Annotated in this window: 450 protein-coding genes and 4 pseudogenes (2 of these 454 cut by a window edge); 190 read left to right on the top strand and 264 right to left on the bottom strand. The window is 67.9% G+C overall.

Features of this window, described 5'->3' with window-relative positions:
• A protein-coding gene (locus OG300_RS05235) for a potassium channel family protein (protein ID WP_405492682.1) crosses the window boundary here: on the top strand, positions 1–682 show its 3' portion. 17 nt of this gene lie to the left of the window's left edge; the window shows 682 of its 699 coding nt (coding positions 18–699); the start codon falls outside the window, past its left edge; it ends in the stop codon at positions 680–682.
• Positions 683–772: 90 nt separating this feature from the next.
• Here OG300_RS05235 and OG300_RS05230 read toward each other — a convergent pair whose 3' ends face one another.
• From OG300_RS05230 to OG300_RS05220, 3 genes are all read right to left on the bottom strand, one after another.
• A complete protein-coding gene (locus OG300_RS05230) occupies positions 773–1,381 on the bottom strand; it encodes a sigma-70 family RNA polymerase sigma factor (protein ID WP_405498483.1) in 609 nt (202 codons plus the stop codon).
• A gap of 266 nt (positions 1,382–1,647) precedes the next feature.
• Positions 1,648–2,268, bottom strand: coding sequence for a DUF3159 domain-containing protein (locus OG300_RS05225; protein WP_405498482.1), 621 nt, complete (start codon positions 2,266–2,268; stop codon positions 1,648–1,650).
• A 203-nt stretch (positions 2,269–2,471) separates the two neighbouring features.
• Entirely contained in the window at positions 2,472–2,864 is a 393-nt protein-coding gene (locus tag OG300_RS05220) for an OB-fold nucleic acid binding domain-containing protein (protein ID WP_405492680.1), read from the bottom strand.
• Between the two features lie 119 nt (positions 2,865–2,983).
• Here OG300_RS05220 and OG300_RS05215 point away from each other — a divergent pair, with 119 nt between their 5' ends.
• Positions 2,984–3,745: an alpha/beta fold hydrolase gene (locus tag OG300_RS05215; protein WP_405492678.1), complete on the top strand. Its 762-nt coding sequence runs from the start codon at positions 2,984–2,986 to the stop codon at positions 3,743–3,745.
• A 90-nt stretch (positions 3,746–3,835) separates the two neighbouring features.
• Here OG300_RS05215 and OG300_RS05210 read toward each other — a convergent pair whose 3' ends face one another.
• Together OG300_RS05210 and dut are read right to left on the bottom strand one after the other, a co-directional pair.
• On the bottom strand, positions 3,836–4,696 hold the full coding sequence (locus OG300_RS05210; RefSeq protein WP_405498481.1) for a DUF3710 domain-containing protein: 861 nt from the start codon (positions 4,694–4,696) through the stop codon (positions 3,836–3,838).
• A 5-nt stretch (positions 4,697–4,701) separates the two neighbouring features.
• Positions 4,702–5,202 (bottom strand): dUTP diphosphatase, encoded by a 501-nt coding sequence (gene dut / locus OG300_RS05205; RefSeq protein ID WP_405492676.1) that lies wholly within the window; start codon positions 5,200–5,202, stop codon positions 4,702–4,704.
• A 52-nt stretch (positions 5,203–5,254) separates the two neighbouring features.
• Here dut and OG300_RS05200 point away from each other — a divergent pair, with 52 nt between their 5' ends.
• On the top strand, positions 5,255–5,770 hold the full coding sequence (locus tag OG300_RS05200; RefSeq protein WP_405492674.1) for a DUF3093 domain-containing protein: 516 nt from the start codon (positions 5,255–5,257) through the stop codon (positions 5,768–5,770).
• A gap of 129 nt (positions 5,771–5,899) precedes the next feature.
• Here OG300_RS05200 and OG300_RS05195 read toward each other — a convergent pair whose 3' ends face one another.
• Positions 5,900–6,202 carry a DUF4193 domain-containing protein gene (locus tag OG300_RS05195; RefSeq protein WP_405492672.1) on the bottom strand — a complete coding sequence of 101 codons (303 nt, stop codon included), beginning with the start codon at positions 6,200–6,202 and terminating at the stop codon, positions 5,900–5,902.
• A gap of 490 nt (positions 6,203–6,692) precedes the next feature.
• Between OG300_RS05195 and cei the strand changes: the two genes are divergently transcribed.
• On the top strand, positions 6,693–7,370 hold the full coding sequence (gene cei, locus OG300_RS05190) for an envelope integrity protein Cei (protein ID WP_405492670.1): 678 nt from the start codon (positions 6,693–6,695) through the stop codon (positions 7,368–7,370).
• A 168-nt stretch (positions 7,371–7,538) separates the two neighbouring features.
• Here the strand turns inward: cei and OG300_RS05185 are convergent, their stop codons facing one another.
• A complete protein-coding gene (locus OG300_RS05185) occupies positions 7,539–8,456 on the bottom strand; it encodes an inositol monophosphatase family protein (protein WP_405492668.1) in 918 nt (305 codons plus the stop codon).
• Between the two features lie 101 nt (positions 8,457–8,557).
• Here OG300_RS05185 and ppgK point away from each other — a divergent pair, with 101 nt between their 5' ends.
• From ppgK to OG300_RS05170, 3 genes are all read left to right on the top strand, one after another.
• The gene (gene ppgK / locus OG300_RS05180; RefSeq protein WP_405492666.1) at positions 8,558–9,316 is read left to right on the top strand and encodes a polyphosphate--glucose phosphotransferase; all 759 of its coding nucleotides are present in this window, start codon (positions 8,558–8,560) and stop codon (positions 9,314–9,316) included.
• 105 nt (positions 9,317–9,421) lie between these two features.
• Positions 9,422–10,888, top strand: coding sequence for an RNA polymerase sigma factor (locus OG300_RS05175; RefSeq protein WP_405498480.1), 1,467 nt, complete (start codon positions 9,422–9,424; stop codon positions 10,886–10,888).
• A gap of 223 nt (positions 10,889–11,111) precedes the next feature.
• Positions 11,112–11,285: a hypothetical protein gene (locus tag OG300_RS05170; protein WP_405492664.1), complete on the top strand. Its 174-nt coding sequence runs from the start codon at positions 11,112–11,114 to the stop codon at positions 11,283–11,285.
• A 1-nt stretch (position 11,286) separates the two neighbouring features.
• Here OG300_RS05170 and OG300_RS05165 read toward each other — a convergent pair whose 3' ends face one another.
• Complete coding sequence (locus OG300_RS05165) at positions 11,287–12,108, bottom strand: alpha/beta fold hydrolase (protein ID WP_405492662.1); 822 nt, start codon at positions 12,106–12,108, stop codon at positions 11,287–11,289.
• 206 nt (positions 12,109–12,314) lie between these two features.
• Here OG300_RS05165 and OG300_RS05160 point away from each other — a divergent pair, with 206 nt between their 5' ends.
• Both OG300_RS05160 and aroQ read left to right on the top strand, forming a co-directional pair.
• Positions 12,315–13,133: a helix-turn-helix domain-containing protein gene (locus OG300_RS05160; RefSeq protein WP_405492660.1), complete on the top strand. Its 819-nt coding sequence runs from the start codon at positions 12,315–12,317 to the stop codon at positions 13,131–13,133.
• Between the two features lie 149 nt (positions 13,134–13,282).
• Positions 13,283–13,858, top strand: a complete 576-nt coding sequence (aroQ, locus tag OG300_RS05155) for a gamma subclass chorismate mutase AroQ (RefSeq protein WP_405492658.1) — start codon at positions 13,283–13,285, stop codon at positions 13,856–13,858.
• 42 nt (positions 13,859–13,900) lie between these two features.
• Here aroQ and OG300_RS05150 read toward each other — a convergent pair whose 3' ends face one another.
• The 3 genes from OG300_RS05150 to OG300_RS05140 form a co-directional block, all read right to left on the bottom strand.
• A complete protein-coding gene (locus tag OG300_RS05150) occupies positions 13,901–14,515 on the bottom strand; it encodes a class I SAM-dependent methyltransferase (protein ID WP_405492656.1) in 615 nt (204 codons plus the stop codon).
• A 146-nt stretch (positions 14,516–14,661) separates the two neighbouring features.
• Positions 14,662–15,780, bottom strand: a complete 1,119-nt coding sequence (locus OG300_RS05145) for a TfoX/Sxy family DNA transformation protein (protein WP_405492654.1) — start codon at positions 15,778–15,780, stop codon at positions 14,662–14,664.
• A gap of 108 nt (positions 15,781–15,888) precedes the next feature.
• Complete coding sequence (locus tag OG300_RS05140; protein ID WP_405492652.1) at positions 15,889–16,341, bottom strand: DUF4282 domain-containing protein; 453 nt, start codon at positions 16,339–16,341, stop codon at positions 15,889–15,891.
• Between the two features lie 525 nt (positions 16,342–16,866).
• On the opposite strand from OG300_RS05140, the gene OG300_RS05135 reads away from it, so the two are divergent.
• Positions 16,867–17,619, top strand: coding sequence for a helix-turn-helix domain-containing protein (locus tag OG300_RS05135; RefSeq protein WP_405492650.1), 753 nt, complete (start codon positions 16,867–16,869; stop codon positions 17,617–17,619).
• Here the strand turns inward: OG300_RS05135 and OG300_RS05130 are convergent, their stop codons facing one another.
• Positions 17,620–19,071: an MFS transporter gene (locus OG300_RS05130; protein ID WP_405492648.1), complete on the bottom strand. Its 1,452-nt coding sequence runs from the start codon at positions 19,069–19,071 to the stop codon at positions 17,620–17,622.
• 113 nt (positions 19,072–19,184) lie between these two features.
• On the opposite strand from OG300_RS05130, the gene OG300_RS05125 reads away from it, so the two are divergent.
• Positions 19,185–19,757, top strand: a complete 573-nt coding sequence (locus tag OG300_RS05125) for a TetR/AcrR family transcriptional regulator (RefSeq protein WP_405492646.1) — start codon at positions 19,185–19,187, stop codon at positions 19,755–19,757.
• Here the strand turns inward: OG300_RS05125 and OG300_RS05120 are convergent, their stop codons facing one another.
• On the bottom strand, positions 19,758–21,044 hold the full coding sequence (locus OG300_RS05120) for an NtaA/DmoA family FMN-dependent monooxygenase (RefSeq protein ID WP_405492644.1): 1,287 nt from the start codon (positions 21,042–21,044) through the stop codon (positions 19,758–19,760).
• A complete protein-coding gene (locus OG300_RS05115; RefSeq protein ID WP_405492642.1) occupies positions 21,041–21,961 on the bottom strand; it encodes a TIGR03564 family F420-dependent LLM class oxidoreductase in 921 nt (306 codons plus the stop codon). Before OG300_RS05115 ends, OG300_RS05120 begins: the two co-directional genes overlap by 4 nt.
• 227 nt (positions 21,962–22,188) lie before the next feature.
• On the opposite strand from OG300_RS05115, the gene OG300_RS05110 reads away from it, so the two are divergent.
• Together OG300_RS05110 and OG300_RS05105 are read left to right on the top strand one after the other, a co-directional pair.
• Positions 22,189–23,274: an MHYT domain-containing protein gene (locus tag OG300_RS05110; RefSeq protein WP_405492640.1), complete on the top strand. Its 1,086-nt coding sequence runs from the start codon at positions 22,189–22,191 to the stop codon at positions 23,272–23,274.
• Between the two features lie 129 nt (positions 23,275–23,403).
• Entirely contained in the window at positions 23,404–24,993 is a 1,590-nt protein-coding gene (locus tag OG300_RS05105; protein WP_405492638.1) for a Na+/H+ antiporter, read from the top strand.
• Positions 24,994–24,999: 6 nt separating this feature from the next.
• On the opposite strand, the gene OG300_RS05100 is transcribed toward OG300_RS05105, so the two are convergent.
• Complete coding sequence (locus OG300_RS05100; protein ID WP_405492637.1) at positions 25,000–26,061, bottom strand: YdcF family protein; 1,062 nt, start codon at positions 26,059–26,061, stop codon at positions 25,000–25,002.
• 215 nt (positions 26,062–26,276) lie between these two features.
• Between OG300_RS05100 and OG300_RS05095 the strand changes: the two genes are divergently transcribed.
• On the top strand, positions 26,277–26,690 hold the full coding sequence (locus tag OG300_RS05095; protein ID WP_405492635.1) for a hypothetical protein: 414 nt from the start codon (positions 26,277–26,279) through the stop codon (positions 26,688–26,690).
• An 11-nt stretch (positions 26,691–26,701) separates the two neighbouring features.
• Here the strand turns inward: OG300_RS05095 and OG300_RS05090 are convergent, their stop codons facing one another.
• The 4 genes and pseudogenes from OG300_RS05090 to OG300_RS05075 all read right to left on the bottom strand — a co-directional run bounded on the left by OG300_RS05090 (position 26,702) and on the right by OG300_RS05075 (position 30,077).
• Positions 26,702–27,301, bottom strand: coding sequence for a hypothetical protein (locus OG300_RS05090; protein WP_405492633.1), 600 nt, complete (start codon positions 27,299–27,301; stop codon positions 26,702–26,704).
• A 173-nt stretch (positions 27,302–27,474) separates the two neighbouring features.
• A pseudogene (locus OG300_RS05085) lies at positions 27,475–28,035 on the bottom strand (ethanolamine ammonia-lyase light chain EutC); the annotation flags it as partial.
• A gap of 300 nt (positions 28,036–28,335) precedes the next feature.
• A pseudogene (locus tag OG300_RS05080) lies at positions 28,336–28,662 on the bottom strand (ethanolamine ammonia-lyase light chain EutC); the annotation flags it as partial.
• Positions 28,659–30,077 carry an ethanolamine ammonia-lyase subunit EutB gene (locus OG300_RS05075; protein WP_405492631.1) on the bottom strand — a complete coding sequence of 473 codons (1,419 nt, stop codon included), beginning with the start codon at positions 30,075–30,077 and terminating at the stop codon, positions 28,659–28,661. The pseudogene OG300_RS05080 and the gene OG300_RS05075, both read right to left, overlap by 4 nt.
• A 140-nt stretch (positions 30,078–30,217) precedes the next feature.
• Between OG300_RS05075 and OG300_RS05070 the strand changes: the two genes are divergently transcribed.
• Positions 30,218–31,084, top strand: coding sequence for a rhomboid-like protein (locus OG300_RS05070; RefSeq protein WP_405492629.1), 867 nt, complete (start codon positions 30,218–30,220; stop codon positions 31,082–31,084).
• Here the strand turns inward: OG300_RS05070 and OG300_RS05065 are convergent.
• The 3 genes from OG300_RS05065 to OG300_RS05055 all read right to left on the bottom strand — a co-directional run bounded on the left by OG300_RS05065 (position 30,983) and on the right by OG300_RS05055 (position 33,121).
• Positions 30,983–32,170 (bottom strand): cation:proton antiporter, encoded by a 1,188-nt coding sequence (locus OG300_RS05065; protein WP_405492627.1) that lies wholly within the window; start codon positions 32,168–32,170, stop codon positions 30,983–30,985. The genes OG300_RS05070 and OG300_RS05065 overlap by 102 nt on opposite strands.
• Positions 32,171–32,174: 4 nt before the next feature.
• Positions 32,175–32,657, bottom strand: coding sequence for a cation:proton antiporter regulatory subunit (locus tag OG300_RS05060; protein WP_405492625.1), 483 nt, complete (start codon positions 32,655–32,657; stop codon positions 32,175–32,177).
• An 80-nt stretch (positions 32,658–32,737) separates the two neighbouring features.
• Entirely contained in the window at positions 32,738–33,121 is a 384-nt protein-coding gene (locus OG300_RS05055; protein WP_405492623.1) for a DUF952 domain-containing protein, read from the bottom strand.
• 199 nt (positions 33,122–33,320) lie between these two features.
• Between OG300_RS05055 and OG300_RS05050 the strand changes: the two genes are divergently transcribed.
• Complete coding sequence (locus OG300_RS05050; protein WP_405492621.1) at positions 33,321–33,605, top strand: hypothetical protein; 285 nt, start codon at positions 33,321–33,323, stop codon at positions 33,603–33,605.
• Positions 33,606–33,695: 90 nt separating this feature from the next.
• Here the strand turns inward: OG300_RS05050 and OG300_RS05045 are convergent, their stop codons facing one another.
• A complete protein-coding gene (locus tag OG300_RS05045) occupies positions 33,696–34,106 on the bottom strand; it encodes a DUF4345 domain-containing protein (protein WP_405492619.1) in 411 nt (136 codons plus the stop codon).
• 99 nt (positions 34,107–34,205) lie between these two features.
• Here OG300_RS05045 and OG300_RS05040 point away from each other — a divergent pair, with 99 nt between their 5' ends.
• Complete coding sequence (locus OG300_RS05040; RefSeq protein ID WP_405492617.1) at positions 34,206–34,802, top strand: TetR/AcrR family transcriptional regulator; 597 nt, start codon at positions 34,206–34,208, stop codon at positions 34,800–34,802.
• A 65-nt stretch (positions 34,803–34,867) separates the two neighbouring features.
• Here OG300_RS05040 and OG300_RS05035 read toward each other — a convergent pair whose 3' ends face one another.
• Positions 34,868–36,193, bottom strand: coding sequence for an aldehyde dehydrogenase family protein (locus OG300_RS05035; RefSeq protein ID WP_405492615.1), 1,326 nt, complete (start codon positions 36,191–36,193; stop codon positions 34,868–34,870).
• A gap of 136 nt (positions 36,194–36,329) precedes the next feature.
• On the opposite strand from OG300_RS05035, the gene OG300_RS05030 reads away from it, so the two are divergent.
• The 5 genes from OG300_RS05030 to OG300_RS05010 all read left to right on the top strand — a co-directional run bounded on the left by OG300_RS05030 (position 36,330) and on the right by OG300_RS05010 (position 42,464).
• Positions 36,330–37,367 (top strand): AraC family transcriptional regulator, encoded by a 1,038-nt coding sequence (locus tag OG300_RS05030; protein WP_405492613.1) that lies wholly within the window; start codon positions 36,330–36,332, stop codon positions 37,365–37,367.
• 63 nt (positions 37,368–37,430) lie between these two features.
• Positions 37,431–39,245, top strand: a complete 1,815-nt coding sequence (locus OG300_RS05025; RefSeq protein WP_405492611.1) for an acyl-CoA dehydrogenase — start codon at positions 37,431–37,433, stop codon at positions 39,243–39,245.
• A 481-nt stretch (positions 39,246–39,726) separates the two neighbouring features.
• Complete coding sequence (locus OG300_RS05020; RefSeq protein WP_405492609.1) at positions 39,727–39,921, top strand: hypothetical protein; 195 nt, start codon at positions 39,727–39,729, stop codon at positions 39,919–39,921.
• Between the two features lie 259 nt (positions 39,922–40,180).
• Entirely contained in the window at positions 40,181–41,914 is a 1,734-nt protein-coding gene (locus OG300_RS05015; RefSeq protein ID WP_405498479.1) for a DEAD/DEAH box helicase, read from the top strand.
• Between the two features lies 1 nt (position 41,915).
• A complete protein-coding gene (locus tag OG300_RS05010; protein ID WP_405492607.1) occupies positions 41,916–42,464 on the top strand; it encodes a hypothetical protein in 549 nt (182 codons plus the stop codon).
• Between the two features lie 8 nt (positions 42,465–42,472).
• Here OG300_RS05010 and OG300_RS05005 read toward each other — a convergent pair whose 3' ends face one another.
• From OG300_RS05005 to OG300_RS04985, 5 genes are all read right to left on the bottom strand, one after another.
• On the bottom strand, positions 42,473–43,444 hold the full coding sequence (locus tag OG300_RS05005; protein WP_405492605.1) for a glycine betaine ABC transporter substrate-binding protein: 972 nt from the start codon (positions 43,442–43,444) through the stop codon (positions 42,473–42,475).
• On the bottom strand, positions 43,441–44,193 hold the full coding sequence (locus OG300_RS05000) for an ABC transporter permease (protein WP_405492603.1): 753 nt from the start codon (positions 44,191–44,193) through the stop codon (positions 43,441–43,443). The genes OG300_RS05005 and OG300_RS05000 overlap by 4 nt, the downstream gene beginning before the upstream one ends.
• Complete coding sequence (locus OG300_RS04995) at positions 44,190–45,416, bottom strand: ABC transporter ATP-binding protein (RefSeq protein ID WP_405498478.1); 1,227 nt, start codon at positions 45,414–45,416, stop codon at positions 44,190–44,192. Before OG300_RS04995 ends, OG300_RS05000 begins: the two co-directional genes overlap by 4 nt.
• 28 nt (positions 45,417–45,444) lie before the next feature.
• Positions 45,445–46,095 (bottom strand): ABC transporter permease, encoded by a 651-nt coding sequence (locus tag OG300_RS04990; protein WP_405498477.1) that lies wholly within the window; start codon positions 46,093–46,095, stop codon positions 45,445–45,447.
• A 104-nt stretch (positions 46,096–46,199) separates the two neighbouring features.
• Positions 46,200–47,000 carry a helix-turn-helix domain-containing protein gene (locus OG300_RS04985; protein ID WP_405492601.1) on the bottom strand — a complete coding sequence of 267 codons (801 nt, stop codon included), beginning with the start codon at positions 46,998–47,000 and terminating at the stop codon, positions 46,200–46,202.
• Positions 47,001–47,164: 164 nt separating this feature from the next.
• Here OG300_RS04985 and OG300_RS04980 point away from each other — a divergent pair, with 164 nt between their 5' ends.
• Positions 47,165–48,088 carry a decaprenyl-phosphate phosphoribosyltransferase gene (locus tag OG300_RS04980; protein WP_405498476.1) on the top strand — a complete coding sequence of 308 codons (924 nt, stop codon included), beginning with the start codon at positions 47,165–47,167 and terminating at the stop codon, positions 48,086–48,088.
• A gap of 50 nt (positions 48,089–48,138) precedes the next feature.
• Here the strand turns inward: OG300_RS04980 and OG300_RS04975 are convergent, their stop codons facing one another.
• Together OG300_RS04975 and OG300_RS04970 are read right to left on the bottom strand one after the other, a co-directional pair.
• Positions 48,139–49,536, bottom strand: coding sequence for a carboxylesterase/lipase family protein (locus tag OG300_RS04975; RefSeq protein ID WP_405492599.1), 1,398 nt, complete (start codon positions 49,534–49,536; stop codon positions 48,139–48,141).
• A gap of 35 nt (positions 49,537–49,571) precedes the next feature.
• Positions 49,572–50,474, bottom strand: coding sequence for an MBL fold metallo-hydrolase (locus OG300_RS04970; RefSeq protein ID WP_405492597.1), 903 nt, complete (start codon positions 50,472–50,474; stop codon positions 49,572–49,574).
• A gap of 128 nt (positions 50,475–50,602) precedes the next feature.
• On the opposite strand from OG300_RS04970, the gene OG300_RS04965 reads away from it, so the two are divergent.
• Positions 50,603–51,478 (top strand): helix-turn-helix transcriptional regulator, encoded by an 876-nt coding sequence (locus OG300_RS04965; protein ID WP_405492596.1) that lies wholly within the window; start codon positions 50,603–50,605, stop codon positions 51,476–51,478.
• A gap of 36 nt (positions 51,479–51,514) precedes the next feature.
• Here OG300_RS04965 and OG300_RS04960 read toward each other — a convergent pair whose 3' ends face one another.
• The 4 genes from OG300_RS04960 to OG300_RS04945 form a co-directional block, all read right to left on the bottom strand.
• Positions 51,515–54,049: an excinuclease ABC subunit UvrA gene (locus OG300_RS04960; RefSeq protein WP_405492594.1), complete on the bottom strand. Its 2,535-nt coding sequence runs from the start codon at positions 54,047–54,049 to the stop codon at positions 51,515–51,517.
• Between the two features lie 98 nt (positions 54,050–54,147).
• The gene (locus OG300_RS04955; protein WP_405492592.1) at positions 54,148–54,810 is read right to left on the bottom strand and encodes a lysophospholipid acyltransferase family protein; all 663 of its coding nucleotides are present in this window, start codon (positions 54,808–54,810) and stop codon (positions 54,148–54,150) included.
• Positions 54,811–54,974: 164 nt separating this feature from the next.
• Positions 54,975–55,199 (bottom strand): GNAT family N-acetyltransferase, encoded by a 225-nt coding sequence (locus tag OG300_RS04950; protein ID WP_405492590.1) that lies wholly within the window; start codon positions 55,197–55,199, stop codon positions 54,975–54,977.
• 218 nt (positions 55,200–55,417) lie between these two features.
• A complete protein-coding gene (locus tag OG300_RS04945) occupies positions 55,418–55,627 on the bottom strand; it encodes a molybdopterin-binding protein (protein ID WP_405492588.1) in 210 nt (69 codons plus the stop codon).
• Between the two features lie 615 nt (positions 55,628–56,242).
• On the opposite strand from OG300_RS04945, the gene OG300_RS04940 reads away from it, so the two are divergent.
• Positions 56,243–56,977, top strand: coding sequence for a hypothetical protein (locus OG300_RS04940; RefSeq protein ID WP_405498475.1), 735 nt, complete (start codon positions 56,243–56,245; stop codon positions 56,975–56,977).
• 29 nt (positions 56,978–57,006) lie between these two features.
• Here the strand turns inward: OG300_RS04940 and OG300_RS04935 are convergent, their stop codons facing one another.
• A complete protein-coding gene (locus tag OG300_RS04935; RefSeq protein WP_405492587.1) occupies positions 57,007–58,086 on the bottom strand; it encodes an alkaline phosphatase family protein in 1,080 nt (359 codons plus the stop codon).
• Between the two features lie 150 nt (positions 58,087–58,236).
• A complete protein-coding gene (locus OG300_RS04930) occupies positions 58,237–58,599 on the bottom strand; it encodes a GFA family protein (protein WP_405492585.1) in 363 nt (120 codons plus the stop codon).
• Positions 58,600–58,797: 198 nt separating this feature from the next.
• Here OG300_RS04930 and OG300_RS04925 point away from each other — a divergent pair, with 198 nt between their 5' ends.
• Positions 58,798–59,763, top strand: coding sequence for a DUF1152 domain-containing protein (locus OG300_RS04925; RefSeq protein WP_405492583.1), 966 nt, complete (start codon positions 58,798–58,800; stop codon positions 59,761–59,763).
• A 32-nt stretch (positions 59,764–59,795) separates the two neighbouring features.
• Here OG300_RS04925 and OG300_RS04920 read toward each other — a convergent pair whose 3' ends face one another.
• The 4 genes from OG300_RS04920 to OG300_RS04905 all read right to left on the bottom strand — a co-directional run bounded on the left by OG300_RS04920 (position 59,796) and on the right by OG300_RS04905 (position 62,141).
• Complete coding sequence (locus OG300_RS04920; RefSeq protein WP_405492581.1) at positions 59,796–60,275, bottom strand: DinB family protein; 480 nt, start codon at positions 60,273–60,275, stop codon at positions 59,796–59,798.
• A gap of 795 nt (positions 60,276–61,070) precedes the next feature.
• On the bottom strand, positions 61,071–61,691 hold the full coding sequence (locus OG300_RS04915) for an NADPH-dependent FMN reductase (protein ID WP_405492579.1): 621 nt from the start codon (positions 61,689–61,691) through the stop codon (positions 61,071–61,073).
• Between the two features lie 19 nt (positions 61,692–61,710).
• Complete coding sequence (locus OG300_RS04910; protein ID WP_405492577.1) at positions 61,711–62,031, bottom strand: amino acid permease; 321 nt, start codon at positions 62,029–62,031, stop codon at positions 61,711–61,713.
• Entirely contained in the window at positions 62,010–62,141 is a 132-nt protein-coding gene (locus tag OG300_RS04905; RefSeq protein ID WP_405492575.1) for a hypothetical protein, read from the bottom strand. The genes OG300_RS04910 and OG300_RS04905 overlap by 22 nt, the downstream gene beginning before the upstream one ends.
• Positions 62,142–62,236: 95 nt before the next feature.
• Between OG300_RS04905 and OG300_RS04900 the strand changes: the two genes are divergently transcribed.
• Positions 62,237–62,902 carry a pyridoxamine 5'-phosphate oxidase family protein gene (locus OG300_RS04900; RefSeq protein ID WP_405492573.1) on the top strand — a complete coding sequence of 222 codons (666 nt, stop codon included), beginning with the start codon at positions 62,237–62,239 and terminating at the stop codon, positions 62,900–62,902.
• Between the two features lie 12 nt (positions 62,903–62,914).
• Here OG300_RS04900 and OG300_RS04895 read toward each other — a convergent pair whose 3' ends face one another.
• Positions 62,915–63,511, bottom strand: coding sequence for a QsdR family transcriptional regulator (locus OG300_RS04895; RefSeq protein ID WP_405492571.1), 597 nt, complete (start codon positions 63,509–63,511; stop codon positions 62,915–62,917).
• 275 nt (positions 63,512–63,786) lie between these two features.
• Here OG300_RS04895 and OG300_RS04890 point away from each other — a divergent pair, with 275 nt between their 5' ends.
• The 3 genes from OG300_RS04890 to OG300_RS04880 are packed head-to-tail and all read left to right on the top strand — an operon-like array spanning position 63,787 to position 65,411.
• On the top strand, positions 63,787–63,993 hold the full coding sequence (locus OG300_RS04890; RefSeq protein ID WP_405492569.1) for a hypothetical protein: 207 nt from the start codon (positions 63,787–63,789) through the stop codon (positions 63,991–63,993).
• An 8-nt stretch (positions 63,994–64,001) separates the two neighbouring features.
• The gene (locus tag OG300_RS04885; RefSeq protein ID WP_405492567.1) at positions 64,002–64,760 is read left to right on the top strand and encodes an IclR family transcriptional regulator; all 759 of its coding nucleotides are present in this window, start codon (positions 64,002–64,004) and stop codon (positions 64,758–64,760) included.
• Positions 64,761–64,805: 45 nt separating this feature from the next.
• Positions 64,806–65,411 carry a QsdR family transcriptional regulator gene (locus OG300_RS04880; RefSeq protein WP_405492565.1) on the top strand — a complete coding sequence of 202 codons (606 nt, stop codon included), beginning with the start codon at positions 64,806–64,808 and terminating at the stop codon, positions 65,409–65,411.
• A gap of 111 nt (positions 65,412–65,522) precedes the next feature.
• Here OG300_RS04880 and OG300_RS04875 read toward each other — a convergent pair whose 3' ends face one another.
• The 3 genes from OG300_RS04875 to OG300_RS04865 all read right to left on the bottom strand — a co-directional run bounded on the left by OG300_RS04875 (position 65,523) and on the right by OG300_RS04865 (position 68,758).
• Positions 65,523–66,098: a dihydrofolate reductase family protein gene (locus tag OG300_RS04875; RefSeq protein ID WP_405492563.1), complete on the bottom strand. Its 576-nt coding sequence runs from the start codon at positions 66,096–66,098 to the stop codon at positions 65,523–65,525.
• A 205-nt stretch (positions 66,099–66,303) separates the two neighbouring features.
• Complete coding sequence (locus OG300_RS04870; RefSeq protein WP_405492561.1) at positions 66,304–66,870, bottom strand: class I SAM-dependent methyltransferase; 567 nt, start codon at positions 66,868–66,870, stop codon at positions 66,304–66,306.
• Between the two features lie 121 nt (positions 66,871–66,991).
• Positions 66,992–68,758: an exonuclease domain-containing protein gene (locus OG300_RS04865; RefSeq protein ID WP_405492559.1), complete on the bottom strand. Its 1,767-nt coding sequence runs from the start codon at positions 68,756–68,758 to the stop codon at positions 66,992–66,994.
• A gap of 112 nt (positions 68,759–68,870) precedes the next feature.
• On the opposite strand from OG300_RS04865, the gene OG300_RS04860 reads away from it, so the two are divergent.
• Complete coding sequence (locus OG300_RS04860) at positions 68,871–69,185, top strand: DUF1905 domain-containing protein (protein ID WP_405492557.1); 315 nt, start codon at positions 68,871–68,873, stop codon at positions 69,183–69,185.
• Between the two features lies 1 nt (position 69,186).
• Here the strand turns inward: OG300_RS04860 and OG300_RS04855 are convergent, their stop codons facing one another.
• On the bottom strand, positions 69,187–70,914 hold the full coding sequence (locus OG300_RS04855; RefSeq protein WP_405498474.1) for a DEAD/DEAH box helicase: 1,728 nt from the start codon (positions 70,912–70,914) through the stop codon (positions 69,187–69,189).
• Between the two features lie 104 nt (positions 70,915–71,018).
• Here OG300_RS04855 and OG300_RS04850 point away from each other — a divergent pair, with 104 nt between their 5' ends.
• Entirely contained in the window at positions 71,019–72,062 is a 1,044-nt protein-coding gene (locus OG300_RS04850) for a YihY/virulence factor BrkB family protein (protein WP_405498473.1), read from the top strand.
• Here the strand turns inward: OG300_RS04850 and OG300_RS04845 are convergent.
• Positions 72,052–72,954 carry a LysR family transcriptional regulator gene (locus OG300_RS04845; RefSeq protein ID WP_405492555.1) on the bottom strand — a complete coding sequence of 301 codons (903 nt, stop codon included), beginning with the start codon at positions 72,952–72,954 and terminating at the stop codon, positions 72,052–72,054. The genes OG300_RS04850 and OG300_RS04845 overlap by 11 nt on opposite strands.
• Positions 72,955–73,035: 81 nt before the next feature.
• Between OG300_RS04845 and OG300_RS04840 the strand changes: the two genes are divergently transcribed.
• Both OG300_RS04840 and OG300_RS04835 read left to right on the top strand, forming a co-directional pair.
• Positions 73,036–75,369, top strand: a complete 2,334-nt coding sequence (locus tag OG300_RS04840) for a hypothetical protein (RefSeq protein WP_405492553.1) — start codon at positions 73,036–73,038, stop codon at positions 75,367–75,369.
• Between the two features lie 302 nt (positions 75,370–75,671).
• A complete protein-coding gene (locus tag OG300_RS04835; protein ID WP_405492551.1) occupies positions 75,672–75,953 on the top strand; it encodes a transposase in 282 nt (93 codons plus the stop codon).
• 64 nt (positions 75,954–76,017) lie between these two features.
• Here OG300_RS04835 and OG300_RS04830 read toward each other — a convergent pair whose 3' ends face one another.
• Together OG300_RS04830 and OG300_RS04825 are read right to left on the bottom strand one after the other, a co-directional pair.
• On the bottom strand, positions 76,018–79,206 hold the full coding sequence (locus OG300_RS04830) for an FAD-dependent oxidoreductase (protein ID WP_405492549.1): 3,189 nt from the start codon (positions 79,204–79,206) through the stop codon (positions 76,018–76,020).
• 171 nt (positions 79,207–79,377) lie between these two features.
• The gene (locus OG300_RS04825) at positions 79,378–80,076 is read right to left on the bottom strand and encodes a hypothetical protein (RefSeq protein WP_405492547.1); all 699 of its coding nucleotides are present in this window, start codon (positions 80,074–80,076) and stop codon (positions 79,378–79,380) included.
• 288 nt (positions 80,077–80,364) lie between these two features.
• Between OG300_RS04825 and OG300_RS04820 the strand changes: the two genes are divergently transcribed.
• Positions 80,365–82,014 carry a hypothetical protein gene (locus OG300_RS04820; protein WP_405492545.1) on the top strand — a complete coding sequence of 550 codons (1,650 nt, stop codon included), beginning with the start codon at positions 80,365–80,367 and terminating at the stop codon, positions 82,012–82,014.
• A 62-nt stretch (positions 82,015–82,076) separates the two neighbouring features.
• Here the strand turns inward: OG300_RS04820 and OG300_RS04815 are convergent, their stop codons facing one another.
• The 5 genes from OG300_RS04815 to OG300_RS04795 form a co-directional block, all read right to left on the bottom strand.
• Positions 82,077–83,927, bottom strand: coding sequence for a family 2A encapsulin nanocompartment cargo protein cysteine desulfurase (locus OG300_RS04815; protein ID WP_405492543.1), 1,851 nt, complete (start codon positions 83,925–83,927; stop codon positions 82,077–82,079).
• Positions 83,902–84,831 (bottom strand): family 2A encapsulin nanocompartment shell protein, encoded by a 930-nt coding sequence (locus tag OG300_RS04810; protein WP_405492541.1) that lies wholly within the window; start codon positions 84,829–84,831, stop codon positions 83,902–83,904. The genes OG300_RS04815 and OG300_RS04810 overlap by 26 nt, the downstream gene beginning before the upstream one ends.
• A 211-nt stretch (positions 84,832–85,042) precedes the next feature.
• On the bottom strand, positions 85,043–86,428 hold the full coding sequence (locus OG300_RS04805; RefSeq protein ID WP_405492539.1) for an NtaA/DmoA family FMN-dependent monooxygenase: 1,386 nt from the start codon (positions 86,426–86,428) through the stop codon (positions 85,043–85,045).
• A gap of 11 nt (positions 86,429–86,439) precedes the next feature.
• Complete coding sequence (locus OG300_RS04800; protein WP_405492537.1) at positions 86,440–87,657, bottom strand: LLM class flavin-dependent oxidoreductase; 1,218 nt, start codon at positions 87,655–87,657, stop codon at positions 86,440–86,442.
• A gap of 120 nt (positions 87,658–87,777) precedes the next feature.
• Entirely contained in the window at positions 87,778–89,973 is a 2,196-nt protein-coding gene (locus tag OG300_RS04795) for a DUF4132 domain-containing protein (protein WP_405492535.1), read from the bottom strand.
• A 259-nt stretch (positions 89,974–90,232) separates the two neighbouring features.
• Here OG300_RS04795 and OG300_RS04790 point away from each other — a divergent pair, with 259 nt between their 5' ends.
• The gene (locus tag OG300_RS04790) at positions 90,233–91,621 is read left to right on the top strand and encodes an ABC1 kinase family protein (protein ID WP_405492533.1); all 1,389 of its coding nucleotides are present in this window, start codon (positions 90,233–90,235) and stop codon (positions 91,619–91,621) included.
• 9 nt (positions 91,622–91,630) lie between these two features.
• Here OG300_RS04790 and OG300_RS04785 read toward each other — a convergent pair whose 3' ends face one another.
• The 6 genes from OG300_RS04785 to OG300_RS04760 all read right to left on the bottom strand — a co-directional run bounded on the left by OG300_RS04785 (position 91,631) and on the right by OG300_RS04760 (position 97,089).
• A complete protein-coding gene (locus tag OG300_RS04785; RefSeq protein ID WP_405492531.1) occupies positions 91,631–91,963 on the bottom strand; it encodes a hypothetical protein in 333 nt (110 codons plus the stop codon).
• A gap of 92 nt (positions 91,964–92,055) precedes the next feature.
• On the bottom strand, positions 92,056–93,447 hold the full coding sequence (locus tag OG300_RS04780; protein WP_405492529.1) for an FAD-dependent oxidoreductase: 1,392 nt from the start codon (positions 93,445–93,447) through the stop codon (positions 92,056–92,058).
• Positions 93,448–93,503: 56 nt separating this feature from the next.
• Positions 93,504–93,959, bottom strand: a complete 456-nt coding sequence (locus tag OG300_RS04775; RefSeq protein WP_405492527.1) for a lipopolysaccharide assembly LapA domain-containing protein — start codon at positions 93,957–93,959, stop codon at positions 93,504–93,506.
• Between the two features lie 185 nt (positions 93,960–94,144).
• Positions 94,145–94,414: a GlsB/YeaQ/YmgE family stress response membrane protein gene (locus OG300_RS04770; RefSeq protein ID WP_405492525.1), complete on the bottom strand. Its 270-nt coding sequence runs from the start codon at positions 94,412–94,414 to the stop codon at positions 94,145–94,147.
• 317 nt (positions 94,415–94,731) lie between these two features.
• Positions 94,732–95,304, bottom strand: coding sequence for a hypothetical protein (locus OG300_RS04765; RefSeq protein ID WP_405492523.1), 573 nt, complete (start codon positions 95,302–95,304; stop codon positions 94,732–94,734).
• Positions 95,305–95,496: 192 nt separating this feature from the next.
• Complete coding sequence (locus OG300_RS04760; RefSeq protein WP_405492521.1) at positions 95,497–97,089, bottom strand: FMN-binding glutamate synthase family protein; 1,593 nt, start codon at positions 97,087–97,089, stop codon at positions 95,497–95,499.
• Positions 97,090–97,190: 101 nt separating this feature from the next.
• Here OG300_RS04760 and OG300_RS04755 point away from each other — a divergent pair, with 101 nt between their 5' ends.
• Complete coding sequence (locus OG300_RS04755) at positions 97,191–98,156, top strand: MEDS domain-containing protein (RefSeq protein ID WP_405492519.1); 966 nt, start codon at positions 97,191–97,193, stop codon at positions 98,154–98,156.
• A gap of 48 nt (positions 98,157–98,204) precedes the next feature.
• Here OG300_RS04755 and OG300_RS04750 read toward each other — a convergent pair whose 3' ends face one another.
• The 4 genes from OG300_RS04750 to OG300_RS04735 all read right to left on the bottom strand — a co-directional run bounded on the left by OG300_RS04750 (position 98,205) and on the right by OG300_RS04735 (position 102,734).
• On the bottom strand, positions 98,205–99,206 hold the full coding sequence (locus OG300_RS04750) for a helix-turn-helix transcriptional regulator (RefSeq protein WP_405492517.1): 1,002 nt from the start codon (positions 99,204–99,206) through the stop codon (positions 98,205–98,207).
• 146 nt (positions 99,207–99,352) lie between these two features.
• Entirely contained in the window at positions 99,353–100,588 is a 1,236-nt protein-coding gene (locus tag OG300_RS04745; protein WP_405492515.1) for a lipase family protein, read from the bottom strand.
• A gap of 35 nt (positions 100,589–100,623) precedes the next feature.
• A complete protein-coding gene (locus tag OG300_RS04740; protein WP_405492513.1) occupies positions 100,624–101,448 on the bottom strand; it encodes an alpha/beta fold hydrolase in 825 nt (274 codons plus the stop codon).
• A gap of 26 nt (positions 101,449–101,474) precedes the next feature.
• Positions 101,475–102,734 carry an MFS transporter gene (locus OG300_RS04735; RefSeq protein WP_405492511.1) on the bottom strand — a complete coding sequence of 420 codons (1,260 nt, stop codon included), beginning with the start codon at positions 102,732–102,734 and terminating at the stop codon, positions 101,475–101,477.
• A gap of 262 nt (positions 102,735–102,996) precedes the next feature.
• Between OG300_RS04735 and OG300_RS04730 the strand changes: the two genes are divergently transcribed.
• From OG300_RS04730 to OG300_RS04700, 7 genes are read left to right on the top strand one after another with little or no spacing between them, the layout of a single operon-like run.
• Entirely contained in the window at positions 102,997–104,181 is a 1,185-nt protein-coding gene (locus tag OG300_RS04730) for a lipid-transfer protein (RefSeq protein WP_405492509.1), read from the top strand.
• 3 nt (positions 104,182–104,184) lie between these two features.
• Positions 104,185–104,643 (top strand): MaoC family dehydratase N-terminal domain-containing protein, encoded by a 459-nt coding sequence (locus OG300_RS04725; protein WP_405492507.1) that lies wholly within the window; start codon positions 104,185–104,187, stop codon positions 104,641–104,643.
• Entirely contained in the window at positions 104,640–105,050 is a 411-nt protein-coding gene (locus OG300_RS04720; RefSeq protein ID WP_405492505.1) for a MaoC/PaaZ C-terminal domain-containing protein, read from the top strand. Before OG300_RS04725 ends, OG300_RS04720 begins: the two co-directional genes overlap by 4 nt.
• A gap of 38 nt (positions 105,051–105,088) precedes the next feature.
• Positions 105,089–105,919, top strand: coding sequence for an SDR family NAD(P)-dependent oxidoreductase (locus tag OG300_RS04715; protein WP_405492503.1), 831 nt, complete (start codon positions 105,089–105,091; stop codon positions 105,917–105,919).
• Between the two features lie 10 nt (positions 105,920–105,929).
• A complete protein-coding gene (locus OG300_RS04710) occupies positions 105,930–107,081 on the top strand; it encodes an acyl-CoA dehydrogenase family protein (RefSeq protein ID WP_405492501.1) in 1,152 nt (383 codons plus the stop codon).
• 18 nt (positions 107,082–107,099) lie between these two features.
• Complete coding sequence (locus OG300_RS04705; RefSeq protein ID WP_405492499.1) at positions 107,100–108,647, top strand: long-chain-fatty-acid--CoA ligase; 1,548 nt, start codon at positions 107,100–107,102, stop codon at positions 108,645–108,647.
• A 48-nt stretch (positions 108,648–108,695) separates the two neighbouring features.
• Positions 108,696–109,889, top strand: coding sequence for a TetR/AcrR family transcriptional regulator (locus OG300_RS04700; RefSeq protein WP_405492497.1), 1,194 nt, complete (start codon positions 108,696–108,698; stop codon positions 109,887–109,889).
• A 7-nt stretch (positions 109,890–109,896) separates the two neighbouring features.
• On the opposite strand, the gene OG300_RS04695 is transcribed toward OG300_RS04700, so the two are convergent.
• From OG300_RS04695 to OG300_RS04680, 4 genes are all read right to left on the bottom strand, one after another.
• Entirely contained in the window at positions 109,897–110,280 is a 384-nt protein-coding gene (locus OG300_RS04695) for a hypothetical protein (RefSeq protein WP_405492495.1), read from the bottom strand.
• Positions 110,277–111,257 carry an AraC family transcriptional regulator gene (locus OG300_RS04690; RefSeq protein WP_405492493.1) on the bottom strand — a complete coding sequence of 327 codons (981 nt, stop codon included), beginning with the start codon at positions 111,255–111,257 and terminating at the stop codon, positions 110,277–110,279. The genes OG300_RS04695 and OG300_RS04690 overlap by 4 nt, the downstream gene beginning before the upstream one ends.
• 303 nt (positions 111,258–111,560) lie before the next feature.
• Entirely contained in the window at positions 111,561–112,808 is a 1,248-nt protein-coding gene (locus OG300_RS04685; protein ID WP_405492491.1) for a caspase domain-containing protein, read from the bottom strand.
• Entirely contained in the window at positions 112,805–113,182 is a 378-nt protein-coding gene (locus OG300_RS04680; protein ID WP_405492489.1) for a hypothetical protein, read from the bottom strand. Before OG300_RS04680 ends, OG300_RS04685 begins: the two co-directional genes overlap by 4 nt.
• A gap of 21 nt (positions 113,183–113,203) precedes the next feature.
• On the opposite strand from OG300_RS04680, the gene OG300_RS04675 reads away from it, so the two are divergent.
• Positions 113,204–114,817 carry a restriction endonuclease gene (locus OG300_RS04675; protein WP_405492487.1) on the top strand — a complete coding sequence of 538 codons (1,614 nt, stop codon included), beginning with the start codon at positions 113,204–113,206 and terminating at the stop codon, positions 114,815–114,817.
• 106 nt (positions 114,818–114,923) lie between these two features.
• Here OG300_RS04675 and OG300_RS04670 read toward each other — a convergent pair whose 3' ends face one another.
• The gene (locus OG300_RS04670) at positions 114,924–115,154 is read right to left on the bottom strand and encodes a DUF3039 domain-containing protein (protein WP_405492485.1); all 231 of its coding nucleotides are present in this window, start codon (positions 115,152–115,154) and stop codon (positions 114,924–114,926) included.
• 186 nt (positions 115,155–115,340) lie between these two features.
• On the opposite strand from OG300_RS04670, the gene OG300_RS04665 reads away from it, so the two are divergent.
• Complete coding sequence (locus OG300_RS04665) at positions 115,341–115,685, top strand: DUF3099 domain-containing protein (protein WP_405498472.1); 345 nt, start codon at positions 115,341–115,343, stop codon at positions 115,683–115,685.
• Position 115,686: 1 nt separating this feature from the next.
• On the opposite strand, the gene OG300_RS04660 is transcribed toward OG300_RS04665, so the two are convergent.
• Positions 115,687–116,997, bottom strand: a complete 1,311-nt coding sequence (locus OG300_RS04660) for an MFS transporter (protein ID WP_405498471.1) — start codon at positions 116,995–116,997, stop codon at positions 115,687–115,689.
• Between the two features lie 110 nt (positions 116,998–117,107).
• On the opposite strand from OG300_RS04660, the gene OG300_RS04655 reads away from it, so the two are divergent.
• Positions 117,108–118,130: a GlxA family transcriptional regulator gene (locus OG300_RS04655; RefSeq protein WP_405492483.1), complete on the top strand. Its 1,023-nt coding sequence runs from the start codon at positions 117,108–117,110 to the stop codon at positions 118,128–118,130.
• Positions 118,127–118,867, top strand: coding sequence for a VOC family protein (locus tag OG300_RS04650; protein ID WP_405492481.1), 741 nt, complete (start codon positions 118,127–118,129; stop codon positions 118,865–118,867). Before OG300_RS04655 ends, OG300_RS04650 begins: the two co-directional genes overlap by 4 nt.
• Positions 118,868–118,880: 13 nt before the next feature.
• Here the strand turns inward: OG300_RS04650 and OG300_RS04645 are convergent, their stop codons facing one another.
• Genes OG300_RS04645 through OG300_RS04625 form a run of 5 tightly spaced genes read right to left on the bottom strand, consistent with a single transcriptional unit; the run spans position 118,881 to position 121,443 of the window.
• Positions 118,881–119,456: a hypothetical protein gene (locus OG300_RS04645; protein ID WP_405492479.1), complete on the bottom strand. Its 576-nt coding sequence runs from the start codon at positions 119,454–119,456 to the stop codon at positions 118,881–118,883.
• Complete coding sequence (locus OG300_RS04640; protein WP_405492477.1) at positions 119,453–119,941, bottom strand: F0F1 ATP synthase subunit B; 489 nt, start codon at positions 119,939–119,941, stop codon at positions 119,453–119,455. The genes OG300_RS04645 and OG300_RS04640 overlap by 4 nt, the downstream gene beginning before the upstream one ends.
• A 26-nt stretch (positions 119,942–119,967) precedes the next feature.
• The gene (locus tag OG300_RS04635) at positions 119,968–120,225 is read right to left on the bottom strand and encodes a F0F1 ATP synthase subunit C (protein WP_405492475.1); all 258 of its coding nucleotides are present in this window, start codon (positions 120,223–120,225) and stop codon (positions 119,968–119,970) included.
• A gap of 49 nt (positions 120,226–120,274) precedes the next feature.
• Positions 120,275–121,066 (bottom strand): F0F1 ATP synthase subunit A, encoded by a 792-nt coding sequence (gene atpB, locus OG300_RS04630; RefSeq protein ID WP_405492473.1) that lies wholly within the window; start codon positions 121,064–121,066, stop codon positions 120,275–120,277.
• The gene (locus OG300_RS04625; RefSeq protein WP_405492471.1) at positions 121,063–121,443 is read right to left on the bottom strand and encodes a hypothetical protein; all 381 of its coding nucleotides are present in this window, start codon (positions 121,441–121,443) and stop codon (positions 121,063–121,065) included. Before OG300_RS04625 ends, atpB begins: the two co-directional genes overlap by 4 nt.
• Before the next feature lie 587 nt (positions 121,444–122,030).
• Between OG300_RS04625 and OG300_RS04620 the strand changes: the two genes are divergently transcribed.
• From OG300_RS04620 to OG300_RS04610, 3 genes are all read left to right on the top strand, one after another.
• Positions 122,031–123,548, top strand: a complete 1,518-nt coding sequence (locus tag OG300_RS04620) for a methyltransferase (protein WP_405492469.1) — start codon at positions 122,031–122,033, stop codon at positions 123,546–123,548.
• A 427-nt stretch (positions 123,549–123,975) separates the two neighbouring features.
• Complete coding sequence (locus OG300_RS04615; protein WP_405492467.1) at positions 123,976–124,944, top strand: sigma-70 family RNA polymerase sigma factor; 969 nt, start codon at positions 123,976–123,978, stop codon at positions 124,942–124,944.
• A 219-nt stretch (positions 124,945–125,163) separates the two neighbouring features.
• Entirely contained in the window at positions 125,164–125,538 is a 375-nt protein-coding gene (locus OG300_RS04610) for a hypothetical protein (protein WP_405492465.1), read from the top strand.
• Here the strand turns inward: OG300_RS04610 and OG300_RS04605 are convergent.
• Positions 125,535–125,966: a MarR family transcriptional regulator gene (locus OG300_RS04605; RefSeq protein WP_405492463.1), complete on the bottom strand. Its 432-nt coding sequence runs from the start codon at positions 125,964–125,966 to the stop codon at positions 125,535–125,537. The two genes, OG300_RS04610 and OG300_RS04605, sit on opposite strands and share 4 nt — an antisense overlap.
• A 69-nt stretch (positions 125,967–126,035) precedes the next feature.
• Here OG300_RS04605 and OG300_RS04600 point away from each other — a divergent pair, with 69 nt between their 5' ends.
• A complete protein-coding gene (locus OG300_RS04600) occupies positions 126,036–126,866 on the top strand; it encodes an alpha/beta fold hydrolase (RefSeq protein WP_405492461.1) in 831 nt (276 codons plus the stop codon).
• 12 nt (positions 126,867–126,878) lie between these two features.
• Here OG300_RS04600 and OG300_RS04595 read toward each other — a convergent pair whose 3' ends face one another.
• Entirely contained in the window at positions 126,879–127,262 is a 384-nt protein-coding gene (locus tag OG300_RS04595; RefSeq protein ID WP_405492459.1) for a DoxX family protein, read from the bottom strand.
• Between the two features lie 91 nt (positions 127,263–127,353).
• Positions 127,354–128,175, bottom strand: a complete 822-nt coding sequence (locus tag OG300_RS04590) for a helix-turn-helix domain-containing protein (RefSeq protein WP_405492457.1) — start codon at positions 128,173–128,175, stop codon at positions 127,354–127,356.
• Between the two features lie 87 nt (positions 128,176–128,262).
• Here OG300_RS04590 and OG300_RS04585 point away from each other — a divergent pair, with 87 nt between their 5' ends.
• Positions 128,263–129,114, top strand: a complete 852-nt coding sequence (locus OG300_RS04585) for an NAD(P)H-binding protein (protein ID WP_405492455.1) — start codon at positions 128,263–128,265, stop codon at positions 129,112–129,114.
• Here OG300_RS04585 and OG300_RS04580 read toward each other — a convergent pair.
• Positions 129,104–129,676, bottom strand: a complete 573-nt coding sequence (locus OG300_RS04580; RefSeq protein ID WP_405492453.1) for a TetR/AcrR family transcriptional regulator — start codon at positions 129,674–129,676, stop codon at positions 129,104–129,106. The two genes, OG300_RS04585 and OG300_RS04580, sit on opposite strands and share 11 nt — an antisense overlap.
• Positions 129,677–129,812: 136 nt before the next feature.
• Here OG300_RS04580 and OG300_RS04575 point away from each other — a divergent pair, with 136 nt between their 5' ends.
• Positions 129,813–131,357: an MDR family MFS transporter gene (locus OG300_RS04575; RefSeq protein WP_405492451.1), complete on the top strand. Its 1,545-nt coding sequence runs from the start codon at positions 129,813–129,815 to the stop codon at positions 131,355–131,357.
• A gap of 69 nt (positions 131,358–131,426) precedes the next feature.
• Here OG300_RS04575 and OG300_RS04570 read toward each other — a convergent pair whose 3' ends face one another.
• Positions 131,427–131,960: an SRPBCC family protein gene (locus OG300_RS04570; RefSeq protein WP_405492449.1), complete on the bottom strand. Its 534-nt coding sequence runs from the start codon at positions 131,958–131,960 to the stop codon at positions 131,427–131,429.
• 244 nt (positions 131,961–132,204) lie between these two features.
• Here OG300_RS04570 and OG300_RS04565 point away from each other — a divergent pair, with 244 nt between their 5' ends.
• Together OG300_RS04565 and OG300_RS04560 are read left to right on the top strand one after the other, a co-directional pair.
• Positions 132,205–132,570, top strand: a complete 366-nt coding sequence (locus OG300_RS04565; RefSeq protein ID WP_405492447.1) for a DUF4189 domain-containing protein — start codon at positions 132,205–132,207, stop codon at positions 132,568–132,570.
• Between the two features lie 102 nt (positions 132,571–132,672).
• Positions 132,673–135,390 carry an ATP-binding protein gene (locus OG300_RS04560; protein ID WP_405492445.1) on the top strand — a complete coding sequence of 906 codons (2,718 nt, stop codon included), beginning with the start codon at positions 132,673–132,675 and terminating at the stop codon, positions 135,388–135,390.
• Between the two features lie 139 nt (positions 135,391–135,529).
• On the opposite strand, the gene ppc is transcribed toward OG300_RS04560, so the two are convergent.
• From ppc to OG300_RS04545, 3 genes are read right to left on the bottom strand one after another with little or no spacing between them, the layout of a single operon-like run.
• On the bottom strand, positions 135,530–138,292 hold the full coding sequence (gene ppc, locus OG300_RS04555) for a phosphoenolpyruvate carboxylase (protein WP_405492443.1): 2,763 nt from the start codon (positions 138,290–138,292) through the stop codon (positions 135,530–135,532).
• A 45-nt stretch (positions 138,293–138,337) separates the two neighbouring features.
• Positions 138,338–141,049 carry a GNAT family N-acetyltransferase gene (locus OG300_RS04550; RefSeq protein WP_405492441.1) on the bottom strand — a complete coding sequence of 904 codons (2,712 nt, stop codon included), beginning with the start codon at positions 141,047–141,049 and terminating at the stop codon, positions 138,338–138,340.
• Positions 141,042–142,280 carry an acetoin utilization protein AcuC gene (locus OG300_RS04545; protein ID WP_405492439.1) on the bottom strand — a complete coding sequence of 413 codons (1,239 nt, stop codon included), beginning with the start codon at positions 142,278–142,280 and terminating at the stop codon, positions 141,042–141,044. The genes OG300_RS04550 and OG300_RS04545 overlap by 8 nt, the downstream gene beginning before the upstream one ends.
• Positions 142,281–142,481: 201 nt before the next feature.
• Here OG300_RS04545 and OG300_RS04540 point away from each other — a divergent pair, with 201 nt between their 5' ends.
• Both OG300_RS04540 and galE read left to right on the top strand, forming a co-directional pair.
• Positions 142,482–143,168, top strand: a complete 687-nt coding sequence (locus OG300_RS04540; protein WP_405492437.1) for an iron dependent repressor, metal binding and dimerization domain protein — start codon at positions 142,482–142,484, stop codon at positions 143,166–143,168.
• Between the two features lie 3 nt (positions 143,169–143,171).
• Positions 143,172–144,152, top strand: a complete 981-nt coding sequence (gene galE / locus OG300_RS04535) for a UDP-glucose 4-epimerase GalE (RefSeq protein ID WP_405492435.1) — start codon at positions 143,172–143,174, stop codon at positions 144,150–144,152.
• 73 nt (positions 144,153–144,225) lie between these two features.
• On the opposite strand, the gene OG300_RS04530 is transcribed toward galE, so the two are convergent.
• Both OG300_RS04530 and OG300_RS04525 read right to left on the bottom strand, forming a co-directional pair.
• Positions 144,226–145,779: a DUF4192 family protein gene (locus OG300_RS04530; protein WP_405492434.1), complete on the bottom strand. Its 1,554-nt coding sequence runs from the start codon at positions 145,777–145,779 to the stop codon at positions 144,226–144,228.
• A gap of 166 nt (positions 145,780–145,945) precedes the next feature.
• Positions 145,946–146,353 (bottom strand): VOC family protein, encoded by a 408-nt coding sequence (locus tag OG300_RS04525; RefSeq protein WP_405492432.1) that lies wholly within the window; start codon positions 146,351–146,353, stop codon positions 145,946–145,948.
• Between the two features lie 91 nt (positions 146,354–146,444).
• Here OG300_RS04525 and OG300_RS04520 point away from each other — a divergent pair, with 91 nt between their 5' ends.
• A complete protein-coding gene (locus OG300_RS04520) occupies positions 146,445–147,395 on the top strand; it encodes a helix-turn-helix transcriptional regulator (RefSeq protein ID WP_405498470.1) in 951 nt (316 codons plus the stop codon).
• A 122-nt stretch (positions 147,396–147,517) separates the two neighbouring features.
• Entirely contained in the window at positions 147,518–148,030 is a 513-nt protein-coding gene (locus OG300_RS04515) for an Ig-like domain-containing protein (RefSeq protein ID WP_405492430.1), read from the top strand.
• Between the two features lie 66 nt (positions 148,031–148,096).
• Here OG300_RS04515 and OG300_RS04510 read toward each other — a convergent pair whose 3' ends face one another.
• Positions 148,097–148,804 carry a sensor domain-containing protein gene (locus OG300_RS04510; protein WP_405492428.1) on the bottom strand — a complete coding sequence of 236 codons (708 nt, stop codon included), beginning with the start codon at positions 148,802–148,804 and terminating at the stop codon, positions 148,097–148,099.
• 204 nt (positions 148,805–149,008) lie between these two features.
• Here OG300_RS04510 and OG300_RS04505 point away from each other — a divergent pair, with 204 nt between their 5' ends.
• From OG300_RS04505 to speD, 4 genes are all read left to right on the top strand, one after another.
• The gene (locus OG300_RS04505) at positions 149,009–149,965 is read left to right on the top strand and encodes a proteasome assembly chaperone family protein (protein WP_405492426.1); all 957 of its coding nucleotides are present in this window, start codon (positions 149,009–149,011) and stop codon (positions 149,963–149,965) included.
• Between the two features lie 178 nt (positions 149,966–150,143).
• Positions 150,144–152,651, top strand: a complete 2,508-nt coding sequence (locus OG300_RS04500; RefSeq protein ID WP_405492424.1) for a DEAD/DEAH box helicase — start codon at positions 150,144–150,146, stop codon at positions 152,649–152,651.
• A 213-nt stretch (positions 152,652–152,864) separates the two neighbouring features.
• Positions 152,865–153,965, top strand: coding sequence for a type III PLP-dependent enzyme (locus tag OG300_RS04495; RefSeq protein WP_405498469.1), 1,101 nt, complete (start codon positions 152,865–152,867; stop codon positions 153,963–153,965).
• A gap of 12 nt (positions 153,966–153,977) precedes the next feature.
• A complete protein-coding gene (gene speD / locus OG300_RS04490) occupies positions 153,978–155,192 on the top strand; it encodes an adenosylmethionine decarboxylase (protein ID WP_405498468.1) in 1,215 nt (404 codons plus the stop codon).
• Positions 155,193–155,339: 147 nt separating this feature from the next.
• Here the strand turns inward: speD and OG300_RS04485 are convergent, their stop codons facing one another.
• A complete protein-coding gene (locus OG300_RS04485; RefSeq protein ID WP_405492422.1) occupies positions 155,340–156,377 on the bottom strand; it encodes a beta-ketoacyl-ACP synthase III in 1,038 nt (345 codons plus the stop codon).
• 112 nt (positions 156,378–156,489) lie between these two features.
• On the opposite strand from OG300_RS04485, the gene OG300_RS04480 reads away from it, so the two are divergent.
• The 3 genes from OG300_RS04480 to OG300_RS04470 all read left to right on the top strand — a co-directional run bounded on the left by OG300_RS04480 (position 156,490) and on the right by OG300_RS04470 (position 161,593).
• The gene (locus OG300_RS04480; protein ID WP_405492420.1) at positions 156,490–157,071 is read left to right on the top strand and encodes a TetR/AcrR family transcriptional regulator; all 582 of its coding nucleotides are present in this window, start codon (positions 156,490–156,492) and stop codon (positions 157,069–157,071) included.
• Between the two features lie 95 nt (positions 157,072–157,166).
• Positions 157,167–158,150, top strand: coding sequence for an aldo/keto reductase (locus OG300_RS04475; RefSeq protein WP_405492418.1), 984 nt, complete (start codon positions 157,167–157,169; stop codon positions 158,148–158,150).
• Positions 158,151–158,233: 83 nt separating this feature from the next.
• Positions 158,234–161,593 (top strand): DUF4132 domain-containing protein, encoded by a 3,360-nt coding sequence (locus OG300_RS04470; RefSeq protein ID WP_405492416.1) that lies wholly within the window; start codon positions 158,234–158,236, stop codon positions 161,591–161,593.
• Positions 161,594–161,616: 23 nt separating this feature from the next.
• Here the strand turns inward: OG300_RS04470 and OG300_RS04465 are convergent, their stop codons facing one another.
• Positions 161,617–162,519 carry a VOC family protein gene (locus tag OG300_RS04465; protein ID WP_405492414.1) on the bottom strand — a complete coding sequence of 301 codons (903 nt, stop codon included), beginning with the start codon at positions 162,517–162,519 and terminating at the stop codon, positions 161,617–161,619.
• Positions 162,520–162,647: 128 nt separating this feature from the next.
• On the opposite strand from OG300_RS04465, the gene OG300_RS04460 reads away from it, so the two are divergent.
• From OG300_RS04460 to OG300_RS04435, 6 genes are all read left to right on the top strand, one after another.
• The gene (locus OG300_RS04460; RefSeq protein WP_405492412.1) at positions 162,648–163,091 is read left to right on the top strand and encodes a MarR family winged helix-turn-helix transcriptional regulator; all 444 of its coding nucleotides are present in this window, start codon (positions 162,648–162,650) and stop codon (positions 163,089–163,091) included.
• Between the two features lie 91 nt (positions 163,092–163,182).
• Entirely contained in the window at positions 163,183–164,265 is a 1,083-nt protein-coding gene (locus OG300_RS04455) for an AAA family ATPase (protein WP_405492410.1), read from the top strand.
• Positions 164,223–166,688, top strand: a complete 2,466-nt coding sequence (locus OG300_RS04450) for a DUF5682 family protein (protein ID WP_405492408.1) — start codon at positions 164,223–164,225, stop codon at positions 166,686–166,688. The genes OG300_RS04455 and OG300_RS04450 overlap by 43 nt, the downstream gene beginning before the upstream one ends.
• Positions 166,681–167,805 carry a VWA domain-containing protein gene (locus tag OG300_RS04445; protein ID WP_405492406.1) on the top strand — a complete coding sequence of 375 codons (1,125 nt, stop codon included), beginning with the start codon at positions 166,681–166,683 and terminating at the stop codon, positions 167,803–167,805. The genes OG300_RS04450 and OG300_RS04445 overlap by 8 nt, the downstream gene beginning before the upstream one ends.
• Before the next feature lie 5 nt (positions 167,806–167,810).
• Positions 167,811–169,832, top strand: coding sequence for a hypothetical protein (locus tag OG300_RS04440; RefSeq protein WP_405492404.1), 2,022 nt, complete (start codon positions 167,811–167,813; stop codon positions 169,830–169,832).
• Positions 169,833–169,853: 21 nt separating this feature from the next.
• Positions 169,854–170,291, top strand: a complete 438-nt coding sequence (locus OG300_RS04435; RefSeq protein WP_405492402.1) for an RpiB/LacA/LacB family sugar-phosphate isomerase — start codon at positions 169,854–169,856, stop codon at positions 170,289–170,291.
• Between the two features lie 37 nt (positions 170,292–170,328).
• On the opposite strand, the gene OG300_RS04430 is transcribed toward OG300_RS04435, so the two are convergent.
• From OG300_RS04430 to OG300_RS04410, 5 genes are read right to left on the bottom strand one after another with little or no spacing between them, the layout of a single operon-like run.
• The gene (locus OG300_RS04430) at positions 170,329–170,808 is read right to left on the bottom strand and encodes a hypothetical protein (protein ID WP_405492400.1); all 480 of its coding nucleotides are present in this window, start codon (positions 170,806–170,808) and stop codon (positions 170,329–170,331) included.
• 44 nt (positions 170,809–170,852) lie between these two features.
• Positions 170,853–172,436 (bottom strand): acyl-CoA synthetase, encoded by a 1,584-nt coding sequence (locus OG300_RS04425; protein ID WP_405492398.1) that lies wholly within the window; start codon positions 172,434–172,436, stop codon positions 170,853–170,855.
• 34 nt (positions 172,437–172,470) lie between these two features.
• Entirely contained in the window at positions 172,471–172,965 is a 495-nt protein-coding gene (locus tag OG300_RS04420) for a gamma-glutamylcyclotransferase family protein (RefSeq protein WP_405492396.1), read from the bottom strand.
• Positions 172,962–173,738, bottom strand: coding sequence for an MBL fold metallo-hydrolase (locus OG300_RS04415; protein ID WP_405492394.1), 777 nt, complete (start codon positions 173,736–173,738; stop codon positions 172,962–172,964). The genes OG300_RS04420 and OG300_RS04415 overlap by 4 nt, the downstream gene beginning before the upstream one ends.
• A 12-nt stretch (positions 173,739–173,750) precedes the next feature.
• A complete protein-coding gene (locus tag OG300_RS04410) occupies positions 173,751–174,716 on the bottom strand; it encodes a hydrogen peroxide-inducible genes activator (protein ID WP_405492392.1) in 966 nt (321 codons plus the stop codon).
• Between the two features lie 138 nt (positions 174,717–174,854).
• On the opposite strand from OG300_RS04410, the gene OG300_RS04405 reads away from it, so the two are divergent.
• From OG300_RS04405 to OG300_RS04390, 4 genes are all read left to right on the top strand, one after another.
• The gene (locus tag OG300_RS04405; RefSeq protein ID WP_405492390.1) at positions 174,855–175,442 is read left to right on the top strand and encodes a peroxiredoxin; all 588 of its coding nucleotides are present in this window, start codon (positions 174,855–174,857) and stop codon (positions 175,440–175,442) included.
• A gap of 11 nt (positions 175,443–175,453) precedes the next feature.
• Positions 175,454–175,993 (top strand): carboxymuconolactone decarboxylase family protein, encoded by a 540-nt coding sequence (locus OG300_RS04400; protein ID WP_405492388.1) that lies wholly within the window; start codon positions 175,454–175,456, stop codon positions 175,991–175,993.
• Between the two features lie 138 nt (positions 175,994–176,131).
• Complete coding sequence (locus OG300_RS04395; RefSeq protein ID WP_405492386.1) at positions 176,132–176,899, top strand: HNH endonuclease family protein; 768 nt, start codon at positions 176,132–176,134, stop codon at positions 176,897–176,899.
• 21 nt (positions 176,900–176,920) lie between these two features.
• Entirely contained in the window at positions 176,921–177,613 is a 693-nt protein-coding gene (locus OG300_RS04390; RefSeq protein ID WP_405492384.1) for a PhzF family phenazine biosynthesis protein, read from the top strand.
• 22 nt (positions 177,614–177,635) lie between these two features.
• Here the strand turns inward: OG300_RS04390 and OG300_RS04385 are convergent, their stop codons facing one another.
• The 3 genes from OG300_RS04385 to OG300_RS04375 all read right to left on the bottom strand — a co-directional run bounded on the left by OG300_RS04385 (position 177,636) and on the right by OG300_RS04375 (position 179,990).
• Entirely contained in the window at positions 177,636–177,992 is a 357-nt protein-coding gene (locus OG300_RS04385; RefSeq protein WP_405492382.1) for a VOC family protein, read from the bottom strand.
• Between the two features lie 109 nt (positions 177,993–178,101).
• Positions 178,102–179,328 (bottom strand): aspartate aminotransferase family protein, encoded by a 1,227-nt coding sequence (locus tag OG300_RS04380; protein WP_405492381.1) that lies wholly within the window; start codon positions 179,326–179,328, stop codon positions 178,102–178,104.
• 86 nt (positions 179,329–179,414) lie between these two features.
• Positions 179,415–179,990, bottom strand: a complete 576-nt coding sequence (locus OG300_RS04375) for a DUF5134 domain-containing protein (protein WP_405492380.1) — start codon at positions 179,988–179,990, stop codon at positions 179,415–179,417.
• 180 nt (positions 179,991–180,170) lie between these two features.
• On the opposite strand from OG300_RS04375, the gene OG300_RS04370 reads away from it, so the two are divergent.
• Positions 180,171–180,353: a hypothetical protein gene (locus OG300_RS04370; RefSeq protein WP_405492378.1), complete on the top strand. Its 183-nt coding sequence runs from the start codon at positions 180,171–180,173 to the stop codon at positions 180,351–180,353.
• Between the two features lie 78 nt (positions 180,354–180,431).
• Here OG300_RS04370 and OG300_RS04365 read toward each other — a convergent pair whose 3' ends face one another.
• Both OG300_RS04365 and OG300_RS04360 read right to left on the bottom strand, forming a co-directional pair.
• Positions 180,432–181,160 (bottom strand): IclR family transcriptional regulator, encoded by a 729-nt coding sequence (locus OG300_RS04365; RefSeq protein ID WP_405498467.1) that lies wholly within the window; start codon positions 181,158–181,160, stop codon positions 180,432–180,434.
• A 7-nt stretch (positions 181,161–181,167) separates the two neighbouring features.
• Complete coding sequence (locus tag OG300_RS04360; protein ID WP_405492376.1) at positions 181,168–182,655, bottom strand: APC family permease; 1,488 nt, start codon at positions 182,653–182,655, stop codon at positions 181,168–181,170.
• 290 nt (positions 182,656–182,945) lie between these two features.
• On the opposite strand from OG300_RS04360, the gene OG300_RS04355 reads away from it, so the two are divergent.
• Positions 182,946–184,472, top strand: coding sequence for an APC family permease (locus OG300_RS04355; protein WP_405492374.1), 1,527 nt, complete (start codon positions 182,946–182,948; stop codon positions 184,470–184,472).
• 28 nt (positions 184,473–184,500) lie between these two features.
• A complete protein-coding gene (locus OG300_RS04350; RefSeq protein WP_405492372.1) occupies positions 184,501–184,959 on the top strand; it encodes a GNAT family N-acetyltransferase in 459 nt (152 codons plus the stop codon).
• Here OG300_RS04350 and OG300_RS04345 read toward each other — a convergent pair.
• Complete coding sequence (locus OG300_RS04345; RefSeq protein WP_405492370.1) at positions 184,951–185,598, bottom strand: Pr6Pr family membrane protein; 648 nt, start codon at positions 185,596–185,598, stop codon at positions 184,951–184,953. The genes OG300_RS04350 and OG300_RS04345 overlap by 9 nt on opposite strands.
• 138 nt (positions 185,599–185,736) lie before the next feature.
• On the opposite strand from OG300_RS04345, the gene hrpA reads away from it, so the two are divergent.
• Positions 185,737–190,107: an ATP-dependent RNA helicase HrpA gene (gene hrpA, locus OG300_RS04340; protein ID WP_405492368.1), complete on the top strand. Its 4,371-nt coding sequence runs from the start codon at positions 185,737–185,739 to the stop codon at positions 190,105–190,107.
• A 25-nt stretch (positions 190,108–190,132) separates the two neighbouring features.
• On the opposite strand, the gene nrdR is transcribed toward hrpA, so the two are convergent.
• From nrdR to OG300_RS04325, 3 genes are all read right to left on the bottom strand, one after another.
• Positions 190,133–190,612 carry a transcriptional regulator NrdR gene (gene nrdR / locus OG300_RS04335; protein ID WP_405492366.1) on the bottom strand — a complete coding sequence of 160 codons (480 nt, stop codon included), beginning with the start codon at positions 190,610–190,612 and terminating at the stop codon, positions 190,133–190,135.
• Between the two features lie 96 nt (positions 190,613–190,708).
• Positions 190,709–191,974, bottom strand: a complete 1,266-nt coding sequence (locus tag OG300_RS04330) for a hypothetical protein (RefSeq protein WP_405492364.1) — start codon at positions 191,972–191,974, stop codon at positions 190,709–190,711.
• Positions 191,975–192,199: 225 nt separating this feature from the next.
• Positions 192,200–192,670 (bottom strand): hypothetical protein, encoded by a 471-nt coding sequence (locus OG300_RS04325; RefSeq protein WP_405492362.1) that lies wholly within the window; start codon positions 192,668–192,670, stop codon positions 192,200–192,202.
• A gap of 314 nt (positions 192,671–192,984) precedes the next feature.
• Here OG300_RS04325 and lexA point away from each other — a divergent pair, with 314 nt between their 5' ends.
• Entirely contained in the window at positions 192,985–193,695 is a 711-nt protein-coding gene (lexA, locus tag OG300_RS04320) for a transcriptional repressor LexA (RefSeq protein ID WP_405498466.1), read from the top strand.
• A gap of 70 nt (positions 193,696–193,765) precedes the next feature.
• Here lexA and OG300_RS04315 read toward each other — a convergent pair whose 3' ends face one another.
• The 17 genes from OG300_RS04315 to OG300_RS04235 form a co-directional block, all read right to left on the bottom strand.
• Positions 193,766–194,227 (bottom strand): DUF2231 domain-containing protein, encoded by a 462-nt coding sequence (locus OG300_RS04315; protein WP_405492360.1) that lies wholly within the window; start codon positions 194,225–194,227, stop codon positions 193,766–193,768.
• A gap of 129 nt (positions 194,228–194,356) precedes the next feature.
• Positions 194,357–195,133 (bottom strand): hypothetical protein, encoded by a 777-nt coding sequence (locus tag OG300_RS04310; protein WP_405492358.1) that lies wholly within the window; start codon positions 195,131–195,133, stop codon positions 194,357–194,359.
• Between the two features lie 236 nt (positions 195,134–195,369).
• On the bottom strand, positions 195,370–197,040 hold the full coding sequence (locus OG300_RS04305) for an alpha/beta hydrolase (protein WP_405492356.1): 1,671 nt from the start codon (positions 197,038–197,040) through the stop codon (positions 195,370–195,372).
• Between the two features lie 48 nt (positions 197,041–197,088).
• Entirely contained in the window at positions 197,089–197,397 is a 309-nt protein-coding gene (locus OG300_RS04300) for a hypothetical protein (RefSeq protein ID WP_405492354.1), read from the bottom strand.
• Positions 197,398–197,550: 153 nt separating this feature from the next.
• On the bottom strand, positions 197,551–198,498 hold the full coding sequence (locus OG300_RS04295) for an acyl-ACP desaturase (RefSeq protein ID WP_405498465.1): 948 nt from the start codon (positions 198,496–198,498) through the stop codon (positions 197,551–197,553).
• Between the two features lie 162 nt (positions 198,499–198,660).
• Positions 198,661–199,329, bottom strand: a complete 669-nt coding sequence (locus OG300_RS04290; protein WP_405492352.1) for a hypothetical protein — start codon at positions 199,327–199,329, stop codon at positions 198,661–198,663.
• A 312-nt stretch (positions 199,330–199,641) separates the two neighbouring features.
• Positions 199,642–200,448: a hypothetical protein gene (locus tag OG300_RS04285; protein WP_405492350.1), complete on the bottom strand. Its 807-nt coding sequence runs from the start codon at positions 200,446–200,448 to the stop codon at positions 199,642–199,644.
• A 9-nt stretch (positions 200,449–200,457) separates the two neighbouring features.
• Positions 200,458–201,090, bottom strand: a complete 633-nt coding sequence (locus OG300_RS04280) for a hypothetical protein (protein WP_405492348.1) — start codon at positions 201,088–201,090, stop codon at positions 200,458–200,460.
• 45 nt (positions 201,091–201,135) lie between these two features.
• The gene (locus tag OG300_RS04275; RefSeq protein ID WP_405492346.1) at positions 201,136–202,089 is read right to left on the bottom strand and encodes an MlaD family protein; all 954 of its coding nucleotides are present in this window, start codon (positions 202,087–202,089) and stop codon (positions 201,136–201,138) included.
• Positions 202,086–203,201, bottom strand: coding sequence for an MlaD family protein (locus OG300_RS04270; protein WP_405492344.1), 1,116 nt, complete (start codon positions 203,199–203,201; stop codon positions 202,086–202,088). The genes OG300_RS04275 and OG300_RS04270 overlap by 4 nt, the downstream gene beginning before the upstream one ends.
• 44 nt (positions 203,202–203,245) lie before the next feature.
• Positions 203,246–204,415, bottom strand: a complete 1,170-nt coding sequence (locus tag OG300_RS04265; RefSeq protein WP_405492342.1) for an MlaD family protein — start codon at positions 204,413–204,415, stop codon at positions 203,246–203,248.
• Positions 204,416–204,417: 2 nt separating this feature from the next.
• Positions 204,418–205,437: an MCE family protein gene (locus tag OG300_RS04260; RefSeq protein ID WP_405492341.1), complete on the bottom strand. Its 1,020-nt coding sequence runs from the start codon at positions 205,435–205,437 to the stop codon at positions 204,418–204,420.
• A complete protein-coding gene (locus OG300_RS04255; RefSeq protein WP_405492339.1) occupies positions 205,434–206,438 on the bottom strand; it encodes an MlaD family protein in 1,005 nt (334 codons plus the stop codon). Before OG300_RS04255 ends, OG300_RS04260 begins: the two co-directional genes overlap by 4 nt.
• Positions 206,435–207,565, bottom strand: coding sequence for an MlaD family protein (locus tag OG300_RS04250; RefSeq protein ID WP_405492337.1), 1,131 nt, complete (start codon positions 207,563–207,565; stop codon positions 206,435–206,437). Before OG300_RS04250 ends, OG300_RS04255 begins: the two co-directional genes overlap by 4 nt.
• Before the next feature lie 3 nt (positions 207,566–207,568).
• Positions 207,569–208,429 carry an ABC transporter permease gene (locus OG300_RS04245; protein ID WP_405492335.1) on the bottom strand — a complete coding sequence of 287 codons (861 nt, stop codon included), beginning with the start codon at positions 208,427–208,429 and terminating at the stop codon, positions 207,569–207,571.
• Positions 208,430–209,347 (bottom strand): MlaE family ABC transporter permease, encoded by a 918-nt coding sequence (locus OG300_RS04240; RefSeq protein ID WP_405492333.1) that lies wholly within the window; start codon positions 209,345–209,347, stop codon positions 208,430–208,432.
• A gap of 139 nt (positions 209,348–209,486) precedes the next feature.
• Positions 209,487–210,089 carry a hypothetical protein gene (locus tag OG300_RS04235; RefSeq protein ID WP_405492331.1) on the bottom strand — a complete coding sequence of 201 codons (603 nt, stop codon included), beginning with the start codon at positions 210,087–210,089 and terminating at the stop codon, positions 209,487–209,489.
• Positions 210,090–210,233: 144 nt separating this feature from the next.
• On the opposite strand from OG300_RS04235, the gene OG300_RS04230 reads away from it, so the two are divergent.
• From OG300_RS04230 to OG300_RS04215, 4 genes are all read left to right on the top strand, one after another.
• A complete protein-coding gene (locus tag OG300_RS04230; RefSeq protein ID WP_405492329.1) occupies positions 210,234–210,719 on the top strand; it encodes a hypothetical protein in 486 nt (161 codons plus the stop codon).
• A gap of 28 nt (positions 210,720–210,747) precedes the next feature.
• The gene (locus OG300_RS04225) at positions 210,748–212,937 is read left to right on the top strand and encodes an MMPL family transporter (RefSeq protein ID WP_405492327.1); all 2,190 of its coding nucleotides are present in this window, start codon (positions 210,748–210,750) and stop codon (positions 212,935–212,937) included.
• 20 nt (positions 212,938–212,957) lie between these two features.
• Positions 212,958–213,344 carry a hypothetical protein gene (locus tag OG300_RS04220; RefSeq protein WP_405492325.1) on the top strand — a complete coding sequence of 129 codons (387 nt, stop codon included), beginning with the start codon at positions 212,958–212,960 and terminating at the stop codon, positions 213,342–213,344.
• Between the two features lie 133 nt (positions 213,345–213,477).
• Positions 213,478–214,677, top strand: coding sequence for a YbhN family protein (locus OG300_RS04215; protein ID WP_405492323.1), 1,200 nt, complete (start codon positions 213,478–213,480; stop codon positions 214,675–214,677).
• On the opposite strand, the gene OG300_RS04210 is transcribed toward OG300_RS04215, so the two are convergent.
• Complete coding sequence (locus OG300_RS04210) at positions 214,568–214,918, bottom strand: hypothetical protein (protein WP_405492321.1); 351 nt, start codon at positions 214,916–214,918, stop codon at positions 214,568–214,570. The genes OG300_RS04215 and OG300_RS04210 overlap by 110 nt on opposite strands.
• A 78-nt stretch (positions 214,919–214,996) precedes the next feature.
• Here OG300_RS04210 and OG300_RS04205 point away from each other — a divergent pair, with 78 nt between their 5' ends.
• From OG300_RS04205 to OG300_RS04195, 3 genes are read left to right on the top strand one after another with little or no spacing between them, the layout of a single operon-like run.
• Positions 214,997–215,272: a YggT family protein gene (locus tag OG300_RS04205; protein ID WP_405492319.1), complete on the top strand. Its 276-nt coding sequence runs from the start codon at positions 214,997–214,999 to the stop codon at positions 215,270–215,272.
• Positions 215,273–215,322: 50 nt separating this feature from the next.
• Complete coding sequence (locus OG300_RS04200; protein WP_405492317.1) at positions 215,323–215,835, top strand: DUF664 domain-containing protein; 513 nt, start codon at positions 215,323–215,325, stop codon at positions 215,833–215,835.
• Positions 215,836–215,866: 31 nt separating this feature from the next.
• On the top strand, positions 215,867–216,274 hold the full coding sequence (locus OG300_RS04195) for a VOC family protein (RefSeq protein WP_405492315.1): 408 nt from the start codon (positions 215,867–215,869) through the stop codon (positions 216,272–216,274).
• On the opposite strand, the gene OG300_RS04190 is transcribed toward OG300_RS04195, so the two are convergent.
• Positions 216,275–217,276 carry an oxidoreductase gene (locus OG300_RS04190; RefSeq protein ID WP_405492313.1) on the bottom strand — a complete coding sequence of 334 codons (1,002 nt, stop codon included), beginning with the start codon at positions 217,274–217,276 and terminating at the stop codon, positions 216,275–216,277.
• A gap of 113 nt (positions 217,277–217,389) precedes the next feature.
• Here OG300_RS04190 and OG300_RS04185 point away from each other — a divergent pair, with 113 nt between their 5' ends.
• Positions 217,390–217,827, top strand: coding sequence for a phage holin family protein (locus tag OG300_RS04185; RefSeq protein ID WP_405492311.1), 438 nt, complete (start codon positions 217,390–217,392; stop codon positions 217,825–217,827).
• A gap of 77 nt (positions 217,828–217,904) precedes the next feature.
• Entirely contained in the window at positions 217,905–218,498 is a 594-nt protein-coding gene (locus tag OG300_RS04180) for an SRPBCC family protein (protein ID WP_405492309.1), read from the top strand.
• A gap of 19 nt (positions 218,499–218,517) precedes the next feature.
• On the opposite strand, the gene OG300_RS04175 is transcribed toward OG300_RS04180, so the two are convergent.
• Complete coding sequence (locus tag OG300_RS04175; RefSeq protein ID WP_405492307.1) at positions 218,518–219,426, bottom strand: SDR family NAD(P)-dependent oxidoreductase; 909 nt, start codon at positions 219,424–219,426, stop codon at positions 218,518–218,520.
• 119 nt (positions 219,427–219,545) lie between these two features.
• Here OG300_RS04175 and OG300_RS04170 point away from each other — a divergent pair, with 119 nt between their 5' ends.
• Positions 219,546–220,526 (top strand): SDR family NAD(P)-dependent oxidoreductase, encoded by a 981-nt coding sequence (locus OG300_RS04170; RefSeq protein ID WP_405492305.1) that lies wholly within the window; start codon positions 219,546–219,548, stop codon positions 220,524–220,526.
• A 134-nt stretch (positions 220,527–220,660) separates the two neighbouring features.
• Here OG300_RS04170 and OG300_RS04165 read toward each other — a convergent pair whose 3' ends face one another.
• Both OG300_RS04165 and OG300_RS04160 read right to left on the bottom strand, forming a co-directional pair.
• Positions 220,661–222,280: a hypothetical protein gene (locus OG300_RS04165; protein ID WP_405492303.1), complete on the bottom strand. Its 1,620-nt coding sequence runs from the start codon at positions 222,278–222,280 to the stop codon at positions 220,661–220,663.
• Positions 222,277–223,650 carry an MFS transporter gene (locus OG300_RS04160; protein ID WP_405492301.1) on the bottom strand — a complete coding sequence of 458 codons (1,374 nt, stop codon included), beginning with the start codon at positions 223,648–223,650 and terminating at the stop codon, positions 222,277–222,279. Before OG300_RS04160 ends, OG300_RS04165 begins: the two co-directional genes overlap by 4 nt.
• Before the next feature lie 143 nt (positions 223,651–223,793).
• Here OG300_RS04160 and OG300_RS04155 point away from each other — a divergent pair, with 143 nt between their 5' ends.
• Entirely contained in the window at positions 223,794–224,834 is a 1,041-nt protein-coding gene (locus OG300_RS04155; protein WP_405492299.1) for a LacI family DNA-binding transcriptional regulator, read from the top strand.
• Here the strand turns inward: OG300_RS04155 and OG300_RS04150 are convergent.
• On the bottom strand, positions 224,804–226,144 hold the full coding sequence (locus OG300_RS04150; protein WP_405492297.1) for an ABC1 kinase family protein: 1,341 nt from the start codon (positions 226,142–226,144) through the stop codon (positions 224,804–224,806). The genes OG300_RS04155 and OG300_RS04150 overlap by 31 nt on opposite strands.
• Positions 226,145–226,330: 186 nt before the next feature.
• Positions 226,331–227,119, bottom strand: a complete 789-nt coding sequence (locus tag OG300_RS04145; RefSeq protein ID WP_405492295.1) for a GntR family transcriptional regulator — start codon at positions 227,117–227,119, stop codon at positions 226,331–226,333.
• 186 nt (positions 227,120–227,305) lie between these two features.
• Between OG300_RS04145 and OG300_RS04140 the strand changes: the two genes are divergently transcribed.
• The 7 genes from OG300_RS04140 to OG300_RS04110 all read left to right on the top strand — a co-directional run bounded on the left by OG300_RS04140 (position 227,306) and on the right by OG300_RS04110 (position 234,286).
• A complete protein-coding gene (locus OG300_RS04140; protein ID WP_405492293.1) occupies positions 227,306–228,700 on the top strand; it encodes an ABC1 kinase family protein in 1,395 nt (464 codons plus the stop codon).
• 110 nt (positions 228,701–228,810) lie between these two features.
• On the top strand, positions 228,811–229,956 hold the full coding sequence (locus OG300_RS04135) for a TDT family transporter (RefSeq protein WP_405492291.1): 1,146 nt from the start codon (positions 228,811–228,813) through the stop codon (positions 229,954–229,956).
• A 160-nt stretch (positions 229,957–230,116) separates the two neighbouring features.
• Positions 230,117–230,692, top strand: coding sequence for an RNA polymerase sigma factor (locus OG300_RS04130; RefSeq protein ID WP_405492289.1), 576 nt, complete (start codon positions 230,117–230,119; stop codon positions 230,690–230,692).
• Positions 230,689–231,384, top strand: a complete 696-nt coding sequence (locus tag OG300_RS04125) for a Rieske (2Fe-2S) protein (RefSeq protein WP_405492287.1) — start codon at positions 230,689–230,691, stop codon at positions 231,382–231,384. The genes OG300_RS04130 and OG300_RS04125 overlap by 4 nt, the downstream gene beginning before the upstream one ends.
• A gap of 75 nt (positions 231,385–231,459) precedes the next feature.
• Positions 231,460–231,954, top strand: a complete 495-nt coding sequence (locus OG300_RS04120; protein WP_405492286.1) for a cupredoxin family copper-binding protein — start codon at positions 231,460–231,462, stop codon at positions 231,952–231,954.
• A gap of 50 nt (positions 231,955–232,004) precedes the next feature.
• Positions 232,005–232,907, top strand: a complete 903-nt coding sequence (locus OG300_RS04115; protein ID WP_405498464.1) for a metallophosphoesterase family protein — start codon at positions 232,005–232,007, stop codon at positions 232,905–232,907.
• Positions 232,908–233,071: 164 nt separating this feature from the next.
• Positions 233,072–234,286, top strand: a complete 1,215-nt coding sequence (locus OG300_RS04110) for an Ig-like domain-containing protein (RefSeq protein WP_405498463.1) — start codon at positions 233,072–233,074, stop codon at positions 234,284–234,286.
• Here OG300_RS04110 and OG300_RS04105 read toward each other — a convergent pair.
• Positions 234,262–235,512 (bottom strand): lipopolysaccharide biosynthesis protein, encoded by a 1,251-nt coding sequence (locus tag OG300_RS04105; protein ID WP_405492284.1) that lies wholly within the window; start codon positions 235,510–235,512, stop codon positions 234,262–234,264. The two genes, OG300_RS04110 and OG300_RS04105, sit on opposite strands and share 25 nt — an antisense overlap.
• 451 nt (positions 235,513–235,963) lie before the next feature.
• Between OG300_RS04105 and OG300_RS04100 the strand changes: the two genes are divergently transcribed.
• The 3 genes from OG300_RS04100 to OG300_RS04090 all read left to right on the top strand — a co-directional run bounded on the left by OG300_RS04100 (position 235,964) and on the right by OG300_RS04090 (position 238,130).
• Complete coding sequence (locus OG300_RS04100) at positions 235,964–236,182, top strand: hypothetical protein (protein ID WP_405492282.1); 219 nt, start codon at positions 235,964–235,966, stop codon at positions 236,180–236,182.
• Between the two features lie 185 nt (positions 236,183–236,367).
• The gene (locus OG300_RS04095) at positions 236,368–237,051 is read left to right on the top strand and encodes a TetR/AcrR family transcriptional regulator (RefSeq protein WP_405492280.1); all 684 of its coding nucleotides are present in this window, start codon (positions 236,368–236,370) and stop codon (positions 237,049–237,051) included.
• Between the two features lie 65 nt (positions 237,052–237,116).
• The gene (locus tag OG300_RS04090) at positions 237,117–238,130 is read left to right on the top strand and encodes an NADP-dependent oxidoreductase (protein WP_405492278.1); all 1,014 of its coding nucleotides are present in this window, start codon (positions 237,117–237,119) and stop codon (positions 238,128–238,130) included.
• 3 nt (positions 238,131–238,133) lie between these two features.
• Here the strand turns inward: OG300_RS04090 and OG300_RS04085 are convergent, their stop codons facing one another.
• Both OG300_RS04085 and OG300_RS04080 read right to left on the bottom strand, forming a co-directional pair.
• Complete coding sequence (locus OG300_RS04085; protein WP_405492276.1) at positions 238,134–238,790, bottom strand: hypothetical protein; 657 nt, start codon at positions 238,788–238,790, stop codon at positions 238,134–238,136.
• A gap of 70 nt (positions 238,791–238,860) precedes the next feature.
• Positions 238,861–239,520: a hypothetical protein gene (locus OG300_RS04080; RefSeq protein WP_405492274.1), complete on the bottom strand. Its 660-nt coding sequence runs from the start codon at positions 239,518–239,520 to the stop codon at positions 238,861–238,863.
• 228 nt (positions 239,521–239,748) lie between these two features.
• On the opposite strand from OG300_RS04080, the gene OG300_RS04075 reads away from it, so the two are divergent.
• Together OG300_RS04075 and OG300_RS04070 are read left to right on the top strand one after the other, a co-directional pair.
• Positions 239,749–240,390 carry a winged helix-turn-helix transcriptional regulator gene (locus tag OG300_RS04075; protein WP_405492272.1) on the top strand — a complete coding sequence of 214 codons (642 nt, stop codon included), beginning with the start codon at positions 239,749–239,751 and terminating at the stop codon, positions 240,388–240,390.
• A gap of 34 nt (positions 240,391–240,424) precedes the next feature.
• Complete coding sequence (locus OG300_RS04070; protein ID WP_405492270.1) at positions 240,425–241,234, top strand: class I SAM-dependent methyltransferase; 810 nt, start codon at positions 240,425–240,427, stop codon at positions 241,232–241,234.
• A gap of 58 nt (positions 241,235–241,292) precedes the next feature.
• On the opposite strand, the gene OG300_RS04065 is transcribed toward OG300_RS04070, so the two are convergent.
• The gene (locus OG300_RS04065) at positions 241,293–241,697 is read right to left on the bottom strand and encodes a peptidase inhibitor family I36 protein (protein WP_405492268.1); all 405 of its coding nucleotides are present in this window, start codon (positions 241,695–241,697) and stop codon (positions 241,293–241,295) included.
• A 154-nt stretch (positions 241,698–241,851) separates the two neighbouring features.
• On the opposite strand from OG300_RS04065, the gene OG300_RS04060 reads away from it, so the two are divergent.
• Complete coding sequence (locus OG300_RS04060) at positions 241,852–242,274, top strand: hypothetical protein (protein WP_405492266.1); 423 nt, start codon at positions 241,852–241,854, stop codon at positions 242,272–242,274.
• A gap of 48 nt (positions 242,275–242,322) precedes the next feature.
• On the opposite strand, the gene OG300_RS04055 is transcribed toward OG300_RS04060, so the two are convergent.
• Positions 242,323–242,862 (bottom strand): hypothetical protein, encoded by a 540-nt coding sequence (locus OG300_RS04055; RefSeq protein ID WP_405492264.1) that lies wholly within the window; start codon positions 242,860–242,862, stop codon positions 242,323–242,325.
• A gap of 202 nt (positions 242,863–243,064) precedes the next feature.
• Here OG300_RS04055 and OG300_RS04050 point away from each other — a divergent pair, with 202 nt between their 5' ends.
• Both OG300_RS04050 and OG300_RS04045 read left to right on the top strand, forming a co-directional pair.
• Positions 243,065–244,012, top strand: coding sequence for a hypothetical protein (locus OG300_RS04050; RefSeq protein WP_405492262.1), 948 nt, complete (start codon positions 243,065–243,067; stop codon positions 244,010–244,012).
• A gap of 100 nt (positions 244,013–244,112) precedes the next feature.
• On the top strand, positions 244,113–244,439 hold the full coding sequence (locus tag OG300_RS04045; RefSeq protein WP_405492260.1) for a DUF732 domain-containing protein: 327 nt from the start codon (positions 244,113–244,115) through the stop codon (positions 244,437–244,439).
• Between the two features lie 42 nt (positions 244,440–244,481).
• Here the strand turns inward: OG300_RS04045 and OG300_RS04040 are convergent, their stop codons facing one another.
• Genes OG300_RS04040 through OG300_RS04005 form a run of 8 tightly spaced genes read right to left on the bottom strand, consistent with a single transcriptional unit; the run spans position 244,482 to position 252,058 of the window.
• Positions 244,482–245,300: an alpha/beta fold hydrolase gene (locus OG300_RS04040; RefSeq protein WP_405492258.1), complete on the bottom strand. Its 819-nt coding sequence runs from the start codon at positions 245,298–245,300 to the stop codon at positions 244,482–244,484.
• A 22-nt stretch (positions 245,301–245,322) separates the two neighbouring features.
• Positions 245,323–246,528, bottom strand: coding sequence for a cytochrome P450 (locus OG300_RS04035; protein WP_405492256.1), 1,206 nt, complete (start codon positions 246,526–246,528; stop codon positions 245,323–245,325).
• A gap of 2 nt (positions 246,529–246,530) precedes the next feature.
• Positions 246,531–246,971, bottom strand: a complete 441-nt coding sequence (locus OG300_RS04030; protein ID WP_405492254.1) for a PaaI family thioesterase — start codon at positions 246,969–246,971, stop codon at positions 246,531–246,533.
• Positions 246,972–246,973: 2 nt separating this feature from the next.
• The gene (locus OG300_RS04025; RefSeq protein WP_405492252.1) at positions 246,974–248,689 is read right to left on the bottom strand and encodes a fatty acyl-AMP ligase; all 1,716 of its coding nucleotides are present in this window, start codon (positions 248,687–248,689) and stop codon (positions 246,974–246,976) included.
• Between the two features lies 1 nt (position 248,690).
• A complete protein-coding gene (locus OG300_RS04020; protein WP_405492250.1) occupies positions 248,691–249,935 on the bottom strand; it encodes a cytochrome P450 in 1,245 nt (414 codons plus the stop codon).
• Positions 249,932–250,855, bottom strand: a complete 924-nt coding sequence (locus tag OG300_RS04015; protein WP_405492248.1) for a class I SAM-dependent methyltransferase — start codon at positions 250,853–250,855, stop codon at positions 249,932–249,934. Before OG300_RS04015 ends, OG300_RS04020 begins: the two co-directional genes overlap by 4 nt.
• Before the next feature lie 2 nt (positions 250,856–250,857).
• Positions 250,858–251,115, bottom strand: a complete 258-nt coding sequence (locus OG300_RS04010; RefSeq protein ID WP_405492247.1) for an acyl carrier protein — start codon at positions 251,113–251,115, stop codon at positions 250,858–250,860.
• 13 nt (positions 251,116–251,128) lie between these two features.
• Positions 251,129–252,058, bottom strand: coding sequence for an acyl-CoA desaturase (locus tag OG300_RS04005; protein WP_405492245.1), 930 nt, complete (start codon positions 252,056–252,058; stop codon positions 251,129–251,131).
• Positions 252,059–252,289: 231 nt separating this feature from the next.
• Between OG300_RS04005 and OG300_RS04000 the strand changes: the two genes are divergently transcribed.
• The 3 genes from OG300_RS04000 to OG300_RS03990 are packed head-to-tail and all read left to right on the top strand — an operon-like array spanning position 252,290 to position 254,473.
• Entirely contained in the window at positions 252,290–252,889 is a 600-nt protein-coding gene (locus OG300_RS04000) for a dihydrofolate reductase family protein (protein ID WP_405492243.1), read from the top strand.
• Positions 252,886–253,227: a YciI family protein gene (locus OG300_RS03995; protein ID WP_405492241.1), complete on the top strand. Its 342-nt coding sequence runs from the start codon at positions 252,886–252,888 to the stop codon at positions 253,225–253,227. Before OG300_RS04000 ends, OG300_RS03995 begins: the two co-directional genes overlap by 4 nt.
• A 1-nt stretch (position 253,228) precedes the next feature.
• Positions 253,229–254,473, top strand: coding sequence for an RNA polymerase sigma factor (locus tag OG300_RS03990; protein WP_405492239.1), 1,245 nt, complete (start codon positions 253,229–253,231; stop codon positions 254,471–254,473).
• A gap of 128 nt (positions 254,474–254,601) precedes the next feature.
• Here the strand turns inward: OG300_RS03990 and OG300_RS03985 are convergent, their stop codons facing one another.
• Positions 254,602–255,222, bottom strand: coding sequence for a TetR/AcrR family transcriptional regulator (locus OG300_RS03985; RefSeq protein ID WP_405492237.1), 621 nt, complete (start codon positions 255,220–255,222; stop codon positions 254,602–254,604).
• 64 nt (positions 255,223–255,286) lie between these two features.
• On the opposite strand from OG300_RS03985, the gene OG300_RS03980 reads away from it, so the two are divergent.
• Complete coding sequence (locus OG300_RS03980; RefSeq protein ID WP_405492235.1) at positions 255,287–255,955, top strand: class II aldolase/adducin family protein; 669 nt, start codon at positions 255,287–255,289, stop codon at positions 255,953–255,955.
• Positions 255,952–256,887: a carbohydrate kinase family protein gene (locus OG300_RS03975; protein WP_405492233.1), complete on the top strand. Its 936-nt coding sequence runs from the start codon at positions 255,952–255,954 to the stop codon at positions 256,885–256,887. Before OG300_RS03980 ends, OG300_RS03975 begins: the two co-directional genes overlap by 4 nt.
• 35 nt (positions 256,888–256,922) lie before the next feature.
• Here OG300_RS03975 and OG300_RS03970 read toward each other — a convergent pair whose 3' ends face one another.
• Positions 256,923–257,522, bottom strand: a complete 600-nt coding sequence (locus OG300_RS03970) for a TetR/AcrR family transcriptional regulator (RefSeq protein WP_405492231.1) — start codon at positions 257,520–257,522, stop codon at positions 256,923–256,925.
• A 40-nt stretch (positions 257,523–257,562) separates the two neighbouring features.
• Between OG300_RS03970 and OG300_RS03965 the strand changes: the two genes are divergently transcribed.
• Positions 257,563–258,531, top strand: coding sequence for an SMP-30/gluconolactonase/LRE family protein (locus tag OG300_RS03965; protein WP_405492229.1), 969 nt, complete (start codon positions 257,563–257,565; stop codon positions 258,529–258,531).
• 68 nt (positions 258,532–258,599) lie between these two features.
• On the opposite strand, the gene OG300_RS03960 is transcribed toward OG300_RS03965, so the two are convergent.
• The 3 genes from OG300_RS03960 to OG300_RS03950 form a co-directional block, all read right to left on the bottom strand.
• Positions 258,600–259,745, bottom strand: a complete 1,146-nt coding sequence (locus tag OG300_RS03960; protein WP_405492227.1) for an acyl-CoA dehydrogenase family protein — start codon at positions 259,743–259,745, stop codon at positions 258,600–258,602.
• Between the two features lie 182 nt (positions 259,746–259,927).
• A complete protein-coding gene (locus OG300_RS03955) occupies positions 259,928–260,734 on the bottom strand; it encodes a lysophospholipid acyltransferase family protein (protein WP_405492225.1) in 807 nt (268 codons plus the stop codon).
• Between the two features lie 143 nt (positions 260,735–260,877).
• On the bottom strand, positions 260,878–262,548 hold the full coding sequence (locus OG300_RS03950) for an AMP-binding protein (protein ID WP_405492223.1): 1,671 nt from the start codon (positions 262,546–262,548) through the stop codon (positions 260,878–260,880).
• A 516-nt stretch (positions 262,549–263,064) separates the two neighbouring features.
• On the opposite strand from OG300_RS03950, the gene OG300_RS03945 reads away from it, so the two are divergent.
• Positions 263,065–263,847 carry a GntR family transcriptional regulator gene (locus OG300_RS03945; protein ID WP_405492221.1) on the top strand — a complete coding sequence of 261 codons (783 nt, stop codon included), beginning with the start codon at positions 263,065–263,067 and terminating at the stop codon, positions 263,845–263,847.
• Positions 263,848–263,854: 7 nt separating this feature from the next.
• Here OG300_RS03945 and hflX read toward each other — a convergent pair whose 3' ends face one another.
• From hflX to OG300_RS03925, 4 genes are all read right to left on the bottom strand, one after another.
• Positions 263,855–265,348, bottom strand: coding sequence for a GTPase HflX (gene hflX / locus OG300_RS03940; RefSeq protein ID WP_405492219.1), 1,494 nt, complete (start codon positions 265,346–265,348; stop codon positions 263,855–263,857).
• 64 nt (positions 265,349–265,412) lie between these two features.
• Entirely contained in the window at positions 265,413–266,306 is an 894-nt protein-coding gene (gene dapF / locus OG300_RS03935) for a diaminopimelate epimerase (protein ID WP_405498462.1), read from the bottom strand.
• Positions 266,307–266,336: 30 nt separating this feature from the next.
• The gene (locus OG300_RS03930; RefSeq protein ID WP_405498461.1) at positions 266,337–267,146 is read right to left on the bottom strand and encodes a TrmH family RNA methyltransferase; all 810 of its coding nucleotides are present in this window, start codon (positions 267,144–267,146) and stop codon (positions 266,337–266,339) included.
• A gap of 120 nt (positions 267,147–267,266) precedes the next feature.
• Entirely contained in the window at positions 267,267–267,872 is a 606-nt protein-coding gene (locus OG300_RS03925; protein ID WP_405492217.1) for a hypothetical protein, read from the bottom strand.
• A gap of 96 nt (positions 267,873–267,968) precedes the next feature.
• Between OG300_RS03925 and OG300_RS03920 the strand changes: the two genes are divergently transcribed.
• Complete coding sequence (locus OG300_RS03920; protein ID WP_405492215.1) at positions 267,969–268,283, top strand: hypothetical protein; 315 nt, start codon at positions 267,969–267,971, stop codon at positions 268,281–268,283.
• Between the two features lie 43 nt (positions 268,284–268,326).
• Positions 268,327–268,731 (top strand): hypothetical protein, encoded by a 405-nt coding sequence (locus OG300_RS03915; RefSeq protein WP_405492213.1) that lies wholly within the window; start codon positions 268,327–268,329, stop codon positions 268,729–268,731.
• A 109-nt stretch (positions 268,732–268,840) separates the two neighbouring features.
• Here OG300_RS03915 and OG300_RS03910 read toward each other — a convergent pair whose 3' ends face one another.
• A complete protein-coding gene (locus OG300_RS03910; RefSeq protein ID WP_405492211.1) occupies positions 268,841–269,134 on the bottom strand; it encodes a hypothetical protein in 294 nt (97 codons plus the stop codon).
• Between the two features lie 240 nt (positions 269,135–269,374).
• Between OG300_RS03910 and OG300_RS03905 the strand changes: the two genes are divergently transcribed.
• Both OG300_RS03905 and OG300_RS03900 read left to right on the top strand, forming a co-directional pair.
• Positions 269,375–269,827 (top strand): hypothetical protein, encoded by a 453-nt coding sequence (locus OG300_RS03905; RefSeq protein ID WP_405492209.1) that lies wholly within the window; start codon positions 269,375–269,377, stop codon positions 269,825–269,827.
• Positions 269,776–270,135, top strand: a complete 360-nt coding sequence (locus tag OG300_RS03900) for a transcriptional regulator (RefSeq protein WP_405492207.1) — start codon at positions 269,776–269,778, stop codon at positions 270,133–270,135. The genes OG300_RS03905 and OG300_RS03900 overlap by 52 nt, the downstream gene beginning before the upstream one ends.
• Before the next feature lie 24 nt (positions 270,136–270,159).
• Here OG300_RS03900 and miaA read toward each other — a convergent pair whose 3' ends face one another.
• A complete protein-coding gene (gene miaA / locus OG300_RS03895) occupies positions 270,160–271,101 on the bottom strand; it encodes a tRNA (adenosine(37)-N6)-dimethylallyltransferase MiaA (protein ID WP_405492205.1) in 942 nt (313 codons plus the stop codon).
• On the bottom strand, positions 271,098–271,874 hold the full coding sequence (locus OG300_RS03890) for a hypothetical protein (protein WP_405492203.1): 777 nt from the start codon (positions 271,872–271,874) through the stop codon (positions 271,098–271,100). Before OG300_RS03890 ends, miaA begins: the two co-directional genes overlap by 4 nt.
• 175 nt (positions 271,875–272,049) lie before the next feature.
• Between OG300_RS03890 and OG300_RS03885 the strand changes: the two genes are divergently transcribed.
• Both OG300_RS03885 and OG300_RS03880 read left to right on the top strand, forming a co-directional pair.
• Entirely contained in the window at positions 272,050–273,495 is a 1,446-nt protein-coding gene (locus tag OG300_RS03885; RefSeq protein WP_405492201.1) for a DUF349 domain-containing protein, read from the top strand.
• Positions 273,496–273,712: 217 nt separating this feature from the next.
• Complete coding sequence (locus OG300_RS03880) at positions 273,713–274,501, top strand: phosphatase (RefSeq protein ID WP_405492199.1); 789 nt, start codon at positions 273,713–273,715, stop codon at positions 274,499–274,501.
• 87 nt (positions 274,502–274,588) lie between these two features.
• Here OG300_RS03880 and OG300_RS03875 read toward each other — a convergent pair whose 3' ends face one another.
• Positions 274,589–275,596 (bottom strand): GlxA family transcriptional regulator, encoded by a 1,008-nt coding sequence (locus OG300_RS03875; RefSeq protein WP_405492197.1) that lies wholly within the window; start codon positions 275,594–275,596, stop codon positions 274,589–274,591.
• A gap of 94 nt (positions 275,597–275,690) precedes the next feature.
• On the opposite strand from OG300_RS03875, the gene OG300_RS03870 reads away from it, so the two are divergent.
• A complete protein-coding gene (locus tag OG300_RS03870; RefSeq protein WP_405492195.1) occupies positions 275,691–277,097 on the top strand; it encodes an MFS transporter in 1,407 nt (468 codons plus the stop codon).
• Positions 277,098–277,158: 61 nt separating this feature from the next.
• On the opposite strand, the gene OG300_RS03865 is transcribed toward OG300_RS03870, so the two are convergent.
• Together OG300_RS03865 and miaB are read right to left on the bottom strand one after the other, a co-directional pair.
• Positions 277,159–277,740, bottom strand: coding sequence for a hypothetical protein (locus OG300_RS03865; protein ID WP_405498460.1), 582 nt, complete (start codon positions 277,738–277,740; stop codon positions 277,159–277,161).
• A gap of 235 nt (positions 277,741–277,975) precedes the next feature.
• The gene (gene miaB / locus OG300_RS03860) at positions 277,976–279,532 is read right to left on the bottom strand and encodes a tRNA (N6-isopentenyl adenosine(37)-C2)-methylthiotransferase MiaB (RefSeq protein WP_405498459.1); all 1,557 of its coding nucleotides are present in this window, start codon (positions 279,530–279,532) and stop codon (positions 277,976–277,978) included.
• A gap of 213 nt (positions 279,533–279,745) precedes the next feature.
• Here miaB and OG300_RS03855 point away from each other — a divergent pair, with 213 nt between their 5' ends.
• The 5 genes from OG300_RS03855 (at position 279,746) to OG300_RS03835 (ending at position 283,378) form a co-directional block, all read left to right on the top strand.
• Complete coding sequence (locus OG300_RS03855) at positions 279,746–280,513, top strand: amino acid ABC transporter ATP-binding protein (protein WP_405492193.1); 768 nt, start codon at positions 279,746–279,748, stop codon at positions 280,511–280,513.
• 16 nt (positions 280,514–280,529) lie between these two features.
• A complete protein-coding gene (locus OG300_RS03850) occupies positions 280,530–281,363 on the top strand; it encodes a glutamate ABC transporter substrate-binding protein (RefSeq protein WP_405492191.1) in 834 nt (277 codons plus the stop codon).
• 76 nt (positions 281,364–281,439) lie between these two features.
• Positions 281,440–282,120 carry an amino acid ABC transporter permease gene (locus tag OG300_RS03845; protein ID WP_405492189.1) on the top strand — a complete coding sequence of 227 codons (681 nt, stop codon included), beginning with the start codon at positions 281,440–281,442 and terminating at the stop codon, positions 282,118–282,120.
• Complete coding sequence (locus OG300_RS03840; RefSeq protein ID WP_405492187.1) at positions 282,117–283,022, top strand: amino acid ABC transporter permease; 906 nt, start codon at positions 282,117–282,119, stop codon at positions 283,020–283,022. Before OG300_RS03845 ends, OG300_RS03840 begins: the two co-directional genes overlap by 4 nt.
• 77 nt (positions 283,023–283,099) lie before the next feature.
• Positions 283,100–283,378 (top strand): hypothetical protein, encoded by a 279-nt coding sequence (locus OG300_RS03835; RefSeq protein ID WP_405492185.1) that lies wholly within the window; start codon positions 283,100–283,102, stop codon positions 283,376–283,378.
• A 485-nt stretch (positions 283,379–283,863) separates the two neighbouring features.
• On the opposite strand, the pseudogene recX reads toward OG300_RS03835, so the two are convergent.
• The 3 genes and pseudogenes from recX to OG300_RS03820 all read right to left on the bottom strand — a co-directional run.
• Positions 283,864–284,331: pseudogene (gene recX, locus OG300_RS03830) on the bottom strand (recombination regulator RecX); the annotation flags it as partial.
• Between the two features lie 1,452 nt (positions 284,332–285,783).
• Positions 285,784–286,821, bottom strand: coding sequence for a recombinase RecA (gene recA, locus OG300_RS03825; protein ID WP_405492183.1), 1,038 nt, complete (start codon positions 286,819–286,821; stop codon positions 285,784–285,786).
• A 194-nt stretch (positions 286,822–287,015) separates the two neighbouring features.
• Positions 287,016–288,038, bottom strand: a complete 1,023-nt coding sequence (locus OG300_RS03820) for an Lrp/AsnC family transcriptional regulator (protein WP_405492181.1) — start codon at positions 288,036–288,038, stop codon at positions 287,016–287,018.
• A gap of 95 nt (positions 288,039–288,133) precedes the next feature.
• On the opposite strand from OG300_RS03820, the gene OG300_RS03815 reads away from it, so the two are divergent.
• Complete coding sequence (locus OG300_RS03815; protein WP_405492179.1) at positions 288,134–289,540, top strand: MFS transporter; 1,407 nt, start codon at positions 288,134–288,136, stop codon at positions 289,538–289,540.
• Positions 289,541–289,621: 81 nt separating this feature from the next.
• Here OG300_RS03815 and OG300_RS03810 read toward each other — a convergent pair whose 3' ends face one another.
• The 3 genes from OG300_RS03810 to OG300_RS03800 all read right to left on the bottom strand — a co-directional run bounded on the left by OG300_RS03810 (position 289,622) and on the right by OG300_RS03800 (position 291,513).
• Positions 289,622–290,071: a nuclear transport factor 2 family protein gene (locus OG300_RS03810; RefSeq protein ID WP_405492177.1), complete on the bottom strand. Its 450-nt coding sequence runs from the start codon at positions 290,069–290,071 to the stop codon at positions 289,622–289,624.
• A 27-nt stretch (positions 290,072–290,098) separates the two neighbouring features.
• A complete protein-coding gene (locus OG300_RS03805) occupies positions 290,099–290,986 on the bottom strand; it encodes a pyridoxamine 5'-phosphate oxidase family protein (RefSeq protein WP_405492175.1) in 888 nt (295 codons plus the stop codon).
• A gap of 74 nt (positions 290,987–291,060) precedes the next feature.
• Positions 291,061–291,513, bottom strand: a complete 453-nt coding sequence (locus tag OG300_RS03800; protein ID WP_405492173.1) for a VOC family protein — start codon at positions 291,511–291,513, stop codon at positions 291,061–291,063.
• Positions 291,514–291,667: 154 nt separating this feature from the next.
• Here OG300_RS03800 and OG300_RS03795 point away from each other — a divergent pair, with 154 nt between their 5' ends.
• Positions 291,668–292,195 carry a CGNR zinc finger domain-containing protein gene (locus OG300_RS03795; protein WP_405492171.1) on the top strand — a complete coding sequence of 176 codons (528 nt, stop codon included), beginning with the start codon at positions 291,668–291,670 and terminating at the stop codon, positions 292,193–292,195.
• A gap of 9 nt (positions 292,196–292,204) precedes the next feature.
• Here the strand turns inward: OG300_RS03795 and OG300_RS03790 are convergent, their stop codons facing one another.
• The 14 genes and pseudogenes from OG300_RS03790 to OG300_RS03725 form a co-directional block, all read right to left on the bottom strand.
• Positions 292,205–292,954: a phosphotransferase gene (locus OG300_RS03790; RefSeq protein WP_405492169.1), complete on the bottom strand. Its 750-nt coding sequence runs from the start codon at positions 292,952–292,954 to the stop codon at positions 292,205–292,207.
• Entirely contained in the window at positions 292,918–293,109 is a 192-nt protein-coding gene (locus OG300_RS03785; RefSeq protein WP_405492167.1) for a DUF3046 domain-containing protein, read from the bottom strand. Before OG300_RS03785 ends, OG300_RS03790 begins: the two co-directional genes overlap by 37 nt.
• Before the next feature lie 89 nt (positions 293,110–293,198).
• Positions 293,199–294,362 carry a glycosyltransferase gene (locus tag OG300_RS03780; RefSeq protein WP_405492165.1) on the bottom strand — a complete coding sequence of 388 codons (1,164 nt, stop codon included), beginning with the start codon at positions 294,360–294,362 and terminating at the stop codon, positions 293,199–293,201.
• A 211-nt stretch (positions 294,363–294,573) separates the two neighbouring features.
• Positions 294,574–295,287, bottom strand: a complete 714-nt coding sequence (locus tag OG300_RS03775) for a PIG-L deacetylase family protein (protein WP_405492163.1) — start codon at positions 295,285–295,287, stop codon at positions 294,574–294,576.
• Positions 295,288–295,334: 47 nt separating this feature from the next.
• Positions 295,335–296,486 (bottom strand): ROK family protein, encoded by a 1,152-nt coding sequence (locus OG300_RS03770; protein ID WP_405492161.1) that lies wholly within the window; start codon positions 296,484–296,486, stop codon positions 295,335–295,337.
• 25 nt (positions 296,487–296,511) lie between these two features.
• Complete coding sequence (locus OG300_RS03765; RefSeq protein ID WP_405492159.1) at positions 296,512–297,948, bottom strand: sugar ABC transporter permease; 1,437 nt, start codon at positions 297,946–297,948, stop codon at positions 296,512–296,514.
• Positions 297,949–297,959: 11 nt separating this feature from the next.
• Positions 297,960–298,733 (bottom strand): ATP-binding cassette domain-containing protein, encoded by a 774-nt coding sequence (locus OG300_RS03760; protein WP_405492157.1) that lies wholly within the window; start codon positions 298,731–298,733, stop codon positions 297,960–297,962.
• Between the two features lie 9 nt (positions 298,734–298,742).
• Positions 298,743–299,882 carry a sugar ABC transporter substrate-binding protein gene (locus OG300_RS03755; RefSeq protein ID WP_405492155.1) on the bottom strand — a complete coding sequence of 380 codons (1,140 nt, stop codon included), beginning with the start codon at positions 299,880–299,882 and terminating at the stop codon, positions 298,743–298,745.
• 164 nt (positions 299,883–300,046) lie between these two features.
• Entirely contained in the window at positions 300,047–300,991 is a 945-nt protein-coding gene (locus tag OG300_RS03750) for an NADP-dependent oxidoreductase (RefSeq protein ID WP_405492153.1), read from the bottom strand.
• A gap of 81 nt (positions 300,992–301,072) precedes the next feature.
• The gene (locus OG300_RS03745; RefSeq protein ID WP_405492152.1) at positions 301,073–301,246 is read right to left on the bottom strand and encodes a hypothetical protein; all 174 of its coding nucleotides are present in this window, start codon (positions 301,244–301,246) and stop codon (positions 301,073–301,075) included.
• Positions 301,247–301,486: 240 nt separating this feature from the next.
• Complete coding sequence (locus tag OG300_RS03740; RefSeq protein ID WP_405492150.1) at positions 301,487–302,266, bottom strand: class I SAM-dependent methyltransferase; 780 nt, start codon at positions 302,264–302,266, stop codon at positions 301,487–301,489.
• A 148-nt stretch (positions 302,267–302,414) separates the two neighbouring features.
• Entirely contained in the window at positions 302,415–302,552 is a 138-nt protein-coding gene (locus OG300_RS03735; protein ID WP_405492148.1) for a hypothetical protein, read from the bottom strand.
• Positions 302,553–302,600: 48 nt separating this feature from the next.
• Positions 302,601–303,008, bottom strand: a pseudogene (locus OG300_RS03730) (YbhB/YbcL family Raf kinase inhibitor-like protein).
• A 192-nt stretch (positions 303,009–303,200) separates the two neighbouring features.
• Positions 303,201–303,641: a MarR family winged helix-turn-helix transcriptional regulator gene (locus OG300_RS03725; RefSeq protein WP_405492146.1), complete on the bottom strand. Its 441-nt coding sequence runs from the start codon at positions 303,639–303,641 to the stop codon at positions 303,201–303,203.
• A gap of 144 nt (positions 303,642–303,785) precedes the next feature.
• On the opposite strand from OG300_RS03725, the gene OG300_RS03720 reads away from it, so the two are divergent.
• Positions 303,786–304,598: a hypothetical protein gene (locus tag OG300_RS03720; protein WP_405492144.1), complete on the top strand. Its 813-nt coding sequence runs from the start codon at positions 303,786–303,788 to the stop codon at positions 304,596–304,598.
• Between the two features lie 207 nt (positions 304,599–304,805).
• Complete coding sequence (locus tag OG300_RS03715; RefSeq protein WP_405492142.1) at positions 304,806–305,252, top strand: hypothetical protein; 447 nt, start codon at positions 304,806–304,808, stop codon at positions 305,250–305,252.
• Positions 305,253–305,274: 22 nt separating this feature from the next.
• On the opposite strand, the gene mraY is transcribed toward OG300_RS03715, so the two are convergent.
• From mraY to pgsA, 8 genes are all read right to left on the bottom strand, one after another.
• Positions 305,275–306,351 (bottom strand): phospho-N-acetylmuramoyl-pentapeptide-transferase, encoded by a 1,077-nt coding sequence (mraY, locus tag OG300_RS03710; RefSeq protein ID WP_405492140.1) that lies wholly within the window; start codon positions 306,349–306,351, stop codon positions 305,275–305,277.
• Between the two features lie 314 nt (positions 306,352–306,665).
• Positions 306,666–307,370 (bottom strand): SDR family NAD(P)-dependent oxidoreductase, encoded by a 705-nt coding sequence (locus OG300_RS03705; protein ID WP_405492138.1) that lies wholly within the window; start codon positions 307,368–307,370, stop codon positions 306,666–306,668.
• 38 nt (positions 307,371–307,408) lie between these two features.
• Complete coding sequence (locus tag OG300_RS03700) at positions 307,409–308,338, bottom strand: glycoside hydrolase (protein ID WP_405492136.1); 930 nt, start codon at positions 308,336–308,338, stop codon at positions 307,409–307,411.
• A 90-nt stretch (positions 308,339–308,428) separates the two neighbouring features.
• Positions 308,429–309,388 (bottom strand): hypothetical protein, encoded by a 960-nt coding sequence (locus OG300_RS03695; RefSeq protein WP_405492134.1) that lies wholly within the window; start codon positions 309,386–309,388, stop codon positions 308,429–308,431.
• A gap of 697 nt (positions 309,389–310,085) precedes the next feature.
• Positions 310,086–310,922, bottom strand: coding sequence for a phage shock protein PspA (gene pspA / locus OG300_RS03690; RefSeq protein ID WP_405492132.1), 837 nt, complete (start codon positions 310,920–310,922; stop codon positions 310,086–310,088).
• A 187-nt stretch (positions 310,923–311,109) separates the two neighbouring features.
• Positions 311,110–311,553, bottom strand: coding sequence for a helix-turn-helix domain-containing protein (locus OG300_RS03685; RefSeq protein WP_405492130.1), 444 nt, complete (start codon positions 311,551–311,553; stop codon positions 311,110–311,112).
• A gap of 81 nt (positions 311,554–311,634) precedes the next feature.
• Positions 311,635–312,126 (bottom strand): CinA family protein, encoded by a 492-nt coding sequence (locus OG300_RS03680; protein WP_405498458.1) that lies wholly within the window; start codon positions 312,124–312,126, stop codon positions 311,635–311,637.
• Positions 312,127–312,142: 16 nt separating this feature from the next.
• The gene (gene pgsA, locus OG300_RS03675) at positions 312,143–312,820 is read right to left on the bottom strand and encodes a CDP-diacylglycerol--glycerol-3-phosphate 3-phosphatidyltransferase (RefSeq protein WP_405492128.1); all 678 of its coding nucleotides are present in this window, start codon (positions 312,818–312,820) and stop codon (positions 312,143–312,145) included.
• Positions 312,821–312,940: 120 nt separating this feature from the next.
• Here pgsA and OG300_RS03670 point away from each other — a divergent pair, with 120 nt between their 5' ends.
• Positions 312,941–313,483, top strand: coding sequence for an amino-acid N-acetyltransferase (locus OG300_RS03670; protein WP_405492126.1), 543 nt, complete (start codon positions 312,941–312,943; stop codon positions 313,481–313,483).
• Between the two features lie 40 nt (positions 313,484–313,523).
• Positions 313,524–313,808: a YciI family protein gene (locus tag OG300_RS03665; protein ID WP_405492124.1), complete on the top strand. Its 285-nt coding sequence runs from the start codon at positions 313,524–313,526 to the stop codon at positions 313,806–313,808.
• 37 nt (positions 313,809–313,845) lie between these two features.
• Here OG300_RS03665 and OG300_RS03660 read toward each other — a convergent pair whose 3' ends face one another.
• Positions 313,846–314,727: a BTAD domain-containing putative transcriptional regulator gene (locus tag OG300_RS03660; RefSeq protein ID WP_405492122.1), complete on the bottom strand. Its 882-nt coding sequence runs from the start codon at positions 314,725–314,727 to the stop codon at positions 313,846–313,848.
• Between the two features lie 471 nt (positions 314,728–315,198).
• Between OG300_RS03660 and OG300_RS03655 the strand changes: the two genes are divergently transcribed.
• The 4 genes from OG300_RS03655 to OG300_RS03640 all read left to right on the top strand — a co-directional run bounded on the left by OG300_RS03655 (position 315,199) and on the right by OG300_RS03640 (position 318,609).
• Entirely contained in the window at positions 315,199–315,828 is a 630-nt protein-coding gene (locus OG300_RS03655) for a TetR/AcrR family transcriptional regulator (RefSeq protein WP_405492120.1), read from the top strand.
• A 93-nt stretch (positions 315,829–315,921) separates the two neighbouring features.
• Complete coding sequence (locus tag OG300_RS03650; RefSeq protein WP_405492118.1) at positions 315,922–316,875, top strand: hypothetical protein; 954 nt, start codon at positions 315,922–315,924, stop codon at positions 316,873–316,875.
• 135 nt (positions 316,876–317,010) lie between these two features.
• Positions 317,011–318,123 carry a type II asparaginase gene (locus OG300_RS03645; protein ID WP_405492116.1) on the top strand — a complete coding sequence of 371 codons (1,113 nt, stop codon included), beginning with the start codon at positions 317,011–317,013 and terminating at the stop codon, positions 318,121–318,123.
• 57 nt (positions 318,124–318,180) lie between these two features.
• On the top strand, positions 318,181–318,609 hold the full coding sequence (locus tag OG300_RS03640; protein WP_405492114.1) for a TIGR03668 family PPOX class F420-dependent oxidoreductase: 429 nt from the start codon (positions 318,181–318,183) through the stop codon (positions 318,607–318,609).
• Positions 318,610–318,613: 4 nt separating this feature from the next.
• Here the strand turns inward: OG300_RS03640 and OG300_RS03635 are convergent, their stop codons facing one another.
• The gene (locus tag OG300_RS03635; RefSeq protein ID WP_405492112.1) at positions 318,614–319,834 is read right to left on the bottom strand and encodes an acyl-CoA dehydrogenase family protein; all 1,221 of its coding nucleotides are present in this window, start codon (positions 319,832–319,834) and stop codon (positions 318,614–318,616) included.
• A gap of 71 nt (positions 319,835–319,905) precedes the next feature.
• Positions 319,906–320,394, bottom strand: a complete 489-nt coding sequence (locus OG300_RS03630) for a peptidylprolyl isomerase (protein WP_405492110.1) — start codon at positions 320,392–320,394, stop codon at positions 319,906–319,908.
• A 210-nt stretch (positions 320,395–320,604) separates the two neighbouring features.
• Between OG300_RS03630 and OG300_RS03625 the strand changes: the two genes are divergently transcribed.
• The gene (locus tag OG300_RS03625) at positions 320,605–320,961 is read left to right on the top strand and encodes a hypothetical protein (RefSeq protein ID WP_405492108.1); all 357 of its coding nucleotides are present in this window, start codon (positions 320,605–320,607) and stop codon (positions 320,959–320,961) included.
• A gap of 178 nt (positions 320,962–321,139) precedes the next feature.
• Complete coding sequence (locus tag OG300_RS03620; RefSeq protein WP_405492106.1) at positions 321,140–322,600, top strand: FAD-dependent oxidoreductase; 1,461 nt, start codon at positions 321,140–321,142, stop codon at positions 322,598–322,600.
• 6 nt (positions 322,601–322,606) lie between these two features.
• On the opposite strand, the gene OG300_RS03615 is transcribed toward OG300_RS03620, so the two are convergent.
• Positions 322,607–323,119: a hypothetical protein gene (locus OG300_RS03615; RefSeq protein ID WP_405492104.1), complete on the bottom strand. Its 513-nt coding sequence runs from the start codon at positions 323,117–323,119 to the stop codon at positions 322,607–322,609.
• A 138-nt stretch (positions 323,120–323,257) separates the two neighbouring features.
• On the opposite strand from OG300_RS03615, the gene OG300_RS03610 reads away from it, so the two are divergent.
• From OG300_RS03610 to OG300_RS03595, 4 genes are all read left to right on the top strand, one after another.
• Complete coding sequence (locus tag OG300_RS03610) at positions 323,258–324,325, top strand: magnesium and cobalt transport protein CorA (protein WP_405492102.1); 1,068 nt, start codon at positions 323,258–323,260, stop codon at positions 324,323–324,325.
• Between the two features lie 97 nt (positions 324,326–324,422).
• On the top strand, positions 324,423–326,480 hold the full coding sequence (locus OG300_RS03605) for a serine/threonine-protein kinase (RefSeq protein WP_405492101.1): 2,058 nt from the start codon (positions 324,423–324,425) through the stop codon (positions 326,478–326,480).
• 113 nt (positions 326,481–326,593) lie between these two features.
• Complete coding sequence (locus OG300_RS03600) at positions 326,594–327,172, top strand: TerD family protein (RefSeq protein ID WP_405492099.1); 579 nt, start codon at positions 326,594–326,596, stop codon at positions 327,170–327,172.
• Positions 327,173–327,318: 146 nt separating this feature from the next.
• Positions 327,319–328,137, top strand: a complete 819-nt coding sequence (locus OG300_RS03595) for a SigB/SigF/SigG family RNA polymerase sigma factor (protein ID WP_405492097.1) — start codon at positions 327,319–327,321, stop codon at positions 328,135–328,137.
• Positions 328,138–328,170: 33 nt separating this feature from the next.
• Here OG300_RS03595 and OG300_RS03590 read toward each other — a convergent pair whose 3' ends face one another.
• Positions 328,171–329,547, bottom strand: a complete 1,377-nt coding sequence (locus OG300_RS03590) for an ABC1 kinase family protein (protein WP_405492095.1) — start codon at positions 329,545–329,547, stop codon at positions 328,171–328,173.
• 103 nt (positions 329,548–329,650) lie between these two features.
• Here OG300_RS03590 and OG300_RS03585 point away from each other — a divergent pair, with 103 nt between their 5' ends.
• Positions 329,651–330,295 carry a TetR/AcrR family transcriptional regulator gene (locus OG300_RS03585; RefSeq protein ID WP_405492093.1) on the top strand — a complete coding sequence of 215 codons (645 nt, stop codon included), beginning with the start codon at positions 329,651–329,653 and terminating at the stop codon, positions 330,293–330,295.
• Between the two features lie 85 nt (positions 330,296–330,380).
• On the opposite strand, the gene OG300_RS03580 is transcribed toward OG300_RS03585, so the two are convergent.
• Positions 330,381–331,574, bottom strand: a complete 1,194-nt coding sequence (locus OG300_RS03580; RefSeq protein ID WP_405492091.1) for an esterase/lipase family protein — start codon at positions 331,572–331,574, stop codon at positions 330,381–330,383.
• Between the two features lie 196 nt (positions 331,575–331,770).
• The gene (locus OG300_RS03575) at positions 331,771–332,997 is read right to left on the bottom strand and encodes a PucR family transcriptional regulator (protein ID WP_405492089.1); all 1,227 of its coding nucleotides are present in this window, start codon (positions 332,995–332,997) and stop codon (positions 331,771–331,773) included.
• Positions 332,998–333,403: 406 nt separating this feature from the next.
• On the opposite strand from OG300_RS03575, the gene OG300_RS03570 reads away from it, so the two are divergent.
• Both OG300_RS03570 and OG300_RS03565 read left to right on the top strand, forming a co-directional pair.
• Positions 333,404–334,072, top strand: coding sequence for a hypothetical protein (locus tag OG300_RS03570; protein WP_405492087.1), 669 nt, complete (start codon positions 333,404–333,406; stop codon positions 334,070–334,072).
• 72 nt (positions 334,073–334,144) lie between these two features.
• Entirely contained in the window at positions 334,145–334,531 is a 387-nt protein-coding gene (locus OG300_RS03565) for a hypothetical protein (protein ID WP_405492085.1), read from the top strand.
• A 184-nt stretch (positions 334,532–334,715) separates the two neighbouring features.
• On the opposite strand, the gene OG300_RS03560 is transcribed toward OG300_RS03565, so the two are convergent.
• From OG300_RS03560 to OG300_RS03550, 3 genes are all read right to left on the bottom strand, one after another.
• A complete protein-coding gene (locus OG300_RS03560) occupies positions 334,716–335,378 on the bottom strand; it encodes an HAD family hydrolase (protein ID WP_405492083.1) in 663 nt (220 codons plus the stop codon).
• Positions 335,375–336,898, bottom strand: coding sequence for a mannitol dehydrogenase family protein (locus OG300_RS03555; RefSeq protein WP_405492081.1), 1,524 nt, complete (start codon positions 336,896–336,898; stop codon positions 335,375–335,377). Before OG300_RS03555 ends, OG300_RS03560 begins: the two co-directional genes overlap by 4 nt.
• 239 nt (positions 336,899–337,137) lie before the next feature.
• Positions 337,138–337,926 (bottom strand): hypothetical protein, encoded by a 789-nt coding sequence (locus OG300_RS03550; protein WP_405492079.1) that lies wholly within the window; start codon positions 337,924–337,926, stop codon positions 337,138–337,140.
• Between the two features lie 73 nt (positions 337,927–337,999).
• Here OG300_RS03550 and trpM point away from each other — a divergent pair, with 73 nt between their 5' ends.
• From trpM to OG300_RS03530, 4 genes are all read left to right on the top strand, one after another.
• On the top strand, positions 338,000–338,152 hold the full coding sequence (gene trpM, locus OG300_RS03545; RefSeq protein WP_405492077.1) for a tryptophan biosynthesis modulator TrpM: 153 nt from the start codon (positions 338,000–338,002) through the stop codon (positions 338,150–338,152).
• Positions 338,153–338,317: 165 nt separating this feature from the next.
• Positions 338,318–339,559, top strand: coding sequence for a tryptophan synthase subunit beta (gene trpB, locus OG300_RS03540; protein ID WP_405492075.1), 1,242 nt, complete (start codon positions 338,318–338,320; stop codon positions 339,557–339,559).
• On the top strand, positions 339,556–340,374 hold the full coding sequence (gene trpA / locus OG300_RS03535; protein WP_405492073.1) for a tryptophan synthase subunit alpha: 819 nt from the start codon (positions 339,556–339,558) through the stop codon (positions 340,372–340,374). Before trpB ends, trpA begins: the two co-directional genes overlap by 4 nt.
• Before the next feature lie 236 nt (positions 340,375–340,610).
• A complete protein-coding gene (locus OG300_RS03530) occupies positions 340,611–341,861 on the top strand; it encodes a hypothetical protein (RefSeq protein ID WP_405492071.1) in 1,251 nt (416 codons plus the stop codon).
• A 32-nt stretch (positions 341,862–341,893) separates the two neighbouring features.
• Here OG300_RS03530 and OG300_RS03525 read toward each other — a convergent pair whose 3' ends face one another.
• Positions 341,894–343,408 carry a flavin-containing monooxygenase gene (locus OG300_RS03525; protein ID WP_405492069.1) on the bottom strand — a complete coding sequence of 505 codons (1,515 nt, stop codon included), beginning with the start codon at positions 343,406–343,408 and terminating at the stop codon, positions 341,894–341,896.
• 185 nt (positions 343,409–343,593) lie between these two features.
• On the opposite strand from OG300_RS03525, the gene OG300_RS03520 reads away from it, so the two are divergent.
• Positions 343,594–345,018, top strand: coding sequence for a DUF1254 domain-containing protein (locus OG300_RS03520; RefSeq protein ID WP_405492067.1), 1,425 nt, complete (start codon positions 343,594–343,596; stop codon positions 345,016–345,018).
• A 73-nt stretch (positions 345,019–345,091) separates the two neighbouring features.
• Here the strand turns inward: OG300_RS03520 and OG300_RS03515 are convergent, their stop codons facing one another.
• Both OG300_RS03515 and OG300_RS03510 read right to left on the bottom strand, forming a co-directional pair.
• Positions 345,092–345,382, bottom strand: coding sequence for a DUF4287 domain-containing protein (locus OG300_RS03515; RefSeq protein WP_405492065.1), 291 nt, complete (start codon positions 345,380–345,382; stop codon positions 345,092–345,094).
• Positions 345,383–345,401: 19 nt separating this feature from the next.
• Positions 345,402–345,551, bottom strand: a complete 150-nt coding sequence (locus OG300_RS03510; RefSeq protein ID WP_405492063.1) for a dihydrofolate reductase family protein — start codon at positions 345,549–345,551, stop codon at positions 345,402–345,404.
• Between the two features lie 125 nt (positions 345,552–345,676).
• Between OG300_RS03510 and OG300_RS03505 the strand changes: the two genes are divergently transcribed.
• Positions 345,677–346,588 carry a LysR family transcriptional regulator gene (locus OG300_RS03505; RefSeq protein ID WP_405492061.1) on the top strand — a complete coding sequence of 304 codons (912 nt, stop codon included), beginning with the start codon at positions 345,677–345,679 and terminating at the stop codon, positions 346,586–346,588.
• A 1,009-nt stretch (positions 346,589–347,597) separates the two neighbouring features.
• Here the strand turns inward: OG300_RS03505 and OG300_RS03500 are convergent.
• The 5 genes from OG300_RS03500 to OG300_RS03480 all read right to left on the bottom strand — a co-directional run bounded on the left by OG300_RS03500 (position 347,598) and on the right by OG300_RS03480 (position 353,821).
• Entirely contained in the window at positions 347,598–347,816 is a 219-nt protein-coding gene (locus OG300_RS03500; protein ID WP_405492059.1) for a hypothetical protein, read from the bottom strand.
• A gap of 96 nt (positions 347,817–347,912) precedes the next feature.
• On the bottom strand, positions 347,913–349,223 hold the full coding sequence (locus OG300_RS03495; protein WP_405492057.1) for a YhgE/Pip domain-containing protein: 1,311 nt from the start codon (positions 349,221–349,223) through the stop codon (positions 347,913–347,915).
• Between the two features lie 39 nt (positions 349,224–349,262).
• Positions 349,263–351,854, bottom strand: coding sequence for a DNA translocase FtsK (locus OG300_RS03490; RefSeq protein ID WP_405492055.1), 2,592 nt, complete (start codon positions 351,852–351,854; stop codon positions 349,263–349,265).
• A 61-nt stretch (positions 351,855–351,915) separates the two neighbouring features.
• Entirely contained in the window at positions 351,916–353,112 is a 1,197-nt protein-coding gene (locus OG300_RS03485; RefSeq protein ID WP_405492053.1) for a BTAD domain-containing putative transcriptional regulator, read from the bottom strand.
• A 91-nt stretch (positions 353,113–353,203) separates the two neighbouring features.
• Entirely contained in the window at positions 353,204–353,821 is a 618-nt protein-coding gene (locus OG300_RS03480) for a TIGR03085 family metal-binding protein (RefSeq protein ID WP_405492051.1), read from the bottom strand.
• Between the two features lie 182 nt (positions 353,822–354,003).
• On the opposite strand from OG300_RS03480, the gene OG300_RS03475 reads away from it, so the two are divergent.
• Together OG300_RS03475 and OG300_RS03470 are read left to right on the top strand one after the other, a co-directional pair.
• Positions 354,004–354,393, top strand: a complete 390-nt coding sequence (locus OG300_RS03475; protein ID WP_405492049.1) for a DUF4189 domain-containing protein — start codon at positions 354,004–354,006, stop codon at positions 354,391–354,393.
• Positions 354,394–354,415: 22 nt separating this feature from the next.
• Positions 354,416–354,976: a hypothetical protein gene (locus OG300_RS03470; protein WP_405492047.1), complete on the top strand. Its 561-nt coding sequence runs from the start codon at positions 354,416–354,418 to the stop codon at positions 354,974–354,976.
• 72 nt (positions 354,977–355,048) lie between these two features.
• Here the strand turns inward: OG300_RS03470 and OG300_RS03465 are convergent, their stop codons facing one another.
• Together OG300_RS03465 and dapA are read right to left on the bottom strand one after the other, a co-directional pair.
• Positions 355,049–357,109: a ribonuclease J gene (locus OG300_RS03465; RefSeq protein ID WP_405492045.1), complete on the bottom strand. Its 2,061-nt coding sequence runs from the start codon at positions 357,107–357,109 to the stop codon at positions 355,049–355,051.
• The gene (dapA, locus tag OG300_RS03460) at positions 357,106–358,014 is read right to left on the bottom strand and encodes a 4-hydroxy-tetrahydrodipicolinate synthase (RefSeq protein ID WP_405492043.1); all 909 of its coding nucleotides are present in this window, start codon (positions 358,012–358,014) and stop codon (positions 357,106–357,108) included. The genes OG300_RS03465 and dapA overlap by 4 nt, the downstream gene beginning before the upstream one ends.
• Before the next feature lie 146 nt (positions 358,015–358,160).
• On the opposite strand from dapA, the gene OG300_RS03455 reads away from it, so the two are divergent.
• Positions 358,161–358,661 carry a hypothetical protein gene (locus OG300_RS03455; protein ID WP_405492041.1) on the top strand — a complete coding sequence of 167 codons (501 nt, stop codon included), beginning with the start codon at positions 358,161–358,163 and terminating at the stop codon, positions 358,659–358,661.
• A 19-nt stretch (positions 358,662–358,680) separates the two neighbouring features.
• Here the strand turns inward: OG300_RS03455 and OG300_RS03450 are convergent, their stop codons facing one another.
• From OG300_RS03450 to OG300_RS03415, 8 genes are all read right to left on the bottom strand, one after another.
• Complete coding sequence (locus OG300_RS03450; RefSeq protein WP_405492039.1) at positions 358,681–359,718, bottom strand: hypothetical protein; 1,038 nt, start codon at positions 359,716–359,718, stop codon at positions 358,681–358,683.
• On the bottom strand, positions 359,705–360,991 hold the full coding sequence (locus OG300_RS03445; protein ID WP_405492037.1) for a sensor histidine kinase: 1,287 nt from the start codon (positions 360,989–360,991) through the stop codon (positions 359,705–359,707). Before OG300_RS03445 ends, OG300_RS03450 begins: the two co-directional genes overlap by 14 nt.
• Positions 360,988–361,656, bottom strand: coding sequence for a LuxR C-terminal-related transcriptional regulator (locus OG300_RS03440; RefSeq protein ID WP_405492035.1), 669 nt, complete (start codon positions 361,654–361,656; stop codon positions 360,988–360,990). Before OG300_RS03440 ends, OG300_RS03445 begins: the two co-directional genes overlap by 4 nt.
• A gap of 111 nt (positions 361,657–361,767) precedes the next feature.
• A complete protein-coding gene (locus OG300_RS03435; RefSeq protein ID WP_405492033.1) occupies positions 361,768–362,220 on the bottom strand; it encodes a flavodoxin family protein in 453 nt (150 codons plus the stop codon).
• Positions 362,221–362,277: 57 nt separating this feature from the next.
• Positions 362,278–362,778, bottom strand: coding sequence for a nucleoside deaminase (locus OG300_RS03430; RefSeq protein WP_405492031.1), 501 nt, complete (start codon positions 362,776–362,778; stop codon positions 362,278–362,280).
• Positions 362,779–362,883: 105 nt separating this feature from the next.
• Positions 362,884–363,369 carry a DUF1992 domain-containing protein gene (locus OG300_RS03425; protein WP_405492029.1) on the bottom strand — a complete coding sequence of 162 codons (486 nt, stop codon included), beginning with the start codon at positions 363,367–363,369 and terminating at the stop codon, positions 362,884–362,886.
• Positions 363,370–363,379: 10 nt separating this feature from the next.
• Entirely contained in the window at positions 363,380–363,931 is a 552-nt protein-coding gene (locus OG300_RS03420; RefSeq protein WP_405492027.1) for a DUF6817 domain-containing protein, read from the bottom strand.
• Between the two features lie 66 nt (positions 363,932–363,997).
• Positions 363,998–365,461, bottom strand: coding sequence for a DHA2 family efflux MFS transporter permease subunit (locus tag OG300_RS03415; protein WP_405492025.1), 1,464 nt, complete (start codon positions 365,459–365,461; stop codon positions 363,998–364,000).
• An 86-nt stretch (positions 365,462–365,547) separates the two neighbouring features.
• Here OG300_RS03415 and OG300_RS03410 point away from each other — a divergent pair, with 86 nt between their 5' ends.
• The 6 genes from OG300_RS03410 (at position 365,548) to puuE (ending at position 370,769) form a co-directional block, all read left to right on the top strand.
• Entirely contained in the window at positions 365,548–365,991 is a 444-nt protein-coding gene (locus OG300_RS03410) for a MarR family winged helix-turn-helix transcriptional regulator (RefSeq protein WP_405492023.1), read from the top strand.
• A gap of 64 nt (positions 365,992–366,055) precedes the next feature.
• Positions 366,056–366,790 carry a GntR family transcriptional regulator gene (locus OG300_RS03405; RefSeq protein WP_405492021.1) on the top strand — a complete coding sequence of 245 codons (735 nt, stop codon included), beginning with the start codon at positions 366,056–366,058 and terminating at the stop codon, positions 366,788–366,790.
• 76 nt (positions 366,791–366,866) lie between these two features.
• A complete protein-coding gene (locus tag OG300_RS03400; RefSeq protein WP_405492019.1) occupies positions 366,867–367,613 on the top strand; it encodes an aspartate/glutamate racemase family protein in 747 nt (248 codons plus the stop codon).
• Complete coding sequence (locus OG300_RS03395; protein ID WP_405492017.1) at positions 367,610–368,824, top strand: DUF6986 family protein; 1,215 nt, start codon at positions 367,610–367,612, stop codon at positions 368,822–368,824. The genes OG300_RS03400 and OG300_RS03395 overlap by 4 nt, the downstream gene beginning before the upstream one ends.
• Positions 368,821–369,852: an allantoicase gene (alc, locus tag OG300_RS03390; RefSeq protein ID WP_405492015.1), complete on the top strand. Its 1,032-nt coding sequence runs from the start codon at positions 368,821–368,823 to the stop codon at positions 369,850–369,852. Before OG300_RS03395 ends, alc begins: the two co-directional genes overlap by 4 nt.
• Entirely contained in the window at positions 369,849–370,769 is a 921-nt protein-coding gene (puuE, locus tag OG300_RS03385) for an allantoinase PuuE (protein WP_405492013.1), read from the top strand. Before alc ends, puuE begins: the two co-directional genes overlap by 4 nt.
• A 125-nt stretch (positions 370,770–370,894) precedes the next feature.
• Here puuE and OG300_RS03380 read toward each other — a convergent pair whose 3' ends face one another.
• From OG300_RS03380 to dapB, 3 genes are all read right to left on the bottom strand, one after another.
• Positions 370,895–371,530, bottom strand: a complete 636-nt coding sequence (locus OG300_RS03380) for a hypothetical protein (RefSeq protein WP_405498457.1) — start codon at positions 371,528–371,530, stop codon at positions 370,895–370,897.
• A gap of 67 nt (positions 371,531–371,597) precedes the next feature.
• Positions 371,598–372,107 (bottom strand): hypothetical protein, encoded by a 510-nt coding sequence (locus OG300_RS03375; RefSeq protein WP_405492011.1) that lies wholly within the window; start codon positions 372,105–372,107, stop codon positions 371,598–371,600.
• Positions 372,104–372,859, bottom strand: a complete 756-nt coding sequence (gene dapB / locus OG300_RS03370) for a 4-hydroxy-tetrahydrodipicolinate reductase (protein ID WP_405492009.1) — start codon at positions 372,857–372,859, stop codon at positions 372,104–372,106. Before dapB ends, OG300_RS03375 begins: the two co-directional genes overlap by 4 nt.
• 178 nt (positions 372,860–373,037) lie before the next feature.
• On the opposite strand from dapB, the gene OG300_RS03365 reads away from it, so the two are divergent.
• Entirely contained in the window at positions 373,038–374,624 is a 1,587-nt protein-coding gene (locus tag OG300_RS03365) for an esterase-like activity of phytase family protein (protein ID WP_405492007.1), read from the top strand.
• Between the two features lie 21 nt (positions 374,625–374,645).
• Here the strand turns inward: OG300_RS03365 and OG300_RS03360 are convergent, their stop codons facing one another.
• Complete coding sequence (locus OG300_RS03360; protein WP_405492005.1) at positions 374,646–375,761, bottom strand: alcohol dehydrogenase catalytic domain-containing protein; 1,116 nt, start codon at positions 375,759–375,761, stop codon at positions 374,646–374,648.
• Positions 375,762–375,836: 75 nt separating this feature from the next.
• Here OG300_RS03360 and OG300_RS03355 point away from each other — a divergent pair, with 75 nt between their 5' ends.
• Complete coding sequence (locus OG300_RS03355; protein ID WP_405492003.1) at positions 375,837–376,490, top strand: class I SAM-dependent methyltransferase; 654 nt, start codon at positions 375,837–375,839, stop codon at positions 376,488–376,490.
• A 51-nt stretch (positions 376,491–376,541) separates the two neighbouring features.
• Here OG300_RS03355 and OG300_RS03350 read toward each other — a convergent pair whose 3' ends face one another.
• On the bottom strand, positions 376,542–377,291 hold the full coding sequence (locus OG300_RS03350) for a hypothetical protein (protein ID WP_405492001.1): 750 nt from the start codon (positions 377,289–377,291) through the stop codon (positions 376,542–376,544).
• Positions 377,292–377,438: 147 nt separating this feature from the next.
• On the opposite strand from OG300_RS03350, the gene OG300_RS03345 reads away from it, so the two are divergent.
• Both OG300_RS03345 and OG300_RS03340 read left to right on the top strand, forming a co-directional pair.
• A complete protein-coding gene (locus tag OG300_RS03345) occupies positions 377,439–377,765 on the top strand; it encodes an ArsR/SmtB family transcription factor (protein ID WP_405491999.1) in 327 nt (108 codons plus the stop codon).
• 6 nt (positions 377,766–377,771) lie between these two features.
• The gene (locus OG300_RS03340; RefSeq protein ID WP_405491997.1) at positions 377,772–378,311 is read left to right on the top strand and encodes an SRPBCC family protein; all 540 of its coding nucleotides are present in this window, start codon (positions 377,772–377,774) and stop codon (positions 378,309–378,311) included.
• Between the two features lie 3 nt (positions 378,312–378,314).
• Here OG300_RS03340 and OG300_RS03335 read toward each other — a convergent pair whose 3' ends face one another.
• Both OG300_RS03335 and OG300_RS03330 read right to left on the bottom strand, forming a co-directional pair.
• Positions 378,315–379,721 (bottom strand): pentapeptide repeat-containing protein, encoded by a 1,407-nt coding sequence (locus OG300_RS03335; protein ID WP_405491995.1) that lies wholly within the window; start codon positions 379,719–379,721, stop codon positions 378,315–378,317.
• A 251-nt stretch (positions 379,722–379,972) separates the two neighbouring features.
• Positions 379,973–381,229, bottom strand: a complete 1,257-nt coding sequence (locus OG300_RS03330; RefSeq protein ID WP_405491993.1) for an MFS transporter — start codon at positions 381,227–381,229, stop codon at positions 379,973–379,975.
• A 94-nt stretch (positions 381,230–381,323) separates the two neighbouring features.
• Here OG300_RS03330 and OG300_RS03325 point away from each other — a divergent pair, with 94 nt between their 5' ends.
• Positions 381,324–381,638 carry an ArsR/SmtB family transcription factor gene (locus OG300_RS03325; protein WP_405491991.1) on the top strand — a complete coding sequence of 105 codons (315 nt, stop codon included), beginning with the start codon at positions 381,324–381,326 and terminating at the stop codon, positions 381,636–381,638.
• Between the two features lie 10 nt (positions 381,639–381,648).
• Here the strand turns inward: OG300_RS03325 and OG300_RS03320 are convergent, their stop codons facing one another.
• The 6 genes from OG300_RS03320 to OG300_RS03295 form a co-directional block, all read right to left on the bottom strand.
• On the bottom strand, positions 381,649–382,323 hold the full coding sequence (locus OG300_RS03320) for a pyridoxamine 5'-phosphate oxidase family protein (protein ID WP_405491989.1): 675 nt from the start codon (positions 382,321–382,323) through the stop codon (positions 381,649–381,651).
• Between the two features lie 52 nt (positions 382,324–382,375).
• A complete protein-coding gene (locus OG300_RS03315) occupies positions 382,376–384,073 on the bottom strand; it encodes a serine/threonine-protein kinase (protein ID WP_405491987.1) in 1,698 nt (565 codons plus the stop codon).
• A gap of 84 nt (positions 384,074–384,157) precedes the next feature.
• Entirely contained in the window at positions 384,158–385,498 is a 1,341-nt protein-coding gene (locus tag OG300_RS03310) for a M16 family metallopeptidase (protein WP_405491985.1), read from the bottom strand.
• Between the two features lie 88 nt (positions 385,499–385,586).
• The gene (locus OG300_RS03305) at positions 385,587–387,848 is read right to left on the bottom strand and encodes a polyribonucleotide nucleotidyltransferase (RefSeq protein WP_405491983.1); all 2,262 of its coding nucleotides are present in this window, start codon (positions 387,846–387,848) and stop codon (positions 385,587–385,589) included.
• Positions 387,849–388,305: 457 nt separating this feature from the next.
• Positions 388,306–388,575, bottom strand: coding sequence for a 30S ribosomal protein S15 (gene rpsO, locus OG300_RS03300; RefSeq protein ID WP_405491981.1), 270 nt, complete (start codon positions 388,573–388,575; stop codon positions 388,306–388,308).
• Positions 388,576–388,733: 158 nt separating this feature from the next.
• The gene (locus OG300_RS03295) at positions 388,734–389,690 is read right to left on the bottom strand and encodes a bifunctional riboflavin kinase/FAD synthetase (protein WP_405491979.1); all 957 of its coding nucleotides are present in this window, start codon (positions 389,688–389,690) and stop codon (positions 388,734–388,736) included.
• 151 nt (positions 389,691–389,841) lie between these two features.
• Between OG300_RS03295 and OG300_RS03290 the strand changes: the two genes are divergently transcribed.
• Positions 389,842–390,597, top strand: a complete 756-nt coding sequence (locus OG300_RS03290) for a metal-dependent transcriptional regulator (RefSeq protein WP_405491977.1) — start codon at positions 389,842–389,844, stop codon at positions 390,595–390,597.
• Position 390,598: 1 nt separating this feature from the next.
• On the opposite strand, the gene OG300_RS03285 is transcribed toward OG300_RS03290, so the two are convergent.
• From OG300_RS03285 to OG300_RS03250, 8 genes are all read right to left on the bottom strand, one after another.
• The gene (locus tag OG300_RS03285; RefSeq protein ID WP_405491975.1) at positions 390,599–391,330 is read right to left on the bottom strand and encodes an SDR family oxidoreductase; all 732 of its coding nucleotides are present in this window, start codon (positions 391,328–391,330) and stop codon (positions 390,599–390,601) included.
• 124 nt (positions 391,331–391,454) lie between these two features.
• Complete coding sequence (locus OG300_RS03280) at positions 391,455–392,348, bottom strand: LysR family transcriptional regulator (protein WP_405491973.1); 894 nt, start codon at positions 392,346–392,348, stop codon at positions 391,455–391,457.
• Positions 392,349–392,393: 45 nt separating this feature from the next.
• Entirely contained in the window at positions 392,394–392,795 is a 402-nt protein-coding gene (locus OG300_RS03275; RefSeq protein ID WP_405491971.1) for an ester cyclase, read from the bottom strand.
• 148 nt (positions 392,796–392,943) lie between these two features.
• On the bottom strand, positions 392,944–393,963 hold the full coding sequence (gene truB / locus OG300_RS03270) for a tRNA pseudouridine(55) synthase TruB (RefSeq protein ID WP_405491969.1): 1,020 nt from the start codon (positions 393,961–393,963) through the stop codon (positions 392,944–392,946).
• A gap of 1 nt (position 393,964) precedes the next feature.
• Entirely contained in the window at positions 393,965–394,639 is a 675-nt protein-coding gene (gene npt / locus OG300_RS03265; RefSeq protein ID WP_405498456.1) for a 4'-phosphopantetheinyl transferase Npt, read from the bottom strand.
• A gap of 160 nt (positions 394,640–394,799) precedes the next feature.
• Entirely contained in the window at positions 394,800–395,741 is a 942-nt protein-coding gene (locus tag OG300_RS03260; RefSeq protein WP_405498455.1) for a metallophosphoesterase family protein, read from the bottom strand.
• Between the two features lie 101 nt (positions 395,742–395,842).
• Positions 395,843–398,305 carry an Ig-like domain repeat protein gene (locus OG300_RS03255; RefSeq protein WP_405491967.1) on the bottom strand — a complete coding sequence of 821 codons (2,463 nt, stop codon included), beginning with the start codon at positions 398,303–398,305 and terminating at the stop codon, positions 395,843–395,845.
• A 26-nt stretch (positions 398,306–398,331) separates the two neighbouring features.
• A complete protein-coding gene (locus OG300_RS03250) occupies positions 398,332–400,014 on the bottom strand; it encodes an Hsp70 family protein (RefSeq protein WP_405491965.1) in 1,683 nt (560 codons plus the stop codon).
• Positions 400,015–400,063: 49 nt separating this feature from the next.
• On the opposite strand from OG300_RS03250, the gene grpE reads away from it, so the two are divergent.
• Positions 400,064–400,585 carry a nucleotide exchange factor GrpE gene (gene grpE, locus OG300_RS03245; protein WP_405491963.1) on the top strand — a complete coding sequence of 174 codons (522 nt, stop codon included), beginning with the start codon at positions 400,064–400,066 and terminating at the stop codon, positions 400,583–400,585.
• Positions 400,586–400,681: 96 nt separating this feature from the next.
• Positions 400,682–401,815 (top strand): Rieske 2Fe-2S domain-containing protein, encoded by a 1,134-nt coding sequence (locus OG300_RS03240; protein WP_405491961.1) that lies wholly within the window; start codon positions 400,682–400,684, stop codon positions 401,813–401,815.
• Positions 401,816–401,835: 20 nt separating this feature from the next.
• On the opposite strand, the gene OG300_RS03235 is transcribed toward OG300_RS03240, so the two are convergent.
• The 5 genes from OG300_RS03235 to OG300_RS03215 all read right to left on the bottom strand — a co-directional run bounded on the left by OG300_RS03235 (position 401,836) and on the right by OG300_RS03215 (position 408,835).
• Positions 401,836–403,239 carry an MATE family efflux transporter gene (locus tag OG300_RS03235; protein ID WP_405491959.1) on the bottom strand — a complete coding sequence of 468 codons (1,404 nt, stop codon included), beginning with the start codon at positions 403,237–403,239 and terminating at the stop codon, positions 401,836–401,838.
• A 121-nt stretch (positions 403,240–403,360) separates the two neighbouring features.
• Complete coding sequence (locus OG300_RS03230; protein ID WP_405491957.1) at positions 403,361–404,284, bottom strand: glucosyl-3-phosphoglycerate synthase; 924 nt, start codon at positions 404,282–404,284, stop codon at positions 403,361–403,363.
• Complete coding sequence (locus tag OG300_RS03225) at positions 404,281–405,858, bottom strand: glycosyltransferase family 39 protein (RefSeq protein WP_405491955.1); 1,578 nt, start codon at positions 405,856–405,858, stop codon at positions 404,281–404,283. Before OG300_RS03225 ends, OG300_RS03230 begins: the two co-directional genes overlap by 4 nt.
• 5 nt (positions 405,859–405,863) lie before the next feature.
• Complete coding sequence (locus OG300_RS03220; RefSeq protein ID WP_405491953.1) at positions 405,864–407,420, bottom strand: MFS transporter; 1,557 nt, start codon at positions 407,418–407,420, stop codon at positions 405,864–405,866.
• Positions 407,417–408,835 carry a condensation domain-containing protein gene (locus OG300_RS03215; RefSeq protein ID WP_405491951.1) on the bottom strand — a complete coding sequence of 473 codons (1,419 nt, stop codon included), beginning with the start codon at positions 408,833–408,835 and terminating at the stop codon, positions 407,417–407,419. Before OG300_RS03215 ends, OG300_RS03220 begins: the two co-directional genes overlap by 4 nt.
• 214 nt (positions 408,836–409,049) lie before the next feature.
• Here OG300_RS03215 and OG300_RS03210 point away from each other — a divergent pair, with 214 nt between their 5' ends.
• Positions 409,050–410,084 (top strand): alpha/beta hydrolase, encoded by a 1,035-nt coding sequence (locus OG300_RS03210; RefSeq protein WP_405491949.1) that lies wholly within the window; start codon positions 409,050–409,052, stop codon positions 410,082–410,084.
• Positions 410,085–410,115: 31 nt separating this feature from the next.
• Positions 410,116–411,675 (top strand): mucoidy inhibitor MuiA family protein, encoded by a 1,560-nt coding sequence (locus OG300_RS03205; protein ID WP_405491947.1) that lies wholly within the window; start codon positions 410,116–410,118, stop codon positions 411,673–411,675.
• Positions 411,676–411,683: 8 nt separating this feature from the next.
• Here OG300_RS03205 and OG300_RS03200 read toward each other — a convergent pair whose 3' ends face one another.
• The 8 genes from OG300_RS03200 to rimP form a co-directional block, all read right to left on the bottom strand.
• The gene (locus OG300_RS03200; RefSeq protein ID WP_405491945.1) at positions 411,684–412,538 is read right to left on the bottom strand and encodes a DUF5995 family protein; all 855 of its coding nucleotides are present in this window, start codon (positions 412,536–412,538) and stop codon (positions 411,684–411,686) included.
• A gap of 177 nt (positions 412,539–412,715) precedes the next feature.
• On the bottom strand, positions 412,716–413,717 hold the full coding sequence (locus tag OG300_RS03195; RefSeq protein WP_405491943.1) for a bifunctional oligoribonuclease/PAP phosphatase NrnA: 1,002 nt from the start codon (positions 413,715–413,717) through the stop codon (positions 412,716–412,718).
• Positions 413,718–413,723: 6 nt separating this feature from the next.
• On the bottom strand, positions 413,724–414,176 hold the full coding sequence (gene rbfA / locus OG300_RS03190) for a 30S ribosome-binding factor RbfA (protein ID WP_405491941.1): 453 nt from the start codon (positions 414,174–414,176) through the stop codon (positions 413,724–413,726).
• A gap of 20 nt (positions 414,177–414,196) precedes the next feature.
• Complete coding sequence (locus OG300_RS03185) at positions 414,197–414,487, bottom strand: DUF503 domain-containing protein (protein WP_405498454.1); 291 nt, start codon at positions 414,485–414,487, stop codon at positions 414,197–414,199.
• A 110-nt stretch (positions 414,488–414,597) separates the two neighbouring features.
• Complete coding sequence (gene infB, locus OG300_RS03180; protein ID WP_405491939.1) at positions 414,598–417,732, bottom strand: translation initiation factor IF-2; 3,135 nt, start codon at positions 417,730–417,732, stop codon at positions 414,598–414,600.
• A gap of 108 nt (positions 417,733–417,840) precedes the next feature.
• Positions 417,841–418,149 (bottom strand): YlxR family protein, encoded by a 309-nt coding sequence (locus tag OG300_RS03175; protein WP_405498453.1) that lies wholly within the window; start codon positions 418,147–418,149, stop codon positions 417,841–417,843.
• Between the two features lie 152 nt (positions 418,150–418,301).
• Positions 418,302–419,351, bottom strand: a complete 1,050-nt coding sequence (nusA, locus tag OG300_RS03170; protein WP_405491937.1) for a transcription termination factor NusA — start codon at positions 419,349–419,351, stop codon at positions 418,302–418,304.
• A complete protein-coding gene (rimP, locus tag OG300_RS03165; protein WP_405491935.1) occupies positions 419,348–419,962 on the bottom strand; it encodes a ribosome maturation factor RimP in 615 nt (204 codons plus the stop codon). The genes nusA and rimP overlap by 4 nt, the downstream gene beginning before the upstream one ends.
• Before the next feature lie 337 nt (positions 419,963–420,299).
• Here rimP and OG300_RS03160 point away from each other — a divergent pair, with 337 nt between their 5' ends.
• The 4 genes from OG300_RS03160 (at position 420,300) to OG300_RS03145 (ending at position 423,706) form a co-directional block, all read left to right on the top strand.
• Positions 420,300–420,818 (top strand): hypothetical protein, encoded by a 519-nt coding sequence (locus tag OG300_RS03160; RefSeq protein ID WP_405491933.1) that lies wholly within the window; start codon positions 420,300–420,302, stop codon positions 420,816–420,818.
• Positions 420,815–421,249, top strand: a complete 435-nt coding sequence (locus OG300_RS03155; protein ID WP_405491931.1) for a ferritin-like domain-containing protein — start codon at positions 420,815–420,817, stop codon at positions 421,247–421,249. The genes OG300_RS03160 and OG300_RS03155 overlap by 4 nt, the downstream gene beginning before the upstream one ends.
• A 184-nt stretch (positions 421,250–421,433) precedes the next feature.
• Complete coding sequence (locus OG300_RS03150; protein WP_405491929.1) at positions 421,434–422,861, top strand: three-helix bundle dimerization domain-containing protein; 1,428 nt, start codon at positions 421,434–421,436, stop codon at positions 422,859–422,861.
• 191 nt (positions 422,862–423,052) lie between these two features.
• Positions 423,053–423,706: a Uma2 family endonuclease gene (locus tag OG300_RS03145; protein WP_405491927.1), complete on the top strand. Its 654-nt coding sequence runs from the start codon at positions 423,053–423,055 to the stop codon at positions 423,704–423,706.
• An 18-nt stretch (positions 423,707–423,724) separates the two neighbouring features.
• On the opposite strand, the gene OG300_RS03140 is transcribed toward OG300_RS03145, so the two are convergent.
• On the bottom strand, positions 423,725–423,871 hold the full coding sequence (locus tag OG300_RS03140; RefSeq protein WP_405491925.1) for a hypothetical protein: 147 nt from the start codon (positions 423,869–423,871) through the stop codon (positions 423,725–423,727).
• Between OG300_RS03140 and OG300_RS03135 the strand changes: the two genes are divergently transcribed.
• Entirely contained in the window at positions 423,806–424,129 is a 324-nt protein-coding gene (locus OG300_RS03135) for an MmpS family transport accessory protein (protein WP_405491923.1), read from the top strand. The two genes, OG300_RS03140 and OG300_RS03135, sit on opposite strands and share 66 nt — an antisense overlap.
• 299 nt (positions 424,130–424,428) lie before the next feature.
• On the opposite strand, the gene OG300_RS03130 is transcribed toward OG300_RS03135, so the two are convergent.
• Positions 424,429–425,373 carry a GlxA family transcriptional regulator gene (locus OG300_RS03130; RefSeq protein WP_405491921.1) on the bottom strand — a complete coding sequence of 315 codons (945 nt, stop codon included), beginning with the start codon at positions 425,371–425,373 and terminating at the stop codon, positions 424,429–424,431.
• A gap of 109 nt (positions 425,374–425,482) precedes the next feature.
• Between OG300_RS03130 and OG300_RS03125 the strand changes: the two genes are divergently transcribed.
• Both OG300_RS03125 and OG300_RS03120 read left to right on the top strand, forming a co-directional pair.
• The gene (locus OG300_RS03125; RefSeq protein ID WP_405498452.1) at positions 425,483–426,112 is read left to right on the top strand and encodes an HD domain-containing protein; all 630 of its coding nucleotides are present in this window, start codon (positions 425,483–425,485) and stop codon (positions 426,110–426,112) included.
• Positions 426,109–426,717: an HD domain-containing protein gene (locus tag OG300_RS03120; protein WP_405491919.1), complete on the top strand. Its 609-nt coding sequence runs from the start codon at positions 426,109–426,111 to the stop codon at positions 426,715–426,717. The genes OG300_RS03125 and OG300_RS03120 overlap by 4 nt, the downstream gene beginning before the upstream one ends.
• Before the next feature lie 101 nt (positions 426,718–426,818).
• Here OG300_RS03120 and OG300_RS03115 read toward each other — a convergent pair whose 3' ends face one another.
• Positions 426,819–427,553: a hypothetical protein gene (locus OG300_RS03115; protein ID WP_405491917.1), complete on the bottom strand. Its 735-nt coding sequence runs from the start codon at positions 427,551–427,553 to the stop codon at positions 426,819–426,821.
• A 182-nt stretch (positions 427,554–427,735) separates the two neighbouring features.
• On the opposite strand from OG300_RS03115, the gene pnuC reads away from it, so the two are divergent.
• From pnuC to OG300_RS03100, 3 genes are read left to right on the top strand one after another with little or no spacing between them, the layout of a single operon-like run.
• Positions 427,736–428,398, top strand: a complete 663-nt coding sequence (gene pnuC / locus OG300_RS03110; protein ID WP_405491915.1) for a nicotinamide riboside transporter PnuC — start codon at positions 427,736–427,738, stop codon at positions 428,396–428,398.
• Positions 428,395–429,522 carry an AAA family ATPase gene (locus tag OG300_RS03105; RefSeq protein WP_405491913.1) on the top strand — a complete coding sequence of 376 codons (1,128 nt, stop codon included), beginning with the start codon at positions 428,395–428,397 and terminating at the stop codon, positions 429,520–429,522. Before pnuC ends, OG300_RS03105 begins: the two co-directional genes overlap by 4 nt.
• 9 nt (positions 429,523–429,531) lie before the next feature.
• Positions 429,532–429,903, top strand: coding sequence for a hypothetical protein (locus OG300_RS03100; protein ID WP_405491911.1), 372 nt, complete (start codon positions 429,532–429,534; stop codon positions 429,901–429,903).
• A 182-nt stretch (positions 429,904–430,085) separates the two neighbouring features.
• Here the strand turns inward: OG300_RS03100 and OG300_RS03095 are convergent, their stop codons facing one another.
• Genes OG300_RS03095 through OG300_RS03085 form a run of 3 tightly spaced genes read right to left on the bottom strand, consistent with a single transcriptional unit; the run spans position 430,086 to position 431,380 of the window.
• Positions 430,086–430,277: a DUF397 domain-containing protein gene (locus OG300_RS03095; protein WP_405491909.1), complete on the bottom strand. Its 192-nt coding sequence runs from the start codon at positions 430,275–430,277 to the stop codon at positions 430,086–430,088.
• Positions 430,278–430,289: 12 nt separating this feature from the next.
• Complete coding sequence (locus OG300_RS03090; protein ID WP_405491907.1) at positions 430,290–430,481, bottom strand: DUF397 domain-containing protein; 192 nt, start codon at positions 430,479–430,481, stop codon at positions 430,290–430,292.
• The gene (locus OG300_RS03085) at positions 430,478–431,380 is read right to left on the bottom strand and encodes a helix-turn-helix domain-containing protein (protein WP_405491905.1); all 903 of its coding nucleotides are present in this window, start codon (positions 431,378–431,380) and stop codon (positions 430,478–430,480) included. Before OG300_RS03085 ends, OG300_RS03090 begins: the two co-directional genes overlap by 4 nt.
• Positions 431,381–431,665: 285 nt before the next feature.
• Here OG300_RS03085 and OG300_RS03080 point away from each other — a divergent pair, with 285 nt between their 5' ends.
• On the top strand, positions 431,666–431,902 hold the full coding sequence (locus tag OG300_RS03080) for a hypothetical protein (protein WP_405491903.1): 237 nt from the start codon (positions 431,666–431,668) through the stop codon (positions 431,900–431,902).
• A 234-nt stretch (positions 431,903–432,136) separates the two neighbouring features.
• On the opposite strand, the gene OG300_RS03075 is transcribed toward OG300_RS03080, so the two are convergent.
• The gene (locus OG300_RS03075; protein ID WP_405491901.1) at positions 432,137–433,885 is read right to left on the bottom strand and encodes a proline--tRNA ligase; all 1,749 of its coding nucleotides are present in this window, start codon (positions 433,883–433,885) and stop codon (positions 432,137–432,139) included.
• A 58-nt stretch (positions 433,886–433,943) separates the two neighbouring features.
• On the opposite strand from OG300_RS03075, the gene yaaA reads away from it, so the two are divergent.
• Together yaaA and OG300_RS03065 are read left to right on the top strand one after the other, a co-directional pair.
• Positions 433,944–434,687: a peroxide stress protein YaaA gene (gene yaaA, locus OG300_RS03070; RefSeq protein WP_405491899.1), complete on the top strand. Its 744-nt coding sequence runs from the start codon at positions 433,944–433,946 to the stop codon at positions 434,685–434,687.
• Between the two features lie 30 nt (positions 434,688–434,717).
• The gene (locus OG300_RS03065; protein WP_405491897.1) at positions 434,718–435,110 is read left to right on the top strand and encodes an ankyrin repeat domain-containing protein; all 393 of its coding nucleotides are present in this window, start codon (positions 434,718–434,720) and stop codon (positions 435,108–435,110) included.
• Between the two features lie 87 nt (positions 435,111–435,197).
• On the opposite strand, the gene OG300_RS03060 is transcribed toward OG300_RS03065, so the two are convergent.
• The 3 genes from OG300_RS03060 to OG300_RS03050 all read right to left on the bottom strand — a co-directional run bounded on the left by OG300_RS03060 (position 435,198) and on the right by OG300_RS03050 (position 437,866).
• On the bottom strand, positions 435,198–436,010 hold the full coding sequence (locus OG300_RS03060; protein WP_405491895.1) for an ABC transporter permease: 813 nt from the start codon (positions 436,008–436,010) through the stop codon (positions 435,198–435,200).
• Positions 436,007–437,023: an ABC transporter ATP-binding protein gene (locus tag OG300_RS03055; protein WP_405491893.1), complete on the bottom strand. Its 1,017-nt coding sequence runs from the start codon at positions 437,021–437,023 to the stop codon at positions 436,007–436,009. The genes OG300_RS03060 and OG300_RS03055 overlap by 4 nt, the downstream gene beginning before the upstream one ends.
• A gap of 159 nt (positions 437,024–437,182) precedes the next feature.
• A complete protein-coding gene (locus OG300_RS03050; RefSeq protein WP_405491891.1) occupies positions 437,183–437,866 on the bottom strand; it encodes a PadR family transcriptional regulator in 684 nt (227 codons plus the stop codon).
• Between the two features lie 141 nt (positions 437,867–438,007).
• Here OG300_RS03050 and OG300_RS03045 point away from each other — a divergent pair, with 141 nt between their 5' ends.
• The gene (locus OG300_RS03045; protein WP_405491889.1) at positions 438,008–438,802 is read left to right on the top strand and encodes an alpha/beta fold hydrolase; all 795 of its coding nucleotides are present in this window, start codon (positions 438,008–438,010) and stop codon (positions 438,800–438,802) included.
• Positions 438,803–438,856: 54 nt separating this feature from the next.
• Here OG300_RS03045 and OG300_RS03040 read toward each other — a convergent pair whose 3' ends face one another.
• Together OG300_RS03040 and OG300_RS03035 are read right to left on the bottom strand one after the other, a co-directional pair.
• On the bottom strand, positions 438,857–439,345 hold the full coding sequence (locus OG300_RS03040) for a carboxymuconolactone decarboxylase family protein (RefSeq protein ID WP_405491887.1): 489 nt from the start codon (positions 439,343–439,345) through the stop codon (positions 438,857–438,859).
• A complete protein-coding gene (locus tag OG300_RS03035; RefSeq protein WP_405491885.1) occupies positions 439,342–440,415 on the bottom strand; it encodes a dihydrodipicolinate reductase in 1,074 nt (357 codons plus the stop codon). The genes OG300_RS03040 and OG300_RS03035 overlap by 4 nt, the downstream gene beginning before the upstream one ends.
• A 56-nt stretch (positions 440,416–440,471) precedes the next feature.
• Here OG300_RS03035 and OG300_RS03030 point away from each other — a divergent pair, with 56 nt between their 5' ends.
• Entirely contained in the window at positions 440,472–440,966 is a 495-nt protein-coding gene (locus OG300_RS03030) for a nuclear transport factor 2 family protein (RefSeq protein ID WP_405491883.1), read from the top strand.
• Between the two features lie 72 nt (positions 440,967–441,038).
• On the opposite strand, the gene OG300_RS03025 is transcribed toward OG300_RS03030, so the two are convergent.
• From OG300_RS03025 to OG300_RS03010, 4 genes are all read right to left on the bottom strand, one after another.
• Positions 441,039–441,716 (bottom strand): NADPH-dependent F420 reductase, encoded by a 678-nt coding sequence (locus OG300_RS03025; RefSeq protein WP_405491881.1) that lies wholly within the window; start codon positions 441,714–441,716, stop codon positions 441,039–441,041.
• Positions 441,717–441,843: 127 nt separating this feature from the next.
• Positions 441,844–442,803, bottom strand: coding sequence for an isopenicillin N synthase family dioxygenase (locus tag OG300_RS03020; RefSeq protein WP_405491879.1), 960 nt, complete (start codon positions 442,801–442,803; stop codon positions 441,844–441,846).
• Positions 442,800–443,249 (bottom strand): nucleoside deaminase, encoded by a 450-nt coding sequence (locus tag OG300_RS03015; protein ID WP_405491877.1) that lies wholly within the window; start codon positions 443,247–443,249, stop codon positions 442,800–442,802. Before OG300_RS03015 ends, OG300_RS03020 begins: the two co-directional genes overlap by 4 nt.
• Before the next feature lie 5 nt (positions 443,250–443,254).
• A complete protein-coding gene (locus tag OG300_RS03010; RefSeq protein ID WP_405491875.1) occupies positions 443,255–444,652 on the bottom strand; it encodes a purine-cytosine permease family protein in 1,398 nt (465 codons plus the stop codon).
• 168 nt (positions 444,653–444,820) lie between these two features.
• Between OG300_RS03010 and OG300_RS03005 the strand changes: the two genes are divergently transcribed.
• Together OG300_RS03005 and OG300_RS03000 are read left to right on the top strand one after the other, a co-directional pair.
• Positions 444,821–445,666 carry an SCO6745 family protein gene (locus OG300_RS03005; RefSeq protein WP_405491873.1) on the top strand — a complete coding sequence of 282 codons (846 nt, stop codon included), beginning with the start codon at positions 444,821–444,823 and terminating at the stop codon, positions 445,664–445,666.
• 455 nt (positions 445,667–446,121) lie between these two features.
• Positions 446,122–446,556 (top strand): LppP/LprE family lipoprotein, encoded by a 435-nt coding sequence (locus OG300_RS03000; protein WP_405491871.1) that lies wholly within the window; start codon positions 446,122–446,124, stop codon positions 446,554–446,556.
• Positions 446,557–446,749: 193 nt separating this feature from the next.
• Here the strand turns inward: OG300_RS03000 and OG300_RS02995 are convergent, their stop codons facing one another.
• The 4 genes from OG300_RS02995 to OG300_RS02980 all read right to left on the bottom strand — a co-directional run bounded on the left by OG300_RS02995 (position 446,750) and on the right by OG300_RS02980 (position 453,839).
• Positions 446,750–448,060 carry a DUF222 domain-containing protein gene (locus tag OG300_RS02995; RefSeq protein ID WP_405498451.1) on the bottom strand — a complete coding sequence of 437 codons (1,311 nt, stop codon included), beginning with the start codon at positions 448,058–448,060 and terminating at the stop codon, positions 446,750–446,752.
• Between the two features lie 254 nt (positions 448,061–448,314).
• Positions 448,315–448,767: a methyltransferase family protein gene (locus OG300_RS02990; protein WP_405491869.1), complete on the bottom strand. Its 453-nt coding sequence runs from the start codon at positions 448,765–448,767 to the stop codon at positions 448,315–448,317.
• A 249-nt stretch (positions 448,768–449,016) separates the two neighbouring features.
• Positions 449,017–452,169 (bottom strand): BTAD domain-containing putative transcriptional regulator, encoded by a 3,153-nt coding sequence (locus tag OG300_RS02985; protein WP_405491867.1) that lies wholly within the window; start codon positions 452,167–452,169, stop codon positions 449,017–449,019.
• Positions 452,170–452,246: 77 nt separating this feature from the next.
• A complete protein-coding gene (locus tag OG300_RS02980; protein ID WP_405491865.1) occupies positions 452,247–453,839 on the bottom strand; it encodes a PucR family transcriptional regulator in 1,593 nt (530 codons plus the stop codon).
• A gap of 119 nt (positions 453,840–453,958) precedes the next feature.
• Between OG300_RS02980 and OG300_RS02975 the strand changes: the two genes are divergently transcribed.
• Both OG300_RS02975 and OG300_RS02970 read left to right on the top strand, forming a co-directional pair.
• The gene (locus tag OG300_RS02975; RefSeq protein WP_405491863.1) at positions 453,959–455,449 is read left to right on the top strand and encodes a CoA-acylating methylmalonate-semialdehyde dehydrogenase; all 1,491 of its coding nucleotides are present in this window, start codon (positions 453,959–453,961) and stop codon (positions 455,447–455,449) included.
• Positions 455,450–455,471: 22 nt separating this feature from the next.
• A protein-coding gene (locus tag OG300_RS02970) for an aspartate aminotransferase family protein (RefSeq protein WP_405491861.1) crosses the window boundary here: on the top strand, positions 455,472–456,509 show its 5' portion. Its footprint extends 327 nt past the window's final position; only the first 1,038 of its 1,365 coding nucleotides appear in the window; its start codon is at positions 455,472–455,474; its stop codon lies off the right edge, out of view.

The raw sequence follows: 456,509 nt of genomic DNA, 5'->3' as shown, positions 1-456,509 counted from the left end.
GGGTGCGGGGGCCGTCGGACGCTCCATCGCCCAGGAACTGCTGCGCGGCGGCCACCAGGTGATGCTGCTCGAACGCCGCCTCGACCACATCGACCCGACCATCGCGCCCACCGCGGTGTGGACCCACGCCGACGCCTGCGAACTGGAAACCCTCGAGCAGGCCGGGCTGGAAACCTACGACGTGGTCATCGCCGCCACCGGCGACGACAAGGTCAACCTGGTGTTCGCACTGCTGGCCAAGACCGAATTCGGGGTCGGGCGCGTGGTGTCGCGGGTCAACGATCCGCGCAACGAATGGCTCTTCGACACCTCGTGGGGCGTCGACGTCGCCGTGTCCACGCCACGGCTGCTGGCCTCGCTCGTCGAGGAAGCGGTATCGGTCGGCGACCTGGTGCGGCTGATGACCCTGCGCCAGGGCCAGGCCAACCTGGTCGAGATCACCCTGCCCAACGACACCCCGTTGGCGGGCAAGGCCGTTCGCACCCTCAAACTGCCGCGCGACGCCGCCCTGGTCACCATCCTGCGCGGCGGCCGCGTCATCGTCCCGCAGGCCGACGACCCCCTGGAGGGCGACGACGAACTGCTGTTCGTCACCTCGGTCGAAGCCGAGGACGATCTACGCAAGGCCTTGGGTGTCAACGGTTTCGGCGGACATCCCGCCACCCCGGACACCGCCGCCTGACCCCGGACACCACGGTGGGCCCGTACGCAACCCCCTGCGTACGGGCCCACCGTGTCGTTCACCTCGCATGTCGCGCACGCGAATCCGCCGTCAGGAAGCGGCCCGCAACTCGGCGCGCAACTTGTTGAGCGCCCGATGCTGCATCACCCGGACCACACCCGGGCTGGTGCCGATCGCCTCCGCGGTCTCGGCGGCGGTCCAACCCAGCACGATGCGCATCACCAGCACCTCGCGATGGTTCGGAGCCAGCACCTGCATGAGATCGCGCGTGGCACGCCGGGTTTCGGACTGCAACGCCCGCTCCTCCGGCCCCGCCTCGGTGTTGGGGGCATCCGGGAACTCGGCGACCGGATACGCCGGGTGCACCTGCGCCCGGCGGAACGCGTCCGCCACCTTGTTGGCCGAAATGCCGTATACGAACGCCAGGAACGATTTGCCCTGATCGCGGTAGCGCGGAATCGCCTGCACGGTGGCCATGCAGATCTCCTGCGAGACGTCATCGGCGGTCACGTGCAGATGACCCGCCCCGCTCATGCGAGCCGCGCAGTAGCGGCGCACCAGCGGATAGACGATCCGCAGAATCTCCGAGACCGCCGCCCGGTCACCGGCTGCCGCCGGGCCGATCAACTGCTCCAATTCCGCTGCGGCACGCCGAGATTCCGACGTAGCCACCGTATTGCCCTTGCCTCCCCGCCCCACCGGGTGCCGGCGCGAGGCTGCCGTCTGCACCGCCGCACCGAGCTCCTCGCCACGGTCCTGCGCTGCCAAAGCCTTGCCGTCGGTAACCAACTCCGCGTTTCCTTTCTCGTCGCTGCTGAGAGCTTCTGAGAAAGATCGTGCTCGCTGGCGGGCCACCGAAATAGGTACCCCAGGGGTGGGTTGGTCTCCCCCCTACGGCCCCCGATCGCCCCGAAGGTGTTGCGCGGGGCGCGTTTACCGCGATAAGGGGCCGAACCTGCCCGAAATCAGGCCGCGGGCTCGGACTTACCGGCCTGCGCCACCTCGGCCCGCTCCGCCTTCGAGGTCGGCAGATGACCGGCCTTGCGCACCGCCCAGAACGTCACCAGCGCCGCGAGCGCCGTCAACGGCCAGCCCATGGCCAGTCGCGCGACCGCCAGCAGACCGGTGCTGTTGGAGTCGTAGAGGTGGTTCTGCACCACGTAGCGGGCCCCGAACACCAGCGCCCACACCGCGGTCGCGATGTCGTAGAGCCGCATCGCACGGCGATCCTGACGCCAATCCGTGCCGTGCCCGTTCAGCACGCCCCAGATGACACCCGCCAGCGGCCAGCGCACCACCAGCGACAGCAGGAACGCGCCGCCGTACACCAGGCTCGCGTAGATGCCGAACAGGAAGAAGCCCTTGGCCTCACCCATCCGGTAGGCGATGAACGCGCACACCCCGACACCGAGGAAACCGGAGATCGCGGGCTGGATCGGATCGCGGCGGATGAGCCGCCACACCAGAATCGCGGCCGCCACACCCAGCGACGCCCAGATCGCGGTGGTCAGGCCGCGCAGGGAATTGATCGGCACGAACACCAGGACCGGCAACGAGGAGTAGATCAGGCCGCTGACGCCGCCCATCTGCTCGAGCAGCGTCTGCTCGATCTCCTCTTCGCGTTCCTCCGCGACGGCTTCTCGCGCCTCCCGCTCGGTCGCCTCACGCTCCAGGGCGGCCAATTCGTCACGCAGGGTGTAGTTCACCTCGGTGACGGCGTCGGAGAGATCGGCCTCGGGCAGTGACCCCGTGGGAGTCGGCTCGTTGCTGCTGGTCGGGTTCGGCACAGTCAGGAATTCCCGCGCAATTCGTAGTAGGGGTTGAAAATCACCTTGCCGCCGTCGCGTTCACCGACGCGGCCGCGGACCAGGATACGACGGCCCGGCTCGATACCCGGGATGCGACGCCGTCCGATGAAGACCAGCGCCACACTGTCGGTGCCGTCGAAGAACTCCGCCTCGACCTCGGCGCCCGCCGATTTCGGACAGGCCTCGACGCTGCGCAGGCGGCCCAGCATGGTGACTTCCTCACCACGACGACACTCCGATGCCCGGCACGCGCCCGACGCCTCCGACGTCTCGGCGAGTTCCTCGGCATCCAAACGATCCAGATCCTCGGTCAGCCGTCGGCCGAGCCGGCGGAAGTAGCCCGAGGGGGTGTCCTTCCCCTCCGCGGATGGCATTTCGCACGCTCTCCTGTAGAGCTGGACGGCGTGGGTCGCACGTCGTTCGTTTCCTTCCACGACGCCCGGGGGTTTGCCACCCGGCCGCCCATGGCCGTACCCCCGCCACTGTAGATGCCATGGCCTGCACCCGCCACGCGGCCCGCTCTCGGTACTCTCGCCCGGTGCCAGATCTACCACGTCCGGCGGTCGCCGTCGCCCTGCCCGGAACCGGTTCCGACGCCCATTTCGCCCACCGCGCTTTCGGATCCGCTTGTGCCGCAATGGATTTGCCGTTCATCGCGGTCGACCCTGACCCGCGGCGGGTGATCGAGAGCTATCGGGCGGCCCTGGATGCCGCCGCCCGCTCGGGACCGGTGCTGGTGGCGGGGATCTCCCTCGGCGCGGCCGTCGCGATCGAATGGGCCGCCGAACACCCCGGATCCGTGTCCGGCGTGGTCGCCGCGCTACCCGCCTGGACCGGCACCGACACCACCGGCTGCCCGGCTGCCCTGAGCGCCGCGGCCACCGCCGCCCAACTGCGCGCCGACGGCCTCGACGCGGTACTGGCCCGCATGCAGGCCTCCAGCCCCGCCTGGCTGGCCGCCGCCCTGACCCGCTCGTGGCGCTCCCAATGGCCGGATCTCCCGGCCGCATTGGACGAGGCCGCCGCCTACGCCTGGCCCACCATCGACCTGCTGGGCACCATCACCGTCCCGGTCGAGATCGTCGGCGCGATCGACGACCCGGTCCATCCGTACACCGTGGCCGAACAGTGGACCGCGCTCATCCCGCGCGCCACCCTGCACACCATCACCCTCGACGAACTCGGCGCGGACCCCTCGATCCTCGGCGCCCGAGGCATCGACGCCCTGCTGCCCCGCCGCCTCCCCGCCCCATGACGACGAGAGGGCACCGCCATTTTGGCGGTGCCCTCTCGCGTGTCTTGGTCTACTGCGTGTCTTCGACTGTCGCGCAGCCCGTTCCGGACGCTAGTTCAGACCGAGCTGCTGCATGGCCGAACCCTCCGCACCGCGACGCGGCTCGGTGGGCTGGGCCGGGGGCTGGAACGGCTGACCACCCTGCATGGCGGCCATCTGCGCCTGCACGGCCTGCTGCTGGGCGGCGAGCTGCTGCTGGTGAGCGGCGGAGAGCTGGTCGGCCAGCTCCTGGGGTAGGACCACCGGCAGCGGTTCGCGAACCGGGAGCGGCTCGTCACCGCGACGAACCACGGTCTCGCCCAGGATGGCCCGGGCCGCCGCGACCAGCGGGGTGTTCTCGTCGGCCGAACCGGATGGACCGGCCGCGACCAGGCGCACCATCCACCGATAGCCGTCGACACCGATGAAACGCAGGTCCGCGCCCTCGGTGACCGCGTGTAGCTCGCGACCCCACGGACCCTGCACCACCGAGACCTGAGCCCCGTCCTTGCGCAGGGTCTCGGCCAGATCGGCTGCCACCGAACGCCATTGACCCGTGGTCTTGGGCGCGGCGTAGGCGGCGACGGTGATGCGGCCGTGCTGGGTGGCCAGGTGCACGGCCTGCGGGGTGCCGTCGGGGGTCATCTCGACCTGCAACTGCCCGCCCGGTGGCACCGGCACGATGACCGAGCCCAGGTCCAAACGCTGCTCGGCGATGGCCTCGAGGCGGTCGGCGACATCCTCGAAGTCGTAGGGTCCGACCTGCGGGCCGCGCTGCGGCTCGTCGTCGTAGTCACCGTCGTCGTATTCGGCGGCGGGCTCGGCGATTTCGTCGTAGTCCCCGTCGTCCTCGTACTCGGCCTCGTCGTACTCGACGTATTCGTCGTCGTACTGCGACTCGTCGTCGGCCTTGCTCTTCTTGCGTCCGAACACCATCGTCATGCCTCCTTGCCGGTCGCCTGACCCGGCCCACCGGACCCCGCGGCCAGGCTGGCGTGCCCACCGCTGGATCCGTATCCTCCTGCGCCGCGCGCGGTCTCGTCGAGCGTGTCGACCTCCTCGAAGTCGACCAGCTCGACGCGCTGCACCAGCAGCTGCGCGATGCGGTCACCCCGGCGGAGCTCGATGGCGGCGCGCGGATCGTGATTGATCAAGCAGACCTTGATCTCACCGCGGTAGCCGGCATCGACCGTGCCGGGGGTGTTGACGACCGACAGGCCCGCCTTGGCCGCGAGACCCGAACGGGGATGAATCAATCCGACCGTTCCGATCGGAAGTGCCACCGCGATACCGGTTCCGACGAGCACCCGCTCGCCCGGTTCGATGATGACGTCCTCTGTGGTGCACAGGTCCACGCCCGCGTCGCCCTCGTGAGCGCGCTTCGGTACGGGGATGCCGGGATCGAGCCGCAGCAGGGGGATAGGTGGAATACCGGTCACGTAGGCCGAGCCTACGCGTTCACCCCCGAAGTCATTGACCTAGTCTGAAGTCGTGTCCGACCAGCCCCCTCAGGTGACCAAGCAACCGCGGCAGCAGACCGCCGCACCCGTCTACTCCGAGCGCCTCTGGGTGCCGCTGTGGTGGTGGCCGGTGGGTCTCGTCGTCACCGGCCTGCTGGCAGCCGAAATCCACATGGGCGCACCGGGAGTCCGCGCGTGGCTGCCCTACGTGCTGCTGTTCCCGGTGCCGGTGTGGGTGCTGGTGTGGTTCTCGCGCCACCGCGTGGAGGTCACCCTCGACGCGGACGGCACCCCGGAGCTGCGGGCGGATCGCGCCCACCTGCCCGCCACTTTCGTCAAGCGGGCAGCGCCGGTGCCGACCAGCGCGAAGAGTGCGGCCTTGGGTCGTCAGCTCGACCCGGCCGCCTTCGTCCAGCATCGGGCCTGGATCGGGCCCATGGTGTTGCTCGTGCTCGACGACCCGGACGATCCGACGCCGTACTGGTTGGTCAGTACCCGCCATCCTGAACGGATCATCACCGCGCTCGGCCTGAAGGTGCCCGAATAGCTCGGGCCCTCGCGGCCGTCTGTCCCTGCGCTGATTCCGTGCTGTGCTGATTTCCCGGTTCCGCAGAGAATCCTGACCGCGCTCGGCGTGCCGAGCGCGGGCTGACGGAATCCCTACGCGGACCGCGCCTTACGCGGCGCAGTCCATGCAGATCAACTGACCGCCGGACTCACTGGCCAGTCGGCTGCGGTGGTGAACCAGGAAGCAGCTCGAGCAAGTGAACTCGTCGGCCTGCTTCGGGATCACCCGGACCGAGAGCACTTCCTCGGACAGGTCCGCGCCGGGAAGCTCGAACGACTCCGCGGTATCGGATTCGTCGATATCCACGACGGCGGACGCGGCTTCGTTGCGGCGAGCCTTCAGCTCCTCCAGCGAGTCCTCCGAGACTTCGTCGGTCTCGCTGCGCCGCGGTGCGTCATAGTCGGTTGCCATGTCGTCTTCCCCTCGTCCTTACATCCGTATATCCCGGACCGGCTCCCACCCGGCCGACTCCTCGCGGAGCCGGATCGGGGGTCACCGCCCCGCCCGTGGTGTACGTCACGCGTACACCGGTCACAGATCCGAGCCGGATACTCCTCATCCGCACCGGATCGCGCTCGGTCAACGCAGGACATGCCCTTGTTGTTCCCGAAATCGAACCCCCGATTCACCCGGGCTGTACGATCTGGGCCGCCAGACAATAGCGGACCCCGGGACAAAAGTCGCAATCAAAAGCCGCGCGAGTCGAAACTGAGGGGTAATCGTCACCGGCGAGGGAACTTCCCGAGATCTTTCCGAGCCCTGGCGAGACCCACCGTGACCTGTACCTCACCGGTCCGTGTACCCCCGGCGACACCGCTGCGACGGCGTCCCGGCGAGTCCGCGACACCGACTTGCCGGTGCCTTGCACGCGCCGATCCCAACGCTTTCGTAGAGTGTGGTCGTGGTTTCACTGATCACCCAAGGGGACTCGACCGATCCGAAGGGACGGCCGTTCATTCGTCGTCGCTGGGAACCGTGGGCGGCAATGGTGGGGGTTATCGCGCTGATCTGCGTGGGCGTGTGGTTCAAAGCGCTGACGACGACCGAGGGCGATCAGGGCGCGATGGCCTGCAACTCACCGAGCCCGGCCTCGAATACGACTGCGGCGCAACCCGCTCCACTCGGCGAACGGGTGTCGGCGTCGCGCCTACGTGATGTGGAACCCGCGGCCCTGGCCCAGTCCAAGGTGCGCGTGTTCAACGCCAACGGCCAGCGCGGCCAGGCCGCGCACGTCGCCTCGCAACTGGGCGACCTCGGCTTCGCCAGCGCTCCGGACGTCCAGATCGGCAACGATCCGGTCTACGTCAACGGAGATCTGGAGTGCACCGGGCAGATTCGCTTCGGCGTCAGCGGCCGGGCGGCCGCCGCGTCGGTGCAGTTGGTCGCGCCGTGCGCGGAACTGATCGAGGATCAGCGCCAGGACGACACCGTGGATATGGTGCTGGGCTCGCTGTTTCGCGATATTCGGCCCGATACCGACGCCGAGGAGGTGCTGAAGTCGCTGAAGAACCCGGCCCCCGGCAGCGCCCCGGCAATCGACCCGAAACTCCTGGACGCGGCCCGACACGCCAAGTGCTGAGTCTCTAGTCCCGGGTTCGGCGGCGTGAATCCCGCACCGCCCCAATCTAATAATCGACCACAGACACGAATCGCCGCGCCCGGCCGGGCGCGGCGATTCGTTGTCTCGGTCTCGGATCCGGTCTCGATCCGGCGTCGATCGTGGCGGGCGCCGGTGTCGAGTCCCCTTTCAGCCCAGCGCGATAGGGGCGGTGACATCCGTGCGCTCGAACAGGCCGAACAGTTCGTCTGCGATGCCGGGCGCGGCGGCCGCCACCAGTTCCCCTGCCGTGCCGGGTGAGTCGGGTCCCGGCAGGATCAGCCGCACCCCGGACTCGGCGGCGATCAGCGCACCCGCCGCCCAGTCCCACAGGTTCAGGCCGTGCTCGTAATAGGCGTCGGTGCGCCCCTGCGCGACCGCGCACAGGTCCAGGGCCGCCGAGCCGAAGCGCCGGATATCGCGAATGTGCGGCAGCACCCGGGCCACCAACTCGCCCTGCCGGATCCGGCGGTCGGTCGCGTACGCGAAGCCGGTGGCCACCAGCGCCATCTCCAGGGTGTCGACGGGGTTGGCGCGCAAGCGGATCGGTTCGAGGCCCGCCTCGGCGCGGTGCGCGCCCTGCCCGAGTCCGGCGCTGTAGGTGACCGCGTGGGCCACGTCGGTGACCGCTCCGGCCACCGAGACGCCGCCGCGCACCGCGGCCACCGACACCGAGTACGAGGGGATGCCGTAGACGAAGTTGACGGTGCCGTCGATCGGGTCGACGACCCAGTGCACGAGGTCCGGGTCGTCGGCGAGGCTGCCGCCGTCCTCCTCCCCCACCACCCGGTCGCCCGGGCGTAGTTCGGCAACCATTCGGCGCACCAGCGCTTCGGTCTCGGTGTCGACGATGGTGACCGGATCGGTCGGTGTGCTCTTGGACTGCACGGCATCGTCGGCCTGCGCGCCGGGCCCGAAAACCTCGGGGCGACGGGCGCGCACGTGCGCGGCGGCGGTCTCGGCCAGGTGCACCGCGAGGCGGCGCAGCTCGGCTATGTCGGAAGTGTCGGGTTTCGGAGTGGGCGTGGGGACAGTGGAAGTGAAATTCGATTCCGGCACGAGGTCCATCGCAGCACAGATCCGGCATTGCGCGCATTAGGCTTGTCGTGCACGACACAGGGGTGTGCGTGCCGGAGTCCCCGGCACCACTGGAGAACGAGGAGTGGTCCATGTCCGACCCGGGGCACGCGTTCGGCATCGATATCGGTGGCAGTGGCGTCAAGGGCGCCGCGGTCGATCTGGCCACCGGTGAACTGGTGTACGAGCGAATCAAGATCGCGACCCCGCATCCGGCCACTCCGAACGCCGTCGCCGAGGCGGTCTCGAAGCTGGTCGCGCAGTCCGGCTGGGACGGCCCGGTCGGGATCACCATGCCCAGCGTGGTGCTGCACGGGCAGATCCGGACCGCGGCCAATATCGACAAGACCTGGATCGGGATCGATGCCCGGCATCTGTTCTCGGTGGCGCTGGGCGGGCGCGAGGTGACCGTCCTCAACGACGCCGACGCCGCCGGTATGGCCGAGGACCGCTACGGCGCGGCAAAGGATCTCGACGGTTTGGTAATGCTGCTCACCTTCGGCACCGGCATCGGATCAGCAATCATGTACAACGGTGTGCTGATGCCCAACAGCGAGCTCGGGCACCTGGAGGTCGACGGCCGCGAGGCCGAGCATCGGGCGGCCGCGTCGGTGAAGGATCGGGTCGGCATGACCTATCCGGAGTGGACGCGCGAGGTGAGCAAGGTGCTCGTCACCTTGGAAAACCTGTTCTGGCCGAACGTTTTCGTGGCGGGCGGCGGTATCAGCCGCGACTACCAGGAGTGGATTCCGTTGCTCACCAACAGAACCCCGGTGGTGCCCGCGGTCCTGCGCAACACGGCAGGCATCGTCGGAGCGGCCATGGCGGTGTCAGCCGGTATCGCGCCGTAAGTAAGCTGGTTCGATCGTTACAATGGAACACATGCCCGGCGGTCAGCCGGAAACCGACACCGGCACGAGCGCCGGTTTACCCCCCGACAGAACCGCTCCGCCGGAATTCAACTCTGGCGTGACGCCGCACGAGACCGTCACGAAAGGGCGTACGTGGTAGCCACGAATACCCGAGAGACCGCCGATTCGGCCGAAGCCGCCGACTCAGCAGACACCACCGCAGCACGGCCGGTCAAGGCTGCCGCCAAGAAGGCCCCGGCCAAGAAGGTCGCGGCGAAGAAGGTCGCGGCCAAGAAGGCACCGGCCAAGAAAGCCACCAAGGCTGTCGCCAAGAAGGCGGCGACCAAGAAGGCTGGTCCCAAGACCGCGGGCGAGCCCGGGGCCGAGGGCGAGGAAGCCATCGACGACGAGTCGCTGGAACTCGACGAGCTCGATGACATCGAGGTCGACGAGGAAGAGCTCGCCGACGACGAGGAACTCGTAGACGAGGTCGAGGACGAGGAGGAGGGCGAGGCCGCCCCCGCCGCCGCGGCCGAGGAGACCGAGGAAGCCGAGGAGCCGACCGCCAAGGACAAGGCTTCCGGCGACTTCGTCTGGGACGAAGAAGAATCCGAGGCACTGCGCCAGGCCCGTAAGGACGCCGAGCTCACCGCTTCGGCCGACTCGGTCCGCGCCTACCTCAAGCAGATCGGCAAGGTCGCGCTGCTCAACGCGGAGGAGGAGGTCGAGCTCGCCAAGCGAATCGAGGCCGGCCTCTACGCCACCGAGAAGCTGCGCGAGTTCGCCGACAAGGGCGAGAAGCTGCCGGTGCAGTCGCGCCGCGATCTGCAGTGGATCATGCGCGACGGCAACCGCGCCAAGAACCATCTGCTGGAAGCCAACCTGCGACTGGTGGTGTCGCTCGCGAAGCGCTACACCGGCCGCGGCATGGCGTTCCTGGATCTCATCCAGGAAGGCAACCTGGGTCTGATCCGCGCGGTCGAGAAGTTCGACTACACCAAGGGCTACAAGTTCTCCACGTACGCCACCTGGTGGATCCGTCAGGCCATCACCCGCGCCATGGCCGACCAGGCCCGCACCATCCGCATCCCCGTGCACATGGTCGAGGTCATCAACAAGCTCGGCCGCATCCAACGCGAACTCCTCCAGGACCTGGGCCGCGAGCCCACCCCCGAAGAGCTCGCCAAGGAAATGGACATCACGCCGGAGAAGGTGCTGGAAATCCAGCAGTACGCCCGCGAGCCCATCTCCCTCGACCAGACCATCGGCGACGAAGGTGATTCGCAGCTCGGCGATTTCATCGAAGACTCCGAAGCAGTCGTCGCCGTCGACGCGGTCAGCTTCACCCTCTTGCAGGACCAGCTCCAGTCGGTCCTCGAGACGCTCTCCGAACGCGAAGCCGGCGTAGTCCGCCTCCGCTTCGGCCTCACGGATGGCCAGCCCCGCACCCTGGACGAGATCGGCCAGGTCTACGGCGTCACCCGCGAACGCATCCGCCAGATCGAATCCAAGACCATGTCGAAGCTGCGCCACCCCAGCCGCTCGCAGGTTTTGCGGGATTACCTGGACTAGTACGACCCACACGATCGGGCCGCCGGACAAACTGTTCGGCGGCCCGTTCTGTTTCCCCGGCACGGCAAACGATCTCGACAGCGGCATCATCGCTCGCGCAATCACCACTACCGAGCCTCGCGATTCCGCCAGCGCCGCAGCCCCGTGTCTCCCCTCGGCACAATCAGAGCAATCTCGACCGAATCCGGCACTGCCCGATAAGAAGTACCTCGAATTACTCACCATGGCGATGGACAATGCGGGCACTGCCGAACGATTGATCGACTACGAACGCGTACTTCAACCGTCCGCCAGCCACTCGATGCTGATCGACCTCGCGATCAAGCGAATCCGGGACGACATACGGCGAAAGCGACGGACGGTGTTCGCGGTAAGCGTTGGGCGCGCGGTCAAGTGATTCAGTTCTCGATGAAGGTGAGGAGGTCTTCGTTGAATTGGGTTGCGTGGGTGGCGTATATGGCGTGGCCTGCGGTGGGGTATTGCTTGTAGGTGCTGTGGGGGATGAGTTTGGCGGTGCGGTGGCTGGAGGCTTCTATGGGGACGGATTGGTCGGCGTTGCCGTGGACTATCAGGGTGGGGAGCGTGATCGCCGTGACGTCGGGGCGGTGGTCGACGTTGAAGATTTCTCGGCGTACGGCGACGGTGGCGTAAGGGGAGGCGGTTTGGCAGCGGCGGATTTCGGCGTCGATCATGGCTTGGCTGACGTTGTTGTTCAGGTGGGTGGCGAAGTAGCCCTGGGCTCGGTCGGCGAACCAGCGGGGGCGGTCGGTGCGGAGTTGGGTGATGTCGGATTCGTTGATGGCTTCGGGGAGGCCTTCGGGGTTGTCTTCGGTGTGGCGCAGGTAGGGGAGGGTGGCGGCTAGGAAGGCGACGCGCGAGACTCGGGATTCGCCGTGGCGGGACAGGTAGCGGGCGGCTTCGCCGCCGCCTGCCGAGTGGGCGACCAGGGTGATGTCGCGGAGGTCGAGGAGTTCAATCAGGGCGGCGAGATCGTCTGTGCGGGTGTCGATGTCGTAGCCCGAGGATGGCCGGTCGGAGCGGCCGTGGCCGCGGCGGTCGAGCATGACGCAGCGGTAGCCGTGGTCGAGGAAGAACGGGACCTGGTATTCCCACATGTCGGCGTTGAGGACCCAGCTCGCGACGAAGACTATCGGTGCGCCCGAGCCGTAGTCCTCGTAGGCCAGACGTGTTCCGTCGGTTGGTGTTTCGAAGAAAGGCATGTGGGCTCCTCGGGGATCGGCGGCGGTTCTTTTTCGACCGTAGTGAGCGGCCTGCCTAGAAACGATTACGTCGGAGGTAAATCAACCTGGCAGTGCGGCATCGATGGATGCGGTGGGTGCGATCGATCGCACAGTTGGTTGCGACGGATATGCGGGGCTCGGTACGGTCACTCGGCTACATCGAGACCAGTTCGCAGGGGGTACGTGTGCCAGAGGCCGGTAATGCGTTCGGCGATCTGCTGCGGGCCTGGCGGCGAGCCCAGGGCGTCAGTCAACTCGAACTCTCCAGCAGCACCGGGGTGTCCGCGCGCCACCTCAGCTTCCTGGAGACCGGCCGCGCCACACCCAGCCGCGCGATGACACTGAGGCTGGCGGGCGAGCTGAAAGTTCCCGCACGGGAGCGGAATACGTTACTGATCGCTGCGGGCCACTCCCCCGACTATGTCGAAAGCATGTGGGAAGCACCGGAAATGGCGACGGTCCGGGAGGTCGTCGATCGAATTCTCTACAGTCACATGCCATTTCCGGCATTGGCCACTGACCCGATGCGCAATATCGTGCGAGCCAATCCCTCCGTCGCGATCTTCACCGAGCAACTGGCTCCGCATCTGCTCGGCGACAACGGGATCGGCGGGAATGTGGCACGAATGGTGCTGCACCCCGAAGGCCTCTCGACCCATCTGGTGAACCTGGCCCCGATCCGTGCCGCCATGCTCGAATACCTGCGCGCCCAACTGTCCGCCCGGCCCGATCCCCGGATCGCGGCGCTACTGCTCGAATGCGAGTCGTACCCTTCCCCACCGGCCCTCACCGAACCCGATCCGCACGGCAGCGTCCTGCTGTCCGGACAACTCCGGTGGGGCGACCGCATCCTGAGCTTCTACAGCACCCTGCTGACCTTCGGGACCGCCACCAATCCGGCGTTCACCGACCTCACCTTGGATCTCGTGTTCCCCGCCGACCTGGATACCGCGGATTTCATGCGGGAGTTCGCAACCCGTTTCGAGACTGCGGCCGTGAACTAGGTCCGGAACCGCCGCCGTCGGGTCGGTCAGCTTCCAGTCGAAACGGCGGGTGATGGCAGAGTGGGCGGAGCGGCCGCGGACTCGGCGGTCGTCGCCTCGGCGAACTCGCGGCCGCGGCGGTCCGGATTCGACGAGAAGGATGGGCGCAGATGAAGGCCTTGGCCGTTGCCGCCGTGTCATCGATCATGCTGTTGAGCGGGCAGGCGGGCCAAGCGGCCGCCGCACCACCGACGGACTCCCTCGATCAGCTCGTGGGACTGCTGGCCGCACGCATCGGCACCGCGGACACCGTGGCGGAGATCAAATGGGCCGCGGCGCAGCAGGACAGCTCGCAACCCGTGATCGACGACCCGGCACGTGAGGCCACCATTTACGACGCCATGACGCAGCTGGGCGCGCAGCACGGCCTGCCCGAGACCTGGGTGCGGCAGGTGTTCGCGGGTCAGATCGATGCCAGCAAGCTGGTGCAGCGCGGCCTGGTGACGGTGTGGGAATCCGGTGTGGCCCACGCACCCACGCCGACAACGGATCTCGCGGGTATTCGCCCGGTGATCGACCGACTCAACACCTCGATCATCGACGAAATGTCCGACCGGAGAGCCGAATTGACCGGCCCCGGGTGCGCGGCGCGAGTCACGGCCAGCGTGGTCGCAGTCGGCGCGCGCCAGCCCGATGATCTGCATCAGGCTGCGCTGATCCAGGCCGCCGTCCCACTGTGCGATTGATGCCCAGATCCCGGAGCCTCGGACTGGCAGACCCAGCCGACCTCACTCAGCACGAGAGAACACCGCTACCTGAAAGTCGGAGTCGGCGGTGAACGGGCGCAGGTCCCAGGTTCCGAGCCGAAGATCCGTTGTGAGACCGGCACTTTCGGCGTCCGCCAAGAAGTCGGAGAATTCGTAGCCACGGTCCGCGCCGAAGCCGACGACGGCCCGGCCGGTGGGGGCGAGGTGGCGGGCGAAGGCGGTCAACACCGCGGTGCGGGTGGACGGGGCCAGGAAGGTCATGACGTTTCCCGCGCACACGATGGCGTCGAAGTCGGCGGCGACGCCACGACTGGGCAGGTCGAGTTCGGCGAGGTCACCGACGAGCCAGGTCGGGCCGGGGTGGTCTTGTTCGGCAGCGGCGATCAGCACCGGGTCGACGTCCACGCCGACCACCGTGTGGCCCGCGTCATGCAGGTAGCCACCGATGCGGCCGGGCCCGCAGCCCGCATCCAGCACGCGACTGCCACGACCGAGCATGGCGTCGATCATCCGCGCCTCCCCCACGATGTCCGCGCCCTCGGCCGCCATCGTCCGGAACCGTTCCACGTACCACGTCGAATGCGCGGGGTCGGCTGCGGTGAGCTCCTCCCACTGACTTGGGGTACGTCCGCTCATGGCCTGGTCCTCCTCGTTGTTCGAGCCCGCCTTCCACCCCAGACTGCCACCGCGACGCCGACCCGGATCGGGCGGGACCGTCGCCCGCATCAAGATCAAGGAGTTCTCGACGTGAGAGATTGTCCGAATCCGGTCGCTGACAGCTCCTAGTACGCCGACCTCGCAGCACGAATGGGTGCTCGATAGCGCCGGGGCCGGAGAACCGGTTCGGCCGTTCGTCCCGGACCGAGTTCGGCGAGCAACTCCTGCCTGCGCTCCGGGCTGACGACGCGAGGGTCGCGAAACGTCAGCGTGCCCTCCATCGCCCACAGCATGTCGAGGGTCAGGCCTGGCACGGCGGCGGCGCGCATGCGGCGGTATGCCTCGGCCGCGCCGACGTCCGCGAGTTCGTCGAGGGTGGTGACGGCAGCGGCGGCCAGCATGGCGGCGGCCTCGACTCCCAGTGCACGACTGTTGTAGTCGCGGATTTTCAGGTGGGCGTCGCCTCGGACGTATTCGGCTTCGCGCCAGACCGCGGGGCGCAGGGCGTCGGGGTCGGTGGGGGCGTCGGGGCGGGAGCGGACCTGGGCGCGGGCTCGGCCGGCGACGCTGACCATGGGGCGGAAGCGGCGGAAGATCTGGATCTCGCCGTTGTAGCCGCGATCCCAGGGGCCGAGGTAGACATAGTCGGTGCCGGATCGGTTGTCCGCGTTGAGGGCTGACGCGCGCAATGCCCAGGCGCGGGCTTCATCGGGCGAGCCGGGGGTGAGGACCAGGAGACCGCTTCGGCTGGTGACGCCTCCGTTGCCCTGACGGTGGCGGTACGAGTCCCACCACGCTTCCAGCGCCTCGGGTTCCGATGTCCGGTCGAGGCCGAAGGTGTGCCAGCGCACGGTGCCATCCGAATGAGAAAGCGGCATCGCAGCTTTGAGTTGTCTGGCCGCACGCTCGTCGAACGGCGTGCACCAACCGGGTACCAGCACGATCGGGTCGGCCGGATCCGCGTCGAAGGGGTTCGGGGTCACGAACTGCCGGTCGATGAGCACGATCGTGCCCGGACGGGCCTGATACGACAGCCCCCACAGCAGTCGCGCCAGCAGTCGCGCGCCGTGCCCGTCCGACAGCACGTGCCAGGTGTCGTGGAACCGATTGGTGCTGAACCGAACCTGCGTTCCGGGTCGCAGGGTGATCACCGTGTGGACGCCGCCGACCGACCGCACCTGGTGTCGGTGCAGTTTGATGCCGTCGGTGACGGCTCGGGCGGTGGCCGGGCGCTGTTGTTTCATCGCGGTCCATGACGCCACAGCGGTGGCCCCATGGACAAGCGATTTTCTCCGGCCGCATGAACGACACTCGGCCACTACCCGATTCGAGGCGGTACTCGCCGGTGCGGCCTACGGCGCCGAATTACGAGTGCGTAGCGCGTGCATGTCGTCGCCCATTCGGAAAACGACCATGACGAATTCCAGCGCGACCCGATAGAACAGCACCAGCATGAAGACGTAGATCGGGCAGACGATGATCAGGGTGAAGAATCCGACCGCGGTGCTGACCGCGAATCCCAGGACTGCCAGCGCCAGTGCACCCAGGACAGCCACGGCCATCGCGAGGATGTAGAGGATCTTGATGACCGAGGGTGTGACGAAAGACGTGAAGCCGAAGTCGAATAGGGATCCGAAGAATCCCCTGGGGCCTTCACCGGCTGCCCCGGCACCGGCAACCGGCTGGTAGGCGGGTTGCCCGGGCGACGGGTACTGCGGTCCGGGGCCGGATTGATATTGAAAACCAGGGGGCTGGTATTGCGGAATGCCTTGTCCGCCTGGACCTTGCGGAGGTTGATTCGTCATGAGCAGACCCTCCCTTGGAGTAGATATCAGGGGCGCTCATCGCAATGGTGACACAGCCGCCATGCCCATACACGAATACGGCAAATTCGCGCACCCGCCGAGAATTGAACGAACCGACCAGTGCGATAACGGCTTTCGCGAATTCCCACCGCCGAGTGAAACGACCCCGGGAAATACCGAGCACACTATTTCCCGCGCACCCGAGCAGCGCCGCAACGAGATACGCGCCGGACCTCGACCAGGCGCCGCTCGGGGACGAGTTGCCGGGGTGCCGATTCGTCGACCCGGCGGGTACAGCCGACGATCTCGCGGCAGGCGGAAAGTAGGCGGTGCCGGTGGGCTGACGCGCTCCCCACCGACGCATCAGCCCCCTGACGACGAACGACTGGGGGCCGCTTTCTGCGCAGGTTCCAGCACCCGCTAAAGCCTCGATCGCGGGCGTGAGAAAGTCAATGACCGTTTGTCGCACCTGGGGTGCGACTCGGTGCACGGTGTTGTCGGAACGATGAAGCAAGGTTGAGGTGTATGTCCAAAGGGCGGCTGGCGATTTTCGTGCGGGCGCGTCGCGATTCTCTCGGGATGACGCAGGCTCAGGTGGCGGAGCGCGCCGGATGGTCGAAGTCGGCGATCGAGAAGGTCGAGGCGGGCACGCTGGTGCCGAGTCTGGAGTTCGCGGGTGCGCTGTTCGATACGCTCGCGGTGCCGTACCTGTATCGGGAGCGCATCATCGCCGCCCTGTATCCGGGTGCGCTGGCCCATATTCTGGGCCGCACCTCGACCGTGCCGGATGCCGACGATCTGGCCGATCTGGAATTCCTGCCCTACCCGGCCGCCTACCTGATGCTGCCCGAGTGCATGGTGCTGGGCGCGAATACCGCATGGGCCGAAGCGTTTCCGGGTTCCGCGCGCACCCCGAACCTGCTGCACTACCTGTTCACCGAACCGGCCGCGTGGACCGCGCTTGCGGAGTGGGAGCGCCTCGCGCATACCCTCACCTACGGCATCCGCATGATGGGCCCGATCGTGCTGCCCGAGTCCACCTACGCGGAGATCATCGACGGTTGCCGGTCGCATCCCGAGTTCGAGCGCCTCTACACCACCGATCCGGCCGTGCACGCGCCCATGCAACCGCGGCTCGAGATCACGCACCCGGTCACCGGCGAAACCCGAACCGTGTGTCTGCGCATCGACAAACCGCATCTGCCGCACAGTCCGTGGGTCACCTACCGCCTCGTCCCGGTGCGGGACGAGGCGGTCGACAACCCGCCGCGCGTCTAGCTAGCGCACGGCCCGGGGATTGCGGAAGGTCAACGCCACCAGGAAGGTGAGCGCCGCGATTCCCGCGGCCGCCGCGAAGGCGGTGGTCATGCCGCTGATCAGCGCGTGCTGCGCGGATCCGCCCGCCGCCCGCGACGCGGTCCCGAAGACGGTGACCAGGATGGCGAGTCCGAGCGACGCGCCGGTCTGCTGCAGGGTCTGCATGGCCCCGCCCGCCGCACCGGCCTCGTGCGGGTCGACGTTCGACATGATGATGACGTTGAGCGGCGAGATCGCCAGTCCCATACCGCAACCCATGAGCACCATGGCCAGGAACAGCAGCGGGAAGTATCCGCTGTCGCCCGAGAGCTGGGTGAGCACGAGCAGTCCGGCCACCAGGAACGCCGCACCGGCCATGGTCAGCGGTTTCGGGCCGAAGCGCGGCAGCAGCCGCGGGATGGTGCGGATGATGGAGAACATCAGCAGCGCGGTGGGCAGGAACGCGAAACCTGTTGCCAGCGCGCTCAATCCAAGGATGTCCTGCAGGAACTGGGTGAGGAAGAAGAACATCGAGGTGCCCGCCATCGGCACGAGGAACATATTGGCGTAGGCGGCGGCACGGTTGCGGTCGGTGAAAAGACGCAGCGGCAGTAGCGGTTTGGCCGCTCGCGATTCGATGACGAGGAACGCGGCGATGAGCGCGGAACCGGCCGCGAGCGAGATATCGGTGGCGGGTGTCCCCCACCCGTGTGAGGCGGCGCTGATGAAGCCGTAGACGAGAGCGGCCACGCCGGTGGTGGCGGTCACCGCGCCGGGCAGGTCGAGGCGGGTCGGATGCCGTTGCGCGACCGGCAGATACCGCAGCGCGAGTGCCACCACCACGATTCCGAAGGGCACGTTGATGAACAGCACCGACCGCCAGCTCAGCCATTCGGTGAGCAGTCCGCCGACGATGAGTCCGATGGCGAAGCCCGCGCTGGACATGCCGGAGAACAGTGCCAGCACCCGGATCCGGGCCTTGGGTTCGGAGAAGGTGGTGGTCAGCAGGGCGAGGGTGTTGGGCCCGGCCATCGCGCCGCCGATGCCCTGCAGCACGCGGGCGGCCAGCAGCAGCCCGGCCGACGGGGCGAGCCCGCCCGCCAGGGAGGCCAGGGTGAACAGGGCGGCTCCGGCGATGAAGAGGTTGCGGCGGCCGAGCAGGTCACCGGCGCGTCCGCCGAGCAGCAGCAGTCCGCCGAAGGCGAGGGTGTAGGCGTTCATCACCCAGGACAGTCCGGTCGCGCTGAAGTGCAGGTCGTGCTGGATGCGCGGCAGGGCGACATTCATGACGGTGATGTCGAGGACGATCATCAGCTGACAGGTCAGCAGGGTGACCAGCACGATGTTCGCCCGTAGTGGCCGGGTGGGTGGCGCGTCGATCCGCGGATCGACGGCAACGTTCGAAGAAAGGGTGGTCGACAAGGGATGCTCCATCGAATGAAGTGAAGCGGAGGTCTCCTCCGCTTCCACTGGAGCTATCATATGGAGGGTTCCTCCATTTACGCAAGCCTATCCGGAGGGTCCATCCGTTTTCTAGTGGAGGGTTCGTGGACGCACCACCGACCGGAAAGCCGATGCGCGCCGATGCCAAACGCAACTACGAGCGGATCATCGACACCGCTCAGCAGGCCTTCGCCGAGCTGGGCCCCGACGCACCGCTCGAGGAGATCGCCCGGCGCGCGAGTGTCGGCATCGGCACCCTCTACCGGCACTTCCCCAATCGCGACGTGCTCATCGAGGCCGTCTACCGCTCCAGCATCGAGCAACTCAGCGACCGCGCTCATGTGCTACTCGAGGAGCACCCGCCGGTCGAGGCATTCGAGGTGTGGCTGCGCGAGAACGTGCAGTGGGTGATGGCCAACCGCAGCCTCGCCACCACACTGAAGGCCGGTATGGACCACAACTCCCCCACCTTCGGCCTGTGCCGCACGGCGATCACCGGCGCGGCCGCCACACTGCTCGAGGCCGCACAGCAGGCGGGCGGCATCCGCGCCGACATCGAACCGCGGGACGTACTGAAGTTGGGGCACGGCATCGGAATCGCCTGCGAGGCAACGCCGGATGCCGCCGAGCGTCTACTCGCCGTGACGCTCGACGGCCTGCGCACCATCCCGGGCTGATCAGTCCGGCAGGGCGGGCAGCTCCAGGTTCTCGCGCAATGTCCTTGCGCGGTAACCGGTTTCGACGATGCCGCGGCGGCGCAGCTCGGGAAGCAGCCCGTTCAGAAGGAAGTCGCGGGTACGTGGATCGGCGAGACCGCCGAGCGTGATGACGTCGAGCACGCCCGCGTCGTAGCGTTCGGCGATTGCGTCGGCCAGCTGTTCGGGCGTACCCGCTGCGGCCCAGTGCCCGGTGTCCTTGGCCGCGATGATCAACTCCCGCAGCGTGTTTCCCGACCGGGCGAAGGCGTTGAAGATCTCCACCCGCCCCTGCCGCCGCTGTACCGATCGCACATCGGGCAGCAGTCGTTCCGGAATCGGCTGGTCCAGCGGCAGTTCCGACAGGTCGATGTCGCCGCCGAGCATATCGGCGAGCCCCAGCCGTCCGGCGTCGAAGTCGGTGGCCTCCTCGCGTTCGCGCACCAGCCGCCGCACCTCCTGTTCAGAGGCGCCGTAGGTCGCGTGGAACGAGCTCATGATCAGCGGCAGTCCATCGGCGCGACCCAATTCGGCTGCGCGGGAACGGATCTTCTTGGTGTAGACGACCGCGTCCTCCAGGGTCGGCAGCGAGGTGAACACGACCTCGGCGAAGCGCGCGCCCAACTCGATGCCGCCCTCGGACTGACCGGCCTGGAACTGGACGGGCCGCCGCTGCGGCAGCGACGGGATGTTCAACGGCCCACGCACGGTGAAGAATTCGCCGACATGCTCGATCGGCCGCACCAGGTCCGGGTCGAGACGCGCGCCGCCGCGACCGTCCGGGGTGAGCGCGCCGGGCCGCCAGCCGTCGAACAGCGCGTTGACGACCTCGATCGATTCGGTGGCGCGCCGGTAGCGTTCCTCCGGGCGCGGCAGGTCCCCGCCGCCGTAGTTCTCTTCGCCCAGCGAGGAAGTGACGGCATTCCAGGCGGCACGGCCATTGCTGACGTGGTCGAGGGTGCCGAACAGCCGGGCCAGGTTGTAGGGGTGATGGAAGGTCGTGGTGACCGTCGCGATCAGTCCGATGCGAGAGGTCACGGCGCTGAGGGCGGCCAGGAAGATCAGGGGCTCCTGCGCGCCGATCGCGCCCTGCGCCCCGAAGGCGAGCAGGTCGGCGGCGAACAGGGCATCGAACCCGTTGGCCTCGGCGAGTTCGGCGATCTCGATGGCCGAGGCGATGGTGGAGCGTTCCGGGTCCAGCGCGTCGGCGTAGACATCGGGTGAACCGCTCACTCCGGTCACGATTTTCAGGGGTCGGCGAGTGCTCATCGGGACCCTCCCGCCGCGAGTTCACCGAGCAGCTTCCAGGTGCGCTGCTGATCGTCTTCGCCCGCCAGGTCGGTGGAAGTCAGCACCACCTCGGTGGCTCCGGCGTCGAAGTAGCGTTGAATCTCGGCGGCGACGGTCTCCTCGTCGCCGATGATCGCGAGGTCCGCGGCGCGCCGCACACCTTCGAGTTCGATGACCCGGCGGTAGGAGGGCACCTGCTCGTAGAAGGCCAACTGCTCCACGGCTTTCGCGCGAACACCCTCGACATCGGCGGTGACCACGGCGGGCACGAAGGCGACGACGCGCGGGGCGGCGGCCGAGGCGGCGGTGACGGCGGGCACAATGTGCTCGCCGAGGGTCCTGGGTCCCGCCAGATAGGGCAGTATGCCGTCGGCGAGTTCGCCGCTCACCCGCAGCGCCTGCGGGCCCATGGCCGCGACCAGGACCGGGACCCGGGGTGTCGCCCCGGCGAGCGTCGCGGGCCACGGCGGGGTGACGGTGAGCAGTTCACCGTGCAGGTCGGCGGTGCCGGTGTCGAGGAGTTCCCGCACGCCGGTGAGGAATTCGCGCAGGCGTGCGATGGGCCGATCGAACGGCAGCCCGAAAGCGCCTGCGGCGAACGCCGATCCGAGGGCCAGGCCCAGGTGGTAGCGACCGTGCGTGGCGGCCTGTGCGGTCTGCGCCTGCGCCGAGACCAGCAGCGGATGCCGCCCGATCACCGGTATCGCCGAGGTGCCGACCTGTAGTTCGGGCACCTCCCGGCCGACGATCGCCGCCAGCAGCGGCGAGTCGTAGTCCATTCGCTGCCCGAACCAAACCGAGTGCACGCCGTGCCCGGCGACGAGCCGGGACTGTCGCACGATCTCGTCCACATAGTTGGCGGGGCCAGCCGCTGCCAGAGCTACACCGAGGGTCATGACTGTGCGCAACACCGGCGCGACAGGTGGGTGTTCCCGCACCCCGGTGTTGGAATCACCCTGATCACAAGGGTTTTCGAGGTGCCATGGGAGCATTGAGAATTCCCACTCGGAAACACTCTCGATAAATGATTCCGTTTCAATTTCCCAATCCGAACCTTGCCCGGTAGTGTGCGGCCGTCGCAACAGCGATCCTGCGAAACCCCTGTTCTGGCAATGGAGTTCGTGTGCTGGAAATTCACCACTTCAGCTACGGGTGGGTGACCCCCGTACTGGCATACCTGATGTCTCTCATCGGATCCCTGCTCGGATTGCGATGCACGGCGCGCGCTCGCACCGGGGAAGGGCGTGAGGGCTGGCTCATCGCGGCCGCGGTCGCCATCGGCGGCACCGGCATCTGGGTGATGCATTTCGTCGCCATGCTCGGCTTCTCGATCCACGGCGCCGATATCCGCTACAACGTGCCGTTGACGCTGTTCAGCGCGGCGCTGGCGGTCGGCGTGGTCTGGGTGGGCCTGTCCATCGTGGCCCGCGAACCGATCGGCCGCTGGCCGTCGCTGCTGATCGGCGGGACGATCACCGGTATCGGCGTGAGCGTCATGCACTACTGCGGCATGTACGCCATGAACACCGACGCCATGATCGACTACAACCCCGTCCTGGTGGTGGCCTCGGTGGCGATCGGCATCGTCGCGTCCATCGTGGCGCTGTGGTTCACGCTGGTCATCACCGGTCTCTACGCGACGGTCGGCGCGGCACTGATCATGGGAGTCGCGGTGTGCGGCATGCACTACACCGGTATGGCGGCGATGAGCGCGCACGAGATGGACCACATGGTCACGCCGTCCGGTTCCGAGCCGATGGATCTGCTGGCCCCGTTGATGATCATCGTGAGCATCGTGACGCTGGTGCTGCTCATCCACGTCGGGCTCACCGAGGTCGACGAGCGCAGCATGATGCCGGATCCGCAGACCGTTCGGCCGCAGGCGCCGCAGCCGCCCCAGGCCGCGTGGTCGTTGCAGTCGAATCAGGCGGCGGCGAAGCCGGTTCGGAGTTCGGCCCGGCGGCGCGCGGCGGCCTCGGATCCGCAACAGTCCAGCGGCGGTGACTACCGCACCGCGGGTCTGTACGAGCCGGCCTCCGATTACCGGGCTCCGGGTCGGCACGAGGCGGGCGATCTGCGCGCGGCCGGCCAGTACACGACGGCGTCGGCGAGTCCGCGATCGCTGCAGGAACAGCCGGAACTGCTCGAACACAACCTCGAGGCGCTGCGGCGTTCTCCCCTGCCGCAGCCGGGTCACAACCGGTTCTGATAGCCCGGCGGTCCCGGGTGTGAGCCGCGTCCGCTCCCGGCCGGGATTACTGAGAGTTCCCGGATCGGTTCGCTGAGAATACGGACCGGTTGTTCGACTTTGCGGCGTCTCGGCAGCAAACTGACTGCCATGGAGGACCACCAGCTGGAGCTGATCTTCGCGGTTCTGTTCGCGACCATCCTGGCCCAGCCGCTCGGACGGCGGCTGGGCCAGGCTCCGGCGGTGCTCATGACGGCGTTCGGGGTGGTGCTCGCGCTGATTCCCGCGGTACCCGATATCCACATCGACCCGAAACTCATCCTGCCGCTGGTGCTGCCGCCGCTGCTCTACGCGGCCGCGCGGCGCACCTCGTGGCGGCAGTTCGCGGAGAACTGGGAAGCCATCAGCCTGCGGGCGGTGGTGCTGGTCATGGTCACCACGGTGGCGGTGGCCGCGGCCTTCCACTACTGGTATCCGAGCGTCCCGATCGCGGCCGCGGTCGCGCTCGGCGCGCTGGTCGCGCCCCCGGACCCGGTCGCGGTCTCGGCACTGGCGGGCAAGCTCGGTCTGCCGCGCCGCCTGGTCGCGGTGCTCGAGGGCGAGGGCCTGTTCAACGACGTCACCGCGATCGTCATCTACACCGCCGCGATCCAGGCGGTGGCCACCGGTTCGTTCTCGGCCTGGCACGCGCTGCGCGACTTCGCGGTGTCGGCGATGGTGGGCGCGGTGGTCGGACTCGTGTTCGGCTGGGCCGGAAGCAAACTCATGGGTTGGCTGGGGGAAGCGCCGTGGCGGGTGGCGCTGGGTCTGCTGCTGCCGTTCGCCGCCTACGGGGTGTCGGAATCGCGCGGTGGGTCCGCGGTGCTGGCGGTGCTGGTGTGCTCGCTGTATCTCACCGACGCGGCGAACGATTTCAGCGACAGCGACTATCGAATGGTCGGCGACTCGTTCTGGGAGATCACCGAAATGCTGGTCACCGGTTTCGCTTTCGGGTTGATCGGGCTGGAACTGAGCACCGTCATGCACGAGGCGGGACCGGAGTGGCCGCGGCTGATCGCGGGTGCGGTGGCCGCGATCGCCGTGGTGGTCGGGCTGCGTCTGATCTGGCTGCTGTGCACCACCGCGATCTTCCGGACCTGGTGGCGCAGCCGCGACAAGGACGAGCCGTACACCTGGCGGGAAACCGTCGTGACCTGGTGGGCCGGGATGCGCGGGGTGGCGACAGTGGCGCTGGCCCTGGCCATTCCGCTCACCACGGACGACGGGAAGCCCTTTCCCGGTCGCACCGAGATCCTGTTCACCGCGATCGCGGTCGTGCTGTTCACGCTGCTGATCCAGGGGCCCACGCTGCCCGCCGTGGTGCGGGCCACGGGCGTGCACGCCGACACCGGCGTCGAGCGTGCCATCGAACGCCAGCTGTGGGAACGGGTGCTGCGGGCGGAAATGACCAGGATCAAGGAGATCGCCGATACCGAGGACCTGCCCGACGAGGTGTACGAGCGGCTGCGGGCGGGCTTCGAACGCCGTCTCGCACAGGCGGATCCGGAGGCCGCCGACACCATTGCCCGAATGAACACCGATCGGCAGGTGGTGTTCGGTAAGAAGATGCGCCGCTACACCGGCGAGGTGATGGCGGCGGGACGCGCCGAGGCCTTGGCCGCGCGCCGTGAACCCGGGATCCCGCCGGATGTGGTGGATCGGGTCATGCGCCGCCTGGACCTGCGTTCCGGCGGGGCCTGACCGACGTCATCCGGCGTCTATACCGGATGAGGAGTAGCTCACGATCAGCAAGGCGGCCATGGCGGCGACCAGCACTCCCCCGACCGCGAGGTTCACGCGGCGATGGGTCACCAGGACCGCGACGAATTCGCGCAGGAACGCCGAGGGTACGAAGTAGCGAGCGGTCCGCGCGCCGGTCACCTGGGCGTGCAGGCCGAGGTGACGGCTCAGCGCGGCGGTCCGCAGCACGTGGAAGTCGCTGGTCACCACCGTCATTCGGATCTCGTCCGGGTCGATGCCGCGCCCGCGCAGCACCTCGGCGGTCATACGAAGGTTCTGTTCGGTATTGCGGGAGTGGTTCTCGCGCACCAGGTTCTCGCTCGCGATGCCCGCGGCCTCGAGATAGTCGGCCATGGCGTCGGCTTCCGCCACGGATTCGCCCGGACCTCGACCGCCGGAGGTCACCAATAGCGGTGTGCCGCCGTGCTCCTGCTCGGATCGGAACACCTCGGCCGCGCGATCCAGCCGCGACGCGAGCAGCGGCGTCACCTCCTCACCGCGCAGTCCGCAACCGAGCACCACCACCACATCCGCTCCCGGCGGCTGCGGCAACCGCGCGTACAGCACGGCGTATCCGGTGAACGCGATCAGCTGCACCAGAATCAGCATGCCCAGCAGCGTGATCGTGACCAGGGCGGCGGTCCGCCAGGCCGGAGAGTGCGCATCGCTGATGGCCCCGAAAGCCAACAGCGGCAAGGCGATCAACCCGACCCCCGCCAGCGGCGCGACCGCCGTAGCCAGCCGCAACCCCTCCCGGCGGGTCAACACCACCCCGTTGATCAGCAACCCCGCCCCCGCCGCCAGCAGCGACAGCGGCGGCAACAACACCAGCAGCAGCACCACCAACTCCACCGCCGGCCCGGGCGCGACCACATGCAACGCCCGCACCACCCACAGCGCCAGTAGTACGGCGGCGGCAAACAGAATCAGCCCGGTGGAGATACGGCGTGGATCCCTGATGACCCGGATCGTCCCGATCATCGCCAGTGCCCCACCGAGTACAGGTAGCGCGATATCCAGCACCGCCATCGCCGATCCTCCCTCCGCGACACCTCCACACGCCTGGTCCGCCCGATCGTATCCGCCCCCGCATTCAAGATCAGGGAGCTGACACCGCGGACTTCCGCCCGTCAACCCCCGCCGACGGCTCCTTGATCGTGCTGAGTTCCGCGCGAGTGCGGGATTGTCGGCGGGGAATGTGATCATGCTGGCGGACAAGCGAATTGCCGAGTGATGGGTTTGGAATGGGCAGTCGGGAGTGGGACAGCTTCGCTACGAATCTTGCCGGGATGCTGCACCGCACGCCCGTCGAGAGCGTGGTGGAGTTGACGGTGGGGACGCGATTCCTCTACTTCTTCCCGGGGTATGACGCGGGCGGGCACTATCTCGGTGTCGAGGTGTGTGACGACATCAGCGAATCGGGGCGGGAGTATCTCGCGGACGCTGCCTGGTATGCCCCCTACCCAGGTGATTTCCACTGGCGACGAGAGATTCGGAAGCCGGACGCCGTCGACTATCGGAAGATCTGGCTCGTCGAACATCGGCGTCTGGTCCGTGACTACGAGACCCGCCCCGACCATCACGAGGCCATGGTCTACCTCGCCGCCATCCACACCCTCACCCGACGGCTGGCCCACAACAGCAGGCCGGCCAACTGAGTTCTCAGCTGTCAGGCAGTGTCGACCGCGGTGTCACCGATCGCAGGGGTGGGCCGGGTACGGAGCCGGTGAAAGAGCGCGCCGAGTACCGCGACCGGCAGGAACACCATGTACACCGCCAAAAACAAGCGGTTCTCCTGGGCGACCGCAGTGAGGTAGGTGCTGTGATCGATGACCTGTACAGTGCCGTGGATGTTGAGTCCGTAGGTGTTGTGGACACTGTCGTACTGCGGCTGTCCGGCTGGCAAGTCGGTGTTCAGCGTGATGAACGCCAGCACCGCTCCGGCAAGGGTGAACGCTATGAGCGCGACAGCCGCCGGACGCGGAACCGCAGCGGTGAGGGCTCGCCAGGCCATCGGAAGCTCGCCGAGTGGGCGCCGTCCGAGCCCGGTGTACCTGGTCGTCACGAAAAATGACCAGCAGAACAGCGGAAACACCAGCACCATAATCGGTACGAATACATCGTGCGGCGGTGCCATCGAGCGCACGAGAGTGAGTATGTAGAGAACGCTGGCAGCCAGCAAGGCCACCGAGCCGCCGACCCAGACGATCAGGCTGATCCGCCGCGCAGCCGACGAATCGATGAAGCGGACACTATCGGAATCGGTCACGTGTTGAATGATGAGCTGACCCGCTCACCCCGGCAAGCAGCTACATCAAGCATCACACGCCAACCAGCTTCCGAGTTCTCGGATGCCCTCTTAGCGATACGCCCGGCACCGATTCAGCGAACGGACGGCGGTGGTCGGATCCGGAGTGGTTCCAGGACAAGACTTTCGGTGCGTCAGGCCGGGGTTCGGGGCGGATCCTGTGCGTCGAGGAGCAGGGGGATTGCCGATGGGCGGCGGTCTTCCGGATCGGCGGGCGTGTCCAGTACCACCGGGGTCGCGGGTTCGAGGGTGGCGCCGGTGGTGTCTTTCAGGTCGACGCCGGAGCGGCCGAGGCGGTGGGCTCCGTCGATGAGGGCGGTGGCCACCTGGGCGGCGCGGTGGTAGGTGAGGCCCTCGGGTGGGTGAATGTTGGAGATGCAGTTGCGTTCCGAGTCTGCGCGGCCGGGGCGGGGGTGGTGGGTGAGATAGATGCCGAGGCTGTCGGCTACCGAGAGGCCTGGGCGTTCGCCGATGAGGACGAGAACGGTGGTGACGCCCTGGGCGGCGGCGATGTGGTCGGCGAGGGCTACCCGGGATTGGGTGGCGATCACCGGCGGGGCGAAGGTGTAGCGGTCACCGAGGGCGGCTAGCAGGGCCGCGAGCATGGGGGCGCCGTGGGCCGTGAGGGCGCGGGGAGAGAGGCCGTCGGCCAGCACCACGCCGATGTCGGCTCCACTGTGGGGCATTGCCGAAAGCGCTTCCAACGCAACAGGATCAACACCCTCCCCAATGTCGGATCCGACCCCAACTCCAAACCCTCCCCCAACTCCTACTCCGACCTCCGCTCCCCGCGCCGCCCCGACTTCTGCTCCAGCCTCGACTCCCGGCACGATCTCAGCTTCAGCTCCCCGCCCAGCTCCAGCTCCAGTCCCAGCTCCAGCTCCAGCTCCAGCTCCGGCTCCGGCTCCGGCTCCGGCTCCGGCTCCGGCTCCGGACCAGACGGTGCGGCCCGACGAGGAGCCGGGTTCCACTGGGCGGGCGGCCTTTACGCCGCCGGGCAGTCGGCCGAGGTCGGGGCGGCGGAGGTATTCGGAGCGGTCGGTGGCCTGGCTGTGGACGTGGATGGGTTCGCCGAGGCCCAGGGCGGCCAGTTCGTCGGCCAAGGTTGCGATGTCGAGTGGTTGGTGGACGGCGTCTCGGGCGGCGGCGTGGGCGGCTCGGAATTCGAGGACTTCGGTGGTGGGGAGGGCGTCGCCGGTGCGGCCCAGGCCGATTCGAGCCTGGGTGGTGCGGCGTAGTTCGGTCCAGAAGGCTTGGGCGGCAACCTCATCGGGGCGGGCACCGCTCACAGCGCTTGCTGCGACGTCGTCGCGGTTGGTCATGCCGCCTCCGCTGCGGCCAAGGCACGCAGTGGAGACGCCAGTGGCGGTATGGGCAGTATGCGACCGTCGGCGCCCAGCATGCCGAGTCCGTCGAGCCAGGCCGCGAATTCGGGAGCGGGTCTGAGCCCCAACACTTTTCGAGCGTAGAGCGCGTCGTGGTAGGCGAGGCTCTGGTAGCCGAGCATGACGTCGTCGGCGCCGGGGACGGCGATCACGAAGGCGCAACCTGCCGCGCCGAGCAGGGTCAGCAGCGTGTCCATGTCGTCCTGGTCGGCTTCGGCGTGGTTGGTGTAGCAGACGTCGACGCCCATGGGCAGGCCGAGGAGTTTGCCGCAGAAGTGGTCTTCGAGCCCGGCGCGGATGATCTGCTTACCGTCGTAGAGGTATTCGGGTCCGATGAAGCCGACCACGGTGTTGACCAGCAGCGGGTCCAGGTCGCGGGCAACCGCGTAGGCACGGGTCTCGAGGGTCTGCTGATCCACCGGCTTCCCGCCGACGCCCAGGTGCGCTCCGGCCGAAAGCGCCGAGCCCTGACCGGTTTCCAGGTACATGACGTTGTCGCCGACCGTCCCGCGTCGCAGCGACCGCCCGGCCTCGTTGGCTTCCCGCAGCAGCGAGATGTTCACGCCGAAGCCGGAATTCGCACCCTCGGTGCCCGCGATGGACTGGAACACCAGATCCACCGGCGCACCGGCCTCGATCAGCCCGAGCGTGGTGGTGACGTGCGAGAGCACGCACGACTGGGTCGGGATGGCGAAGCGCTGCCGCACCTCGTCGAGCAGGTGCAGCAGATCGGCGGTGGCGCGCGGGGAATCGGTGGCCGGGTTGATGCCGATCACCGCGTCCCCGCACCCCAGCAGCAGTCCGTCGAGCACCGCGGCCGCGATCCCGCGCGGATCGTCGGTCGGATGGTTGGGTTGCAGCCGGGTAGCCAGCGTGCCGGGCAGCCCGATGCTGGTGCGGAATCCGGCCCGCACCACTGTCGCCTTGGCGACCGCGATCAGATCCTGATTGCGCATGAGTTTGCTGACGGCGGCCACCATTTCGGGCGTGAGCCCGGGTGCGACGGCGGCCAGTGTGGCCGCGGCGTCTGTGCTGGCGGCCGCGTGCAGCAGCCAGTCCCGCAACCCACCGACGGTGAGATGCGAAATCGGCTGGAACGCAGCACGATCGTGGCTGTCGATGATGAGCCGGGTGACCTCGTCGGTCTCGTAGGGCACCACCGGCTCGTTCAGGAACACCGTCAGCGGTACCTCGGCGAGCGCCCATTGCGCGGCGGCGCGTTCGGCGTCGGAATGTGCCGCGCACCCGGCGAGTTCGTCGCCGCTGCGGCGCGGGGTGGCCTTGGCCAGCAGGTCGACCAGTCCGTGGAAGGTGTGGGTGGTCCCGGCGAGGCGCTGGTGATACAGGCTCATGCCCCGATCCTCCGGACTCGATGTTGCTGCGGTGTAACCCCTGTTTTCCCGGCGAATTAACCAGCGTTACGCGTGCCGAACCGCACGCCGGGCCCCACGCTTGCACCGGCCGACCGCCACCTGCGGGATAGCATGGCGAAATGGCATCGGGGACCTACCAGCCGCCCTGGCTACGCACCGTCGATCTCCGCGCGGAGCTCCGCGGATTCGGCGACTGGTGGCGACAACCGCACCGATCGCGGCGCGCGATCGGTGCGTACCGCGATCTGCTGGCGGGCACGCCCGCCTGTATCGCCTACGCCTTCACCCTCTTCGTCACGTGGTGGACCCTGCGCGGGGCCAATGACCTGGTGGGGCGGCGGCTGATCTTCTCGGCGTCGACGAATCTGCGCAATATGCAACGGGATCCGATCCAGGTGCTGGTGGCCTCCGCGTTCTGGACCGACGGCGGTTTCCCGTGGGGCGACATCCTGGTCCTGATCACGCTGATGGCGCTGGCGGAACGCTGGCTGGGTTCGCTGCGCTGGATCCTGGTGGTGGCGCTCGGCCATGTCGGCGCCACCCTGATCACGGTCGTCGGTATCGCACACAAGCTGGACAAGCAGCTGATTCCGACCCGGGTGGCGTTCGCCTCGGATGTCGGCCCCAGCTACGGGATCTCGGCGATGCTGGCGGTGTTGGCCTTCCGGCTGCGGGGTCCGGCGCGCTGGCTGTGGGGTCTGGGTGTGCTGGCCTGGTACGCGTACGGCGTGTGGAACGGACGCACTTTCACCGATTACGGCCACTTCTTCGCGGTGCTGATCGGGTTCACGGTGGGTGCGATCGCGGTGGCGCTGTCGCATCGTCTGGTGACGGTGCGCGCGCGGTCGGCGGCACGGGCCGCCGCCGCATCGGCTGCCGCGGACTCAGCCGGGGATCGGGTCGAGGTCGCGGCGGGGACGCTGGAAGAACTGGACGGTGGGCTCGACGATTCGCGCGGCGATCGGTCCGATCACGGCCATCATTAGCACGTAGGCCGAGGCCAGCGCGGCCAGTCGACCGTCGACGCCACCCAGCGAAACCGCCAGTCCCGCAATGACGATGGAGAACTCGCCGCGGGCCACCAATGCGGCCCCCGCACGTGCGCGCCCCATGCGGCGGATGCCCTGCCGCTGCGCCGCCCACCAGCCGGTGCCGATCTTGGTGACCGCGGTGACCACGGCCAGCAGCGCCGCCCAGCCGAGCACGGGCGGTATCGCGCGCGGATCGGTGGTCAGCCCGAAGGCGACGAAGAAGATGGCCGCGAACAGATCCCGCAGTGGTTCCAGCAGTTTCGCGGCCTCGTGCGCGGTGGAGCCGGAGATGGCGATGCCCAGCAGGAACGCGCCGACGGCCGCGGACACGTTGAGCGCCGAGGCCGCGCCCGCCACCAGCAGTGCGGCCCCGAGCAGCTTGAGCAGGAACACTTCCGGATCGTCGGCGTCGACGATGCGGGACACGTAGCGGCCGTAGCGCAACGCCACCACCAGCACCGCGGTGATCGCTACGAGCGCGATGGCAAGGGATTTCGCGCCGGTGGCGAGGCTGAGTCCGGCCAGCATCATGGTGAGGATGGGCAGGTACACCGCCATCGCGAGGTCCTCGAACACCAGGATGGACAGGATGACCGGGGTCTCGCGGTTACCGAGTCGCCCGAGGTCGTTGAGCACCTTGGCGACGATGCCGGAGGAGGAGATGTAGGTGACGCCACCCATGGTGACCGCGCCGACCGGCCCCCAGCCGAGCCACAGTGCCACCAGCACACCGGGTGTCGCGTTGGCGACCAGGTCGAAGAGTCCGGCCAGCCAGGATAGGCGCAGTCCGTCGACCAATTCGGCTGCGGTGTACTCCAATCCGAGCAACAGCAGCAGCAGGACCACGCCGATCTCACCGGCGATGTGACCGAATTCGTTGGCGGCCTGCATCTTCACGATGCCGCCCTCGCCGAAGGCCAATCCGCCCAGAAGGTACAGCGGGATCGGTGACATGCCGAAGCGGCCGGCCAGCCGTCCCAACATTCCGAGTGCGAACAAGATCGCGCCGAGCTGAAACAGGGCTAGGCCGGTCGAATCCATCCGCTCAGCCGTCGGCCAGGATGCGGGCGCAGGCGTCGAGTCCGTGCGGCGTGCCGACTACCACCAGCACGTCCCCGGAGTCGAGGACGAACTCGGGCCCCGGGGAGGGATGTAGTTGTCCCGCTCGCATGATGGCGACGATGGAGGCCTTGGTACGGGTCCGCATCTGGGTGTCACCGAGTCTGCGCCCGCGATACGGGGAATCACCACCGATGGTCAGCTGCCGGGTGGTGATCCCGGGTAGGTCGGAGTGTTCTTCCTTCAACCGCTCGACCAGCTGCGGTGCGCCCAGCAGGTTGGCCAGCACGGCGGCCTCGTCGGTGGTCAGCGGTACCTGCACCTGGCAGGAGTCGGGGTCGTCGCGTTGCGAGACGATGAGGTCGATGCCCCCGTCCCGATGCGACACCACTCCGATGCGCCGTCCCGCTCGGACCTCGAAGTCCTTGCGAGCACCGATCCCGGGCAGCGCTGTCACGTCCACGTTCACCACCCCAGATTAGGACAGACCGCCCGATCCGGTGCACGCAGACGGCATCCAGCGCGATTGTGTCCGCGCCGAACCGTGATTCAGTCCGCGGCCAGCGGCGCGAAGGACCCGTCCGCGCCCGGCACGAACGGCGTGACCTCGGCGACGGCCGCCACCGGCAGCGGACCGTAGAGGTGCGGAAATCGCATCGACTCCGGATCCGAGGGCACCCCCGGCTCCCACTTCACCGGCGATCCGAGCCGCTGCGGATCCAGCCACAGCAGCACCAGATCGGTCCGTCCGGCGAAGAGCCGATTGGCGGGCAGGTGCGCCTGATACGGCGCGGACAGGTGGATGAACCCGACTTCCTCGAGCGAGGGAGCCCGATACTCCCCCGCCGCCTGCGCGGTGTCCCACTCGTCCCGGCCACAAATGTGCAGCAACTGCTCCGGCGTCACGTCCTGTGCGTTTCCCACCCGCCCCAATCTAGGCCAGCGCCACCGGAATCGGCCCGCACCGTCACCGGTCGTCCCCTCCGTGCCGAAGCCGCAGTTCGAGGACCGGATCCGACGCCGAGGGGCGCGCGGATGTGATCCTCGTCAAACACGGCCTAACAGTTACTGTTCAGCTACAGATAAGTGGGTAGTCCCAAATCAGTTCCGAGCGTCTCAACAGGAGGACCGTATGAAGCACCGCGCACTGAAATTGACCGCAGCCGCGGGTATTGCCCTGGCGGCACCCCTGGCGATGACTGCCACCGCGAGCGCCGACGTCTGGCAGCCGATCCCCGGCATCTCGATCCCCCTGCCCGACGGCATGTTCCGCGGCCTGCCCGGCGTCATCGCCACCCCGCCGCCCGGCCCCCAGCACACCGAGGGCGAACCCTGCGAGGGCGACGGCCACTGGGTCCACCTGGACGGCGGCAACGCCGCCCACTACGGCACCGAATGGCTCTGCGCCCACAACTGATCCCGTCCCGAAACCGCCGGGTGGCCTTCGAGTAGAGGTCCCCGGCGGAACCGGAGTCGAACAGATTGCACTCCAGACGATTACGGCCGCCTACTGGGCCGTCGCCACCAGATCGTCTCGGATCGGACGCCCGGTGACCCGACTCAGCAGTGGCGAATACACCAGCGGCGTAACGATTTCCACCACGATCATGGCGATGTAGAACCAGTGCGGCCAGCCCACGTAAGCGACGGTCAGCAACCGCACGAGTCCGCCGACGAAGAACAGCAGCATCAGCAGATGCGCCACCCCCGCGCGCCGATCGAGATCCAGCGCCGCCCACACACAGGCCACCCCGTAGGCACCGAACAACACCATCGAGAACCGCAGATCACCGTCGAGGGTGGCGTTCGGCGTGTTCGCTCCGATGATGGTGCTCGGCCCGATGAAAATGTGCGCCAGCGCGATGAGTACGCACACGATCCCGAAAACGATCAGATACCAACGTAATACGGCTCTCACAGCGGCCTCCCGAAGCCCCGGCCACTAGTAGACGTGTGTCTATTAGCAGTATCGGAAGGGTATCCCCGCTACTACACACGCGTCAACTAGTGTGGAGCGATGCCGCCGCGCCGCCGCCTCACCCCGGACCAGCGTCGCGCCGAACTGCTCGAGATCGGCGCGCGGCTCTTCGCCGAACTGCCCTACGAGCAGGTGCAGATGGACCAGGTCGCCGTCCGCGCGGGCGTCTCCCGCGCCCTGCTCTACCAGCACTTCCCCAAGAAGAGCGCCCTGTTCGCCGCGATCTACCAGCGCGCCGCCGAGGACCTGCAGAACCAGGTCCGCATCTCCCCCGACCTACCCCTGGCCGATCAGGTCGCCGCGGGCCTGGACGCGCATCTCGAGTACTTCGCCGCCAATCGCAATACCGTGCTCGCCGCCAACCGGGCACTGACCGGCGACCCCGTCGTGCAGGCGATCGTCTTCGGTGATCACGCCGCCATGCACGACGTCATGCTCGCCGCGATCGATGCGACCGGCCCCGACCGCGAAGCCGTGTCCGCGATCATCACCTCGTGGCTGATGTTCGTGCACACCCTGTGCCTGGAATGGCTCGAACACGACACCCTCTCCCGGGCCCAGGTCCGCACCTCCTGCATGGGCGCTCTCGCGGGAAGCCTGGCCGCACTGGGGGATTCAGCGCACCAGCAACTTTGATCCGGGCCGCGAACGACGCACCTGCGGTCACACCGATCGCCCACGCCCGCCGAGTCCGGTTCGGCTCAGAACGGCAGCGGGCGGGAGATGTGCACGGAGACATCGTTTATCGCGACGTGGGCCGGGGCGAGCCGGATGGCGGCGTGGGCGGCGGTTTCGGTGTCGCGGGTCCAGAGGCTGACGGCGGGTCCGGCCGGGGAGCGGCGGGCAAGCTCGTAGGCGTGTTCGGCGTTGTCGACCCGCACCACCGGGAGGACCGGGCCGAGGGTCTGCTGGGTGAGGACAGTCATCGTCGGATCGACATCGGCGAGGACCGTGGGGTCGAAGCTGTGGTCGGTGCCGGTGCCGCCGCAGCGCAGGGTCGCGCCCTTCAGCAGTGCGTCCCGCACCTGATCACGCACGAGGGCGACCTGGGTCGCCGAGGTCATGACGCCGGTGCCGATCTCGTCGCCGAGGATGGGTCCGAAGGCGGCGGCCTCGGCGACCAGGCGAACGAGGAAGGCGTCATAGGCGGGAGCCTCGACGTAGATGCGTTCGATGCAGCGACAGCTTTGCCCGTTGTTCGCCAGACCGCCGAGAGCTATTGCGGCAGCGGCCCTGTCGAGGTCAGCATCGGACAAAACGACCGCGGCGGACTTACCGCCGAGGTCCAGGCAGCACGGAATCAGGCGGGCCGCGGCGCGCAGCGCCACCACCTTGCCGGTCTCCATGCTTCCGGTGAAGCGGACATAGTCGACGCTGTCGAGCACCGCCGGGCCGGCCTCGTGCCCGGACACCGTCGCGAAAACCGCTGGCGCACCGATCTTCACCCACCCGGCGGCGAGCGCGCGCAGCGTGAGCGGGGTCTCCGAGGACGGCTTGACCACCACGGCGGCCCCGGCCACCAGGGCGGGCACCGCGTCGAAAACGGCCAGTGCCAAGGGATATGTCCACGGCCCGATCACCCCGACCACCGCACCGGCGGACTGCGCGACCGCGAGCTGCATGGCCGCGCCGGGGCGCAGGGCGACCTGCGGGTGTCGCCCGCCCAGGAATTCCGCGCCGTGCGCGCAGTAGTGGTCGAGGGCATCGAGGGCCAGGCCGAACTCGGCGTCGGCCTCCGTCGCGGGTTTGCCGGTTTCGGCCGCGAGTAGCGCCGCGACCGTATCCCGGTTGTCCAGCAACCAGTTTCGGAACAAGGTCAACCAGTGGATCCGACCGACCACCCCGAGTGAGTGCCAGAGTTCCGCATTGCCGCGGAGTCGCTCGACGGTGGCGAGTACCCGCTCGGGCGGGTCGGTGGGGACGGTGTCGATCACCCGGCCGTCGGCGGGTGCGATCACGGTAAGCATCGGCGGGCGGACCTTTCCGGCATCCGGCACCTGCGTATGTGTGTGGCGCGCGGTGCGCATGAATCTCACCGTATGGCTGAGGGTTTCGGCCGACCAGCTTCCAATCGGCCACGAATCGGCGAATATGGGCCGTATACAGGCAACTTACTGGCCGGTAACGGTCATGCGGACGCCCGAAGTTTGCGAGACTGCCTGAGTGACGGAAGAGTTGGCGCAACTGCGTTCCATCACCAGCACCGCGCTGCTGGCGGATTTCGCGCTGGGACGCGGCCTGAGCCTGCAATCGATCCTGCGCGACAGCGGCCTGCGCGAGACCGAATTACGGGACCCGTCCGCGGAAATCACCATGGGCCAGGAGTTCTCGGTGATGCGCAATGTGGTGGCGGGCATCGACGACGAACCCGGCATGGGTTTGCTGGCCGGTCTGCTCTGCCATCCGCCCTCCATGGGCGTACTCGGCTTCGCGCTGATGAGCAGCTCGAATCTGCGGCACGCCATGGACATTGCGCTGCGCTACGCCGATCTGTCGTTCACCGCGGCCCGCCACTACAGCGAGAACCGCGGCGACCAGGTGTGGGTGGTGCGCGACGACAGCATGCTGCCCGAGGACCTGCGCCGCTTCACCCTGGAGCGCGATCTCGCGGCCATCGCCACCATCCAGCAGGACCTCATCTCGGTCCGCATTCCCGCCGTGAAGGTGGAGCTGTACGTGGACGCGCATCCGATCTACGAGATGTTCGGCGCGGTCTTCGGCGTCGACGAGGTGTCGTTCGGGATGCCGCAGTCGCGCATGGCGTTTCAGGCCAGCGCACTGGAAACCCCACTCCCGCAAGCGAATCTGTCGACCGCCCGGTTCTATGAGCAGCAGTGCACCGATCTGATGGAGAGCCGCCGCAGCCGCAGCGGGCTCAGCGGCCGGGTCCGTCAGCTGCTCATCCGGCACGGCGGCTCCGCCGACCAGACCCGCATCGCCGCAGACCTGGATGTCAGCGTTCGCACCCTGCGCCGCCGCCTCGCCGAGGAGGGCACCACCTTCCGGGAGCTGAGCCTCGAGACCGTCGGCATGCTCGCCGAGGAGCTGCTCATCGCCGGGCTCACCGTCGAACAGGCGGCCGATCGGCTCGGCTATGCCAGCGTGTCCGCGTTCGCGTCGGCGTTCCGCACCTGGAAGGGCCAGTCGCCCGGCCACTTCGGCCGCATGCACCGGGGCCGGGCTCATCCGGCCCGCACCTGACCACTCGCGACCGACATACCCGGCTACCCGGCCGGGCCCACCGGGTCTGGTAGACCGGCAGGTATGCACCCCTCCGTCCTGATGTCCGCCCGCGACCTCGAGTTCCTGCTCTACGACTGGCTCGACGTGACCGCGCTGACCGAGCGGGAACGCTTCGCCGACCATTCCCGCGAGACCTTCGATCAGGTGCTGCGGCTGTGCCAGGATCTGGCGGTCACCCATTTCGCGCCGCACAATCGCGAGGGCGATCTGCACGAGCCCACCTTCGACGGCGAGCGGGTGTCGCTGCTGCCCGCGATCGGCAAGGCGCTGCGAGCGTTCATCGACGCCGGAATGATCGGCGCGGCAATGGATCACGGCATCGGCGGCATGCAGCTGCCGCATTCGGTCTACACGGCGTGCATGTCGTGGATCTACGCCGCGAACGTCGGCACCGCCTCCTACGCGCTGCTCACCACCGGTAATGCCAATCTGCTTGCCGCGCACGGCAGTCCGGAGCAGATCGACACCTACGTGCGGCCCATGCTCGACGGCCGTCACTTCGGCACCATGGCGCTCTCGGAGCCGCAGGCCGGTTCGAGTCTGGCCGACATCACCACCCGCGCGGTCCCCGCCGAGGACGGCTCCTACCGGGTGTTCGGCCGCAAGATGTGGATCTCCGGCGGCGATCACGAACTGTCGGACAACATCATCCATCTGGTGCTGGCCCGCATTCCCGGCGCGCCGGAGGGCACCCGCGGCATCTCGCTGTTCATCGTCCCGAAGTTCCTGCCCAACCCCGACGGCACGCCGGGTGAGCGCAACGACGTGGCGCTGGCGGGCATCAATCACAAGATGGGCTGGCGCGGCACCGTCAACACCGCCCCGGTGTTCGGTGACGGCAACTTCACCCCGGGCGGCCAGCCGGGCGCGATCGGCTATCTGGTGGGCGAGCCCAATCACGGTCTGGCCCAGATGTTCACGATGATGAACGAGGCCCGCATCGGCGTCGGGCTGGCCTCCACGGCCCTCGGGTACACCGGATACCTCAAGGCCCTCGATTACGCCCGCAGCCGCCCACAGGGCCGCCCCCTGACCGCTCGTGGCGGTCCGCAGGTCCCCCTCGTCGAGCATCCCGACGTCCGTCGCATGCTGCTGGCCCAGAAGTCCTACGCCGAGGGCGCACTGGCGTTGCAGCTGTACTGCGGCCGGCTGATCGACGAGCAGCGCAGCGCACCAACCGAACCCGAGCGGACCCGCGCCTCGACCCTGCTGCGCATTCTGACCCCGATCGCGAAATCCTGGCCCAGCCAATGGTGTCTGGCCGCCAACGACCTCGCCATCCAGGTGCACGGCGGCGCGGGCTACACCCGTGACTACGACGTCGAACAGCACTACCGCGACAATCGGCTCAATCCCATTCACGAAGGCACCCACGGCATTCAGAGTCTCGATCTGCTCGGCCGCCAGGTCACCCTCGACAACGGGGCCGCCCTGGTCGCGCTGCTCGAGACGATGGCGATCGCGACCGGCGCGGCCCGCGCCACCGGGGACGACGAGCTGACGGCCTTCGCCGACGCCCTGGACGCGGCCACCGCTCGGCTGGCGGCCACCACGGCGGGTCTGTGGCGCGAGGGCAATCCCGAGACGGCCCTGGCCAATTCGGCGGTCTACCTCGAGGCGTTCGGTCACGTGGTGCTGTCCTGGATCTGGCTGGAGCAGGCCCGCGTCGCCCACTCGTTGCCCACCGACACCCCCGCCCGCACCGCCTTCGCACAGGGCAAGCGAGCCGCGGCCCGCTACTTCTTCCACTGGGAACTCCCGCGCACCGGACCGCAATTCGACCTTTTGGCCTCCGGTGACCGCACCACCCTGGATCTGGACCCGGCCTGGTTGTGAGCGTGTTCGCGTTGCGCGAACGCCGACCCGCGCCGGTGGCCGAGTTCGGTACCGCCGCGGGCGCTTCCGCCGACGTCAGAGACGTGCCGATCAACCCGCGGATCCAGTCGGGTTGATTACGGTTTGCTGGAGCATCGGCCACACTCTGCAATCGGAGTGTGAGCGTCGGTGGCCGCGGGTAGTCTCCCGGTAGACAACTCGATCAGCGTGTTCGAACGGCAGATGTCGATGCCTTCGCGAGCGGTAACCGGGTAGATCCGGAGTCACGTGCAGGGGCCTGTTCGCTTACAGCGAAATCCCTGGTCGTGTTACTGAAAACACACGGGAAACTACTCGGGAACAAAGACCCCGCCCCGAACGTCTGACAGAGTAGTCATCAACCACTGCTGGGAAGTAGCGGTAGCGAGGTCCGCGGTAAGGTCCGCGGACCCCCACACCAGGCGAATGGTGTGCGAGCACCATGAGCCAGGACGGAGGAGTCATGCCAGGAACTCTGACAAGCACCCCACTGACCGCGGTCGACCGTTGCGACCGCTGCGGGGCAGCTGCGCGCGTACGCGCAGTCCTTCCCGCGGGTGGAGAGTTGCTCTTCTGCCAGCATCACGCCAACGAGCACATGGACCGTCTTCGTGCGCTCGAGGCCGTGATCGAAACGGAGTCGGCACCGGCGCTTTAACAGCTCCTCCAGCCCCGGGGGACTCGATCGGGAGTCACACACCTCGGGGAGCCCGCTCGACAATTGAATCTTCCCAACAGAAAACCCACAGCGGGCGACCAGCAGGTCGCCCGCTGTTGCTGTCTCGCAGGCCACATCATGACGGCCGCCACAACGTGGCGAGAAGCACGTGGCCGGCCATGTGCGCGCGACGGGGTCGCTTAGGTACAACGGTTGAGTGCCGCACACCTCGCAAGCCACCTACCTGCAGGATCGCCATATGGTCGCGCTGTGGACCTGGGGCGGCCACGCTCCGGGTCGCGCGCCACAGGATGTGGGCGAGGTGCAGACACTCGCCCTCGCGGTTCCCGGCCGGGACGGAATCGGCGTCACGGACGTGGAATGCGCTCTGGTGGAACCGGAACGGTTATTCACTCTTGCTATCGAAAACCCGGGGGAATCGATACACCTGTTACGCGCCGCCCTCGAGTCCGACGTCGAGGCGGCGCGACTACCCGCGGCCGCGCACGCCGTCCCGAATGCCACCGGGACCGCCGTCGTCTCCGCGGACCGCGCGCTGCGGGCGCTGCGGGAGACCGTCTCGATCGCGGCCGAACTGCGTTCCGGATTGAAGGCGGAGCTGCGGCCGTATCAGGCGCGCGGCATCGGCTGGCTGCGGGAGACCACCGGGGTGCACGGCGGCGCGGTGCTGGCCGACGAGATGGGACTGGGCAAGACCGTGCAGGCCATCGGCTATCTGCTCGGGAAGGCCGGGGCCGGACCGCAACTCGTGGTGTGCCCGACCTCCCTGGTCGGCAACTGGGCGCACGAGATCGAACGGTTCGCGCCGGGACTGCGGACGATCGCTTGGCGCGGCGGTCAGCCGCCGCAGGCCGAAGCCGGGACCGTCGTGGTGACGGGATATCCGACCCTGCGCGGCCACGGTGACGACCTCGGCGGACAGCGGTGGGCGAGCGTGGTTTTCGACGAGGCGCAGATGCTCAAGAATCCGCGCACCCAGGTGGCGAAGGCCGCCCGCGCCCTCACCGCCGACGCGCGGATCGCGCTGACCGGCACCCCGGTGGAGAACCATCTCGACGAGTTGTGGGCGCTGCTGAATCTGGTCACCCCGCACGAGTTCACGCACAAGGCGCAATTCCGGCGGCGGTTCGTGCGGCCGATCAGCGAGGGCTCGACCACCGCGGCCGCCCGGCTGCGCGACGCCATCGAGCCGATCGTGCTGGGCCGCCGCAAGTCCCAGGTCGCCGCGACCCTGCCGCCCAAGATCCACAGCGACCTGGTGTGCGACCTCACCGCCGAACAGGAACGGCTCTACGACCAGCTGCTGGATCGGGCCGAGACGGCGGGCTTCGGGTCCGGCGCACAGCGACACACCCGGGTGCTGGCGGTGCTCACCGAGCTCAAGCAGGTCTGCAACCATCCCGGGCTGATCACCGGGGAGCTGGCCGAATTGGCCGGGCGCTCGGGCAAGTTCGACGTCTGCTCCGATATCCTCGCCAACAACCTGGAGGTCGGCGCGCCCACCCTGATCGTCACCCAGTACCGCAAGACCGGTGAGCTGCTGGTCCGGCACTGCGCCGAGGAGTTCGGGGTGACGGCGCCGTTCTTCCACGGCGGCCTGAACCACGAGCAGCGGGGCCGGATCGTCACCGACTTCCAATCCCCGGACGGCCCACCCATATTGGTGCTCAGCCTGCGTGCGGCGGGCACCGGCCTGACCCTGACCCGGGCCGCCGACGTCATCCACTTCGACCGCTGGTGGAATCCGGCTGTGGAGGCGCAGGCCTCCGACCGCGCGCACCGCATCGGCCAGACCCGCACCGTCACGGTCACGACGCTGACCTCGGGCACCACCATCGAGGAGCACATCGCGGGTATGCACGACCGCAAATCCGCCCTCACCGACCTCAGTGACACCGCCGGGGTCGCCGATCTGTCCCGCCTCGACGACGAACGACTGATGGAACTGCTGCGCCGGAAGCGGGGGAACTGACATGCCCGACAACGACTTCGGTTACACCGCCTGGAGCAAGGACTGGCTGCGCCTGGCGGAACCGTTGAGCCTGACCAAACCCGAACCGCTGCTCCCCCGGGCTCGCGGCATCGCCCGCAACGACGGCGTGGTCACCGAGATCTCCGGCACCGTGGTGCGGGCGCACATCCACCGGGGGTCGGAAGCCTCCGTCACCCACCTGGAGTTGACGCCGTTCAGCCGCGACACCATCGAGGCGCTCGGACGGCTCATTCCACCGGATGCCCTGGTCCTCAGCGATGAACTGCGCGCGGCCGTCTCCGAGGCAGGCATCGCGATCGCGCCCCGCCTGCTCAGCTCCGACTGCTCCTGCCGGGCCCGTCTCGACCGCTGCCTGCACATGCTCGCCACCTGCTATGCCGTGGTCCGCCAGATCGACGAGAACCCCTGGCTGGCACTGGATCTCCAGGGCTACCGCAGCACAGCGGCCGCACCCGAATCAGCCGTCCCGACCGCTCCCCCGCGCTGGACTCCGCTCGACACGCTGGACCCGGCAGCGTATTTCGGCTGATCGCCGGTCTATCGGGCGGTGACGAATCCCTGGGAGACCAGCCAGTCGCGGGCGACGTTCGCGGGCTCGGCGCCTTCGAGGTCGACCTTGCGGTTGAGTTCGGTGATGGTGTCGTTGGTCAGCAGGCGCGAGATCGGTTCCAGCACCGTGGCGACCTGGGGATGGGCGTCGGCGAAGGACTTCCGCATCACCAGGGCGGCATTGTATTTCGGGAAGAAGCCCAAATCGTCGTCGAGGATGCGGAGGTCGAGGGCCTTGATGCGACCGTCGGTGGTGGCGACCGAACCGAACTGGCAGCCGCCGTTGGCGGTGGAGGTGTAGACCAGGGCGTCGTTCATGATCTGCTTGCGGACCTTGCCGGTGTCGACGCCGTATTTGCGGGCCATGCCGGGGAATCCGTCCTGGCGGACACTGAATTCGGTGCCCAGGCAGGTGGGACCGGTGCCGGATTCGGTGTTCACGGCGTGTGCGTAGTCCGACAGGGTCTTGGTCCCGGTGCGCTGTGCGCTGGCGGCGTTGGTGACCAGGGCATAGGTGTTGTTCATCGGTGCGATGTCGGCCCACAGCATGCCGTGCGCGGCAAGGTCGGCGGCGCGCAGTGCCTCGAACTGCTGCTGCGAGTCCGGGATCGGCGTCTCGTTGCCGAGGTAGTTGATCCAGCCGGTGCCGGTGTAGTCGTAGGCGATATCGACCTGCCCGTGCAGCTGCGCGTCGCGCAGGCTGTTGGATCCGGTGATATTGGTGAGGTCGCGGACCTGCGCGCCCGCCGCGGTGAGCACGAATTCGATGAGATACCCGAGGATGTTCTGTTCGGTGAAGTCCTTGGACCCCACCGTGATCGACACCCCCTGCAAGGCCGGATCCGGCCGGATGCTGCCCGGCCCGACCTGAAGCGGTACCGCGCCACCGGATTCCAGCCCGCATCCGGCGATCAGCACCAGCCCGAGCGCGGCCAGCAGCGCGGTCCAGCGCCGCCTCATCGCAGGCCTCGTGGACCGAGGAATTCTTCGGCGAGCGCGCCCAGCCAATCCACCAGCAGTGCGAGCGCCACCGCGAGCAACGCCCCGACCCACAGCGTCACGTTGTCGCGCAGCTTGTATCCGGTATCGATGAGGATGCCCAGGCCGCCCGCGCTGACCAGGAACGACAGCGTCGCCGTCCCGACGGCGAGCACCAGCGAGGTCCGCAGACCGGCGAGAATATAGGGGACGGCGAGCGGAAACTCGATGCGCCGCAACACTGTTGCCGCCGACATGCCCTGCCCGCGACCGGCATCCACCAGCATCGGATCGACCTGCTGGTATCCGAGGATGGTGTTTCGCAGCACCGGTAGCAGGCCGTAGAACGCGATCGGTGCCACTCCCACCCAGAATCCGGTCCGCTGGGTGATCAGATAGTAGAGAACGATCAACCCGATGGCGGGGGCGGCCGCACCGATATTGGCGATGCCGACGAAAAGCGGTGCCAGCCTGCGGAATCCGGGCCGGGTGAGCAGGGTGCCCAGCGGGACCGCGATCACGACGACGATGGCCACCACCGTCGCGGTGATCACCACGTGCTGCCGGGTGGCGGTCTCGATATTGGCCGCGTTCACGCTCGCCTGCTGCGTCGCGGTCAGGTTCCGATTGAACGCCCACACCAGTACGCCGACACCCAGCCCGATCGCGAGCACCGGCTGCGCGACCAGGCGGATGAACTCCGAACGCCGCTCGGTGCCGGGGCGGCTCATATCGGATCTCCCGGCGCGGTTTCATCGGGTGAGTGCGCGGCATCCGAAGTCGCGGCGGACCCGGTCGATACAGCGGATTTCCCTGCTGCTCGGCTGCTTTCGGCGCGGGTGGCGGCGAGGTGGGTGACCAGGGTGTCGATCGCGATCAGGCCCACGTATCCGCCGTCGTCCCCGGTGACGGCCGCGTGGGCGGTGCTCTCGGTGAGGAGTGTCTCGAGCGCCTCCTGCAAGGATGCGCGCAGGGCGACCGTGCCGGTGACCGGCTGCCCTACCTCGCGCAACGAGGCGGCGTGGGCCAGCTGTTCGGCCGAAACCCAGCGCAGCGGACGGCGTTCCGCGTCGAGGATCAGACCCCACGGCCATTCCCGCTCCGCGATCTCGGCCCGGAACGGTTGCACCGCATCGGTTTCGGCGGCGGTCGGGCACCGGTCGAGCTCGACGTCCTCGACGCGGGTAAGAGTGAGCTGCTTCAGTCCCGCGTCCGCGCCGACGAATCCGGCGACGGTGTCGTCGGCGGGTGCGGCCAGGACGGCGGCCGGGGTGTCGTATTGCAGTAGCCGAGATCCGGTGCCCAGCACCGCGATTCGATCGCCGAGTTTGACGGCCTCGTTGAAGTCGTGGGTGACGAAGACGATCGTCTTGCGCAGTTCGGCCTGCAATCGCAGCAGTTCGTCCTGCAGCAGCCCGCGGGTGATGGGGTCGACCGCGCCGAACGGCTCGTCCATCAGCAGCACGGGTGGGTCGGCGGCGAGCGCGCGGGCGACTCCGACCCGCTGCTGCTGACCGCCGGAGAGTTGACGCGGATAGCGGCGGCGGAAGGTGCCCGGATCCAGGCCGACCAGCTCGAGCATTTCGTCCACGCGGGCGTTGGTCTTCGCGCGATTCCAACCGAGCAGCGTGGGCACGGTCGCGACGTTGCGCGCCACCGTCTGATGCGGGAACAGCCCGGCCTGCTGAATGGAATAGCCGATCTGCCTGCGCAATTGGTCGGGGTTCTGTCCCCCGACGTCGCGCCCGCCGATGGTGATGGTGCCCGAGCTCGGTTCGATGAGCCGGTTGATCATGCGCATGATCGTGGTCTTGCCGCACCCCGACGGACCGACGAAAACCACGATCTCCCCGGCCGGAATGCTGATCGAGAAGTTGTCGACCGCCGGATCGCGTTGCCCTGGATAGTGTTTGGACACGGCGTCGAGCTCGATCCGCACGCCGCGCGGCGTCATCGCCGAATCCTGCGCCGCGGTAGCGGTTTCAGTCACGAATCCCCCTCGGGGTGGTGAGTCGGCCGACTCCGGCCAGCACGATATCCAGCAGCAGCGCCAGCACGATGATCAGCACCGTGCCGGTCAATGCCTGCGGCACCGCGGTCGGACTGCCCAGCCGGGCCAGTCCGGAGAAGATCAGGTTCCCGAGCCCGGGACCCTTCGCATAGGCGGCCATGGCCAGAATCCCCATGATCATCTGGGTGCTCACTCGCATCCCGGTCAGGATCGACGGCCACGCCAGCGGCAGTTCGATCCCGACCAGCACCCGCAGCCGATTCATCCCGACCCCGCGCGCGGCGTCCGACACCGCCGGATCCACCCCACCCAACCCGATGATCGTATTGCGCAGAATCGGCAGCAGCGCGTACAGCACCAGTGCCACCACGGTGGGCCGCACGCCCAGCCCCAATACCGGAATCAGCAAGCCCAGCAACGCGAATGACGGCACGGTCAGAATGATGCTGGCCAGCGCGGTCGCCAACGCCGACCCCCACGGACTGCGGTGCACGGCGATTCCGATCAGCACCGCCACCACGGTCGCGATCAGCATCGACTGCACCACGGCGGAGACATGCAGATAGGAGTCGGTGAGCAGTTGCCTGCGATGATCGGCGACGAATTTCCAGAGCGTGCCCAGAAGCCTTCTCCTGCCTTGGAGTTCACCGCCAGTGTATTGACGTCGCCCTCGCCCCGAGTCGTTTCCGACCGCGCAGTGCGATCACGTGAGGCAAATGCGGTGACCTACTGGGCATGTACCCGCTCATCCCGGCGACGCAGGATATCGGCGGTGGGCGTGTCGGCGGGCAGCAATGCCTTCAAACGCAGCTCGGACAGCGAGACATCAGTCGACGACGCGAAGGCCGTCAGGGTGGTGATCAGGCACAGTTCGCCATCGTCGGTGCGCAGCCGCAGCGGGATCGCGAATCCGTGCAGCCCCGCGTCCAATTCGGTCGGCGGCAGGTAACCCTCCAGCTCGGCGATCAACTCATCGAGCCCCGGATCCGGGCTGATGCGGGCGCGCGAGCGAATCGCCTCGACGATGTGCCCACCCCATTCCGGCAGGTTCAGCACCCGCCGCGAAATGCCGTCCGGATGGAGTGCGAGCCGGTGCACGTTCACCGGCGGAGTCAACAGTTCGGGCGCGCACCCCTCCATCAGCAGTTCGAACGCGACATTGTGCTCGATCATGGTGCCGTACCCGTCCACGATCAACGCCGGATACGGCAGATGCCCGTCGAGCACCACCCGCAGCGCCGTCAGCAGCGGCGTCAATTCCGGTGCGTCCAAAGCCAACTCGCTGAACAACGGGCTGTACCCCGCCGCCACCAGCAACGCATTGCGTTCCCGCAGCGACAATTCCAGCGACTCCGCGATCCGCACCACCACCTCCCGCCCCGGCTGCGAACGTCCCTGCTCCAGGTAACTCAGATATCGCTGCGTGGTCCCGGCCCGAATCGCGAGCTCCAACTGGCTCACTCGCCGCAGCGCCCGCCAGCGGCGCAATTCGTCGGCGAAGGCGCTACGCGCCGACAGGGTGGTCATCAATTCATCCTGCCATCCCACCGATCCGTGCCAACCGTTCCACCACACCGGCTGGATCTCACACTTCGCCAAAAGAATTCGTGGTACTGCGCGCAGCGGCGTCGCCGGTTAGTCTTCTGATCGATGAGCTGGCGGGTATATGGGGAAAGGCCGAGCCACCGAACATGACGAATCACCTCGAAACGGCGCAAGAGCAGCGAGCGGACACCACCGGTGTGGCGGTCGGTGTCATCAAGGCGATGCGACCTCGGCAGTGGATCAAGAACGTGCTGGTGGTCGCCGCACCGTTGGCCACGCTCGGTGGCCCCGTGCATTACGACTACCGCGATGTCCTCTACAAGGCGGGCATCGCGTTCGTGGTGTTCTGTTTGGCCGCCTCGTCGATCTACCTGATCAACGACGCCCGTGATGTCGCCGCCGACCGCCAACACCCGACGAAACGATTCCGGCCCATCGCCGCGGGCATCGTCTCGCCCGCGACGGCGTACGCCATCGCCGTTGTGCTGGCCGTCGCCTCGTTGACGATCGGGCTGGTCACCGTGCCGGCGCTCGCGGTGGTCATCGCGGTCTATCTGGTGATCCAGCTCGGCTACTGCTTCGGCCTCAAACATCAGGCCGTTCTCGATATCGCCATCGTCTCCTCGGCCTACCTCATCCGGGCGGTCGCGGGTGGTGTGGCCACCGGAATCCCGCTGTCACAGTGGTTCCTGCTCGTCATGGCGTTCGCGTCGCTGTTCATGGTCGCGGGCAAGCGCTACGCGGAACTCCAGCTGGCTGAACGTACCGGTGCCAAGATCCGCAAATCGTTGGAGAGCTACACCAGCACCTATCTGCGCTTCGTGTGGACGATCTCGGCCACTGCCGTCGTCGTGTTCTACGGGATGTGGGCATTCGAACGGGACGGCCATTCCGGGTACTGGTTCGCGATCTCGATGGTCCCGATCACCCTCGCGGTGCTGCGTTATGCCGTCGACGTCGACAGCGGCACAGCAGGCGCACCTGAAGATATTGTTCTTCGTGACAGAGTGCTTCAGTTCCTCGGAGTGACTTGGATCGTAACCATAAGCGTCGCAATCGCATTCAATTGAGCGAATTGGTGCCGCGGCGCACCTCGGCCTGACCGAGATGGGGCGCGGCCTCACTCTAGATCTGTGAAGCGCTGGGTTTGTGCCGGTGCCCAGCCGGGTTCGCCGGTGTGGGCGAACCGGATCCATGTCGCGTGCATGCGGGCGGCGAGTGCGGCCGGGGCTGGGGACGGGCCGAGTAGGCCGCGGGGGCCGTGTAGTGCGGGGAGGTCGAGGTTGTCGAAGACGAACGGGAGTTCCACGGTGTGTGCTGCGCCGAGGCGTCCGTCCACGGCCGGTGAGTGCCAGTCGAATTCGTAGGTGTAGGTGGGGGCGGCTCGGTGGGCGGCGGCGAGGTGTCTGCTGCCGATTCCGAACAGGGCATCGCTCAGCAGTGTCGACCGCAGTTCCTCCGGAGTCGCTTGCGGGGACCGGTCGCGGTATCGCGCGATGCGCGCCTCGGGATCGGTATCGATCCGGGCGGCAGTGGCGTACAGCTCCGCCTCGGTTGTCGAATCGGCCTGCGGGACAAGGTAGAGGTTGGCTTCGTGGGTGTTCGTTCCGATGATCAGCGGCACCCCGAGAGCGGTCAGGGCATCGGCCGGTTGCCGGTCGAGGACCAGGCTGAAGGGGCTGAGTCCGGCCAGTGGGTCGGACCTGGTTTCGGTGCGCAGGTCCAAGCCGGTCAGCTCTGGCATCACCGCGATGAGCCGTTCGTCCGGGACGTCGGCGAAATCGCCTGCGGTGGGGCTGATTCCGATCGCCTCGGCCGCCACGTGGGTGACCCGCGCGGCCTGTTCAGGACTGAACGCACCGAAGCCGTTGCCGCTCTGCACGATAGCGCGCTGAAACAGCCCCGACGCGTCGGGATCGGCCAGTAGTCCACCGACGATCGTGGCCCCGGCGGACTGACCGAACACGGTGACATTGCCGGGATCGCCGCCGAACTCGGCGATATTGCGCCGCACCCATCGCAGCGCGGCGATGATGTCGAGCATGCCGCGATTGGCCGGTGCGCCGGGCAGATCGAGGAATCCGGGGATCCCGAGGCGGTAGTTGACGGTCACCAGGACAACCCCGTCCCGGGCGAAAGCTGTTCCGTCGTACAGCGGTGCGCGAGTGGACCCGCTGACGAATCCCCCACCGTGCACGAACACCATGACCGGGCTGTCGCGGGCCTGCGGTGGTGTCCAGAGGTTCACTGTCAGGTAGTCCGCGCCGGGAATCCAGCCGGGACCGAAATACGGTGACATGTCGAGCTTTCCGAAGCCTTCTCGGCGTGGCTGTGGCGCGGTGGGTCCGGGTCGGGTGGCGTCCCGAACTCCGGCCCACGGCCGATGCGCTCGGGGCGCGGCGAATCGGGTGGGGCCGATCGGCGGTGCGGCGTAGGGGATGTCGAGGAAGATGTGCGCGGTGTCGTGGCGGCGGCCTGCGACGGCGCCTTCGGTGGTGGTGACGATCGGGTCGGACATGTGCGTCTCTCCTGGTATCTCGGAACGGCAGCAGGTCACAGGCGCGTGAACGGCGCCCATTCCTTGATGGCGAATGTGTCTGCGTCGCGGATGATTTCGGCGGCGCCGTGCCCGCCGAGATGCGCGGGCAGTACGAGCGCGTTCGTGTCGGCCGCCCAGCCGAGCAATCGGCGACGGGTGGCGCGGGCCTGCGCGGGGTCCTCGCAGAAGCAGCTGTTGGTGTCGGGTTCGACGAACTGCACGGGGCTGTGCAGCAGGTCGCCGACGAACACCGCGCGGTCGGTGCCGGACTGTAGCCGCAGTACCGATGATCCGGGCGTGTGCCCAGGCGCCGACTCCAGTGTCAGGTTCGAGTCGATGCGGTAGCTGTCGTCCCAGAGCAGGGTGCGACCGGCCTGATGCACCGGGATGACGCTGTCCTCGAAGACGTTCTGGTTGCCGCGGCCGAAGACGGTCGGATGACCGTTGGCCGGATTCCAGAAGTCGAAGTCGCGTCGCGGCATGAGGTAGGTGGCATTGGGGAAGGTGGGAACCCAGTGGCGTCCGTCGAGGTAGGTGTTCCAGCCGACGTGATCGATATGCAGATGGGTGTTGATCACCACGTCGACGTCCTCCGGCCGCACCCCGGCGCGGGCGAGATTGCCGAGGAAGTCGGTGTTCAGGTGTCCCCAGACGGGTGCGTACGGTCGTTCCTTGTGATTGCCGACGCCGGTATCGACCAGGATCGTCGCGCCCTCGCTGCGCACCAGCCAGGTCTGCACGGCCGAGAGGCATTCGTTGGTGTCGGTGTCGATGAAATCCGGTGCGAGCCAAGACTGATGGCGTTGCCAGGCGTCCTCGGGACTGTCGGGGAAAAAGGTCTGCGGGGTCATGTCGACCGAGCCGTGGTACTCCATGATCCGGGTGATCGTCACATCGCCCAGCACGATCTCGTACATAGTGCGCTCCTGAGGTTTCGGTGCTTCCGCCTCAGCGTGCTGTCCGGGCGCGACGGGGTGCCAGCCCTGCTTCTGCGTACCCCCGGCAGGGTCAGGTTCGCGACCGGCTCCGGGTGCAGACTGGGCTGATGAGTGATGGCCCGATGCAGCTGGGAGAGTTCCTACGGGCACGTCGTGCGCGCCTACGCCCGCAGGACGTCGGCCTGCCCGAGTTTCCCGGGCAACGGCGGGTGACCGGTTTGCGTCGCGAAGAGCTGGCGCAACTGGCCGGAGTTAGCGTGTCGTACTACACGCGTCTGGAACAGGGCCAGTCCACCAATGCCTCCGCCGCCATCCTCGACGCACTCGCGGGCGCGCTACAACTCGACGAATACGAGCGCGAGCATCTGCGCCACCTCGCGACGCGACGCCCGCGACCCGGACTGCCGCCAGCAGAGCGAGTACATCCATTGACGCGAGATCTACTGCGCACCTTCAACACTGCGCCAGCCCTGCTGCTCGGCCGCCGAACCGACATTCTCGCCTGGAACGGCCTCGGCCACGCCCTCCTAGCCGGGCACATCGACCCCACCGCCCCACACCGCCCCGCCGAGCGACCCAATCTCGCCCGAATGATGTTCCTGGACAACCACACCCGCGACCTCTACGCCGACTGGCCACGCAAGGCCCGCGCCGTCGTCGGCAACCTCCGCCGCATCGCAGGCAAGTACCCCGACGACACACTCCTGGCCGCCCTGATCGGCGAATTGTCCATGAAGAGCCAAGAATTCGTAGACCTGTGGAGCGACCACCGAGTCACCCCCTGCGAAGCCGACTCCTACTCCCTGAACCACCCCCTGGTCGGCCCACTAACCATCACCCAGCAAATCCTCATCCCCGCCCGCTCCCCCCAACAGTCCATCGTGGTCGTCACCACACCCCCAGAATCCACCGCGTCGGACTCCCTGGTTCTACTCGCCCACTCCACTTCCGTCGATCAGGAATTCGACAATGTTCGCCGATGACCGCTGACCTGGCGGTCGAACCACACAACCCCGCGGCTATAGGTGCGTGGCGAGATGTTCGGCGAGATAGTGGCCGGTGAGGCTGTCCGGGTTCTGGGCGATGTCGTCGGGGGTGCCGGTGGCGACGATCAGGCCGCCCGCGGTGCCCCCGCCCGGGCCCATGTCGAGGATGTAGTCGGCGTTGGCGATCATGTCGAGGTCGTGTTCGATGACGATGACGGTGGCGCCGTGTTCGTTGAGGCGTTCGATCACGGTGAGCAGGGTGCGGATGTCGAGGGGGTGCAGGCCGACGCTGGGTTCGTCGAGGACGAACAGCGTGTCGGACTGGTTGCGGCCGAGTTCGGTGGCGAGTTTGAGGCGCTGGGCTTCGCCGCCGGAGAGGGCGGGGGTGGCCTCGTGCAGGGTGAGGTAGCCGAGGCCGAGGTCGATGAGGGTTTGCAGGCGGGTGCGGACGCGGCGGATGTCGCCGACGAGGTCGATAGCCTGGGTGATGTTGCGGCAGAGCAGATCCGGCAACGAGATGGCGGAATCGGGTGTGGGGCGCAGGATTTCGTCCGCGGCGGGCGAATAGCGGGAGCCTTCGCATTCGGGGCAGTCGATGTCGACGTCGGGGAGGAATTGGACGTCCAGCGAGATCTGGCCGGTGCCTTCACATCGTGGGCAGCGCAGGGATCCGGTGTTGTAGGAGAAATCCGCGGCAGTGAGACCGCGCTCCTTGGCGGCCGGTGTGGCCGCGTAGGCGCGGCGGAGGTCGTCGAGGACGCCACTGTAGGTGGCGACCGTGGAGCGGACATTGATGCCGATCGGGGTGGCATCGACCGTCTCGACGCGGGTGATCGCGGGCGCGTCGACAGCGATAACGTGCTGCGGCAGTACGGTTCCCGGGGCGAGGGCGGGGACCAGGCTCTCCAGAATCGCCGTGGTCTTCCCCGACCCGGACACACCGGTCACCGCGGTCACCCGCCCCTGGGGTAGGTCGAGTTCCAGGGCATGCACGGTGTGAATCGGCTTGGTGGACAAGCGAATATGCCCGTGCTCGAACATCTCTTCAGCGCTGGCGCGGGCCCGCACCACCACCGGTTCGCGTCCGATCAGGAATCCGCCGAGCAGCGACGCCGGATTCGCGCCGAGCGCCGCCGGGTCGCCGGTGGCCAGCACCCGCCCGCCCTCGGTTCCGGATCCCGGCCCCATCTCGATCAGCCAGTCGGCTTCGCGCAGCACCTGCACATCGTGGTCGACGAGTACGACGGAGTTGCCGTCGCGCAGCAGGTCGCGCATGACGCCGAGCAGGCCGTCGACGTTGGAGGGGTGCAGGCCGATCGACGGTTCGTCGAGCACGTAGAGCACGCCGGTGGTCTGATTGCGGACCGCACGCGCGAGCTGCACCCGCTGGCGTTCACCGGTCGACAGGGTCGCGCCCGCGCGGTCCAGGCCGAGGTAGCCGAGGCCCAATTCCAGCAGGCGGCGGGCGGTTTCGAGCAGCTTGTCGATGATGTTTCGCGCCATCTGCCGCATCTCGGGCGGCAACTGCTGCTCCAGGGTCGGGACCCAGGCGACCAGTTCATCGAGAGTCTTCGCGGTCGCCTCGGCCAGGTTGATCCCGTCCACCAGCGGCGCGCGTGCCGCCTCGCTCAACCGGGTGCCGTGGCAGACCGGGCAGATCTGGCGGCTGATGAACTTGCCGACCCGGCTCAGCCCGCGCTCATCGGTGGCCTTGCGCACGGCCTCCTCCACCGCGCTGCGCGCATTCACGTAGGTGAAGTTCATCTCGAAGACTTTGCCGTTCTTGGAAGCGACTGCGATGTGCCGCTTTTCGGCCGGACCGTGCAGCACGGTCTTGCGTTCCTTCGCCGTCAGTTTCCGGTACGGGACGTCGGTGCGAACCCCGAATTCGGCGACGATCTGGGGCATCAGCGTCAGCCCGAACATCGACCAGGGTGCGACCGCCCCCTCCGCGATCGTGCGCGACGGGTCCGGGACCAGCGCCGCCTCGTCGATCTCGTTCACCACACCGGTGCCGGTGCAGCGCGGGCACGCGCCATCGGAATTGAAGGCCAGCGACTCCGCGCCCGGCGGATCGAAGACCACTGCGCACACCGGGCAGGTCAGCGAAAGTCCCTGCGCCACAGCGATGGTCGGCTCGTGATAGTGCCCGTTGGGGCAGCGATGAGAAGCCAGCCGCGAGAACAGCAGCCGCAGATAGTTGAGCAGCTCGGTGGAGGTGCCGAAGGTACTGCGCACCCCGGGCACTCCGGGACGCTGCCGCAGCGCCAGGGCCGCGGGCACATGCTCGACGCTGTCCACGGCCGCGCGCGGCGCCTGCGACATCCGCCGCCGGGTATAGGTCGAGAGGGCCTCGATATAGCGGCGCGAACCCTCCGCGTACAGCACGCCCATGGCCAGCGAGGATTTGCCGGATCCCGAAACACCGGCCACCGCAACCAGTCTGCGCAACGGCACGGTGACGTCGACGTCCTTCAGATTGTGCACCTTCGCACCGCGCACCTCGATCGACAGCGGTGGCTCGGACACGCGGCCTCGGCGGGAGGTCTTCGGCTTGCCGTCGCTCATGCGGTCTCCTTCGATCGAAGAACAACGTCCGAGAAGGCGCCAACCCCGACCACGCTATCAGCGCACGTCACGCCACCCACGCAGGGACGAGCCGCGGGTCAGTGCCGCAGGTCTTCGATGCACTGCCTGAGGTGGTCGAGGAACTTCACCGGGTCGTCGAAGTCCGCCGGGTCGATCGGCTCCCCGAAATGGATGGTCACCGGTGCGTGCCGATCGAATTTGGGCCCGTCCCCGCGCACCTTGCGCATCGGCAGCATCCGGTCGGTCCCGCTCGTCCCCACCGGAATCACCGGCGCACCGGTCGCCAACGCCAACTCCGCGACCCCCGGCTTGTACGGCTCATCCTCCCCCGCTGCCACCAGCCGCCCCTCCGGATAAATGATCAACACACCCCCGAATCGCAGAATCTGCTCCGCCCGCGCCACCGCCGACCGCCCCGACGCACTGTCGCGCCGCACCACCGGAATCTGCCCCAACCGCGCCACCAGCCACCCCACCACCGGCCAGGTCCACAACTCCGCCATCGCGATCGCCACCGCCCGCCGCCGCAACGCCCCCCACAGAAACACCGCATCCAACATCGAAATGTGATTACTGGCAACAATCAAAGGCCCCCGCCCCGGCACCCGCTCCCGCCCGATCACAGCCACCCGCACCACCTTCGACCAAGCGAGAGTCCGCAACACCCGCCGCACCACCTGCGTAGCCACCCAGGCCCGCTTCCCCAACCCTTTGGGCCGTTCCGCCCCAACCTCTTCCACCACAACTCCCCTTCCACCTCGACCCGGTACGCAGCCGATCCTGCTGCGCCGCGGCCACCACCGGCACCGTACAACTACTCGGTGTAGCGTCGGCCACACATCGCACCGATCCGCTCACCGCGAAGCAATACGTTCGCCGCGAACATGATTCGGTTCGCGCATTGTCAGTCTGTGGGCGCGAACCGGTAGACCCGAGATTCACGCGGCCGGAATCCGAGCCGCTCGTAGAGGCGATTGGCAGCCGACCGGGAGGCTCGCGAGGTCAGATCCAACGTTCGCGCGCCAGCCGCATCGGCCCGCGCCTTGGCCTCCTCGATCAACGCAGCCCCGACCCCCTGCCCGCGAGCCGAGTCGTCGACCTCACCCAGCGGTTCCACAGTCACTGCCACCACCGCACCCTACTGCGGGTTCCGTTCGTACTGCGCTGCCTTCGGTGACGGTCGGCCACAGAACGGAATGCGCTGAGCGGCAACCCTGTTTTCCGCTGGAACATGACCGAGAACGGCAGCAGGTGAGTCGTAGCCGAGTTCCTGAGCCGAACATGCCCTTAAACGCAGCAACGCCGGACCAACTGGATTTCAGTCGGTCCGGCGTTGCGCGGCGGTATTTACTCGACGCCGAGAGTGACCTCGGTCGACTTGAAGAGAACCTTCACCGCAGAGCCTTCAGCGAGCTCGAGATCATCCGCTGCATCGCGGGTGATCGACGAGGTCACCTCGTCTCCGCCATTGAGGCGAACGCGGATCACGGCCATGGCCTCGCCACGGGTGATCGAAGTGACAGTTCCATCCAGCTGGTTACGGGTGCTCAATCGCATGAACTCGACCCTACGCGAGAAAATCCCGATCGGCCGGTATTGAACCCTGTGCCGAAACCCACCCTGACCAGGCCAGAAACCGCAAACACGGCCGCGGTACCGAACAGTTTCCGAGCCTGCGGACGCCACGCCGAACCCCGTCCGAAGGTGCGATTTTCAACCCGACTACACGCAGTGACGGATTCGGCAAGAGCCTGGTAACGCTGTCCAGCACATTTGAAAAGCACCGATCCCCCGAACCCAAGTCGACAAATCACTGAGGTTCGTCCGACCTCGAATCAGCGCGACCAGTCAATTGGGCCCCCAGCAGCACTGCCCGATTCAGACGGGACGAGCCGCGAACTGCTCTCCAGAAAATGGCCCGATGCCCAGATCGACCCGGAGCCGCAATACGGCCGAGTATTCGTCAGAAAACTGATCGTCCCGGCATGGTTTCGCACATCTAGGCCGACTTCCCGACAGCCGGCAGCCGGGATGCTGCAACGCAGCCAGTCTTGCTGTCCGCAGGGGACTCGCGACCGCCACTTCTTCAAGCTCGTTGTGCGACAGTGGATGTGATCATGATTGCGAGGAGATGCTGTGCCACTGATCTCTGCTGCGGTGTGCCCGCACCCGATGATGCTGATTCCGGACATTGCCGGTGAGGCTTCCGGCGAGTGGGACACATTGCGGTCGGCGTGCGCGGAATCCGTTCGGCAACTGGGGATTCCGGTCTTCAATATTTACGACAAGTCCGTCAGCCCGTCCGAGGGCGCGGCCGATCTCGTCGTGATTGTCGGCGGTGACGAGGTGACCAGGAGCTTCGACCCTTCCGGTGCCTACGGGAGTCTCCGGGCCGCCGGGATCTGGTGGGAGTACGGGTGGGAGGGCGCGGGCCCACCGCAGCCGCTGCCGCTGTCCCTCACGCTCGGCTATTGGCTCATGTTGACCAGCAAACCCAAGGGGATGATCACGGCCGCAATCGCATACGAGGCCGTGTCATTCGTCGCGACGCCACAGGAGTGCGCTCAACTCGGCCGGGAATTAGCGGGGAGAGCCGAGCGCGTGGCAATGCTCGTCATGGGCGAGGGATCGACCAGCATGCCCGCCGAGTGGCGGGCACGTGAGGCCAGTCGAGCGCGGGACTTCGACTCCGAGGTAGCCGAAACGCTCGCGCGAGCCGACGCAGACGCCCTCGCGCGCTTGGATTTGCGTGAGCATCGGATTCCGACGACCGGGCGAGCGGCATGGCAGGTACTGGCAGGTGCCGCGGCCGACCAGCGATTCCAGGGTCGGCTGCACGCAGATCCGGCGACCGACGATCACGACTATTTCGTCGCGAGCTGGACCCGGCACCGAGCTGATCGTTAGCTCGCCGGGTCACGCCTTGGCCTTCCCGGCTACTTCCCGAAAGACCCACCGGCTGAGCCGCTGGCTACCAGGCAGAGGGGGTTGTTGACCATCAGCATTTGGGCTGAGCCTGAGGAGGAGCCGGTGAGGCCGGAGTCGATGGCGGGGGTGTTGGGGGTGGGGGTTGCCGGGTTGCCTGAGCCGCCGAGGCGCATGGAGCGGCCGTCGGAGTTCGGGTCGGTGGGGGCGCCCAGGAGGTCGAGGACCGTGGGGGTGATGTCGGCGAGGGTGTAGGCGTTGTTTTGGGCGCCCGGGGTGAAGTCGGGGCCGCGGGCGATTGTGAAACTCGCTGTCTCGTAGGGGCTTTGACCACCGTGGCCGCCTTCGGGTTTGTGGCCGTGATCGGTGGTTACCAGGATGGTCCAGCGTTCGTCGGTGTGGGTGCGGGCGCGGTCGTCGACCGCCTTGGTGATCTTGCCGACCAGGGTGTCCACGCGGCCGATGGCGTCGCGGTAGGCCTGCGGCCAGATGCCGCGCAGAGTGTGGCCGACGATGTCGACCTGGTCGAGGTGCGTGAACACGAAATCGGTGCCCTCGTCGGTGACCGCGGAGACCACCTTTGCCGCGGCATTCGAATCCGCTGTTGTCTCACAGACTCCCGCGCCGGTCGGATCCACCTGCGTCACGGATACCTTGTCCGCGGCCGGATTTCCGGTTCGGGCGATCATGCCGATCTTGTCCCAGGTGCCCAGTGAGGCGGTGGACAGGCGCGGCTGGGCGCGCTCGAGCTGGGTGAACACGGTGGGGTACGGCGCGAAAGCCGCAGGGACACAGGTGGCGTCGTTGTCGCGGATGCCATGCTTGGTGTCCCATACACCGGTCAATGCCGTCGCCCAGGAGACGCACGACATGGTGGTGTGCGGGGCGATCGAGGTGCGGGCGAGGGTGCCCTGGGCGGCCAGCAGGCCCAGGTTCGGGGCGTTGGCGGCCTGCACCTCGCTCCACAGCGTGCCGTCGATGCCGATCACGACGACCTTGTTCACCACGGGGGCAGCGGATGCGGGGGCGGCCGACGCCAGCGGGAGCGCGGTCAGCGCGGCGGCGGCCACCAGTGCATGGATACGAGACATGCGCGGCAAATTAGCGTGGGCGTGGCACTTTCGCAGCAAATTCGGACAATTGACCAAAATCGTCCCACTGATTGGTTGGCATCACCTCGGTAAGACGGTGGGCCGGAACCGGTTCGGGTCGGCGGCCCCTTCCAGCAAACGTCGCTGATCTCAGACCGATGGGGGCAGCCACGGGACAGCGTTGTGGGCGAAGCTCTGCTTGATCGGGACCAGGTCGGTGTGGTCGTCCAGAGCCATGATCGTGACGCCGACGAGGCCGGGCTCATCACCCTTGGACGCGAGGGTGGATCCGCAGATCGGGCAGAAGCCGCGGGAGATCTGAGGGAAAGTCTCGTACCAGGTCGGTTCCCCGCCTGGGCCGGTCCACTCGAATCCCTTGGCGGGGAACGACACCCATGACATCACCGGGGCACCGGAGAGGCGTTGGCAGTGGGGGCACGAGCACAGATGTGGGAAGTCCGGGTCGCCGGTCGCGGAGAACCGGATATTGCCGCAGAGACAGCCGCCGTTCATATCGCTCCTTGGTGCCGGGCATTTCGGGAGTGCCGGTGGGGTTGAGCCGAAGTGGGTGGCAGCCACGGTCGTTGCGCGGCAGACCAACTCACCACCTGCGGCGTGCCTGATAGAGAGGCTACTGAACAGGGTCGCCGAACCCTCGTGCAGGGCAGTAAATCTGTGGCGTCGGATTGTCGCAGTGCCCATGATGGCGGGGTGACTTCGTATCGTCTGGCCGAGCCGCCGTTGTTCAGTCGTCTGAGTGACGCTTCGCGGGTGCTGATCGCGGGCGCGGGTGGCGGATTCGATGTATACGGCGGGCTGCCGCTCGCTGTCGCGCTCGAAGGACAGGGCAAGCAGGTGCATCTGGCGAATCTCTCGTTCAGTGATCTGCGCCGGATGCCGCTCGAGAATTGGCTGGCGCCAGGAGTTGCCGCTGTCGATCCCGACACCGCCGGGAACGACGACTACTTCCCCGAACGCAGCCTGGCGCGCTGGCTGGCCGGCACCGGCCGCAAGCCGGTCGTGTACGCGTTCCCCAAATCCGGTGTCCGGCCGCTGCGCGCGGCCTATGCCGCACTCGTCGAGCAGCTCGAGGTGGACGCCATCGTGCTGGTGGACGGCGGCACCGACATTCTGTTGCGGGGCGACGAGGCCGGGCTGGGCACTCCGCAGGAGGATATGACGAGCCTGGCGGCCGTGGCGGGACTCGACGACCTCAACCGGCTGGTGGTGTCGGTCGGATTCGGAATCGACGCCTATCACGGCGTCTGCCATGCGCATGTGCTCGAGAATCTCGCTGCGCTGCAACGCCAGAACGCGTACCTCGGGGCGCTGTCCATACCGTCGGACAGTCCGGAGGGATCGGCCTATTTCGCCGCGGTTGTGCACGCGCTGGCCGAAACACCCTTGCGGCCGAGCATTGTCCACTCCCAGATCGCCAGCGCGCTGCGCGGGGAATTCGGTGATGTGCACGCCACCGACCGCACCGGCGGCACAGAGCTTTTCGTGAACCCGCTGATGGCGATGTATCTGACCGTCGACCTGCCAGCGCTCGCACGCACGGTCGAATACCTGCCGTATCTCGAGCCGACCGAGCACGCGTATCAAGTCGCGCAGATGATCGAAGCTCATCTGACGTCACGGCCCGAGCCGCGCCCCTTCAGCATTATTCCGCACTGATTCGGTACAAACAGGCCGGGCAGCCAAGCCTTTCACTCGGCGAGTATCTGCTCGCGCAGAATGTCGGCATGCCCGCAATGCTGCGCCAGCTCACGCAGCACTTGCAGGTAGACCCAGTGCAGCGTGCGCGGCCCGGACCTGTGGCCCGTCACGACGGTGTCCAGAGACATGCCCGCGGTCATCGAACGGGCTGTGGCGCAGGCCTTCTCATGAGCTGCGACAACCGAGGCGATGGTGTCGTCGCCGGAAAGCCGAAAGGACTCATCCGGACTTCCCACCAACCCGAGATCCTGGCGCGAGGTACCGCCCACACACTCCTCGAACCACACCCGCTGCATCCACGTGACGTGCTGCAGCAACCCGAGCAACGTCGTAGCCGACGGGACCAGCCGACCGCGCGCCTGCTCCTCGGTGAGGCCTTCGAGAGTCCTCTCGATGGCAGTGCGATGGTCCTCTATGAACGCATTCAGCTGAGTCCGTTCATCTTCCAGCGGCACGTCGAACGAACCCATGAGATTCTCCCTGTCACGTCGCGGGCCCAGAGTCACCGTGGCTCGGGCGGTGTCGCTATGGCATGCACGCTAATGGACCCCCTGCCGTCAGCGGCGCTCGGGCACGGCGGGCCAGTCCACCCCGGCCACAGGCCGCATTCCGGTGGCGGACCGCGGTGTGCCGCATCGGAGAGCCAGCGCGGCAGCATCCTGCCTGTCTGGCGGCCGTGCGGCGAACCGAATTCTCGAACGGTCGGAATAAGGTCTGCTCGTTGAGATTTCGAAACCGTGATACCCACGCTGACAACCCGGTAGGGCTGTCCGCACGCTCGAAATTACGAGGTGGCGCAGCCCTCGGACTTGTAACCTTTGACTGTGAGTACGAGTGGGGTGGGTTCGACCGCACATGATGGTCGGAAGAGGCTGTACACGCTGATCGCGTTGGGTGTCAGCGTAATGGGCGTCGGTTTGTATCTCGCTGCGACCACCCGATTGATCGCCAGCGGGAACAGCAACGATGTGATCGCAGGCAATCTGTACGCGCTGGCGCTTGTCGCATGCGCCACGGTGGGCTGCTTGACGCTTATCCGCCGGCCGGGGGCTGTGCGAGGAGGTCGACGCACCGGATGGATGAGGCGGCCAACACTCCCCGAAATCGTCGTGATCTGTGCACTTCTGGCCGCTTATCTCTGGGCGTTCGTCAACCGGGGCACGGTGGCGGGTCAGATAGTCGGGCAAACCGCCTGCGGAACTTGCCTACTCGCCGCCGCATGGAGCCCGATTCGGGTTCAGGCGCAATAGATTCCGGGACTGTAGCTAGCGCTGGTCATCCTCGAGCGCTTCGATCAATCGTTCATCAATTTCGCGGATCTTGTCTCGGTAGGGGTTCAAGGTGGCGTCGACGTTGATGAGCTGCCAGTCGTTGTCGACGTCGTTGTCGCCGATGGCTAGTTCTAGGTGGTTGTCGAGGGCGCGCATGTGCAGGCCCTGTAAAACGGTGAGGAGTTGGGTCGCGGCCTTGCCGCCGCCGCGAGTGCCGTAGGTGGCGACGGTGGCCGGTTTGTCGTGCCATTCGTGGTAGAGGTAGTCCAGGGCGTTCTTCAAGGCTGCCGGGTAGCCCCAGTTGTACTGCGGGAAAACGAAAATGAAGGCGTCGTAGGAGTTGACGATTCGACTCCAGCGGCGGGTGTGCTCGTGCTGATACTGCTGCAGTGCCGCTTTGAGCGGTTCGTCCAGCAGCGGCAACCCGACCTCCGCCAGGTCGAGCAGCTCGTAGGTCAGCGGGCTGTTCTGCTGGGCGACATCACGGATCCAGGACGCGACGTCCGGGCAGATCCGGGTGGGGCGGGTGCTGCCGATCACGACGGCGACCCGGTTTCCCGGTGATGCCGGAATTGACTGGCCGGTGGCCTGTTTCGAAATGTTGATCTCGGTCATGCACGACCTCTCGTCGTCTTCACTGCGATTTCGCAGGTGTGATCCAGGACGGTTCGCGCAGGCGCTCGACGAGAACCGGTGCGGCGCAACAGAGCACCGTGCCACCCGCGACCAGCGCCACGTACAGGACCGGATTTCCGATCGGCAGTTGTTCGGGCGGAACGAAGGCGGTGGTGAGGGCGAAAACCATGGCCGCGAAACCGGTTCCGGCGAAGGCCCACATTCCCGGCCGTCCACCCGGGATACGGAACGGGCGGGGCAGGTCCGGTTGGGTGTATCGCAACCGGATGGCCGCAGCGTACATGAACAGGTAGATGATTATGTCGAGCCCGGCCGCCATGGCGGTGATGAGGAACAGGCGGTGCCGACATCGCCGATGAAGAAGTAGGGTGCGCACAGCAGCGTCACGAACAACGCCGCGGAGGTGACGGCCGCGATCACGATGACCATCGTGCACCGGGGTGGCGTTGGCGGGAAACCACTTCGCCGCCTTCGATCCAGCTACGTTCGGTCGTGTCTGCGCGCCCGCGAACGGGCGGATGTGCATGCTGGACACCATGACCCGCATGCCGCTCTCACCGACCGAGCGCAGCACTATCCGGCGTGACGCGCAGCGCGCTCGCACCGACCGCTCCGAGTTGGACGCACTGCTCGACGCAGCGCTCGTCTGCCATCTGTCGGTGATCGCCGACGGCGCACCGCTGGTGCTGCCGACCACCTACGGACGCGACGGCGACACGCTGTATCTGCACGGTTCCGCCGAAGCTCAGAGTTTGCGGCTGGCCGCCGCGGGTGCCGTCTGTGTCGCCGTGACCCTCCTCGACGGCGTGGTCTACGCGCGGACGCCGAAGGATTTCTCGTTGAACTATCGGTCAGCGGTAATTCACGGTCGCCCAAGCGAAGTCGTCGACGCCGACGCGAAGCTGCACGGTCTGCGAACCATCGTCGAGCACTGCGCGCCGGGCTCGTGGGACTACGTGCCGCACCCGACCGCGCATGACCTGAGCTGGACGACCGTCCTCGCACTCGATCTCACCGAGGCGTCGGTCAAAGTCCGCAGCGGTGGCCCCCACGACTCCCCCGCCGATATCGCCGCGGGCGGAATCTGGGCAGGTCAACTCCCTTTGCGGACGACCTGGGGTACGCCGATCCCGTCACCGGACCTCGTCGGAGACGTCGCCGTCCCCGACCACATCACACGTCGGAGGTAGCCGGCCGTCGGCTCATTCGGCGGCGGTCGGCGGGTTGATCGGCTGATAGTTCAGGAGGCGTTTGATGACGATGGTGGTGGATTCGAAGTCCGTCGGTTCGCCGGTGATGAGTTCGCGGTGATAGAACGATTCACCGACTCTCGCCACGGCATAGGCGAGCTTGCCGACTTCGATGTCCGATGGTTCGCCGATCTGGGTGGTGATGAGCCGGATCAGGGATTCGATGGTCCGCGGCTGGACCACACCACGACCGGAAGTCATTACCCTGAGCGCGGTTTCGGTGTGTTCGGTGACGAATTTGCGCATCGCGGGAATCTCGGCCCCGGCGTGCTGCGATCTGCCGATCATCTCCGCGATGCCCTCGGCGCCACGGTCGTGGAACTTCTCCCACTGGTCGGCGGCGATGTCGTGGAACAGGGCCCAGACGACCTCGCCGAGGATGCGGTCGCGGTCGCCGTATCGGCGGTAGAGCGTGGCTCTGCCGATCCCGGCCTCCTTCGCCAGCAGACGCGCGTCGATCCAACCGTCCCGCTCGAACATCGCGATCGCGAGCTTCAATACCGGATCGTCCGGCGCGAAGGGAGCCGACGAATCGGAGGCCTGAGACATCACCGCCCCAGTGTTCCACGAACCCGCTGGCCAGCGTGGAAATAATGCCTCCACCAGCGATCTTGGGACACGAACGACCCTTGCATCCGGGACACCGATCCGATAGTGTCTCAAAAAATGTAGAGACACTCAGCCCTATGTGTCTCATGGTTATCAGCGGATGCGCCCAAGGGAGCGTCTTCGCGCAGGAAGCGTTCGTTCATATTGGTCCATCCGACCGCGAGCATGGCCTCGGCAGGCATCCGCGAATCCCATAAGGCGACATGGTGTCCTTCATGTCTATCACCGGCGCGAAAGCACCTATGAAGCTGCTGCGCCACATACGAATTCGATCAGGCGCGTTGCAGCTCGACTACAACGCACCCGCCGAGCAGGCCGCGAACATCGCCGCCGAGCTGGGCCGAATGGCGTTCGAAGTAGTCGTGGACGATAGTGTCGACGACGTGTACCCCCTGCTCCCCTGCTCCGCGCTGTGGGAATAGGGGACGCCATGGTTCAGGATTCGATCAGCGAACGCACGCTGCCCCTGTCGATGCTCGAGCGCTTCACCCTGATCATGGACACGTTCGAGAGTCCACACGTCCGTCGATCACTCGACCAGGTCATCCACCGCACCGGACTGCCACGCTCGACGTGCTACCGGATTCTCGAACAGCTGACCCGACTGAACTGGCTGGATCGCGCGACGGGTGGCTACCGCCTCGGTTCGCGCGGCCTGAGCCTCGGCGGGCGCGAAATCGGTGACAGCGCACTGCGTTCCGCCGCCGCGCCGATCCTGCACGAGCTCGCGGTACGCACCGAACTGGTGGTCCATCTCGGGATTCTCGACCGCACCGACGTGTACTTCCTGGACAAGACCAAGGTGCCGGGCGCCTTCGATGTCCCGTCTCGCGTCGGCAAGCGCGCCCCGGCACACTGCACCGCCCTCGGCAAAGCCATGCTGGCCGCGCTCCCCGCGGCGAAGATCGATGCCGAATACCCCGAGCCGCCGGTTCGGCGCACCCCGCGCAGCATCGGCGACCTCGGCCATCTTCACCAGCAACTGGCCCGGATCCGGGCGACCGGCGGCATCGCGGCCGAACGGGCCGAATGCTTTTCGGGCGTCGGCTGCGTCGGGGTCGCCATCAAGGGTTCGACGGGGCTGTTCGGAGCGATCTCCCTGGCGGGCCAGGCGCACCACGCCTTCGAAAGTTCCGTACCGCTGCTGGTGCGGGCGAGCCAGGCCATCGCCGGGCAGCTGGAAGGCTGACGCAGCTTCCCGGCGGGCGGCCGTGGTTCGTGAAACACTATGCGGATGGTGTCTCGCGAGCTGGGCCCAGCACCGTTTTCACCGAGCGATCCGCTGCTGCGGGTCGCGACCGCGATGTTCATCCGAGACGGCTGGATCGACCTGCGATTGCTGGCGAAAGAAGCCGATATCGGCCGCGCCACGCTCTATCGCCGATACGGCGATCGTGACCGGATCCTGGGTGAGGTGCTGTGGGGACTCGCGAAGAAGATCATGAAGCAGGTCGGCGTCCGACACCGCGGCCAGGGTGCGCGCGGCATCGCGCACACGGTGAGCGAGGTGGCGCAATACGGTGCGGAAATGCCCTCGATGCGCCTGTTCGTCTCCCGGCACACCGAAACCGCCCTCCGGGTGCTGACCTCCAAACACGGTGTCGTGCAACGGCGTTTCATCGAATCGATCGCGGCATTGATCGACGAGGAGTTGGGCGCGCTGCCCGATATCGATTCCACCACTCTGGCTTTCGCGGTCCACCGGCTCAGTGAATCGTTCTACTACCGCGAGCTGATCACCGGAGAACCGGCCGACATGCCCACCGCCACGATTATCATCGAACGGCTGTTGATCGATCCATCCGATGGAAAAAAAGCAACAGCCATGGAACCGACATAGCTTGGTCATTCACCTGATTGCGACCGGTGAATCCGACTGCCGCCACAACACTGGGCGCGGAGTGAGTCGGATTCTGGCGCAGGCATATTCGCAATCACCTGGACGTCGGCGCTAGCTGTCCGACGGGGTCTGCTTGTCGGCTACGGCGTAAATCAGCTCGAGGACTCCGGAGGGGAAGGCCGTGCTTTTCACCAGGCGCAGGTTGAGGGGCTGATCCAGTTCCGGGAACAGGGGTGCGCCCTTGCCGGTGGCGGCGGGGAGGACCCACAGGCGGAACTCGTCGACGACGCCGAGTTTGATCAGGGAGTGCAGGAATTCGGTGCCGCCCGCGGCAACCAGGTCCTTGCCGGGCTCGGCTTTGAGTTTGTTGATCTCCTCGACCGTGTCGCCGCTCGCGATCCGGGTCTCGGGCCAGCTGTCGGCGGAGGTCAAGGTGCGGGAGAAGACGACCTTCGGGATCTCGTTCATGGCCTTGGCGGACGGGTGATCGGAGGTGGGCCAGAAGGCGGCCATCGCCTCCCAGGAGTTGCGGCCCATCAGGAAAGCGCCTGCCTCCCACAGCTGGTCGACGAAGTACTTCTCCTGCTCGTCGTCGTCGACGCTCATCATGACGTCACGAATCCCGTTGTCCGCGTCGGCACTCTTGCCGTCGACCGAAACGTAGAAACCCAGAATCAACTTCCGCATCCCAGCACCTTCCTGTGTCTTCCCGCGCCCCGGGGTGGTCCCGGGCACGGTGCATCCAGAAGGAACGACGGTGCGCGTGCACGAAAATAATCGGTGCGGTCGAGATCGTATGGGCGTTGCGTGAGATTCGCACCGACCTTGTCGTAGACCAGCGTGTATCGCCAGAAGCCACGACCAACCCGGACCCGAGACTTGCCAGCTGCGGTCAAGGCCGCCGAGCACGGAAGCGGAACATGGTTGCGCCGGTTTCGATCTCGACGTCACGGAACCCCACGCGGCTGAGCCGGTCGGAGAGGGTGACCGGCGGCACCGGCACACAGGTATCACCGATATGCATGAGCCGGAAGGCCAAACGGTCGAGCCCATCACTGCCCGCGAAGACACCCTGCGGGCTCAACACCCGAAAAGCCTCAGCGAACAGCTCATCCTGCTGAACAGGCGAGGGCACATGATGCAGCATGGTGAAGCACACCACCGAATCGAATTCCTTGTCCGACAACGGCATAGCAGTCCCATCCCCCTCGATGACCCGCATCCTCCCCGCCTGCCGCTCACGCAACCGCGCCGCCAACCCGCCATCGATCTCCAACCCGGTCAACGCCCCCGCCCGCCCCCGCAACGTCCCCACATTGGCCCCATACCCCGGCCCCACTTCCAAGGCCCGATCACCCAGTTCCACCCCGTCGAGAGCCCACGGAACGATCCGCGTAGCACTGGCCCGCTCCCACAAACTCGACCGGCAGCACAACTGGTGAAAATAGTTCATTCCCATAAGAAGACCGTAGGCAGTAAACGCCGGTGACCGCGACAAGCTACACAGACAGGCAGTGTCGCCAAACGGACACGCCCCGGTCAGGCAGCATGTGGTCTACTCGGGCGTCCGGAGCGGCACTTCAGTCTGCGATGTCGACGCCGTAGTGGCGGGCCAGGGTGGCTAGGTCGGTGGGGTAGCCCTGGCCTATGGCTCGGAGGCGCCAATTGTTTTGGCGGAGGTAGATTTCGGCTAGGACGAGGGTGCGTTCTTCGGTGGCGGCGTCGAGGGTGGCTCGGGCGTAGGGGCCGGATTCGGGGCCTGGGTCGGCTTCGAGTTCTATGGGGCCCAGGTGGGCGAAGGTGAGGGTCTCGCCGTGTAGGGCGGCGGCTAGGACTATTCGGCGGCAGTGGGTGGGGAGGGCTTCCAGGTCGAGGTCCAGGGATTGTTCGGTGGGGCCGTCGAGGGTCAGGCGGGCGCCGGGGGTTTCTGGTTGGTTGTAGAAGAGGAAGTCTTCGTCGGCGGTGACTTTGTGGTTGTCGTCTACGAGGAAGGCGACCAGGTCTACTTCGGCGGTTGTGGTTTGTAGCCAGGAGGTTCTGAGGGTCCATTTGCCGCCGCGGGCTGCGATCGGGAGGTCGGTTACCTGGCCGTGGGCGAGAACCTGTGCGGGGGTTGCCGTTTCGAATACCAGCGGGGAGATCGGTTCCTCGGTTCCGGCTGTTCCGGGGGTGGCGAGTAGTTCGGGGCCGCAGGTTGGGAGGCCGAGGGTGGCGGCTTGGTCGCGGCGGGGGTCGGTCTCGGATCCGGGGAGCAGCAGGATGTCGGTGACACCGGCTGACAGGTTCACTGCGGCGGAGCCGCCGAGTTCGGTTATGCGCTTGCGGATTTCGGCGGACTCGTCGTGAGAGCCGCCGAGTACCAGGATGCGGCGGCCGGATAGTGGGCCGGACGGTTCCGGTCTCGGGGCTGCGGGCTCGGGTTTCGGTGTTGGTGGTTTCGGCTGCGCCGCAGCGTCTTTCCGAATGCCCGGCTGGACGTGGTCCAGCAGTTGCAGGAAGCGGGCCTCGGTGAGGATCGGGGTGGCGAAGTCACGGGCCTTGATGGCCTTGGTTGAGGGCACGGCCAGATCGTTGGCTACCAGCACGCTGGTCAAGCGGCTGACGTTGCCGGTGACATCGAGTCCGGCGGCTTCCGCGCGGGCCACCAGTTCGGTTCGCTCGCAACGGGTGTCGCCGGTGATGGCGACCTTCATGCCCTGCACCAGTGCGCCGCCCTCGGTGAATCGACCGGGGTTCTCGTACGGGCAGGGCATTTTGGGACCGTCCCGCCAGCCCTGGCGATTCGCACCCCTCGGCGGGCACGACAGCAACGGCGGGACGATGCCGAGGCGGTCGGCGTCGGAGATCAGGCCGCTCAGCACTCCCACCAGGACGCGGGTGTCGTCGAGGGCGTTGTGGGCATCGCGCTGCGTCACGCGGTAGTGCGCGGCCAGGGTGCCCAGGCGGTAGTCGGGGGTGGGGAGGGCGACGCGGCGGGCCAGGGCGAGGGTGCACAGGCGTTGCCGCACGGGCAGGACGGCACCGGCACGGCGGAATTCGCCGGCCAGGAAGTCGTAGTCGAAGCGGGCGTTGTGCGCCACCATGACTCGGCCGGTGAGCATCGAGGACAGGTGGCGGTGGATGTGTTCGAAGCGCGGGGAGCCGTGCAGCTTCTGTCTGGTCAGGCCGTGGATGTGGACGGGTCCGGGATCGCAGCCGGGGTCGAGTAGCGTGTAGAACTCCTGGGCTTGCCGACCGCGCTCGTCCAGTTGGATCGCCGCGATCGACAGCACCCGGTCCACGCCCGCGCTCAGCCCCGAGGTCTCCACGTCCACGACGGTGAAACCGCTTCCCATATCCCCGCTCATGATCGAATCCCCTTGCATGCGGCACACATCGGCGTCGTTGTCTCCGATGTTGCAGGGGTATCCGAATCGCCGGTGGGGCGAACCTGTCGGGCGTGGCGGTTACCGTAGCGATATGGCACCGGCCCCGGAAAGTTCCGAACCCTTCGCATTCACCGCGGACCTGTGGGAATGGCAATCCCAGACGTCGTGGTTCTTCGTGAGCCTGCCGGAGGACATCGCCGATGAGATCGAGCAGCGGTTCGGGTTCGCGGCAGGCGGATTCGGGTCGTTGAAGGTGCGGGTCACAGTGGGTGTCACGCACTGGTCGACGTCGATATTTCCCGACCGCAAACGGGCGACCTACATGCTGCCCATGAAGAAACCGGTGCGGGTCGCCGAGGGGTTGCAGGTCGGCGACCCGGTCTCAGTCGAGCTACGGATAGTCTGAATCAGAGTTTGCGCAGCGCCGCGATGCGTTGGGTGAGCTGATCGGCCGTCGCCAATGCCGTTGGGGGGCCACCACATTCGCGACGTAGGTCACCGTGGATGACACCGTGCGGTTTGCCGGTGCGGTGGTGGTGCATGGCGACCAGACTGTTGAGCTCGCGACGCAGTTCGCCGAGTTTGTCGGAGGTGGCGGCGCGTTCGGCGGCGGCCTCGACGTTCACCCCGGACGGCCGCTCGGCGGCGGCACTGCGGTCCTGCAACTGGCGAGACTGGCGCTCGCGCAACAGGGCCCGCATCTGGTCGGCGTCCAAGAGCCCCGGGATGCCCAGGTAGTCGGCTTCCTCGTCGCTGCCGGAGAAGGTCGCGGTGCCGAACGAGTCACCGTCGTAGATAACCTGATCGAGCTCGGCGTCGGCGGCCAGGGCGACGAACTTCTTCTCCTCCTCCCCCGGCTCGTCCTTCTGCTTGTTGGCGTCGATGAGCAGTTCGTCGTCGAGCTCGCTCGCCTCACGATGCGCTTTGCCGATCACGTGGTCGCGCTGCAACTCCAGCTGGGCGGCCAGATCCAGCAGCACCGGCACCGAGGGCACGAACACGCTGGCGGTCTCACCGGTCTTGCGGGCACGCACGAATCGACCGATGGCCTGCGCGAAATACAGTGGCGTGGAAGCGGACGTGGCATACACACCGACCGCCAGCCGCGGCACGTCGACGCCCTCGGACACCATGCGCACCGCGACCATCCACGGATTGACGCTCTCACTGAACTCGCCGATGCGATCCGAGGAACCGGGATCGTCGGACAACACCACCGTCGGCTTGGTACCCGAGATGTGTTCCAGCAGTTCGGCGTAGTCGCGGGCCTTGTCCTGATCGGTCGCGATGACCAGCCCGCCCGCGTCCGGCATACCGGTGGCGCGCAGCTGACGCAGGCGAGTGTCGGCCGCGGTCAGCACCTTCGACATCCAGTCGCCCGCGGGGTCGAGGGCGGTGCGCCAGGCCCGCGCGGTCTGCTCGGCGTTCAGCGGCTCACCGAGGCGGGCGGAATACTCCTCGCCCGCGCTGTCGCGCCAGTGCGCCTCACCGGAGTAGGCGAGGAAGACCACCGGCCGGACCACGCCGTCGGCAAGCGCCTCGGAGTAGCCGTAGGTGTGATCGGCACGCGACTTCTCGAAACCGGACTCGTCGGCCTCGTAGGTGATGAACGGGATCTTCGAATCATCGCTTCGGAACGGCGTACCCGTGAGCGCGAGCCGACGGGTGGCATCGCCGAACGCCTCCTCGACCGCCTCGCCCCAGCTCTTGGCGTCACCGGCGTGATGGACCTCGTCCATGATCACCAGCGTGCGCCGGTTCTCGGTACGCACCCGATGCTTGAACGGATGCGACGCCACCTGCGCGTACGTCACCACCACACCGTGGTAGTCCGACGAGGTGGCCCCCGTCGAATTGGAGAAGTTCGAATCCAGCTGCAGGCCGCTGCGCGCCGCCGACGCCGACCACTGGTGCTTGAGGTGCTCGGTGGGCGCGACCACCGTCACCTGATCGACCGTGCGGTCGTTGAGCAACTCGGCAGCCACCCGCAGCGCGAAGGTCGTCTTACCGGCACCGGGCGTGGCGACGGCGAGGAAGTCGCGTGGCTTCGTCGTCAAATACTTCGTCAGAGCCCTGCGCTGCCATGCACGTAAAGAACCGCCACCACCCGAAGTCACTTGGAAGAGAGTAGCCAGTCCGACCGACTGCTTTCCAATCCGACACAGCACCACGGAGTGCCGCACGACACATCGTGCGTCTGGTCCCATCTCGAGCCCTGGTGAGCGATGCTGTAGCCACCATGAACGCGCACGACGAATCTCCGCAACACGCCGACGCGCCCGTGCCGGTCACACCCGTCGTGCTCGCCGCCACCCGTTGGGGACGAATCAGGCAGCTCGTCGTTCACGTGGCCGCGAAGGCCTGGGACGATTCCATCTTCGCCAAATCCGCGGCCGCGGCCTTCTGGCAGACCCTCTCGCTCGCCCCGCTGCTTCTGGGACTGCTCGGCAGCCTCGGCTATGTCGGGCACTGGTTCGGACCCGACACCGTCACCATCGTCGAAGGCAAGATCATCGCCTTCGCACGGAAGGCGTTCAGCCCCACGGTCGTCGACGACCTGGTCGAACCGACCGTCAACGACGTGCTGCAACGCGGGCACGGCGGGGTGGTGTCGGTGGGTTTCGTGCTGTCGCTGTGGGCCGGGTCCTCGGCCATGGCGACCTTCGTGGACGCCATCACCGCCGCGCACGGGCAGGCCACCGCGCGACACCCGGTCTGGCAGCGGATCTTCGCGCTGCTGCTGTACGTCGGGTTCCTGGTCGCGGCGGTACTGATCCTGCCGGTGGTGGCGTTGGGCCCGACCCTGATCGGACGGGTGCTGCCACACGGCTGGCGGGCACCGGGTTTCCAGCTGATCGACACCTTCTACTACCCCGGCACCGGCATCTTCCTGATCGTCGGGCTGACCGCGCTCTACAAGCTGGCGCTGCACCGGACGCTGCCGTTCCATCGGCTCTTCGGCGGGGCACTGGTGGCGGGCGTGTTCTTCATGGCCGCCAGCGAAGGACTGCGCCGATACCTGGCGTGGGTGACCCGCACCGGCATCAGCTACGGCGCGCTGGCGACGCCGATCGCCTTCCTGCTGTTCACCTTCTTCCTCGGCTTCTCGATCATCCTCGGGGCCGAATTCAATGCCAGCGTGCAGGAATTCTGGCCCGCGCGCGCCACCCGGCTGACGCAGATCGAAACCTGGTGGCGGCGACGCGGACACCGGCGACCCGCCGCACCGGACGAGACCGGGCCGCCGCCGGACGACACCGGACCGCAGCACGTCACTCCGTGACGGCGCGCTCGCCCGCGAATTCGGTTACGCAGCGCACGAATGCGAGGCAGGCCGCCGAACCGGCCGGGGTGGCGGGCACCACCAGGTTGACCTGACGGCGCAACTCGGCATCCGAGACCGGCCGCAGCGCCAGCCCGGCATCCGCGTGCGAGCGGGCCACCGACTCCGGCAGCAGTGCGACGCCCAGGCGCTGGCGGACGAATTGCGCGACCTGTTCGACCCGGGTCACCTCGAACGCGACTTGCCTTGTCAGGCCGCGGAATCCGCGTTCGGTCTCGTGGCGCAGACCGTAGCCGGGCGGGAAGTCGATGAACGGGCAGGCCGCCAACTCGGCCGTGGTGACCGTGGGACCGGCCGCCAGGGTGTGGTTCGCAGGCAGCACCGCGACCAGCGCCTCGGTGAGCAGGGGCGTGAATTCCAGGCGGGCCGTGGCGGATTCGGCGGTCAAGCCGACGATGGCGATATCCAGCTTGCGATCGCGGACGGCGGCGACCAGTAGATCGCTGCCGCCGCTGCGCAGGGTGACGGCGACCTCCGGGTAGCGACTGTGGAACTCGGCCATCAGGGCGGCGATGTCCAGCCGCTCGGGTGGGACCTCCATCAATCCGACGCTGAGGCGACCTCGGACCGCGCCCTGCCAGGCTCGGGCATCGGCGCCGAGCCGCTCGACGCCCGCGAGGATCTGGCGGATCTGTGGGAGGAGCGCCTCCCCCGCCGGGGTCGGTGTCACCGAGCGGGTGGTGCGTTCGAACAGTCGCACGCCGAGCTCGTCCTCGAGTTTGCGCAGCTGCTGGCTCAAGGCCGATTGGACGACGAACTCCTCCGCGGCGGCCTTGGTGAAGCTGCCGGTCGCGGCGACCGCGGCGGCGTAGCGCAACTGTTGAAGGTTCACGGCAGTAGTCACTCTCGGTGATAAGTCGGATCGTATTTATACCTTGGACTGTCGAGTCGGTGCGCGCCGACAATCGTCGGCATGGCTGCACCCCACGCTTCCGTCCCCGCGATCGCCCTGCGTCCAGTGGGAGCGGTGCGCACCAACGACTGCTCGGATCCGCCGGTGCGCGAACGCATCACCGCGGAGATCCGCGCCCTGCCGTTCCTGGGCAGCCTGGAGTGCTCGACCGACACGCTGGTCGCGGGCTCGACCGAGGAGCTGGTGTTCACCTACACCGTCGGCGGGTCCGGGATCGCCGACAGCGGGTGGCTCAAGCTGTGCTTCCGGTACTACTCCGACTGGGATCTCCAGACCGCAGACCCGGCGGGCCGCGATCATGTGAGCGCACGGGTGGTGCACCGCTCCCTGATCGGTGGCGCGTCCGACGACGGCGCGGCCACCGTGCGACGCCTCGATGTGCGCTACGACGTGAAGGGCGGGGAACGACCGTTCCAGAAGGCAGTGCTGGTGCATGTCGTCGACGGCTATCTGCGGCCAGGTGACGTCATCGAGATCCGTTTCGGCGACCGGCGTTTCGGCGGTCCCGGAACCAGGGTGCAGACCTTCGCCGAGGACGCGTTCACACTGCAACTGTTCGTGGATCCGCTGGGGACCTCACGGATGGCGCGGGCGGGCACCTGCCGGATCGCGATCGTGCCCGGGCCGCCGGAACGTCTTGTCGCACACGGGCCGCGGCTGGTGCGCACGGGTAGTCCGGCGGTCGGACTGCACACGCATCTCGAGGATCGATGGGGTAATGCCTGCCGGGATGTCGCGGCCGTGCTGCGGGCGTCGATCGACGGGCAGCTCGTCGCCGCCATCGAGACACCGGCGACGGGCTGGTCACACGGCGTATTGACGGTGCCGCCGCCCGGGGATGCCACGGTGGTCGAGATCGAGGCCGAGTTCGCCGGTGGCACAGTCGCTCCCACGCGCAGCCACCTGGACGTCGTCGAGGATCTGCCCGGAGAACGCGCGTACTTCGCTGACCTGCACGTGCATTCCGACGACACGGTCGGCACCCAGGACACCGCGTGGAACCTGGCCTACGGCCGCGATATCGGGGCCCTCGACGTACTCGGCTACACGGCCAACGACTTCCAGATCACCGACGAGGTGTGGGACGACGTGGTCGCCGCCTGCCGCAAGGCGACGGTGGACGGCGAATTCGTCTGCTATCCGGGCGTCGAATGGTGCGGCACCGCCGGGGTCGGCGGCGATCACAATGTGGTCTTCCTGGGCGAGGACACCCCCCTGGCCCGCTCGCTGGCCTGGCACGCGGGCATGACCTCCGCGACGCCGGTGCCCGAAACCTGGCCCATCACCGAGCTTTTCGCGGCCTATGAGCGTGATCCCGAGTCGTACCTGCTCATCCCGCACGTGGGCGGGCGGCGCGCGGTCCTCGACTGGCACCATCCGGCGCTGGAGCGACTCATCGAGGTGCATTCCACCTGGGGTTCCAGTCCCTGGTTCCTGCGCGACGCACTGGCACGCGGCCTGCGGCTGGGCGCGAGCGCCGCCAGTGACGAGCACCGCGGCCGCCCCGGCAGCGGCGCTCCGGGCGCGACGATCTTCGGGGCGACCGGTGGCGTAACCGGTGTGCTCGCACCGGATCTCACCCCCTCCGAGGTGGGCCGGACGCTGCGGGCGCGCCGGACGTGGGCGAGCACCGGTCCCCGCACGGTCGCGCTGCTGCGCAGCGGAGAGCACTGGATGGGCGACGATATCCGCACCGACGCAGCCGAACTCACGGCCGAGTACGGGCTGTACGGCAGCAGCGGCTGGGAGGAGCTCACCGTCTGCGACACCACCGGGGAGATCTGGCGGCGCGACCTCAATGCCGAAACCGGGTTGTCGGACACCCTGATCCGGGTGCGCTGGGGTGGGGCGCGCCACCGCGACCGCTACCGATGGGCCGACTGGAGTGGTCGGCTGCGAGTCAGCGGCACGACCATCGACACCGCCAGCCCGTGGGCGCGGCTGCACCCGGAACAGCTCATCGAACACGACGGCGACGAAATCAGGTGGCGGACCACGACGTACGGCTCCGATATCGGCGTGATCCTGCGACTCGGTGACCTGGCCGACGCGCACTTCGACCTGGAAACCACCGTCTCCGAGGACGATAGGCGCGACGGCTTCACCGTGAGCGGCCGCGATCTGATCGACACCGGCTACCACGAGCTCGCGATGGGCGGACTCAACCTCGGAATACGGTTGGAGCGCATCGCCGATCCGGACGCACTGCCGGTCACCGTCCGCGGCAGCCTCGACCTCACACTGCCGGACACCGACAGCGCGGTATATCTGCATGCCCGGCAGGCGGACGGCCATCGCGTCTGGACGAGTCCGCTTTTTCTGATTCGGCCCTAGCCAGCACTATTACCGACCGGTAATTCTCATTCTTAAATGGGATTACAATACTCTAATATTCTTGACCAATCCGACTGCGAAAACCTATCGTCTAGGTAACACTTGAACGTAGAACCAATCACCTTTTCATCACGGGAAGATCTCGGAGACGGGCATGTCGGGGCCGCCTCAATCTCTTCGTTGACCAGGAGCACATGTGGTCGATAGCTGCCGTCTGCTGAGCTGGACGTCGGCCACTGTGACCGGCATCCCCCACGCACTTCTCCCGAGGGATCACTGACGCCGCCGAAGGAGAAGTCTCAATGCCCAAGCGTTATTCAGCAGAAATTCGCTGCAAGGTGCTCGAGCTGATCACCACCGGTCGCACTGTCGCCCGGGTTGCGTCGGACCTGGGCATTGCCGAACAGACCATCTACAACTGGCGGCGGCAGGAACTCATCGCGACCGGGCAGGCCCCGCTCACGCGCGGCGGATTACTCGAACTCGCGGCCGCACAGCGGCGTATCGAAGAACTCGAACGAGAGATAATTCAACTCCGGCAATATCGGGAGCTACCCGTGAACGCCGTCGCGGCGCTACCTTAGCGCCGTGCTGTCGCGAAAACACTTGCCGCGCCCGCCGATTCGGCGAGCGCGGCAACCGCACTCCTCACCGCAGCACCGACCAGTCACCGCCGTACAGCGCGTTGCGCGCGCTCACCGGCACCGGCAGCTGGGTTCGGATCGCATGCTGGGCGGCTGCGATATCTCCCGGATGACGGCCCAGCACAGTCACTCCCACGATCCGGCCCCGCTCCATCACCAGTCGGCGATACGACCCCGGCCGGTCCACCACGATCACCTCGCCGCCCGGCTGCGGATGCACCGCGCCCAGCGCGAAGAGCTCCAGACCCACATCCTTGAGGATCGCCGCGGGCGCGACCTCGGCCAGTGACCGGTCGCCGCCGAGCGCGTTGACGGCCGCGACCTGCCCCTGTTCGGCCGCGATCGGCCACAGCCCGACCACCTGACCCCGATACTCCGCGACATCCCCCGCGGCGTAGACGTCCGGCACCCCGGTCCGCATGCGGTCGTCGACGAGGATGCCCCGCCCGACCGGGATGCCGGCCGCGCGGGCGAGATCGGTATTGGGCGCGATGCCCGTGGCGGTGAGGAACAGATCGCAGTCCAGGCGCTGGGCGTCGGCCAGTTCCACCGCGTGCACCGCGGGATCGCCGGTGACCCGCAGACATTCGGCCCGTCGCAGCACTCGGATACCCAGCGCCGAGAGATGGTCGAGCAGCAGTTCGGCGCAGCGCGGGTCGATGTGGCGCGACAGCAGCCGATCGCCGCGTTCGAGGACCGTGACCGCCAGGCCCAGTCGGTGCAGGGCGGCGGCGATCTCCACGCCGAGCAGTCCCGCGCCGGCGATCACGGCGTCGCGGCAGCCGAACTGCTGGACGTAGGAGCGGATGCGCATGGCGTCGTCGGCCTCGTGCAGGGCGAAACATCCCGGACGCCAGAGCCCTTCGATGGGCGGGGTGGAGCTGCGGGCGCCCATGGCCAGCACCAGCCGGTCGTAGGGCAACGCCTGGCCGGTGGCCAGCTGGACCTCGCGGGCCGACACGTCGATACCGGTGGCGAGGGTGTTGAGCCAGGCCGTGACCCCGTGCTCGTCGTACCAGGTCTCCGGGAGCAACGACAGTCCGCGCATGGCCGAGCGTCCGTAGACCAGCCGCGAGATGCCCATCCGGTTGTAGGGTCCGTGCGGTTCCTGCCCGACCAGGTGGATCTCGCAGTCGGGATGGCCACGGCGGATGAAGTCGGCGGCGGTCACCCCGGCGATGCCGCTGCCCACCACCACGACGCTGACGATCGAGCGGTCGAAATGCGTTGGTGCGGTGGTGATCACCCGGCCCGGTTTGGGCGACAGCGATACCCGCACGGTGCCGCTGTCGAGGCGGGCGCAGCAGGCCATGCGGGTGTTGTCCGCGAGGCCGAGTCGGCGCAGGGTGTCGAGTTCGTCGGGTCCGGCCGGGGTCAGCGCGGCCGCGCCGTCGAGCACCGCGACCGGATCCGCGCCGCACACTCCCATGCGGCAGCCCGATTCAATTCGCTCGCAGGCCTTTTCGGCGATCTCGAGCAGGCTCGAACCGGGCTCGGCGCTGACCTCGGCGCGACTCTGGTCGAAAACCACGGTCGCCGCGGATGTTTCGGGCGGCCGCTGCCCGGCGGGGCGGGGCATCGGCAAGGTGACCGGCCCGGAGCGCGCACCGGTGTGCACGGAGTACTGCAGTTCCACGACCCGGGTGCGCGCGATCCAGTAGACGGTGGCCAGCAGCACGGTGACCCGGACCTGCCAGCGCATCCAGGAGAGGTCCGCGCCCATCAGCGCCGAGATCGCATGGGCCAGTGAGATTCCCGTGAACCAGTAGAAGATGTTCAGGGCGATGGCGGCGGAACCGACGCCGAGCATGGCGTGACCGAGCCGGGTGCTGGCGTCGACGATGAAGAAGACCGCGACGGCCACCGCCATGAACAGCAGCAGCAGCGAAAAGCTCTGCACCACACCGAGTCCGGCGTGTCCGTTCAGGACGAAGAAGCCCAGCACGAAGCCCGGCAGGGCGGCGGCGAAGACCCGGCGGGGGCCGGTCCACGAGGCCGCAGGATCGGCCAGGTCGGCCTGATATGCGCTGCGCGGCCGCAGATCGAAGCAGTTCTTGGCGCAGCCCACGCAGGGACTGCAGTGCGCGTTGCGCACGGTGGCGAACGGCGTCTGGCCGTAGGCGCGTTGCAGCGCGAACAGCGGGCAGATGGTGCTGCACCAACCGCTCTTGCCCTTGAACAGCACGCCACCGGTGAACGCGGCCGCCAGCACCGCGAGCAGCACGATTCCGGCCGCGACACCATTGCGGTCCAATCCGGCCAGGCGGGCGCCCGCGATGCCGAAGAACAGCGCCACCGAAACCAGGTAGCCGTGCGAATACAGCCAGGCCGGTGGGGGTTTGGCGAGGCCGAAGCCGCGCACCCGCGGTATCTGGTTGACCGCGGCCAGCGGGCAGCTGTTGCGCCACGCCCCGGGAGCGATCAGGAACAGTCCGGGCAGCAGCGGCACCACGATGCCGAAGAACGCGAACAGCCCGACCGCAGGATCGAGGAACATTGCCACGATGATCGCCAGATAGATTGCGACACTGGCGATCTGGACGGCACGCCACAGCCCCCGGGGGATCCGGGCGGGCAGCTCGGTGAAGGTCGGGAACAGGTTTCGCAGGCCGGTCTGGTCGATGCCCAGCAGCGCATCGGCCAGCGCGATCCATCCGGCCTGTGTGGGACGCGGTACCTCGTGCGGCCCAGCGGTCTGAGTGGGGTGAGCGGCCTGGGTGGTGTTGGTGGTCTGGGTGGTGGGCGTGGCCTCGTGCGGTCCGTCCGGATCGGCCGAAGGTGCGTAGAGCACGGCAATCACGGTGCCGCCGAATTGCACCAGGTCACCGGCCGCGAGTGTGACCCGTCCGCTCAGTCGCACGCCGTTGACCCAGGTGCCGTTGCGGCTACCGAGGTCGACCAGTGACAGGCCGGTGGGTCCGGGCACCAGTCGCAGATGCTCGCGGGAGACCTCGGGATCGGTCACCCGGATGCCGTGGTGGGAGCGGCCGACCGTGACCGGGCCGCGCAGTCGCTCCCGGCGCATCGGGCGGCCGGGTTGGCGGATTTCCAGCAGGGGTGGCCCGCCCGCGATGCCGAGGCGGCGGACCGGACTCGATTCCGGTTGCCCGGGATCGATGCGCGGCGACGGCTTGGTCTCCAAGCCGTCGCTCGCGTCGTCCACGTCCGGATCGAGGGAAAAGCGTTTCGCCATAGGGATTCTCATTTCGGAATCGGCACGATCGATGCGGCGCGATCACGGGTGGCGCGTGCGGGGGCGACGTGCTCGGCGCGGTGGCGTCGCCCCCGAACGCTCCTGCGGTGGCCGGTGGTCCGACGGCGGCCCCGTCAGGCATTCCGGGTGGGTTCCGGCATTTCCCGATCGTCACCTCCCCGGGAAGGGCTGATTGATGGTCGAGAAGTACTGCACCGCAGCGAGAATCGTCACCGGCGCGGTCACCAGCAGTTGCCCCGCGAGGGTGCCGAGCGCGCCGACGGCCGCGATGCCGCCCAGGCAGCCCAGCAGGCCGGCGGGCAGGATCGGCCCGAACAGGCCGATGATGGTGGCGCCCGCGACCGTGGCACCCGCCAGGCCGCCCAGCACGCAGCCGAGGGCGGAACCGCCCAAACCGCCGAACAGGGTGCCGGTGGTCGCGCCGACCGCGATGGTGTCCTTCATGCGATTGAAGGCCGCCTGCTCGCGATCGAACGGGGATTTGAACTGATTGTCGCCTTCGAAGGGCAGGGCGACCGGACGGTATACCGCGTGGTCGATATCGAACTGCGGGGTCAGGGTCGCGGTGCGGTCGGTGATATCGGCCGCGATCGGGAATTCGAAGTCATCGACCCGGAATTTCAAATCGGTCCCGGCCACCGTGGTGCCGTTCGGCGATTTTATTTTGAAGACGCCGTCCTCGACGCCCATCGAGCCGGTATCGGTCGATATCATCGCACCGCCCGGGGTGCCGTGGGTCGTGAAATGGACTATCTGATCGGTGATCGGATCCGCCACGGCCGAACCGCCGCCGAATCCCAGCACCGCGGCCGCCAAAGCCATGGTCACAATGGATTTCCAAGTACGCACAACTATTTCCTCATCTCCAGATCTCGAGAGCTCCGTGATGATCACCATGATTCTGCGGCGACTGCGAGAAGTAAACACCGCCCTGCGTAACGGAATCCCCAATAACAGCAGGCCCGTGTGCTGGAAACCCAATAACAGCGAACGCTTGCCCGGGTGGGCTCGCATACCTATCGTGGGGGCATCGTTTCCGCTTCCGGGAACATCTTGTCGGCGAATGCCGAAGCGGACCGTGATAGTACCGAGATGCGGTCGTCGGCCGTCCGGCATTTCAGCCGCTAGGAGAATCCCTTGCATGGAATGGCACTGCGCACCACACCCGCCGCCGCCCTCGTCGCCGGCTTGCTCGTCCTCGGCAGCGCGCTGATCATCGATGGTCGCCCGGCCACCGCCGCCCCGGCCGGTCCCGATCAGAACTGCACGCTCATCGTGCCCGACGACCCGCTCTCGGCTCGCGGGCTCGCGACGCCCTACCAGCTGACCGCCACCGATCCGGCCGCCGGACCGTGCAACGAGGCGAATGCCGGACAGTCGGCCTTCGTCGAGGCCGCCGTGCTGTCCGGGAACGGGAAGCTGACCACCTACGACCCGCTGGTAATCGACCAGGGCACCCAGCCGGCCGTCGCTCCCGTGCCCGCGCAGGTGGATCGCGGTGCGACAGTGGGCATCTGGTTCGGGTTCAACGGTGTGAACCTGACCCTGAAGGCCGCGGACGGCACCCGCGCGCTCAGCCAGGGACGCTGCGTCAACGGTCTGCCGCATGGCTCGCTGTTCGGCCAGTTCGCGTACTGCAACGGGCAGGCGCTCTTCCGGGCCGCGCACAAGCAGATCGCCGACCACACGCTGGCGGTGCCCGCGGCGGGAACGGCCTCGGATGGATTGCCGTGTCCCACGGTTCGCGACTTCTCCGTGGTGGATCAGGACCAGAGCGACAATGTCGTCACGCACTACCTGGCCACCGCCAACGGGCAGACCGCACAGCAGAACGCCGCGAACACCGCGCAGCTCACCGGTGCCGCGGACCTGGCCAACGGCAGCGACAATCTGCTGCTGAGCCGCTTCATCGATCCCGCGCTCGGGTGTGCGCCGTGGACCGTGCCCGATCAGTCCAATGACGGACAGTTGACCCCGGCGCTGGTCACCGACGAACTGTCCGCCGCCGCCGACCAGCAGGCCCCCATCGCGCTCGTCCCGCTCACCGATCCGATGACGGTGAACAACGGCAAACCCAGTGTGCTCAAGACCGATCGCTACCGCCAAGGGGTGGATCAGGGGCTGGTGCGCGGGCGCGATCGCGACGAGGAGGGTGACGGCGCGGACGCGATCGACGCGGACGATGCCGCCGACCCGGGTGGCGGTACGCAGGGAAAGGTGAAGGCGGACGGGCGAACCCACACCGGTGACGACGGCGACGGAGCGACCTACTGCACCAACCTGTTCACCACCCCGAGTGGGATCGCCCGCGTGTTCAAGGACCAGGCGACCTTCACCGCGGCGCCCTCGGTGGATCCGGCCGCGGCGACGAACCTGTTCACCTTTCTCGCCATGCGCGCCCAGCAGTCCTTCGGAAACCTGAACTGCCAGAACCTGATCGGCACGGCGAACCCGGTCACGCTGACCACCGACGGCAATGGCGTCGTCACCGACGCGACCTTCGGTGTGGGCGGCTCCGCGACCACGACACCCGCGACGACCTCCGTCACGCCCACCTCGGACGCGCCACCCGACGGCGGCGCCACCACGCTGCCCTCGACACCCGGCACGCCGCCCACGAGTACCGAACCCGGGTCGACGAGCACCGACATGCCTACCGTCACTTCGGATTCCCCCGCGCCCACCACCTCGGTGACGGCCGATCCGCCGTCCCGGACGCGCCCCTCGCGTCCCGGCCGTCGCGATCACGGCGGACAGCCGAGGGAGACCACCGGGAAGCACTGGTGATGATCCGGACATGCACCCGCCCGGTGACCGTGGTCCACGGTCACCGGGCGGGTGCGAACGATCTACCTGCGGGCGCGTGCGAGCTGATCGACCGCGGCGATCATGCGGTCGATCTCCTCGCAGGTGTTGTAGAAGGCGAACGAGGGACGGACCGTCGCCTCGACGCCGAAGCGGCGAAGGATGGGCTGTGCGCAGTGATGTCCGGCGCGCACGGCGATCCCCTTCTCGTTCAAGGCCTTTCCGACCTCGAGTGGTTCGTGCCCGGCCAGGGTGAACGACAGGACGCTGGCCTTCTCCGCGGCGGTCCCGATGAGGCGGACGCCGGGGATGGCGGCCAGTCGCGGGGTCGCGTACTCGAGCAGCAGGTGCTCGTAGTGCGCGACATTGTCGATGCCGAGGGTTTCGACGTACTCGATGGCCGCGCCGAGACCGACCGCGTCGGCGATATTGCCGGTGCCCGCCTCGAAACGGCCCGGCGGCGGGTTGAACAGCGAACGTTCCAGGGTCACGTCGCTGATCATGTTGCCGCCGGCCTGCCAGGGCGGAAGGTCCTGCAGCACTTCGGATTTACCGTAGACCGCACCGATACCGGTGGGGCCGTACAGCTTATGGCCGGAGAACACGAAGAAGTCCGTGTCCAGCGAACGCACGTCGATCCTGGTGTGCGGCACCGACTGCGCGCCGTCCACGATGGTGACCGCGCCCGCCCGGCGGGCCGCCGCGACGATCTCCCGAACCGGGACGACGGTGCCGAGCGCATTGGAAACCTGGGTCACCGACACCAGTTTCGTGCGATCCGACAGCAGCCGGGTGTACTCATCGAGCAGCACCTGCCCGGAGTCGTCGACCGGGATCACCTTCAGCACCGCACCCGTCTCGGCGGCCAGCAGCTGCCAGGGCACGATATTGGCGTGATGCTCCAGGTGCGAGATCACGATCTCGTCCCCGGCCCGAATGTGCTTGCGGCCCCACGTCTGCGCGATGAGGTTGATGCCCTCGGTCGCGCCGCGCACGAAGATGATCTCCTCCGCCGATCCGGCCCCGAGAAACCGCGCGACGGCTTCGCGCGCGTGCTCGTAGGCATCGGTGGAGCGAGCCGCCAATTCGTGTGCGGCCCGGTGGATATTGGAGTTCTCGTGCTCGTAGAAGTGGCTGAGGCGGTCGATGACCGCCCGCGGCTTCTGCGTGGTGGCGGCATTGTCGAACCACACCAGCGGGTGACCGTTCACGCGCTCGCGCAGGATCGGGAAATCGTTGCGCACCGCGTTGACGTCGAACGGCGGATGCGGGTCCGGGGCGATCCGCCCGAGGCCCGCGCCGAGGAAGTAGTACGGCGACTCCGCCGGTGCGGCAGGGGTTTTCGGCTCCGGCAGGAAGTAGAACTGCGGTGCGGCGGGGGCCGAGGTAGGGAGATGCGGGCGCGGTACGGCCAGCGGCAGATCCAGTGACGGCAGTACCGGGATCAGCGGATCACGGTGCACCGCCGCAGGTTCCGGGCGAGGCTCCCAGCCCGGGACCTCGGGCAGCGGGGTGGGGCCGCCTGGCGGGACCGCACCCGCCGCCGGTGCCGCGGACGGACCGCCGCCCTTGGAGGTCGGATCCGTCGCCGCCGGATAGGGATTGGCGGGTATCGGCCTGGCCGGAGGCGCGGTCGGGACCGCCGTCCGGGTGACGGCGGACGGGGCGACACCGGCCGGAACCGAGGGCACGCCCGCCGGAACCGAGGGCAGGGACGGTTCGGCGACGCCGACCGTGGCCAGCCCTGGCACACCGCCCGGCAGCGCCGAGAAGAACGCTCCGGCAAGGCGATTCAGCGTCGCCTCGTCCGGCAGCAGTGCACTCCACTCGGCCCCGGCGGCGGACGCCGGGTCCGGTGGAGTGGGGACCTCAGCGGTAGGTCGGTGCGTAGTCATGGAACTTGTTCACCTCGACGCCCTCGAGCACGGCCACCGCATCGTCGGTCAGCACTGCCAGCGAGCAGTACAGCGACACCAGATACGAGGCGATCGCGCTGCGGTCGATCCCCATGAACTTCACCGACAGTCCCGGCCCCTGCTCCCCCGCCAGACCCGGCTGATAGAGCCCGATCACGCCCTGGCGGGATTCGCCGGTGCGGATCAGCAGGAACTTGGTCTTGCCGCGCTCCACCGGCACCTTGTCCGACGGGATGATGGGAATCCCACGCCAGGTGAGGAATTGGGAGCCGAACATGCTGACCGTCGGCGGTGGCACACCGCGCCGGGTGCATTCCCGGCCGAAGGCGGCCACACCCTCCGGGTGGGTCAGGAAGAAGCCGGGCTCCTTCCACACCTTGGTGATCAGGTTGTCCAGATCATCGGGGGTGGGCGGGCCCGCGATGGTCGAAATCCGTTGCTTCTTCACCGCATTGGCGATCAGCCCGTAGTCGGGGCTGTTGATCAGCTCGCCCTCCTGGTGCTCCTTGATCGCCTCGATGGTCAGTCGCAGCTGCTGCGCGATCTGATCGTGCGGGCTGGAGTACAGGTCCGAGACGCGGGTGTGCACGTCGAGAATGGTGTGCACGGCCTTGAGGCGCAGTTCGCGCGGCTGCTTCTCGTAGTCGATGAAGGTTTCCGGCAGCGGGGACTCGTCGTAGTTGTCGCACTGGATGTCGACGGTCTGTTCGTGAGTCACCCGGTTGAGCCGGTAGATACCGGCCTCGACCGGCACCCAGTTCAGGAGATGGACCAGCCACCGCGGGGTGATCGATTCCATCTGCGGGACGGACTTGGTGGCATTCGCCAGCGTCCTCGCAGCCTCATCACCCAACGCAACAGGCTGCGGCACAGCATTCGTCATGAAAACCGCCTTCAATTAGGCAACCTTGCCGTTACCGGCGCGCCGATCGTAACTCCGCGACACCGCACTGTCGCGGTGAGCGCAATCATGAGCGTGTCATGGTGATTTGCTGGTTCTTCCCCACCCGGAGCAGTCGGGGGGTTGGGGTCAGCCGACGATATTGTCAGGATTCAGCAACACTGCGGTAATCGCCGTACTACCTCGTCGGCGGTCATCGCGAGCCCGACCCCACACCGCCGACCGGCACGGTGGTCGCCGAACGGACGTCGGGCAGACCGAGGTTGTCACGCAGGGTGGCGCCGGTGTACTCGGTGCGCAGGGCACCCCGGTCCTGGAGCAGCGGCACCACCTGATCGACGAAATCGTCCAGGCCCCAGGGCACCAGGTGCGAGCCGATGATGAAACCGTCGGAGCCGTCGTTCTGTACGAACGAGTCGATCTTCGCGGCGACCTGCGCGGGCGTGCCGACCAGGGGGCCGCGTTCGAACTGGTCGATCACCACCTCGCGCAGCGTCAGCTTCTTCGCCTCGGCGACCGCGCGCAGCCGGGCGACCGTGGCGAAGCGATCCTGGTGCACGAAGGCGCGGCCCTGGATGATCGGCGGGGCTTCGGGATCGGGCTCGATATCCGGGACCGGTCCGTCGGGGTCGTAGCCGGACAGGTCCCGGTTCCAGATCTGTTCCAGCAGAATCAAAGCCGTCTGCCCGGTGACCTGCTCGTTGCGGATGGCATGGTATTTCTCGATCGCCTCGGCCTCGGTGTCACCGAGCACGAAACTGGCGGACGGCAGGATCTTGATGTCGTCGGCGGACCGTCCGGCCGCCACGGCGCGCGCCTTGATGTCGCGGTAGAAGTCGGCGGCCTCGGGCAGCTTGCCGTACGGGGAGAAGATGGCGTCGGCATTGGCCGCGGCGAAGGCGCGGCCCTGCGGCGAGACCCCGGCCTGCAACACCACCGGGCGGCCCTGCGGGCTGCGCGGCACCGTGAAACGGCCGCTGATGTCGAACTGCTCACCCTTGAAGGCGAAGGCCCCGGCGTCGGGGCGAGCCAGGAAGCGGCCGGTTTCGCGGTCGGCCGCCAAGTCGTCGGCATCCCACGAATCCCACAGGGCGCGAATGGCGTTCAGGGTTTCCTCGGCCCGCACGTAGCGGTCGGCCGGATCCAGGAAGCCGCCGCGACGGAAGTTCTGGCCGGTGAAGGCGTCGAAGGAGGTGACCACATTCCAGGCTGCCCGCCCGCCGGAGAGATGGTCCAGGCTCGCGAATCGCCGTGCCAGTTCATAGGGTTCGTTGAAGGTGGCGTTGATGGTGCCCGCCAGTCCGAGATGCTCGGTGACCGCCGCCAGCGACGCCAGCACCGTGAAGGTGTCGGGGCGGCCGATGATGTCCTGATCGAAGACCTGCCCGGCGCGTTCGCGCAGGATGAGACCCTCGGCGAGGAAGAAGAAGTCGAACTTGCCGCGTTCGGCGGTGCGCGCGGTGTGTTCGAAACTGCTGAAATCGATTTGGCTGCCCGCGCGCGGATCCCACCAGGCGGTGTGGTGGTTCACGCCGCCGAGGTAGGCACCCAGGATGACCTGCTTACGGGGAGTGCTCATGGTGACCTCGCTCAGATGGTGGCGTAGCGGTTGGGGACATCGACGGGCAGGCCGAGCAGCGCGCGCAGCGAGCCGCCCGGGTATTCGGTGCGAAATACGCCGCGCCGCTGCAGGATCGGGACCAGGCGATCGGTGATCGCGGGCAGGTCGTCGACGGCCACGCCGGGACGCAGCCGGAATCCGTCGAGTCCGGCGGCGCTCCAGGCGGCGAACAGATCGGCGAGCTCCTCGGCGCTGCCGGTGAAAACGGCTGCGTCCGAATAGAACTGGGAGCCGTTGAGGGCGTCCAGGCGGGTCAGGCGCTGAGCCCCGGTCTCACCGTCGGCGTCGAGGAACACGACCAGGTCGGCGTAGACGCGCAGCCGTTCACCGGTGCGGCCCACCCGGGCGGACGCGGCGGCGACTTCACCCAGAATGGCGGCCGGACCGGCCGCCAGGCCTGGGGTGACGAACACCAGATCCGCACCGCGCGCGGCGAATTCGTAGATCAGCGGGGCGTGCGCCAGGGCGGTCACCACCGGCTGACCCTGGGGCGGGCGCGGTGTGATCGAAGGTCCGCGCACGCTGAAGTGGCGGCCTTCGAAGTCGACGCGGTGCAGCTTGTCGCGGTCGATGAAGCGGCGGCCGGGCACATCTCGGATCTCGGCGTCGGCTTCCCAGCTGTCCCACAGGCCGCGCACCACCTCGACGGCGTCGGCGGCCTCGTCGAAGAGTTCACGCACCTGCTCGGGGAACTCACCGGAGGCATTGGCGGCGGCCAGTTCCGCCGGGGTGACGGGCTTCAGGTCGCGGCGGCCGAAATGCGCTGCCTCCTCGACGGTTCCGGAGATCCGCGCCTGCCACCCCGCGCGGCCGCCCGAGGTGTAGTCGAGGGTCGCGATCGCGGTGGAGACGTGGAAGGGCTCGGTGTGGGTGGTGGTCACCGTCGGGATTAGTCCGATGTGCCGGGTCACCGGGGCCACCCGCGCGGCGATCAGGCCCGCGTCGATCCGGGCCCGGACCTGATCGACGGCATCGTCCACGGGCGCGAACGGGGCGACCGTCGGCACCCGCAGGCTGTCCTCGATACTCACGAAATCCAGCAGGCCGCGTTCGGCCGTCGCGACCAGATCCGTCCAGTACGGCGCGCCGAACAGGTCCGCGGGGCGGGAGGCGGGCTCCCGCCAGGCGGCGGGATGCCAGCCCGCGCCATCGAGCGCGACGCCGAGATGCAGTGGGTTCGATGCCATCGCTGCACCATCCCGCCGGATGCCGCGCGGGGCAACGGTTGCGCTCAGCTCGAGTGAGGGGAAATTGCCCGCGCCGCAGCATCGTTGGCATCGGACCGATCGGGCGCGGGCCCCGTCGGGCTAGCGCACCAGCCCGGCGAGATCGGCCAGCAGCTCGGATATCTGGATCGGGCCGATCGCGTCGCGGGGCAGGATATCGAAGGCGATCCGGACCAGCCGCTGCTCGTCACTCGCGTATGCGACGCCCGCGATCAGACCCGGATCCATTTCCAGCACCAGGTCGGGACCGCCGGTGACGCGGCGGGTCATTTCGCGTTGCAGGCCGCCGTCGGAGGCGTGACCGCGCTTCCAGCCGCGGTCGACCAGCCCGAGCAGCGCGCCCGCGGGAACGGTGATTCCCTCGAATCGCCGGAGTCGGCCGGTCGTGCGCTCCTCGGGAGTCAACTCGTACACCGGGCGGTCGAGTTGCGAGAACGGTTGGGTGATCTCGTAATCGGCGAACACATCACCCCAGTTTTTGATGGCCGCGCCCAGATCGAGCGGGTGCGCGACACGGATCCGGGCCGCCTCCGGCAGGGTCACCGCCCCGTCCTCGAGATCGGCCAGGGTGAGATCCTCCGCCACTCGGAAACTCAGCTCGCCGGTGGTCCACACCAGACGGCGGGCGAGGTGACGCAGCAGCGGCGGAGTCAGCACGTATCGCTCGAAATCAGCTGGGCTCCACTCGCGTTCGCTCGCCATCGCGCGTTCGAGACGACGGATCTGATCCGAGGCGATGGTGCGAACCTGCTTCTTCAGGTCGGTGAACCGCTGATACGCGGTGGGAGCCAGCACCGGATCGTCCTTGGCCGCGGGCTTGGGCAGGTTCTTGCGCGGCTTGCCCGCGTCATCGATCACGAACGGCGTGAGGGTCTCGTCGAAACCCACGGTGAATCGACGCGGGCCGTAGTCGAGCACGAGGGTGCCCGCGGCGTCCAGTCCCAGATCCGGGACCAGGCGATCGGCCAGCCCGTCCGGGGTGAGGCCCAGTCGGTGGGCAGCACTCGCCAGACAGTTCTGCGCGGTGGAACGCACGCCGTGTGCCTTCGCCCGCTGCGAGATTCGCTGGATCAGGCGCAGTGCGGTGTCGGTATCGATATTCGACAGTGCCTTGGTGGCACGCTTGGCCATATCGGTGCCCTGGGAATTCAGGATGAAGGCCGCGAGCTTGCCCGCCGACTCGTCATCGGCCAGCCAGCAGAACTGGTCGGCCACCCAGCCACTGCGCGGCGGGCTGCCGGCCGCCCGCCACTGCTCGAACAGGGCCCAGCCGAATTCGGCCAGGGCGGTGGGGTCGCAGTGCTCGAGCGCTTCGGGCAAGCCATCGTAGAGATTCCCCCGGCCCGAATAGTAGTAGGAGTTCGACAGGGTGAGCGCACCGATCAGGTTGGCGACACCGTCGTCCGGCACCGGAGTGCCGTCTCGGAACAGCAACCGCGGCAAGCGATTCCGCTCCAGCCACGCCACCTTCACCGGCCTGACGGGCCGCTCGGCGGGCCCGGATTCCAGCTCCGGCGGGGCATCCGCGGCGAGCAGACGCGCGACACCGGCCGCCGCGTCGTCGCCGTGGCAGCGGGCCGCCGCCACCACCCGGTCCGCACCGACCTCGGACGCGATGAGAACCAGTGCGGCCGTGGCTTTCTCGCGCGGGACCCGCACCTTGCCCAGGGCGTCGGGGGTCAGCAGCGGGACCACCGCCACACCGTGCCGGGAGAACCAGTCGCGGGCGAGGCGCTGGGCCGAACGCAGACGCACCAGCCAGTCGGCCATCAGGCGGGCGACTTCGACATTCAGCACCGGCATCAGGACCGGGCCGTTGTCGTAGGCGTCGGCCTTCGCGTGCGGGACAACGATGCGGTACGCGTCGAGGCCGAAACGAGCCAGCAGCACCTGCAGACACGGCAGTGCGCCCCTGCCGTGGAACTTCGGATCCCATTCGGCCAGCAGCGGGCGCACCAGCTCTTCGGGCGCATTGCCGAACAGATAGCCCTGGGTGGGCGCGTAGGTGTGCTTGCCGTCGACGTACTCCTGCACGACAGCGGGCCAGCCGTCGGCCGCGAGCGCCCGCCGCCCGAATCCGGAGTAGAGCTTCCCGGCCTGAGCCAGCCACTGTTTACGCTCCCCCGCCGCCCACACCAGCTGTGATTCCTGGGACGAGACCAGCCCCGGGACGAGCGGTACGTCCTCGGAGCGTTTCGCGGCGGTGGCCGCGGCCGCCGCCCGCGCCTCCCGCGCCCAGAGCGGGTCGACGAACAGCTCCGGCATTGCGTTCCCCATGACACTCAATTCCTCTGCACCGAACAGCTTTTCGCCGAGTATGCCGGAGGGCGGTGACAGGTCCGGCGGGCGCGAAAAGGTCCGGCACGGACCGGGCCGGGCCTGCCGCGCTGTCTCGTCCCGTCGACGCTCCGACCACCTCGATCATTTCTCGCTATTTCGCAGCGTCCTGGAACGTGCAAGACTTTCGTCCGGAAGGTCGGGGTTCGAAACGGTCGGGTGAGTCCGCGATGGAGAACGAAGTGGTGGGGTGCACGCTGTGGGGCGGTTGATTCGGTTTCCGCAGCCGCCGCCGGAGGCCGAGGGGCGGCCGCCGACGCGCGGAGTCGTGCGCGATCTGAAATTGGCGACCCTGCCCGCGGCGTACGCGGGACGACAGGTCGCGGGAATGGGACGGCGCATGCGGGGGCAGTCACGCGCCCAGGTGCAGGCCGATATCCAGGCCCGAACCGCCCAGCATCTGTTCGAGGTGCTCGGCGAGCTCAAGGGGTGCGCGGCCAAGGTCGGACAGCTGATGTCCATCTACCGAATGACGCTGCCGCGGGATCTCGCCGAGCCGTTCGGGGAGGCGCTGAGCACCCTGCAGTACGCCGCGCCGCCGATGCTGCCCGGCCTGGTGCACGAGGTGATGCGCGCACAGCTCGGCACCGGATGGCGGGATCTGTTCCTCGAATTCGACGATCAGCGTGCCGCGTCCGCTTCGCTGGGTCAGGTGCACCATGCCGTGTGGCGTGACGGCCGACCGGTGGCCGTCAAGGTCATGTATCCGGGTTCGCGCGAGGCCGCCCGCTCCGACCTGCGCCGATTGCAGTGGATGACCGGGTTGATCGGGGCGTTCATGCCCGGCGCGGACGTGGGCGCGGTGATCGCGGCGGTATGCGATTGCGTCGACGACGAACTCGACTTCGCGCGCGAGGCGCGGCATCAGCGGATCCTGGCCGAGGCGTTCGCCGACGACCCGGATTTCGTGCTCCCCGGCGTCGTCGAGCAGACCGAGGACGTGCTGATCACCGAATGGCTCGACGGCGTCCCGCTGACCCGGATAATCGCCGGGGAGGTGCGCCATCAGGACCGGAATCAGCTGGGCCTCAAGGTGATCCGATTCCTGATGCTGGCCAAGGCGCGCACCGGACTGCTCTACTCCGACCCGCACCCGGGCAACTTCCTGCGGATGCCGGACGGCCGTCTGGGTGTGGTGGACTTCGGGGCCTGCGGGCCGGTGCCGTCGAATCTTCCCGCGGTCGAGTTCGATATCGGCGAGGCGCTCTACCACGGCGGCCCCGCCGAACTCGAAATCGCGCTGCGCACGCACGGATTCGTGCAGCCCGGCAACGAACTGGATATCGACGAGCTCACCGATATCGTGTTCCCGTTCGTCAAGGTGCTGCACCAGCCCGACTATCAGCTGACCGACGACTGGTTGCGGCGGCAGGTGCGGGTGATCACCGAGTTGCGGCTGTCCAACGTCTTCCGGCAGATGACACTGCCGCCGGAACTGGTGACGGTGGCCCGCGCCAGCCTCACCGCCTTCGGCATGCTCTGCCAGCTCGGCACCGAGGGGCCCATCCGCGCCGAATTGCTGCTCGGCTCACCGGCATTGGACGATGTGCTGCGTCGCTACGACGAGGCGGTCCGCTCGGCGCTGTGAGGGCTCGACTCAGTCCTGTGAGGGCTCGTAGGAGCGCCAGCGGATCGGTGCGTCGAGGGCGGTGCGCGCGGCCGTGCGGCGGCGGAACTCAACGACGATCAATCCGAGGCCGCCGAGCATCGCCACGCCGGCCAGGACGGCCGCGACCGTGCCCGGGGTCTGGCGGCCGGCGGTGAAGGCCGTGACCGCGATGACCACCGAGATCCCCGCGGCGAACAGCAGCGCGAAGCCCGCCCAGTTGCGGCTGTCGGCCAGCACCTCGCCCGGTTGTGTCCGGGTCGAACGGGTGATGTCGGCCGCGTTGTCGAACGGCGGGATCTCGAATCCTTCACCGAGGGTCATCGTCGATACCTCATATCCGGCTGGGCGGTTTGCCCGGTGCCCTTCCCCGCTGGGATACCCGGCAAGGGGCGATCAAACAGCCGGATGTGATCTCAGTGGGTGACCTGATCGCGTCGGACCGCGCTGACCGCTTTACGGGCGGCCACCTGCACCGGGTCCCAGACCGGCGAGAACGGCGGCGCGTAGCCGAGATCCAGGGCGACGATCTGCTCCACCGTCAGGCGGGCGGTCAGCGCGACGGCGGCGACGTCGATGCGTTTGCCCGCACCTTCGCGGCCGACGATCTGCACACCGAGCAGGCGGCCGGTGCGGCGTTCGGCGAGCATCTTCACCGTCATGGGCGCGGCCCCCGGGAAATACCCCGAGCGACTGGTGGATTCGATGACGGCGGTCACGAATTGCAGCCCCGCCGCCCGTGCGTCCCGCTCCAGCAGGCCGGTGCGGGCGACCTCGAGATCGCACACCTTGCTGACCGCGGTGCCGACCACACCCGGGAAGGTGCCGTAGTCCCCGCCGACCCCGGACCCGATGACCTGACCGTGCTTGTTGGCATGGGTGCCCAGGGGAATATGGCGTTCGGAACCCGAGACCAGGTCGAGCACCTCCACGCAATCGCCTCCCGCCCAGATGTTCTCGTGCCCGCGCACCCGCTGGGCGAGATCGGTGAGCAGGCCGCCGGAGACCCCCAGCGGTAGCCCGGCCGCCCGCGCCAGATCGGTGTTGGGACGGACGCCGATGCCGAGCACGACCACATCGGCGGGGTATTCGGCGTCGGCGGTGAGCACGGCGGTGGCACGGCCCTGCGCGTCGGTGCGAATACTCGCCACCTCGGCCGCGCAGTTGACCTGAATCCCCATGCCCTCCATGGCTTTCCGGATCAGCACACCCATGTCCGGGTCGAGGGTCGACATGGGTTCCGCGCCCCGGCTGACCATGCTGACCTCGAACCCGCGATGGATCAGCGCCTCCGCCATCTCCACCCCGATGTAGCCCGCGCCCACCACGACCGCCCGGCGGCCCTCGATCGAGGCGAGGGTGTCGATCAGCGCCTGCCCGTCGTCGAGGGTTTGCACCCCGTGTACGCCCGCCGCGTCGATGCCGGGTAGCGCGGGCCGGATCGGTGTCGCGCCGGTCGCGATGACCAGCTTGTCGTAACCGGTCCAGCTCTGCTCGCCGGTCTCGAGATCGTGGGCCCGCACCCGCTGCCCGGCCACGTCGATCTCCACCACCTCGGTCCGCAGCCGCAGATCGATGTCCCGGGCCCGATGCTCGGCCGGAGTGCGCGCGATCAGCGCATCGCGCTCGTCGACCTCACCGCCCACCCAGTACGGGATGCCGCAGGCCGAATACGAGGTGAAATGCCCCCGCTCGAACACCACGATCTCCAGCTCCGCCGCACTCTTCAACCGCCGTGCCTGCGATGCGGCCGCCATTCCCGTCGCATCCCCGCCGATGACCACCACGCGTTCGCCCGTACCCGACACGGTACGAGACAACCCGCCGCGACAGCAGGATCGGCAGAGGTCCGCACCCCGACGAGCTACCGGAAACGAGACTTACGCTGGTGCCCGGCCTGGCCGGGCTGCGCGTCGTGAGCACGGGCCAATCGACCGAAAGCCTGCCGCAGCTGGATGATTCGCACCCCACCCGCGATCGCCATGACCAGGGCGCCGACCACCGCGGCGACCAGAATCGCCACCCCGATCGGCAGCGAGAAATGCCAGCCGAGAAAGCCGAGCCGGACGGCAGAGGTGTTCTGCACCACGAAGATCAGCAGCACCACCAGAAATACGGCTCCGACACTCAGACTCATCCAGATGCTGCCCGCCCGGGTCCGATCGATGCGCGGCGCGCCGGCCGGAGCCACCGGCTGCGGCTCGAGCGTCGGCGGCGGCGCGGTCGGCGGCGCGGGTTCCAGCGGCGGCGCGACGGCGGACGGCTGATCCGGAATCCGACCGGGCTGCGGATAGGGTTCGTTCTCACTGGCAGGATTCACAGGGCACCTCCCGTGCGGTAGCCGGTGCGACTGCTGCGCAATCCGGCGGTTCCGCAACGCAATACCCGCCCGAGCCCGGATTATGCAGGTCCGTTCGGCATCGCGGGCCCGCGAGCGCCCCCAAAAAGCGAGGGCTCCGAAAGCAGCTGCCGCGCAGCGCTTCCGGAGCCCCGATTCGGCCGCTGTCAGGACGTTCGGCGGCCGGTCACCTTGCCGACGATGAACAGCAGGATGACCGCGCCGCCGAGACAGGTCAGGAAGCTGAAGATCATGCCGCCGCCCTTCACGTCGACGCCGAACAGGCGCAGCAGGAATCCGCCGAGCAGGCCGCCGATGACGCCGACCACGATATTGAGGACGATGCCCTGCTGGCCGTCGGTCCCCATGAATTTGCTGGCAATCCATCCGGCCAGCCCACCGATCACGATCCATCCGATGATGCCTAGTCCGAGCACGAGCTCCTCCTCATGGTCAGGGACGCCGAGGACCGGCGCTCTTCGGTGCAATACCCGGTAAATCGGTCGGATATCCACCCGAAGGACATTCTGGATACATGTCCAGTGTCACCGCCACAGCCGGTCCGACGCGTCAGCCACTCCGATAGCCGGAAACTCGCCATTGCCGGGGCCACGAATCCGAGGTCGTCGGCGCACGGTCCGGCTCCACTGGGCTGGGCGCGTGCCGGACAGCGGCTCCACCACCGACAGCGCGTTCGACTCGGTCGTGGCCAGGTGCGGGTCTGGAGCCCACTGTGTCCAGGACTGTTCCGGCGCTACCGGCTCTGCCCGATGCCCGGGCCGAGATGCCGCCATTCACGTTCCCATTCGGCGCTGCGGCGGCGACCCAGGGTCAGGGCGGTGCCCCAGACCAGCAGGGCCGCGCCGCAACCTATGGACAGGGCGACGCCGACGGCCGCGTTGACGCCCTGGGCGCCGGATTCGCGCAGGGGGCGGGGGCCGGAGGTGCGATGACCGGCGGGGTCGAGCCAGATCGTCACCTGGTCGCCGAGTTTGGCGGTGCCGGGTACCTCCAGGGTCGCGCTGCCGTTGTGGTCGTGGGTTTTCCACTGCACGTTCGCCTGCGGCGGTTGCGTCGGTACGCCGTTGTGATCGGGGATGGGCACCGGGGTGGAGACGATGGTGGCCGCTACCGGGATTTCCGCCGCGTTCTCACCGGCGATCCGCGCGGCGGCCGCCCGGCTCACCGCGTTCCCCACGATCATGGCCAGTGGGATGGCGGCGAGTACCGCGAGCAACGCGACCAGCCGCAGCACTCCCTCCAGCCGATCCAGTGGCCGCATCAGCGGATTGCGACTCCACGGCGCGATCCGCCAGGTCCGTCTCATCTTCGAAGGACACCGTGCCATCTCGATTGCCTCCCACCTGCCCGCAGGTCCCGTCAGCGCGTACTCCCACCGACGCTCTACCCGCCGAGCATGGCTCGAATCACCGGACTACCTTGCCGCACTGGCGATATCGGTATCGGACCGAAAGCTCCGCAGGACCGCGACCGGCGTGTCGGCGCGGGTGCCGGGGCGCTACTTCACGAGCGCGCGGAAGGAGTCCGGGGTGGCGGCCGCCCAGTCGAAGGCCCAGGATTCGGGCGGTTCGACGATCAGCGCGCCCGGCGCGAGCCATTCGTAAAGCTCTGCGTAGGAACGACGTTCGGTAGAGGAGATGCGCTTGTGCAGCAGGTGCGGCGACAGCTCGGCGGGGTCCGAGACGCCCATGGAGGCCATGATCTGCACCGCCTGCGCGACGGTGGCCTCGTGGTATCTGCGGACCCGCTCGGTCTTGTCGGGCACATCGAGGGCGCGGGCGCGTTTGGGATCCTGGGTCGCCACGCCGACCGGGCACTGATTGGTGTGGCAGCGCTGGGCCTGGATGCAGCCGACGGCCATCATCATGGCGCGGGCGGCGCTGGTGAAATCCGCGCCCTGGATCAGGCGTTTGACGATGTCGTTGCCCAGCGCCACCTTTCCGGCGGCACCCACCTTGATCCGATCCCGCAGACCCGCGCCGACCAGTGCGTTGTGCACCGTCATCAAGCCGTCGGTGAGCGGCAGGCCGACATGGTCCTCGTACTCCAGAGGCGCTGCGGCAGTGCCGCCTTCGGCCCCGTCCACCAGAATGAAGTCGGGGGCGGCGCCCTCGGCGAGCATGGCCTTGCAGATGGCCAGGAATTCGATGCGGGAACCGACACAGAGTTTGAAGCCGACCGGTTTGCCGCCGGAGAGGTCACGCAGCCGGGCCACGAAGCGGATCAGCTCACGCGGTGTGGTGAACGCGGAATGCGCAGGGGGGCTGACACATTTCTCGTGCTCGGGGACGCCGCGGAACCGGGCGATCTCCGCGCTTACCTTGGCCGCGGGCAGCACACCGCCCAGACCGGGTTTCGCACCCTGGCTGAGTTTGATCGATATCGCCTTGATCTGCTCGTGCGCGGCCTGCTCGGCGAAGCGGTCCGGGTCGAAAGCGCCTTCGGCAGTGCGGGTTCCGAAGTATCCGGAGCCGATCTCCCACACCAGGTCACCGCCGCCGTCGAGGTGGTAGGGCGTCAGCCCGCCCTCACCGGTGTCATGGGCGAAACCACCCAGTGCGGCACCGCCGTTGAGCGCGCGCAACGCATTGCCCGACAGCGCGCCGAAACTCATCGACGACACGTTGAACAGCGAGATCGAGTACGGCCGCGTGCATTCGGGGCCACCGATCAGTACCCGCGGCGGCTGCTGCGGTTCGGGAACCGGGACGGTCGAGTGGATCAGGTACTCGTAACCGACCTCCTCGACATCGCGCTCGGTGCCGAAGGACAGCTCACCGTGAATCCCCTTGGCGCGCTCGTAGATCATGGTGCGGACATCCCGGTCGTACGGTCGGCCGTCGTAGTTCCGCTCGATGAAGTACTGCTGCAATTCCGGGCGCAGACTTTCCAGCAGATACCGCATATGCCCGAGCACCGGGTAGTTCCGCAGGATCGAATGCCGCTTCTGGAGCATGTCGTACACCCCGGTCGCCAGCAGCGCCACGAAGACCGCGGCCAGCACCCACCACGCCCACGACCCGACGGACGCGGCCACCCCGACCGCGAGGGTCGCCGTGGCGAGAAACCCGATGACAAACAACCGCAACATGCCTCGTCCTTACCCGCACCTGACGAAAACACCCGCGGGACGCGCCGATTCCGGTGACCGCATCGACGATATCCGCTCGACCATGGGAGTACTGTCGCACCGTGTTCCGGGTGTCGGTGCTGTGCTCCGATCCGGTGGTGGGCATCGTGATGGAGGGGTCGCTGGGGCACCGAGACCGAGTCGCAGGGGGAGCATCAGCAATGGAATTCGACGCCTCCGCGCTACCGGCCGCCCGGTTGACGGGAGTGCTGGCCGACGGCCGGGGCGGCGGCCGCAACGACCACGTCTGCTGGGCGTACACCACCCGGGCCGAACGCGATATCGCCGCGGCCCAGTGGCTGGCGGACGGATTCCGTTGCGGCCAAAGGCTATTGGTGGTCACCGCCGATGCCGACGCCGGAGCGGAACTGCTGGCCACGATCACCGTGACCGCCGGGGCCGACGTCAGCGCGGCGATCATCAACCTCGCCGTCACCGACCTCTACGACCTGTCCGTCCCGATCGACGCCGACAGCATGCTGGCCCGCTACGCCGGACAGGTCGCGGCCGCCGTCGCCGACGGGCACGACGGCCTGCGCGTGTTCGCCGACATCACCGCCTTGATCGCGGACCCCGCCCGCCGCGCCGCGCACGCCCGGTGGGAGCACTTCGCCGACGCCTGGATGGCCGCGGGCAATCCGCTGGCTCCCATGTGCGCCTACGACATTCGGGTCGTGGGCGAGGAGCAGCTGGCGGTCATGGCCGTGCATCCGCTGCGGCACGGACCACTCGCCGCCATGCCGTCGTTCGGTCTGTACTGGGGTCGGACCGGTCGCGTTCTCGACGGTGAGATCGACGCCTTCGCCCTACCCACCCTGGCCGAGATCCTCGCGGGCCTACCCCACGACATGCTCGACCTCGATGCCAGCCAGCTGTCGTTCCTGAGCGCGCGCGGTGCGGCCACGCTCGCCCAACCGTTCCCTAACGGCCTTCGGCTTCGCCTCGTCAATGCCCCGCCCATCGTCCGGCGGCTCTGGCAGATCCTGGAATTCGATCCCGCACAGCTCGGTTCGCACACCGGGAACTGAGACTACCCACCACGGCGAACGTCCTACACCGGACCCTTGAAACAGGTCTCAGCCGTCGGCCGACACACCGAGCCGGGCGTTCAGCGTCCGGCTCGGTGGCTGGCCGTAGACGCGGGTGTAGAGCTGGGTGAAGCGGCCGGACTGGGTGAATCCCCAGCGGGCGGCCACATTTCCCACCGTGCGCCCGTCGCCCGGAATGGCCGTCACCAGGTCCTCGTGGGCGTGCTCGAGGCGCAGGCGGCGCAGATATTCCAGGGGTGTGGCGCTGTAGCGGTTGCGGAACGCGTACTGCAGTGCCCGCGCGCTCACGCCCGCGTGCGCGGCCAACTCCGCGATGGTCACCGGCCGGGCCGGGTGCGCGTGCAGGTAGTCCACCGCCCGTTCCAGCGCCGAGGCCGTCACGATGGCGGGCCCCGGCTGCCGTTCGAGGTCCATGGTCGAATTGGGAAACACCGCCAGCGCGGCCGCGGCCAGGCTGCGAGACAGGTTCTGCACCAGCAGTTCGGTCATCACCAGGGAATCGGCGGTGGTGACCTCGCGGTGCACCAGATCGAAGAGCTTGGCCCAGAACTGTTGGCGGCGTGGATCGATCGGCACCAGGGATTCGAATCGGAAAGCGCGCGCGTCGATTCCGGACTGCGCGGTCAGATCCAACAGCACCGCCTTCGGAATATGCAGGATATTGCTGTCGTGGTTTTGGCATTCGGCGAGAATCGGCGCATCCATCGGATACATCGAAAAGTCGTGGCGCTGCTGCCAGATGTCGTGGCCGCCACCACGCATCCGGCAGCTGCCGCCCAGCGTCTGCTCGAAATACACCTGTTCGGTCAGGGGCGCGAGATGCCCGACGTAGCCGATGGTGCTGCGGATCTCGGTAGCCATGATCTCACCGCACCGGGTCATCGTGTTCCGCACATTCGAGCGCGGTGCGGCACTACGAAACTCGATCTTGTTGTCCACGTAGATCTTTGACACGTACTCGACAGTCTCGTCGGCGTCGCGTGTCGACAGTTCATCTCGCCGGATCTCGACGAGCTGCTGGCCGTTCATCCCATCCCCTCCGCGTCTCGACTCCAATCGACAGCATGCCCGCAGGCAATGCGACTGAGTGACGTTTCCACGAAGGTATCGGTCGTACCGGCGGATATCCGCGACGATAGTCCCGATAAGACAGACAATTTGGACGATCGGGTGGGTCAGAAGTAGCGGCAGCCGACCTGCGCGGGCTTCCCCGAGAAACGATCGGCGAGGAAATCGAGCACGGCGGGGATTTCGGCGAGCGCCGCCGGACCGTGACCCGCCACGTCGGTGCGATGGTAGGTGACGCTCGCGCCCGCCGCGCAGTAGTTGTCGATCAGCGCGTCGGTGGACGCCTGCGGGAGCGCGTCGTCACCGCTGCTGTGCCAGGCGTACATCGGGGCGGTCGGGGCGGACCCGCCGAGCTTCTGCTTGTTCGCGGCGGCGATGAGCGCCGGGTTGGCGGCGATATCGGGGCTGCCCGACGCATCCCGCAGTACCCGACCGGCATTGGCGTTCACCACCGGCTGCACACACTGGCTCTGCGCGTCGGCCAGCACGGCCCGGGTCGGCTCGTCGAACTGCCCGAGGAGGTTCGCCCCCGGGCTGAGCCGATCCAGCGCGGCCAGACCGAACACCGCCAGTCCGGAATTGGCGGTCCCGTTGTCCATGGTCGCGGCGGCGAGGATATCGGCCGGGATACCACCGGCGGCGAATCCGGCGACATGCAATTCCGGTGCGTAGCGCGGCTGCAGCTGCATGGTCGCGGCCGTGGCGAACGCGCCACCGGAGTAGCCGAAGGTCGCGACCGGCGCGCCGGCACCGAGCTGTGCCGGCGGGAAGGCCAATGCGGCGCGGATACCGTCCAGCGCGCTGTGGGCCTCCTGGTCACGGTCGAGGAAACGCTCCTGCGGGCCTTCGTAATCGGAGACCACGACCGCCCAATTGTGTTGCAGGAACAGGGCGGTGAGCGGCGTCTCCTGATCCTGACCGTTCTGGGTTCCGGCCGCGAGGCCCGCGCGCATGACATACGAGGACGCGCACTGGATTCCGAGACCGTCCTCGGCCATCTGATAGCTGACCACGGGCCGCGCGCCCGGCCCGGTCCACGGCGTGGAGGGCACGATCACGGTGGTGACGCCGGTGGTGGGCCGGTCCTCGGCATCGGTCGACTTGTATTGCAGCTGCCACACCGCCACCGGCAGCGGCAGGCCGAACAGGGCCGAGGATCGGGAGCCGAGGATCGCGCCGTTCGGGTAGCCGCCGAGATCGGGCGGTGCGGCATAGAACGGATCCTGATCCGGGGTCGGCACCTGCTGCGCCGCAACAGGTTCGGCCGAGACGGCGGCGGGGATCGCGACGGTCGCGACGAGGGCGGTTGCGAGGCACAGGCCGCGCAGGGTGGAGTGGTTCATCGTTGAACTCCGATTCGATGGGGTGGTCCCGGCGGTTAGGCGCGCCGGATGTTGTCGTGGATCAGGGCGACGATCTCGCTCCACAGCGGCCGGGGCAGCTCGTGCCCCATCCCCGCGAAAAGGGTGACGCGGGAGTTCGGGATCGCGCGGTGCAGCGCCTCCGCGGCGCTCGCATCGATCAGCCGATCGCCGACGCCGTGCAGGATGGTCGTCGGAACCGCCACGCGCGGAAGCGATTCGGTGCGATCGGGGGCGTCGAAGACCGCCGCCAACTGCCGCTCGATTCCGTCCGGGTCGTAATCGCGGTCGTACATGAGCCCGCCGAGCTCCCGCAGCCAGGCGAGATCGGCGGGATAGCCGGGCGACAGGCAGGAGGCCTCGTTGCGTAGATAGGACTCGACGGCCTCGGCTCGATTCCCGGCCCGCGGCAGGGCCATTCGATCCTCGATGAGGTCCGCGCCCGCGGCGAACTCGTAAGTGTCCGGGGCGGTGTAGATCAACCCCAGCGAACGCACCCGGGCCGGATGCTCGAGGGCCAGCACCTGGGCGATCATGCCGCCCATCGATTGTCCGACGATATCGGCGCACTCGATCCCGAGGGCATCGAGCAGACCGGCGGTGTCGGCGGCCATATCGGTCAGCCCGTACCCACCGGCGGTGAACTTCTGCGACAGTCCGACATCCCGGTTGTCGAACCGGATGACCTGGAATCCGCCATCAGCGATCGCCGCGCACAGCTCGGGATGCCAGCCCAGCAGCTGCGCGCCCAGACCTTGAATCAGCAGCAGCGGTGGAGCTTTCGGATCACCGAGCGTCTCGTAGTAGAGGCGGACGCCGGTTGCGGTGGTGACATGTGGCATGTGACTGCCCTTCCATCAGAAGAGATTCAGCGAATCGCGCGGATCCGCATGACGACGAGCCCGGCGGCGAAGGCGCAGACCGCGCCGAAGACGAACAGGGCCGCATAGCTGCCGAACATCGTGAGCAGCGCACCCGCGACGACCGAGGCCAGCGCCTGCGGCAAACCGGTTGCGACCGCGAGGATTCCGAAGTCACGGCCCTCGTTCGCCTTGTCCGGCAACACCAGTGACATGACGGCCAGATCCACCGCGAAATAGGTGCCGATGAAGGCCCCGGACAGGAACGAGTAGACGACCATCCCCGCCCAGGTCGGGCAGACGATCGGCACCACCATCGACATCGCGAGCCCGACCGAGCTGATGCCGACGAACAGTTTGCGCCGGTCGAGCCGGTCGGCCAGCCATCCGGCGGCGGTGGCGACCACCGACCAGGTGACCACCGAGATCGTGGTCAACGTGCTGACCGCGACGGCGACGTCACCGCCGGGAATGCGGTCCACGCCGATGTAGTCCTGCATCGAATAGAACAGATAGCCGCTGACCGTGAAGTAGGCCAGCGACAGGCACGCGCGGCTCAGGAAGGCGAAGACGAAGTCGCGGCTGCGGAACGCGTCGAAGAACGCCCGCCGGGAGTTCGAGGTATCGCTGCCCGAACTCCGCTGCGGCGCAACGGCATCGGCCGACGATTGCTCCCGGGCACCGAACACGAGGGCCAGACTCGTCACCACCAGCAGCAGCCCGAAGATCACATACCCCGGCACGCGGCCGACCCGGCTGGCGACATTGACCCCGAGCATGATGCCCAGCGGGGTGCCGAGACCGATCACCGCCGCGGCCAGCCCGCGCCGGGCCACCGGGACCCGGTCGGGCAGGATCGCCGCGAACGCACCCTGGTAGAAGTTCGCGGTGAACCACACGGCCACGCACATGATGGCCAGCACGACGATTCCGGTGCTGAGGCCCATGCCGCACAGCAGCACCGCCGTCAGCACCGACATCACCACGATCCACGGTGAGCGGCGGCCGAATCGGCTGCGCGTCCGGTCGGACACCGTGCCGCCGAGAGGCAGCGCGACCACCGACGCCAGCGCGGCCAGTGCCGTGATCAGGGCCAGATGGCCCACCTTCGACGCGGCGCCGAACGACTCGACCTGCGCGGGCACCAGGATCTGCTGCACCCCGTTGAACGCGGCGTACATCGCCGTGGTCGCCGGAAGCAGATAGGCCAGCAGCGGCCGGAGTGCGGTCGGGCGGACCGCTTCGGTGGAAGTTTCAGCGTCGAGCATCGCCATCCTCTGACTCTCCAGCGGCCCGGATCGATACACGGGGGCTGGGTCGAGTGCTTCGGGAACGGGATTCGAGGTCACCGCTCCACACGCAGTATGTGAACGGCCAGAAGTGTATTGCAGGTCACCCTGATCACACAAGAGGCATATCAAACGCGCGTCAGAGCAACATTGATAGCCATATTCGAACCGACAGTTGCCTCGACCGACCATTTCGGTGCAAACTAAGTGAATCGTCAGCAGTTAGAGATCTAGGAGAGAGATGAGCAGACGCACGTTGGTGGCAGGCGTCGGGATGATCCCGTTCACCACCCCGAGCCGGACCGAGCCCTACGACGTCATGGCCACGGCAGCGGCCCGAAAAGCGTTGGCGGACGCGGGAATCGACTACTCGAAGGTGCAGCAGGCCTACGCCGGATATGTGTACGGCGACTCGACCTCCGGGCAGGCCGCGCTGTACGGCCTGGGACAGACCGGTATCCCGATCCTCAACGTCAACAACAACTGTTCGACCGGATCGTCGGCACTGTTCCTGGCCCGGCAGGCCATCGAGACCGGTGCCGCGGAGTGCGTGATCGCCCTCGGCTTCGAACAGATGCAGCGCGGCGCACTGGGTTCGATGTGGTCGGACCGGCCCTCCCCCTTCGGCCGCTTCGATGCCAGAACGACCGAACTCCAGGGCTGGGACCAGCAGGCCCCCATGGCCGCCCAGTACTTCGGCGGTGCCGGACAGGCCTACGCAGACAAGTACGGCATGGATCCGAAGGTGTTCGCGCAGATCGCGGTCAAGGCGCGCAAGCACGCCGCCAACAACCCGTACGCCGTGTTCAAGGACCCGGTCACCGTCGAGGAGGTGCTCGCCTCCCCCGCGATCTACGGTCCGCTGACCCGGTTGCAGTGCTGCCCGCCCACCTGCGGGGCCGCCGCCGCGATCCTGTGCAGCGAGGACTTCGCCCGGGCCAACGGCCTCGGCGTCGCCGTCGCGATCAAGGCGCAGGCGATGACCACCGATCTCGAATCCAGCTTCAGCACCGACATGATGCGCGTGGTCGGCTACGACATGGCCCGCGCCGCCGCCCGGCAGGTCTACGAAACGGCCGGCGTCGGACCGGAGGACATCCGGGTCGTCGAACTGCACGACTGCTTCACCACCAACGAGCTGCTCACCTACGAGGGACTCGGGCTCACTCCGGAGGGCACGGCGGAGAAGTTCATCGCCGACGGCGACAACACCTACGGCGGGCGCGTCGTCACCAACCCGTCGGGCGGTCTGCTGTCCAAGGGTCACCCGCTGGGCGCGACCGGTCTCGCACAGTGCGCCGAACTGGTCTGGCAGCTGCGCGGGCAGGCCGAGGCCCGGCAGGTCGAGGGCGTGAACCTGGCCCTGCAACACAACATCGGACTCGGCGGCGCGGCCGTCGTCACCCTCTACGAGAAGGTGAGCTGACCGATGCCGTTGGACCCCACCGTGATCGGCACCCAGCTGCCGCCGACCACCATGACCGTCGACGCGGGCAGGCTGCGATTCTTCGCCACCGCGATCGGCGAGACCAACCCGATCTTCACCGACCGCGACGCCGCCGCGGCCGCCGGGCACGCGAATCTGCCGGTGCCGCCGACCTTCCTGTTCGGCATCGAGCTCGAGAGCCCGGATCCCTTCGCCTGGCTCGCCGAACTCGGCATCGACCTGCGCCGAATCCTGCACGGCGAGCAGTCCTTCACCTATCACTCGACGGCGGTCGCCGGTGAGGTGCTGACCGCCGCGCCGACCATCAGCGACGTCTACAGCAAGAAGGGCGGGGCGCTCCAGTTCATCGAGAAGTCGTCGCTCGTCACCCGGGCCGACGGCGACCTGGTCGCCGAGCTGAAAACCGTCATCGTCGTACGCAATCCGGAGGGCGGGAAATGACCGCGATCGAAACCCTCACCGTGGGAACCGAACTGCCCGCCCTGACGGTGCGCCCGATCTCCCGCACCACCCTGGCACTGTTCGCGGGCGCGTCCGGTGACCACAACCCCATGCACATCGACACCGATGTCGCCGCCTCCGCCGGACTCGACGACGTGTTCGCGCACGGCATGCTGTCGATGGCCTACCTCGGACGGCTGCTCACCGACTGGGCGGATCCGAGCCGAATCCGTTCCTACCGAGTGCGTTTCGCCGCCATCACCCCGGTACACGCGGCACCCACCGCCACCGGGACGGTCGTCGCCATCGACGAGGTGGACGGCGAACGCCGCGCCACCGTCGAACTCACCGTCACCCTCGCCGACGGCACCGTCACCCTGACCGGGGACGCCGTCATCGCGGCCTGACCATACCCCTCGACTCAACACGAAAAGGATTGCAGAACATGGGAACTCTCGATGGCAAGGTCGCCATTGTCTCCGGCTCCGGCCGTGGCATCGGCCGTGAGATCGCACTGAAGCTCGCCGCCGAAGGCGCGCGGGTGGTGGTCAACGACCTCGATTCCGAACCGGCCAAGCAGACCGTCGCGGATATCGAAGCCGCTGGCGGACAGGCAGTTTCGTGCGTCGGCAGTGTCACCGACGCCGATTTCGGTGAGCGCTTCGTGCAGACCGCCGTCGATTCGTTCGGCGGACTCGACATCATCGTCAACAACGCGGGCTACACCTGGGATTCGGTGATCCAGAAGATGACCGACGAGCAGTGGGACGCCATCCTCGACGTGCATCTCAAGGCCCCGTTCCGGATTCTGCGGGCCGCGCAGCCGGTGATCGCGGCAGCGGTCAAGAAGGCGAAGGAAGCCGGGGAGCCCGTCCCCTGCCGCAAGGTCGTCAATATCTCCTCGATGGCGGGCACCGGAGGCAATGCGGGACAGGCGAACTACTCCGCGGCCAAGGCGGGGATCACCGGGCTGACCAAGGCCCTGGCCAAGGAGTGGGGCCGCTACAACGTCACCGTGAACACGGTCGCGTTCGGCCTGATCAAGACCCGGCTCACCGCTGCCCCGGCCGGTGGCGACGGCACCATCGACGTGGCGGGCCGCGAGATCAAGGTCGGCGTCAACCCGCAGCTGTTGTCCGCGATGGAACAGATGATCCCGCTCGGTCGCGGCGGCGAACCGGCCGAGGCCGCGGGCGCGGTCTACCTGTTCTGCATTCCCGAATCCAACTACGTCAGCGCGCAGACCCTGGTCTGCGGTGGCGGCTTCACCATCTAGGACCACGACTGTGACCACCGCTGTGCACCGATCATCCTGGGCCGACGACGAAGTCACCGCCCTGCGGGAGATGGCCACCAAGTTCTTCGAATCCGAACTGCTCCCGCACGAGGAGCGGTACGCGGAGCAGAAGTACGTCGACCGCGAATTCTGGTACAAGGCAGGCGAACTCGGGCTGCTGTGCGCCTCCATACCGGAACAGTACGGCGGCGGGGGCGGCACCCTGGCCCACGACTTCGCCGTGTTCGACGCGCAATACGGGCTCGGGGACACCGCCTTCGGCAATATGGTGCACAGCGGCCTGGTCGCGCACTACCTGCTCGCCTACGGCACCGAGGAACAGAAGCAGCGCTGGCTGCCCGGGATGGCCAGCGGCGCCCTCGTCGGCGCCATCGCCATGACCGAGCCGGGAGCCGGTTCGGATCTGAAGGCGTTGCGCACCACCGCGGTTCGCGATGGCGACAGCTATGTGATCAACGGATCCAAGACCTTCATCTCCAACGGCAAGCACGCCGACCTGGTGATCGTGGTGACCAAGACCGATCCGGCCGCAGGCGCGAAGGGCATCTCGCTCATCGTCGTCGAGACCGCCGACGCGCAGGGCTACCAGGTGGGCCGACTGCTCGACAAGCTCGGCATGAAAGGCCAGGACACCGCGGAACTCTCGTTCTCCGATGTGCGGGTTCCGGTGTCGCACCGGCTCGGCGCGGAGAACGCGGGGTTCGGCTACCTGATGAAGCAGCTCGCACACGAACGGCTCATCGTCGCGGTGTGCGCGGCCGCCGCCACCGAGGCGGCCGTCGCGCACACAGTGCGATACACCAAGGAGCGCAAGGCTTTCGGCGCTCCGCTGTTCGACATGCAGAACACCCGCTTCGAAATCGCGGAGTGCGCGACGCTGGCGCGGGTGTCGCGGGTGTTCGTCGACGACTGCGTACAACGGCATCTGCGCGGTGAACTCGACGGCGCGACCGCCTCCATGGCCAAGGCGTACACCACCGAGATCCAGGGGCAGGTCGTCGACCGCTGCCTGCAACTGTTCGGCGGCTACGGCTACATGCTCGAATACCCGATCGCCCGGATGTACGCCGACGCCCGGGTGCAGCGCATCTACGCGGGCGCCAACGAGGTCATGAAAGAACTCATCGCCCGCTCGCTGTAGCGGAGCAAGGACACCACCATGTATCTGACACAGGTGCTGCACCGCAGCCTCCAACAGGATCCCGACCGGACCATGACCATCTACGGCGAACGGGTTCGCACCGTCGCCGAATCCGTCGACCGCGTCTCCCGGCTCGCCGGGGCGCTGGCGGCCCTCGGCGTGCAGGCCGGTGATCGCGTCGGCATGCTCGCCCTCAACTCCGACCGGTACCACGAGTACCTGTTCGCGGTGCCGTGGCTGGGTGCGGCGGTCAATCCGGTCAACACCCGCTGGAGCCCGACCGAAATCGCCTACTCCCTGCGCGAATCCGATACCAGGACACTGCTGGTCGATGATGCGTTCGCGGCGCTGGTCCCGGCGCTGCGCGAGCAGTTCCCGGAGCTGGACACCGTGATCTTCTGCGGCGACGACACCTGCCCCGCAAGTCTCCTCGACTACGAGACGCTGATCGAGAACACGGCTCCGATCGAGGACACGCGCACCGGCGGCGACGCCCTGCTCGGCGTGTTCTACACCGGCGGCACCACCGGGCATCCCAAGGGCGTGATGCTCAGCCACGACAACCTGATGCTGTCCGCGCTGGGCGTGCTCGCCGGTGGCGACGCGCTCTCGCAGGGCCGCAAGCTGTTACACGCCGCACCGATGTTCCACCTGGCCGACCTCGCGCACTGGCTGATGGGCAGCGTGGGCGGCGCGACCCACACCATGGTGCCCGCCTTCAGCCCACCCGTCGTACTGGATGCCATTGCAGCACAAGGGATCACCGACATGCTGCTGGTTCCCACCATGGTGCAGATGCTCATCGACGACCCGCGCATCGGCGACTACGACGTGAGCGGAGTACAGCGCATTCTCTACGGCGCGTCCCCGATCACCGAGTCGGTGCTCGAGCGGGCCCGAAAGACGTTCCCGAACGCCGGATTCACCCAGGCGTACGGCATGACCGAACTGTCGCCGGTGGCGGCGCTGCTCAGCGACGCCGACCACGACGACCCCCGACTGCGCCGGGCGGCAGGGCGTTCGGCGGCGCACTGCGAGATCCGCATCGTCGACCCCGACGACAACGAACTGCCGCGCGGCAGTGTCGGCGAGGTGGTGGTGCGCGGCGAGAATGTCATGCTCGGCTACTGGAATCGGCCGAAGGACAGCGCGACCGCGGTGCGCGACGGCTGGATGCACACCGGCGACGGCGGATACATGGACGAGCGCGGGTACGTGTTCATCGTCGATCGCATCAAGGACATGGTCATCACCGGCGGGGAGAACGTGTACTCCGCGGAGGTGGAGAACGCGCTGCTCGCGCATCCGGCGGTGGCCACCGCGGCAGTCATCGGGGTGCCCGACCCGCGCTGGGGTGAACGCGTGCACGCCGTCGTGGTGCGCAGGCCCGGATTCGAGGTCACCGAGGAAGAGCTGCGGGAACACTGCAAGACGTTGATCGCGGGCTACAAGGTGCCGCGCAGCGCCGAATTCGTCGACGGCCTGCCGATGTCCGCGGCGGGCAAGGTCCTCAAACGCGAGCTGCGCAAGCCGTATTGGGACGGCATCGACAGCGGTGTGTCCTGAAATTCGGGAGTCAGTAGCATTTCCACGTCGACCAGGAAAGGAACAGCGATGGTGACCGAGTCGGAACTGCTGCGCCCGGCCCGTGGCACCCGGCCGCCCAATCGACGGCAACTGATCGTCGACGCCGCGGCCGAGCTGTTCACCCGGCGCGGATACGCGGAAGTCGGCATGGGCGACGTGGCGGCCGAGGTCGCCATCGGACCGTCGGCGCTCTACCGCCACTTCCGCGGCAAACAGGATCTGCTCGCCGTCGTCATCGACAACGAACTCACCAAGTTCCTCGAGGTGGCCGAGGGCTGCGCCGCCGACCCCACCCGCGACGCGGCGACCGAACTCGCGACCCTGATACTCGCTCACCGCGGGGTCGGGGTGCTGTGGCGGCGCGAAGCCCGCAACCTGCGGCCCGCCGACGCCGCGGCCTTCCGCGACGCGGCCCGCCGCATCGCCGCCGCGATGGCCACCTATATCCGGGCCCGCCGCCCCGACGTCGACGACACCTCGGCCGACCTGCTCGGCTGGTGCGCGATGGCGGTGGCCAACAGCGTCTCGTTCCATCGGCTGTCGCTGCCCGAATCCGAATTCATCACCCTGCTCGCGCAGCTCGTCACCGTCGTCCTCGAGAGCGAAATCTCCGCCCCGGCAAGCACTCCCGCGCCCGCACCCCGCACCGGCGGGCTGGCCGTCCAATCCCGCCGGGAACTCATCCTGACGCAGGCGGTGCCGCTGTTCGCCGAGAAGGGCTTCACGGAGGTGAGCGTCGACGACATCGGAGCCGCCATCGGCATCACCGGCTCCAGCGTCTACAACCACTTCGACTCCAAGGCCGAAATCCTCGCGGCGGCCATCCTGCGCGGCAACGAATGGCTGCGCATCGACCTGACCCGCATCTTCGCCCGCACCGACGACCCCCGAGCGGGTCTGGTAGGGCTGCTGAGCGGGTATTCCGAAGTGGCACTGGACAATCCGCGACTGATGCAGATCGTGATCTCCGAGACCGCCCACCTACTCGAAGCCGACCGCCACCGCGCCCGCGCCGCACAGCACACCTACATCGGCGAATGGGTCCACCTGCTGCAACTCCTGAACCCCGACTGGTCGGCCACCACCACCCGCATCCGCGTCCAGGCCGCCCTCACCATGATCAACGACGCCGGCGTGACCCCGCATCGCTGGCCCAGCCACACCCTCGCACCCGCCCTCACCGAAATCGGTAAACGCCTACTGGCACTTCCGGATTCGTGACCGAGGCTCAGCGAGTTCTGCGCACCAGCGGCACCCGGCGACGTCGCCGCCGACCCGGCTCGGGCTTCGCCGCCCGACGCGGTCGCCCGTAGCGCAGCAACTCCATCAGCAGATCCTCCGCCGCCCGATACCGCGGGATGTCCACCCACAGGCGATACAGCACCTCCGGATCCCCGCGCTCGATGACGGTCACCCGCACCGGCATCACATAACCCGCGATCCCCGCATCGGTCAGCGCGAAAAGCACTCGGTAGACCTGGGATTCGTTCAAATCCGCGAGCACGGCCCACGCCCGCGCATCCAGACCGTTGGACAGTCCGCGCGACGGCACCCAGTGCCCGGTACCGCGCACCCGCGACCAGGGATCGGGAATCTCACGTGCCGCGGTCATCGCGCCTCGCCCTCCACGAAGGCACTGCCGACCGGCGCCTGCCCGGCCCCGAAGAGCCGCTCCCGCATCTGGGCCGGGGTCAGCCCGTAGTGCTCCCGATAGGCTTCCCGAAATCTGCGCACGCTGGGGAACCCTTCCTCGAAGGCGATCCGGTTCATATCGACCGGCAGCGCCACGGACAATCGGCGATGCGCACGCTGCACACGAACACTCCGCAACAGAACACCCGGCGACGAATATCCCGCACTCTTCAAAACCTTGTACAGGGTCCGCTCACCGATACCCAGCATCCCAGCGATGGTCTCCGGCGTCACCCGCGAATCGTTGGCATGTTCCTCGATCAGCCGCCGCGCTCGTTCGGCGTCCACCGCGCGCCTGCCGAAGGTGATCCCCGGTGCCGGGTTCAACGCACCGTCCAGCAGTGTGAGCGCACTGGAGTAGGCGACGCTGAAGTCCGCCGCCGTCCACCCGTCAGCCTCGACCAGCATGCGCACCTGCGTCTCGAGCGCACGCACCAGCGGACGCTTCTCATCGAAGGTGAGCGGGGCCGCCTCGGCGCGTGCGCCATCGATCGCCCCCTCCGGAACCGTCATGATCAACGCGGTGATCGTCCCCGCGTGCGTCATGGAAACCGGTCGGCCCCAATGGAAGAAGCAGAGCTTGCCCGGCTGGAAAACGTCCCGCGCCTGCCCCTGCTCGAACTCGAAGCGCCCACGCAGCGGAATCAGCAATCGATAGCTGTTGTCCCCGTCGGACCGCACGTTCCGCAGCGACCGCTGGTAATCCAGTGCGCCGGAAGTGAATTCGACCAGTTGAAACCGCCCGACATTCTGCGCGTACGCCCGCGAACTGAACTCCGTCGCCCGAAACCCCAGCCGCACCGCCCCCTGCCGCTGCTGCAGGTACTCGTACCAGGACCCCGTCGGATCATCCCCATCGGTGCGGAAGATCTCGCTCAGATACTCCGCATCGACCACACCGTCACCCTTCCGCGCACGCCCCGAGCCTACAAGCAGGAGATCAGCACGTCGCGGCGACGAAGCACCGCACCGACTCCGGCTCAACGGGCGGAAAACGACCGCGAATGGGCAGGAAAACGGTAGAGCCCCGGCGGCAGCAGCACCTAGGTTCGAGAAATCAGGCTTCTCGGTCTCCGACGGAGGGGAAGACCGAGCCCACGAGCGTGCTCGCCCGCGACGCTGCGGGCGAGCGCGCTCGGCTTCGCGGCGCGGCCCCGGACCCGCAGGCGAGCAGTCAGCCTTTCTTCAGGGTTTGCCCCCTCAGAGAGAATGTTTGTGTGAGATCGCGAGCCACGCGCTGATCGGATCGTCAGATTCGTTGATCCAGTCGGCGTATTGGGTCACCAGACCGAAGACGACATTGCGACTGTCATCGATGATCTCGTGATAGAACGACCGGGATCGTTCGCGGCCGTGGAGCCGACGGGCGGGGACCGCGACAAGGAGAGTGGCGGCAGCGCGGATGTCACCGCTCATCAGCGCCGTGTGGACCGAGGCCAGACCGGGGTCGTCGAACTGCGCGGATATCGCGTCCCGAATGGAAGTCGCTATCGACGCGTCGACGGCGGCGGCCAGACGGGCGACCGAATTATGTTTGATGCCGAGGGCATTCAGTGTTTCGGCAGTGCCGATCGGCGCACTCGTCCCCATGTGCTCGATGAGCAGCATGATGCGATTCGGCACAGTGGACGGACGAGCGTTGTCGGCCTCATCGCCGGAGGTCGGGGGAAAGATCGGCGGTGGTGTCACATCGGGCGGTTCGGCCGGTCGCGTCTGTTTCCATTGTCGATTGTGTACTAGGGCAAGGTCTCCGATCGTATTCCTGGTGCGCATCTGCGGACGCGGTCGCGACTTGGCGATCAGTTCCCGCCGAGTGTGTGTGAAAACCTGCTGCAGCGAGACGAATTCGGAACCGTCGTCCAGGCCATGTCGGATGAGCTTGATCAGCTCGCCGGTGAAGGCCGTGTGGCGCTCGCCCTCCGGAGCGAGCGCCAGTTTGTTCTCGGGGGCCGCTGCGAGGACGAATGTGCCCTCGGCACTGACCTCGTCGACCACCGCGGACGCCGGATCGGACATGCCGGCGATCGCCTGACCGCTGTAGCAGCAGTCGAGCACGACTACTCGCCGTGGCGCGCGAGCCTCGTGCAAGGCCCGCCGAATATGGTCGTAGGCCAACGCCGTATAAGCGCGGCTCTGCATCGAACCGGTGAGGCCGAGCAACAGCTCTCCCGTGTCGGCGTCCTTGAGGCCGTGTCCGGTGAAATACAGGAGGAGCGTGTCCTCAGCCTGTTCGACCGCGTCGTAAAGGGTGTGGAGCACTTGTTCCTGCGAATCCGGATCGCGCACCAAAGCACAATGGGCTTTCGGCAGTCCCCAGAGATCGTCATCGCACAGGGATGATGCCAGGTCGTCGAGATTGTTCATGGTCGTCGGAAGTGGCGGCAGAAACCGGTAGTTCGCGACGCCTACCAGGATCGCCCGCGACCGAAGAGGATTCGGGAGTCTCATTCCTGCAGTCGTGACACCACGGCGTCGGCGGCTGGTCCTTCGGCGGTGATCTGCACCGAATCGCCGTTCGAGTTGGCGATGGTGATGGATACCTTCGACCGCTGCTGCTGTAACCAGGTTTGGATCGAACTCGACAGGACGGTCAAAGCACCCCCGCTGCCGACCGCCACGATGAGGGCATCGGCGAATCCGCCCATCTCACCGGGCTTCATGGCCTTCTCCTCGAAACGGACGTAACCTCGAAATTCGTCCTCGGCCGTGAGCCATCGACGTAGGGAAATCAGCTGCTGCTCGCTGTCGCGTGCGCCTTCGATCAGAACACGAACATCTCGAGTTGCCACTGTTCGACCCCCCTCGGTCTCGAAGGCGCGCATGCCGCAAGACGACACTAGCAGGTGAATCGCGGTGTCCGGAGTGAATCCAGTTGTGAGTCAATGCTTGTCGCGGATCTGCGGCGGGGGCTACCGTTTTCGACAGGGTTTCCACAACTGGTTGAGGGGGCGGTCGTGACCTACGGTTCCTATGACCCGTACGTGCAGTCCGATCGGCGGACCGCGCGGCAATTGGAGCGCGAGCGGGTGCAAGCCGCGGCAGAGGCACGAGACCGGCAAGCAACCGAACGAACCCGGGCGCTGGAAGAGCACGCCTCGGACTTGGAGAATCTGCTGCTCGTATCACTGGCCCGGGATCCGGCAATCGATCTGGCCCAGCGTCGGCGTCGCGTGGATGTACCGCCGTTGAATCTCGGAAATCTCGAGCGACCGCTGCCCGTACCCGAATGGTCGGCACCGGTCGAACCGAGCAGGATGAAGCGCATCTTCGGTGACGCCAAGCGTTATGACGAGGAACTGCGGTTGGCACAGCAACGCTTCGCCTGGGCACAGGACGACCATCGACGCAGGGAGGCCGCGCGCCACGAGCAGATCGCACAGGTGCGACAGGAGCATGAACACAGAGTCGACACCGCAGAGCGGGAGGCCGTCGCAGCGAACGAGCGCATCGACGACTGGCTTCGCGGACTGGCGAACGGGGATCGCCTCGCGGTGAGCGATTACGTCGAGCTGGTCCTCTCGGAGTCCCCCTATTACGGCGTTTCGGTCACGCACCGTGCGGGCTTTGTCCCCGAGTCGAACCTGTTGGCGGTCGAATGCTTCCTCCCGACCGTGGAAGTCGTTCCCTCCTACAAGTCGTACCGCCACATCAAGACTCGGAAGGCAGTCGAACCGGTTCCACGCCCCCTCAAGGAGATTCGCGACATCTATCGACGGCTCATCGCGCAAGTCGCCCTACGGTCGGTACGTGAAGCGTTCGCGGTCACCCCGCCCGAACTCATCAGCACGGTGGCGTTCATGGGCAGGGTCCGCGGAGTCGACTCGGTGACGGGGCAGCAGATCGAGCCGTACCTGATCAGTATGCGAGCGACCCGGGACCAGTTCACACCGCTGGTACTCGACGAGCCGAAATTCAATCCGGTCGACTGCGTGCGCAAGCACTTCTTTGCGAATGTATCTCCCCACCCGGACGAACTGGTGGCCGTCGATCCGGTGATGACCTTCGATATGGCCGACCCGCGCATCGTCGATCCAATCGACATCCTCTCCGGCATCGACCAGCGCCCGAACCTGTTGGAGCTCACTCCGACCGAATTCGAGGCATTCGTTCACAATCTGTTCGCCAAGATGGGGTTCGAGACCAAGCTGTTCTCCTCCAGCGCGGGAGGCGGGGTTGACTGTGTCGCTTACGACACCCGTCCGATGATCGGCGGGAAGTACATCGTGCAGGCGAAACTGTTCACCAAGACAGTCCGGCCGACCCACGTCCGGGACCTGTGGGGGACGGTGGATCACGAGGGCGCGACGAAGGGGATCATGATTACCACTTCGGGTTACGGGCCGGACAGCTACGAGTTCGCCAACGGCAAACGACTCGACCTGATCGATGGCAGTGGATTGCTCGCCCTGTGCCGGGAACACGGCATCCCGGCGCGGATAGTGAAACGTTCGGGGTAGCGGCGTGAATCGGCAGGCTGATGCCAGGGGTCCTGAACCGATTCGAAGTGACACTCCCGAGCCGAAATCGGCCCGGTGAGCTGCCGAAATGCCTGGTCCTAGCGCATCACTTCTTCATCATCTCGTAGATGCGCTTGCACTCCTCGCAGACCGGGGAGCCGGGCTTGGGGGCGCGGGTTACGGGGAAGACCTCGCCGCAGAGGGCTACGACATGGGTGCCCATGACGGCGCTCTCGGGGATCTTGTTCTTCTTCACGTAGTGGAAGACTTTGGGGGTGTCGTTGTCGGTCGACTCTTCATTGGTCGTTTCCGGACGTACCAGGGTGTCTGCGCTCACCCGATCAATTGTGCCAGCCGGGGTCGCGGGGGCAAGCGGAAGGCCGGGGCATGTGCATTCGACGGGCGGGAGTGCAAGACTCGAGGTATGCAGCGTGACGGCGAATCCCCGGCCGAAGGCACCAGCGGCACGGATCGCCCCGATGTCGAGATTCACCCCGCCGGTTCGATACCCAAACCACCCCGAATGTCGGAGGGGTACTTCCCCGGCGAGCAGAAGCAGAATCCGGCACTGATCACCGAGGCCTCGACCTCGCTCGAGCAGCAGCACAAGGCTCGGGTACGGCGGTACACGATGATCATGTCGTTCCGCATCCCCTGCCTGGTCGGATCCGCGATCGCCTACAGCGTGTGGCACATCTGGTGGATCTCGCTGCTGATCATCGGGGTCTCGATCCCGCTGCCGTGGATCGCGGTACTGATCGCCAACGACCGGCCGCCCCGCAGCAAGGACGAACCCAGCCGCTGGGACGGCCGCCGCGAGGAGAAGAAGGCGCTCGAAGCCCGGCCGCACAACGCCATCGACGGCTAGTTCAGGCCGCCACCGCGACCCGGGGCTTGCGGATACTCGCCGACAACAGCGCGGCCAGACCGCACAGCCCGCCCGCGATGAACCACGCCGTGGTGTAACTGCCCTGCGCATCGCGGATGACCCCCGCGCCGAAAGCGGCCAGCGCGGCACCGATCTGGTGCGAGGCGAACACCCAGCCGAACGCCACCGGACCGTCCGCACCGAAATTCTCCCGGCACAGCGCCACCGTCGGCGGCACCGTCGCGATCCAATCCAGGCCGTAGAAGACGATGAACGCCCACATGCTCGGCTGCACATCCGGCGCGAACAGCAGCGGCAGGATCAGCAGCGAGATACCGCGCAGCGAGTAGTAGCCGACCAGCAGGTAGCGGGAATCGACGCGATCGGTGAACCAGCCCGACGCGATGGTGCCCGCCACATCGAAAAGACCGACCACGGCCAGCAATCCGGCCGCTGTGGTCGCGGGCATGCCGTGATCGTGGGCGGCACTCACGAAATGCGTGCCGACCAAACCGTTCGTCGAGGCGCCGCAGATCGCGAAACCTCCTGCCAGCAGCCAGAACACGGGCTTGCGCGCGACCGTCGCCAGCACTGTGAGCGCACGGGCCGCACCACCGGGCGCCGGAGCGCGCAGACCCGCGTCACTGCCGGGCTCCGCACCGTAGGCACGGGCACCCACATCGCTGGGGTAGTCGCGAATGAACAGCAGCACCAGCGGCACCACCGCCAGCGCGGCACCCGCCACCAGCAAAGACGGTGTGCGCCAACCATGATCGCGGGCCAGGCGGGCGATCAGCGGCAGGAACACCAGCTGACCGGTGGCGCCCGCCGCGGTCAGCACGCCGGTCACCAGACCACGCTGGCGCACGAACCAGCGGCCGGTGATGGTCGCGACGAACGGCATGGACATCGACCCGACACCGATGCCGACCAGCAGACCCCAGGTCGTCATCAACTGCCAGGGCTGGGTCATGAACACCGTCAGGCCACTGCCCGCCGCGATCAGCAGCAGTGCGGTCGCCACCACCCGGCGGATGCCGAAACGATCCATCAGGGCCGCCGCGAACGGTGAGATCAGCCCGTACAGCAGCACATTCACCGAGACGGCCGCACCGATGGTGCCGTGCGACCACCCGAACTCCTCGTGCAGCGGATCCATCAGCACACCCGGCACCGAGCGGAATCCGGCCGCGCCGAGCAGCGCGATGAAACCGACGACCGCCACGATCCAGGCCGGGTGGGGGCCGCGACGGGAGACGGGGTCGCCGGACGGTGTTGCGGCAGGTGGTGTTCGCCGCGTCGGATCGTCCATCAATTCGCTCACCGCACGAGCGTGACCGAAATCCCCTTCCCGCACGAGTGGCCCGAATGACACAATGCGTCAAGATTCAGCCACGGACGCCCGGTCCGGAAAGGAGCGCCATGCCGGAGTCACACCCAAGGATCAGCTCCACCGCGACCGGTACACGTCTGGTAGCGGTGCTGGCGCTCGAACCGATCGTCGGATTCGACATGACGATTCCGCCGATGGTCCTCGGATCCGCCCGCGACGAGCACGGGAACGCGCTCTACGAGGTGCACGTGTGCGGATTGAACACCGGCGCAATCGCTTCCAGCAACGGGTTCGCGGTGATCCCCGAATACGGTCCGGAACTGCTGGCCCGCGCCGACGTGGTGATCATCCCCGGCACCCGCGTCCCCGGACCGCGACGCCACGGCACGGTGACCCCCGAACTCGCCGCCGCGCTGGCCACCATCCGCCCGGGCACCCGCATCGTGTCCATCTGCACCGGCGCGTTCGTGCTCGCCGCGGCGGGCCTGCTCGACGGGCGGCGCGCGACCACGCACTGGCAGTTCGCCGACGGGTTCCGGGCGCTGTACCCGCAGGTCCAGCTCGACGAGAACCTGCTGTTCGTGCAGGACGGCGACGTGTGGACCTCGGCGGGACTGGCCGCTGGAATCGACCTGTGCCTGCACATGATTCGCACCGACCACGGCAGCGCCGCCGCCAACGGCGCGGCCCGCTACTGCGTGGTGCCACCCTGGCGCGAAGGCGGGCAATCCCAGTTCATCGAACGCCACGTCCCCGAATCCGGGACCGACGGCACCGCACCCACCCGGCGCTGGGCGCTGCACCATCTCGACCGCGAACTCGACCTGAATTCCCTTGCCGCGCACGCACATATGAGCGTGCGCACCTTCACCCGGCGTTTCAAGGCCGAGACCGGCATGGCGCCCGGTGCGTGGATCCTGCAGCAGCGCGTGCGGCACGCCCGGCACCTGCTCGAGACCACCGACCTCACCGTCGACGAGGTGGCACGCAGCGCGGGCATGGGCACCTCGGCATCCCTGCGCCACCACATGCGCCTCGAACTCGGGGTGCCGCCGCTGACCTACCGCAAGACCTTCCGCAGCACCCACGAAACCCTGGAGAGGGCACGATGATTCGGTGGATCTGGGCGTTCCTGGACCGTCCCGCAGCACAATTCGACGACGGCGTCGCGTTCTGGACGACCGTCACCGGCACCACGCTCTCGGAGCGACGCGGCGATCGGGACGAATTCGCCACGCTGCTACCGGATTACGGTGCGCCGACGCTCAAGATGCAGGTAATCGACGGACCGCCGCGCATCCATCTCGACCTCGACGTGGACGACGTGCAGGCCGCCACCGACCACGCGCTGGCGCTCGGCGCGACGCTGGCGGGCGACTACATCCTCACCCAGCGCATCGGATATTCGGTCCTGCACTCCCCGGCGGGAATGACGTTCTGCCTCACACCGTTTCGCGAACCCATGGGCGGACTCGCGCCGACCGTCACCGGCCCGGCGGGCGATCGCAGCCGGGTCGATCAGATCTGCCTGGACATCGGCACCAGCGACTACGCCGTCGAATCACGATTCTGGACCGATCTGACCGGCTGGGCCTGGCGACCGGCCTCGCTGCCCGAATTCTCCAGGCTCTCGGCACGTCCCGGCGTACCCGTCGACCTGCTGCTACAACGTCTCGGCGGCGACCGGCCCACCTCCGCACACCCGGACATCGCCTGCACGAATGTCGACGCCACCGCGGACTGGCACGAAGCCCTGGGCGCGAAACGAATTCAGCGCGGTAAGCAGTGGCAGGTCATGACGGATCCGGCCGGTCAGACGTATTGTCTGACCGGCCGGACACCGGCGTAATCCGGGGAGTCGGCTACTTCCGTTCCGTCTGCGGCTCACGCTTGGCGGACGATCCGGAATTGGCCAGCGCCTCGAGATCCTCGAGGAACTTGTCGATGCTCTCCGACCGGGCCTGCGGGGATCCGATCTGCTCGCGCACCTTCTCCTCGGTGAGTGCGAGCATGGCGGCCGCCAGGTCGGTCTCCAGGTCGCGAATCATCTGCCTGCGGTACTGCAGGATCTGATCGCGGCCCTGCTTGCGGACTCGCTCCACCTCGGCGGCGGCCGCCTCACGCATTTGCGCGATGATGCGGTCGGCGTCGATGCGGGCTTCCTCACGCATGCGATCGAGTTCGGCCTTGGCCTCGGTGATCGCATTGTCGTAGGCAGTCTTGGCGGCGATGAGCCGGTTGGCGGCCGCATCGCTCTCCTCGAGCTGCCGCTCGACCTGGTCCTGCGCCTTTTTCACGATTTTCTTCAGCGGCGGTACCAGGTATCTCGTGATCAGAAAAACGATGACGGCGAACCCGAACAGCTGACTGAAGAAGACCGGCCAATCGAAGGAGATGTGGTAAATACCCTGTGCGAGATGGGTATCGGTGAGGATCATTCAGACCCCCGTCCTCTCTGCCGGCCCGCGGTGGTCCGGGCACGATCGTTCACGCCGAGCACGCGGCCGGCCAGGTTCTGGGCGAGCGGCTCGACCGATTCGCGAAGTTCGGCGGCCACCTGGTCGGCCTCGGCGCGCAGGTGCGCCGTGGACTCGGCCACGATCTGATCGGCCTGTTGCTGTGCCTCGCTGCGCATTTCGTCGAGGATGGCGCGACCCTCGGACCGTGCCTGGTTGCGGATTTCCGCCGCTTCCTCACGGGCCTTCTTGAGGGCCGTCTCGTACCGCGCTTCGGCTTCGGCGAAGGTCTCGCCGGCCTCCTTCGCGGTCGCCGCCGTCTGATTGACCCGCGCCTCCCGCTCCGCCAACACCTTTCGGATCGGCGGAACAACGAAGAACCAGATGACCGAGAGCACGATCAGGAAGATCAATAGCTCAACGAAGAAGGTGCCGTTGGGGATCAGGAAATTCCCCTCGGCCTCCACATCCGTTCTGGGAGACATGATGCCGTCTACTTACCGGGAGTAGCGAATACGAACAATGCCATGAACGCTAGATTGATGAAGTATGCCGCTTCGACCAGACCGACGGTCAGGAAGAAGTTACCGCGCAGGCGACTTTCGGCCTCGGGCTGGCGGGTGACACCCTCGATCAGGGCCGCACCGGCCAGACCGTCACCGATACCCGCGCCGATGGCACCGCCCGCCAGAATGATGCCGCCGCCGATAAGAGCGCCCTGGACGATACTCGCGGTTGCTGGGTCTGCCATTTTTCACTTCCTTTTGCAAAGGTTGTTACGCGCTGAACGGATGTACCGCTCAGTGGTTTTCACTCTCCAGCGACATCGACTGGCTGAAGTAGAGGACGGTCAGCAGGGAGAAGATGAATGCCTGGATGGCGCCGACGAACAGGTCGAACAACTTCCAGATGGCATTCGGACCCCAGCTGATCCAGAAGGGGAACAGGGTGATCACCGAAACCATGACGCCACCGGCGAACATATTGCCGAAAAGCCGCAGCGACAGCGACAGTGGTTTGGCGATCTCCTCGATCACATTGATGAAAATCATGGGGCCCCAACCGGTGTGGCCCTTCAGCAGTTGCTTGGCGTGCGATCCCGGACCGCGCCGCCACACACCGGCCGCGTGGTAGAAGAGGAACACGAACAGCGCCAGCGCGAGCGTGAAGTTGAAATCCGACGCCGGCGGCGCGATCAATTCCCCCGAACCGTACTGAACGGGCAAGACCGACAACCAGTTCGACAGCAGGATGAACGTGAACAGCGTGACCGCCAGCGGCAGCGCGAACGGCGCGACCTTCATGCCGATGGCGGACTCCACCTGCTCCCGCATCATCACCGTGATGGACTCGAAGAAGTACTGCACCGGGTTCGGAACCCCGGAGGTGATCTTGGCCCGCAGGTAGAAGGCCAGACCGAGCACGATCAGCGCGGCCACCGACGTCGACACGATGGTGTCCACATTGAAGTCGAGACCCCACAGGTGGGCCACCGCGTGCTCACCGACATGGATCTTCGCTCCCCCGGAGGAATCATCGGCCAGGGGGATCGGCGCGGACAGATGGGCGAACGAAGCAACGGGAATGGTCATGACTGCTGTCGGAGCCCTTTCACCTCGGGCAGAGCCGTATGGAGTACCAGGATCAATTGAAAAACGGCCAGCCCGAAGAAGATTCCGACACCGTTGGGGCGCGTGAAGAACGCCACCACGATCGACAACGCGGTCAGAATGATCAACCGGGATGCCGAGGAGAGTGCCAGCTTCTGTTTGCTGGGGGTTTCCGCATCGGTTATTCGGACAATGGTTGTCCACCTGAGCCGGGCATTCACCCAGCCGAGCGCCAAGCCGGCTGTCATGAAAACACCCAGCAACAATCGATCAAACGTCCCTGTGACCATCAAAGCCAGTACACCTACCGCGATTGCAATAGCACTCGCACGGCGCATCCGAAGCTTGTTGACGTCCAATACGACACCGCCTCGCCGTCATCCCACCTCGTAGTGGGGCTGTGCATGATCAATAGCATACACAGCCGAACCTCGTTGCGTAGCAGTATTTTTGATCTTCATAATGTTGATCTTGAAAGTTTGAAACGACTTTCAGCGAACTCTCCGCCACTTTATTCGGACGGCCGTGGCGCACAGTCATTTCCGCTTCGGGGCCGGTCAGAGACCACGTTGTCGAACCTGTGAAGTTTGCGCGCCCACACACTGTCGGCAATGCGCCATCCAGACAGCATGGAGCGAACGAAACAGGGATGGACAGCGAACTCCGATTCATCCCGGGAAGCGTTGGCGGTCACCGGATTCGGTCGAGATCGCTATTGTCCTAAATGTCCGAATTGTCTTATTTTAACAGCCCATTGGACCCACTATGAAATATCGGAAACAGCTAAAAGCAACGGCCGCAATCGATCCCGCCACGCCCCGACACACCCCACTGCTCCCCGGCGATCCCGATACACCGCGACGCGGCGGCTACTCCCCCGCCGCCCGCACGCCCAACCCGGCCCACTGATCGAAGCCGATCGGTTGCGGTGGCAGAGTTCCTACCCATGCCGACGAACCAGACGACCGCCTCGTCCCTGCTCGCCGACCTCGGCCCCGACCTCCGCGCGGCCCTCACCCGGGTCGGATACGACGCCGACACCCTCCTCGAGGCCCTCGGCGACGAGGCGCACGCCGCTCTCGGCCGCGGCGAGCCCGTCCCGGTGCGACGCGCGTCCGCCGGCCTCGGCGAGCTCGGCACCCTGGTGCGGCTGCTGCTGCTCGGCGATCGGGTCCCCGAATCCGACGCGGCCGCCGCGCTGGCCCCTGTGCGCGTCGACCACGCCGTCGCCGCCGGACTGCTCGAACTCGACGGCGACAGCGTGCGGGCCGCCCTCGATCTGCGTCCCCTGGATCTCGGCGCGGGCACTCGCTGGGTGCTCTCCGACCTCGACGACTCCATGCACCGCCGCAGCCTCGACACCGACCACGTGCTCGGTGTCGGCCATGCCTCACTGTCACTGCTGCGCGCCACCCCGACCGCAGCGACCGGCACCGTGCTGGACCTGGGCACCGGCTGCGGCATCCAGGCCGTGCACGCGACGGCCTACGGGCAGACGGTCACCGGCACCGACGTGAACGAGCGGGCGCTGTGGCTGGCCGAGGCCAGCGCGGCACTCAACGGACTCGAGATCGAGTTCCTGGCCGGGTCCTGGTTCGAACCGGTCGCGGGCCGCCGCTTCGATCAGATCGTGGCCAACCCGCCCTTCGTGGTCGGCCCGGCCCGCGTCGAGCACACCTACCGGGACTCCGGGCTCGCCCTCGACGGCGCGAGCGAACTGGTCATCTCGGGCATTCCGGAGCTGTTGAATCCGGGCGGCACCGCGGCGCTACTCGCCTCGTGGGTCCATGTGGCCGGACAGGATTGGCGCACCCGGGTCGCGAGCTGGCTGCCCGACCACGGCATCGACGCCTGGATCGTGCAGCGCGACATCGCCGATCCCGCCCTCTATGTCGGAACCTGGCTGCGCGACGCCGGATTGGACCCGCGCGAGGACGCGGCCCAGGCACGCGCCGAGCGCTGGCTGGACGCCTTCACCGCCGCCGAGGTCGAGGGCATCGGGTTCGGCTTCGTCTATCTGCGGGCCATCGACGGACCGACCGAACTGCTCGCCGAGGACCTCACCCACGGCTTCGACGATCCGCTGGGCCCGGAGGCGCTCGCCCACTTCGAGCGCTCGGCCTGGCTGCGCGCCGCGGCCGCCGACCCGGACCTGATCCTGGACTCGCGCTACGAGGTCGACGCGGCGACCGCCCTCGAACGCGTCTACCTGCCCGGCACGGAGGGCTGGGATCAGCAGGTGGTCCGGGTACACCGCGGCGACGGACCGCGCTGGCAGCACGAGGTCGATGACGCCACCGCCGCGCTGCTGGCCGGGATGCGCCCGGACGGCCTGCCGCTGCGCGAACTGATCGAACTGCTCGCGTTCGGCGAGACCGGGGACGCCGCCACACCGGAATTCGAGACCGCGGCCATGACGATCGTCGCCGGACTGGTCCGGCACGGGCTCATCCATCCCCGCTGAATGTCCTCCCGCACCGCGGCCGCCGGGTTTCCCTCCCGGCGGCCGCGGTCGTTTCCGGGCCCCCGAACACGATTCACCCCGGTGAGGACCGTCACAATCCCATCTCGCGGCGGTGTACGTCCGGGAATGCCGGTGACCAGCGGCTCGTTGCATCGGGTGATCGATCGAGGGCGAGCGGAGGCCATCCCTTTTCTCGTATTCGCTTGTCGCGTCAGGAAGTTGGGGTCGGCCGATGACAATCGACTGGACACCGCAACCGCTCCCCCCGGCCGTGCAAGTTCCGAATGATACGCGCTTCTCAGGAACTTCTCAGACGTGCATCGCAAAAACCGCAGCTCAGATGCGGTTTATGAATGGAACGGCGGGGAACTTTCCTGATGTCGGGCCCGTTGAACGGAACGAGACACCACCGACCAGGAGGCAAGTCATGACAAGCCCCGCCACCACTCACGTGCGCATCAGCGATCAAGACCTCGACGCCCAGAGCCCTGCCGCCGACCTGGTACGCGTGTACCTGAACGGAATCGGCAAGACCGCGCTGCTGACGGCTGCCGACGAGGTCGAGCTGGCCAAGCGCATCGAGGCGGGCCTCTACGCGCAGCACCTGCTGGAGACGAGCAAGCGCCTGTCCGCCCCGAAGAAGAAGGATCTCGCGATCCTCGTCCGCGAGGGCCAGGCCGCACGCCAGCACCTGCTCGAAGCCAACCTGCGCCTCGTGGTCTCCCTCGCCAAGCGGTACACCGGCCGCGGCATGCCGCTGCTGGACCTCATCCAGGAGGGCAACCTGGGTCTGATCCGCGCGATGGAGAAGTTCGACTACACCAAGGGCTTCAAGTTCTCGACCTACGCCACCTGGTGGATTCGTCAGGCCATCACCCGCGGCATGGCCGATCAGTCGCGCACCATCCGCCTCCCCGTCCACCTGGTCGAGCAGGTGAACAAGCTGGCCCGCATCAAGCGCGAACTGCATCAGCAGCTCGGGCGCGAGGCCACCGACGCGGAACTGGCGCGCGAGTCCGGCATTCCGCAGGAGAAGATCGCCGACCTGCTCGACCACAGCCGTGACCCGGTATCGCTCGATATGCCCGTCGGCAACGACGAGGAAGCCCCGCTGGGCGACTTCATCGAGGACTCCGAGGCCACCTCGGCCGAGAGCGCGGTCATCGCCGGGCTGCTGCACCGCGACGTGCGCAGCGTGCTGGCCACCCTGGACGAGCGTGAGCAGCAGGTGATTCGCCTGCGCTACGGTCTCGACGACGGCCAGCCGCGCACCCTGGATCAGATCGGCAAGCTGTTCGGCCTCTCGCGCGAGCGGGTTCGCCAGATCGAGCGCGAGGTCATGACCAAGCTGCGCAAGGGCGACCGCGCCGAGCGGTTGCGCGCCTACGCGAGCTAGTCGGTGGGGAGCCGGATCCCCCTGCCCGGCTCCACATCCGAAGTGTCGGACCGTCTTCGAGGCGCCGGTCCGATCGACGCTGGTCGGTTTTCGCTCCTGTACGTCCCCTCCCGGAGCGCGGACCGACCGGCGTTTTCGTCTGCCCGGCCGACACGCGCCGACACGCGCACCTGAGGGCGGTTGCGGGAGTTGAGGTCTGGCGAGTGGAACGCTGAGCGCGTGACCGATTCGCTGACAATGACTGCCATCGACGCCCTGTCTCAGTTGGTGAACTCCTATGCCAGCCAAGCCTCCGGCCAGGCCCTTCCCACGGTGAGCTGGATGTGGGACTGCCGGGCCCGCCTGGACGCGGCCGGTGAGGAAGCCGAGTTCTGCGGCAGCATCCACCCGGATCTGCCCGCCGCGGAATCCAATTCGCATCTGATGGCCTGGGCCCGCGCCCTGCAGATGAACGACGTCACCTCCGAACGTGACGCCAGCGGCGGGCGCCGCGTCTTCGCCGGAACGCTGGGCGATTCCCGCATCCGGCTCACCGCGGTCATCGAATCCCTGTGGCCCGCAAGCGAAACCCAGCCCCTGATCGTCCTGAGCTAGTTCGGTTCCGGGCGCAGCCCGAGGCGCTGCGACACAGCCGCGAGCGAACGCACCACCTCGTCGATCGCCACCTCGTCCGCGGTACCGAGCGCCCGCCCCAACTCCTCGTGCACGGTGGTGGCGCGCACCTGCGCGACCCGATCGGAGACCTGCTCGGCCCGGCTGAGCAGGGTTCGCCGCCGATCGCGCTCATCGGTGCGCGCGGTCAGCGAACCCGCTTCCCGCAGCCGCGCCACCGCCATCGAGACCGCGCTCTGCGGCAGCCCGGTCCGGCCCGCGATCTCCCCGACCGTGCTGTCCGGGTGATCCAGTACGTCACTGAGCACGACCAGCACCGCGCCGTGGCCGCCGCGCCCGACATCGGGCAGTGCCTGTTCACCGATCTTCATGAGGGTGCGTCCCAGCAGAAACAGCTCGACTCCGTTCACCGCCACAGATTACATCAATCCTGATACATCACTATTGATGTATCAGGATTGATGGATTACGGTGGTGGCATGACCACGATCGACACCGCCACCCTGACCGTTCCGGGCGCGGAGCTCTACTACGAAATCCGCGGCAACGGACCGACCCTGCTGATCTCGCAGAGCGGGGAAGGCGACGCACGCCGCACCGATGACCTGGTCCGGCAACTCGAGGACAGCTTCACCGTCGTCACCTACGACCGACGGGGCCTGTCCCGCAGCGTGATTCACGACTCCCGTGCGGTCACGATGGCCGTTCACGCCGACGACGCCCACCGCCTGCTCACCGCCGTCACCGACGAACCCGCCCATATGCTCGGCTGCAGCATGGGTGCTTCGATCGGCCTGCATCTCACCGTCGACCATCCCGAGCAACTCGCGACCCTGATCGCCCACGAACCGGTGGCCCCCTGGCTACTGCCCGAAGCCGAACGCACACCGCATCTCCGGGAACTCGAACACTGCCAAGGGGTGTTCCACACCGACGGTTGGCGCGCGGCCCTGGCCCCCATGGCCCGCACCCTCGGCATCAACCCCGCCGACCAGGAGGTCGAACCCGACGTCCACCTACCCGGTTTCGACGATCAGCGAGCCGCCAACTTCGCCTACTTCCTGGCCCACGATTTCACCGCCGTCCGCGAAGACGACCTGAACATCCCCCGCCTCGTCGCGGCCCCGACCCGCATCATCCCGGCGGTCGGACGAATCACTCCCCCAATGGTTTTCGACCGCCGCTGCGCCGTCGAACTGGCCGCCCTGCGCAGCACCGCGGTCACCGAATTCGCGGGCGGCCACAACGGCAGCATGACCCACCCGCGCGCCTACGCGGCCACCATCCGCACCCTGCTCGCCGGGCACTGACCGGTTCGCCCGTCAAGCCCCGAACGCCTGGTGCGCGAACCCTCCCCAGGCCACGAACACCGCGACCGCCAGGTAGATCACGTTGGCCGCCACCGCCATTCGCTCCCCCAGCCGCAGATGCGTGGTCATCGCCCCCACCATCAGCAGCACCCAGCACACAGCGGTGATCGGAACCATCACCGGCGCGATATTCAGCACCGCGGGCAGAATCAGCCCCACCGCGGCGAATATCTCCAGCACCCCGAGCCCCTTGATCGCCCGGGCGTCGACATGCCCGGTCCACGCGCCGCCCGGCGTCGCGGCCAGCTTCGCCCGCGGCACGAAGGTTTTGGTGAGCCCACCGACCAGGGCCACGGCCGCCAGCACTCCCGCACAGATCCACAACGCGACGTTCATCATGTCCTCCTCGAAAACGATTCGGACCCAAAGACTCTGCCCGCCCCCGATCTGTGACAGTTCCCGAGTGTGACTTACACCGCACGCGTTCTCAGCGCGGCAGTTTCGTGAGGGATTGGCAGGGAGTCGGGGCGGGGACGCTGCCCTTGAAGTAGCGGGCGGGGGTGACGCCCATGACCGAGCGGAAGTCGGCGACCAGGTGGGATTGGTCGTAGTAGCCGGTGTCGGAGGCGAGGTGGGACCAGGGGGTGTTGCCCGCGGCGGCGAGGACGTGACGCAGGCGGGTGATGCGGGCGTAGTGCTTGGGGGAGACGCCTATTCCGGTGGTGAACAGGTTGCGGAGTTGGCGTTCGCTCACCGCGAGGGTGGCGGCGAGGTTGTTGATCGGGGCGGGGTCACGGTCGAGGGCGGCGACGGCCGAGTCGAGGATGCGGCGGTGGTCGCGATCGGTGCCGGATTCGGAGAAGTGCTGCGGGAGCACCGATTCCAGGTAGGGCAGGACGTCTTCGAGGGGGATTTCGGCGAGCGTGTCGGCCAGGGCGGACGCGGGGCCGGGCAGGTCGGCGAGCAGGGCGACGCGATCGGTCAGGTCGGCAGCCGAGACGCCGAGCAGCGAATGGGTGGTGCCGGGGGCCAGGCGCAGGCGCAGGCAACCTGCGGGCTTGTTCGCGGACGCGTAGGTGGCGCGGGTGCGGGGACCGACGACTAGGGCGTCGCGGCGACCGGATGCCTCGGTGCGCAACACCAGCGTGGTGACCGCCTGCGGGACGTGGGTGAAGGGGGCGCTCAGCGCGCGCACCTGCGGGATGCGGGCGATGTCGGTGATCCAGGGGCGCAGGGACTCCGGGGTGGTCAGACGGTGTTCGAGGTCATCGGCGGTCACGACGGCGGCTCGGATTTGCGCGGTGGTCACCGAATCAACTCTAGGCAGTTCGGGGGCGGTACGGGTGTGCCGGTTTTTCCTATAGCCGGGTGGGGTCGGGGCGGCAGGGTCGAAGGCATGATCGTGATCACGGGTGCCACGGGCACCATCGGCAGTGAAATCGTCCGGCAGTTGGCGGCACGGGGTGTGAAAGTCCGTGCCGTGAGCCGAGATCCGGAGCAGGCACGGGTGCCCGACGGCGTGGAGGTGGTGCGCGGCGACTACGGGGACATGACGACACTGGCCGCCGCGTTCGAGGGGGCCGAGGCCGCGTTCCTGGTCGGGCAGCTGGGCCAGGACGACACCACGGAGGATCCGCGCCTCATCGAGACCGCGCGGGCGGCGGGCGTGCGGCGGCTGGTGAAGCTGTCGGCCATCGGCACCGGCGATGCCGCGCTCGGGACGTTCAGCACCTGGCACATGCCGGGTGAGCAGGCGATCCGCGACAGCGACGCGGTGTGGACGATCCTGCGGCCCAGCAGTTTCGCGAGCAATACGCTGAGCTGGGCTCCGATCATCCAGGCGGGACAGCCGATTCCGAACATGACCGGGGACGGCGGACAGGGCGTGGTGGATCCGCGCGATGTCGCCGAGGTCGCGGTGGCGGCGCTGGTGTCGGACGAGCATGCGGGACAGACCTATACGCTCACCGGGCCCGAGGTCCTCACCACCCACGATCAGGCGGCGGCGCTCGGCGCGGCACTGGGCCGGGAGTTCGACGTCACCGACATCTCCCTCGAACAGGCGCGGGAAGCGCTGCTGGCGCGGGGCATGTCGGCGGAGTTCGCGGAGCGTGCGCTCGGCGGGCAGGCGTACATCCGCGGTGGCGGCAATCGGATCGTCACCGGGGATATCGAGCGGGTACTGGGTCGCGCGCCGCGCGGTTACGCCGAGTGGGCGCGCGACCACGCCGCCGACTTCACGGCGTAAGCGCCTGCGCCCAGCCCTGTTCCAGCAGATCGAAGATGCGTCCAAGGTCGTCCGCCGGGTTGTCACCGCGGCGGGCGACCTCGAGCGCGCCGAACACGAAGTGCGCCAGCGCTTGAATCGCGACATCGCCGGGATCGCGGCCCAGGTCGGCGGCGATGGCTCCGGCCAGGGCGTCCTCGTGGCGCAGCCACATCCTGCGGAAGTAGCTCGAGAGTGCGGGCGTCGAGTCGATCAGGCGCGCGAACTGCTGCATCTCCGTGGTGTCGCCGGGCCGCGGCCGATTCTGGAAGGCCGCGCGAATGCCCGCCAGGACGCTGGTGCCCGGTTCCCGGTCGCGCACCGCGGCGACGAGCGCCTCCTCGCGGTCCGAGTCCATGTCGAAGACCAGCGACTCCTTCCCGTCGGGGAAGTGCGCGAACAGGGTGGGCACCGACACGTCGGCGGCCTCGGCGACCTCTTTGACACTCACCGCGTCGTAGCCGCGGTCCAGGAACAGCCGCAGGGCCGCGTCGGCCAGGGCCTGGCGGGTCTGGGCCTTCTTCCGCTCGCGTAGTCCGCTCATGATCACACCGTACCGCCATGTCCTTAGTCATACAATTTTCTGATCGGTTGAATTTCTTAAGTCGTTATGGTTTTCTGGAGATACCAGAGGCCGACCGGCCTCCGAACCAGAAACTTCCGACGAAAGGAGGGCCGTCATGACCGCGACCACCGCACCCATCAGCGCACCTCGCAATGTGCGCTGGATCCTGCTCGGCGTAATGCTGGCCATGCTGCTCGGCATGCTCGACAACATGATCATCGGTACCGCCATGCCGACCATCGTCGGCGAACTCGGCGGTCTCGACCGCCTGTCCTGGGTGGTCTCCGCCTACACCCTGGCCACCGCCGCATCCACCCCGATCTGGGCCAAACTCGGCGACCTGTTCGGCCGCAAACCCAACTTCCTCACCTCGATCGTCATCTTCCTGATCGGCTCCGGACTGTCCGGCGCGGCCCAGAACATGGACCAGCTCATCGGATTCCGAGTGCTGCAGGGCATCGGCGCGGGCGGCCTGGCCGCGGGCGCGTTCGCCATCATCGGCGAGCTCATCCCGCCCCGCGAACGCGCCAAGTACATGGGCATGACCGCCTCGGTGATGGCACTGGCCACCATCGGCGGCCCGCTGGTCGGCGGACTGGTGACCGACCACTTCGGCTGGCGCTGGGCGTTCTACCTCAACCTGCCGATCGGCCTGATCGCACTGGTGTGGTGCCAGCTCACCCTGCACCTGACCGCGAAGCGACCCAACGCCAAGATCGACTACCTGGGCGCGGCCCTGCTGACCGTCACCATCTCGGCCATCGTGCTCGTCGCCACCTGGGGCGGCACCCAATACGCTTGGGGCTCACCGCAGGTCATCATCACGATCGCGATCGCCGTCCTCGGCCTGCCCGCGTTCCTGTGGTCGCAGACCCGCGCCGCGGAACCGATCATCCCGCTGAGCCTGTTCGCCAACCGCAACTTCACCCTCACCTCGGTGCTGTCGGTCATGGTCGGTGTGGCCATGTTCGGCGCGGTCAGCTTCCTGCCGCTGTTCCAGCAGACCGTGCAGGGCGCGTCGGCCTCCAACTCGGGGCTGCTGCTGCTGCCGATGATGGTGCCGATCATCGTGGTCTCGCAGATCGCGGGCCGGGTGATGAGCAAAACCGGTAGGTACAAGGTTTTCCCGATCCTGGGCGGCGTGCTGCTCACCGCAGGCAGCATCGCGCTGGCCACCGTGGGCACCGGCACCAGCCGTCTGGAGTCGAGCATCTACATGGCGCTGCTCGGCGCGGGCATGGGCTTCCTGATGCAGATGACCGTGCTCATCGCACAGAACAGCGTGCAGATGAAGGACATCGGCGCCGCCTCGGGCGTCTCGACCCTGTTCCGGACACTGGGCGGCTCGTTCGGTGTGGCACTGTTCGGCGCACTGTTCAACCGGCAGATCACCGGCGCGCTGGCCGGAGCGGGCGGACCCGCCGAAACGCATGGCGGACACCTGGATCCGACCATGCTGAGCAACCTGCCCACCGTGGTGCGCGACGCGTACCTGCACGGGGTGGCGTCGGGGATCAACAGCATCTTCACCTGGGCCGCGGTGCTGTGCGCACTCGGACTGGTCGCGGCGCTGTTCATCGTCGAGGTGCCGCTGCGGCAGCTGGGACCGCCCGCCGGGGGCGCGCCCGCCGCACCGAAGGAGACGGTCAGTCAGTCCTGATCACCAACCGTGATTCGGCCCGCGCACACTAGGGTGTGGGCCGAATCACGTTGTGCCCGAACACGATCGTCACCGACTCAGCCCCGGACCCGGTTGCGCCGCCTCGGCGAGCGCCTTGAGCCGGTACACCGAGCGATACAGCCCGTCGAGCGCGAGATTGTCCCGTGGCCTGCCGAACGGACCCGACCAGCGCAACATCTTCAGCAGCGTGGAATCGTGCGCCCACAGCCGATATTCGGTGACCACGGTGCCACCCTCGACCGGTCGCAACAGATAGCCCCACCTGGTGCCGATCAGATGCACCCGGAACTCGAAGTGCCGCAACGGCTCCACCACGGTCACCTCACACGGAGTCACCCACCGCACCGGCCCGATCCGATTGAATCCGAGAAACCACGCTCCCACCACCGGCGGTCCGGAACGTGCCAGCCACCGCGCGCCGGTGTTCTCCGGACTCCAGCGCGCCGCCCCGGTGATGTCGGAGACCATGTCCCACAACGTCTCCGCCGGTGCCCCGACGAACAGCGCATGCTCGTCACGGATTCCGGCCTCGGTCACGGTGTGCACCAGCTCGACCGGCGCATGTGTCAGACGGGACAACATGAGTACCACCTCGCGATCACCCCCTGTCTCAGACGGTAAATCCGCGGGGCTTCCGCTGTCAATCGACGTTCGCCACCGGCCGCCACCAAGGTCGAAATTTCCGCACCGGAAAGTCTGGGCAGTGCTGAGACCTGGCACTTGTCCGCGTTTTTCGCATCGACACGTGGAGTCCGATCTCGCGCCCTCCCTACCGTGGAAGCACTCCGATTCGGAGTTCACCTCTCGTACCTGACGAGGAAATCCAATGCGCAAGATCATCACTGCCCTCGCCGTCGGCACCGCCCTGACCGCCCTGCTCGGCACCACGGCCGCCGCCACCGCCCCCACCGCCCGCGCCGACGTCGGCTGGGGTGCGATCGCGGTCTCCTCCGGTGGCAACATCGGCAATGCCTGGGACTACAACGACAAGTACGCCGCCGAGAACGCCGCCCTCGGCCAATGCGGCTGGGGCGACTGCAAAGTCCTGACCTCCTTCACCGGCTGCGGCGCGGTGGCCAACTCCTGGAGCGCGGGTCTCTACACCGGCGGCTACGGCCCCAACCGCGGCTCCGCCGAGAACGCCGCCCGGCAGTACTCCGACTCCTACATCGTCTCCTCGATCTGCAACTGATCGTGACACTGTGGCGCAGCGACTTTCGAGCACTCGTGAACCCGGATGTGGGCACGCCCGTATCCCTGTCGTGCCGGAAGCCGCTGCGCCATGATGGTTTTCGTGGCAGTGCAACGCTGGTCCGGGCTCGAGATCAGGGCCCTGCGAGCAGCCCTGCGCATGAGCGTGCGTCAGTTCGCCGACCATCTCGGCGTCAGTCCCCGCCTGGTCTCGAAATGGGAGTCGGGGACCACTTCCCCGCGCCCGGCGAACCAATCCATGCTCGACGAGGCGTTGCGGCTGGCCGGGCCTGAGGTCGAGGTCAGGGTCGAGGAGCTGCTCGCCGTCGAATCCCGGCCGTCCGAATCGGCCTCACCGCTGCGCCAATTGCCCCGCGACATCACCGATTTCACCGGGCGGGACGACGAAGTGGACAGGCTGGTCAGTCTGCTAGGTGCTCCTTCCGACGCCGGAGTCCGGGTGGTCGCCATCCACGGCCCCGCCGGGGTGGGCAAGACCGTGCTCGCGACCCATGTCGCCCACCGGATGCGCACCGCGTTCCCCGATGGACAGCTCTATGTGAATCTCCGTGGTACCCAGGCGCAGCGGGCCGACCGGACCGACGTCATCGCCAGCTTCCTCAACGACCTCGGCTGGACCGCACCGGTACCCGACACCCTCGCCGACCGCGCCCGCACCTTCCGGACCGCCCTGTCCGAGCGGCGCGTGCTGCTGGTCCTCGACAACGCCCACGACGAGGACCAGGTGCTGCCGCTGATCCCCGGCAACGCCGAGTGTGCGGTGCTCATCACCAGCCGGAGGCGACTGCTGCGCATCGACGGGGCCCGGCACCTGTCGCTGCGGATCATGACCGCGGACCAGGGCCGGGCACTGCTGGCCGCCATCATCGGCGCCGCACGCATCACCGCCGAGCCGGAGGCAGCCGACGAAATCGTCCGACTGTGTGGACAATTGCCGCTGGCGCTCCGGATCGCGGGTGCGCGCCTCGACGCGCGGCCCGCGCTGTCGCTGGCCTCCTTCGCCGAACGGCTCCGCGACGAACGCGCCCGGCTGGACGTGCTCCAAGACGGTGAACGCGCCGTGCGAGCCTCGTTCGGCATCAGCTACCAGGGTTGTGATCCCCCGGTGCGCCGCGCCTTCCGGCTGCTCGGCATCCTCGAGAACACCGACTTCCCGGCCTGGGCGCTGGCCATCCTCGCCGAGATCCCGGTCGCCGCCGCCGAGACACTGGTCGAGGAACTGGTGGACGCCGAGCTGCTGGAGACCGCGCCCGAGCGCTACCGCACCGGCCGCTACCGCTTCCACGACCTGCTGCACCTGTACGCGCGCGAGCAACTCGGCATGGAAGAGGATGCGGCGCAACGCAAATCGGCCGCGCGGCGGCTGCTCACCGAGTACGTCGCCATGTGCGCGCGGGTCCAGTGCCGCGACGACCCCGCCACACCGCACCGGCTCGACGCGCCACCGGCGACGCTCAAGGCCGTGCACGACGTCATCGCGACCGATCCGCGCGCCTGGTTCCGGGCCGAATGGCCGGGACTGGTCGGCGCGGTCACCATCGCCCACGATGCCGACCTGTGGCAGCAGGCCTGGGTGCTGGCCGAACAACTCGGGGATCTGCGGCACTGGCACGCGGGCTGGGCCGACTGGGAACGCACCATGGAACGCCAGCTCGATGCCGCCCGCGCGGGTGGCGACCGCGCCCGGGAAGCCCGGCTGCGCTGCACCTTCGGCGTGATGCGCCGGGAACAGGGACGCTTCACCGAATCGATTCGGCAGCTGCGCTACAGCGCCGACCTCTTCGACAAGCTCGGCGACGAATTCCACAAGGCGGTCATCCATCGCGCGCTCGCCGACACCTTCCGCTACACCGGGCGGCTGAGCGAGGGCATCGACCATCTCGCCATCGCGCTGGACATGTTCGAGCGGGCCGGCAATCAACCGATGGTGGCGGGGGCCCTGAGCGGCATGGGCGATATCTATCGCGGACTGAGCCGCTGGGAGGATTCGATCCGGTGCCTGGACCGGGCCATCGAGCTCTACGCCCAAGCCGCCGACCGCCGGGAATCGGCGCGCGCCAAGGTCTTTCGCGGCATCGTGTGGCGCGATCGTTGCCACTTCGACGTCGCCGAGGCGCTCTTCGAGGACGCTCTGCAAACCCTGCGCGGGCTCGGGGACCGACGCTGGGAGGCACAGGCGCTGCGGCATCTGGGGATCGTGTGCCGCAATACCCGCCGCGGGGCGACCGCGGTCGAATTCCTCACCGCGGCACTGGGAATCTCCGAATCCCTCGACGACGCTCGCGGGGTCGCGGTCACACTGCGCAATCTCGGTGACGCCCACCGCTGCGCGGGCGATCTCGACGCGGCCGTCGACCCGCTGCGGCGGGCCCTGACGCAGTTCCACGAGCTGAACGACCGACGCTGGCAGGCTCGCACCCACGCCAGCCTCGGCGAGGTCGATACCGCGCTCGGCAGGTTCGACGACGCCATGACCAACCACGACACCGCTCTGACCATCTTCACCGACATCGGCGACCGGCCCGGGCAGGCGAGGGTGCACCGCGGTCTCGGGATTCTGTACCGGCGACAGGGCCGGTTCGACGATTCGGTCCGGGAGTTCGAGCACTCGTACACCATGTTCCTCGCGCTGGGCGACCAGATCTGGGCGGCTCGCGCGCTGGCCGGAAGCGCCGAGACCCTCCGGGCCGCGAGAGCCGGTGATGAGTGGCGTCGCCCCCTCCGCGACGCCAATCACCTGTGCGATCAGGCGGGCGCGAGGTCGCCTGACGACATCCGGGGCTGGTTGTACGAATGGTGACCGGGTAGCGGTGCGCCGCACCCGGTTCCGCGTCGTACCGCAGCACCGACTTTCAGCATTCCCGCGAATCGCGGGCGAAGCGATGCCGAAATGTCGCCCTCTCGAGGAACATTCGCGGCCCTCTGGGCCCTGCGCGGACCTAGCCCGAGTTGCGCAGGGCGGTGGCCAGGCCGTTCATCGTCAGCAGGATGCCGCGTTCGACCAGTTCGGAGGTGTCTCCGGCGCGGCGGCGGCGTAGCAGTTCGACCTGGAGCTGGTTGAGCGGTTCCAGGTAGGGGAAGCGGTTGTGAATGGATTCGGCCAGGGCGGGGTTGTCGGCGAGCAGTTCGGTGGTGCCGGTGATGGCGGCGTGCATGCGGGTGGTGCGGGTGAACTCGTCGCAGATCATCCCGAAGACGGTGTCGCGCAACGTCTCATCGGGCACCAGGTCGGCGTAACGCCGGGCGATGTCCATATCGGCCTTGGCCATCACCTGGGCCAGGTTGGACAGCACCGTCTGGAAGAAGGGCCAGCGGCGGTACAGATCGGCCAAGGTGGCCAGGCGGGCCGGGTCGTCGCCGATCCACTGCTCGAAGGCGGTGCCGGTGCCGTACCAGCCGGGCAGCATCACCCGCGACTGGCTCCACGCCATCACCCACGGGATGGCCCGCAGGTCGTAGACGGAGTTGGTGGGTTTGCGCGAGGCGGGACGGCTGCCCAGATTCAGGTCGGCGACCTCCGCGATGGGGGTGGAGGCGCGGAAGTACTCGACGAATCCGGGGGTTTCGTGGACCAGGCGCGCATACGCCTGACGCGCCAGTTCCGCCAGCTCGTCGAGGATTTCGTAGGCGGGTTCGGCGTCCTCGCCCAGACCCTCCACATCCAGCAGGGTGGATTCCAGGGTGCCCGCGACCAGGGCTTCCAGATTGCGGAACGCGGTGCCGGAGTCCGCGTACTTGGTGGAGATGACCTCACCCTGCTCGGTCAGGCGCAGCGAACCGCGCACCGCGCCGGCGGGCTGGGCCAGGATGGCGTCGTAACTGCGGCCGCCACCGCGACCGACGGTGCCGCCGCGACCGTGGAACAGCCGCAGGCGGATTCCGGTCTTGCGCGCGGTGTCCACCAGGTTCAGCTCGGCGCGATACAGCGCCCAGTTGGCCGCCAGATACCCGCCGTCCTTGTTGGAGTCGGAGTAGCCGAGCATGACCTCCTGCTGCATGCCGCGCGCCGCGACCAGGCGGTGGTAAGCGGGCACTTCCAGTGCGGCGGAAAGGATCTCGGCCCCGCTCCGGAGGTCGTCGATGGTCTCGAACAGCGGCACCACACCCACCGGGCTCGACGGCGGCGTCTGCGCGTCACCGGGATCGAGGATCCCGGCCTCCTTGAGCAGCAGCGCGGCCTCGAGCATGTCACTGACCGAGGTGCACATGCTGATGATGTAGTTGGGCACGGTATCCGGGCCCAGATCGTCGAGCGCGGTCTTGGCGGCGCGCACCACCGCGAGTTCCTTGGCGGCCAGCTCGCTGAGCTGCGCGGTCGGTCCCACCAGCGGACGGCGGGTGGTCAGCTCAGCGGCCAGCAGCTCGACCCGCTGTGCCTCGTCGAGCGCGGCGTAGTCGGAATGCACTCCGGCCCAGGCGAACAGCTCGGCCACCACCTGCTCGTGGGTCTCGGAGTTCTGCCGCATGTCCAGGCCTTGGAGATGGAAACCGAAGGTCTGCACGGCGGCTCGCAGCGAGGCGAGCTGATCATCGGCGAGCAGCCCGTCGCCGGAGGCGCGCATGGATTCGTCCACCACGGTCAGATCGGCGAGCAGATCTTCGGCACCGTCGTACGGCAGCGCGCCGACATCGATGCCGTCGGCCGGGATCTCGCCCAGCGATCGGCACGCGGTGGCGCTGAGCCGGGCCCGAATACCGCGCAGCGCACGGCGATACGGTTCGTCGGCCCGCTGCGGCGAATCGTCGAATCCGGCGTCGGCCAGCGCCGCCAGCGCGGGCGTCACCGGGACCAGCCGCGCGGACTGCGAGAGCGTCTTCTCCAGTTCCAGCAGCGATTTCAGATACCGGTCGAAGGCCACCGCCCCCGCGCGATGGGTGGCTCGATGCACCACGTCGGCGGTGACGAACGGATTGCCGTCGCGGTCGCCGCCGATCCAGGAGCCCGGCCGCAGGATCGGGCGGCGCAGCAGATCGTGCTCGGGAAAGCGCGAGCGCAGCGCGGCCCGCACCTGATCGTTGATCCGCGGGATCACGTCGAACAGGGTCAGGTCGTAGTAGCGCAGGCCGACCTCGATCTCGTCCTGAATCCGCAAGCGCGCCAACCGGATCAGCGCCGCGCGCCACAGTTGCAGCACCTGGCGGCGGATATCGACCTCGATCTCGGCGAACTCCGGTTCCAGCCGGTTGTAGCGCTGCCGCTGACGCATCAGCTCGGTGATGCGGCTCTGCACGTCGAAGATGGTGCGGCGCCGGGTTTCCGTGGGGTGCGCGGTGATGACCGGTGAGACCAGGGCGTCGGTGAGCAGATCGGCCACCGTGTCGCCGTCGGGTCCGGCGGCGTCGAGCTTGCGGTAGGTGGCCTCCAGGCTGGAATCCTGGGGCGGCTCCCCCGCCGTGATGTGCACCGCGCGGCGGCGATCACGCTGCAGGTCCTCCGACAGGTTGGACAGCAGCAGGAAGTGGCTGAAGGCGCGGATCACCGGGATCGCGGTGCGTATGTCGACATCGCTGAGCATGTCGGCGACCGCGCTGCGATCCACCTCGGAACGCCGCACCTTGAACGCCTGCACCCGGACCTGCTCGATCAGGTCGAAGACCGCCGCGCCCTCGTGGTCGCGAATGGTGTCGCCGAGGATTCCGCCCAGGAACCGGATATCGTCGCGCAGCGGCGCGGTGGCTGTCTCGATCTGATCTTCCCGCACTACGATCACCTCTCCAAGAACGTCGGCAACTGGTTGCGCTGTGGTTCAGCCCATTCGACGCGGCCCGATATCGAACCGATTGGGTTCCGGCCCGATTCGTACCCGGGCATAGAGCACGGCCGCGCCCTCCGGCGAGGCCAGCACCGGCTCGCACTGCAACTCTCGCACTTCCGGCAGATCGTCGCAGAGCGCGGAGATGCGCTGCGCCACCTCGGCGAGCGCGGCACGGTCCACCGGCTTGCCGATATCGCGGCCACCGACCGTGCCCGACAGCAGCGGCGCGGCGCGTGGCGCGTCGATGAGTTCGGCCGACTCGGCCTCGGTCAGCGGCAGCGCCCGGTACACCCGGTCACCGAGCAGATCGATGATGGTGCCCGACAGTCCGAAGCTGATCACCGAGCCGAACGACGGGTCGTCCTGCACCCGGAAGGTGCAGCCCACGCCCTTGATGGCCATGCGCTGGATGTGCACCGGATTGCCGGAGATCTCCGCCAGATCGGTGTAGGCGCGGCGCACCGCGTCCGCACGCCACAGATCCAGCCGCACCCCGGTGAGATCCGGTCGGTTGCGCCACATCTCGCCGGTCGCCTTGGCCGCGACCGGATAACCCAGCTCCTCGGCCGCGACCACCGCGGCGTCGACATCCTCGACCTGGCGGAACTCCACCACCGGAATTCCGTAGCAGCCCAATAGTTCCGCAGCCTGTAGGTCGGTGAGCCAGTGCCCGGCCTCGTCGGACATCCACTCGGCCACCAGTTCTCGGGCCCGCGCGGTGTCGACACCCTCGGGGCGCGCCACCGGAGAGAGTGGGCGGGTGCGCCAGTCGGCGTAGCGGCGCACCCGGGCCAGGGCGCGGGCCGCCCGCTCCGGATCACCGTAGGACGGAATGGATCCGCGCTCCAAGATGCCGCCCAGGCCGCGGGTGGCGAGCAGATTGGACATGCCCTGATCGGCGACGAAGGTGGTGAGAACCGGTGTGCCCGGGCCGGATTGGGCTCCGGAGCGGATCGCCTCCGCGTAGGAGGCGACCGCGGCGGGCACGGGCGGGGAGTAGATCACGATGACCGCGTCGACGTTCGGGTCGGTGACCGCCGCCGCGACCGCCGTCAGGTAGTCGGCCGGACTGGCCTGCGGGCCGAGGTCGTCGGGTTCGGCGACATCGAGTCCCTCACCGCGCGCGGCGTCGACGGCCAGCCAACTGAGCGCGGCACTGTTGCCGATCACCGCCAGGCGCGGGCCCTCCGGCAGTGGCTGATAGGCCAGCAGCATGGCGCAGTCGAAAAGCTCGGTGATGGAGTCGACCTGGATGATTCCGGCCTGCGCGAACAGGTTGCGCACCAGCGAGCGGTCCAGGTCCCGGTCACCGTCGATGCGGGTCACATTGCGGCCGCTGTTCACCGCCACAATGGGTTTCGTGTGCGCCACCCGCCGGGCGATGCGAGAGAACTTGCGCGGGTTGCCGAACGTCTCCAGATACAGCAGCACCACATCGGTGGCCGGATCGGTGTCCCAGTACTGCAGCAGGTCGTTGCCGGAGACGTCGGCGCGGTTACCGGCGGAGACGAAGGTGGACAGGCCCAGCTGGCGGGCGGCGGCCTCACCGAGGATGGCCGCGCCCAAAGGCCCGGACTGGCAGAAGAATCCGATCCGGCCGCGACCGGGCAGCACCGGCGCGAGCGTCGCGTTGAGGGCGATGGCCGGATCGCTGTTGGCGATGCCGAGCGCGCTGGGCCCCACCACCCGCATGCCGTGTGCGCGGGCGGCCTCGACGAGTTCACGTTCGGCCTCGTAGCCGCGCGGGCCGGTCTCGGAGAATCCGGCGGTCAGCACCACCAGGCCCTTCACGCCCTTGGCCATGCAGTCGTCGAGCACCGAGCCGATCTCGGCGGCGGGCACCGCGATCACCGCGAGGTCCACCTCGTCGGGGATATCGCGCACGGTCGGGTAGGCGCGCACGCCCCGCACCGCGGTGCGATTGCGGTTCACCGGGAACACCGGCCCCTGATACGCACCCGAGAGCAGGTTGGCCAGCACCGCGCCGCCCACCCGGCTGGTCGACGGTGTCGCGCCGATCACCGCTACCGACCTGGGCGACAACAGGTTTCCGACGCTGCGTGCCTCCGAGGCGCGTTCGCGCGAGTCCCGCACCGATTGCAGGGCCTCGGAGGGGTCGATGGCGAACTCCAGGTGCAGCACCGAACCGTCGCGGCTGCGCTGCACCTGATAGCCCGCGTCCCGGAAGACCTGGACCATGGCGTTGTTCTCGGCCAGCACCTCGGCCACGAAGGTCTCGATGTGGTTCTCGGCGGCCGCGCCCGCGAGGTGTTCGAGCAGGATCGACCCCAGCCCGCGGCCCTGGTGTCCGTCGGCGACGACGAACGCCACCTCGGCCGCGCGCGGCCCCTCGCGGTCGGCGAGGAATTCATAGCGGCCGACCGCGATGATCTCCTCGCTCAACTCCACGACCAGGCCGACCCGGTCCCGGTAATCGACGTGGGTGGTGCGGTAGAGGTCCTTCGGCGTCATCCGCGGGTACGGCCCGAAGTAGCGCAGATAGCGGGTGCGGTCCGAGAGCCCGGTGTGGAAGCGCTCCAGCGCGATCGCGTCGTCGGGGGTGATCGGGCGCAACCGGACCACGCCGCCGTCGGAGGCCAGCACGTCGGCGAACCAATGTTCCGGCGGCGGAGGCGGATTCACCGGGGTGCCCGGCGTATCGGCGGGCAGCGGCGGATAGGCGGGCGCGGCGGGGTCAGTCACGAGGATCCTCCGGATCCAGGCCGAGCAGCCCGAAACTGGCTCGGCGCGTTGCCAATATGGATGTGTCCAGGGCCCGGCGCGCGCGGTCGGCTCGCTCGTCGCCGGTGTCGCGGCCGCCGCCGGGACCGTCCCAGCGGGCGAACCCGATGTCCGCGCCGTCGCCCATGGTGCCGGGGACCGCGACCATGGGCGCGTACCGCCCGACCTGCTCACGCCATTGCGGCGGAGTCGCGGTGGCCGGATCCACGGTGCGGTCCAGGGCGATCGCCAGCAGATGAGTCCAGGCGCGCGGCACCACGCGCACCAGTCCGTACCCGCCGCCGCCAACCGCGAGCCAGCGGCCCTCCGCGTACTGGTCCGCGAGTTCGCGCATGGCCAGGAAGGCCGCGCGCTGCCCGTCGATGCTGAGGTCCAGGTCGGCCAGCGGATCCTCGCGGTGGGTGTCGACACCGCACTGGCTGATCACGATCTGCGGACGGAAGGCGGCCAGCGCGCCGGGCACCACCGCGTGGAAACCGCGCAGCCACAACGGATCCCGGGTGCCGGGCATGATCGGCAGGTTGATCGCGGTGCCCTCGGCCGCGCCCGCGCCGGTCTCCTCCGGCCAGCCGGTGTTGGGCCACAGCGTCGCCGGATGCTGATGGATCGAGACGGTCAGCACCCGCGGGTCCCCGTAGAAGACCCGCTGCACGCCGTCACCGTGGTGCACGTCCACGTCGATATAGGCGATGCGGTCGAACCCGTTGTCGAGCAACCACGAAATAGCCACCGCCACATCGTTGTACACACAGAACCCCGCAGCCGAGGCCGGCATGGCGTGATGCATGCCACCACCGATGCTCACCGCGCGCCGGGTGCGGCCCGCCGCGATCTCCTGCGCGGCGGCCAGGGTGCCGCCGACGATCACCGAGGCGGCCTCGTGCATCTGCGGGAAGATCGGGTTGTCGGCCGAGCCGAGACCGTAGGGCGGCGCGGCCGGGACCGGGCCAGACGGTTGCCGAGCGTGCTTGACCGCCTCGATGTAGTCGTGGGTGTGAACTCGCAGCAGTTCGGAGTCTCCCGCCGCGGTCGGGGTCAGCTGCTCCACCCCGTCCAGCAACCCCAGCCCCTCGGCCAGTGCCATCGTGAACTGTAGTCTGACCGGCCGCATGGGGTGCTCGGGCGTCCAGGTGTAGTCGAGGAACCGATCGGTCCAGACAACGGTTCCGTCACCGCGAGCTCGGCCAGGCATACCTGCCACGCTAGTGCGTCGCCGGAGTTCGTAGGCTTTGGACACCGCAACGCTGTCGTACCGCGGTGGCAGACTCCGCCTCGAATACGCAGGGAACACGCTGCCCGTCCTGGGTGTTGACTGTGCGTTCGCAAAATAAGCTGTCGCCCGGTGCAGCCGCCGTGCATGGGTAGAATTCGTGCCGACGAAGGGGTTTAACAGGTGAAGGATCTGGTCGACACCACGGAGATGTATCTCCGTACCATCTACGACCTCGAGGAGGAGGGTGTGACGCCGTTGCGCGCTCGCATCGCCGAGCGCCTCGAGCAGAGCGGACCCACGGTGAGCCAGACGGTCGCGCGGATGGAGCGTGACGGTCTGCTCAGCGTTGCCGGAGATCGCCACCTCGAACTCACCGACAAGGGCCGTGCCATGGCCGTCGCGGTGATGCGCAAGCACCGGCTCGCCGAGCGGTTGCTGGTCGACATCATCGGCCTGGAGTGGGAGAACGTCCACGCCGAGGCCTGCCGCTGGGAGCACGTGATGAGCGAGGAGGTCGAGCGCCGCCTGGTCGAGGTGCTCAACCACCCCACCACCTCCCCCTACGGCAACCCGATCCCGGGCCTGGACGAACTGGGCATCGCGCCCAACCTCAATGCCGAGGAGCGCCTGGTGCGCCTGAGCGATCTGCCCGTCGGACAGTCGCACGCGGTGGTGGTGCGCCGACTCTCGGAGCACATCCAGACCGACCCCGAGACCATCAATCAGCTCCGCGAGGCGGGTGTGGTCCCCGACGCCCGTGTCACCGTGGAGTCCAAGCCGGGCGCGGTCATCATCGTGGTGCCCGGGCACGATGGATTCGAACTGTCCGACGAGATGGCGCATGCCGTCCAGGTGAAGTTGGTCTGATACGTGAAGCTTCTGGTCACCGGAGGCGCCGGGTACGTCGGCGGCGTCTGCGCACAGGTTCTGCTCGAGGACGGCCACGAGGTCGTGGTGGTCGACGATCTGTCCACCGGCAACGCCGACGGAGTGCCGGCCGGAGCCAAGTTCGTCGAGGGCGATATCGCGACGGCGGGCGTGGAACTGCTGGCCGCCGAATCCTTCGACGGTGTGCTGCATTTCGCGGCCCAGTCGCTGGTCGGCGAGTCGGTGGTGGCGCCGGAGAAGTACTGGCACGGCAATGTGGTCAAGACGCTGACGCTGCTCGAGGCGATCCGCGCGACCGGCACGCCGCGGCTGGTGTTCTCCTCGACCGCGGCCGTCTACGGCGAGCCCGAACAGGTGCCGATCGTCGAGGACGCGGCCAAGCAGCCGACCAATCCCTATGGCGCCTCGAAGCTCTCGATCGACTACGCCATCACCTCGTACGCGGCGGCGCACGGGCTGGCGGCGACCAGCCTGCGCTACTTCAACGTGGCCGGCGCGTACGCCGGTCTCGGCGAGAACCGCATGGTGGAAACCCATCTCATCCCCCTGGTGTTGCAGACCGCGCTGGGTCAGCGCGAGTCGATCTCGGTGTTCGGCACCGACTACCCGACGCCGGACGGCACCGCGGTGCGCGACTACATCCACATTCGCGATCTGGCGCAGGCGCATCTGCGGGCGCTGGCGCAGTCGCAGCCGGGTACGCACCGCATCTTCAATCTGGGCAGCGGCACCGGTTTCTCGGTGCGCGAGGTGATCTCGTCCTGCGAGCGGGTGACCGGCCTGCCGATCCGCTCGATAGACGCACCGCGTCGCGCCGGTGATCCGGCCGTGCTGATCGCCTCCAGCGCCAAGGCCGTCACCGAACTGGGCTGGCAGCCCGAGCACACCGATCTCGACGAGATCGTCTCCGACGCCTGGGCATTCCTGCGCTCGCTGGGCGATCGCGCGCACAGCGCGCGCTGACTCCACCTTCCGGTCCCGGAGCCGCTGTTCCCAGCGGCCCCGGGACCGTTGGCTTTTCGCAGGCCGGGCGCGGTCATCGCGGCTGCTCCGACCCGAGGGCGAAGCCGAGTCCCGCGGCGGCCTCCCGCCCGGAGTCGGCCAGCCGCCGCAGCCGTTCGGGCCGCATGCCCGTTTGCAGGCCGATATCCAGCAGCGTCGCCATCCGATGGTCCGGATCCGAGTTCAACGCGGCCTCCAGGGCGACTCCGGCCAGCGGGCCGTCGCCACGCACGTAGGCGCAATAGCCCAGCAGCGCGGCCGCTTCGGCGCGATCCGGGTCGGGCAGAGCGCGGGTCAGTTGCAGCCACAGGGCTTCCGCCCCGTGCGCGTGCGCGCCCGGCGCGAGCCCGAACATGATGTCGCGCAGCGCCGAATCCCGCAGCGCTACCGCCACCTCGGCCAGTTCGTCCGGCGCGAGCCGGGTTCCGACGGCCGCGGCCTCGACCGCGCGCAGCACCCGTTCCAGTTCGGCCCGCAATCGCGCCTCGGGATCGTGGCCGCGCGCCGGACTCCCCGACTGTCGCGCGGCCGCCACCGCGGCGAGCGCCATCGCCCGCTCGGTCTGCTCCAACAGCACGGGGTCGACCTCGACCGCCGCGACGAGCTCCTCTCGCGACCCACGCAGCGGCCGACCTTCGAGCACCTGCCGCAGGGTCACCAGCGAGGCCGCCGGATCCGGTTGCAGCCCACACCGCGCCGGACCCGCCACGGTCCACCAGGGCAATTCGGCCCCGATGGCCCGCATCGCCCACGCCCCGCCCAGCGGCACCCCATCCACGTCGAGCCGATGCTCCAGCGCCGCAACGAGATTGCGATGCTTGCGCGCCCGCACTCCCCGATGCCGCCCACTGGGCAGCGTCGCCCGGTCATCCACGATCAGCGCCAACGCCGCCACCGCCCGATGCCGAGCACAGATCCCCGCCACCCGCTCGATCAACATCCCGGTGGCCGTCCGCCCCGGATTGTCGAGATCCATCCGCGTAACCACCTCCACCGCAGCCGCATCCGCCAACCCCGCGTCCGCCCGCAGCACCGCCACCACCAGCGACCGCCACGGCACGAACCCGAGCATGGCCGGAACCGCCGCGATCAACTCCCCGGGATCACGCAGCCGGGTCTCGGCTTCGGGCGAAAGCTCCGGCGCGGGAACGAGATCCGTCGAGCCGCCGCCCACCGATTGCCCCGATGCCGTCAGCGCGCCGTCTCCCACGAGTTCGACCGATGCCGGGGCAGGCCCACGTGGCCGCACGCCGGCAGTCGGCGAGGGCTCGATCGTCGGGAGGGCGGCCGCTGCCGAGGTTGGTTTGGCGGTCACCGTGGGCTCGGCGGGCGGCGGCGGGTTCGCGGGCGGCGGAAGCTCGGTCGGCCGTACCCCGCCGGTCCCGCTCGACCCGTTCGGCACGGTGGGATCGGCGGACGATGAATGGTCGACGGACAGTGGGTATTTCGTCAGCCGGACCCGGCCGGTCGGCGTCCCGGGCTCTCCGAACGCGATCGGCACGGAGGGCTCGGTCGGATGGTCGGGGCCGGTCGGGGCGATCGGGTGGGACGGGTCGGTGGCCGGGTTCGACTCGGTGGGCTTTGTCATGACCCGAGCGTGCGCCGGGGGTCGATCGGTGCCGCGGCGGCGAACTGGGGTTTTCCGGGGCCTGTGGATGGCCGGGATCGGGTGGGCGCGCCGTGGAGTATTCGGCGCGCCCGTGACCGTCGTGGGGCTGATCTGTCGGTGGCCGGTGTTACTGTGCCGCGCTCGGCTATTCGGGGTGGGACTGGGCGAGGATCTCGAGGTAGTGGGGGTTGGTCATGATGCCGAGGACGTTGCCGAAGGGGTCGACGACGGAGGCGGTGACGAAGCCGGTGCCTTCGCCGCGTTCGATGATGGGTTCGTGGACGGTGGCGCCGAGGTCGAGCAGGCGCTGGAAGGTGGCGGCCACGTCGTCGACGTGCCAGTTCAGGATCTGGCCGCCGGGCTGATCGGGGCTGGTGGGGGCGAACTTCTTGTTGATGATGCCGAGTTCGGCCTGGTAGTCGCCGATGCGGAATTCGTAGTACGCGCCGGGCACCGTGAAATACGGTGCGACGCCCAGGAATTCGCTGTACCAGTCCTTGGCCGCATCCAGGTCGTCGGCGAAGTAGTTGACGGTGGCCATTCCGCGCAGCATGTGAGTTCTCCTCGGTCGGTGCTGGTGATATTTCAATGATCGGCCCCAAAGTGCTCACCGAATGAGCACTTTTCCGGGCAATATTTCCGGTATGCGCGCGGATCGATTGGTGGCGGCCCTGTTGTTCATGCAGACCCGGGGCCGGGTGACCGCCGCCGAAGTGGCGGCCGAACTGGAGGTTTCGGTGGCCACCGCACGCCGGGATCTGGAAGCCCTGTCCGCGGCGGGTGTTCCGGTGTACCCGCAGTCCGGGCGGGGTGGCGGGTGGGCATTGGTGGGTGGCGCCCGCACCGATCTGAGCGGGCTCACCGCCACCGAGGCGGAAGCGCTGTTCCTGCTGCTCGGTCCGGTGACCTCGGGCAATCCGGCCACCACGGTGGCGATGCGGAAGCTGTTGCGGGCCTTGCCGCAACCGTTCCGGCTGGAGGCCGAGGCGGCGGCGGGCGCGGTGGTGGTGGATTCGACCGGCTGGGGTGAGGCGGTCGAACAGGCCCCGGAACTGGTCCGGCAGTTGCAGCGGACCGTGGTGCGGCGACAGCGGATTCGCGTGGACTACCTACGCAAAGGCGAACGCACACCACGCGAGGTGGATCCGTGGGGCCTCGTCGACAAGGACGGGATCTGGTACCTGGTGGCGGGCACCGAGCGCGGCCAGCGCACCTTCCGGGTGGATCGGATCGCCGCCATGGAGGTCATCGGCGAGAATGCCCCGCGCCCGGCCGATTTCGATCTGTCGACGGCCTGGTCGGCGGTGGTCGAGGAGATGGAGCGCAACCGGTCCGCGCTGTCGGCGACGGTATTGATCTCCGCCCGGCTGGCCCCGGTGCTGAGCCATCAGCAGGGACGACACTGCGTACTGGAGGGTCCCGTCGAAGACGGCCGGGTGCGGGCCCAGATCGCCGCGCCGACGCCCTTGATGATCGCCCAGCAACTGGCGGGCTGGGGCGCCGCGGTCGAGGTGGTGGAGCCGGAATCGGTGCGCGCGGAACTGGTCCGACTGGGCACGGAATTGATCGCTGGAAATCAGCCCGCGTCAGAGTAAACGCTGCATAGTCATAGGGTAACCGAATCATGTTGCAGCAGTTTCCGTTTCGTAAAACATACCGGTCAGCCGCTGCTACAGTCCGCCCCGGCGCCCCTGGAAAGCGCCGGAAGGAAGATCAGATGAGTAGAACAATGTCCGGAGCCCTCGGGGTCACCGCGCTGGCCGGTCTGGCCGCCGCGGTCCTGGCGGGTCCGGCGCAGGCCGACTTCAACAGCGTGACCGTCGTCGGATTGCAGAGCGGCACCTCGTGTTCCGTGGCCACCGGCTGCACCATTCAGGCACAGGTCGAGGGCGCCAGCGTCCTGACCCCGGTGGAATTCCTGGTCGACGGCACCAGCCTGGGCACCGCCACCCCGGCGCTGACCGGCATCAACTGGACCGCCTCGCTGGCCTGGCATCCCACCGATGCCCGCACCTACACCATCACCGCACGCCAGGGTGGTTCGTCGGTCTCGGTCTTCACCAATGTCCCGGCGGCCGGGTCGACGTCGTGCTCGCTGTTCCCCACGGGCTCGTCGAACTCGGGTTCGGGCGCGATCTCCGGCTCGGGCACCACGGGTTCGTTCGGCACCGGTTCGGCGAATTCGGGTTCGGGCGGTTCCGGGTCGGGTGGGTCCGGCTCCGGCTGCTGATCCGGTCCGGGAGCCGAATAAAGGCAGGGGTCGGCTCCCCCTCCGAGGGCGGCACCCCGCGCGGTGTCAGCCCTTGCGCACTTTGCGCAACGCGGTCGTGAACAGCGTGTCCAGCGCCTCGCTGTCGGATGCCGCGTCGCCGGAAGACATGTAGGTGACGTTGATTCGCACGTCACCGATCTGCCCGAGCAGGGTCTGCATCTTGCGGGTCAGCCCGGTGCCGGTGGTCGCCGAGGCCACCGTGCGGCGCACGGCCAGGGTGTCGTCGGCGTTCGCGGGCGGCGGCGGGTCGAGTTCCGTGGTGACCGTCGAACTGGTCCCGGTATGCGTCACCCGCACAGTTCCGCAGCGCTGCAACTGATCTCGCAGCGCCGAGAGCGGCTTGTCGGACCGCGTCAATTCCACGGTCAAGGTGGCGCGAGTGCTGTCGTCGGTGCCGACCGCGACGGCCGGACCACCGGTGGGCGCGGCGGGCGCGCACGTTCCCGGATCCGCCTGCGCCCCCGGCAAAATGCCGTCCAGATCATTGGCGGCCTGGCCCGCCGCCTCGGGCGGCAACGCGAGCGCGGTGTAGCGGGAAGGAAACTGCGACGGGTCCGGCAGCAGCTTGGTGAGCCCGCTGTCATTGCTCACCGCGGTGATCGGACTGCGCGAGGCGATCGGATGACCCGACACCTCGGTCCCGCAGGCGGCCAGCAGGCAACCCAGTACCGTGACTCCCACGGCGCGGACTGGCCTGCGGCACATGCTGGCAGCGGGATCGGGCATGGTCATCTCGTCCACTATGCCGAAAATCTGCTGTTCACACCGAATGCCACGCCGCGCGCCGGGTACGTCGGGAATGCGTGTCCCCGTCGCCCGCGTTGCACCGCTGGTGCGGGCGGCGCGCGGCGCGAGTGTGGCTGATGCGCAGCCCGTGTGCCCATGAGGGACAATGTGGATGGTCGCGAATGTGGGCCACGCAGGAAGGAGTACGCGATGGACTACGAGTCGCGAATGTACGAGCTGGAGTTCCCGGCTCCGCAGCTGTCGTCCGACGACGGCTCGGGTCCGGTTCTGGTGCACGGCCTCGAGGGTTTCACCGACGCCGGTCATGCGGTCCGCCTGGCCACCACGCACCTGAAGGAAAGCCTCGAGCACGAGCTGGTCGCCTCGTTCGACATGGACGAGTTGCTGGACTATCGCTCGCGCCGTCCGCTGATGACGTTCAAGACCGACCACTTCTCCGACTACACCGAGCCGGAACTGAGCCTGTGGGCGCTCAAGGACACCACGGGCACGCCGTTCCTGCTGCTGTCCGGGCTCGAACCGGATCTGCGCTGGGAGAAGTTCGTCACCGCGGTGCGCCTGCTGGCCGAACAGCTGGGCGTGCGCCGCACCATCGGGCTGAGCGCCATTCCGATGGCGATTCCGCACACCCGTCCGCTGGGTGTCACCGCGCACGCCAGCGACACCGACCTGATCGGTGATCATCAGCGCTGGCCGGGCGAGCTGCAGGTCCCGGGTAGCGCGTCCTCGCTGCTGGAGTACCGGATGGCGCAGCACGGTCACGAGTCGGTGGGCTTCTCGGTGCATGTCCCGCACTACCTGACCCAGACCGCGTATCCCGAAGCGGCGCAGACCCTGCTGGAGAACGTGGCCGAGAACGCCGGTCTGGAACTGCCGCTGGCAGCGCTGACCGATGCGGCCGCCCGGACCCGCGAGCAGGTCAACGAGCACATCGCCGGTAACTCCGAGGTGGAAACCGTGGTGCAGGCGCTGGAACGCCAGTACGACAGCTTCGTCACCGCGCAGGAACGCCAGTCGAGTCTGCTGGCCAGCGAGAGCGAGCTGCCCACCGGCGACGAGCTGGGCGCGGAGTTCGAGCGTTTCCTGGCCGAGCAGGCCGGTTTCAGCGAAGGCGACAATCCGGACGAGAATCCCCCGCTCCGCTGAGGGGTGCCGGAGCAGCGGATATCACTGGTATCCGCCAGGTTTCGACCTGTCCACGCCGCTAACGCTTGACCGCTATCACCGTTAACACCGTGCCGAGCGGTGCTTTCGGTGCGCGCGCCGCGAGTGTCGGCAGCGCCGCTGCCGGGATCGGGCGAGTCGACCGGTAACGTGACTGGCCGTGCAGCTGTCCGAATTGGTTCCCGACCGTGCCGTACCCGACGTGGATTCGGATTGGCTGTACGAGACATTCGCCGACTGGGCGAGCTCGGAAGGTCTGAACCTGTATCCGGCGCAGGAAGAGGCGCTGCTGGAGTTGGTCACCGGGGCCAACGTCATCCTCAACACGCCCACCGGATCGGGCAAGTCACTGGTCGCGCTCGGCGCGCACTTCGCTGCCCTGAACAAGGGTGTGCGCAGCTACTACACCGCCCCGATCAAGGCGCTGGTGAGCGAGAAGTTCTTCGCGCTGTGCGAGGTCTTCGGGGCCGACAAGGTGGGCATGGTGACCGGCGACGCGGCGGTCAACCCGAACGCGCCGATCATCTGCGCGACCGCGGAGATCCTGGCCAATCTGGCATTGCGCGAGGGCGCGGACGCCAATGTGGGCCAGGTCATCATGGACGAGTTCCACTATTACGCCGATCCCGATCGCGGCTGGGCCTGGCAGGTGCCGCTGATCGAGCTGCCGAACGCCCAATTCCTGCTCATGTCGGCCACTCTGGGCGAGGTCGACTTCTTCGCCGAGGACCTGACCGCGCGCACCGGTCGTGAGACCGCGATCGTCGCCGGCTCGGAACGCCCGGTGCCGCTGAGCTTCTCGTATGTGCGCACCCCCATCACCGAGACGCTCGAGGATCTGGTCACCACCAGTCTCGCGCCGGTGTACGTGGTGCACTTCACGCAGGCGGCGGCCATGGAGCGGGCGCAGGCGCTGATGAGCGTGAACATGTCCTCGAAGGCCGACAAGGAGGCCATCGCGGCGGCGATCGGTGAATTCCGTTTCGCCACCGGCTTCGGCAAGACGCTCTCGCGGTTCATCCGGCACGGTATCGGCGTGCACCACGCGGGCATGCTGCCCAAGTACCGGCGGCTGGTGGAGAAGCTGGCCCAGGACGGACTGCTGAAGGTGGTGTGCGGCACCGACACTCTCGGCGTCGGCATCAATGTCCCGATCCGCACGGTGCTGCTGACCGGGCTCACCAAATACGACGGTGTGCGCACCCGCCGCATCAATGCCCGTGAGTTCCACCAGATCTCGGGGCGGGCCGGGCGCGCGGGCTACGACACCATGGGCACCGTGGTGGTGCAGGCCCCCGAGCACGAGGTGGAGAACGCGCGCCTGATCGCGCGGGCCGGCGACGATCCCAAGAAGCTCAAGAAGGTCCAGAAGCGCAAGCCGCCCGAGGGTTTCGTGTCCTGGTCGGAGGAGACCTTCGACCGCCTGGTCGGCGCGTCACCCGAGGCGATGGTGTCGCGATTCAACGTCACCAACTCGATGCTGCTGAATGTGATTGCGCGCAAAGGCAATTGCTTCGACGCGATGCGGCATCTGCTGGAGCACAATCACGAGCCGCGGCCCGCGCAGCGCAAGCACATCCTCAAGGCGATCCGGTTGTATCGGGCACTGCGGGACGCCGGTGTGGTGCAGCAGCTCGACGAGCCCGACCAGTACGGGCGGCGCGCGCGGCTGATGGTCGATCTGCAGCGCGACTTCGCACTCGATCAGCCGCTGTCGCCGTTCGCGCTGGCGGCGTTCGAACTGCTCGACAAGGAGTCGCTGACCTACACCGTCGACGTCATCTCGCTGATCGAGGCGACCCTGGAGGATCCGCGGCAGCTGCTGATGGCCCAGCAGCACAAGGCCCGTGGCGTCGCGGTGGCGGAGATGAAGGCGGACGGCATCGAATACGAGGAGCGCATGGAGCTCCTCGAAGAGGTGACCTGGCCCAAGCCGCTGGCCGAACTGATCGAGCCCGCGTTCGAGACCTACAAGGCCGGGCACCCGTGGGTTTCGGAGTTCGAGCCCTCCCCCAAGGCGATCGTGCGCGAGATGATCGAGCGTTCCATGACCTTCGCCGAACTGGTCTCCGGCTACGAGCTGGCCCGTTCGGAGGGCGTGGTGCTGCGCTATCTGGCCGACGCGTATCGGGCGCTGCGGCGCACGGTGCCGGAGCAGGCCCGCACCGAGGAGCTCGACGACATCACCGAGTGGCTGGGCGAGCTGATCCGGCAGGTGGACTCCAGCCTGCTCGATGAGTGGGAGCAGCTCACCAATCCGGGTGCCGAATCCGATGATCAGCAGCTGGCGTTCGGGGCGGAGACGGTGCGGCCGATCTCGGCCAACGAGCGCGCCTTCCGGGTGCTGGTGCGCAACGCCATGTTCCGCCGCGTCGATCTCGCGGCGCTGCGCCGCTGGGACCTGCTCGAGGAGCTGGGCGACGACCTGGACTGGGCGGCCGAATTGGACCCCTATTTCGACGAGTACGCCACCATCGGGACCGGTCCTAACGCGCGAGGCCCGAAGCTGTTCCAGGTGGAACTGCGGCCCGGGTTCTGGCACGTGCGCCAGGTGCTCGACGATCCGGCCGGTGATCACGGCTGGTCACTGGACGGGGTGGTGGATCTGGCCGAGTCCGATGCCGCCGGTGAGGTCGTCTTCGACGAGGTGTCGATCCACGCCGGCTGAGACCGCTCCAACCGCTCCGCCCGCCCGCGCCGTCACACTCTCGTAAGGCCGCGCGCGGGCCGGGTTTACGGACTCCGGCATTAGGGTGACGTAATCGATCGGCCTCCGGTTCGTTTTTCGTGGCCGAGCGCTGATATTGTCGCGCACTGTTGCCGAAATCCGGCTCGTCGTACTGATCACGAAGAGAGTTCCCATAGATTGACCGATCGAAATCTGCCCGAGTCGCCCTGTCTGGTCATCGACCTGGACCGGGTCCGCGCGAACTATCGCGCGCTGCATGCCGCGCTACCTTCGGCGCGAATTCGCTTCGCCGTCAAGGCGAGTCCCGTGCCGGAGATCATCCGGCTGCTGAACGACGAGGGCGCGGAGTTCGACGTCGCCAGCGTCGGCGAGATCGAGCTCTGCCTGGCGGAGGGCGTCGAGCCGGCCGTCATGTGCTACGGCAATCCGATCAAGAAGGCCTCGCAGATCGCCACCGCCTACGCGGCGGGTGTGCGGCGCTACGCCTTCGACACCGAGGCCGATCTGGAGCGGATCGCCGAGCATGCGCCGGGTTCGGAGGTGGAGTGCCGGTTCCTGTCCTCGGCCCCGCAGTCGCAGACCCCGTTCGGCACCAAGTTCGGCTGCGCGCCGGGTGAGGCGACGCGCCTGCTGGTGCGGGCGCACGATCTCGGGCTGCGGGTGGTCGGCCCCTACTTCCATGTCGGTTCACAGCAGCTGGATCCGAAGGCGTGGGGCATCGGCATCGAGCAGGCGGGTGCGATCGCGGAAGCGTTGTCCGTCAAGGACATTCCGGTCACAGCGGTGAACATCGGTGGGGGACTGCCGATTTCGTACGCCGATCCGGCTCCCGGACTCGCGGAGCTGGGCGCGGCGATCGCCGAGTCGGCGGCCCGCTACCTCCCGGAACACACCGAGCTGGTGGTGGAACCCGGTCGCGCCCTGGTGGGCAACACCGGTGTGATCCACGCCGAAGTGGTGAATGTTCGTCGAGCGCCGGACGGTCGGCGCTGGGTATACCTCGATATCGGCCGCTACAACGGCATGGCCGAAACCGAGAACGAGTACATCGCCTACCGATTCCAGACCGACCGGGACGCGGATCCGAAGGACGAAGCAGTCGTTGCTGGTCCTACATGCGACGGAGACGATGTACTCTATCAACGCACGCGTGTCCTACTTCCGACCACGTTGCGAGCCGGTGATCCTGTTCGGATCCTCGAGACCGGCGCCTATACGGCGAGCTATTCGTCGGTGTCCTTCAACGGTTTTCCGCCTCTGACTGTGCATGTCAGTGGCGCTGAGCGAGAGTGAGTTTTAGCCATGATCACGGCAGAATTCACCGGCTGGCACGTGCTGGCCGAGTTCGGTGGCGTCGACGCGACCCTGTGCGACGACCTGGAACGACTCGAAACCGCGCTTCGAAAATCGTTGGTCGCCGCGGGGGTGACCATCTGCGATGTCGTGCGCAAGAAGTTCGAGCCGCAGGGTGTCACCATCCTGGCTCTGCTTGCCGAGTCACACGCTTCCATCCACACCTACCCTGAATCCGGCGACATCTTCGTCGACGTATTCACTTGCGGCAGTATCGGTTCGGGCGCCACCAAGGCGGTCGAACTGCTCCAGCAGGAGCTTTCGCCCAAGTCGGTCAACATCGAGGTCATCCAGCGCGGGCACAGTGCGCGCCGGATCCACGAGCCGGTCGGCGAGGGTCTGACCCGGGTGTGGAACACGACGGAAACCATCGTCGACACCAACACCCCGTTCCAGCACATGGTGATCGCGCGGACCGAGCAGGGCATCTCCCTGTTCTCCGACGATGATCGTCAGTCCACCGAGTTCTCGCAGCTCACCTACCACGAGGCCATGCTGGTCCCGGGGTATGCGCTGGCCGAGAAGCTGGAGAAGGTGCTGATCATCGGGTCCGGCGAGGGTGTCGCCTCGCAGCTGTCGGTGGCCGCGGGCGCGTCGCTCGTCGACCACGTCGACATCGACCAGCTGGAGGTGGAGCTGTGCGCCGAGCACCTCCCCTACGGCTACAGCCAGGCCGATCTGGCCGCGGCGGTCGCGCACGACGGCCCGATCAAGCTGCACTACGCCGACGGCTGGGACTTCCTGGCCAAGGCCGAGGCGGCGGGCGTGCGCTACGACCTGATCTGCATCGACCTGCCCGATGAGCGGGTCGAGGACGCGCAGCACAACCGCCTGTACGAGGACGATTTCCTCAATCGCTGTAAAGCCCTCCTGGCAGAGGGTGGCGTGCTGGCGGCGCAGGCCGGGTGTCAGACCATGTGGCGCAACGAGACTCTGAAGCGCTCCTGGACCCGCTTCCACAACCTGTTCGAGACGGTCGTTCCGTACGTCAGCGACGAGCACGAGTGGACCTTCATCTTCGGCACGCCGAAGGCGATCGCGGATCCGGTGGCCAAGATGACGGCCACGCTCTCGACCCTGCCGTACCAGGCCGAGACCATCGACGAGCAGGCCCTGGTCCGGGGCGCGATCGAGCCGCACGCACTGCGTGTGGGCGTGAACGTCTAGTCGATTCCCCTTCACGGCAGCGCCCCCGCACGGAATCCGTGCGGGGGCGCTGCCGTTTCGAGCGCAACGGTTTTCGTCGTCACTCACAACGGATTTCGTTGCGAGTGACGACACCGGGTGCGTTTCAGGTGATCACCGGCGGTCGGTTCACACGATCGGCGGCAGCTGGACGACCTGGCCCGCGTACGCCAGTCCCGCGCCGAAGCCCAGCAACAGCGCGGTATCCCCCGCCTGCGCCGCGCCGGAGCGCAGCAGCTCCTCCATCGCCATGGGAATCGAAGCGGCACTGGTGTTTCCGGTCCGGGCGATATCGCGGGCGATGGCGACCGAGTCCGGCAGGTGCAGGGTGCGCACCAGCGCGTCGGTGATGCGGCCGTTGGCCTGATGCGGCACGAAGGCGTCGATCTGATCCGCGGTCACTCCGGCGCGATCCAGGGCCTCACGGCAGGCTTTCTCCAAGAACGTGATGGCCCAACGGAATACGGCCGCGCCGTTCATTCGAATGTAGGGCCGCACGGTGGTGCCGCCGGTGGCCTCGGCCTCGGCCACCTCGGCGAAGTACTGCTGAAAGTCCTTGTCCTGCTTGATCGCTGCGGTCTGGCTGCCGTCGGAACCCCAGGCGACGGGGCCGACGCCCTCGACGTCGGAGGATCCCACCACGACCGCGCCCGCGCCGTCGGCGAAGATGAACGCGCAGGTGCGGTCCTCCTGGTCGAGCAGGTCGGAGAGCCGTTCCACGCCGACCACCAGCACGTGCCGGGCCTCGCCCGCGCGAATCAGGTTGGCGGCGTTGGCGAGCGCGTAGCAGAAGCCCGCGCAGCCGGCGGAGACGTCGAAGGCGGCGGTGTCGTGCATGCCCAGCTCGGTGGCGACGACCGCGCCCGCGGAGGGGCCGAGCACCATCTGAGATGAGGTGGCCAGGATGACGGCGTCGATCTGCTCGGCGGTGACACCGGCGGCGGTGAGGGCATCGCGGGCCGCGGCGACGCTCATGGACACGATGGTCTCGTCGGTCTCGGCCCAGCCGCGGGCCTCGATGCCGGAGCGCTCTCGGATCCATTCGTCGGAGGAGTTGATGCGGTCGACGATCTCGGCATTGGGGACCACGCGACGCGGGCGATAGGCGCCGAGGCCGAGCAGCGCGGCGTGGGCGACCGGGGTAGCGGTGGCGATCTGGGCGGGCATGGCTTCCTCTCGCGATATGAACCGATCGGTTCACATGGTTTAGGTCTAACATGGACCGATTGGTTCACACAAGGCCAAAAGCGATTCGGCTCGAAAAGCTTGGAGGATTGCCATGACTGCGGGACCCCGCGCCCGGTTGATCGCGAGCACGATCACCACGGTGCAGGAGCACGGCGTGCACGCGGCCGGGCTGAACGAACTGCTCAAGCGCAGCAACGCCTCCCGCAACTCGCTGTATCAGCACTTCCCCTCGGGCAAGGGCGAACTCGTCGAGACCGCCGCCCGGATCGTGTCGCGCATGGTGTATTCGCATGTCAGCCGGATGGCCGACGCACTACCCGGCTCGCCGTCACCGGAACGCTGGGCCGATGAGCTGCTGGGCTTCTGGCGCGAACAGCTCGAGACCAGCGAGTACCGGGCCGGATCGTTCATGATGGCCGCCGCCCTGGACGAACTCGATCCGGTCGTGCAGTCCGCGGCCGGGCAGGCGTTCGCCGAGTGGACCGCGCGGCTCGCCGACGGCATGGTGGCGGCCGGTATCGAACGCGCGACGGCCTGTTCGCTGTCGGGGTTCACGCTCTCGGTGATCGAGGGGGCGATCCTGCAGAGCCGGGCACTCAAGACCAGCCACCCGTTCGACGATGCCCGCGTCCAGCTCGGACTGCTGCTGCGCCACCATCTTTCGGCGCGCTGACAGTGCCGGAGTTGACTTCGAGCACACTCCAGGTCGTAGCGTCGAGTTCGTGAGCGACGCTCACCGAGAATTCGGCACCAAGGAGGATCATCAGCATGATCGCGACCAGGAAGCTCGGCGAATTGCCCGTCGGTGCGCAGGGCCTCGGCTGCATGGGCATGAGCTTCGCGTACGGCGTGCAGGACAACGACGACGAGTCGATCGCCACCATCCATCGCGCCCTGGAGCTGGGTGTCACCCTGCTCGACACCTCGAACGTCTACGGTCCCGAGACCAATGAGCGGCTCGTCGGCCGCGCCATCGCCGATCGCCGCGACCAGGTCGTGCTGGCCACCAAGTTCGGCATCGTCTGGGGTGAGGGCGGATCCATGGGCGCGCGCGGCGACGCCGCCTATGTGAAGCAGTCCTGTGACGAGTCGCTGGCCCGCCTCGGCGTCGACCACATCGACCTCTACTACCAGCACCGCGTCGACCCGAACACCCCGATCGAGGAGACCTGGGGTGCGCTCGCCGATCTGGTGCAGGCCGGAAAGGTTCGCTACCTGGGTATTTCGGAGGCGTCCGCGGCAACCATCCGCAGCGCCCACGCCGTGCACCCGATAACCGCCCTGCAGAGCGAATGGTCGCTGTGGACCCGCGACCTCGAGGCCGAGATCGTCCCGACCTGCCGCGAACTCGGCATCGGCATCGTCCCCTTCTCCCCGTTGGGCCGCGGCTTCCTCACCGGCACCATCACCTCCACCGCTGACTTCCCCGCCGACGACATGCGCCGCCGACTCCCCCGCTTCGCCGACGGCAACTTCGACCGCAACCTCTCCATCGTCGACACCCTGCGCGAACTGGCCACCGAAAAGGGCGTCACCCCCGGCCAATTGGCCCTGGCCTGGGTCCAGTCCCGCGGCGACGACGTGGTCCCGATTCCCGGCACCAAGCGCCGCACCTACCTCGAGGAGAACGTGGCCGCCGCCGAGATCACCTTGACCGCAAACGAACTCACCCGCATCGAAGCCGCCGCCCCCGCGTCCGCGATCGCCGGGGCCCGTTACCCGGAGGAGCTCGCCCGCGCCGCTGGCAAGTAGCGGCGGTCCCCCGACGCGTGGTGCCGGTGTCGGTGTGACTGGTTACAGTCGCAGCCGTCAGCCGCTCCACGATTCGGGGGAACATGCTCTCCGCAACAACTTTCGAGGCCGCACGCACCGACGAGGACCACTGGGAGGTGCCCGCCGAGTGGTGGGTGCGGGCGGCCGCGACGCGGGGGCTCGGCCCGCGACCGGAGCTGCCCACCGGTGTCGAGGCGGCCGAGGAACGGGCCGAATTGCTGGCGGCGCACCGGGAGCAGGTGCAGCGGGTGCTGGAGCGGACGGCCGTCGCCGCGCCCGACGTGGCCGCGGCACTGGCGGCGGCGCTCGAAAGTCCGGCCACCTGTTCACCTTTGGGTGCGGCGGCGCTGGCGATGGCTGTCGATCAGGTGCGGGCGCGGTGGCATTTCAGCTGCCCGATCACCTCGGCGGCCTGGGTGCACGAGCGTGGGGTGCCGTTCGCGGTGGAGGCTTCGGTGCTGCGGGTGGCGTTGCAGTCGATCGGGGTGTACGACTCGACGACCCGCGACTATCACTATTCGATGCGGCTGCCGTTGCCGGACGAGAGCATCAGCACAATTCCCGATTGCCTCTTCGACGCGCGCCGCTACCTGGCCGCGGTGGACGAGGACGAGTACCGGGAGACGGTGGAGCGGCTGGGTGAATTGCGCACTGCGCCCGGCGGTTCGGCCATCCGGTTGCTGACGTCGTTTCTGGCTCCGGACCAGCAGGAGTGGGTCGCGGCGGAGCTGGCGGCGCTCGCCCCGACGTCGCAGTATTGGCAGCCCAGCGTGCTGCTGGCGGCCTCGGTCTCCTCGATCGCGGATCTCGAACGGCTCATCGAAGTGGTGGGGGTCTACCAGTTCGGCCTGTATCGCGGTGAGGCACTGCTGTTCACCGCGCTGACCCGGTTGGGCCCCGACTGTGTGGGCACGCTCGAGCGGGCGGTGCGGTCCCGCGAGGTGACCCCGGCGGGTTCGACGGTGTGGCCGACGGCGCTGGCGTGGCTGCCCACCGATGCCGCGTTCGCCGCGCTGCTGTCGCGGGTCGATCAGCGGGGGGTGGCTCCGGCGCTGCTCGAAGCGGCGCACCGGTTTCCGAATCGTGCGCTGCGCCTGCTGCGTCCGGCCACCGGGCGGTCGGCGACGGTGCGGTTGATCCTGCGTTCGGTGCTGCACGCGCGGCCGGAACTGGTTGCCGCGCATCCCGATCTCGCCGACCGCACCGCTGCTCCGGTCGCGGCCGCCGAGGATCTGCCCGAGGTGTTGCGGGACACGCCGTGGCGACGAGACCGTAAGCGCGCCAAGCCGGTCGTGCTCACCGATCTCCTGACGCCGAGTGCCGAGCAGCTGGCCTGGAATCTGGGCGAGCAGCAGGAATGGGCGGAGCTCGAGGTTCGTTTCTGGGGGCGGCACAACACCGATTGGCCCGGGGAGATCGCCCGGCTGGTCGCGAACTACCGGCCCGACGACTACAACGTGCCGCGCTCACTGGCGATGGCTCCCGACGATCTCGTGCGGCCGCTGCTGGTTCAGCTGGAGCCGGGGCGGCTGTGGGGTGCGGACAACGCGTTGCGGCGCATCCTCGCTCGCTTCGGCGTGGACGCCCTCCCCTATGTGATCAAGGCGGTGCGCTCGAATCCGACGAACCTGGTGGCGGTGCTCGCGCCGGTCACCGGGGCCGGGGTGACGGCGTCGATGGCCCGCTGGCTCGACGGCAAGAAGACCCGGGTTCCGGCGCTGGAGTGGTTCGAGCGTCACCGTGCCGCGGCGATTCCGGACCTGATCGCGGCGGCGCTGGCCAAGCCAGGGAAGGATCGGGCGGCGGCCGCGACGGCGCTGCGGCTCCTGGCCGAGCGCGGCCATCGCGCCGAAATCGATTTCGCCGCAACCGTACTCGGTGAGCGGGTCGCGGGGCTGATCACCGAGCTGCTGGAGACCGACCCGATCCTGAATCTCCCGGCCCGGATTCCGAGCCTCCCCGCGTGGCTGACACCGGCGTTGCTTCCGGCGATCCGGTTGCGCGGCGGCACCGTGCTGCCCGAATCGGCGGCGGCGGATGTGTGCACCATGCTCGCGCTGTGCGGGCCGGCCGGCGATTACGCGGGCGTCGCGCAGGTCGTGGCGGCCACCGATCCGGAGTCGCTGGCCGAATTCGTCTGGGGCGTCTTCGAAATGTGGAAGCTCGCGCAGTACCCGTCCAAGGACGGCTGGGTGCTGTACGCGCTGGGGCTGCTCGGCACTGACGAGACCGCACGCCGCCTGGGTCCGCTGATCCGCGAGTGGCCCGGCGAGTCCGGTCATGCGCGCGCGGTCACCGGCCTCGATATTCTCACCGCCATCGGCACCGATATGTCACTGATGCAGCTGAACGGGATCGCCGAGAAGGCGAAGTTCAAGGGGCTCAAGACCAAAGCGCGCGAGAAGGTCGGCGAGGTCGCGGCCGATCTGGGTCTGACACCGGAGGAGCTGGCCGATCGCCTGGTGCCGGACTTCGGGCTGGCGGCCGACGGCACCCTGGTCGTCGACTACGGTCCGCGCGGCTTCGTCATCGGTTTCGACGAGCAGCTCAAACCCACCGTGTTCGACGCGGTGCGCGACGGGGACGGCGCATGGCGCTCCGGCACCGCCCGCAAGACACTGCCCAAACCGGCTGCCAAGGATGATCCGGAGTCCGCCGAAACCGCCTACAAGCGATTCGCCGCCTTGAAGAAGGATGTGAAATCCGCTGCGGCCGACCAGATCCGACGCTTCGAGCACACCATGGTGCGCGGTCGCCGCTGGAGCAGCGCCGAGCATCGCAAGCTGTTCGTCGAGCATCCGCTGCTGTGGCATCTGTCGCGGCGACTGGTGTGGGCCACCTTCGACGAGGCGGGCACGGTCACGGGATCGTTCCGGATCGCGGAGGATCGCAGCTACGCCGACACCGACGACGCCCCGATCACCATCCCCCCGGACGCGAGCGTCGGCATCGCCCACCCCCTGCACCTGGGCACCGATCTCGCCGCCTGGGGCGAACTGTTCGCCGATTACGAGATCCTGCAACCCTTCCCGCAGCTACAGCGCGAGCTGTACGCCTTCACCGATGAGGAGCGAGCCGCCGCCAAGCTGGCCCGCTTCGACGACCTCTCGGTATCCACCGGAAAGGTGCTGGGCCTGACCCGCTTCGGCTGGGAACGCAGCGCCCCCGCCGACGGCGGCGTCTCCTGCGAATTCTTCCGCGTACTGGGCAACGACCGCTCGATGGTCGTCGACCTGAACCCCGGCATCATCGCCGGAGACGCAATGGAGTTCGCCGACCAGAAAATCCACGTCCGCCTCACCCCCACCGGCTCGGAGTCCTATTGGCACACCGACGGCCCCGCCGTCACCTGCGCCGAACTCGACCCGATCACCGCCTCGGAAGTCCTACGCGAACTCGCCTGGCTGACCGGTGGACGCTGACCGGGCCGCCGGGCACACCCGGCCTAGGCGATCGACCGGATGATCCCGCGCGCCTTCGTCATCGCGTTCCCGGTGTAGCGGTGGCCCCAGTAGCTGGGTTTGCGGTAGGTCCGGGCCACCCAGCTCAGGTCGTCGACGACCAGGCCGCCGTAGCCGAGTTCGATCTGGAGGCCGGAGGGACTTCCGATGTAGACCGAGGTCATGAGGTCGTTGGTGTGCCGCCCGAGCGTCTGCACGATCTCGGTGTCGTTGCGAGCCAGCAGGTCGATGGCGCGGCCGAGATCGTCCATGTGCCGATACTCCAGCATCAGGTGATTGAATCCGATGTGACCGGGCGTCTCGGCCAATGCCAGCGAATGGTGGCGGCCGTTGACGTGGTAGAAGCGAATATTGAAGTGGTCGTTGATGATTCGATCCGACAGACGGAATCCGAGGGTGTCGGCGTAGAAGCGGTTCGCCTCCACCAGGTCCGGGACCTGGAAGACCACGTGCCCCAGGCCCTGATCGCCGGTCACGAATCCGCCCCGCATCACCCGGCCCGGCTGAAACGAGTTGGGTGTCGCGGACTTTCCCCAGCTCAGTTCGTGACGCAGGCCCCAGGGATCGGAGAACCAGGCGAGCTCGGCGACTTCACGTTCCCGGCACAACGTCTGGTCACCCTGATGCACGTCCACACCGCGCCCGGCGAGTAGATCGACGTATGCGTGCAGGTCGGTCTCGTTGGCCATCCCCCATCCCGCGTAGCGGAACTCGTCCGCCTCGGCCCGGTGAATCTCGATCCGGTAGTCGACGTCGTCGACCGCCAGTCGCACCGCTCCGCCCGGTCCGTCGGCAACGAGCATGGCGCCCAACAGGTTCGGCCCGTAGTCGCGCCAGTCCTCGGACCGTGGCGAGGCGAGCCCGACGTACGAAAGTTCTTGAATCATTGGCAATCTCCCCGAATACCCCAGAAGTGCACCGCCACAACGCGATACCTGCGGTCAGGTTAGACGGGGTTACCAATCACTGGCAATACCAATGATTGGCAGATACTTCGGAAGATATGCTGAGCAGCATGATCCACCACCCTGCGGACACGCCGCGGTCGCTCGACACCCGGCCCGGCTATGTCCTGGTCAGGACCGCCATGAAGGTCCGCCAGCAGTACGTCGACGCACTGTCGGGGACCGGGCTGCTGCCGAATCAGCACGTCATCCTGAGCACGCTGAACGAGCAGGGGCCGGGTCATCAGAAGGAGATCGCCGAGCGGGCGCGGCTCGATTCCGGCGACATCGTGGCCTACCTCGACGGTCTCGAGAAGAACGGCTGTGTGGAACGCAATCGGGATCCGGCCGATCGACGACGGCAGATCGTGTCGCTCACCGCGGCCGGGGCCCGCGTACTCGCGGCGGCGGACATCGCACTCGACGAGGTGGAGTCGGCGACGTTCGCCAGTCTCGGGCCCGCCGAGTTGCGCGCCTTCACGGTCGGACTGAACACGCTCTACCGCAACCTCTGACCGCGAATCCCGGTGCCGGACACCGCGGGGCGCTGTCGGTGCGATTGTCTACAGTCGCAAGCGAGATGATCGTGATGGAGACGGGGGAAGTATGAGCGGCACCGAGATGATGCAGCGGCCGCCTGCGGAGTTGCGCTGGGCGGAGGATTTGGCGCTGCTGCGGGAGCGGGATGATGCGCCGAAGCCGCCGGGGTGGGCGTTGAGTGTGGATGCGGCCAAGCGGTTCATTGTCGGGGATCCGAAGTTGGGGATCGCCAACAAGTTCGTGGGGGATGTTTCGCTGGTGGATCGGGCGCTGGTGAGTTTGGCCACCACGCGCGGGTTGTTGTTGACCGGGGAGCCGGGGACGGCGAAATCGTTGCTGTCGGAGTTGCTTTCGGCGGCGGTGTCCGGGGATTCGACGCTGACCATTCAGGGTGGGGCGGCCACTACCGAGGATCAGATTCGGTACGGGTGGAATTACGCGCTGCTGGTGTCGGAGGGGCCTTCGGAGCGGTCGATCGTGCCCGCGCCGATGATGCGGGGCATGCGGGACGGGAAGGTGGTGCGGTTCGAGGAGCTCACCCGGTGTCCGCTCGAGGTGCAGGATTCCATTCTGTCGCTGCTGTCGGATCGAGTGCTGGCGGTGCCGGAACTGGGTGAGATGGTGTACGCGACAGCGGGATTCAATGTGATCGCGACGGCGAACACCCGCGACCGGGGCGTCAACGATATGAGTGCGGCGCTCAAGCGGCGGTTCAACTTCGAAACCGTGTTCCCCATCGGGGATTTCGCGGCGGAGCTGGCGCTGGTGGAGGCCGAGGCGGAGAACCTGCTGCGCAAGTCGGGGGTGCCGCGGGCGCCGCAGCGCGACGTGCTCGAGGTGCTGGTGACCGCGTTCCGCGAATTGCGTTCGGGGACCACCGATTCCGGCGATTCACTGGATCGGATGTCGGCGGTGATGAGTACGGCCGAGGCGGTGTCGGTGGCGCACGCGGTGGGCTTGCGCGGCTGGTATCTGCGCGGCGAGACCGGGGACTCGGCCGATATCGTGCACTGCCTGGCGGGTACCGCCGCCAAGGACGACCCGGACGATCTGGCCCGGCTGCGCCGCTACCTGGAGCAGCAGGTGCCGCGCAAACCGGGGAAGGCGTGGAAGGCGCTGCACGACGCGCGATTCCAGTTGCCGGGCTGAGCACCGTGGATATCGACTTCGCGGCCGCGAGCGCGGCCGTCACCGTGGGCTCCGTGCGGGTCACGTTCATCGGGGTGCGGCATCACAGTCCGGCGTGCGCGCGGCTGGTCCGCGACACCGTGCGCGCGCTGCGACCGGCACACGTGCTGATCGAGGGCCCGGCCGAGATGAACGACCGGCTCGGCGAACTGCTGCTCGCCCATCAGCTGCCGATCGCGGTGTTCACCAGCTACCGCGACACCGAGACCCGGCACATGTCGTGGGCTCCGCTGTGCGACTACTCACCGGAGTGGCTGGCGCTCACCGAGGGCCGGGACGCGGGCGCACAGGTTCGGTTCATCGACCTGCCCGCCTGGCATCGCGCCTTCGAGGGACACGAGAACCGCTACGCCGACGCCGAACGCCGCTACGACCGGGCGGTCGAGCGGCTGTGCCGGGAGTTCGCGGTCGACAATATCGACGCCCTCTGGGACCACCTGTTCGAGCTCGGCGACGATGCCACCCTGGGCGAAAGACTCTCCACCTACTTCGAATTGGTGCGCGGCGACGAATCCACCACGCCCGGCGATCTGGCCCGCGAGCAGTACATGGCGGAGTGGATCCACGCCGCCGTGGCGGGCACCGAGGGCCCCGCTGACATCGTCGTGGTGACCGGCGGCTTCCATCGCCCGGCGCTGATCCGCCGACTGCTCGAATTCGGCGCCCAACCGGTCGAATCCACCGCGCCCACCCCGGAGTGGCCTGCCGTCCCCTCGTTTCCGGGCGACGGCGCGGGCGGCAGTTTCCTGGTGCCGTTCAGCTTCCAGCGCCTGGACGCCTTCGCCGGATACCAGTCCGGAATGCCGAGTCCCGCCTACTACCAGCAGCTTTGGGAGTACGGCCCGGATCGGGCGGCGGACAGCGTCACCCATGCGGTGGTGCGGCGACTGCGCGAGCGCGGGCAGCCGGTGTCGACGGCCTCCCTGATCGGCTCCCGCACCCTGACGCTCGGCCTGAGCCGCCTGCGCGGGCACGAATCACCCTCGCGCACCGATGTTCTCGATGGTCTAGCCGGAACCCTCATCACCGAGGCCCTGGATCGCCCGCTGCCCTGGACCGGGCGCGGGCAGTTGCGGCCGGGCACCGACCCGGTGGTGGTGGAAATGGTGGCGGCCCTTTCCGGCACCACGATCGGCCGATTGCACGAGGCCACCCCACATCCGCCGCTGGTGCACGATGCCGAACGCGAGCTGGCCCGCTACGGGATCCCCGAAAAGGGCCGGCACCAAATCGATCTCGCGCTCCCCGACGGCTTGCACGCGAGCCGCCTGCTGCATCGACTGCGAGTACTGGGCATCCCCGGCTACGAACGCAGCAGCGGGCCCGCGATCGGGCGGGCTCCGGAGCCGATCGAAGTCTGGACCGTCACGCCGTCCGTCCTGCGGTTGCCCTCGCTCATCGAGGCCGGATCGCTGGGCGCGAGCTGCGCCGAGGCCGCGGCCGCCCAGCTCGGTGAGCGTTTCACCGCCGCCGGACCCGACACCGGGGCCCTGGGGGCCGTGCTGTTCGACGCCACCCTGTGCGGACTCACCGAATTGACCGACCACATCATCGATTCGGTGCGTGGACTCGTCGGTTCGGCGGGCGATCCGGTCGGCCTGGGGCGGCTGCTGGCCGTCACCCTCGGATTATGGCGCTACGACCGGCTTTTCGGCACCTCCGCGTCGCCGGTGCTGGCCGCGCTCACCGATGTCACCGTCCTGCGCCTGCTCTGGCTGGTGGAGGGGCTGCGTGGTGGCCCGGCCCCCGCCGACGACGGACTGCTGCAAGCTCTCGTCGCCGTCCGCGATGCCGCCCTGCACGCGGAGGCGGTATTGACCGTCACGCGAACGGATCTGGTCGGTGTGTTCCGGCGCTGCACGGCGGCGGACCGCCCGCCTGCCCTGCGCGGCGCTGCCGTCGGGGTGGTGGCCGTGCTCGCGCCGCACGACACCGTCGATGTGGTGCGCACGGTGCGGTCGGCCGGTGCGCCGGAGATCCTGGGTGACTTCCTGGCCGGACTGTTCGCCGTCGCCCGCGAACAACTCCTGGAAGAGTCCGGCAACGAACCCGACTCCACCTATGACGACGAAAACGACGGTGCCGCAACACCTGTGCTGTCCCTGCTGGACGAACTGGTGGGCCGCTACGGCGAGACCGACTTCCTGGGCGCACTGCCCGCGCTACGTCTGGCCTTCGCCTGGTTCCCACCGCGCGAACGTGCCCGCATCGCCGAACGGCTACTGGAGGCGCGCGGGCTCACCGGTTCCGGCTCATCGCTGCTACGACTGCGCGCCGACGCGGAGGTGTTGGCGCGCGCCCGACAGGCGGAACTCCGGGTCGATCAGTTGATGCAGCAGTACCGATTGACCGACGCGAAACCTGAGGGGGCGGAACATGTCTGAACTGGACCCGACGTTGGAGCGCTGGCGGTTGATCCTCGGCGCGGCCGGTTCCGGGGTCACCGGGGGCGCGGCCCTCGACGCCCGGACCGGCGCACGGGACGCGGCACTGGACTGGCTCTACGAACGCGACGGCGACCTCGAAGGCCGCGATATCCGGCGCACCGGCGGTTCCGGGCCATCGCTGGTACAGGCGGTCGACTGGCTCGACAGCGTGCACCGACTGTTCCCGAAGACCACCATCGAACGCCTGGAGCGGGATGCGGTGCAGCGCTACGGGTTGCACGAGGTGATGACCGATCCCGGAGTCCTCGAACGGCTCGAACCGAATGCCGAACTGCTCGGCGCGGTGCTGCGCACCAAACACCTGATGAATCCCGAGGTGCTGCGGATCGCGCGCCGCATCGTCGAGCAGGTGGTGCGGCAGATCATGGAGAAGATGGCCAGCGAGATCCGGGTCTGCTTCACCGGCACCCGCTCGCGGCGGCCCAGCCGGATTCCGCGCGCCGCCGACTTCGACTTCCCGAAGACGGTGCGCGCCAACCTCGCCCACTATCGGCCGGAGGAACAGCGGCTGTATGTCGAGACCGCGCACTTCCGGGCTCGTACCCGGCGGCATGTCGACAACTGGCAGGTGATCCTGCTGGTCGATCAGTCCGGGTCGATGACCGATTCGGTGATCCACAGCGCGGTGACCGCGGCCTGCCTGTGGAATCTGCCCGGCATCAAGACCCATCTGGTGGCCTTCGACACCGAGGTCGTCGACCTCACCCGCGATGTCGAGGATCCGGTCGAGCTGCTGATGAAGGTGCAGCTCGGCGGCGGCACCGATATCGCCCGTGCGCTGGCGTACGGCGCGCAGCTGGTGGAGAATCCGCGCCGCACCATCGTCGCCCTGATCAGCGACTTCTACGAGGGTGGGGATCGCGGCTGGCTGATCCGCACCGCCGCCGGACTCGTCGCCGAGGGTGTGACGGTGCTCGGGCTGGCCGCCCTGGACGAAAACGCCGACCCGGTGTTCGACCACGAAACCGGCCGCCGCCTCGCCGATGTCGGCGTCCACGTGGGCGCGATGACTCCCGGTGAGCTGGCCGCCTTCATCGCCGACACGATCGGATGACCCGCATGCGCGCCGACCTGCTCGCCCTCACCGACGATTCGCTGATCACCCTCGCCAATCGCGGCATCCTCAAACGCGCCGTCAAGGAGTTCGCGGCCACGCCGCCGACGCTCACCGAATCCGACGACGGCACAGTCGAACTGGTGTTCCCGGATGGTGTCACGACCACCCTTGTCGTGGGTGTCCCGCTGGAGTCGACCGGCTGTAGTTGCGGCGCGACCACGGTGTGCCGCCATCGTGTGACGGCTGTCCTCGCTTACCGCGAGCAGGGCGGTCCCGCGGCGGCGACGGCGCTGGGCGGTGAAGACCCGACCAGCGCCGGTGAGGCCGATACGTCCCACGGTGTGGCCCCGGATCAGGCTCCGCCCCAATCACTTTGGTCGCCGGGCGTTTTCACCGACGACCAGCTGCGCGAGCTGCTCGGCACCCGTGCCATGACCGCCGCCCGCAAGGCGCGCCGCAATGGATTCCGGGCCACCGTGGTGCGCGCGAGCGCCCAGGATCCGGTGCCCTCCGTCGAATTGTCGGCGGTGACAGTGCGTTTCCTGGTGCCGGGCGATCTCGGCTACGCCCGCGTGGATGCCGCCAAGGGCGCGCGCACCGAGGCCATCGCCCAGGCGGTGTGGGCCTGTCAGGTCGCCGACGGTCTCGACCCGGACGCGGTGCGGCTCGAGGTCACCGTCGGCGACGCCGCCGACGATTCGGCCGCGATCACCTCCGCCACCACGGTTCTCACCCCGCTGGCCGATCTCCTGGACGACGGTGTCGCACACGCCGGTCCGCAACTGCCCGGCGTGTTCACCGCGACCCAGCGCACCATGGACGCCGCGGGCGCGCGCTGGCCGCACGACGCCCTGACCGATCTGCTCGATCAACTCTCCGCCTACCGTGATCGCAGCGCCCGCCACGATCCCCTGCACACCGCGGCCCTGATCGCGGAACTCGTTGCCCGCCAACGCGCGGGCCGACGCGATGCCGTCCCAGTCCTGGGGACCGAGGAGTCCGCACAAACGCCACTGCGTCACCTGCGCCTCACCGGTCTGGGCGCACGTGTCACCGGTGATGACGAATCCCGTGGTGTGGAGGTGTATCTCGCGCATCCCGAGGCCCGCATCGTGCTGACGCTGGCCCAGTCCACGACGGTTTCCGCGGGCGCGCAACCACCTTCGGCGCGCTCTCTCGGTCACCGCCGCGCCGGGTCGGCCCGGCTCACGGATCTGGCGGCCGGGAACGTGGTCACCGAATCGGCGGTCCGTTCGGCCAACCGCACCATGCGCCTGGCGACCAGCCGGGTCGCCCGCACCTCGGTGCTGCCGTCGGCCGGTGACTGGTCCACGCTGCCACCGGAATTGCTGATCGACGACCTCGCCGCCGAATCCGCCCGGCTCGCCGAGCGCCCGCCCGCGCTGATCCGCCCCCGGGTGCGTGGCGAATCGCTGCGCGCGGTGGTCGTGGATTCGGTGACGGACGTCCGCTACCTGCCGGGCGAGCAGCGCCTGGAAGCCACCGTGCACAGCACGCACGGCAGCGCCACCCTCACCCATACCCATTCCGGTGCGGCTCCCGGGGCCGTGGACGCCCTGGCCCACGCCCTCTCCGGTGAGCTCGGCCCGGTCCGCTACATCGCCGGCGCACTGGAGCGACAGCACGGCCACCTGACCCTCGACCCGACCGCCGTGGTCGCGGGCGACACCGTCCACATCCCCTGCTTCGGCACCGCCGAACGCGACCTGCCGCCGGGAACCGCACTGCCGCAAGCGGATCCGCTCGCCGCGGCCCTGTCGGCAGCCCTCTCCCTGTCGGCCGAGGTTCCCCATCGCGGAGTCCGGCACCTACCCCCGAGCTGGTTCACCCGCACCATCGAAACCGCCGCCACCCTGCGCCGCCTGGGCCTGGACACCACCGCCGCCACCGTCGAAACCCTCGGCCGGGCACTCGCCACCGCGACCGGCCGCGCGGCCCTCGACGCCTGGTCCGACACCCACATCCGCCTGCTGATCGCCATCGAGCAACTCCAATTGCCCTAGCCGACAGGCGATACTGCACCCATGCGGATTTCGGTAGCGGCAGACGAAGACACCGGCGTGGCCACCGCGCTCGTCGAGGAACTCCGGCAGCGCGGCCACCAGGTCACCACCCATGGCGCCCTGAACCCGGCCGAACGCGACGACTGGGCTTGGGCCAGTGCGGCTTCGGCCCGCGACGTCGCCGAGGGCCGCGCCGACCAGGCGGTGGTGTGCTGCTGGACCGGGACCGGCGCGTCGATCGCGGCCAACAAGGTCGCGGGCATCCGCGCGGCCCTGTGCGCGGACGCCTACACCGCCGAGGGAGCCCGCCGCTGGAACGACGCGAACGTCCTGGCCCTGAGCCTGCGCCTGACCTCCCGCGCCCAACTCGACGAGATCCTCGACGCCTGGTTCGCCGCCGCCCCGAGCACCGATCCCGGCGACCGCGCCAATATCGCCCACGTCGACACGATCGAGTGATCGGCCCCTGGCGGTGACCGAGATCACCAGCCCCGCATCAGCTTTCGCCCGTGTGGGGCTCATCGCTCGTGGTGTGACCGAACTCCTCGATCGCGCGCGAGAGTCGTGACGCCGCTTCGTCGACATGGTGAGCGGACAGGGCCTGGTTGACGATCACCCAATCATCGATATCGTCACCACTCGCATACCTGCGAAAACAGTTGTACATCGCGTAATAGGCGAACTCGATCGGGTCGGGAAAGGCCAGATCGTCATCCTGCAACGCACAGATGGGCTCGAGATACCGCTCACCGACATCCGTGAGATCCACACCGGCACAAGCGGACCGAAGCGCATCGCCAGGCAGCTCGACGTCCACGTCATGCCGCATCCAGACAACCGAGTCGCGATACCGAAGCACAGCCGACCGGCCCCGAACATAACCGATCCAGACCGGCAGGGCGTCCGCGCACAACGACAGGTGAACCCGCCGTCGGCCGTCAGCTCCCAGTTGAAAGAACAGCTCCCTGGGCGTCATGAGCAACTCTAACGAACACCTCCGACAGCCCGGGGATCCGGTGATCAGTCCTCGGTGGCGAGATGGCTGTAGGCCGTGCGTAGTTCGCGCTTGAGGATCTTGCCGCTGGGGTTTTTGGGGAGGGCATCGGTGAAGGCGAGGTATTTGGGCGCTTTGAAACCGGCCAGGCGTTCACGGCAGTGGGCGACGATGTTGTCGTGGTCGAGGGTGATTCCGTTGCGGGGCACCACGATCGCGGTCACCGCTTCGATCCAGTGGGGGTGGGGGATGCCGATCACGGCGGCTTCGGAGATGTCGGGGTGGGTGTAGAGGACTTCTTCCACCTCGCGGCTGGCTACGTTCTCGCCGCCGGTCTTGATCATGTCCTTCTTGCGGTCGACGACGCTGAGGTAACCGTCGGCGTCGAGCACGCCGAGGTCGCCGCTGTGGAACCAGCCGCCGCGGAAGGCTTCCGCCGTTTTGGCGGGGTCGTTCCAGTAGCCGAGCATGGCATGCGGGGAGCGGTGGACGATCTCGCCTACCTCGCCGACGGGGACCGGGACATCGTTGTCGTCGACGACCAGGGTTTCGACGTTGAGGGCCGGGCGGCCTGCGGAACCAGGCTTGGTCAGTTGGTCTTCGGGGGCGAGAACCGTTGCGAGCGGGGCCAGTTCGGTCTGGCCGTAGAAGTTGGTGAGTTGGACGCCGGGTAGTCGGTGGGACAGTTCGTGCAGTACTTCGACGGGCATGATGCTCGCGCCGTAGTAGCCCTTGCGCAGCGACGACAGGTCGAAGGTGTCGAAGTCGGGGTGGCGCAGCAGGGAGACCCAGACCGTGGGCGGGCAGAAGAGTTTGGTGGCGCGTTCGGTTTCGATGGTGCGCAACAGGGTGACCGGGTCGGGGCCGGGCAGCAGGATGCTGGTCGCGCCCAGGTAGAGGTCGGGGGTGAGGAAGCAGTGCAGTTGGGCGCAGTGGTAGAGCGGCAGGGCATGCACCTCGATGTCGTCGGCGGTCATCCGGCCGTCGACGATGGCGCTGGTGTACTGGGCGATCAGGCCGCGGCTGGACATGATCGCGCCCTTGGGGCGGGATTCGGTGCCGGAGGTGTACATGAGCTGAATGGGATCGTCGTCACCGACGGTCACCTCGGGGGCCGAAGCGTCGCAATGGTTTTCCCAGTCGGTGACGTCCTCCCAGCCCACGGCGGGGGTGAGGCCGTTGAGCGGGATCCAGCCGAACAGGCCGATCTCGGTGTCCACCTGTTTGACCGCCGCCTCGGCCGCACCGGCCAGCGCGTCCTCGGTGACCAGCGCGGTCGCCCCGGAATGCTCGAGAAGGTAGGCGACCTCGTCGGCGGTGAGCATGAAGTTGATCGGCACCGAGATCGCACCCAGTCGGGCCAGCGCGAAATACAGCAGCACGAACTCGCGACAGTTGTGGGTGTAGAGGGCCACCCGATCCCCGTGCGCCACACCGCGATCGGCGAGACTGTGCGCGACCCGGTTCACCGCGGCGTCGAGATCGGCGAAGCTCTCGCGCCGCTCCCGCCACACCAGCGCGGTCTTGCCGGGAAGCCGGGCCGCGCTGCGCCGCAGCAGATCTCCGAGCGCCTGCGTGCGCGCCCCGGCCACCAAGCCAACTGCATCCATGCGACCAACATTTACCGCACGGATGTGGCCCGCGTCATACAGTCTCGCTCAGTAGGACCAGATCCCGCCGCCACGCCGCGCATTTCGCCTGGTAGCCGGGAAGTTCGACGGTCACGAACCGGGTCGCGGACCAGGTCTCGGCGAGCACCGGCGCGGTCCAGGCGTAGGTCCACGCGTACAGCTCGCGGTCGCCCGCGTGCACGGAGACCGGGCGCAGCTCGTACTCGTCGTCCTCGAACGCGTCGAGGATCCGCCATTCGTCGGCGGTGAGGCCGCCGAGCAGGAAGCCCTCGGTGACGGTGTCCGGCGCGGTCACCAGACCCGGGTAGTTGCGCCCCGGCAAGGCGGCCGGGCGAGCACCCGCCAGTGTCGCGGGCTCCGAATCCGGTGTGCGCCCGATCAATTCGCCGAGCACCTCGGGGAATCGCAGCGTCCCGTACGCGAACAGCGGCTGACCGTCGCCGGGCACCCGGGTGCGCGCCCACCTGCCACGGCTCGCGGGACGGACTCCGGCAGCAGCGGTGCTCATCGCCCACCCACCCGCGCGTACACATTCGGGTCGTGCGAGTTGATGATCGTCACGTACTCGCCGCGGATCGTCTTCAATTCCCGCAGCCGCCGCTGGTTGTCGCGCAGCGCCTCGCGCACGATGGCCCCGGACTCGTAGAGCTTCCAGCCGAAGGGCGTATGCGGTTGCACCGGATCGATACTCGACTCCTGGATGAACGCGTCACCGGCGTGCAGCAGCCAGCCGTTGCCGTGATCGATCGCGACCCCGGCGTGCCCGCGGGTGTGCCCGGGCAGCGGCACCACCAGGATCTCCGGCGGCAGGCCCGGTAGGTCGCGAACGGCGTCGAACCCGAACCACTTCTCTCCGCCCTCGACCTCGTTGACCATCCATTTCGGCCCGTGCGACCACTGCACCGCGCGGTAGCGCAGCTTCTCCGACAGCGTGGGAGTGGCGGTGGCGGCCCGGAATTCGGGCCCTTGCACGTGCACGGTCGCCTCCGGGAAATCGGCGAGACCGCCGGAGTGATCGAGGTCCAGATGGGTGAGGATGATGTGACGGACATCGCGCGGGTCGTAGCCCAGCGCCTGGATCTGCCGGATCGCGGTCTGCGCCTCGGTCGGTTTCGCACCTATGACGAACCGGCTCGGCCCCACCAGCTTCGCGGGCTGACGCGCACAGTCGAGCCCGAACCCGGTGTCGACGAGCACCAGCCCGTCACGGGTTTCGATGAGCAGACAGTGATCGACCAGGCCGAATCCGAGCGTGCCGCAGTTCAGGTGGTGAATCCGCATAACCCAACCGTTTCAGACACCCTGTGCCGACGCAACCGCGCCCGTCCGGGCCCGCAAAGTGGGCACGCCGCCGTGCGGGCGGCAGTCGCGGATGATCTCGGCGAGCAGTTCGTAGTCCTCGGCGCGAGCGGTGGAGGCGCGGAAGGCGAGACCGAGGGTGCGCACCGGAGCGGGTGAGGCGAAGGTGGCGATTTCCAGCGTGCCGCGCGAGGTTTCGGCCGCGACGGCCATCTCGGGAATCAGGGTGACGCCGAGATCGCCTGCGACACACTGCACCACGGTCGACAGCGAGGCGGCGCGGGTGTCGCCGACGGTGCTGGGTTGCGCGTCGCCGGAGCGGCACAGGTCGAGGGTCTGCTCACGCAGGCAGTGGCCCTCGTCGAGCAGCAGCAGCGGCAGCGCGTCCAGGTTCGCGGCGGTCAGGTCCGCGCGCCCGGCCAGTTCGTGGCCGCCGGGCAGCACCAGCACGAATTCCTCGGCGTACAAAGGGATCTCGATGAGGCTCGCGGCGTCGGCGGGCAGCGCGAGCAGGGCCACGTCGAGGACTCCGGAGCGCAAGCCGTCGAGCAGCCGAGCGGTCTGGTCCTCGATCACGTGTGGAACCAAAGCGGGCACGCGCCTGCGTAGTTCGGGCAGCAGGGTGGGCAGCACGTAGGGGGCGACGGTCGGGATGATGCCGAGTCGCAGGGTGCCGCCGAGGCCCACTCCGGCCGCTGATGCGACAAAACGGTCAGCGGCTTCGAGGGTGGCAATGGCTTGCGGCAGTACCCGTTTCCCGTCGGCGGTGACCAGCACCCGGCGGGTGCTGCGCTCGATCAACTGCAGCCCGAGTCCGTTTTCCAGTGATGCCAGCGCCTGCGATAACGTGGGTTGGCTCACGCCGAGCCGGGTCGCCGCGGTACCGAAGTGCCGATACTCCGCGACTGCTACGAACGCACGCAGCTGTGACAGGGTGGGCTGATAAGTTTGATCAGTCACGCCTATCAGTATAGTGCGACCGATCACGTTTACCTCTCACTGCGGTTTGGGCAAGATCGTTCTCGAATCTCCACTGCTGGAAATCTCTCCACAGCTCGAAGTCTCGACACAATCGACCTGACTACAAGAGGAGCAAGCATGGCCCTGCTGACCATCGGCGACCAGTTCCCCGCCTACAACCTGACGGCAGTCATCGGCGGTGACCTCTCGAAGGTGAACGCTCAGCAGCCCGACGACTACTTCACCCAGATCTCGAGCGACGACTACGCGGGCAAGTGGCGCATCGTGTTCTTCTGGCCCAAGGACTTCACCTTCGTGTGCCCCACCGAGATCGCCGCGTTCGGCAAGCTGAACGAGGAGTTCGCCGACCGTGACGCCCAGGTGCTCGGCGCCTCGGTCGACAACGAGTTCGTGCACTTCCAGTGGCGTGCCCAGCACGACGAGCTCAAGACGCTGCCGTTCCCGATGCTGAGCGACCTCAAGCGCGAACTCGCCAGCGCCACCGGCGTTCTCAATGCCGACGGCGTCGCCGACCGCGCCACCTTCATCGTCGACCCGAACAACGAGATCCAGTTCGTCTCCGTCACCGCGGGTTCCGTCGGCCGAAATGTCGACGAGGTGCTGCGCGTGCTCGACGCCCTGCAGTCCGACGAACTGTGCGCGTGCAACTGGAAGAAGGGCGACCCGACCATCAAGGCCGGCGAGCTCATGACCGCTTCGGTGTAAGGAATTTCGCAGTGACCATCGAGAACCTGAAGAACTCGCTCCCCGAGTACGCGAAGGACCTGAAGCTCAACCTGTCCTCGATCTCGCGCACCACCGTGCTCAACGAGCAGCAGCTCTGGGGCACCCTGCTGGCGTCGGCCGCGGCCACCAAGTCCGCGACCACGCTGCGTGAGATCGCCGAGGAGGCCGCCGACGTGCTGTCGGCCGAGGCGTACGACGCCGCGCTGGGGGCCGCCTCGATCATGGGTATGAACAATGTGTTCTACCGCGGCAAGGCGTTCCTCGAGGGTCGCTACGACGATCTGCGCGCGGGCCTGCGCATGCAGATCATCGGCAATCCCGGTGTGGACAAGGCCGATTTCGAGCTGTGGTCGTTCGCGGTCTCCTCGATCAACGGTTGCCAGCACTGCCTGGAGGCACACGAGCACACGCTGCGCGAGGCGGACGTGTCGCGCGAGGTGATCTTCGAGGCGCTGCGCGCGGCCGCGATCGTGGCCGGCGTCGGCCAGGCCGTGATCTCGACCGAGACCCTGGCCGCGGCCGGAGTCTGAGCGTCCACGCTCCGAGCAGGGGCCGCGCATCCTCGGGTGCGCGGCCCTTCTCGTTGTTCGCCAGTCATTTGCTGCAATCTGATTACCGAACGTGAGCAATGTCCGGCTCGCCCGGAATGCCGACTTAGACTCCCCCGCATGCCACCGCGATCCCGGCTCATCCTCAACAAACAGATGCCGGGCCGACGCCGCAGGCGCGCATTCCTCGCCACCACCGTCATTCTCGCGGTAGTCGCCGCGGGCACGGCGGCGCTGTGGCTCGACCACCGCGAGACCCCGCGCGCGGGCCCGCCACCGGCCGGGGACACCGCGGGTACCCCGCTGCTCGACATCGAGCACGCGCGCTCCGGACTCGACCGGCTCACCATCGCGTGGAACCGCGAGTGGGAGTCCTATCAGCGCAATGCCTTCGGACCCGGCTGGACCGGACGCGGCGGCGAACCCGAACTCACCGACGGCTGCACCGCCCGCGATGCGGTGATGAAGCGCGATCTCACCGAAACCCAACTGGCGAAAAGCAATTCGTGCACAGTACTGGCCGGGACCCTGCACGATCCGTACACCGGCGCGCAACTGCCCTACGACCGCTACCACGCCTCCGAGATCGAGATCGACCACGTGGTGGCGCTCGGCGACGCCTGGCGCTCGGGCGCCTCGGACTGGGACGCCGACCGCCGCGAACGCTTCGCCAACGATGTCGGCAATCTGCTGGCCGTGCAGAAGCAGGCCAATCAGGACAAGGGCTCGAGGACCCCGGACCAGTGGAAGCCGCGGCAGAGCTATCAGTGCGACTACGCGCGCCGCTGGGTGAGCGTGAAGGGCCACTGGGGATTGACCGTGCAGCCCACCGAGAAACGCGCGCTCGCGGACATGCTCGCCACCTGTGCCCCTCCCGCGAATCGGTAACTGTAGGTAAGCTCCGGTGCCATGACCGTTCCGGAAAGCGATGCTGCCCAGATCGAAGTCGTCCGCGTGTTCACCGATGCGGCCGGGCGTTTCGGCAACCCCCTCGGCATAGCCCGCGCCGCGGCCGTGCGCGATATCGACCATCAGGCCCTGGCCGCCCGCGCCGGGTACAGCGAGACCGTGGTGGTGGAGGACCCCGCCGAAGGCCGCGTCCGCATGCGCATCTACACGCCCACCCGGGAACTGCCCTTCGCCGGGCACCCCACCGTCGGCACCGCGTGGTGGCTCAACGACCAGGAGCGGCCGGTGAAGATCATCGACGTGCCCGCCGGTCCCGTCGAGGTCACCCTCACCGACGGCCTGACCTGGGCCCGCGCCCGCGCGGAATGGGCGCCCACCTTCGAATTCCACGAGTTCGCCGATCCGGCCGAGATCGCCACCCTCGACGCCGCCGACTTCCCGGACGGCAAGCACTACGTGTGGGCCTGGACCAACGAGGTCCGCGGCGCAGTGCGCGCGCGAATGTTCGCCCCCGCCTTGGGAGTTCCCGAGGACGAGGCCACCGGCGCGGCCGCCATCGCGCTGACCGCCCTGCTCACCCGCGGCCTCAACATCACCCAGGGCCAGGGCTCGCAGATCTTCACCGAATGGGATTCCGACGGGTGGGCCCGCGTCGGCGGCCGGGTCGCCGCCGACCACCCCGTGGTGATCTGACGGTCCCCGGCGAACTCCGGTCCTAGGTGAGGCGCTGACCGCAGGCGAGTCGGTGCCCACCCGGGATGCGGACCACGAAATCCCTTAGCCCCCAGGGATGTTCGGTCAATTCGACCGCGATCTCCGCACCCTGCCGCACGCAGTCCGCATGCAGCGCGTCGACGTCGTCGACGCCGAGGTATCCGGCGGTCGTCTCGTTGACGGCCGGATTGGGGGTGCGCACGATGCCCAGTCCGACGGCGTCCCGGCGTACCAGCGCCAATCCCATCTCCGGTTCGAGCATCTCGACCGTGAACCCCAGCACATCGCGCAGGAAATCAACGGTCGGTGCGAGGTCGCTCACCTCGAGATTCGCCCGATAGCTCTCGAATTCGGCCATTTCCGCAGCCTACGACCGATTCCAGCGGCATGGAAGCGACGGTGCCCGCCACCCGGACAACCGGATGGCGGGCACCGCTGCGCGCTGTATGCGAGGCCGCTGCGGCGGATCAGCCCAGGGCGGCGGCGAAGCGGGACGCCATATCGGCGACCTGCTCCTCGGTGATGACGAACGACGGGGAGATCTGCAACGCGCCCTGACCGGCGGCGCGGGTCGAAACTCCGTGTGCGCGCAGGGTTTTCACGAACGGCAGCGCCTCGGCCGGATCGGCGAGCTGAACGGCGGCGACCGCGCCCAGGCCACTGCGGACCTCGGAGACGCGGGGGTGGTCGGCCAGCGGGGCGAAGTGCTCGTGCAGCAGGGATTCCAGGTTCTTGCTGGCGTCCAGGAGGTTCTCGCGCTCGAAGATGTCGAGGTTGGCCATGGCCGCCGCGGCCGCACCGGCGTGACCGCCGTAGGTGTAGCCGTGCCGCCACCACACGCCGCCGGAGAAGAACGGCTCGGCCACCCGCGGCGCGATGAAGACCGCACCCATCGGGACGTAGCCGGAGGTGAGGCCCTTGGCGGTGGTCATCAGATCCGGTTCGAGGCCGAAACGCGAAGAGGCGAACCAGGATCCGCCGATGCGACCGAAACCGGTGACGACCTCGTCGGCCACGAACAGGATGTCGTTGTCGCGGCAGATCTGGCGGACCTCGGTCAGGTAGCCCTCCGGCGGCAGGTACACCCCGCCCGCGCCGATGATGGGTTCGGCGAAGAAGGCGGCGATGCGGTCCGCGCCGACCTCCTCGATGAGCGCGGTCAGCGCCTTGGCCTGATCCCACTCGATGGTGTGGGTGTCGGGCATGAAGACACCGGTGTAGCCCTCGCCGTTGACGGGGATGCCGGCCAGCGAGGTGCCGCCGATGTGCATGCCGTGGTAGGCCTTCTGCCGTCCGACGAGGATGGTCTTCTCGGGGCGGCCGACCTCCTGCCAGTAGCGGCGGGCCAGCTTGGCGGCGGTGTCGATGCCGTCGGAGCCGCCGGAGGTGAAGAAGATCTTGCTGCCGGGCACCGGGGCCAGCCCGGCCAGGCGCTCGGCCAGATCGCGGGTGACCGGCGAGGCCAGATCACCGAAGTTGGAGTAGTGCGCGACCTGGGTCAGCTGCGCGGCCACCGCCTCGCCGATCTCGCGGCGACCGTGCCCGACATTGGCGAACCACAGACCGCCGGTGGCGTCGAGGTACCGCGTGCCACCCTCGTCCCAGATGTTGGCGCCCTCACCGCGCGCCACCACGAACGCGCCATCACGTTCCACCGCGCCCATATCGGCGAAGCCATGCCACAGCGAACCCATCCCGCGCACCTCTCATCACCCGATACGGCAGCCTCCGGACAAACCGCCTATACCCGTCCATCTCACCACTACGCGGGCCGGAGCGTTCACCCGGCTACCGCGATCACCAGCATGTAGGCCGTCCCGAGATCCATCACCACGTGCGGCAGCACCGCCATCGCGCCCACCGGGTGCGGCAGCACGTGTCGCACCGCGTGCCGCGACCACGGCACCGTCATCACCAGCGCGTCCACCGCGAACAGGACCGCCAGCGTCAGCGCCGGTCCCGCCGCGGGACCGCCGGGCATCGCCATGCCCGCCATCCGATGCCCGCCCATCGCATACAGCATGGCCGCGGCCGCTGCCACGTGGTAGGCGAAGGCCATCACGTTACCGCCGGCACCCGACTGTCGAATATCACTGCGCCACTGGAGAATCCGGCCACCCAGCACCAGCGCGTACACCACCGTCATCGCGGTCAGCACGCCGCGCACCGCGCGCGGATCCGCCGCCGCCGGGAACACCAGCATGGCCAACATGACCAGGCACATCAGCAGATGCGCCGCATCCGATTCCCGATCCCCCACCGCCCCCAGCCGCCGCACCACGATCACGGCCGCCACACAGAACGCGATCACCGCGACCCATCGCAAACCCTCGGATGCCTGCACGAATACCACCACACCCCACCACCTCTCGCCCCGGCGCCGGTGTCCTGCCTCCATGCTGACATCCCCGCGGCAACCACCGCTCGCCCTTGCACTGCCGAATCCCCGCCCCTGATGACCGATTCCCTGGCCGATTCACAGGTCTCGACAGCCTGAAACGGTTGGCCCCGTACCGACACCGACGAAGGGAACCCGGTGGACGCGGATCGACCCGCCCTACCCACAGATCAGATCGCGGCGCTACGCACCAATCTGAACCTGCTGCGCTACTCGCTCGAGCAGATGACGGAAACCATCAAGGCGCTGGTGCACGAGGTGCGCGCCGCCGAAACCCGGCTCACCACTCTCGAATCCCACCTCGCCCGCCTCGACGGCTGATCGGGCCGAGATCAGGGAGCTCTCACCGTGTACCTCGGGGTGATGCAACACGGTGGGGGCTCCATGATCTCGGCCCGATCAGTACAGCAGCGGGGCCAGGCGGGCGGCACAGGACTGCGCCGGGGCCCGGTGGATCTGTAGCGCGGGCAGTCGCGGGCTGGGGCCGGTGAGGCACAGCGCGCCCTCCAGGCTGCCCAGGGTGTTGTAGACCGGCAGCGCAAGACAGGCCACTCCGGACACCAGTTCGTCTGTGGCCGTGGCGAATCCACTGTCACGGACGCCTTGTAGATCGGCGGCGAGCGCGGCGTGGTCGGTCTTGGTGCGGGCGGTGACCCGGGCCGGATCGGCCACCAGCACTCGCCATTCGGTCCGCGAGGACAGCAGCAGTTTGCCCGCCGCGGAGGCGTGCAGATGGCGGGTGAGTTCGCGCTCGGCGGGAATCGGATGGTCGGGATCCTCGCTGATCACCTGGACGGCGGCGGGCCGGAAATGCATGAGATGCACCGCGAATCGGGTCGAGGCCCGGAACTCGTCGAGCACGGCGGCCGCCGCGGCGGGCACCACCGGGACGCTGATCGCGGCGGCCAGCCCGCGCAGGCGCGCACCCAGCGCGAACCCGCGCAGATCCGCGGTGCGCACCAGATACTCGTCGGCCACCAGCGAATTCAGCAGTCGATAGGTGGTGGCCGGGGCCAGGCCGAGCCGTTCGGCGATCTCCCGCGCGGTGACCCCGACACCGCAGTCCGCGACGGCCTCCAGGATCGCGATGGAATTGGTGACCGTGCTGGGGCGAGCGGAATCCTTCATCACGTGCCTACCGGAACGCCACGTGTCGCAGCAGGTCGGTGCGCTGTGGTTCGTCGTAGATCCCGATGCCGCGCAACCGATCCGGTGCGAACGCCCGCAATCCGATCGTGAACATCCCCGCCGCGGCCATGATGACGGCATAGGCGATCACCACGATCAGGTTGTCGCTGCGGGTCGAGCTCGCGGCCGCCAGCATGAGCGCACCCAGCAGCACCGCCGTCACCGTGCCGAGTATCGAGATGCCCCGACTGGATTCACCGATGCGGCGCAGCAGCGCCGGACTCGCCAGGCACGCGGGCAGATACGACCCGAGATACCCCAGCGCGCTGAGCGTCAGGAAACCCCGGATCCCGTCCTGCGGTTCGGCGTCGGAGAGCAGATACCCGACCGCGCACAGCGCCACCCCGGCCACCGCGATCACCAGAGCCGTTGCGGGCGTGCGGAATCGGGGATGCGCGCGGCCGACCGCACGCGGCGCGATGCCCTCGCGGCCCATGGTGAACAGCACCCGCACCAGCGCGTTGATCGAAGCGACGGTGCAGGCGAAGAACGAGGCGGCCACCCCGAGATCCAGCACCACTCCGAGGAATCGCGAATTGTCCTGCAGCAGCAGATCGGTCACCGGCGTCGAACTCCCGGCCACGCCCGCCGGGGCCGCCGCCAGCGCCACCGCCTGCGCGGACACCGCGATCAGGTAGATCACCGCGGCCGCCACCGGCGTCCACACCACCGTCCGGGGCACCGAGCGAAACGGCCGATACGCCTCCGCCGACAGCGTGGTCGCGCTCTCGAACCCGACGAAGGCGCTGACCGCCACCACCGCGCTCATGGCGAGATTGCCGGTGCCGCCGTGCCATTCGAAGGCGTGCGCCGCGGTGGCCCCGCGCCCGTCGCGGGTCAGCAGGTAGCCCATCAACGCCAGCACCGTCACCACCGACACGCATTCCACCAGCAGCGTCGCTGACGCCGAGAGCCGAATGCCGCGCACCATCAGCAGCAGTGCGGCCAGCGCCGCGACCAGCAGCAGGCCGACGATGGTGACTGTCCCGCCGAAGCCGCTGAGCCCGACCGTCACCGCGACCTGATCCAAATAGGTGCCGACCGCGAGCAATCCGGCCACGCTCACACTCGCGTATCCGACGATCGCCGACCAGCCGACCGGGACCGCCACCGCTGGGCCGAGCCCCTTCGCCACATACGTATAGAGCCCGCCGGTCACCGCCAGCCGCTGCGCCATCGGCCGGATCACCAGTCCCACACCCCAGGCCAGCACGGCCGCGAGCACGAAGGCCAGCACGCTGGCCCCGCCACCGACCGCGCCGATCACGAAAGCCGGTGTCACGACGGCTGTCCCGGACGGCGCTATCGCCGCCACCGACTGGGCGAAGACGGGCACGAACGGCAACTCCCGCCGGGTCAGACCGCGCAACGGCGACCGGTCCGCGACCGGCGGCGGGCTCGGCATCGGGGGCAGGCTCGGCACGGCCGATCTCATCCGCACACACCTTCCTGTCGACCGGACCGCGCCGCCGCGGTGGTTGCCACCGCATCGCTGGACTGCCCGGCACCGCGTCGCTGAATTGTTCGACACAGCGTCGCGGATGCGTATTTCGCTCCGGTAAACGCCGGTAACGGTGTGTTGTCCCGCCTCGAGACAAAGCTCTCGCGCGATTCTCGCCGACGGTCACCGTCGCACGCCGGTCTCCGTTACCGGCCGTCGATAGCGTTCCGCGCCATCGGAACGGCCACACCGTGACCCGAATCGGTTAGTAGAGAGATGGATCCATGACGCAGCAGATCGAACGCTCCACCGCTGCCCCGCCGGACGGCGATGCTCCGGCTTCCTCCGACGGCGTGCATCGCCTCAAAGCCAATGCCATCGGACTGGTCGGCGTGGTGTTCATGGCCATCGCGACCGCGGCACCCATCACGGCCATGACCGGCAATGTGCCGTTCATGATCTCGGCGGGGACCGGGAAGGGGACGCCCGCGGCGTTCCTGATCGCGATGGCGGTGCTGGCGGTGTTCTCGGTCGGGTTCACGACCATGTCCAAGCACATCACCGCGACCGGCGCGTTCTACGGATTCATCTCATTCGGACTCGGCCGCTCGGCCGGGCTGGCGTCCGGGCTGCTGGCGACCTTCGCCTACATGGTGTTCGAGGGGTCGCTGGTCGGGATCTTCTCCAGCTTCGGCACCAATACCGTTGCGGCACAGTTCGGGGTGCACGTGCCGTGGTGGGTGTTCGCGATCGTCATGCTGTCGATCAATGCCATGGGCACCTGGTTCGGGGTCGCGGTGGCGGAGAAGTTCCTGGTGGTGTTGCTGGGCACCGAATGCCTGGTGCTCGCCGTCATGGGCGTCGCGGTGGCACTGCACGGCGGTGGGCCGCACGGGTTCTCGTTCGCACCGCTCAATCCGATCAACGCCTTCGCGGGACCGTCGGCGGGCCTCGGACTGTTCTTCGCGTTCTGGTCGTGGGTGGGCTTCGAGTCGACCGCCATGTACGGCGAGGAATCGCGCGACCCCAAGCGGATCATCCCCAAGGCGACCATGATCGCGGTCATCGGCGTCGGCATCTTCTACGTGCTGGTGTCGTGGATGGCCATGTCCGGCAACGGGATCGAGGAATCCGCGACGCTGGCCGGGTCCGCCGACCCGATGGACGTGTTCTTCCACCCGACCCAGACCTACGTCGGGCACTGGGCCGTCAGCGCCATGCAGTGGCTGATGATGACCGGATCGCTGGCCTGCGGCATGGCTTTTCACAACTGCGCGGCGCGCTACCTGTACGCACTGGGCCGTGAAGGCGTGTTCCCGTTGCTGAAGCGCACCGTCGGGCGCACCCACGCCCGGCACGGCTCACCGCACATCGCGGGACTGGTGCAGTCCGTCGTCGCCATCGCGCTGGTCGCGGGTTTCGGTATCGCGGGCAAGGATCCGTACACCGGCACCTACACGCTGCTCGCCATCCTCGGCACCATGGCCATCCTGGTGGTCCAGGCCACCTGCTCGTTCGCGGTGCTGGCGTACTTCCGGCGCAATCACCCCGAGACCCGGCACTGGTTCCGGACCTTCCTGGCCCCGCTGATCGGCGGGCTCGCCATGATCGGCGTGGTGCTGCTGCTGGTCCTGAACATGGGGACCGCCGCAGGGGACGAATCCGGTTCGCTGGTGCTGAAGGCGACGCCCTGGCTGGTCGCCGCGATCGCGGTCGGCGGCTACGGCTACGCCGAATATCTCAAGCGCCGCAAGCCCGCCCGCTATGCCCTCGTCGGGCGGACCGTGCTGGAGGAAACCCACGAGCGCTGAGCCCCCGTCACCTCGATAGCCTGGTCTTATGCGCATCATGATCGACGATCTGACCGGGTCCGAGGTGATCGGACTGCTCGAAACCCACGTGGCGGAGATGGCGGATCAATCACCCGCCGACAGCATGCACGCGCTGGATGTCGCGGCCCTGCGCAAACCGGAGATCACCTTCTGGTCGGCCTGGGAGGGCACGGAGCTGGCCGGGTGCGTAGCCATCAAGGAACTCGATCCGCTGCACGGGGAGATCAAGTCCATGCGGACCACGGCGAACTGGCGCGGGCGCGGGGTGGCCTCGAAGCTGTTGCGGCACATCCTCGATGAGTCGCGGTCTCGAGGCTACGCGCGGCTGAGCCTCGAGACCGGGTCGTCGGAGTTCTACCTGCCCGCCGTGCGGCTCTACGAGCGCTACGGGTTCGAGCACTGCGGGCCGTTCGCCGATTACGAGGCCGACCCGCACAGCGTGTTCATGACCATGTCGCTACGGTGACTCCGGCTCCGACGGCTCGACCCGCCGCACGAGCGCCCGGCGCGACAGGTCGCCCAGGAACACCACCGCGATCGCCAGCACCACGAACGCCGCGACCAGGAACACCAATCCGACTGCCAGCGAGCCGTACCCCTGGGTGCGCGGGTCGAGGAACGGATAGGGGTACCAGTCCACCACCGGGCCACGGATCAGCGAGTAGATGCCGTAGGCGACGGGATAGACCAGCAGCGCCGCCACCAATCGGACGGTGACGCCCAGCGCCACCGGAACCAGCAACCAGTCCGCGACCATCACCAGCGGCGTCACCCGGTGCAGGGTGTCGTTGGTCCACGGATACGGGATGCCGACATTGAGACCCTGCAGCAGCAGCGCGTAGACCACGCCGGTGATCAGGATGTAGAGGGTGGCCGCGCAGCGGATGAGCTGCCAGCGCCGCCCCTGCGGATCTCGCAGCGCGATCCCGAGCAGCACCAGGATCACGATGAGGTTGGACTGAATGGTGAAGTAGCTGAAGAAGTTGGCGACCGAGCCGGGCGGGGCCAGGTGGGTCACCGTCCACACCGTCGCCGCGATATCCAGCACCGCCACCGCGAGCAACAGCAATCGACCCCAGAGCGGATGTACCGCAACCTCGTCCATCGCCCGATGGTCGCACGCCGGAACCCGGCAATGCGGACGATACGCCGAGACGAGCACACTTCCGGCAATTCTGGTGGGCGGTCGCCGGACACCGCGCCGACCGGCCCCGATCAGCGCTTCGCTATCGTTGACGGTGCAATGACCAGGACCGCCGCCACCTCTCGCGAGCTTCGTTCCCGCCTGGCCGAGCTTTCGATCCGCGACGAATATCGCCTACGTCGCCGACTCGACAAGGCCCGCGGCACCGATCTCACCGACATCGAATCCGACATCGACGCCGCGCAGCGCCGGGTCGAGACCCGCCGCGCCGCGCTGCCGGTCATCACCTTCCCAGAGCAGCTGCCGGTCTCCGCGCGCCGCGAGGACATCGCCAAGGCCATCGCCGAGAACCAGGTGGTGATCGTGGCCGGCGAGACCGGCTCCGGCAAGACCACCCAGATCCCCAAGATCTGCCTGGAGCTCGGCCGCGGCATCCGCGGCACCATCGGGCACACCCAGCCGCGGCGACTGGCCGCGCGCACGGTGGCCGAGCGCATCGCCGAGGAACTCGGGACCGAACTGGGTGACGTCGTCGGCTACACGGTGCGATTCACCGATCAGGCCTCCGATCGCACCCTGGTCAAGCTGATGACCGACGGCATCCTGCTCGCCGAGATCCAGCGCGATCGACTGCTGCGCCGCTACGACACGATCATCATCGACGAGGCGCACGAGCGCAGCCTCAATATCGACTTCCTGCTCGGGTATCTGAAGCAGCTGCTGCCGCGGCGACCGGACCTCAAGATCATCATCACCTCGGCGACCATCGACCCCGAACTGTTCGCCCGGCACTTCAGCGACGAGAAGGGCGCTCCCGCACCGATCGTCGAGGTGTCGGGCCGGTCGTTCCCGGTCGAGGTCCGCTATCGCCCACTGTCGCTGGAACTTCCGGTCACCTCCGATGATCCCGACGATGACGACACCGAGATCGTCGACCGCGACCCCACCGACGCCATCGGCGACGCGGTGCGCGAACTGCTCGCCGAGGGCGACGGCGACATCCTGGTCTTCCTGTCCGGTGAACGCGAGATCCGCGACACCGCCGACTCACTGCGCGACATGCGGTTGCCGCGCACCGAGATCCTGCCGCTGTACGCGCGGCTCTCGGCGGCCGAGCAGCACAAGGTGTTCGAGGCGCACACCGGCCGACGCGTGGTGCTGGCCACCAACGTCGCCGAGACCTCGCTGACCGTGCCCGGCATCCGCTACGTCATCGACCCCGGCACCGCGCGCATCTCGCGCTACTCGCTGCGCACCAAGGTGCAGCGGCTGCCGATCGAATCCATCTCGCAGGCCTCGGCCCGCCAGCGGTCGGGCCGCTGCGGCCGTGTCGCGGACGGCATCGCGATCCGCCTCTACTCCGAGGACGACTTCGAATCCCGGCCGCAGTTCACCGAACCGGAGATCCTGCGCACCAACCTGGCCGCCGTCATCCTGCAGATGACGGCGCTCGGGCTCGGTGACATCGAAGGCTTCCCGTTCGTCGAGGCCCCCGACAATCGCGCCATCCGCGACGGCATCGCACTACTCGAGGAACTCGGCGCACTCGGCCGGGGCGAGGCCGAAAAGGCCGCCGACACTCCGGATTCCGGCCTGGTGCTCACCGCGATCGGCCGCGAGATGGCGCAGATCCCGGTCGACCCGCGGATGGCCCGCATGCTCGCGGAAGCCAATCGCGGCGGCTGCCTGGCCGAGGTCCTGATCATCGTCGCCGCCCTCTCCATCCAGGACGTGCGCGAACGCCCCGTCGACCATCAGCAGGCCGCCGACACCAAGCACGCCCGCTTCACCATCGAGGGCTCGGACTTCCTGTCCTACCTGCGCCTGTGGGACTACCTGCGCGAGCAGCGAACCGCCCTGTCCTCCAACCAGTTCCGCCGCATGTGCCGCGACGAGTTCCTGCACTACCTGCGCATCCGCGAATGGCAGGACCTGCACGGCCAACTCCGCACCATCACCCGCGGCCTCGGCTGGACTGCCGAGGGCACCGACGCCCAATTCGACCGCACCGCGACCGATGCCGGTGCAGCCGCCCGCGACGGTGGCAGCACTCGCCGCGGAAGGGGTTCCCGCCGTGGCGATTCCACCGGGGAAACCGGTCGCGGCGGAGATCCGAGCGACGCTTCGAATTCGGGGCGCGGCAGCAGCTCCGGTACGGGACAGGCGGATCGGCAGCGCGGTGGAGCGGGACGTGGAGGCGAGGTATCGCAACGCGATGTCGATTCCACGCGCAGCGATCGGTCCGGCCGTGGCGGTTCGTCGTCTGGCGGGCAGACCGGGCGTGGGGGCGAAACATCCCAGCGCGGTGCCGAATCCGGACGTGGCAACGGCTCCGGGCGTGGCGCGATGGCGGAGGCGTTGGCTGCCAAGGTCGGGGACGACGATTCGCTGCCCTGGGATGTGATGGGTGTTCATCAGGCGTTGCTGTCGGGGATGCTGTCGCATATCGGGGTGCGGGAGGCGGAGACTCGGGAGTTCCTCGGGGCGCGCAATGCGAAGTTCATGATCTTCCCGGGGTCGTCGCTGGCCAAGAAGCCGCCGCGGTGGGTGATGGCGGCCGAGTTGGTGGAGACGTCGCGGCTGTGGGGGCGGACCGCGGCGCGGATCGAACCGGAGTGGGCCGAGCGGCTGGCCGGGGATCTGGTGAAGCGCACCTACTCAGAGCCGCACTGGTCGGCCAAGCGCGGGGCGGCGGCCGCGTACGAGCGGGTGACGCTGTACGGGTTGCCGCTGGTGACGCAGCGGCGGGTGGACTTCGGGCGCATCGATCCGGAGCTGTCGCGGGAACTGTTCATCCGGCACGCGCTGGTGCAGGGCGAATGGCAGACCAAGCACGAGTTCTTCGCACGCAATCGCGAATTGCTCGACGACGTCGCCGATCTGGAGCATCGGGCGCGGCGACGCGACATCCTCGTCGACGATCAGGTGCTGTTCGACTTCTACGATCAGCGCCTACCCGCCGACATCGTGTCGGTGCGGCACTTCGACAGCTGGTGGCGCAAGACCCAGCGCCAGGATCCGGCGCTGCTGGACTTCAGCGCCTCCACCGTGGTGAACGACGATGCGGCACTGCTGGATCCGACCTCCTACCCGGACAGCTGGCGGCAGGGCGAACTGACCTTCCCGCTCACCTACCAGTTCGAGCCCGGCCAGGCCGACGACGGTGTGACCGCACACATCCCGATCGCGCAGCTGGCGCACGTCCGGTCGGTCGGCTTCGACTGGCTGGTGCCCGGCATGCGCGAGGAACTGGCCGCCGCCTACATCAAGACGCTGCCGAAACAGTTGCGCCGCACCGTGGTTCCGGCCCCGGACTTCGCGCGGGCCGCACTGGAGCGGCTCACCCCGCGCGCCGAACCACTGCGCACCGCACTGGCTCGCGAACTGTCGCAGCTGGGTTCGGTCACCATCGCCGCCGCCCACCTGGACCCGGCGGGCCTGCCCGAGCACCTGCGCATGACCTTCGCCGCCACCGACCCCGCGGGCGCGATCGTGGCCCGCAGCAAGAGCCTCGCCGACCTGAAATCCCGTTTGGCCGAGCAGGTCTCGAAGTCGGTGGCGCGCGCCAACAACGCCGCCGAACGCGCGCCCGCCGCCGTCTGGACCTCGGAATCGCTGGGCACCCTGCCGAATTCGGTGAAACGTCAGGTCAGCGGGCAGACCATCACCGGATATCCGGCGCTGGTCGCCGAATCCGGCGGGGTGGCCGTGCGCGTGCTCAGCTCCCCCACCGAACAGGCCGCCGCCATGCGCGCGGGCACCCGCGCCCTGCTGCTGGGCGCGATCACCACCAATACCCGTGCGGTCACCGCGGGCCTGCCGCCCACCGATCGGCTTGCGCTGAGCCAGAATCCGTACGGCTCCCTCGACGCGCTCGTCGAGGACTGCCGCGCCTGTGCCGCCGACGAACTGATCGCCGCCAACGGCGGACCGGTCCGTGATCCGGCGAAGTTCAAGGCGCTGGTGGAGCGGGTGCGCCCGCAATTCACCACGGCCGTCGCGAATATCGTGCGCTCGGTGGTGCCGGTGCTCGCGGAGGCGCATCGGGTCCGCGCCGCGCTGGCCGAATCCCGGGACGCCGACGCCGCCGACGATGTCGCGCACCAGCTTCGCGATCTTGTGTTCCCCGGCTTCATCTCCGAGTGGGGCAGCACCCGATTGCGGGAGGTGCCACGCTATCTCGAAGCCGCCCACGTACGCCTGGAGGCGCTACCGGCCGCAGCGAACCGGGACCGCGCGGGCATGGCCGAACTCGACCGCGTGCACGCGGCCTACGACCGGCTGGTCGCCAACCTGCCCGAGGGCCGTCGCGGCAGCCGGGAGGTCGTCGAAATCTGGTGGATGATCGAGGAATTGCGGGTCAGCCTGTTCGCGCAGCAGCTCGGCACGCCGTATCCGATCTCGGCCAAACGCATCGAGAAGGCCATCGACACCGCCCGGCGGCCACCGCAGCAGCAGCCGCAGCGCTGAGCACCGGCGCGGAGTGCGGGTCGATCTATTCGGCGACGATGGCGCCCACGGCGTGGTCGGCGCGGTGCTGACGCAGGTCGGCGATCTCGCGTTCGAAATCCTCTGCCGAGCTGAAGGATCGGTACACCGAGGCGAAACGCAGGTACGCCACCTCGTCGAGATCGCGCAGCGGACCCAGAATGGCCAGCCCCACCTCGTGACTGGGCACCTCGGGGGAACCCTTGGCGCGCACCGCATCCTCGACCTGCTGGGCGAGCAGCATCAGCGCGTCCGAGTCGACCTCGCGGCCCTGACAGGCGCGGCTGACGCCACGGATCACCTTCTCGCGACTGAACGGCTCGGTGACGCCGCTGCGTTTGACCACCGACAGGATCGCGTTCTCGACCGTGGTGAACCGTCGGCCACACTCCGGGCAGGCACGCCGCCTTCTGATGGCGGTGCCTTCCTCGGCTTCACGCGAGTCGACCACCCTCGAATCGGGATGACGACAGTACGGGCAATGCATCCGGGATCCTTCGTCGATGCTCTGGGCTCCACAGCAACCTCGAGGATACCCGGACGTACTCGCCCGACGGCGTCCGCCCGGTTCACCGGGCCGCAATCAGGTGGTCAGCTGCCATTGCGAGGTCATGTCGGCGAGCAGATCCGGCAGTCGGCGCAGCAGCCGTCCGGACGCCAGCATGTCCGAGAACGGTTCCGCGAGAACGGGTCTGGCGACGGCCGGGTTCGCGCACAGTTCCAGATAGCGCGGCAGCAGGTCGTGGGTGATGTAGTTCCAGCGGGTGTCGCGGTCGGCCCAGTCGAAGTCGGGCAGCGGGGCGCGCAGCGACATGGCGCCCGCGGTGAGGGTGGTGGGCGCGAACACCCCGGGTGCGAGCACGCCGGGCACGGCCGCCTTGCCCGCGATGGTGCTCACATAGGTCAGCACCCGGCCCATCACGCCCCGGCCCTGCGCGGTGGCGTCCCACTGGTCGGCGATGATCTGGTTCTGCTCGCGGTCGGTCATCCGCAGGGCGGCGTCGTTCAGGTCGCCGGGCGTGGCGGCGGCGATCTCCCGCCAGGCGGTGATGGCGTTGTCGTCGAGCACCCCGGCCCGGTACATCTCCTCGACCCCGGCCAGGCCCGCGGCGGCGTACGCCTCGTGCATGGGCACCTGGTCGATGAAGATGTGCTTCTGCATGATCATCAGCCGGGTCTGGTACCAGGCCAGGTCGTCGGCGGTGAGGCGTTCGCCCTCGGTGCCCAGCAGCCGGATGTCCGACGGCAGCACCGCGAGCAGGTCCGGTGGGGTGCCGCGCAGCAGATCGGCGACGGTGTCCCCGACCTGATGGATGCCCGGCACGCTGACGATGGAGCTGACGTCGCTCATATCGAAGAAGCCCGAGGCGAACGAGCCACCGGCCAGGCCGGCCAGACCGGTCCAGTAGAAGTCCGGGTGAGCGTTGTTGAGCCGCAGGTAGTTCACGTACACCTGGGTGAAGGTGCGGCTGTTGGCCGCGACACCCCGGGCCGGATCCCAGGCCGAGAGGTCGATATCGGCGTTGCGGGTGGACAGCGTCAGCCAGTACTGGTGCAGCAGGGTGGCGTAGTGGCGTGGCTCGACGCCGTCGGCGCGCGCCGCGTCCAGGGCCGTGCGCAGGACGTCCGGATCCAGGGGCAGGTCCGGGTTGAGCCCACCGCCGCCGGAGCCGTCGCCGTTGACCGACGGCAGGTCGAGGTATGCGGCATAGGCGGATTCGGCGTGCGCGGCGGGGAGCACCGGCGTCGCGACGAGCAGATAGCCGAGCAGTCCGGCCGCCGCGGCCAGGCCGCGTAACCTCGGCGCTCGCTGTCGTGCGTGTGCGGTTCCACCACTGCCGTGCGCCATTGCGCCCCCTGTTGCGTTGCGCGCCGGTCGTTTTCGCCCGGCTGTTGCCTCTGTCACATTCAGCGGCACAGTAACAACAGGTTTCAGTTTTCAATCTGCATTTGCGGCCACACCGGTGGCCGTGGATCCCTATTGCGCAATCCGGCTACCTGATGGCAACCGAGCCAGCGCCGCAAGAGCTACCGCCGCAGCGTCGTGACAGCCATCGACCTTGCCGCGAGCGGCCTAGCGGATCGGAACACCGGCCGGTGCCAGCTGCGGGACATGCTGCACCGACGAGGACGGCGGGGTCGGCGAATCGAAGTCGCCGGAACGCAATTGGGCCAGGGCGATCAAACCGGTGACGGCGAGCGCGCTCATCAGCGCGGTGACCGCCAGTGCGGCGAGACCGGCCTGGGCGCGCTGCATGCGCTGCAGCGGGTGCGCGCCGCGGGCGCGTCCGGGCGCGTGTCGGACGATGACATGGTCGCGGCGGGCGCGCTCCCGGGATACGGGCTGCACCCGCGCGCGGCAGGGGCGGCGGTCGGGTACGGAGCGGCGGACCACCGCGGCACCGCGGGTCGCACCCCCGGCGAGGGCGCTCGCGCGCCCCTCGGCGCGCAGGGCGCGGGGAATGCTGTCGAAACCGAGATCAGTTGCGGCAGCGCCGAATTCGCGGCTGGTCAGCGTGTCGAAATCGGTGGTCGTGGTACGCATCGAACAAACCTCCAAGTTGGGCGGACCGGGTGGTGCTGGACGACTGACTCGATCATGTGTTCGAAGAACTGATGTTCGAATTTTTACCACGGCACACCGACAATGTCACTGATTTCCACGACATGCGTCGAACAGATGTTTGATCACGCGGGTCACACGGACTACAGTCGAGACACGAGTTCCCCGGCTACGCCACCGCGTAGGTTCGGGAGCGAATTCCGGTGAGCGACAGCAGTGAACGGAGGACGGCGGCGGTGAGCGAACACGGCGGCGTGGACGGTGGCGGTACAGCGAACGAAGGCGGACCGGTCGGTCTGGCAAACGGCAGCACCCCCTCCGAGACCTCCGGCACCGGTGCCGAACTCACCGCGCGCCAGCGCAGGGTCCTCGAGGTGATCCGCACCTCGGTGTCGGATCGGGGCTATCCACCCAGCATTCGGGAGATCGGTGACGCCGTCGGCCTCACCTCGACCTCCTCGGTTGCCCATCAGCTACGCGCGTTGGAACGCAAGGGCTATCTGCGCCGCGACCCGAATCGTCCACGCGCCGTGGACGTCCGGGGTCTCGACGAGACCGCCCTGCGCGCCACCGCCGGCAGCCCGCGACTGCGTGCGGTGAGCGCCGAGACCGAGGGCTCCGACGAGCACCCGATCCCGACCTACGTGCCGGTGCTGGGCCGGATCGCCGCCGGTGGCCCGATCCTGGCCGAGCAGGCGGTGGAGGATGTCTTCCCGCTGCCGCGCGAACTGGTCGGCGAGGGCGCGCTGTTCCTGTTGAAGGTGGTGGGCCAGTCCATGATCGACGCGGCCATCTGCGACGGCGACTGGGTGGTGGTCCGTCAGCAGAACGTGGCCGAGAACGGTGACATCGTGGCCGCCATGATCGACGGCGAGGCCACCGTGAAGACGTTCAAGCGCACCGGTTCCCAGGTGTGGCTGATGCCGCACAACCCCCTGTTCGAGCCGATCCCGGGTAACGACGCCCAGGTGCTCGGCAAGGTCGTCACGGTCATCCGCAAGATCTGACCGTGCCCGCACTGTCGTGACCCGGTGACCGCCCCGCAGACCGGTCGCCGGGTCACGACAGTCGCATTCGCTAGCTCCCCACCCCGGTCCACACCGCGTGCGCCCCGGAGTCTCCGACCCGGTAGGTCTGCCAGGTGGCGGCGGCCGCGACGGCGATGACCAGGACCGCGAGCAGCACCCGAGGCAGTCGCCCGACCGCTCGCCCGCGCCGCTCCCAGACGTGCAGCCAGCCCAGCAGCAGTGCCGAGATCAGCAGCGGCACAACGAAATACAACATCTGATCGCCGAGCTGCTGATGATGCCGCAGCGCCGGACTCCAGCCGAGCTTGTCGCCGAGCCACTCCCCCGCGTCCGTGGTGACGGGGGTCAGGGCCACCACGATCGCCGACAGTGCCACCGTCAGCCAGATCAACCGGCTACGCGCGGCCTGCCATAGCGCGCACAGCACCGCCAGCACAGCGGTCAACGGGACCAGCACCACGATCGCGTGCACGAGCAGGACATGGGCGGGCAGCCCATTGATAGTCGACATCCAGGCATCCTCTACTGACGTTTTCCCGTCCGGCGGGATTACCTGAACTACGAACTGCCCGTGTCACCGGTTCGACGGTGGGGCGACACGGGGTTTCGGTGCGGTTGTGCGGGATAAGGGCCGGGTGGATCAGTCCTGGTCGACGGAAACCACGATGCGACTGATCAACTGGGTGGGCGCTTCGTCCGCGCGGGTCGCGGGCATCGCCTCGGCCGAGGTGGCCGCCGCGGGCTCGGACGGTGCGGCCGGGACCTCGACCACAGTTGGCGCGACCGCCTCCTGAGCGGGAACGGCCGACAGGTCCGGGGTGGCGGCGACGGCATCGACCAGCGCCGAGACGGGACGCGCGGACGGTGCGGCCGCGGGCTGCTCGCCGGGGGCGAGGGCCGCCAGGCGGCGCGCCCGCAGATCGTCGCTCAGCACGGTGGTGACCTGATCGGGCGCGACCGGCGGCGGGGTGTGGACGATGCGGCGGGTGGGCTCGTCCGCCACGACCGGCGGCGCGGTGGGGACGGCCGCGACTGTGGGTGCGGCAGTGGGCAATCCGGCTCCGGCGAGAAAGCCGAGCACCTCGTACTGCGCGCCGGAGGTCATCACCGCGGAGGCCTTGTCATTGGCGATGAAGCCCTGATTGGCGCCGTAGACGCGGCGCAGCGATTCCAGCCAGCGGTGGTCGAGCACCCGGCAATCGGCCCAGGGGAAATATTCGAGACCGGTGCGGAGATAGAAGCGGTCGCCGATGCGGGCCTGCCGCAGGAGGTCGAGCAACCACGCGTCGACCAGATTCGGGGCGGCGTTGCGGTAGATGCGCGAGTGCGGAGTGAGGGTGCCGGTGGTGAATTCCGTGAACGCCTTCAGCAACTCGCCCGGAAACTCATCGGGTTTCCCGAAACCGAGGACATCCAAACCAAGAAGTTGCTCCGGAAGTTGGGCGGCAATCCTGCGCTCGTCATGCAGTTTGAACTTCCTATTGATGTTCTCAGTGCGCATTTGTCTCCGACTTCCAGTCCTTAATGCCCGAAACCCTAGCATGAACCCGACCGTTTCAAACTAGATTGGTCGGCCGCACAGACTACTGGTACGAACACGTCCGCAACAACTCGGCAACCTGCGGTTACCGGTAGCTCCGGACCGTCCCGAGCTCACCGGGGATAGTCACCGGTGATGATCTGTCCTTGCACCTGAAGGCCCGGATTGCCCGGCTCCCAATACTTTCCGTGCGCGGACACGGCAAACGGCATCCGGCAGACCACCGGCAGGCACACCGCACCCCCGGAAGAAGTGAAAACCGTTGCGAGGAATTCGCGATCCACGGGATTCGTGCCGTGCAGGTATCGACCGAGGACCGGCACCGGGTCCGCGAGGTCGGCGGTGGAGAATATATGAAAGGTATTGCGGTCCGGAGTGATCCCCACCAGTCGCAATTCGGACACATCGGATGCGTCTACGCCGGGAGTGCCGACGAAGATCACGGCATCCGCGGCCAGACCCGGTTCCCGGGCGGCGAAGCCGATGAGCGTGCCGCCGTAGCTGTGCCCGATCACGGTGGCACGCGCGGGCGGGCCCGGGTGGGTGGCGCGCAGACCGGACTCGAAGGCGTCGAGCAGAACCGCACCCTGACGCGCACGACGATCGCCAAGAGCATCGGACAGGGTCGGGGGCGCGTCGTAGCCGTACCAGGCGATGACCGCGGTGCGAGCCGAGGCATCGGCCCGATTCGCGGCACCGAGCAGGTTCCGCACCCGGTTCATCCCCTGGTCGATCTCATCGAGAGCGGAACCGGTGCCCGGGACGAAGGTCGCGACATTGCTCGCGGCATCCGGATTGCCCAGCGCGATGGCGGCATGCCCGTTCCCGTCGAGATCCAGCAGCAGCCGATTCGGTTCGGCCGGGCCGACTTCCGCGGCCACCGTTGCATAGCCGGTCAGCAAGTCGCGGGCCCGCTGGCGTTCGGCTTCCCAGTCGTGCAGCCGAATCCAATCGTGCGGGGTCGTCGGCAACTGCTGCCCGCGCGACCAGTCCGGGTGCTCGTCGGTCAGCCACCGCTGCCGGTCCCGGGCCGCTGCGGTCAGACGTGCCAGCGACAACCGGTTGTAGTGGTCACGCGCCAGTGCGGGTAGACCGTCCCGCGCGCCCAGCAGCGGATCGAACGCGAACAGCGCGTCCTGATCAGCGGGGGTCAACGACCGCCACAGCGCGCACAACTCCGACGGCTCATCAGGCAGCAGGGCGGTACCGCCGAGCACCGCCGCGACCCGCGAATCCAACTGTCCGACAGCGGGTTCCACCTCGAGTGCGGCCAACGCCACACCGGCGGCGGTCAACCTCGCCCCGGCATCCGCGTCGGTCGCACCCGCACAGTCCAGCAGCGCGATCAGCCGCGCCTGCATCCGCTTCGCCTCGGCATCCAGCCCCGCCTGAAAGATCAGATCCAACGCCAGATCCCCGGTTCCGCTCCGCGCCGCGGTCACTACGCCGTCATCCCCCACCCGGCACCCGTGCGCCCGAGCCTCACCTTCGAGCGCCTCCACCTCCCCACACACCCGCTCGAGCGTCCCCGCCGCAGCGAACGCATCAGCTATATCCACCAGCGCGGCACCAATGTGGTTCGCACACAGTTGCTGCTCAACCGCCCGAACCTCGGCCGCAGTGCCCGCAGCTCCCTGCCATTCGCCGAGTAGCGAATTCACCAGCTGGGCAACCTGGCCCATCACAGCGGTGAACTCCGAATCCGCCGCTGCGACAGCTTCACCGGCGGTAGCCGCCGCTGCCGCATGCCAGGCGCTCACCTGCGACATCGTCGCTCGCGTCACGCCGACTCCTCACTGCGGTCGGGGTCGAGTCTTGCGACTCCGCCGCGCTCAGGAGGCCGAGGGCAGGTACCTGTTCAGCTGGGCGGTCAGGGCGGAGGTGGTGTCCTCGTAGGTGGTTGCGCCGTGGTCGGCGGCGTCGGCGAAGGCGTTCAGTCCGCCTGCCATCCGGCGTAGGGCGGCCAGCAGTGGTGCGCCGAGTCCGGCGCAGGCCGTACCCGTGGCCGAATCGGGCATGGCCAGCCCGGCCTTCGCGATGAGATCCACCGGGTCGATGCCCGAGATGGCTTCCCCCTGGGCGCGGACCCCCGCCGCCATGATCCGGAGCGCCGTGAGATCGGCGCGCAGCATGTCCGTCATGCTTCCCCCTTCATCCGTTCCACACACTAACGGCGGGGGCTCGGGTGCGGAGGGGGGAGAAACCGGAATGTGGATAACACACGGGCTGTTCACATTCCGGCTGCTCAGTGCTCATTCACCTCGCGGTCCGAGGACATGCCGGGTGAGGCCGGGTCAGCCCTGGGCGCGTTCGCGGCGGGCGGCGTCGCGGGCCAGGGAGCGGTCGCGCTGTTCTTCGAAGCGGATGACGTCCTTGGCCAGCTGGTCGAGGTAGGTGGCGAGGCTGTCGCGGGTTTGTTCGCCGTGGGCGTCGAAATCGGTGCGCTCGAAGATGTTCCATTTGCGCAGGACCGGCCAGATCACCTCGTCGAGGTGCTGACGCAGGTCGTAGATGCCGTGTTTGGCGAGCAGGACGCTGTTGCGGCGGAAGTCCGGCATGCCCGCGCCGGGCATGCGGAAGTCGCGGATCACCGCGGCGATGGCGTCGAGCGCGTCGTCGGGGACCAGGTCCAGGGCAGCGCCGCAGATATTGCGGTAGAAGACCATGTGCAGGTTCTCGTCGGCGGCGATGCGGGCGAGCATGCGGTCGGCGACCGGGTCCTCGCAGGCGCGGCCGGTATTGCGGTGCGAGACGCGGGTGGCCAGTTCCTGGAAGGTCACGTAGGCGACGCCCGGTAGGACGGAGTGGTCGCCGGTGCCGGTGGGGTCGTCGACGCCCTGCCCGACGCAGATCATCCGGGCCTGCTCGAGGGCGACGGGGTCGACGCCGCGGGTGACGACCAGGTAGTCGCGCAGCACGATGCCGTGCCGGTTCTCCTCGGCGGTCCAGCGGTCGACCCAGGTGCCCCACACGCCGTCGCGGGAGAATGAGTCGGAGATGAGGCGGTGGTAGGAGGGCAGGTTGTCCTCGGTGAGCAAGTTGGTGATCATCGCGGCGCGCGCGACCTCACCGAGCCTGGATTGCCCCGGCTCCCAGTCGATTCCGCCCATCGCCGCGAAACTGCGGCCCTCGTCCCAGGGGACGTAGTCGTGTGGATGCCAGTCCTTGGCCAGCGACAGGTGGCGGTTCAGATTCGCCTCCGCCACCGGCTCCAGTTCGGCCAGCAGTGCCACCGGATTCATGGATTTCGCCACGGTCGTGTCCTCTGTTCCACGTCGTCTGCCGAGTCCCGATCCCACTGTGAGCCTACCCGCCCCCGCGACGAATAATCTTGCCGCCGAATGAAGAAGACCGGTCTACACCTGCGGAAACAGGTCGCCACGACCCCACCTGCCCGATGCCTGCTATTTGCCACCGGGCTGACCCGAGGTGAGCCCCGGCAGCCCCGCGTCGGGTTGCCCCGCACCGGCCTTGGACCCGATGTCCTTGTACCCGAACACCTTCCACCGCCCGTCGACCTTCATCAGATCCACGTACTCGGTCACCGACCCGGTGGTCGGCTCGGCCTGCCCCTTCGCCTTGCCCGTCAGCTTCACCACCGCCAGCACCCGGATCAGATTGTCGTTCTGGCTGATCACCGCCGAATCCGACACCGTCCCCGACATGTTGGCATCCGATTCGGACAGCAAACTCAGCAGCGCCTTGGTCTGCCGCACCTGCTCCTTCAACGTATCCGTCGTGGCCGCCGTCATGGCGTCGTTCCACTTCCCCATCCCCTTGTCCCCCACCGCGTCCACGGTGTACGCCGCCGCCAGAAAACCATCCCCTGCCCGCAGTGCCCCCTCCCGGTCCGCGGCTTGCGCGTCGAAACGCACCGCCGTCCGCCGCAGCGAGTCCCCCTCGGACGCGAAATGCCATGCGCCGAAACCCAATCCACCCACCAGCATCACGATGGCCAGCACCCCCGCGATCAGCACGGGGAACCGCACCGTGCCCGCACGGCCACGCCGCGAAGCACCGGGGCGCCGCATCTTCGCCGACCCGACCACCCGATCGGCAGCTGCGGATCTCACCCGCGTTGCCGGACTCACCGATGCGGCAGACACCCCGGGTCCCGCTCCGGCGTCCGCCACCGCGAGCACCGAATTCCGCTGTGGCGCAGGGTATTGCTCACCCCCAGTGCTACCTGTCGGCCCGGCGACCTGCGCCCGTCCATCGGCATTCACGAGCGCAGGAGTCTCCGCCGGGTCGTGCTGTTCCGTATCGGCAGGCGCGACAGCCTCCGTGGACGTGACGAGTTCTTCGGAAACGACAGCTTCAGCGGGCGCGGTCGCCGGGTGCGGGGCTTCATTGTCGAGGGCGGTCATTCGATCTCGGTCTTTCATTCAGCGCGGACTTTGGTCGGGCGCGGGGCTGGGCGTTCCAGTCGCGGGGACGGCGGGGGGCGCGGGGGTGGCGGCCGGCGGCGTGCCTCCGGCGGGGCCATAGCTCTGAACCTTCCAGTGGCCGTCGATCTTTCGCAGGTCGATCAGGGCGGCACTGGAACTGGTACCGGGCTGGGGATTGCCGGGGTCGGTGCGACCGGTGGATTCGATGACGGCCAGCACGGTGACGGCGTCGGGCGCTTGGGAGACCACCCCGCTGTCGGTGATGGTGCTGCTCATTTCGAGGTGAGCGGCTACCAGCTTCTGCAGGACCGTTTTCCACTGGGCGAGCTGGTCGTGCATGGAGTCGGTGGTGGCGGCGAGGACCGACTGTTCCCAGCGGTCGAGGCTGCCGTCGTTGACGGTGAACATGGTGGTGAGGAAGTCGGTTCCGGCCTTGGTGGCGGCGTCGCGGTCGGTGACGCGAGATTGGGAAGCGCGAACTTCGGTGACGGCGTGGTGGCGGGTGTAGGCGAAATACCCGCAGGCCGAACCGGTTCCGGCGAGCAGCACCGCGGCGGCCGCCGCCGCGGCGAGCAGCTTCGGGCGGGTGACCGCGAGCTCCCTGGTGTACCAGCCCCGCAAACCACCCCGGCGGGTCTCGGACCTGCGGGCGGGCCGTGGTCGCGCGGGCCGGGCAGCGACTCCCGAGGCATCGGTGTCGGATGCCGACCCGGTCGCGCGCGCGGGGGATTCGTCATCGACTGCGCTGGGGGCGATTTCGTCGATTTCCGACGGGGTGGCCGGAGTGTCTTCGGTGGTGGTCATGCGCGGTTCCTAGCGGGGTGTTTCGGGTGCGGCGGATGGGGTGGGCCCCGAGGCTGGGGCGGCGGTGAGGTCTGCGGTCAAGGCCTGGTCGCCGCGTCCGGAGTCGATGGCCTTCCAGCCGGAGTCCTGTCGCCCGAGTTCCACCCAGACCGCGGAGGTGGTCTTGACGGGTGCGGTGGTCTGGAAGTTCTCGGTGGTCTCGGTGAGCTGCGCGATGACCCGAATGCCCTTGTCGGTCTGGGCCGCGCAGGCCGCGTCGGCCACGGTCGCTGATTTGCGGAGCTTCCCGGCCTTGATCAGCTCGCTGTTGTCCTGCGCCACCTTCGGCGTGGCGAAGTAATCGTGGATGGGTCCGGCGGACAGGGCGGCCATGCGCGGGGTCCAGTCGTCGGGTTTGCGGTAGTCGAAGTTGTTGGCGGCCACCAGGAAATCGGTGCCTGCCGTGATGGCCGCGGTGCAGTCGGCTTCCTTGCGGCGGTAGTCGGCGAGGCTGCCCATGAGGTCGTGGTTGCGGTCGGACAGGTCCCAGTTGCGGTAGCCCAGAACGGTCAGCACGGCGGCCACTGCCAGCAGTGCGGCCGTGAGCCCCAGTATCGGGATGCGGAGTCCGCCGTCCTCCCATCCGATCCAGCGCGACCTCACAGGTCCCCCTTCCGAAGTCTTCACCAATGTCCTTGTCCCCCAACCTCAGTGCGGAATATCTACGAGCAACCGGAAACCCTTGCCGTCCGGGAAGGCGGCTTGCAGGCCGTCCATGGTCTTGCCCAGATCGACGTAGGAGTTCTCGAGCGGGTCGAGTAGATATGGGCGGATCACCTCCAGCGCGGGCCCGCCCTTCTGCACCAGCACCTGCAGGTAGTTCATGAGCTTGCGCAGCAGCGGGATCAACGGGACCAGCTGGGTGCCGCCGCTCTGCACGGTGATGTCGATGAATTGGTCCAGCAGCGCGGGCAGTTCGGGCGCGAGCGTGGTGGCCAACCGGTCGGCGGAGGAGCGCAGCAGGGTGAGCTTCTCCCCCGTGGATTCGGAGGCGGCCCCGGCCGCGAAACCCAGGAGCCGCTGGATGAGTTCGCGGTTCTGCCGCATGGTGGTAGCGAACATGCTGCCGGATTCGACCAGCTTCTGGATGCTCGGTCCGACGCCGTCGATGGCGGTGTCGGCTCCGCTGAGAATGGTGTTGATGCTGTCCGGGTCGAGCTGCGTCATCACCCCCTGCAGCCCGCCGAGCGCCCGCGCGATGGTCAGCGGCGCCACCACCTGCCCGCCCGGCACCACCGCGCCGTCCGGAAAGTACGGCCCGCCGGTCGATTTCGGCGCGAAGTTGATGTACTGCTCGCCGACCGCGGACAGGTTGGCGACCGTCACCTCGGCGTCGGCGGGTATCCGGTACTTCGCCTCGACCCGCAGCGCCGCCCGCACGCCGCCCTCGGCCTTGGCCAGCGACTGCACCCGCCCGACCTGCAATCCGTTCAGCGTGACCGGCGAAGTCTGCATCAGCCCACCGGAATTGGGCAGCAGCACGCTCAGCGAATAGGTGCTCGCACCCGGCTTGAACCCGAATACTCCGTAGGTGAGGTACAGGGTGGCGCTGACCGCCATCAGCACCATCGCCAGTCCGGAGACCAGTATTTTGCGGGTCATCGCGTCAACCCCACCAGTTTCAGGATCGGATTCACCCGATCACGGAAGGCCTGCTCGTTGGCGGCCGTGATGCGGGCGTCGGTGTCCGGGTCGCCGGTGAGCGCCGAGGCCGGGGTCTGCGGCACCACGTCGGAGAGCTGGATCGCGGGAAACCCGCGCGCCGACAGGAACGGCACGATCTTGTTGGTCAGCAGTGCGTCGACCGAGGCCAGGGTGCGCGGCATCTGGTCGGGGGTGGCGATCACGGCCTGCGCCAAGGGAGTCCACACATCCAGGAAGCGGTTGATGGCATCGACCCGCGGCTTGACCTTCGGATTGTTCGGGTCGATCAGGTACTGACCCGCGAAGGAGGCGACGTCGCTGATGGAGTCGATGAAATAGAAGATGTCCGGCGCCACCTGCTGGATGACCCCCAGCAGCACCGGTGCGTCGTCGAACACGAACTTCCAGACGTCGTCGGCCTGCCGGAAGGTGTCCAGCGCGGCGGTGGCATTGTCGAGGATCGCGCTGAGCTGCCCGGTCTTCTCACCGATGCGGTCGATGCTGACCGACAGTTTGGTCATGAAGTCGCGGAAGTCGCCGGTGTCGGCGGGGAACGCCTGGTTGACGCTGCTGACGAAGCTCTGCACGAACGGCACATTGCCGCCGGTCACCCAGCTGACCACGGCGGTCATGTACTGCTCGACGCTGGTGGCCTGTTTGGTCTGGGTGATCGGGATGACCCCGCCCTGACCGAGGGTGCGGCCCGAAACATGTTCCGGGATACTGAGTTTGACGAAGGTGTCGCCGAACAGCGTCTGCTGCGCCATCTCGACCCTGGTCTCTACCGGCAGGTGCACCGCGGTGTCGATGACCAGCACCGCGGTCGGCTGATAGTAGGGCTGCTGATCGGCGGGCAGTTCCGGCACGCTGGCGTCGGGGCGCGGCCGCACGCTCACCGATTCCACCAGCCCGACCTGTGCGCCGTTGAGTTCCACCTTGGTCTTGAGCGGCAGCGACAGCACGTTCCCGAATTCGACCCGCACCTGGTAGGTCGGTTTCCCGTAGCGGGTGCCCGGTAGCGGCAGGTCCAGGGGCCGCACCGCGCAGCCGGTCACCGCCAGCACCGTCATGATCCCGAGAAGCGCTGTGCGCCAGTGTCTTCCACGCATTCCCATCATTTCCCCCCGGCCGCCGACATGACCAGCTGCACCAGCCCGAGATCCATGCTTTCGCCGGGCCCGAAGCCCCGATCACACGGCGGATACCAGGGTTTCGCCAGCGCGCACACGTCCTGCGCCAGCCCCGGGTCGATGCGGAAGCTGGGCGGCACATACTGCAATTTCCCGGCACCGAGCTGCTCGTCGAACAGGCGCATCGCGCCCTGTAGCGCGGGCGGGATGCTCTGGATGAATCCCACGTAATCCTGGGTGTGGTCGAGGATCTTGGTGATCACCGGCATCGCCCCGTCGAACCCCGCGACGATGATGCGACCCCACTTGTAGGCGAGCAGGTTGGCCAGCGGCGGCACCCACACCGCGATATCGCTGAGGATCTGGGTGAGGTCGGGCAGGATCCGATTGGCGATGTCCATGGCGTCGGTGGTCGCCGAAATCAGGAAATCGCCGTCGCTGACCCCCTGGTCCAGATTCTGGCTGATCTTGCGGAACTCCTTGAGGATCGCGCCGACCAGATAGTTCGCCCCCGCCGCCGAATCACCCAGCACCTCGGAGACATTGCGGATGGCCCCGTTCAACGGGACCGCACTGTCGTGCACCTGCCGGGCGATGCGGTCGAGCGAATCGCCGAGCACGGTGGGCGGGGCCTGCTGTAGTGGCGCGTCGTGCGGTTTGCCGGTCAGGTCCTCCGACAGATTGGCGATGGCGCGCATGGCCTCGGTGAAGCCGACCGGAGTCTTGGTGCGCTCCCGGGGAATACACGACCGGTAGTCGAAGGTCCCGCCACCGTTGTAGGCGGGGCCGAGTTCCACCCGCCGGTCGGTGACGATGGAGTTGGCGATGGTGACCGCGCCCAGATTCTGCGGCAGCCGCACCTTGCGGTCGACGGTCATCTTCACCCGCACGCCGTCGGTCTCGGGTTCGATCTCGGTCACATTGCCGACCTGGATGCCGAGCATGGTGACCTTGTTGCCCTGGTAAAGCCCTACGGCGTCACGGAATTCGGCACAGATGTTCAGTGGCGCCGCGGTGCTGTCGTAGTACTGCTTGCCGGTGACCGCCACGACACCGCCCATGACGACGGCCACAACCCCCACCGCCGCGGCGATTTTGGCCCGGACGGAGCGGGGAACGAAACGACCACGGAACGCGCCCAATGGATTTCGCATACTCAGCACCCCGGCCTTCCCTGCGGGCACAGCGGCGTATCGGTGACGACCGCCCCCGACTGATCGACCTTCACGTAGGGGTTGTCGGAGTTGCGCGCGAACCACTCCAGCAGTTGCGCGAGATTGGTGTTCAGGCTGGCCATGGCGTCCTTGTTGCGCAGTAGTTCGGCCACGGATTTGTCGAGGGTGTCGTAGAGCGGTTCCAGCACCGGTCCGAGCTGCTTGTCGGCGAAGGAGAAGATCGGCGTGAGGTAGTCGAAGGCGCGGCGCAGCTGCCCGACCAGGTTGACCAGACCCTCACGGTTGCCGGCGATCACCCGGTACAGGTCCAGGACGTGCTGTCCGGCCAGTTGTAGCCGGTCGAGCTTGTTCATCAGCGTCTCGAGGTATTCCTTGGCCACGTCGAGGGCGCGGGCGAACTCGTCGTGGCGTTGAATCACGATGGCGGACAACCGATTGACGCTGTCGAGGATGCCGTTGAGCGCCTGCGGCTGCTGATCGAACGCGCCCGCGAGCTTGGCGATGGTGTCGCGGAGCTTGCCGACGTCGAGGGCGGCCAGGGCGGGGGTGGCGTTCTCGAGGGCGGCCGTCAGGTCGTAGGGGGTGCGGGTGTGTTCGCGCGGAATGATCCGGCCCGCCGCACTGTCCTTGCCCGCCGGTTCGATCGAGAGGTACCGCCCGCCGATCGGGGTGAGCAGCCGGATGGCGATGTGCGAGTCGACGCCGACCCTCACCTTGCTGTCGAGTCCGAAGGCGATCTCGGCGTGATCGCCGACCAGCGTCACCGCGCGCACCTTGCCCAGCGAGATCCCCGCGACCCGCACATCGTCGCCGTTGCGCACGTCGCCGGAGTTGCTGAAGTCGGCGCGATACACGGTCTCCCCGAACGGAATGACGAACGCGCCCACCGCGGCCAGCAGGGCCGCCACAGTGACGAGGACGGCGGCGATGCCGACCCGGAATTCGAAGCTGGTCTGCGCCTGCGCATCGCGAACCACCATGCGCGGCATCCGAATTCTCATTTGCACGCCTCCATGCGCTCGGTGCCCATGACGATGGTGGTGGGGATGGGCAGCCCACTCAGGCAGCTCCACCGGTCCCCCGACTTCGGTTCCAGCGTCAGGGTGTTCAGCGTTCGCATGGCCAGCGGCGCGGCCGCGAGGGTCTCTCGGATGAAGGTCACCATGTCCGGTCCGAGCTGCTCGTTGTAGAGCCGCTCCATGCCGGGGAAGTTGTCGTAGTAGATGCCTGCCAATCGATCCAGCAGCGGCATGGCGGCGTCCAGCCCCGGAATCGCCTTCTGGATCAACCCGTTCAGCGAATCCAGTCGCCCGTACACGGTGTCCACCAGATCCAGGACCTGGGTGATCATCTGGTCGATCTTCGGTGACTGCCCTTGGAAGCGGCTGACCAGCCCCGACAGGTTGTCCGCCAGCAGCGTCACCACCGGCTCCTGATTCGAGGCCACCGCGATGATCTGCTCGAGGCTGTCCATGACCGGCCCGAGTCCGCGCCCGTCGCCGGACACCACCAGCAGCAGGTTCTCCAGGAACTTGTCGACCGAGCCCGAGGACAGGGTGTCGAAGATGGGCCGGACGGCGTCGAAGAGTTCGGAGATGTCGAAGGAGCCGTGGGTGCGCTCGATGGGAATGGCGGTGCCCGCCGGGATCTTCCGGCCCGGCGCGGCCTTCTGCTGCAAGGCCAGGTACCGGTCGCCGATGAGCGAGGAGAACAGCACCGCGACCTCGGTGTTGTCGTACACCTCCTGGCTGTCGGCGACACTGAATTCGACGTAGGCGACGGCCCCGTCGAGCTGGATGCGGGTCACCTTGCCGACCTGCACGCCCGCCATCCGCACATCCGAACCCTCCTTGAGGCCGGAGACGTCGGAGATGTGGGCGGAGTAGCCGTGCACCGGATCCCGGACCGGAGTCTGCAACGCGGTCCACACCATCGCGCCCATCAGCGCGATGACGATACTCACCAGAACCAGCCGAATCGCCGCTGTGCGAACGGATTTCATCGCTGACCTCCCTGCGTGCCGAACAGTCCGGGCGGAATCGCGAGGCCGGGAATCTGCGGCAGCCCGGGCAGGACCGGCTGCTGCGGTGAGGCCGCGACCGTCTTGGGATCGCCTGCCAGATAGGGCAATCCGGCCAGCAGCAGCTGGATGTTCAGCGCGACCGAGCCGTCCGGGCCCGCCACGAAGGATTTGTCGATGGCATCGAGCAACCGGGGAATCCTGGAGTAGAAGCTGGAGAGTCCGTCGACCGCGCCGCTGATCGGCTTCACGATGCTCACCAGCGCGTCGAGCACCGAGGCGAAACCGGTGTTGGGGAAGATCTTCAGCGCGTCACCGATGACCTGACCGACCAGGCTCACGATGGCTTCCAGATCGTCGTGATGGTCGACCAGGAAGGAGATGCGCGCGGACTGCTCGCGGAACAGGGTCAGGGCGGAGCGCGCGGTACCCGACAGGCTCGCGGTGAACTCCGCGCCCTGCTGGATGCCCGGGCGCGGATCCACGCCGACCAGCATCTGATCGCCGAGCTTCATCCGCCCGAGATCGATTGCGGTGGAGATCATCTTGCCGATCCCGTCGGCACTGCCCTCGAAATCCAGCACCTTGCCGATGCGCCCGATCGGCCCCGGATCGATCTTGCCCAGCTGCTCGCCGACCATCCGGATGATGGTGGTGACGGTGACGGTCTGACTGTCGCGCGGCAGCGTGATGGTGGCGTTGTCGGCCAGCCGATTTCCGCGCGGTCCCAGATAGAACAGCTCCAGCGCGGTCATGCCGAGGGTATTGGAGGAGACGAACCGGGCCCGCACATTGTCGGCGAGGAATTCCGCGTTCGCCGGATCCACCGCGATCCGCACGAATTGCTTGTCGGCACCGCGACTTTCGACGGCGGTGACCGCACCGATGCGCAGCCCGTCCATCTTCACGTCCGCACCGTCGACGATGCCCTCGCCGACCTGTTCGGCCTCGATGTTGACGATGAACTTCGGCGTGAAACCGCCCTTCGCGTAACTGGTGAACAGCAGCGACAGCACCAGCAGCACCGCGCCGCCCAGCACCCCCGTCACCAGCAGCTGCCACGGTTTCGGACCGCGCCCGTTGATGGCCTGATATCTGGCGATTCCCATGCGCTATCCCGTAATTCGTATATCGCTGACGAGGACTCCCCACAGCGCGGTGGTGAGCGTCAGATCCAAGATGATGATCAGCACCAGGCTGGCGCGAATGGCACGCCCCGACGCCACCCCGACGCCTTCGGGCCCGCCCGAGGCGTAGAAGCCGTAGTAGGAGTGCACCAGGATGATCACGATGACGAACACGACCGCCTTGAACAGCGACAGGAACACGTCCTTCGGGTTCAGGAAGGCCTGGAAGTAGTGGTCGTAGGTGCCGCCCGCCTGGCCGTGCACCACCTTGATGAAGAACGCGGTCGCGAAGTAGCTCGCGGACAGCGACGCCAGGTACACCGGGATCACGATCAGCACCCCGGCGATCACCCGGGTGGTCACGACGAACGGAATCGGTTCCACCGCAGTCGCTTCCAGTGCGTCGATCTCCTCGGAGATGCGCATGGAACCGATCTCGGCGGTGATGCGGCAGCCGGCCTGCGCCGCGAAGGCGATGGCCGCGATCAGCGGGGCCAGCTCCCGGGTATTGGCGAAGGAGGAGATGAACCCGGTCAGCGGGCCCATGGCCAGCATGTCCAGCAGCCGGAACGCCTCGATGCCGATCATGGCCCCGGTCATCAGGCCCATGAACACCACCACCCCGACGGTGCCGCCGCCCACGATGACGCGGCCGTTGCCCCAGCCGATATCCATGAACACCACGCCGATCTGGCGGCGGTAGCGGTGCAGCGTGCGCGGCACCGCGCGCAGCACGTGATAGGCGAAGGCGAACTGGTGTCCCAGCCCGACCAGCGGCACCAGCGTATTCGCGGCGCGCTCGAGCGAATGCGCGCCCAGGGCACGGTATTTCGATGGCAGCACCATTCAGAACCCCAAGTTGTCCGGAAACCAGATCGTCAGCAGCTGGGTGATGAGCACGTTGGCCGCGAAGGTGGTCATCACGCCGAGCACCACGGTGGCGTTCACGCAATCGGCCACCCCCTTGGGACCGCCGGACGCCTCGAACCCGCGTTGACTGGCCACCAGCACCACCAGGATTCCGAAGACCACCGTCTTGACGACGGCGATGATCAGATCCCGGGTACTGGAGAAGGCCGCGAAGGAATTGAAGAACGCGCCGGGCACCCCGCCCTGTACCAGCGTCATGGTGTAGATCGTCGACATGCCGACGAAGACCACGAGAATGCACATCAGCGGCCCGACCAGGAACATGGCGGCCAGCCGCGGTGCGACCAGGCGATGATTGGGGTTGATGCCCAGGGTGCGGATGGCGTCGATCTCCTCGCGGATCTTGCGCGCACCCAGGTCGGCGGCGACCGCGGCCCCCACCGCGCCGCCCATGAGAATGCCCGAGATCATCGGGGCCGCCTGCCGAATCACGCCGAGGCCACCGGCCGCACCGGCCTGTGAGGTGGCCCCCACCTGCGCCGCCAGCGATCCCGCCTGGATCTGGATGATCGCGCCCAGCGGCACCGAGATGAGGATGGCCGGCCAGCCGGACACGCTCATCATGAACCAGGCCTGGGTGAGGGTTTCGCGCCACGGATGTCGCAGCCGCACGATGTCGCGGACCAGACCATAGACGGAATCCACTGTCAGCAGCACGAATCGGCCGAAGGTGCCGATCGAGCCGAGCAGGGTGGTCCAGGCCCACAGCACCAGTGCGACGATGGGGCGCACGATCGGCGGTACCGCGGCGAGCAGTGGGGGCAGCGGCGTGAGCGCACCGTCGGGTAGCGAATCATCGGCCGCCGCTTCGGGTTCGGGCTGGTGAATAGCCACGGCGTTCACCTCGGCCCGGCCCGGCGTTCGGACACCTGCATCGGAAATCTCCCCACCAACTCGTCTGAGACAGATGAGCTGCTTGTCTTTACACGCCACGGACAGCGCTGTCCACGACTTCGGATGACCCGATCGATCGCTACGGGGCCCACCACGCCACGACCGGCTGCGGCTGTGGATCGACGCCGTCGCGGGCCAGGGTGAGGGTGTCGCGAGTCAGGCGCACGGCGATGCCCGCACCCGACCCTGACCAGTCGCCGCCACCCGCGAGACCGACGCGGATCGGCGTGCCGGTGGCCAATTCATAAGCCTTGAAATAGGTTCCGCACACCACGAAGAGCGTCTGCGCGGTGGATCCGACGACGCTGGCGTGATCCCACTCGTCGCAGCGTGCGGAGGTCCCGTCACCGCTGAACCAGCCGTATTGATTGGCCGACTTGTTGTCGAAGCCGGGAATCGCGGGCGTGGCGGCACCGGTGTACGCGGCCGCACCGGGCACCTGCGCCGGAGTGGTCTCCGGTGCGGTCAGCGGCCGCGCGGTGGTCGTCGTCGGCTTCGGCGGAGCGGAGGCCGTCATGGTGACGGCGGGCGACTGGGCGACCACGACGATCGGCGGCGGCGAGCCCAGATGGGCCCGGAACCACAGGGCCGCACCGGTTCCCGCACCCAGGAGCACGAATGCCACGACCAGTCCGGCGGCGGTGGCGAAGCCCGAACCCGGTGGATTGCGCATTCCCGCCACCGGGCCCTCCTTCAGAAACTGGTCAAACCGACTGAGACAGTTGCTAGCATACTGTGATTCACGACGCACGCAAGGACCATTTGCGATCATGCTCACATTGGAGTGAACACGAATATGATTCTGCCCAAAGCACTCTCGTTCGCATTGACAGCCGTTGCTCTGTCCCTGACACTTTCCGCCTGCGGCTCCGGGAACGTCCGCAGCAGCGATATCACCATCACCGTCGCGCCGACCAGCAGCACCGCCGCGACCGGCGCACTACCCGCCGCGATGACCGCCGACCAGTTGCAGACCAGGCTCCAGGACCTCTTCGGCAAGGGTCGCCAGGTCAGCGACGATCAGCGCCTGGCCATCGTGGCGGGCGGCGAGAAGTTCCGCGCCGATCTGCCCAACCTGCAGAAGGCCATCTCCGAGAACCCCAACGCCGCCTTCGGCGTGGTCCAGGATTCGGTGGCGCTCAACGGCGACACCCTCGAGGCCGAATTCTGGCTGGACAAGGACGGCAACGGCAATCGCCGGTCCGCGCCCATCGACCTGACCGCGGTGAACGGCGAATGGAAGATCCCGGTCTCCGAGATCTGCGGCATCCTCGCCCAGACCGACTACAAAGCACCGGCCTGTCAGTCGTAGCCGGACACTCGCCAGGGGAGTTGCGATCGTGTTCCATCGGATGGGGCGCTGGACCTACCGCGCCCGCTACAGCGTCATCGCCGGATTCATCGCCCTGATGGCGATCTCCGGGATCTATGGCTTCGGCTACCAGGACAAGCTCACCGCACAGGGATTCTTCGACGACACCAGCCAGTCGGTGCGCGGAACCCAGCTGGCCGACAAGACCTTCGGCCGCGACTTCGACGGCGATGTCATCGCCCTCTACTCCGCGCCGCCCGGCCGGCACATCACCGATCCGGATATCGAGGCCGCGGGCAAGGCGCTCACGGCGCGGCTGCTCACCGACCACCACGATCAGATCAAGGACGTCAGCGGGTACTGGAACGGCAGCCTCGGCAAGACCCGCTTCATCGACGAGTCCCGGACCCGCGCGTTCATCAGCATCGGCCTACAGGGCACCGGTGATCAGGACAGCGTCGACTGCTACCACCGAATCAAGGACGCGCTCGCCGTCCCGGGCCTGAATCTGCAAGTGGCGGGCCGGGTTCCGGTGGCCGATGCGGTCGGGCTGACCATGCAGGCCGATATCGCGCGCATGCATCTGATCGCGCTGCCGCTGGTGGCGGTGGTGCTGTTCTTCGTATTCGGTGGTGCGGTCGCCGCCGCGCTGCCGCTGATCATCGGCGGGCTCACGGTGCTCGGCTCGTGGGGTGTGATGCGACTGCTCACCCACGTGATGGCCGTACACCAGTTCGCCGACGCCGTCATCTCGCTGATCGGACTCGGGCTCGCCATCGACTACGGACTGTTCATGGTGAGCCGCTTCCGCGAGGAGATCGCCGAGGGCAGATCCACCGAAGCGGCGGTGCGGGTGGCGGTTTCGACCGCCGGGCGCACCATCGTGTTCTCGGCGACCATCATCGTGGTGTGCGTGGCCGGGGTGCTCATCTTCCCGATGACGTTCCTGCGATCGGTGGCGCTGGGCGCGCTGACGGCGGTCGCGCTGGCGGCGCTGCTGTCCATCACCGTGCTGCCCGCACTGCTCGCGGTGCTGGGAAAACGGGTGGACGCCTTGGGATTGCGGCGCATCGCCCGCACCCGCACCACCGCGCAGATCGACGCCTCGTTCTGGTCGCGGCTGGCCACCTGGTCGATGCGGCGGCCCCGGCTGCTCGCCTACCCGATCATGCTGGTGCTGCTCGCGCTGATCCTGCCGTTCCTGCACGTGCAGTACGCGGGGCTGACCGAGAAGTACCTGCAACCGGGCAATGAAACCCGTTCGGCCCAGCAGGATTTCGACGCCGTGTTTCCGACCGAACGAACCTCGCCGATCAAACTGGTCATCGACGGCGCGGACCGACCGACCCTGTCGGCCATCCTCGGCGCGGCGAACAAGACGCCCGGACTCACCGGCGAATTCCAGAAGCCGTTCTCCAGCGGGGTGGCTCCGGAGGGCGTGAACCTCAAGGTGTTTCAGGCCGGACTGGCCGATCCGGGCAGTGCCGACACGGTCATCGACCGGCTGCGCACTCTGTCGCCGCCCACCGGAGTGACCATGTACGTCACGGGACTGCCCGCGCTGGAACGCGATTCGATCCACGGGGTGATCCGTCGCCTGCCCTGGCTGCTGGTCATCCTGGTGGTCGCGTCGTTCCTGATGATGTTCCTGGCCTTCGGCTCGTTCGTGCTGCCGCTCAAGGCGGTCGCGGTCAGCGCGCTGAGCCTCACGGCCACCCTGGGATTCCTGTCGTTCGTGTTCTACGACGGGCACGGGGCCGGACTGCTCGACTTCACCCCGCAGCCGCTGAGCTTCCCGGTGCTGGTGATCATCATCGCCATCATCTTCGGGCTGTCCACCGACTACGAGATCTTCCTGCTGTCACGAATGTCCGAGGCTCGTGAAAGAGGCGCGGACACAGCGGAATCCATTCGCCACGGCACCGCGCACACCGGCGGGATCATCACCGCGGCGGCACTGGTGCTGATCGTGGTGACCGGCGCGTTCGGCCTCTCGAATCTGGTGCTGATGAAGTACATCGCCTACGGCATGATCGTGGCGCTGCTGCTGGACGCCACCGTGATCCGCATGCTGCTGGTGCCCTCGATCATGCGGCTGCTCGGTGACCGCTGCTGGTGGGCCCCGGGCTGGGCGAAGCGCCTGCACGCTCGAATCGGGTTGACCGAATACGAGATCCGCGCCGACGCGGACCCTGCTCCGGAGGAGGTCGCGGTATGAGCGGCCTTCGACACCCGGCGATGCTGCTCGCGGGCGGGCTCATCGGACTGACGCTGCTGAGCCCGCGGGCGGAAGCCGAGCCCTCGATGGAAGCGATCGATTGTTCGGCCACCCGCTCCGAAGGCGCGCTGCTGATCGTCGACTGCGTCAATCCGGATTCCATGCCGGGCGTGGTCGATATTCTCTACGCCTGTAGTACACCGTTGGATTTCGATCATCGAATGCTCTTCGACGAACCGGGAAATCCGATCGGGGCCGGAGCGAACTTCCACGCGGTGCGCGATTGCGGTCCCGACCAGGTGGTGGTGCTGCGTCAGGTGGTGGGCTACACGCGGCGGCAACTGGACGATCAGTCGGTGCGGCAGCGGCAAATTCGGGAAGAAAGAGACCGGGAGGCCGGTAGGTGAGGCACTCCACTATTCCGACAAATACCTGCACCGAGATCGGAATGCGGGCTTTCACAGCAACTATCGGTTAATGTCGAGCAGCATAAATGCGATTCGACAGGGAACTACGTCTGCGATACCTGAGGAGGGGCAGATGTCGGTTGTTCCCGCACCTGCGCGGAAGGCTCTACCCACCATCGTTTTCACCGCACTGATCGCCGCCGCGGCGGTGTGGCAGCGCGACGCGGTGGGCAGCGGAATACACGCACTGGCGGGAGCCGATCCACGCTGGCTGGCGGTGGCGGCGGTGGCCACCCTCGCCCTGTGGCCCACCTCGGTGGTCATGCTGCGCGGCACGATTCCGGCGCAGACCTCGGCCCGGCAACTGCTCGCGCTGCAACTCGCGGTGCCCGCCATCGGCCTGGTGCCCGCGGCCTCCCTGCTGCTGCGCCTGCGCTTCCTGCGCCGCACCGGACTCAGCCACGCGGGCGCGGTCGCGTCCATGACCCTGCTGGGTTTCGCGGCGCTCATCGTGCGAGTGCCGCTGGTGGTGATCGCCGCACTGGCCGCGCCCAGCCTGATGAGCCGCACCGGAGCCCAGCCGCCCTGGCACGACCTCGGTAGCCGCGCCTCGCACTGGCTGCATCGTTCGGCACTGGACAATCCGTGGCGGACAGCGGGAATCGCGACCGTGGCGCTGGTGGTCGTGGCGCTGCTGATCGGTATCGGAGTGCTCGCACTGCGCCGCCGGGTGGCCGCGCACGGCGGGTGGCGGGAATCGGCCGGACGGCTGCGGCACTTCCGGGCCGATGCCCGGCAGGCCTGGAAATCCGTGGCCGCCATCGTGGTCCGGCCGCATCGCGCGGCCGCACTGTGGATCTGCGCACTGCTGCAACCACTGCTGATGGTGGTGGCGCTGTGGGCGGTGCTGCACGCGGTGGGTGCGAACCTCAGCCTGCCCGACACCTTCGTGGTGGAGCTGGTCTCGGTGGCGCTGGCACCGCTGCTGCCCTCCCCGAACGGCATGGCCACCAAGGAGATCACCATCGCGGCCGGACTCACCGCGGTCGCGGGTCTGACCGCGGGAGTCGCGGTGGGCGCGGCCCTCGGGTTCCGACTGCTCACCTTCTGGTGTCAGATCCCCTTGGGCCTGGCCTCATTCGCCTATCTGAATCACCGCAAGGCCATTTGGGCGGCACCGCAACGCCGTTCGAGCCCCCGGCAGGGCTCGCCGGCGGTTGCGGCTAGTTGTTGGGCTTGCAGTCGATGGTCGCGAACTTCGCGTCGCCGCCCCACTGGGTCTGGGCCAGGCCCTGCGCCTGCCGCTTCTTACCGGTGCTCGGGAACACCGTGATGGTCGGCAGCGACTCCCCCGTCCAGGTCTGCGCGGTGCAGGTGTAGTTGGTGGCCGCAGCCTGGGCGGGCGCGGGGTTCACCGAGGCCAGGATGGGCGAGAGGGCCAGTGCCGCGATGGGCAGACCGGCCAGGTACTTCATGCTCACGTCGAACTCCTCATGATCGTGATGAGCGGGGCGAAACAGCAGACCGGATTCTCGCATGCTCTCGGCGCGCCCGCCGTCGAACCTCGCGATCATGGCACACGATGAGGCGGCACTTTCCGCGCGTGCGACGCGTTGATCAGCGTAAGTGCGGTCACTACGAAGGAGTTCGCCATGTCGCTCGTCGGATCCCTGCTCGGGTTGGCCCTGACCCTGTTCATGCTGCTGCTGATCGCGCGCCTGATCATCGACTGGATCGGGGTGCTGGGCGACAGCCCGCCCTGGGTGCTGCGCGCCCGCGCCGTCATCTACCGCTGCACCGAACCGGTCATCGCCCCGGTCCGCCGGGTGCTGCACCCGGTGCGGCTGGGTGGACTGTCGATCGATCTGGCCTTCACCGCCGTGTTCATCGCCGTGCTCGTCCTGCGCGCGATCGCCTACAGCCTGTGAGCGAACCGGGCGCGGGAATAACCTCGGAGTCCGGGGCTTTGGCACCGGGCATGACCAGTACCGCACTGCTGCAGGACGCCTTCTCCCGGATTCAGCACAATGTGCGCGGCGCGGTCGAGGGCCTCAGCGACACCGATCTGGGGTTCCGGCCGGACCCGGGCGGCAATTCGATCGCCTGGCTGATCTGGCACCTGACCCGGGTGCAGGACGATCACGTCGCCGAGGTGGCGGGCGCGGAACAGGCGTGGACGAGCGCGGGCTGGGCCAAGCGCTTCGGTCTGCCCTTCGCCGAATCGGCCACCGGCTACGGCCACACCGCCGCGGAAGTCGCTGCGCTGGACGGCATTCCGGGCGAGCTGCTGCTGGGCTACTACGAGGCCGTGCACGACCGGACCCTCGCCTACGTCGCCACCCTGACCGACGCCGACCTGCCACGCGTCGTCGACACCCGCTGGGATCCACCCGTCACCCTGGGTGTGCGCCTGATCAGCGTGATCGACGACGATATCCAGCACGCCGGGCAGGCCGCCTACCTTCGGGGAATGCTGCAGCGCCGCCGTTGATCTCGTGACCGATCGGGCGCAGAATGCCGGAATGGCTTTCAGCGTGGAGCGTTTCGATCATGTCGTCATCACCTGCCACGACCCGGCGGCCACCGCCGAGTGGTACGGGCGGGTGCTGGGGATGAGCGTGGAGAAGTTCGGTCCCGCCGGGCGCACCGCGCTCACCTTCGGCAATCAGAAGATCAACCTGCGCCCGCTCGGCGCGCTGGACACCGATCCGGCGTGGACGACCGGTACCACCGAAGCCACCGGCGCGCAGGATCTCTGCTTCATCACCACGGCGACCCCGGAGCAGGTCGGCGCGCATCTGACCGCGTGCGGCGTGGCCGTCGTGCAGGGTCCGGTGGTCAAGATCGGCGCGCTCGGCGAGATGATCTCGCACTACTGCCACGACCTGGACGGCAACCTCATCGAGATCGCCGTCTACCCGGCCGTGTGATCAGACCTCGCGCGCGTTCGCTCGCGCGGGCCAGTCGTAGCTGACCCCGGTCAGATCCTCACTCAGCTCCCACAGGCGTCTGGCCTCCAATCGACTGTAGGCCAGCGGGTTTCGCAGGGTGCGGCGCGGATAGCCGAAGGTCTCGAAGGCCGGACCGCAGTAGGAGTTGCCGCGCAGGCCGGGCGTGGTGGCCGCGTACAGCTGCGGCAGCGCGCCCCGGTGATCGGACTGCGCCAGTGCGAACAGCAGCCGCTGCTGCAACGCGGCAAACGTTGCGGCCGTGCCCTTTTCGGCTCCGGCGTCGTAGAGGTTGGTGGCCGACAGGCCCGGGTGGGCGGCGACCGCAGTGAGATTGGTGCCGGTGGCCCGGGCCCGGCGGTCGAGTTCGGCGGTGAACAGCAGGTTGGCCAGCTTCGACTGGCTGTAGGCGAGCCAGCGCAGATAGACGATGCGCCAATTGGGATCCAGCCAGTTGATCATCCCGCCCCAGGCCGCGATGGACGACACGGTCACCACGCGCGGGTTGGGCGATCGCAGCAACGCGGGGAGCAAACGGCCGGTCAACGCGTAGTGCCCCAGGTGATTGGTGCCGAACTGGGCGTCGAAGCCGTCGGCGGTGCGCAGATGTCGCGGCAGCGCCATCACACCCGCGTTGTTGATCAGCAGGTCCACGGGTGCGCCGCGGACATCGAGGTGATCGGCGGCGCGGCGCACCGAGGTGAGGTCGGCCAGATCCAGCGGCAGCACCTCGGGCTTGGGACCGGTGGCCGCGGCGCTCACCTGTTCCAGCGCGGTGGCCGCCTTGAGTTCGTTGCGGCAGGCCATCACCACGTGCGCACCCTTGGCGGCGAGGGCTTCCGCGGTGCGCAGACCCAGTCCGCTGTTGGCCCCGGTGACCACGGCGGTGATGCCGGTCTGGTCGGGGATGTCGGCGACGGTCCAGCGGCGGGCCAGCAGCGGCGGGACGATCTCGCCGATCCGGTCCGGCAGTGCCTTGGTCATGAATCGCTCCCTCGCTCGAAATCCGTCTGAGACAATGTACCCGCTCATGTTAGGCTGCGACAGTTCCGGCGGCACGCGGCCGCCGACGGGGTGCACACACGAAGGAATCGGCGATGACGAGCTACCGAGTCAGCTACGGCTCAGCGGTCGATACCACACCCGGCAACGCCGACCGGCTGTCGCGAATACTGTTCAGGGAGTTCATCGCCTGGCTCGCACCGCTGCTGCGCCGAGCGGGCCGGTTCTTGTTCGCCGAGGCGCTGCGTGGCGTGATCGCCGCTGCCGCACTGGGATTCGCAGTACTCGTGGCACTGTTCGGGGCATCCTACTTCTTCGATTTCGTGGTCGAACTGCTCGATCACGCACTCCCACACTGGGCGGCGCTGCTGATCACCGCGACCGGCATGCTGATTCCAGCAGCGCTGGCGGCACTGTTCGCCCTGTGGCAGGTCTCCCGAATGCGCACGGTGCGCACCACGGCCGCCGCGACGGCACAGGCGGGCGCGTGGCTGCGCGAATTCACCCGCACGCGGTCCACCGACCGGGGCTGACGCCGTTCGGGCGACACGAATCACCCCGACGCTTATTCTGTCTGGGACACTTTAGGTTTCAGTAGAAAGCAGTCGAGATGCTCACCATCATCATCATCGTGGCCGTGCTCGTCGTCCTGGGCGCGATCGCCGCCGGGATCACCGCGTTTCTGCTACGCGGCTGGGCCAAGGGCGTGCTGGCGGGCGGCGGCTTCACAGTCGACAGGCTCGACGCCGAACAGATCGACGCGCTGCTCGGTGAGCGCCGGGCCTTCATCGTCACCGCGCGGCGCGAATTCCCGTATCCGCCACACAAGATCTTCGACGCCCTGCAACTCAACGGCACCTTCTCCTGGATCCCACTGGTCAACGGCGTCCGCTATCGCGACGACTACCGCCGCGAAGGCGCGCTGCGCACCTTCGACGGCACGCTGTTCGCCTGCGAGGAGAAGATCGTCACCATGGCGCCCAACCGGCGGCTCACCGCCACCGGCACCAACCTCTCGATCCCCTTCGCGGTCACCGCGTTCGCCGAGGACTACCAGCTCACCGAGACCGAGGGCGGCACCCTGCTGGCCTGGACCATCGCCGTGCGCCCGCGCTTCGGCGGCTTCCTGCCGCTGCGCTGGGCGGCGCCGCTCATCCGGCCCTTCCTCACCCTCGGGATCCGGGGGCTGGCGACTCGGGTGTGAGCGGCACCGACGACGGCGGCTACCGCGACTCGTAGTGCTCCAGCTTGCGCGCCAGGTAGTCGTCGATGCGGGTGAGCACGGGACGGCGGGCCATCCGGGCGCGCATTCCGGTCAGCTTGTCCGGCTTGAAGATTCGAGCCGCCAGCCGCGCGCCGCCCGGTGACACCCGGGTGGCGAGGTACAGCGCGCGGGCCTCGATCGGCGTCGGCACGACGGCCGGATTGCGTGCGGCCACCCGGACAATGGTGCGCGCGATGCTCTCCGGACTGTGCGCCACATACCGCTGCGCCAGCCCCGAGACGCTCAGCGTCCGCAGTTCCGCCGGATCGACCTCGTCGTCACCCTCGTAGATCCCGGTGTGCACCAGCGCCGGGCACACGGCCGTCACTCCGACGCCGGTCCCCGCGAACTCCAATCGCAAACCCTCGGTGAGCATTTGGGCCGCCGCCTTGGTCGCGCAGTACGGCGTGCTCAGGGGAATCGGTGTGAACGCCGCGACCGAGGTGACATTGATGATGCGGCCGCCGCGACCGGAGTCGATCATCTGCCGCCCGAAATAGGTGCTCCCGTGCACCAGCCCCCAGACGTTCACCCCCATCAGCCGATCCCAGTCCTCGAGGGTGTGTTCGAGAAACGGTCCGGCCGTGGCATATCCGGCATTGTTGACCAGTACGCGGGGGGTGCCGAATTCGGCCTGCACGTCCTCGGCGAAGCTCTCCATGGCGGCCGCGTCGGCGACGTCGACCGCGAAAGGCGTGGCGTCGCCGCCGAAATCGGTGATGCTGTCGGCGGTGCGGACCGCCTGTTCCTTCTCGGCGTCGGCCACGATGACCACGGCTTTCTTGCGGGCGAACCGCTGCGCGACCGCGCGCCCGATTCCGGTGCCCGCGCCGGTGATGACGACGACCTGCTGTTCGAAGCCTGTCATGTGTGATCCCCTGTTTCCGCGGCTGCGGCGCTTGCTGTTTCGGCCGTGTACTCCGAGTGGCGATTGCTGTCCCAGACAGTGTACACTCTGCTATCTCCACCGGAGGAGCGGACGCACAGATGAGAACCTTCCACCCCGAACTCGCGGTGGTGACCGGCGCGGGCAGCGGCATCGGGCGCGGCACCGCCAAGGCGCTCGCGGCCCGGGGCGCCGAGGTCGTGGTCGCCGACATCAACTTCGCGACCGCCAAAGACACCGTGGCACAGATCCGTTCGGCGGGCGGCCGAGCCTCCCCCTACGCCCTGGATGTGGGCGACCCGCTGGCACTGGAGGCCTTCGCCGACTATGTCGCGACCGTGCACGGCGTGCCCGACATCGTGGTCAACAATGCCGGAATCGTGGTCGGCGGACCGTTCTTCGAGATCCGCCCGGCCGATCTGCACCGCATCGCCGAGGTCAATCTCACCGCGGTCGTGCACGGCTGCCGCCTGTTCGGCGCGCAGATGGCCGCCCGCGGTCGCGGCGGACAGCTGGTGAACATCTCCTCGATCGCCGCCTTCACCCCGGTGCGACTGGGCACGCCGTACGCCTTCACGGCGGCCGGGGTGAAGCATTTCAGCGAAACCCTGCGCACCGAACTGGCTTCCGAGGGCATCGGCGTCACCGTGGTCTGCCCCGGCCTGATCGCCACCAATCTGGCCGCCACCGCGGTGCTGGCCACCCTCGGCACCGAGCAGGTCGCCATCACCCGCCAGATCGTGGTGAAGGCGATGACGCTGCTCGGCATGCACCCCGACCGGGCGGGCCACAAGATCGTCGAGGCGGCCGCGCGCAACCGGGCCATGCTGCCGCTGCGCCTGGAATCGTGGCTGGCCTACCGGCTTTCCCGGGCGCTGCCCCGCACCAGCCGCACCCTGATGCGCCTGGCCAGCGGGCCCGAGGTCGAGCGGGTGGTGCGCTTCGTCATCGACCATCCCGGCTTCCTCGGTGTGGCCCGGGAGGCGGCGGAGATCATGCCGCAGCGCAGGGGTCTCCAAACATATTGGGAGCCGCCGGAATACGATGATCCACCACCACCCCCGATTCCACTGAGGAGATGAACCAGATGGCCGAACGCCCGAACGCCGAACCGCCCACCCGGGGCAACCGGGTGATCCTGACCGTCATGGCGCTGGCCATTATCGGCACGCTCATCGCCGCCGCCATGACCTGCGCCGGATGACGACGGCCGCGATCACGACACCGCCGCGCGCGCCGCGTCGCTGAGGGCCCGCAAGGTCGCGGCCAACGCCGGACGGATCGGAACCAGCAGGTCCACATTGCGATCCGCAGGTGTACCCGCCGACTGCGGACCGCCGACCCGGCTCGGCTCGTTGACCGCGAGCTCCCGATGGCAGGACGCGAGATCCCAGAGATCGAGCGCGGCTCCCGGCCGCGCGGGTGCGTCGTGGTCGAGCATCGTCGACCGGATGATCAGCAGATCGTCATCCGAATCCGACTGCGGCAGCGCGATTTCCAGTGCCCGCGTCTGACACGGCCACTCGCACAGGCCCGAGGTGATCAGGTGCCAGAAGCCGCCGCCCGGTCCCGGGTGGGCGACCACGGAATTGCGATGCTCGTGCCCGGCGACCCACAGCACGACATTGCCGAACCGGTGCGCGATTTCCTCGATATCGGCAGCGTGGTAGCGCCTTTCGGCATCCCGCGGCCCCGGCGTGGTGTTGTTCATCATGGTCGGCGCGTGATGCGAGGCCAGCACCACCACCCGGTCCGGGTTCCCGGTGGTCACCTCGCTGCCAGCTACGCCGAGGTAGGACGAGTGCACCTCGGTGAGGCGATCGATCAGCCAATCCCGCTGCCGGGCACCGATACTGCCGGTGACATGCCCGGCGGGGTGGGTCGAGTCGAGCACGATCAGGCGCAGGCCCGGCACGGCGTCGTAGCAGTAGTAGGCGGTGCCGTCGGCGAGATTGGCTGCGCTGAAACCGTGCCCGGGCGGCTGGGTCGGGCTGTCCAGGTGGGCGCGAACGTACTCGGCCGGTGTGATCACGCGCCGGTCCGCGCGCGGCTCCAGCGGTTGGGAAGGCCCCTGCGACAACGCGGTCGGGTCCGCGAGGTATACCTCCATGGGCCGATCGGGCGGTTCGATACCCAGCTCGATCGGCTGCCGATCCCCCGTCACCAGGTCCTGCAACGCGTCGGTGGGCAGTGCGCGACCCTGCACCAGGCAGTCGTGATTGCCGAAGCAACCCAGCCACGGGATGCCCAGACCCGCTGCGGCGAAGGGTTTTCCGGCCGCCGCCAGCAGCCCCGGGATATCGGGGAAACCGTGCTCGAGCTTGTAGACATCGCGCGAATCCGGCTCGGGATTGTAGAACTCGGCCGAGACCGACTGCGCGGGATGGCCTTTCGGATCCCGCACGCCGAAGTTCGGATCGACCTCGGCGTCCCCGTCCAGCAGCGCCAGCAGGGCGGCCAGCTCGTTGGCCTGCGCGCTGTCGATGCTGTCGCCGGTGGTCACCACGAAATCCAGGTCCCCGGCCGCGCGCAGCGTGCGCACCGTCGCCTCGATGGCCTGCAGCAGCAGCGGTTCCTGCGGCCGATACGCCGGGAACATGAACTCCCAGCCCGCGCGGCCCGCCAGCCGGTGCAGGAAGGTCAGCCGTCCCGGCGAGTACGGATCGGCGAGCTGGAAGTCGGTGAGCTGCGCGAAGCGTGCGATGCGACGACCGGGCAGGGCACTGCGGCCGGGCGCGAGATCGGTTCGCAGCAGCTGCTTTTCGCCCACTTCACGATTCAGCCTGCGATAGCGGCCCGACGATTCGGGACGTAGGACGTAATCCTCCGAACTCACGCGATCGGTCCCCGCACCGCGGCCTCGGTCGACAGGCGGGTATGCGCGGCCGCGAGCTCCTCGAGGCTGCGCCCCTTGGTCTCCGGGGCGAGCGTGATCGCGATGATCGACCCGATCGTGCCCGCGCCCACGAACAGCCACAGCACATTGTGCAGCCCCCAGTGCGAGATCAGCGTCGGCAGCCACAGCGTGCCGACGATCGCGCCGATCCGCGAGACGGCGGTGGCCAGGCCGTTGGCGGTGGCGCGCACCGGCGTCGGGAACACCTCGCTCGGGTAGACCAGGTTGACGATGCCGGGGCCCGAGTTCGCGAACAGCACGGCCGCCCCGAGCAGCACCACCAGCCCGGCCAGTCCCGGGCTCGGCCACAGCGCCAGCGCGGTCAGCGCCACCACCATGCCGAGGAATCCGGTGATCAGCAGCGGCCGCCGCCCGACCCGATCCACCAGCGCCACACCGCCGAGCGCGCCCGCCACCCCGACCAGGGCGATGATCAGCGAGCCCGCGTAGGTGCCGGTGGTACTGGTGGTGACCTGCTTGAGGATGGTCGGCGTGTAGAGCGTGATGCCGTAGTAGGACATCGTGTACATGAACCAGAAACCGCAGCAGAAGAAGGTGAACCGCAGCAGCGGCATGGTCAGCAGTGCGCGCCACGGCGAAACCGGCTGTGCCGGTGCGGCTTCGACCGAAGGCAGCTCGACGCCGGGGTCACCGAGTTCGGTGAGCACCGCGCGCGCCTCGGCGGTGCGGCCCTGCGCGGCCAGCCAGCGCGGCGATTCCGGAATGCTGCGCCGCATCCACAGCACGATCAGCGCGAACACCGCGCCCAGCACCAGCATCACCCGCCACATCGCGTCGCCGAGCGGCAGCAGCAGGAGCGCGAACACGTAAGTCGTTGCCGCGCCGACGAACCAGGTCGCGCCGAGGCGGCACATCAGGCTGCCGCGCCGGGCGGCCGGGGCGTATTCGGCCAGCAGCGACGTCGAGATGGTGTAGTCCGCGCCGAGCGCCAGCCCGAGCAGGAAGCGGCACACCAGCAGCTGCCAGGCGTCCTGCGCCAGGGCCGCCAGCAGCGCGAGCACCACGAACCCGATCAGGTTCACCAGGTACATGCGTTTGCGGCCGAGCCGGTCGGTGAGGCGGCCGAAGACCAACGCGCCCACGAACATTCCGACCACAGCGGCCGCGGACAGCGCGCCGACCATCAGGCTCGACAGGTGCCACTGCCTGGTGACGGTGGGCAGCGCGACGGCGATCACGGTGATGTCGAAGCCGTCGAGGAACATGCCCGCCGCCGAGAGCACGGTCACCCGGCGGTGGAAAGCGGTCAGGTCTTGGGAGTCCAGTACTGCGAAGGCATCGCGGGGCACGATGCTCCTTCCGGGGTCGAAGCGGGATTACTCAATCGTTTTAGCAGAGGTAGTGCGGTCGGCCGCCGACGTCGCGGGACTGTCCATCCAGTGTTCAGCCCGAGATCATCGGCGTTCAGTCGATGTTCGCTAAGGTGTTCACCGTGCCATCCGGGAGGGAACCGATCACGCAGCGCGACGTCGCCTCCTCATTGGGCGTCTCGATCTCCGCGGTAAGTCTGGCGTTGGCCGGGCGGCCCGGCGTCGGCGAGGACCTGCGTCGCCGCATCCTCGAGCGGGCCGCCGAACTCGGCTACCGGCCCAACGCCTCGGCGGTCGCGCTGCGCACCAGCCGCACCCGCATCCTGGGACTGCTCATCCGCAACCTGCGCAATCCACACTTCCTCGACGTCATCGACGGCTTCGACGAGACCTGCGCGCGTGCGGGTTACGAGGTGATGGTCGGCTCCTCGCGCTACGACACCACCCGCGAGACCCAGCTGCTCGACGCCTTCCAGGACCGGGCCATCGACGGACTCGCCATCGCCCCGATCGGCACCGGTCCGCAGATCCGCGAACGCTTCTCGGCCACCAACCGCCCGATCGTGCTGCTCGACACCGCCGACCCGCAGCTGCTCACCATGAGCGTGCGCTCCGATCAGGAACGCTCGGTCGACCTGGTGGTGCGCCACCTGCTCGAGCTGGGCCACCGGCACCTGGCCATGGTGGTCGCCCCCACCGACAAATCACCGGATCCCGAACGCCTGCATCACTTCCGGCGCATGGCCGCCGAACTCGGCTTCACCGCCACCGCCCTCACCACCGAACTCAGCGCCGACGCCGCCCGCACCGCACTGCGCACCACCCTGCGTCAGCCCGCCGCGCAACGCCCCACCGCGATCATCACCAACAGCGACTACATCGCGCACACGGTGTATCTCGCGGCCGAGGACCTCGGCCTGGGCATCCCGGCGGACCTGTCGGTCGTCGGTCACGACGACCTGCCCACCTCCGCGAGCCTGCTGCCCGCGCTCACCACCATAGCGGTGGACCGGCGCGAGATCGGCGAGCGGGCCGCCACCCTGCTCATCGACACCCTCGCGGCCGCGCCGGTCGTGCACCCGAATATCGTGCTGCCGGTGGAATTGCGGGTGCGCGCCTCCACCGCGCCGCCTCAGCTGGCCCGCTCGTCCGCCACCGCGTAGCCCGGCAGCCACCGCTCGACCAGACCCAGATACGGGCCCTCGGAGTCCAGCTGGGCGCACACGGCGATGATGCCGCCCAGTACCCGGCCCAGCATCATCAGATCCGGCAGTTCGGGCGGGGTGCGCACCGCGAAGGTGTTGTTGATCGACATGTTCTTCACGTCCATGGCGCGAGTCATGTGCTCCTGCAACAGCCGCCGGTCGATGCGCAGGGTCTCGCCGTGGAACTCCGCGATGATCGGCGCCACCACGTTCTTGATCGGGTCCAGGTCGAGCTCGTGGCCGGGACGCACGAACCCGTTGGCGCGCAAGGTTTCCAGCAGGGTGTCGTAGTCCCCCGCCATGGCGTGCCGGGCCAGCTCGCCCACCACCGGCGGCAGACCGTCGGGCAGGGCGATGGTGGCGCCGAAGTCGATGATCCCCAGGCGGCCGTCCGCCAGCAGCTGATAGTTGCCCGGATGCGGATCGCAGTGCAGATGGCCGACCCGGGCGGGCGTGCTGAGCGCGAACTCGACCAGCAGCACCCCGGCCCGATCCCGCTGTACCGCGGTGCCTTCGGCGATGATTCGGTTGAGCGGGACGGCGTCCATCCATTCGGTCACCATCACCTTGGGTGCGCTGGCGATCACCCGCGGCACGAAGAAGTGCGGGTCACCGGCGAACGCCTTGGCGAAGCGGCGCTGATGCTCGGCCTCGATGCGGTAGTCCAGTTCGTCGGCGGTGCGGTCGACGAACTCGTCGATCAGCGCCCGCACGTTCACGCCCGGCATGAACACCCCGAAGGTCCCCGAAAGCATCTGCAGCAGTTTGAGATCCGACATCAGCGCCGTATCCGCGCCCGGATACTGGATCTTGACCGCGACGACACGGCCGTCCTTCCACACCGCGCGGTGCACCTGCCCGATGCTGGCCGCCGCGATCGGAGTGTCGGAGAATTCGGTGAAGCGCTCGCGCCAGCGGGTGCCGAGCTGTTCGTCGAGCACCCGGTGGGCCTGCGCCGCGGGCATCGGCGGCGCTTGATTCTGCAACTTGGTCAACGCTTCTCGATAGCGGTCGGCGAAGCGCGGCGGCACGGCGGCCTCGGCGACGCTGAGCGCCTGGCCGAGTTTCATGGCCCCGCCCTTGAGTTCACCGAGCACCTGGAAGACCTGTTCGGCGGCCCGGTCGATGAGCTCCTCGTCGATGGCGCCGCGATCCGCGCCGGTCATGATGGCCTTGCCGGTGGCGGTCATGCGCCGGGCCACGATGCCCATCGGCAGGGCCGCCAATTTCGCCGATCGGGCCAGACCGGTTCGCCTCTTGCCTGCCATGGTGGTCCTCGATTCCGTAGGGCCGCCGAATGCGGCATGCCCACACGGGCACAGCTAGAACCTAAATTGTCTCAGACACATAGTCAAACTATCTGCGCCACAACAGAAAAGATCCCGGCCCGCACCAACGATGCGAACCGGGATCCAGCTCCCCGGGGCAAACTCGTTCGGGCGATCGCTCGCCCGTCAGGCAGTGGCGCTGCGCATCTCCCGCGAGTCAGCGATCGCCGAATCGGATGCGAGACCGACCAATTCGGCGAAGCGCGCCCGCACCTTCTCGTGATACATCGCGAAAAGGTCTTCGAACAGCGACATCTGGGCGTCCGTCGGCCCCGACTCGGACTCCCACACCGCCAGCAGCGCCCGCCACACCAGCACGTGCAGATCCGCCGAGACCGAGAAGTAGGCCTCCACCGCCTCGGGCACCTCGAACAGCAGCTCCCCCACCGAGTTCAGCACCGCACGCTGCATGGTGTGGCCGAGCTCGGTGAGCACCGTGCGCACCAGCTCCACCTCGAGCTCGAGCATGCGGGCGTGGTCGGGTTCGACACCGCGCGCCTCGGACTCGAGCTCGTCGACCAGCGCCACCAACGGCGTGGGATCGGCGTCGCGGGCGGCATCGGTGTAGTCGAGCAGGGCCTCGAGCACGATGGCCCGCTCTGCGGCAACCACATTGCCGAACATCTCCGCCGCCAGCTCCGGGTCGGGCATGGACAAGCGGAACAGCCGCCGGTACACGTCCACGCCACCGGCGCGGCGCACATCCCGCACGGTGAACCCGCGTCCCCGGTGGGCGTCCACGAAGCCGTAGGACTCCAATCGACCCAGCACCAGTTGCGCCGTCGCACGATTCATCTCGAATTCCTCGGCGACCTGGCGAACCGACGGCATCAGGTCACCCGGGACGTACTCTCCGGCCGCTACGCGACGAGCAAGCTCGTCCGCCACATCGGCGACGACCGTCTGGGCACCCATCACGTCACCTTTCGACAACTATCGGATACGTCCCAGACAGTTTAAGCTCTCCTATGCCAAACTGCACGTGCACGCACTGTGGCGGTCGGCATATCCTGGCGACGATGGACCGCGCACACAACGAGGTGAGCTATGTCGATTCGGCGGAGCAGTAGACGATCAGGGGAACACGGGGGAAAGCCACCGGTGCGCACGGCCGTGCGCAATGCCAAGATCGCCAGTCTCCCAGTCGCATTCGCGGGACGGCAGGCCGCCGGAGTCGGCAAGCGGGCACTCGGGAAGTCCGCCGAGGAGGTCGGTCTGGAGATCCAGATGCGGACGGCCCAGCACATTTTCGAGGTGCTCGGCGAGCTCAAGGGCTGTGCGACCAAACTGGGACAGCTCCTCTCGCTCTACGAACTGGGGCTGCCGAACGAGCTCGCCCAGCCCTACCGGGCCGCATTGACCCAGCTCCAGGACTCGGCGCCGATCATGCTGCCCGCCACCGTGCACACGGCGATGGCCGAGGCGATGGGCCCGAACTGGCGGCGGCACTTCCTCGACTTCGACGATCGCCGGGCCGCGGGCGCGTCCATCGGGCAGGTGCACCGGGCGGTGTGGCACGACGGGCGCGCGGTCGCGGTCAAGGTCATGTACCCGGGCGGACGCGACGCGGTGCTCAACGACCTGCAGCAGCTGCGCCGGGTCTCGGTGCTGGCCGGGGTGTTCGCGCCGGGCACCGACGTGCCCGCGGTCACCGAGGCGCTGTGCGAGTGCGTCGCCGAGGAACTCGACTACGCCGCCGAGGCCGATCATCAGCGTGCCTTCGCCGCCGCCTACGCCGACGACCCGGACTTCGTGGTGCCCGGGGTGATCACCCAGCGCGGTGACGTGATCGTCACCGAATGGCTCACCGGCACACCGGTTTCGCGTCTCATCGACTCGGGAGCGCCGGAGGAGCGCAGCCGGGTCGGCATGCTGATCCTGCGCTTCCTGGTCTCGACCTGGTCGCGCACCGGACTGCTGTACTGCGATCCGCACCCCGGCAATTTCCGGATCCTGCCCGACGGGCGGCTCGGCGTGATCGACTTCGGCGCGTGCGTGCTGTGGCCCGCCGCGGGCTTCGAGGAACTCATGGTCGACCTGCTCGACGCCGCGCTCAACGGCGATCCGGGCGAGCTGGACGAGGCGGCCCGCCGCCACAGCATCGTCGACCCCGCGCGCACCTACGACGTGCAGGCCCTCGCCGACGCCATGGACATGGTCTGCGAACCGCTGACCCAGCCCACCTTCCGGCTCACCACCGCCTGGCTGCGGGCGCGGGTGCGCCACGTGCTGGCCCCGCGGCTGTCGAACGTGCACCGGCAACTCGGCTTGCCCGCCTACATCACCCCGTTCTCCCGCGGCTTCCTGACCGCCCTCGCTGTCCTGTGCCAGCTCGAGACCGAAGGACCATTGCGCGACGAACTCGCCGGGTGGGCACCGGGATTGGCGAAGGTCTTCGAACGCTACGACCAGCGCAGCGGCCAGCCCACCGACCTCTCGGTCGCCCGCCAACTACGCGCCGCACCCGTGCCGCGCCGCTTTTCCGTGGTGAGCTGACCGGGGATCGACCTCATAGCGTCATTCATGGCCGGGTCATAGAACCAGTCTATGCATCCATCGAATTACGGTCTCTACCGGCGGAAATCGTCCGGGGCGAGAGTGGATACATGACCACCTTGACCTTCCGCCACAGCCAGGACACCGCAGCCGCCGCTCCTCGGCAGAGCGCGCCCACGGTGGCGGGCGAGGCCCGGGAGCCCCTGCGGCACCTGGCCCCCAACTGGTTCGCCGTGGTGATGGGCACCGGCATCATCGCCAATGCCGCCGCCACCCTGCCCCTGCAGTTTCCCGGCCTGCGCGGCGCGGCCACCGCGGTCTGGGCGTTGGCCGCACTGATCCTGACCGTGCTCGCCGTGGCCTGGTTCCAGCACTGGCGGCGCTACCCCGAAGAGGCTCGCGCCCACGGCATGCACCCGGTGATGATGCAGTTCTACGGTGCCGCACCCATGGCCCTGCTCACCGTCGGCGCGGGCACCCTGATGCTCGGCAAGGACGTGATCGGGCTCGGTGCCGCGGTGGCCGTGGACTGGGTGTTGTGGTCGGCCGGAACAGTTCTCGGCCTGGTGACCGCTGCGAGCATTCCCTACCGCATGATCACCCGGCACCGCTTCGACGCCGATTCGGCCTTCGGCGGCTGGCTGATGCCCGTCGTGCCCCCCATGGTGTCGGCCGCGCTCGGCGCACTGCTGGTCCCCCACACTCCCGCCGGGCAGCCCCGGCTGACCCTGTTCGTGGCCTGCCTGGCCATGTTCGGACTGAGCCTGATCGCCGCGCTGGCCACCACCACCCTGATCTGGTCGCGGCTGCTGCATCACGGCCTGCCTCCCGTCGGCATGGTCGCCACCGTCTGGCTGGTGCTCGGTCCCCTCGGGCAGTCGGTGACCGCCGCCGCGCTGCTGGCCAATGTCGCCCCCAGCGTGCTGCCCCACACCGAAGCCTCCGGCATGCAGGTGTTCTCGATGCTCTACGGCGTGCCCGTCTGGGGATTCGCGATGCTGTGGCTGGCCCTGGCCGTCGCGGTGACCGCTCACGCTCGAAAGTCCATGCCCTTCAACCTGACCTGGTGGGGTTTCACCTTCCCCCTCGGCACCTGCGTCACCGCCAGCAGCGGGCTCTACGTCCACACCGGGGCCGACCTGTTCGCCGTCGCCGCCGTGGCCCTCTACGCCCTGCTGGTCGCCGCCTGGGCCGTGGTCGCCACCAGGACCGTGCGCGGACTGATCAGCGGCGAGCTGCTCGGCGCTGCGCGCTAGCACCGGTCACTGTGACGGGGCGTGCCAATCCGGCACGCCCCACCTGCGCGTTCATGCCAGACCGGACGGTTGATACTTCCGAAAGGGCTGCACTGTAACCCCATCCGCTATCTACTGACAGGCGTGAACACGCGTCGGTGCATACGGAAAGCAGCGGTTCATGGTGCGACGGGCGGAATCCGAGCGCCGGCCGGAGACGGTCGTGGGTTCCGGCACGGGTCGGGAGTTGCGGCTGGTGTCCGGTGAAGGCGGTTACCCGAACTGGGAGGCGGTATATCGGGACAATGTCACCTGGGTGTACGCGCTGTTGTTCGGCAAGGTCGGCAATCGGCCCGATGCCGAGGACCTCACCACCGAGGTGTTCATGGCGGCGATGAAGCCGCTGCGGCTCACTGCCACCGTCCCCGAGGTGCGGGCGTATCTGCGGGCCACCGCGCGCACCACCCTGGCGGCGCACTGGCGGGCCCGGATGGGGCGGGAGATCACCGTCATCGAGGGCGATATCGCCGACGAGCCGCCCCCCGAATACCCCGACAACCAGGCCGAGGCCCGCGCCAAGGCGGTCCTCGACGAGCTTCCCGACCGATATCGGCGGATCCTGGAACTGCGGTTCCTACAGGGTCTGTCGGTGAAGGAGTCGGCGCAGGACCTGGGTGTGACAGTGTCGAATGCGAAGGTGATGCAGCATCGGGCGTTGCAGATGGCGGCCCAGCTGAGCGAGCGAGGTGTGCGGTGAGCGGGCGCGAGGTACGGCGTTACGTCGACGATCTACTGGCGGGCAAGCGGCCCAAGGACTTTCGGCCCGACGAGACCGACGCCGAGGAGATGCGCACGGCCATCGAGCTGCGGGCCGCGCGGATGGGCAGCGATACCCCGAGCGAGGACTTCCTGAGCGGCCTGCAGCGCAAGCTGGCCGACGAAATGGACGGCGACACAGCCGAATCCCCGCCGCGGATCGGCGCACCGCGTCGGCGTCAGGTGCTGATCGGCACCTCTGCGGCGGCCGCGGCGGCCATCGGCGGGGCGGTGGTGGAACGGGCCGTCACCGGAACCCGCGAGGTCTCCCCCGCCCCGGCCGCACAGGCTCCGCTGGCGCCCAACACCGGTTCGTGGCGGCCGATCGCGCGCGCCTCGGATCTGCCCGAGGGCTCGACCGTCGCCTTCGATGTCGGCACACTGAACGGATTCGTGCGGCGCGACAAGGGAATTCCGGTCGCGGTGTCGGGAGTGTGCACCCATCAGGGCTGCAAGCTGTGGCTCGACGCACCCGCCGAACGGCTGCGCTGCCCGTGCCACTCCACCTCGTTCTCGGTGGAGGGAGCGGTGGTGACGCATCAGCTGCCCATCGCGCCCGCGCCGCTGCCGACCCTTCAGGTGCGCGAAAACAACGGCACCATAGAGGTTTTCGCGCCCACCGAACCCGCCTGATGTAACCCGGGCCCCTATCTAAGGATGACCGTTCGCAGCAGCGGACGGACCCGTCCCGGATGGAGGCCCGGACCCATGAGACCTACCCGCAGCCGACGGCACACCGCCGTCGTCCTGACCGCCGCCGCGGCAGCGCTGCTGACCGTGAGCGCGTGCAGCAGCGGCGGCAAAGCCCCCGACGCGGCCGCGCCCAGCATCGTGTTCGCCTCGGGCACCGCCACTCCCGGGCTGGTGCCCAATGGCAGCGCACCGGCCATGCCCGGCATGTCGATGCCCGCCACCAGTGCGGCGGCATCGGCCACCGCGGCGGCGCCCGCCGCCCCGAACGCCGTGAACATCGACAATTTCGCGTTCGGACCGACGACCCTGACCGTCAAGGTCGGGACCACCGTCACCTGGACCAACAAGGACGAGGAGCCGCACACGGTGGTCTCCACCGACGGCGCCTTCCGTTCGCCGACCCTCGGCAACAACGCGACCTACACCTTCACGTTCACGAAGGCGGGCAGCTTCGCCTACGTGTGCTCGATTCATCCGTTCATGCACGCGACCGTGGTGGTGACCCAGTGAACCGCGAACCCAGGCTCGAGGACGAAGAAGTGTCCGGCGACCCGCAGCAGATGACCCGGCGACAGCTAATGCGGCACAGCGCCTGGTTCGGCGCGGCGGTCGGGCTCGCGGTGGTGGGCGGTGAGGTGGTCTCGCACATCGCGGGCACCGCCGCCGCCGACTCCGCGCGGCCGACGCTGCGGTTCGCGCAGGTCAGCGACAGTCACATCGGCTTCACCGGGACGGCCAACACGAGTGTGACCGATACCTTCACCGAGGCCATCTCGCAGGTGAATTCGCTCGGGTACACGCCGGATTTCGTGATCCACACCGGTGATCTGACGCATCTGGCGACCGCCGAGCAGTTCGATCAGGTGGATCAGATGATGCAGGGGTTCAAGACCCCGCACGTGTTCACCGTTCCGGGGGAACATGATTCGAGCGATGACAACGGCCAGCGATACCGGTCGGTCTTCGGCAATGGGACGCGTGGCGACGGCTGGTACAGCTTCGACATCGCGGGCGTGCACCTGATCGGTCTGGTCAATACGCTCAACCTCAAGGATCTCGGACATCTCGGGCAGGATCAGCTGGATTTCATCCAGAAGGACGTGGCCGGATTGTCCAGTGACACACCGATTGTCGTGTTCAGTCACATCCCCCTGTTCGCCATGTACCCCCAATGGGGCTGGGGCACAGACGATGCGACGCAGGCTCTCAGCTACCTCAAAAGGTTCTCGTCCGTCACCTGCTTGAATGGTCATGTGCACCAGCTGTTCACGAAGACCGAGGGCAACGTGACCTTCTACAGCGGAACCACCACGGCGTACCCGCTGCCGAAACCCGGTGACGGGCCCGCTCCCAAGCCGGTCACACTGCCCGCGGGCAAGCTGCACGACGCGCTCGGAATCCGCGAGGTGACGTATCAGAAGGGTCAACAGCAGCTGGCTATCAAGGATCAAACCTTGAAATGACCGGAGCCGAACGGCGTGTCGCCCCGTGCGTCTCACATTCGTGTCATTTCTCCTGGCCGACCGGCCGCGAGAAGATCGAAAAGGCAGGGTAATCTACTACGTTGGGCAGTAACAAGATGCTGTGCAGCAGTGCGGCGCACGGCGATTACATGGAGGGAGAGCCCATGCCACCCCGCCGTTTTCGGTCGTATGCCGCCGCGAGCTGGTTGGTGGCGCTGGTAGTCGTGTTGGTGGCGTGCTCGTCCTCCACCCCGAACGGAACGGTCGGTCCGCGTACGCAGACCGCCTCACCGATCAGCGTCAGCCCCGCGCAGGGCAGCGACAAGGTGGACCCGTCCGCGCCGGTCAAGGTGAACACCACCAGCGGCATCCTCACCTCGGTCAGCCTGACCAATGAGGACGGCAAGGCCATCGACGGCACGCTCACGCCGGACAAGACGGCGTGGAAGCCCAACGAGCAATTGGGCTACGGGCGCACCTACACCCTCAAGGCCGAGGGCGAGGATGTCACCGGACCGGTCGCGCCGGTGAGCACCACATTCACCACCATCACACCGAGCAACCAGACCAAGGTGTACCTGAACACCACGGGTGGTGAGGCCATCACGGAGGGCGGTAGCTACGGGGTCGGCATGGTCATCGTCGCGCACTTCGACGAGGACATCACCGATCACGCGACCGCGCAGAAGCATCTGGTCGTCACCACCGATCCGCCGGTGGACGGCGCCTGGTACTGGATGGACAACCGCAACGCGCACTGGCGGCCCAAGGAGTACTGGAAGTCGGGCACCAAGGTCAACGTGGCCTCCAATATCTATGGCGTACAGGTCGGCAACGGACTGTTCGGCCAGGAGGACACCAAGATCAATTTCGTCATCGGCCCCTCACACGTCTCGATCGCCGACGACAACACCAAGCAGGTCGAGGTCTACGAGAACGGCAACCTCATCCGCACCATGCCCACGTCCATGGGCCGGGGCGGCAGTGAGGTCATCGCCGGCAAGACCTTCACCTTCTGGACCCAGCCGGGTGTCTACACCGTGATGGACAAGGCCAACCCGGTGATCATGGACTCCTCCAGCTACGGCCTGCCGATCAATTCGCGGCTCGGCTACAAGGAGGCCATCGGCTGGGCGACGCGGATCAGCACCGACGGTATCTACCTGCATCAGCTCGACACCACGGTGTGGGCGCAGGGCAATACCGACACCTCGCACGGCTGCCTCAACCTCAACCAGACCAACGCGGAGTGGTTCTTCAACTTCGCGCAGCCCGGTGACGTGGTGGAGGTCCGCAATACCGGCGGGCCGCAGCTACAGGTGTGGCAGAACGGCGACTGGGGTATGCCGTGGGATCAATGGGTAGCCGGTAGCGCCTGATCCCGCTCGCGCGCGGCCAGCTGGGTCGCGCGCACCAGATACCAAGCGGCGACCGTGAATTCGGCGGCCACCGTCCCCCACACCAGGGTCCACATCGAGTGGGTCCGCAGGGTGAGGATCAGGGCGGTGGCCGCCACCACGGTACCGATCACCGCGCCCACCATGATGCCCACGGTGTCCTGACGCACCGGCAGCAGCGCCGTGGTCACGAAAGAACTTGTGGCGGTGGCCACCAGGATGAACACCTCCACCCGCAGCAGCGGCACCACCCCGCGGAAGTCATCGTCGTAGATGAGGTGCACGGCCAACGGCGCCGTCACCCAGATCCCCGCCACCGCGATCGCCGCCACCCCCACACACGCTGCCAGCGCCCGCATCTCGTACCGCCGGAACTGCGGATCACTGCGTTCCCTGGCCATCCGCGGCAGCAGCGCCAGCCCGATCGGATCCAACAGCGACTGGGTGGCCCGCACCAATTTGTCACTCGCCGAATACAACCCGAGCGACGCCGCGTCCAGCACCGACGAATACACCGTCGCCGTCCCCTGCCCATAACTGGTCACCAGCAACCGCGAGGCCAGCACCGGCATCCCCCGCCGCAGAATCAACCGCACCCGCCCCGCCCGCCCCGGCCTCCCATACCGCCCCAGCGCATCCCGCCAGGTCAAAGCCACCGTCACCACGGAGGACACCAGCAAACAAACCAGCACGGTCTCCGCATGCGGCAGTCGCGGCAACGCCGCAACCAACAGCACCAAATACACCACCCGCCCCGCGATCTGATAACTCATCGACGCCCCGAACCGCCCCTGCCCCACCAGCAACCAATCCTCCGACATAGCCAGAAACCCCCCAACCACCAACCCCAGCAACACCATCCGCACATGCGCCCCCACCCCCAGCGCCAACCCCACCCCCAAAGCGGAAGTCACCACCCCCAAAATCACTCCCCGCACCACCAGATAACTCCCCCGCAACTCATCCAGCCCCTCATCCTCCAACAGCGCCGCCAAATAGGTATTGATCCCCAAATCCACCACCAGCGACCCGAGAAAATACGAAGACATCCCAATAGCCAACAACCCCACCCCACTGACCCCCAGCAGTCTCGCAGTCAACGGAACAGTCACCGCCGTAACAAGAAACTGCCCATACTTCCCCAAACTGACAAACCCAATATCCCGCAAAACCGAAAGCACCCCATCCCCCGCCACCTTCTCCCGCACCCGCCCCACCACGCCTTTGACCCCTGCTCCCGACCCCACCATCACGACCTTCTTCCGCCTGCGCTCGCACCGATCCCCGAAATCTTCCCGCCTCACTCCCGCACCCGCCACCCGAACGTCAGTGATGACCGAAACCCCTGACCCGCCAATACATTCCAGCCCGGCCGATCCGTCGATACGATCGTGAATTCGAATTGCGCCGCAGCGCTGTTTGTTTCAAACAGAAGGAACGGACTCAGCAAACATCTGGACGCCGAAAGCTGAGAGTCGAGGCTCGAAGTTGCTGGATGAAAAGTAATTAGCGGGCGACAAGGACCCAGGTGGGTTGAAACGCTCAGTGATTACTGATGGCTATGGCGTGGCGGGGGAGATAATCCGGAGATGTTGATCTTTGGCGGTAATACCTTCGATCGGATACCGAAAAGCGATCTTTTCACTACTGTTCCGCACCATGATCGCCAACACTCGTCGTGCCGGAATCGTCACTATCGCCCTCGCTGCCGTTCTCGTCGGAGTTGCCGGACCCGCGTCCGCTGACACCCCGGCTTCCGGCTCCTCCAGCATCACCAGCATGAGTTCCAGTAACGGCACTACGCCGCTGGGGAACTTCTGGAGCACCATCGTCCAGACGCTCAGCGTCGCCTTCGGTTCGTCGAGCTCCTCCAGCTAGTCCTTCGGAATTCGGCACTCGGCTGCCGCGCGGCGCATGGCGTTGCGCGGCAGCCCGTTTCGTGGAGGTGATACCCGGAACCGACAGTCGGGCTCCGGGGTGGGTTCCATATCCGGTGCGGGACAAGATGATTGACCGGGCCGCGTCCTCTGAGACAGTTCCGGGTGGACGGTATCGTGGGGCGAGTGCCGGTCACGACGGGGAACAGCAAGGGCGGCGACGCCGACATCACGGGTAGCGCCGAGGGCGGTGCGGCGAAGAGTGTGCGTAGTCGCGCCGAGCAGCGGGAGGACACTCGGCTGGCGATACTGGACGCCACCATCGCCGGGCTGGTCGAGAACGGGCACGCCGCCACCACGACCCGGGGTGTGGCGGAGCGGGCGGGCGTGAGTCAGGGTGCGGTGCAGCACTATTACCCGACCCGGGCGGCACTGCTGGATGCCGCCATTCGCCGGGCCGCCGAACTCACCGCGCAGGCCGTGGTCGAAAACTGCTCCGAGGTAACGGGATCGGATCGCGAGCGCGTCGCCGCACTGATCGACCAACTCTGGGCATTGGCTCAGACGACCCCCGTCAGCGTCGGCTTCGAATTCCTGGCTGCGGCCCGCACCGATCCCGAACTGTCGGTCAGCGTCGCACACCTGGTCGGCCAGCTCGAGGGCACCCTGTTCACGGTCGCGCACCGTGTGCTCGGCGAGCTCGCCACCCGCCCGGGAGCCCGGGATTGGTTGCGTATCACCGTGATCACCCTCGCGGGCGTGCTGCTCACCGGCGCGGTCCCGGCCGCCGCCGACCTGGTCCCGGCCTGGGCTACGGTGCGCGACCACATCCTGACCAGCTTCGACACCTGGAGTACCGGTCAGCGGTGATCTCTGATCCACACCGGGCGGTTGGTCCAGAATGTGAGAATCGCCCATCGAAAGGTCGTACGACGATGAAGTCAACCCGGATAGTCCTGGCCTCGCGACCCACCGGCATGCCGCAGCCGGAGAACTTCCGCACCGAGACCGTCGAACTGGAGGCACCCGGCCCGGGCCACGCCCTCTTGCAGACTCTCTATCTGTCGCTGGATCCGTACATGCGCGGCCGGATGAGCGACGCGCCCTCCTACGCCCCGCCGGTCGAGGTGGACCAAACCATGTGCGGCGCGACGGTTTCCCGCGTCCTCGAATCCACCGACCCCGCCTTCGCACCCGGCGATATCGTGCTCGGTTACGCGGGCTGGCAAACCCATTCGGTCGAGCACACCTCGTATCTGCGCACCCTCGATCCGGCCGCCGCGCCCCTCACCACCGCCCTCGGTGTACTCGGCATGCCCGGTTTCACCGCCTACTCGGGTCTGCTCACCATCGGCCGCCCACAGCCGGGCGAGACCGTGGTGGTCGCCGCCGCCACCGGACCGGTCGGCGCGACGGTCGGTCAGATCGCGAAAATCAAAGGCGCGCGGGCAATCGGCATCGCGGGCGGACCGCAGAAGACGGCCCTGCTGCGCGACCATTTCGGTTTCGACGCCGCGCTCGACCACCGCGCCCCCGATTTCGCCGAGCAGCTCGCCGCCGCCACCCCCGACGGCATCGACGTCTATTTCGAGAACGTCGGCGGCCACGTTTTCGACGCCGTCCTCTCCCGCCTCAACAAGTTCGCGCGAATCCCGGTGTGCGGCTTGGTCGCCGGATACAACGCCACCGACCTGCCGCCCGGCCCGGACCGCCTCGGCCTGCTGATGGGCCACATCCTGCGCAAGAGCCTCACCCTGCGCGGCTTCATCCAGACCGAGTTCCTCGACCAGTTCGGCGAGTTCTATCCGGCGGTCTCCGGCTGGGTGGCCAACGGCGACATCGCCTATCTGGAGGATGTCGTCGACGGCCTCGACCACACGGTGGAGGCGTTCCAGGGGCTGCTGACCGGAAAGAACCTGGGCAAGCTGATCATCAAGGTCGCGGACTGACGGTCACCGCATCGCCTGCGTGTAGGGCCGCAGCCCGAGGGTGATGTCGACGCAGGCGCCCAGCAGGACATCCCGCTCCACCGGGTCGAGCGGGTGCCTGATGAGCATCCGGGTGCCGAGGATCGGGACGGGCAGCGGCTGGCCCGCCCGGTCCCACCAGATGTATTGGTCATAGAGCTCGTTCGCGATCCGGCCGAGTGTCCACCCGCCCGCGGTGCGCACCACGTCCAGCCGCCCGGCCTCCTGCCCCATGCGATCCAGGATCAGCAGGTGGAACAACTCGGGGGTGCGCGCCTCGTCCGGGTCGGGGACGAAGTGGAACAGGGTGCCCGCCGTCGACCCGACCGCGGTGGAGGTGTCGGCGCGCCGAATGGTCCCGATGGCCGTCCCGTCACCGCGACTGAGCACGGTCGGCGCGGAATCCTTGGATTCCACCCACACCACCGTGCCGTCGGCATAGGTGATCCGATGCTTGCCGGTGCCACCGTTCTTGAACCCGAACAGAATGGCGGCCTTGGCCCCCAACCCGTTTCCGGCCCCCTGCACACCCACGGCCAGCGGATCCCCCGGACCACTGCTGAAGGTGATCTTCAAGGCGTTGTTCACCTGGTGCACGACCCGCCCCTCGATCATGGTCGAGCCGTCCTGCCCCGCTGACATCGTTCGATGGTAGGCCCGCCGATTCGGCCCGCGCGGAGCTTTGACCACGGCACGCCGGACGCGACGCGCCTCAGCCGTTGGGGAAGCCGACCTTGGCCAGCGCAGTGGTCCAGTCGGTGGCGATGGCTACCTGCCCGTCGGCCAGCTTGATCTTGTTGCCGCACACCAGCGAGTGCAGCTTCGACTCGACGCCGTCCTTCGGATTGTTCGGCCCGGCCCCCTGCTTGTGCCCGGGTGACGGCGGCTCCACCCAGATATTGCGCGGATCGTTGGGGTCGCCGCCCAGCTCGAGCGAGATGAGGTGATCGTATTCGGCGTCGGAGGGATCACCGGTGTAGCCGTAGGACTTGATGTTGGCGGCCTTCTCCGGCCCGGTGATCGCGGTGGTGGGCCGAATCGACTGGGTGTAACCGGACTTACAGATGGTCTCGGCCAGGTTCGCCTGCGTCACCTTGGGATTGGTCGCGCCGGGGGTGCAAGCCGGATCCGGCAGCGGCTGCCCGTCCGAGGTCTTGCGGAAGTGGCAGCTCCCCGGCGCGGGCTGCGCCTGCACGGTGTAGGTGCCCTGCGGGCCCGGGCCGACCGGCACGGTGCCGGTGGCCGCCTGGGCACTGGGCTGCGGTGCCGCGTTCGCCGGTGCGTTCACCAGATTGTTGCCCGTGTGCTTCGAGCAGCCGGCGCTCACGCCGATCACCAGCAGGGCTACCGCAACTGCCTTGTGTGCCTTCATGACATCCCCTGATCGAGCCGAACAGCAGCCCAATTGTGCGCCACCGGGCCGGGATCAGCGATCCGAACCACGCAACACACCGGGGTGACGCGGATTTGCGGGAGCAGGTCGCGACTTCCACTCGGGCACAGCCATTTTAACCGACCAATCGGTCTCTTCAAATCGCATGGTTGATTTATTCTACCAACTCGTTGACTTTCTCTACCTGATGCGAGCTATCATGGTGAGGTGCGCAGCTACGACCAGTACTGTTCGATCGCCAAAGCCCTGGATGTGGTGGGCGATCGGTGGACGCTGCTGATCGTGCGCGAACTGCTGTTGCAGGGGCCCTGCCGGTTCACCGACCTCAAGAACGGGTTGCCGGGGATCGCCGCCAATCTGCTGTCGAATCGACTGCGGGAGTTGGAGCAAGCCGAGCTGATCGTGCGCGAGGACGCGCCGCCGCCCGTAGCGACCGCCCTGTACCGACTCACCGATGCCGGGTCGGCGTTGGAGCCCGCACTGAAAGCCCTGGGGCTGTGGGGGATCCGCTACATGGCCACCCCGCGACCCGAAGACACCCTGCGCGCGCAATGGCTGGCCTACGCACCGGCCTGGTTCGTCACCGATGGCGAACCACACGCCCCCGCGGTGACCATCCAGCTCGACTGCGCCGAGGTGTATGCCGTGCTCGAGGTCGGCGAGGGCCGGGTAGAAGGGCGTGCCGGTACCGCCGACGCGCCCGATCTCGTGCTGGGTGGTCCCCCGCAGGCCGTGCTCGGATTACTCACGGGGGTAATCGATTTCGCTACCGCCACCGCGCTCGGCATGACCTCCCGAGGACGACGCGGCGTGCTCGATCGTCTACGCCCCGTCACCGCGACCCACTGAATCCGTAGCACCGCCCTCAACCGAGAGAACCGTCATGGAGCAGACCCGAATCCCGGCCCAGTACGCGACCGGCGCCTCCCGCCCCGACATCGAACGAGCCCTGGCCGCCGCGGGCAAGGATCTCGAGCACCTCACGCCCGCGGATCTCGCACTGCTGGAGGACTTCCACAGCAGCGGACGCATCGCCACCTATCAGCTCGCCGCACTGCTCGACCCGTCGCCCGCCACCCGGGTGCTGGACGCGGGCACCGGCATCGGCGGCACGGCCCGCTATCTCGCGAGCCAATTCGGTTGCCGGGTCACCGGTATCGACATGTCCGAGGACTACTGCGCGACCGCCCGCTGGCTCGACAGTCTGGTCGGGCTGGACGATCGCATCGAGGTCCACCGGGCCGACGTGACCGAACTGCCCTTCCCCGACGCGGTTTTCGACGTGGTGATCAGCCAGCACGTACAGATGAACGTCGCCGACAAGGATCGCCTGTACGGCGAGGCCCGCCGGGTCTCGACCGATGGAGGCCGACTCGCCGTGTGGGACATCGTCTCCGGCGACGGTGACGCGCTGGACTATCCCCTACCCTGGGCGGACGGACCCGAGGACAGTCACCTGATCTCGGCGACGGCGCTGCGCACCGCGATCGAAGCAGCGGGCTTCGCCATCGACCACTGGGCGGACCTCACCGAGGAGACTGCCGAGACCATGCGCACGGTGCTGTCGATGCCGCCCAACCCGCTCGGACTGCACGCCTTCGTCCCCGAATTCCGTACCCGCGCCGAACATCTCACGAGCGCACTGGGCGACGGGCGGCTGCGGGCGGTTCGAGCCGTCGCCGTGGCGAAATAGCGCAGGCACGAAATGCCGGGCGACCAAGCATCACCCGGCATCCACGCCTGCGATGGGATCAGCCGAGCACCTCGACCGCGTCGGTCCGGTTGTCCGCCCACGACGCCAGGGTCCCGCGCCCGTTGTCCGCGATGGTGGCGAGCAGCAGCCAGCGCTGCCCGGTCCAGTCGTAGAGGTTGACCGCCTTGCCGGTGCGATTCCAATACGAGGTGAGGCGATCGCCCACACCGCCGTTGCCGATGTCGTGCAGCACCGGACTGTTGTCGACCTGCACGATCATGCTGCCGGTGCCGTTGGCCCCGTCGTAGCCGCAGAACATGCCGCCGGGGCAGTCGTAGCTCTGGGCGGAAGCGGGCGCGGCCGTGACCACGGCGGCGCCGGCGCCCAACGTGCCGAACGCCAGCGCGGCGGCGGCGAGCGGTGCCAGGCGGCGGGTGGCGGTGGCCCGGGTGGAGTTGGTCATGGTGAATTCCCTTCCCTCGACTCGGTATCGCCCTCTCGGACGACCCGACGCCAACGATGTGCGGGCTCACCAATGACCGGCCAACGGTCGACCAACAGCTGCAGGTCAGACACTGCGGCCGCCCTGTCGACCTTGGTTGGGCTAGGCTGCGAAGATGGCGGCAGAACTGTCTCAGATACCCAGTGCACTCCCCTCGGCCGGCAGCACCGGCGTGCGACTACGCGCGTTCGCTCTGGCCTCGATCCTGCTCGGCGCGGGCACCCTGCATTTCGCCCTGCCGAAGTTCTACGACGCGACGATTCCGCCCCAGCTCCCGGGCAAGCCCCGGACCTACACGCAGGTATCCGGCGTGATCGAGTTCGGCATCGGCACCCTGATCCTCGTCCCGCGCACCCGCGGCTTCGGCGCGCGTCTGGCGGCACTGCTGTTCATCGCGGTGTTCCCCGCCAATGTCCAGATGGCCTACGACTGGGTGCGCAGCGGACGCCCCGCGCCGCTCAAAGCCGGTGCGCTGCTGCGTCTTCCGCTGCAGATCCCGCTGGTGACCACCGCACGGACGGTATACCGCGCCGCATAGTGATCCCCTCGATACGCAGCAGGGTGGTCACGAAGCCGCGTTGGCGACTCACGCCAGCACGAAGCTCAATTGCAGGTTGTACCCACCGCCCTGCTGCTCCCAGGAGTAGCCGAACCACACGCCCGGCGTGATCTCGCGGATCTCGTCGTACACCTGCGGGGTCGGCGAGGGTGCGTAGTTGAGGATCCAGGCGGCTCCGCCGTCCACGATGGACGGTCCGGAGTAGACGTAGGCGGGCCAGCCCTCGATGCCGGCACCGGTGATGCGGTTCTCCAGGTACCCGCCCGAGGGCGAGGTATAGAAGGTCTTGCCGATCCAGAACAGCGGCGCCCACGACTGCATATCACGCGGTGAGACCACCCAGCCGTTGCGCGCGCCCTGGGGCACATCGCCGGCTCCGGCGTCGCGATAGATGGCGTTCTGTTGATCAGGCGAACATCTGAAGCGCAACGAATCCACTGTTGCTGAAATGTTGTTCGAGTAGAGGAAGCAGCCGTTGCCATAGTCGGCATCAGCGTGTGCCGCCGGTGTTGTCATCGGCGCGATAAGGAACGCCAGGCCCAGCCCGACCAGGGCTAGACCTCTCACTAGGCCTTTTCCGAAGAACCCACGGTTATTAGCCATCGCTGTCTCCACCGGGACGAATCCCGACCCACCAGCGATCGTAGTTCGCTAATCAATTGCTGGTCCCGACCGAGTCCGAACCGAAATCAGATTGAACCCTGCATTAACAGGAAATTGACAGCTTTCGTCTGGAAATAGCTCGAGGTTCATGTCGATCTTTATGACTATGACCTCGATTCCGGCCCGGTCACCGCTCCTTCGGTGGCTCTGGATCGCGGCCGGTCTTCTCACCGCCGCGATCGTCCTCGTCACGCTCGCGCCCCGCGCGCTGGCCGTGACCCACACCCAGGTGAACAACGACCGGCCGTCGATCACCACGACGACCGCACCGGCCCCCAACGCCACCAGAACGCCCGCGGTCGTCCCGGCGGCACAGCATCCGGTCTCGGCCACCGCGATCGCCCAGCAGATGCAGTCGGCCATCCAGAACGCCTCCCCGGGCACGACCGTCGGCATCGACGTGGTGGACACCTACACCGGGGCCACCCTGGCCAGTCTCAATGCCGGGCAGCAGTTCTACACCGCCTCGGTGGTGAAGCTGCTGATCGCGCTGGACACCATGCAGGGGCAGGGCTGGAATCCGAGCCCGGACACCTCGGGTCAGATCTCGCAGATGCTGTCGCTGAGCGACGACGACATCGCCGACGCCCTGTGGGACGACGGCGGCAACGACGCGATCATCGCCCGGCAGGTGAGCAAGATCGGGTTGTCCGGCACCACCGCGCCCGGCGATATCGGCGAGTGGGGCGAAACCCTCACCACGCCAAAGGATGTGGTGTCGATCTTCCACTACATCAGCACCTCGATCCCGGCCCCGGCCCGCGACCTGATCATCAACGCGCTGCACAACACGGCGCACACCGCCGCCGACGGCACCGATCAGTACTTCGGCATCCCCGACGGCCTGAGCGGGCGCGCCTGGGCGATCAAACAGGGCTGGATGGACCTCGACAGCTCCACCACCCTGGACACCACCGGCCTGGTCGGCGATGTCCCCGGCCTGTACCGCTACGCCGTGGTGGTGCTCACCACCCAGCCCGCCGACACCAATTGGTCGGTCGCCGGAACGGCGCTCACCGACGGGGTGACCCTGCTGCACACCGTGCTGAACTGACCCGGGAAGCCCGAAAAACTCCGTCGGCCAACGCCTCTGATGTCCGACGCCCATAACAGGTACGCTCGCCGGGTTCATTCGAGTTCGAAGAGGAGAAGTAGTGGGCAAGTTGAGCCGTCACACCCTGGTTTTCGGTGCGCTGGTCGCCGCGTCCCTCGGCGCCCTGCCGACGGTCGCGAACGCCGAGACCGCACTGACGTCGCAGGAGCAGGTGTTCGTGAGTTACCTGCAGGCGCACGGGGAATTGCTGACGGAGCGTGATCAGCAGTCGGCGGCGATCGACGTCGGCAAGGCCGACTGCAGCGCCATCGCCGCCGGAGTCACCCGCGAGCAACTGGTGGAGAACCTGCCCGGTGGCGCCACCGAGCGGGAGGAGGCGGTCTTGTTCCTCGATGCCGCCACCGCACCCGGCAGCCTCTGCGGCTGAGCATGATCGAGCGGGCGCTACCGGATCCGGTGGCGCCCGTTGCTATTTCACGGTGTCCAGGAACTCCCCGAGCAGGGTGGTGACGGCGGCCGGTTGCTCCAGGGTGCTGGTGTGGCCGCAGTCGTCGAGGATCTGGAGGCGGGACCCGGCGATGCGATCCGCGAGTTCGCGGGAACGGTCGGGCGGGGTGGCGTGGTCGTCCGCGCCGACGGCGATCAGGGTGGGCATGTCGATGGCGGCGAGTTCGTCCTCGATCGAATGACGTTCGGCCACACCGAGTACGGCTCGGTGCAGGGCGGCGCGGGGCAGACGGCGCAGGCGCGCCGACCAGTCCCGGATGATCGGGCGGGCGTTCGCGGCGGTGCGGAACGACGGACCGAACATGTGGGGTTCGACGGACTGCTGAACGGCGCGGAAGCCGAGCAGTCGCACGGCGAGCGCCAGTCGCTTGTATTCACCGGTCTTGGCCGGATCCTCTGCTGCGGCACTGGTTCCCAGCAATGTCAGCGATCGCAGGCGCTCGGGGTGGCGGGCGGCGAGACGCTGCCCGACGAAGCCGCCCATCGACAAGCCGACCCAGTGCACGGGGTCCGGGCCGAGCCGTTCGATGAGGGCGAGCGCGTCGGTGGTGAGGGTGTCCATGTCGTAGCCCGCGACGGTGGGCGCGGTCGCGCCCTGGCCGCGCCAGTCGAGGGTGACGCAGCGGTAGCGGTCGCGCAGCGCGGTGATCTGAGGATGGAACATCCAGCCGCCGAACAGCAGCCCGTGACCGAGGACGACGGTCGGCGCGCCTGGATCTCCGGCCGGAAATCCGGTGTCGGAGTATGCGATCGGTACACCGTTGAGAACAGCGGTCGGCATGGAGTTCTCCTTCGCGGGGCGGCTAGCGGACCGAGACCATGAGGGCAGCCGGACCCCGCACATTGATGCGGCCGTTCCAGCGCACCTCCTCTAGCACCGCGTCGGGAAAGCGATGAGCGAACGCCGAGAAGGCGATTCGGCCCTGCAACCGGACCAGGGCCGCGCCCACACAGTGATGGATGCCCGCACCGAACGAACCATGGCGGTCGGCGATCGGGCGATCCAGTCGCAGGCGGTCGGCGTCCTCGCCCCAGAATTCGGGATCGCGGTTGGCCGCGGCCAGACAGGCGAGTACCCAGCTGCCGGAGGGGATTTCGGTGTCGCCGACCCGCAGCGGGCCGACGGTGATGCGCCGCATGAGATGCACCGGGGTGTCGTAGCGCAGCAGTTCGTCGACCGCGTTCACCGCCAGCTCGGGTCGCGCACGCAACAGCGCTGCCTGCGCCGGGTTTTCGAGCAGCGCGAGCAGCCCACCCGCCAGGTGGTTGACGGTGGTCTCGTGTCCGGCCAGGTAGAGCAGCATCACCTGGGCGGTGAGCTCCGCCGTGGTCAGCGCGTCGCCCTCGTGTTCAGCGGTGATGAGCGCGGACAGCAGGTCGTCGCCGGGGTGGGTGCGCTTCCAGTGCACCAGCTCCCCCACCAGGTCGAGCAGTTCGGTGTCGGCGGCGCGGATGCGGGTTTGCAGGGCCGGGTCCGCCAATGGTTCGAGGGCCAGCACCAGCACGGCGGTCAGTTCGCGCAGCCGAGTGTGCTCGACCTCGGGTATACCGAGCATTTCGGAGATGATCGCGAATGGCAGCGGGAAGGCCAGCTCCGCAACGAGATCCGTGGTTCCGGCCGCCGCGATGCGGTCGAGTCCGGCCGCGACGTGGTCGGCCGCGCGCGGCTCCCACTCCGCGATGGCGCGCCGCGAGAACGCCTTGGTGACCAAGCGTCGCAACCGGGTGTGGTCGGGCGGATCCTGGTCGAGCATGGACAGTCCGCCCATGATCCGATTGCGTTTGCCGAGCCGGTCGCTGTCGCTCTTCCAGGCGGGCAGCCGGGTCAGGTTCGCCTCGTCGACCGAATGCGAGGACCGTTGCAGCGCGGCGACATCCGCGTGCCGCGACAGGATCCAGAAGCCGAGCGGATGCTCGTAGGCGGGTGCGTGGGCACGCAGCCGGGCGTAGTGCGGGTACGGGTCGGCGGCGAAACCGGGTGCGAACGGATCGAACACGAAACCGGTCACGGTTACCCCAGTTTCACGTTGCGCATGGTGACGAGCGCGGTGGCGCAGAGGATCTCGTCGTCGCCCTCGACCGAGTAGACGTCGGCGGCGGCCGAGGTGATCAGCGCGCCCGGCTTGAGGACCTGGCCGCGCGCGAGCACCCGCTCCCCCTTGGCCGGGGCCAGGATCTTCACCGTGTAGTCGATGGTCATGTTGACCCAGCCGGGTTGCAGCAGCGTGCCCGCCGCCGACCCGGCCGCGAAGTCCGCGAGCGAACCCAGCACGCCGCCTTGGAAATACCCGTTGTGCTGGGTGAGTTCGGTGCGGAAGGGCTGCACGATCTCGACCTCGCCGGGATCGACCCGGCCGAATTCGAAGCCGAGATGTTTGGCGGCGGGCATGCTGAGCACCGCGAAGGTGACGGCCTGCGCGAATTCGGGGTTGGGTGCCTGCCAGGTCGGCATGGTCAGCTCCTCGTGGTGTCGGCGAGTGGTTCGGTTTCCGGGGTCCACGGCGCGAATTCGGCGGCCAGATAGCGGTTTCGGGCCGCGGCGCGCATGATCTTGCCGCTGCTGGTGCGCTGCACCTGGCCGGAAGCGGTGAGCACGACATCGGCCGGGGCGAGCTCGTGTTCGCGCAGCACGGCGGCCCGGATCGCGCCGGTCACATCGACCGGGTCGACCGCGTCGGGGTGCCGGATCTCGTGCACGATCACCAGCTTCTCGCCGCTCGGCGACGGGATCGAGAAGGCCGCGCCGGGGCCGCTGTGCAGCGCCGGATGCGCGGTGCGCACGGTCTGCTCGATGTCTTGCGGGTAGTAGTTGCGCCCGCGAATGATGATGAGGTCCTTGAGGCGGCCGATCACGTACAGCTCCCCGTCGAGCAGTAGCCCGAGGTCGCCGGTGCGCAGGTAGTCGCCGTCGGCGTGGAAGGTCTCGCGGGTGGCGTCGGGTCGCCGCCAATAGCCCTGCGCCACCTGCGGTCCCGACACCCGGATCTCACCGGCGTGCTCCGGCGGGCAGTCGCGGCCGGTGTCCGGGTCGACGATGCGCACGTGCTCACCGTCCAGCACCCGCCCCGACCCGATCAGGGTGGTGGTGCGGGCACCGGAGCCGGGCAGGTAGCGGCGCTCCCCCAGTGCGTCGGTGTCGGCGCTGAGCAGGCGCGGACCCCGCCCCTGGATGCTGCCGCTGACCAGCAGTGTCGCCTCGGCCAGGCCGTAGCAGGGATACCAGGCGCCGGGGTCGAATCCGTAGGGCGCGAACGCTTCCGCGAACCGGTCCAGAGTTTGCGGCCGGATCGGTTCGGCCCCGTTGAACGCCACCCGCCAACTGCTGAGTTCGAGATCCACGATGGGTCCGGCGGCCGCGCGCGCCACGCACGCCTCGAAGGCGAAGTTCGGTCCGCCGCTGGTGTGCGCGCGGTAGCGGGAGATCGCGGTCAGCCACAGCAGCGGCCGCCGGATGAACGCGCCCGGTGACATCAGCACGCTGGTCGCGCCGACGTAGAGCGGTTGCAGCACATTGCCGATGAGGCCCTGATCGTGGAAGAACGGGGCCCAGCCCACCACCGTGGAGTCGCGGTCGTGGCCGAACGCGGCCCGGATCATCCGCTCGTTGGCCACCAGGTTGGCGTGGGTGACCATGACGCCCTTGGGCGTGCCGGTCGAGCCGGAGGTGTACTGGAGGAAGGCGATATCGTGCGGGCTCGGTTCGACCGGATCGAATCCCGTTGCGTCGGCGCTGATCCCGTCCACCGCGAGCCACTGCGTGGCCCCGCACAGCGGTTCCAGGATCGCGCGCAGCGGCGGCAGGAACATCTCCAGGGTGAGTACCGCGGTCGGCGCGCAGTCGCGCACGATGGCGCGCGTCGCCTCCTGAACCCGCTCGCGGCGCGGCGGATTCAGCGGCACCGCGATGACGCCCGCGTACAGGCAGCCGAAGTAGGCGACGATGAACTCCGCGCACTGCGGGAACACCAGGATCGCGCGATCCCCCGGCGCGCACCGGGTCCGCAGTTCCGCCGCGACCGCGCGGGCGCGCGCGTGCAGTTCCGCGTAGGTGAGAGTGACCGTCTCCTCGCCGTATTCGTCGAGGAAGATGTAGGCGGTGCGGTCGGGCTCGGTGGCGGCGCGCAGGCGCAGCACCTCCGGCAGCAGCGCCTCGGGCGGCAGTTCGGTCATCTCAGGGCTCCCGCCGCACGGTCACGGGGAGGCGTTTCAGTCCGCGCACGATGAAACTGTGGTCCTGCCAGTCGAAGTCGTCGGTGAGTGGCTCCAGCCGCAGCCCCGCGAGGTGACCGAAGGCCACCCCGGTGACGAGTTCGGCCAGCTGGCCGCCCAGGCAGCCGTGCATACCGTGCCCGAACGCCAGGTGGGCGCTCGCGTCACGGGTGAGGTCGAATTCGTCGGGACGCTCGTACATCGCGGGGTCGCGATTGGCCGCGCCCAGGCACACCAGGACCTGTTCGCCCGCGTGGATCAGCTGGTCGCCCAGCAGTACGTCGCGGGTGGCGAGGCGCTTGGTGAGTTGCAGCGGGCAGTCGTAGCGAAGCGCCTCCGCCACAGCGGCTTTCACCATCGTGGGGTCGTCGCGCAGCAGGGCGGCCTGGTCGGGGTGCCGCAGCAGCGCCAAGGTCCCGTTGCCGATCAGCGATTTGGTGGTCTCGTTGCCCGCGACGAAGCACATGATGCAGACGAAGACCAGCTCCTCCTCGGTGAGGGTGTCGCCGCCGGAAGTGCGCGCGGTGAGCAGGCGGCTGATCAGGTCCCCGCCGGGGTGCTCGCGGCGCTGCGCCACCAGCTCGGTGAGCGCGGTGGCGAAATCCTCGACCACCTCACGCACGCGGGCGAAGTCGGCGGCCTTCATCAGCCCGGGTTCGAGCAGAAAGCGGATGTCGTGGGTCCACGGCCCGACCTGCGCGCGCAGTTCGTCCGGCAGCGCCATCCATTCGCACAGCACCGCGATCGGCAGTGGCGCGGCGAAATCGCGGATCAGGTCCATGCCGCCCGCGTCGGCGGCATGCTCCAGCAGCCGGGTGGACGCGGCCTCGGCGACCGGTCGCAGCTCGGCCACCGCGGCGGCGGTGAACACCCGGTTCACCAGTCCGCGCAGCCGCGCGTGATCCGGATTGTCGGTGAACACCAGCGACTTTCGCCCCAGGCGCGCGATCCGGCCCACCTCGGGCTGCCCGAGCCGATCGGCCTGCTCGCTGACCAGCTGCGGGATCAGTCCGGCGCTGAAGGAGCGGTCGTGCAGCACCGCCTTCACATCGGTGTAGCGGGTCAGCACCCACATGCCCAGGGTGCGGTGCACCGGCCGCACCGCGCGCAAGTCGCGGTACATCGGGTACGGGTCACGACGAAACTCGGCGCTGAACGGGTTGAATCGGGCCCGCGGCGGTGCGGGATCCGGACCGGCCACCGTCATGCCCGGCCCTCTTCCCGAGAGCTCTTCGCCTCGAAGAAGCCGGATCCGTACGGCCGCAACACGAGTCGGAACAGGGTGAGCTTGCCCATCCGGAAACCCATGGCCGAGAGCTTCAGGTACCGCTCGTAGCGGGCCACCGCCTCGGCCCCGACCAGCGCGGTGGCCTCGGCCCGGTGCGCGCGCAGGCCCCGCGCCCACTCCGCGCAGGTCCAGGCGTAGTCGAGGCGGCCGTTGGTGACGGCGCAGACCTCGAACAGGCCGTCGGCCGCCGCGGTGATCTCGGCCAGGGTGGGCAGTTCGGCGTCGGGGAAGATCTCCCGCTGCATGAACGTATTCGCCTGCGCGGCGGTCATGTTCGCATAGGCGATGGTCTGTAGCGAGAGCGTCCCGTCTGGTCGCAGCCAGTCCCGGCAGCGGGTGAAGAACTCGCGGTAGACGCGGATCTTCTCGGCGGGCGCGTCGTCGGGGCGGGCGAAGTGCTCGAACGCGCCGATCGAGATGATGCCGTCGAAGCGGTCGGCGGGCTGGTAGTGCAGCCAGTCCTCGACCCGCACCTCGACGCCCGGATAGTTCTGTGCCCGAACGTATTCCGCCTGCTCGTCGCTGAGCGTCAGGCCGACCGCGCGGGTGATCGCGGGCTGCCGCGACACCCGGTCCAGGATCGCGCCCCAGCCGCAGCCGATATCGAGCACCGATCCGGCCCGCTCGACACCGATCGCGTTCAGGTGGTGATTCAGCTTGTGCTCCTGCGCGAGTTCCAGTGTGTCGTCCGGATTCTCACGCAGGGCGCAGGAGTAGCTCAGCGTCGGATCCAGCCACAGCCGATAGAACTCGTTGCCGATGTCGTAGTGGTGGCGGATCGCGGCGGCCGCGGCGTCGGTGCGCTCGACATCGACCGCGCCGGATTCGACGGCGACCATGCTCAGGCCACGTTCCGCGGCAGGTGCTCGTGCAGGTAGGCGGCGACCGCCTCCAGCGTGGGGTTGTCGTAGAGGTCCTCCGGCGACAGGTCCACGCCGTAGCGCTCCTCGACCTCGATCAGCAGTGCCACGGCCAGTGCCGAATCCACGCCGAGGCGGTCGAAATCCGCGGTCGGGTCGATCGAGGTGGCGGGCACCTCCAGCAGGTCGGCCAGATACTGCTGGCACCAGGCGACGATGGCTTCCTTGCTCGTATCCACGGTGAAACCTCTCTCAGGCAAGACGTTTGGCGGCGATGCGCGCCTCGGACGGCAGTTTCAGATCCCAGGCCTGACCGGTGGCGGCCAGCACGCGAATCAGCCAGTAGCCCGGATCCAGCCGATACCAGTCCAGGCCGAAGGACGGCGACTCCGGGAACGCGTGATGATTGTTGTGCCACGACTCACCGAGGGTGACGAGCGCGAACACGCCACCGTTGTGGCTGTTCTCGCGGGAATCGTAATGCTTGGTGCCGAACATGTGCAGGAACGAGTTGATCGCCCACACAATGTGTTCCAGCAGGAAGATGCGCACCAGGCCACCCCACAGCAGGCCGCTGACCGCGCCGGTCCAGCTCATCGAGACCAGGCCGCCGACGACCGCCGGCGCCAGCAGACCCAGCGCCACCCACCAGTAGTAGAGCCGCGCCACCCGCACCAGGCGGCGGTCGCGGATCAGGTCGGGCGCGTAGTGCACGATGTTCGGGTATTCGTGGCGGCGCATCCACAGGAAGTGCGAATGTGCCAGTCCGCGAACGGCTCCCCGCAACCCGCCACCGGACAGGTTGGGCGAGTGCGGATCTCCGTCGCGGTCACTGTATTCGTGGTGGCGCCGGTGCAGCGCGACCCACGACACCACCCCGCCCTGCCCGGCCATCGAACCCAGGACGGCCAGCATCGAGGACACCCACGGCGCGGCCTTGAAGGTGCGGTGGGTGAACAGTCGGTGATAGCCGACGGTGATGCCCAGGCCGCTCAGCAGCCACATCGTGAACAGCAGCCCGAACTCCAGCCACCCGAAGGGCCGCACCCACAGGAAGGCGACCGCGGCCACCGTGCCCACGATCGGCAGTACGTCGAAGAGCAGGAAGTGACGGCGCTGCAAACGATGGATATAGGCGGTACTGATCGTTTTGCGGCGCGGCTGTGCATTGGTTTCGGTCATCGCCGATGACACCCCTCGGACAGGCTGGACGACAGTCCACCAGCGGAATGATCCGACCGTAACAGCGCGCTCCACCGGGTCGGCCGGGCTCGGATCGCCCTCGATCGCAGCATCGGAATCGGTGATCGAGCGGCGAATTCGAGAAGTTCGCGCCGCGCTGTCGTATCCGAGCGTTCTCGTTCGTACAGAGGGTGAACCCGGCACCGGGCCGGGCGAGACCCAGGAGTGAAGATGAGCAGGATCGTCGCGGTAGTCAGCGTCACCCTCGACGGCGTCATGCAGGCCCCCGGCCGCGCCGACGAGGACACCCGCCACGGCTTCGAGCACGGCGGCTGGTCCGGGCCGTATGCCGACGAGGTGCAGGGCCGCTACATCGGTCAGCACATCGCGAGTCATCAGGGCGGACTGCTGCTGGGCCGCCGCACCTACGAGGACTTCCACGGCTTCTGGCCCGAGCAGACCGGCAACCCGTTCACCGAGGCGCTCGACAAGACCGAGAAGTTCGTGGCCTCGCGCACGCTGTCCGAGCCGCTGCCCTGGCAGAATTCGACCCTGCTGCCCGGCGACGCGGTCGCGGCGCTGCGGCAGTTGCGCGCCGACCGGCCCGATCTGGATCTGGTGCTGCTGGGCAGCGGTGATCTACTGCGTTCGCTGATCCGCGCGGGCATGATCGACGAGTACCTGCTGCAGATCCACCCGTTGATCCTCGGCACCGGTACCCGGCTGTTCGACGACGTCGAGCTGAGCGCACTGACGCTCACCGACAGCGTGGTCACCGGGACCGGCGTCATCATCGCCACCTACCGGCCGACCGGAGAGGAACAGCGTTGAAGCAATACCTGCTCAGCATCTTCCAGCCCGACAGCACCGGCGTACCCGACAACCTGCCGGAGATCATGGCGAATCTGGAGGCGCTCAACGACGAGATGCGCGCGCACGGCGCCTGGGTGTTCGCGGCCGGGCTGCACGCACCGAGCACCGCCACCGTGCTGCGCGCCGACGGACCCGACATGCTCGTCACCGACGGCCCGTATGTGGAGGGCAAGGAGCACATCGGCGGCTTCACCGTGATCCAGGCCGCCGACCTCGACGAGGCCCTGGAATGGGGGCGGCGGCTCGCGACCGTGGTCACCCTGCCCATCGAGGTGCGGCCCATCCAGGATCGCTGAGATGGACTCCGGCGCAATCGATCTCGCGGCGATCGAGGCAATCTTCGCCGAGCAGTACGGGCGCGCCGTCGCCAGCCTGATCCGCGTCTTCGGCGATGTCGACATCGCCGAAGACGCGGTCCAGGACGCCTTCACCACCGCGGTGCAGCGCTGGCCCGCCGACGGACTGCCCGCCAGCCCGCCCGGCTGGATCATCACCACCGCCCGCAACCGGGCCGTCGACCGGCTGCGCCGCGAGGCGGCCCGGCCCGCCAAATACGCGCAGGCCGTGCTGCTGCACGCCCAGGACGAACCGATCGAGGAGGGCGCGGTGCACGACGACCGACTGCGCCTGATCTTCACCTGCTGCCACCCCGCCCTGGCCCGCACCGCCCAGGTCGCGCTCACCCTGCGCCTGCTCGGCGGCCTCACCGTCGCCGAGATCGCCCACGGCTTCCTGGTCCCGGAAACCACCATGGCGCAACGCATCACCCGCGCCAAGGGCAAGATCCGCGACGCCCGCATCCCCTACCGGGTGCCCGCCGACGCCGACCTGCCCGCCCGCCTGCACGCGGTACTGGCCGTCATCTACCTGATCTTCACCGAGGGCCACACCGCCAGCACCGGAACCGAACTCGTCCGCGCCGACCTGTGCGTCGAAGCCCTGCGCCTGGCCCGCGTGCTGGCCGAACTCATGCCCGACGAACCCGAGGTGCACGGCCTGCTGGCGCTGCTGCTGCTCACCGAATCCCGCCGTGCCGCACGAACATCCGACAGTGGCGCGCTCATCCCGCTACCGGAACAGGACCGCGAGCTCTGGGACCGCGGCCTCATCACCGAGGGGCACACGCTGGTCCGAGAATGCCTGCGCCGCAACCAACCCGGCCCGTACCAGCTCCAAGCCGCCATCAACGCCGTCCACGCCGACGCCCCCACCGCCGCCGACACCGACTGGTCGCAGATCCTCACACTCTACGACCAGCTCACCACACTGTCCCCCGGCCCGATGGTGGCGCTCAACCGCGCAGTCGCCCTCGCCGAGATCGCCGGTCCGGCAGCGGCACTCACCGAGATCGACACCCTCGAACTCGCCGAACACCATCTGTTCCATGCCATCCGGGCCGATCTACTGCGCCGTCTCGGACGCACCTCGGAGGCCGCGCACGAATATGCCGCCGCCATCGCGCTCACCGGAAACCAGGCCGAGCGCGGCTACCTCGGCAGCAGGCTCGCCGCGCTGGAACAGCTTGGTATCGAGGCCAATTGAGGGTTGCGAGCACCTGATCGGCCATATTCCGCAACCCGGGAACGGTCGGGTGGACCGGTGCGAACGCGGGTGTGCCCACAGTGGGGATGAAGCCGTTGACCCATTGATCGGCCGGTGACGCGCAGGCGTCATGGCCGGACCGCGAGGTAGGCGCGCAGGGCGATCCTGCCCTGCGCCAACAGCTTCGGATCGCCCTGCGGGTCGGAGCGGAAGGCCTCCTGCATGACCGCGTCGCCCATCAGGTGCGCGACCCAGCACGCGGCGTCGAGATCCTCGGTGTCGGTCACGCCCTGGGCCAGCATCACCTCGCGTAGGGCGAGCGCCATGCGGCGCTTGTGCTCACGATCCAGGGCCCGGGCCCCCTCGGTGAGGTGACGGCCCAGCCACAGGGCGCGGAATCCGGGCTCGCTGCGGTACAGGTGCGCGAAGGCGTCGAGGAACGTCCCCGCCGGATCATCCCAGCGCTGAGCGCGCGCGAGTTCCAGCAGTCCGGCCATCTCGGATTCGATCTGCGCCAGGTAGGAGGCCGCCAGTGCCTCGATGATGGCGTCCCGATCGGGCAGGTACTGGTACAGCGAGCCGACCGAGATGCCGGCCGCCGCGGCCACTTTGATCATGGTGAGTGCTTCCACGCCCTCGGCGGCGATGAGCCGGTCGGCCTCCTCGATCACCTTCGCCAGCCGTTCGCGACTGCGGGCCTGCTGCGGTACTCGCCGCAGTACCGCCTCCGGTAGCACGTGGACCGCCATGAAGCCTCCCGAAACATTCGCGAACTGAACGTGAATCTGAATCAGATTCACGTAATGTAGCCCCATGACCATCCCGATGCGAGCCGAACGCGCGGAAATCGCCGCAGCCTGTCGACTGCTCGCCGAGCAAGGGCTGTTGATCGGCACCGCGGGCAATGTCAGCCTGCGCACCGAGGACCTGATCGCCGTCACACCGACCGGTGCGGTGCTCGCCGAGATCACCGCCGACGACATCACCGTGGTCGATCCGGCGGGCGAGATCGTCGGCGGCCGTTATGCCCCCACCTCCGAACTCGGCCTGCACCTGGACATCTACCGCACCTACCCGGCGCAGGCGGTGGTGCACACGCACGCACCCAAATCCACCGCCGTCGCCTGCGCACTCGACGAACTGCCGGTCATCCACTACCAGCAGCTGGTCCTCGGCGGCACCACCCGGGTCACGCCCTTCTTCCCCTTCGGCACCACCGAACTCGCCGACGCGGTACGAGAAGCCCTGCGCGGCAAGCAATCCGCGCTGCTGGCCAACCACGGCGCGGTCACCCTCGGCGCGAATCTCGGTCAGGCCGTCGACAACGCACTGCTCCTGGAGTGGGCGTGCGCGCTGTACCTGGACGCCAGCCGCCTCGGCACCCCGCGCGTGCTGACCGAACAGCAGCAGACCGCCGTCCTCGAGGTGGCGCTGCGCACCGGCTACGGCACCCGCAAACCCCTCCGGAAGGACACCGAATGAAGGTCATCACGCTCGGCGCACACGTGCTGGACATCCTGGTCAGGCCCGTCACCGAGATCCCCGCCGGTCAGCAGACCGCACTGGTCGAAGACATTCGAGTCACGGCGGCGGGCACGGCCGCGGGAACCGCCCTGACCCTGGCCAAACTGGGTGCGAGCGTCCACACCGCGGGCGCGGTCGGCACCGACGCCTCCGGCGATTTCCTGCTGACCCTGCTCGAACGCGCGGGCATCGACACGAAACTGGTCGTCCGCAAACCCGACCACGCCACCTCGTCATCGGTACTGCCCATCCGCCCCGACGGCGACCGCCCCAGCCTGCACCTGCTCGGCGCCAACCCCTTCTACACCCTCGACGACGTGAACTGGGACGCATTGCGCGACGCCGACCACCTCCACCTGGGCGGCCCCGAACTGATGGGCGCACCCACCGCCGCCCGAATCCTGGCCTACGCCAAGGACAACGGCGTCACCACCTCGGTGGACCTGATCGCACCGGGCAGCCTCGGCAGCCTCGACGCCATCGCGGCGGTCTTACCCCACACCGACTACTTCCTGCCCAACGACGACCAGGTACTCGGCTTCACCGGCACCACCGATCTCCTCGACGGCTGCCGCATCCTGCGCGATGCGGGTGCGGGTCTGCTCGCCGTCACCCGGGGCGCGGACGGCACCCTGCTGTTCGGACCCGAAGGGCCCGAGGACATTCCGGCCTTCGACATCGTCCCGGTCGACACCACCGGCTGTGGTGACGCCTTCTCGGCGGGCTTCCTGCGCGCCGTGGCCCTGGGCCGATCGCCACGCGACGCCGCGATCCTCGGCAATGCCGTGGCCGCCCTCGTCGCCGGGGGCCTGGGCAGTGATCACGGCGACTTCAACCTCGCCGCCGCCGACGCCTTCGCCGCCATCACTCGCACTCGCGGGGACCACTGACCGAACCACCGAAGTCTTTCGGGCTGCCTGATCGATCAGCTGATCGGAACCAGTGCGCGGCAGGAGATCTCGACCAGCTGGCGTGCGACCGGGCGGTCCATGGGCTGACCGGCCACCAGCCAGCGGTAGATCAGGGGGCCGAAGAGGATGTCTCGCACCAGATCCGGTGCGAGGTCGGAGCGGAGTTGGCCCGCGAGTTGAGCGCGCTCGATCAAACCGTGCACCAGCACGGCACGGGGTGCGAGGTAGGAGCCGAACAGCTGCTCGGCCAGTTCGGCGTCGTGACGCGCTTCGGCGTGCAGAACGAAAGCTGCCGAGGCGTAACAACTCTCGGCGAAGGTCGTGATGAAGTCCACGGCGATGTCCAGCAGGTCCGACAACGCGTCGCCGGTGTCGGGCGTGCTCAGCGGCGGCATGCCGGCGGCCAGGGCGTGCGCGACCAGGGCGGGTTTGCCGGGCCATCTGCGATAGATCGTCGGCCGGGTCACCCCGGCCGCCTTGCCCACGGCCTCGAGCGTCAGTGCCGAATAGCCGTGTGCGGCCAGCAGCTCCAGGGTGACGGCCAGGATCCGGTCGTCGACCTCACGACGTCGTGGTCGGCCGCGCGGTGAATCGGTTGCTGGTTGACCTGGCATGGCCTCATGGTACTTAATTTACGGGTCGTATCGTAAATCAATGAAGGGGACGTCCGTGCAGCGAGGCACTCAGGCCGCGAGCCGAAGAATCCCACTGCTGATCGCCGCCCTCGCGGCCTTCACGCCCGCACTGGCGAGTACCGCGCCACAGGCCGCAGCCGACGAGAACTCCTGCCAGGCAGTGCAACTCACGTCTGTGCCCGCACCGGTGCCGGTACTGGACTGGTCGGAGAACCTCGGCTACGACCGACAGGGCAACCTGTGGGTCGCCCGGATCATGCGCAGCGAGGTGCAGCGCTTCGACCGGTCCGGGCAGCTGACCGCGGTCGTGGGTGTGCCGTTCCCGGGCGCGGTCCGCCTCGGGCCGGACGGCTGGATGTACGTGGCCTCGGGCGCGGTGCCGACCAATTTGATCCCCGGTACGCGAAACGGCGCGATCGTTCGATTCGACCCCAGCGTGGATCATCCTGCCGCGCAACCGTTCTCGACCGGTCTCGGCATGCCCAACGGCATGGGTTTCGACGCCGCCGGAAACCTCTACGTCGCCGACAGTCAGCTCGGCGTGCTGAAGTTCGGCGCGGACGGGGTGCTCGATCCGGCCTGGACGGCGGCCGCGCCGAAGAACTTCGACCTCGCCGACGGCGTCAACGGCATGACCCTCAACGGGCTGACCGTCGCGGGCGAGGACGTCTACGTCACCGTCACCGCCAGCCTCACCGGCCGCGTCCTGCGCGTCCCCATCGCCGCACCCGACCACGCGGAGGTCGCGGCGGATCTGCTGCCGCAGGCGGCGACCGCGCTCCCCGACGACCTCACCGCGGTCGGTGACACCCTCTACGCCACCACCACTGCCGGACAGCTGGTGCGCATCGACACCCGCACCCACGAGACCTGCACCATGCTGACCGGGCAACCACTGACCGCGGTCGCCGCCGATCCGAACGCCCCGGGCGAACTGGTGCTGGCCACCGAGAGCGGTGACCTGCTGCGGGTGCGGGCGGAACACTGACGGCAACAGCCACATTCACCGTCCGGGCCGGGTGAGTGACGGGGTCGCCCCGGCCCGGACGCGGTGCGTCAGGCCAGCTTCAGGCTGCGGCCGATGATCTCCTTCATGATCTCGGTGGTGCCGCCGTAGATGGTCTGCACGCGAGCGTCCATGTACGCCTTGGCAATCGGGTATTCGCGCATATAGCCGTAGCCGCCGTGCAGCTGCAGGCACTTGGAGATCAGGTCGAGCTGCTCCTCGGTGCTCCACCACTTGGCCATGGCGGCTTCCTCGACGGTCAGCTTCTCCACGTTGAGCAGCTCGATGCAACGGTCGGTGAACACCCGCACCGCGGTGGTCTTGGTGGCCAGCTCGGCCAGCACGAAACGCGTGTTCTGCTGTGCGCCAATGGGTTTGCCGAAGGCCTTGCGGTCACGCACGTACTGGCAGGTGAGGTCCAGGCAGGCCTCCATGGCGGCGGCGGCCATCACGGCGATGGACAGGCGCTCCTGCGGCAGGTTCTGCATCAGGTGGATGAAGCCCTGGCCCTCGGTGCCCAGCAGGTTCTTGCCGGGGACGCGGACGTCGGCGAACGACAGCTCGGCGGTGTCCTGTGCCTTGAGGCCGATCTTGTCCAGGTTGCGGCCGCGCTCGAATCCGGGCATACCACGCTCGACGACTAGCAGCGAGAAACCCATCGCGCCCTTCGACGGGTCGGTCTGGGCGACCACGATCACGATGTCGGCATTGATGCCGTTGGTGATGAAAGTCTTGGAGCCGTTGAGGATCCAGTCGTCGCCGTCCTTGACCGCGCGGGTCTTGATGCCCTGCAGATCCGATCCGGTGCCCGGCTCGGTCATGGCGATCGCGGTGATGATCTCACCGGAACAGAAGCCCGGCAGCCAGCGCCGCTTCTGCTCGTCATTGGCCAGCTCCAGCAGATACGGCGCGATCACATCGTTGTGCAGGCCGAAACCCAGCCCGGAGTAGAAGCCCTTGGTGACCTCCTCGGTCACGATGGCGTTGTAGCGGAAGTCCTTGACCCCGCCGCCGCCGAACTCCTCCGGCACGGCCATCCCCAGGAAGCCCTGCTTGCCGGCTTCCAGCCAGACCGCGCGGTCGACGATGCCGTCGTGCTCCCACTGTTCGTGGTTCGCGGCCACGTGCTGATCGAGAAACTTACGGAACGACTCCCGGAACAAAACATGTTCGGGTTCGAAAAGGGTGCGCTCCACGCCAACCTCCTACAGTGACCACAACGGCACCATCGCCGGTACCCGATACGGTACTCGAAAACCGAATGGAGGTTAACTTCAAGGGGTGAGAAAGCGGTCCGAACAGCGACTGTCGCCATTGACGTCGCGGAACGGAGCTGATGAACGCCGGTAAACCTACCGGGCGATCGGGGGCGTCGGCGTCAGAGACCGAACGCGGAGAGGGTGCGACCCAGCAGGCTGCGCCCGCGGTCACGGTCACGCTCGGCGAGCAGGAAATCCAGCTCACCCTCGAGCGCCTTCTTCACCACCAGTTGCAGCTCACCGGCGGCCACCTCGAGGTCCTCGGCGTCACGCCACGGGCTGGTGTCGATCGGGGTGCCGAGCGAGTAGTAGAAGCGTTCCGGCTTGGGCACCAGCGTCGGCCCGAGACCGCGGATCAGCGGCGGCGTCAGGCTCGAGCGCAGACCCAGCCCCTCGACCGCCTTGCGGATCGGTGTCATCACCGGATGGTCGCCGTCGAAGATGATGTCGTAGATGTCGTCGCCACCCACCATGGCGATCGGCACGATCGGCGCACCGGTCTCGATGGCCATCTTCGCGAACCCGGTGCGGCCCTCCCACAGCAGCTGATACTTCTGTCCCTTGCCGCGCATGGCTTCCCGGCCGCCCCCCGGGAACACCGCGACCGCCTCACCCTGCTCGAGCAGCGTCGTGCAGTTGTGGCGATTACCGCGCACGATGCCCCAGCGGTGCAGCACGTCCCGCAGCCCCGGCACATCGATCAGCACGTTCTCGGCGAGCCCCCGCACCAACCGGTCGTGCCGTTCCAGGATCTCGTGGGCCAGCAGCGGCGCGTCCGTGCCACCGGCCAGACTGTGATTGCCCACCAGCAGCACCGGCCCCTGCAGCGGAAAGTTGTCCAGCCCGTAGAAACGCGGACTGAACCAGACGCGCGACGGCGCGATGAGCGCATCGATAATGCGGCGATCGGTATCGGACAGATTCACATGCAACGGCGCACCGTCTGTGAGCCCCTGCGAAGTCTTGATTACCGACAAATGACTGTCATTGCGTGACAAGACAAAACCCTCCCTGCGGACTTTCGACAACTAGATGTTAACGAAAGTCCACGCAGGGCATCGGGCGAGGGTTACAGCAGGTGCGCGCGGCCGAATGCGGCGAACTCGGCCTCCAGCTCGGCCCTGGTCGCCGCAGTCAACGGGGCGTATTCGGGCTTGCCGCGTCCCGCCCAGCGATACACCGGTTCGCCGGTGCGCCACGACTGGGTTTGCAGTTCCCGCTTGAGCACCTTGTTGGACCCCGTCACCGGCAGATTCGCCGAGACGCGCAGCAGTCGCGGCGCACCCTTGCTGCCGAGATCGGCTTGGGCAGCGAGGAATTCGGCGAACGCGGCGGTATCGAAGGTGCTCGGGTCGGCCACCTCGATGGCCGCCATCACCTGATCGCCGGAGCGCGGATCGGGCACGCCGAACACGGCCGCGGCGATGACGGCGGGATGCCGCCGGAGCACCTGCTCGATCAGCAGGGTGGAGGTGTTCTCGCCGTCCACCCGCAGCCAATCGCCCTGGCGGCCCGCGAAATACAGGAATCCGGCGGCATCGATATAGCCGAGATCGCCGGTCCAATACCAGCCGTTGCGCAAACGCTCGGCATCGGCCACATCGTTTTTGTAATAGCCCTCGAATACCAGCGCACCGGCTTTGTCGACCATCTCGCCGACCGATTCGTCCGGATTCAAGACGCGGCCGTATTCATCGATTTCCGCACGGGCACAATCGAGCAGGGTTGCGGCATTCACCACCGCGACACCCGGATGCGCGGGCCGCCCCAGCGCCGCCGCCGGAGCCGCCGGATCCAGGGCGGCCAGCGCCGGACCCTCGCTGGAGCCGTAACCCTCGAACAGCTCGGCTGCGAAGCGGCGCCGGAACTCGGCCTGATCGGCGACGGATGCCTCCGTGCCGAAACCCCGGACCAGGGTGTTGTCCGCGTCATCCGGCGATTGCGGGGTCGCGAGCAGGTAGCCCAGCGCCTTGCCCACATAGGTGAAGAAGGTCGCGCCGAAATACCGCACATCCGAAAGGAATTGCGAGGCCGAGAACTTCGGGATCAGGCAGACCGTCGCACCGTTGGCCAGCGCCGGAGCCCACAGCGCCATGATCGCGTTGCCGTGGAACAGCGGCATGCAGCAGTAGTCGACGTCCGCGCGGATATGCCCGAATTTGTCGCTCGCCGCGTAGGCGATCACCGCCAGCCGACGCTGACTGCACTTGACCGCCTTCGAGGTGCCGGTGGTCCCCGAGGTGAACAGCAACAGCAGCAACGACTCCGGGCTCGCGAACGCCTGCGGCCGCACCCGATGCGGTTCGAGCCGCGCCGCGTAGCCCGGATCATCCACCAGCAGAAAGCGATCCGGCTCCAGGCCGAGATCCAGACCCTTCAGCCGCGCCATCCCCGCCACGTCGGTGACGATCAGCTGACAGTCCACGTACCGGATATCGGCCGCCAACTGGGCGTCACCACGCGTCGGATTGATACCCACCACGGTTGCGCCGACCAACGCCGCCGCACCCAGCCAGAAAACGAAGTCCGGCACATTGTCGAGCAGCACGCCGATATGAAAGGGCCCGTCCCGCCGCATCGTTCGCGCCAACTCCCCGCGCGCCGCGGACTCCCGCACCACCGCGTCCCAGGTCCAGTCCCGCTCCCGGGTGCGCAAGCCGAGGCGCTCATCCCCCACCCGATCCAGCAGCATCGCCGCGATATCCGCGTGCCGCTGCGCGACCCCCGAATGCTCAGTCATGTCCGAATCGCCTTCCATATGCCGAGTTTGTCCGGTCAGGCACCGGGGTGCACGAGTTCCAGGTATTCCCGAGGCAACTCATCGCGAGTCAACTCCCGCACCTCGACCGGGCCGGGATGGTAGGAATCCGCAACTGCCGGAACACCACCAGGTACTCGGCCACTGGATCATCCACACCGCACCTCCTCGTGCACGCAACCACCACCGAGAGTGCCGAGGACCGTGTGATTTGCGCAGGAGTTCGCCGGGATCATCCGACTGACCGGGACCGGGGCTCGTCGGAACCATCTGGTCTCGCTCCCCGGGAATTCCGGGCTGTGCGGCAAACGAGGTTCCACCCGCGAGGGTGCATACTGCCGACAGACTTTCCAGACGACTGTCGCTCGGACAATATCGGGATCGACCTACCGATCGTTGTCTCGCCGCAGTTCCGCGAATCCGTCCCATCCAGACCGCGCGGCACCTATTCGGACTCGGGTGAGAAAGCGGGCCCGACGCGCGTGGGACAATCCGCCGGTGGCGAAGCCGACGATCGTGGACGACATCACCGAGCAGCTGGCCTACCGCATTGCGGCGGGGATCTACCGGCCCGGTGATCTGTTGCCGTCGGTGCGGCAGTTGGCGACCGAGTTCGCGGCCAGCACACCTACGGCCAACAATGCGCTGGGCAGGCTCGCGGCGCTCGGGTTCGCGGAACCTCGTCGGGGGCTGGGGTATCTGGTGCGGGATATTCAGCTGTACGGCGGAATCGATATGTGGCGCATCGTGTTCCGGTTCGCGCATCGGGTTCCGGAGCGGGCGGCGGCCTGTTTCGCCGACATCATCGATATCGACCATCAGTTGGTGATGCAGGCGGTGCGGTTGTTCGCGGCCGATCCGGGACGCTACGACCTCACTCCGGCGCTGCACGCGCTCAACCAGCTCGAACTGCTGGTCGCGGATGACGAGGCCGATCTGACCGACATCATGGCGGCCGAATTGCACGCGCTGCGATGCGCTTTCGCCATCCTCGGCAAGCCCGGGTCGCTCGCGCTGTTCAACACAGTCGGCGAAATGCTGCTGAGTGTGCCGGAGGCGGGGCCCGCGTTCTACGGACCCCTCGAACCGGCCGGACATGTACTGGTGGTGCGAACCCTGCTGGAGCTGCGGCTACCGGATGCCACCGACGGCGAGCCGCTCGACCTCGACCTGGTCGACTCGTTGATGCGCGCCTACCACGATCAGGTGGTGGAGACCTTCCGTGAGCTGATCACGAAATCCGCTGCGGCCGAGGACGAGCGGAGCACGACCTCGGCCTGACAGCGGCTCAGGCTGGTGAGCCCTCCGCGGCCTCACCCGCACCCGCGAACTGCACGAGCTGTCCGGCCAAGGAATTCGGGACGCGGGCGCGTACCCGGGTGCCGGTCTCCTCGTGCTCGGAGCTGATGATCTTGCCGTCGGCGTGGATTCGAGCCAGCAGGTCACCGCGCGTGTACGGCAGCAGCACGCTGACCTCCACATCCAGGCCGCCGAGGATCTCGGCGAGCCGATCACGCAGCTGCTCGATCCCCTGCCCGGTGCGGGCGGAGACGAAGATCGCCTCGGGCAGCCAGCCGCGCAGGCGGGTCACCTCCAGCGGATCCAGTGCGTCGATCTTGTTGACCACCAGCAACTCCGGCGGCGACTGCGTCTTGGTGTCGCGCAGCACGTCGGTGATGACCTCGCGCACGGCCTTGATCTGCTGATCCGGCAACGGATCCGAACCGTCCACCACATGCAGCAGCAGGTCCGCGCCCGTCACCTCTTCCAATGTGGAGCGGAACGCCTCGACCAACTGCGTCGGCAGGTGCCGGACGAAACCGACGGTGTCGGTGAACACGACCTCGCGGCCGTCTTCCAGCGCCGCCTTGCGGGTGGTCGGATCGAGGGTGGCGAACAGCGCGTCCTGCACCAGGATTCCGGCGTCGGTCAGCGAATTCATCAGGCTCGACTTGCCCGCGTTGGTGTAGCCGACAATCGCGACCTGCGGGATACCGCTGGCGGTACGCCGGGCGCGCTTGGTGTCGCGCGCCGTCTTCATCTCGCGAATCTCACGGCGCAGCTTGGCCATTCGCTCACGAATACGACGACGATCCGTCTCGATCTTGGTCTCACCGGGGCCACGCAGACCCACACCACCGTTGCTGCCCGCGCGACCACCGGCCTGCCGGGACATGGACTCACCCCAGCCACGCAGGCGCGGCATCATGTATTCCATCTGCGCCAGCGAGACCTGCGCCTTACCCTCACGGGAGGTCGCGTGCTGGGCGAAGATGTCGAGGATCAGCGCGGTGCGGTCGATGACCTTCACCTTGACGACCTTCTCCAGCGCGGTCAGCTGCGCGGGGCTCAGTTCACCGTCGCAGACGACGGTGTCGGCGCCGGTCTCGAGCACCAGGGCTCGCAGCTCTTCGGCCTTGCCGGAACCGAGGTAGGTCGACTTGTCCGGCTTGTCGCGACGCTGCACCAGCGAATCGAGCACCTCCGAACCAGCGGTCTCGGCGAGAGCGGCCAGCTCGGCCATGCTCGCCTCGGCCTGCTCGGCGGTGCCCTCGGTCCAGACGCCGACCAGCACCACGCGCTCGAGGCGCAGCTGCCGGTATTCGACCTCGGTGACGTCCTCGAGCTCGGTGGACAGACCCGCGACGCGACGCAGCGCACTGCGGTCGTCGAGCTGTAGCTCACCGACGGTGGGTTCGGCTTTCCAGCCGTTCCGGCCGGTGTCGGCGTCGTCGGTGATCTCCTCGGCGGGAGTGAACTCGTACGTTTCTGAATTACTCATACGCCTCCATGGTCCCACGTCCCAACGAGAACCCGCATTCGGTTATTTCAGGGCGCGCCGGAGATCAGGACTCCTGCCACCATTTGGCCGAGATTCGACCCGACGCCACCAGCACCGAAGGACCACGCAGCCATGCCGCGCCGTTCTCGATGCCGACGGTGACCGCGCCACCCGGAATCCGGACCTCGATGTGACCGGTGTCGGCGGCCAGATCGAAGCCGTCACGAGCCAGCGCCGCGGCCGCCGCGGCCACGGTTCCTGTTCCGCAGGAACGGGTTTCGCCGACCCCGCGCTCGAAGACGCGCATGTCCACGCCGCGCTCACCGTCGGAGCCGACGCCCAGCGCGGTGAGGATCTCGATGTTCACGCCGTGCGGGAAGAAGGCGTGGTCGAAGCCCGGCGCACGCGTCAGATCCAGCTCCGCCAGCCCGGCCGGGGTCAGCGCGGCATCCACGCAGGCCAGGTGCGGATTGCCGACGTCGATGCCGAGACCGGTGAACTCACGGCCGTCGAGGGTGGTGACGGAATCGCCGAGCACCTTGACCTTGCCCATCGCCACCGTCACCTCACCGTGCACGGGATCGGCGTGATGCACCACGACCGGACGCGCGCCCGCACGACTGCCCACCACGAACTCGGTGCGCGCCTCGAGACCGGTCGCCACCAGGTAGTGAGCGAAGACACGCACGCCGTTGCCGCACATCTCGGCGATCGAACCGTCGGCATTGCGGTAGTCCATGAACCAGTCTTCGGCGACGACGTCCTCGGGCAGCGCGGCCAGCGCGCCGTTCTCGATGAGCGCGCCCGCGCGAGCCACCCGCAGCACCCCGTCCGCGCCCAGGCCACGCTGCCGATCGCAGAGCGCGGAGATCCGGGACTCGGTCAGTTCCAGCCACGCGTCGGGGTCGGGCAGCACCACGAAATCGTTCTGGGTGCCGTGTCCCTTGCTGAATTCGATGTCAGCCGCGCTGTTGTCGCTCATGTGTCCTCACCGCAAAGCCCGGCGCTGCCGGGAGATCTCGTACAGGGCCACGGCGGCGGCCGCCGGGACACCGAGGGTGCCGTCGGTCGGGATGCAGACCAGCTCGTCACACACCTGCTGCCAGGCCGCGCCGAGTGATTCGCTTTCGTCGCCGAAGACCAGGACGGTCGCGCCGCCGAATTCGAGCTCGTCGAGAGCGATCCCGCCATGATCGTCACCACCGACGATACGGGTCTCGATGCCGCGCGCCCGCTGCCGGTCCCGGAAGGCGCTCACCTGCACGGGACCCGATGCCCGCAGCACCGGAACCGAGAACAACGCCCCCTCCGAGGCCCGCACACTCTGCGGGTCGTAATGGTCTGCGCCGGTACCGGTCACCACCACCCCCTGCGCCCCGAACGCCACCGCCGACCGAATCAACCCACCCAGCCGCACCGCCGATCCCGGCCGATCCACCACCACGACAACCGGCGGATCCTGCGGTGTCCCCGGCGCGAAATCCTCCAGCTCCGCCCGCCGAGAAATCGCCACCGCCACCAACTCCGGCACCGCCCCCGACGGCTCCGCCAACTCCGCCATCACCTCCGGCACCAACCCCACACTCGGCACCCCACTGGACTCCAGCACCTGCCGAGCCCACGGCGACGGCTCCGGCGCCCCCAGCCGATACACGAGAGTCTCCAGCGGCCAACGAGATTCGAGCGCACACGAAATAGCCCGATGCCCGTGCACCAGAAATCGTCCGTCCCGCACACGTCTCGACCGATTGTTCAGATACTCCTGCCACACCTGAACCGAAGCATTGCGAGTATTCACCCGGCGCGTCACCCCAGCAACGTAGCGCGCACACCCGACATCCCGGGCGGGCTCATGGCGTGTCCCCAGCTCGCGGAGTGTCCTCGCTACCGCCCGTGCCGACCGCTCCGCATCGAATACTCAACGCGGGTAGCCGATCTCGACGACATCCTCCTCCACCGAGAGAAGGCCCAGCTCCGGATTGAGCTCCGCAACCAGCGTCGGCGTCAGCGGCCGCAACGCATACACGTGCCGAACAGCCTCGACACTGACCTCGGTTCCGTAGTACTCCGCAGCCCACTCCACATAGTCTTCCGGCCTGCCCGCGACCAACACATCGAACAAGTCGTGCACGTCGGAACCGGCATCGGAAACGGACCACCCGGCATCGCCAGGTTCACGCCAGAAACACACCGTCGCCAGCGGCGAACCGTCATGATCGGCGAAGGCGGGCTCGGCGACGAAGCGACCGAACACCGCAGGGACAGAATCGAAAACCCCTGGTGCAGCAGACGATTCATGATCAAATCCCCGCCCGTAGACGCCGTCCGCGGAAAACACGATGAACCAGTCGTTCCCGGACCCATCCCGCATCGAAGCCATCTCCTCCCCCTCCGCCCACCGACTGTTGAACGAGTAATACCGATCCCCCCACTCCGGACTGAGAATCGCGTCGAGCATCGCCATAGCCCGGCAACGATCACGAAGCATCGAAATATCCGGAAGCCGACGCAGCAGTTCATTCACACCGCCATCCAACCGGACACCACCGACACCGACAGCGGCCGAACCCCAACCGAACACGCTGATTTGCCGAGCCCCGGGCATTCCCACTGTCCGGTCATGATTGTGCTCATGACCGAAGGGCAACTGCACGTATCCCTCGCTGAGCTGCGCAGGTCGTTCAACTTGCTGTTGGACCATCTCGAAGCCGCCACGGATGGCGGCATCATCCACTTGGACCAGGACTACTTCTGGTCGATCCCGCAAGACGAGCTGTACGACGTCACCACGGTTCCGTCCAACCTGACCGTCGGTCAGCTCTCTTGGTCATGGGAACATCTGACAGACCTACTCGCTGAACCGGACCGCGCAATTGGACACCATCTCGTCTGGCTCGCGGAGGTTTTGCGCGCGGTGGGCCAGAAGACGTCCTGAAAGACCGACTGACACGAATTGGTTCGGCGATATTGTTCGTTGCATGGAGCCCAATGCGATTGCGCCACCTCGACGTTCGGCAATCGAGGTCGTGTGGCGACAGGTCGTCGCTGGAGTGACCACTCGTGAGGCAGCACACGACTGGGCTGTGGTTTGGGTTGAACATGCTCCAGACATGAGCTGGCCAGATGACGGGATGATCGAGGCCGGCCTGCTGTATCTGCACGGCCTGGACATGACGAGGGTCCGCGACTCACCGAACCTGATATGCCACGGCGGCCCGGGGCGCTACGTGTTGTCCGAGGCCGAAGTTGCAGGAAGGCTTGAGCACTGGCTGAAGATGTGCAGCGAGTACGACTGCGATCCGGAGAAATTCCGTCAACGGGCACTCGAAAAGGCACGAAACACACCGGAATATCGAGAGCGCGCAAACCGTCGGTCGATTTAGCCGCCACTTCCACACACGGCTCGTTCCATACAGATCCGGTGGGCGGCGGAGCCGACGGGAGACCTGACCGGCGCGGCCGCGGCCGCATTCGCCTCAGCGAGAAAACATCTCAGGCGTCGGGCAGGCTACCGAGTTGGTCGAGTGCGACCTCGAAGAGGCCGATGCCTAGACAGAGGTCGACCGTGGCAATCCCACGGTGTCGGTCGATGCTCGCAAGGTCGCACTCGATCTCCAGTGGGATCGGGTACGCGGCATCGCGAGTCAGTCGGGCGCGCTCCTGAAATTCGGGGACCTTCGCGACGAAACTGGCGGTGCTTCCGTCCGCCAGCTGGAACTCCGCCGCCACCCACCCTGGAAAATGATCGTCTTCATACCGAACTGCCACTGCCCTGATGTACGTCATGGTGGGAAGGATCTTCTCACCATGACGTCGTGACCGCAGGCCAGGATTCGAAGACCTTCGCGATCCCGTCCACGTCATCGAAGCGGCCCAGTGCGCCGAAGTCGATGGAGGCGCCCGGGGCGATGAAACAGTCCGCGACGCTGGAAATCTCACTCCGTAGGGCTCAGCCGAACGTTTGATGGCCGATCACGGTCGGGAAACTGGTTGCCAATTGGAAACCTGTTTGCGTATGGTCGCCTCATGCAGGACTCGCAGACCCCTCAGCAAGCATTGGACATCGCTGCCGCTGCCACGCGGCAGGCGCACGAGGCGGCCGCACTTTCGAGGTGGCAGCCCGTGGCGGCTGGGGTGTCGGGGGCGCTCGCTGTTCTGCTGCTGTGCACGGTGGTTGAGGACGGGGTCGGTAGGCCGCTCGGATGGGTCGTGTTGGTCGGCGGAATCTGTTCGGGCTGGGTGTATTTCACGCTTGTGCGGCGGCAGCGGGGAATTCAGCGGGACCGCGGCATCGTCCCGCTGCCGATGGCGGAGCGGACGCAGATCATCGCGATATTGGTTGTCACCCTGGTGGTGCCGCTGGTGGGGTTCGCGGTTTCCGGTCCGGCAGTATGGATCCGGGTGGTGTCCAGTGTTGTGCTGGGCGGATGGATCTGGTTCGTGCAGGCGCGGCCGCGGATCCTCGCCGGGAAGTCTTGACCGTGGACGCGCTGAACGAGCTGTTCGCCTCGCTGCCACGGCTGAAACTGGTGGCATTCCTCGACGGTTGCGCGGAAGCGGAGTTTCTCGTCGTCGCCGACATGTGCGACCTGAACAAATCAACACTGTCCAAAGCGATGACCGCGCTGGAGACAGCCGGATACCTCGATGTCACCAAGGGCTACGTGGGCCGTAAACCGAGAACCTGGCTGGGCCTCAGCTCGGAGGGCCGCACCGCGTATCACGCTCATCTGGCCGCGCTCACCGCACTCACTCGCAAGGGCGAGCAGGCCGCACCCGAGTCTTGATCGAATCCTCCAGTGCGAGGCCGACTATGGGTTGGTGATCGACTCCTGCTGCGGAGTCCGGCTGTGGTCTCGCACAATGGCCAGTGCGGTGTCCGCGAGGTGTGGGTCCGCGCCGTCCACCCAGTGCACACGCTGGTCGCGGCGGAACCAGGAGCGTTGGCGGCGAACGTAGCGGCGGGTGCCGATGAAGGTGCGTTCGCGGGCCTCGGCGAGATCGTATTCATCGTCCAGGTAGTCGAGGACCTGGGCGTAACCGATTGCGCGGCGGGCGGTTTGGCCGCGGCGCAGGCCCTTCGGGATCAGGCCTTGGACTTCCTCCACCAGGCCGGAGTCGAACATCAGGGAGGTGCGGAGGTCGATGCGGGCATCCAGCTCGGCGGTTTCGCGGTCGACGCCGAGGATGACTGTGCCCCAGCGGGGTTCGCCGATCTGCGGGGCGGAAGCCGCGAAGGGCTTGCCGGTGAGTTCCACGACTTCGAGGGCCCGGACCATGCGGCGGCCGTCAGTCGGCAGGATGGTCGCGGCCGCTACCGGGTCGGCGGCACGCAGAGCCTCGTGGACGGCGACTGTGCCGCGTTCGGCGAGCACGGTTTCCCAGCGGGCGCGGATCTCCGGATCGGTGGCGGGGAAATCCCAATCGTCCAGGAGTGCTTGCACGTACATCATCGAGCCGCCGACGATGACCGGGGTGTGGCCGCGCGCCATGATGGCTTCGACATCCGCGCGGGCGACATTTTGATAGGAGGCGACGGTCGCGGTTTCGGTGATGTCGAGCACGTCGAGTTGATGGTGCGGGATTCCGCGGCGTTGCGCGAGCGGCAGTTTCGCGGTGCCGATATCCATGCCGCGATACAGCTGCATGGCGTCGATGTTCACGATCTCGCCGTCCAGGCGCTCGGCCAGGTCCAGGGCCAGATCCGATTTCCCGGTGGCAGTCGGTCCGACCACCGCGATGGGCCGGGTCATCGCGCCACCCCGGGACGCCACACGCCGACGTGATATCCGACGCCGAAAGGTGCTGCGGTGTAGAGGGTTTCAACCTGGGGATCGACAGGATCGACGGCGAACAGCCCCGCCAGCACCTGGAACGCGGGCCGGCCCGCGACCTCTAGTTCGGTGTGCAGCCGGGTATCGAGTGCCGCCAGCGCCGCGCGATCGCCCGCACTCAGGGCGGTATCGAGGACTTCCTGTGCAGCCTCGGCCCGCTCGTCCAGATAGCGCGGAGACGCCGTCGTGAGCGTGGCCGCGCCGTCACCGATCACCAGCACACCGGTGGCGTCCGATTCGGCATCGAGTTCGGCGCGCAGGTTCCGGCCGAAGGTCAGGCATTCGTCGGCCGAGGCATCCGCCGAGATCAAACGGCATTCCGCGACCGCGTCCGGCGCGACCTGAGCACGCACCCAGCCGCCGATGAGCGCGGCCAGCGGCAGACTCGCATCCGCAGGCCCCTCGAATACCGAACCGGACAAACCGACACGCACATCCGCGCCGTATCCCCGGAATGTGCCGACCGCCTCAGCACCGATCACTCCGGCCGAAACCGGAACGCCCGTACCGTCCTCGGGATCGGCGACACCCACCACGATCCAGCGTGTCGCGGCCGCCCCCAATTCCGTTGCGGCCCGCAAAACCGCAGCTCGCAGCCCTGCCACCGGCCCGTCCGGGGCACTGCCCGCAGCACCCCCGAGCTCGGGAACCAGCACGGGCGGCGAGGGGACCAGCGACGCAACACGGAACACGCCGACAACCGTAGCGCTAACGCACCACACCAGCCCCACCCCGGCCGGGTCGCCGCGCCACCCAGGTGCGCTCAAAGACAGCATTTCCCATCTCAGCCTGGTTGAATGGGATCAGTTAGACGAATGAGCTAGGGCGTAACCAGGCAGCCGTGACGCGCGGCAGGGACGAGGAGCTATGACCGAGAACAACGGAAACGAGCAGGCTACCCACCCGGAGCCGACCCCGACGCCCAAGCCCGGCGCCGCGCCGACCCCGTCGAGTGAGAGCGCACGACCTTCCCCGGCGGCCGCCGCCGGACCCCGTCCCGGGGGCCCGAGCCGCAAACCCGAGTCCCCGAAACCCCACGCCGTCAAACCCACTCCCGGCCTGGCCCACCCGCACCCGCACCCGGTCGTCGTACCGAGTGTGAGCGATCCCAGCCAGTGGGGACGGGTGGACGAGGACGGCACCGCCTGGGTCAAGACCGCCGACGGTGAACGCGTCATCGGTTCTTGGCAGGCCGGTGACACCACCGAGGGCCTGGCCCACTTCGGCCGCCGCTTCGACGATCTGGCCACCGAGGTGGCACTGCTGGAGGCCCGCCTGGCCGCCGGTACCGACGCCCGCAAGACCAAGACGGCCGCCACCGCGCTTGCCGAAACATTGCCGACCGCATCGGTCATCGGCGATATCGACGGTTTGACCGCCCGTTTGCGCGTCATCATCGAGCACTCCGACGAGGCGGCCGCGCACGCCAAGGAGGAGAAGGACCGCTCCCGGCACGAGCAAACCGAGCGCAAAGAAGTACTGGCCGCCGAGGCCGAGCAGATCGCCGCCGACTCCACCCAGTGGAAGGTCGCCGGGGACCGGCTGCGCGAGATCCTCGACGAGTGGAAGACCATTCGCGGCGTGGACCGCAAGGTCGACGACGCGCTGTGGCGGCGCTTCTCCAAGGCCCGCGAGGCGTTCAACCGCCGCCGCGGCGCCCACTTCGCCGATCTGGATCGCGAACGCGCGTCGGCCAAGACGCACAAGGAAGACCTGTGCGTGCGCGCCGAGGAACTCTCCAATTCCACGGACTGGGCGGGCACCGCGGCCATCTTCCGCGACCTGCTCGGTGAGTGGAAGGCCGCCGGTCGCGCCCCGCGCGAGGCCGACGAGCAGCTGTGGCGTCGCTTCAAGGCGGCCCAGGACGTGTTCTTCGCCGCCCGCAACTCGGCGGCCACCGAACGCGACCACGAGTTCGAGGAGAACGCGCACTCCAAGGAAGAACTGCTGCTGGCCTACGAGCACCTCGACCCGAATCACGACCTCGACGCCGCCCGGCACGGACTGCGTGAGCTGCAGGAGAAATGGGACGCGGTCGGCAAGGTCCCCCGGGAGCGCATGCACGACCTGGAGTCTCGCCTGCGCGCCATCGAGAAGCGGGTCCGTGAGGCCGTCGACGCGCAGTGGCGTCGCTCCGACCCCGAGGCCATGGCCCGCGCCGCCCAATTCCGTGAGCGCGTAGCCCAATTCGAGGAGCAGGCCGCCAAGGCCCAGGCCGCGGGCAAGACCCGCGACGCCGAGAAGGCCCTGGAGCAGGCCAAGCAGTGGCGTGAATGGGCCGAAGCCGCCGAAGGCGCGGTCAGCCAGCGCTGAAAGCACCACCCGAACCCGCCGGTGAGCACCCGTCACCGGCGGGTTCGGCGTGTGAATCCCCTTGGCACACAATCCGAATCCCTTCCGGAGCCAGCCCGTAGACCGCGATCGGCGATTCGGCCGGTCCGCCGAGCCCAGCCGACACCCGGAGTACGGCGAGAGTTCCTGCGGCCGTTCACGACCGGTACGTCGGTGGGATCCTGGTTAGGCTCGGGGTATGGCACCGAGTCGGGAAGAGTTGATCGCGCACCTGGTGCGGACGGGTATGGCGGGGCGGGTGGCCACGCCTCGGGAGAACAATTTGTCGCATTATTGGCGGCTGGCACAGCGGGATCCGAATTATCTGCTGGGGTTGGATCCGGGGCCGCAGTGGGACGCGGACGCCATTCTGGGGTTGATGGTGCGGCTCGTCGGGGTGGATGCGCGGCGGGACTATCGGTGGGGTGTGGACACCATTGATCCGGAGCTGACGGTGGCGGCGTTGGATCGGTATGCGGCGCGGTTCGACAAGGCGTTGCGGGAACGGCAGCGGGTGTTGTTCGCGACGGGGCATCCCAATCGACTGGCTCGGCTGTATCAGCAGTTGGCGGTGGCGCTGACGGCCGCCGGGGGCACGGTGATCGAGCCCGGAGACGGGCTGAGTTACGACGGCGATTCACGTTTCGGGACCAAACGTCTGGAGATCGAGTACTTCCTCGGCGTCGCGACGCTCAACGACGCGGGCGGCGCGATCCACACCCATTCCGCCGAACCGATTCGCCTCGTGCTCGAGGAGCTACGGCGCTCCGGTGAACCGGACCCGGATCTGGTTGTGGCCGACCACGGTTGGTGCGGTGGCGCGGCCCAGGCCGGAATCGACGCCATCGGATTCGCCGACTGCAACGACCCGGCGCTGTTCGTCGGTGAGGACGAGGGCACGGTCGCGGTGGCCGTGCCACTCGACGACGGCCTCCCGCCGGAGGATTACGACCTGCTCGGCGAGTACATCCTCGCCCGCCGCGGCTGATCTATTTCCGCATGCCCGCAACATGATTCACTCCCGGCCTCGAAATCCGACGTGGGACGACCACACTCGGATTCCGAACAGTTCCGGTCAGCCCGAAACCGCCGGGGCGGTGATCACCTCGTGGCGGGTGGGGCGGTGGGAGCGACGGTATTCGCTGGGGGCGATGCCGACTTCGCGATTGAAGTGGGTGCGGAAGTTGGCGGCGGTGCCGAGGCCGCAGCGGGCGGCGATGGCGTCGACGGGAAGGTCGGTGGCTTCCAACAGTTCTCGGGCGCGGATCAGACGTTGGGTGAGCAGCCATTGCAGTGGGGTGGCGCCGAGTTCGGCGTGGAAGCGGCGGGCCAGGGTGCGCTCGCTGATATTGGCGTGGGTGGCGAGATCGGCGACGGTGAGCGGGTTTTCGAGGCGACACAGCGCCCACTCGAGGGTTTCCGCGAGGCCGGAGTCGGCGGGGGTGGCCGGAACCGGGGATTGCAGATATTGGGCTTGGCCGCCGGCGCGGTGGGGTGAGACGACCAGGTAGCGGGCGGCGGCGTTGGCGGCGTGTGAACCGAGGTCCTTGCGAATCAGGTGGATGCACAGGTCCATTCCGGCCATGGTGCCCGCGCTGGTGAGAATCCGGCCGTCGTCGATGTAGAGGACGCCGGGGTCGATGTCCAAGCGCGGGTGGCGTTCGCGCAGGGCGGCGATGTGCCGCCAGTGCGTGGTCATGCGGCGACCCTCCAGGAGTCCTGCGGCGGCGAGGACGAACGCGCCGGTGCACAGGGAGGCGACGCGCGCACCGCGCTCGTAGGCGGCACGGACGGCGTCGACCAGGTCGGCGGGTGGTTCCTCGCGCACGTCGGGCACCGACGGGACGATGACGGTGTCGGCGCGGATCAGGTCGTCGTAGTCGTGAGCGGTCAACGCCACGAACGGATCTCGCAGGGTGGCGTGGCCGGTGTCGCGGGGGCCGCAGAGCTGGAAGCGATACCAGTTGTCCGGGTCGACGCCGAGCGGCGGCTCGTAGAACACCTGGTACGGGATGGCGACCTCGAAGATCGGCATCCCGGGTGCGACCGCGACGGCGAGCGTGCCGGGACCGGTGGATTCCATTTCCCCACGCTACGCCCGAGCCTGTCAGGAATCTAGCGCAGTGTGGCATTCCTGCCACTCGTGGCCGCGCCCGGAACGCCGAATAGTCGAAGGCATGACCACGACAGCCGACCCGAACACCCCGCTCCCCCAGGCGGATACACCCCCGGACCCACGCCGCTGGCGGGTGCTGGCGATCGCCGCCGTCGCCCAGTACCTGGCCATCCTGGATCTCTTCGCGGTCATCGTCGCCTTCCCGGCGCTGCAACAGTCCTTCGGGAACGCCTCGACCAGCGCGGTGTCGTGGACCTTGAACGCGTACACCATCGTGATGGCCGCCCTGCTGGTCCCGGCGGGTCGTTTCGCCGACGACACCGGGCGCAAACGCGGATTCCTGCTCGGCATAGCGCTTTTCGGGCTGGCGTCGATCGCCTGCGGCCTGGCCCCGAACCTCGGAATCCTGATCGGTGCCCGAGTCCTACAGGCCGCGGCCGCCGCGCTGCTCATCCCCACCGGTCTCGGCCTGGTGCTGCCGGTGTTCCCGAAACGCGAGCACACCACCGTGATGGGCATCTGGACGGCGATCGCGGCGGCGGGCGGGGCCAGCGGTCCGGTGCTGGGTGGTCTGCTGCTGCAAGCCGGTTGGCGCTGGATCTTCCTGCTCAATGTGCCGTTCACGGTGGTGGCGTTCGTTTTCGGGCTGAGCGTGCTGCCCGATATCCGCCAGCGCGGCGGCCGTCGGCTGGATCTGCTGGGCGCGGGCCTGATCCTCGGTGCCACGGCGGCTTTCACGACGGTGTTCGTGCAGGCCCCCGACTGGGGTTACACCGCACCGGGAACCCTGGGCTGCCTGGCGGCCGCGATCGTCCTGACCGCCCTGTTCGTCCGCCACGTGCGCCACCATCCGGATCCGGTGGTGAGCCCGATCGTGTTGCGCCACCGCCCTTTCCGCATCGCCACCCTGGGCGTGTTCTGCTACTACCTGGCCTTCGCCGCCATGATCCTCGAGGCCACCCTGTTCATGACCGAGCAGTGGCACTACTCCACGTTGCGGGCCGCGCTGGGTGTGGCCGCGATGCCGATCAGCTGCCTGCTCATGTCGCCGTTCTCGGGCCGTTTCGTGGCGCGGGTCGGGGCACGGACCTCGGCGGTGCTGGGTGGTGCGGCCATCGCGCTGGGTTGCGCCTGGTGGATGCTGGCCACCGAATTCTCGGATTCGTATGCGCTGGTGATGATTCCGGGTTCGATCCTGGCCGGTGCGAGCACGGCCCTGCTGCAACCGCCGCTGTTCGGGGCGTCGACGCTGCTGCCCGCGGATCAGATCTCGCTGGGTTCGGGCACCTTGATGATGGCCCGACAGACCAGTTCGGCGCTGGGCGTGGCGATCCTGACCGCGATCCTCGGCAGCACCGCGCACCGTTCCATGACCGACTTTCGGGCGGGTTGGCTGTACATGGTGGTCGCGGGCCTGGCCGCGATGGCCGCCGGGTTCGCCTACCGCCCCGACCGCGTCGAGCACTGACCGCACGAAAAAGCCCGGCGGCCACCGCATTCGGTGACCGCCGGGCCTGCGCGTGAAATTCTCAGTCGTCGCCGAAGAGCTTGCGGCGGCGTTCCTCTTCCAAGGCCTTCTCGGCGATGCGGCGCTGTTCCTCGGCGGCCAGGTGCACCGAGGTGCGACTCCAGATCACCCGCACCCAGTGGAAGGTCAGCACCACCGCGGCGATAGTGGCCAGGATCAACCCGATCGCGGGGCCCGCGCCGTGGTAGTTGCCCAGCCCGGGGGTCTGCCGATGCCAGATGGACAGCACGCCGAACACGCTGGAGATGGCCGTGCCCGCGGCCGCGATCCAGGCCAGCAGCCAGCGGCGAGTCATCAGGGCCAGCACCGAGAAGCCGATGCCGAAGATCACCACGAACCATTCGAAGACCCGGGACGGCAGTCCGATGTGGTCGGCCTGAGCGACGGTGTCGAACATCAGAATGTCGAAGCCGCGGGTCTTGCCCGCGTGCGGCAGCACCAGCGACAGCAGCAGCACGAAGATCGCGCCCGCGACCACCAGGGCGCGCAGGCCCGGGTCGATCTCACCGGCGATCTTGCGTTCGACGGCCTCGAGATCGTCGCGGAACTGTTCGAAGTCGTGGCTGGGCTCGGCCGCCTTCATAGTCTCCTCGTTCGCGTCAGCCGCCTGGTCGGGCGTCGAATCGGGTTGTGCTGCTTCGGTTTCCGGGTGCTGCGGCCGGTCGCGAGCCTCGTCGGGCCCGGTGGGCTGATCGGTCATGCGATGCGATCCTCGCTGGTGCGTCCTCGATCGTGCGGCGTGATTCCCGCTCGATACTGCCCTATGACGCTGCGTAGTTGTCACCGGCCCCGAGTTCGGTCGCCGCAGGCAGCGCCGTTCAGTCGCCGCAGGCGGAACCGCAGCTGGACTCGGCGACCGGCACGACCACGGGCGCGCCGATGCTCGGCAGGCCCAGGCCGACACCGATGGGTGCGGTCTTGGGCGTGATGCCGCGTTCGTGCGCGTCCCCGGCGCTGGTGCGCCGATGCGAGAGCACCGCGCCGTCGGCGACCAGATAGTGCGGCGCGGCACCGGTGACCTCGGTGGTGATGACATCGCCGGGCCGGATCTCGCTGCCGGGCGCGAGGTCGACGGGCGGACGGAAGTGCACCAGTCGGCCGTCGCGGGCACGACCGCTCATGCGCGCGGTCGCGGCGTTCTTCTTGCCCGCGCCCTCGGCGACCAGCAGTTCGACCGTCGTGCCGATCAGCGCCTGATTGCCTTCGAGGGAGATCTGCTCCTGCAACTCGATGAGCCGGTCGTAGCGTTCCTGCACGACCGCCTTGGGCAGCTGGTCGGGCATGGTCGCGGCGGGCGTGCCCGGCCGGATCGAGTACTGGAAGGTGTAGGCGCTGGTGAAGCGCGCCTGCCGCACCACATCCAGGGTGGCCTGGAAGTCCTCCTCGGTCTCGCCGGGGAAGCCGACGATGATGTCGGTGGTGATGGCGGCGTGCGGCATGGCCGCCCGCACCTTCTCGATGATGCCGAGGAACTTCGCGCTGCGGTAGGAGCGCTTCATCGCCTTGAGGACGCGATCCGAGCCGGACTGCAACGGCATGTGCAGCTGCGGGCACACGGTCGGCGTCTCGGCCATCGCCTCGATGACGTCGTCGGTGAATTCGGCCGGGTGCGGGGAGGTGAAGCGCACCCGCTCGAGACCCTCGATGGTCGCGGTGGCGCGCAACAGTTTCGCGAACGCGCCGCGGTCGCGCTGCTCGGTCGGGTCGGCGAAGGAGACGCCGTAGGAGTTGACGTTCTGCCCCAGCAGCGTGACCTCGAGCACACCCTGATCGACGAGTGCGCGCACCTCGGCGAGCACATCGCCGGGCCGCCGGTCGACTTCCTTGCCGCGCAAGGCCGGAACGATGCAGAACGTGCAGGTGTTGTTGCAGCCCACCGAGATCGACACCCAGCCCGCGTACGCGGACTCGCGCTTGGCGGGCAGATTGGACGGGAACGCCTCGAGCGATTCGAGGATCTCGACCTGGGCTTCCTCATTGTGGCGGGCGCGTTCCAGCAGCACCGGCAGCGAGCCGATGTTGTGGGTGCCGAACACCACGTCCACCCAGGGCGCCTTCTTGACCACGATGTCGCGGTCCTTCTGCGCCAGACAGCCGCCGACCGCGATCTGCATGCCGGGCCGCTCCGCCTTGCGGTGCGCGAGATGCCCGAGCGTCCCGTACAGCTTGTTGTCGGCGTTCTCGCGCACCGCGCAGGTGTTGAAGACGATGAGGTCGGCGGTCGTATCCGCGTCGGCCTTCACATATCCGGCGTCCTCGAGCAGCCCCGAGAGGCGTTCGGAATCGTGCACGTTCATCTGGCAGCCGAAGGTACGGACCTCGTAGGTCCGCGCGTCGACATGGACTGCCTCACCACGTGCTGAAACCTGCGCCAACGAATTCACCCAACCAGGGTAATGGCTGGCCTCCGAGGCCCCTAAACCCCATCCGGTTCGAGCGGGTGCCCCGGGGTCTCCCGTGAGCCCCGATTTCGCAGCCCATCCACAGCCCCACCCCAGGGTTACGAGACCATGTCGAATTCCGACCTAGCGGTCATGCGCCACCCAAAGACGAGCAAATCGGGCACAGGGTGGATAGGGTCACTGGTCATGACCGATGCTGCCGATTCCATCAGCACATCCGCGCCCATGCTCTCGATGCGGAATGTGGACAAGCACTTCGGCTCGCTGCACGTACTGCGTGACATCAATCTCGAAGTGCCCCGGGGGCAGGTCGTGATCGTGGTGGGACCCTCGGGCTCCGGCAAGTCGACGCTGTGCCGAACCATCAACCGGCTGGAAACCATCGACTCCGGTGAGATCGCCGTGGACGGGGTGAAACTGCCCGACGAGGGCAAGGCGCTGGCCCGGCTGCGCGCCGATGTCGGCATGGTGTTCCAGCAGTTCAACCTGTTCGCGCACAAGACAATTCTCGACAATGTGATGCTCGCTCCGGTGAAGGTGCGCGGTATCGACAAGGCCAAGGCGCGGGCTCGCGCGCTGGAGCTGCTGGACCGGGTCGGCATCGCCGAGCAGGCCAGCAAGTATCCGGCGCAGCTCTCCGGCGGTCAGCAGCAGCGCGTGGCCATCGCGCGGGCGCTGGCCATGGATCCGAAGGTGATGCTGTTCGACGAGCCCACCTCGGCGCTGGACCCCGAAATGGTGTCGGAGGTCCTGGATGTCATGGTGCAGCTGGCCCACGACGGCATGACCATGCTGGTGGTCACGCACGAGATGGGCTTCGCGCGCCGCGCCGGAAACCGGGTGTTGTTCATGGCCGACGGCCAGATCATCGAGGACACCGACCCCGAATCCTTCTTCACCGCACCGAAATCGGATCGCGCCCGGGATTTCCTCGGCAAGATCCTCAGCCACTGAGAGAACAGGACCCCCGATGCGGATCAATCACGCGCTGCGGATCGCCGCCGGTGTCGCCGCCCTGGCGCTCACCGTCACCGCCTGTGGCGGCGGCAGCAACAAGACCGCCACTCAGCACGCCGCCGACGGCAAGCTCACCATCGGCATCAAATTCGATCAGCCCGGCCTGGGACTGCTCAACAAGGACGGCAGCTACAGCGGTTTCGACGTCGACGTCGCCAAGTATGTGGCGGGGCAGCTGAATGTGAAGCCGGAGAACATCACCTTCAAGGAGTCGCCGTCGGCGCAGCGCGAGACGCTGATCCAGAACGGCCAGGTCGATTTCATCGTCGCGACCTACTCGATCACCGACGCCCGCAAGCAGAAGGTCGATTTCGCGGGCCCGTACTTCGTGACCGGGCAGTCGCTGCTGGTGCGTTCGGACAACACCGACATCACCGGGCCGGAGTCGCTCAACGGCGGCAAGAAGCTGTGCTCGGTGAAGGGTTCCACGCCCGCGCAGAACGTGCAGGACAAGTACGCCAAGGAAGTTCAGCTGCAGCAGTACGACACCTACTCGCTGTGCGTGGAGGCGTTGAAGTCGGGCGCGGTGGACGCGGTCACCACCGATGACATCATTCTGCGCGGGTACGCGGCGCAGTCGCCGGGTGCGCTGAAGGTGGTCGGCAAGACCTTCTCGACCGAGAACTACGGCATCGGCCTCAAGAAGGGCGACTCCGATTCGCGCGGCAAGATCAACGACGCCATCCAGTCGATGATCTCCACCGGTGCGTGGAAGGCGGCCCTGGAGAAGAACTTCGCCGGGACCGGCTACGAGATTCCGGCCCCGCCGCAGGTGAGCGCGAACTGACTCGAGGTAGCGCGCCGGGTGGTGTCCAACGAGACCGCCCGGCGCGCTTCGGTTTCCGATCGGAGGGACGGCCACCATGTTCGACTTGATCTCCCAGTACCACACCCGGCTGCTCGACGCGTTCTGGGTGACCATCAAACTGACGCTGTACTCGGGGCTGTTCGCACTGATCATCGGGACTTTCGTCGCCGCCATGCGGGTGTCGCCGATTCCGGTGGCGCGCTTTCTGGGCACGACCTACGTGAACATCATCCGCAATACGCCGCTGACGTTGATCGTGGTGTTCTGTTCCCTGGGTTTGTATTCCACCCTCGGTTACCGGCTCGCGCCGAGCGGGCCGAACGATATCGCGGAGAACAACTATCGTTTCGCGATTCTCGGGTTGAGTGTCTACACAGCGGCTTTCGTGTGCGAGTCGCTGCGGTCGGGCATCAACACGGTGCCGTTCGGGCAGTCGGAGGCCGGGCGTTCGCTCGGGTTCACCTTCGGGCAGAACCTGCGACTGGTGGTGCTGCCGCAGGCTTTTCGCGCGGTGATCGCGCCGCTGGGCAGTGTGCTCATCGCCCTGACCAAGAATTCGACGATCGCCTCGGCCATCGGTGTCGGTGAGGCCGCGCTGCTGATGGCGGATATGAACGAGAAGGAAGCCGCCGCCCTGAACATCGGCGCGATCTTCGCACTCGGGTTCGTCATCCTCACCCTGCCCGCCGGGTTGTTCTTCGGCTGGCTCGCCAAACGATTCGAGGTGGCGCGATGACCACGGCATCGGTTCTCTACGACGCGCCGGGCCCCCGCGCGCGACTTCGGTATCGACTGTATTCGGTGGTCGTGGTCGTGATCGCGGCCGCCGCAGTGTGGCTGGTCTATCACGGGCTGGCCGACAAGGGGCAGTTCACGGCCGCGAAGTGGAAGCCGTTCACCGAGAGCCAGATCTGGAGCACGTATCTGCTGCCGGGTCTGCGCGGCACGCTCGAGGCGGCGCTGCTGTCGATCGTGTTCGCCCTGGTGCTGGGCATGCTCTTCGGCATTCTGCGGCTGTCGGATCATCGCGCGGTGCGCTGGATCGCGGGCACGATCGTGGAGATCGCGCGCGCCATTCCGGTGCTGATCCTGATGATCTTCCTGTTCAATCTGTTCTCCAGCGAGAACATCTTTCCCTCCGACCAATTGGCGTTGTCGGCGGCGGTGACGGCGTTGACCATCTACAACGGTTCGGTGATCGCCGAGATCGTCCGCTCCGGGATCAAATCGCTGCCGAAGGGCCAGACCGAGGCCGCGGTCGCGCTCGGCATGCGCAAGACCCAGGTGATGGTGACGATCCTGCTGCCGCAGGCGATCACCGCGATGCTGCCCGCGCTGGTCTCGCAAATGGTGGTGGCGCTGAAGGATTCGGCGCTGGCCTACCAGATCACGTATCAGGAAATCGTCCGCGCGGGCGCTCAGCTCGGCGCCGCCGAACAGAACCCGATCCCGTCCCTGCTGGTGGTCGCGATCATCATGATCGTCCTCAACTACCTGCTGACGGTCGTCGCGACCCGCCTGGAGAAATGGTTGCGCACCCGCCGCCGCGGCCCCCGCACCGTCCTACCTGCCACCGCGTCCACTGCCGCCCCGGGCATAGATCTGGTGAAAACCGACAGCCCCCTCCCCCCGAAATAGCCGACACCCCGGCTCGTACGATCACAACTCACCCGAGCCGGGGACAAGCGGTCCGCTGACCTCGCATACTCGATTTCATGAACGAAGATGACAGCGCTCGAAGAGAATTCATCTTCGCGCTTTTCCTGATCTCGATAGTCGCCCCACTACTGGCAGGCCTGGCAGCCTTCACCGCCGGAGTAGGCCTGACATTCCTCCGCAAAGACCGCGAACGCCGAGCCGAGCCACGCGGCACTCCAGCCATCACCCGAACCGTCCGCCCCTCCACCGGCCCAGCCCGCTCCCCGCACCATGCGCCCCACCGCAACTCACGCCGGGCATCGGCCAATCGCCGCCCCGGCGGCGTAGTCCACTAGTCGATGTCGGGCTGCACCAGGCCGAGAAGCACCGCCCGCAGTGAGGGGCGCTCTCGAATGCCTCATGCCGTATTGGGCAATTCGAGTTGACGAGCCGGCAGTCGGCATCATCGACGACAACCGGCGCGCCGCACGGGGAGCATCGCTCCAATCCAGGAGGCATTCGGTCAGAAGTAGTTTGCGGCGGCCAATTCTGCTTTGACGACGGTGTAGGCGACGGAGGCGCTGTAGCCGCGGCGGGCGAGGAGGCCGACGAGGCGGCGGGTTGCTTTGTCGCGGTCCAGGTTTTGGGGGAGGGTGCGGATTTTCGAGCGGATGAGTTCGGCGGCGGATTCGTGGTCGTCGGCGGGTGATTCGCCTGCGTCGGGGTCGGAGTCGTCGTCCGGGGTGGGGTCGGGGCGCGAAGGGGATTTCTTCGCGGTGCGGGACAAGCCGGGCGCCTGGGGTGTTTTGGGCTGTTTCGGGATGCGGACCAGTCCGGATTCGGCGAGTTCGGCGACTACGACGCCGTATGCCGTACCGGGGGTGTAGCCCTTGCGGGCCAGCATCGAGACGAGGCGGTTGGTGGCTTTGTCGCGGTCCATATCCGATGGGAGGGTGCGAAGCTTCTTGCGGACCAGGTCCACGGCGCGAGCGTGCTCGGCCTCGGAGGTGATCGCTTCGAGCGCGGGCTCCGCAACCGAAGGATCGATCCCCTTGCGGCGCAGCTCCTCCGCAAGCACCTTCTTCCCTTTACCCCCATAGGTGTGCCGCGAATACACCCACTGCTGCGCGAACGCTTCGTCGTCGATCAACCCGACTTCGGTCAACCGGTCCAGAGCCCGCGTGGCCACCGCCACACTGAACCCCTTGGCCGCCAACCGATCAGCCAACTCCGCCCGACTGCGAGCCCGATCGGTCAACAACCGCAGACAAAGATCCTTCGCCTGCGAATCGGTCCCCCCACCCGGCAACTCGACAACTTCCCCCGGCCGAGGCCGAGGCCGATACCGCCGTTGCCCCCGCCCCGAGCCCTCCTCCCCCGCACCGAATTCGCCCCCACCCTCACCATCACCGGACGCCCCCCGCCGTCCCCGCCGCCCACGCCTATCCCGACGCTCCGAGCCCTCTTCGCCCGAATCCTCCCCACGCCGATACCGCCCACCCCGCCCGTAGGCACCACTAGAGCCTGCGTCGTCCCCCGATCGCCCAGCAGCCGAACCGAACTCCCGACCCGACTCACGCTCCCCCGGCGCATCGACGGACTCCCCAGCGACTGCGGTGGCCTCAGCAAGCGCGGCACGGGCAGCCCGCAGCTTCGCGTCCGCCGAGCTCTCTCCCGCATCCGCCGCCATTGGGCCAGCATCCGCAGATTCAGCCTTCCCCCCGGATGCCGCTCGACGGGGCTCTTCCACAAACGGGTGATTGCCCGAATTCGGCGATCCCGCAACGCCTCCCGCTACGGCATCCACGGCGCGACGGATCGCAGCACCGGTGCGTGTTCGTGCGGCGGAATCGCCGGATCGCCCGGCGTGGTGCGACGGTTCCGCAGCATCATCCTGACCGGCGGACGGATTCGCACTGGCGACCGAGCGTGCGTTGCGAGACGAAGCACGGCGAGTGCCGGTGGCGGTTCCCTTGGCGGCGAGGGCGGTTGCCTCGGCGAGGATGGCTCGGGCGGCGCGGAGTTTCTCCTCGGGTGGGAGTGCTGCTCGGGCGGCGGCGAGTTCTGCCTCCCTGGCCGATTCGGCGGCGCGCTGCTGTTCTGCTGCCGCGATTTCGGCCTTTGCGGCAAGTTCGGCTTGCCGCGCGGACTCGGCGTCGCGAGCGTGGTCTGCCGAAGTGAAATCTGCTCGCGGCGGGGAGGATTCGAATTCCCGCGTCCCACCGTCGCCGGGGGCAGTGGGCGCTTCCTCTCGCCACTGCCCCGGCGAGCGGCGTCGCCCGGTGGGCGAACGACGGTCGGTGTCCCGCTCGGGGACATCCGGGGTGTCGATGGAATCGGTTGCGGCGGAGCCGAAGTCCGGGCGGCGCGCGGTACGGCGCGAGGCCGTCGGTTCGGTTTCGTCGACAAGGGACGCCTCGGGATCGGCGATGATCTCGCGGTCCGCGGGCGGAGCGGCTTCTGCGACGGGTTCTGTTGTACGCCAGGTGCTTCCGGCCTCCGGGGCGGGCGGTTCGTTCGCGCCGGAATAGGCTGCGCCAGCGGACGGGCCGTAGTTCCAGGAGTTGGTGGAGGCGTAGGGGTCGGCGGAGTCGCGGCCGAAGAGGTCGTGGCTGGGTTCGCGGGCCGGGGCGCGGGAGGGGCGGGGGCGTGCGGCCGCGCGCGCCTCAAGTTGGCGGCGGAGGCGTTCCACCGCGGTGAGTTCGGGGGTGGGCCCCGGCGAATCAGGCCGGGGCCCTTCGGTTTCCCGAGTGGTCATCGATCAGAAGTCGGCCGGGGCTGCTTCCGCGGCGGTGACGTCCGCGCCGATGCCGAGCTTTTCCTTGATCTTCTTCTCGATCTCGTCGCGCACGTCGGTGTTCTCGAGTAGGAACTTGCGGGCGTTCTCCTTGCCCTGGCCGAGCTGGTCGCCCTCGTAGGTGTACCAGGAGCCGGACTTGCGGATGAAGCCCTGCTCGACACCCATGTCGATGATCGAGCCCTCCTTGGAGATGCCGATGCCGTAGAGGATGTCGAACTCGGCCTGCTTGAACGGCGGCGAGACCTTGTTCTTGACGACCTTCACGCGGGTACGGTTACCGACCGCGTCGGTGCCGTCCTTCAGGGTCTCGATGCGGCGCACGTCCAGGCGCACCGAGGCGTAGAACTTCAGCGCCTTACCACCGGTGGTGGTTTCGGGAGAGCCGAACATGACGCCGATCTTCTCGCGCAGCTGGTTGATGAAGATGGCGGTGGTGCCGGAGTTGTTGAGCGCACCCGTCATCTTGCGCAGCGCCTGGCTCATCAGGCGGGCCTGCAGACCGACGTGGCTGTCACCCATCTCGCCTTCGATTTCCGCGCGCGGCACCAGGGCGGCGACGGAGTCGATGACGATGATGTCGATGGCGCCGGAACGGACCAGCATGTCCGCGATTTCCAGGGCCTGCTCACCGGTGTCGGGCTGGGAGACCAGCAGACCGTCGGTGTCGACGCCGAGCTTGCGGGCGTAGTCCGGGTCCAGCGCGTGCTCGGCGTCGATGAAGGCGGCGACACCGCCGGCGGCCTGCGCGTTCGCGACCGCGTGCAGGGCGACGGTGGTCTTACCCGAAGATTCCGGGCCGTAGATCTCGACGATGCGGCCGCGCGGCAGACCACCCAGTCCGAGCGCCACGTCCAGCGCGATGGATCCGGTCGGGATGACCGCAATGGGCTGGCGCGCTTCCTCGCCCAGACGCATGACCGCGCCCTTGCCGAAGCTCTTCTCGACCTGGGCCAGCGCCAGTTCGAGTGCCTTGTCGCGGTCGAATGCCTGTGGTGCCATCGCCTGGTTCCCCTTCTCGACGGGTATGTCTCAATCTGTGGTTGGCGCCCACGTTAGAGGGAGGCACCGACAAGTTCCGACGCCGAGCTTAGACGAACAGATGTTCGACGCAAGCGACGCGCGGGCCGACACGCGAAACACCTGGCGGCAACTACCCCGCAACTCCGACATTCACGGCAGCACCGCTCAGTCGTTCACGGCAGCACCTCGATCCGCTCCGCCGAGATCAGCGACTGCGACTGCTTGAACTGCCGCAGTGAGGTCAGCACCTCGACATTGTTGACCCCCGAGAGCGCACCGATCCGTTCGGTCACATAGCGATACAGGTGCGCCGAGTCCCGGCACACCACCGACACCATCAAATTCGAGGTCCCGGTGGTCGCCGCCACGTAGGCGACCTCCCGATGCGTCGCGATCGCACGTCCCGCCGCCTCCAACTCTCCCGGCCGCACCCGCAACCACAGCACCCCGCGAGTGGCGTAACCCATTCTCTCCAAAGCGAAGTCGAGGTCGAAGTACAGCACCCCGGCGGCGACCAGCTCGGCCATCCGGCGGGCCGCCCGGGTGGCGCTCCACCCGGTGGCGTCGGCCAGTTGCGCATAAGGCGCACGCCCGTCGCGGGCCAGCACCGCCAGCATCGCCTCGTCCTCCCGCGACAGCGTGACCGGCGCCTTCGGACCGGCGGGCTCCCACATGGGCGGTCGCGGACCGAGTTCGCGCAGTTGGTCTTCGGTGAACAGATAGCTGTAGCGCGGCCACTCCTCGTCGAACGGGAACTGCCGCAACACCTCGTGCGCACTGAGTTCGGTCACGTGCGGGATGCGCGGCAGCAGCCGCAGCATCAACTCGTCGCGCCGTTCGGCGGTGCGCGGCCGGCAGACGCACGCCACCTCGAACCCGGTGGCCAGTACCGCCACCCAGCTCAATTCCGGTACCCGGGCCAGGGATTCGCCCAGTGCGAGCGCGCGCCCCGGCGCGGTCTTGATCCGCAGCATCCAGCGGGTGTGCCCGAGCGGAACCGCGTTCACCTGGCCCGCGACGTGCAGCATCCCACGACCGCGCAACGACCGGTACCGGCGGGCGACCGTCTGTTCGGAGACTCCCAGCAGCGCTCCGAGCTTGGCGAACGGGATCCGCGCGTCGACGACGAGCCCGTGCACGATCTGCTTGTCGAGAACATCGAGAACAGAGGATTCCTCGACGATTTCACGATCCATTGGAGGAATCTACCGCATTCCACCAGCTGACTATGGGGATAAGTGCGGCAGATGCATCCTTTGAGTCGAAATCGTTCGCTCTCCTGGAGGTTCCCATGCGGAAGTGGCTCCCACTCTTCGCCGCGTGCCTGGGCACGCTCATGCTGCTCATCGACGTCACCATCGTGAATGTCGCGCTCCCCGACATCGCCGTCGATCTCGGCACCGGCCTGTCCGGTCTGCAGTGGGTGGTCGACGGTTACGCCCTCGCCCTGGCCGCACTGCTGCTGATCTTCGGTTCGCTGGCCGACCGGATCGGCGCGAAGCCGATGTATCTGACCGGCCTGGTGTTGTTCGCCGCCGCCTCGCTGGCCTGCGGAGTCGCCCAGACCTCGGACATCCTGGTCGCCTCCCGGGCGGCGCAGGGTATCGGCGGCGCGGCCATGTTCGCGACCACACTGTCGCTGTTGCACGCCACCTACACCGGCCGTGATCGGGGTGTCGCGTTCGGTGCGTGGGGTGCGGTGGCGGGTGCCGCGGCCGGTATCGGTGTGGTGCTGGGCGGTGTGCTGACCGATCTGCTGTCGTGGCGCTGGATCTTCTTCGTCAACCTGCCGATCGCCGCCGTCACGATCGCACTGTCGCTGATCGCGTTCGGCCCGTCGCCGCGCCGCACCGATCGCAAGCTGGATCTGCCCGGCATGCTGGCCTTCGCGGTGGCGGCCACGGCGGTCACCTACGGCATCATCCGGGCCGGTGAGCACGGCTGGGGCGATGGTCTGGCGCTGTCCACCATCGTCGGCGGCGTGCTGGCCCTGATCACCTTCGGAGTGATCGAATCCCGCAGTGCCGCACCGATGTTGCCGTTGCAGCTGCTGCGCAACACGGGCTTCTCGGCGACCCTGATCGCCGCTGCCGGTTTGAGTTTCGCGGCCTTCGCCTCGAACCCGCTGGTGTCGCTGTGGTTGCAGCAGCAGCTGCACCTGTCCGCATTGCACGCGGGCCTGTCGATGCTGCCGATGGCGGTCACCGCGTTCGTGGTGTCGGGTGCGTTCGGCAGTCGGCTGCACGATGTCTCGCCGCGCTGGTCGATCGGTGCGGGCCTGGTGCTGCTGGGCGCGGGCAGCGGACTGTTGACGATCATCGATACCGGATCGTCCTGGCTGGCACTGCTTCCCGGGTTCGTGGTGATCGGCGCGGGTGTCGGCATGGTGGCTCCGGCGCTGACGGCGGTCGGGATGGCGGCGGTGCCGCCGCAGCAGAGCGGGACCGCGGCGGGCGCGATCAACACCGCGCGGCAGCTGGGTCTGGCGCTGGGTGTCGCGTTGCTGGGCACGGTGTTCCGCAGTGCGGCCGGTGACGCGCACTCGATGAGCCTGTCGCACTTCGTGACCGGTCTGGATACCGCGGTCGGTGTCGCGGCGGCCGTCGGAATCCTTTGTGGCCTGGCCGCTTTCGGATTGTTCCGGGCGCAGGAGCGGGTAGCCGCAGCCCCCGAACCCCTCCCGGTGCCGGTCGGCTGACAGTAAGGAACAAAATCAAGGAGCTCCCACCGCGAGAATTCACCCGAATTCGAACGGTGGGAGCTCCTTGATCTTGCTGGGTCAGTGCAGGGGCAGGGGCGTGTTGTCGCCTTCGGGGCGGGGGCCGTGGATGCGGCGGGCGGATTCGGGGATGTCGGTGTCGTTGATGCTGGCTTCGCGGCGGGACATCCGGCCGTCGGGGGCGAATTCCCACAGTTCGTTGCCGTAGGAGCGATGCCATTGGCCGTTGTCGTCGTGCCATTCGTATTGGAAGCGGACGGCGATGTGGTCCTCGGTGTAGGACCAGAGTTCCTTGCGCAGGGCGTAGCCGTTCTCGACGGCCCATTTGCGCTTCAGGAAGTCCACGATTTCGGCGCGGCCGGTGAGGAATTCGTCGCGGTTGCGCCAGACGGAATCCTCGGTGTAGGCCTGCGCGACGGTTTCCGGGTCGCGGGTGTTCCAGGCGTTCTCGGCGGCGCGGACCTTGGCGCGCGCCGATTCCAGGTCGAACGGTGGCAATGGGGGTCGCATGTCGGCAGCCTCTCGGGTCGGTGCGGGTCAGGGGTTGACCGGGGACAGTTCGGGTTCGCTCCAGCGCAGGGGTGTGGCACCCGAGATCTCGACCGCCTCGGTGAGGGTGAAGTCGATGGAGCACTGGGCTCCGGTGGTGAACGTGGTTTCGTCCCAGGTTATTTCGGCAGTGCCGGTGAGTTGCAGGGTGGAGCCGGTGCGCCAGCCGGGGATGAGCAGCCCGCAGCGCGGGTCGGCGGCGATATTGCCGAGGGTCATGAACATGGAGTTGCCGCGGTAGTCGGGCCAGCGCAGCCGGGTCGGCGAAAGTACCTGTAGGAAGCCGGGATTGCCGCCGCGGTGGGAGGCGTCGGCATTGCCGTTCGGATCGGCGGAGGCGATGAAGAAGGCGTCCGCGTCCGTGACGACCCGCTGCTGCGCGGCATCGAGGGCGGTACTGCGGCGCACGGTCACGGGCCCGTCCGCCGACCAGGTTTCGACACTGCGCCGGGAGATGTATTTCGGGCAGTTCGAGTACACCTGGTCGGTGTCGAGGTGCAAGCCGGTCGCGGTCGGCGTGGCGCTGCCGTTGACCCGCATCCGGCGGCGCAGCTGCGGTTGCAGCGCGATCATGCCGAGATGGCTTGGACTGCGCAGTGATTCGGCGAGCGGGTCACCCTCGGCCGGCACCGTGTCGATCTCGATGGTCCGGTCGCCGGAGGCGTGCACGAACCCGAGCGGCCCGCTGAGCTGGCTGGCCCACAGTCGGCCCGCCGTGTCGGCGGCGGCCACCACGATCACGGGTTGCAGCGCCAGGAATTGCGCGGCGGCGGGCGGAATATCGGGCCGGATCATCCGGCCGACGTGCTGTGCGATCTCGGCCTGGCCCATGCGGTCCTGCACGGCCAGTTCCCCGGGATGGAATGCGACGCTCATGGCTGTCTCCCGTCGAGTGGGCCGCCGGTGGGCGGCCGCACCCTGTTCCGAATTCGATTACGGGTGGCTGGTTTTCAGAAGAATCCGCAGGTGGGTGCCGCGCCGCTCGGGGCGGGCGCGTCCTGCGCGCCATCGGGTGCGTAGACCTCGAGCCGGATGCCGTCGGGGTCGAGGAAGAAGATGCCGCCCGAGGACGCGCCTTCACCGTGGGCAACGACGCCGTCGTGGGCGAAGGACACCTCGAGCTGTTTGAGTACCGATTCCACCTCCCGCACCTGGTCGATGCTGTCGACCTGGAACGAAAGGTGGTGCAGGCCGGGCGTTTTCACCGAGAACTCACCGTCGCTCTGCTGCCACAGCGTGACCTGCAGCTTGCCGTCGCGGCCGAGGAACGCGAAGCGTTGCGCGCCTTCGCCGCCCGCGCCGAGGGATTCGAGGCCGAGGGCGCTGCGGTAGAAGTCCACCGACCGGTCCAGATCGGTGACATTGAGGCCGATGTGCCCGGTGGCGAGTGCGGGGGAAGTCATGGGTGACCCTTCCGGAAGTTATAACCATCAAATGTGGTTTGACTGGTTAAACAGTAGCCACGCACCTATCGTGGAGTCAACCTCCTTACGGAGTTTCAACAGTTAGAGAGGAGTCGTCGAGCCGATGCCCGCCACGCGACGGTTACCCTCAGACGTGCCCGATCCCCGCCCCCACCTCGGTGAACCGCTGGCCCTGGACCTGCTCAACACCCGCTATATCTCCGCGGACGGCCCCCAGGACCTGCTCACGGACGTGGCCGGATTGCGGCAGTGGCTGGCCGACAACACCCTCGATCTGCCCGCCGACGAGGCGACGTTGAAGGCGGTGATCTCCGCCCGGCAGGCCATCCTGCGGGCGGTCAAGGGTGAGACGGTCGAGGACCTCAACACGGTCCTGGATCACGGCCGCATCCGCCGTCTGCTCACCGCGGACGGCCCGGCCACCGAACCCGATGTCGCTCATCCCGAATGGCTACCCGCCTGGCTGGCCGCCGACAATCTCCTACACCTGCTGGCCACCGCACCGGATCGCATCAAACAGTGCGCGCACCCACACTGCGTCCTGTTCTTCTACGACACCTCGAAGAACGGCACCCGCCGCTGGCATTCCATGACCACCTGCGGCAATCGCGCGAAAGCCACCCGCCACTACGCCCGCAAGACCCAGGCGGACGGCGAATAGCTCACGCCGTCAGAACAGTTCGTCGAGCAACCGGTAGTACTCGAGCCGCACCGGATCCGGATCGTCCAGCCCGTAGGCCGTGCGGAACGCCTCCACCTCACCGGGCCCGAAATCATCGCCGAGATCCCGCACCGCGAGCGCCACATCCTTGTACCGGTCGGCGACGCCCAGCCGCCCGATATCGATCAGAATTCCGCCGACGAGCACGTTCGACGGCGTGTAATCCCCGTGCACCACAACAAGATCCTCGACTGCGGGCCGCTCGGCGATCAGCTGCGCCAACACCGATTCCGGTGTCCGCCCGAGGTTGTCGTCATCGAAGTCCTCGGTGTCGACCAGCCCATCGGCCACCAGCCGCCGCGCCCACGTCAGCATCGTCTCGAGCCGCGAGTCGAACGGGCAGTCCGCGACCGGTAGCGCGTGCAACCGACGCAGCGTCTCCCCCATCAGCGTCCCCGGCGAATCCACCTGTGCCGAAGCCAGACTCGGCACTCCGGCGTCGGCGAGCACCAGCACGTCCGCCTCGAACACCACGATCTCGGGCACCGGCATCCCCTGCCGTGTCAGCCACCGATACCGCTCGACCTCGGCCCGCGCCTCAGCTCCCCGCTTGAGCCAGTGCGTCCCGTTGACCCGGACCACCCCACCGCTCTGACCTTCATGATCGTCGCTCAATTCGGGCGCGGACCCGATCACCGCGGTGACCGCGGGCGGGAACGCATTCACCAGCGCGATCTCGGTACGTCGAATTCCGCGCACAGCGCCCGCCACACGTCCCGCGGATCCACCCCGGACTCGATGGCCTGCGCGCCGGTCCGCCCGATGGACGGCAGCACATGATCGGTCAGCAGCACATCACCGCGCGCCGTACCGAATTCGGTATGCAACAGCTCTTGGAACTCCGTCAATCGCACGGCCGCGAGCCTACGCCACCGGCCTCCACCCCCGGCAACCACCGAGCAGCGGCCGGCGCCCGGCATGCGGATGCCCGGTCGGTGTGGGGTCAGCTGGCGCGGGCGGACTCGGTGACGTCGTGGCAGATGGCGATCGGGTCGGTGACGACCTCGATGCCGGTGGCGGCGGAGCGGGCGGCGGCGGTGTAGGCCGGGTCGGCGAGGATCTGGTCGACGGCGGCGCGGACGGATTCGGGGGTGAGGGGGCGGATGAGGACCGAACTGCCTTGGCGGACAGCGCGGTTGGCGAGTTCCCACTGGTCGCCGCCGCCGGGGACGGTGACGATGGGTACCCCCGCGAGCAGGGATTTGGCGAGCAGGCCATGGCCGCCGCCACCGATCACCACGGAGGCGTGGCGCAGGATCTCGTCCTGGCGGCCCAAACCGGCTGTGGCCCAGGGCGGGAGGTCGGCGGGTGGGGTGTCGAGCATGGAGATGGCGACGCGTACGCCCGCGCCGTCGAGGGCGGCCAGCGCAGTCTCCACCATGCCGACGGTGCCGGTCTGTGCGGTGGAGGGGGCGATCATGACCAGGGGTTCGTCGCCGGGCGGCAGGTCCAGGACGTGGTTGGTGGGTTCCCACAGCAGTGGGCCGACCAGGTGCGCGTTGTCCGGCCAGTCCGGACGTGGCACTTCCAGGGCGGGCAGGGTGGCGATCAGGCGGGCGACCGGACCCGGATCCTCCGGCGGCAGGCCGATACTCGCGCGCGCCTGTTCACGCTGCAATTCACCCTTGCGGATGGCTCGTGAGGTCAGTCCGCGCAGCACCGAATCCCGGGCTCGCCCGCGCACGCCTTCGCCGACCGCCAGTCCACTTCCAATGGGCGGCAACCCTTTCGACGGCAGGTACAGCGGATGCGGTGACAGCTCGATCCACGGCAGCTTCATCCGTTCGGCGGCCAGGCCACCGCCGACGGTGAGCACATCGGAGACCACCAGGTCGGGCAGCATGGCGCTCATCTCGGGCAGGATCTCGCTCGAAATGTGTGCCGCGCGTTGGTGAATGCGCGCGCCGGCGTCTTCGTCGTCGTCCTCCGGGCGCGGTGCCAGGCCTTTGAGCCGCCGCACCCCGATTCCCGCGTCGCGCGCGGCGTCGAACCAGCGTGGCCCGGTGAACAGCACCGGCTCGTCACCGGCTTCCAGCAATCGCACGCACAGTGCCATCGCCGGAAACGCATGTCCGGGATCGGGCCCCGCCACCACCGCTACTCGCATGAACTGTTCCGCCTTTCCGCGACTTCGGCGCGCTGTTCCGGTTCTCCGCGACTGGGCGCGCCGACCCGCCTCTCCGCGACTTGGCGCACAGCTTAGAGCCGCCGAAGTCGGAGACGTGTAGCGGCGGTCCGATTCATCCGCGTTCCGTATCTCCGCGACCTCGATGCCGGGCGTGGTGCGGCGGATCAGGAAGGTTCGCTCGCGGCCTCGGTCAGCCCGCGAACCGGTACAGCTCGAAGCTCAGCGCGCGCGCGGCGTCGAACCCTTCCTTCGGGCCCGTGGTCATTTCCAGTACGGCGCGGGCCTGGGCCGGAACGGGCTCGGGGCTCAGTGCCTCGAGGTAGCGGGCGTGGGCGGTGAGGGATTCGACGGCGACCTCGAAGGTGTCGGTGACGTCGAGGCCGTGGCTGCCGTCTGCGACGCCGTAGACGGCGGCCCAGCGCGCGGACCAGGCCGGGTGGTCGGTGATTTCGGGGTGGATCCATTCGTTGCCCGCGTCCGAGACGGCGTCGAGGGCGGCGCGGCCGACGGCCCGGTGGTCGGCGGAGTTGGCGTATCCGCGCGCCCACACGTCCCCGAAGTTGAACAGCACCACCATTTCCGGCTGGTGGCGGCGGATCGCGGCGGCCAGGTCGCGCCGCAGCGCCAGGCTTTCCTCGATGCGTCCGTCCGGGTACCCGAGGAAGTCGACCTGCGATACCCCGACTATCTTGGCCGAGGTCCGTTCCTCGTCCTCGCGCAGCGGCCCGCATTCGGCGGGTGGCAGTCCGGCGATCCCGGCTTCCCCGCTGCTGACCAGCACGTAGCGAATGTCCTTGCCCTGCCGGGTCCAGCGCGCGACGGCGGCGGCCGCACCGTATTCGATGTCGTCGGGATGCGCGACGATGACGATCCCGCGCTGCCAGTCCTCGGGGAGCTGTTCCATGCCCCAATTCAACCGCACCGCACCGCTTCACCCCGCGATTTGGGTCATCACAACAGGGCGAGCACGCCTTCGAATGCCGCTTCGGCCGCGCCGAGCAGTTTGAGATCACCGCCCAGCCGCGACTTTTCGATCCGCACCCCGCCCAGCGCCCGGCTGACCATGCTGCGGGTGCGAACCTGGTCGGCGACGCGGGTGACAGCCGAATCGGGCAACGCGGTGAACAGGTCGCCCAGCACCACCAGTTCCGGCCCCAGGATATTGACCACGTTCACCAGTCCGAGCGTCAGCCATTCCAGGTAATCGTCGAGCCGATCCCCGTAATCCCCGTGCAGCGCGCGCAGTTCCGCGACGATCGCCCCGCGCGGCCCGTGCTCGGGCATGCCGAGCGCCCGGCACAGCGCGGCTTCCCCCACCTCGGTCTCCCAGCAGCCCCGGTTGCCGCAGTGGCACGACCGACCACCGGGATTCACCGTCATATGCCCGATCTCGCCGAGATACCCGGCCGAGCCGCGCAGCAGCGACCCCTGCGAGATGAGTCCGCCGCCGACCCCGACATCCGCGGACACGAACACGGTGTCCGACGATCCGCGGCCGGCGCCGCGGACATGCTCTGCCAGCGCACCGAATTCGGCGTCGTTGCCGACCACGACGGGCATGTTCAGCACCGTTCCCAGCCGTTGCCCGAGCGCGACCTCACCCCAGCGCAGATTGGCCGCCCCGTGCACGAGTCCGTCCGCGCGCCGCACCACCCCCGGAATGCACACGCCCGCCGCGATCGCAGTCAAGCCCAGATCCTCGGCGAGTACGGCCGCGGATTCGGCGACGTGCGTGATCACCTCGTCCGGATCCCGTTGCCGCCCACGCAGATTCCAGCTGTTGCGGCCCATCATCTGCCCGCCGAATCCGACCAGCGCGATCCCGGCGTGCTCGACCTGCACGTCCACCGCGAGCACGACCGCCGCCTCCGGTTGCGGCAGCACCAGCAGCGAGGGCCGTCCCGCGCCACGGGATTGCCGCGGCACCCGCTCCTCCACCACGCCGTCCTCGGCGAGCCCGTCGACCAGCATCTTGATGGTGGATCGGTTGAGCCCCAGCGCTGTTGCCAGCGCGGCCCGGGTGGCGGGTCCGGCGGTGTGGAGCAGCCGGAGCAGGCTCGACCGGTTGTAGCGGCGGACCTCGTCCGGTCGGGCGACCGTCATGAACTCAGCAATACCATTGCGGGGTTCATTGCCCCGCACCCGCCACGCGCCGCCGCGATATCGCGTCCACGGAGGCGGCCAGCAGCAGCACCAGTCCGGTCACGATGGAGACCACCGCCGCGGGTTGCCGCAGCAGGCCCAGACCGTTGGACACCACGGCCAGTACCGCGCCACCGATCACCGCGTCGGAGACCCGCCCACGCCCGCCGAACAGCGAGGTGCCGCCGATGACGGCCGCGCCGACCGCGAACAGCAGGGTGTTGAGTCCACCGGCCTGCGGGTCGACCGAACCGACCTTCGAGGAGTAGACGATCGCACCGACGGCCGCGCAGGCCGAACTGATCACGAAAACGCTTGCGCGCAACTGGGTCACGTTGATGCCCGCGCGCCGGGCCGCCTCCGCATTGCCGCCGACGGCGTAGATGTGGCGACCGTAGGTGGTGCGGTTGAGGGCGTAGGTGCCGACCACCATGAGCACCAGCACGATCGGCACCACGTACGGCACGCCGGAGATCACGATGATCTTGTTCGGCGAGCGGTTGACCGTCATCAACGCGGTCACCACGATCGCGAAGATCACCACCGCTGCCACTTTCACCCCGATGAGCAGCGTCGGCGAGGTGACCAGGCCGCGTCTGCGGCGCAGCAGATGCCCGCCGAGGGTGACCCCCGCGTAGCCGCCGGCCGCCACCACGCACAACACCCAGCTGCCGATCGTCGACAGGTTCCCATTGGCGACCTGATCGAGCACATGCGAGGAGCTGATGCCCAAAACCCCTCCCTCCCCGATCAATTGGAGGATCACGCCCTGCCACGCCAGGAACAGCGCCAGCGTCACCACGAACGACGGCATCCCGATCTTGGCGATCAGGAATCCGGTGATGGATCCGATGGCCGCGCCCACGCACACCGCCAGCAGCATCTCGATCCACGGATTGGCCTGGAAGCCGATCACCGTGATCCCGATTCCGATGAGCGACAACGCGACTCCGGGCCAGATGCGCAGTAGTCCGGCCAGCACGGCGGCCAGCACCATGAGCCCGTTGAAGATGTAGAAGACGGTGGAACCCATGCCGTTGAGCAGGTTCCCGTTCTGCACGAAGTGCATGGCCAGCACCGCCGCCGCGACTCCGGACGCGGTGCCCGCCGACAGGTCGATCTCGCCGATCAGCAGCACGTACACGATGCCGATCGCGATGATGGTCTGTCCCGCACCCTGCGCCAGCAGGTTGGCGATGTTGTTGAGCGAGAAGAACACATCCGACATCAGCGAGAACAGCACGACCAGTGCCACCAGGCCGAGTAGCGCCGGCAGCGAACCGATCTCGCCGCCCCGCAGCCGGGCCAGGTAGTCCCGCAACGCTTCCCGAGTCGACAGCGTCGTGGTGTCGATTCCGAAGTCGGTGATCGCATTGCCCGGATCCGGGGCGGCCTGCGTCATCTCGGTGGTTTCCTTCCGCACCGCGCCATCCATCACAGCACCGCCGATTCCGGTCGCGCCAAACCCAATTCGCCGGATCGACCGGCGGTGATCAACTCCACCACCTGTGCGGTGGTGACATCCGCCGTGCGCACCTGTGCGACCATCCGCCCCAGGTACAGCACCGCGATCCGATCGGCCACCTCGAACACGTCGGCGAGGTTGTGGCTGATCAGCATGACGCCGAGGCCCTGTTCGGCCAGTCGCCGCACCAGATCCAGCACCTGCCGGGTCTGTGCGACGCCGAGCGCGGCCGTCGGTTCGTCGAGCAGCACCAGATTGCTGTTCCAGAGCACAGCTTTCGCGATCGCTACCGTCTGTCGCTGTCCACCGGACAGTGACGCGACCGGGGTGCGCACCGATTTCACGGTGCGCACCCCCAACGAGGCCAGGGTGCGCCGCGCCGCCTCCTCCATGCTCGCTTCGTCCAGCAGCCACGGCTTGCCGCGCTCCCGGCCGAGGAACATATTGGCCACGATGTCGAGGTTGTCGGCCAGCGCGAGATCCTGGTAGACGACCTCGATGCCGAGCGCCGCCGCGTCCTTGGCACCACGCAGGTGAACGGGTTCGCCCCGGAATCGCACTTCGCCGGAGTCGGCCGCGTGGATTCCGGCAACACATTTCACCAGCGTGGATTTGCCCGCGCCATTGTCGCCGACGAGTGCGGTGACCTCGCCCGCCGGCACGGTGAGGTCCACGTCGTGCAGCACGTGCACCGGTCCGAAACTCTTGTTCAGTCCGGTGATCTGGAGCAGCGGCTCATTCACGTCGGGCTCCTAGGAAATGCCGAGTTCGGTGCAGGCGGACTTGACGTCACCCGTGCACAGGTCGGAGGCTTTCACGAATCCGGCGTCGGTGACCACCTTGACCTGGGCGCGGGTGATCGACTGCGGTTGCAGCAGCACCGATTTCACGTCCCGCTTGCCCTTGGGGTCCTGACTCACGCCCTGCGCCAGCGCATCCGCGGCGGCCTTGTCGCCCTTGGCCAGTGCGGCAGCGAGTTTGGCGGCGTTCTCGGCCTCGTCCTTGATGGGCTTGAAGATGGTCAGGTACTGATCGCCGCGCAGCACCGCCTTGAGCCCGTCGAGAGTAGCGTCCTGCCCGGTGACCGGCACCTTGCCGTTGAGGCCGTTCTTCTTGAGCACGGTGATCACCGCACCGGCGAGACCGTCGTTGGCCGCTACCACGCCGTCGACCTTGCCGCCGTTGCCGGTGAGGATCTGCTCGAAGGTGGTGCCGCCCTTCTGGTTGTTCCAGTCGTCGATGGCCTGGCTGCGCACCAGCTTCAACGCACCCGAATCATAAAGGGGCTGAAGGGCTTTCTCCTGGCCCTGATGGAACAGGGTGGCATTGTTGTCGGTGGGCGCGCCCTCGATCTCGATGACCTGCGCGCCCTGCTTGTCCTTGAGCGCGGCGGCGAGACCCTGGCCTTGGAGTTCACCGACCCGCACGTTGTCGAAAGACACGTAGTAGTCGGAGGATCCGCCGAGGTTGAGGCGGTCGTAGTCGATGGTCGGAATGCCGGCCTTCTGCGCCTTGGCCGCGACCGCGCCGCCGATCTCGCTGTTGATCGAGGCGATGACCAGGACCTTGACGCCCTTGGCGATCATGCCGTCGGCGAGGCTGGAGAACTTCTGCACATCGCCCTGGGCGTTCTGCACGTCGGCGTCGAAGCCCTCGGATTGCAGTGCCGCGGTGATCAGCGGCTTGTCGAAGGATTCCCAGCGGGCGGAGGTGGCGGTCTCGGGGAGGATCACCCCGACCGTGCCGTTGGCGCCGCCGCCGGAGGGGGCGTTGGAGGTGGAGGTGTTGTTGCTGCTGGAGTTGGATCCGCAGGCGGTGACGGTCAGCAGACCGGATAGCACCAGTGCGGCGGCCGCGTAGCCCGGCCGGATTCGCCGACGACCGGAGTCCATCGGCGGGAGCGTGCTTTTCGTCCTCATCAGGGTGACCTTTCACGCGACGGCCACTGGTTTGCGACCGGACACGGCATATGTTGTGGGCAACAACATATGCCGCGCGCGTCAGGCACATGGGATAAATCGCCTAAAAAGTTGTGCGCTCGATCCGCACCCGTGACTCAGGGCAGCAGGATGACCTTGCCGCCCGCGTGCCCGTCGAGCACGAACTCGTGCGCGGCGGCGACGTCGGTGAGCGGGAAGGTCTTGGCGATCACCAGATCGAGCTTGCCCGCCGACAGCGATTCCAGGAGTTCGCGCCAGGCATTGGCGCGAATCTCGGTGCCCGCGTCCGCACCCGGACCGCCGCCCAGGGCCTTGAAGCCGTCCGCGCCCGCGCGAGCGAACGCGGCGATGGTGGCGATGCGGTCCCGGTCTGCCACCAGCTCGAGCGAGACATCCACCGCCTCGTCCGTGCCCACGGTGTCGATGGCGGCGTCGATTCCATTGGGGGCCAAGGCTTTCACCCGATCCGCCAGGCCCGCACCGTATTCCACCGGTTCCACGCCGTACCCGCGCAACCGCTCGTGACGACCGGCCGCCGCGGTACCGATCACCCGCGCGCCCCGCGCCACCGCCAACTGCGCGGCAATCGCACCGACACTGCCCGCGGCACCGTGAATCAGCACGGTGTCCCCCGGTCCGACACCGGTCGCGGTGAGCAGGTGCACCGCCGTCCCGCCGACCGACAGCACTCCGGCGGCCTGCTTCCAATCGACATCGGCGGGCTTGGGCACCACGCGCGCGGCCGGTGCGTTCACCGCCGACGCGTACCCACCGGAGACGGGTGCGATCACCTCGTCTCCCACCGAGATCGGTCCGGCCGGTCCCACCGCGTCGGCTCCGACCGCGGTGACCACTCCGGCCACCTCGAGTCCCAACCGCAGCGGCAGCGCCGCCGGGTCGGTCCCGAACATTCCGCTGTAGCGCTTGTGATCGAACGGGTTCACCCCGGCGGCCCGCACCGCGATGGTGACCTCACCCGGACCGGGCGCGGGAACCTCGACCTCGGCAAGCGACAACACCTCTGGACCACCGTATGCGGTGGCGACGACAGCAGTAGCCATGCCGCGATGATACGTAGCGAACAACAAAGACCGCCCACCCCGGCAATCCGGTGGTGAACGGTCTCGCGCGACCCGAACGGATCAGTACTTACCCAGCGGCGACTTGTCCTTCGACGACACCGCCTTGTAGATCAGGTACAGGCCGAAGATCACCGCGCTCACGAGCAGGATGGGGAACAGGCTCTTGATCAGCGCACCCAGAATCGCGAAGGCGATCCACACGAGGACGACGATCCCGAGGATCTTCCAGAACATTTCATTCCTCCTAGTCTCCGAACCGCCGTCCACGCGATCCGTCACCATCCATACTGCGTGCCCGACCTGAGAAAATCACCAGGTCAACCCCGAAATCCGGGACAAATCAGGGTTCACCCCGAGACATCGCCCCCTCCTCCCCCACCCCCGCAACGCGTCGAACCGGCCTGAGCCTGCAATACGACCCGGCATTTGTCAGGAAACTGATTGCCTGCGAGGGGTTTTATAGCCTGAGGCCGGTCACTGATCCAGTCGAGCGATCGCCAGCAGATGCGCACTGGTGTTGATCATCAGCGGATCCCGCTCGAGCAGTCGTGCACAGTCCAACGCGGCGCGCAGCAAGGTGGGGAGTTCAGCCAGTCCGGCGTGATCGAGCGCGGGCCAACTCGGCCCTTCGACGCCGTAGACCTCCACGTCCCCGAAACCCGCGCAGCGAACCTCGGCTCGAAGTTCTTCGGCTGTGTGCCAATGAGTTCGAACGAACCCCACGTGCCCGTCATAGTCGCCACTGGCGATCACGGCCGACACGGACGGTGCGAGCTGATCATCGAGACGGCCGGTGGACCCCGTCTCCAGGATCGACAGATAACGGCTGATTCCCGCCGCGATCAGCACGCCCCCGGGGCGGAGTACCCGCCTCGCCTCCGCCAATGCCGTTGCCCGGTCCTCGGATTCGGTGAGGTGGTAGAGCGGGCCGAGCAGCAACACGGCATCGGCACTGCCGTCCCCGACCGGTAGTTGCCGCGCATCACCCAGCCGTGCAGTCACTCCGGGCACCGAAGCGGCAGCCTCGATATGACGAGGCACAGGGTCGATCAACTGCACAGAATGCCCATCCGCCGCCAGCCACCGAGCGTGCACGCCCGTCGCGCCACCGACATCCAGTACCGCCATCGGCGTTACGAGTACGCGCCGAACCAACTCTTGTGTCCGCACGAACTCCAGCCGCCCATGTGGAGTCCTGGTGAGCCGGTCATCCTCCGCGATATCCGAATAATGCTGCGCCAGATCAGAATCCATACCGAACAATGACCACGCTCGCCTGCGATCGCAACAGGATTCCCGCTACTCTTGGCAGCCCCGAGACGCGGTATTCAGGTTTGGAACAACGGCTCATAGGCCGTCCCTTCCGGTGTGAAGATCAGTGTGTAGTCCTTCCCAGCCTGGATCAGGCGACCCCGGAGTCGTTGCAGTACTTCGGATTCGGTCGCCAGTGAGAACTCATGGGTGGGTCGGCGGCGGCGGGGGTTGCGGTGACGGCGAGGCCGGTGAGGGCGATTGCGCACAGCAGGTGTTTGGGGTTCATGTGACTGCCTCCCGGTGGGGCCTTTTGGGGCTCGGATCAGGTTGGCTGTCAACGGATTTCGTAGGTTCCGTCCAGGCGGGCGCGGCCGATGGTGTGATCGGCGATCGCGGTGGTGACCGCGTCGAGTGTCGCGCCCGCGGCCAGCGGGCAGGGTTGGTCGAGGGCGAAAAGTTGGAAGACGTAGGCGTGCGGGCCGTGCGAGCGGACCGGCATGGGTCCGGCTCAGCCGCGACGGCCGAGCGGGCCGCGGCCGTGCCGGATACCGGCGACGGGGCTGGGGTTGGCCAGGCCGTTCTCGGGGATGCCGCGCAGTTCCGGGTCGATGCCGAGGGCGAGGGCGTGGATGGCCGCCCGGCCGATGGGCACGTCCGGATCCTCCACGATCAGCAGCAGTTCGACGGTTCCGGCCGGTGGTGGCGTCCAGGCCAGGGCGGGTGAGATGTTCGCGCCGAACATCCGGCCGCGATGCTTGGCGGGGATGGGTGCGCCGTGTTCGAAGGCGGGGCTGGTCAGTGTGAAGTTCTCCGGCGCTTGCAGTTCGGGGCGAGCCCACACCAGGGTGTGGTGCCCGGCGCGCCGGTTGCGCAGGGCGATGCCGAGAGGGTTGGCGGGCATTGAAATCTCCTAGATGAACCTGCTAGCGGCAGTTCAGAATCGGGCGAGCCGACCGAACAGGTCGATGGCCGCGGCGACCTGCTCGATTTCCTCGGGCGTGAGGGTCGCGGTCATCGCGTGCGTGAGCCAGTCCTGCCGGATCAGTTCGCCGGCCCGGTAGTGCTCGCGGGCGCTGTCGCTCATGGCGAGCAAGGTTTTTCGGCCGTCGTCGGGGTCCTGACTGCGGGTGATGGCCCCGGCCGCTTCGAGCGCGGAGACATTGGCCGCCATCGATTGCGGCCGAATCCCTTGCGCGCGAGCCAGTTCGGTGGCCGTCATCGGCCCGTCCCGCTCGAGCAGGACCAGCGTCGCGATCTGCGACTTCGTCAGGCCACTGTCCTCGGTCTGCTGCCGCAGGCGACGAACGAGTTGGCCGAGCACCATCCGTACATCGGCCGCTACCGCCGAGGTCCTCGAGTCCTGTTCGTCAACCACGACCCGAAGCTACCATATCTTCAGTTAACTGTGCAGTTGGCTGAAGATCTACCGCTCGGACCGGGACGGACACGACGTCCGACTGAACCCGGCGGGCCCGCACACCGTGAGGTTCTCATCAGCACCGTCGATTCGAGGAGCACCATGCGGATAGCCTCCGGCCTGTACGCGGGCGTCATCGCTACCGGGCTCGCCGTCGCGGCATTGCCCGCCGTCGCCACCGCGGCTCCGGTCGCCCAACCGCAGGCACCGTCAGACGCCGCTCCGGTCGCCGAAGCGGTTCCGCCGGGCGGCCTGATCACCACCTTCCTGCACAACCAGGTCACCTACTGCTCGATCATCTGCCCGCTCGCAGCCCAGACCGCCGCGACGATCGCCACCACGACATCGCAGGCGCCGGGCACGCTGTCCACCGCGCTGCAGAGCAACGACGCGATGACGGCGCTCGGCATCACGGCCGCGTCGATCACCGGGCCGACGAATGTCGAAGCGCAGCAGACCATCGTCGCCGACGGCACGATCGTGGCACCGCGCGCATTGAACGCGTTCGAGGTCGGCGTGGTCGGCCTCATGAACGTGGGACCCGCTGCCGCAGAAGGGTTTCCGGCGGTCACCGCGGCCCTGCAGGCCGCCCAGCAGGACACCTATACCGCGATGAACGCACCGATCGTGCCCTACCCCACACCCACCGTCACTCCGCACGATGCCGGACAGACCGCCGTGGTCGCGGTGATCGACGCGGGCGCAGCAGTCGTCTTTCCGGCGTTCAATACCGTACTGACCGCCGCCTTCTCAGCTCCCGACGCCGCAGCACAGGAACTGGCGGCGACCGGCGATCCCGATCAGGCACTGGCGGCGGGAGCCGAGACCGTCACCGCAGCAGAGACTTCGGCGAACACCATCATCACCGACGCCTTGAACAACGCAGTGGAGAAGATCGCGGAGGCCAACCAGTAGGCGGCTTACTACAGCCCCGATTCCACACGCTGTGATCGCTGCTGCCATCAGCGAGTTCGGCACCGCCCAGGTGTCAAGACCCCAGCTTCACCTGCATGAATCATGCTCCACGAAATTTGAAGCGTGATAATTTCACTCAGCGGCACGGCGGTCGGGCCGAGCCGAATGTTCGTGGCTACACGGATATTTCGTAGTGGAAGGTTTCCCATGACTACTCCCCGGATGCGCTACGTCAAGGTCGGCACGGCCGCGATCGCGGGCGTCGGCGCAGCGCTGCTGACCTTCACGCCGAACGCGGCGGCAGATACCGGATTCGGCAATGTCGCGATTCAGGGCAGCGCGAATCCGCAGGTCGGATGCAGCTACACCTTGACCAGTGGCGATCTGGCGGGCGGGGGCAGCAGCTCGCTCAGCGGGCAGCCGGTCACCTTCTTCGACAACGGGGCCACCATCGCAACCGGGAAACTCGGCGAAACCCTGCTCCCCACACCCGCGAAGGTGTCGTGGACACCCAAGACCGCCGGACAGCACATCCTCACCGCGACACTGGGTTCCGGCGCGACCGGTACCGCACTCACCCCGCTGACCGAGCAGGTCAGCGCGTCCACCTCCACCGGCAGCGCGGGCTGCCCGCTGCCCAGCATCTCCGGGTAGTCGACTCGAAAGGGTTGGGCCGCTACCGGGTGGCCGAGAGGTGCTCGCCGTAGAACAGCATCAGCCCGGTGGCGGCGGAAATCGCTGCGAGCAGCCAGAATCGGATGGATACCGTGGTTTCCGGCCAGCTGCTGAGTTCGAAATGGTGATGCAGTGGGGCCAGCCGGAACAGGCGGCGGCGGGTGGATTTGAAGACCACGATCTGCAGGAGCACCGAGAGGATCTCGGCGCAGAACAGGGCGCCGATCACGATCATGAGCAGTTCGGTGCGGGTGGTGATGGACAGTCCGGCCAGCAGACCGCCCAGGGCCAGTGAGCCGGTGTCGCCCATGAAGATCTTCGCGGGTGCGGCGTTCCACCACAGGAATCCCACACACGCCCCGCCCGCCGCGGCACTGACCAGCGCCAGATCGAGCGGGTCGCGCACCGTGTAGCACCCCGCGCCGGGCCGGGTCGCGCAGGCATTCGTGTACTGCCAGAACGTGATCAGCACATACGCGCCCAGCGTCAGGCCCATCGAGCCCGCGGCCAGACCATCGAGCCCGTCGGTGATGTTCACGGCGTTCGACCAGGCGACCACGATGACGCACACCACCAGCACGAACACCACCGGAATGAACGACAGCCAGCCGACGTCACGCAGAATCGACAGGTGCCTGCTGGCCGGGGTCAACCCGGTGCTGTCGGGAAACCGCAGCGCCAGCACCCCGAAAATGATTGCGGCACCGAACTGGCCGACATATTTGCCGCGCGCCGTCAGCCCGAGATTGCGGCGCTTGTAGAGCTTGATGAAGTCGTCGAGAAACCCGACCAGCCCCAGCGCGGTCGCCAACCCCAAAACCAGCAGTCCGGACGCGGTGACCCCGGAGGCGTTGTAGCGCAAGCCGACCAGATGCGAACCCAGATAGCCCGCCCACATCCCCACAATGATCGCGATCCCACCCATGGTGGGTGTCCCCCGCTTGACCTGGTGACTACGCGGCCCCTCGGCCCGAATCTCCTGCCCGAGCTTCGCCCGCGTGAACACCCGCACCAGCACCGGCGTCAACGCGATCGACACCGCCAAAGCGATCATCGCCGCGAACAAGATCTGCCTCATCAGCCCACCCCTCGCGCGCCCGACTTCGACCCGCTGCTTCGACACAATCCGAACGGTCAGATCGTAACCAAGCAACGGCAACCGTTCAGTCCCGCCGATCGACCGGCCGCCCTTGGCGTCGGACGCGCGTGCGGTGAACGATACGAGCTACTGCAATTCAGACATAGCCACCGAGTGGGGTTTTCCGCTGTACAACACGCTCACAGTCGATCTACCTGGCCGGGAGCCGGATCGGTCGCCTAATCGGTCGCCCGGCGGCCGCTTATCCGGTGTGCCAGAACTGATCTGACACCCGGACATAGCGCGAGAGCTTGCTACCAGGCGACCGTCTTGCCGAGGTAGTCCAGATATTGCAGCCCCGGGTGGCCGTGTTGGGCGTCGATGGTGGTGACGAGGTGCGGAATGCTGTCGCTGATGGTGAGTGGGGCGTCGGGGCCGCCCACGTCGGTTTTGATCCAGCCGGGGGCCATCAGGAGCAGGGTTCGCGACGAATCGCGGTGGCGGGCGGTGTAACTGCGCATCAACTGATTCAGGGCGGATTTGCTGGCTCGGTAGATCTCGAAGCCGCCGCGTTCATTGTTGGCGACGCTGCCCTGACCCGAGGACATGATCGCGATCGTGCCGTCGGGAGCGACGAGGTCGCCGAGGGCTTCGATCACCCGCATCGGGCTGAGGGCGTTGGTGACCATCACCCGGTTGAACTCCTCCGTGCTGATGGTCGCGGGAGTTTCGGCCGGCTCGTGGGTGACGCCCGCGTTCACGAACAGCAGGTCGAAGGTGCGGGCGGACAGGCGTTCTCGCAGGGCCGCCACCTGGTCGGGAGCGGTGATGTCGACATGTTCGATCTCGAGCCGGTCGCCCGCGGTGTCCTGCACATCGTGCAGCGGGGTGCGGCCGGATCCGCGAACGGTCGCCACCACCTGTGCCCCACGGTCGAGATATTCCGAGGCGATCGCGCAACCCAATCCGCGTGAGGCACCGATGATCAGGACACTCTTGGCTCCGGAGGATGTACTCACGGTTCTCCTTGTCGTCACGGGCTATCAGGCCGAGCTGCTCATGCTTCCGAGGGCGGGTTGCCTTCCCGCAGGACGGTGCCGTGGCGAATCGTTCCGGAGCGGCCGGGCAGTTCGCGGGGCGCGGTCCAGGTGCGGAAATCATCGTGGCTGTCGCTGTAGAAGTACTTTCCTTCGGTGTAGGCGTCGAAGAATATCCGCCAACCGCCATCGTCGAGTTGCACGATGGAGGGTCCTTCCCGCGGTACGCCCCACCCGGCCCAATCGCCGCTTGCCACTACGAGATACGGGCCGGTCGGGTTGAACGCGCAGGCCAACTCGATGAATTTGGTCGTCTCGTTCTTGGTGAACGCGAAATAGCGACCACCGCGACGAACCAACGTGGTGTCGATGTAGCCGAGGGGGTTGAGGGCGAAGAGATTCGGGCCCAGTCCGGCCATCGGGATCATGGCGTTCCACGATCGCAGCGACGCGTCGGCCGCGGTCAGCAGATGCGGTGTGAAACCGTGCCCGCTGGAGAGCGACACGATGACGCTGACAGTGCCGTCGCTGTCGACGAACCATTCCGGCGCCCAGCACGCTTCCACATCGGGCATCGGAATCGGGAAGTCGTACAGGTGCTTCCAGCTGACCCGATCCGAGCTGCGCGCGAATCCGATGACCTGGCCGCCACCGGAGGCGGTGTAGGTGAGGTAGTAGTCGCCATCCACGTGACGGAAGATGCTCGGGTCACGCATCACCCCGACCGGCGGGCGATAGGCGGGGCCACTCAGTAGACGGAAGTTGATCGCATCGTCGGATTCGTAGACGTACAAGTCGGTTTCGCTGGCATTGGTGAACACGGTCATCGTGAACCGAACCGCCGAATTGCCCGGCCCACCGGCGGCCGCCCGCGCGGCGCGCCCCACCACCAGCGGCAACCCCACGGCCAAGGCCAGCGCGCGCCTGCGACCGATTCCTCCCTGCACCATGGCGCGATTATTCAACCTCGGCAGAGCACTCCTCGAAGACACGCCGCCGAACCGGATCCGCGAAGCGCGGATCGGAAGAGCAGCGTTCCGCTACGGCTCGGCGCGGTAGCGCTGGTCGGCCAGGTCGGTCAGCGCCTGGGCCCAGCCGTCCAGACGGTCGGCGGCGTCGCGGAGATGGACTGTGGCCCAGCCGAGGTCGTCGGCGATGGCAGCGCTCTCCGGAACGGCCAGGACGCGGGCGGCGGCGGCCACCATGCCCTCGAATTCGATGACGCCGCTGTCGAGTCGGACCGAGACGGTTCGGACATGCTCGCCGAGAGGAGAATTCGCGCCCAGGGCGGTGGACGCGCGTTCCATGGCCACCACGTCGGAGGCCAGGGCGTGGAGGGCGGCGGCTCCGGAGGCGGCGGTGTCCAGGGTGTCCTGGAGGTCGTCCTCGGGGAGGCGGCCGGAGCGGGCTATCTGGGTGCCCAGGCCGTGCAGGGCACGCTCGGCACGGACCAGGCGGGCGATGGAGGCGCGGGCGGCCGAGCGCAGGGGTGGGAGCTTGCGGGGGACGAAAGTGGCCTGGGGCAAGGGTTCCCGGCGCTGCTGCAAATATTTGCGGGCGGTCACGGCCGTGCCGGTGACCAGGGCCACCGCGCCGCCGCCGACCACGACCACGGCCCAGGCGGGGGCGGAGATCAGGACAAGGCCGACGGTGCCCGCGGTAGTGAGGCCCGAAGCGGTGCCCAGGCGGAGGCTACGGCGGCGGGTTCGCCTGCGGCGGCGAAGTTCCCGTTCGCGGGGGTCGGCCCATTTGCGGACCGCCACCAGGGCTTGTTCGCCGACACCGCGCAGGGTGTCGGGCAGGCGGTGGGCCAGTTCCTCAGGGCCGATACCCGTGGGGGCCAGCGTCTCTCGGACCGCGTCGGTGACCTTGTCGCGCTTCGTGCGCCGGGCCTGCTTCGCATCGGCCTCGGCACGCGCCTTCGCCGCTGACGCCTCCTTCTTGGCGGCCCGGCGACCAGCAGGTGGGGCAGCGCGGAAATTCGCCGCGGTGGCACTCACGCCAGCGGGCGGCTGAGCCACGACGGCCGCCGACTGCGACTGCGCCGCAGCGGAAGCCGCTCTTCTGGCGGCCTTGCGACCACGCCGAGACGTGTCGTCGGGGGCTGGAGCAGGCTCGCGCACACGGGCAGTCTCGCGCACCCCACCGACAGGTTTGTGGCCACGAGCCGTCTGCCTCGCACCATCGACCCGATCGGGGGCATCGACAGGCCCGCGCATCCGATCGGCAGGATTGCGGGTTCCGGGGGCCTCTCGCATTCGACCGACAGCTTCGTGCACACCGTTGGCCGAGTGCTGGGCGGCAGCAACGGAGTTCGGTGTGCCTTCGGGGTCTGATTCGCCGACGGGGACGGCGGGCTGTCCCCACGGAGACCAGGCGCGGACCGGAGTGGGCTCGGCGGTGTCGAGTGGGCGGGTCGGGAACTCGGGTGCCGCAGGCGAACTCGCACCCGCCGGTCCCGGCGGCCAGACAACACTCACCGGTGCGCCGGGAGTCGTTGCGGGCGAACCGGATTCGGCCGGCGGGAGCGGCCCGGAGGCAGGCTGGGCGTTAGCCGACGGCCCGAAAGGAGATGGCATTCCCGGAATCGGCTCGGCCTCTTTGCTGCGGGTTCGGCGCAGAAAACGGGCAGGGGAGGTCGCGGGGTCCTGGTCGGCCCGCGATCTCCCCATCGTCGTACTACCTTTCGCGCAGCAGTTACTGCTGGGCGGCCTGGCCCTTGTTGAAGTTCGGGTTGGCGGCGGGCTGGGCGGGCTGGCCCGGCTGGATCTGCGGCTGGGCGGCGTTGTTGCCACCGGCGGGCAGGGCGTCGCCACGCATGGAGGCGCGGATCTGCTCGAGGCGGCTGTGGCCGGCCATCTGCACGGAGGCCTGCTGGACCTCCATCATGCGACCCTGCACCGTGTTGCCCGCGAGCTCGGCGGCACCGAGGGCGTTGGCGTAGCGGCGCTCGATCTTCTCGCGGACCGCGTCCAGGCTCGGGGTGGTGCCGGGGGCCGACAGCGTGGAGTCCATCTGCTGCAGGGAGGCCGAAACCTGCTCCTGCATCTTGGCCTGCTCCAGCTGCGAGAGCAGCTTGGTGCGCTCGGCGACCTTCTGCTGCAGCAGCATCGCGTTCTGCTCGACGGCCTTCTTGGCCTGGGCGGCGGCCTGCAGCGACTGGTCGTGCAGCACCTTCAGGTCCTCGACGGCCTGCTCGGCGGTCACCAGCTGCGCGGCGAAAGCCTCAGCGGCATTGGTGTACTGGATCGCCTTCTCGGTGTCGTTGGCGTTGGTCGCCTGGTCGGCGAGCATGACCGCCTGCCGCGCATTGGCATTGAGCTTCTCGACCTCGTCCAGCTGGCGGTTCAGCTTCATTTCCAGCTGACGCTGGTTGCCGATCACCGATGCGGCCTGCTGCGACAGGGCCTGATGCTGACGCTGGGCTTCCTCGATGGCCTGCTGGATCTGCACCTTCGGATCCGCATGCTCTTCGATTTTGGAATCGAAGAGGGCCATCAGGTACTTCCAGGCCTTCACGAACGGATTAGCCATCGATTGATCCCGCCTCCATATGACGTCCCGCACCCCTTGGCGCGAGGTGTAGTGCGCGACCGTCGCGCACCCCTGTTGTCCTTATCTCCACTGTGCAGCGGCCGAGCCGGAGAAGTCGCCCACAGCACGACCTCCCCGGCACGAAGCCTACAGAGAATTTATCCCTTTCGGCTCCTCAGCACAGCGATCACTTGGCAGCAACCAGCACCAGTCGGTCCGACTTGGGCGCCGGAATGACGATGCGGGGCCCGAAAGCGGCTTCCCCACTACCGTCACCGCCGCGCTTCGCGACCTTGGCGGTGGTCTTCGAGAGCCCGGGCCTGGCGGCGGCCGCGGGCGTCTTCGCCGAGGTCACAGCGGGTGCGGTGGCCTTTCCGGCGGCCAGCGCCGTGGCCTTGTCGGCGTCGGCCATGGCCGCGCTCACATCGAAAAGCACCTGTGCCAGCGGCACATCCAGGGCCTGGCAGATGGCGGCCAGCAGTTCACTGGATGCCTCCTTGCGACCCCGCTCCACCTCGGACAGATACCCCAGACTCACCCTCGCGGAGGTCGATACCTCACGCAGCGTCCGGCTCTGGGCGACCCGAGCACGCCGCAGGCTTTCCCCGATCGCTTCTCGCAGCAGCGTCATCGCGTTCTCCTCACACTCGTCTCGCCGGACTCAGCGTCTGCCTGGACAACGTCCGGCGTCGGCCACGCGTTCCCGGCGTCCTCACTCGCCCCCGACCATGCGGGCGAGCTCGGTGACCGCGGCACGAACCGCACCCACCCTGATCGTCCACCGGTCCCCCGACAAGTTCAACCGCAGTACCTCGGTGGACTCCGGACCCGCTATACCAACAAATACCGTGCCGACCGGCTTGTTGTCCTGGGGTTCGGGTCCGGCGACTCCGGTCAATCCGATGCCCCAGTCCGCGCCGCAGCGTCGCCGGGCACCTGCGGCCAGCTGCTCGGCGGTGCTCGCGGCAACCGGTCCGTCGCTGGTCAGGGTGTCCGCACTCACATCGGCAAGGGTCTGTTTGAGGTCGGTGGCGTAGACGATCAGTCCACCCCGCAACACCGCGCTCGCGCCCGGAATTCCCGCGATGGTGGCGGCCAGTAATCCGGCGGTCAGCGATTCGGCGGTGGCGACGGTCTGCCCGGCCCGGCGCAGGGCGGAGACCAGTTCGGCGGCGGGCACGGCGGACACGAGCGGATCGAGCACGGAGGACGGCTCGAACTCAGGCGGCACGACCGCCACCCGGCGACCCGAACCACAGCCGGGCGGCCTGCACCACGTAGTCGAGGCCGGTGACCACGGTCAGCACCATGGCCACGTACATCAAGTCCATTCCGGCAGCGGCGAATCCGCCCGACAGCGGCAGCAGCAGCACTCCGATCGCGACCGACTGCACGAGCGTCTTGAGCTTGCCGCCACGGCCCGCGGGAATGACACCGCGGCGAATCACGGCCAGCCGCAACAGGGTGATGCCGAGTTCGCGAGCCACGATCACCCAGGTGATCCACCAGGGCAGATCGTGCAGCGCCGACAGCCCGATCAGAGCCGCGCCGATGAGCGCCTTGTCCGCGATCGGATCGGCCAGCTTGCCGAAGTCGGTGACCAGACCGTACTTCCGGGCCAGCTGACCGTCGATGCGATCGGTGATGGCGGCGACGCCGAACAGCGCGGCCGCACCCCAGCGCCAGCCGGTGTCGTGCCCGCCGCGAGCGAAGAGCGCGAGCAGGAACAGCGGCACGATCGCGATGCGCAGGATGGTGAGGATGTTGGCGATGTTCAGCAGTGGGACAGCGGCGGGCTCCACCACCGGTTCCGGTCGCGGCACGCCACCGGCGAAGCCCGGCCCGGCCGCGGCGGCTTCACCCCAGCGACCCTCCAACTCGTCACGCTGCACAGTCACCAGCGCCCCCGCCGGCCGACGAAACGGCCCAGGTTTCCGGACCATGCCGGGATGCGGGGGAACTGGATGTGTGACACACCGATAAGCCTATCGGTAGGCGGGCCGACTACTGTGCACCCCATGACAACACGGGCACCGGACAGCGGTTCGATCGGCGGGCAGACGGCACTTCAGCCCGTCGTCCGCCGAGCCCGCACGTCCGATGTGCCCCGAATCAAACAGCTCATCGATATCTACGCGGGCAAGATCCTGCTCGAGAAGAACCTGGTCACGCTGTACGAAGCGGTGCAGGAGTTCTGGGTCGCCGAGCACGACGGGGTGGTGCTGGGCTGCGGTGCGCTGCATGTGCTGTGGGCCGACCTCGGCGAGGTGCGCACGGTGGCGGTGCATCCGGATATCAAGGGCACCGGCGCGGGACGGCTGCTGGTGGAGCAGTTGATCACGGTGGCCCGTGAGCTCGAGCTGAAGCGGTTGTTCGTGCTGACCTTCGAGGTGGATTTCTTCGCCCGCCACGGGTTCGCCGAGATCGAGGGCACGCCGGTGACCGCCGAGGTGTACGCGGAGATGTGCCGGTCCTACGACACCGGTGTCGCGGAGTTCCTCGACCTGTCCTACGTCAAGCCCAATACGCTCGGGAATACCCGAATGCTGTTGACGCTCTGACTGTTCCGTACCCAATCCGTCGATCAGGAAGCGATTCGCCATGGCCGTGTTCGCCGTTCACTACGTCTACTCCGACACCACCGCCCCGGCCCGGGACATCCACCGCGCCGATCACCGCGCGTGGCTCAACAGCCTGGTGGATGCCGGCACCGTGCTCACCAGTGGCCCGTACCCGGACGGTTCGGGCGCGCTGATCCTGGTCGAGTCGCCGGATCTGGAATCGGTGACCAAGCTGTTCACCGAGGATCCGTTCGCGCGCGAAGGACTGCTCGCCGACAGCCGGATCGTCGAATGGGTGCCCACCATGGGCGCTTTCAGCTCCTAGGGCCCGACCCCCGACGGTCCGGATGCCTCATCCGGACTCAGGCGATGGATCCCATGCGGTTCGTGCTGCCCGCGTGGACTATTCGCAGCGTGCGCCCGGCTGTGCCGTGCTGGACCGGATGCCGGGATTCCGGTGTGAACTCCCCGCTGAGCACCCGGCGCCGCAGCGCCCGGGTGTGGTGGTCGGGGCCGAGTTCGAACTGCTCGTGCAGGCGGCGCGCGCACAGCGAGTACCAGTGCTCGGCCTGCTGCAGTTCGCCGCGGCGCGCATGGATGAGCATTAACCGGCGGAAGGCCGCCTCGTTGGCGGAATCCACGGCCAGGATGCGACGGCAGGCGGCGGCCGCCTCGATGAGATCGCCTGTGTCCATTGCGGATTCGGCCAGCGCGTCCAGGGCGCCGAGTGCCGTCAGCCGCAGCCAGTGCCGCTGCTCGGTGACCCAGTCGTCGGATTCGCCGCAGAAGAACTCACCCGCGTAGAGGGCGGCGGCCTGCCGGTAGAGCTCCATCGCGGATTCGCGGCGACCGTGCACTGCGGCCTCGCGGGCCGCGAGGGTGCAGCGCTCGAGTTCGTGGCAGTCCACCACCACGTCGAGTCCGGCGTCCATCACGTAGCCGAAGTCGCGGTACTCGACGCGCAGGAAATCACGGTCCGCCCCGAAGTGGGCGTCGAGCACCTTGCGCACGCCGTGTACGGCCACCTTCAGCGAGGTGCTGGGATGGTCGATATCGGGCCACAGCTGTTCCCGCAGTTGCTCCTTGCCGACCACGATGCCCCGGTTGACCAGCAGCAGCCCGAACAGCGAGCGGGCCTTACCGGCCCGCCATCCGATCCGATCTCCGCCGGGCAGCTCGAACGCGAACTCACCGAGCAGGTTGATACGCACGCGTTCCCGCGTCACAGTGCCGTCGAATGCCATGGTGGACTCCTCGGGGAACAACAGTCGATATTGTTTACGGGGCAGGACAATTCACGAAGAATGCCCACTGCCTTAGAATCGGAGAGCCCCCCGCCGCGAACGAATGCCGCGGCCTGCTCACTACCGACGATCGGGTGAAATCAGAGATACCGCAATCACAAGTGGATATGCTCGAGATACATTGACATACCGCCTGATTCACATCAACATCCGGGATATCGCGATGTACTGCGTTGTACCGCAACCCATCCCGGATTCGTTTCCGATGGCGGCTATGTTCGCACGCCCAACAGCGGTGTGCAAGTGCGCTTTCCACAGCTCACGGCGATAATGTTTCGCCCCCGCCGCTACCTGGACGATTCCGTGAGATGGCAGGCTCCGCTCATGTTTCGCCGCCGCGCTCGGAGACCGGGCGCCGGCCGCGACCGGTGTCCGGATGAGCGCCGCGACCCGATCTGCGATCATGTTCGAGTGAGTGAGACAGGGCGACTTAGACGCGCCCCCGTACAGTCACGAAGTCGTGAGCGTGTCGAACGAATTCTGGACGCCGCCCGGGAGCTGGTCTGCGAGAACGGATTCGACACCGTCACCACCCGGGGGATCGCCGAACGCGCCGCCGTGCCGATCGCCACCCTCTATCAGTTCTTCGCCAACCGGGAAGCCGTTTTCGAGCAACTGCTCGAACGCGATATGGAACGCCTCGATCAGCGCATCGCCGACGACACCGACGCGTTGCGGGCCGAGAGCATCGGCGAGGCCATCAATGCCTTCGCGGTCGTGCACCGCACCCACTTCCTGCAGCACCTCGGATTCGTCGCCCTGTACTTCACTTTCGGCGACCGCGAGCTGGTGCGCACCCATCAGCGCCGCTGCGCGGAATCCTTCGGGCGACTGCTGCTGTCCTCCGGAGCCTTGGCGCCGCAGACCGATCCGCGCGTGTTCGACGTGGCCATCGCGATCGCCGAGGGCACCATCGAGAGCGCCTACCGGGACCGGCCGCGCGACGAATGGGTGGTCGAACAGGGGCGGCTGATCCTGCGGCTCTACCTCGAAAGCCACTGTGCTCACCCACGACCGACCGGAAAGCTCACCCACGACTAACCGGGGACTAACCAGGCCCCGCTAACTTCGCGCCATGCCCAGTCACGCCCTCGCGGGAGCCGCCCCCTGTCCCCTGCCGATGGCGCCGATCGCATGACGGCGGCCGCGATGCTCGAGGAAGTGTTCCGGCTGTTCCCGGCGCAGGTCAACGCGGCGCTGCCGACGGCCCGCAAGCAGGTGAACGCCTGGGCTGACGCGCCCGCGCTGATGCCGTCCGCGGACTTCCGTAAACGGTTCGCCGCCGCGGACTTCGGGTATTTCGTGGCGCTGGTGCATCCGGAGGTCGACGCCGAGGCGCTCGCGCTCGCGGCGGACTGGTTCGCGTGGCTGTTCCTGGTCGACGAGGAACTCGGCGGTGGTGGCGCTGATCTCGATGAGGCCGGAGGGCTTGCCGCACAGGCGTGTTCGGTGTTGCGCGGTGCGGGACCGGGCGGTGACGGGCCGGCCGCGGACGCACCGTTGATCACGGCGCTGACGGAGCTGTGGCGGCGGACCGCGCCGCGCGGCTCGGCGGCCTGGCGGACCCGGTTCATCGGACATCTCGAGGAGTGCCTCTACTCCGCCGCCTACTGGAAGGGCGGAAATCGCTTGCGCGGCATCGTGCCCGACCGCGACACCTATATCGATCGGCGGCGGCACACGGGGGCGAGCTATGTGTGCCTGGACCTGGTGGAGGTGCTCGGCGGGTTCGAGGCCTCGGCGCGCCGCTGCCGCGAATCCGTGTTCTCCGAGGCGCTCAACGCGACCTGCGATGTGGTGTGCTGGACGAACGACGTATTCGCCCTCGCCGACGGGCGCTCGCTCGGTGAGATCCACAATCTGGCCTATGTCGTCGGGTATCACGACAAAATCGATGAGGCCGAGGCGATTTCGCGGGTCTGCGCGGATATCGACGCGCGGATCCGGCAATTCCTCGACCTGGAGGCCAATCTGCTGGGCCGGACCGCGCCCGACCAGGCCGACGTCACCACCTACCTCGGCAGCATGCGGACCTGGATGCGGGGCAATTTCGACTGGTCGAGCCGGATCAGGACATTTGCCTCTTGAGGCGACCCACCCGGCACCCGGGAGAATCGCGTAATGGAAACAACATCCATTCCGTGAGGGGTCCTGCGTTATCGCGACAGGAGCCGAAAGGACGTCGCAATGGCGCGAAAAAGTCTTCTCCGCATAGCCGGTTTATTGTTCGGCGCAACCATTCTCGTCGCGGGCTGCGGCAATTCCGGTGATAGCGCCCACATTGCGACACCCGCGACCACCCCGGCGGTCTCCGACCAGACCGACGACGCGCCCGCACCCGCGCCCGGCACCCAGCCGCGCGTCACCATCCTCGCGACCGGCGGCACCATCGCCGGTAAGGCCAACGACAATTCGGCGGTCGGCTACACCGCCGGGGAGGCCAGCGCGCAGGATCTGATCGACGCCGTGCCCGGACTGGACAAGATCGCCACCCTGCATGCCGAGCAGATCGCCAATATCGGCAGTCAGGACATGAACGACGAGGTCTGGCTGAAGCTCGCCGACCGGATCAATCAGCTCTTCACCGACAATGCCGCCGACGGCGTGGTGATCACGCACGGCACCGACACCATCGAGGAGACGGCGTTCTTCCTCGATCATGTTGTCGCCAGCGACAAGCCGGTGGTACTGGTCGGTTCGATGCGGCCGTCGACCGCGCTGAGCGCCGACGGGCCCGCCAATCTGCGGTCGGCCGTGCAGGTCGCCGCGGCTCGCGACGCCCGCAATCGCGGTGCGCTGGTGGTGCTCAACGACACCATCCACACGGCGCGCGATGTCACCAAGACCAACACCACCAGCGTGCAGACCTTCGTCTCGCCCAATGCCGGGCCCGAGGGGTTCGTCGACGCCGCGGCGGTGCGGTTCACGAAACCCGCTGCGCGACAGGCGCGTGCGCATTTCCAGGTGCCGGGCAGCGCACCCATGCCGCGGGTCGACATCGTGTACTCGCACGCCGGGATGAACGCCGATCAGGTGCACGACGCCATCGGGCACGGCGCGAAGGGGATCGTGCTGGCGGGTGTCGGTGACGGAAATACGTCCGAGGAAGTGGTGGACGCGCTCAGCGACGCGGCGCATCACGGCGTGGTCGTGGTGCGTTCGAGCCGCGTCGGTTCGGGCACCACGGTGCGCAATGCCGAGGTCAACGATGATCAGCTCGGGACGGTCTCGGCACTGGATCTCAATCCCGCCAAGGCGCGGGTGCTGACCCAGCTGCTGCTGGTCAACAACATCACCGATGCCGGGCAGGTGCAGCAGCAGTTCGCCGCTCGCTGACCGCATTCGAACCGGACCGCCGAGGGCCGCGTGCCGTCGGCGGTCTAGCCTCGACTGGTGCGATTGGACGAATCCACCGCCCTGACCCGGTTGCGCGCCGCGCGCGTGGCCCGGCTCGCGACCGCCGACCCGGCGGGCGTCCCGCACCTGGTTCCGGTCACCTTCGCGGTCTCGACCGACGGCGTGCCGGCCGTGGTCATCGCCATCGACCACAAGCCCAAGACGACCACCGATCTGCGGCGGCTGCGCAATATCGCGGACAATCCACGGGTTTCGCTGCTGGCCGACCACTACGACGACGAGTGGACCCGGCTGTGGTGGGTGCGGGTGGACGGCACGGCCGAGATCCGCACCGGCCCGGCCGAGATCGCCGAACCGGTGCGGCTGCTGTCCGCCAAATACGTTCAGTACCAGCAGAACCCGCCGAGCGGCCCGGTCATCCGGATCCGGGTGGACGCGATCCGGGGCTGGGCCTACTCGGCGTGAACCGCTACTTGACCAGCAGGCCCTTGGCGATGTGCGTGACCTGGATTTCATTGCTGCCCGCGTAGATCATCAGCGACTTGGCGTCGCGGGCAAGCTGTTCCACCTTGTACTCGTTCATGTAGCCGTTGCCGCCGAAGAGCTGCACGGCCTCCATGGCGACCTCGGTGGCGGCGCGCGAGGAGTACAGCTTCATCGCCGAGGCCTCCGCCAGGGAGACCTTCTCGCCCGCCGCGGTGCGCTCGATGGCGTTGAACACCATGTTCTGCACGTTGATTCGGGCGATCTCCATCTCGGCCAGCTTGAGCTGGATGAGCTGGAACTGGCCGATCTCCTTGCCCCACAGCTTGCGCGACTTCGCGTAATCGACGCTGAGCCGGTGGCATTCGTTGATGATGCCCAGGGCCAGCGAGGCGATGCCGATTCGCTCGGCGGCGAAAGACTCCTTCGCGCTGTCCTTTCCATCGCCCTTGGCCGGGTTCTCGGTCTCGCCGAGCAGCCGGTCGGGGGTGATGCGGACATTGTCGAAGAACAGTTCGCCGGTGGGCGAGGAGTTCATGCCCATCTTCTTGAACGCCGCGCTCTGCACGAAACCGGGCATGCCCTTGTCCAGCACGAAGGTCAGCACCTTGCGGTCGCGGCGGTCGACGCCGTCCTCCTCGTCGAGCTTGGCGTAGACGATGGTGACGTCCGCGTAGGGACCGTTGGTGATGAAGGTCTTGCGGCCGTTGAGGATGTAGTCGGCGCCGTCGCGGCGGACGTAGGACTTCATGCCGCCGAACGCGTCCGAACCCGAATCGGGTTCGGTGATCGCCCAGGCGCCGACCTTCTCCATGGTGACCAGCTCGGGCAGCCAGCGCTTCTTCTGCGCCAGGGTGCCGCGGGTACGGATGGTGGCGGCGGTGAGGCCGAGGCTCACCCCCATCGAGGCGACCAGGCCCAGGCTGACGCCCGCGAGTTCGCTGTTGAGGATGACGCCCATGCTGCCCGAGCCGCTGAAGCCGCCGCCCGACTTACCCGTCGTGCCCGCTTCCTCGCGGGCCAGCGCCTTCTCGAGCCCTTCCCTGGCCATCTCGTCAAGGCCGAAGGTCGCGTACAGCTTGCGGATGATGTCGAACGGCGGCAGGGCACCGCTTTCCAGCTGGTCGACGTGCGGCCGGAGCTCCTTGTCGATGAAGCCGCGCACAGCGTCGCGGAGCATCAGGTCTTCGTCGGACCACTGGTACATGTCGTGAACTCCCGAGGGATCGCCGGAACAGTCCCTCGAATATAGAACACGTTCTAATTGCAGCGGGCGGGTCAGTGCTCGTGATCGTCGTCTTCGCCGTGCGGGTGGCCGTGCACCAGCTCCTCGTCGCTGGCGTCGCGGATGTCGACGACCTTGACCTTGAAGTGCAGGCGCTGACCGGCCAGCGGGTGGTTGGCGTCGATGGTGACCTCGCTGCCGTCGACCTGGCGCACGGTGACGATCTGCGATTCGCCGTCCGGCGCCTCGGCGTGGAACTCCATGCCCGGCTCGATCTCGTCGACACCCTCGAACATCTCCAGGGCGACGGTGCTGACCAGTTCGGCGTCGTACTCGCCGTAGCCGTCCTCCGGCTCGACGATCACGACCAGCTCGTCGCCGGTCGTCTTGCCCTCGAGCGCGCGCTCCAGCCCGGGCACGATGTTCTCCGCACCGTGCAGGTAGACCAGCGGCTCGTCGCCGACCGAGGTGTCCAGCACGTCGCCGTCATCGTCGGTCAAGGTGTAATCGATGGAGACGACCTTGTCAGCGGCAATCGACATGGCGGTGACCCTTTCGCAGAGGAATACAGACGGGGCCAAATGTATCCCGGAGCCGCACGGAATTCGAATTCAGCGCCGAGGCCCGGTTACGGGCGAATACACCACCGGTCACGAAATTTCCGAAACGACTTGGTGCGCATGCCACGTCTGGTACGCATAGATCGGATTGGTTCACGATAGTCCCCTTCTCTCGGCACGGAAGAAGGAGCGATGAAAATCAACCGATTTACAGCGACCGCCGTGCTCGCAATCGGCGCGACGGCACTCTCCGCAGGTACGGCGGGCGCGGACCCGGCCACCACCGACGATCCGCCCGGCATCACCGTCGAGCAGTCCCCCGAGGCGGCCACGCCGCCCGCCACCAACGTCGATGACCCCGACGTCTCCATGCACCAGTGCAACGCCCTGCTGGGCGCCCTGGTCGGCGCGGCCATCGGCGGCAGCGGCAGCGCACTGCCCGGCGCCCTGATCGGCGCGGCCATCGGCGCCGCCATCGGCTGGACCCTCCTCTACCCGCCGGGCCCGCCCCTGGCGTGCTGGAACCCGAACCCGCCGCCGGCTCCCTGATCCGCTTCCCCCACAACAGCTTTCCCGATAGGCCCCGTCCGCCGGTGCGCACCGAATCCCCTCGGCGCACCGGCGCGGGGCCGCCCACTCGCCGCGAGGATACCGGGCGGTACCCGGGCAGATTCGGCATCGGCGGGACTGCCGCGCGCGCATACTCGATGCGAGCGGAGGAGTCGGGATGGATGCCGGGGCGGCCGTGTGCGTTGTCGGGGCCGGGCAGAGCGGGATTCTGGCCGCGGCGAAGTTGCGGGAGCTCGGGTTCGGTGACATCGATGTGCTCGAGGCCGCAGACCGGCTCGGCGGGTACTGCCAGACCGCCGAGGTCGACGGCCGAATCTATGATTTCCAAGCACATCTCGTGGCGCAGCAGGACTTCGGGGCGGATATGGCGGGGACCGCGGTCGAGGCATTGCTGCGCGCGCATCCGGTAGCCACACAGCCGGAGTCGCTGTACTTCGTGTCGCGGTCGGGGGCGGGTAAGCCGCAGCTCGGGGTGCCGCCGCATTTCGTGCCGCTGTTGCAGAGCCTCACGGCGGAGCAGGCCGTCGATCAGCTGGTCGAGGCGTGGAACATCATCGAGCGGGCCGATCGCGAACGGCGGGGGCCCGGGCTGGATGGGCTTGCGTACGACCGGATTTCGGGCGAGACGTGGGAGAGCTATCGGGCTCGGCACGCACCGCTGGTCGGGGAGATCTTGCAGGGCATGATGATCTACGCGAACATGCGGCGGCCGCGGCAGGCGGCCGAGACGGTGATCAACGCCAATGCGCATATCAGCGGGCATGTTTCGCAGTTGGGGAAGATGCTGCTGTCGCTGTACCCGGGTCAGCGGGAGGCGTTGGTCGGGCGGATGCCGCCGTCGCTGCTGGCGCAGATGAGTTCGCGACGGCCGATCAGCCTCGGGTTTCCGCACGGGTTCCGGAGTCTGCTGCAGCGGATCGTCGACGATCACCGGTTGAAGGTCTCACTCGGGTGCCGGGTGACCGGGATCGAAGCGTTGCGACCCAACGAGATTCGCGTCAGATACCGGGAAGACGGCAGTGAACGGACGCGCACGTACGCCCAGGTCATAGTGACCGCCCGACCCGCGCAGATCCGGGAGATCTTTCCCAGCGGGGAGATCCACGACCTGTTCTCCGAACGGAACTGCCCGCGCACCTGGACTCGCAGCTATCTGATCCACACCCCGAACGAACCGCTCACCTTCCCGCGCCGCCCCGATTCCGCTGAGCCACTGGGCTTCTGGCTGATCGACCCCTATGGCAGTTACACCGACACCGACCCGCAGCAGTCCCGGCATCGGATCACCGCGGCCAACAAGCAGCACCCCGGACCGTACTGGGTGTGCTTCAGCAACTCCGACCTGTCGGTCTCCGACGCCGAAGCCTGGTCGCTGGCCGCGGAGAGCCTGTTCCTGTTCCCCGATCCCGAACTCGTCGCCGAAGCCATCGCCGAATGGCCCGCCTATCCGAGCACCACTGCGCTGCGCGAGGATTGGCCGTCACGGGTGGCCGCCGTCCAGGGCCGCGACGGCCTCTACTTCGTCGGCGAGATCCTCTCCGGCCCGACCCTCGAGTGCATCAGCTCCTACGTCCACACCGTCGTTCCGCTGTGGTTCGCCGATCCCGCCCGCGCCTGACGCGGACTACCGGTGCGCGGTGAGCGCCGCGGCGAGCCAGGCGAAGGCGGGCACGTTGGACGGCATCGGCGTGTGATCGTTGAGCTCGTCGAGTAGCTGCCAGTAGCGTTCGATGCGACGGTCGGTCACGGCGGCGAGCCAGGACAGCAGCGCATGCTGTTCCGCGGCAGGCAGTTCCGTCGGCACGATGCGGTTCAGGATCATCCGGCCCCGCTCCGAATCCGGTGTGATGTCCGCTTCGACCGCGGGCCGTGCGTGCTCGAGGATCAGCGGCCGGACGTTCAGGCCGAATTCGATCCGGTTGTCGACGGCGCTCTCGACGGCCATGCGGCGCATCGTCGCTTCGAAGTCCGGATCGGACACCAACGCCGACAGCTCGTCCCAGGCGCGGGACTTCTCCGGCGGGATGGTGGCGGGGAGTTCTCGCATGAATGCGGCGATTACCAGGGCGTCCTCGTCGTCGATTCCGGCGTAGACACGGTCGACGAATCCGTCGACGATTCGCTGGGGAGAGTTCACCGGCACACGGTATCGGCGGGTGCGCGGGCAGGGACAGGGATTTTCGGGCGGCGTGCCGTGGAATGGGCACGGGATCGACATGAAGAGGTCATCTGCGCGGGGTTTCGGGGGTTTGCCGAGTGGTGTCACGATCGGGCGATGTCCCCTGGTTCGCCATTGCCCTCGTTCCGCCGGAACAGTCGCGGGCGGATACCGTGGATTCCGGTTCCGGCCGCGCGCGCCATTGTCGACTGCGCCGTCTATGTGGACGGGAAACGGATGCCCGGGCATTTCACGCACGCGGCGGCGCTCGCGGAAGTACGCAAGCGCGGCGACGGGTTCGTGTGGGTGGGATTGCACGAACCGGACGAACATCAAATGGCCGATATCGCAGAGACTTTCGGGTTGCATCCGCTGGCGGCCGAGGACGCGGTACGCGCACAGCAGCGGCCCAAACTCGAGCAGTACGACGAGACGCTGGTCATGGTGATGCGGACGGTGGCGCATCTCGAACACGACATGCACAGCGTCAGCGAGATCGTGCAGACCGGGGAGATCCTGGTGTTCGTGGCGGCGGAATTCGTGGTAGCGGTGCGGCACGGGGAGCATTCGGGGCTCGCGGGGGTGCGGCGGGAACTCGAGGGCGACCAGGAACGGCTGCGGCGGGGGCCGGGGGCGGTATTGCACGCCATCGCCGACTACGTGGTCGACTCCTATATCGAGGTGGCGGCATCCGTCGAACAGGATGTCGAGGCGATGGAGGAGGAAATCTTCACGCCCGGAAGCAAAGTCGCGGTCGAACCGATCTATCAGCTCAAGCGCGAGATCGGCGAGTTGAAGCGCGCGGTGTACCCGCTGTCCGCGCCGCTGCAACTGCTGGTGCGGCCGGATATGCCGCTCAGCAAGGAGATTCGCCGTTATCTGCGCGACGTCGCCGACCATCACACCGCGGTCACCGAACGCATCGCCGACTTCGACGAATCCCTGCGCGCCCTCATCGACGCCGCGCTCGCCAAGCACGCGGTGCAGCAGAACACCGATATGCGCAAGATCTCCGCGCTCGCCGCCATGTTCGCGGTGCCGACCATGATCGCCGGAATCTACGGCATGAACTTCGAGCACATGCCGGAACTCAAGCAGGCCTGGGGTTACCCGGCCGCGCTCTCGGCGATGGCGCTGCTGTGCGCCGCGCTGTTCGTGGTGTTCCGGCGCAGCAAGTGGCTGTGATCGCCCGGCATCCGGCGGGCCGGTCAACTAGAGTTCGATGAGGCCGTGATCAGGCTTCGCGCAGCGTCTTCCGGCTGCGCGTACACAGGGGACGAGCATGGATCTGCGACCGGGGACGAACTTCGCCGGGTTCACCATTCGCCGGCTGCTGGGCCGCGGCGGGATGGGCGCGGTGTATCTCGCCGGTCATCCCCGGCTCGACCGGCTGATCGCGCTCAAGGTGCTCAACGAGGTGCTGGCCGCGGATCCCCCGGCGCGCAACGCCTTCGACCGTGAGGCCCAGCTCGCCGCCCGCCTCGAGCACCCGAACATCGTGGGCGTCTACGACCGCAGCCACCCGCGGGATCCGGCACTGTGGCTGTCGATGCGGTTCATTGAGGGCGGCGATGTCACCACACTGCTGTCGGGCACCGTCAGCGGCCTGAAATTGCCGCGCGCGGTCGCGTTGATCACCGACGCCGCGCACGCCCTCGACTACGCGCACGCGCAGGGCGTGCTGCACCGCGACGTCAAACCCGCCAACCTGCTCATCGACCACGATCTGCGCTCCGGGGAACGCGCGGTGCTCACCGATTTCGGCATCGCCCGCACCATGGACGACACCGCGACCCTCACCGGCGTGGCCGCCACCCTGGCTTACGCTGCGCCGGAACGGTTTTCGCGGAAACCGGCGGACCATCGGGCCGATATCTACTCACTCGGCGCGACGCTGTACCAACTACTGACCGGTGAGCCGCCGTTCCCCCGCAGGGATCAGGCCGCGGTGATCGCCGCGCACCTGCTGGAGGAACCGCCGTCGGTGCGCATCCGCCGCCCGGAACTGCCCGCCGGGATCGACGAGGTCATCGCGACCGCGCTCGCGAAACGACCCGAAGATCGGTACCAGACGTGCGGGGCCCTGGCGGCGGCCATCGAACGTGCCGCTGCGGCCGATCGGCCACCGACCGCCCCGCAACCTGTCGAGACCGTATCGACCGTGAAAGCGCCTCCCGCACCGCAGGATCGAGCGGTCGAGCCGGTGCTGGTCGGGCAATCGACGATCATCGGCACGCCGCCTCCGGCCACTGATCCGATGCCTGCCGAACCACCGTCGCCGATCCCGATACCGACCACCGGACCGGCGAAGATCGGCCGCCGGAAGCGAGTGGCCGTGGTGCTGGTCGCGGTGCTGGTGGTCGTCGCATCGGCGCTCACACTGTCCGAGGTGCTGCGCCAGCGCTCCGACACCTCGTCGACCCCGAGTTCGGCTGCGGCGGAAGCCCCGTCGATCGCACTGGAGAAGTCGCCCAGGGCGATCGCGGTCGACCCCGGCACCCACGCGGTATTCGTGACCAACGACGATCACACCATCTCGGCACTCGACCCGGTCACTGGACGGTCGAAAACGACTGCCACGCTGGGCGGTACCCGAAACACGATGACGATCGACACCGCCTCCCACACCATCTTCGCGGGCGGCACGAACGGCACCGATCCGGTCGTCGACATCATCGACCCCGATACCCTCGCCAGCACCGCGACCATCAAGATCGGACCGGACAAACCGGGGGCCTTCGACTTTCCCAGCGGCATTCTGGTCGACCCCGGGACGCACACCGTGTACGCCTACGAGTCCTTCGACGGCTGGCTGGCCGTGATCGACCCCGCTGCCCGGACACAGCGCACCGATGCTCGCGGATCGTTCGAGTTCGCCGTCGATACCGGCACACACAAGCTGGTGGGCATCAATATCGCGAGCAACTCGGCATTCACGCTCGATCCGGTGTCCGGTGAACCCGCCGACCAGACTGCGGTCAAGGATTGCTGTTCCGGTGCGGTGGCATTCGATCCCGCCGCCCGCATGCTCTACGCCAACGACACTCAGAATTCGCGGATCGTCGCCATCGACCTCGCCAACCGCAAGATCGCCGCCACCATCGCGACACCGCCGATGGGTGGCGTCGGCACCAGCATCGCGATCGATCTCGCGGCCCGGAATCTGTATGTGGGCGGTAGCACCGACAATTCGATCCTGGTGATCGACCTGACCCAGAATGCCGTGAGCAGATCGATCGCCGTCGCCGACAGCCCGGACGCGCTGGCTGTCGATCCGTCCACGCACACGCTCTACACGATCAGCGGCGGCACGCAGAAACTCACCGTCCTGCATCCGTGACGGGCGTCGGCGGGATTCGCCGACACCATTGCGCCACCCCGCCAGCGGTTTCGATGCGGCGTGATGGGGCACGTCCGGAGCGAGCGAGAGATTTCGAACGAAAAGGGTTTGCTGTGTCGGTTCCACTACTCACCACCGAGGGGGCGGTGCTCGAATGCATCATGGTTTCGATCGGATGGGATCCGGCTCCGGATCTTGTTCCCATGGATGCCACTGAGCTGGATGCTGGTGCGCCGGATGTGGTTTCAGGTCGGGCGGATCTGAATATCGCGGCGCTGTCGTTCAGCGGCGATCAGCTGGTCGATGCGGTCTATCACGAGAATTTGACGTCGTTGGACGGGTCGGTGCGGCACACCGGAGACAATCTGACCGGTGAGGGGGCGGGCGACAACGAGGTCATCGTGGCGGATCTCAGTCGGATCGCCGATCAGGTGACTTCGGTGTTCCTCGTCATAACCTCGTACACGGCAAGGACTTTCGCCGATGTGCCGAATGCGTACTGTCACATCGTGGATGCGGGATCGACGCTGGAGATCGCCCGGTACTCCCTGACCGGCGGTCCGCACACCGCGGTGGTGGTGGGCAAGCTGGCGCGCGATCCGCGCTCGTGGGAGTTCACCGGGATCGGCCTCGGGGTCGCCGCCACGCATGTCGCCGAGACGGTCGGATATCTGGGCCCCTACCTGCCGTGACGGCCGCCGCGCCGGCTCGCTTCGTTTTCCGTACTGACCTATCCGGGCGAAGCTGACAGTCTGGAGGACAGCGGTACGGGAAACGAAGCGGAGACGTTCAAAATGTGAGCGCGGGACCCGCGGGACAGGTACTGCGGGAGGGTCACATGAACGACCCGAAAACCAGGCTGTCCAGGTCGACGCGGGCAGCCCGCGGGCATGGCCGCAATTCCTACGACGACATCGAACCCTGGCTCGACAAGCTCGCCGCACTCCCCGCCGACTGCGCGGAACGCACGCTGCTGCGCGAGGAGATCCTGCGTCGGTGTCTGCCGCTGGCCCAGCACATCGCCCGCCGCTACTGCGGGCGCGGGGAGAGCTACGACGACCTCTACCAGGTCGCCTCGCTGGGACTGATCGAATCCGTCGACCGCTACAGCCCGGAGCGGGCCACCTCGTTCCTGGCCTACGCGGTGCCCACCATGCTCGGCGAGGTCCGCCGCTACTTCCGCGACCGCACCTGGGCACTGAGAGTTCCACGGCGGGTCAAGGAGATTCAGCAGCAGCTCGGACCGGCGATCGAGGTGCTGTGCCAGCGCCTGGCGCGGATGCCGACCGCCGGTGAGATCGCCGTCCAGCTCGAGGTCGACATCTCCGACATCATCCACGCCATGATCGCCGCCAACGCCTACCGCACCGACCCCCTGGATCCGCCCCGAGCCGAGGACGGCGGCGAGGCGCCGTCCTCGATCGCCGACTTCATCGGCCACGAGGATCCCGGCTACCAGCTCACCGACGACAGCCTCGCCGTCGGACCGCTGCTCGACGAACTCCCCGACCGCGTCCGGGAAATCCTGCGCCTGCGCTTCTTCGACTGCTGCACCCAGGCTCAGATCGCCGACCGCCTCGGCATCTCCCAGATGCAGGTCTCCCGCATCCTCACCCGAACCCTGACCGAACTGCGAGAACAGGCTCTTCAGAATTGAAACCCGTTCCCTGACAACCGCATTCGATCTCCACTACCGGCCGGTGCTCGCCCGCCACTGCTCGGCGGCGCGGCCCAGGTCGGTGGTGGGGGGTTCGCGGTAGAGCCATTCGCGGGCGAGGCGGTGCCAGTTGTTGGTGGTGCGCAGTTGGCCGAGGGCGGCGAAGGTGAAAAGGTCTGCGCGGCGGGAGAATACGTGTTCGGGGGGTAGGAGTTGGTTGCGTAGGCCGCGGAATTCGGCGGCGCGGGGGTCGACGGCCATCACGACCGCGCCGGTGGCCAGTTCGGGGGTGACGGTGATGGGCTCGTCGAGGAAGTGCCAACCCGTTGCGGCCCAGACGTATTCGAGGCAGTCGCGGGGGCTCACGTCGGCGGACGGGTCGACGATGCCGCGGTCGACCCAGTGGCGGTAGAGGTCCTCGGCGCGTTCCTCGCAGGCGGCGCGCAGGCCAGTGCGTTCGAACTCGGCGTGCACGGGGTCCATGCGGTGGTAGAGGCCGAAGTCGACGAACGCGACCCGGCCGTCGGGGGCCAGCAGGATGTTGCCGGGGTGCGGGTCGCCGCAGAATTCGTAGTCGGTGAACAGGGGGGTGATGTAGAAGCGGTAGATCACCTCACCGATGCGGTCGCGTTCGGCGTCGGGCAGCGCCCGCATCTCGTCGAATTGACGGCCCGCCACGAACTCGGTCACCAGCACGTTCGGTCCGCAATGCTCCTGGATGCTGTCGGGGACGGTGAGCAGCGGATGCCCGCGATAGCGCTCGGAGATCCGATGCTGGGTGCGCGCCTCGCCCAGGTAGTCGAGTTCGCCGCCGATATTGCGGGAGATCTCGTCGAGCACCGAGGCGTCGCCCGCGCTGGGCAGGATCGCGCGCAGCAGCCCGCTGAACATGGTCAGGTTGCGCATATCCGAATGCACCGCGGCATCGACGCCCGGATACTTCACCTTCACCGCGACCTCGCGGCCGTCACGCAGCCGGGCCCGATACACCTGCCCGATCGAGGCCGCCGCCACCGGCGTCTCGTCGAAGTCGGCGAACACCCGCGCCAGCGGACCCAGATCCGCCTCGATCACCTGCCGCATATCCGCGAACCCGACCGCCGGTGCGCGATCCCGCAGTTCGGCGAGCTTGTCGCGGAACATGGCCCGATGTTCCTCGGGCACCAGGTCCAGGTCGAGCATGGACAGCATCTGCCCGAGCTTCATGGCAGCGCCCTTCATACTGCCCAGCACCGCCACCAATTGCTGTGCGGCCTGTAAAGCGGAGCGCTCGGCCAGGATTCGCCGCGCCTGCTCGGTCCGCCCGATCATCGACAGCCGGGTCCCCGCACCCCGCACGGCCTGCCCGGCCGCCAGCCGCCCCAACCGGGTGCCACGCGCCACCCGACCCTTCGGTACTCGACCGGTCATGCGGCACCTCCCGAGAGCCTGTAGCGCAACAAGATACCGCACGGGTGACGGCCGTCACGGCTAAGCTGAGCATCGCTCATTTCTCTGCAGCGAGGAGGCTGTGGTGCCGCCCAAAGCTGGCCATCAGCGCCGCCGGCCGATTCAGGACCGGTCCAAGGCCACCCGGGAACACATTCTCGATACCGCGGCCCGACTGTTCGGGGAACGCGGGATCGCGAGCACCTCCACCAATCGGATCGCGGCCGAGGCGGGGATCAGCATCGGGACGCTGTACCGGTACTTCTCCGATCGCGGCGTCATCGTGGACGAACTGATGGGCCGCCTGCTCGAGAGCTCCGAACGCAGCTTCACGCACTGGGTTTCGGGTATCTCCCCGCGCTCGGCGACCACACTCGGACCCTCGACCCGGCAGATCATCACCGAACTGCTCGAGGTGTTCACCGGGGAACTGGTCGCCAACGCCAAACTGGTGCGGGCGCTGGTGGCGGGCGTGCAGTTCTACAGCAGCGGGCTGCCCGAATTCGAGCCGCGGCTGCGCCTGCTGGTGAAGGTGCTGCTCATCCAGATCCTCGGACCGGGCAACGACCACAAATACGACGTGATGACCTTCGTGCTGATCAACACCGGATTCGCGAGCGTGCTGCGGGCCACCGCCCTCGAGGTCGACAGTCAGGAACGCCAGGAGGCCATCGACATGACGGCCGGGATGATCGCCACCTGGATCGAGGCCGAGGCGCGAACCGGGTAGCGACGGAACGAAACCCGCCGGAAGTTCAGGGGGCATACTTCCGACGGGTTCGCCCGCGGCGGCTCAGCGTGCGAGGACAGACACGCTAGAGCGAACCGCCGCCGCCCAGCAGCCAGGGGTTGAAGCTGCACTGCAGGTCCGGGAACTTGACCGGGTCCAGGGCACGCAGCGCGATCGAGAGGGCGCGTGGGGAGTACATCAGCGTCAGGTGGTCGGACAGGTCCTGTTCGCAGCCGTCCTGCAGCAGGATGTTGTCGACCTTCGCACCGGGGCCCGCCTTCAGGAAGGTCAGGTCGACGGGGTTGGTCACCTCGTCGTAGCGGGTGCCGACGATGGTGTAGTCGATGCCCGGCACGGTGTCACCGTTGGCGTTGAGCTTGTTGATGAAGTCCGAGCCGATGGTCTGCTGAATTCCCGCGTGGCCCACGAACATCTCGACGAAGCCGAGCACGTCGATGCCGAAGTTGTTGACCGCCCGGCCGAGCGCGCCGATACCGTCGAGCGAGGTCCCGTGGTTGGTCGCGCCGAAGGTGACCAGGTTGTGCACCTTGGGCGCACCGCCCTCGAACTTGGTGTACCAGTTGGCGAGTGCGCCGCCCTGCGAGTGCGCGACGATGTCGACCTGCGGTGCTCCGGTGGCGGCCAGCACCCGATCGATGAAGGCGGACAACTGTTTCGCCGAATCCTGGATGTAGCCGGTGCCCATCACGCCGGGCAGTACCGACCCCAGACCGCCGCCCTGCAGCAGATCGGAGCGGCCGTAGTTGAGGGTGAAGGTGCAGAAGCCCGCGTCCTTGATCGGCTGGCCCATGAACGCGAAACCGTTGTAGGCGTTCATCCAGGTGCCGTGCACCAGCACCACCGGGCGCGGGTGTTCGGCGGTCGGCTTGCAGTTCCAGTCGTTGGCGCCCGGAGGGGTGGCGTCCGGGTTGGCCAGGCCGTAGCCGAAGGCCGCCAGCCACGAGGTCATGGACGGGCCGTAAGCCTTGGTGTCGGAGGCGAATCCACCGGAGGAGCCGCTGCTGGAGCCGGAGCCGCCCAGGCAGTCGCCGGAACCGTTGCCCGAGCCCGCGCCGCTCCCGGAGGTGCACGCGGAACCGGTCCCCGCGATGGGCGCGGCCTGCTTGAGTCCGGCATGGATGTAGTCGGCCAGTTGCTGTTCGGTGGGAGCCGGGTCCGGTGCGGCGTCGGCGCCCGCGCCCGCGAATCCGAGTGCCAGCATCGACACCCCGGCCATTATCGAAACCCGCGCCGCCCCGCGGCGGATACTTCGTCTCATTTCGTGCCTTCCTCCAGCCCGATCAGGTCGGAATCCATTGGTGCGCTTTACTTTTCGGCACCGAATCCGAAATCACCGTAAGCCGGAGAAGAGCAGCGAATAAGAGTTGTCAGCGAATTCTGGAGGACGTCACCAAGATGGCCGGGACCTTCGGTGAGACGCTACAACAGTGAAATATTCTCCGGATACGCATATTTCACGAGGCGTCCTTGTGGTCACTGAAGGTGCGGGCGATGAGGGCGGAACGCAATTGCCACAGCCCCGATGTCGCGCCCGGATCGAATCCGGTGAGCTGACAGATCTTCTTCAACCGGTAGTCGACGGTATTGGTGTGAATGTGCATGACCCGCGCCGTACGCTGCCGGTTGAGATTGTTGCTGATATGGCATTGCAGGGTTTCCAGCAGTTCCGGATGCCCGGAGAGCGGTTCCAGTAGCGCGCCCAGGGATTCCCGGCCCGGCCCCGGGCGGGTGAGCTGATATTCCAGCGCCATATCCGCGAAACGGTACAGTCCGGCAACGCATTCCAGGCGCTGCACCATATCCAGGAGTTCGTGGGCGCGGTCGGCCGCCGACGGCACCTCGGCGGTGGGCGCGACGACCAGGGCCGCGGTGACCGGGACATGCGCGGCCACCGACAGCTGGACGATGAGGGTGTCCAGATCCTCGACGGCGGTGCTGGGAATGAGCACGGTGCCGCCGTCCACGCTCAGCAGCGCGAGCGCGACATCCCCGCAGCGGGTGGCGAGTTCGGCCTGCAGCCGACGCAGGATGCGGCGGGCCACCACCTTGCCGTCGAGCCCGGGATGACGCTGGTCGGGATGCTCCGGAATCGCCAGCGCCAGCACCGAATACTCGGCGGCGATGTCGATGCCGCATTCGCGGGCCATGGTGGAGGTCGAATGTCCGCCCAGCAGTGCGGAAGTGAGGGTGTGCACGGCGGTGTGATGCTCGCTGACCACGGCCTTGTGTTCGCGCACGTACGCGCGGGCGACGGTCGCGCTGATCGTATCCAGCATGGACACCACGAGTTTCGCGCCGTCGACCAGGCTGGCGTAGTCGCGCACCGTCGCGGTGGACACCACCCGGTCGAAGCCGACCCGGAAGCCCTCGTGGATGGAGTGCAGCACGGTGTCGATGGGCACGCCCTCGCGCGCCCAGCCCGCGGCGGCCTCGGCGAGTTTGCCGGTCTTGCCGGGGAAGTCGTCGCCGTCCAGCATGCTGACGGCCAGTTCGAGGCAGACCCGGGTGACCGCGGTGACGTCGCCGGAGATGATGTCGCCCGGCAGCGTCCGGCACGGGATCACATTGTCGACGAAATGCCCGACCAGCTGCCGGGATACCGCGCGCACGTCCTGTAGCGGGGTGGACATCGGTTTCCCGGAGACGGTCAGGCCCACTCGCAGTGCTCCGTCAGTTGTCATCGTCGACTTCCTTCCGATCTACCGCACGCGCCGGTGGAGTTCGAACTCTAAGGTGATCAGCAGCTCACTTTCTACTCTGTTTCCCATCGGCCACTGGCAGATCCATCGATCCGGCGTTGACCTGCGGATCATCCACTGCCGGACACCAGGTTTCGGAGCGGCGCACCGGCCAGATTCGAGATCAGCTCACTTTTTGTGAAGGACCGCTCATTTTGTGTACGCGTCCGGCGACCTGGTGCCGCTTCACAATTCGCGGTCCGGATCGTTGTGCCCTCGATCAACATCACCGTACGGGTGTCGAAATTCCCCGCGCCGACACTATTATCTTCCGCAACCTGCAACGGCGCGGTGTGAAAACAGAATCCATTCGGAAGGAAAACATGTCGGATATCTGCGGCATGGCGGCATGACCGAGTTCTCCCACAGCGGTATTCCCGAACAACGCGACCGTATCGATCCCAGCACGCTGCCGCCCGCCGACAGTGTCGCGACAGTAATCGTGGCCCTGGGTTCCGACCCGGGCGCGGAGCGGCTCGCCGCGGTACTGCTGCTCGCCTGGTATCTGCGCGCCGAACCGGACGAGCCGACCTTCGAATCCACCCTCACCGACCGATTGCGCTCCGCCGCAACGGAACCCGGAGTCCGCCAGGTCCACGTCTGCGTGGTGGCGGGTGTGATCGACGACGAGGCTGCCGCGGTGTGGGCGCTGACCCGGGTCGCGGCGGTGACGGACGCCTTCGCCGCCGACCACACCGCACCGTCCTGCGACGAGATCGCCTACCGGGCAACGCTGATCACCGAACGCGCCTTCACCCTCCCCGGCGCGACCACCCGACCGGTGACCGCACAGGCGGCCCTCGCGGGCGCACGCCGCGCCCTGCTCGCCCTGCAACCCCGACTGCGCTGGCGGCTCATCGACATCGAGCCCGGCATCGCCCTCATCGACCTGGTCACCGAGATGGCCGTGCCGGACGCGTTCTCCTGCAACGAGATCCTGCTGCGGTCGGGTCAACGCTGGGCCCCCACCACCGTCCGCTCACCGGCCGGACCCCGAGTGCCCGGCGGGAACGGGTAGCCGATCTCGGTACAGTGAGTGGCACAACGGCTTTCGGGCCGGAGCAGTGACGCCAGGTGGGGAGACCGGGATATGACGCGGGTTGTCGACGACAGAGCGGCGCGATTGAAACGCTTCGCCTCGACCTGGAAGACGCTGGGCGTCTTCGGTTTCCTGGCCACCCTGCTGGTGTCGGGGGCGGCCTGGATGGCCTTCGACGAACCCACCCACTGCGGCTACGAATCGCCCTGCTCAACAAACGCGATCCTGTCCGGAGCCGCACTCCCCATGCTGTGCGCCTGGGGTTTCTGGCTCGCCGCCGGTGTCGTCACCTGGCAGATCGAATACTCCGCCGCCACCAAGGGGAAGCCCGTCCGCGCGGGCCGCGCGATCTTCGCCGGGGTGGCGGTCTTCGCCCTCGGTCTCGTCGTGACCCTGTATGCCCTCACCGCGGCCGTGGACGCCACCCACGGCCCGTGATCACAGCCACGCTAGGCGTCCACCGCCAGCGGCGAGAGCTGCCAGTCGCCACCGCCGGTGAGCGTAGTCGACCACGCCGGGTGCGGCGGGATAGGCGACGGCGGCACGCAGGTCGCCCAGCGGCAGGTAGGGCCGCTGCGACAGGAACAGGGTGTCGTTGCCCAGCGGGTGGGCGGTGAACTCGCTAGGAGTTGGCTGCGAGGATGTAGTCGATGACGGGATGCAGGTCGGGATACACCCGATGGGCCAGCCTGCGGGTCTCTTCGGTGGGCCGCACCAGGTCCGGGACCAGGATGCAGCGCAGGCCTGCCGCGTGCGCGGCCAGCAGACCGTTGGTCGAATCCTCCAGTGCCAGAGTGTGATCCGGTTCCTGGCCCAGGGTCGCAACCGCCTTCAGGTACGGCTCCGGATCCGGCTTGCCGTTGACGACGTCCTGCCGGGTGATCACCGCGTCGAAACGCGCACCGAGCCCGGCCAATCCGAGGTGATGATCGGCCCGCTCCCGCGACGACGAGGTGGCGATCGCCTTCGGAATCCCTTGCCGCTCCAGCTCATCGAGCAGCGCCGCCACGCCCGGCTTGACGGCAAGCTGCCCCTGGTCGACCAGTTCACGCAGATGCCGCTCGTGCAGGTCGAAGTACGCCCGCAGCGGGAAATCCGGGCCGTAGGCGGTCACGGCCAGCTCCCGGCAGCGGTCGGCCGGAACGCCGATCATGGAGCGGCAGAACGCATCCGGCATGTCGAAGCCGAGTTCCGCGCCCGCGCTCACCAGCGATCGCATGGCCAGCCGCTCGGAATCCAGCAGCAGGCCGTCCATGTCGAAGACGACCGCGCGTACCACCGTCATCGGTTGCTCCCTTCGTATCCCGGGTCGAGTCGGCGCCGGACCGTGGCGTCGACGCCGTCGCGCACGAGTTCGGCCAGCGCGTCGCCGACCTGCCGGTGTAATCGGTGCGGCTCCGGCAGCGTGCCGAAAATATCGGTGCGCTGCAAGAAAGCGCGCGCACAGCGGTGCGGGTCGGTGGTGTCGGCGAGGGCGGCCAGCGAATTCTCGCGCGGATCGGCCACTGTCATCACCGCGCCGGGCTCCCGGCTCGCGGTGAACCAGCGGATCCAGGCGGCGATGAGCAGTTCCGCACCCGGGGTCGGGCGGCCCGCCTCGATGTTGTCACGCAGGGCGGCAACGACTCTCGGGACCATCTTGTCCGAGCCGTTGCGGCCCACCCTGGTCATGTCGTGGCAGATGGCCGGGTTGCGGAAGCGGACCATGAGCTCGTCCACCGTGCGATGCAGTTCGGTCGCGGGCAGCGCCAGTGTCGGCCCCTGCTCGCACCGCATGAACTGCCGCGCCAGCGCGCCGAGGGCCGGATCGGCGGCGGCCTCGGCGATGGTGCAGTATCCGGCGAGCGCGCCGAGGTAGGCCAGCAGCATGTGGGTGCCGTTGAGCAGGCGCAGTTTCGCCTGCTCGTAGTCGGTGACGTCGGTGACGAAGCGGGCCCCGGCCAGGTCCCAGCGCGGGCATTCACCGTCGAAGTGCTCGATGGTCCAGGTCATGAACGGCTCGGCCGAGACCGGCGCGCGATCCTCGATGCCGCCCAGCCAGTTCCGGGCCGCCGCCGGATCGGCCGGGGTGGCGGGCTGCACGATGCGGTCGACGACGCTGTTGGGGAACTGCACGTTGCGCGCGATCCAGTCGGCGAGGCCGCCGTCGCGCAGGGCGGCGAAATCGATGACGGCGGCACGCAGATTGCGGCCGTTGCCACACAGGTTGTCGCAGCTGAGCACGACCGGGGGTATGCCGCCGCGGCGGCGGATCGCGGCGAAACCGTTGGCCAGCATGCCGATCGGGCTGATCGGGTGGCGCGGATCGCGCAGGTCGTGGCGGACGGACTCACAGTTCTCGTCGAGCCGACCGGTGACCGGGGAGATGCAGTAGCCGCTGGCGGTGACGGTGAGCGTCACGATCTTGATGTCCGGGTGCGCGATTCGCTTCGGGACACCGAGGCGATCCGACGGCGCGTGCACGGCATCGACGATGGCGCCGACCACTTCGACGCGGACGCGGCCGTCGTCGTGCAGCAGGGTCGTGTACAGGTTGTCCTGCGCGCGCAGGGCCGCCACCACGGTCGGGCGGGTCATGGCCACCGACGCGATGCCCCAGCGCGGATCCGAGGTGGCGTCGATGGCGTGCTGGGTGGCGAGGGCCTGATGGGCCCGGTGGAAGGAACCGCAGCCGAGGTGCAGGATGCCGGTGCTGAGGCTGCGCGGCGCGAAGCCGGGCCGCACCACGGCGGTCGGCAGTTTGCCCAGCAGCGCGGCCGAGAGTCTGGGTGCCGTCGGGGCGGAATTATCGGGTAGCACACGCATGGGGGGTGACTCCGTCTGTCCGAGAGAATTGCGATGTCGATCAGAGGCGTCGAATCAACACTGAATCAGGCGCGTTTCGCACGCTAAGACACCCTGGACAAGTTCGCGTGAACAGACGGAGTGCGACCGTAAAGATCGGTTACTGCGTAATCCCCTTGCCAAACCTCAAGATTCCGTAAATTCCCACGTCGATTCTGAAGGATCTCTGAGCGGGAATTGAGAAATGCCGCGAAGAATATTTACTGGTGAGCTGGCTCACCCGCCGCAACGGTGGTAGATCGAGCCTCGCGAACACCCAGCATTCCGATGAGCGCCACCATCGGCACGGTCACCGCGAGCGTCACCCACCCGGTGCCCAGCCCGAGGCCATCGGCGTGCGTGGAGGCCAGCCAGTCGGTGACCGACGCCCCGAGCGGCCGTGTCACCACGTAGGCCGACCAGAAGGCCGCCACCGCACCCAGCCCGAACCATCGAAAAGCGATGGCGGGCACCGCGATCGCCACCGCGAACAACACCGCCGAGGGCATGAATCCCAGATGCAGACGCTCGGCCGTCAAATCACCGGCAACCGTGCCGAGCGCGAAGGTGGTCATCACCGTAGACCAGTAGAACACCTCCCGCCTTCGAGTCGAAATGCTGTGCACGGAAAGGGTTTTCTCACTGCGATACCAGACCCGGAGAATGACTCCCAGCAGCACGGCGAATCCCAGTGTCGACAACGCCAGTGGCACCCCGATCACGAAATCGACGATATCGGCGACCATGGTGCCGACAATGCTGACCATCACCACCGCCGTCCAGTAACTCCACACCCGGTAGCCCGGAGTCCGGAATTGCACGTACAGACTCGCGCCCAGCAGCAGCAGGCCGCCGCCGACCGCCAATTCCGGCGGCAGGTGATTGACGAGGAAATCGGAGAACGTCTCCCCCATACCGGTGGAGAGGACTTTGATCACCCAGAACAGCGCGGTGATCTCGGGCACCTTCGACAGCCGCGGGCCCGCGGACGAAACGGCAACCGCCGCCATGTTTTTCACGTCCGCAGGGTGACATCCGGGCGCTGAGAAACCGCTGTGAAGCGGGCTGGGCTACGCTGCGGAGGTGTCCATCGCCGCGCGTCTCGCCCCCGGTTGCCGCCCTCGCGGCTGCCGTGCGCCCGCACGCCGCGTGCACGGACGCCGGGTCCGGTATGTGATCGGTTCGGAGCCCGGCCAGGTCAACGGCATGCGATGGCTTCGCGCGGCGCGCGCGTAATACGGAGCCTGTGAGGGAGTACGTCTCCCCCGCTCCGACTCTCGCCTGAATCGACGATCGACTTGCCCCGTGTGGTCGGTCGACGTCCTCGACGCGCGTCGCGTATCCGCGAGCATCCCATCCCCCGATGACCGGGCACCCGTCCCGGCGAGGAGTGCGTCGACCATGACGAACCGATTCTTCCTGCCCGCTCCGCGCGAGCAATTACCCACCGAGCAAGGCTATTTCGGCGATTTCGGCGGCAAGTTCATTCCCGAGGCGCTGGTCGCCGCCGTCGACGAGGTCGCCGCCGAATACGAGAAGGCCGCGCTGGATCCCGTGTTCATCGCGGACCTCGAGGAACTGCTGGTGCACTACGCCGGGCGACCCAGCCCGCTCACCGAGGTCCGGCGGTTCGCCGAACATGCCGGTGGCGCACGGGTTTTCCTCAAGCGTGAGGATCTGAACCACACCGGCTCGCACAAGATCAACAATGTGCTGGGGCAGGCGCTGCTCACCAAGCGCATGGGCAAGCCGCGCGTCATCGCCGAGACCGGGGCGGGCTCGCACGGGGTGGCGACCGCGACCGCGTGCGCGCTGTTCGGCCTCGAATGCACGGTCTACATGGGCGAAGTCGATATGGAACGACAGGCCCTCAACGTGGCCCGGATGCGGATGCTGGGCGCGCAGGTGGTGCCGGTCCGCTCCGGCTCGCGAACACTGAAGGACGCCATCAACGAGACGTTCCGGGACTGGGTCGCCTCGGTGGACAGCACCCACTACATCTTCGGGACGGTGGCCGGACCGCACCCGTTCCCGGCCATGATCCGCGACTTCCAGCGGGTCATCGGCGTGGAGGCGCGGCGGCAGATCCAGCAGCGGGCCGGGCGGCTGCCGGACGCGGCTGTGGCCTGCGTCGGAGGTGGATCGAACGCCATCGGACTGTTCCACGCGTTCATTCCCGACGAGCACGTCCGGCTGATCGGTTGCGAGGCAGCGGGATTCGGCGTCGAGACCGGTAAGCACGCCGCGACGCTGTCGGCCGGGGAGCCCGGCATCCTGCACGGTTCCCGCTCCTATGTCCTGCAGGACGACGAGGGTCAGATCACCGAGGCCTGCTCGATCTCGGCGGGCCTGGACTATCCCGGCATCGGACCCGAGCACGCGTATCTGCACGACAGTCGGCGCGGGGAATACCGGCCGATCACCGATGACGCGGCGATGCGAGCCTTCCGGCTGCTGGCCGCGACCGAGGGCATCATCCCGGCCATCGAGAGCGCGCACGCGCTGGCCGGCGCCCTCGAGGTCGGTCGCGAGCTCGGTCCCGACGGGTTGATCCTGGTCAATCTGTCCGGGCGTGGCGACAAGGATATGGACACGGCCACAAAATATTTCGAGCAGCACGGCCCGGAGGCGAATCCGTCATGAGCGGCAACATCGCATTGCTCACCAACACCCTGGCCGCCGCCGCACGCGCGGATCGCGCCGCGCTGGTGGCGTACCTGCCCGCGGGGTTCCCCACGGTGGACGGCGGCATTGCCGCGGTCACAGCCGTCCTCGACAGTGGCGCGGACATCCTCGAAATCGGCCTGCCACACAGTGATCCGATCCTCGACGGCCCGGTCATCCAGACCGCCGCCGAGGTCGCCCTGCGCGGCGGCGTCCGAATCGCCGATGTACTGCGCACCGTGCGCGAGGCATACGCGGCCAGCGGCAAACCGATCCTGGTGATGACCTACTGGAATCCGGTGCAGCGCTACGGCATCGAGCGCTTCGCCACCGAACTCGCCGCGGCCGGTGGCGCGGGCTGCGTGCTACCGGACCTGCCGGTGCAGGAATCCGAGCGCTGGCGCGAGCAGGCCGCCGCGCACGATCTCGCGACCGTGTTCGTGGTGGCCCCGAGCACCACCGGGGACCGGCTGGCCGAGATCACCACGGCCGGAAGCGGATTCGTCTACGCCTCGGCACTGATGGGGGTCACCGGCACCCGAACCTCCGGCGGCGGCGCGGCAGGCACCCTGGTGCGGCGCACCAAATCCACCACCGACCTGCCGGTCTGTGTGGGCATCGGCATCTCCGACGCCGGACAAGCGGCCGAGGTCGCTGCCTTCGCCGACGGCGTCATCGTCGGCTCCGCCCTGGTCCGGACACTGCTCGACGCTCCCGACGAGGCAGCCGGGCTAGCGGCCCTGCGCTCGCTGACAACCGAACTGTCCGACAGCATGTTCCGCGGCGAGCACTGACCGATCCGAAGCGGGGTGTCCGCAGTGGGCACCCCGCTACGGATCGGTCAGCGATGAACCCTCAGCCGTTGCACTGAGTGGCCGTGGCGTGCCCCCCTCGTCGTGCGTTCCCTGCGAGCTTCCGGCGTCTGCGTCCCCGGGGTCGCACGAAGCGCCCGGCTTGTCCAAATCGGCCCGATTGCGGTCGCGATCGGGTTGCCGAGCGAGTGCCCGAGGGGTGCAGTACATTCCGGCGCATGAGTTTTCTGGGTGGGGTGTTCGGCTCCAAACGTGCGCGGGTCGAGGAACAGACGGCGTTCGGACAGCAGGCGCTCGCCATGGTGCGGGCACAGCAGCGGGTGGCGGCGGCGGAGTTCGATCCGACGGACTTCGTGATCGGCTACGCGACGCACGATGGCGAGCGGGGGCGCATGAGCCTCGCGACCGTGTTCAAACGGTGCCAGGGCATTTCGGCCGAGGAAGCACGCCGGGTGCTGTTCGAATTCGTGTCGATCCCGGCGACCGTCGACGCCCCGGCGGATGGGCAGGACGGCTGGGCGACGGCCTCCGCGCAGTTGCGGCCGCTGATCCGGCAAGCGGGACAACTGGACCTGCGCACCGAAGGCATGCGCATCGCCGACCACACGGTGTGGCGACCGGTGCTGCCCGGCCTGATCGAGACCATCGTCATCGACCAGCCCACCTCGATGCAGAACGCACACCCGAGCCTGCTCGACGAGTGGGGCGTCGACGCCGATACCGTATTCGCCGCCGCCCGAGCCAATCTCACCGAACTGGCACTCGACACCGCCGCCGGCTACGACCCGCGCGCCAAGGCCGGAATGCTGCACATCCCGGATGTCAGCGGCGACCTGTACGCGGGTTCGCTACCGCTGGTGGACGGCTGGCTGGCCGGGATCGGCGCGAAAGCCGGTGCGCGGCCGATCGTCTTCGTCGCGCAGAACGTGGGCGTCCTGATCGGAGCGGAATTCTCCGAAGAACACGTACTGCGGCTGGTCCGCGCGGCCCGCGAACTGTTCGACAACGCGGTGCGCGAGGTCTCACCGGTGCCGTACACCGTCGACGACGACGGCCGTCTCGTCCCGTATCAGGTGGAGCGAAATCATCTGGCCTGGCGGGAGATTCGCGCCGCCGAGTGCACCCTGGCCTCGCACGTGTACGGCCAGCAGTACGAGCACCTGCGGGCGGACCTCGACGCGGACCTGACCGAGGATCGCGCCGCGAAGCTCACCCACATTCGCAAGGACGGCGTCGACACCACCTGGTCACCGTGGACCGATACCGTGCCCACGCTGCTGCCGCGCGCCAACAATGTCACGCTGACCGACGTGAACACCGGCGCTACCTTCGCCGTGCCGTGGGAAACCCTCGCCGCCGCAATCGATCTGGAGCCGGTCGAGGGCGTCTATCCCCCGCGCTACCGCGTCGAATACCACCCGGAGCCCGAGGTCATGGCCCGGCTGCGCGCGGCGGAAGCGCTCGACTAGCGCTACCGCAGCACGCGGCGGTCCCCCCGGCCTCAGTCGTCGGTGGGGACCGTGCGCAGGTGGAAGTCGACGTCCTCCGGGGCGGCGAGCATGGTCTCCATGGTCGATCGGTCGAAGGGCAGCAGGTCGATGGTGCCCGCTTCGGTGAAGTACCAGGAGTTGCAGCCGGTGTTCCACACAGTGGGTTCCAGGGCGTCGGAGACCTCGGATTCGAAGCGGGCGGTGGCGGTCTCGGTGACCTCCACGGTGTCGAATTCGCCTGCGCTCCAGCGCTTTATCCACTCGGCGATGTAGCGGGCGGTGACCTCGGCGGCGTGATGCAGCGGGATGGAACCCGTCGGGGAGTTCGGGCCCAGGACGGTGAACAGGTTGGGGAAGCCGGGGATGGCGGTCATGCGGTAGGCGCGTGGCCCCTTGGCCCAGGCCTCGTCGATCGAAAGGCCCTCGCGGCCGGTGAGATTCATCGGGCGCATGTAGTTGTGGGCCTTGAAACCGGTGGCGAAGACGATCAGGTCGAACTCATGGTGGCGGCCGTCGGCGGTGCGGATACCGGTGGGGGTCACCGTCTCGATCGCGTCCGTCACCAGGTCGGCGTTGCGGGCGTTGAGCGCGCGATAGTAGCTGCCGGACAACACCTGTCGCTTGCACAGCGGCTGATAGTCGGGGGTGAGGTCGGCGCGCAGCCGTGGATCGCGGACCTGGGCGCGCAGGCTCAGGCGGGCGTACTCCTGCACCGCGCGCCGCCGCCAGCTCGGGCGGGTGACCACGTCGGTGAACAGTCTCGCGCCGGTCATGCCCGCCTGATACAGGGCCCGGTTGACTCGCGGCAGGCGCTCGAGCGCCACGCCGATCGCGGCGGGCTGCGGTAGCCACATCGGGGCCCAGATCACCCACTGCGGACTGCGCACGAAATGCGTGAGCTGCCGGGCCTTGGGTTGCAGGGCCGAAACCACCTGCACGCCAGTGGATCCGGTGCCGATCACCGCGATCCGGCGGCCGTCGGTCGCGACCGTGTCATCCCAGCGGGCCGTGTGCAACACCTCGCCGGTGAACTCGCCGAGGCCGGGCAGCTCGGGCATCGCCGGGTGGTGCAGCACACCGGTCGCCGCGATCACGAAGTCGGCCTCGTAGCGGGTGCCGTCGCCGGTCTCGACCACCCAGCCCGAGCCGGTGAAGCGGGCCGCGGTGACCTCGGCGTTCACCCGCACGTGCGGGCGCAGTCCGAACCGGTCGACCACGTCGGCGAGGTACTCCTGGATCTCGGGGCCGGGCGCGAAGACCTGCGACCAGTCCGGCTTCGGCGCGAACCCGAACTGGTACAGGTGCGAGGGCACATCGCAGGTCAGTCCCGGGTAGTGGTTCCAATGCCACACCCCGCCCACGTCGGAACCCTTCTCCAGGATCACGAAGTCGTCGAAACCGCTGCGCTGCAAAGTGATCGCGCTCGCGATGCCGGAGACGCCCGCCCCGATGATCACCACCCGGGGTCGGCGGCGCGCGTGGGCGTCGATCGCCCCACCGTGCTGCCCGGAAACGTCCGCGACCATGGCCAACCTCCTCGTTGGATACCCTCGGTATTCGAATACTGAAGGTATTCAAATGGACGGTCCGCTGTCAACGTGCCCGGTTGGCGAGGAATTTCAGCCAAGTCCCGTAGGTCACTGGCAAACAGTCGGCTAACGTTCGATTCGTTGCCATTCCCGGCCCGAACGGATGGACAGGAGCGTCACAGATGCCGCAGGACCTACCGACCTGGTCGATGTCACGTCGTGGATTGTTCGGAGTCGCAGTGGGATTGGCGGCCACCGCCGCACTCGCGGCATGCAGCTCATCGAACGATTCGTCCTCGTCGAGCACGACGACCACCGCCGGTGGCAGTGACCCGGCATCGATCGCGACCGATGCCTACGTCTTCGGCTATCCCCTGGTTCTGATGGACGCCACCCGCGCAGCCGCGGCACCGGCCAACACCCTGCTGCGCTACGAGACGCAACCCACCCCCGAGGACAAGGCGGTCGTCACCGCCAATGTCGACACCCTCTACACCCAGACCTGGCTGGACCTGCGGGCCGAGCCGATGGTGCTGCAGATCCCGGCCATGCCCGCGCGATACTGGCTGGCGCAGATCATGGATGCCTGGTCCAATACCGTCCACAATCCATCGAGCGTGCGACCGCAGGTGACCGGCGGCGGCCAGGACGGGCCGTTCACCTACGCGATCACCGGCCCCGGATGGAACGGGCGACTGCCGGACGGGCTCACCCGCCTGGAGCTGACCACTCCGACCTCGTGGATCATCATCCGGACCGCTCTGAACGGCCCCGCCGACCGGGACGCCGTGGTGGATCTGCAGAACCAGATCAAGCTCATGCCGCTCAGTGCGTGGGTCGCGGATCCCGACACCCCCAGCCCGACCGGAGTGCCGGCCGACCGCATGGGCAGCCCGACCGCCACCGTGGCAGGCATGGATGGCGCGACCTTCTTCGCGAAACTCGCCACCCTGATGTCCACGGACGCGCCCGCACCGGCCGACGCCGACGCGCTGGCCCGCTTCGCGAAGCTGGGCATCGCACCCGGCGGCACCGTGACCGGCATCGACGCCGACACCCTGAACGCGGCGGTGAAGACCGCTCAGCAGCGGATCGAGGGCTACAAGAACACCGGCGCGAAGGACGTCAACGGCTGGGTCTACGCCACCAACCTCGGCGCCTACGGCACCGACTACGCGTTGCGCGCCAACACCGCACTGACCGCGCTCGGCGCGAACCTGCCCGCCGATGCCATCTATCCGATGATGGGCAATGTCGCCGCCGACTCCGGTGGCACGCCCCTGGTCTACCGATTCCATTTCCCCGCAGGTCAACTCCCGCCCGCCGACGCCTTCTGGTCCATCACCGCCTACACCTCGGATCACTTCCTGGTCCCCAACCCGGACGATATCTACTCCGTCGGCCACGTCCCCTCCACCACTCCCGATCCGGACGGGTCCGTCGAGCTGACCCTGCAGGCCGCCAAGCCCGGACCCGAAGTCCCCCAGGGCAACTGGCTGCCCATCCCCGCCTCGGGCACCTTCAACCTGGCCATGCGCCTGTACTCCCCGCGCGCGGCCGCCGCCGACGGCAGCTGGCAACCCCCGGCACTCACCAAGGTCTCCTGATCGAGAACGCCATGCAGTTGCGCGACGCGATCGACAACCATCCGGTGCTCCCAATTCGTGGTCCACACGGGATTCACGCCGGGCGGTTGTGTTTCCCGTCGAGCCAGAGGGTGTCGGACTCGTCGCGGTGTGAGCCGGAGGTTCCGACGTGTTTCGCGTCGATCTTCGCGCCGTTCTTGATGACGTGCACCAGGGCCATCGCGTGTCCGCGGCCCAGGCCGTAGTCCTGCTTCAGCCACTCGATGATGGGGGTGGCCTTGACGGAGGGGTCATCGAGGCCCTTCTCGTGGGCGAGCGCGAGGAGTTCGCGCGGCGTCAGCCCGGTCTTGCCTTCGATGGTGTCGAGGTACGCCTGGAAGGACATGTGCTTCTCACTTTCGTGTTCAGGGGGTCGGGGTTCGGGGTTCGGAGTCGGTCCCCTCGGGGAACAGCCGCTGGCCGGCGCCCAGCACGATCGGGTGCATCAGCAGCCGAAACTCGTCCAGCAGCCCCGCCTCGAGCAAGGCGCGGGTCAGGCTGATGCTGGTCGACATTCCTTGTCCCCCAAAGCTTCTGCTGCCCTTCGGGGTGTGAGATCAACAATGCCGTCCGGCGCGGCGCCCATCAACGCCCGATCACGCTACGATCGGTTAGCTGAACTACGTGATCGGAGTGTGTGGTGCTGGAGCGGCACGAACTCGAGGTGCTGCTGACGCTGGCCGAGGAATTGCACTTCGGGCGCACCGCCGAGCGGGTGGGGATCACCTCCAGCCGGGTCAGCCAGACCGTCAAAAAGCTGGAACGCATGATCGGCGCGCCACTTTTCGAACGCACCAGCCGCCAGGTGCGACTCACCGCGATCGGCCGCCAACTGGCCGCCGACCTGGCCCCACTGGCCGCCGAGATGAACGACGCGGTACGCCGGGCGATCCACGCGGGCCGCGGCATCACCGGCGAACTACGAGTCGGCTTCCTGAGCGCCATCGCCGGTCAACTACTGCTCAAAGCGGTCGCGCAGTTCAGCCAGCGGCACCCCGATTGCGAAGTGCACATTCACGAAACCCAGGGACACGACGCCGTCACTCGGCTTCGCGACGGTGCCATCGACGTCCTGATCACCGACATCCTCATCGCCGCCCAACCCGATGTTGTCGCGGGCCCCATCCTGATGTCCGAATCACGAATGCTCGCGGTCGCAGCCACGAATCCCCTTGCCGGACAACGAGAAGTATCCGTCGAGGCACTCGTCGAGCACCCCGTGATCGGCGTCCCCGCCGCCATGCCCGAAGCATTCCAACACGACCGCAACCCACACTCCACCCCTTCGGGCGTACCGATCCCCCACGGCCCCCGCGCCGCCAGCTTCAGCGAAACCCTCACCCTGGTAGCCGCAGGCCGAGGCGTCTTCCCCGTCGGCGAAAACGTAGCCCGCCTCTACCCCCGCCCCGACATCACCTACCTCCCCTTCACCGACGCCCCACCGATCCGCTGGGGACCAATGTGGTTGAGCACCAACACCACCCAACGCGTCCGCGAATTCGTGCAAGCCGCATACGACACGGGTCAAACCGGCGCGACGCCCGCGACATGAGCCCCGGCTGCGGCTGTGCGGCGGCACTCAAATCGGCGGTCTCAGCGTGATGTCCGAGCACAGCATCGGAATACACGCCTTCCGCAGCACGTTCTCTCGGCAGCTGTCACCACTGACCGCCGTGCTTTGCCTGCAGTGCGGACATACGAAACTGTTTGCCCACCGGCTCGACAAGGTCCAAGCGGAGGTGAAAAAGCATCCCCACTGGTCCACCCGGTGATTCACGTACCGAGCCCGAAACCTCGCCCGGGCGCTACCGTCGTGCCACAGTCAAAGCAGAAGCTCTGCGCCACAACCGAATCGGATACCGAGTCGAGATCGTATCGGTCGCAGCCGGCAGAGCACGCGCGCCTGGCGGAGGGGGCTATCGGCCGCGATGCCTATTGGGTCGCGCAGCTCAGAACAACACGAGCATTGGCAAAGCCCCAGCAGCCTGCCTCAGCGACGTCCACGCCGATCGTGAACGCGTTCCTGAAAACCTACTGGCCAGAACTAAATTCGTTCGTTCCGAGCACCGAAATTGCCTGCGACCTCTGGGTTATGAGCCAACGAGGACCCGTCCCGGGCGGTCCCTCAGCGTATCTGCCGGAGTGACAGATCCCTGACCCGGCGTAGTCCGCGCGACCCACCCTACGGTCGAGCTCGCTGCCCGCTGACCTTCTTGGTCAGCGCGGTATGCGGCAATGGCGTGCAGTCCCGCGATACGTCGCGTTCACGCGCCGACTGGCAGAATCCCGTACTCCTGCTTTGAAATTCGCGAAATAGGACACTTGGCCAGTGGATATTGCGGGATTCTGCCAGTCGCACGGAACTCGGCAGTAGCGGATGTTCGTGCGCCGCAACGTGTCCCATGTCGGATCGCCCGCGTCGGCTGGTCCGGTCACGCCGCCGCTACCGACGGCGCGCCACCATCGAGCCTGCACCCTCGGATCGGCGCGGCCCGTTGACCTTCCGCTGGCCAGCTTCGGTCAGCACGGCAGGAGAAGGGTGCAGGTGCCCTGGACGCGGCTCAGGGCTCGGTGGTATTCGAGGAGCAGCCGCTGCCGGAGGTCAGTAGATGCAGGAGGGCAACCGGGGTGCCACTGCTGTTGCAGCTAGTGGCGATCGGTGTCGTGGCAGGGGTTTCGGGTGTGGCGTCGGCCGAGGCTGGGCCTGCGAAGCTGCTCATCGCGGCGGTCAGGGCGAAGGCAAGCAAGGCTGTGCGGGCGATGCGTCTGTGATTTGTCATGCGACGCACAGTATTTGAAGGTGCAATGTTTCAAATGGATACGAGTGCCCCGACTTCCTGGGGCAAGGGGTGCGCCGACGGGTCTCGCGGTCTGGTCTACGCCCTGGGGGTGGACGGGGCGCGGTGTAGTTCCTTGCGGTCGTAGTAGCGGGTTACCACTGCGCCGAGGGTCAGGCCGATGGCCAAGCCGAGCAAGGTCATCCAGACGGCTCGGGAGAGGCCTGCGGAGCCGTCGGCGTTGAAGTAGAGGATCGAGCGGATGCCCAGGTAGACCTGGTGCATGGGTTCGAAGTCGGCTAGCCGGGCTACCGATTTGGGGATGGCTTCGATGGGGATGGTGCCGCCGGAGGAGGGGAGGCCCAGGACGATGAAGAGGATCAGGTTCACCAGGAGGCCGAGGGTGCCCAGGGCGGACACGATGGACAGGGCGGTTACGCCTACTGCCACGATCGCGAAGGTGCTGTACAGGAACAACATCAGGGGGCGGTCGATGGGCATGCCGAGGCCGTGGCCTATCGCCATGAAGATGCCTGACGCCACCGGGGCTACGCCGGTGATCACTGCCCATTTCAGGAGCAGGGTGTTCAGGCGGGAGATGGGGGACGCGGGGTAGTGGAGGTACCAGGGGCCGAATTCGGTGGGGGCGAAACCCAGTGAGGAGTCGACCATTCCGTTGATGACCATCGCGCCGGTGAAACCGGCCAGCAGGACCATCATGGTGTAGAAGAAGGCGGTCAGGCCGCCGCCGGTGCCTGCGGGCAGGGGGCGGAACGGGACGACCGAGACTTCGATGGGTTTGGCCAGCATGAGTTTGCTCAGGCCGGTGAGTTGCGGGGCGGGAGTGCCTCCCGCCGACTGCAATTGGGCCAGGACCGCCTTGGTCAGTTGGTCGCCGACCGTCGTATTCGCTTGTGCCAGTGCGCTACCCGCCACCGACTGCACCACCTGCGGGGAGAACGAGCCGGTGCGCGGGTTGGTGTAGACGGTGATCATCGGCTGGCTGACATCGCCGGGGATCACGCCCGCAGTTGCGAAAATGCCGAGGCGCTTGGTGAAGTCGCTCGGAATCACGATCGCGCCGTACACGTTTCCCGACGTCAACTGCTGCTGGGCGGCGTTGATGCCGAGCACTCGCAGGTCGATCTTGTCGCTCGGAACCTGTTGCACCAGTGCGTCACTGATCTGCTTGCCGACATTCGCGGGCTGACCGGCGAGGGTGTCGCCGGTGTCCTGGTTGACCAGCGCGATCGGGAAACCGTGCAGGTGCTTGGACGGGTCGACCACGTACGCCAGATACATGGTGGCCAGCAATGCCATCAGCAGCGACACCACCACGGCGGGAGGCAGCCACACCCGGATCCGGGAACGCTTCGGAGTCGCGGAATCACCGGGTTCGGGGTTCGACATGGCAGCACCATCGTTTCTCGGTAGTGACGCGTGGTTGTCTCAGTCCTCGTGGTCGTCGTCCGTGGGGCCGTCGCCGCCACCACCGCGGATGGTCCAGAGCAGGCCGTCGAGTTCATCGGGTTTGATGAGGACGTCACGGGCCTTGGAACCTTCGGTGGGGCCGACCACGCCGCGGGTTTCCATCAGGTCCATGAGGCGACCGGCCTTGGCGAAGCCGACGCGCAGTTTGCGCTGCAACATCGAGGTGGAACCGAACTGGGAGGTGACCACCAGTTCGATGGCCTGCACGAGCAATTCGAGGTCGTCGCCGATGTCGGCGTCGATATCCTTCTTCTCGCCCGCCTTGGCGGCGGTGACGCCATCCTGGTAGTCGGGTTCGGCCTGGTTCTTGGCGAAATCGACGATCGCCGCGATCTCCTCGTCGGAGATGAACGCGCCCTGCAGACGAGTCGGCTTGCTCGCGCCCATGGGCAGGAACAGGCCGTCGCCCATGCCGATCAGTTTCTCCGCGCCGGGCTGATCCAGGATGACGCGCGAATCGGTGAGCGAGGACGTCGCGAACGCCAGGCGGGACGGCACATTGGTCTTGATCAAACCGGTCACCACGTCCACCGACGGACGCTGCGTCGCCAGCACCAGGTGAATGCCCGCGGCACGGGCCTTCTGGGTGATGCGCACGATCGCGTCCTCGACATCGCGCGGCGCGGTCATCATCAGGTCGGCGAGCTCGTCGACGATCGCCAGAATGTACGGGTAAGGGCGATACACCCTTTCGCTGCCCAGCGGAGCCGTGATCTGACCCGACTTCACCTTGCGGTTGAAATCGTCGATATGGCGAACCTTGTTGGCCTGCATGTCCTGATAGCGCTGCTCCATCTCCTCCACCAGCCAGGCCAGCGCCGCGGCGGCCTTCTTCGGCTGGGTGATGATGGGGGTGATCAGATGCGGAATGCCCTCGTAGGGCGTCAGTTCCACCATCTTCGGGTCGATCAGGATCATCCGGACCTCCTCGGGCGTCGCGCGCCCGAGCAGCGAGACCAGCATCGAGTTCACGAAACTCGACTTACCCGAACCGGTGGAACCCGCCACCAGCAGATGCGGCATCTTGGCCAGGTTCGCGGCCACGAACTCGCCCTCGATGTTCTTGCCCAGACCGATCAGCAGCGGATGGTGGTCGCCGCGCACCGACGCCGCCTTCAGCACGTCGGCCAGGCGCACCAGCTCACGATCGGCATTGGGCACCTCGATGCCGACCGCCGATTTGCCCGGAATCGGCGCCAGCAGCCGGACATTCTCCGTCGCCACCGCGTAGGCGATATTGCGGGCCAGGGCGGTGATCTTCTCGACCTTCACGCCCGGACCCAGCTCCACCTCGTAGCGGGTGACCGTCGGGCCGCGCACGAAACCGGTGACCGCGGCGTCGATCTTGAACTGCACCAGCACCTCGGTGATGGCCTCGATCATGGATTCGTTCGCCGCACTGCGCTGCTTGGGCGGATCGCCGTCGGTGAGCAGGGTCAGCGGCGGCAACTGGTAGTCGCCCTCGATCTCGCGATCGGTGACGAACTCCAACTGCTGCGGCGGCGGAGGCGGCGGCGTCTGATCGACCACCTTCGGAGGAGCCTTGCGCGCCTTGGGTTTCGGCTTCTCCTCGGCGACGATCTCCTTGGCGTCCTGCAGCGGCGGCTCCCCTATCACCTCGGTGAGCGCGTCCGAACCGCCGAACTCGTCGGGCGGATAGTTCTCCGACGGGGTCTTGCCGCGCCGCTTGCGGGTCGGAGTGCTGTGCAACGGGAAGCCGTCCGCGTCATAGCCTTCGTCGTAGAGGCCCGGCTGATCGGAGTACGTCTCGTACTCGTCGCCGCCCGCGCCGGTGCCGAAGATCTCGCGCACCCGGGCGGGCACATCGCGCACCTGTGTCCCGGTCAGCAGCAGCAGGCCGAAACCGATGGCCAGCATCAGCAGTGGGACCGCCAGGAAGGCGCTCAACCCGTCGCGCAGCGGACCGCCGACCACGTAGCCGACGAAACCCGCGCCGTGCTCGCGGCCGTGCTGATCCGACGGCGAACCCGAAGCCAGATGCCACAATCCGAGCATCGGCAGCCCGGCCAGCAGCCCGCCCAGCACCAGCCGTGGACGGATCTCCGGCTGCGGTTCGGTGCGCATCAGGATCACCGCGATCGCGACCAGCACGAAAGGCAGTGCCGCCGAAGCGGATCCGGTCACCGACCGCACCGCGGTATCCACCCAGTGCCCGACCGGGCCGCCCGCCGACAGCCATACCGCCGCCACGATCACGAACGCGACGGCCACCAGGCCCAGCCCGATCCCGTCGCGCCGATGCCCATGTTCGAGCTCCCCGGCGCGACTGACCGCCCGGGTGGTGGCGCCGAGTCCGCGCGCCACCATGTTCCAGCCGCTGCTGACACTGCGGCGCGCCACCGCCAGCGGGGCGGTGTTGGACGCCCGGCGCGGGGCCGGACGCCGCGCCGGAGCTTTACGAGTGGTACCGGTCCCCCGCCCCGGCGCCGCCGTTCCCGAATTCCGCGTGCGAGACCGTGCGGGCGGCTGCTGCCCCCGCGTCGATCCCGCTCGCGTTCGTGACGATGCGCTGCGGGCCTTACCTGCCATGCACCCCAGGCTAGCCGCTACCGCCCCACCCGGACCATCCGCAACACACGACCCAGCCACATCACCCGCTGTGAACCTCGCTACCCGCATCGCCGGCCCCGACCGGGGCAGCGGCCACGTCAGGCAGCGGAAACAGGGCGGTGGACGCCAGCTGACAGGCCGCGCCGGAACCGGATCGGGCCGCCGCGACACGCCCAGCGCCGACCGCGAATTCGATCGGACGCGCGAGTTCGGCGAGCACCCGATCCCGGTCCACGGTGCTCGCGTCGGCGAATACCACCTCGGCGACCGCCAGCGCCAGATCGGCGGCCACCCCGCGATGATGCGGCGCACCGGCCACCGCCAGGCGATACAGGGCGATCAGGCTGCGAATGGCCGATGTCAGGGCGGGAGCGTCGATCTCGGCGGGCACGAAAGGCTCTGCCTCGTCCAGGGGTTCGATCCACCGCTCGGCGGGGTCGACCGTATTCAGCTGCGGCCGGACCGGTTCCGCCGCGAGCAGCGTCTCTCCCAGCGCGGGCAGTTCGTCGGCGAGGATCTGCCGCTGCAATTCCAGCAGCATCGGGCCCGGTTCCACGCCCTGACCGGACACCAGCAGGCGGCGGATGCGTTGGAACTCGTCGAGCGCCTCGATCCGGCGGCCCGCCCGGTACAGCGCGGTCATCATCAGCCCGCGCAAGCGTTCACTGTGCGGGTCGGCGGCGATCAACGCCTCCAGTTCGGTGATCGCGTACGCGAAATCCCCACGCAGCACCGTGGATTCGACCAGATCCTCCACCAGCATGCGGTGCAGTCGCCGCAGCCGGGCCCGCTCGGCGGCGGCCCACGGTCCCGGCACACCGGTCAAAGGGTCACCGCGCCAACGACTCAGCGCCCGGCGCAGCACCAGCTCGACCCGGTCGAAGCCCCCGGCCGCCCGCGCCTGCGCCGCCTCGACCCGCAACCGGTCGATGCCGTCGGCGTCCAGCGTCAGCGCGCCCTGCAGCCGATAGCCACGCGATTCCGACACCAGCAGCAGAGAATCGCTCGCCGACAGGTGTTTTCGCAGCGACCACACGTAATTGCGCAGCGCACCCACCGCCGAGGCGGGCGGGCGCGGACCCCAGACACCGTCGACCAGCTCGTCCACCGAGACGGTGCGGCCGTGCGCGCAGGCCAGCATCACCAGGGCCGCCTGCTGTTTGGGTGGGAGCGGCGCGGTGGGCACTGCGTCGAGCGCCAACTCGACCGGTCCGAGGACCGCCAGTCGCCAAGACATTGCCTACCACCTCATCACCCCGCGGGCCGCTGCCGATCAGGCGAAGCTACGGCCCGCCGCGTGACCGTTTCATGACCGGTCCGGGGGACGGTCAGACGCTGCGGTCGAGCGCGTGCACCAACTCCACGTCCTCGGCGGCACCGGTGGCCTCGAGCCGAACCTCGTTGCGGCCGAAGGCATGCAGCAGCAGCTCCGACGGCGGACCCGCCAGCACCACCGTGCGCTCACCCACCTGCCGAGCCACCGTGCGGCGGCCGTCAGGGGTGGCGAGGGCGATCGTCACCGGGGATTTGCGGTAGGACATGCGCGCCAGGCCGGTCAGCACTTTCCAGAGCCGGTCCTCGTCGGCGGGCGCGAGCGTGCGCGGCTCCCAGCCGGGCGCGGCGCGGCGAACGTCCTCGTGGTGCACGAACATCTCGGTGAGGTTCATCAGCGAATCCACCGGGCGCAGATAGAACGGCGGACCGCTGCGCACCTCGTCGAGCAGTTGCGGGAAGGGCCGCTTCGTCACCTTCGCCTGCACGCGATCCAGATAGCCCGCGAACGGCTTGAGCATGATGCCGGGCGCGGCGTCCGGGCGGCGTTCGCGCACCACCAGGTGTGCGGCCAGATCGCGTGCCGTCCACTCCCCGCACAGCGTGGGCGCGTCCGGACCGGCCTGCGCCATCGCCTCGACCAGGGCTTGCCGTTCCCGTTGGGCCATACTCATAAGGGCGACCTTAGTCCGGCACATCCCGTTCTGCACAGCAGGTTTTACGGTGTCCACCCACAATGCCCGGCGGGCCCGCCCACCCCTGACACACATCCGGGTTGCCGTCAATCCTTGCGAATCGGTAGCTTGATCGGCGGTCCAGAGGGTCGTGGACTCGAAAGTACAAGAAGGGCAACATCTTGAAGAAGATCGTCAGCGGCGCGGCCGTGCTGGTCGCGGCCGCAGGGTCCCTGCTGGTGGGTACCGCGGCACCGGCCAACGCGTACCAGGACTACAACTACGGTGCGATCGCACTGTCGGTGTCCACCGGACGGATCGGCTACTCGTACGACTTTTCCGACAGCCCGTCCGCGCAGACGTCCGCCATGGACCACTGCAGCTACGGTGACTGCCAGATCGTGGCCCGGTTCACCAACGGCTGCGGCGCCATCGCCTACTCCCACCGGGACGGCTACTACACCTTCGGCGCGGCGTCCTCACGCACCGCGGCCAAGAACCAGGCCTTGAACCGGAACTCCGGTGACGCCACCATCATCCACTGGAACTGCACCACCGGTTACCAGCTGTAAACCGAAAACGGGGAGAATTTCGTTGAAGCACAACCTCTTTCGCGCCACCGCAGCGCTGATGCTGGCCACCTCGGCCCTCGGCCTGATGGCGTGCAGCAAGTCCAGTGACAGCTCCAGCGGCGCGGCCACCACCAGCGCGGCCGCCCCCGCCGGCAAGTTCGACGGCGGCACCGACAGCGACGGCAAGGTCACCGGCGCGGCGCCGTCCACCACCGCCGTCGCCGACCTCGCCAAGCCCAGCGTCGCCGACCTCAACGACAAGGTCAGCAAGGCGTTCGATCCGTCGATCGACTCCAAGACCAAGACCGACTGGATCGAAGACGCGGCCCAGGACCCGATGCTGGCGCAGAAGCTGGTCGACGCGGCCAAGAAGAACAACGTCAAGATCGAGATCACCAATGTCGGTGATCCGTCCGGCGGCAAGCTCAAGGCCGACGCCAACGTCACCATCGACGGCTCGCCGGTGCAGAACGCCACCGTCTCCTTCGTCGCCGACGGCAGCGACTGGAAGATCGACCACAACTACGCCTGCAGCATCGTGAAGGCCGCCAAGCTGGACTCGGCCGCCTGCCAGGACAAGTAGGCACGAAGACGAAAGCGCCCCGCAGCACACGGCTGCGGGGCGCTGTTGCGTTCGGGCCCAGTGCTTTCCGGGTCAGACGCCGATGACGGTGGGAACGATCATCGGGCGACGGCGGTAGTGCTCGGCGACCCAGCGACCCACCACGCGACGCACCGACTGCGCGATGCGGTGGGTGTCGGTGACACCCTCCACGGCGAGCCGGTGCAGCTCGTTCTCGACCATCTCCTGCGCGCCCACCAGGGCGTCGGGATCATCGGAGAAGCCGCGACCACTGACCTCGGGGGTGCTGACCGCCTTACCGGTGGTGGTGTCGATGGCGACATTGATGGAGATGAAACCGCCCTCGCCCAGGACCAGACGATCCGAGAGGGTGGACTCACCGACGTCACCGACCGACAGGCCGTCCACGTACACCTGACCCACCGGCACCCGGCCGCTGATCGAGGCGATGCCGTCGACCAGGTCGACCACGACACCGTTCTCGGCCAGGATGACCCGATCCTCGGGCACACCCGTCGCGACCGCGAGCGCACCGTTGGCGCGCAGATGCCGCCACTCGCCGTGCACCGGCATGGCATTGGTGGGCCGCACCGCGTTGTAGAGGTACAGCAGCTCACCGGCCGAAGCATGGCCGGACACATGGACTTTCGCGTTCTGCTGGGTGACGACCGTCGCGCCGAGGCGGGACAGGCCGTTCACGACCGCGAAGACCGCGTTCTCGTTGCCGGGGATCAGCGAGGAGGCCAGCACCACCAGATCGTCGGCACGGATATTGATCTGACGGTGATCGCCGCGCGCCATCCGCGACAGCGCCGAGAGCGGCTCGCCCTGCGAACCGGTCGAGATCAGCACCAGCTTGTGCACCGGCAGATTCGCGGCCTGATCCAGATCGACCACCAGATTGTCCGGGATATCCAGGTAGCCCAGATCCTGCGCGATCTGCATATTGCGGACCATGGACCGGCCCACGAAGCAGACCCGGCGGTCATAGCGCTGCGCTACGTCCACCACCTGCTGGATGCGGTGCACGTGAGAAGCGAAGGAGGCCACGATCACTCGGCCCTTGGCCTTGCCGATCACATTGTCGAGCACCGGGCCGATCTCGCGCTCGGGCGTCACGAAGCCCGGCACCTCGGCATTGGTGGAGTCGACCAGGAACAGGTCCACGCCCTCGTCGCCGAGGCGGGAGAAACCGGCCAGGTCGGTCAGGCGGCCGTCGAGCGGCAGCTGATCGAGCTTGATGTCACCGGTGTGCAGCGCGATACCGGCGGGCGTGCGGATGGCCACCGCGATCGCGTCCGGGATCGAGTGGTTGACCGCGAAGTACTCGCAGTCGAACGGACCGTGCTGGGTGCGGTCGCCCTCGACGATCTCGGTCAGGTTGGGCTGCAGGCGATGTTCGCGGCACTTGGCCGCCACCAGCGCGAGAGTGAACTTCGCACCGATCACCGGGATGTCGCGGCGCAGGCGTAGCAGGAACGGCACCGCGCCGATGTGATCCTCGTGACCGTGGGTGAGGATGACCGCGGCGATATCGTCCATGCGGTTCTCGATCGGACCGAAGTCCGGCAGGATCAGATCCACGCCCGGCTGCTGATCCTCCGGGAACAGCACACCGCAGTCGACGATCAGCAGCTTGCCGTCGTACTCGAAAACGGTCATGTTGCGGCCGATCTCACCGATACCGCCGAGCGCGAACACCCGCAGGCCACCCTTGGGGGCGGCGGGCGGCGCGCTCATCGCGTGCGGATCGCGCTGCACCGGCGCGGACTGATCACGGCCACCCTGGCGGCCACGACCGCCACCGCCACCGCCACCGCCACCGCCACCGCGACGATTGCGGTCCGAACGCGGACGCGAATCATCCTGGCGGGCACGGGATTCCTCCGCCTTGGCCTCCGCAGGCTTGGACTGCGCGGCCTTGGCGCGGTCGGCCGAACCGTTGCGGCCGCGCGCGGCACGCTCCCGAACCGGCTCCGCCGCAACGGCTTCCACCGGCGCGGCGGCCGGTTCCGGCTGCTGGACAACGGGTTCGGGTGCGACGGGCGGCGTGGTCACCTCGGGAACCGGGGGCGGCGCCCCGGCGGCACGACTGGCGGTACGACGCGGACGACGAGCGACGGGCTCGGTCACGCGACCACCCCCGCCGCGTGCAGATCCACCACGAGCTCGTCGAGTTGATCTCGACTCGGCATGAGTTGGGGCAATCGGGGCTCTCCTGTCTCGATACCGAGCAACCGCAACGAACCCTTGGTCATGGCGACCCCGCCGAGCCGGGCCATCGCGCGGTTCAGCGGCAGCATGCTGACATTGATTTCACGGGCACGAACCGTGTCACCGGCGCGGTAGGCCTCGATGAGGGCGCGCAGCCGGTCCGGCACCAGATGGCCGATGACGCTGATGAATCCGGTCGCACCGACCGACAACCACGGCAGGTTGAGCACATCGTCACCGGAATAGAAGGCCAGCCCGGTCTCGGCGATGAGTTCCGCACCCGAACCCAGATCACCCTTGGCGTCCTTGACCGCGACGATGCGCGGGTGTTCGGCCAGGCGGCGAATGGTCTCGGTGGCGATCGGGATCACCGAGCGCGGCGGAATGTCGTAGAGGGTGACCGGGAGGTCGGTGGCGTCCGCGACGGCGGTGAAGTGGGCGTAGAGCCCCTCCTGGGTGGGACGCGAGTAATACGGGGTGACGACGAGCAAGCCGTGGGCGCCCGCGCGCTGCGCGTTGCGGGCCAATTCGATGCTGTGCGCGGTGTCGTAGGTGCCGGCGCCCGCGATGACGGTGGCGCGCTCGCCGACGGCGTCGACCACGGCGCGCAGCAGATCGAACTTCTCGGACTCGGTGGTGGTGGGCGATTCCCCGGTGGTGCCGGAGATGGCGAGCAGATCGACGCCGCCGTCGATCAGGCGGGCGGCCAGGGCGACACCGGCATCGACGTCGAGCTTGCCTTCGGCGGTAAAGGGGGTCACCATCGCGACACCTACTGTGCCGGACGCGCGCAGCTCGTTTCGCGTCGATTCACCGTTCGTCATAGCCAGAAGGCTACAGCGTCGCCGGTGCGGGTTTTGCACCGTTATACCCGAACCGGCGCGGCCCCGACGGCGATTCGCGACAAGCGTCCCTGAGTGACGTCACATGTTTCCTTGAAAGACGTCACTTACGACGGCACACTGGTGTCATGGATCTCAACCGCTACACCGCTCAACTCCGCGAGAACCTCATCGCCGCGGCCGCCCTCGGCGATGAGAAGACCCAGTCCACGGCCGCCGCTTTGGCCGCCGCCACCGAGAACTCCGCCCGCCTGGTGCTGCTGGCCGCACTGTCCGACCTGGCCGCCGAGGTCAGCGCGGGCCTGCCCGACAGCACCGTGCACATCGCCCTGAACGGCACCGACGCCCACGTCGACGTGCGCAAGACCACGGCTGCCACCGAGAACGAGCACCCCAGCTTCGAGGACATGACCGGCGATATCAGCCGCGTCACGCTGCGCCTGGTCGAGCAGCTCAAGTCGCGCGCGGAAGACGCCGCGGCACAGAGCAATCAGTCGCTCAACTCGTGGCTGGCCGGGACCGTGCAGTCGGCGCTGCGCGATCAGATGAAGAAGGGTGGGCCCGGACGCTGGGACTACTCGCAGCGTCCGGGCGAGAACCCGAAACGGTCGGAGGACGAGACCCCCTAGCGCTGAATCGATCCGGCGCTCAATCGATGACGGTGACGCGGCCGTCGGTGTCGATCTCGGTGCGGCGATCATGCGCCGGCGCCACCACGGTGGCCAGCACCGGACGCCCCAGCGGCAGCACCCGCACCGTCACCGAACCGGCGTTGGCCGCATCCAATTCCTTTGTGGCCGCGTCGATCACGCGCTTGCGGATCCACTCGGGGACGCCCGCGAAGCCGCCGTCGTCGAGCAGCACCACCTCCACGCCCCGGCCCCGCGCACCGCGGGCCGCACCGCTGAGTTCATCGGTCACCAGCTGCGGCGCCCGCAGGCCGTCGCGCAGTTCGGCTTCCAGCAGGCGACATTCCTCACGCTCGGCGGCGGAGAGTTCCGCGCCGTCGGCGATGCGCTCCAGGATCGAGCGCGCCACCCGGTCCAGGCGGGCCAGCTGCCGACTGCGTTCCCCGTCGGCCGCGGCCATGGTGGCCTCGGCCGCGGCCCGCATCATGCCGTCCTCGCGCAGGATCCGCAGCGACCGCTGTAGCGGGCGCATGACCGCGGTGAACACGGAGATCGCGGTGACCGTGCCGACCGGCACCATCGACCCGATCACGGTCGCGGGTTGCAGATGCCCGCCACCGATGCCGAGCACGACCAGCACCGCCGCGACCGCGATCACGCCGACCCAGGCCGTGCGAATCCGGCCGCGCAGCACCAGGACCGCGAGTACATAGGAGGACGCGAACGCCGACCACAGCGTCTGGTTCGCGGTATCCGCGACCGGGGTCATCACCGTCAGCGCTGTCGCCAGCGCCGGCGCCGCGGCCGCGTACAGCGCGACCGGGACCGGCAGCGGATCCACCGGGACCGCCGTCACCACCGCGCCCGCGCTGAGCATCAAGCCCAGACCCGCCAGCGCCGCCCACAGCGGGGACTCACCGAAATTACGCAGCATGTACAGCGTGATCACGGCTTCGAGGATGAGCAGGAACAGCCAGGCGGCACTGCCGCGCAGACCCAGCAGGTCACGCAGTTCGAAGCGGGCGTCCATTTCGGCGGACAGGTCAGCGTGAGCCATCGCCACCCCAGACCAGTGTCACCGTGGTGCCCTCACCCTGCTGCGACTCCACGAACGCCGAACCGCCCGCCAGTTGGCGCATGCGACCGAGAATGCTCATCGAGATGCCGAGCCGGTCGGCGGAGACGGCGGCCAGGTCGAAACCCGCACCGTCATCGGCGAATACGATGCGGATACTGCCCGCGCTGACCGTCGCGGTGACGCTGCGGCGCACCTCGCGGCCGGGCACCGAGGCATGCCGCAGGCTGTTGCGCAGCGCCTCCGACAGCGCGGCCGCGATGGTGCTCGCCGAATGCACCGGCATGCGCAGATCGTCGAAACCGGGCCAGGTGCGGGTGGCGAACCGCACGCTGGGATTGATCTCCTGCACCGCCATTCGCAGGAACAGCACCGCGGAGCGCGCGTCGAGCAGATCGGGATCGCGCTGCTCGCCGTGACATTCGTCGAGCTGCTCGATGGTGCGTTCGGCTTGACGTTGCAGCACAGCGGATTCGGTGCCGGTGCGCGAGGCCTCCAGCAGCGTCGAGAGCACCGCGTCGTGAATGAGCGCGGCGAAGCGGCTGCGTTCGCGATCCCGCGCGAGCGCGGCGGCCTGTGCGGCGGCGCGGCGGCTGGCGATCGCGGATTCCCGGTCCACTCGGGCCGCGGCGCCGGTCGCGGCGACACCGCACCAGACGAACAGCGCGCCCAGACCCGCACAGCGCAGGAAGTTCTCGCCCACGTTGTGCAGGGTCAGCGAACTGACGGTGTACACGCTGGCCAGGGACGCGCCCATCGCCATCACCAGCAGGTAGGCGACGGTGACGCGGGTCGGGAAGGCCAGCACGGCGGCGGTCACGGCCAGCGCGGTCACCCGATACAGCCACAGGGTTCCGGCGTCGACCGAATCCAGGGTCAGCGCGAACGGGACGAGGGCAAGCGCGACAAGGAAACTCACCGCGGCGCACCCGGAGGCGAAGCGGATCGCGCGCGGCCCGGCGAGCGCGGCCACCACCGACACCACCGGATACCAGCCGAAGGCCAGCAGCACCGAAAGCACCGTCCACCAGGCGGGCGCGTAGCGGCCCTGCTCGGCGATCTCCGGAAGCTCCAGGCAGCCGACGATCACCCCGGCGATGCCGATCGAGATGCCGAGCCGCCGCATGATCCGGTCGTAGGCGGCGGTCGACAGATCGTCGGTGACCCACCCGCGCCGGACCCGATGCGCGAACTGCGTGATCGAGGGGACAGTGCGGGCAGCGGCGACGGGATCCAGGGTGCCCGTAGCGGTCATGCCCGCGGATTCCGTTCGGGGACCGGCAGCCAGCCGTCCTCGACGGCCCGCTTGTACAGGTCGGTCTTCGTCGGGGCGGGGCGACCGGCGTCGGCGTACTTCTGCCGGATGCGACCCAGATAGTCGTTGACGGTCTGTTCGGACAGCCCGGTCATGCGGGCCACCCGCGAAGCCTTCTCTCCCGATGCGTAGAGCTGCAGCACCTGCTGCTGACGCGGGCTCAGTCCGACATTGGACAGTTGCGGGTCGCCGTCGATGGCGGCGGCCCAGTCGGTGGTCACCACCTGTTCGCCGTGCGCGGCCCGGCGTACGGCCTCGACCACGGTCGAGGCGTCCTCGGACTTGCGCACCACACCCAGCACACCCGCGCGGGCCGCGGCCCGCACCATGAACGGGTTGTCGGCGCCGGTGAACACCAGCACCTCGATGCCCCGATCCAGCAGGGCGCGAACGTTCTCCTCCGGTGAGGATCCGTCGGCGAGCCGCAGATCCAACACCACCAGATCCAATCGCGGTGCACCGGCCAGTAATTCGGCCACGGTGCCCGCGGTGATCACCAATTCCAGATCGGCTTCCGGGGCCAGCATGGCCGCCAGTCCGATCGCCACCGACTCATGGTCCTCGACCAGCCCGATCCGGCGAATCCCCGATTCTTGCGCCTGCACGGCGGCCGTCACCTCTTCCCACACTCCACGAGGACGCTCCCCGCGAACGTCCCCCCGAGTATGACCGCCCGCTCCCCCGATGTGTCAGCCACCAGAAATCGGGGGGAAAACTCAAAGCGTCAACTGTGCCGCCACCGTCGCCCCCAACTCCCAGCAGCGCTCGACATCGCCCTTCGTGGGCGGGCCGGACACGATCACCGGCGCAGCCGCCTTCTCCCAGCCGAGCCCCGTGACCACGGATTCGACACTGCGCTGCGCCCCCTCGGTGCCCTGATTGCCGTGGATGTAGAGGCCGTACGGGCGGCCGCGGGTCGAATCCAGGCACGGGTAATAGATGGTGTCGAAGGCGTGTTTGAGAGCGCCGCTCATATATCCGAGGTTGGCGGGCGTGCCGAGCACGAAGCCGTCGGCGGCGAGCACGTCGGTCGGGGTCAAGGCCAGTGCCGCGCGGCGCACCACCTCCACGCCCTGGATCTCCGGATCGGTCGCCCCGGCTATGACGGCCTCGAACATCTCCTGCATGAACGGCGACGGGGTGTGGTGGACGATCAGCAGAGTCGGCACACGATCGAGGGTAGTCGGGTGCCGGTGTTGATCTCGCGACCGCTGCTAGTCCTTCGGCTACCGACTCCAGAAGCCTTCGTGGATGATTCGGGCTTCGGGGAGGTCGACCGGCCCGACGACCGGCAGTTCGCGCTGCCCGGCGGCGAAGACGGTGCGGCACGGCAGTGCCATGGTGGGGTTCTCCGGATCGGCACCGGTCAGATCGAGCAGCTGATCTTCGCCGAGCGCGTACACGACGCGGCCGATATTGCCCCAGTAGATCGCGCCCGAGCACATGGCACAGGGTTCGGTGCTCGTGTAAAGCGTGCAGCCGCGCAGGAATTCGGCATCGTGGGCGGCTGTGGCCAGGCGGACCAGGTTGGTCTCGGCATGCCCGGTGGCGTCACGGCCGGTGGTCACCGTGTTCTCGGCCTCGAACAGCACGCTGCCGTCGGGACCGGTCAGCAGCGCGCCGAACGGGTGGTTGCCGTGCGCGCGGGCTCGGGCCGCGACGGCGACAGCCGTGCGCAGGTGCTCGATGTCCCGTTCGGTCGGTGTGGTCGCCGCGGCGGTGCCCATGCCTGAATCTCCTTGTCGATCGCGATGACTGCCAGTGTGACCGAACCACTGACCAAGATCATGGAGCTGTCGGCGACAGCGGACGCTGCACGCCGGGGAGCGGTGTCAGGAGAACAGGCGACGCCACCAAGGCCGGTGGGTGCCGGCTTGCGGCGGGGTCTCGGCCTCAACGGGAGTTCGGTTGGCGCGCACCATGGTTCGCTGACCGCGCCAGGTCTCGACCACTTCCTCGACCTGTAGCGGCGCGATGGGCACCTGCGGGCCGGAGGGGAAGCGCAGCCATTCGACTATGCGCGCGTTGAGGTTCGAGACGGTGGCGCGGACTTCCCGTTCGGTGGGGATGTCGGGCAGGGATTTCAGTAGGTCTTCGCGTTCGCGGCGCAGCACGATGGATTCGGGCAGTAGGCCGTCGGCGCGCAGACCCTCGCGTTGCAGATAGTTGCGCAGCCACCAGTCTTCGTCGGCCGCGCCGTGCGGGATCGGCTTGCCCTTGCCGGGCAGATCGTCGAATTCGCCACGCTCCGTTGCCTCGCGGACCTGTTGGTCGATCCACGATTCGAACGGCATTCCGGGCGGTTTGCGCTCGGTCATGCCTGCGAGTCTACCGGGAGAGCTGGGCCTGGCATGCCTGCCAGGCTGCTGGTGAGAGGTGGGCGCGGGCGCGGGAGAACAGGCCGTGGAGCGCGGCGCCGTGCAGGGCCGCGAGTTCGGCGTTGTGGGCCAGGACATCCAGCTCGTTGGCGGCGGTGAGTTCCACGAAGGCGCGCAGGTCGGCGTCTGCTGGTTGAAAATCCTTGCCGGTGAAGCGATCCCGGAAGATCATCGGCGAGTTGTCGATGCCCGGGTAGGTGGCCGCACGATCGCAGGAGGCGTAGAGGTAGACCAGCGCTTCGGCACGCTCCCCGATCACCTCTGTCACTGTCGGGCGGTCGGATAGTTCGACCAGCAGTGGTCCGAATCCGTCGGTGCCGTATACGGCGTGCGCGAGCCCGGCCAGCTGGAGGTCGACTCCGCCGCCCCAGGCGGCGAGGGTGTCGGCGACCCGATTCAGGTGGGCGAGCAGGGTGCCGCCGGGGTGGTCGAGGGTATGCGCGTCACGATCCCGCAGGAACCGCTCGAGGCGTTTCCTGCGGGACGCGGTGTCGTCGTTCACCGTTCTATTGTCCGGCGGCAATTCGATTCGGCGGCAGTGCCATTGGTCACCCGGGCCGCCGTCTGGCTACCCCCGGGTATCCGCGCCGCTCGGCACCGGTCGCCGCTGATGGCGGCGCAGTACGGTGGCAGCGCACGCGGCCGCCACCGACAGCATCGCGATGCCGGTGAAGGCGATGTGGTAGCCGGTGATCGGATCCCAGGCGGATGACGTTGCCCGGGAGAGGATTACGGCCACCACGGCGACGCCGACCGCGCCGCCGACGCGCTGCAGGATATTGACGAACGCGGCGGCGTCGGGGAGTTGGTCGTGGCGGACGGCGGCGTAGGCCGCCGAGACCAGAGGCATCCCGCCGACCGCGGTGGCCAGACCCGCTGCGAAGAGCAGGAATTGGATCAGCAGGCCGTTGGCGTCGACCGGGAGCAAGGCCAGGGGTGCGATCGCCGCGGCGATGGCGAGATTGCCGATCACGGCTACCGCGCCGCCGCCGAAGCGGTCGGTGAGGCGGCCGCCCAGCGGCAGCATGATGATGCCGCCCAGCCCGAAGGCGAACAGATCCACGCCGGTGCGGACCAGGCCCGCGCCGTGCAGCACCTGGAAGTACAAGGGCAGCAGCACCATTACGCCGAACATGGCGGCCCCGGCGAAGAAGCTGGCGACGTTGGCGGCGGCGAAGACCCGGTTGCGGAACAGGTGGATGTCCAGCAGCGGCTTGCTGCGGTGCAGGGAACGCAGCAGGAATCCGGCCAGGCCGAGTACGCCCAGCACCACGGGCAGCCAGACCGACAGGGCGGTGACCGATCCGGCGGTGCCGACCTCGGACAGGCCGTAGACGACGGCCGAGACGCCGCCGCCCGCCAGGACCAGGCTGATCAGATCCAGCGGCTGCACCGGTACGCCGCCGCCGCGCGGCAGGTAGCGCAGGCCCAGGGCCAGGCCGACGAGGCCGAACGGAATGTTGATGAGGAACAACCACTCCCAACTCCAGTGCGCCAGGATGAGCCCGCCGATGGTCGGGCCGATGGCGGGTGCGCCGACCACGGCGATGCCGACCACGCCCATGACGCGGCCCATGCGCTGCGGTCCGGCGGCCTGGCCGAGGATGGTCTGCCCGGCCGGAATCATCAGGCCCGCGGCCAGTCCCTGCAGGATGCGCGTGGCGATCAGCCAGCCCGCGGTGGGTGCGAACGCGCACGCGACCGAGGTGAGGGTGAACGCGACCAATGCACCCATCCAGAGTCGGCCGACGCCGACGCGACGCGACAGCCAGCCGCAGATGGTGAGCGAAACCCCAAGGGCGAGCAGGTATCCGCTGGCCACCCACTGGATGGTGGCCAGGGAGGCGCCGAGGTCGGCGCCGATGGTGTGCAGGCCGATATTGACCAGCGAGGTGTCCAGCATGCCCATGACCGCGCCGAATACGACGACGGCGGCGGTGCGCCAGACGTGCGCGGGGATCTTGTCGGAGGCGGCGGGCGCGGTGGTCCCGGAAGCGGATGTGTCGACGGTGTCCGAACGCGGTGGCGTCATCGGACCCCTCCTTCGATAGTTGATGAGCAACTCAATTGCAGACGGTATCAATCATTGAGTTACTCAACAATAGGTAGAATCGGCCAGTGAGCGAAAACCGGCCTTCGGGCGAACAGCACCCGCGCGGTCTGCTGCGTCACCCCACCTACGTCTTCGGCAAGCTGCACAAGGCCGTGCACGCCGGGCTCGACACCTCACTGCGTGAGCACTGGGTGCTCACCTACCTGGCCGAGAACAACGAGATGTCGCAGCAGGAGATGGCCGACGCGCTGGCCATCGACCGCAGCGAGGTGGTGCGGCTCGTCGACAGCCTGGAGAAGGCCGGGCTCGTCACCCGCAACCGCGATCCCGAGGACCGCCGGAAATACTGTCTGGCTATCACCGCGGCGGGCGAACGCGCACGCCAGGAGACCGACGCCCGCATCGCCGAAATCACCGATGTCCTGTTCGAGCGCCTCACCCCGGCGGAAAGGACTACGCTGCACCGGCTTTCGCTCAAGGTCCTCGGCTATGACCTCGACGAGATCTGACTCACGACCGAGCCGCGGTGGGTACGGTGTACGCGCCGATTGTGCGACCCGTTACGCTCGTGGCGTGCCCTCTCGTCCTCGCCTACCCCGGTTGCCCCAGCTCACGCCACCCCTCGATGCCCGCCGCGGCTACTCCCAACAGGAGATCCTCGGCGAATTGCGCCGCCTGATCCTGGAGGGCAACCTGCCGCCGGGCACCGGCCTGCCGCTCGGCGAGGTGGCCCGCGAGTTCACGGTGAGCGCCATCCCGGTGCGCGAGTCGCTGCAGACGCTGATCGGCGAGGGCCTGGTCGAACATCGACCGAACTTCGGCTACCAGGTGACGCTGCTGACCTCCGATGAGCTGCGCGAACTGTATGTGGTGCGCGAGCGGCTCGAGTCGGCGGCACTGGCCGCGGCCGTGCATCACGCCACCGCGGCCGATCACGAACTGGCCCGCGAGATCCACGCCCGCCTCGAGCAGGCGGTGCTCACCGAGAACGCGGTCGCCTATCACCGTGAGACCCGCAACTTCCATCTCGCGCTGGTCCGCCCGTCGGGCATGCCGCGCGTGGTGCACATGCTGGAGTACGCGTGGAACATCACCGAGCCGGTGCAGCCGATGGTGCATGTGACGACCATGGACCGGGTGGTGCTGCACGCCGACCACAGCAAGCAGCTGCAAGCCTTCCTCGCGAGGGATGCTGAAGCGTTGCTGGCCGCCACCGAGGGCCATCACTCGCGCTTGAACGACGTCCTCGAGCACCTGCCGACGGACACCGGTTTGTTCGCGGAACCCGCAGGTGAAGAAGATATATAGGCCGTGAGCCCAGCGCTTTCGAACATATACGGTTCAGGCAACCCCGCAGCCTTGACTGTTCGATAGCGTGGAAGCCATGCGGATCCGGGTCATCAATCCCAACACCACCGCGGCCATGACCGCGCTCATCGCCGAGAGCGCGCGCTCGGTCGCCGCGCCCGGCACGGTGATCGAGGCCGTCAACCCCGAGATGGGCCCGGCGTCCATCGAGAGCCACTACGACGAGGCGCTCGCGGTGCCCGGCCTGCTGGCCGAGATCGCCCGCGGTGAGGCCGAGGGTGTCGACGGCTACGTGATCGCGTGTTTCGGCGATCCGGGCCTGGATGCCGCGCGGGAGTTGGCGCGCGGACCGGTGATCGGCATCGCGGAGGCGGCCATGCAGGCGGCGAGCCATCTGGGCCGCAGTTTCAGCGTGGTCACCAGCCTGGCCCGCACCGCCGGTCGCGCCGAGGATCTCGCGGAACGCTATGGGATGCAACGCTTCTGCGCGGGCGTGCACGCGGCGGAGATCGCGGTGCTCGAACTCGAGGACCCCAAGGCCCGCCGGGTTATCGCCGAGGCGTGCCGGGAAGCCGTGGCGCACGACGGTTCCGACGCGGTGGTGCTCGGCTGCGCCGGGATGGCGGATCTGTGCGAATACCTGACCGAGGAGGCCGGGGTGCCCGTGGTCGACGGTGTCGCCGCCGCCACGCTGACCGTGCAGTCGCTGGTCACCATGAACTTGCGTAAGTCCGGCCGCGGGGAATTCGCGGCCCCACTGCCGAAGACGTATGTGGGATTGCTCGCCGATTTCGGCATCGAGGAACAGGAGGCCCAGGCGTGACACTGTCACCGGAGGCATTGGGCGGGATCGGATCCCGTTTGCAGGCTGTGGACGCGGAGCTGGCGCGGCGCTACCCGGGAGATCGCCCGGGTCAGCCGATCCACACCGCCTACGCGTCCGGTGCGGACGCCTCGGTGGACCTGCCGCGCCAATGGGGTTCGGCCGCACTGGAACTCGCCGAGAGCCAGCGTGATCTGCTGGTCGCGCTCGCCGGTGAGGATGTCACCGCCCGGGTCTTCGAGACCCTGCGTGAGCGCCCGATCCAGGACCTGCGCCTGGACTTCGAGGACGGCTACGGCACTCGCGGCGACGAGACCGAGGACCGCGACGCGCTCGAGGCCGGTGCGGTACTGAAAGCCCTTCCGGCCGAGGTGTCTTCGCGCGGGATCCGGATGAAGGGCCTGACCACCGTCGAGTGGGCGCGCGCCGTGCGCACCCTGGAGAAGGTGCTCGAGGGCGCGGGCGGCGTGCCCGAGGGCTTCGTGTTCACCGTGCCCAAGATCCGGCACGCCGAGCAGGCCGACATCACCGTATCCCTGTGCGAGGCCATCGAATCCGCGCACGGCCTGGCGGCCGGGTCGCTGAAGTTCGAGTTGCAGATCGAGAGCCCGCAGGCCGTCATCGCCGCCGACGGCACCGTCGCGGTCGCTCAGCTGATCCAGCGCTCGGCCGGACGCTGCACCGGATTGCACTACGGCACTTACGATTACAGTGCCGCCTGCGGTATCGCCCCGAAGTTCCAGTCGCTGGAGCATCCGGTCGCCGACCACGCCAAGGCGGTCATGCAGGCCGCGGCCGCCACCACCGGCGTGTGGGTGTGCGACGGCTCCACCCAGGTGCTGCCCCTCGGTACCGAAGAAGAGGTGCGCGCGGCGGTGTCGCGGCACTTCCGCCTGGTCACCCGCTCGCTGGAGCGCGGCTACTACCAGGGCTGGGACATGGGTCCCGGGCACCTGGTGACCCGCTGGCTGGCCACCTTCGCCTTCTACCGCGAGGGTCTCGGCGTCGCCGCCCCGCGCATCGGCCGCTACCTGGATCGCCAGGGCGGCGCGGTGATGGACGAGCCCGCCACCGCACAGGCGCTGGCGACGGTGGTGCTGCGCGGACTCGAATGCGGTGCGTTCGATCCCGCCGAGGTCACCGCCATCGCCCCCAAGGCCACTGTCGAAGTTCTGCACCAATTGCGAGAGAGGAAGATCCCCGCGCTATGAGCGACGCCGATTTCACGCTGCTCCCCGACCTGGCCGTGCGCACCCTGGGCGGTGCCGTGCTGTGGGCCAACGACGAGTCCTTCGCGGAGCGGGAGAACCTCATCCGCCCGGAGGCGGCCACGTACTCCCCGGCCACCTTCGGGCACAAAGGTCAGGTGTACGACGGCTGGGAGACCCGCCGTCGCCGCGACGACGAGGGCGGCCACCCGGCCGGCGACGACTGCGACTCCGCCATCATCCGCCTGGGCGTGCCCGGCGTGATCGAGGGCGTGGTCGTGGACACCGCCTGGTTCAAGGGCAACTACCCGCCCGAGGTTTCGGTGGAAGCCATTGCGGTGCAGGGACATCCGTCGGTCGACGAGCTGGTCGCCGCCGAAGGCTGGACCACCATCGTGGAGCGCGCCAAGGTGAACGGCGACTCGGAGAACCCGTTCGCGGTGGAGTCGGGCAAGCGCTGGACCCATGTGCGACTGCGCATGTTCCCGGACGGCGGCATCGCGCGACTGCGGGTGCACGGCGTCGCGAAACCCGATGTGGCGTGGCTGGAGTCGGGCCCGTTCGACCTCGCCGCGATCGAGAACGGCGGCCTGATCGCCGACTGCTCCAACCGCTTCTTCTCACACCCGCAGAACGTGCTGATGCCGGGCCGCGCCCGCAGCATGGGCGACGGCTGGGAGACCGCGCGCCGCCGCGACAAGAACAGCAACGACTGGGTGCTGGTGCAGCTGGCCGCCGAGGGCGTCGTCACCGCCGCCGAGATCGACACCTCGTACTTCCTGTTCAACAGCCCGGGTGCGGGCGCCCTCACCGGAATTCGCGCCGATGGCACCGAGGTCGAACTGCTCGGCCGCACCCGCCTGCAGCCCGACACCCGGCACCGGTTCCTGATCGACGCCGCCGACGCGGTCGTGCAGGTGCGGCTGGACGCCTTCCCCGACGGCGGCCTGGCCCGGCTGCGACTGTTCGGCACCCTGACCGACGAGGCCCGGACGCGACTGCGTGCCGAGCTGGAAGATGAACGAGCATGAGTGATTTCGACCTGAACTACCCGCGGGACATGGTGGGCTACGGACCCAACCCACCGCATCCGCACTGGCCCGGCGACGCGAACATCGCCGTCAACTTCGTGCTCAATTACGAAGAGGGCGGCGAGAACAACCCGCTCGACGGCGACGAGGGCTCCGAGGCGTTCCTCACCCCGGACATCGTGCCCGGTGCGGCCTTCCCGAACCGGCACCTGAGTGTCGAGACCATGTACGAGTACGGCTCGCGGGCCGGACTCTGGCGGATACTGCGGCTTTTCGAGCAGCGCGACATCCCGCTCACCGTATTCGGTGTGGCGCGCGCGCTCGAGCGCAATCCGGAGGCCGTCGCGGCGTTCAAGCGGCTGGGCTACGACATCTGCTCGCACGGGCTGCGCTGGTTCACCTATCAGCAGGTGGACAAGGAGACCGAGCGCGCGCACATGGAAGAGGCCGTGCGCATCATCACCAAGCTGTTCGGTGAAGCGCCGAAAGGCTGGTACACCGGCCGTGATTCGCCCAACACCCGCGAGCTGGTCGTGGAGCACGGCGGCTTCGTATACGACTCGGATTCCTACGCCGACGACCTGCCCTACTGGGTGAAGGTCGGCGAACAGGACCAGCTGGTGCTGCCGTACACCCTCGAAACCAACGACATGCGCTTCTCCTCCCCCGCCGGTTTCGCCAACGGCGAGGAGTTCTTCTCTTACCTCAAGGACGCCTTCGACGTGCTGTACGCCGAGGGCGCGGCGGGCGCGCCGAAGATGCTGTCGGTCGGGCTGCACTGCCGGATCATCGGCAAGCCCGCGCGGGCGAAGTCGCTCGAGCGTTTCCTGGACTACGTGCAGTCGCACGAAAAGGTCTGGCTGGCACGGCGTATCGACATCGCGGAGCACTGGCGCACGGTGCATCCCGCACGCTGATCGTTTCCCGGCAGGGACAACGGTGGCCCGGAACCTCCCTGGTTCCGGGCCACCGTCATGTCAGGAAGTAGCTGCCGAACACGCTGCGCCGCACGCGAATCGGTTCGCGGGCGCGGCAATCCGGTTCAGAGCGTGCCGTTCTCGATATCGGCCTTGAGCGCGTTCTGGTAGGCGCGATGGGAATCCGCGCCGTTGTCGGCGGTGAACTGGATCAGCGCCGCGTCGGCGACAAAGGTGATGTGCTCGTTGACCGTGGTGCTGCCGTCACCGTTGTCGGTGAAGGTGATCAGCTGGTGGGTGGTCACATTGGGGAGATCCCAGCTCTCCGAGGTGTAGTAGTGCTCGGCCTCGTTGATGCGCTGTTCGGCCTCGGTGTGGCCGGGATAGGTGATCGGTCCCATCGGAATGTCTTCCAGGGCGGTGAAGTCGATCACCTGGAAGTCACCGTCGTCGCAAGTGCGATGGGTGACCAGGCCCTTCAGGAACGGGTGGCGGCCCAGATCGTTCTGCAGGTCGGAGTACACCGACCAGACCTTGTCCAGCGGGGCGTCGATGGTGATGGGCAGATCCACCACGATCGAGGAGCGGCCGTCGTCCGGATTCTGTTGCCCGGCTTGATAAACCGCCCAGCTGGCCTGCCATTCCAGCTTGTAAGCGTTGTCGTATTCGATACAGGACGGCGCATCCGCGCGCGCCGCGGGCGATCCCGCCGCAGGCGACCCCATCGTCGCGCAGGCAATTGCCAGCGCATAACCCACCATGAACCTCACCGGCGGGACTCTACTCCGGGTTCGACCTACCGGCAGGTTATACGGAGGCTACGGCTCCCTATTTGCCGGTGCGCTCGGTCCGCTCCAAATCGACTGCGCGCTTCATCATTTCGCGGGCCCGGGTGCGGTCGCCCGCGTAGTCGTAGGCGCGGGCGGCGCGATAGTTGGAGCGCCAGTTGTCCGGGTCGGCCTCGAATTCCAGCTTGACCTTCTCGAAAAGCTCGTCGGCGGCGGGCTTCTCGATGCGCCCGGAGGCACGGCGCGGCAGCGCGGACACGTCGAGCTCGCGGCCTTCCTCGTGCATGCGCCGGGCCAGATGCTGATGTGCGAACGCGGCGCGAACGCTGGTAGCCACCACCCACACGCCGACCAGCGGCAGCACCAGCACACCCGCGCCGAGCAGCGCGGCCGGGATCGAACCCGACGCGATCAGGCTGATCGCGATGCGGCCCAGCAGCACGAAATAGAAGCCGAGGACCAGCACCAGCGCCGCGATGAACGCGACGCGCTTGGCCACCTCGCGGCCATTGTTCGGCTCGACCGCGGATCCGTTGCCGGAGGTGCTCACAGGTCCAGCAGCGGGTCGATGCCGACGGTGAGGCCGGGCCGCAGCGGAGTCTTGCGCACACCGAGCAGCACCCCGGGCACGAACGAGGTGCGGTCCATGGAGTCGTGGCGGATGGTGAGGGTCTCGCCCTGGGTGCCGAAGAGGACCTCCTGGTGAGCGATCAAGCCGCGCAGGCGAACCGCGTGCACCCGCACGCCGTCGACGTCCGCGCCGCGCGCGCCCTCGAGCTCCTGACTGGTGGCGTCGGGGCTGCGGGGCACCCCGGCCTTCTCGCGCGCCGCGGCGATCAGGCCCGCGGTGCGGAAGGCGGTGCCGGAGGGGGCGTCGGCCTTGTTGGGGTGATGCAGTTCGATGACCTCGACCGAATCGAACCAGCGCGCGGCCTGTTCGGCGAAGCGCATGGTCAGCACCGCGCCGATGGCGAAGTTGGGGGCGATCAGCACACCGGTCTCGGGGCTGGCGGCCAGCCAGCCGCGCACCTGCTCGAGGCGTCCGGCGTCGAAGCCGGTGGTGCCGACGACGGCGTGAATCCCGTTGCGCACCAGCCATTCCAGGTTCGGCATCACGACGTCGGGGTGGGTGAAGTCGACGACCACCTGGGCGCCCGAGTCGGTGAATGCCTCGAGGGCGTCGTCCTTGTCGACCTGAGCGACCAGGTCCAGATCGTCGGCGGCCTCGACGCCCGCGCAGATGGCCTGCCCGACCTTGCCGCGCGCCCCGAGCACACCCACCCGAATCCGGTTCGTGGTCACCTGGTCTCCTCACATACGGCCGATACACGAATAAGGCGAGCCTATCGGGTCGTCCGGGGGCGGATGAAACGACCGTCGCCGACCATACCCAGCCGATACACAGCAAGTTCACAGATAGGGTGGCAACTGTTCAGCACGCGGTCATCGCGAGGTCGGACCCGATCGATAGGCAACGACAGTGAGAATTCCCCGCCCCACCCGCGCCGTGCTCGCTCCGGCATCCCGCACCGTGCTCGTCGCGGCCGCCGTCTGCGCCGCCGCCGTCGCCTGCTCCGCCGGGTCGAACTCCGCCGACTTCACCGCCACCGCCGGGCAACCCCTGGTCATCACGCCCGAGCAGCTCCTCGCCAAGACCGGCGGCCGCACGGCGGTCGCCATCGCGGACCCGCAGCACGGCAGCGTGACCCGCCGCATCGACGGCGCCCTGGTCTACACCCCGGCCGCCGGATACACCGGTTCAGACGCGCTGACCGTCACCACCACCGACGCGGTTCGGCTGTACACCACCGACATTCCGCCCATCGGCCAGTTCGGCGGCGTCACCGTGCAGGCCAGCGGCTACGGTTCCGCGCTCGCCCCCGTGCCCGGCAGCACCGACGAGTTCTACGGCCTCACCGACCGCGGCCCGAACGTCGACGGGCCGGGCAAGAACGAGAAGCTGGTCCCGGTACCGGATTTCACGCCGCAGATCGCCAAGCTCAAGCTGGTCGACGGCAAGGCCGTGGTGGAATCGACGATCCTGCTGAAGAACCCGGTCGGGCAGCCGTTCAACGGCCTGGTCGACACCTCCGCCTCCACCGGAGAGACCATGAAGGATCTCAACGGCACCGTCCTGCCCGCCACCGACCACGGCCTCGACAGCGAGAGCCTGGTGGCGCTGGCCGACGGCACCTTCTGGGTGTCCGACGAATACGGCCCGTTCCTGGTGCATTTCGACGCCAAGGGCAGTGAACTCGAACGCCTGGCACCGGGACGCGGACTGCCGCAGGAGATTTCGCTGCGCACCCCGAACCAGGGCATGGAGGGCCTCACCGTCACCCCGGACGGCAGCACCCTGGTCGGCATCGTGCAGAGCGCGCTGAACGAGCCCGGCGTCACCAACGCCCGCGAGACCCCGATGACCCGGATCGTCACCGTCGATCTGAAGTCCAAGGCGGTCAAGGAATTCGTGTACCCCCTCGAGGACCCCAAGCAGAAGCTGGCGGTCTCGGAGATCACCGCCCTGTCCAACACCACCTTCGTGGTCGACGAGCGCGACGGCAACCTCGCACCCAAGGCCAACAAGAAGCTGTGGACCATCAACATCAGCTCGGCCACCGACGTCGGCCCGCAGGCGAACGTTCCTGGCGCGCAATACGATCCGGCCAAGGGCCCGCTCGTCGACGGTAAGCCCCTCGAGGTCCTGGTCGGCGCGGTGCCCACCGCCGACGGCATCGCGACCCTGAAGCAGGCCGGGATCACCCCCGTCGCGAAGACCGGCAAACTCGACCTGGGCGGCCTGCTCGACGGCCTGAACCCCGACGGCAAGTTCTTCGGCCACGACAAGATCGAAGGCGTCGCCACCACCGACGGCGGCAAGACCCTGTTCATCTCCAACGACAGCGACTTCGGCCTCCAGGGCAGCACCGGCGACAAGCCGCCATTCGGTCTGAAGGCCAAGACACTCCCCAACGGCGTGCAGGACAGCGGCGAAATCCTCGCGATCGACACCACCAAGCTGCCCGCGCAAACGCAGACCACGACGATCAGCCTGAAGGTCGGCTGACCGCCTCGATCTCGTTGCCGTTCAGTCGAGGACGACGATCTGCCGCAGGGCGTGCCCGGCGGCCAGTTCGTCCATCGCGGCGTTGATGTCCTCGAGCTTGATGTGTGAGGACACCAGGCGTTCCACCGGCAGTCGGCCCTCCCGCCACATCCGCACGAACTCCGGGATGTCGCGGGCGGGCACGGCCGAACCCAGGTAGCTGCCGACGATGGCGCGGCCCTGCGCGACCAGCGCGAGCGGAGAGATGCTGGCTCGGGCGTCGGGGGCGGGCAGGCCGACGGTGACGGTGATGCCGCCGGCGGCGGTCGCGGCGACCGCGGTTTCGAAGGCGCGGATATTGCCCGCGGCTTCGATCACGGCCTCGGCCTGGATGTTCTGCTCGGCGACTTCCTGCGGCGTGTACGCGGCGGTGGCACCCAGTTCGAGGGCGGTCTTCAACTTCTCCGGCACGGTGTCGACGGCGATCACCTCACCGTCGGCGCCCGCGCGCAGTGCCGCGGCCACCAGCACGGCGGCCATGCCGACGCCACCGAGACCGACCACCATGATCCGGTCGGACGGGCCGGGCTTGGCCGAATTCAGCAGTGCCCCACCACCGGTCAGCACCGCGCAGCCGAGGATCGCGGCCACCTCGGGCGGTACGTCGGCGTCCACCGGGACCACCGAGTGCCGATCCACCACGGCGTGCGTGGCGAAGGCCGAAACACCCAGGTGGTGATGGACTTCCACGCCGTCGCGCAGCAATCGCCTACCGCCATTGAGCAATTCGCCCGCATTGTTGGCCATGCTGCCGGGTTCGCAGGGAGTGCGGCCGTCGGTGGCGCAGCCCGCGCACTGCCCACAGCGCGGCAGGAAGGTCATCACCACGCGCTGCCCGACGGCGATATCGCTGTCGTCGGAGCCGACCGCCTCGACGATGCCCGCCGCCTCGTGCCCGAGCAGCATGGGCACCGGGCGCACCCGATTGCCGTCCACCACCGACAGATCCGAATGGCACAGGCCCGCCGCCTCGATGCGAACCAGCAGTTCCCCCGGGGCGGGATCGGCCAGATCGAGTTCGCTGACGACTATCGGCCGAGACTGCGCGAACGGTGTCGGCGCACCGATCTGTTCCAGGACGGCACCACGAATCCTCATGCGCCCGACGCTACTCCATCGAACCTTCCCAGACAGTTCGAAATCTGCTTCGATGGAGGTCGGATAGGAGCACATATGAGCACATCACTGACCACCGGCAATCGCGCCTTCAACCATGTGGTGACCCAGTTCTGGGGCAACGTCGCCCGTGCCTACGACACCGCGGCCCTCCAGCACGTCGTCTACCGCCCGCCGCAGGATCAGATGGTCGCCGAGTTGCGGGCCGCCGGATCGCAGCGCATCGCCGACATCGGCTGCGGCACCGGCATTCTCAGCACCCGCATCCAGCGGGAGCTGCGCCCCGAGGCGGTCTACGGGGTGGACGCCTCGGCCGGGATGCTCGCGCAGGCGGGCACCCGCTCCGACGCCGTGCAGTGGCGGCACGCGGCCGCCGAACACCTCCCCTTCGCCGACGGCGAACTCGACGCGGTGGTCACCACCAGCGCTTTCCACTTCTTCGACCATCCGGTGGCGCTGCGTGAATTCCACCGGGTGCTCGCTCCCGGCGGGCTGGTGGCCATCGCGACCATGCATCCCTCCGGCCCGACCGCGCGTCCGATCCAGCGGTTGACCCGCAGCCCGCGCTTCCCCGCGCACGCGCCCTCACCGCGCGAGACCCGCAAGCTGCTGGAGGACGCGGGGTTCAAAGTGATGGATCAGCGCAAGATCTCCCGACCATTGCCGTCGTGGCTGATTCCGGACGTGATCACCGTCGGCCGTCGCGGCTGACCACTCGACCGAGCCCCGTGCCGCGCCGAATTCCACTGCGGCACGGGGTTTTCACGGTCCGGGCCGGTCGCTGCCCCGGAAACATACGGTCAGGCGGCGCTGGTCCCACACCACCCACACCGCGCCCGCGCCGTCGCGCGGGCAGGACCCGCCGCCGACCGTGTTCTCGAGCACGGCGGTCGCCTGCACGATGTGATCGCCGGGAGTGCCGCAGTCGACCTTGGACGGCTCGTCCAGATGCGCTGTGTCGTAACAGAATCCGGTCCGCCAGTCGAAGGCCAGGCACAGGTGGTAGATGAGCGCGCCCGCCTTGCTGTGGCGGCTGGACTCCAGATGCCACAGCGGATCGGAGCACGGGGCGGGGCCGGTCTGCACGACCCGGTAGTTCGCGTCCAGGGAGGTGCAGTCCACGGGGTCGGGCGCACCGGCCTTCCAGGACGGCGCACCCGTGGGGTCGCTGGCCTGTTCGATCGGCACCTCGACGCAATCGCCGATGCGCAGTGCGGCAAGCGGATCCGGGGCGTGCGGTTTCGCCGAGGTGGCCGGCATGCCCGCCTGGATCAGTTCGGGCGGGGCCGCGACGGGCGTGCCCGCGACGGTGTCGCGGGTCAGCGGGGAGAGTCCGGACCCGACGCCGGTCAGCAGGATCACCCAACCCAGCACGGCGAGCGTCGAAATGACCGCCCGCACAGTCACTCCGGCGCGCGGCCGGGCACCGGTGCGATCGAGGGGCGCGCGCCGCAGCCGGCGCATCGCGGCCAGACCCACGATGGCCGCCGACATCAGTAGTACGACTGCCACACCGGCAATCCACGCGACGCTGTGGCTCCCCACCGCACCCATCCCCCGTCCGAGCTCGTTCGCTCAGCAAACTATCCCAGCCCCGAGCCGCTGGCAAACGATCTATATTCCTTGACAGTTATATAACCCTCTAGGCATATTGGAGTCATGTCCGAAGCCTCACTCTGGGCCGCGCTCACCGACCCGCAGCGGCGCGCCATCCTCGCGCTGCTGCTGGCCGGACCGCGCCCGGTCACCGAGATCGCCGAGGCCTGCGGACTGAGCCAGCCGGGCGCGTCCAAACACCTGCGGGTGCTGCGCGACTGCGGCCTGGTTCGCGTCACCGTGGACGCGCAACGCCGCGTCTACGCCCTCGACCCCACGCCGATGGCGGAACTCGACGCCTGGCTCGCCCCCTACCGCAGCCGGTGGACCGCGAGCCTGGACGCGCTGGGCCGCCGCCTCGACGACACCGCTCCCCCTCGAAAGGACTGATCCGCCATGACCGCCACCCCGACCGGAGACTTCCTCGTCCTCGACGACGGCCGCCCCGCCGTCCGCCTGACCCGCGTCTACGACCATCCGATCGAGCGCGTCTGGCAGTTCGTCACCGACCCGGAGGAGCTCGTGCACTGGTTCCCCTCGCGCGCCGAGATAGAGCTCTCCCCCGGCGGCACGGTCCGCTACAGCGGCGATCCGAGCCTGGCCGACACCACCGGCAAGGTCCTGGAAATCGAGGCGCCACAGCGACTCTCGTTCACCTGGGGTCCCGAGGAGGTGCACTTCGAACTGACGGCCCTCGACGAGCGGCGCACCCGGTTCACCCTCACCAACGTGCTGTCGGCGGTGGACGCGGCCGCCCGCAACGGAGCCGGATGGGAGGTGTGCCTCGGCGCTCTCGACGCCCGCAGCGCGGATCGCGCCTACGACGGCCCGCACGCGGGTCCGACCCCGGCCTGGGAGCAGTACTACCGCGCCTATCGGGACGCCGGAATCCCTTCCGGCGCAGAGATTCCCGGGGTGGATCCGGAAACACTCTGACGGTCAGGACGCGGGTTCGGGGGTGGCTCCGGCCGGAACCGGCGGCCAGTGCGCCGGACTGATGTTCGCGGGCTTGGTGACCGGGCTGGCGTCCCAGTCGACCTGGACGCCGATCCAGGCCTTGGGCTTGTCGAAGGTGATGGCGCGGGCATCGAAGGCGGCACGCTGGAAGTCGATCTCGCCGAAGAAGTCGCCGCCGGTGAAGGTGACCGAGCGGCCACCGAAGACCGCGTCCACGAAGGACACCTTGCCCTGGTATTCGGCTCGGGCGAAGGTGATCTCGCGGGTGCGGCCACCCCGCCAGCGCGAGTTGCCACCGAGCTGGGCGCAGTCGAACACGCAGGCGTCGGCATAGAACCGGGTGGCGGTGAAGGCCACGCTCGCGCCGGTGAACGTCGCGGCGGTGAAGGCAACCCGGCCGCCGTCGAACAGCGCCCGCTCGAAGGAGGTCACGGCCGACGCGAAGCGGGCGCTGGCGAAGGTGGTGCGGTCGCCGCCGAAGGTGGTGCGCACGAATTCGGTACGCGGCCCGCCGAATTGGGCGGACTCGAAGCTGGTGGGACCCGCGAACACGGTGTCGGTGAAGGTGACGCCCGCGGCCTCCGGTCCGGTGCCCGCCGGGCCGACCGGCGCGAACACGGCGTGATCGAATCGCCCGCCCTCCCGGAAGATGGCGCGGCGGAAGGTGATTCGCTCACCGATGAAACGGGCGTGCGCGAAGCTGGTGCGGTCGCCCACGAAGATCGCGTCGCAGAAGCGGGTCTCGCGGCCGGAGAACACGGTGCGCGCGAAGTCGGCGTCCTCGAACACCACTTCGGAGAAATCGAAATCACAGGCGGACCAAGGCGTTTCGGCCGTGGGCCGGAGCCGGTCGGCGATCACCCGCACGATGGTGTGCCGCACCTGCCGATCATTGTTGCGGTAGGCGTAGACCCGCTCCACGGAGGTTCCGGAGTCCTTGACCCGCTGCGCCTTGGATACGAGGTGGCTGGAGCCCTCGTCGGGCACGTACGGCAGCCGCAGGTACCCGCAGAGCACGTCCACGCACTGCTGGCGGCGCACCGGCATCGCGAACTCGTCGGCGACTCCGGCCAGGGCGTACACCCCCGCGATCCGCACCGCGGGATCCGGATCGCCCAGCTGCCGCGCCGCCGCCCCGAACAGTTCCGCGAACCGCCCGCGCTCCAGGTCGCGCTGTCGCCGATACACCACGACGAGCAGCACCGCGCCGCCGACGACCGCGGTCACCGCGAGCGCGATCTTGCTGAGGTCCACCTGATTCGGCGTCTCGGCCCGCGCGCCCAGCAGATGCCACAGCACCCACCAGCTGATCGCGGCGATGGCGAGCCCGCCGATCACCGCCCCCACCACCGACAACAACAACGCCGACCGGCGTACCGTCCGGTTCATCACCCCACCGAACCTCCACCGCCGCATAGCGGAAGAATAGCGATCCCCGCCCCACTACGCACCAGTTGTCAGAATTCGTCGGCCCACCAGGCATTTTCGGGACATTCAAGACCAACCGCCCAGCCTTGGAGCTCCCGATTCGCCCGAAATCCCCCACCTGCCAACCCCATTCGCCCGATTCAGGCGTTTCAAAAGCAAGGCCGGTGCCCACCCGACACAACGGGTGAGTACCGGCGATTCGCGCAGACGATTCAGGCCGATTCCACGAGCGTGACGACGCCCGGTTCGGCAGCCGTGGACAGCTCCGGTTCGACATTGCGGCGCAGGCCGATCGCCGCCGCGCCGAGGCAGGCGAGCGCGACCACCACCACGAACCAGGGGAACACCGTGCTCAGCCCCCACGTGGTCGCGGCCCAACCCGCGAGGACGGTGGGAACCGCCATGGCCGAGTAGGCCAGCAGGTAGTAGGCCGACATGGTCTCGCCACGCTTGTGCTGCGGGACCACGTTCGAGAGGTGCCGCAGCGAGCCACCGAAGCCGAGGCCGAAGGTGCCGCCGAGCACCAGGCCCGACAGCAGCACCAGCACCCAATTGTGGGTGTGCAGCGCCGGAATGGTGACGAGCAGGGCCGCCGCCATGCCGACGTCGCCGATGATGGCGGCCCGGCGTGCGGGGATGCCACCGGCCACGGCCTGTACCAACGCACCGGCGATGGCGGTGGAAGCGACGACCGCGCCGCCGAAGACCAGGTTGTGGATCCCGGTCTCCGCCGAGGCCAGCGACGGGTAGAGCGACAGCAGGACACCCAGCACCGACCAGGCCGCCATCACGCCCAGCGCGGAGAACCAGAAGTCACTGCGGATCTCCTGCGGCACAGCCGGTTTGGCGATCCTGATGCGCCCGGTGCTGCGTGCGCCGTGCGGTTCGCGCAGCACCAGCACCCCGGCGGCGATGGCCAGGCAGACCAGGGTGATCACCAGGTAGGGCGTGCGCAGCGGGTAGGGGGCGTACTGCGCCAGTAGCGCCGAACCCAGAATCGCCACGGCCATACCGACATTGAAGGCCACACCCGAGAGCTGACCGGAGCGCGCACCGTGCTGCGGTCGCAGATCCAGCAGCGCCGCCGCCCCCGAGACCACCGTCGCGCCGACGGCGAATCCGTGCAGGGCCCGCGCCACCAGCAGCATGGCCACATCGTCGGCGAACAGGAAGACCACCAGACCGGCGATCATGAGCGCGAAGGCGCCCAGCAGCACCGGTTTGCGGCCGACCACATCGGAGATGCGACCGGACACCAGGACGGCGACCAGCGCGGCCACCGCGTAGACGGCGAAAACGAAAGTGGTGGTGAGCGGCGAGAAGTGCCAGGTCTTCTGATAGATGCCGTACAGCGGGGCGGGTGCGCCGGACACTCCGAGCGCGACGCCGCTGGCGGCGAGGATCAGCGCGTAGGCCCAGCTCTGACTGCCCTGTTCGGCTCGAGTCTCCACCGTGGTTGCCGATGTCATCGAAGCCCCCATCAGGTAAGTTTGATTATGATCGAACCTGACTGTACGCCAGGTTCGATGATTATCAAACCTGCTATCCCCTGTGAGGTAGTTCATGTCCGAGTCCGAAGCGAAGCCCGCGGTCGCCCCGCTGCCCGCGGTACTCGGCGCACTACAGGACCCGGTCCGCCTGGAGGTGGTCCGGCGACTGGCCAACGCCGGCGGCCCGATGCGCTGCGTCGCCACCTACGACACCATCAGCAAATCGACCGCCGCGCATCACTTCAAGATCCTGCGCGAGGCCGGCGTCACCGAACGCGTCACCCTCGACGGCGTGCCCTGCATCAGCCTGCGCGCCGAAGACCTGAACTCGGCGCTACCCGGTCTGCTCCCCGCGATACTCGCCGCCGCCAACGAAGAGGCTCACTGAACCTCCGCGCTCAATTCACCGACGGGGTGGCCAATTGCGTACGCAGCGAATCGTTCTCGCGGCGCAACGCCTCGATCTCGGCGCGCAGCCGATCCTGTTCGGCTGCGGCGGAACGACGTTCGAGGGTGAGAGCCTCGTCGAGCCGGTCCTTGGTGAAGCGCGGGCGAATGTATTTGGCGCAGTTCCAGTTCCACGCCTCGACGGTGACGACCACGGCCCGCTCGGCGATCTTGCGGATCGCGCCGGTGTAGGCGGCGGAGACCTGATCGACCAGGTCGGGGTTCTCGGCGCGTTCGACCATGCGCGCGCGACCGTACACCTTGAGTCGTTCCCGCAGCGGGTAGTCGATGAAGAACAGGGCGACGCGATCGTTCTCGGTGAGATTTCCGACGGTGACGTACTGCCCGTTGCCGGAGAGGTCCACGAATCCGAGGGTGTGCCGGTCGAGGATCTGCACGAAGCCCTTCGGGCCGCCGCGATGCTGGATGTAGGGCCAGCCGCCGGGCGTCACGGTACCCAGGAAGAACGAGTCGGCCGCCCGGATGAACCCGCTCTCGCGCAGGTCGAGGGGCTGCGGCTCGTCCCGCCCCTCGATCCAGGTGCGATAGTCGAGGTAGCTGCCCGCCCGCTTCTGTCTTTCCACCGAGGCCGCCGAGAAGGCGATCCGCGCATAGCGATTCGACATCACGCTCCCTTCCACATCCTCGCCTCGAACGTACCAGCGAGTAGCGGGTACTTCAGGAACGGGTCAGCGGCAGCGACTTCCACCAGTCGAGGGCACCGGTCGGGGTGGCGGGCGACCCGCGCGTGTACAGCAGGAACCGCTCGCGGTCCGGATCGTCGAAGAAGGCGGTGGCGAAGGCGATGGACGGTCCGTCGGGGCCGTCGAATCGGTAGTTGGTGTACTGCTTGCCGCCGCAGAACTCCTTGAAGATGATGTCGTCGTAGGTCCGTACGACCAGGCCGATACGGCTGACCGCCGAACGGGCCACGGCCGCTGACGGATACGCGAACAGCGTGAATTCCCGGACGTCATGATCGACCGAATACACGCAGTCCCAGGCCGCAATCCAGCCGTTGAACGCTACCGGCGGCAGGAAGTCCTTGGTGTCGTGATCCGCAGGCCGACAACTGGCCGCCCCGTATCCGGAACTCTGCGTGGCACTCTTGGGCACCACCCCGGCGAATTTCGTACTCATCTCGGCGATCTCAGGGGGCGGCGGCTTGGGCTCGCCAGAGTTGCTCGATGGCGACAGATAAAACACTGCGACGCCCAGCACGGCCGCCAGGCACGCGCTCAGCACCAGCATGGTGCGCAACCCCGCCAGCACCTTGCGGCGAGCATGCGGCCGCGATTCAGGCTCCGCCGCAGCGACTTTCAAATGCCGACCGGTGTAAGGACCGAACAGGTCCGGCACATCGGTCAGGCGACCGGACGATCGTGCCGCCCCCGGTGTGATCGGACCCGACCCCGAGGCACCGGGTCGACGCGGCTTGCGAGCGGATGTCCGATCGCGTTCGGGCGGCGGAACCACCCGGTGCACGGTCCGGCGTACGGGCGGCTTCGCCGATTCGCCTGTGGCACGCGGTGATTCACCGGTAGCGGGCGCGGCCTCCAGTGCCCGCCGCGCGGCCGCCGCGAATTCCGCGCACGAGCCGTAGCGTTGCCGCGGATCCTTGGCCAGTGCCCGCGCCAGCACCGGGTCGAACGTCGAGGGCAGTTCCGGGCGCAGGCTCGACACCGGCGGCGGACTGTCGTACAGGTGCGATTTCACGATCGCGCCCAGGTCCGTCGCCGGGAACAGTTGCGCCCCGGTCAGCAGCCGAAACAGCGTGCACGCCAGCGAATACTGGTCCGAGCGGTGATCGACCGGCTGACTCTGCAACTGTTCGGGCGAGGCGTAGGCGAGCGTCGCCATCACCGATCCGGATCCGGTGAGCTTGCCGGTGTCCTCCTGTAGCCGCGCGATACCGAAGTCGGTGAGCAGCACTCCCGCCTGCTGTTCGCGGGTTTCGCGCGCCAGCATGATGTTGGCGGGCTTGACATCCCGGTGCAGCACGCCGACGCGGTGGGCGTAGTCGAGGGCATCGGCGGTGGCGGTGACGATCTCGACCGCCTGCCGCGGCGTCATGTCCGGCACGGCTTCGGCTTCGGTGCCGTCGACGTACTGCATGGCGATCCAGAGCCGTCCGTGTTCGACGCCGCGGTCGTACACGGTGACGATCCCGGGGTGTTCGAGGCGGGCCGCCAGATCGGCTTCGCGACCGAAGCGGGTGTGAGTCTCGCTGTCCCCGTGGTATTCCGGGTTCAGCAGCTTCAGAGCGATCCAGCGCGGCAACCGCGGATGGCGGGCCAGGTACACCGCGCCCATCCCGCCGCGGCCCAGCTCACGTTCGATCACATACCCGGCGAATATCTCACCTGGTTCGAGCACAAACCCCTCCCATCCGGCGAGGGCATCATAGCCACAAACGGGCATACCTCACCGGATGGAAAGCACTACCGCCGGGTAACTGTCTCAGTCGACGAGATGCCGGACACTCGCGGGCAGGTCACGGGTGCGCCGATACGGGCCCGCCACCGCCGCGCCGAAGGGTCGCGCCAGCAGGCTCGCGGCGATCTTCGACACTTCCTCGGTGGTGACTTCGTCTATCCGGGCCAGGGTTTCGGACACGCTGCGGTGGTTGCCGTAGCTGAGTTCCGAGCGGCCGATGCGGTTCATCCGGGAGCCGGAATCCTCCAGGCCGAGCACCAGGCCACCACGCAGCGAACCCTTGGCCCGCGCGCATTCCGCGTCCGTGATGCCGTCGGCCGCAACCTCTTCCAGCACGCCGCGCGCCAAAGCCGTGACCTGGCCCAGGTTTTCGGGCTGGCAGCCCAGGTACACCGAGAACGCGCCGGTGTCGGCGAAGGTGTCGACACTCGAGTACACCGAGTAGGCCAGCCCGCGCTCCTCCCGGATGCGCTGGAACAGACGCGAACTCAGTCCGCCGCCGAGCACCGTGTTGAGGACCGACAACGGCCAGCGCTTGGTGCCCTCGTGCCGCCCGAACGCGCGGGTGCCGAACACCAGGTGCGCCTGCTCGCTGTCACGCGAAATACGAAGCAGCTCAGGGCCACTGCGCGGCCGGAACTTGCCCTCACGCCGCGGCGCGGGTTCCAGGCCGGGCTCGAGGCGACCGGCGAAGGCGCGGTACACCAGTTCGACGGTGTGCTCGTGTTCGATATTGCCCGCCACCGCGATCACCATCCGGTCGGGCCGGTAGCGCCGCAGATGGAACGAGCGAAGTTGGTTGGCCTGCATGGTTTCGATGGATTCCACCGAGCCGATCACCGGCCGCCCGATCGGATGGTCACCGAAGAGCGCGGACAGGAAGGCATCGCCGACCATGTCCTCGGGATCGTCGTCGCGCATGGAGATCTCCTCCAGCACCACCTGACGTTCCACCGCCACGTCCTCGGCCCGGCACAGCCCGTTGAGCACCACATCCGAGACCAGATCCACCGCCAGCGGCAGATCCTCGTCCAGCACATGGGCGTAGTAGCAGGTCTGCTCCTTGGCGGTGAAGGCGTTGAGCTCCCCGCCGACGGCGTCCATGGCCTGCGCGATGTCGAGGGCCGAGCGGGTGGGCGTCGCCTTGAACAGCAGGTGTTCGAGGAAGTGCGCCGCGCCCGCGACCGTCGAACCCTCGTCGCGCGAGCCGACGCCGACCCACACGCCGATCGAGGCCGAACGCACGCCGGGCACATGCTCGGTCACCACCCGGAGGCCACCGGGCAGCACGGTACGCCGCACACCGAGGTCGGCGTGCGGATTCTTGTTGCGGTCGATGGCCAGAGCAGAGCCCCCCTGCTCCACACTCCGGAGCAAGGGGGCCGTGTCTGTCGCGGCACGCGCGGTTTTCTTCGCGCGCGCCGCGGACTGCTTGTTCGTCACAGAGAAATATCTACTCCGCGGCGGCGTCGACCGCAGCGGAGGACTCGGAGTTGTCCGAATCCTCGTCGACCGGAACCAGCGAGATCTTGCCGCGGTTGTCGATATCGGCGATCTCGACGCGCAGCTTGTCGCCCACGTTGACCACGTCCTCGACCTTGGCGACGCGCTTGCCGTTGCCCAGCTTCGAGATGTGGACCAGACCGTCGCGGCCCGGCAGCAGCGACACGAACGCACCGAAGGCGGTGGTCTTGACGACCGTGCCCAGGAAGCGCTCGCCGACCTTCGGCAGCTGCGGGTTGGCGATCGCGTTGATCAGGTCGATCGCGGCCTGCGCCGACGGGCCGTCGGTCGCACCGACGAACACGGTGCCGTCATCCTCGATGGAGATGTTGGCGCCGGTTTCCTCGGTGATCTGGTTGATCACCTTGCCCTTGGGCCCGATCACCTCGCCGATCTTGTCGACCGGGATCTTGATGGCCGTCACGCGCGGGGCGTAGGGGCTCATCTCGTCCGGGGTGTTGATGGCCTCGGCCATCACATCCAGGATGGTGTAGCGGGCGTCCTTGGCCTGGTTCAGCGCACCGGCCAGCACCTGCGACGGGATGCCGTCGAGCTTGGTGTCGAGCTGCAGCGCGGTCACGAACTCGCGGGTACCGGCGACCTTGAAGTCCATGTCGCCGAAGGCATCCTCGGCGCCCAGGATGTCGGTGAGGGCCACGTAGCGGACCTCGTCCTCACCCTTCTCGTTCTTCACGGTGTCCGACACCAGGCCCATGGCGATACCGGCGACGGGGGCCTTGAGCGGCACACCGGCGTTCAGCAGCGACAGGGTCGAGGCGCAGACCGAGCCCATCGAGGTGGAACCGTTGGAGGACAACGCTTCCGACACCTGACGGATGGCGTACGGGAACTCTTCCTGCGACGGCAGCACCGGCATCAGGGCGCGCTCGGCGAGAGCGCCGTGGCCGATCTCGCGACGCTTGGGCGAGCCCACGCGACCGGTCTCACCGGTGGAGTACGGCGGGAAGTTGTAGTGGTGCATGTAGCGCTTGGAGGTTTCCGGGCCGAGCGAGTCGACCTGCTGCGCCATCTTCACCATGTCCAGGGTGGTGACCCCGAGGATCTGGGTCTCGCCACGCTCGAACAGCGCCGAACCGTGGGCGCGGGGCACCACGGCGACCTCGGCGGACAGCGCGCGGATGTCGGCCAGACCACGGCCGTCGATGCGGAAGCTGTCGGTCAGGATGCGCTGGCGAACCAGCTTCTTGGTGACCGAGCGGAACGCCGCGCCGATCTCCTTCTCGCGACCGACGAAGTCCTCGGCCAGCGCGGAGAGCACGTCGAGCTTGATCTCGTCGATCTTCTCCTCGCGCTCGGCCTTGCTCGCGATGGACAGCGCGTTGTTCAGCGGAACCTTCGCGGTGCCCTCGACGGCGGTGAACACGTCGGCCTGGTAGGGCAGGAACACCGGGAACTCGCCGGTCGGCTTGGCGGCCAGCTCGGCCAGGTCCGACTGCGCCTTGCACAGGCGGGCGATGAACGGCTTGGCGGCCTCGAGGCCTTGCGCCACAACGGTTTCCGTCGGCGCGGTGGCACCGTCGGCGATCAGGTTCAGCACGTGGCTGGGGGCCTCGGCCTCGACCATCATGATGGCGACGTCGCCCTCGACCACGCGGCCGGCGACGACCATGTCGAACACGGCGCCTTCCAGCTGCTCCACGGTCGGGAACGCGACCCACTGGTCACCGATCAGCGCGACGCGCACGCCACCGACCGGACCGGAGAACGGCAGGCCCGCGATCTGGGTGGAGGCGGAGGCGGCGTTGATGGCCACCACGTCGTAGAGATCCTTGGGATCCAGCGACATGACGGTCACGACGACCTGGATCTCGTTGCGCAGACCGTCGACGAAGGACGGACGCAGCGGCCGGTCGATCAGGCGGCAGGTCAGGATGGCGTCGGTGGAGGGACGGCCCTCACGACGGAAGAACGAGCCGGGGATGCGGCCCGCGGCGTACATGCGCTCCTCGACGTCCACCGTCAGCGGGAAGAAGTCGAACTGGTCCTTGGGCTGCTTCGACGCGGTGGTCGCGGACAGCAGCATGGTCTCGTCGTCCAGGTAGGCGACGACCGAACCGGCGGCCTGCTTGGCGAGGCGGCCGGTCTCGAAACGGATGGTGCGAGTGCCGAAGCTGCCGTTGTCGATCAGGGCGACGGACTCGAAAACGCCGGGCTCTACCTCGGCGGCGGAACTGGTCACAGTCTGGGTCATTGTTCTTTTCTCAACCTCTCGTCTTCGCCGGATCCAGCGCGCACGGTTTGCGCGCGACCCGGCAGTGCAGCCGTACCCGGCATGGGCATGCCTCGGCCCTCGTGGCCACGGCATGCACACCCTGCCGATATCCCTCGGTTCGGGATGTTCGAATGAACGGCGACGCGGAGGCGGTCATCGATCGAAGCTCTCCGGCACGCATTTCCTCTTTACTGCGCGTCCCGAAAAGCCACTACCGAAGACCGACGCCACGCGACGGGTGCATACGGCTTGTGTTGGCGTATACGCAGCCGCTATCCCCCTCTCGGGGACTCGCGGCCGCATACACGAAAGGCCAACGAGGAGATTCTATGCCTCCCCGTCGGCCGGTTCGTCAACTACCTCGGGCAGCTCGGGTGTGTCACCCGAGTGCACCGAAGTTTCTTCGTCTCGGATAACCGAGAAAATGTCACTGAAATCAGCGACGCAGGCCCAGACGCTCGATCAGCGTGCGGTAACGCTCGATGTCCTTGGACTGCAGGTACTTCGAGAGCCGACGACGGCGACCGATCAGCGCGAGCAGACCGTGGCGCGTGTGGTGGTCGTGCTTGTGCTGCTTCAGGTGCTCGGTCAGGTCCGCGATCCGCTTGGACAGCATCGCGATCTGAGCCTCCGGCGAACCGGTGTCGGTCGGGTGCAGGCCGTACTCGGAAAGAATGGCCTTCTTCTGCTCGGTGGTCAGAGCCACTGATCTACTCCTGGTGTTTCAGTCCGCGCTCGAGTGTCCCGAGAATCCGGGGCGGGCGCCGCCGCGAACCACAGCAAACCCGACGAGCCAGCCTACCGGAGGCGCTGAGCCAGCGGAAATCGGCCCCGGCGAGGCGCATTCACCGGCGCATCCGCAGGCTATTCGCCGGTCTCGGCGCGCAGTACCTTGCGGGTCTCGTCGACGTCGTGCTGGATCGCCTCCACCAGTTCGTCGATGGAGTCGAATTTGCGCATGCCACGCAGCTGCTCGACGAAATCGACGCCGACATGCTTGCCGTAGAGGTCGGCGTCGAAGTCCAGCAGATGCGGTTCGACGGTGCGGTTGCGGCCGTCGAAGGTCGGGTTGGTGCCGACCGAGATGGCGGCCATGAACCGCTGTCCGGCCAGCGCGTCGTCGCCGAGCACGGTGAACCAGCCCGCGTACACGCCGTCGGCGGGCACGGCGGCGTGCATGGTCGGCGCGACATTGGCGGTCGGGAACCCGAGCCCCTTGCCGCGGCCGTCACCGTGCACCACGACGCCTTCGAGGCGGTGCGGCCGACCCAGCGCTTCGGCGGCCGCGGCCACATTGCCGTCGCCCAGGCAACCGCGAATGTAGGTGGAGGAGAAGGTGACCGCGTGCTCACCGAGCAGCTGCACCGCGTCGACCTCGAAGCCGAGGCGGACGCCCAGTGCGCGCATGGTGTCGACGGTGCCCGCGGCCTGCTTGCCGAAGGTGAAGTTGTCGCCGACCACCACCTCGGCCACGTGCAACCGGTCGACGAGCAGTTCCTCGACGTATTCCTCGGGTGTCAGCTTCATGAAATCGGCGGTGAACGGCATCACCACGAACACGTCGATGCCGAGCTCCTCGGCCAGTTCCGCGCGCCGATCCAGGGTGGACAGCTGCGCCGGATGCGCCCCCGCCCGCACCACCTCGAGCGGGTGCGGATCGAACGTCATGAGTACCGACGAAACGCCCCGCACCGCAGCGGCTTTCACCGCCCGGCTGATGAGCTGCGCGTGCCCCCGATGCACTCCGTCGAATACACCGATCGTGAGCACACACCGACCCCAGTCCGCAGGCATCTCATCGAGACTTCGCCATCTCTGCACACCGGAAGCCTACGCAAACCACGTCACAGAAAATATTCGGCGGTCTGGATCTTGCCCGGAGGAAGCACCCCCGTCATCAGCTGTTCACCGCGTCCGGTCGGCAGGCGCGCCGATGTGTGAAACCGGACGAGGTGTGCTTAAGCTCGATTACGTGCCAGGGAAACGAGACATCGCCACGCGTCGCGAGCTGGGCGATCCGTCTGCGTCGTCGGAGACGGGCGGCAGTACCGCCACTGTCGCGCCTGTGCTCTCGTCGGTGGCGCAGGACTATCTGAAAGTGATCTGGACCGCTCAGGAGTGGTCGCCCCAGGAGAAGGTGTCGACCAAGCTGCTGGCGGAGAAGATCGGAGTGTCGGCCTCGACGGTGTCGGAGGCGGTGCGCAAGCTGGCCGATCAGGGTCTGGTCGAGCACGCGCGCTACGGGTCGATCACGCTCACCGACGACGGGCGGCGCGCGGCCATCGCGATGGTGCGGCGGCATCGGCTGATCGAGACCTTCCTCGTCAACGAACTCGGCTACGGGTGGGACGAGGTGCACGACGAGGCCGAGGTGCTCGAGCACGCGGTGTCGGAGACGCTGGTGGAGCGGATCGACGCGAAACTCGGCCACCCCGACCGGGATCCGCACGGCGACCCGATCCCGTCGGTGGACGGCGCGGTGCCCACGCCGCCGGCCAAGCAGCTCAGCGATTTCGGCGCGGGTGAGTCCGGGCGGGTCGCGCGCATCTCCGATTCCGATCCGGCCATGCTGCGCTACTTCGACTCGCTGGGCATCACCCTCGACATTCCGATCGCGGTGGTGGAGCGGCGCGACTTCGCGGGCACCATCGCCGTCCGCATCGACGAGCGGACGGTGGACCTCGGCAGCATCGCCGCCGAGGCCATCTGGCTCAGCGACGCGCTCTAGCTCACACCAGGCGGTGGCCGCCGTCCACGTGCAGGATCGTGCCGGTGATGAACGCGTTGCCGATCAGCGAGAGCACCGCTGCCGCAATGTCTTCGGTGGTGCCGAGCCTTCCGGCGGGCAGCCGCTCCGCCATGGCACGCAACCGCTCGGCCTTGTCGTCCCAGGTGAGGTTGTCCCACGCGCCGGTCACCACCCAGCCCGGTGACACGGCGTTCACCCGGGTCGGCGCGAGCTCGACGGCCAGTGCCCGGGTCAGTCCTTCGAGGGCGGCGTTCACCGTCGCCACCATGGCTCCGCCGACCGCTGGACGATAGGCCGCGATGCCGGAGACGAAGGTGAGCGAGCCACCCGATGTCAGCCGGGCATGCTTGGCCAGCAGCATCGACCCGATCAGCTTGGTTTCGAGGAAGCCGCGCCCCGTCGCGAAGTCGTAGTCGGCGATAGGCCCGTAGACACCGGTCGTATCCGCAGCCGTCGTGACGACGTGATCCACCGTCCCGACCGTATCGAACAGTCGCGAAACCTGTTCCTCCACACTGACATCCGCCGCGATCGCGGTGAGCTTCCCGTCACCGAGCTCCCGCACCGCGTCCGCGAGCCGCGCCTCCGATCGCCCCACGATGATGACCTCATGTCCGGCCGCGAGCAATCCGTCCGCGACCGCCTGCCCCATACCCGATCCGCCGCCGATCACAACGGCCCGACCTGCCTGCTGAATTCCCTTGTTCGTCATGCCATTCAGCCAACCGCCGCCGAAACCGACCGTCCACGACGCTCGATCGAACCCGCCTTAGCACCGGACTAACAGGCCAGCCTGGGCCGAGGATCGGAGCGAACCACCGGACCGACCACGTCGATCATTCGGAGCTGAGCCGCAATCCGCCGGAGAACGCGTCGGCCATGGTGTGCAGCAGGGGGTTTCGGGTGCCAGCGCGCCAGGCGGCCGCGTAGGTGACCAGGAGGGGGCGGGGGCGGAGGGGACGCCAGACCAGACCGGGGACCGAGGCCGTGCGGGATGAGCCGAGGCCGATCGCTTCGGGGCGTAGCGGCAGCAGCTGGAGCATTTGCGCGTGGCTCATGGCGCTGTCGCTGAGGACGACGGTCGCGCCGCGTTCGCGCAGTTGCGCGAGGATCGCGTCGTGAACCTCGGGGGCGGCATCGCGGGCGAACAGGATGAGCTCGTGGTCGCGGATGCGGCCGATCTCGACGAAACCGGCTGCGGCGAGCGGGTTTCGGCGGGACATCACGATGCCGAGTTCCTCGTCGGCGACGGGCGTGTGAGTGAGATGGTCGGACAGCCGCACCGGCAGCCGCACCACCGCGAGGTCGACCTCCTCACGATCGAGGAAGCGGGCCTGTTCGCTGCTGGTGCCGGTGGTGAGCACCACCCGCACGCCGGGGCGGCGCGCTTTGAGCAGTGCCTCGATGCGGCCGGGCAGCCAGGCGGGCGCGCCGTTGACGATGCCGAGCCGGAACGCCTCGGTGCTGGGCTGGGTGGCCGCGCGGGTCTCGCGCAACGCGATATCGGCGGCCTCCAGCACATTTCGCGCGGTCTTCAACAGCACCTCGCCCGCGGCGGTCAACTCCACCCCGTGATTGCCCCGGATCAGCAGTGGCCCGCCGACTTCGCGTTCGACGGATCGGATCTGCTGACTCAGCGTCGGCGTCGAAATGAACAAGCGTTCCGCCGCCCGCCGGAAATGCAGTTCTTCCGCCACCGCCACGAAGTACCGCAACTGCCGCAATTCCACCCCCGAAGCGTAGGCGTAGCAGCGGGCTCGAGCCCAGCCGAGCGCTCAGGGTCGAGCCCAGCCGAGGTCCGCGCCGGGTGCGGCGAGCGTCGCCCAGCGTTCGGCGATGCGGCGACCTTCGAAGCGCCACAGCACGAATCCCTGCATGCTCATGGGCGCGCCGGTGTCGCGGTCGGTCCAGCGCCAGATATTGCGGCACATCACCTTGTCGTCCTCGGCGAGCAGATCGACGACGCTGACCCGCAGGTCCGGCAGCGCCTCGTACATGCCGAGCATCTGCTTCTCGTCGTCGAGCAGATCGGCGAGCCGCCCGCCCGGTCCGTCGTGGTCGAGGAAGTCGGGCGTCATATTGCGGTGGATGACAGCGGCATTGCGCCGGTTCACGAAGTCGTCGAGATGATCGGCGACGAATTGCTTCATGGATTCGAGGGACAGGTCGGTGGCCATCTTCGCCTCCTCTACAGGCCGGACGACCAGTCCATCGTCCTCCCCCGCGCCGCGCCCGGGTAAGCGATTGGGCAGCGGCACTACCACTCTGGGCAGTGCCCACCGCCCCCGGATAGCAGCGCAGGGGCGGCGGAATGCCGCGGCGGTGTCAGAGATTGGCGGGGCGAACCACCATGACCGAGGCGGCGCGCTTGCCCGACTCCTGTAGCAGCGCGATGGCGTGGCCGTCGGAATCCACTGCGGCATATACGCCGCGGATGCCGACCGGGTCCAGCCAGCGCCCGTTGCGGAGGTCGGCGGCCTGCTCGGCGGTGATCTCGCGGACCGGGAACGCGGTGCGCACGGCGGCGTCGATATCGAGGCTCAGCATCGGTTCCCCGGCCGCGGCGCACGCGGCGAGCTGATCCAGGGTGCGGGCGTGCTCGAGGGTGAACGGCCCGACGCGGGTGCGGCGCAGCGCGGTGAGATGTCCACCGACGCCGAGCTTTTCACCGAGATCGCGGGCCAGCGCCCGAATGTAGGTGCCGGAGGTGCATTCCACCTCGACGTCGAGATCCACGAACCGGGTTGTCCCGGTGTCGATGTCGCGGCGCTCGAGCACCTCGAAGCGGCTGACGGTGACCGGGCGGGCGGCCAACTGCACGTCCTCGCCCGCGCGGGCACGGGCGTAGGCCCGCTCACCGTCGATCTTGATGGCGCTGACGGTGGCCGGAACCTGCTGGATGTCGCCGGTCAATTCGGCGATGCCCGCGGCGATTTCGGCGTCGGTGAGATGTCCGGCCGCGGTGGTCGCGGTGATCTCGCCCTCGGCGTCGTCGGTGACGGTGGACTGCCCGAGGCGGATGGTGGCGCTGTAGGCCTTGGTGGTGAGAATCAGCTGGCCCAGCAGTTTGGTGGCGCGTTCCACGCCGAGCACCAGCACGCCGGTCGCCATCGGGTCGAGGGTGCCCGCGTGCCCGATCTTCTTGGTGCGCAACAGACCCCGGCCCTTGGCGACCACGTCGTGACTGGTCCAGCCGCCCTCCTTGTCGACGATCAGCAGCCCGCCCAGCGAGTCCACCAGCGGCGGCAGCTTCTCCCGCCGCGGCTGCTGCTGTCGGTCGCCGCGCGCGGCCTTCGCGGTCGAACGCGCGGTCTCCTCGGTCGAAACAGCCGGTGCCTCACCCATATCAGCCCTCCACGATCGCGGTCAGGATCAGGCCGTCGGAGATCAGCCAGCGGCCGTCGAACGAACTCAGGGGCGCGCCACCGTCGGTGACGTGGCCGGGGATCAGCAGATCGGTGTGGAAGGTGCCGCTGCCGCCCGCCGCGGACTCGTCGTCCACGGTGAAGGTGATGTGCGCGTCCTCGAAGCCCAGCCAGCGGCCGGTGAGCGGGAACCACGTCTTGTAGGTGGCTTCCTTGGCGCAGAACAGCAGTCGATCCAGGTGCAGTCCGGTGCCGGGCCGCACGGTGTCGAGCCAGGCGCGTTCGCGCGGCAGGCTCACCGAATCCAGCACCCCGTCCGGCAGCGCGGCATGCGGTTCGGCGTCGATGCCGACCGAGCGGAACCGCAGTCGATGCGCGAGCGCGGCGGCTCGATAGCCCTCGCAGTGGGTGAGGCTGCCGACCACGCCACGCGGGAACATCGGCTCCCCGGTGCCGCCCTTGCCGATCGCGACGGCCGGTTCGCCGAGTTGCGCGAGCGCCTGCCGCGCGCAGTACCGCGCCCCGATGAAGTCGCGTCGCCGCTTCTCCACGGCCCGTGCGATCAGATGTTCTTCTCCCGGATGCGGTTTCAGGTCCTCGGGGTAGGCGGTCAGTTCCGCCGTCGCCACCCCGCTGGGCAGGATTCTGCCGAGTATGCGCGCCGACTCCGTCGCCGCGACCGCCTGCTCTTCGATGACCGCCTCCTACCCCCGCTGCCTGAACTACCGCACCGAGCCTACCGGGCGGCCGGACCACGATCGTCCGGCCGCGGGGCACAGCCGAGCCTCAGACCAGGCGGAGGGACACAGCCGAGTCTCAGACCAGGCCGCGGCGACGCTGCGCGTCCTCGCGCATCTTGACCGCGGCCGCCTGCATCTCCGGAGTGATCTTGAAGTGCCCACCCCACTCGTTGAGGGTGTCGCCGTAGTCCGGGACGGGCAGGATCTGGCGCAGCAACTGATCGGGCAGACCGCGGCGCTGCCATTCGCGCGGGTAGCCGAGCGAGACCTCTTCGAAGCGGACGCCGTCGTACCAGGTGGTGCGGGGGATGTGCAGGTGGCCGTAGACGGCGCAGACCACGTTGTAGCTGGTGTGCCAGTCGGAGGTGAGGTCGGTGCCGCACCAGAGCGCGAATTCCGGGTACCACATCATGTCGACGGGCTTGCGCAGCAGCGGGAAGTGGTTGATCAGCACCAGCGGGGTCTCCGCGGGCAGCGCGTCGAGGCGGCGCTGGGTGTACTGCACGCGGGCGTGACACCAGGCGTCGCGGGTCAGGTACGGCTCGGAGCTGAGCAGGAATTCGTCGGTGGCGACCACATTGCGTTCGCGCGCGATGGCCAGGCCCTCGGCCTTGGTGGTCGCGCCCTCGGGCAGCCACGAGTAGTCGTAGAGCATGAACAGCGGGGCCAGCGTGACCGCGCCGCCGTACTGTTCCGCACCCGCGCCCTCCCACACCGGGAACGGATCCTCCGGAGTGAGCACGTCCAGGTCGCGGCACAGCGTGACCAGGTAGTCGTAGCGGGCCGCGCCGAACATCTGCACGGGATCCTTTGCGGTGGTCCACAATTCGTGGTTGCCGGGCACCCAGATGATCTTGGCGAAGCGGCCGCGCAGGGTTTCCAGTGCCCAGCGGATGTCGTCGGTCTTCTCCCCGACGTCACCGGCGAGGATCAGCCAGTCCTCCGGCGAGTCCGCCTTGATCGCCTCGACCACCGGCTTGTTGCCCTGGTGACCGACATGAATGTCGCTCACCGCCATCAACTTCGGAATCACCCGTGGCTCCGCCTCTCTGTTCACGACCGTCATGGCAGCAACCACACCGGCCCCCAACAGATTCCCATGCACCGGTTGCCGACCGGTCAGCGCACCCAGCGCAGGCGCGCGTCCGGGCCGAATCCCGCCGCCACGGTGAGCACTCCGGCCGCGTCCCGGCGGCACGACGCCACCGCCAGATGGCACGGCCGCGGCAGTTCACCGGGAATCCGCACGCCGCCGTCGATCTCGTAGCGCATATTGGTGATCTTCCAGCGCCTGGCCTGCGGATCCTCCGGATCGACCGGGGGCGCGTCGGCGCGGGCCACCACCATCACCTCGGTGATGCCGACCGGCCAGTCGAAGGTCAGCAGCCCGGCCTGCTCTCCCATGCCGTGCACCGGGGGCATCCCGCTGGGGCGCGCGTCGGCCGCGGAATTCGCTACTGCGGTCTCAGGCGTCGCCGTGACCGGTGGCCGCTCCGGATTGCCGTCGGAGCGGCTCATTTCCGAGGCCAGCCCCGACACCGACGCCACCACCCCGTACACCGGCATCGGCCCGGTCAGCGCTCCCCCATCCTCGAGCGCGGTGCCCCGGGTACGCCCGACCACCCGCCACGAGCCATCGGTGAGCAGTCGGGTGACCCGGTACTCCACCTGTTCGGTCGACGACGGCGTCCAGGTGATCACCACGGTCCCGTCGCTCTTGCGACGAGCCGTCACCTGTCCGGGCGTCCCCACCCGCAGTTCGGCCAGCGCGGCGAGGGCTTCCGCATGATCCGCGCACGCCTCGAGCACACCCCGCAGCGCCCGCATCCGCACATCGGCCGGATCCACCGGCGCCGCCGCGAACAACCGCCCAGCCTCGATGACCGCCGCCCGCGCCCGCCCGGTCAGCAACTCCCGGCTGGCCCCGCGCAGATCCGGATTCGGCACATCGGCGGCCCGCCGCTCCAGGAACTCCAGGTGCTCCGCCAGCGCCTCGACGAATCGCCTTCCCGCACAAGCGGACACAGCTCCCCGCCAATGCGCGGCGGCCTCCGCCAGCACCCGCTCCACCTCTTCGGCCACCGCTCGCACCGCGGTGGCCCCCACCGCATCGGCCCCCGCGCTGCGCCGCGCGTCCTCCACGAACCCACCGGCCTCCCGCGGCCGCCCGGCCCGCAACGCCGCCCGAGCCGCCCGCAGCGCCGCCTCCCAGGGCCGCCCGTAGGGCGTCGTCTGCCATCGCGCCGGGGGCGGACCGTTGCGCGTGGAATCGCCTGCCGCACCGCCACTTTCCCGCCGCCAGGTCTCTCTGGCCTGATCTCCGGCCGTCCACGAACCAGTTCCCGAACCCGCGCCGGTCTGTTCGCCCGAGTTCGTCCCCCGACCCGCGTTCGTCGCCGTGCCGGCGCTCCCCGTGGACGTACCGCGGGCTCCTGAATCCACAGGGGAACCGCTCGCCGCAGCGGCTGTGCCTGTCCGGTAGGAGGTCTCCTCGCCGCGCCCCTGAGCGGAATCGCGTTGCCCTCGCGGGCGATCGCGGCGGGTGTTCACCCGGCCGGAACCCTCTGCGTCACTGGGCTTTCCACCGCCACCGGCGAGATGTTCGCGGCCTTCGACCGTGGTGCCGAGTTCGTCGGCGAGGCCGATGAGGATGCCTTCGGTGGTGGCGCGGTCGAGTCCGGCGGCGATGCCCTCGCCGATCAGGTAGTCGAAATCGGCTGCCACCAGCAGGTCTTCGACCAGGACGGCGGCGCGGACCTGGGGGCGGAGGCGTTCGGTGGCATCGTCGATGACGGCGTCGAGGTAGGCGTCGACCGTGGGGCGGCCGGGTTCGAGCAGGTCGCTGATGTGGACCAGGAGTTCGTCGAGGACCACGCGGACGCGGCCGGGCGGCAGTTCCCGGGTGCGGGCCCGCAAAGCCTCTGCGCGCAAACGGATCTCGGCGGTCTGGTGGGCCTTGGTGAAGTCCAGGCCGAGCAGCGCCAGCAGGGTGGGGACCGGATCACCGGGCAGCAGGCGATCGTACTCGCTGAGCAGTTTGCGGATCTCGTTGCGGCGCTGCGAGCTCACGCCCGGTGGGGCGGCGGGCACCGGCGCGGTGTCGTCGATGATGCGGTGCCGCCGGATGCGGGCGGCGATCTCCGGCAGGCTCAAATCGCCCATCCGGCCGATGTCCTCGAGGCCGGGGATCTTGGCGGCCGGAATGCCGCCGTGCCGCTGCACCAGCCGCTGGATGGCACTGTCGAGCATCTCGTAGCGTCCGGCGTCGCGACGGGCACGAGCCTGCCGCACCCGGTCGGCCTCGATGAGCCGGGAACTGTTGTCCAGCAGTGGTTCCGACAGCTCCTTGTGCACGTCCACCAGCAGCCCCGCGATCACCCGGTACTTGGGGTGGTCACGCTGCTTCTGCCAGAACGCCCACACCTCGTCGATGCGGGCGCGCACCTGCTCGTCGGTCAGCTGGGCGGCCTCCTCGAGCGGAATGTCGTACAGCTCGAAGGCGTCGGATTCCTCGAGTCCGCCCCGGCGTTCCACGGCGGCGAGGACGCGTTTGCGATAGTCGTTGGGGTCGAAGGCGCGCATCGGTTTTCGTTCGGCAGCGGTGGCGGTCAGGCGGGACGGCGGCGGGTGCGCTGCAACTGATCGAGCTCGCGGGCCACATCCGCCTGCGACAGCGTGGCGCCGGTCTGCACCGACAGCGTCAGCGGAATATCCGCGTCCACATGGTATGCCGTCACGTGCAGGACGCCGTCGAATCCCATCTCGAAGGTGACCCGGACCTCGCTGCCCTCCGGATAGCCGGGCGGAATATCGCGAATCCGCCCCTCCACCAACACCTTCGTGTCCTCGGGCCGCACCGAGGCGGCCTGCCCCTGCTGCTCCACGATGGTCAACTCGATCTGATCCTGATCGGCGCGCACCGTCCCGTAGGAGCGCCGCACCCTGATCGGCAGGGTCTGATTGCGGTGCACCAGCCAGCTGGCGGACAGCCCGTTGAACGGATCCAGCGCCAGCACCCCGAACCCGCGCGAGACCACGGTGTCCACCTGGACCTCGATCATCCTGCGCACCAGGCTCACCGGCTGCCCGAACGAGTCGGCGACCCGCACCAGCGAGGCCTCCAGATCGCGCGGGTCGGCGTCGTCGAGACTCGCGCCGTCGCGCAGCCGCCCACGCGTCACCAGATCGGCGGCCACCAGCCGCTCCATCTCCAGCTTCTCGCCGTAGAGCGCGGCCCCGCGCGCCACCGACAGGTCGGGATCGCGTAGCTCCCCGGCCAATCCGAGTTCCTTGTGCAACTGCTCGGCCACCATCGGCATCCGCGAGGAACCGCCGACCAGCAGCAGCCGGTCGATGTGCGAGGCACCCCGCTGATCAGCCGCGGCCAGCACCGCTTTGGTCAGGTCCAGGGTGCGCCGCATGAGCGAGGCGGTCAGCGACTCCAGTTCGGTGCGAGTCAGCGTGATCACCGCCCGCGCGCCGTCGTGCGCGACCACCACCTCGGTGCTCTCGGCGGTGGTCAGATCGCGTTTGGCCTGTTCGGCGGCCAGCACCAGCAGCTGGGAGCCGACCGAATCATCCAGGGGGTCTTCGGCATCCGGGTTGTCCGCGCAGAACTGCTGCGAGAGATACAGTGCGATCCGCTCGTCCCAGTCCGCGCCGCCGAGCTGGTGGTCGCCTTCCACCGCGAGCACCGCGATGCGCCGATCGGACAGTTCGATCACGGTGGCGTCGAAGGTGCCGCCGCCCAGGTCGTAGACGAGCACGGTCTCCCGCGCCGGACCCTTGCCGACCACCACGCCACCGTCGAGGCGGCCGAACCCGTAGGCCAGCGCCGCCGCGATGGGTTCGGACAGCACGCCCGCCACATCGAGCCCGGCGTACGTCCCGGCCTGGATGGTGGCGCGGCGCTCCTCGTCACCGAAGTAGGCGGGCACCGTGATCACCACCCGCTGCACCGCGCCGCCGCCACCGAATTCGGCATCGGCGGCAAGGCTTTTCAGGATCAGCGCCGACACCGCCGGGGCCGACCACAGCTGCCCGTGCGCACCGAAACGCCATTCCGCATCCCCCATGCGGCGTTTCACCAGGGTGCAGACATGTTCGGGATCCAGGCGGGCCTGACGACGCGCGCCCTCACCCACCACGTGGTCGGTGCCGGAGGCGAACAGCACCACGGAGGGTACGGTCGGTTCACCGTTCATACCGATCAGGACTTCCGGACGACCATCGGCATCGATTGCGGCAATTGCCGAATTCGTTGTGCCCAGATCGATTCCATAGACCCCCATGGCGGCGATCGTATCAGCCGGGACCGACGGCTGCGTCTATCGTTCCAGCATGACCGAACCTGCCGCGGCACCGGAGATTTCCGACATTCCGCCGTCGATGCCGGCGACCGCCGTCGACCGCATCACCGAACGCATCGACGATCTGGCCCGGGTGGTCGCCCGGCAGGCGGCAACCCTGGAGCGACTAGCCGACGAGGCCAAGAGCAAGACCCGCGACGAGCGCGCCGACTCCGACGCTCCGCTGATGCGCGACCTGTTCGCCCTGCACGGTTTGGCGCAGACCTTCGCCTCCACCTCCAATTCCGAACCCGATCTGCAAGGCTTCGCGGCGATGGCGCGGCGGGTGGAGCGCATGCTGGTCGAGCGCGGCGGGCAACTGGTGACACCGTTCCGCGGCACCGATTTCGATCCGGCCACCATGGAGGCCGCCGAACTGGCCGACACCGACGATCCGGCTTCCGACCGGACGGTCGAGTCCGTTATTCAGCCGGGTCTGACCATCGGCGATCGCTCGATTCGCCCGGCCAAGGTCGTGGTGCGCCGCTATCGCGGAGCCCCGGCAGAAAACTGACACTTGTTCTATTAATCAGGAGTGCTTAACCTCGGGCATGACAGGCACCGCCTCGGGCGCGGGGCGGCCGCTCGCGAGCCACCGCGGAGGACGCAGATGAAACAGCAGGTCCGGACCATCGATGTCGGCGAACCCATCACCCGCTACGCCCGCGGCTGGCACTGCCTGGGTCTCGCGGAAACCTTCCGAGACGGAAACCCGCACTCCATCAACGCCTTCGGCACCAAACTGGTGATCTGGGCCGACCGCAAGGGCGCGCTGCACGTCCTGGACGGCTACTGCCGCCACATGGGCGCGGACCTGTCCTACGGCAGCGTGAAGGACGACAATATCGCCTGCCCGTTCCACGATTGGCGCTGGCGCGGCGACGGCAAATGCGCCGCCATTCCCTACGCGCGCCGAGTACCGCCACTGGCCCGCACGCGCTCCTGGACCACCTGCGAGGAGAACAAACAGCTCTTCGTCTGGAACGATCCGGAGGGCAATCCGCCGCCGCCCGAGGTCGCCATCCCGCACATCGAGGGCATCGATACCGACCGGTGGAGCGACTGGGACTGGAACACCCTGCTCATCGAGGGTGCGCACTGCCGCGAAATCATCGACAACAACGTCGATATGGCGCACTTCTTCTATATCCACTACGCGTATCCGGTGTTCTTCAAGAATGTCTTCGAGGGCCACGTCGCCACCCAGTTCCTGCATTCCAAGGGCCGCCCCGACATTCACGCCAAGTCGAACTATTCGCAGGAGATGTCGCTACTGCGTTCAGAGGCTTCGTATTACGGGCCGTCCTACATGATCAACACGCTGCACAACGACTTCGGTGAGCACACCGTCGAGGTGGTGCTGATCAACTGCCACTACCCGGTCAGCCCGAATTCCTTCGTGCTGCAATGGGGTGTGAGCGTGCAGGCCATCGACGGGCTGCCGCCGGAGAAGTCGGCGCGGCTGGCCAAGGCGTTCGGCAAGAGCTTCGGTGTCGGGTTCCTCCAGGACGTCGAGATCTGGAAGCACAAGACGCGCATCGACAATCCGCTGCTCACCCAGGAGGACGGGCCGGTGTATCAGCTCCGCCGCTGGTACGAGCAGTTCTATGTGGACGTCGCCGACATCACCCCGGATATGACCAACCGCTTCGAATTCGAGGTCGACACCACGCACGCCAACGAGAACTGGCAGGCCGAGGTCGCCGCGAATCTGGAGAAGCAGGCTGCCGCACAGGGCAATTGATCAAGGGGCGCCGGGGCGGGTCACGCCATCCGTCCCGGCACTTCCGCGCCGACGCGCGCCCAGCGCCCGGACAGCGCTCGCCAGCAGACCGCGATCAGGCGTAGCAGCAGGAACGCGACGAGTCCGGTCCAGATTCCGCCGATTCCCCAGTCGTAGGCCAGCGACAGCCAGATCATCGGCAGGAAGCCCAGCAGTGCCGAACCCAGGGTGGCATTGCGCAGGAACGCCGCGTCGCCCGCGCCGAGCAGCACGCCGTCGAGCGCGAAGACCACCCCGCCGATGGGGATGATGGCGACGAAGAACCACCACGCCACCTGCGTCCGGTCGAGCACCGCCGGATCGCTGGTGAACAGCTGCGGAATCACCGAGTGGCCCGCCGCGAACAGCGCCGCCAGCACCACCGCGAACACCGTCGACCAGCCGGTGATGCGCCGCGCCAAACCCTGTGCGCCACGCGCGTTTCCGGCCCCCAGCGCCGCCCCGACCAGGGTCTGCGCCGCGATGGCGAGGGAGTCGAGGGTCAGCGACAGGAAGTTCCACAGCTGCAACACCAGCTGATGCGCCGCCACCGAAGCCGCCCCGAACCGCGCGGCCACCGCAGCCGCCGATACGAAGCACGCCTGGAACGACAGACTCCGCACGATCAGATCCCGCCCCAGCACCAACTGTGCCTTCATGATCTCGATATGCGGTACCAGCGGCACGTGCGAGCGCAGCAGTGCCCGCACGAACAGCACCCCCGACACCAGCTGCCCGGCCAGATTGGCGATCGCCGACCCCTCCAGTTCCAGTCGTGGCGCCCCCAGTAGCCCGTGCACCAGCACCGGGCACAACACCCCCGAAAGCGCCAGCCCCGCAACCACATACAGCAGCGGCCGCCGCGTCTGCTGCACCCCGCGCATCCACCCGTTGCCCGCCATGGCCAGCAGGATCAACGGCACCCCGAACAGCGCGATCCGCACCCACGACTCGGCCCGCCCGGCGATCTCGTCCCCACCCGCGATGGCCCGGGTGATCGGCCCCGCCAGCGCCTGGATCACCACCAGGATCACGACGCCGATCCCCACCCCGATCCAACTGGCCTGCACCCCTTCGATCACCGCCCCGCGCTCGTCCCCCGACCCGTGCCGCCGCGCCGCCCGCGCGGTGGTGCCGTAACTCAGGAACGTCAACTGCGTACTCACCTGCGCGAGCACCAGCCCACCCACCGCGAGCCCGGCCAGCGCCAACGCCCCGAGCCGCCCCACCACAGCCATATCCCAGAGCAGATAAACCGGCTCCGCGACAAGCACACCCAGCGTCGGCACCGCGATGGCGAGAATCCGCCGCGGCCCCGCCTGCACCGCCGCCTCCCCCGAGGTCACCACCGAGTCCCCGTCGGTCCCCGACGCCGGTTCCCCACTCGTCTCACCCACACCGCGCATCCGTTCACCATGGCATATGCCACCGACCGAACGGTCCGGAGCAACACCGGACTCACCGGCTCGTCAGCGGGGGATCAACGAGCCGAGCCGTGGCCGAGTGCCCGCTATGACTGATTCCGGTTCACGGCAGGGCCTCCTCGACTGCGAGGATTCGGCTCATGGGTGGGCGGTCGACCAGGGAGACCGGGCTGACGGTGCGATGCCAGTCGTCTCCCTCGGGGCGGTAGCGGGAGAGTCCGACGCCGGAGTCGCGGATGCCGAGGCGGTCCAGGAGGGTGGCGACGAGTTGGCGGCTCATCACGGCCAGTTCGGGGGTCGGGCGGTTGCGGTGGATGCGGGTGCCGAGGTCGACCTGGGTGATGGCGCTCAGGCCGTAGCGCTGCCAGGTGTCGATGAGGATGCCGATCTCGACGCCGTAGCCGGGCGCGAAAGGGATGGCGGACAGCAGGTTTCGGGTGGCGGCGTATTCACCGCTCAGCGGTTGCAGGATCTCCCCGAGCTCCGGGGCGAGCGCGGTGAGCAGTGGGCGCGCCACCAGCTGGGTGACCCGGCCGCCGCCCTCACCGTCCCCGGCCGGATCGGTGCCCAGCGGCCGCCGGTAATACCCCTTCACCAGCTCGATGCCGTCCTCCAGCAGCAGCGGCGCGAGCAGAGCGGGCACGTAGAGCGGGCTGGGGTTCCTGAGGTCGGAGTCGAGGAACACCACCAGATCCCCGGTGGTGACGGCCAGCGAGCGCCACAGCACCTCCCCCTTGCCGGGGCGCGGCGGGATTCCGGGCAGGGCCTGCTCACGCGTGAAAACGGCAGTCGCACCGGAGTTCTCGGCGATCCGCACGGTGGCGTCGACGGAGCCGGAGTCGACCACCACCAGTTCGTCCACCAGCGTGCCGACGTAGTCGCGCACGACGGCCAGCACGCCCGCGATGGTGTCCTGCTCGTCGAGCGCGGGCAGCACCACCGACACGGTGCGGGATCCCTTGTGCTCCAGCAGTTCCGGCAGCGACCAGGTCCGCCGGAACAGCGGCAGGGCGGGGGCGGGTCTCATCGGGGATCCTCCAGGCCCGGGTCGAGATCGAGGGTGCGCAGTCCGGGCCAGGTCCGCGCCCACGGTCGGCGGGGGTCGTCGCAGCGCCAGATCACCGCGTTGCGGGTCAGGCCGGGGAACCCGAGCGGGTCGTCGAGCCGGGCCAGCGGCTCGACGGTGCGGAAGGTCCGCCACAGCATGGGTTCGGCCGAGGCCGCACCGACATACAGCACGGTGGTGGCGGATTCCGGTGGCACCCCGAGGTATCCGAAGCCGCGATCGGGGCTGTACACCGGCGGCAGTTCCGCCGAGGGCTGGTCGAGAAGCGCTGCCTGCCAGTAATTCTGGGTGATCACCACCGCGCGTCCGCGTTCACCGAGCCCGAGGGTGGCGGCCGCCGACCGCACGGCCGCGATCAGTTCGGGTCCGCCGTCCATGCCGTAGAGGCGAATGCGCGCCGACAGGTCGGCCCGATCGTGGACCGGTTCCCGCAGCGCCGAATGCGCCATCGGCAGCACGAAAACCAGCGCGCCACTGAAGGTTACGGAGGCGGCCAGCAGCGCCCCGCCGGTGGCCTCCGCCCAGCGCGGCCGCTCCCGGCCCACCATCCGCACCGCTCCGGCCGCGATCAGCACCGGGAACAGTCCGGCCAGATAGTAGGGCCGCGACACCGTGAACAGCACGAACGCCGACTGCACCAGCACGGCCACCACCACGAAACGGTATGCGCGCCAGGACGAGCAGTTAAGCAGCGCCCACAGTCCGACGATGGCCAGCACCGTCCCGGGCAGCCCCAGCAGCAGGATCTCCTGCACCGGCAGCCCCGTCGCTCCGCCGGTCGCCGCCCCCTGTTCGGCCGCGATCACCGGCCCCATCGCCACCTGCGGCCAGCCGTGCCGCGACTGCCACCACAGACCGGGCGCGGCCGCCGCCGCCACGAGCACCGCCGCCGCCCATGCCATCGGAGTCCGGAACAGCTGCCGCGGCCCGACAATCGCCGCACCCAGCAGAATGCCGCAGCCCAGCACCGGCAGCAGCAACTTCACCTGCAAGTCGACCGCGGCCACCAGCGCGGCCGCGAGCAGCCACCGATGCTGTCGAATCCGTGTCCAGCGCACCATGATCCACAGCAGCAGCGCCGAGAGCAGCGCATCGAACGCGAACGTGCACAGCGACGCCGCCGAGGTGACCAGGAACGGGGTCGCCGCATACGCCAGGGCCGCCGTCACCTGCGCACTCCACCCGCCCCCGAACTCCCGGGCGGTCAGCGCGCACACCCAGATGGTCGCCACCGCGCAGCACACCACCGGAAGCCGCTGCGCCACCAGGGAATCCGGCGCGATCCGGGCGAATACCCGAGCCAGCAGCGGCACCAGCGGCCCCTGGTCGACGTATCCGAACGACAGCCGTCGCCCGGCCGACTGGAAGTACAGCTCATCCCCGAACCACGGATAGCGTCCGGACCGCGCCCCGAGCAGCGTCCCGGCGATACCCACGATCAGCAGTAGCGGCCTGAATACCAAGTGCGGCAGCGCATTCTGCCCGCCGATCGGTTCCGGCACCGAGGCCTCACCGGCATCCGCTCCCCGGTCCACCGCCGTCATGATCGCCTCGCCGGCAATGCGAGAGTGAGGCAGGCCAGCGCGACCGACAGGGCCGCGATCGCCCACAGCACCGTGGTGATCGCGGTGAGCGCCCCGGCGGCGGCCAGCCGCGCGAAGAACACCATCCCCAGCGCCGCGGCCCCCACACTGCTGCCGACCTGCTGCACGGTGGGCAGCAGCCCCGACGCGGATCCCGTGGCGGACAAAGGAATCCCGGCGATAATCACCGCCGGAAGCGCCGCCGCGAACCACCCCATCCCGAGTCCCGCCGCCAGCACCGGCCCCGCCACCGACCCGATCCCCAGTCCGGACCCGAGCACCCGCACGGTGACCGCGATCGCCCCGACCGCGACCGCGAACACCCCGACCCCGATGGTCAGCACCCGATTGCCCCACCAAGCCGACAGCAGCGGCGACGACAACGCACCACCCGCCGCCCCGATCGCGAACGGCAGCATCAGTACCCCGGTCCGCGCCGCCGACCACCCCAGCCCCGCCTGCACCGTCACCGAGACGGTGAACAGCAGCGCCGTGAACAGTCCGTAGAAGACAGCCATCAGCACGGCCCCGACCGCGAATCCCCGCTCGCCGAACAGGTCCAATCGCACCAGCGGCTCGGTCCGGCGAAGCTGCCCGCGCACGAACCCCGCCAGCACCGGCACAGAAAGGCCGAGCATCACCAGAATCCAGAGCGGCCAACCCAATTCATGTCCGGCAGTCAGCGGGTACACGAGCAACGCCAATCCGATCACCGACAATGCCGCGCCACCGAGGTCCATCCCGCGCAGCACGCTCAAACCACGGGAATCGGCGGCAGCCTCGACAACCGGCACGAACTCAGCGATTCCACTCGGCGCGCCACAGCTCGCCGCAGCAGTCGTACCGGCCGCATCACGGTCGACCATCTGCTGCTTTAGGTTCTCGAAATCCGCAGTGGGACAGTTTATCTCGTGCTGAGCCCGCCTCAGGTCGACGAGCCCGATCGCCACTGCGGCGATCGGGACGTTGATCAGGAAGACCGTGCGCCAGCCCAGGCCCAGTGGATTCGCGTCGACCGCCAGGCCGCCGAGGATCGGGCCGATCATTCCGGCCAGCCCGGCGACCGCGGCGTAGATGCCGAAGGCGCGGTCGCGGCGGTCGGGCGGAAAGGCCGTCGCGATGATCGCGACCGTCTGCGCGGCGGCGGTGCCTGCCGCGATTCCGGCGACACCGCGGGCGAGGACGAGTTCTACCGCACTGGAGGAGATTCCGCACCAGGTGGAGGCGGCGGCGAAGGCGGCCAGCGCGATGGCGAACACCCGTCCCCGGCCGAGCAGTTCGCCCAGGCGGGCGGCGGTGGGGAGGGTGCAGGCGAAGGTCAGGCCGTAGACGGTGACGATGAGCAGTTGTGCCGCGTCGTCCGCGCCGAGTTGCCTTGCGACGGTGGGGATCGCGGTGTGCACGACGGTCAGGTCCAGCATCTGCATGAAGACCGCGAGCAGGCAGGCGGTCAGGGCCGTCCAGGCGGCCCGGGACACGTCATCCAGGGTCTTGCCCGGGGCGCCGACTGTCACGAGAGCGCGGGAACCCGGACCGCGTAGTCGCCGTCGGACACCACGGCATTGATCACGCCGGTGAAGGCGCCGATGTACTTGCGGACGGACTCGTGGGCCTGCGGGGTGTCGGGGAACAGCACGCTCAGCGTGGTCTCCTCCGGGAGGCGGTTGATCCAGACATACACCTCGCCGGAGCTGGCCGGGGTGGCGTAGAGGCCGCCTTTGATGCGGTCGAAGAGTTGCGCGCCGGGGAATTTGCGGACGTCGACGTAGGACAGCATGGGCGCGGCGAACCCGGGCCTGGTCCGAATGCCGAGGTCCGGCGTGATCAACTCCAGCACCCGGTGCAGGGACACGTCGGTGAGGTCCTTGGCGCATTCGGCCGATTCCTGCGCGACCGCGACCAGCCCGGCGAAGGTGGAGCCCGAGTCGACCGGCACCACCACCGGAATCAGGTTGGTGTACCAGCCCACCGACGCCTCCTCACCCGGTAGGAAGCGGGTATTGGCCGGTGCCAGCCCGAAATAGTTTGTCCTGCCCGACAATTCGTATTCGGTCAGCGCGAGTGCGGTGAACCAGCCGCCGACCACCCGCCCGCCCCGCGCCTGGCAGGCCTCCTCGAAGCGCAGCATCTCCGGTTCGGTCAGCAGCGTGGTGGTGGCCTGCGCGCCGGGCCGGTATCCGGCCGCCTCACCCAGGTCGAGCGGGAAGCTGGGCACGTCACCGTCGTTGTCGCGCAACACCTCCACCCAGCGGCGCACGGCATGCGATTCGAGGGTGAGGCGTTCGTTGAGCCGTCGCTCCCGAGCGCAGTAGGCGAGATGACCGTCCACCCGCGGCAGCGCCGTCACGGTGCCCGCCATCTCATTGCCGTAGAGCCACAGCAGGTCCACGCACGACAGCGCCTGCGCCACCCCGTCGGTGTGCAGATGGTCGACGGCCGCGTACACGGTGAACGAATCGGGTCTTTCGATCACGCCGAAGGAGAAGCAATCCCATTCGAACGGTCCCGGTGTCACGGCCTGCACGCGTTCCCGCAATGCCGCGATATCACTGAATTCACCGAGGTCCTCGGGAATGAATTCGATCGCGGCGGGATCGGCCACATGCCGGATGACGCGATCGCCGGAATCCCTTTCGAACCAGCTGGAGAACGTGTCGTGACGGCGCAGGAATTCGTTCACCGCCGCCGTCATCGCCCGCTGATCGGGTACGCCGGGAATATCGAACGAGATCATGCACAACCGGGAAACCCGCAGCGCCGCACCGGTGTTGCGATGCGCCGCCCGCAGGTAGGCCTCCTGCTGGTAGGACGGTCCGATCTCGTGTCTCGGCGCCTCCAGCATCTGCGCCCGCGATCGCGGCGACGCCGTCCAGGTGGTGAGCCGGCCCGGCTGCGGATGCCAATCGTCGAAAAGGCCGAATGCGACCATGAAATCCTCGATTCGTGCGGTGTCGGCTTCCGAGTGAACGGCATTCGGCGGTGTCCCCGCCAGCATCGCGATCGAAGTCTGTGACGATTCCCAACCTGATGCCACCCGCCGACCTGACCACTCCCAAAATGCGCCGGAAGGCATTGTCGGCACCGGATTTCCGACCTACCGTCACCGGCGGAATCGATCCGATCGACGCACCGGGAGTTCGTGGGTGAAATCGGCACGACTGTTCGTTCCGCTGGCGGTGGCCGTGGCCCTGCCGTGGCTGTCTCCGGCGCTCTCCGCGCACGCCGGCCCCGTCACGGCGCCCACGGTCCTGTCCGCCGCCCGGGCCGCACCCGACGACTCCCGCCTGCTCGCCGCCGACGACACCGGCGACCGGTCCCTGAGCCTGCGCGTGCACTCCACCGCGATGGCCGCCGACATCACCGTCGAGGTCCTGCGCGCCCCCGACGGCAGCACCCCCGCCCCCGTGCTCTACCTGCTCAACGGCGCGGGCGGCGGCAGTGACGCCAGCAGCTGGCCCGCCCAGACCGATATCGCCGACTTCTTCGAAGACAAGCAGGTCACCGTGGTCACGCCGATGGGCGGCAACGGCAGCTACTTCACCGACTGGCACGCCGACGACCCGGTCCTGGGCCGTCAACGCTGGACCACGTTCCTCACCCGCGAGCTGCCGCCGATCATCGATTCGGCGCTGAACGGCAACGGCGCCAACGCGATCGCGGGCATCTCGATGGCGGGCACCTCGGTGTTCCAGCTGGCCCTCGCCGCGCCGGGCCGCTACCGCGCGATCGGCGCCTACAGCGGCTGCGCGCGTACCAGCGACCCGGCCGGACGGCTGTTCGTCGATGCCGTCGTGCTGCGCTGGCACGGTGACCCCGCCAACATGTGGGGCCCGCCCGGCGACCCGGCCTGGACCGACAACGACCCCTATCTGCACGCGGAAGGCCTGCGCGGCACCGCGATCTACGTCTCGTCCGGCACCGGCATCCCGGGCCCGCTCGACACCCTCGACGGGCCCGGCATCCACGGCGACGCAGCCAAACTCGCCGCCCAGCTGACCAACGGCGGAGTGCTCGAGGCCATTACCGACCAGTGCGCCCGCGCGCTGCGCGACCGGCTCGAAAGTCTCGGCATCCCGGCCACTTTCGCGCTGCGCCCCACCGGCACCCACTCGTGGGGCTATTGGCAGCAGGACCTGCACGACTCGTGGCCGCTGCTGGCGAAAGCGCTACGTTCCTGACAGTCGCGAGAACTCGAGGCATGCTCGGGACATGATCACACTCGACACCGCCATCACCGCGGTCACCGTCTATCCGGACCGGGCGCGGGTGACCAGGTCCGGCAAGGCCACCCTGCCCGCGGGCGAGCAGCGGCTGCGGGTCGCCGAGCTGCCCTCGGGCCTGCTGCACGACTCCATCCGGGTGTCCGGGCAGGGCGAGATGACCGTGCTCGGAGTCGACATCGTCACCGAACGCCAGGCCGAACCCAGCGACGAGCAGGTCAACGAACAGCTCGCCCGAATGCGTGAGATCGACACCGCCATAGTCGAACTCGCCGACGCCGACAATGCTGCCGAAGCCCGCGTCACCTTCCTGAAGCGGTTGGCCACCGAATCCGCCGACCGCCTCGCCAAGGCCGACAACGAGCGGATCGTCGCGTTCGGCGACAGCCTCGAGGCCCAGTACGGCACCATCCACGCCGGGCGACGCGACCGGGAACGCAAGCGCCAGGAGCTCATTCGCGAACGCAAGGCCGTCGAACGGCGACTCACCGATTTGCGCGGCCGCCAGCATCCCGACACCCAGGCCGCCCACATCGCAGTCGAGGCGGCCGTCGAGGTGACCGTCGATCTCGAGGTCACCTACGTGGTGCACGGCGCGAGCTGGAGCAGCAGCTACGACCTGCGTCTCGGTGACGCGGGCCTGGCGCTGCGCTGGTTCGGGCTGGTGCAGCAGCACACCGGCGAGGACTGGCCCGAATGCCGGTTGCAGCTCTCGACGGCCCGCCCGTCGCACGCACTCGACGTGCCGGAGCTCGACCCGTGGTACATCGGCGTGTCGATGGAGCCGACCCGCTCGCTCGCGGGCTCGATGCCCTCGCCCGGCGGGGCGTTCGGCGCGGCGGCAGATATGGCGGCCCCCGCCCCCTCCGCACCGCAGATGATGGCGCGAAAGGCGGCCGTGCGGGAATCGGTCGCCACCGTCGAACAGGGCGTCACCGCAGCCACTTACACCCCGCAGCGTCCCGTCGCCGTCCCCTCCGACGGCACCGCGCATCGCACGGTGATCACCGCCCTCGACCTCGAGGCCGACCTCGACTACGTCACCGCACCGGTCCGCTCCCCCGAGGCGGTCCTGCGCGCGACCGTCCGCAACAGCTCCGACCACACCCTGCCGCCGGGCCGCGCGTCACTGTTCCACGACGCCGAGTATGTCGGCGCGACCACCCTGGAAGCCTGGGCACCCGGCGAGGAGCGCGAACTCGCGCTGGGCGTCGACGACCGCATCCGGATCGAACGAGAACTGGTGCGCCGCAACGCCACCAAGGCGACCCTGGGCTCCGCGCGTCGCACCGACGTGGAGTACACGATCACCCTCGCCAACCACACCGCGCGGCCCGCGGTGATCACCGTCCTCGACCGCCTCCCGGTCTCCCGCGACGCCACCGTCACCGTCCGCGACACCACCCTGAAGCCGCAGCCCACCGACCGCGACGATCTGGGCATCCTGACCTGGAAAACCACCCTGGACCCGCAGGCCCAGACCACCATCACGCTCGGCTACCGCGTCGAATCACCCAAGGGCGTCAAGGTTTACGGCCTGCCCGACTGACCAGCGGATCAGATCAGGTTCGCGAATTCCAGCCCGTCGAAGACCGTCTCGGCCGTGTTGTACAGCCCGTACATCGCGACCTCGGCGGCTCCGGCGGTCGCCGGAACCTGTAGCGCCAGCCCCGAGGTCAGCGACGTGCCGCGCACGCTCTGGAACATCAGGTAGCTCGTATTGCCCTCTCCGAGTGCGATATCCGCGACCGGCCCGACGAAGTACAGCCCGAAGAACCCGGCCAGCTTCGCCCCGTAGATGGCGTGCAGCTCATCGGTGATGTGCCCGGTGGTGTTGATCAGCGAATCACCGATGGCGAAGAAGTCGCGGGTGTTCTCGACCCGGGTGCCGGTCGCGGCGAGCGCGGCCGGGAAGTCGACCATCAGGTGCGCGTCCAGCGCGCTGGCGGCCACCCGGCCGGGCGAGCGGGAAGGGTCGGCGGCCATGTCGTAGTAGCGCTGCCAGCCCGGCGTCACCGCGCCACCGGTGAGATGCCCGTGCAGGTTGACCAGGTACTCGCGGAAGAACTCCAGGCTCACTGCGCGCGCCCACTGCGGGTCGTCGAAGTTCCCGGCGTCCAGCAGCGGGTTGGCGTCGTGCAGGATGCTGCGGTAGAAGACCGCGAAGATGCCCCGGCGATCACCGTTGCGGGTGAGGACCTCGGCGATCCGATCCATCCGCCGCGCACCGTCGTGCAGGTCGACGAGGGTGGCGGGGTCGGACAGGCGGGTGAGCTCGGCCAGTTCCGCCGTGTCGAGCGCGGTGACTGCCGCGGGCTCGGATTGCGGTGTGGCGGTGGCGGTTCCGGTCGAAACGACGGCGATCGCGGCGGTGGCCGCGATGAACATCGCGAGCCGCGATCTCTTCATCATTGCTGTCAACTCTCAGGGCACAGGGAATGGGTAGCCCAGAGTTTGCCAATCATCGTGGCAATAGCAAAATCGGATAACACGTGGTCGAAGATGATTCAGACCACCGAATTCCCTTGGCGACGGCCATGATCGGCCGCCCCGCGCCCTACTCGACCGGTCCCCGGACCGTGTCGCGTCTCACTCTCCGGCGCTTGCCAAGCCCAGTTGAGATCGCAACGCGGAGACCAGTTCCGCCTCGGTGCCGGTGGTCGTGTAGCCCGCCGCATAGCGGTGACCGCCACCACCCAGCGCGGTGGCCACGGCGGCCACATCGACACCCGGCGAACCATCGGCCGCCGCATGCGAACGCAACGACACCGTCCACAGCCCGGCGGTGCGCGTCTCCTTGAAGACAGCGGCCACCTGAGCCTCACCGGTGGTGCGCAGCAGATCGATGACGCTCTCCACCTCCTCGGAGCGAACCCCGGGGGTGTCGGCGCGATGCACGTAGGCGTACACCAGACCCGCGCCGTGCGCCGCCTCCCGATCCAGCTGAGCCGAGCCCAGCACCCGAGAAAGCATCGGCAGGAAAGCGAAAGGATGGGTGTCCATCAGGGTGCGGGTGATGGTCGCACCGTCGATACCCGTGGACAGCAGCCGCTCGGCCAAGGCATGCGAGCCCTCACGAACCCACTTGAAAGAGCCGGTGTCGGTGACCAATCCGGCATAGAGGCAGTACGCGATATCGCGATCGATCGGCTCACCCCAGGCGTCCAGCACCCGCGCCACGAGACCGGCCGTCGATTCGGCGTCCTCGTCGACCACGTTGACCGCGCCGAAACGCGTATTGGAGCGGTGATGGTCGAGCACGAGAGTGGTTCGCGCACCGGCCAACCGGTCGCGCAGCACCCCCAGCCGTCCCGCACTGCCGCAGTCCACCGTCACCAGGACATCCACCTCACGGGGCACCTGATCGACGGAACGCCGCAATTCGAGCCCGGGCAGCCCGCGCATCGAGACCGGCACCTCGGCCGGTTCGGCGAAGGCCACCACCACCGGCACCCCGCGCCGACGCAACACCTGCGCCAGAGCCAGCCCGCTGCCGAGAGTGTCGGCATCGGGCTGGATGTGGCAGAGGATCGTCACCGATTTCGCGCTGTCGAGAAGCTCCACAGCCGGTGTCACATCGACGGGGGTCATGGCCGGTCAGGCCTCGTCGTCGTCTTCGTCTTCGTCCGCCTTGTACGGGTCCGCCTCGCCCGCGTAGCTGGCGCCGACCGCGGTCTGCGCCACCCGGGCGTCGACGGCGCGGGCCTTGGCCAGCAGTTCTTCCATCTCACGCGCGACCTCGGGCACCTTGTCCAGCACGAAGGCCAGGGTCGGGGTGAACTTCACCCCGGTGCCCGCGCCGACCTTGGACCGCAGGATGCCCGCGGCCTTGCGCAGGCCCGCATCGGCTTCCGCGTAGTCGGGTTCGGCGTCGATGGTCTCGCCCATGACGGTGTAGTAGATGGTCGCCTCGCGTAGGTCGCCGGTCACCTTGGCATCGGTGACGGTGACGAACCGCAGTCGCGGATCCTTGATCTCGTATTCGATCGCGGTGGCCACGATCGACGAGATGCGCTTCGCGAGTCGGCGTGCTCGGGCTTGATCAGCCATGCCCAGCCCTCCTCGTTGATTCAGTCTTCGGGTCCGAAGATGCGACGGCGTACCGACAGCAACTCTAACTCCGGACGATTCGCGACGTGCCGTTCACACTTGTCCAGCACCTCGGTCAGGTGATTCATGCCGTAACTGACCATTGCCACACCGAGCAACGATCGCCGATACCGGTCATGCTCTCCGCCCTCGGTGACGCTCACCTCGAACCTCTTGAGGTCGGCGAGAATCGGGCGGATGACAGAGCGCTTCTCCTTCAGTGAATGCACGTCACCGAGCAAGATATCGAATTCGAGCGCTCCGAAAAACAGTTTTTCAGTCATATGAACGCGCCCCGGGAAATGCGCGCACCGTTACCCGGAAAGGGAAGGGGCACAACCCCGCCGGGCCCAGAGGACCCGGCGGGATCGTGTACTGCTACCTAGTCGCGCGGCTTTTCGCGAAGCTCGTAGGCCTCGACGATGTCGCCCTCGCGAATATCGTTGTAGGTCAACGTCATACCGCATTCGTAGCCTTCACGAACCTCGGTGGCGTCGTCCTTCTCGCGTCGCAGCGACGCGATGGTGACGGTCTCGGCGACCACGACATTGTCGCGGATCAGGCGCGCCTTGGCGTTGCGCTTGACCGAACCCGAGGTCACCCAGCAACCGGCGATGTTGCCGAACTTGGAGGAGCGGAAGATCTGGCGGATTTCCGCCCGACCCAGCTCGACCTCTTCGTAGATCGGCTTGAGCAGACCCTTGAGGGCCTTCTCGATCTCGTCGATCGCCTGGTAGATGACCGAGTAGTAGCGGATGTCCACGCCTTCGCGGTTCGCCAGCTCGGTCGCCTTGCCTTCGGCACGGACGTTGAAGCCGATGATGATCGCGTTGGACGCCGACGCCAGGTTGACGTTGGTCTCGGTGACGCCACCGACACCGCGGTCGATGACCCGCAGTCGCACCTCTTCGCCGACATCGATACCGAGCAGCGCCTCTTCGAGGGCCTCGACGGTACCGGAGTTGTCGCCCTTGAGGATCAGGTTCAGCTCCGAAGTCTCCTTCAGAGCGGCATCCAGATCTTCCAGGGAGATCCGCTTGCGGCTGCGCGCTGCCAGGGCGTTGCGCTTGCGAGCGTTGCGGCGATCGGCGATCTGACGGGCGATCCGGTCTTCCTCGACCACGAGCAGGTTGTCGCCTGCGCCGGGCACCGAGGTGAAACCGATGACCTGGACGGGCCGCGACGGCAGGGCCGCCTCGACGTCGTCGCCGTGCTCGTCGACCATGCGGCGGACGCGACCGTAGGCGTCACCCGCCACGATCGAGTCGCCGACCCGCAGGGTGCCGCGCTGGATCAGCACGGTCGCCACCGGGCCACGGCCGCGGTCGAGGTGGGCTTCGATCGCCACACCCTGCGCGTCCATGTCCGGGTTCGCCCGCAGATCCAGGGACGCGTCCGCGGTCAGGACCACGGCCTCGAGCAGCTGCTCGATGTTGGTGCCCTGCTTCGCCGAGATGTCCACGAACATGGTCTCGCCGCCGTACTCCTCGGCGACCAGACCGTATTCGGTCAGCTGCTGGCGAATCTTCTGCGGGTTCGCGCCTTCCTTGTCGATCTTGTTGACCGCCACCACGATCGGCACATCCGCGGCCTGCGCGTGGTTGATGGCCTCCACCGTCTGCGGCATGACGCCGTCGTCGGCCGCGACCACGAGGATCGCGATGTCGGTGGCCTTCGCACCACGGGCACGCATGGCGGTGAACGCCTCGTGACCCGGAGTATCGATGAAGGTGATGAGACGGTCGTCGTTGTTGACGTGCGTCAGCACCTGGTAGGCGCCGATGTGCTGGGTGATACCGCCGGCCTCGCCCTCACGGACGTTGGCCTTGCGGATGGTGTCCAGCAGTCGGGTCTTACCGTGGTCGACGTGACCCATGACGGTCACGACCGGCGGACGGATCTGCAGGTCGTCCTCGTCGCCCTCGTCCTCGCCGTAGGTGAGGTCGAAGTTGGCGAGCAGCTCGCGGTCCTCGTCCTCCGGAGAGACCACATGCACGATGTAGTTCATCTCCGAGCCCAGCAGCTCGAGGGTCTCCTCGTTCACCGACTGGGTTGCGGTGACCATCTCACCGAGGTTGAACAACGCCTGTACCAGCGAAGCCGGGTTGGCGCCGATCTTCTCGGCGAAGTCGGACAGCGATGCGCCACGGGCGAGGCGAACGACCTCACCGTTGCCGCGCGGCAGCCGCACGCCACCGGCGATGGGCGCCTGCTGGTTCTCGTACTCGGCGCGCTTCGCCCGCTTCGACTTACGACCCTTGCGGGGCGCGCCACCGGGACGACCGAAGGCACCCGCGGCACCGCCGCGACCACCACCGGAACCGGGACGGCCACCGCCGCCACCGCCGGGACGACCACGGAATCCACCCGGAGCACCACCGGTACCCGCACCGGCACCGGCACCCGGTGCACCACCGGGAGCGCCGCCACCGCGGTAGCCACCGCCACCGCCGCCACCGGGACGACCGGCACCGGCGCCACCGGGACCACCCGGACGGGCCGGACGGCCTGCGCCACCCGGACCGGCCGGACGCTGAGCGCGCGCGGGCATGGCACCCGGGTTGGGGCGAGGCGGCATCGAGCCGGGGCTGGGACGCGGTCCACCGGGACGGGGACCACCCTGACCGGCGGCCGGACGCGGACCACCCTGACCCGGAGCCGGACGGGGACCGCCCTGACCCGGAGCCGGACGGGGACCACGATCCTGCTGACCACCCGGACGGGGGCCACGATCCTGCGGGCCGGGACGCGGGCCACCCTGGGCCGGACCCGGACGCGGGCCGCCACCCTGCTGCTGGCCGCCACCCGGACGCGGAGCCGGCCGCGAGGCCGGACGCTCGGGAGCCGAGGAGAACGGGTTGTTACCGACGCGCGGAGCCTTCGGGCCCGGCTTCGGACCGGCCGGACGCGGCGCGGCCGACGGGCTGCTGGGAGCCGAGCTCTGCGGGGCGGCCGGAGCCTGACCCTGCGGCTGCGCGGGACGCGGCTGGCTCGGACGCGGGGCATCCGAACGCGGAGCCGGAGCGACCGCCGGAGCGGAAGCCGCGGCTGCTGCCGGAGCGGAAGGCGCTGCGGGAGCAGCGTTTTCGCGAACCGGCGGCTTCGGCGCAGCGGGACCCGGACGGGCCGCCGACGCCGGACTGACGGAAGGCGCTTCGGACCGCGCGGCCGGGGTCGCCTGCTCAGCAGACACCGCGGGCGCGGGACGGGGCGCGGGGGCCGGAGCCGGGGCGGGCGCCGGAGGACGGGGTCCGGGGCGCGGTCCACCCGCGGCCGGGGACGGCTTGGAACCCGGGGCGCCGGACGAACCGGAACCGGGCTTGGACGCCGACTTCGCGGAACCGTTCGACGCGCTCTTGGGCTGGAACGATTCCCGGAGGCGACGCGCGACGGGTGCTTCCACCGTCGAGCTCGCCGACTTCACGAACTCGCCCTGCTCCTTGAGCCGTGCGAGTAGTTCTTTGCTCGTGACACCGAGTTCTTTAGCCAACTCGTGCACGCGGGCCTTGCCTGCCACTGCTCTCCTCACTCAGAGGTCGAGCGCAGCAGCCCGTTTCACGACGGGGCGCCCGCACGACCTCGACTAATTTCGAAGGCCGATCATTTCTGGGACTTCACGGTTTGCTCATGAGTGCTCGTGCCTGTTCTCTACGTAATGCTCCAGGGCTGAGATATCCAGATGTCCGGACACTCGTAGTGCTCTGCCGAATGCTCGGCGCCGAACTGCTTGGCTCAGACAAGACGAAGTGGGGTGCAACCAGGCACCCCTTCCGGGAAGTCTGCGCCGCGGATCCGGAATGACCGCCAGCTCCTGCCCATCTTCGGCAGAACCTTGCGCCACGACCCGCATCAGATCGGCAGCCAGCTCGCGTCTGCGACATCCTATGCAGGTCCGAACGGGTTTCGAGCTATCCGATTCCCGCTCGGCGCGCAGAGAAGCCGAAGACTCGTGCTGAGCCTGCGTCCACTCTACCGCTGTCACGTCCCGATCTCCGCATCCGTACCCCTTGGAAGTTACCAACCTGTCATCCGAGGGGTCTGTTTCACAAATTTCGGGACCGGCTCGGCCGGACGCGTCCGGCAAGATCAACCCCGGTGTGACTCGCCGCCACCGGCCGCCGCGGCGGGCCTGGAACCGCCCTGGGAATCAGCGGCCGCATCACTGCGGATGTCGATTCGCCAGCCTGTCAATCGGGCTGCCAGCCGGGCATTCTGGCCCTCCTTGCCGATGGCGAGGGAGAGCTGGAAGTCCGGCACCACCACGCGTGCGGCCCGGGCATCGGGGTCGACGATGGTGACGGAGACAACCTTCGAGGGGGACAGCGCATTCCCGACGAAGCTCGCCGGATCCTCGGCGTAGTCGATGATGTCGATCTTCTCGCCGGCGAGTTCGCTCATCACGTTGCGCACGCGCTGACCCATCGGGCCGATGCAGGCGCCCTTGGCGTTGACGCCGGACACCGTGGAGCGCACCGCGATCTTGGAGCGGTGCCCGGCCTCGCGCGCCACCGCCACGATCTCCACCGAGCCGTCGGCGATCTCGGGGACCTCGAGGGCGAACAGTCGCCGCACCAGGTTGGGGTGCGTGCGCGAGAGGGTGATCTGCGGGCCGCGCGGACCGCGCGAGACGCCGACCACGTAGCACTTGATGCGTTCGCCGTGCTCGTAGCTCTCACCCGGCACCTGCTCGGCGGGCGGGATAACGCCCTCTGCCCCATGGGCTTCCGAGCCGATCCGCACCACGATGGTGCCGCGGGCGTTCATCCGGGCGTCGCGTTGCACGACGCCGCCGACGATATCGCCCTCGTGCGTGGCGAATTCGCCGAAGGACTTCTCGTTCTCGGCGTCGCGCAGCCGCTGCAGCACGACCTGGCGGGCCGTGGTGGCGGCGATGCGGCCGAAACCCTCTGGCGTGTCGTCCCATTCGGAGATGACGTTGCCGTCGGCGTCGACCTCGCGGGCCATCACCCGCACGGTGCCGGTCTTCTGGTTGATGTCGATGCGGGCGTTGGTCTGGTGCCCGTCGGTGTGCCGATAGGCGGTGAGAAGCGCGGACTCGATCGCGGAGATCACGGTCTCCATCGAGATCCCCTTGTCGGCGACAATCGCGCGCAGGGCTTCGATTTCGATGTTCATTCCACGATCCCTTCGGTCAGTGAATCGGACGCTGCTGTGTCGGTTTCCTCCCGAGCGCCGGGCTGTGGTCGCCCCGGCGCTACTCCCCCTGCCAGTTCGAGTTCGGCGGCGCCGGGTGGACTGAACTCCACCTGCACGACCGCGGATTCGATATCGGCCAGCGGCACCGTCACCCGGTGTGGCTTCCGCTTGCCGCCGAGGACCAGCGCCACCTCGGTCTCGGTGGTGGCGCCCACACGGGCCTCGAACGTGCTCTTGCCCTTCTCCTCCGGTGATTCGGCGCCGGGACGGAGAACGATCTTCACCTTGCGGCCGCGGGCGCGCTGCCAGTGGCGCGCGCTGGTGAGGGGCCGGTCGATACCGGGGGTGGTGATCTCGAGCAGGTACGGGGTTTCGCCGAAGTCACCGGCGTCGTCGAGGGCCTGCGAGACCTCCTGACTCAGGTCGGCCACCGCGTCCAGGTCGGCGTTGTCGTCGCTGTCGACGATCACCTTGACCTTGGTGTGGGTGGTACCGGCAGCCGAAATCACGACGCCTTCGAGGTCGAATCCTCGGCGTTGTGCGAGACCAGCTAATAGCTGGCTCACCCTTTCCTCGGTCGGCATCGGCATGTGCTGCGGCTCCTGGTTCAGTTGTCACGGGTTGAGTTGTCGGTAAATCGGTACTGGTCGGGCGCGGTCGGTGGAACCGGTGCACCGCCGGGTGGGGCGGCGCCGGTGAAATACCGAACCGAAGGTCTAGCGTAACGCGCTGAAAGAGTGTAAAGGACCAGCCGACTCTCTCGACTTCGGCATGGTCGGCAGTGCGCCGCGGACGGCGTGTCACCGCCGCGATCACGGCGTGTCCGTTGGCGACGCGCCCGTGATGGTTGCCCATCGTCGCTGATCACACCCTATCGAAGCAACCTGCCGCAGCAAGCGGTCGGCGACGGCTGGCACGATGTACCCCGTGCCCAGCCTGCTCATCCCCGATTCTTCGACTCCCGCCGTGACTCGCCGCACCGCATTGCGGCTGGCGGGCGGTGGTGCGGTGGCGGTCGCCGCCGTCGGCGCGCTCACCGCGTGCACGAAGGACGACGCACCCGCCGCCCCGGATCCGTTGCTGGCACAGGAGACCGCGGCGCTCTACGATTCGGCCGCCGCCAAGGCGGCGATCGCCACGGTGCCGGATCGGGCGGGGCAGTTGCAGACCATCTCCGATCAGCGTGCCGCGCACGCGAATACGCTGCGCACCGAGATCGACCGGGCCGTGGGCGTGTACGGGGACGGCACCACGCCGAGCCGCCGGGTGCCGCCGACCCCGCCTGGCGCGATCGTCTCGCCACACATTGCCGAATTGCGTACCCGACTGAGTGATTCGCAGCGTTCGGCCGCCGCCCTGTCCGCCACCCTCACCGGATACCGCGCCGGCCTGCTCGCCTCGATCAGTGCCAGTTGCGCCACGCACGCAGGAGTTCTGCTCGCATGACCACCGCTGATCAACAGGCGCTCACCGATGCGTTGAGCGCCGAGTACGCCGCTGTCTACGCCTACGGGGTGATCGCGGCCTACGCCAATCATGATCGCGACAAGTTGGTCGCGGAGTACACCGCCGCGCACCGGGCGCGGCGCGATTCCACCATCGAGTTGCTGAAGGCCAGTGGCGCAACGGTTCCCGAGCCGGCGGCCGCCTACACCTCGCCGATCGTGGTGAACGATCCGATCCCGGCCGCGAACCTGGCGGTGACGGTGGAGTCGGATACCGCGGCGGCGTGGCGGTCGCTGGTGGAGCGGTCCTCGGACGACAAGCTACGCCGGACCGGGATCGACGCGCTCACGGAATGCGCTGTGCGCCTTGCCACCTGGCAGTCGATTCTGGGCGCCAATCCGATCACGGTCGCTTTTCCGGGTCAGGCCTGAGGTTCCCGCCCACGGACTGGGGCACCGGGAATTCGCCGGCTCCGCACCCGCCGTTTGCCTTTTCGATCAGGATTCGGCCATTCCCGCGCCATAGGGTCGGTGCGGCGTGGCCTTTCCCGGTTCGAAACTGGCGTGTATTTCCTGGTCGCGCAGCCAATTCCGGTGTAAGGGCGAGGGAGATGCTGTGGCGGTCGATACTGCCCGGGAAGAAAAAGCACTGCGCGAGTTGACGAGTCGCCTGGTGGAGCAGTACGGCGAGGCGCATCCACCGGATCGCGTGGAGGCCGTGGTGGGTGCGGTGCGCAAACGCTTCGAGGGTCATTCGGTGCGGGATTTCGTCCCGATTCTGGTGGAGCGGATCGCGCGGCGAGAGTTGGATCCGCTGCGCGCGAAGAACAATACCGCGCAGATTGTTCTGGCGAAGTCGGGTGGTGAGAATGGTTCTCCCGCCGCGCATTCGGCGGAGAGTTCCGGTGGATTCGCCGGTGCGGTAAAGCGTTTCGTTCCCGCGGGTCTCGCACAGAACAAGAAGGTGCTGGCCTTGGTGGCCGCCGGTGTCGTGGTGGTGCTGGCGATAGCGGTGATCATGGCTGTGCGGCAGCCGGATTCGTCCTCCGCGCCCGCCGCCGCTCCGGCGTTGACCACGGTGCACGGTGTGATCGGTTCGGAGAAGGCCGCGTTCTTCAACGACCCGCAGGTGGCCGACGCGCTGGCGAAACACGGGTTGAAGGTGGACTTCGAGCCCGCCGGTTCGCGTCAGATCGCCACCTCGGTGGACCTGAGCAAATACGATTTCGCCTTCCCATCGAGTGCGGCGGCCGCCGAGCGCATCCAGCGCCAGTCCGGGGTAACCGCGAAGTACACCCCCTTCTCCTCCCCCATGGCCATCGCCACCTTCAAACCGATCGCGGACCTGCTGACCCAGGCCGGAATCGTACAGCAGGGCGCGACAACAACTTTCGATGTCGAGAAGTACCTGTCGCTGGCCGAGAAGGGCACCCAGTGGAACCAGTTGGACGGCAACACCGTCTACCCGGTCTCCAAGAACGTCCTGGTAGCCACCACCGACCCCCGCACCTCGAACTCGGCCGCCATGTACCTGGCCGTCACCGCCTACGTGGCCAACGACAACACCATCGTCCGCGGCACCACCGCCGAAGACGCCGCGGTCTCCCGCGTCTCGCGCCTGTTCACCCGCCAGGGCTACACCGAATCCAGCAGCGACGGCCCCTTCCAGGACTACCTCGCCAACGGCATGGGCCCCGTCCCCATGGCCTGGATCTACGAGGCCCAATACGTGGACGCCGCAGTCCACAACCAACTCAAGCCCGACATGGTCCTCATGTACCCCAAACCCACAGTCCTCTCCCAACACACCGTCGTCCCCCTCAACGACAAGGGCGACAAACTAGGCAAACTCCTCACCACCGACCCCGACCTCCAACGCCTCGCCGCCGAACACGGCTTCCGCCCGGCAGACGCGTCCCTCTTCACCAAAGTGACCACCGCCCACCAGATCCCGGTCGACACCAACCTGGTCAACGTCGTAGATCCCCCCAACTACGACACCCTCGAACACCTCCTCGACGACGTCGCCAAGTCCTACAACTGACCGCCGACACAGGGCCGTGCGGTTCCGAACATGCTGCGCGGCCTTACCTTTCGAAGTCTGCACCCCACGATCCATCCGACCGGCCGGCGGCTACGAATCTCCCGAGAATGAGAACGTCAGTTCGAAGGGGGACCATGGCGAGTTGCGAGTGGTGGGAAGATCCAGAGGTCGGCCGAGCTACCATGAACGGTATGCCGACCACGCCTGTCGAGCGCCCTGACCTGCCGGAACGGATGACCTGGGAGGAGCTCGGGCAATTGCCCGACGAAATCGCCGGAGAGATCGAACTGTGGGATGGCCGCCCGGTTTGGCTGCGGCGCGCGCCATTCGAGCACCAGGAATACACGAATATGCTCTGGGCGGCATTACGCCGATGCGCACGCGCGGAGATGTCCCGGCAGCCGGAACGGTGCTGGCGAGTCGCCACCGAAACAAATATCTTCTTCGGCCGAGACGGTAAATCGGACTTCGTGACACCGGATTTCCTCGCCTTCCGCTGCCTCGAGCACGAGTACGAGGATGTCCGGGCCACGGATGTCCTGATGGTGGGCGAGGTGCTGTCGAAGTCCAATTCCGAGCAGGACATCGAAGCGAAGAAGTCCCGCTATGCCGCAGGCGGAATCCCCTGGTACTGGGAAGTCACCCTCGCCCGCAACCCCCGCCGGATTTCCAGTGTCCGAACATACGCACTCGAAACCGGCCACGGGACACTTCCGGACGGCGTGAGCCCCTTGCACCCGGCCAACTATCTCATCGCAGGTGAATGGATCGCCGACGTACATGACGGCATCACATTCGACTATCCGTTCCCGATCCGGATCACGTGGGAAGAACTCGAGTTCTGAGCCTCGGCATGCGGTAGCTCAGGAGCCCTTTATAAATCTCAGGTAGAAGGCGCCGAAGAGTAGGACTATGCCGATGTTGGCCATCAGGCGGGGCCAGGGGTGGTGTCTGAAGATCAGGATGTCTACGCCGCCTATGAGGATGATCATCGCGATCACGTAGAGCACGGTGGACGCCTGTCTTCCCATAGGTCAGTTTTACGCCATGCACCGCGGCTCGGGCAGCTGCCGTACCGGGCGGCTAGTGCGAGTAAGCCTCAGCGGGTGAAAACAAGTGCGGCCGATTCGATCCTCGGGTGGAACATGAACGTGCAGAACACGGGTTCGGGCTCGATCTCGTGCCGAGTCACCGTGGACGGGGTGGTCAAGGACGAGCAGACCGTTACCGGTTTCGCCCAGATCGCCCAGTGCACCATCACCAACTGACACCAAGATCGATTAGCTCGCTGAGAGTGGTTGTGCGGCAGTGCCATCGGCGGCGGCACTTCGTTTTCCGCACAGCCTCGAACGGGACTTCGATGATCTCGTGTGGTGGGTACCCATGATCGACTCGGAGCTGCCTACGATCTCTGCGGTCACCGAGACTGGTTCCCTCGATGACCATCGGTGGAATGCTCCACCTTTCGCGGGGTGCCCTGCGCCTGCTCTACCCATCCACTGGACACCGCAATCCAGGACTGGGGCGGGCGCAGGGCCCAACGCCGTTGCGGCAGCGGCATTCGCGGTCACGACTCGCGAGTGGTGGCGAATCGGTGTTTGTAGTCGGTGGGGGTGAGGCCGAGGTGGCGGGCGAAGGCGCGGCGGAGGGATTCGTCGCTGCCGAGGCCGCTGCGGCGGGCGGCGGCGGTGATGGTGTGGCCGTTGAGGATCAGTTGCTGGGCGAGGTCGAGGCGGACTCGTTCGATCCAGCGGGCGGGGGTGGTGCCCAGTTCGGCTTGGAAGAGGCGGGTGATCTGGCGGGGGCTCAGTGCTACGGCGGCGGCGAGGGTGGTGGCGCTGTGGTCGGCGGCGGGGTCGGCGTGGACGGCGTCGATGATGGTGCGCAGGGCGGGGATTCGCGGTGGCGGCGTGTCGAGTGCGGTCGAGAATTGGGATTGGCCGCCGGGGCGTTGGAGGTAGACGACCAGTTCGCGGGCGACGGCGCGCGCGGAGTCCGGGCCGTGGTCGTGTTCGAGCAGCGCCAGCGCCATGTCGATGCCCGCGCTGATGCCCGCCGAGGTCAGGTAGGGGCCATCGCTGACGTACAGGGCGTCGGCCACGACATCGATGTGCGGGTAGCGGTGGGCCAGGGTGGCGGCATGCCGCCAATGGGTGGTGGCGCGGCGGCCGTCGAGCACCCCGAGTTCGGCGAGCACGAACGCACCGGTGCAGACCGAGGCCACTCGAGACGCGGTGGCGGCCAGCGTGCGCGCGGCGTCCAGCAGTTCCGCGTCGACGCGATGCCGCACGAGATGCTCACCGCCCGGGATGACCAGGGTGTCGATCGGTCCGGCGTCGGCGACCGCGGTGGTGTCCAACGCGATGCCCGACGAACTGCGGACCAGTCCGCCACCGGGCGACAGCAGCACGGATTCGTAGCGGCCCTCGGCATTGTGCAGGACATCCACCGGCCCGGAGATGTCGAGCAGGGTGACCTGGTCGCAGACGAGGAATCCGACGCGATGACTCATGTCCGAATCTGTGGTTTGTTTGGCATTTTGGACATGGTGGGAGTGTAGCGGGCGCGGGCACAGTGGACACCGGACCCGATCGAAGGAGGTAGGAACGGTGAGTACGGAGATGATCGCCGGGGTGGCGATCCCCGACAGCGCGCTGGCCCGCGAGGCGACCCAACTGGTGCGAGAGGTGGCGTCCGCGTTGGTGTTCCACCATTCGCGGCGAGTGTTCGTCTTCGGGGCGCTGCGCGGGCTCGGCGCGGGGCTCGAGTTCGATCCGGAGCTGTTGTACGTGGGCGCGATGTTCCACGACCTCGGGCTGACCGAGAAGTACCGCACCGCCGATCAACGATTCGAGATCGACGGCGCCGACGAGGCCCGCCGGTTCCTGACCGCCCACGGCATCGACACGGCGGCCGCAGATCGGGTGTGGACGGCGATCGCACTGCACACCACCCCCGAGATCCCGCTGCACATGGCGGCGGAGATCGCACTGGTCACCCGTGGCGTCGAGTTGGATGTGCTGGGTATCGGCTACGACGCGATCACCGCTGCCGAACGCGCGGAAGTCGTTGCCGCGCACCCGCGCCCGAACTTCAAAACCGAGATCCTGGCCGCGTTCACCGACGGCATCCGGCATCGCCCGCAGACCACGTTCGGCAATGTGAAGGCCGATGTGCTCGCCCATTTCGTCCCCGGTTTCGTGCGCGGGGATTTCGTGGAGGTCATCGAGAATTCGGCGTGGGCGGAATGAGCGAACTGCCCGAAGTCGACACCGCCGCGGCGCGCGCCGCGCGAGAAGTGGCCCGCCGCTACCACTCTCCCGCCATGTTCAACCATTCGATGCGCTCCTTCCACTGGGCGACGACGCTGGCTCACGCGGAAGCAATCACCGTCGATCGCGAGCTGCTGTATGTCGCCGCGGCGTTCCACGACATCGGCCTGGTACGCGAATTCGACTCGTATGCACTCGATTTCGAGGATGCGGGCGGTCACGTCGCGATGGTCTTCGCCGCCGGTGCGGGCTGGCCCGCAGCGCGGGCACAGCGCTTGCACGAGATCATCGTGCGGCACATGTGCGCAGCGGTGGATGTCGATATCGATCCTGAAGGCCACCTGCTCGAACGCGCCACCTCCGTCGACATCAGCGGCCATGGCGTCGACCTGCTGTCTGCCGACACCCGCGCGACGGTGCTGTCACACTGGCCGCGGTTGGGCCTGGCCGAGGAGTTCACCCGCTGCTTCGAACATCAAGCCGGGCGTAAACCGCACAGCAGCCCGGCGACCGCGCTACGAAATGGGCTGGCGGACAAGCTCCGCGACAACCCGCTCGACATCACACGAGACCCCGCGCCGTAGCGTTCTCGGCCTGCGCCCGCACTATCCTCGGGAAATGCGCGAAATATGGCAGCCAGCAACAGGATAGTGCGGGCTGAGGCCGGTTCCGATCACACGCGACCTCAGGCGGGACTGAGTTCCTGTTGCAGGACGAGTGTTGGACTCCAGGGTGGGGTGTCGAGCCCGGCACGATTGGCCATCGCCACCATCCCGGGCAGGTCATCTTCCGCGAACGGTGGTGAACCCAGACATATTGTCGCGCTCACGAATTCGGTGAGCACGGCAGCGGTGAGGGTGCCACGCTCGGCATGGTCGACCAGACGATCGCACAGCGCCAGCACCTCGGCGAAATGTCCGTCATCGGCTTCCAGATCGGCGGCCATGTCATGGACCAGATCGTCACGGTCGAGGAAGCGGGAGATGCCGCATTCGAGGCCGTCGTCGGCGAGGTCGTCGGGATAGGGGGCGCGGCGCCAGGCGGCGTTGTCCCACCAGTAGACGCAGCCGAGCATGTCGTCGAGTTCCGCGAGGTCGGCGCGCGGCAGCCAGTCGGGTGCTCCGGCGAGCATGTCGATGGCGGGGCGCTCGGATTCGTAGTTGTACCAGCGCACTTCGCTGGCGTCGTCTTCCCCGAACAGCACCGCCCGCCCCTGCCCCAGCCAGGCCAGCGTCCACCAGGTGGATCCGCAGTCGTCCAGGTGCACCCCGGTCTCGTTGAGCCAGATCCCCGTCCGACCCGCCCCGCGCCGCTCTGCTTCCCGGTCGTATCCGGCCAGCGCCAGCGCGGCCCATCGAGACCACAGCACCCACGCGTCCGGTAGATCCGATGGCCTGCCCGGACGATGAATCTCCCCCACGATCGATATCCTCTCCGCCCGCTCGCACACTACGTCCGAGCCTGCGGCGCAGTGTAGTGGCGTGCACCGACCCGAAAGCCGCTCGCCGCCTTCTCGATGGCTACGCCGATCAACCGTCCTATGCGGTGTGGGACTGACGCGTTCTACGTTATAGTCACCATGACTTTAACTAAGGAGTGCTGGTGATCGACTGGCTCGGTGGAGTGATCCACCCACTGCTCGGGGTGGCGTACACCATGTTCGGGGAACCCGTCACCTGGATCGAGGTCTTCGGGTTCGTCAGCGGTGGGGTGTGCGTGTGGTTGACCGTGCGGCGGAAAATTTGGAACTTTCCGGTGGGGATCGCGAATTGCCTGTCGTTTCTGCTGCTGTTCGTTTCCGCGCGGCTGTGGGCGGACGCGGGGCTTCAGGTCGTGTACGTGGTGCTCGGGGTGGCCGGGTGGTGGCAGTGGTTGCGCCGCACGGAGAGTGGGCCGCTCGTGGTGACCTACGCCGCGCGCCGGGAGATGGGCTGGTGTCTCGCGTTCGTCGCGGTCGGGACCGGGGCGTTGTACCTGCTGTTGAAGGCGACGCATGATTCGGCTCCGCTGCTCGACGCGTTCACCACCTGCTTGTCGCTCGCCGCGCAATGGCTGTTGAACGCCAAGCGGATTCAGAATTGGTACTTCTGGATTGCGGCCGACTGCGTCTACGTTCCGCTGTACGCGGTCAAGCATCTCAACCTGACTGCGCTGGTGTACGTGCTGTTCCTGGGGATGTGCCTGGCGGGCCTGCGATCGTGGCGACAAGCGCTGGCCGAGGGGCCTGCCGAAACACCGCTGCTAGCAGAGGATTCCGCGGCATGACCGACTACCGGCACGGGTTGCTGATCGGGAAGTTCTACCCGCCACACCAGGGTCATCACGACCTGATCCGGCAGATAGCGCGGCAGTGCGACGAGGTCACGGTGCTTGCGATGAAGTCCGCCGCCGAGACCATCCCACTGACCGACCGTATGGCATGGCTGCGCGCGGAACATCCCGACGTGCGCATCGCCGGAATTCCCTGCGACGCACCGCTGGACGTCACCGACGACCAGGTGTGGGCCGCGCAGGTCGCTGCCATGCGCGCGGGGTTGCGGGCAGCGGGCGCATCGCAACCGGTCGACGCCGTCTACTGCGGTGACTCCTACGGCCCCGAACTCGCGCGGCGGTTCGGAGCGGTGTCGGTGCCGGTCGAGCGAACTCCCCTCAGCGCCACCGCGGTTCGGCGCGACCTCGCCGGGCGCTGGCAGGATCTGGCACCCGCCACTCGGGCCGGGTTGGCAACCCGCGTGGTGGTGCTCGGGGCCGAATCCACCGGCACGACGACGATCGCCCAGGCGCTGGCCGACCACTACGCGGCTCGCGGCGGCGAATGGGCGAACACCCGTTGCGTGCCGGAATACGGCCGCGAATACACCGAACTCAACTGGGCAGCCCAACCCGACCGTGCCCTCGATGAAATCACCTGGGACGCCGACGACTTCGATACCGTCGCCATCGAACAGACCCGCCGTGAACAAGCCGCCGCCCGCTCCGGATCGCCCCTACTGATCTGCGACACCGACGCATTCGCCACCGCGATCTGGGAGCGCCGCTACCTCGGCGCGGCAGCCAGACCCGCCCAACCATGGACCGAGGTCCCACCCCGCGCCGTCTACCTGCTGACCGACCACATCGGCGTCCCCTGGCACGACGACGGCCTACGCGAGGGCGACCTCACGATCCGCGCCGCGATGACCGACTGGTTCGCCGACGAACTGACCCGAGCCGGCCACTCCTGGGTCCTACTGACCGGCCCCCTCCAACAACGCCTCAACCTGGCCATCCGCACCGTGGACCCCCTCCTCGCCCTGGCCATGCGATTCGGCGAACCCATGCACGGCCCCGGCTTCGAACCGACGCCAGATCAGCAGCCCCGCAGCCGGTTTCATCAGCCGACCCGATAGCTTCGAGAGGTGTTCAAGGTCGAAATGCGGCGGAGATTCGAAGCCCGCCAAGGACTCACATCCCCAGCATGGCAAGCATCGGGCCGAAAGCCACTGACCACCTTCACCGTCACCATGCGTGTGGCCTTCGAGTTCTCCGACGATCAACTCGACGGCGACGAACGATTCATCGACACCGACACCCTCGAGGCCCTCCTCGACGACTACGCCAACCAACTGTCCCGCACCGCCTGGACCGAGACCTTCGACCACCGCCCAACCTTCGAGTACGTCACCTGCTGGCTGTACCAGCAACTGTCGCAACACATCCCGCAGCTGTCGTACGTCTCGCTCGACAACGAGACCATCGGCGTCACCACCGCGTACAGCAATCCGGCCTGAACCTACAATTCACCCCATCGATAGTCAGGAAACTGATTCTCGCCGGGCGCTTTGTAGGTTGAGACCGGTCTCGAGAGCCGTGGCATTCCCGTCGACACAGTCTGAGCCACTACAAGATCAAGGAGCTCTCACCGCGAGAATTTGTCCGAATCCACAAGGTGAGAACTCCTTGATCTTGGTTGTCAGCGGCGCCACACGCCGCTGGCGAGGAAGGCCGCCCAATCGTCAGCCGGGAAGGACAGGATCGGGCCAGTGCCAAGGTCTTTCGTATCGCGGACCAGGGTCGACGTAGCTTCGTGTCGCACCTCGACGCATTGGTTGCCTGCGTCGGAGCAGGTCGACTTGTGCCACTGGCCCATGACTGACTTGCTCATGTTTGGTACGCCCTAGCGCTGCCAGATGCCGCTGTCCAGGAAGGCTGCCCACGTGGCGGCCGGGAACTCCAGGATCGGGCCCAGGCCAACATCCTTGGTGTCACGGACCAGGGTGGCATCCAGCTCGTGGCGTACCTCCACACATGCTGTGCCGCTTTCCGACCTGCTCGATTTGTACCATGTGCCGAATGACGGGGTTCTCACGCTGCGTACTCCTTCGCGTACTGCGTCACCAAGTCTCTGGTCTCTCGCTCTGTCAACGCTACCTCGCAGAGGGCCGAAATGGTCGTCTCAAACTTGCCTACCACGTCGTCGCGCTCGTGGTAGATGCCCACGCCCTGAGCGCCTTCCACGTAGACGACGGAAGGATCGACGAATCCGTTTGCCAGCTTCGGGAACTCCAGCATCGTGAACGACTGTGCCGTCAGTCCTCGATGAACACCCGAGTCGAACCTGATCACTCGAATGCTGACGTTCGGGCGTTGCCCGACTTCTGCCAGCCAGCGCAACTGCGCCGACATGGCAGCTCCGTCGGCAGGCCGATGGTTCAGAACAGCCTCCGACAGTAGAACTTTGAGAAGGAACCCTTCCTCATCGATCCGCGCTTGACGTTGGGCCGTGAGTTCGATTCGACGCTCGAGATCTACGGCCGATACCGCAGGTCCGTCGATGTGGATCACTCCCTTGCGGTAGTCGGAGGTCTGCAAGAGTCCTGGCACCAGGATCATTTGGTGTGTCGTCACGATTCGTGCCGATGTCTCGAGCCTCAGATAGTGGGGAAAATGGGCCTCGTACTGGTCGGCATAGGGTCGCCAGAAGCCCCTCGAATTGCCTTGGAGCTGCGCCGCTTTGGCCTGTTCCTTGACCTCGTCCCAGAGGGAGAGAGCTTCCTCACGAGTTGCATCCGCAACCCCGTAGAACGCCAGGAGGTCCCGGAACTGGGAGGTGGCGATCTTGGTCGACAAGCCATCCTCCATCCGTAGCAACGTCTGCCGCGAAACCTCGATCTCCAAGCCTGCCGCGAGCGCGGTCTTTCCAGCCCCTTCACGAATCTGCCGAAGGAATCTACCGAATGCCCTGCGAGAAATCGTGGCTCCGCTCATTTCGTTAGCCTCGCTATTCGGGTTGGCACCTTTTGGGCCTGCTCAAATTGTGCATCCACCATTCTTCATGGCTTAGCTATTGTGCGCGTTCCAGATACGCAAGACTAGATATATTCACAAACTGCCAGCAGAGGCGACGGGGAGTCTAAATGAGCTGGGCTGCTTGGACTTTGATGGTCATGACCGCGTTCGAATCGGCATTCATCGGTGCATGCATGGTCGAGGACATCAGACATACCGGTCGGCACTGCAAGAGAACAGGAAGGCATCGGAGGTGAATCGATCGTGGATATGTTCGAGCGATTGGAATGCTGCGACGTAGCGGATGAAGAACCGGCGATGACTACCGCTGAGGCGATGGAATCGCTTGTGTTGCATCACGAATGCCTTACCGCGCTGTGTGAGCGGAAGATGGCGGCGGGGCAGGTTATCAAGACCGATGCGGAGAAGGTGGACTCTGCCAAGGTGATTCGGTTTCCGGGGAGCTGGACGGAGTCGGGCTGTGGCACGTGTGATCCGTGATCGGCATCGGGCGCCGTATCGGCGGCCTGCGACGCTTGTCGAGGCGAAGAGTGGACTCCATCGGCATCGGGCTTGCCATGAGGAGTGTGCGGCCAAGCAGAGTTATGCGAGTGCCGTCAGGGAGATGGTTCGCGCGCCTGGGATCGGGTGGAATCTCTGGCGGGAGGGCGGTGGATAGCGAAGTGGCGCACCACCCGGAGGTGATGCGCCACTTCAGCTTTGATGAAAGACCTGTCAGCCGCGGATCTTGGCTGCCACCGTTGCCACGGCGGTGTCGGCGGCCAATTCCTCAGCCGTTCCGGCGAAGCGGTCGCGGAGTTCGATCTTGCCTTCGGCCCAGCCGCGGCCGACCACGACCACGTACGGCATGCCGAGCAGTTCGGCGTCCTTGAACTTCACGCCGGGGGACGCGGTGCGGTCGTCCAGCAGCACCTCGAAGCCGAGGGAATCGAGTTCCGCCGCAACCTGTTCGGCTCCGGCGCGGGCCTCGGCGTCCTTGTTGGCGATGACCACGTGGACGTCGAACGGCGCGACCTCGCGGGGCCAGCGCAGGCCCTTGTCGTCGTGCATCTGCTCGGCGAGGACGGCGACCATGCGGGAGACGCCGACGCCGTAGGAGCCCATGGTGAGGCGGACCGGCTTGCCGTTCTCGCCCAGCACGTCGACCTGGAAGGCGTCGGTGTACTTCTGGCCGAGCTGGAAGATGTGGCCGATCTCGATGCCGCGGGCGGCTTCCAGGACGCCGCGGCCGTCGGGCGAGGGGTCGCCGTCGCGGACTTCGGCGGCCTCGATGGTGCCGTCGGGGGTGAAGTCGCGACCGGCGACCAGGCCGACGTAGTGCTTGCCGGGCTCGTCGGCGCCGGTGATCCAGCTGGTGCCGGAGACCACACGGGGGTCGACGAGGTAGCGAACGCCGTTGGCCTGCAGCGCCTTCGGGCCGATGTAGCCCTTGACCAGGAACGGGTTGGCCTTGAAATCCGTCTCGTCGAGCAGCGCGACCTCGGCGGGCTCGAGGGAGGTCTCGAGGCGCTTCTCGTCGACCTCGCGGTCGCCGGGGATGCCGACGCCGAGCAGTTCGGTCTTGCCGTCGGGGTGGACCAGCTTGACGAGAATGTTCTTCAACGTGTCGGCGGCAGTGACCTCGCGGCCCAGCACATCGGCGGTGTTGGCCCAGTCGACCAGGGTGGCGATGGTCGGCGTCTTGGGGGTCTCGTGCACGACGGCGTCGGCCTGGCCCGCGATGGCGATCTCCGGCGGGGCGGCCGTGATCACGGCCTCCACGTTTGCGGCATAACCGGATTCGCGGCACACCACATAGGTGTCCTCGCCGTTGGGGCTGTCGGCCAGGAACTCCTCGGACGCGGAACCGCCCATGGCGCCCGACGTCGCGGCGACGATCACGTACTTCACGCCGAGGCGGTCGAAGATCTTCTGGTAGGCCTCGCGGTGGGCGTTGTAGCTGTTCTTGAGCCCGTCCTCGTCGAGGTCGAAGGAGTACGAGTCCTTCATGATGAATTCGCGGCCGCGCAGGATGCCCGCGCGCGGACGCGCCTCGTCGCGGTACTTGGTCTGGATCTGGTAGAGCGTGACCGGCAGATCCTTGTACGAGTTGTACTCACCCTTGACGGTGAGCGCGAAGAGTTCCTCGTGGGTGGGGCCGAGCAGGTAGTCCTGGCCCTTGCGGTCCTTGAGGCGGAAGAGGGCGTCGCCGTATTCGGTCCAGCGGTTGGTGGCTTCGTAGGGTTCGCGCGGCAGCAGGGCCGGCAGCGAGATCTCCTGTGCGCCGATGGCGTTCATCTCCGAGCGGACCACGTCCTCGACCTTGCGCAGCGTGCGCAGGCCGAGCGGCAGCCACGAGTAGACGCCGGGCGCGATCCGACGCACGTATCCGGCGCGGACCAGCAGCTTGTGGCTGGGCACCTCGGCGTCGGCGGGATCGTCGCGCAGGGTGCGCAGGAACAGTTGGGAGAGGCGGGTGATCACGGCTCATCACCCTAGCCGCTGCTCGCTCGCAGTTCACAAGGCATTACCGTGTTGGCTCGTGCTGGTGCTGCTGCCTCCCTCAGAAACCAAGTCCGACGGTGGTTCGGGCTCCCCCCTGGATTTGGATTCCCTTTCGATGCCGCAGCTCACGGCGGTGCGGGACAAACTCGTCACGCAGTTGATCGCGTTGGCCGCCGACCCGGACGGCTCGCGGTCCGCGCTCGGCCTGGGCAAGGGGGCTGACGCGGAGATCGCGCGCAATGCCGCGCTGCGCACCTCGGCGACGCGCCCGGCGCTGGACCGCTACACCGGGGTCCTCTACGACGCGCTCGACGCGCCCGGGTTCACCAAGGCGCAGCGGGCGAAGGCGGAGGCCCGGCTGGGCATCGGCTCGGCGCTGTTCGGGGTCGTGCGCGCGGGCGACCCCATTCCGGCCTACCGACTTTCCGGTGGTTCGAAACTGCCGGGCCTGCCGACATTGCAGTCGCTGTGGAAGCAGGTGCTGCCCGAGGCCCTGCGCGAGGAGGCCGCGGGCGAGCTGACCGTCGATCTGCGCTCAGGCACCTATCAGGGCCTGGGTCGCATCCCCGGCGCGGTGACCACGACCGTGCTCACCGAACGTCCCGACGGCAAGCGAACCGTGGTGAGCCACTTCAACAAACACCACAAGGGGCTGCTGGCGCGGGCGCTGGTGCTCTCGCGCACCGAGCCGTCCGATATCGAGGGGCTGGCGCGGCTCTCGGAGAAGTCGGGTCTGCGCACCGAGATCGCCTCCCCCACCGAGCTGCTGATCCTGACCTGACCTCACACCCGAGTGGTAGGAAGAGAAGTCGTGGAACCCAAAGATCTGGACCCCGAAGTACTGGAGCTGGCGAGCAAGATCTTCGATCTGGCCCGCACCGGCGACGCCGCCACGCTCGGCGCGTACCTCGACGCCGGGGTGCCGGTGAACCTGACCAACGAGAACGGCGACACGCTGCTGATGCTGGCCGCCTACTACGCCCATCCGGACGCGGTGAACGTGCTGCTCGAGCACAAGGCCGACCCGAACTTCGGCAACGACAAGGGCCAGACCCCGTTGTCCGGCGCGGTGTTCAAGGGCGAGGACGCGATCGTGGCCGCACTGCTGGCCTCGGGCGCGGACCCGAACGCGGGCAGCCCGTCCGCGCGCGACGCGGCCGAGATGTTCGGGCAGACCAAGTACCTGTCGCTGTTCGACAGCTGAGGCGGACGGTCCGGACGGCAGGGTCGCCGCCCGGACCTGATCACCGCATCGGGCACGAATGTGGACCCGACGCTGCCGCGTGCCTACCTACTGGCTGCGCTGGTAGTTGCGGAACGCCGACAGCGCCCACCAGAACGCCAGTGCCGCAAGGGCTGTCAGGTATCCCAGATGCGCGGCCACACTGCCCGCGTCGGCGGTCCCCGCCAGGCCGCTGCGGCCGATGTCGACCGCCCAGGTGACCGGGTTGAACTTCGAGATCGTCCGCACCCAGCCCGGCATCAGCGCGGTGGCCATCATGCCCGAGGACAGGAACGTCATCGGCAGAATGATCAACTGCGACATGCCGATCAAGGCGATCTGGCTGCGCGTGGTCAACGCCAGCGCCACCGACCCCGCGCAGAATGTCGCCGCCAGCAGCGTCGCCGCCGCCAACGCCAACAGGATTCCGACCACACCGCCGGGATACCGTGCGCCCCCGGCGAATCCGATGACCAGCACCAGCGCCGACTGCACCAGTCCGATCACCAGCTGCACCAGCAGCTGCCCGGCGACGATCGCGCTACGCGAAACCGGCGCTGTCAGCAGCTGATTCATGACCCCGTTGTCGATGTCCTCGATATACCCGGTGCCCGCCCAGACCCCGGAGTACAGCACGGTCATCATCAGCACACCCGGTGCCAGGAAAGTGATGTAGTTGGCAGCCCCGAATCCCGGGATCTCCCCGACACTCTTGAATACCTGCCCGAACAACAGAATCCACACGATGGGCTGCAACAGGGCGGCAAAAACACCCCACGATTCCCGCAGCGTATTCATCATCCACCGCCGGAAGATCTGCCCGGCCGCGAGCAACCAACCGGCCGTGGGCAATTCGCGAACAGGAGCATAAGCGGTGGTCATGCCGCCACCTCCTGGGTGTGGTCGCCGGAGCGGTAGGAGCGACCGGCGTAGTGGAGGTAGACATCGTCGAGGCTGGGGCGGGAGACGGAGACCGCGCCGAAGGGGATTGCGGCGGCGTCGAATTCGGTGACCACTCGGCCGACTACGCCGGAGAGATCGTCGGTGCGGGCGATGAGGCGGCCGTTGGGGCCGTCGCGTTCGATGACGATGTCGCGCAGGGTGGGGATGCCCGCGCTCACCGTGCGGACGGCCTCGATGTCGGGGGCGAGGAGTTCGACCGAGACCGTGTCGCCGTCCAGGGTCGATTTCAGTTGGGCCGGTGTGCCTTCGATGACGGCGCGGCCGTGATCGATGATGACCAGGCGGTCGGCGAGTTCGTCGGCTTCCTCCAGGTAATGGGTGGTGAGGACCACCGTCAGGGCCGACTCGGTGGCCAATCGGCGGATCTCCGACCACATCTCGGCGCGGGCCTGCGGGTCCAGGCCGGTGGTCGGTTCGTCCAGGAACAGCACCTGCGGGGTGTGCACCAGACCGACGGCGACGTCGAGTTTGCGGCGCATGCCGCCGGACAGCTTGGCCACCTTGCGATCTCGCGCGTCGGCGAGCTGGAACTGGTCGAGCAGGGCGGTGGCGCGGGTCATGGCGTCGTGGCGGTTCAAGCCGTGCAGGCGCGCGGCCATCACCAGGTTCTCGAAGGGTGATTGCCGCGGGTCCGCGCCGGAACCCTGCGAGACGTAGCCGAGGCGATGCCGGATGGCGGCCGCGTCGGTGGTGACGTCGAATCCGGCCACCCGGGCGCTGCCGGAGTCGGCGCGCGAGAGGGTGGTGCAGATCTTGGTGGTGGTGGATTTGCCCGCGCCGTTGGGGCCGAGCATGCCGTAGACGGTTCCGGCGGCGATGGTGAAGCTCAGGCCGTCGAGGGCTCGGACATCCGGCTTGCGCCGTCCGCCCGGATAGGTTTTGACGAGTTCGCGCACCTCGACCGCGGTCGAGGACAGGGGTGTGACAGGCATGGTTGTTCCTCGTGTTCGGGGGATGCGAACGAGGACCGAACCGATGGATATGCTGGTGAATGCAGTTCGAGCAGCCAGCGGTTCGCCGTCGGTCGTTCGGATCCGGCGAGGGCTCGGGTGTTGACGCACCCGGGCCATCGTTGTTCTCGGGGTCGATTGCTAGATCGGTGGTGTCGGCATCCCCCATTCCTGGATCAGCTTGTCGGTCTCTTCCGGCGGCACCCGGCCGGGCGGATATTTCGCGGTGAGGTCGGCGATCTGCCGCCAGCCGTCCATGCCGCCGAGCGCACCGGATTGCATCCGGTCGGCGATATCGGCGGTGAAGGCGCGGTCGGCCTCCAGCAGCCGCAGTTCGTAGTTGCCCTCGATGAGCAGCAGTTCGGGCAGCCAGCTCTCGACGGCGGCGACCTGCTCGTGGATTTCGGCGATCCGCTTGTCCAGCACCGTGATTCGACGCCGCAGCAGCGTGACCGTCTCGTCCGGACCCAGTACGGGCAGGAACGACAGGGCCGCCATGAATCGCGGATATTCCTTCTCGGGCTCGGCGATCCAGGAGCGCAACCACTCTCGCATCTCGATGAAACCGGCGTCGGTGATCCGGTAGACCGTGCGCGCGGGCCGGTTCCCGTCCTGTTCGGCCGAGACGACCTCGATGAAACCCTGACCCAGCAGGGACTCCACCACGGGGTAGAGCGCGCCGTAGTTGATCCGGACGCTGCCGTCCTTGCCGCGCTGCTTGAGCGTCTGCGAGATCTGATACGGGTGCATCGGCCGTTCGGCCAGCACCACCAACACGGCCAGAGCCAGCGGATTGACCCGGCGAAATGCTCTCTTGGCGGCCATCTCCACCTCCTTACTCTGACCAGAGTAATCAATACTCTGTTCAGAGTAGACCCGCGGGATCCCATCGACAAGGACGCGGCAGAAATCTAGAACTCGTTTCAGTTATCGTGACGGCCAGATTCGACGCGATGGGAGACGACAGTGCCGTTCGTGAAATCGGCCGGGGCGCGGGTGCACTTCACCGACACCGGTGGCGAGGGCCCGGCCGTGGTACTGAGCCACGGGTTCTTCCTGGATCAGGAGATGTTCGCGCGGCAGGCGCAGTTGCTCGCACCCGACTATCGGGTGATCTCGATCGACGCGCGCGGGCACGGACTCACCGAGGACGACGGAATCCCTTTCACCTATTGGGATCTCGCGTGGGATGTCTGGACGGTGATCGACGAGCTCGGCATCGTCGAGGTGGTGGCGGGCGGCATGTCGCAGGGCGGGTACACGGCGCTGCGCATGGCGCTGCTGCAACCGGATCGGGTACGCGGGCTGATCCTGGTCGGCACCAGCGCCGAACCGTACACCGGGGCGGAGAAGGCCACCTACCGGCAGATCATGGGCGCGTGGATGCACCTACCCGAGTTCGAGCCGATGGCCGAGATCACCGCGAAAACCATGATCGGCGGCGACGCGGACCATCGGCAGCCGTGGATCACCAAGTGGCTCAACGATGATCGATCCAGGATCAAGTTCGCCGCCGACTGCCTGATCGAGCGGGAATCGGTGGCGGTGGCGATCGGCGGGCTCGGCCAGCCCGCCTTGCTCGTTCGCGGCGTGCACGATCAGGCCTCGAGCCACGAGCAGCTGGCCACGCTGGCAAGGCAACTCGGCGGCCCGGCCGAGCTGCACACCATCGACGGGGCCACGCACGGCGTGAACATCACGCACGCAACGGAAGTCGACGCGATCCTGCGAAAGTTCCTGGCCGACCTACCCCTGATATGACGAAAGGTGTTGCCCGGCAGGGATCGCCGGGCAACACCTCGCCGGGGCCTCCGCTTACTGCGCGGTATGGCCCGGCAGTACGCACACCGCGTCGAGACCCAGGACGTGGTTGAGGCGGCCGAAGGCCAGCCACGAGCCCAGGCACATGGACAGTTCCACGATCTCGGCGTCGGTGTAGTGCTGCTTCATGCGCTCGAAGAACTCGTCGTCGAGGCTGTGGTGGTCCTCGGCGTAGACCGTGGCGTATTCGGCGGCAAGGCGGACGCGGTCGTCGAAATTGGGGGTGGTGCGCCAGTCGGTGACGTCGTCGGCGAAGGACTCCTCGACCTTCTCGCCATTGCGGTCGGTACGCCAGTCCAGGCAGAACAGGCAGCCGTTGATCTGCGCGATACGCAAACGGGCGGCCTCGAATTCGCGCAGCCCCAGGGTGGAGTGCGAGTAGACGGCGAGGGAGAAGTTGGAGGCGGCGATGCCGATGCCGGGCACCATCTCGCCCCACACGTAGCCGATCGGGTCCTTGCCCTCGGGGATGTCGATGATCATGGCTGGTTCCTTCCGAGGGTGCCGTAGGGCAGGGGGACGTCGAGAGCGTCGTAGAGGCCGGGTTCGGCGGCGGCGAGCCAGTCGATGGCGTTCACCAATCTGCCTACGGCGGTGGCGTTTCCGCCGGCCGAGTGGTTGCCGTCCTCGTCGGTCGCCTGCACGGTGACCTCGATATTGGGGCGGCCCTCGATGATGACGCGATGCGCGCCCGCACCGCTGGGCGGCTGCGGCCAGTCCGGTGCGCAGCTGGGGTGAATCCGGGTGACGTGTTCGATGACGATGCGCGGGGTGCCGTCGACGATGCCCTGCACCTCGAAGCGCACCGCGCCCTGGGTGCCCGCGTCGAACTTGCCCATCAGCTTGGTGTCGACGCTGGCTTCCAGCGGGCGACGTTCCACGACTTCGCGAATGTCGGTGAGCGCCACGCCCAATCCGCGCGCGATGAGGCGAATCTGGCCGCCCCACACCATGGTCGGGATGGTGGGCGCGAGCATGGGCGGCTGGTAGTCGAGGGGTTGGCCCATGCCGACCAGGTAGCGCACCGAGTCGGGCTGGTCGTAGGTGGTGTAGTCGAAGATCTCCTGGCAGCGCACCACATCCACGGTGCTGCCGAGACCGCTGATCAGCAGCGGCAGTACGTCGTTGCCCCAGCCGGGGTCGACGCCGGAGACGAACAGGGAGCCGCCACCGTCCGCGATGGCGGCGGTGACCCGCTGCCGCATGTCCTCGGGGGCATTGCGGTGGTCGTAGAGGGCGTAGAGGGCGGGGGTGACCACGACGGCCCCGGCCCGTAGGGCGCGTTCGATGTCGGCGAGGGCGTCGTCGGGGCGGATGTCACCGGAGGCGGCGTACACCACCGCGCGCGGGCGCGCGGCCAGGGCGGCGTCGATGTCGTTGCTCGCCGCCACCCCCAATTGGGTGTCCAGTCCGGCCAATTCGCCGGCGTCGCGGCCGACCTTGGCGAGATTGTTGACCAGGACGCCGGACAGCTCGAGGCCCGGATGCGCGGTGACAGCCCGGATGGCGGCACGGCCGACATTGCCCGTACCCCAGACCAGGGTGGAAATCATTTCGGAACCGTAGCAAGTGCTTGGTAGGTTGGGGGGTAATTCGGTTACATTTCGGTATGGACTTCGAAGCACTCGAGACGATTCGCGCACTCAAGTACCGCTACCTGCGCACCTTGGACCTGAAACTCTGGGACGAGTTCGCCGACACCCTCAGCACCGACATCATCGGCTCCTACGGCTCCCCTTCCGGCGACATGCCACTGGAGTTCAACGGCCGCGACCAGATCGTCGACTACATGCGCGGCGCGCTCGGCGGCAACATCATCACCGTGCACGTGGCCAACCATCCGGAGATCACCGTCGACGGCGAAACCGCCACCGGCAGCTGGTGTCTGGAGGACACGGTGATCGTGCCCGACTACCAGCTGCTGATCCGCGGCGCGGCCTACTACCACGACACCTACCACCGCGAGGACGGCGTCTGGCGCATCACCCGCACCGGGTACCAGCGCATCTACGAATCCAAGCAGTCGACCGCCGGACTGCCCGGCTACGAGATCACCGCCAACCGCTGGGCCCCGACCGAAACGGCCGACGCGCACAACGGCTGAACCAACCCACCAGGACTGAGCCGTCTGGGCACACAGCGGCTGAGTCATTCGGGTGGTACCGAGCTACGGAGGCTAGGGCCGCTCTGCGGCATCGACCGCCTTGCCGACCGTGGCGCTGTCGGCCGGAGTACCCGGCCTGTCCCAGAACGGCGTTCCGTCGGCGAAGGGCGCACCGTATACCGGGGTACCGGGTTCGAGCCGCCAGCCTTCGGCGAGCGGGCCGATATCGAGGCTGTCATAGCCGAGGGCGCTCAGCAGTTGCGCCGCATCAGCTTTCGCCTCGGAGTCGTCTCCGGCGATGGGCAATGTGGTCCGGTCCTTCGCATCAGCAGCACGCCCGAGCACCGCCAGATGCTGGAAGTAGATGTAGTTGAACGCCTTCACCACCCGTGAGCGCGGCAGATAGCGTTGCAGCAGTTCGGAACTGGTGGTGCCGCCATCGGCCAGATCCGCGATCTCCCCGTCCCGGCCGACCGTGTAGTTCCCGGTATCGATGACCACCTTGCCCACCAGCGCATCCGCCGGTACTCGCCCGTATTCGCGCACCGGGATGGTCACCACCACGATGTCCGCCGCAGCGGCTTGTTCCGGAGTCGCCGCCCGCGCCCGCTCCCCCAGCTCGCCGACCAGCTCAGCGAGGGTTTCCGGCCCGCGCGAATTGCTCAGCACGACATCGATTCCCGCATCCACGGCCAGCCGCGCCAGCGTCCCGCCGATGCGGCCACTCCCGATCAATCCCAACGTCGTCATGACCGCTGCCAACAGCGCGCACCGCACCGATGTTCCCGCGCCCGCGACACGAATGGGGTCGCCCCCACGGCCGCCAGGGAGCGACGGTCGTGGGAACTCGCCAGATGGTCTTCGGGGGCTGGAGGTTTCAGCCCAGGGTGATGGCGTCCAGGCGGGTGCGGAGGAAGTCGGCGGAGATGACCGGCTCGAGGCCGCCCACCTTGCCGATCGGGGGTTCGAGTGGGGTGACGCGGGCGTCGTGGTCGAGTTCGTAGAAGTAGATCAGCGAGACCAGGTCCTCTTCCGGGGCGGATTCCTGGGGTGGCAGGACGCGGTGGCGACCGGCCGGCCAGCGTTGACCGCTCCAATGTGCCAGTAGGTCACCGATGTTCACCGTGAGGGCGGACGGGTCGTAAGGGGCGTCTTCCCAGCCGCCTTCGTCCGTGTAGACCTGTAGGCCGCCCGCTCCGGGTTCGCGGTCCAGGACCGTGACGGTGCCGAAGTCGGTGTGGGGGCCGATGCGGAACTGACCGGGCTCGGGTGGGCCGAGGTCGGTCAGCGGCGGATACCAGTTGATGTTGCAGGTCCAGGTGGGGCGGCTGGCCAGGCCTTCGAAAGGGTTGCGGGACAACGACAGGGCCTGGGTGAACAAGGCCAGGAGTTCGTCGGAGAGGGTGTGCATGGCGGCGGTGTAGGCGGCCATCAGGATCTCGAGTTCGGCGACCTCGCCCGGCCAGATGTTGCCGAGGAACCAGACGTCGTCGACCGTCGCGTCGCCGATGCGGGTGTCCGCGCCGACCGCGAAGGTCTCCTTGAGATCCGGTGGGGTCTCGGTGCCCTCGGCGTAGCCGTTGGCCTCCAGACCCGGGCCGATCCAGCCCCGGCCGCCGACCGAGGTCGCATACCGCTGCTTGACGTCCTCGGGCAGGGCGAAGAACCGGCGGGCCGCCGTGCGGACGGCGGCCGGAAGCCCTTGCGGCACACCGTGTCCGCGCACCAGCAGGAATCCGGCGCGCTGCATTCCGGCGTCGACCTCGCGCAGCACCTCGGCGGCGGCGTCTCCGCCCGCGCGCCAGCGGTCCAGATCGACCGTCACGATCGGAGTCATTCGGCCACCCCGATGTCCTCGTTCCACAGCTCGGGCCGCTCGGCGATGAACCGCGTCATCATGTCCACGCACGCCGGATCGTCGAGAACGGTGATCGAAACCCCGTGTGCGGCAAGCCAATCGTGGCCTCCGGTGAAGGTCTTGGATTCGCCGACGATGACCGCGCCGATGCCGAACTGCCGCACCAGGCCGCTGCAATACCAGCATGGCGACAGCGTGGTGACCATGATGGTGTCGCGGTAGTCGCGGCGGCGGCCCGCATTGCGGAAGGCGTCGGTTTCGGCGTGCACGCTGGGGTCGTCGTTCTGCACGCGGCGATTGTGGCCGCGGCCCAGCAGGTTGCCGTCGCTGTCGAACAGGGCCGCGCCGATGGGGATACCGCCCTCGCTGAGTCCCAGTTGCGCCTCGTCGTAGGCGGTGACCAGCAAATCCTGTGCATTGATCATGCCGATCATGCTGCCACCGCGGCGCGCGAGATCCGGGAGCGCTCGAGCGCGACATAGGCGGCGGCCGAGATCAGGAATCCGGCGAAGAAGGTGATGTCGCCCAGCTGCGGGACGGCTTTCGCGGCGTAGCCGACGAACTTCTCCTGATTGGAGAACAGGGTGACCGAGACGATCAGGCCGAGCAAAAACGCGGCCACACCACCCCAATTCGTATAGGCGCGGTCGTAGAGCAGATGGTCGATGCGCTGTCCTCGGCGCAGGTATTCGTCGGCGAAGACCACGCCCAGCCACGGGCCGATCCAGTAGGCGACGATGAGCAGGAAGGCCTCGTAGTTGGCGGCGGCGTCCGGCAGCGCCCACCAGGCGACCAGGAAACCGATCACGCCGAAGGCGACCGACACCAGGGCGCGTTGCAGCCGGACCGCCAGCCGGAAGCCCATGGTCACGAAGGCCATTGCGCCCGAATACACGTTGAGCGCATTGGCGGCGACCGCGCCCACCGCGATGGCGAGCAGCGTCAGATCCTTGATCGGCTCGGGCAGGCTCGCGGTGAATACATCGGTGGGGCTGCCCTGCGCGGTGCTCGACACCGTCGCCGAGGCCGCGCCGACGAGTTCCAGCCAGACACACGACAGCAACAGCCCGGCCGAGGCGTAACCGCCGGTGGCCACCTTGGAGACCGTGGGCGGCAGGTAGCGGGAGTAGTCCGCGGCGTACGGGTTCCAGCCCGCGCCGTAGCCGAAAGCGGTGCCGACGGTGAGCAGGAAGCCGCCCATCCCGCCCACGCCACCGGCCGGGGCGGGCATACCCAGGTCGGCCTTGCTGAAGATGACGATGGTGACCAGGGCGAACACGATCGTCAACAGCGGGAAGGCGATTCGCTCGAGCAGCTGCACCAGATTGTGGCCGAAGAACGCGAAGGCGGTCTGCGCCACCACGATCACCAGCAGGGCGGTCAGCTTCGGAATGCCGGTCAGGGAATTGAGTGCGAACGCGCCGCTGACGGAGTTGGTGGCGAACCAGCCGACACCGCACATGACCGACATGAAGGTGGCGGGCAGGATATTGCCGCGGAAGCCGAAGGCCAAGCGGCCCAGCACCATCTGCGGCACGCCGTGCAGCGGGCCGCGGGCGGAGAGCAGGTAGTGCGCGGCCGCGCCGAGGGCGGTGCCGACGATCAGGCCCAGGGCGGCCTGCCAGAAGTTCATGCCGTAGGCGGTGACGGCGAGCACGCCGACGAAGACGGTCGCGAACTCCATGTTCGGAGACATCCACGTCCAGAACAGTTTTCGCGGGGTGCCGTGCCGGGCGTCCTCGGGGATGAAGTCGTCGCCGCCCGGTTCGATCGCGATCGCGCGATCGCCGTAGACGCCGGACTCCGACTCGGTCTCGGTTGTAGCCATTGCTGCTCGCCACCTCTCAGGTCGATTGACCTGGAGGAATTGTGCGGTTCGGATTGTTGCCTCGATATGAAAACGAGTTACCTTCACATCAATACGCGGGCCGAAACATGAGATATCAACCGGCGCTGCTGACTTCAGTTAACTGAACCCAGCGGCTAGGGTGAGGTCATGGACACGACCTTCGCCCGCGACATGTGGCGGGTGCTCGAGCCGCTGCACGCGGTCACCTACTTCGCCGCCGACTGCCGGGCCGCCAACAAAGCCGTTGGCCTGCGCGGCTATTGGATGGGCTACTTCGGTGCGCGCTCCGCCCCGCTCGGCGCGGTCGGCCCGTCCGTCGTGGAAGCGACCTTCTACAACTTCCATCCCGACATGATCCGGCGCGCCATCCCCGACGCCTGGAAATACGCCACCCCCGACGCGATCGTCGCCACCCGCACCATCGCGGCCGCGGCCGTGCTGCGCACCGTCGTCCCCGACATCGCCACCATCGCCGCCCGCACCGTCCCCCACCTCCAAGAGGCCATCACCACCGCGCCCGCGGCGGGCCGCCCGCTCTTCGCCGCCAACCGGGACCTGCCCACCCCCGGCGACTCCGTCCACGCGCTGTGGCAGGCGACCACCGCGTTGCGCGAACATCGCGGCGACGGCCACGTGGCCTGCTTGCTGTCCGAAGGGATCGACGGCTGCGAAGCGCACGTTCTGTTCTCCGCCGCCACCGGGACGCCGGATCAACTGTGGCGTGACAACCGCGGCTGGACCGAATCCGATTGGCAGGCAGCCCAACACCGCCTCGCCGACCGGGGGCTGCTGGACTCGAAGGGAGCCTTGACCGACTCCGGCCGGGATCTCCGCGACCACATCGAATCCCGCACCGACGCGTTGGCGATGACCGCGTACCGCGACGTTCCCGCCATGGTAGAGACGCTGGCGGTGCTCACGCCTGCCGCGCGCGCGGTGATTCGTAGCGGCCAGGTCCCCTACCCGAACCCGATGGGCGCGGACCCGGCGTGAAGGCGGTGTCGCGCTAGTCAGCCGCGCGAATTGCGTTCGCGCCCCTAGTTTTTGGGGCATCGCCTCGGCGAACATCCAGGTAACACCTGCTCGAATTGATCCGATGACCAATATGTTCTTCCACTCGGGTGGAAGTCGGGGGATCGCGTATCGATGCGAGGAGAATCATGCAGGTCAGAACTGTGCTGTTTGCTGTGTCCGCCATCGCCCTGGTGGCGACCACGAGCGGATGCTCCGGCAGCTCGACGACGCAGGCGGGTACCGCGAGCACGACGGTCGCCACATCCGCGTCACAGGGGGCAACCACATCAACGCAAGGAAACCCGTCGGCTCCGCAACCCGCACCGGCCCCGGGCGGCCAGGGCGGCAATCCCGCTGCGGGAGATGGTGATTCACCACAGCCCGCACCTGCCACCAATACGGTGACCGACTCACCGCAAGCCCCGGTCGTCCCGGTGACCACGAACCCCGCACCAGTCGGCAGCGGCCACGGCCTGTGCTTCGACCTCAATTCCGGACTCGCCAACTCGGCGATCAAGAGCCTCGCCCCCACCACCAACGGCGGATGGAACAACCCGTTCGCGAGCAATGACCCCATCTCGGCCGGGTGCGACGGCGTGCTGTCCTGGATGACGGTGGAATCAGGCAACATCCACCCGTACATCCACATCCTGTTCTTCACCAACGGCACCTACCTGGGCACCGCGACATCCAACCCATACCCGTACACCGAGATCACCGGCAAGACTACGAACACCGTTACGGCACAGTACAAGTGGACGAAGGCCAATGACGCCCTGTGCTGCCCGAGCGGCGGCCCCAGCAATGTGACCTTCACGCTTTCGGGCGGCAAGGTAGTGGCGAAGGGCCAGTTCCCGCCGAGCAACTGAGTCGCCCAGCCTCTTGCTGGATGCGAATGGGCTACCTACGACCTGACTATGTCCGCCTACCACGGTGACACGGGCATACAGCTGCGGACAGCAGCCGAGCACGCCCGAGGTAGGTGGTTGTCCACCACCGAAAACCGCTCGGGAGGTGTGTGATCGGGACCGAATGTCGCCGACGCTCGCACCGCCACGAGCGCTATTCGCGGGGTGGTCCTGCGCGCCGCCGGGAATGTCGGATGGCGCGGGTGCGCAGGTCGGTGAGGGTGGCCACGGCCAACTCACCCACATGATGTCGGGTGTTGACCTGCGGGGTGCCGGTCGGATCCAGCGGTGGTGGCGCGATCCACCCCGTTCGGCCCGCATGGGGTGAATCCGGGGGCATGACAACGGTTTTCCAACCGCTGGGGGTGTCGTTGACCAGTGCGTGGCAGGCATCGCACGCCAAAGTCAGATTCTCGATATCCGTCGGACCGCCCTTGGACCACTCTGTGATGTGATGCACCGCAGCCAACGTCGCAGGAGCATTGCAACCCGGACGCGTACAACCACGCTCCGCGGCGATCAACGCCAACCGTTGAGCCCAATTGGCCAAGCGGTGCACCTTCCCCAGATGCAGCGGCATGCCGTTGTGGTCGAAGATCGCCAGGAACGGGGTCGACTTCTCCGCCAACCGCAACGCTTCCGGGAGTGGAACGCTGCCGCCGGATGCGGTGGTCGCGACACCGGCGCGGGCCTCGACCTCGGCCAGGCTCATCGTGAGAATCGTCGAGACCGGCAGGCCGCGGTGGTCTCCCAGGCGGGCGGGGCCGCGCTCGGGGCGCAGGAAAGCCACCAGCGCATCGTGATTGCGTTGCGCGGTCGAGCGGCGGTCACGATTTGCGGCAGCGTCGAGTACGTCACGGTCGACATGCTCAGGAGCCCAAGGGCTTTCGGGGTCGGCGGGGTTGCACATGCCGGGGCGGGCGAGTTTAGCGAGAACAGGCTCGAGCAGTTCACGCAGCGTCGCAGTGATTTCACCGCTCAGCGGCGACATGCCATCGACACGCCGCTTACCCAGCGTGACACCGCGACCACGCTGACGGTCCTCGTCTTCAGTGAGACTGCCGTCCGGGTCGAGGTAAGCCAGGATCCGATCACCGATCTTCGGCAGATCATCCGGAGTCGTGTCGGTCGCGAACTCAGCCAACTGGAATTCAACCGTCTCGCGCTGCTCGACATCAAGTTTCACCGGCAGGCGGTCCATGATCCGACCTATCACCCGCGCATGCTCCGCGGAAACCAGTCCGACCGATTGCGCGGCCGCAGTCCATGGCAGCCACGGCGGCAGCGTCTGACCGGGAAGCTCCCGCGGACCCAGCAGGGTCGCGGCCCGACACCGCGCGCGAGCGTCGGCGGCGCTGAGATGCAGTATGTGTTCGAGGAAGCGCGGCATCGACTTCAGGCCGGATTGCGCGGGGATGCCGCGCATTTCGATTTGATTGAGCACTCGATGCTGCACCGCAGCCATGCGGCGTGTGCACGATTCCATCTCTTGCAGCAGCTTCACAACGTCGGAATCCGACATCGGGTCCAGGTTGTTTTCGGCCAGGAAATCCACGTCATCGGAGAGGGCTGCCACATGGTCTGTGGCAGCCGCTTCGCGTGATTCCCCTCCCCGGATCATGCCCCAATTCTACTCTTGAATTCCCAGCCATTCTTTCGAATTACTATGCGGTATAACGTTTTTCAGAATCGCTGATGTTCAACTTCCCAGGGGAAATGTCACCAGATTCCGGGAACCAGACGCTTGGTGGACAGTCGGTAGGTCTCATACGGCGCACCCAAGGTTTCGACGAGGGTCCGTTCCTCGAGGTTGATGCGCCGCAGGAAGGCGTAGATCGGAATGACAGTAGTCAGCAGCAGAGACACGTAGTTGGTGCAGGCCAGACCGAAACCGAAAGTCAGCAACAGAACTCCGCTGTAGGAGGGATGCCGAATCCATTGGTAGGGCCCATGATCGATAACCGGCTGCCCGGCATCAACCTCGACCGTGGTACGAAAGTGCTTGCCCAACACCGAGATCGCCCAAACCCGAACACCAAGCCCAACCCACATGAGCCCGATCCCCAACACCTGCCACGGCACCGCAGGCCCCGGAAAGCGCAACGCGCCATCGATAGGCAGAATCGCGGCAATCACACTCGCAACGGTCATGGCCGCCGCCACCAGAATCATGATCGTGACCCGGGTCCCCCCATCCCCAGCCGTAGACCCGGTCCCCCGCACCCGATCCCGCACCCGCAACGAAACCTCGAACGCCAACCAAACCCACGTAGTCATCACAGCGACATTCACGGCGACCTTCCCTCCGACTCGGATTCCCGACCATTCGAGAAAACCACCGCCAGTGGTACGAGCGCATCCGGGAGAAGCCCTGAGGACATGTCCGGGTGGGCCCCGAGATGTCCTCAGGTTCACAAGCCATCACCCGACGTTACCCAGGGATCGGATCTGGTCTGGTGACATTGCGGTGCCCTCCGCGTAGGCCGTGTTGAATTCCTTGTCGCCCAGTTCTTCTCGGGTCGCGGCGCGCACCTGTTCGGTATAGCTGTCGCCGGTGGACGGGAGGCCGCGTAGGGATTCTGCTGCTCCCAGCAGGGCGGTCGCGCGGCGGGGGTTGCCGTCGGTGAGGGCGGCTGCGGCCAGGGTTTCGGCTGCGGTTGCGGCTATGGGGTGTAGGCCGGTGGCCAGGGCCAGGTTCAGGGCGGTGTGAGCGTGGGAGTTCGCTTCGGGGGTGGCGGATTCGGAGAGGGATAGGCGGGCTAGGCCTATGTGGGAGCGGGCTTGGGCGTCTACGAGGTTGATCGACCCGTCGGCGGGGAGGGAGAGGACTGCGGTGTAGTGGTCGCGCGCGGAGGTGGGGGTGAGGGGGCGTTCCAGGTCGGCTAGGCCGCGTAAGGCGTTGGCTCGCATGTCTGTTGCGCCGATGGTGCGGGCCAGGTCGGCGGCGTGGAGGTAGTCGGTGCGGGCGGCGGCGAGGGCTTCGGGGGCGGCCGGGGTGGCGGTGCGGATGTCGCCGCGGCGGGTCAGGAGGTCGGCGGTGTCGGCTATGCAGGCCAGGTCGGTGTTCAGGGCGATCGCTTCGTCGATGAGGGTGAGGGCAGTGGGGTGGTCGCCCCGCTGTTCGGCGACCACGGCCAGTTTGTCCAGGGTGGCGGCGATGGCCCATCGGTCGCCGATGGTGCGGAATTCGGTTAGGGCAGAGTGGAATTCGGGCTCGGAGTCGGCGGCTCGGCCGGACATGAGCAGGCCCAGGCCGTCGCCCAGGCGTAGGAAGGCTCGGGACCAGGGGTCCGCGCCGAGTAGGCGGCGGAGGTCGGCGGGGTTGCCGGGGAGGAGGCCGCCGACTATCGCCAGTAGGAAGACCACGTGCGGGCGGTGCAGGGCGGTGGGCGATGCGGCTATCGCGGAGGTGGCCTGGGCGAGTGCGGGGCCGACGTCACCGCAACCCCGTGCTGCCACGGCCACGCACAGTGCGAATTGCTCTGCGTCGAGGGTCGGATCGAGTTCCGGGAGAAGGCGGTTCGCGATCTCGGCGGCTTCACCGGGGCGGCCGGTGAGCCACCAGTACCAGGACTGGGCGGCTATGAGGCGGGCGGCCAGTCGCGGGTCTGCCCCGGCGGACCAGTGCAGGGCGCTTTGGAGGTTGTCGTAGTCGGCGGTGAGGAGGGCGAGGTGGGTGAGTTGCGCCGAGCTGCGGAGAAGTGGGTCGGCGGAATCGGCGAGGGCGGTGAAGTGTTCGGCGTGGGTGCGCTGGAGTTGTTCGTGGGCATCGGAATTCATTGATCGGGTGCGGGCGAATTCGCGGATGGTTTCGAGCATGCGGTAGCGGCCTGCGGTGACTTCGAGGAGGGACTTGTCGGCCAGATCGGCGAGGAGGTCTTCGATATCGGATGCGAAGTCGACGTCGAACGGGTGGTCTTCGATACTGGTGCGAGCGCAGACCTCGCGAACAGCGGCGGCGGTCGCACCGCCTGCGAATACCGAGAAGCGTTCGGCCAGTGCCTGTTCGGCTGGGTCCAACAGATCCCAGCTCCAGGCGACCACGGCCTGCAAGGTTTGGTGGCGGGGTTCGGCGGTGCGGTCGCCTCGGGCCAGCAGGCGGAAGCGGTCGGTGAGGCGGGCGTCGATTTCGGGGAGGTCGAGGGTGCGCAGGCGGGCGGCGGCCAATTCGATGGCGAGGGGCAGCCCGTCGAGGCGCGTGCAGATGCGGGCGACCATGGCGATGGTGCCCGCGTCCACGGTGAAGCCGGGGCGGACGGCGGCCGCACGATCGGCGAAGAGGCGGACCGCAGGGCTGGAGAGTTGTTCCGCCAGGGCGGAATCGGTCGGGGCGATGGGCAATTGCCCCAGGGGGAAGGAGCTCTCGCCCGTGATGCGCAGGGATTCGCGGCTGGTGGCCAGGATTCGGAGAGCCGGGCAGGCGGTCAGCAGGCGGTGAGTGAGGCGGGCGGCTTCCAGGATCACCTGTTCGCAGTTGTCGAGGATCAGCGTGAGCGGGCGGTCGGCCAGCATGGTGATCAGGCGGGCTTCGGTGTCGCGGGGTGCGGCGGGGGTGTGCGCCGCGAGATCTCGGCCGCCGAGGGCTGCCGCGACAGCCTGCACCACCTGGACACCGTCGACCAGCGGGGCCAGGTCTACGAAGCAGACCTCGCCGCGAATCTTGTTGCCCGCCTCCACCGCCAGGCGGGTCTTGCCGGTACCGCCCGGGCCGATCAGGGTGACCAGGCGGGATTGCGCGAGCAGCGGGACCAATCGCGCCAGTTCGCTGTCGCGGCCGACGAAGCTGGTGAGCGGAATCGGCAGACGCCTATCCGCTACGGCCGCAACCTCATCGGCGCGCAGGATAGACAGGTGTGCCTCGGCCAATTCGGCAGACGGGTCGGCTCCGAGCTCGTCGGCGAGTAACCGTCGGCCCTCCTCGAAGCATTCCAGGGCGTCGGCCTGACGTCCGGCCGCGTACAGCGCGCGCATGAGCAGGGCCCGAGCCCGCTCCCGAAGCGGCTGGCGCGCAACGAGTTCCGACAGCGCTGCCACCACCGCGTGCTGCTCCCCCACCGCCAGCGACGCCTCGGCCCGATCCTCTTCGGCGGCCAGCCGCTGTTCGGTCAGCCGGTCGGCCGGAATGCCCGCGAACGGCGCGTCGAGCACATCCACCAATGCCTGCCCGCGCCACAGCCCGATCGCTTCGTCGAGCAGCGCCACCGCGGTCGCCGGATCACGATCGCGCAGTGCCTTGCGCCCCTGTTCGGCCAGCCGGGTGAACCGGTGCGCGTCAACGGCTTCCCGTTCCACCGCCAGCCGATATCCGGCCGCCGTGGATTCCACCAGCTCCGTGTCCTCGGAAGCCTTCCGCAGCGCCCGCCGCAGCCGTGAGACCTGCGATTGCAGCGCGTGCCCCGCGTCCCCCGGCGGCTGCTCCCCGTACAGCCCGTCGATCAGCGATTCGCGCCCCACCACCCGCCCGGAGTCGAGCACGAGCAGCGCCAGCAGCGCACGCACCTGCGGTCCACCGACCGCGATCGGTGCCCCCTCATCGTCGCGCGCCTGCACCGGCCCCAGAATCCCGAACTCCACGGCGTCAGTATGCCCGCCTCACCGCGGTCATCCCGGCCCTGCGCCACAGCCTTCCGAGTTGGCTGGAGCACGATCCGTCAGCGTGGGCCGACCAGATCGCGGATGAGCAACGCGGTGTGCAGGGAGGTACGGGTTTCGCCGTCGTCGAGATCCACATCGAGGATGCGTTCTATGCGGGCCAGCCGGTCGTAGAGCGTAGGGCGGCTGATGGTCATCCGCTTGGCGAGTTCGGTCTTGTTGCCCGCGAGATCCAGGAAGCGGCGCAGGGTTTCGGTGAGGTCGGTGTCGTTGCGGATGTCGTGGCGCAGCAGGGCACTCAGTTCGGTCTCGGCGAAATGCTGGACGCCGGGGTCGTCGCGGATGAGGGAGAGCAAGCCACGCAGGCGAACGTCTCCGCTGCGGTAGAAGGGGCGGGGAGTCGAAGCGCCCAGGGCCAGTGCGACTTCCGCGACGTGGGCGGCCTGGCCCAGCTCGCGGGCGGTGTCGAGCAGGGACTCCGATTCGACGCCGACGCCGATCACGGCACGCTCGATGCCTGCGACGCGGCGGATTTCGGCGAGCATGGCCGTGCAGGCGGTGGTCAAGGCGATGTCGAGATCCCCGGAGCGGGTCAGCGCCAGGATGACAGTGATCCGATTACCGTGCTCGGGTGCCGCCAAAGCTGTTGCGCGAGAAAGGGCTACGCCGTGCAGGGCGGCGTCCAGCAGCGCGGCGGTGCGGCGTTGCCGAGCAACCGGGTCGGGTTCGGTTGCGGCCGCCACGTCGACTGCCATGGGTACGTAGCGGGCGCGGCGGGCCAAGCCCAGGGCGGCGGCCAGGGCCACGGCGTCGCGTTCGGAACTCAGCCGCCCGCTGCTCATATCGTCGATCAGACCGGTCTGCGCCTGGCGGTGCAGGCCGAAGCGGTCCCGTTCGATCATGCGGTGCAGGGTCAAGGTCTGGGCGGCGCGTTCCAGCACCATGCGGGCGCGGACACCCGGCACCTGCGCCGAGCGCAGGATCAGCCGTCCCCAGCGCTGGGTGTGCGGACCCACCGGCACCACGTCCGGGTCGTCGTCGGGCAGCAGCCGAGAGGTGGTCTCCCAGCGGTCCAGCAGCGCCGAGGTCGCCGTGTGCCGCGCGGTCAACGCCAGCACCCGATGCGTCACGTCCTCGAGCACGACGGAGGCGTCCAGCATCTCGGCGGCGGTCTGCACGATCTCGGCCAGCGAAGCACGCCGCACGCTGAGCGCCGTGAAGGTTTCGTGGACTGTCCGCGCGAACTCCAGTTCGGCGTACTGGTCGGCCACGATCACCCGGTGCACCGCCTCGGTGATCTCCACGAACCGCACCACCCGGTGCAACGCGATCACCGGCAGCCCCAGCCGGTCGGCGGTGCGCGCCACCAGCGGCGTCAATTCGCTGACGTAGGTGCCCAATTCGACGACCAGCCCCGAAACCCCGGCGGCTGCGAGGGCTTCCAGATACGTGACCGTCGCCGTGTCGCCACTCGCCAAGGCCTGTCCGGTGGTGAGAATCAGTTCCCGGCCCACCAGCAGCTTCGCCACATCGGGCAGTTCGCTCACATGCACCCAGCGCACGGGGCGATCCAACGATCCGCCGCCGACCAGTTCGGGCGCACCGGCTCGCACGACCGGCACCGCCAGGATGTCAGCAACCGAGGGGAGCACCGACGAATCGTAATACGAAGCGCGCAACACCGTACAGATCGTCGGCGCCCGACCGGCGAGTAGTGACGCAGAGTGGGACCCGGACCCGCACGGTCAGGCCATCAGTGAAACGAGGAGATATGCAGACCATCGCACACTGGCTCGACGGCAAGCCCTTCGCCGGCTCCAGCGAGGCTTCCGCCCCCGTCACCAATCCCGCGACCGGCGCGGTGACCGGACAGGTCGCGCTGGCCGGCGCCGCCGACGTGCGCACCGTGGTCGACGCGGCCGCGGCCGCCTTCCCGGCCTGGCGCGACGCCTCCCTCGCCAAGCGGACCGGCGTGCTGTTCCGCTTCCGCGAACTGCTCAACGAGCGCAAGGAAGACCTGGCCGCGCTGATCACCGCCGAGCACGGCAAGGTGCTCGCCGACGCGGTCGGTGAGGTGACGCGCGGCCTCGAGGTGGTCGAGTTCGCCTGCGGCATACCGCATCTGATCAAGGGTGGCTACACCGAGAACGCCTCAACCAAGGTCGACATCTTCTCGGTGCACCAGCCGCTGGGTCCGGTGGCGATCATCTCGCCGTTCAACTTCCCGGCCATGGTGCCGATGTGGTTCTTCCCGCTGGCCATCGCCGCCGGAAACACGGTGGTGCTCAAGCCGAGTGAGAAGGATCCGTCCGCCTCGCTGTGGCTGGCGCAGCTGTGGCAGGAGGCCGGGCTGCCCGACGGCGTGTTCAACGTGGTGCAGGGCGACAAGGTCGCCGTCGACGAACTCCTCGACAATCGGGCGATCAAGGCGGTGTCGTTCGTCGGCTCGACGCCGATCGCGAAATACGTCTACGAGCGCGGAACGGCTGCGGGCAAACGGGTTCAGGCCCTCGGCGGAGCCAAGAACCACATGGTGGTGCTGCCCGACGCCGACCTGGATCTCGCCGCCGACGCCGCCGTGAACGCGGGCTTCGGCTCGGCCGGTGAACGCTGCATGGCGATCAGCGCGCTGGTCGCGGTCGGTGACATCGCCGACGACCTGGTGGCCCGGATCACCCAGCGCGCCGAGACCATTCGCACCGGTGACGGCACCCGCGGCACCGATATGGGCCCGCTGGTCACCAAGGAGCACCGCGACAAGGTCGCCGCCTACCTCGCGGCGGGCGAATCCGAAGGCGCCACAGTCGTTCTCGACGGCCGCACCGTGACACCCGACGGCGACGCCGACGGATTCTGGCTCGGCCCCAGCGTGCTCGACCACGTCGGCACCGGCATGAGCGTCTACACCGACGAGATCTTCGGCCCGGTGCTCTCGGTGGTGCGCGTCGACACCTACGACGAGGCCCTCGCGCTCATCAACGCCAATCCGTACGGCAACGGCACCGCCCTGTTCACCAACGACGGCGGCGCGGCCCGGCGCTTCCACAACGAGGTCGAGGTCGGCATGGTCGGCATCAACGTCCCGATCCCGGTCCCCATGGCCTACTACAGTTTCGGTGGCTGGAAGAACTCCCTGTTCGGCGACTCGCACGCGCACGGCATCGACGGCGTGCACTTCTTCACCCGCACCAAGGCCGTCACCACCCGCTGGCTCGACCCCAGCCACGGCGGCCTGAATCTCGGCTTCCCACAGAACCACTGACCGCGAGAGGACAGGGACCACGATGACCCTCCCCAACGGACTCACCCCCGAGGCGGCTCGCGCGGAAGCCGCCCGCGCCTACGAACTCGACCGCCGCCACGTCTTCCACTCCTGGTCCGCGCAGGCCGCGCTGAAACCCATGGTGATCACCGCCGGCCAGGGCTGCTACGTGTGGGACGGCGACGGCAACCGGCTGCTGGACTTCTCCTCGCAGATGGTGAACACCAATATCGGACACCAGCATCCGAAGGTGGTGGCGGCCATCGCGGAACAGGCGGCCAAGCTGTGCACCATCGCACCGGGACATGCGAATGCCGCCCGGTCGGAGGCGGCCCGGCTGATCGCCGAGCACACGCCCGGTGAGCTGAACCGGATCTTCTTCACCAACGGCGGCGCGGACGCCGTCGAGCACGCGGTGCGAATGGCGCGCCTGCACACCGGGCGCTACAAGGTGCTCTCGCGCTACCGGTCGTATCACGGGGGCACCGAGACCGCGGTCAACCTGACCGGCGACCCGCGCCGCTGGCCCAACGATCACGGCAATACCGGGACCGTGCACTTCTTCGGGCCGTTCCTGTACCGCTCGCACTTCCACGCGACCACCGAGGCCGAGGAGACCGAGCGCGCGCTCGAACACCTCGAGCAGACCATCGCGCTGGAGGGTCCCAGCACCATCGCCGCGATCATCCTGGAGTCGGTGCCGGGGACCGCCGGAATCATGGTGCCGCCGCCGGGATACCTGGCCGGGGTGCGGGAGCTGTGCGACCGGTACGGGATCGTGTTCATCGCCGACGAGGTGATGGCGGGGTTCGGGCGCACCGGAAAGTGGTTCGCCATCGACCATTTCGACGTGGTGCCGGACCTGATCACCTTCGCCAAGGGCGTGAACTCCGGGTATGTGCCGCTCGGTGGCGTCGCCATCGCACCGCACATCGCGGCGACGTTCGATGACCGGCCTTATCCGGGTGGGCTCACCTACTCGGGTCATCCGCTCGCGACCGCGGCCGCCGTCGCCACCATCAACGCCATGCGTGATGAAGGCATCGTCGACAACGCTCTC

This window comes from Nocardia sp. NBC_00511, assembly GCF_045161165.1.
Lineage (GTDB): Bacteria > Actinomycetota > Actinomycetes > Mycobacteriales > Mycobacteriaceae > Nocardia.
Note: the sequence above shows the minus strand (reverse complement) of the source record. Positions and strands in the feature narration are given on the sequence as shown.

Bases quoted from the DNA above. Each gene is read 5' to 3' on its own strand.
- OG300_RS04715 (WP_405492503.1), top strand. From the start codon at position 105,089: ATGGGAACTCTCGATGGCAAGGTCGCCATTGTCTCCGGCTCCGGCCGT.
- OG300_RS04970 (WP_405492597.1), bottom strand. From the start codon at position 50,474: ATGTACGAGATCGTGCTGGGCGATGTGACGATCACCCGGATCATGGAG.
- OG300_RS03145 (WP_405491927.1), top strand. From the start codon at position 423,053: ATGCCGACCACGCCTGTCGAGCGCCCTGACCTGCCGGAACGGATGACC.
- OG300_RS03380 (WP_405498457.1), bottom strand. From the start codon at position 371,530: ATGGTGGGTTATGCGCTGGCAATTGCCTGCGCGACGATGGGGTCGCCT.
- OG300_RS03865 (WP_405498460.1), bottom strand. From the start codon at position 277,740: ATGAAGGCGGCCGAGCCCAGCCACGACTTCGAACAGTTCCGCGACGAT.
- OG300_RS03125 (WP_405498452.1), top strand. From the start codon at position 425,483: ATGATCGCCGGGGTGGCGATCCCCGACAGCGCGCTGGCCCGCGAGGCG.
- OG300_RS03335 (WP_405491995.1), bottom strand. From the start codon at position 379,721: ATGAACCGGACGGTACGCCGGTCGGCGTTGTTGTTGTCGGTGGTGGGG.
- OG300_RS04720 (WP_405492505.1), top strand. From the start codon at position 104,640: ATGACCGCGATCGAAACCCTCACCGTGGGAACCGAACTGCCCGCCCTG.
- OG300_RS02975 (WP_405491863.1), top strand. From the start codon at position 453,959: ATGCAGACCATCGCACACTGGCTCGACGGCAAGCCCTTCGCCGGCTCC.
- OG300_RS05220 (WP_405492680.1), bottom strand. From the start codon at position 2,864: ATGCCATCCGCGGAGGGGAAGGACACCCCCTCGGGCTACTTCCGCCGG.
- OG300_RS04085 (WP_405492276.1), bottom strand. From the start codon at position 238,790: ATGTCAGCGGGGCAGGACGGCTCGACCATGATCGAGGGGCGGGTCGTG.
- rimP (WP_405491935.1), bottom strand. From the start codon at position 419,962: ATGCCGATGCCGACCGAGGAAAGGGTGAGCCAGCTATTAGCTGGTCTC.
- OG300_RS04580 (WP_405492453.1), bottom strand. From the start codon at position 129,676: ATGAGCGGACTACGCGAGCGGAAGAAGGCCCAGACCCGCCAGGCCCTG.
- OG300_RS04910 (WP_405492577.1), bottom strand. From the start codon at position 62,031: ATGGCGGCCGGGCTCGACATAATCATCTACCTGTTCATGTACGCTGCG.
- OG300_RS03870 (WP_405492195.1), top strand. From the start codon at position 275,691: ATGACCACGACAGCCGACCCGAACACCCCGCTCCCCCAGGCGGATACA.
- OG300_RS04890 (WP_405492569.1), top strand. From the start codon at position 63,787: ATGTCTATCACCGGCGCGAAAGCACCTATGAAGCTGCTGCGCCACATA.
- OG300_RS03455 (WP_405492041.1), top strand. From the start codon at position 358,161: ATGGATCTCAACCGCTACACCGCTCAACTCCGCGAGAACCTCATCGCC.
- OG300_RS04885 (WP_405492567.1), top strand. From the start codon at position 64,002: ATGGTTCAGGATTCGATCAGCGAACGCACGCTGCCCCTGTCGATGCTC.
- OG300_RS03780 (WP_405492165.1), bottom strand. From the start codon at position 294,362: ATGCGAGTAGCGGTGGTGGCGGGGCCCGATCCCGGACATGCGTTTCCG.
- nrdR (WP_405492366.1), bottom strand. From the start codon at position 190,612: ATGCATTGCCCGTACTGTCGTCATCCCGATTCGAGGGTGGTCGACTCG.
- OG300_RS03620 (WP_405492106.1), top strand. From the start codon at position 321,140: ATGGATGCCGGGGCGGCCGTGTGCGTTGTCGGGGCCGGGCAGAGCGGG.
- OG300_RS04875 (WP_405492563.1), bottom strand. From the start codon at position 66,098: ATGCGGAAGTTGATTCTGGGTTTCTACGTTTCGGTCGACGGCAAGAGT.
- OG300_RS04985 (WP_405492601.1), bottom strand. From the start codon at position 47,000: ATGACCACCCTGTCGGCGCGTAGCGCCTTCGCCGACGAATTGCGCCGC.
- OG300_RS04725 (WP_405492507.1), top strand. From the start codon at position 104,185: ATGCCGTTGGACCCCACCGTGATCGGCACCCAGCTGCCGCCGACCACC.
- OG300_RS04945 (WP_405492588.1), bottom strand. From the start codon at position 55,627: ATGCGATTGAGCACCCGTAACCAGCTGGATGGAACTGTCACTTCGATC.
- OG300_RS04265 (WP_405492342.1), bottom strand. From the start codon at position 204,415: ATGCGAAATCCATTGGGCGCGTTCCGTGGTCGTTTCGTTCCCCGCTCC.
- OG300_RS03715 (WP_405492142.1), top strand. From the start codon at position 304,806: ATGACTACTCCCCGGATGCGCTACGTCAAGGTCGGCACGGCCGCGATC.
- OG300_RS04445 (WP_405492406.1), top strand. From the start codon at position 166,681: ATGTCTGAACTGGACCCGACGTTGGAGCGCTGGCGGTTGATCCTCGGC.
- OG300_RS04525 (WP_405492432.1), bottom strand. From the start codon at position 146,353: ATGCTGCGCGGAATGGCCACCGTCAACTACTTCGCCGACGACCTGGAT.
- OG300_RS03775 (WP_405492163.1), bottom strand. From the start codon at position 295,287: ATGGAACAGCTCCCCGAGGACTGGCAGCGCGGGATCGTCATCGTCGCG.
- OG300_RS03530 (WP_405492071.1), top strand. From the start codon at position 340,611: ATGAGTTTTCTGGGTGGGGTGTTCGGCTCCAAACGTGCGCGGGTCGAG.
- OG300_RS04520 (WP_405498470.1), top strand. From the start codon at position 146,445: ATGCGCGCGGATCGATTGGTGGCGGCCCTGTTGTTCATGCAGACCCGG.
- OG300_RS03015 (WP_405491877.1), bottom strand. From the start codon at position 443,249: ATGATCAATGCACAGGATTTGCTGGTCACCGCCTACGACGAGGCGCAA.
- OG300_RS05040 (WP_405492617.1), top strand. From the start codon at position 34,206: ATGCCGCCGCGCCGCCGCCTCACCCCGGACCAGCGTCGCGCCGAACTG.
- OG300_RS04800 (WP_405492537.1), bottom strand. From the start codon at position 87,657: ATGGCATCGAACCCACTGCATCTCGGCGTCGCGCTCGATGGCGCGGGC.
- nusA (WP_405491937.1), bottom strand. From the start codon at position 419,351: ATGAACATCGAAATCGAAGCCCTGCGCGCGATTGTCGCCGACAAGGGG.
- OG300_RS04040 (WP_405492258.1), bottom strand. From the start codon at position 245,300: ATGCCGACCGCTGTTCTCAACGGTGTACCGATCGCATACTCCGACACC.
- OG300_RS04285 (WP_405492350.1), bottom strand. From the start codon at position 200,448: ATGACCACCACCGAAGACACTCCGGCCACCCCGTCGGAAATCGACGAA.
- OG300_RS05065 (WP_405492627.1), bottom strand. From the start codon at position 32,170: ATGGATTCGACCGGCCTAGCCCTGTTTCAGCTCGGCGCGATCTTGTTC.
- trpB (WP_405492075.1), top strand. From the start codon at position 338,318: ATGACGAACCGATTCTTCCTGCCCGCTCCGCGCGAGCAATTACCCACC.
- OG300_RS04905 (WP_405492575.1), bottom strand. From the start codon at position 62,141: ATGGTCATCGTGATCGCGGCCGTCACCTCCGCGGCGTTGTTCGTGACG.
- OG300_RS04415 (WP_405492394.1), bottom strand. From the start codon at position 173,738: ATGCGGATTCACCACCTGAACTGCGGCACGCTCGGATTCGGCCTGGTC.
- OG300_RS03325 (WP_405491991.1), top strand. From the start codon at position 381,324: ATGTCCGAGTCCGAAGCGAAGCCCGCGGTCGCCCCGCTGCCCGCGGTA.
- OG300_RS03500 (WP_405492059.1), bottom strand. From the start codon at position 347,816: ATGACAAATCACAGACGCATCGCCCGCACAGCCTTGCTTGCCTTCGCC.
- OG300_RS04435 (WP_405492402.1), top strand. From the start codon at position 169,854: ATGCGGATTTCGGTAGCGGCAGACGAAGACACCGGCGTGGCCACCGCG.
- OG300_RS03595 (WP_405492097.1), top strand. From the start codon at position 327,319: ATGAACGACCCGAAAACCAGGCTGTCCAGGTCGACGCGGGCAGCCCGC.
- OG300_RS04705 (WP_405492499.1), top strand. From the start codon at position 107,100: ATGTATCTGACACAGGTGCTGCACCGCAGCCTCCAACAGGATCCCGAC.
- OG300_RS04205 (WP_405492319.1), top strand. From the start codon at position 214,997: ATGTCGCTCGTCGGATCCCTGCTCGGGTTGGCCCTGACCCTGTTCATG.
- OG300_RS03230 (WP_405491957.1), bottom strand. From the start codon at position 404,284: ATGAGACCCGCCCCCGCCCTGCCGCTGTTCCGGCGGACCTGGTCGCTG.
- OG300_RS03520 (WP_405492067.1), top strand. From the start codon at position 343,594: ATGCCGCAGGACCTACCGACCTGGTCGATGTCACGTCGTGGATTGTTC.
- OG300_RS04880 (WP_405492565.1), top strand. From the start codon at position 64,806: ATGGTGTCTCGCGAGCTGGGCCCAGCACCGTTTTCACCGAGCGATCCG.
- OG300_RS04975 (WP_405492599.1), bottom strand. From the start codon at position 49,536: ATGTCCGACCCGATCGTCACCACCACCGAAGGCGCCGTCGCAGGCCGC.
- OG300_RS03340 (WP_405491997.1), top strand. From the start codon at position 377,772: ATGACCGCCACCCCGACCGGAGACTTCCTCGTCCTCGACGACGGCCGC.
- OG300_RS05215 (WP_405492678.1), top strand. From the start codon at position 2,984: ATGGCCTGCACCCGCCACGCGGCCCGCTCTCGGTACTCTCGCCCGGTG.
- OG300_RS04425 (WP_405492398.1), bottom strand. From the start codon at position 172,436: ATGGATGCAGTTGGCTTGGTGGCCGGGGCGCGCACGCAGGCGCTCGGA.
- OG300_RS03215 (WP_405491951.1), bottom strand. From the start codon at position 408,835: ATGGTCGCATTCGGCCTTTTCGACGATTGGCATCCGCAGCCGGGCCGG.
- OG300_RS03820 (WP_405492181.1), bottom strand. From the start codon at position 288,038: ATGGATCGTGAAATCGTCGAGGAATCCTCTGTTCTCGATGTTCTCGAC.
- OG300_RS03105 (WP_405491913.1), top strand. From the start codon at position 428,395: ATGACCGACTACCGGCACGGGTTGCTGATCGGGAAGTTCTACCCGCCA.
- OG300_RS04170 (WP_405492305.1), top strand. From the start codon at position 219,546: ATGAGAACCTTCCACCCCGAACTCGCGGTGGTGACCGGCGCGGGCAGC.
- OG300_RS03815 (WP_405492179.1), top strand. From the start codon at position 288,134: ATGCGGAAGTGGCTCCCACTCTTCGCCGCGTGCCTGGGCACGCTCATG.
- OG300_RS05135 (WP_405492650.1), top strand. From the start codon at position 16,867: ATGTCCAAAGGGCGGCTGGCGATTTTCGTGCGGGCGCGTCGCGATTCT.
- OG300_RS04660 (WP_405498471.1), bottom strand. From the start codon at position 116,997: ATGGACGATCCGACGCGGCGAACACCACCTGCCGCAACACCGTCCGGC.
- OG300_RS05145 (WP_405492654.1), bottom strand. From the start codon at position 15,780: ATGAAACAACAGCGCCCGGCCACCGCCCGAGCCGTCACCGACGGCATC.
- OG300_RS04830 (WP_405492549.1), bottom strand. From the start codon at position 79,206: ATGGCGAAACGCTTTTCCCTCGATCCGGACGTGGACGACGCGAGCGAC.
- OG300_RS03590 (WP_405492095.1), bottom strand. From the start codon at position 329,547: ATGACCGGTCGAGTACCGAAGGGTCGGGTGGCGCGTGGCACCCGGTTG.
- OG300_RS04475 (WP_405492418.1), top strand. From the start codon at position 157,167: ATGATCGCGACCAGGAAGCTCGGCGAATTGCCCGTCGGTGCGCAGGGC.
- OG300_RS03495 (WP_405492057.1), bottom strand. From the start codon at position 349,223: ATGTCGAACCCCGAACCCGGTGATTCCGCGACTCCGAAGCGTTCCCGG.
- OG300_RS04110 (WP_405498463.1), top strand. From the start codon at position 233,072: ATGCCACCCCGCCGTTTTCGGTCGTATGCCGCCGCGAGCTGGTTGGTG.
- OG300_RS04385 (WP_405492382.1), bottom strand. From the start codon at position 177,992: ATGGCCGAATTCGAGAGCTATCGGGCGAATCTCGAGGTGAGCGACCTC.
- OG300_RS05105 (WP_405492638.1), top strand. From the start codon at position 23,404: ATGGAGGACCACCAGCTGGAGCTGATCTTCGCGGTTCTGTTCGCGACC.
- OG300_RS04180 (WP_405492309.1), top strand. From the start codon at position 217,905: ATGCTCACCATCATCATCATCGTGGCCGTGCTCGTCGTCCTGGGCGCG.
- OG300_RS05020 (WP_405492609.1), top strand. From the start codon at position 39,727: ATGCCAGGAACTCTGACAAGCACCCCACTGACCGCGGTCGACCGTTGC.
- OG300_RS03885 (WP_405492201.1), top strand. From the start codon at position 272,050: ATGACCGAGAACAACGGAAACGAGCAGGCTACCCACCCGGAGCCGACC.
- OG300_RS03235 (WP_405491959.1), bottom strand. From the start codon at position 403,239: ATGCGCGGTGTGGGTGAGACGAGTGGGGAACCGGCGTCGGGGACCGAC.
- OG300_RS02995 (WP_405498451.1), bottom strand. From the start codon at position 448,060: ATGGCTGCGGTGCAGCATCGAGTGCTCAATCAAATCGAAATGCGCGGC.
- OG300_RS04900 (WP_405492573.1), top strand. From the start codon at position 62,237: ATGCTGGACACCATGACCCGCATGCCGCTCTCACCGACCGAGCGCAGC.
- OG300_RS03155 (WP_405491931.1), top strand. From the start codon at position 420,815: ATGACCACCGCTGATCAACAGGCGCTCACCGATGCGTTGAGCGCCGAG.
- dapA (WP_405492043.1), bottom strand. From the start codon at position 358,014: ATGACGAACGGTGAATCGACGCGAAACGAGCTGCGCGCGTCCGGCACA.
- OG300_RS03980 (WP_405492235.1), top strand. From the start codon at position 255,287: ATGACCATCCCGATGCGAGCCGAACGCGCGGAAATCGCCGCAGCCTGT.
- OG300_RS05015 (WP_405498479.1), top strand. From the start codon at position 40,181: ATGGTCGCGCTGTGGACCTGGGGCGGCCACGCTCCGGGTCGCGCGCCA.
- OG300_RS04220 (WP_405492325.1), top strand. From the start codon at position 212,958: ATGCTGCTCGCGGGCGGGCTCATCGGACTGACGCTGCTGAGCCCGCGG.
- grpE (WP_405491963.1), top strand. From the start codon at position 400,064: ATGACCGAACCTGCCGCGGCACCGGAGATTTCCGACATTCCGCCGTCG.
- OG300_RS03910 (WP_405492211.1), bottom strand. From the start codon at position 269,134: ATGACGTACATCAGGGCAGTGGCAGTTCGGTATGAAGACGATCATTTT.
- OG300_RS04665 (WP_405498472.1), top strand. From the start codon at position 115,341: ATGTCGGAGGGGTACTTCCCCGGCGAGCAGAAGCAGAATCCGGCACTG.
- OG300_RS04355 (WP_405492374.1), top strand. From the start codon at position 182,946: ATGACGCAGCAGATCGAACGCTCCACCGCTGCCCCGCCGGACGGCGAT.
- OG300_RS04455 (WP_405492410.1), top strand. From the start codon at position 163,183: ATGAGCGGCACCGAGATGATGCAGCGGCCGCCTGCGGAGTTGCGCTGG.
- OG300_RS03005 (WP_405491873.1), top strand. From the start codon at position 444,821: ATGGACACGACCTTCGCCCGCGACATGTGGCGGGTGCTCGAGCCGCTG.
- OG300_RS04300 (WP_405492354.1), bottom strand. From the start codon at position 197,397: ATGACGGACATGCTGCGCGCCGATCTCACGGCGCTCCGGATCATGGCG.
- OG300_RS05185 (WP_405492668.1), bottom strand. From the start codon at position 8,456: ATGGACCTCGTGCCGGAATCGAATTTCACTTCCACTGTCCCCACGCCC.
- OG300_RS03195 (WP_405491943.1), bottom strand. From the start codon at position 413,717: ATGACCCCCGTCGATGTGACACCGGCTGTGGAGCTTCTCGACAGCGCG.
- OG300_RS04465 (WP_405492414.1), bottom strand. From the start codon at position 162,519: ATGATTCAAGAACTTTCGTACGTCGGGCTCGCCTCGCCACGGTCCGAG.
- OG300_RS03120 (WP_405491919.1), top strand. From the start codon at position 426,109: ATGAGCGAACTGCCCGAAGTCGACACCGCCGCGGCGCGCGCCGCGCGA.
- OG300_RS04470 (WP_405492416.1), top strand. From the start codon at position 158,234: ATGCTCTCCGCAACAACTTTCGAGGCCGCACGCACCGACGAGGACCAC.
- OG300_RS04840 (WP_405492553.1), top strand. From the start codon at position 73,036: ATGGCTGCACCCCACGCTTCCGTCCCCGCGATCGCCCTGCGTCCAGTG.
- OG300_RS03055 (WP_405491893.1), bottom strand. From the start codon at position 437,023: ATGCCTGTCACACCCCTGTCCTCGACCGCGGTCGAGGTGCGCGAACTC.
- OG300_RS03670 (WP_405492126.1), top strand. From the start codon at position 312,941: ATGACAACACGGGCACCGGACAGCGGTTCGATCGGCGGGCAGACGGCA.
- OG300_RS04940 (WP_405498475.1), top strand. From the start codon at position 56,243: ATGATGCTGATTCCGGACATTGCCGGTGAGGCTTCCGGCGAGTGGGAC.
- OG300_RS03285 (WP_405491975.1), bottom strand. From the start codon at position 391,330: ATGACGAACAAGGGAATTCAGCAGGCAGGTCGGGCCGTTGTGATCGGC.
- OG300_RS04390 (WP_405492384.1), top strand. From the start codon at position 176,921: ATGACCGTTCCGGAAAGCGATGCTGCCCAGATCGAAGTCGTCCGCGTG.
- OG300_RS03570 (WP_405492087.1), top strand. From the start codon at position 333,404: ATGACCGAGTTCTCCCACAGCGGTATTCCCGAACAACGCGACCGTATC.
- OG300_RS04255 (WP_405492339.1), bottom strand. From the start codon at position 206,438: ATGAAATCCGTTCGCACAGCGGCGATTCGGCTGGTTCTGGTGAGTATC.
- OG300_RS04695 (WP_405492495.1), bottom strand. From the start codon at position 110,280: ATGACCGCGGCACGTGAGATTCCCGATCCCTGGTCGCGGGTGCGCGGT.
- OG300_RS03805 (WP_405492175.1), bottom strand. From the start codon at position 290,986: ATGAGCGTCGCATTCCATCCCGGGGAACTGGCCGTGCAGGACCGCATG.
- OG300_RS04065 (WP_405492268.1), bottom strand. From the start codon at position 241,697: ATGACCAACTCCACCCGGGCCACCGCCACCCGCCGCCTGGCACCGCTC.
- OG300_RS03490 (WP_405492055.1), bottom strand. From the start codon at position 351,854: ATGGCAGGTAAGGCCCGCAGCGCATCGTCACGAACGCGAGCGGGATCG.
- OG300_RS03035 (WP_405491885.1), bottom strand. From the start codon at position 440,415: ATGATTTCCACCCTGGTCTGGGGTACGGGCAATGTCGGCCGTGCCGCC.
- OG300_RS04345 (WP_405492370.1), bottom strand. From the start codon at position 185,598: ATGGACGAGGTTGCGGTACATCCGCTCTGGGGTCGATTGCTGTTGCTC.
- OG300_RS03850 (WP_405492191.1), top strand. From the start codon at position 280,530: ATGCGGATCAATCACGCGCTGCGGATCGCCGCCGGTGTCGCCGCCCTG.
- OG300_RS04530 (WP_405492434.1), bottom strand. From the start codon at position 145,779: ATGACAAAGCCCACCGAGTCGAACCCGGCCACCGACCCGTCCCACCCG.
- OG300_RS04750 (WP_405492517.1), bottom strand. From the start codon at position 99,206: ATGAACGGCCAGCAGCTCGTCGAGATCCGGCGAGATGAACTGTCGACA.
- OG300_RS04360 (WP_405492376.1), bottom strand. From the start codon at position 182,655: ATGAGATCGGCCGTGCCGAGCCTGCCCCCGATGCCGAGCCCGCCGCCG.
- OG300_RS03275 (WP_405491971.1), bottom strand. From the start codon at position 392,795: ATGGCCACCGACCTGTCCCTCGAATCCATGAAGCAATTCGTCGCCGAT.
- miaA (WP_405492205.1), bottom strand. From the start codon at position 271,101: ATGACCCGGCCCATCGCGGTGGTCGGACCGACTGCCACCGGGAAATCG.
- OG300_RS04440 (WP_405492404.1), top strand. From the start codon at position 167,811: ATGCGCGCCGACCTGCTCGCCCTCACCGACGATTCGCTGATCACCCTC.
- OG300_RS03700 (WP_405492136.1), bottom strand. From the start codon at position 308,338: ATGGTGCAGGGAGGAATCGGTCGCAGGCGCGCGCTGGCCTTGGCCGTG.
- OG300_RS04595 (WP_405492459.1), bottom strand. From the start codon at position 127,262: ATGAACGTCGCGTTGTGGATCTGTGCGGGAGTGCTGGCGGCCGTGGCC.
- OG300_RS04100 (WP_405492282.1), top strand. From the start codon at position 235,964: ATGATCGCCAACACTCGTCGTGCCGGAATCGTCACTATCGCCCTCGCT.
- OG300_RS03630 (WP_405492110.1), bottom strand. From the start codon at position 320,394: ATGTCGATTGCCGCTGACAAGGTCGTCTCCATCGATTACACCTTGACC.
- OG300_RS03025 (WP_405491881.1), bottom strand. From the start codon at position 441,716: ATGACGACGTTGGGATTGATCGGGAGTGGCCGCATCGGCGGGACGCTG.
- hrpA (WP_405492368.1), top strand. From the start codon at position 185,737: ATGACCAGGACCGCCGCCACCTCTCGCGAGCTTCGTTCCCGCCTGGCC.
- OG300_RS05005 (WP_405492605.1), bottom strand. From the start codon at position 43,444: ATGAGGCGGCGCTGGACCGCGCTGCTGGCCGCGCTCGGGCTGGTGCTG.
- OG300_RS03755 (WP_405492155.1), bottom strand. From the start codon at position 299,882: ATGGACTCCGGTCGTCGGCGAATCCGGCCGGGCTACGCGGCCGCCGCA.
- OG300_RS03320 (WP_405491989.1), bottom strand. From the start codon at position 382,323: ATGTCGAATCGCTATGCGCGGATCGCCTTCTCGGCGGCCTCGGTGGAA.
- OG300_RS04645 (WP_405492479.1), bottom strand. From the start codon at position 119,456: ATGATCCTCACCGATACCCATCTCGCACAGGGTATTTACCACATCTCC.
- OG300_RS03415 (WP_405492025.1), bottom strand. From the start codon at position 365,461: ATGACGCCACCGCGTTCGGACACCGTCGACACATCCGCTTCCGGGACC.
- OG300_RS04745 (WP_405492515.1), bottom strand. From the start codon at position 100,588: ATGAACCACTCCACCCTGCGCGGCCTGTGCCTCGCAACCGCCCTCGTC.
- OG300_RS04920 (WP_405492581.1), bottom strand. From the start codon at position 60,275: ATGGGTTCGTTCGACGTGCCGCTGGAAGATGAACGGACTCAGCTGAAT.
- OG300_RS04915 (WP_405492579.1), bottom strand. From the start codon at position 61,691: ATGACCGAGATCAACATTTCGAAACAGGCCACCGGCCAGTCAATTCCG.
- OG300_RS03915 (WP_405492213.1), top strand. From the start codon at position 268,327: ATGGAGCCCAATGCGATTGCGCCACCTCGACGTTCGGCAATCGAGGTC.
- OG300_RS03550 (WP_405492079.1), bottom strand. From the start codon at position 337,926: ATGGCGGCGGTTGCCGTTTCGTCCGCGGGCCCGCGGCTGTCGAAGGTG.
- OG300_RS04275 (WP_405492346.1), bottom strand. From the start codon at position 202,089: ATGACCCGCAAAATACTGGTCTCCGGACTGGCGATGGTGCTGATGGCG.
- OG300_RS02990 (WP_405491869.1), bottom strand. From the start codon at position 448,767: ATGATTCTGGTGGCGGCGGCCATGACCGTTGCGAGTGTGATTGCCGCG.
- OG300_RS03800 (WP_405492173.1), bottom strand. From the start codon at position 291,513: ATGACTTCCCCCGCACTCGCCACCGGGCACATCGGCCTCAATGTCACC.
- OG300_RS04120 (WP_405492286.1), top strand. From the start codon at position 231,460: ATGAGACCTACCCGCAGCCGACGGCACACCGCCGTCGTCCTGACCGCC.
- OG300_RS03020 (WP_405491879.1), bottom strand. From the start codon at position 442,803: ATGACTCCGATCGTGACGGTCGATCTGGACCGCTGGCGCGCGGGCGGA.
- OG300_RS03345 (WP_405491999.1), top strand. From the start codon at position 377,439: ATGTCCGAAGCCTCACTCTGGGCCGCGCTCACCGACCCGCAGCGGCGC.
- OG300_RS04980 (WP_405498476.1), top strand. From the start codon at position 47,165: ATGACGAATCACCTCGAAACGGCGCAAGAGCAGCGAGCGGACACCACC.
- OG300_RS04295 (WP_405498465.1), bottom strand. From the start codon at position 198,498: ATGAATCCGGTGGCACTGCTGGCCGAACTGGAGCCGGTGGCGGAGGCG.
- OG300_RS04570 (WP_405492449.1), bottom strand. From the start codon at position 131,960: ATGTTGTCCCGTCTGACACATGCGCCGGTCGAGCTGGTGCACACCGTG.
- OG300_RS04545 (WP_405492439.1), bottom strand. From the start codon at position 142,280: ATGCCTGGCCGAGCTCGCGGTGACGGAACCGTTGTCTGGACCGATCGG.
- OG300_RS05170 (WP_405492664.1), top strand. From the start codon at position 11,112: ATGGCGATGGACAATGCGGGCACTGCCGAACGATTGATCGACTACGAA.
- OG300_RS03560 (WP_405492083.1), bottom strand. From the start codon at position 335,378: ATGACGGTGGTACGCGCGGTCGTCTTCGACATGGACGGCCTGCTGCTG.
- OG300_RS03970 (WP_405492231.1), bottom strand. From the start codon at position 257,522: ATGCCAGGTCAACCAGCAACCGATTCACCGCGCGGCCGACCACGACGT.
- mraY (WP_405492140.1), bottom strand. From the start codon at position 306,351: ATGAGGCAGATCTTGTTCGCGGCGATGATCGCTTTGGCGGTGTCGATC.
- OG300_RS04460 (WP_405492412.1), top strand. From the start codon at position 162,648: ATGATCCACCACCCTGCGGACACGCCGCGGTCGCTCGACACCCGGCCC.
- OG300_RS03740 (WP_405492150.1), bottom strand. From the start codon at position 302,266: ATGGATTCTGATCTGGCGCAGCATTATTCGGATATCGCGGAGGATGAC.
- OG300_RS04585 (WP_405492455.1), top strand. From the start codon at position 128,263: ATGATCGTGATCACGGGTGCCACGGGCACCATCGGCAGTGAAATCGTC.
- OG300_RS04835 (WP_405492551.1), top strand. From the start codon at position 75,672: ATGCCCAAGCGTTATTCAGCAGAAATTCGCTGCAAGGTGCTCGAGCTG.
- OG300_RS04995 (WP_405498478.1), bottom strand. From the start codon at position 45,416: ATGACGCCGCGCGGCGTGCGGATCGAGCTCGACGCCGTGTCCAAACAC.
- trpA (WP_405492073.1), top strand. From the start codon at position 339,556: ATGAGCGGCAACATCGCATTGCTCACCAACACCCTGGCCGCCGCCGCA.
- OG300_RS03205 (WP_405491947.1), top strand. From the start codon at position 410,116: ATGATCACACTCGACACCGCCATCACCGCGGTCACCGTCTATCCGGAC.
- OG300_RS03250 (WP_405491965.1), bottom strand. From the start codon at position 400,014: ATGGGGGTCTATGGAATCGATCTGGGCACAACGAATTCGGCAATTGCC.
- OG300_RS04760 (WP_405492521.1), bottom strand. From the start codon at position 97,089: ATGTTGCGGTTGTTTGTCATCGGGTTTCTCGCCACGGCGACCCTCGCG.
- aroQ (WP_405492658.1), top strand. From the start codon at position 13,283: ATGAAGGCCTTGGCCGTTGCCGCCGTGTCATCGATCATGCTGTTGAGC.
- OG300_RS05075 (WP_405492631.1), bottom strand. From the start codon at position 30,077: ATGAGCCTGTATCACCAGCGCCTCGCCGGGACCACCCACACCTTCCAC.
- OG300_RS03855 (WP_405492193.1), top strand. From the start codon at position 279,746: ATGACCGATGCTGCCGATTCCATCAGCACATCCGCGCCCATGCTCTCG.
- OG300_RS03555 (WP_405492081.1), bottom strand. From the start codon at position 336,898: ATGCGTGTGCTACCCGATAATTCCGCCCCGACGGCACCCAGACTCTCG.
- OG300_RS03430 (WP_405492031.1), bottom strand. From the start codon at position 362,778: ATGGGCACCGCCGCGGCGACCACACCGACCGAACGGGACATCGAGCAC.
- OG300_RS04505 (WP_405492426.1), top strand. From the start codon at position 149,009: ATGGACTACGAGTCGCGAATGTACGAGCTGGAGTTCCCGGCTCCGCAG.
- OG300_RS04020 (WP_405492250.1), bottom strand. From the start codon at position 249,935: ATGACGGTGGCCGGTCCGGATCCCGCACCGCCGCGGGCCCGATTCAAC.
- OG300_RS03095 (WP_405491909.1), bottom strand. From the start codon at position 430,277: ATGAGCAAGTCAGTCATGGGCCAGTGGCACAAGTCGACCTGCTCCGAC.
- OG300_RS03305 (WP_405491983.1), bottom strand. From the start codon at position 387,848: ATGACCCAGACTGTGACCAGTTCCGCCGCCGAGGTAGAGCCCGGCGTT.
- OG300_RS03355 (WP_405492003.1), top strand. From the start codon at position 375,837: ATGAGCACATCACTGACCACCGGCAATCGCGCCTTCAACCATGTGGTG.
- OG300_RS05120 (WP_405492644.1), bottom strand. From the start codon at position 21,044: ATGAGCACTCGCCGACCCCTGAAAATCGTGACCGGAGTGAGCGGTTCA.
- OG300_RS04130 (WP_405492289.1), top strand. From the start codon at position 230,117: ATGGTGCGACGGGCGGAATCCGAGCGCCGGCCGGAGACGGTCGTGGGT.
- OG300_RS03665 (WP_405492124.1), top strand. From the start codon at position 313,524: ATGGCCGTGTTCGCCGTTCACTACGTCTACTCCGACACCACCGCCCCG.
- OG300_RS03605 (WP_405492101.1), top strand. From the start codon at position 324,423: ATGGATCTGCGACCGGGGACGAACTTCGCCGGGTTCACCATTCGCCGG.
- OG300_RS04000 (WP_405492243.1), top strand. From the start codon at position 252,290: ATGAGCAGGATCGTCGCGGTAGTCAGCGTCACCCTCGACGGCGTCATG.
- OG300_RS04270 (WP_405492344.1), bottom strand. From the start codon at position 203,201: ATGACGGTGCTGGCGGTGACCGGCTGCGCGGTGCGGCCCCTGGACCTG.
- OG300_RS05100 (WP_405492637.1), bottom strand. From the start codon at position 26,061: ATGGCGGTGCTGGATATCGCGCTACCTGTACTCGGTGGGGCACTGGCG.
- atpB (WP_405492473.1), bottom strand. From the start codon at position 121,066: ATGACCATTCCCGTTGCTTCGTTCGCCCATCTGTCCGCGCCGATCCCC.
- OG300_RS03425 (WP_405492029.1), bottom strand. From the start codon at position 363,369: ATGACCGAGCGCAAACCGCCCGGAATGCCGTTCGAATCGTGGATCGAC.
- OG300_RS04210 (WP_405492321.1), bottom strand. From the start codon at position 214,918: ATGATCGCGAGGTTCGACGGCGGGCGCGCCGAGAGCATGCGAGAATCC.
- OG300_RS04865 (WP_405492559.1), bottom strand. From the start codon at position 68,758: ATGAGCGGGGATATGGGAAGCGGTTTCACCGTCGTGGACGTGGAGACC.
- OG300_RS04430 (WP_405492400.1), bottom strand. From the start codon at position 170,808: ATGACGCCCAGGGAGCTGTTCTTTCAACTGGGAGCTGACGGCCGACGG.
- OG300_RS03200 (WP_405491945.1), bottom strand. From the start codon at position 412,538: ATGATGAAGAGATCGCGGCTCGCGATGTTCATCGCGGCCACCGCCGCG.
- OG300_RS03565 (WP_405492085.1), top strand. From the start codon at position 334,145: ATGACGCGGGTTGTCGACGACAGAGCGGCGCGATTGAAACGCTTCGCC.
- OG300_RS04740 (WP_405492513.1), bottom strand. From the start codon at position 101,448: ATGCCACATGTCACCACCGCAACCGGCGTCCGCCTCTACTACGAGACG.
- OG300_RS03400 (WP_405492019.1), top strand. From the start codon at position 366,867: ATGCGGATCCGGGTCATCAATCCCAACACCACCGCGGCCATGACCGCG.
- puuE (WP_405492013.1), top strand. From the start codon at position 369,849: ATGAGTGATTTCGACCTGAACTACCCGCGGGACATGGTGGGCTACGGA.
- OG300_RS03660 (WP_405492122.1), bottom strand. From the start codon at position 314,727: ATGGCATTCGACGGCACTGTGACGCGGGAACGCGTGCGTATCAACCTG.
- OG300_RS03130 (WP_405491921.1), bottom strand. From the start codon at position 425,373: ATGAGTCATCGCGTCGGATTCCTCGTCTGCGACCAGGTCACCCTGCTC.
- OG300_RS04895 (WP_405492571.1), bottom strand. From the start codon at position 63,511: ATGTCTCAGGCCTCCGATTCGTCGGCTCCCTTCGCGCCGGACGATCCG.
- truB (WP_405491969.1), bottom strand. From the start codon at position 393,963: ATGGGTGAGGCACCGGCTGTTTCGACCGAGGAGACCGCGCGTTCGACC.
- OG300_RS05035 (WP_405492615.1), bottom strand. From the start codon at position 36,193: ATGCGCACCGCGCGCCACACACATACGCAGGTGCCGGATGCCGGAAAG.
- OG300_RS04185 (WP_405492311.1), top strand. From the start codon at position 217,390: ATGACGAGCTACCGAGTCAGCTACGGCTCAGCGGTCGATACCACACCC.
- OG300_RS04325 (WP_405492362.1), bottom strand. From the start codon at position 192,670: ATGCGTACCACGACCACCGATTTCGACACGCTGACCAGCCGCGAATTC.
- OG300_RS04565 (WP_405492447.1), top strand. From the start codon at position 132,205: ATGCGCAAGATCATCACTGCCCTCGCCGTCGGCACCGCCCTGACCGCC.
- OG300_RS04005 (WP_405492245.1), bottom strand. From the start codon at position 252,058: ATGACCGAAACCAATGCACAGCCGCGCCGCAAAACGATCAGTACCGCC.
- OG300_RS04175 (WP_405492307.1), bottom strand. From the start codon at position 219,426: ATGACAGGCTTCGAACAGCAGGTCGTCGTCATCACCGGCGCGGGCACC.
- recA (WP_405492183.1), bottom strand. From the start codon at position 286,821: ATGGCACCACAGGCATTCGACCGCGACAAGGCACTCGAACTGGCGCTG.
- OG300_RS04365 (WP_405498467.1), bottom strand. From the start codon at position 181,160: ATGAAGGATTCCGCTCGCCCCAGCACGGTCACCAATTCCATCGCGATC.
- OG300_RS04815 (WP_405492543.1), bottom strand. From the start codon at position 83,927: ATGACTACGCACCGACCTACCGCTGAGGTCCCCACTCCACCGGACCCG.
- OG300_RS03330 (WP_405491993.1), bottom strand. From the start codon at position 381,229: ATGACATCGGCAACCACGGTGGAGACTCGAGCCGAACAGGGCAGTCAG.
- OG300_RS04030 (WP_405492254.1), bottom strand. From the start codon at position 246,971: ATGCCGACCTGGCAGGCACCCAACCCCGAATTCGCGCAGGCCGTCACC.
- OG300_RS03845 (WP_405492189.1), top strand. From the start codon at position 281,440: ATGTTCGACTTGATCTCCCAGTACCACACCCGGCTGCTCGACGCGTTC.
- OG300_RS03060 (WP_405491895.1), bottom strand. From the start codon at position 436,010: ATGACCACCGCTTATGCTCCTGTTCGCGAATTGCCCACGGCCGGTTGG.
- OG300_RS04150 (WP_405492297.1), bottom strand. From the start codon at position 226,144: ATGGCAGGCAAGAGGCGAACCGGTCTGGCCCGATCGGCGAAATTGGCG.
- OG300_RS04870 (WP_405492561.1), bottom strand. From the start codon at position 66,870: ATGGGAATGAACTATTTTCACCAGTTGTGCTGCCGGTCGAGTTTGTGG.
- OG300_RS03040 (WP_405491887.1), bottom strand. From the start codon at position 439,345: ATGATCATCGACATCCCCGAGGGCAAGGACCCGATCGGCTACGTGTGG.
- OG300_RS05225 (WP_405498482.1), bottom strand. From the start codon at position 2,268: ATGGGCGGCGTCAGCGGCCTGATCTACTCCTCGTTGCCGGTCCTGGTG.
- OG300_RS04215 (WP_405492323.1), top strand. From the start codon at position 213,478: ATGTCGGTTGTTCCCGCACCTGCGCGGAAGGCTCTACCCACCATCGTT.
- OG300_RS04510 (WP_405492428.1), bottom strand. From the start codon at position 148,804: ATGACCATGCCCGATCCCGCTGCCAGCATGTGCCGCAGGCCAGTCCGC.
- OG300_RS05195 (WP_405492672.1), bottom strand. From the start codon at position 6,202: ATGGCAACCGACTATGACGCACCGCGGCGCAGCGAGACCGACGAAGTC.
- OG300_RS04765 (WP_405492523.1), bottom strand. From the start codon at position 95,304: ATGAGACGGACCTGGCGGATCGCGCCGTGGAGTCGCAATCCGCTGATG.
- OG300_RS04795 (WP_405492535.1), bottom strand. From the start codon at position 89,973: ATGGGGAACGCAATGCCGGAGCTGTTCGTCGACCCGCTCTGGGCGCGG.
- alc (WP_405492015.1), top strand. From the start codon at position 368,821: ATGAGCGACGCCGATTTCACGCTGCTCCCCGACCTGGCCGTGCGCACC.
- OG300_RS03360 (WP_405492005.1), bottom strand. From the start codon at position 375,761: ATGAGGATTCGTGGTGCCGTCCTGGAACAGATCGGTGCGCCGACACCG.
- OG300_RS03735 (WP_405492148.1), bottom strand. From the start codon at position 302,552: ATGAACCCCAAACACCTGCTGTGCGCAATCGCCCTCACCGGCCTCGCC.
- OG300_RS04575 (WP_405492451.1), top strand. From the start codon at position 129,813: ATGACCGCGACCACCGCACCCATCAGCGCACCTCGCAATGTGCGCTGG.
- OG300_RS04480 (WP_405492420.1), top strand. From the start codon at position 156,490: ATGACTGCGGGACCCCGCGCCCGGTTGATCGCGAGCACGATCACCACG.
- OG300_RS04025 (WP_405492252.1), bottom strand. From the start codon at position 248,689: ATGACCGAACTGCCGCCCGAGGCGCTGCTGCCGGAGGTGCTGCGCCTG.
- OG300_RS04080 (WP_405492274.1), bottom strand. From the start codon at position 239,520: ATGAAGGCACACAAGGCAGTTGCGGTAGCCCTGCTGGTGATCGGCGTG.
- OG300_RS05010 (WP_405492607.1), top strand. From the start codon at position 41,916: ATGCCCGACAACGACTTCGGTTACACCGCCTGGAGCAAGGACTGGCTG.
- OG300_RS04730 (WP_405492509.1), top strand. From the start codon at position 102,997: ATGAGCAGACGCACGTTGGTGGCAGGCGTCGGGATGATCCCGTTCACC.
- OG300_RS03965 (WP_405492229.1), top strand. From the start codon at position 257,563: ATGAAGGGGACGTCCGTGCAGCGAGGCACTCAGGCCGCGAGCCGAAGA.
- OG300_RS04805 (WP_405492539.1), bottom strand. From the start codon at position 86,428: ATGAGCACTCCCCGTAAGCAGGTCATCCTGGGTGCCTACCTCGGCGGC.
- OG300_RS03515 (WP_405492065.1), bottom strand. From the start codon at position 345,382: ATGTCCTTCCAGGCGTACCTCGACACCATCGAAGGCAAGACCGGGCTG.
- OG300_RS04015 (WP_405492248.1), bottom strand. From the start codon at position 250,855: ATGGTCGCCGTCGAATCCGGCGCGGTCGATGTCGAGCGCACCGACGCC.
- OG300_RS04315 (WP_405492360.1), bottom strand. From the start codon at position 194,227: ATGTCGACTATCAATGGGCTGCCCGCCCATGTCCTGCTCGTGCACGCG.
- OG300_RS03875 (WP_405492197.1), bottom strand. From the start codon at position 275,596: ATGGAATCCACCGGTCCCGGCACGCTCGCCGTCGCGGTCGCACCCGGG.
- OG300_RS04090 (WP_405492278.1), top strand. From the start codon at position 237,117: ATGAAGTCAACCCGGATAGTCCTGGCCTCGCGACCCACCGGCATGCCG.
- OG300_RS04485 (WP_405492422.1), bottom strand. From the start codon at position 156,377: ATGCCCGCCCAGATCGCCACCGCTACCCCGGTCGCCCACGCCGCGCTG.
- OG300_RS03260 (WP_405498455.1), bottom strand. From the start codon at position 395,741: ATGGCGGTGAGCGACATTCATGTCGGTCACCAGGGCAACAAGCCGGTG.
- OG300_RS04420 (WP_405492396.1), bottom strand. From the start codon at position 172,965: ATGAGCACCGCTGCTGCCGGAGTCCGTCCCGCGAGCCGTGGCAGGTGG.
- OG300_RS05130 (WP_405492648.1), bottom strand. From the start codon at position 19,071: ATGGAGCATCCCTTGTCGACCACCCTTTCTTCGAACGTTGCCGTCGAT.
- ppgK (WP_405492666.1), top strand. From the start codon at position 8,558: ATGTCCGACCCGGGGCACGCGTTCGGCATCGATATCGGTGGCAGTGGC.
- OG300_RS04850 (WP_405498473.1), top strand. From the start codon at position 71,019: ATGAACGCGCACGACGAATCTCCGCAACACGCCGACGCGCCCGTGCCG.
- OG300_RS04050 (WP_405492262.1), top strand. From the start codon at position 243,065: ATGACCTCGATTCCGGCCCGGTCACCGCTCCTTCGGTGGCTCTGGATC.
- OG300_RS04115 (WP_405498464.1), top strand. From the start codon at position 232,005: ATGACCCGGCGACAGCTAATGCGGCACAGCGCCTGGTTCGGCGCGGCG.
- OG300_RS03580 (WP_405492091.1), bottom strand. From the start codon at position 331,574: ATGAGACGAAGTATCCGCCGCGGGGCGGCGCGGGTTTCGATAATGGCC.
- OG300_RS04070 (WP_405492270.1), top strand. From the start codon at position 240,425: ATGGAGCAGACCCGAATCCCGGCCCAGTACGCGACCGGCGCCTCCCGC.
- OG300_RS04965 (WP_405492596.1), top strand. From the start codon at position 50,603: ATGAGTGATGGCCCGATGCAGCTGGGAGAGTTCCTACGGGCACGTCGT.
- OG300_RS04260 (WP_405492341.1), bottom strand. From the start codon at position 205,437: ATGAGAATTCGGATGCCGCGCATGGTGGTTCGCGATGCGCAGGCGCAG.
- OG300_RS04930 (WP_405492585.1), bottom strand. From the start codon at position 58,599: ATGAACGGCGGCTGTCTCTGCGGCAATATCCGGTTCTCCGCGACCGGC.
- OG300_RS04135 (WP_405492291.1), top strand. From the start codon at position 228,811: ATGACCACCTTGACCTTCCGCCACAGCCAGGACACCGCAGCCGCCGCT.
- OG300_RS05070 (WP_405492629.1), top strand. From the start codon at position 30,218: ATGGCATCGGGGACCTACCAGCCGCCCTGGCTACGCACCGTCGATCTC.
- OG300_RS04245 (WP_405492335.1), bottom strand. From the start codon at position 208,429: ATGGTGCTGCCATCGAAATACCGTGCCCTGGGCGCGCATTCGCTCGAG.
- pspA (WP_405492132.1), bottom strand. From the start codon at position 310,922: ATGGCTAATCCGTTCGTGAAGGCCTGGAAGTACCTGATGGCCCTCTTC.
- OG300_RS04145 (WP_405492295.1), bottom strand. From the start codon at position 227,119: ATGGGTGCCCAGACGGTCGTCGCCGATGTGGCGGACGAGCTTGCTCGT.
- OG300_RS03920 (WP_405492215.1), top strand. From the start codon at position 267,969: ATGATTGTGCTCATGACCGAAGGGCAACTGCACGTATCCCTCGCTGAG.
- OG300_RS03950 (WP_405492223.1), bottom strand. From the start codon at position 262,548: ATGACTGAGCATTCGGGGGTCGCGCAGCGGCACGCGGATATCGCGGCG.
- OG300_RS03625 (WP_405492108.1), top strand. From the start codon at position 320,605: ATGAAAATCAACCGATTTACAGCGACCGCCGTGCTCGCAATCGGCGCG.
- OG300_RS04860 (WP_405492557.1), top strand. From the start codon at position 68,871: ATGGCACCGGCCCCGGAAAGTTCCGAACCCTTCGCATTCACCGCGGAC.
- OG300_RS03485 (WP_405492053.1), bottom strand. From the start codon at position 353,112: ATGTCTTGGCGACTGGCGGTCCTCGGACCGGTCGAGTTGGCGCTCGAC.
- OG300_RS03975 (WP_405492233.1), top strand. From the start codon at position 255,952: ATGAAGGTCATCACGCTCGGCGCACACGTGCTGGACATCCTGGTCAGG.
- OG300_RS04655 (WP_405492483.1), top strand. From the start codon at position 117,108: ATGCCGGAGTCACACCCAAGGATCAGCTCCACCGCGACCGGTACACGT.
- OG300_RS04200 (WP_405492317.1), top strand. From the start codon at position 215,323: ATGACCAGTACCGCACTGCTGCAGGACGCCTTCTCCCGGATTCAGCAC.
- OG300_RS03255 (WP_405491967.1), bottom strand. From the start codon at position 398,305: ATGCGCGCCTTCGACCCCAACGACTATCGCAAACGCGTCCTCGCCGCC.
- OG300_RS04060 (WP_405492266.1), top strand. From the start codon at position 241,852: ATGGCGGCAGAACTGTCTCAGATACCCAGTGCACTCCCCTCGGCCGGC.
- OG300_RS05140 (WP_405492652.1), bottom strand. From the start codon at position 16,341: ATGACGAATCAACCTCCGCAAGGTCCAGGCGGACAAGGCATTCCGCAA.
- OG300_RS04350 (WP_405492372.1), top strand. From the start codon at position 184,501: ATGCGCATCATGATCGACGATCTGACCGGGTCCGAGGTGATCGGACTG.
- OG300_RS04785 (WP_405492531.1), bottom strand. From the start codon at position 91,963: ATGACCCTCGGTGAAGGATTCGAGATCCCGCCGTTCGACAACGCGGCC.
- OG300_RS03575 (WP_405492089.1), bottom strand. From the start codon at position 332,997: ATGACAACTGACGGAGCACTGCGAGTGGGCCTGACCGTCTCCGGGAAA.
- OG300_RS05000 (WP_405492603.1), bottom strand. From the start codon at position 44,193: ATGAGCCGCCCCGGCACCGAGCGGCGTTCGGAGTTCATCCGCCTGGTC.
- OG300_RS03880 (WP_405492199.1), top strand. From the start codon at position 273,713: ATGGCACCGAGTCGGGAAGAGTTGATCGCGCACCTGGTGCGGACGGGT.
- OG300_RS04635 (WP_405492475.1), bottom strand. From the start codon at position 120,225: ATGGCAGACCCAGCAACCGCGAGTATCGTCCAGGGCGCTCTTATCGGC.
- OG300_RS03905 (WP_405492209.1), top strand. From the start codon at position 269,375: ATGCAGGACTCGCAGACCCCTCAGCAAGCATTGGACATCGCTGCCGCT.
- OG300_RS04380 (WP_405492381.1), bottom strand. From the start codon at position 179,328: ATGGGTTCGCTGTGGCATGGCTTCGCCGATATGGGCGCGGTGGAACGT.
- OG300_RS04600 (WP_405492461.1), top strand. From the start codon at position 126,036: ATGACCACGATCGACACCGCCACCCTGACCGTTCCGGGCGCGGAGCTC.
- OG300_RS04685 (WP_405492491.1), bottom strand. From the start codon at position 112,808: ATGAGACTCCCGAATCCTCTTCGGTCGCGGGCGATCCTGGTAGGCGTC.
- OG300_RS03085 (WP_405491905.1), bottom strand. From the start codon at position 431,380: ATGAGCGGAGCCACGATTTCTCGCAGGGCATTCGGTAGATTCCTTCGG.
- OG300_RS04515 (WP_405492430.1), top strand. From the start codon at position 147,518: ATGAGTAGAACAATGTCCGGAGCCCTCGGGGTCACCGCGCTGGCCGGT.
- OG300_RS05165 (WP_405492662.1), bottom strand. From the start codon at position 12,108: ATGCCTTTCTTCGAAACACCAACCGACGGAACACGTCTGGCCTACGAG.
- hflX (WP_405492219.1), bottom strand. From the start codon at position 265,348: ATGAGTAATTCAGAAACGTACGAGTTCACTCCCGCCGAGGAGATCACC.
- OG300_RS03635 (WP_405492112.1), bottom strand. From the start codon at position 319,834: ATGTACCAGTGGTCCGACGAAGACCTGATGCTCCGCGACGCTGTGCGC.
- OG300_RS04700 (WP_405492497.1), top strand. From the start codon at position 108,696: ATGGTGACCGAGTCGGAACTGCTGCGCCCGGCCCGTGGCACCCGGCCG.
- OG300_RS03050 (WP_405491891.1), bottom strand. From the start codon at position 437,866: ATGGCCGCCAAGAGAGCATTTCGCCGGGTCAATCCGCTGGCTCTGGCC.
- OG300_RS03610 (WP_405492102.1), top strand. From the start codon at position 323,258: ATGTCCCCTGGTTCGCCATTGCCCTCGTTCCGCCGGAACAGTCGCGGG.
- OG300_RS05050 (WP_405492621.1), top strand. From the start codon at position 33,321: ATGAAGCACCGCGCACTGAAATTGACCGCAGCCGCGGGTATTGCCCTG.
- OG300_RS04250 (WP_405492337.1), bottom strand. From the start codon at position 207,565: ATGGGAATCGCCAGATATCAGGCCATCAACGGGCGCGGTCCGAAACCG.
- OG300_RS04195 (WP_405492315.1), top strand. From the start codon at position 215,867: ATGGCTTTCAGCGTGGAGCGTTTCGATCATGTCGTCATCACCTGCCAC.
- OG300_RS04810 (WP_405492541.1), bottom strand. From the start codon at position 84,831: ATGACGAATGCTGTGCCGCAGCCTGTTGCGTTGGGTGATGAGGCTGCG.
- OG300_RS03810 (WP_405492177.1), bottom strand. From the start codon at position 290,071: ATGCGACCCCCATTGCCACCGTTCGACCTGGAATCGGCGCGCGCCAAG.
- OG300_RS03750 (WP_405492153.1), bottom strand. From the start codon at position 300,991: ATGGCTACTGCTGTCGTCGCCACCGCATACGGTGGTCCAGAGGTGTTG.
- OG300_RS03685 (WP_405492130.1), bottom strand. From the start codon at position 311,553: ATGACGCTGCTGCGAGAAGCGATCGGGGAAAGCCTGCGGCGTGCTCGG.
- OG300_RS03480 (WP_405492051.1), bottom strand. From the start codon at position 353,821: ATGAGTATGGCCCAACGGGAACGGCAAGCCCTGGTCGAGGCGATGGCG.
- OG300_RS03985 (WP_405492237.1), bottom strand. From the start codon at position 255,222: ATGGCGGTCCACGTGCTACCGGAGGCGGTACTGCGGCGAGTACCGCAG.
- OG300_RS03010 (WP_405491875.1), bottom strand. From the start codon at position 444,652: ATGGCTACAACCGAGACCGAGTCGGAGTCCGGCGTCTACGGCGATCGC.
- OG300_RS04650 (WP_405492481.1), top strand. From the start codon at position 118,127: ATGATTCGGTGGATCTGGGCGTTCCTGGACCGTCCCGCAGCACAATTC.
- OG300_RS04615 (WP_405492467.1), top strand. From the start codon at position 123,976: ATGACAAGCCCCGCCACCACTCACGTGCGCATCAGCGATCAAGACCTC.
- OG300_RS04960 (WP_405492594.1), bottom strand. From the start codon at position 54,049: ATGAGCGACGGCAAGCCGAAGACCTCCCGCCGAGGCCGCGTGTCCGAG.
- OG300_RS03770 (WP_405492161.1), bottom strand. From the start codon at position 296,486: ATGACGGTCGCCCGACCGGACGAGGTCCGCCGCTACAACCGGTCGAGC.
- OG300_RS05115 (WP_405492642.1), bottom strand. From the start codon at position 21,961: ATGACCCTCGGTGTAGCTCTGGCAGCGGCTGGCCCCGCCAACTATGTG.
- OG300_RS03650 (WP_405492118.1), top strand. From the start codon at position 315,922: ATGACGGCGGCCGCGATGCTCGAGGAAGTGTTCCGGCTGTTCCCGGCG.
- OG300_RS05025 (WP_405492611.1), top strand. From the start codon at position 37,431: ATGCACCCCTCCGTCCTGATGTCCGCCCGCGACCTCGAGTTCCTGCTC.
- OG300_RS04935 (WP_405492587.1), bottom strand. From the start codon at position 58,086: ATGTCTCGTATCCATGCACTGGTGGCCGCCGCCGCGCTGACCGCGCTC.
- OG300_RS03030 (WP_405491883.1), top strand. From the start codon at position 440,472: ATGGACTTCGAAGCACTCGAGACGATTCGCGCACTCAAGTACCGCTAC.
- OG300_RS03835 (WP_405492185.1), top strand. From the start codon at position 283,100: ATGAACGAAGATGACAGCGCTCGAAGAGAATTCATCTTCGCGCTTTTC.
- OG300_RS03840 (WP_405492187.1), top strand. From the start codon at position 282,117: ATGACCACGGCATCGGTTCTCTACGACGCGCCGGGCCCCCGCGCGCGA.
- OG300_RS05150 (WP_405492656.1), bottom strand. From the start codon at position 14,515: ATGAGCGGACGTACCCCAAGTCAGTGGGAGGAGCTCACCGCAGCCGAC.
- OG300_RS03450 (WP_405492039.1), bottom strand. From the start codon at position 359,718: ATGGCTCACGCTGACCTGTCCGCCGAAATGGACGCCCGCTTCGAACTG.
- OG300_RS04405 (WP_405492390.1), top strand. From the start codon at position 174,855: ATGGCCCTGCTGACCATCGGCGACCAGTTCCCCGCCTACAACCTGACG.
- OG300_RS04735 (WP_405492511.1), bottom strand. From the start codon at position 102,734: ATGCTCGACGCTGAAACTTCCACCGAAGCGGTCCGCCCGACCGCACTC.
- OG300_RS03510 (WP_405492063.1), bottom strand. From the start codon at position 345,551: ATGTCGACCAGCATCAGCCTGACCCGCGCCTTGCTCGAGGCGGGGCTG.
- OG300_RS04395 (WP_405492386.1), top strand. From the start codon at position 176,132: ATGCCACCGCGATCCCGGCTCATCCTCAACAAACAGATGCCGGGCCGA.
- OG300_RS03720 (WP_405492144.1), top strand. From the start codon at position 303,786: ATGCGGATAGCCTCCGGCCTGTACGCGGGCGTCATCGCTACCGGGCTC.
- OG300_RS05095 (WP_405492635.1), top strand. From the start codon at position 26,277: ATGGGCAGTCGGGAGTGGGACAGCTTCGCTACGAATCTTGCCGGGATG.
- OG300_RS03525 (WP_405492069.1), bottom strand. From the start codon at position 343,408: ATGGTCGCGGACGTTTCCGGGCAGCACGGTGGGGCGATCGACGCCCAC.
- OG300_RS03240 (WP_405491961.1), top strand. From the start codon at position 400,682: ATGAAACAGCAGGTCCGGACCATCGATGTCGGCGAACCCATCACCCGC.
- OG300_RS04680 (WP_405492489.1), bottom strand. From the start codon at position 113,182: ATGCGCGCCTTCGAGACCGAGGGGGGTCGAACAGTGGCAACTCGAGAT.
- OG300_RS04620 (WP_405492469.1), top strand. From the start codon at position 122,031: ATGCCGACGAACCAGACGACCGCCTCGTCCCTGCTCGCCGACCTCGGC.
- OG300_RS04190 (WP_405492313.1), bottom strand. From the start codon at position 217,276: ATGACCAAGGCACTGCCGGACCGGATCGGCGAGATCGTCCCGCCGCTG.
- rbfA (WP_405491941.1), bottom strand. From the start codon at position 414,176: ATGGCTGATCAAGCCCGAGCACGCCGACTCGCGAAGCGCATCTCGTCG.
- OG300_RS03990 (WP_405492239.1), top strand. From the start codon at position 253,229: ATGGACTCCGGCGCAATCGATCTCGCGGCGATCGAGGCAATCTTCGCC.
- OG300_RS04330 (WP_405492364.1), bottom strand. From the start codon at position 191,974: ATGGCGCACGGCAGTGGTGGAACCGCACACGCACGACAGCGAGCGCCG.
- OG300_RS03445 (WP_405492037.1), bottom strand. From the start codon at position 360,991: ATGACCGCTACGGGCACCCTGGATCCCGTCGCCGCTGCCCGCACTGTC.
- OG300_RS03900 (WP_405492207.1), top strand. From the start codon at position 269,776: ATGGATCTGGTTCGTGCAGGCGCGGCCGCGGATCCTCGCCGGGAAGTC.
- OG300_RS03745 (WP_405492152.1), bottom strand. From the start codon at position 301,246: ATGTTCTGGAAGATCCTCGGGATCGTCGTCCTCGTGTGGATCGCCTTC.